Here is a 461,373-nt window from a genome sequence, read left to right as displayed (position 1 = left end):
TCGAAGATAATTTGGGTCAGCACCGAGCGGGTGATGTCGTCGCCGCTCTTGGCGTCGAAGACGACGAAATCCTCGCCTTTCTTGACCATGCCGGCGAGATCTTCGAGCGTCACATAGGCGCTCGTGCCAGTGTTATAGAGCCGCCGGTTGGCGTATTTCTTGATTGTGATGGGGGTCTTTTCATTGGCCATGGTCAATCGCCGAACCTCCGGGGAAGATCACTTTGCAACCGTTTGCTTGGCTTTGTCTACCGGCGGAATTCTTTCGATCCGCGATTTGCGCATGATCAAGAGAAAGCGATTCCAAATCAAGAAGCTGTGGTCAAGTCTCGCCGCCGCAGCCGATCCGCATGTAACCTGTCCCATCGAACCTCCCCAAAGCGCTTTTTTTCTTTAGCGTCGTCGCGCGATTCAACTGGCGACGATCTCATGCTAGGATAGGCTTATTATTTCAAAGCGAGAACTGATTTCAAATATGATTTTTCTCCGATTTGGAAATCCGTCATTATATTTTGGTATTGCCGGGCTCAAGGGCGCGGAGTTTGTCGATTTACGTGATCCAGCCGAAATCGCGACCGTGAATGTCGGTGCGGCTGATTTGTGGAGGATGCCCGATGTCTGGTGATATTGTAATCGTGAGCGCAGCGCGTACGGCTGTCGGATCGTTCAACGGAGCGTTTAGCGCAATTCCAGCACACGAGCTCGGCGCGGCGTCCGTCAAGGCGGCGCTCGAACGCGCCAAACTCGACCCCGCCGAAGTCGATGAAGTCATCCTGGGACAGGTGCTCACGGCGGGGCAGGGCCAGAATCCGGCGCGCCAAGCCGCGATGAAGGCCGGCATCCCTCAGGAAAAGACGGCTTGGGGTTTGAACCAGGTCTGCGGCTCGGGGCTCCGCGCGGTCGTCGTCGGCATGCAGCAGATCGCCAATGGCGACGCCAAGATCATCGTCGCCGGCGGCCAGGAGAGCATGTCGCAAGCTCATCACAGCGCCTATCTGCGCTCCGGCGTCAAAATGGGCGATCTCAAATTCATCGACACCATGCTGAGCGACGGTCTGACCGACGTTTTCAATCGCTATCACATGGGCCAGACTGCGGAAAACATCGCAGCCAAATGGCAGCTTACCCGAGACGATCAGGACCGTTTCGCGCTTGCGTCGCAAAACAAGGCCGAGGCGGCGCAAAAGGGCGGCAAGTTCGATGAGGAAATCGTCGCTTTCACGGTCAGCGGCAAGAAGGGCGATATCATCGTCGACAAGGACGAATATATTCGCGCCGGGGCGACGCTCGAGGCTCTCGCAAAGTTGCGGCCGGCTTTCAACAAAGACGGCACGGTCACCGCAGGCAACGCGTCAGGCCTCAATGATGGCGGCGCAGCGGTGGTGCTGATGACCGCTCAGGACGCCGCGGCGCGCGGGCTGGAGCCGCTGGCGCGCATCGCGTCCTGGGCGACCGCCGGCGTTGACCCGGCGATCATGGGCGCAGGGCCGATTCCAGCGTCGCGCAAGGCGCTCGAAAAAGCCGGCTGGAAGGTCAAGGACCTAGACCTGATTGAAGCTAATGAGGCTTTCGCGGCGCAAGCGCTTGCCGTCACCAAGGACATCGGCCTTGACCCTGCGCGCGTCAACGTCAATGGCGGCGCAATCGCGATCGGCCATCCGATTGGCGCCTCGGGAGCCCGCGTGCTTATCACGCTGTTGCATGAAATGCGGCGCTCGGGCGCAAAAAAGGGCCTCGCTACGCTCTGCATCGGTGGCGGCATGGGGATTGCTATGACCGTTGAGCGCTAAGGACTTGCGCGGGTTGAGATTCTATCAATTTAAAGCCCGGAAGGCCTCGTAATTCAGTCGATGCTTTCGCTGACGGAGGCTTCAAGGATTCTGGCGCGGCGACGCGCGTTTCCCGCCAGATAAATGAGAAAATCAGATCTTGCGCTCCTTAGTGGGCATGGGGAGCGTGGGCAACGCCGGTTATCGGCGATGCACCAAAAAGCCTTTGGGGTTGAGGGTGACGCAATGGCGCGGGTAGCGGTAGTGAGCGGTGGTTCGCGAGGGATTGGGGCTGCAATCAGCAAGGCATTGCAGGGGGCTGGATATCTCGTCGCGGCGAATTACGCCAACAATGATGAGGCGGCGGCTAAATTCAAAGCGGAGACAAGCATTCCCGTCTATAAATGGGATGTTTCGAATTACAAGGATTGCGCCGCCGGGCTCAAGAAGGTCGAAGCTGATCTTGGACCCGTCGACATTCTCATCAATAATGCGGGAATCACCCGCGACATTCCGTTCCACAAAATGACGCCTGAGCAGTGGTGCGAGGTGATCAACACCAATTTGAATTCCTTGTTCAATATGACTCGTCCTGTCATCGAAGGCATGCGCGAGCGGGGGTTTGGCCGCATCGTCAATATTTCCTCGATCAATGGCCAGAAGGGTCAATTCGGCCAGACCAATTACGCTGCCTCGAAGGCCGGCGACATCGGTTTCACCAAGTCGCTCGCGCAGGAAAGCGCTGGCAAGGGAGTGACCGTCAACGCCGTCTGCCCCGGCTATATCGCAACCGATATGGTGAAGGCTGTTCCGCGCGAAGTGATAGAAAAATCCATTCTGCCGCTGATCCCCGTGCGCCGGCTTGGCGAGCCGGAAGAAATAGCTCGCTGCGTCGTGTTTCTCGTCGCCGATGAGTCGGGGTTCATCACTGGCGCGACCCTCACCGCCAATGGCGGCCAGTATATGATCTGAAAGCGGCTTGGCGGCGCCCCCCGGATGATTTTGGAGTTTTGGGGCGCCGCTATCGTTCTCTGCGAAGCGGCCCGTCGCGAAGCCGCCGCCGCTCAAACGTAAAGCTTGCCGCCTTTTTCCAAAAACTCGGCGCTCTTCTCCGCCATGCCTTTGTCGCGCGCCTCCATCGCCGCGGCCTCGTCGCGAATATCCTGCGTGATCTTCATCGAGCAGAATTGCGGGCCGCACATCGAGCAGAAATGCGCGGTCTTATGCGCGTCTTTCGGCAGGGTTTCGTCGTGGAACAGCCGCGCCGTTTCGGGATCGAGTCCGAGATTGAACTGATCCTGCCAGCGGAAATCGAATCGTGCGCGCGAGAGCGCATCGTCACGCAGTTGCGCCGCCGGATGGCCTTTGGCGAGATCGCCTGCATGGGCCGCGATGCGATAGGTGATAACGCCCGTCTTCACGTCGTCGCGGTCGGGAAGGCCAAGATGTTCTTTCGGCGTCACATAGCAAAGCATGGCGCAGCCGAACCAGCCGATCATCGCGGCCCCTATCCCTGAGGTGATGTGATCATAGCCGGGCGCAATATCGGTCGTCAGCGGTCCAAGCGTATAGAACGGCGCCTCATCGCATTCTTGCAGCTGCTTTTCCATGTTGATCTTGATCTTGTGCATCGGCACATGGCCGGGGCCTTCGATCATCACCTGGCAGCCTTTCGCCCAGGCGATCTTGGTCAATTCGCCGAGCGTCTCCAGTTCGGCGAACTGAGCGCGGTCGTTGGCGTCGGCGATCGAGCCGGGACGCAGGCCATCGCCTAATGAGAAAGAGACGTCATAAGCGCGCATGATGTCGCAAATCTCATCGAAGCGCTCATAGAGGAAGCTCTCCTTATGATGGGCGAGGCACCAGCGCGCCATGATCGAGCCGCCGCGCGAGACGATGCCGGTGGTGCGTCTGGCGGTCAGCGGCACATGGGCCAATCGCACGCCGGCGTGGATGGTGAAATAATCGACGCCCTGTTCCGCCTGTTCGATCAGCGTGTCGCGGAAAACCTCGAAAGTGAGTTTGATCGGATCGCCGTCCACTTTCTCAAGCGCCTGATAAATAGGCACGGTGCCGATGGGCACGGGCGAATTGCGCATGATCCAGTCGCGGATGTTATGGATATTGCGTCCGGTAGAAAGATCCATGACGGTATCGGCGCCCCAGCGGATCGCCCAGACCATTTTCTCGACCTCCTCGGCGACCGACGAGGTGACCGCCGAATTGCCGATATTGGCATTGACCTTGACCAGAAAATTGCGGCCGATGATCATCGGCTCGAGTTCTGGATGGTTGATGTTGGCGGGGATGATTGCGCGGCCCCGCGCGATCTCGTCGCGCACGAATTCCGGCGTGATGAAGGCGGGGATCGAAGCGCCAAAACTCTCGCCGTCGGCGATGCGCGCCTCGGCGCCTTCGAGCATTTTTTCGCGGCCGAGATTTTCCCGCGCGGCGACGAAAATCATCTCTTCGGTGATGATCCCGGCTCGGGCGAATTCATATTGCGTGACGAGCGCGCCATTGCGCGCCTTGCGCGGCGACGTATTGGCGGGGCAGGGCGGCACGAGACGGTCAGGCGACACGGCCCCATTATCTTCCGGGCGCACCTCGCGCCCTGAGTAAAAATCGAGCCCCTGCCGTTTGGCGAGCCAGGGTTCGCGGATGCGGGGGAGGCCGGCGGACAGGTCGATTGCGACATTGGCCTCCGAATAAGGCCCCGAGGGATCATAGACCCGCACCGGCGGCTCTTTGGCGGAAGGATCAAGCGCGATCTCGCGGAAGGGGACGGCGATGTCTTCGCGTCCATCAGGGCGATGATAGACTTTCTTTGAGCCTGGGAGCGGACCCGAGGTCACGCTCCGCGGCGCGAGAGCTTGTTGCTTATCGTGAATATTCATTTCAGTCTCCGCTCAAGCTTCTTTAACGTCTTTTTGAAAGCAGGAGGCGGGTCTGGCGGCTCAAGGCTTTAGCGATTCGCCTATGCCTTTTAGCCGTCTTGCCGGTCCCTGCGCTGGCATTATCCAGATTCAGGTTCTATGGGTGTGATCTCAGCCGCCGTCGCCGGCAGCACCCCAAGGCGAACCCTCAGCATAGAACCGCCCGGCGGATTGGGCAAGGCGCGCATTATCTTCGGGCGAGGCCTCAAGCTCCGCTTGATCCCAGCTTTTTTGGCGAGATCAAGACAAGCCTGTTCGGGCAGTGCTATGTCTTAAGCGTTCGTCGGCGCCTTGGGAGGCTCAAATGCTGGCTATCCGTCTTGCCAAGATTGGTTGCGTTGCAGCCTTGGCGCTCTATGCGGCGCTGGTCGCCTTCGGCAATCTGACGGATTATTCGACGAACTTCGCTTTTGTCACGCATGTGTTCGACATGGATGCAATTCCCGCTGGGTCCGCTATCCAGTGGCGGGCGGTGACCTCGCCCGCTCTGCATCATGCGGGCTATATCCTGATCATCGCCGTAGAGATCCTTGTCGCCGCGATGACTGGGCTTGGCGCCCTCGCCTTGCTTCGCAGGCTGAAAGCCACGTCGCGGATGTTTCAGGAGGCCAAGGGCATGGCGATCGCCGGACTAACCCTCGCTTTCTTGCTCTTTGAGGGCGGCTTCGTCGCGATCGGCGGCGAATGGTTCGGCATGTGGCGTTCGCCCGCCTGGGACGGCGTGCCGAGCGCCTTCCGCATCGCCGTGACCATGCTCGGGGCGTTGATTTTCATTTCGATGAAAGACGAGGATCTGGCTTGAGGCCGATGGGGGGTGGAATGAGCCAGTGTTCCTGTCATTGCGGTCCATGGCCTTCGCTCGATGTTGATCGGCGAAGGATGCTGCTTGGCGCGGGCATCGCCGGAGCTGTGCTGGGCGCGCCGCAGCAGGCTGCGGCTGGCGCAACACGGATGGCGCCGCTGCCCGAAGACGAGCATTTTATGCGCATCGCCATCGATGAGGCGGCAAAGGGTGATTTTCCTTTCGGGGCCGTCATCGTGCGTGAGGGAAAGATGATCGCAACCGGCCGCAATCTTGGCAAAACCAACGATGATCCAACAGCCCATGCCGAAATGATGGCGATGCGCAGCTTGATCGAAACGAAGTCCACCGAGTGGCTGAAAGGCGCAACGCTCTACGCCTCGGGCGAGCCCTGCCCGATGTGCATGGGCGCGATTCTGTGGTGCGGCATGGGAAGGGTCGTCTTCGCCGCCTCGATCGCCGAATTCGCGACAAAAATTGGGCAGATCATGGTGACGAGCCAACAGCTCGCGGACGCCGCGCCCTTCGCCAATATCGCGATCACCGGCGGAGTGCTGTCGGCGGAGGCGATGGCGCTGTTTGGGTGAGGGATTCCAGGCGAGTTGATGCTTTATTTTCTCGCGGATCCCCAAGTATAACGAGATATCCACAACCTCCACTGTAGTTTTTTACCCGAATCTTTGCTATACCTAAGCCAAGCTCGAGACGTTTCCTTGCGTCACAGCTTTCGTCGCCTCGTTTCACCGTCGTCAGGTGGTTTCGCGTACAGCGAGCCAGATGGCGCGGAGACCGGTTCCGATCCGGCATCGCTTGGTGCGTCAGGTTCGGCATCGCGTTCAGAAGGAGGGTGCGAGATGCTCGATAAGCGTAGCCAGGATCGCGCCATCAGCTTAAGTGACGGAGCCGGTGCGGCGGGGGACGCGTTTCGCGTCAAGATTGCAGTTTGTTCACGATTTGTTCTCAGCTTCGGCGCCGGAATAAAGGTTGCAATCGCGGGGCGGGCTGCCATCTTTTCGATGGCGGTATGTCTTACGGTTTCAGGTTCGCTTGATCTAACCGTTAGCAACCGCCTCGTTTCACCGTCGTCAGGTGGTTTCGCGTACAGCGAGCCAGATGGCGCGGAGACCGGTTCCCATCCGGCATCGCTTGGTGCGTCAGGTTCGGCATCGCCTTCCAAACGGCCCCCGAGGAGCTGAATCCTGGTACTCGGGGGAGAGTGGCATGAGGCGGCTTCCGGCGTCTTTATCTCATGAGGCTTTCCTAGACGTTTGGAAGCAAAGCTCTGACTCCAGCTCATCTAGTCCCGGCGCCCCGGGTGTTGATCGAGTTCGAGCGCAGTCATTTGCATCTAGGCTAGATGACCACGTCGATCGTATCCGCCGCGAAATTCAACAAAATAAATATCGATTCGAGAAACTGAGAATAGCGCCAATTCTAAAAGCATCAGGCGGGTATCGTATCGTTGCGATACCGACCGTTCGTGATCGTTTGGTGCAACGCGCGCTGCTACGTCATCTGGAAGCCGACGATAGGTTTAAGCCCGTCTCACCGATTAGTTATGGCTTTTCAAAAGAGAGAACGCTGACAGGAGCTCAGAGGCGGGCTGCTCACCTCCGCCGCGACCATCCTTGGGTAGCACAAACTGATATCATAAAATTCTTCGATCAGATCAAACGAGCCGACGTTAAAAACCTTTTGAGGAAGAGCGTGCGCTCAAAAGTTATTTCTGAGCTTTTGTGCGACGCGGTAGACTGCTTAGGCCGTTGTGACGAATTCGGCGTTTGGGGGATTCTCGCGAGGATCTTTCCATGATTCAAGGCTGATTTTTGGAGATCAGCCTTGATGATTCGGGATGTCGATGCGCTGCGAGACGATCAATGGGAGCGGCTTTGTGATCTTGTGCCAGGCGGAAGAGCCGGCCAGCGCGTGCCGCGCTGCGACAATCGACGCTTCGTCGACGCGCTGTTATGGATGGCCCGCTCGGGCGGCCGCTGGCGCGATCTGCCCGAACGCTTCGGCGACCATCAGGCGGTGAAACGCCGCTACTATCGCTGGATCGAGCGCGGCGCCTTGGACGGATTTCTTGAGGCATTCACCGCCGAGGCCGATCTCGAATGGCTGATGATCGACTCAACAATCGTGCGCGCCCATCAGCACGCGGCCGGCGCAAGGATCGCCAAAGGGGGGCGGATGCCCAAGGCCTGGGCCGCTCTCGCGGTGGTTTGAGCACCAAAATCCACGCCGCGACAGACGCACTCGGCAACCCCGTTCGGCTCCTTCTCGGACCTGGGCAGCGCAACGACATCACAAAAGCGCACGCCCTGATCGAAGGCTTTGCGGCCGATGCGATCATCGCCGATAAAGGTTATGACGCCAATCACTTGCGCAAGGCTGTTCTTATGCGTGAGGCTGAGCCGGTGATCCCATCAAAATCCAATCGCCGCGCGCCGCTCCCCTACGACAAGGCGCTCTACAAGGAGCGCAATCTCGTCGAGCGTTTCTTCAATAAACTGAAGCAGTTCCGGCGCGTCGCAACCCGATACGACAAGCTCCTCGCAAACTACCGAGGCTTCGTATTGCTCGCCGCTATTGCTATCATGCTCAGGTAATTCGTCACTACTGCCTAGAGAATCCTGGCGGACGAGGAATGACAATCGCCCGTGAGAACGGCATCAAAGAGGGTATCGGCCTTAGACAGGGGATGCCCGTTTCCCCAATGTTGTCTAATCTAGGGTCCAGACTCACAACCAGTAGCAAACGGTAGCGGCGATGCAGACTGTGGCGAGGAAGTTTATGGCGTTTCGGTCGTAGCGGGTAGCCACGCGCCTGAAGTCTTTCAGGCGGCAGAACATGCGTTCGATGGCGTTGCGGTTTCGATAGAGGAAGGGCGAGAAGCAGTTCTTCCACCTGCGATTGGCCTTGGGCGGGATATTCGGCATAGCTCCGCGCTCCTCGACCTGCCGACGGATCGCATTTGCGTCGTAGCCCTTGTCGCCATGGAGGATTTCGCAAGGAGGAAGTCGCGCGATAAGCTCCGCGCCCGCCGAGCAATCGGCGATTTGGCCGCCGGTGAGCATGAAAGACAGCGGGCGGCAGTCCGCATCGGTCAATGCGTGGATTTTGGTTGTGCGCCCGCCGCGCGAACGGCCGATGGCCTGATTCTTCTCCCCCCTTTGCCGCCACTGGCCGAGCGATGCGCCTTGACCGCCGAGGAGTCGATGAGGACCTGCGCCGGCGGCCCGCCTGCTTGCGCAAGCGCGTGGAACAGATCGATCCAAACGCCCTTAGCAGCCCAGCGAACGTAGCGATTGTAGAGAGTCTTCTTTGGCCCGTACTCCAGCGGCGCGTCAATCCAGCGTCCGCCAGATTTCAGCACATGAATGATCCCGCTGACCACCCGGCGATCATCGACGCGCGCCTTGCCGCGCGTGTCCGTGGGAAGATGCGGCGCGATCTTCGCGAACTGCGCGTCCGTCAGCCAGAATTGATCCCGATTCATAGTCGCTTCCTTTCGGAAGCTGTGAATCACAATCCGCCTGTCACGCCAACCATTTTATGGGTCTGGGCCCTAGTGCTAAAGAAATTTGACACCGAAATCACCAAAGCGGGGATAATTGCTCTGCGCTATGCTGATGACCTCGCCTTATTCGGCGAAAATGAAATGCAGTGTAAAGTCGCGCTCGCTTTAATCAAGAAAAGCTTGTCTATTCTAGGATTAAGCATCCCTGAACTCGGAGAGCAATCCAAAACAATTATTGTAGAGCCTTCAAAAGAAATCCTCTTTCTAGGAGTGCATATAAAGCGGTTCGATACAGAATATCGCCTCTGCGCACCATTTAAAAAACTTGAAGAAATCGAGAAGAAGATGGCGTCTATGTGCTCGCGTAATTTTTGCATTAAGGAAAAAAGAACGCTGAGCGAACTGAGCCGAACTCTTGACTCATTTGTTATCGGACACAGTGCTTCCATGGCTGCCGTCATCAATCGCGACGAGTTTACAAATCGCCTTAGGGCGGCACAGGAGAGGTGCCTCAAAGCTTTGCTGGTGGGCCTCATTGGTGAGAAATCAGTCGCAAAGTTAGATCGCGACCGCAAGGCGATACTTGGATTGGAACCTTTCAGTGCCGGAGTGGCCTTTAACTGACGCGTCTGTATCGTTAAGGTCGCGCGCACGTTAACGCCCCGACATCCGCTATGCTCCACAGGCGGCTCAAGACACACCCAATCTTACCCCAGCCGCAGTTCCGCAACTTGATCACCCGTGTGATCGCATTTCGCCGCTGGCTTGCATGGAGCACGGGCCGACACATCTCCTCGTCGCTGGACGCGCGGCTGCGCCGCCGACTATTGTTCCTTACCGTCGCCTTTCAACCAAACCGCCTCGGACCTTGGGTCGAAGACGACCGTTCCAAAAATCCGAAGAAAAGATGCTCCGAGCTGGGCCGCCGGGACGGTCATCGCGCCGATGCCGCCGCATCCATTCGCGGGCTTTAAAATCAGATGGAAGGCATTTATTCGGGCAACTGGCTTTGTCTCTTCAGTTTCGATCACAAGGGCGCGATCCTTCACCGTGTAGACGCGCCTGCTCTCGCGGCCTTCGCAAGTCGCGACGCTGATATCGGCAACATGATCCAATGCCGTCCCGCTTTGGATCAAACGTTCAAACAGCGCCTCGTTGATATCGACGGAGCGCGCATAGACGACATCGTCATAGCCCGTGTCGAATTGCGCCCAGGCGCGGACCGCTCCAAGTCGCAAAAAGACGACCGGAACATTGGGAAGGTTGCCGTCTATTCTTGAGGGGTCCGAAGAAAAGAAGCCGTTCTGGGCGATGGGAACGAGGCCGTGCGCGCGGAGGGCGCCGGATTGACAGGGCTGAACGCCCAAAAACACCGCGTCTCCGCTAAATTGCGCGCTTAGCTGTGACAGGAGGTCGGAGCCTATGAGGCCGAGCTGCCTTTCGGCAGGTTTTAGCGGCATGTCATAGCAGGTAAGCGCAAAGGCGCCGCCCGTAAAACCTGGCAGCGAAAGATCGGCGATTTTGATGGATCCATGCGGCGCGGCAAATGCGCTCGCCGACAGCGAACTCCGTGTCGCGCCATAGTCCAGAAGGAATTGGCCAGAAACGCCGTCGGCGGTGAGTCCGATATAGGGAGAGGCGCCGTTTGCGACGGCGCTCAATGCATAACGGCGCCCATCGCAGAGAGATTCGTTGTCACGGCCTCCAATGTTCTTGGCGAATGCGATCGCAAGGGCGAGGATCGCGATAGCCGTGATCGAGAGGCATGCTTTCCTGAGAGGATCCATGCTCCATCAAAGGGCCGAGACGGGCAGCGAGTAAATGGTTCGAATTTGGCGCCGCCGGGTCTTCATTCGGACGCTGCCGCCAAGCTCGCCTCAGATTTCGGGGCTGATCCCGAAATAAATGTCCACATGCCTAAACGCGCACGGCCTGCGAGGTTGCGCGAAAATGCCTTAGAATCAGCTAATTGACGCCGCCGCATGATCGGATAACGTCAAACGCGGAAGATCATCAAAAATACATCGCAATATGCATCGCGACGGCTTGGCCGCAGCGGCCCCATGGTCTTCAGAGAGGGGCTCAACCGTTCCGGAGCAGAATTCTTGGGTAAGCCCGAGCATCGGTTCTTGTGGATTTTCATCGTTCTGGCTTCCCTCGCGCCGATTGTCCACAATTCCGCATGGGCGGCGGATGATGTCGCTCAGGCGCAAATCCCCACGCAGGACGATGCCGCGCTATCCAATATGCTGGCGCAAATGCGTAGTCTCGGCGGGTTGCGGCCGGTTCTCGCCGACGCGGGCGTAAATATTATATTCAGCTATTACGGAGAGATGCTGTCGAATCCTGTCGGCGGCGTCAGGCAAGGCCTCATCTATGATAGCCGTCTTGGCGTCCTTATCGATGGCGACCTCGACAAGCTGTTTGGCTGGTCGGGCGCGACGCTCCACGCCAGCATTCACCAGATAAGCGGAGAGGGCCTCTCGGCGGGGTTCGTCGGGAACCTGATGACTGTCAGCAGCATCGAAGCGCCGGCCACAATTCGACTGTTCAATCTGTGGGTCGAACAAAAAGTTGGAGATGATGCGACCCTCCGCATCGGGCAGATCACGGCGTCGCAGGAGTTTTTCATCAGCCGGAACGCCAATTTGTTCGTGAACTCGACGTTTGGCTGGCCGCTGATCGTCACGGAAAATCTCCCAAGCGGCGGGCCAGCCTATCCCGAGGCGACGCCCGGCATGCGGCTGAGATTCAAACCAAGTGAGGCGTTCACGATCAAGGCCGGCATCTTCGACGGCGACCCCGCCGGTCCAGGTTCCGGCAATCCGGTGAATCGAGATCCCTACGGCGTCTCCTTTCGCGTGAGCGACCCTCCGCTGCTGATGACGGAGATTGACTACTTTTACAATCAGGGTTCGGGAGACGGAAATCCGAATGTCGAAGGATCGCGAAATCCAACTTTGGACCAGACGCCCAGCAACGGCGATGCGCGCTCATCGGCCCTGCCTGGAATAATGAGGCTCGGCGCCTGGTATCACACCGGGCAGTTTGCAGACGAGCGTTTTGATCTGCAAGGCCTCTCGCTGGCCAGCCCGGCGAGTTCAGGGCAGCCGCTGCAGCATCATGGCGATTATGGGTTTTACACCTCTATTGATCAGATGCTGTGGCGCTTCCCAGGCGGAGAGCCGGATCAAGGTCTGAGCGGATTCGTTCGCGCGTCGACAAGCCCGAGCGACCGCAATCTCATCGACTTCTACAGCGATTTCGGCCTCACCTATAAAGGGTTGCTGCCGGGGCGCTTGAATGATCAGGCGGGAGTCGCCTTTGCCTATGGGCGGATTTCTCCGCAGGCGATCGCCCATGATCGGGACATGGTTTCGTTCACCGGCGTACCGATGCCGATCCAAAACTACGAGGCCACGATAGAGCTTACTTACCAGGCCAGAATTTCGCCCAGCTGGGCGATTCAGCCTGATCTTCAATACATCATTCACCCAGGCGGGAACGTCGCCGACCCGCTCAATCCCGCCTCTCGGATTCCCAACGCACTGGTGGCTGGCGTGCGCACGATCATAAGGTTCTGATCGAGAGCGCGATCCGATGGCCAAATCGCCATCGGCCTCATTCGAGCGGGGGCGTCAGCAGTCTGCGCTCACGCGTCGCCCAGTTCGCCCTCGGCTTCCGGAGCATCCTCGTCGTCGACCCGTGCGGCGTCTTCTTCGGTGATGTGCTCCACCGCGACAACCTGCTCGTCCTCGGCGGTGTCGAACACGATGACGCCCTGCGTCCCGCGTCCGGCTATCCGAATGCCATCGACGGGGCAGCGGATCAATTGGCCGCCATCGGTCACCAATATGATCTCATCGCCATCTTCGACCGGCATAGAGGCGACGAGCAATCCGTTGCGCGAATTGACGGCCATCGCGACAATGCCTTTGCCGCCGCGTCCGGTGATCCGATATTCGAAAGAAGAGGTGCGCTTGCCATATCCATTCGCAGACAACGTCAAAATGACCTGCTCGGCGGCGGACATTTGCGCATAGCGCTCTGAGCTGAGGCTCAATGCGGGCGCTTCTTCTCCCGCATCCTCGCTCACGGTCTCGCCCAAAGTCTCGCCATTGGCCTCGGGCGACGCTTCGCCGGCGACCGCGCGGCGCATTTTGAGATAGGCCGTGCGCTCGCCGCTATCGGCTTCAATGTGACGCAAAATCGCCAGCGAGATGACGCGATCGCCTTCGCTGAGCGCGATGCCGCGCACGCCCATCGAATCGCGCCCCTTGAATACCCGCACGTCGGTGACGGGAAAACGGATGCATTGCCCTTTGGCGGTGGTCAGCAATACATCGGCATCTTCCGTGCAGATCTGGATATCGACGATTTCTTCTCCCTCGTCGAGCCGCATGGCGATCTTGCCGGCGCGGTTGACCTGAGCGAAATCGGACAGCTTGTTGCGCCGGACGCCGCCGCCAGTCGTCGCGAACATGACGTCGAGGGTAGCCCAAAGATCCTCGTCCTCGGGCAAAGGCATGATGGTGGTGATGCGCTCGCCTTGTTCCAGCGGCAGGATGTTGACGAGCGCCTTGCCGCGCGCCTGCGGCGCCGACAAGGGCAAACGCCAGACTTTTTCTTTGTAGACCTGGCCTCGCGAAGAAAAGAACAGCACGGGCGTATGGGTTGACGCCACGAAGAGCCGCGCGACAAAATCCTCGTCGCGGGTCTGCATCGCGGCGCGGCCCTTGCCGCCGCGCCTCTGCGCGCGATAGGTCGCGAGCGGAACCCGCTTGATGTAGCCATGGTGCGAAACCGTGACGACCATGTCTTCGCGCTGGATCAGATCCTCGTCCTCGACGCCGGGGGCGCTATCGAGAATGATGGTTCGGCGCGGAGTCGCATGCGCGGTCTTCACCGCCAGCATCTCATCCTTGATGATGCCAAAAAGACGCGCGCGCGAACGCAGGATGTCGAGATAATCCGCAATTTCGACGCTGAGCTTGTTTAAGGCCTCGGCGATTTCCTCGCGTCCGAGCGCGGTCAGCCGTTGCAGACGCAATTCGAGAATCGCCCGCGCCTGCGCCTCCGAAAGGCGACAGTCTCCATTCTCGGACAGCACATGGCGCGGATCGGCGATCAGCATGATCAACGGCGACATGTCATGTGCGGGCCAGGCGCGCGACATCAAAGCCTCGCGGGCGGCGGATGCGTCCGCCGAGGTGCGGATGAGGCGAATGACTTCATCGATATTAGCGACGGCGATGGCGAGCCCAACCTGGAGATGCGCAGCGTCGCGCGCTTTGGTCAGGAGGTGTTTGGTGCGTCTTGTGACGACTTCTTCGCGGAAGTCGACGAAGGCGGTGAGGAAATCTTTCAGCGTCAAGACTTCGGGGCGACCGCCGTTCAAGGCGATCATGTTGCAGGCGAAGCTCGATTGCAGCGCCGTGAAGCGCCATAGCTGATTGAGAACGATATCGGCGACGGCGTCGCGCTTCAATTCGATCACGATTCGCATGCCGTCGCGGTCTGATTCGTCTCGAAGATCCGAGATCCCTTCGACGCGCTTGTCGCGAACGAGTTCGGCGATCTTCTCGATCAAAGTCGCTTTATTGACCTGATAGGGGATCTCGGTGACGATCAGCGCCTCGCGCTCTTTGCGCAGAACCTCGACTTCGACCTTCGCGCGGGTCAAGACCGAGCCGCGCCCCGTCAGATAGGCGGAATGGACGCCGGCCCGGCCGAGGATGGCGCCGCCGGTTGGGAAGTCGGGCCCCGGAACATAGGCCATCAGATCTTCGATGGTCATCTCCGGCCGATCGATCAATGCGACCACCGCGTCGATCACCTCGCCGAGATTATGCGGGGGGATATTGGTCGCCATGCCGACGGCGATGCCGCCGGCGCCGTTGACGAGGAGGTTGGGGAAGCGCGCCGGCAGGACGACCGGCTCATGTTCCTTGCCGTCGTAATTCGGCTGAAAATCGACGGTGTCGGAGTCGATGTCCTCGAGCAGCGCCATGGCTGGGCGGGCGAGCCGCGATTCGGTGTAGCGCATCGCCGCGGGCGGATCGCCGTCGACCGAGCCGAAATTGCCCTGCCCGTCGATGAGCGGCAGGCGCATAGAGAACGACTGCGCCATGCGCACCAGCGCGTCATAAATCGCGGTGTCGCCATGAGGGTGATATTTGCCCATGACATCGCCGACGATGCGGGCGCATTTTACGTAGGGACGATCGGGCGTGTGGTTGTTCTCTTTCATCGAGAACAGAATGCGCCTATGCACCGGCTTCAGCCCGTCGCGCACGTCGGGCAACGCGCGGCTGACGATCACGCTCATCGCGTAATCGAGATAGCTGCGCCGCATTTCGTCGGAGATGGAAACGGGTCGAACGTCAGGACCAGGAGCGGTCGGTCCAGTATTATCAGCGTCGGCCAAAGCAAGAAAATCCAGAATGAGATTGAAGAGCGGACTCTATTCCATTCCGCTGCGAAACGCTAGTTCGATGGAGGGAGGACACAACTGCCGCGCGACGGGGTCTAACCAGACGCGATTCAGCTCGATTTGACGCTCTTCTGCAGCGCTTCGAGATCGCGCAGATGGCCTTCAATGATCGGAAGGGTCCGCCGCGCGAAGATTTTGAGCATAGGGTCGGGTCCGTTCGCATCGTAATACCGGAAAAGATCGGCGTCTTTCTTATGTCCGTCCGTCATCATTTCAATGAATTTGGCGTCGAACTCCTTGCCCCAATCATTCTGTAATTGCTTCAATTTGAGCGCCATCTCCTCCGGGAGCTGCGGGTCCTGCGGCAATTCCGCGTTGGGATCGCCGGAAATGGTTCTCCTTAGGTCCTCGTTCGCCGCTGTATGATCCCTGATCATCCGATCAGCGAGCTGCTTTAGCGCAGGATTTTGGGATTTTTCCGCCGCAAGCTGCGCCGCCTGCATTTCAAACTGCGCGGCGGCCACTACCTTGCCGAGGAACACCTCTGTCGACAGCGGCGTCGCAACCATGCGCCCCGATGACAACGGCGGGATGGCATGATGCATCGATTGGGCGTCGGCTGGCGTCGCGCCCACGAGCGCTATGGCGATCACAGGACCCAAGCTCTTCATGACAGAAGCTCCCTAGGACCGCCGCCTTTGCGCTGCGCGCAAGACCCGACCCACTGAGGCTATCATCTGAAACGAATCTGGCGAACGCCGGTTCCCTAAACTGCGCCAGCCGCCAATGTCTCGAAGAGACCGCGGGAACGCGTCGCCCCTCTAAAATGGAATATCGTCGTCGATGATGTCGGCGGTGCGGCTGGCTCCGGCTGCGGCCGGCCGGCGGTCTGGCGCCCGCTCCATCGGCGATGAACGCCCAAAACTCGAACTCGAATCTTCAAATCCGCCGCCGCGATCAGCGTCGGCGTCGCCGCGTCCCCGGCTATCGAGAAGGGTCAATTCGCCGCGAAAGCGTTGCAGCACAACTTCCGTCGTTTTGCGCTGATTGCCTTCCTTATCGGTGAATTCGCGCGTTTGCAGTTGGCCTTCGACGTAAACCTTGGAGCCTTTTTTGCAATATTGCTCAGCGATCTTCCCGAGATTCTCATTGAAAATCACGACATTATGCCATTCGGTCCGATCCTTGCGCTCGCCCGAGGCCTTGTCGCGCCAGGATTCGGTCGTGGCGAGGCTGAAGCTCACCACCGAATCGCCGGAATTCATTCGCCGCACTTCCGGATCGCGGCCCAGATTGCCGACGAGAATGACCTTGTTGACGCTTCCCGCCATCCTAATTGCTCCATCACGTTTTCATCTGCAAATTTCGGCCGATCTTATCTGCTCGGCGCAATGAGCGGCAGCGACAAATAAGTTGTCCACCGGAATCCAAACGTTCTATTTATGTTCTAGCACCGGCCATTAGGCTTAGCAAGCGTCAGCCTGTCGAAACGCCTGTCGCAACGTCGGAGACGTCGACTCTCTTGGCGAGCGCCGCCGACAGCTTGTCGCGGTCGAGTTCGCCTTCAGACCAAGCCACCACGATGGTGGCTACGCCATTGCCGATAATATTCGTCAAGGCTCTGCATTCGCTCATGAATTTATCGACGCCAAGAACGATGGCCATGCCCGGAACCAGGGCCGGATTGATCACAGCCAGCGTGCCCGCGAGGGTGATGAAACCAGCTCCCGTGACCCCGCTCGCGCCCTTCGACGTCAGCATTGCGACGAGAAGGATGGCCATTTGCTGACCGAAGGACAGATCGACGCCGAGCGCCTGCGCGATGAACAGGGTTGCGAGGGTCATGTAGATATTGGTGCCGTCGAGATTGAATGAATAGCCGGTCGGCACGACGAGGCCGACGACGGGTTTTGAGCAACCGAGCCGTTCGAGTTTTTCCATTAGCGCGGGCAGAGCGCTCTCGGACGAGCTGGTGCCGAGCACGATCAGAAGTTCGGCTTTGATATAATTGAGGAACTTGAAAATATTAAATCCGGCGATGCGGGCGATCGAGCCGAGGATCAAGACGATGAACAACGCCGCCGTCAAATAGAAGGTCGCGATGAGGCCGACGAGGCTGCCCAGCGCTTGCGGCCCATATTTGCCGACCGTGAAAGCCATGGCCCCAAAAGCGCCGACGGGCGCGGCCTTCATGACGATATTGATGACGCCGAAAAAGCCATGGGCCAGATCGTCGATCAGCGACAGCGCCGTTTTGCCGCGCTCGCCCAGCGCCATCAGGGCGAAGCCGAACAGAATTGAGAATAACAACACCTGGAGCACATCGCCTTTGGCGAAGGCGCCGACGACGCTGTCGGGAATAATCTCAAGAAAGAAATTAACGGATTGCCGCGTCGCCGCATCATGAGCGTAGCTGGCGACGGCCGCAGCGTCGGACTTGCCGGCAAAGCCGGCGCCGGGGCGCAGCAGATTGCCGACAAGGAGACCGAACGCCAGCGCCAAAGATGAGACGATCTCGAAATAAATCAGAGCTTTGACTGCGACGCGGCCGACTTTTCGCGCATCCGAGACATGCGCTATGCCGGAGACGACGGTGCAGAAAATGATCGGCGCGATCAGCATTTTTATCAGCTTGACGAAGCCGTCGCCGAGCGCCTTAACCCAAGGATTGGTCGCAATATCGGACAAAAGCCAGCCAAATAGCGCGCCAAGGATGATCCCGATCAGAACCTGGACATAGAGAATTTTATAAAAAGGTTTCGCTGGGGTTGGGGTCTGAGATTTCGCCGAAACCGCGTCCATAAATTTCCCCCGCGATCAGAACCGGCGTCCGCGCTGATTTATCATCTTGCTCGCAACGGCGCTATCGGCCGCCCGGCGGCGCAGTTTCAGAATTATCTAAAAGACAATGGCAAAGTGAGCCAAGCTAGCTAAATTAGATAGGGCGACGCCAAAAATTTCGCCGCTGGCCGCATGGCGGCGAGTCTCCTGAAGCCGAACGTCTTGAGGCGGAAGCTCTTTAACGCTTCGATCGCCTCAGCTAGATAGGATCAATGAAGACAAAGAAGCCGTCTACTCCTCCCGGCCCAAAGGCGGGACGGGCTGCGCCCAAGACTGCGCCTAAAACTGCGCCCGCCCCAAGCGCGGCGCAGCCTGCAGTTGTGCGGAGCGCTCCGCGGCAGCCCTCTCCCAAAGTCTTCGATGGCCGAGCCATCGTGATTCGCGGCGCGCGCGAGCACAATCTCAAAAACGTCGATCTCACCATTCCGCGCGACAAGCTGGTCGTGTTCACCGGCCTCTCGGGCTCGGGCAAGTCTTCGTTGGCGTTCGACACCATCTACGCCGAAGGCCAGCGCCGCTATGTGGAATCGCTGTCGGCCTATGCGCGGCAATTTCTGGAGATAATGCAGAAGCCCGACGTCGACCAGATCGACGGCCTGTCGCCGGCGATTTCAATCGAGCAGAAAACCACGTCGAAAAATCCGCGCTCGACGGTCGGCACCGTCACGGAAATCTATGATTACATGCGGTTGCTCTTCGCCCGCATCGGCATTCCCTATTCGCCGGCGACCGGCTTGCCGATCGAGAGCCAGACTGTCAGCCAGATGGTCGATCGCGTCATTGCGCTGCCGGAACGCACGCGGCTTTATCTGATCGCGCCGGTCATTCGCGGCCGCAAAGGCGAATATCGCAAGGAAATCGCCGATTTCATGAAGCGCGGCTTCCAGCGTTTGAAGATCGACGGGCAGTTCTATGAAATCGCCGACGCCCCGGCGCTCGACAAGAAGCTGAAGCATGACATCGACGTCGTGGTCGATCGCATCGCCGTGCGGCCCGATATCATATCCCGCCTGTCGGAAAGTTTTGAGACCGCGCTCGAACTCGCCGACGGCATCGCCATCGCCGAATACGCCGATGAGCTGGACGAAAAAGGCGCACCGAAGCGCATCGTCTTCTCGGCCAAATTTGCTTGCCCCGTGTCCGGCTTCACCATCCCGGAAATCGAGCCCCGGCTGTTTTCGTTCAACAATCCATTCGGCGCCTGTCCTCATTGCCACGGACTTGGGTTCGAAGAGACCGTCGACGCCGAGCTGATCATTCCTGATCCAAAGCTCACATTGCGCAAAGGCGCGATCGCTCCCTGGGCGCGCTCCAGTTCGCCCTATTACATGCAGACCCTCGAAGCGCTGGCGCGGCATTTCAAATTCCGCCTCGATGTGCGGTTCGAAACCTTGCCGAATGAGGTTCGGGATGTGATCCTCTACGGCTCCGGCAAGGAAAGCGTTCGGTTCGCCTATGAGGATGGCTTCCGTTCGCATGAAGTCGATAAGCCATTCGAGGGCGTCATTCGCAACCTTGAGCGCCGTTATCGCGAGACGGAGAGCGAATGGTCGCGCGAGGAAATTGGCCGTTATATGACCGCGACGCCGTGCAGCGTCTGCCACGGCGACCGGCTGCGGCCGGAAGCTTTGGCGGTCAAGATCGATGGTCGTCATATCAGCGAAGTCACCGCCCTTTCGGTGCGCGCGGCCTATGTCTGGTTCGACGAACTTGGTGAAAAACTCGATCCGAAGCGACGCGAAATCGCAGCCCGCGTCCTGAAGGAGATTCGGGAGCGGCTATCGTTTCTGATCGACGTCGGCCTCGATTACCTCACTCTTGGCCGCGCCGCCGGCACTCTGTCGGGCGGCGAGAGCCAGCGCATCAGGCTCGCCTCGCAGATCGGCTCCGGCCTCACAGGGGTGCTCTATGTGTTGGACGAACCCTCGATCGGCTTGCACCAGCGCGACAACGCCCGCCTGCTCGATACGTTGCGGCGTCTGCGCGACCTCGGCAACAGCGTCATCGTCGTCGAACATGACGAAGACGCGATCCTCGCCGCCGATTACGTCGTCGATGTCGGCCCTGGAGCCGGCATTCATGGCGGCGAGATCGTCAGTCAGGGAACTGCGGCCGAGATCATGGCCGATCCCCATTCGCTGACCGGGCAATATCTGACCGGCGCGCGCGAAGTCGCCAGTTTCCGGCCGCGCCGCGCGGCCGACTCTGAACGCAAGATCGGCATCGTCGGCGCCAGCGGCAATAATTTGAAAAACGTCTCGACCTCGATCCCGCTTGGACTCTTTACCGCCATCACTGGCGTATCCGGCGGCGGAAAATCGACGCTGATCATCGACACGCTCTACAAGGCTGCGGCGCGGCGGCTGAATGGCGCGTTGGAACATCCGGCCCCGCATGAGCGGATCGACGGGCTGGATCAGCTTGATAAAGTCATCGACATCGATCAATCGCCGATCGGGCGCACGCCGCGCTCCAATCCCGCGACTTATACTGGCGCCTTCACGCCCATCCGCGAATGGTTCGCGGCGCTTCCAGAGGCGAAGGCGCGCGGCTATCAGCCGGGCCGCTTCTCGTTCAACGTCAAGGGAGGCCGCTGCGAGGCCTGCCAGGGCGATGGCGTCATCAAGATCGAGATGCATTTTCTGCCGGACGTCTATGTCACCTGCGATGTCTGCAAAGGCAAGCGCTACGATCGCGAAACTCTGGAGGTTAAGTACCGCCATAAGTCGATCGCCGACGTGCTCGACATGACGGTGGAAGAAGCCGCCGATCTCTTTAAGGCGGTCCCCTCGATCCGCGAAAAAATGGCGACCTTGTCTCGCGTCGGCCTTGGCTATGTCAAAGTCGGTCAGCAGGCTAATACGCTTTCCGGCGGCGAAGCCCAGAGGGTCAAGCTCGCCAAGGAATTGTCGCGGCGATCGACCGGACGAACGCTCTATATTCTCGACGAGCCGACGACGGGGCTGCATTTCCACGACGTCGCCAAACTGCTCGAGGTGCTGCACGAACTCGTCGACCAGGGCAATACGGTCGTCGTCATCGAGCATAATCTCGAAGTGATCAAAACAGCGGATTGGGTGATCGATCTTGGTCCTGAAGGCGGCGACGGCGGCGGCGAGATCGTTGCGGCAGGCTCGCCCGAAGCCATCGTCAAAACAAAGAAGAGTTACACCGGGCAATATTTGCGCGAGGTGTTGCAGCGCCGCCCGGTTGGCAAGGCTAAGGCCGCTGCGGAATAGGCGGCCTGCCGCTGATTGCGCCGGGTTGCGATCGTAGAAATAAATATCAATTCATCGCCGGAGCTAAAAATGGCGCGTAAACCAAATTACGATTTCGAGCGCAGGGAGCGCGAAAAGGCCAAGGCCGCCAAAACCGCCGAAAAGGCCGCGGCCAGGAAAGCGGAGAAGGAAAAGGCCGAGGCTGAGAAGCCTACAACGCCTGATGACCATTCGCCGCCGAGCGACGAATAGAGGCGGCTTGGAAATTTTTGGCGCCAAGCCGAGCCTCACGGTGAAAAAGGCACTGACGCTCGCCGCCGAGATCGCCACGAGGCTTGAGCTTTTAAATGCCTCTATGAAAAAGCGGCGGGATCAACATCGGGTCTGAGGGTAAGCGTGGCGGCAACTGAGAATGATGGCGTCTATGGAATTCCGCCAGAAGGACTGATCGCTCTTGTTGCAGGCGCGACGCAGGTTTCGCCGCTCATCCCCGGCGCCGCGGCGCTGGAGGCGCAGGGCGAGGGATCCTTCGGCGAGATGACGATGCTGGCTCCGCCAGGCACTTTGGAGCGGCGCTATGCGATGGCGTTGGCGCTGAACGCTTTGGCCCCCGGCGGACGCTTGACCGCCCTGGCGCCGAAAGACAAAGGCGGCTCGCGCATAGCCGATGAATTGCGCCAGTTTGGCGCTGCCGTGATCGAGAACGCAAAGCGCCATCATCGCATCTGCGTTTGCGAACGCCCAGACGTGATCGCCGGCTTTGACGAGGCGCTGAGCGGGGGCGCGGCGCAGTGGGTCGAGCCTATCGGCCTCTGGTCGCAACCCGGCGTGTTCAGCTGGAACAGGATAGACCCCGGCAGCGCGCTGCTGACGGAAAATCTTCCTCCTTTATCAGGGCGCGGCGCCGATTTTGGCTGTGGCGTCGGCTATTTGTCCAAAACCGCGCTGACCTCGCCGAAGGTCGCGCAGCTTTCCCTGATCGACATCGACCGCCGCGCGATCGAAGCGGCTCGCCGCAATGTCGAGGACGTTCGCGCGCGTTTTTTCTGGGCCGACGCGCGGCGCGCCGACGCCGGTCTTTCCGAACTCGATTTTGTGGTCATGAACCCGCCTTTCCATGATGGCGGCGCCGAAGACCAGAGCCTTGGGCAGAGTTTTGTGACGCGCGCCGCGCAAGTTCTTCGCAAGGGCGGCGCGCTATGGCTCACCGCCAATCGCCATTTGCCTTATGAAGCGGTGCTGAAGCCCTTGTTCAGGCGCGTCACGCTGAAAGTGGAAGCTGGAGGGTACAAGATTTTCGAGGCGCAGAAATGAGCAAGGCCGCCGCGAATTTGCGGCTCGATCGGCTGCTCGCGAACCTTGGCTATGGCACGCGCCGGCAAGCGCAGCAGATTGTTCGCGCCCGTCGGGTTACGCTGGATGGAGAGGCGCTCGTCGATCCCGACCAGCGCATGGCGATAGCGCCGGATCTTTCCTTGCGCATGCGCGTCAACGGCGAGCCGCTCGACCCGCCGCCGGGGCTGGTTTTGTTGTTGCACAAGCCTTGCGGCGTCACCTGTTCGCACAAAGAGGCGGGGCCGCTGGTCTATGGGCTTCTGCCGCCGCGTTTCAGTTTGCGCGAGCCGCCGCTCTCAACCATCGGCCGTCTCGATAAAAACACCTCCGGCCTGTTGCTGCTGACGGATGATGGCGAACTGCTGCATAGAATCATTTCGCCGCGCAATCACGTGGCGAAACGTTACCGCGTGACCCTGGAGCAGGACATGCGCGGCGACGAGCGTGATATTTTTGCGTCGGGAGCCTTGATGCTCGACGGCGAGGAAAAGCCGCTGTTGCCGGTCGGTCTCGAAATGCTGTCGCCGACCAGCGCCTATGTGACCTTGACGGAGGGGCGCTATCATCAAGTTCGCCGCATGTTCGCGGCGGTAGGCAACTACGTCGCGGCGTTGCATCGAGATCGGGTCGGAGCGCTGGAGTTGCCGGATGCGCTTGCGCCGGGCGAGTTTATGGCGTTCAGCGTGGCGGAGATTGCGGCGACCTTGTTTCCCGAGAGGAAGCTTGACGCGACGAGCTTGAGCTGAAGCGCGGGGGCATACGCGGCCGGCTGCCGAAGTATTTCGTGAGAGCGCCGCGCTTGATGTGTTCAACTCGAATTGATCAGATATGTCGGCCCGTTACCCTTACGCTCCGCCGCCGCGGCGGCGACGCCGTCACATCAAAAGGAATACGCAATGGAACATCGACGTCTTGGCGGATCGGGATTCAATGTCCCCGTCCTGAGTTTTGGCACAGGCACATTCGGCGGCAAGGGCGAATTCTTCTCGGCCTGGGGCGCTACGGATGTGAAGGACGCCACTCGGCTGGTCGATATTTGCCTCGAAGCCGGCCTCAACCTGTTCGACTCCGCTGATATCTACTCCGCCGGCGCTGCTGAAGAGGTTTTGGGCGAAGCGATCAAAGGGCGTCGCAACAAGGTTTTGATTTCGACGAAAGCGACGTTCCGGTCGGGGCAGGGGCCAAACGATGTTGGCTCTTCGCGTTTTCACTTGATCGAGGCCGTCGAAGGCTCCTTGCGGCGGCTTCGGACGGACTACATCGATCTGTTTCAGCTGCACGGCTTTGACGCCCTGACGCCGGTCGAGGAAACATTATCGACGCTGGATGATCTCGTTCGCGCCGGCAAGATCCGCTATGTCGGCTGCTCGAATTTCTCCGGTTGGCATTTGATGAAATCGCTCGCCGTCGCAGATCGCTACAATCTGCCGCGCTATATCGCGAATCAGGCTTATTATTCGTTGGTTGGCCGCGATTACGAATGGGAGCTGATGCCGCTTGGCCTCGATCAGAAAGTCGGCTGCTTTGTCTGGAGCCCGCTCGGCTGGGGGCGGTTGACCGGCAAAATCCGTCGCGGTCAACCGGCGCCGGCCGTCAGCCGGTTGCCCAAGACAGCCGATATGGGACCGCAGATCGATGAAGATTACCTCTATCGCGTTGTCGACGCCCTTGACGAAGTTGCGAAGGAGACCGGCAAATCCGTGCCGCAGATAGCGTTGAACTGGCTGCTGCAAAGGCCGACCGTATCGAGCGTCATCATCGGCGCGCGCAATGAGGAGCAACTGCGGCAAAATCTCGGAGCGGTCGGCTGGAATCTGACGCCGGCGCAAGTCGCCAAACTCGATGCCGCGAGCAAGCGCCCGGCGCCATATCCTTATTGGCATCAGCACGGATTTACCGAGCGCAATCCCTTGCCCGTCTAGGGTCGCCGGCTATGTTCGTATTTATGACGCCTTTGCGCATATGACAGGCGTGGCGTCAGATTCGTGGAAGGGCCCGCCGACCGCACGGGAGCCGTCGGGCCCATTCGCTGTGTCTACATTCGCCGCCTGACGCCAATCTCATCGAGGTTTTGCGACGCGTTTCGGGCGTTGATTTCTTCGACGCAGGCTATATATGGCGCTGATAATATCAATGGAGATGCTCCATGGCTGCTGGCGACTCTGCGGGCGAGGCTTTGCTCTATCTCGATGATCTGCGCATCGGGCAGCGCTTCGTCAGTGCATCGCATCAGATGGACGAAGGTCAGATCAAGGCTTTCGCCGCGCAGTTCGATCCGCAGCCTTTCCATCTCGATGATGACGCGGCGAAGGGCACACTGTTCGGCGGCCTTGTCGCCAGCGGCTGGCACACTGCCGCGATAACGATGAAGCTTCTGGTAGAAGGCGGCGCGCCAATGGCGGGCGGCGTCATCGGCGCGGGAGGCGAAGTCACCTGGCCAAGGCCGACGCGCCCAGGCGATATGCTTCACGTGGAAAGCAAGATCGTGGACATCGCGCCATCGCGATCCCGCCCCGACCGGGGAATGGTCATAGTTCGGAGCGAAACGCGCAACCAGCGCGAGGAGACTGTGCAGATCATGACGGCGAAGCTCGTCGTCCAGCGCCGCCCCACGCAGGCGGAAGCGGCGCTCCCGGATTAGGGCGAGATGGGCAAGAAATTCTACTACGGATGGATGTCGTCGGGGTCGCATTTCTGGTGCTGCTGGTAGGCGCCGGCGTGCGCGCCACGCCAACCATTCTTATCGCGCCGCTTCAACGCGAGTTCGGCTGGTCGACGGCGACGATCAGCGCGCCGATCGCGGTGAACATCTTTCTCTACGGCATGCTCGGTCCTTTCGCGGTCGCCGTGATCGAACGCTTCGGGCTCGCGCGTTCGGTTTGCGCCGCGCTGCTCCTTCTCGCCGTCGGAGTCGCGCTCACCACGCTGATGACGGCGCCGTGGCAAATGATGTTGCTTTGGGGCGTGCTCGTCGGATCTGGAACCGGCATGGTCTCGACCGTGCTCGGCGCGACAGTGGCTGGACGTTGGTTCACCCGGCATCGCGGGCTGGTGCTTGGGATGTTGACCGCCAGCAGCGCCACAGGCCAACTCATCTTCCTGCCGATCCTCGCCCAATTGGCGGTCAGCTTCGGGTGGCGCGCGGTATCGCTGACCGTCGCGCTGGCGGCTCTTCTATTGGTCCCGCTTGTAGCCCTGCTAATGCGCAATCGCCCATCCGACATGGGCCTGCCCCGTTACGGCGACGCCGACCTCCACCTTGCCGCGCAGACAGGCGAGAGCCCGGTTCGGCGCGCTTTGTCGGCGCTGGCGCGCGGCGCGCGCTCTCGCGATTTTTGGCTTTTGTCGGGGACTTTCTTCATTTGCGGCGCATCGACCAATGGGCTGGTCGGAACCCACATGATTCCGCTCTGCATCGATCACGGCGTCGCCGAAGTTGCGGCGGCCGGGCTGCTCGCCACAATGGGTTTGTTCGATCTTGTCGGGACGACGGCGTCGGGCTGGCTGACCGACCGCTTCGACAGCCGGAAGCTGCTCGCTTGGTATTATGTACTGCGGGGGCTCTCGCTCCTGTTCCTGCCCTTTGCGTTCGACTTCAATTTCTATGGGCTGCCGCTCTTTGCGATTTTCTATGGCCTCGACTGGATCGCGACGGTGCCGCCGACGGTCAGACTCGCGGGGGAGGCGTTTGGCGAGGAGAACGCCGCGCTCATGTTTGGCTGGATCGCGGCCTCGCACCAGATCGGCGCCGCCTGCGCGGCGTTCCTCGCCGGCGTCCTGCGCACTGAGACCGGCGATTATTTCGCCGCGTTCTTTTCGGCTGGCCTGCTCTGCTTCTTCGCGGCAGTTCTCGTCGCTTTCATTGGGGGTCGGCCCAAGCTGCAGGGCATCGCGACCTCGCCTGAGGCCGCCGCGCGCTGAAGCGGGGAGGCGAAAGCGTCATCGATTCAAACTTAAGCGATCATGGCGTTCGGCCACAAAAAAGCTAATATGTTCACCCGATCATGTTTTGCTGCGCGGCCGCGACCGGACCGTCGCGTTTAAGGATGTCCGATGCCGGTCTTTCTGCGTAGACGCTCCATCATCGCTCTTGCGATCGCGCTGGGGATGCTGCTTAGCGCCATCGCTGCGACGGCGGTCCTCGTCGGCGTGCAGGCAAGCGATCAGAAAAAAGTTCAGCGTTCTCTCGAAGTCCAGATCCGCCTAAACCACGTCTTTTCGCTGTTACAGGATGCGGAGACGGGGCAACGCGGTTTTCTGCTGACAGGCAAGGAAAGCTATCTTGAACCCTATGTGGCGGCTCTCAGCGCTATAGACCAGGAAATGCAGGCGCTGGGCTCGATAGTCGTCGGCGATGATCGTCAGGCCAAGGCGCTCTCCGAGCTGCGCCAGGCCGCTCACCAGAAGGTCGCCGAGCTGCAAGACACCGTCGAACTGAAGCGCGATGGCAAGACGAACGCCGCGCTGGCCTTGGTTCAAACCGATAAGGGGCAGGACTTGATGGCGCGCGTCCGCGGCGCGGTCGAGAGCATGGACGCAACGGAACAGCGAACGCTCGCGGAAAGTCAGGCCTATTCGCTGCGCACAGGCTTTTTGACGGAAGCTGGAGTGGCCGGAGCGCTGCTGCTCGCGATCATCCTTGGCGCGTTGACGATCAGGGATACGAAACGCCTTTTCGTCGCCGTTGCGGACGCCAATGACGCGCTTCATCTCGCCAATCGCAAGATCGTGCAGGAGGCTGAACAAAAGCAGCGCCTGGAGCACCAATTGCGCCATTCGCAGAGAATGGATGCGATCGGGCAGCTGACCGGCGGCATCGCGCATGACTTCAACAATATGTTGGCCGTGGTCATCGGCAGCCTGAATCTGTTGAAGCGCAAGGTGGAGCGCGGCGAAGAGGATTTCATGAGATTCGTCGATGGCGCGCTCGACGGGGCCGAACGCGCCGCAGTGCTGACCCACCGCCTATTGGCTTTCTCGCGCCAACAGCCGTTGGCGCCGCAGGCGATCGACGCCAACAAATTCGTGGCGGGCATGTCGGACATGATGCGCCGGACGCTCGGCGACGCGATCAAGGTGGAGACTGTCCTGGCGGGCGGCCTCTGGCGCACTTACGCTGATCCGAGCCAACTGGAAAGCGCCATTCTCAATCTTGCGGTCAACAGCCGCGACGCCATGCCGGACGGCGGCAGACTGACCATCGAGACGGCCAACACCAGTCTGGACGACGCCTACGCCGAGCAGAATGTCGGCGTCCAGGCCGGACAATATGTCCTCGTCTCCGTAACCGACACCGGATCAGGAATGTCCCCCGAGGTCGCGGCGAAAGCTTTCGACCCCTTCTTCACGACCAAAGCCGCAGGCAAGGGAACAGGCCTTGGCCTCAGCCAAATCTTCGGCTTCGTGAAGCAATCCGGCGGTCATGTCAAAATCTACGCCGAACTTGGCCAAGGAACGGCGATCAAGATTTATCTTCCCCGGTTTTTTGGCGACGATGCCGAGCGGCCGATATCCGCCGCCGCGTCCGGCGAGCCAATCCCGGTGGGGAGCGCCGATATTGTCGTTCTGATCGTTGAGGACGAAGAGCGGATGCTTCGGCTGGCGATCGAAGCCTTCCGGGATCTCGGCTATAGCGTCCTCTACGCCAATGGTCCGGCCAACGCGCTGCGGATTATCGACGAACACCCGGAGATCAATCTCCTATTTACCGATATCGTCATGCCGGAGATGAACGGGCGCAAGCTGGCGGAACAGGCGCTTTTAAGGCTCCCGCGTCTCAGGGTCATCTACACGACGGGCTTCAGCCGCAATGCCGTGATTCACAATGGCATACTCGATCGCGACGTTAATTTTCTGCCGAAGCCCTTTACGCTGGAGCAGCTGGCGCGGAAAGTGAAAGCCGCTTTGAGCGGCGCGAGACAAGGTTGATCGCCAATCTCGCGCCAGTGTAGGGAATCCGTTAAAGCGCGGAGCCGCGACGGGATTGGCGATGATCTCGTCGCCGATCAAAGACCCGGCCGCAGAATCGAAAAGATTCCAAAGGCCGAGAAGGCGTCCGTTCGATCGTTATAGCCATCCTTCGCCGTCAAGCGGCGAGGCGAACGGATTCGGTTTTGCGCGCCGCCATCGCCATGGCGATCAGCGACGAGCCGCCGAACACCAGATCAATGCCGACAAGAAGGCCAAGCGCCCAGGCGAAAGCGCCCGGCAAGCCAGAGATGACTATGCCTGCAAGGATAAGATCGATAACGCCATTGACGACGAGCCACTGCCATCGGTCCGAGAGATCTTTGCGGTGCTCAAGGGCGAGGATTATTGTCAAGATGCCGTCCACAATGAAATAGGCGATCAGCACATACGTCAAAGTGATCAGCCCGTGCAGCGGATTCCAGAGCAGCACTAGGCCCGCGATCAGCACGACGAATGAAGAAAGCTCCGACCACCAGAATCCAGGAGCCGTCCGCGCGCTGAATGTCGCGACGAGGCCTGCGACTCCGGCGAAGAGAAAAAGCCATCCGACGAATAATGTCGTCGCCACGCCCGCAACAAGCGGCGCGGCCACCGCCGCAATACCGAGAATGACGAGAATGATTCCCTCGGCCAGGAACCATTTCCAATGGTCGCTGAGGGTTTTTCTCAGCGCGCCGGGGATGTCCCCGCCGCCGAAAGGTTGAGTTGAAGACGTTGCTGGCTTTCCTGCGGATTCGACCATGACTTAATCCCCCAATATGAGCTGGCGTCTCGCAATTCTCCCTTTCATTCCGAGGAGCAGGCAAAGCCATGTCTCAAAGGAATGATGCCATCACTTTCGCGCCGCTCTCAGCTTCGAGACAGTTTTCCGAAGTTAGGCCCGCCTGACTTCACAATATTCAAAAGCGGCTCTCGAAAGAGTCAGCATAAAATCTCCAGCATGACAGCTGAAGCGAGCGCCGCGCCAAGCAAATTCTGGGCGGCCAGTTCACTAAATGATTATAGCGCCAAATAACGCGGGTTGGCCAGCACGCGATAGCGGTGAAGAAGCGCTCAGGCCAGCTCCCCGCCGGCCAGATGCCGGCCCCTTCGGCGCTTGATCTTGAGAAGACCGCCTCGCGGCTTTAGAAAGAAAGGCGGGGTTGATCTGCCGGCGCTGTCAGGCGCAGCAAAGTTTCAGTGAGTTGACGCGCGGGCGCCAAAATGGATTGATCGACGAATTCAAACGATATGCCGCGACCTTAAAGCGAAATCGGATTTGACCACATTCTTGGGCGGGAAGACGCGCCATCAAAAGGGGAAGTTATGTACAAGAATATCCTTATCCCAACAGATGGCTCGGAGCTCGCCGAGAAAGCGGTCGAACACGGCCTTGCGCTGGCGAAGGCGATTGGAGCCAAGGTCGCGATCCTGACGGTCACGGCCCCGTTTCGCGTCTTTACGACTGAAGCGGCGATGATCGAAGATACGGCTGCCGCGTATAAAGAGCGCGTTGCGGCGGATGCGGAGAGAGTCCTCGGCGCTGCGGCGGCTGCGGCGAAGGCGGCGGGCGTTGCGGTCGAAACCGTTCAAGTTGAAGACGACCGTCCATATCAGGCGATCATCGACACGGCGAATTCGAAAGGGAGCGACCTCATCGTGATGGCCTCGCATGGACGGCAAGGCATTTCCGCGTTGGTTCTGGGCAGCGAGACGGTGAAAGTTCTAACGCATTGCAAGATACCTGTTCTCGTCCATCGCTAAAGCAGGGCGTCAAGCCGAAGATCATCGCTTCGGAGCCGCGCGATTGAATTGGTCATGCCGCGGTTCAATGCCTGCGCAGGACCGCAATCGACGTGATGAGCAGCGCCGCAAGGATCGCGGAAACCACTTTCCAGAACGTCAGCGGGTTGCGGGCGTAGAGCGGCTCGCGCGGGGCCGGTCCTGGCCGTCCGCGATCCGCCCCATTCTCAAGCTCGAAGATCAGTTCGAGAACGTCGGCAAATCTGTCATCCGGGCGCACGGCGAAGGCGCGGGCGAGGACGCGATCAAGCCATGCGGGCAAGTCGGGCCGAAGCTTTTCCAGCGGCGCCGGCCGGCCGAAGCGGGGGTGGGAAAATGGCTCGATCTCGCCGTAAGGGCCGGCGCCGGCGAACATCCGGTAGATCGTGACCCCAAGCGCGAATTGATCAGACTTTTCATCGCCAGGCGCGCCGGTGATCAGTTCGGGAGCCATGTAGCTCGGCGTGCCGGGAGCCGCCTCCATCGGCGCATCCTCGAAGTGCGGCAGACGCGCCACGCCAAGATCGATCAGCTTCAATCCACCGTCAGCCAGTAAGACGACATTATCCGGCTTGATGTCGCGATGAATGATGCCGGCGCGGTGCAGGGCGGCGACCGCTTTGGCAAGTTTGATTGCGATGCTAAGCCCCGATGCGAGGCGCACGGCGGGCGGCCGCCGCAGACGGCGCTCCAGCGTTTCGCCCTCATAGAACGGCATCACCGTATAGAGGCAACTCCGCCGCTGCGCCGAAACCTCAACGCCCTCGCCCACAAAGGGGCTGCGCACGCGCGTTGCGATCCAGCTCTCGCGGAGAAAGGCTTGGCGCAAGACGGCATCTTCGCCGACTGAGGGCTTTGGGAATTTTATGATCACCTCTTGCTGCGAGATCTCATCTATCCCTCGGAAAACCCGGTTGTACCGGCCATCGGCGAGCATGGCGCCTAAAAAATAGCCATCCACCCTGTCTCCAACGTTGCGGGGCGCCAAAATCGGCAACGCCGCCGCTGTCAGCCGGAGATCCGCAAGATTGGCGGCCGGAAGGCTGAGAACGTCGACGACGAGCGCGGTAGCATTGTCCCCGCCGCGCGCGGCGAGCGCGGCGCTGACGATTTGCGTCGCTGTTTCGTCGGGCGCGGCGTCGCGCGCGAGTTCTTCCTGCAAGCGCCGGTTGGACAATACGCCGTGAACGCCGTCGGTGCATAAAAGAAATCGATCGTACACGCGCGGCTCTTCCATCAGATAGTCGATCTGTACTCCTGCGGCTGGTCCGATCGCGCGCGTCAGAATGTGATTTCGGCCCGCGCCGCTCAAGGTGTGATCCTCGGTCAGCAGCGTCAGGCGATTATCGCGAAGGCGGTAAAGCCTAGTATCTCCAAGATGGAGGACATGCGCCTGCCGCCCGCGCAGAATCAAGGCCGTAAAAGTGCATCCCATGTTCTGCAGGGCGGGATCGGTGCGTCCGATCGCATGAGTCCAGCGGTTCACCGCCTCGAGGCTGCGCGCGCCCGCTTGTCGCACGCCTTGCGTCGGCGGCTGGCTGAGATAGCCATCGATGAAATTGCGCACCGCGAGCTCCGCGGCAACTCGGCCGCCTTTGGCCCCGCCCACGCCATCGGCGATCGCAGCGATGACGCCAAAACGCGCCCGCTGGTCCGGCGTCCCTGCATAAAATCCCGCGTAATCCTCATTGCGCTCGCGGCGTCCCTGCTCAGAGCAAAGGCCGACGCGCACATCGAGGCAATCGGTTAGAGGCTCACTGGTCAAGATGGCGAGCTCTGCGACTAACCCGCTGCGGAGCAGTCGATTGTCTCGACTGGGGTGAATGCATACCGGCGCACGGCACAGCGATTGCTTTCCTAGAGCGGAGCTGAATGCGCCAGTCCTCTTTGGCGGCGAAGTCCCTTGTACGTGAGGCGTAATGATCAAGCGAGAGTTCTTAAAAGCCGGCCACCTCCCAACGCTACTCTCCGCCTTCTTCTATTTCGACATGAGCTTCATGGTTTGGGTGATCCTCGGCCCGCTGGGAATTCAGATCGCCAGCAGCCTGCACCTTGATGCGGTGCAAAAAGGCCTGATGGTAGCCTTGCCCGCTCTCGCCGGTGCGTTTTTGCGCGTGGCGATGGGCGTTTTGGTCGATCGGGTGAAGCCGAAGCTGGCCGGCATTATCGGTCAGACGGCGGTGATCATCGCCGTGCTCGCCGCTTGGTTTTTGGGAATTCACAACTTTCCTCAAATCCTGCTTTTTGGCGTTGCGCTCGGAATCGCCGGGGCCTCATTCGCCGTTGCGCTGCCGTTGGCCTCGCGCTGGTATCCGCCTCAATATCAAGGGATTGCGCTCGGAATCGCCGGGGCCGGCAACTCCGGGACGGTGTTCGCCGCCTTGTTCGCGCCGAGTCTTGCGGTTGCGTTCGGCTGGATCAACGTCATCGGCCTCACCGCAATTCCGCTGACCATCGCGCTCATCGTCTATGTGATCTTCGCCAAGGACAGTCCCAACCCCCCGCCGCCGAAAACGCTAAAGGAATACGCTGCGGTGCTGAAACTCAGCGATTCCTGGTGGTTCATGTTCTTCTACGCCGTCACTTTCGGCGGCTTTTCGGGGCTCGCGTCCTCGCTCAGCATTTATTTCAATTCTGAATACGGCCTCAGCGCCGTGACGGCTGGATATTTTACCGCCGCCGCGGTTTTCGCTGGGTCCATGGTGCGGCCGATCGGCGGCGCCTTGGCGGATCGCATCGGCGGAATCCGCACATTGACGGTCATGTACGCGGTGGCCATGACCGCTCTGGCGATCGTCAGCTTCCGTCTGCCTCAGCCCGGGATGGCGCTGACGTTCTTCGTCTTCGGCATGCTGGCGCTGGGAATGGGGAACGGCGCCGTGTTTCAACTGGTGCCGCAGCGCTTCAGATCCGAAATAGGGGTGATGACCGGCCTCGTCGGGATGACCGGGGGCATCGGCGGTTTCTACCTCGCGTCAAGTCTTGGTATATCGAAACAGCTCACGGGTTCTTATCAGATCGGGCTTCTGATCTTCGCGGCGCTAGCGGGTTTGGCTTTGTTTGGCCTCTTCGCCGTGAAGACCCGCTGGCGCACCACCTGGGGTGCGGCCAGCCTCGTCTCCGCGAAAATCTAACGGGTCATTAGCGGAGCGCGCACTTACGACGAAGCGCCAACAATTCTATTCACGATGGCGGGCCCCCAATAAGAAGTTGCGAAGTAATATGTGGCGATCGCAAGGAAAACTGTCGCGCAGTTCAATAGGATTGCCGCGCCGATTTTGGCGGGGGAGCTGGCGCGCGGCTGACGCGCGCGGATGAAAGCCTCGGCTATGATCAAGTTTGGAATGTAGAAGAAAAAGAACATTACAAAATCGAACGGCCCATCGAAAGACCGCGTGTGGCCGGCGGCGTGAGCGATCATATGCCAGAACCCATAATCCATCCGGTAGAGCCACGATCCGATGGCGAGCGCGAAAAGGCGGATCGCCCAGGCGCGATGCTCATCGAAACGTCCTTGCCGAGCCCGCCATACCGTCATGACCGCTGCGATGACCATTAGCGCGCCGTACAAACCAAAGCCAAGGCTCATCGGCGCCCCGCCGATCGTTCCTTCGAGCGCGATGAACGAAAGGCCACCCAGTCCCGTCAACAACGCCGCGGACGCATAGAGGCGCCCGATCCAGCGATGCAGCCGAGGGGCGCGCCTGCGAACCGCTCCGATCAATTGCACGGGGCCAAGCAAGAGCACGATCGCTCCGGTCGCAAAATGCGCGCCGATTCCGATCGTCCCAAGCACGCTGTCCGGATTATAAAGACGCGGGAGCTTTGCGTTCCATTGATCTGGGGCGCCCTGATACGCTGCGCCTAGATAGTACGCCATTATGTAGAGGCCGAAGATGGCTGCGCTGATCCAAGCGACGGCGACGAGAGCCTTGGCCGACCAGCGCAACGCCGCAGCGCCGCCATTGTCTTTCACCGGCCTGGACGAAGGCGTGTCGATGAAGTCGGCGCGGTCGGATGTTGTCATTGTGGGCAATTCTCCCGATTGCGGACGACGCCTTATAGCGTAGCTGCGCCGTCGCGCGACAGGCTCTGGGCGCCGTTGTGATCAGGCGTCCGGGCCAGTCTGGCGCAATCGGCGCGCCGACGCCACGCCGCGTTCGATCGTTTTAGTTCGCCGCGCTACGGAGTGATTTCAGGAGCGGCGAATCGCATTGCGGCTGTAATGCTCGCGCTGTGCGCTCGTGGCCGTCACGCAGCGCCGACGACTGGGGCCGGCTCGCTATCCTGGTCTTCGACGCCTCCCCGTCGCGCGGCTGTCAGCGCATCCGCCAACTTGTTCTTGAACCGCACTAGGGGCGGGCGCAGGCCGTGGGTCATCAGAACGCGACGAATAGCCGGCCGGGCGCCGGCGAGGTAGATGGCTGAGCCATGCCGTCGCGCTCTCCGCGCAAAACCTCCGATCGTTGCGGCCGCCGTCGAATCGATCATTGGCACAGCCGAGAAGTCGATCACATAGGCCTTCGGATGCTCGCCGATGCTATCAAGCGCCGCCTCGACGCTCGCCGCCGCTCCGAAGAAGAACGCCCCGGAGATTCTGTAGACCACGATATCGGGGTCGGTCGCGAGCGCAGCGTCGTATGGCTTGCGTCCGTCGCCTATCGCGTCGGCCATGTCCTCTTCAAAAAGCGGCTGCGCGCCTTCGATCTCAACGGCGCGCGCCATGCGATGCAGGAACAACAGCGCGCCGATTGCAAAACCTATGAGAATGCCCTCGGTCAAGTCGCGGAACACGACGAGCAGGAAAGTCGCAAGCAGGACCACGGCGTCGCCCACCGACGCGCGAAACAAGGTCGTAAATTCATGTTTCTCGGCCATATTCCAGGCGACGACCGCGAGTACGCCGGCCAGCGCTGCAAGCGGGATATAGCGCGCCAGCGGCGCCGCGACGAGCATGAATAAGAGCAAGAACGCCGAGTGAAGCATGCCGGCGACAGGGCCGCGGGCGCCGGCCCGGACGTTGGCTGCGGTGCGGGCTATCGTGCCGGTCACGCAGATTCCTCCAAATAAGGCGGATGCTATGTTGGCCGCACCCTGGGCGACGAGCTCACAGTTCGACCGATGCCGTCTCCCGCTCATGCTATCGGCGACCACGGCGGAGAGCAGGCTTTCGATGCCGCCGAGAAGCGCAAAGGACAGGGCGGAAGGAAGCATCATGCTGATCTTGTCGATCGACAGGGTGGGCAAGTGCGGGACCGGGAGCGATTGCGGGATGCCGCCAAATCGCGTGCCGATTGTTTCCGCCCTCAGGCCAAGGAACTGCGCCGCGATGGTGGCTAGCGCGACCGCGATCAGAAAAGCCGGCAAGTGCGGCCAGAAACGGCGCACAGTGAGGATGGAGCCCACCGCAAGCGCCGCGATCGCGACGGCCTCCACATTGGTCGTTGGCAGCGCGGCGGCCAGCGTCTGGAGCTTTGGGATGAACGGCCCCGGTTCCTGGCCGGCGAGCGTCAGGCCAAGCAGCTCCTTGATCTGGCTGGTGAAGATGATGACGGCGATGCCCGAGGTGAAGCCGACGGTGACAGGGTAGGGGACATATTTAATGAAGGCGCCGAGCCGCAGGAACCCCATTGCGAGCAGGATCACCCCCGAGAGCATCGTCGCGAGGATGAGGCCATCCACGCCATACTGCGCGACGGTGGCGGCGACGAGAACGATAAACGCTCCGGCCGGCCCCCCGATTTGGAAACGGCTGCCGCCGAGCGCAGAGACGAGGAAACCGCCGACGATCGCCGTATAGAGGCCGCGGTCGGGCGTCACGCCGGAGGCGATCGCGATCGCCATCGAAAGCGGCAGCGCGACGATTGCAACCGTCAGGCCCGCCACAATGTCGGCCTTAAAATCTCGAATGCCGTAACGCTCCCGAAGGATGGTTACGATCTTCGGCGTGAACAGTTCGGCGAAGGTGGGTTCACGCGTCTGGGCTACCATCTCGATCCGCTCATTGTCGCTGCGTCGGCGGCTAGTCGGCTCTTTGCCGCGACCTGCCGCCGCTCATTCGCGTCAGACGGAGTCGCCGTTCAGGATCTTGGCGTGCTTGAAGCGCACGCCGCGACCGCTGCCGACGCTCTTTACATTGTCTCCGATGAGTTCGACGCCGGCGGCATCGAACGCTTCGACGACCTTGGTCAGAGTGTCGATGACGCCCCGCACGTTGCCTTCGCTCGACTCCATCCGCTGGATGGTCGGCAGCGACACGCCTGAGAGCTCGGCAAGCTGACGCTGGTCGATGCCAAGCAAGGCGCGTGCGGCGCGCATTTGCGCGGCCGTGATCATGAACGCTCCATTTGACGTTTCCGATTATATAAGAAGTTAGGATTGATGTCTAGAACATCAACGTAGACGTTTTATCATTGAACATTGAACGATTCTGACCGAGCTGAAGGCGAGGGGGTCCGAGGGAGGGATGCGCTTCATTCGATCCAGACATCGGCCGGCGTCTCCAGGAACACCAGCGCGCCGATGCCTATGAGAAGAAACGGGAGCGCCCATTCCGCAAAACGCTCCAGATAGAGTCGCAATACGGGATGCTGCGCGAGATAGCCGGCGGCGGCGCTCATGAAAAAAGCCGTGGCTACTACCGCCCCGAAGCATGCAAGGAAAAGCGCCGGTTTGAGGTCGGCGAATATCGGGGTCAATATGCTCACGGTGTCGCTGCTGTTTGCCAGCAACATCAGCGCAAAAGCCGCATAAGCCGAAAGCGCGATCGACTCCCGAACTTCGATCTTTTTTGCTGATGCATCCGGCGTTCGGTCGAAGATCAGCTTGAGCAAATGATAGCAACCAAGGCCGATCGGGATCAAACCTAAGTAGCGAATTTTTTCGATTGGAAGATGGCTGGCGCTATTGGCTAGCGCAAAACTCACCAGGACGACGATCAAACAAACGAGAAGAAAAGCAAGTTTGACGAAGAGAGGCCGATAGCCCGGTTTGGCGCCATAGGCTGATAAAATGATGAGATTGTCGAAGTTCGTCGACATATAGGCAATCGCGGTCACGCCCGCGACGCCCGCGGCGTCGATCAAGATGTTTGCGGAAGGAAGGGCGCTCACGTCGTCGCTTCAACAATCTTGCCCGCGGCCCGGGGAAGCCGATTGGCGTCGCCGCGCCACCGTTTGTAAAGCGCTCGAGCATCAAGAGCAACGCTGGCGCTCACAAGCGGCGATTGATGGAATGCCGCCACGGTCCCCGCCGGGCGCGGGGTCGCTGGCTTGGCCGCCGATCTTCAACTAACATCCCAATCGGATCACCCGATAGGGGCGGACCAGTCGGCTCGTCTCGGTTATCTCTAAGGCTTCTACGCATGGCGACGACGACTATCAATTTGGATGCCCGCGACGACGGCGCGGCGTCTGTTTAAGGGCTGGATGGCTGAACCGCCCTCCGCCCCTCGAGGTGGTCATTCTATGATGCGTCCTGATGCGCAAAGTTCTGATGCTTAGGCCGTGCACTCAAGGATCAGCAGCATGAACGTAGGCATAGAGCATCTTTACAGTAAAACTCCCCAAAACCGCATTCTAAGGGGTGTATTCAGGGTTGCAACCACAGTATATAATTCTTGCCGTCAAACTATAACGCTTTCACACAAGGGAGTAAAAGTAACAGTCCCCTTGAAAGCTTATCTATACAATGATGGAGGATGGAAGATTTACCTTCTTGGTAAGCTTGTACCTAAGGGCGGGGCGCTTGTTGATGTTGGGGCTAACCTCGGCCAAACGTTGATAGAATGGAAATTATCCGGAGCTAGTGGCCAGTACGTTGGGTTTGAGCCGAACTATGCGTCTGCATCGATCCTCTCCGACATAATTAAGTTTAATCACTACGATGATTCGTTCGTGGCCCCCGTTGGGCTATCAAATATTGAAAAATTGTACCTGACAAAGGGTATGTCCACTGATCAGGCTGCGAGCATCGTGAGCGACCTCCGGCCTGGGCGCCCTTATGATATCCAAATAATCCCAGTTACCGCTTTGACGATATTGTCGACAAAATTGGATTTTCAGAAATAAATTTTATCAAAATTGATGTTGAGGGCGCAGAAAATCTAGGGTCCAGACTCACAACCAGTAGCAAACGGTAGCGGCGATGCAGACTGTGGCGAGGAAGTTTAATGCGTTTCGGTCGTAGCGGGTAGCCACGCGCCTGAAGTCTTTCAGGCGGCAGAACATGCGTTCGATGGCGTTGCGGTTTCGATAGAGGAAGGGCGAGAAGCAGTTCTTCCACCTGCGATTGGCCTTGGGCGGGATATTCGGCATAGCTCCGCGCTCCTCGACCTGCCGACGGATCGCATTTGCGTCGTAGCCCTTGTCGCCATGGAGGATTTCGCAAGGAGGAAGTCGCGCGATAAGCTCCGCGCCCGCCGAGCAATCGGCGATTTGGCCGCCGGTGAGCATGAAAGACAGCGGGCGGCAGTCCGCATCGGTCAATGCGTGGATTTTGGTTGTGCGCCCGCCGCGCGAACGGCCGATGGCCTGATTCTTCTCCCCCCTTTGCCGCCACTGGCCGAGCGATGCGCCTTGACCGCCGAGGAGTCGATGAGGACCTGCGCCGGCGGCCCGCCTGCTTGCGCAAGCGCGTGGAACAGATCGATCCAAACGCCCTTAGCAGCCCAGCGAACGTAGCGATTGTAGAGAGTCTTCTTTGGCCCGTACTCCAGCGGCGCGTCAATCCAGCGTCCGCCAGATTTCAGCACATGAATGATCCCGCTGATCACCCGGCGATCATCGACGCCCGCCTTGCCGCGCGTGTCCGTGGGAAGATGCGGCGCGATCTTCGCGAACTGCGCGTCCGTCAGCCAGAATTGATCCCGATTCATAGTCGCTTCCTTTCGGAAGCTGTGAATCACAATCCGCCTGTCACGCCAACCATTTTATGGGTCTGGGCCCTAGTTCTGATTGGGATGCAGCATAGCATACAGAGATATAGGCCTCTCATCCTGTGTGAGGTGCTATTTGCCGCAGATACCGCAGATTGGGATACGTATACAACGAGAATTTCTGAATTAGAAGAGTTACTCAAATATATGAAGTATAGTATTTATCAGGTAATAAAAAGCGATGATAAGATACTGCTCGACAATATCTCGACTCTCCCGCGGGAAGTTTGGACAGAGCAAAATGCAACGCTGTGTGACTATGTCTTTGCCCCAGGCGCTTTGGATTCCGTCGCTTGCGAAATTAGCATTGGCAGGGCGTAACGGCGCCCTGGCGGCCATGCCGCGCGGCGTAGGCGACGGTCCCGCCGTGGCCGACGCATCCCCCGAGAGGGCATTGGCGGATTTTGCCGGCGGCGTTCTCAGGGGGCAAGATGCTGAACTGCGCATGGCCTGCCCCCATGGGGTGATCCAGTTTGAATGTTAGTGCATTGTCGGCCCTGGCGCTATTGCTGGCGTGGCGGGCGAAGCTGGTCCGGATTGCGAAGCCGGCCATTGCAGGGTCTCCGGGGCTGGCGGCTTGTAGCCCAGCGATGAGTGCGGGCGCACGGTGTTGTAGTGGCGTCGCCATCGCTCAATGACGACCTTCGCCTCCTTGAGAGTGTAGAAGATTTCACCATTCAAAAGCTCGTCGCGCAGCTTCGAGTTGAAGCTCTCGCAATAGCCGTTCTCCCAGGGACTGCCCGGCATGATGTAGGCGGTCTTCGCGCCGACGGCGGCAATCCAGTCACGCAACGCCTTGGCGATGAACTCCGGGCCGTTGTCGGAACGAATGTGGATCGGAACCCCTCGCAAGATGAAGAGGTCCGAGAGAACGTCGATGACGTCCGCTGCCTTCAGCTTCCGGTTAATCCTGATCGCGATGCATTCGCGGGTAAATTCGTCGATGATATTCAGCATGCGATATTTCCTGCCATCATGAGTGCGGTCCTCGACGAAGTCATAGGACCAGACGTGGTTGGGGCATTGCGGGCGCAGCCGGACGCACGAGCCGTCATTGAGCCAGAGACGCCCGCGCTTGGGTTGTCTGGCCGGAACTTTCAGCCCCTCGCGTCGCCAGATCCGCTCGACCCGTTTGACGTTGACCTTCCAGCCTCGCTCCCACAACATCGCCGTGATGCGGCGGTAGCCATAGCGGCCGTACTGGATGGCGAGCGCCGTGATGTCGGCGATCAATGCCGCTTCGTCATCGGGCTTGGTCGGAACCTTGCGCTGCGTGGAGCGATGCTGACCGAGAACCCGGCAAGCGAACCGCTCGGAAACGCCATGTTCGGCGATCACATGCTCCACGCAGGCGCGACGACGCGCGGAGCTCAGAAGTTTCCCGAGGCAGCCTCTTTCAGGATCAGCTTCTCAAGCGTCAAATCGGACACCGCTCGACGGAGCCGCGTATTCTCCGCCTCCAGCTCCTTCAGCCGCTTCACCTGATCGCCCTTCAGGCCGCCGTATTCCGACCGCCATCGATAGTATGTAACTTCCGTCACCCCTATCGAGCGGATCGCCTCCGCGACCGGTCGCCCTTGCGCGCTAAGCACTTCGACTTGCCGTAGCTTCGCGACGATCTCTTCCGCCTTGTGTCTTTTCCTCGGCATTGCGCAGTCCTCCATCAGGCTCATAAGCCCATACTTCACGGAGGATCACTTTTCAGGGGGCAGACCACGCAGGTAGCAGGGCGAGCCTTGCGACAGGGCCGGGAAACGTTTCGCCCGAAGAACATCAGCCGTGATCGCAGCGGCTTGGCCGAGACGCATGGTCGCGAGCTGACTTTTGGAGGAGAGCTGTCGGTAACGGACCCAATCATTGCTTCCGCGGGCAATCTCTGCATCGCTCGCCACGACCCTCGCCTCGGCTTCCTTGATAGTCACGAAATACCGTTCCTCAAGTATCGCGCAAAAACCGAGGAGGCGCGCCCCAACCGTTCAGTTGATTTTACATAGAGCGCGCTTAGCTTCCACGGCTTATAAGGCGGCGTAGCTAGGGCGTGACGGCGCTCTCCCGCTGCGGGACTCGAAAAGGAGTGGCCCATGATCAAATGCGCGGTTTTGTCAGCGGCTTTGCTTCTTTGCGCTTTCGGCGCGTCGGCGGTTCCCTCGGCGCCGGGGGCCGCCTACGGGCCGGAGCTTGAGGGCTTTGCTTATCCTTATGCCGTCAAGGAGTTCGCTTTCGCCTCGCAAGGCGAGCCTCTGCATATGGCCTATATGGACGTCGCGGGGGAAAAGCCGAACGGCCGCGTCGCCGTGCTGCTCCATGGAAAAAATTTCTGCGCCGCGACCTGGGAGGAAACCATCAAGGTTTTGAGCGAAGCTGGCTATCGTGTCATCGCGCCGGATCAGATCGGCTTTTGCAAATCGAGCAAGCCGGGGCGATATCAGTATAGTTTCCAGCAATTGGCGCGGAATACGCACGCTTTGCTGGAGTCGATCGGCGTCGGTCGCGCGACGATCATCGGGCATTCGACCGGCGGCATGCTCGCGGCGCGCTATGGCCTGATGTATCCGCAAGACGTCGATCAACTTGTTTTCGTCAGTCCGATTGGCCTCGAGGATTGGAAGGCAAAGGGCGTTCCCTCGCTGAGCGTCGATCAATGGTACGAACGCGAGCTGAAGACGACGGATGAGAGCATTCGCAATTACGAGAAGGCGACATATTATTTCAATCAATGGCGGGACAGCTATGAGCCATGGGTGCAAATGCTGGCGGGCATGTATCGGGGACCGGGGCGCGAGCAAGTCGCCTGGAGCTCCGCGCTGCTCTACGACATGATCTACACCCAGCCCGTCCTCTACGAGTTTGATCTCTTGAAACCGCCGGTTCTTCTATTGATTGGCGATAAAGACACGACTGCGATCGGCAAAGACGCGGCGCCGCCGGATGTGCGGGCGCAGCTCGGTCATTATCCCGAGCTCGCGAAATTGGCGGCCAAACGGATCCCGAACGTCAATCTAATCGAGTTCCCCGAGCTCGGCCATGCTCCGCAAATGCAGGACCCCGAGGCGTTTCATAAAGCGCTGCTCGAGGGCCTCCGCAATTTGGACGCTGCCCGCTGAGCGAAGGCGATTTGCGGCTAACCCATTGACCGGCTTGCGCTCCTCCGTGATTGTACATACAATATGCATATATTACAATTCGAGGAGCATAAAGGATTTGGCGATGGGCGCCGGCGCTGGAGCAGATATTTGGCTGCCATCGATCAATAGGGCTGCGGGCCCGCTCTATCTGGCCATAGCCGATGCGATCGCCGCGGATATTCTCTCCGGAAGTCTTGTTGGGGGAGTCCGTTTGCCGCCGCAACGCACGCTCGCGGACGCTCTTGGCATCGACTTCACTACGGTCAGCCGCGCCTATGCGGAGGCGCGCCGTCGCGGCCTCGTCGAAGGCCGCGTGGGCCAGGGCACTTACGTCCGCCAGAAGCGCGCGCCCGCCGCGGTGGTCGCGAGCGGCCTCATCGACATGAGCATGAATCTGCCGCCCCGTTTCCACGACGCGGCTTTGACGGCGCGGATGTGGAGCGGCATCGCCGATCTCGAGACGAGCGGAGGCCTCGATCTTCTTTTGCGCTATCAGGAACCGGGGGGCGCTGCGGCGGACCGAGCCGCGGGCGTTAATTGGCTGCGGCGACGGCTGCCGGCCGTCTCAGTCGAGCGCGTGCTCGTTTGCCCTGGCACACAGGGAGCCATGCTGGCTCTTGCAGGGGCGCTGGCTGGGCCCGGCGAGGCTATTTGCGCCGAAGCGCTGACTTACCCGGGGTTTCGCTCACTTGCGGCGCATCTGCGCATCAGGCTCGTCGAGGTTGGAATCGACGGCGAGGGCGTCGATCCCGACGCCTTTGACGCCGTTTGCCGGACGCAGAAACCTAAAGCGCTCTACTGCGCGCCGACGCTGCATAATCCGACGACGGCGACGATGTCGCTTGCGCGCCGCGAAGCAATCGTCGCTGTCGCCCGGCGCCATGGCGTGCCGATCATCGAGGATGATGCTTACGGGATGCTGCCCAAAATCGCGGCCCCGCCGCTTGCGGCCCTTGCTCCCGAACTGGTCTATCATATTGCCGGGCTGGCGAAATGCCTCGCCCCTGCGTTGCGCATCTCTTATCTCGTCGCGCCGGACGCGCGCGCGACGGCGCGCCTCGCCGGAGCGATCCGCGCCACGACTTCGATGGCCTCGCCGCTCACTGCCGCGATTGTGACGCGATGGATCGAGGATGGCGTCGCCGACGCGGTGCTTGCAGCCATACGCAAAGAGACAGCCGCTCGCCAGACGATTGCCGCCGCGCTTCTTCCGGCAGGCGCCGCAATTGCCGATCCGGAAGGATATCATCTCTGGCTTCCGCTTGCGGCGCCCTGGACGCGCGGCGAATTCGCCAGCCGTCTGCGCTCGGCGGGAATCGGCGTCGTCGTAAGCGATGCTTTCGCGCTGGCGCAGCCGCCCGAGGCTGTCCGCCTCGGTCTAGGCGCGGCTGCAACGCGGGAAGATTTGACTCAGGGCCTCCGGATTGTAGCTGACCTGCTGGATCAATCGCCGGCGATGTCCTCGATGGTGGTTTGAGTGACGCGAGCGCTTGGCCGTTATTGACAATTGAGCATACAATTACCATACAATATGCGAGCGCTTGCGCTCGGATCAGAAATTCCGCATAGACTATGAAATCTCAGCGGGTAGATCGCTCGCAGCGCGGCTGGGATTGGAGCAGATCAATGACGCAAGAGGCGAACGCCAAACAGGAATGGCCCGCGCTAAGTCCGATGCGAACCGGATTATGGGGGAAATGCCCGCGTTGCGGCAAAGGGCATCTGTTTGAGGGGTTTCTCAAATTGCGGCCCTCATGCGAGGTTTGCGGCCTCGATTATTCATTCGCCGATCCCGCCGACGGTCCGGCCATCTTCGTGATGCTGTTCGTGTGCGTCCCGGCCGTTTTCTTCGCGGTTTGGCTTGACGTTGAATATTCGCCGCCGTTCTGGGTCCATCTGGTGACTAGCCTGCCGTTCTTGCTTATCTCGTGCATTCCGCCGCTGCGTCCGCTCAAAGGCTGGCTGATCGCAAGCCAATATTTCTATAAGGCCGAAGAAGGACGCATTGTCGGCGCCAACGGCGTGCACGCGGCGCCGGTGAACAAAGCCTAGCGGCGGCTCTCCATTCATAATTCCCCGTCGCCTTGCCTTCAGAAGATCTTGGCGGCACTCTCGATAGCATTTTGAGAAAATTGGAAACCGGCCCATGGCTGCACCGCGTCTTCCAGTCTGGTTTATTCCGCATGGCGGCGGCCCTTGTTTTTTCATGGATCCGCCGCCGAGCGCGCCGGAGACGTGGACGGGCATGGCCGCTTATCTGCGCGGCATCCCCGCGACGATAGGCGAGCGTCCCCGCGCATTGCTGGTCATTTCCGCCCATTGGCTGGAGCGCCGTCCGACAGTCACGGCGGCTGCCGAGCCGAGCCTGATCTATGATTATCGCGGCTTTCCGCCGCATACTTATCAGCTGCGTTACCCGGCGCCGGGCGATCCGGCGCTGGCGGCGGACATCTGCCGACTGCTCAATCGCGCGGGGATTGACAGCGCCGCCGATGAGACGCGCGGCTTCGATCATGGCGTGTTCGTGCCTCTGCTGCTGCTCTACCCGAACGCCGACATTCCGACGGTGCAGCTTTCCTTATCGATGTCGCTCGATCCCGCAGAGCATATCGCGATCGGCCGGGCTTTGGCCTCCTTGCGCGACGAAGGCGTATTGATCATCGGCAGCGGCCTCAGTTTTCATAATCTGCAAAACCTGTATCGCGCCGACCCTCGCATCATCCAGATCGCCGAAAAATTCGATGCCTGGTTGACTGCCGCCGTCGCTGGCCCCGAGGCCGAGCGCAACGCTGCTTTGACCGCCTGGGCCGCTGCGCCCGGCGCCCGCGTGAGCCATCCGAGTGAAGACCATTTGATTCCGCTGATGGTCGCAGCCGGGGCCGCCGCTGAAGATCTCGGCGTGCGCGACTACAGCGATCATATTTTCGGGGCGCCGGTTTCGGGCTACCGTTTCGGCTAAAGTTTTATGGTGTGGACGCGTCGGCGTCTGAACATTCAGACGGCGCCGGAGTCGCTTGTAACGCGGCTGGTTTTGCGACATCGTCCGGGCGGCCAATGAAGTCAACGCCGTTGCTTCGCCTAACTTCACGGAGACATTGATGAAAAAAGTTGGATCGGCCGCTTGGCAGGGCGGGATCAAGGACGGAAAAGGCTCCATCTCGACGGAAAGCGGCGCGCTGAAAGCCTATCCTTACGGCTTTGCGAGCCGCTTCGAAGGACAGCCAGGGACCAATCCGGAAGAGTTGATCGGAGCGGCGCATGCGGGGTGTTTCACCATGGCCCTGTCGCTCATCCTTGGCGAGGCCAAGCTCACGGCGACGCAAATGGATACAACGGCGGAAGTGACGCTGGACAAGGTCGACGATGGCTTCGCCATCACCAAGGTGCATCTCACCTTGCGCGCGAAAATCCCCGGCGCCGATCAGGCGACTTTCACGGAGCTGACCAATAAGGCAAAGCTCGGCTGCCCGGTATCCAAGTTGCTGAAAGCCGAGATCACGCTGGACGCCAAATTGGTCGACTGACCCGAACGTCAAAAAGATCGCTGGGACAGATCCGTCTGTCCCAGACGCGGCGACGTCATCGCGCTGCCTCTTTAGGGAACGATCGGGAAAAAAACCTGTTCTTCGGTGACGGTGAGCGTCTCCAGCTCGCAGACCGGAAGATCCTGCGGCTGACAAGCCTCGTCGACGCAGGCGCTTGGCGCATCGCCGAGCGCGTCACGGATGATCTTTCGCACCGTCTTTATGCAGCGCCCGCAATTGGGGCTGCAACCGAGGCATTTATAAACGGCGCCCGGCGTGCGCGGACAAGCCTGACCTGCCGACCCGGCGAGGGTCGCTTTGATAGTGGCGTCGGTCAGAACATTGCACGAGCATACAATCATTCAGGCACCAAATATTCGAGCCAAACAGCGTTTTGCGAAGCGACGAGTCGAGTTCGATGTAGCGCATCATTTAATGAATTGCAATGCAATGTCGAAGATTAGATTGGGTCTAGACAAGCAATGCCGCGCCTTTTCAATTTATAATCATTCAAAATACTGCTTAGCTAGGTGAACGACAAATTGTGGCGAACGCTTTCTGATCGCGATGGCTGCGGGGCCGGGGACGCGCGGCGGCGTCTCGCGGACCCTGAAGTTGGCGTCGCTCCGCGAAAACAAGCAAGACCTGATTGGACCAAGACCTGATTGGGCCAAGTCGAATCGATCGCGCGGTCGATTGCTGACCTTATCCCGATTGCATCGTCGCCTCAGGCTTATCAGGCTCCGTTGGGGCAGTGGAATTTGCGCAACTGAATCAAGTCGAGCGGCTTTAAGGTTGCGCTAGGGGAAGTCGCGCTCGCATTGAACCGATATTGCAGATCGCGGCCGCCGATAGAGAAAGTCGCGAGGGTTCCATCGCCATTGACGCGACCGGCGTCAAGCATCCGGTAGATCGACCAGACGCCTTGACGCTCAATGGCTGGAGCTTTGCTGGAACGAAGTCTGAGCGCTGTGCGGTGAATTGCAGCTGGACCTGGCCATTGCACAGTTATCGCTTTGGCGCCGCCGTTGATGACTGTCGCGTCGATCTCCAGCCTTGAGGCGCGGAGCGCTGGCGGCGTCACCGCATAGGAAAAACCAGGGACCGCGGAGTCGGCCCCGAAGAACGCCTCGCGGATCTCGGCCGCGAGCTGGAAATCGGCCAGCGCCGTCGGCGCGAGTTTTTTGGCGAGCTGGCTGCCGTCGCGCCATTTCCATTCCGCCCCGGATGCGGGGAGAATATTTTCGCTGACGAACTGGTCGATCAATCCTTTCGGCCCGAACATGCGGGCGAAATCCTCCAGCGAGACATCGCGCGCGGCGGACCGGTTGAAAGGAAAACGGCTTGAGATCCGTTCCCGGCAAGCCATGGTGACGGAATTGCGCAATTTGTCGGCGGTCCTCGCGACAACGAGATCGACAATTTCGCGCGTCGCGTCATCAGCAGTCTCCTCCATCATATGATTGAAGGGTTGCGGCAGGCTCGATGCATCGGTCTTGAGCTTGGCGACGCTGGCGGCGATTTGGCTCTCCAGCTGATCGGCGGAGGAGCCGTTCGAGGCGAGGCGGCTCAGATTGGCGCGGATCTCATTCAATTGCGAAATCACGAGGTCGATTGGCCGCCGCCCCGCATCGCCTTCGACCAGTCGATGAAAGGGCGCAAGCGCCGCATCGATCATTTGCGCCGGCGTCTGTCCGCCCGCTCCCGTGATGGAGGCGACGGGCGGCTCGTCGCCTGCGGCGTCCGTCGCAAGAGCCTGCTCCGCGTCGGTCAACAGCGTCTCGTCGCGGATCGATTGGAGAAGGCGGCCAATCGGCGAAGCGCTGGAGGATGCCGCGGCCAATAGCGGATAGGACGGTCGCTCAGTGATCAGGCGCCGAAGCTTCAATTTGTCGATGGCCTCGCGCCATGCGTCAATGAAAGCTTTGGCGTAAACGTCGACCAGATTTTCCTCCAGCTTGTCATACTGCTCCGCGATCGCCGGTTGCTCGCCGGCTGCGCCCAGAACCCATCGATCCCGCGATATTTCATCGACGATGCCGGGCGCGGCCATGATGAAGTCCTGTTCGAAGCCGGGCTTGGTCAGAAAATAAGGGACCTGGATCGCCCCGATCGATTGGTCGAAGACAACCAAAGCTTCGGCGCCGCCGGCTTTGCCCGCTGACCAATCGGGGCGCGAGCTCGCCTTCGCCCGCGCCGCCAACGTCCGAAAAGCGCGATCGGCGACATTTTCGCTCGCCAGCTTTGCCTGGATTTTCTCGACAAGCGGGCCGTTCAACGGCACGGAGGAGCCGCGCCCCGTTTCGAGATCGAGCATGGCGAGGAGATGCTGTTCGAGCTCCTTGCGTCCTTCGCTGTTCCTTGGTCCGGGATAAAGATTTTCCGACCAATCGCGCTCCATCCAATTGATCAGCAATTGCCGATCTGCCCTCGCGAGCCCGCCCAGCATCAAATAGACCTTGAGCGCCTCAAACAGCGCCGCAGGATCATTGCCATTGGCTTCGAGCCGCTCCTCGAGTCGATAGATGAGGCGCGGCCGCAGCAGACGTTCGAGGCCGACGCCATAGGCAGTCTCCGCCGCGGATTTCAGCCGCGCGCTTTGGTTCAATCCGAAGCCGCCGGACAGCGAGTTGGAATTATCGCCGAAACCGCCCGGCAAAAACCGCAGCGAATGCAATTCGGGAAGGATTTTACTCAGATCGCGGTCACTGACTGTATCGGAGCGGCCGACGTCCCCGGCGAGCACGGAATATTTGGCCGCCGCCTCTTCAATATGGGCTATCCGGTCGCTGTTCCTTGCGTAGTTGATCCACCACGCGCCGATGAGGAGCGGCGCGGCGACGAGCATGCTCGCGAGGGCGACCTTCTTGACCACACGCTGGCCGCGCTGCGTCGACACCCAGCCGGCCTCGCCAATCAACACCTTCCTGATCAGGTCGGTCAGAAAAAAGCTCTTGCGCTGGCCGGAATAGGCGGGAGCTCCGACCGCCTCAGCGGCTAATCCCTTGGCGAGCGCGCCGAGCAATTGATCGATTGGCGCGCCTTGCTGCGTCGCCGAGGAGAAGTAGAACCCGCGCAGGGCGGCGTTGCTCTGATAGTGCGCCGGATCGAAAATCTTGCTGAGAAAATTTGTGACGGGCTGGCGCAGCGCCGCCATTTGCGCGGGAAATCCGAACAGAAGAATACGGTTTGTCGCGTCCTTCTCCTCGGCTAATCTCCGGGTCACGCGTTTGTTCAACCGCTCGACGAGGGCCGCAAAGGCGGCTGGAGCCTCGGCGAGCATGGATTTGCTCTTGTCCGTCGTTTGAAACGTCTCGCCCCAGACCTGCGTCCGGCCGGCCTCGTCGAGATCTGCGAAAAACTCCATGAAGCCGACCACGAGATCGGCCTTGGTGAACAACGCATAGACGGGAAAATCGACCTTCAGCCGCTGGCGCAATTCGAGGAGCTGCGCTTTGATGGCGGCGGCATGAGCCGCGACTTCGGCCGGCGGAAGGATAAGCAGATCTTCCAAGCTGAAGGCGACGAGAACGCCATTGATCGGCTGGCGGGAGCGATTGCGTTTGAGCAGATCGAGGAAGGCGGCCCAGCTGTTTTGATTCGGCTTGGCGTCTAAATCCTGCGTCGTATGGCGATCTGCGGTTTCGAGGAATACGGCGTCGCTGGCGAACCACCAATCGCAGCCGCGTGCGCCTCCGACGCCTGCGACCGCGCGAGGCGCAATGCCGGCGGTCAACGGAAACTTCAATCCCGAATTGACGAGCGCTGTCGATTTGCCGGATCCAGGCGGTCCGATCACCACATACCAGGGCAGGTCATAGAGATACTTTGCGAGGCCGCCACGGTTGCGCAACGCGCTGAGCGCCTCTTTCATGCGCGCGGTCAAAAGCGGAGCGTCGCTTTCGTCGACGCTCATGCCGCGAGCGATGCGCTCGACCCCTTTGCGGCGCCGACGCCACCTATAGAGTCCAGCGCTCGCAACGAGCGCGAAGACGGCTAGGATCGCCGCAAGCCGCGGAAAGGCCTCCTCAAGCGGATGAGTCTCGCGGAAGGGCAGGAGCGGGCCCCCGAACCAGATCAGCGTCGCGACCGCGATCGCGCCAATCAATCTGATGAGGATGCGTAACCAGGATGTTCCACTCATAAAGCGCGCCTAAAGCTGCTGACCTTTTGGACAGAATATGCGTCGGAACTCACGCTCACGCCGGCCTCAATCGCTGCGTGGGACGATGATTTCGACCCGGCGATTCTGGTCGCGCCCTTCGGGCGTATCGTTCGACGCGATCGGCGCATCAGGGCCTTTGCCTTCCGCCTCGACCCGCTCCGGCTGCGAGAGGGACTGTTTCAGCAGAGCGCTCACGGCTTTGGCCTGCTCCAGAGACAGTTCGAAATTCGAAGCGAACCGCGCGTTGGAGATTGGCGCAGCGTCGGAATGCCCGACGACCCTGACGGCTTTTTCGTCGTCGAGCGCGAGCGCGATATACATCATGAGCGCGCGCGCATCGTCGAGAATGGCCGATTTCCCAGGTTGGAACAGAAAGCTGTCGGAGATGCGAATGACGATCTGATTGGCGGTCGAATCGACGCGGATGGTTCCCGCCGCGATATTCGGCCCCAATACATTACGGATGTGATTGAGTTGGGAGACTTGCGCCTCCGTTGGCGGCGGAAGCGGGGGCGGCGCGACCGCGACTTTGCGGCCGATCGCTGCCTGCGTCGGCGGATTCAACGCGCCGAGCGCTTCGGCCGCCGCCTCCGCGCGATGACCGAGGGCGATCCGGAATCCGACGAAGACGCCGAACAACGCAAGAGCGATGACGCTGGCGGAAACCCAGAGCGGCGCGCGCAGACGAACGGCGTGACAGCCAAGCGACTGGCCACGCCAATGCGTCGACAATGATTGCTGGATGGGCTGTGTTTTTTGCAGAAGCTCCGAGAGGTCGCGCCGAATCTTCTGCAAAGTGGCCTCCCGGCCGGACAACATTCGGTCGGAGCCCTGAAATCCCAACGTCAGACAAGCGTGAATCAGTTCGAGCAAGAAGTAATGCGCGCGGGGGCTCCGCTTGGCGCGGTCGAGTTCGGCGAGAAAACGGCGCCCGTCGTTGTTTTCACTAAAAAAATGCGCCACTAGCCCAGATCGGGCCGCGTCGGCGCCATCGCCGCCCGGAAGATTGCCCAGGACCTCGTCAGCGGTCGCGCATAGGACGTATTTGGCGGCGGCAGCGTCGTCCGGCGCGACGCCGGCGCTTCTCATGTCGCGGTCGCATGTCTCTATCGCTGCGGCGATCCGCGCGGTTGGCCCAGGCCGAGGGACCCGGAGAAGCGCAGCCCGCAAACGGCCGAGCAGAAGCAGCAGCGGTCCCGCCGCCCGCAGGATCGGATTGTCGTTCGGGATGCTGAGATTCTGGCCCGGCGCAACCGGCTGCCGTGGCGGCGGCGCTGGCTTCAAAACCGAATCAGCGTCGTCGGTCGAGCGCTGGGGGGAACTGGTCCGGGATATGGCGGGATCCTCGCTGCTTGCCCGCGCCCTCATTGTGTCTTGCGAATGATGAGTGGGAGCCGCGTCCGGTTGCGGCTTTGGCTCAGCTGTCGGACGGAAAGCCGTCCGATCATCGCGCTCTTCGGGTGCGGGGGATTGATCTTTGTCGCTCATCGCGCTGTCTCTGACCCCGAGGCGGATTTTCCGGTGGTCGGAACCCAAAAATCCGCCGATTTTGGAAGTCTTGCAGGTTTTCCCTGGCTTGGCCATGCTGCAGAATTCCCGCAAAAATGATCCATTGTAACAAACAGAAGGAAATAGTGATCGCATAACTGTGAGGCGGTTCCGCTCCCGCCGCAGGTGCCCACGAGACCAATTCGCGCATGCGCCGGCAGCGGAAAATAGGAAATCTTTGCAGCTTGCGCCTCCCTCCACGAGCCGGTATATGCTGGCGCGGAAGCTATCCCCTCACAGGGAAGCTCGGGCGCGTAGCTCAGCGGGAGAGCACTACGTTGACATCGTAGGGGTCACAGGTTCGATCCCTGTCGCGCCCACCATCGGACATGCTGAAACCCGGACGCGGCGAAGCGTCGCCGCTCGTCTGGAGGAGTGTTGCAAAGATTTACTCACCGCCTGATTTTCCCCGCGGCGGAACATTTTTTAAGCTCAACCGTTGTCTTTACCGATCCTGTAAACGCCATTAGCGTTACGTGGAGTCTCTGCTCCGGGATTGCCGGCAAAGGGTTCGACCTACGTTTCGCAGTAACTTCAAACTCATTTTTGCATGGGCATGGATCGGGAATTATCGGTCTCATCCATGCAAACAATCAAGGTGAGTGCGATTTTGCTGCTTGCCTCAATGGTGAGGCCATTGAGCGCTATCCTTCAGACGCTCAGCGGCAAGCTTAAAGTGTGATCAATGAAAAACATATCGTTTCAGGAGATTACCCTCGACCGGCCCACGCGGCGTTTCGACATTCGCGCCATGGTCGCGGAGCGCGAGTCGGAGCGTTACGGGCTGCACGTGGAGCACATGAACGAGATGATGGTTCGCGTGCTGCAGACGATAGGTTTCGACGTTGCGTTTCAGAAAGGCGAGGGCCAGTATCTTTTCGACCGCCGGGGCGATCGCTATCTGGATCTGCTGAGCGGATGGGGCGTGTTTGGCGTTGGCCGTAACCATCCCGTGCTGCGGGAGGCTTTGACCAGCGTCCTCGCGAGCGATTTCCCCAATCTCGTGCAGATGGACGTTTCTGTCCTTGGCGCTTTGCTGGCGGAGAGATTGCTGGGGTTTGTTCCTTTTCTCGACAAAGTCTTTTTCACCAATTCCGGAGCGGAGACTGTCGAGGCGGCGATCAAGTTTGCGCGCCGCGCCACCGGGCGGCCGGGAATTGTTTATTGCGGACATGCTTTTCACGGCCTTTCCTATGGCGCGCTGTCCCTCAACGGCGATGCGATTTTCCGCGAGGGGTTTGGTCCCCTCGTCCCCGGCTGCGTCGAGGTCCCTTTCAACGACCTGGCGGCCCTTGAAAAAGCGCTGCAGGCCGGCGACGTCGCAGCCTTTATTGTCGAGCCGATTCAGGGCAAGGGCGTCAATCTCCCGGACGACAACTATCTTTCCGACGCGGCTGCGCTTTGCCGCAGACATGGCGCTCTGTTCATCGCCGACGAAATTCAGACCGGGCTTGGCCGCACCGGGCGTTTTCTGGCGATTGAACATTGGGGCGTCGAGCCCGATATGGTGCTCCTCTCCAAGGCGCTGTCGGGCGGCCATGTGCCGGTCGGCGCGGTCCTGACCCGTAAGCATGTGTTCGGCAAAGTATTCAACCGCATGGACCGCGCTGTCGTGCATGGCTCGACATTCGCGAAGAATGATCTCGCCATGGCGGCTGGACTCGCGACCCTCGAAGTCATCGACGCCGACGGCCTCATCCGCAACGCGGAGCGCACCGGGGCTCGACTGTTGAAAACTTTCAAGGGGATGGCTGAGCGCTACGAGCTGGTCAAATCCGTGCGCGGCAAAGGCCTGATGATCGGCGTCGAATTCGGGCCTCCGCGCTCCCTGAAGCTTAAGGCGTCTTGGAGCCTGCTCGAGGCCGTCAATCCCGGCTTGTTCTGCCAGCTCATCACTATCCCCCTGTTCAAGGATCACAAGATTCTCGCGCAGGTGGCGGGACACGCCAATCATACGGTCAAGCTGCTGCCAACGTTGGTCATCAATGATGCGGATTGCGACTGGATCGAACGCGCGTTCGACAGCGTCATCGCCGACAGTCATCGCGTGCCGGGGGCGGTCTGGTCGCTCGGCAAGACGCTGGCCGACCATGCGCTTAAGGCGCGGGCGGCGAAATAGCGTATGGCGGCCCATGGCGGCGAACGCATTCTCGTTGGCCGTTTTGGAGCCCCGCATGGCCTCAAGGGCGACTTGCGACTGCAATCCTTCACTGACGTCCCGAACGCAATCGCCAGCTATGAGCCTCTGACCGATGCGAGCGGCGTCCGGCGCTTTTCGATCAAAACCCTGCGCCATGTGAAAGACAATGTATTCGTCGCGAGGATTGTCGGAATCGAGGATCGCACCGCCGCCGAAAGCCTGACCAATCTCCAGCTATTTTTGCCGCGCGATTGCCTGCCAAAAACCGACGAGGATGAGTTTTATCTTGCCGATCTGATCGGACTCGCGGCTGTGCGGAAGAGCGGCGAATCCATCGGCCGGGTGACCAACGTTCTCAATTTCGGCGCCGGCGACATTTTGGAGATTGCGCCGGAGGGTGGCGGCGAAGCGCTGCTTTTGCCTTTCGCTAAAGCTGTCGTTCCCGAGATCGACATAAAGGGCGGTCGGCTTATCGTCGCGCCGCCTGTCGAGATCGAGGCGGAGCTCTTTTCCGAAAAAGCGGACGAATCCCAGCATCGCCCCGAGCAGACGAAGCCTTCGCCGGACGAGATCTGATCAATGTGGCGCGCGACGGTTTTTACCCTCTTTCCGGAGATGTTTCCGGGGCCGCTCGGCGTTTCGCTGGCCGGTGAGGCGCTCGCGCGCGATGTTTGGGCGCTTGGCGTCCACGACATTCGCGAGCAGGGGCTCGGCCGTCATCGCGCCGTAGACGATACGCCGGCCGGCGGGGGCCCTGGGATGGTCATTCGCGCTGACGTCTTGGGCGCGGCGCTCGACGCTGGACTTGAACCTCTGGATGCTCGTCCGCGTCTGCTGCTCAGTCCGCGCGGCCAAGCTCTCACCCAATCCCGCGCGCGATCGCTCGCCGCCGGAGAGGGCGTTGTGCTGATCTGCGGGCGCTTCGAGGGGGTTGACGAGCGGGTGATCGAAGGGCGGCGTCTCGAAGAGGTGTCCATCGGCGACTATGTTTTATCGGGTGGTGAAATCGCCGCGATGGTCGTGCTCGACGCCTGCGTTCGGCTTCTGCCTGGAGTAATGGGTAAGGAAGCCTCCGGCATCGATGAAAGCTTTGAGGCTGGACTGCTCGAATATCCGCATTTCACGCGCCCGCGCGAATGGGAGGGGCGAGAAATTCCACAGATCCTACTTTCCGGCGACCACGCCAAGATCAAGGCATGGCGCAAAGCCGAAGCGCTGCGGATTACCCGCGAACGCCGGCCGGACCTGCTCGGCGGAGGCTCGGCAAAGCCGCGCTGAACATGACTTTCTCCGAAAGTTGGCGACTTCCAAGACCATATTTAACGCCGCGTCGGTGGTGCCCCCACAGAATTTGCTTTGATCTTGATCGCCGCGGCGAGCTCAGCCGCCGCAAGGTTTTTCTGGCGCGAGCTTTTGGCGAGCCCATGCTCCGTCTTGTGCCAATGATAGGGCCGCATGATGAGGTCATAAAGCGCCGCCCAAGCCGCGGCGGACATCAGCAGATAATAAGGCGCGAGCAACGGTAGAAAAATCCAGAGCCCGAGCAGCCTGCGCCGCTTCATGCCAAGCAGAGCTACCCACACCACTGAGGCCGCTCCAAAGAGCCCGACCGAGAGCCATAGCGTCGTCTCCACCAACGCGAAGATGGAGGTTGGAGAGGGCAAACCCACTCGCGCAAGGTCGTAGATCATCAGCGCGGTCAAAAGCGGCCAAAGCAGCGGCGAGATGACCAGCGCCGTCATCAACAAGAGCAGTGAGCCCGCCCGAGCCCATCCAACTTCGGCGATGAGACGGGCCGGATCCCGGCTCAGCGTGATGAATGTCTGCATCCAGCCTTTCGACCAGCGTCGCCTTTGCGTCATCCAGGCCTTCAACCGGGCCGGCGCTTCCTCCTGCGTGCTCGAATTCAACGTCTCCGAACGATAGCCGAAACGGGTGAGGCGCAGGCCGAGATCGGCGTCTTCCGTCACATTCCAGGCGTCCCAGCCGCAAATCTCCCGCAAGGCCTCCGTGCGGAAATGATTTGATGAGCCTCCAAGCGGAAGCGGAACGCCAAGTCCAGTCAGTCCGTGGTGCAAAACGTCAAACAGCGCCGCATATTCGATCGAAAATAGCCGCGTCAGCCAGGAGTCCTCTATATTGTCGATTGACAGCTGCGCCTGCAAACAAACGACTTCGGCGGGCGCTTGGCGGAATCGCTCGACGGCGTCGCGCAATTGCATCGGCGCGGGGGCGTCTTCCGCGTCGAACACCGCGACGAATTCCCCGCGCACGAGAGGCAATGCGATGTTCGATGCCCGCGGCTTGGTTCTGGGTCGCCCGTGCGGGGCTATTATGATTTCATAGACTGGAGGAAGATCGAGCGCCTCAAGCGCTAGCCGGGTCGCGTGATCGTCCGCTTCGATGACGAGTTTAATGTCGAGTTTGGCGCGCGGATAATCGATAGCGTCGAGCGCGGCGGTAAGCTGGCCGACAACCCGCGCTTCGCGATGGAGCGCAATCACGATCGAGTAAGTCGGCAAATTGCGGTCATTTATGCGCGGGGGGTGGCGGACGTCTGCGTGATCGAGGCTTGCCGCGCCAGCGAAAAGCCGCAGAAAAACAGTGGCGAGGAACAGGCAGCTCGCCGCAATCGACAGCAGCATTGAAGCGGGTTCGGGCGCTGCGACGCAGGCGGCGATGGCGATCACGACCATTATGGCGAAAAGGCCTTGCGCCGGAGTGGGGCCGGCTTTGGCGGAAAGACTGGCGTCAAGATCGGGGAGGGCGAAACTCGCCTCTTGCACGATCGACGCCGCCGAGGCGGCGCGCACCAATCGCGACAGGTTCTTCGCCGTGGTGACGGAGAGCCTCCCTCTCAGCGATTCGCCGCGCTGCTTGCGCCGCAATAAATGTTTCACAGCGTTCGCCAGCATATTGGAATGGACTGTTTTCGCAGGGATATATGTGGAAGAAGTCCGTAATCGTTCACGCCTGTATTGCTGAATGCGACCTCGCAGACTATGGTTTTCTCTATGGTTGGGGACATGCCATGGCGAAACAAACGAAGCGTTTAGATGCCCTCACGGTTAAGGCGCTGAGCACGCCAGGGCGGTATTCGGACGGCGACAATTTGTATTTGGCGATCGGCAAGAATGGCTCGAAACGCTGGGCCTTCATTTACATGCTCGACGGACGCCAGCGCGAAGGCGGCCTTGGCTCCGCAGCTACAGTCACGCTAGCCCACGCTCGCGCGAAGGCTCATGAATGGCGCTCAATGATTTCTAAGGGTATTAACCCCATCGATGCCAAGAGGGCGGCAGGTGGTGCCCGTATCGCACCGGCTGCGGTTAAGACGTTTGGCGATGCAGTCGAGGCGTTGATCGCGGCAAAAGGCGCTGCCTGGCGTAGCCATAAATATCGAAAGCAATGGCAGTCGACACTGATCTCGCACGCCCCGAGTCTCTTGGATTTGCCTGTCGCTGATGTCGACGCCGCTCACATTATTTCGGCATTAGGGCGGGTCTGGTCGCGGGCGCCGGAAACAGCGTCGCGCCTTCGTGGCCGTATCGAATCGGTGCTGTCCTTCGCCGCCGCCAACCGCTGGCGCGCTGGTGACAATCCTGCGATTTGGCGAGGCCACCTTGAACACGTTTTTCCCCCGCGATCCGCGCGGCCACATCATCGCGCGATGGCCTACGCCGCCGTGCCTAAATTCGTGGCCTCTCTGGTCAGCAAGGATAGCTTGCCGGCGCTGGCGCTGCAGTTCGTCATATTGACCGCAACCCGAACGAGCGAGGCGCTGCACGCGGAATGGACTGAAATAGACGTCGAGGCTCGTGTCTGGACAATTCCTCCCAGCCGAATGAAGGCGGGCAAGGAGCACAGAATACCGCTCAGCGATCGCGCCATTGAGATACTTGCCGATCTAGCAGCAGTCCGTTCGGGTCCATTCGTCTTTCCAGGTCAGCGCACCGGCAGGCCCTTGTCGCGTCCGCGCGGCGTTGCGCTCGCCAATGCCGAGGGCGTATCGGTGCACGGTTTTAGGTCAACATTTCGTGATTGGGTCGGCGAAGAAACCGATTTCCCGCGTGAGGTCGCCGAGGCAGCGTTGGCGCATTCGGTCGGCAATGCAGTCGAAACCGCATATCGGCGGGGGGATGCTTTGGAGAAGCGCAGGGCGTTGATGCAGGCGTGGGCAGATTTCTGCACGGGCCGATCGGACCGCTAACTTGTCAGTTTGATTTCCTCAGCACGATGACGGCGATTCGCTCATATAAATGCGCGATTTTTCGGAATTTTGCTTCGCGAAAATGGACCGATACAAAAGATATATTATGCAATAATTTCAATAGCTTAAGCTGAGTCTGGGCTCTAATAAGCGCGAGCGTGACCAGTACTATGCTAAAATAACATATGAGGGGAGTTGATTTGCCCCAACCAACCCCGTTCCTCTTCCACCCGAGGCACTGATGCTGGATACGACCAACGGCCCGCGCCGTCAAGGAAAAAAGCGACGAGGGCGCCCGCGCATGAAAGGGCGCGCCCGGTACGCCAACGGCAGGCTCGTGAAGCCAACTGTTGCCGAGCGGGAAAAGCGAGCCGCTGAGGTCGCGCCAATGGCGCGGGTGCTAGCGCAGCCCCATCGCAGAGGAAACACCGATAGGTTAGTGGAATCGCCCTTGGGCTGCATTGTTCGGAAGCATCAGGCGCCGGTACATCTATGGGTCGTCGGCTGCAATTTTGGAGAGCTGGTCCGAGTTTGGTCCGCCGCGATCGGCGCGCCATCGCCTATCCTTGCGTCGAACTACATCAATTGCGGAAGCAAGGTCGCGCATCGACCATCCGTGGCTTGGGTCTCGAATAACAAGGGCAAAATAATCGGCGTGAAGGGGCAGAGCGACACATACGTGGCGCTAGACCACGGACCGTTGATTGACAAAGCGGCAGCAACAGCGCGCCGCGCCGAACAATTGGCACGGAGCGGTCACTGTAAGCTGAAAAGGCTGCGGGACCCGGTGGACCGAGCTGAAGCAATCATCACCAATGCCGTTGGCAAATCCGGGTTGAGTTTCGTGCGGCGATTATGCGTGGACGAACGCGCCCTTGATGCCGACGCCGACGAGATAATTGCCCTTGCGGGGCTCGCGGCGCTTCGGGAGGCCGGGATGGAAATCAGACCAGACTCACCAGACCCTGAGTTGCTGACCGACGACAGCGATGACGCCATGACGATTTACGAGCAGCAAATTGCAATTCTGACGACTGTCTATGGAGAGCGCGAATGACAATCGCTGAACTATCCCGCAAGGCCACAGCCAATCATCCTTTCGGAGACGAGCGGGACGCTGCCGCCTTCTTCAACATGAGTCCGAGGCGGGTCCGTATGCTGGCAGACGTGCTCCCCGGATGCTGGAGGTGCGGACCCGCGATTAGATTTGATAAGCGCATAGCCGCTACATACGCGGCGCAGAAGGTTTTTGCATCCCTTAACAGTAGTCGCTGAGAGCTTCCCGGTGCTGGGAAGTTTAGACCGGCGGTATCGCTGGTCTGTGAATAACGGGACCGAGGGGGCGGTTTCGGTGGAAAACCAGGAAGGGTTGTTGCGGACAAAGCAACGGCACGTCAGTGTTTGGGCGTTCGCAAATGTTCGCGTTCGACGGGGACCCGCCTCACTTGGCAGCGTCGCGAGTCCCCGCCTTCACCAACATGGCCCGCTCGGGCCACGCAAGGGCATCCTATAATGAATTCGATTAAAACTTCTAGCGCCTTTGATGGCGTTTTGGCCCTGACGATCCCCCAGACCCAAAAAGCGTTGGGGATATCTCGGACCACCGTGTACGCGCTTTTTGAGCAAGGGAAGCTCCGCCGGGTCAAGATCGGCGCGCGCGCGCTCATCCCAATCGCGGACGTCAGGAACATACTGGCCGGCTAACATCCGCCAGTTGCCTTTCAATCACCAAATCCCAAAAGCAAAAAGCGGCCAACCCCTGCCAGGGCGACCGCTGATGCCATCATTGATGGAGTCAACAAGTTGATTAACCCCACTCAGGATACGCCGTTTGCGCGGCGGCATCCTCTGTTCGGTTCGCTCTTGCGAGGCGTCTCGAACACTCCTGAATTTATGATTTTCGGCGCCCTTTTGCAACCGATTATTTTGCTCTCGGGGCGTGCCCGATGAGCGCGCTTACCCTTCAATCAATACAATCAGTGTTCGGCGGCGACATAAGCGGAAACGGTATTCTGATTCCAGGTCCGGGTCACAGCAAGAGAGACCGCTCGCTATCGATTACGCTGAGCTCAACATCGCCGAACGGATTTCTGCTGAATTCGTTTTGCGGTGACGACGACATTATCTGTCTCGACTATTTCCGCGCGAAGATGGGGCTTCCTGCATTCGGTTTGTCCCGGCGCCGGGACAAATCCTTACCCGGATCCCTATTGGCCCAGCCGACTGAAGCAGCAAACGAAAATGTTGAGCGTGCTCGGGTCATTTGGCGCGAATCCGTCGATATTTATGGATCTCTCGCCGAGACGTATCTAGGCAGTAGTGACGAATTACCTGAGCATGATAGCAATAGCGGCGAGCAATACGAAGCCTCGGTAGTTTGCGAGGAGCTTGTCGTATCGGGTTGCGACGCGCCGGAACTGCTTCAGTTTATTGAAGAAACGCTCGACGAGATTGCGCTCCTTGTAGAGCGCCTTGTCGTAGGGGAGCGGCGCGCGGCGATTGGATTTTGATGGGATCACCGGCTCAGCCTCACGCATAAGAACAGCCTTGCGCAAGTGATTGGCGTCATAACCTTTATCGGCGATGATCGCATCGGCCGCAAAGCCTTCGATCAGGGCGTGCGCTTTTGTGATGTCGTTGCGCTGCCCAGGTCCGAGAAGGAGCCGAACGGGGTTGCCGAGTGCGTCTGTCGCGGCGTGGATTTTGGTGCTCAAACCACCGCGAGAGCGGCCCAGGCCTTGGGCATCCGCCCCCCTTTGGCGATCCTTGCGCCGGCCGCGTGCTGATGGGCGCGCACGATTGTTGAGTCGATCATCAGCCATTCGAGATCGGCCTCGGCGGTGAATGCCTCAAGAAATCCGTCCAAGGCGCCGCGCTCGATCCAGCGATAGTAGCGGCGTTTCACCGCCTGATGGTCGCCGAAGCGTTCGGGCAGATCGCGCCAGCGGCCGCCCGAGCGGGCCATCCATAACAGCGCGTCGACGAAGCGTCGATTGTCGCAGCGCGGCCCGCGCTGGCCGGCTCTTCCGCCTGGCACAAGATCACAAAGCCGCTCCCATTGATCGTCTCGCAGCGCATCGACATCCCGAATCATCAAGGCTGATCTCCAAAAATCAGCCTTGAATCATGGAAAGATCCTCGCGAGAATCCCCCAAACGCCGAATTCGTCACAACGGCCTAGCATCGCGAGGATTGATCCTCGACGGCGATAAGAATTGGTCGAACGTGCTGCGATTTCACCCGAGATGCCCGTTCGGAAACGAGCGTGCTCCAGCGATGATCGCATTGATGCGGGACGTTCTAACCAACGAGCCCCGCGCAATCCAGCGCACGCGCCTCGATCCCACAGGCAGAAAGCTCGACCGGCTCATGCTCGGCCCCGCAAAAGGCTGCGCAATCAAAATTGATAGCGACGCCGATGTCACGATGGGTCTTTGCATCGCGGAAGGCCTGGAAACTGCCCTAAGCGGGCGTCAGCTGGGTTACCTTCCAGTGTGGGCCGTCGGCAGTGCTGGAGCTATAGCGACATTTCCGGTGATACCAAGCCTCTCGGGCTTGCATGTATTCGGCGAATTCGACGAGCGCCGGACCAGCGAAAAAGCCATCGCTGAATGTGCTGTCCGTTGGCAGGCCGCTGGGCGAGACGTCCATATCATTTGGCCTGAAGTCGGGAACGATATGAATGATCAGATTCGGATGGGAGTTCGCGCATGAATGTCCCGCCCGATTTCTGCACCGACCCGTTCCCGGACCAGACGGCAGGGGACTCGTTTATCGGTTCGACAGTGGTCGCATCGCGCCGGGCGCGCCCATGTCGCCATCCCGATTGAAATTCATATTAGAGCCTTTTGACGCGATCCGGTTTGATATCAGCGAAGAGTGGTTCGTGAAGAAGCTTATTCCTCGACAAGGCGTTGCAGTTATTTATGGCAAGTCGCAGTCGTTCAAAAGCTTCGTCGCGCTCGATCTGGCAATGTCCATAGCGCTTGGCAGAGATTGGGCCGGACGTCGTGTCGAACAGGCTCCAGTCGTTTATATTGCGGCTGAAGGTGCTGCAGGACTTCGAAAGCGCATCGCTGGTTTCAAAAAGGCGAACCCTGGCATTCTGCCGACGGCTATCCCGTTCAGCATGATTGCTGCAGCGCCGAACCTCGGCGGCGAAAAAGGAGACCTTGAAAGGCTCGTTGCCGACATCGAATCCGCAGGTGTCAGTCCGGGCCTGATCACCATCGATACGCTTGCCCAATCTCTTGGAGGCGGCGAAGAGAACGGATCAGGGATGGTCCAACTCCTCAGCAATGCAACCGCGCTTGCCAATTACTTCAAGGCGCTGGTGCTTATCACGCATCACGTTGGATTGGCGGACGACCAACGCATGCGGGGGCATTCCAGCTTAATCGGCGGCATCGACGCTCAGCTGCTGTGTGAGCGCGCGGAAAAGGAGTTGTGGACGACTCTGACGCTGCAAAAGTTGAAGGATGAGGACACAAACATACGCCTTGAGGCGAAGCTATCGCGGATCGTCATCGGTCGCGATTCAGACGGCGACGACATTTCAACCCTGGTCGTCGATAGGCTTGACGACACGGAGACCGCAAAGGTCAGGGACACGTCTAAAGCGATCTCGCCAGCGCAACGGCTGCTCATGGATGTGACGTACATTGCGCTTGATGAGGCAGGCAAGGATATCCGGCCATTCAATGATGGCCCAACGGTTCGCGCCGTGAACGATGAGGAAATCCGTAAGCGGCTCTATGCCCGCATTGCCGAACAAGCCGGTCCCGATGACCCAGAGAAGCTCAAAGAACGCCAACGAAAAAGCTTCAACCGCTCCATCGAGGACATGCTCAAGAGGAAAATCTTGGTGGCGCGTCAGGCGGAAGGACAGCGCTTCATATGGCTGAATAGCTAAGGTCAAGCGGGACGGGACGGGACATACCGGGACAATGTCCCAAATGTCCCGTCCTATAAGCTGGGTACATAGCGGGACGGGACGGGACACACTCCTTTAGGAGTGTCCCGCTGTCCCGCTGTCCCGGCGAGGTGAACGCACCAATCAACATCGAAGAAAGACACCCCCATGCACGTGATTGTAACGGGCTACCTAGCGAAAACGCCGGAACCAAAGCTGGCATCGAACAAGGCTCCCTTCATTGAGGCGACAATCGTCGAAGGCGGCGGATACGCCCTGGTTGGCATCCCAGTGACGGTTAAGGCGTTCAAGTCGATGGCGTTCGAGATACTGCAAAGCTGCACTGCGGGCGACGTCATCAGCGTTGTCGGCGACGTCAAGGTACGTTGCTGGGAAAATAACGGCGAGTGGCTTCCCGCTGTCGACATTTACGCGAACAGGATAACGACCCTCGACAAGCCCGTTTCTCGTATTCGGCTAGGCTCAGGACCTATTAAATTTGCCTGAGATGTGATTCCTGGTCTCCGCATGGGGAGGCTGGGATGAGTGATTTGTTTTTGTTGGGCGAGCGGCAGATGGCGCGGCTTGCGCCGCATTTTCCTCTGTCGCATGGCGTTCCGCGGGTTGACGACCGTCGGGTGGTCAGCGGAATCGTCTATGTGATCCGCAACGGCCTGCAATGGAAAGATGCGCCCAAGGATTACGGGCCGCACAAGACGCTTTACAATCGCTTCATCCGCTGGAGCCGGCTCGGCGTCTTCGACCGCATATTCGCCGCGCTCGCTGGCGAAGGTCCAAAGCCCGAGCGCATCATGATCGACGCCACGCATCTGAAGGCGCATCGCACAGCGGCGAGCCTGCTCAAAAAGGGGCTCTTCCCCGCCGTATCGGGGCGCACGAAAGGCGGACTGAACTCGAAGCTCCACGTCGTTTGCGACGGCGCCGGCAAGCCCCTCGTCATGTTGCTCTCGGAGGGCCAGATGAGCGACCACAAGGGCGCGCGGCTGATGCTCAAGGCTTTACCGCCTGCTTCAATGTTGATCGCCGACAGGGGCTACGACAGCAACTGGTTCCGCGCCGCGCTGAAGGCCAGGGGCGTCGAGCCCTGCATCCCGCCAACCAGAAGCCGCAAGCTTCCCATTGCCTATGACAAGACGCTCTACCGCCAGCGTCACAAAATCGAGAACATGTTCGCCAAGCTCAAGGACTGGCGGCGCATCGCAACCCGCTATGATCGATGCGCCCACACCTTCTTCTCCGCCATCTGCATCGCAGCCGCCGTCCTCTTCTATCTCAATCAATGAGTCCTGAGCCTAGAGGCTGCCCAATGAGTATCGACATAGACAGCCCCGTCGCCAAGGCACAGACCCGACAAGAGATTACGCGATGTCTCCACGAAACCGTCGACCGGATCCACAACGGTCTGCGGAACATTCCCGCATTCGTCATTGAGGCTTTGTCATCCCGCGTTTGGGAGCAAGAGAGGGTATTCCCCCGGCGGTACGCGCCAGGGTCCAATGCCGTTCTCGCGCTTTGTCACTGAGCCATACCCAGTCGGACTGGGGACGTCGGTCGATGTGCGCCGCACTCTGCTGACTTTGTGCTCATCCGTTGACGCCCCGCATGGATTTGCTGAACGGGCAATCGGCCTTCTGGACGAGGCGTTGAACGTCCCGCCATCCCGCTGATTTTCCTGACCAACCGAAGGCCGCTGCGCATCTGATGTCCAATCAGGGCATCGCCATTTTGGTTGCAGCCCAAATGCCGCTGTGGGGTAACGCCTGGGTACAGCCTGGTCCTGGATGCGCGGAGATGATTCCGCGCATCTATGCTTATAACATATTGATTTCATTCGTATTCACGAGTGGCGGCCTCATCGTACCCTAGCGCCAACCCTAGTGCATGGCTGAACTTAGCGCCCCGACTGGGCTGCCGAACCATATCCGAAAGAACCTGAAAAGATGGAAGAGGATGACGATTTTACCCCGCCAATCGATGGCGGTTCGCAGGCACATAACGCCAGTTTGCGGGCCGAAGGAGTGCAGATACCAGCCGGTTACATCGGGGTTCTGGAAGCGGTCGACGGACGTTCAAAAGAGGCGCGCCGGTTCCGCTCAGTCGTCGCCGAAATCATCGCAGATTTGGGCGGCCCTGATGGCCTCTCTGAGGGGCAACGTCAGTTAGCCAAGAGGGCGGGAATGATCAGCCTCTACTGCGAAGCCATCGAGGCTGCGGCGGTCGCCGGCAGGCCTTTCGAGGCGGATAGGTATGCCGTCCTCTGCAACGTCCTCACCCGACTGTTCGGCCGCCTGGGCCTGCAGCGCGTTGCCCGTGAGGTCAAGCCCATGACCATCCTCGACTACAGGCGAATGCAGGCTGAAGCCGATAACAACGAGGGCGACAAGTGAGCAGGACCATCATTGACGAGCTCAACGACCCGGCGCTGTTCGCTCCGCATTTCAAGGGGGACAGCTGGGATGGCTGGAAAGCCTTCCTGGCGGCTTTGTTTGGCTTGCCGCTATCCGAGGGCCCAGCTAGAGGCTTATCGGGCCTGTACGGGCCGCTCCGTGGCTCCGACGTCCCCATCCTCTGAGGCCGCGCTCATCGTGGGGCGTCGCGGGGGCAAATCGCGGGTCCTGGCGCTGATCGCCGTCTATCTGGCCTGTCGGGATTATACTCCGCATTTGGCGCCGGGCGAAATGGCCACGGTCGCCGTACTCGCCGCTAACAGACAGCAGGCGCGTAGCATATTTCGGTACGTGTCAGGGCTGCTCAAAGCTGTCCCGCTGCTGGCGACGCTGGTTGAGGATGAAACCAACGAAGCAATCACGTTGTCGAATCGCGTGGTGATCGAGATCTCGACTGCGTCATTCCGCACGACGAGGGGATACAGCTTTGCGGCCGTTCTAGCCGACGAAATCGCCTTCTGGCGCCTAGAAGAGTCGAGTGCGAATCCCGATACCGAAATCCTGCGCGCTCTCCGCCCCGGCATGGCGTCGCTGCCCGGCTCCATGTTGCTCTTGGCCTCGTCGCCATACGCGAAGAAGGGCGAGCTATACAACGCCTATCGCCGCCACCACGGCAAGGACGACGCCCGTGTGTTGGTCTGGAAAGCCGATACGTCGACGATGAACCCCCGCATAGATCCAGCGATCATTGCGGAGGCCTATGAATCCGACCCGGAAGCCGCCCGCGCGGAATACGGTGCTGAGTTCCGGGATGATTTGGCGGATTTCGTTAGTCTAGAAATCGTTAACGCCGTGACTATCGGCGGCAGGCGTGAGCTGCCCTTCACGCCTGGTGTCACATATGCGGCATTCGTCGATCCATCGGGCGGTGTCGGAGATTCGATGACTTTGGCTGTTGGCCATCTAGAGACCAATGCCATCGGCGTCGCTATCTGCGTCTTGGACAGCCTGATGGAAATCCGGGCGCCATTTGATCCTGAGCAAGCCGTTGAGCAATGCGTCGAGCTTTTGCGGCGCTACGGGATAACCCGCGTCGTTGGCGATCGATATGCCGGCGCTTGGCCCAAAGCCAGGTTTGCTGAGCACGGCATCGCTTTCGAACAGAGCGCCAGGCCGAAGTCGGATTTATATCTTGACTTGCTGCCATTGCTCAACGCCAAGCGAGTCGAGCTCTTGGAGCATCAACGCTTGTCAGCCCAGCTGGTGGGCTTGGAGCGCCGGACAGCTCGGTCCGGTCGGGACACCGTGGACCACACCTCCGGCGGCAAGGATGACATCGCAAACGTCGTCGCCGGTGTCCTAGGCCGTGGTGACGAATTCGGCGTTTGGGGGATTCTCGCGAGGATCTTTCCATGATTCAAGGCTGATTTTTGGAGATCAGCCTTGATGATTCGGGATGTCGATGCGCTGCGAGACGATCAATGGGAGCGGCTTTGTGATCTTGTGCCAGGCGGAAGAGCCGGCCAGCGCGGGCCGCGCTGCGACAATCGACGCTTCGTCGACGCGCTGTTATGGATGGCCCGCTCGGGCGGCCGCTGGCGCGATCTGCCCGAACGCTTCGGCGACCATCAGGCGGTGAAACGCCGCTACTATCGCTGGATCGAGCGCGGCGCCTTGGACGGATTTCTTGAGGCATTCACCGCCGAGGCCGATCTCGAATGGCTGATGATCGACTCAACAATCGTGCGCGCCCATCAGCACGCGGCCGGCGCAAGGATCGCCAAAGGGGGGCGGATGCCCAAGGCCTGGGCCGCTCTCGCGGTGGTTTGAGCACCAAAATCCACGCCGCGACAGACGCACTCGGCAACCCCGTTCGGCTCCTTCTCGGACCTGGGCAGCGCAACGACATCACAAAAGCGCACGCCCTGATCGAAGGCTTTGCGGCCGATGCGATCATCGCCGATAAAGGTTATGACGCCAATCACTTGCGCAAGGCTGTTCTTATGCGTGAGGCTGAGCCGGTGATCCCATCAAAATCCAATCGCCGCGCGCCGCTCCCCTACGACAAGGCGCTCTACAAGGAGCGCAATCTCGTCGAGCGTTTCTTCAATAAACTGAAGCAGTTCCGGCGCGTCGCAACCCGATACGACAAGCTCCTCGCAAACTACCGAGGCTTCGTATTGCTCGCCGCTATTGCTATCATGCTCAGGTAATTCGTCACTACTGCCTAGTCGGATTAGATCTGGATCGCAGACCTGCGTTGGTGCGCCAATCCGACTTGTTGGTGGCTGAAGCTCCGGCGCCGACGCCGACGAAATGCGACTTTGTCTTTGCCGTCATGGCCGCCGACAAGTCGGGACTGGTTGCGACTGTCTATGTCGCCCGGTCAAAGCATTACGGCACGCCGTTGGTGCTGGTTGATTTCGAGGTTGGCCACATTCGGCATGGGCTGTTTCAGGACGTGATCAAGCGGCTGTTTGAGCTCATCGCAGAATGCGGTGCACGCGGTGGTTCACCCGGTCTCTTTGCTACCAAGGACCTACTGCCTTTGGCGATTCGCAGTGGCCTAAACTCCAACGCCGTGCACGCCATCCCGCCGCACATGGAGGATGTCACACAACAGAAACTAGCGGCCGCGTCTCACATTTCGGCCGGGTCAGTCAAGGTTACCGGAGTCGTCGAAACCAAAGGGCGGTCAAGTCCCATCGGTGGAGCGCTCGATTTCAGCGGCGGAGCAGACCTTATTGATGACCCGCTACGGGCAGCTTCGGTCTATGCGATCGTTTTAGGATTAAACAGCCAATGACATTCAACAAAACAAGGAGACAACGGTGAGTAATGACCCTGACGCGGTGTTCATCGCCGCGCGTTTTGACAATCATGAGACCCGTCTGCGGCGGATTGAGCAGGCGATGATTGATGTAGCGGTCGAGCGTTTGACTTATGCCGACCTAAGCGAGCTGGCCGCAAAGAAACGCTTGGAAGAATCCGCAGTGGTGTTGCCGTTTCCGCCGTCTCGCGTCCGCGCCCACGATGGCAGTTGGGATGGGGCGGAATGAACGAACTCGACACTGCGTTGTCGGTGGCGTCAGGAGAGAGTCCGTCCCCGACACGTTTCTGCAACAGCGATTATGTTGCGCTGAGACTCTCTGGGACCGGTGTTGCCTATCGGCCATCCGTAAATGAATACGTCTTCCGCGACCCCGACATCTGGCTTTCCGATGAAATGCGCCGGCGAGTCCTCGGATTGCCAGTCGTCATCGAACACCCTGCCGACAACGCCCTTACATCTCGGTATTTCGGCGAGCGCTGCGTTGGCTCGATTGTCCATTCGTTCGTTCGGAACGATGAACTCTGGGGCGTCGCGAGAGTCTTGGATAGCACCGCCTGTTCAATGATTGCAGGTGGCATGTTCGATACGTCGCCCGGCGTCCTGCTCGAACCGGGAGCGTCCGCCACCGTCGATATCGACGGCACCCCTATGCTTGTCGAGGGGGCGCCGATGCTCCTCGATCACATCGCCTTGGTCTACGTAGGCCTAGGCAATCATGGCGTCTGGACCCGCACAAGTGGTGCGAATGGCCCAGGCGTTGAAGTCACCGAAATCACCGAAAACGAAACCAACCCAACACAACAGGAAGTTCAAATATGACCCCCGAAGAGAAAAAAGCCGCTGAGATCGATGCCGTTATCAAATCCGACAAGGCCAAGAAGGACGCTGAAGCAGCGGCTGTTGTGCCTGAGAAAGTGCTCTCTGCTCTCGACGCCTGCATGAGCAAGCTTGATGCGCTGGAAGGAAAAATTGCAGCGCTTGGCGAGTCCCCGAGAAAAAGGACGCATCCAAGAAAGACGACGAAGGCTCCGACGACGAGCCCAACATCGTCGCGGATGCGGCTCATCGCGCCACGCTCGCCGACGCCCAGGGTCACGCTGATGCGGTGGCTCAGGCCTTTGGTTCGTCTGCTCCACGCCCTATGGATGGCGAGTCAGTACGATCTTACCGCAATCGCATGATGTTCCCGTATTTGCAATATAGCCCGTCCTTCAAGGACGTGGAACCGAAGGATATTCGGGCGATTCCCGATGGTGCCTTTGATGCCTTCGAGGCCAGGATCTATGCCGACGCTGTTGCTGCGTCCCACAACCCGATTGTCCCCGAAGGTCGGCTAATGGAGCGCACGAAGGTTGACCCGGTGACCGGCTTTCGCAGTACCGAGTTTTTTGGCACGAGCTTTATCAAATCGATGAAGCGTCCAGCTCGGCGCGTCACAAGGTTCATGACGAAGGAAAGCGTTTAACCAGTTCGCTTAGATCTCGCCTCGGGGTTCTGCTTCCTCTTTTCCCCGGAGCTGTAGATCGGCGAAAACTGCGCGGCTCCTGGCTTGCTTTGCTGTCTTTCCAGAGCCGGGGGCCGCGCTTTTTTAATTGCCATTATGGAGTTTTACAGGTGAGCTTTTCTGACCAACAGACCTGGGTAGGCGTAGCAACTGGCACAGGCAACGCCATCGCTCTTACGGTTCCTAATTGCACGTCTTACGCCGATCTCTTGGGCGTCCCACTGATGTTTCCGGTTGCCTCTGATAACACCACCGCGACGACCATAAACGTCAACAGCTTCGGCAACGTCATCGTCGACAAGGTAACGGGCAGCGGTCTGGCGGCGCTCACCGGCGGCGAGTTCGTCGGGGGTAATCTGGCCGTTGTCGTCTACAACGGCTCGTCCTTTGTCATCGCCTCTCCGAATCCAATCATCACGCCGACTGCGAATACGGTTATTGGGTTCTCGACTTCGGGAACTTACACGCCATCAGCGGGCGTTACACGCGTCTTCGTCCAGATTTGGGGTGGCGGCGGCGGTGGCCATTCGGTTGGGGCCGGAAGCCATCAAGCGGGCGACGGCGGCGGTGGCGCCGAATACCGCCGGGGCGTTTTTACAATAACCCCCGGCGCTGGAATCGCGGTTACCGTTGGTGGTGGCGGCGCAGCTGGCTCTAATGGCACGGCCAGCTCGTTTGGGTCTTTCATCACAGCAAACCCCGGTCATGGCGCAACCGGAAATAACAGCTCTGGACCCGGCGTTGGCGGAACTGGCGGAACTGGAGGCTTTGGCTTCCCAGGATACGCGGGGACGGGCGGCTTTACCACTAACGGCAACGACAACATTTACGGCATCGGCGGTTCGTCATTCGGCACCGCCAGCGCATCTGGCGGCGGCAGCCCAACAGCGGCTCCGGGAGCCTTTCCTGGTGGCGGAGGGTCCGGCGGCAACGGCGGCGGCGGATCGGCTCCTGGCGGGGGCGGCCCGGGCGCCGGGGGGCTCGTCCTAATCCAAGAACTCAGCAATTAGGCTCCCGCCCCAATTCAATCTCTGGAGACGAGATCAAATGCTCAGTGACAACATGATAGCAACTTTGCGCAATCGCGCGACCAGTCTCGATATCGCGGGACTTGAGGAGGCGATCGTCAATCGCATCGTTGAACTCGACGCCATCCACAGTCAGTTGGGTGACGATCCAGAATGCGATGTCCAGAGCGCCGACTTGGAATGGCGATACGCCGCGTTGGATATGTTTGACCGCGAATTTGCTCGCCGCTGTGGCTCACCGGGCTCCGAATATCGAGTAGCGAGCCAGATGGTCCAATAGCCACGTGACCGCAGATTTTGCGCCCACGTTGGCCATTCCTCACGCGATAAGGAAAGCGAATGCGATACTATGACATCAACGTCGGCGGCGGCCCGCATTATACTTCTCTCGTAAATGGCAAGTTCGATCCCGGCGCCCTAAACGTCGAAATGGACATCCAGGTACAAGCATCGGATGTTCCTGCTGCTGGATCGTATGTCCGGGTATGGGGCATCGGCTTAGCGGCGATCTCGCAGTCGCAGAGCTTGTTTGGAAAGCCAATTACCGTCAGGGGAGGAATGAGCGCCGGTCTCCCTCTCGCTAAGCCGCAGCAGCAGGGCGTTCTGGTAACGTGCTCTATATGGCAATGTTTCGCAAACTGGATCGGCACGGACCAAACTCAGGATTTCGTAATCACGACGCCATTCAATGCGCCGACATCGATCGGCCCGAATCCGAAGACGCCGCCAAAAAACATCGTGCTGAATTGGAAGAAGGGAACGCCGCTGTCTCAGCCGCTTCAGAATGCGCTGCGGACGGCGTATCCAGGCACGCAGGTCAATGTGCAGATTAGCCCGATGCTGGTCTATGCCCAGGATGAGATTGGCTATCATGGGAATCTGGAGCAGTTCGGGACGTACCTTCGGCGGATAAGCCAGGAGATTTTGGGTCCGTCCTATCCAGGCGTGAGTTTGAACTTCAACACCGCCGGCGGGATCGACGCCGTGGACGGAACCACGCCGGTTACCGCCCCTGTAATCGCTTACGAGGATCTGATCGGTCAGCCCACGTGGATTGAGGCTTTTAAGATCCAGTTCAAAACCGTCATGCGGGGGGACATAAAATTCAACAGTGTGATTACGTTACCTAAAACACTGATTACAAACATTCAGGGGAACAACTCGCAAGCCGTGAATCAGGGCCTCACATTCCAGGGCGGCTTTACGGTCTGCAGTATCCGTCACTGCGGCAACTTCAGGCAGCCCGATGCCGCCAGCTGGGTCAGCATCTTCGAGGCATACGCAAATAACCCGCAAGGGTCCGCGCAATTTGCAGCGATGGCGGCGGCCAACCAGTGATGAGAGATCGGCTGCGAGATCCCCAAGGCTTACAAAGAGTTCGTCGATGATGGATGGAGCAATTGACGCGTTGACACCTAGGCCGACCTCATCCGCCGGAGATGTCCGACGATGCCGACCCCATCGATCAGTGCCCGCAATAATCTTGTCACGTATATCTTCTAATAGTTCGCCGCCTGGGGGTAAGCGGAAATAGACATTTCTGGAGTAGCTATGCACTCTGACCCTCACGCTCGCAGAATGTGGCGGTTCGTCGCTGCGTTGTGTGCGCTGTCGACGTTCGCGTCGAGCACCACCGGCTATGCGGCCGGCACAGACGCTGCAGCGTCTGTCGAAACGAAATCCCCCATCAAGCATGTCATCATTCTGATCGGCGAAAATCGCGGTTTCGACCACACCTTCGGCGTCTACAAGCCGAAGGGCAAAGGCCAGACGATTTCAAACCTTCTGTCGAAGGGCATTGTCAAGGAAAACGGCCAGCCGGGGCCGAGCTTCGCCTTGGCTCAGCAGTTTTTGGTTTTCCCCCAGAAGACCTACTTTATTGCCCCGAAGCAGAGAGATAAGGTAGCGTACGGCACGAAGTACCTGATGCCGCAGCCCAATACCAGTGGCGCGCCGTCGACGCCGTCGGAGAACGGCGAGCCGAGTGGCAGCCCCCCATTCGGCAGCGTTGCTTTGGCCAGCGTTGAGCCGGATCTCGAAAAGGCGGACCTCGGTCTGCTGACGACGGGCTCCACCGGTGAAGCGCAGGGCGTATTGGACAAGCGCATTCCGGGCGCAGGCATGTTGGCCGGTCCTTTCCCGTTGCTGGGCCCCAACATCAGTGATGATGATTATATGGGTGATGCGCAACACGAGTTCTATGAAATGTGGCAGCAAGTGGATTGCAACCTCTCCGCGGCCACCAAGGAGAATCCCTCCGGCTGTCAAAATGACCTTTATCCCTTCGTGATGGCGACCTTTTCAGCGACAGATAAAAGTCAAGGCAATGAAATGGGGTTCTACGACGCCGAGGGTGAAGAGGTTTCGCTGCTAAAGACTCTCGCAGATCGCTTCACCTTGAGCGATAACTATCATCAGCCCATGATGGGAGGAACCGCGGCCAACCATATTATGCTCGGTTCCGGCGACGATACCTTCTGGACCGATGGCAACGGCACGCCGATCGTTCCGCCGGCATCACTGATCGCCAACCCGAATCCGGTCGTCGGCACAAATAATCGCTACACCGCCGACAATTCCTTTAGCAATTGCTCGGACGTGACCCAGCCCGGCGTAAAGCCCATCGTCGATTACCTCAACTCTCTTCCTTATGACGCCGAGCCGAACTGCCAGGAAAACCACTATTATGTACTCAACGATACGAACGCGGGTTTCCTACCGAATGGCGCGCTCGCCGGCGGGAACGCCCTGCCGCCATCGCCTCTTAAAACGATCGGCGACGAGCTGAACAACAAGAAAATCTCCTGGGCCTATTTCGCGGGATCCTGGAATGACGCCGTCATTCTGTCGAATGAGGCCGTAGCCGCGGACCCGACGAGTCCCAATCTCAGCGAAGCCGCTCTCAATGATCCGGCGCACGCCGTAGGTGTAGCCGTTTGCGAACACTGCTCTCCATTCCAATATTCGTCATCGATCATGGCCAATCCAACGGTCAGGGCCGAACATATGAAAGACACTGTGGACCTGATCGCGGACATCAAGAACGATACGCTTCCGTCGGTCTCGTTCGGCAAGCCGGACGAATTACTCGACGGTCATCCGCAGCGCGGCAAAATCGATCTCTACGAAGCCTATGTAGAGAAAATTCTCGACGCGCTCGATAACCATCCGAAGCTCAAGGCCACAACAGCAGTATTCGTCACTTGGGATGAGGGGGGCGGGTTTTATGACTCCGGCTATATTCAGCCGCTCGACTTCTTCGGCGACGGCCCGCGCACTCCGCTGCTGATCCTCTCGGCCTATTCGACTGGCGGCATGGTCAACCACACCTATACGGACCACGTCTCGATCCTGAAGTTCATTGAGCGCAACTGGAAGCTCCAGCCGCTGACTGACCGCAGCCGCGACAACCTGCCCAACCCGACCTCTACCAAGAACAATCCCTACGTTCCGACTAACCCGCCGGCGATCGGTGATTTGTTCGACGCGTTCAACTTCGACGCCGCACCGAACAACCAGCCCTATACCGAGTAACGCCGGGCGATTTCACTCTGGTGATGCGATGGCGCCACTCAAACCGTCCGGCTTGATGGCGTCATTTTTTTGCGAAGCAGCCCATTTTGCAAATCTCAGTTGACCGTCGCCAACGCCTGATATGCCGAAGCTTTCCCGGACACACCTAAAATCAGATACTAGTGAAGTGCGTCGGTCAGGGGGCTCAAGCTTAGGCCCCTTGACCGGCTAATCTCCCACGGTGCGTTCAGTGCTGCTCGACAGCCGCCATGAACTGTTCGGAGTAGCGTTCGCCTCGGACGCCTTCGGCCATGGCGGCAGCTATGAGGGCCATGTCATGGGCATCAAGCCGGAGGTTCACTGCATGCACGTTATCCTCCAGATGAGCCACCTTCCGTGAACCGGGAATGGGCACTATGTCGTCGCCTTGGGCCAGCACCCAAGCGAGAGCAAGCTGTGCGGCGGTAGCCCCGCGCTGGGCGGCCATTTCGCCTAGTGTGTCGGCGAGCGCTACGTTTGCCTTCAAATTGCCATCTTCAAATCGGGGAAGCCACGCGCGCATATCGTTTTCGCCGAGATCCTCCCGCGTCCGGATCTTTCCCGGGAGAAAGCCGCGACTGAGCGGGCTATAGGCCACGAAGCCAATCCCAAGCTCACGGCAAGTTTGCAGCACCCCCTTCTCTGGATCGCGTGACCAGAGTGAATATTCGCTCTGTACCGCAGCGATCGGGTGTACAGCATGGGCGCGACGGATCGTCTGCGAACCCGCTTCGGACAAGCCCAACGCCCGCACTTTGCCTGCCTGCACCAGTTCGGCCATTGCTCCCACTGTCTCTTCGATTGGAACCGCTGGATCGACGCGATGCTGAAAGAAAAGGTCTATAGTATCGACGCCGAGCCGCTTCAATGACGCGTCGGCGACCGCCTTAACATGCTTGGGACTGCTGTCGAGCCCCGTCACCGCATCAAAACCAACACCTGGACCGATGCCGAACCCGAACTTGGTGGCGATGATCACCTGGTCTCGCAGGCCGGCGAGAGCGCGGCCGACCACCCGCTCGTTTTCAAACGGCCCGTAAACCTCAGCAGTATCAAAGAAGGTGATTCCCAAATCCACTGCGCGACGCAGCGTTTCTATCGATGCCGATTCCTCGTGTCCGCCATAGGATGACGTAAACCCCATGCAGCCGAGTCCAATCGCTGATACCTGTAGGGGGCCAAGAGCACGTTTGTCCAATCAGATTCTCCGTTCGTAGGAAGAGCGATTGCCGCCCGAAAGCGACGCGGAATTGTTTAGACGAATAGACCATTTGGATTGTGACGAAGGGGTTTCAGTGGAGATCAATCGCGCTACGATTGCAATGTCATGCGCAGTTGGCATCGAAGCTACGTACGCCGATCGCCTTTAGTAAATTATTTCCTCAGCCTCACGCCGGCCCCTCCACCATTCTCGGCGATGAATTCGACGCCTCCGGACTCCAAGGCGGCTTGCAGGGCCTCAATTGTCGATTGCTTCGCGTCGGCGCCATTCTCTATTCGCGTTACCGTATTGGCGGTCACGCCAGCTCGTTCGGCTAATTCTCGAACTCCCCAGCCAACCGCCGCCCGCGCCATCTTAAGCTGAACCGCTTTCATTTGTACCCTGTCCAAATGTGCGTTGACACGCACCCTAATCCGCGTTATTAGTTTGTACGTTGTACCAACAAACGAGGACAGGAACAACACAAATGACGACAAACAAACCAGCAGTCGACAAAATCCCGACCGATATCCGTGAGCATCTAGACGAACAATGCGGAAAGCCATCGATGTCCGAATCCGCGGCCCCCGGGCGTCAATGGCCGGATTACATCGACGCCGAGCTCGCCATCGACCGCACCCAGTCACTCATGCTCATCGGCGGGCTCGCTGCACGAAGCCTCGAAACCGCTTTCGGCGGCGAGCGGGAGGCGCTGGAAGAACTCTTCACCATGGCGCTGGGGCGCTGGACCAAATCACGACCGTGCACACCTGGTTCCACGCCTTCGTGCCGGAAGCCAAACGGGAGGGGCTATAACCATGGCGAAGAACATTGAAACGGCCGATACCCGCTTGCCAAATCTCAACCGCAGATCAGCGCTTGCCGCGCTTGCAATGGGGATCGCTGGCGGCGCCACACTCGCCACAGGCGCCAGCGCAGAGACACCGGTCTCGCACGAACTTACTCGGCTGATCGAACGACCATCGTGTGGCTCATGCTGCTCTCCAAGCCATTATTGCGAAGGAGGGTGAAGCAGAGGCGGTCTATCAAACAATCCGTTGGAAGGGGCCCTTACCTGTAAAGGGGCATGCCAAATCAGTGCCATTAACATTGGATATGGGTATCGAGAAATGCAGGAAGGAGTTGGCGGCCGGCCTTGAGTTTTCCGGTATGATGTTCGAAATTCTTATGAGTCGGGCATCTCCGAAGCTCCAGAAGCGAGGAAAAAATTTCGCTAAAGCCGTCGAGGAGGAAAATAAGGAGATCCTTGAGAAAATCTTCGCCGACGATGACGCGGCGAGGGAACGCAGCGGCCTCAAGTCTCTAGAGCTCGACAATGATCGCGCCGATGACGCCGAACAGGACGCCTTGATGGCGCTATGCGCTTACCGGTGCACGACGCCCCACGAGGCCCTCAGCAGGCTTCAATATCTAGCGTCGCACGATCCAGAGACGCGGACCGTGGATCACGTCGGCGTGCTTTTTGAGGCCACCCGCGACGTGGAGACCTGACATGACCCAGCCGCTTCGCCGCACGCTATGGGCGCGCATTCGATTTTGATTTAGGACATCGTCCTAATTATCTGCTTCAGGCTATCTTGAACACGCTGATCGAGATCGGATTTGGTAATCATTGGCAACGTAAGGCGAAGCTTATCGCTCCAGCTAGCAACCTTATCTGCGGCGGGGAAATTTCCCTCTGTCATACCAGCAACAATGGAGAGACACGCGGCCAACTGCGATGTTCTTTCGTCAAGAAGGCCAGCAAGTCTAAAGATCGATTGTCGGTCCATCTTGTTCCGCTGATGAAGACTTTCTATCTTTTCGTCAGCGGTCATTTCCGACCAAATCTTGTTATTGTCCATCTGTGCAGATCCTTAGTGAGGATTCTAGGTTTTTACGCACGCTTCAATTTGCGAAGAATGAACGTAGCCGGTCGATTACGACTACCGCCTTTGAGGTCGAACGGCATTTGATCCGATCTATATCAAAGTCACCTGAAAAGCCCGATGAGAAGCCACCGGTATGGAACCGGCACTTTTGCGCCCTATCGCCCACTCCGAAACTGAGCGATGCGACCGCAACGATCGCCAACGTCAATGCCACCAGTAGGAAGAATCTCATTGAAAGAGCATTGATTGCGCGTTGTCGCGGCATTGGTAGCGAGTCAGTGCTGCGCATGGAGACGCTCCCATTCGTTTTGGATCGGCAAAAGTAGATCGTGCATGGTGTCGATATAATTGGGGAAACAGGCTACGAGACGCCTATAGCTGCGACCATATTGAGCGCTTGTCCGCTCCCAGACGTCCCACTGTTTAGCGGGCAGTTCGATGCTGCTTCCACGCATCAATGCCCTATGCGCTCTCGCGTGCGCACCCTCCGACCTTAAAAATTCGAGGAATTCAAAGGGGGGATCGCACAGCAACTCGGCCGGCCCTCGTGTATCCTGATCCAACATCGAATCACCTCCGTGGCAGCCTTTTTACCACAGACCACCATGGTTCCACATTTGTTCAATTGGCGGTCTAAGCGTGAGTCCGTGCGAAAAAAAACCCGGCGCTAAGCAGGGCTATTAGTTGAAGAAGCGGGGGAGGAACCGCAACGCGGCTTTGACCAGGAGCTTCCTGACATTGAGAAAGCAAGAACTGAGCCATGTTGAAGATGCCAGCGCTAGGCGCTAAAGACTATGGTCAGCTCTATGGTTGGCGCGGAAAAATCGCTCGTTTCCCTCTAAACGTTCGCCGCGCTGCTCGCGCCGCAACAAACTTGTGAGCGTCGACCCTCGCGGCGCCGCGAGCCAGCCAGCTCCTGAGGCGAGTGGGGCGACGCCCGCATGGATCGAGTGCGGATAGCGCGCCCCGGCCCCAAGAGCGATGTCGCCGGCGATGAAGGCGACGCCGAGGTGGCGGGCGAGGGACCGATAAAAAAAACGTCTCGGTGACGGCGCCGCGGGCAAGGAGCGCAGCTTCCGGCGCGACTGCCAATGCCTGCGCCTGCGCGGCGGCTCCAAGAAGGATAGAAGGAGAGGCGCCATAAGCGGAGAGAAAGGTGAGCTCGGCGGGAAGAGTTTCCAATCGCCGTTCGAGCTTCGCAGAAGCTACAGCGGAACGCGGAGGAGTCGGCGGCAGCCGGCCTCGTCGGAACTGCGGCGGCGTTCCGGCGCATTGGTTCAAGGTTCATATGGCGGCCGCATCAAACTAAAGCACAGCTTAACCTAACTGATTATTCGCTTTCAGCAATCATTTTTCGACAGACGGAACTCGTTAAATGTGAGATAGTTGTCACATCAAGGCAAAGTAGGCGCCGCGCCGTTGCATCGAGGGCCCGGCCGCTGGAAACTGCGGGTAGTCGTTGGGTTTAAGTAGTTTTAGTCTCAGTAGCTAATATTGAAAATTATAAAAACAATAAAATTCAAGAAGAGGCAATGGGGGAGTCAAGGAGCATTTGGAATGTATGTCTTTATTGCCGCCTGCGCAGTATTTGGAATAGTGTTATCACAATTTTTTAAATTCTACGTACTTATCCCTGCCGGCGTCTTTGTGACCGTTGTGGCTCTGTCCGGTCAAATTCACGAAGGACATAGTCTCTCGGGCGCATTGCTGGGCATATTTGTGGCGAGCGCAAGTCTCCAGATCGGTTATCTAGCTGGGACGATTTCTCCTTCCTTCTCATCCATATTGCAGCGCTTCGTCGGCATGGTGACGCGCGGAGCTTCGGCGACATCGCATTGGCCGGGTCATCGCAGGGCCAGACAATCATTTTGGGCGAGACGCGGGGGCATTTCGTCTGAAGTCGCCACGACAAAGCCAGTCAAGAAGGCCGGCGGGATGAGCAGTTGATCTCGAATGGACTGGCCTGATAGCTAAAGTCGGTTTCCGAGCGAAGGCGATCTGCGCTGCGATCCTTGCACTCCTATCCTGTCCCGAAAAGTTGCGGCCCTTTCCGCTCGTATAGCGCTCGAGCCGGAGAGAAGCAGGTACGCCTCCATCCAACGCGATCACGGGTCGCATGCGTCGCTGCGCAAGAACGAAAAATAGGCGGGACGCCGACCTTCAAGCAATGCTTTCGCCTCATATCGCGTGCCGCTCCAACCCTCCCATGGGCGGAGCCAATCCTGCGCGCTCGCGGGAGCCCACGAAAATTCGCGCGAGCGCAGAATTCGGGCCAAAGTCCAACCCGCATTGTCATCGATATCGGTGGCGAACCGAAGTTCAGCGCGTGGCCGCATGACGCGCGCGAGCCGCTTCAGCATGTCATCCGACAAGAACCGGCGTTTGCGCTGCCTGCGCTTTGGCCAGGGATCAGGATAGAGCAGGTAAACGCCGTCCAAGGAAGCCGCCGGCAGCGCCTCGATCACTGCGCGAGCATCGCCTTCATAAAGGCGGACATTGCGCAACTGGCTATCTTCAATGAGCATCAATGCCTTGGCGATCCCGTTGCGGAACGCCTCGCAGCCAATGAAGCCGATCTCGGGATGAGCGCTGGCGATCGCGGCAAGATGTTCGCCGCCGCCAAAGCCGACTTCGATCCATACCGCGGCGGGGCGGTCGGGAAACAAGGACGCGAGATCAATCGGCTTTGATGCGTCGATGGTGACGCCGGACAGGGCCGTTTGCATTAATTCGCTATGGCGCGCGGTCAGCTTTTTGCCTCTCCGACGGCCAAACAAAGTGGCTTGCCGGAAGGCGGCCTCGGTCTGCGCATCATGATGCGCCCCGCATGCGGGCGGACAAAATTCGCGGGTCGGCGGTTTGGCTTCAGCTTCTGCGTTCATCTCTCGCCGCTCGACGCTCTCTATCCGTTTGTTTCGACGCACGATCTCCTCCTCGCATGTCGAAGATCGCAGCGCAAACTGGATCGAATGCGGCGTCAGATGAGAAGGATGTCGAAGGCAACGGTCAAGAAATCGTCAAGGGCCGCGCGGTTCTTGTCGATTCTGCTCCGCGTTGTCGCCCCCTGCCATGCGTTGACCAAAAAACGAGCCATAAGATCGGCGTCTTTGTCTTTGGAGATCTCTCCTTCAGCCTGGGCCTGGCGCAGCACAATGGCCACGGCGTCACTCCAATCGAGCAGCACTTTCGCCAGGGCCTTGCGCATCGCCGGATATGAATCGGCCATATCCGCTCCGAAGTTGCCGATCAGGCATCCGCGGCCAAACCCCCAGCTTTCTGCTCTAGCGGCGAGAAATTCAAAATGGGCCCTGAGCCGCTGCAAGGGCGGCTTGTCGTCTTCGAAGAGGATGCTGACTTTGCTGTCTTCATTGTAGCGATCAAGCGTCTCTAGCGCCAAAAGCTCTTTGGTCTTGAAATGATTGTAGAAAGATCCCTTTGGCGCGCTGGCGGCCTCAGTGATGTCCTGAACGCTGCAGCCGTTGAAGCCCTGCACATGGAAGCGCTCTAGGGCGGCGTCAACAATCTTCTCGCGGAGGCTGGCTCTGGCCATCATTTTCTCCCTTATTTATTTGTTATTTTCCTTATTAGGTGACTGGTCGTCTCATCGGCAAGGATGGATCGGTCTTCCCGTGAGAATATTTCGATGCGCTACAGGCTCGCTAGGTAGCGAGCCTGTGAGCTTGATTGGATTGAGCGCTGCGACGCTGCTCGCGCCAAAAAGTCGCAGCGTCGCGTTTGGGTTCGGCTTATCCGCCGAGGCCGGCCCTCGCCGGGCTGGGCGAGAGTCGCTCTACTTTGCCGCCAAGGCGCTCGACGTCATCTCGCTCGACGGAGTTGGCGAACGAACTGTCATGTAGCGTCGGCGCGCTGGCGCTCGAGGATAGCCGTTCGACCCTGCCGCCAATGCGCGCGACATCATCCTGCTCGACCGAGGCGTCAACCCGAGAAGAAACCGCGCCGCCCTGACGAGAAAAAGAATCTCTAACTTCCGGCGTCACAAAGGGCTTCCCTGAAAGCTGGGCGACAAAAGCCCGCTCCGGATCGTAGGCTTCTTCACCGCTTGCCTGCTGCGTAATGCCCCCGAAGGCCAGCAACGCGCCGGCGAGGAGAAGTTTTTTAGAGTTATTCATGACTTGCGACCTTCTTGAATATGTTGCCGGCGGCGCCAATTGCGTCATCGCCTTCCGTTCAAAATGACCGGTCATATTGAAAAATTCAAGAGGTCATTGCCGGAATCTTGACTATTCACGATAAGGTGATCGGAGGTCTAAAAATACCTAAATCGAACGGCAATCGACAGCGGCGTCTATTGAGGGGCTCGCACGCCGGCGCTTTGCGCGCCGCAAACTCAGCGAGATGCAGGCACGGAGCGCCCAGTCTTGGCCGAGGCCTCTTGCTCCGCGCTCTCGCTCCCGGCGACAGGATGTTTGTGGCCGATGTGGATCTTGATCCGCTTGACGCGTCGCGGATCGGCGTCGAGGATTTCGAAATCCAGTCCGCCTTCCAAGATGATTTCGCCGCGCACCGGAACATGACCAGCGAGGGTCGTGATCAGACCGCCGATCGTTTCGACCTCCTCGGCGTCGCCGATTGCGGTGAGGTCCGCGTCGATTGCCGCCGAGACATCCTCGAGACTGGCTCGCGCGTCGACGATGAAACCGCCGTCGGCCGCGCGATCGATCTTTGGGCTTTCGTCCAAATCGTGTTCGTCTTCGATATCGCCAACAATCATCTCGACGATATCCTCGATCGAAGCGAGGCCTTCCGTGCCGCCATATTCGTCAATGACCAGCGCCATATGAGTGCGCGTCGCCTGCATCTTCACCAGCAGATCGAGGGCGGGCATTGAGGGCGGAACAAACAGGACGGGGCGCAGAATATTGGCCTCGGACAGGGGAAGATTTAAGTCCCTGAAGCTTTCGAGCGATTTCTCAATGGAAACGAGGGATTCCGGCGAACCGGCTGGCGCGTCAGGCTCGCCCGCAGCCCGATCGCGAGAATTCGTAATGTTAGCGAAATAGGCCACAAAATCGCGGATGTGAACCATCCCGCGCGGATCATCCAGCGTCTCGCCATGCACGGGCAGGCGGGAGTGGCCGGCGGTGCAAAAGAGGTCGAGCACCTCAGCGAGCTTGGTGTCCAGCGAGACCGCGACAATGTCGGCGCGCGGAACCATGACGTCTCCGACCTGCACTTCGTGCATAGACAGCACGTTCTTCAACATGGCGCGCTCTTGCGCCGATACGTCCTTGTCGGTCGAGGTGTCGGCTAGCGCATCCTGGATATCATCGCGGATTGAAGCGCCGCCGAGCCCGAATACGGAGCGCAGGCGATCGAACAAACTCGGCTTGGCGCCAGAGATCGATTTATCTACGCCCGTCTCGCTTGCGGCGGGACTATCGCGTTCGCTTATCATCGTCATCGTCGATTTTCGATCGTCATCAAGCGTGGATCATCATCAGTTTTCGGCCTGGATCAAGGCGTCGAGATACGGATCGTCGATGCCGAGCTTTGCGAGCACGGAGCGTTCGAGAGCCTCCATCGCCTCGGCTTCCGCATCCTCAAGGTGATCATAGCCGATCAGATGCAAAAATCCGTGCGCCAGCAAATGCGCGACATGGTTGCGCAAAGGCTTTTGGGCTTCGCGCGCTTCGTTCGCGGTGGTTTCGAACGCGATCACAATGTCACCCAGAACTGGCGTCGAGCCGATGTCGCCGCCGCTTGGAAAGGACAATACGTTGGTTGGCTTGTCGACGCCCCGCCACTTGCGGTTGAGTTCCGCGATGAATGCGTCGTCGCAGAGGACGACGCTAATCTCAACCTCTGGCGCGAGCCTCACGCGGCTTTGGCTGATGGTTTGACCGATCACGGTCTCGGCGAGGCCGGCGGGGTCGTCGAAAGAGTCCCAGGCTTCAGCTTCGATCGCAATATCAATAACGGGTTTCATTTTCGAGGTCTTTCGGCTGCGGCCGCCGCTCGTCGCCCCGCCTCTTCATAAGCGCCGACGATGCGGCGCACGAGATCGTGGCGAACGACGTCGCCTTCCTTGAAGATGACATGGCCGATGCCTTCGAGACCAGATAGCAGCTCGATGGCTTCGCTGAGGCCCGATTTCTGGCCGGGAGGCAAATCCGTCTGCGTCGGGTCGCCGGTGACGATCATGCGGGAGCCTTCGCCGAGGCGGGTCAGGAACATTTTCATCTGCATCGAGGTGGCGTTCTGCGCCTCGTCGAGCAACACGCAGGCATTGCTCAGGGTTCGCCCGCGCATGAAGGCGAGCGGGGCGACCTCGATCATGCCGGTCTGCATGCCGCGCTCCAGCATGCGCGGGTCCATAAAATCGGCCAAAGCATCGAAGATCGGCCGCAGGTAAGGATCAACTTTCTCGCGCATATCGCCCGGCAGGAAGCCCAGCCGTTCGCCGGCTTCGACGGCGGGGCGCGAGAGAATGAGGCGCTCGACGGCTCCCTGTTCGAGCAGCAATACGGCATAGCCGACAGCGAGCCAAGTCTTGCCCGTTCCGGCCGGACCCTCGGCGAACACCAGCTCATGGCGTTTCAAGGTGCGAAGGTAGAGGTCCTGTGCGGCATTGCGGGCGCGGACCGGGCCGCGCCGCCTCGTGCCGATCTGCTCGAAAGCGATTCGCCCGGCCTCGGTCTCTTTGGGAAACAGGTTTCCTTGCAGCGCCCCTTCCTGGATCGCGCCATCGACGTCCCCAAGGCTCACCGGCTGACCGAGTTTTACGCGCCCGTAAAGATTTTCAAGAACGAGGCGGGCGTGCTCGCAAGCCTCGGGCGGCCCCTTGACGGTGACGAGATTGCCATTGGCGTTGGCGATGACGCCGAGTTTGCGCTCCAGCTTGGCGAGGTTCTGGTCGTAATGGCCAAAGACGAGAGAAGCGGAGCGATTATCGTCGAAAGAGAGATTGATTTCGGCGATTTCACCCTCGCCGGATGGGCGTTTGATCTCGGTTCGCACAAGCGACATGGAACGATCGTTTGGTTTCAAGCGGGCGCACCTCGCGTGATGTCATGTTGTCCGGCAAAGGCTGGCGCGGCCCGATCGGCCGCCAGCCTGCCGAACAAGGAGTTCGATGATGTTCCGATAATCTCGACGGCTACAATCTGGCCGATCCAATCGGCCTCTCCCTCCAGCTGAACCGGCTGAACATAAGGCGTTTTCCCGGCAATCTGGCCGGCGTGGCGACCGCGTTTCTCGATCAAGACGTCGAGCGTGCGCCCGACCATGCTGCGGTTGAATGCCTGCCGCTGCCGCTCAAGGAGATCCTGAAGCCGCAGGAGCCGCGCGACTTTCACGCTTTCCTTGACCTGATCGGGAAGATCGGCGCCTGGAGTTCCAGGCCGCTGGGAATATTTAAAGTAAAACGAGCTGGCGAAGCCGACCGTCTCGATCAAATCGAGCGTCGCCTCGAAATCCTCATCCGTCTCGCCCGGAAAACCGACGATGAAATCGGACGACAAAGCAATGTCCGGGCGGGCGCGGCGAATCTCGGCGCAGAGCGCGACATAGTCGGCGCTGCTATGCTTGCGGTTCATCGCGGCGAGGATTCTGTCTGAGCCGGATTGCACCGGCAAATGCAGGAAAGGCATCAACGCGGCTTCATCGCGATGCGCTTGAATGAGGCCGGCGTCCATGTCGTATGGGTGGCTTGTCGAGTAGCGGATGCGGGCGATGCCCGCGACTTGCGCGACCTCTGCGCAAAGCTGCGCCAGCGAGGCCGTTCGCCCGGCTCCGGCGTCGCCATGGTAGGCGTTGACGTTTTGGCCGAGCAGGGTCACCTCGCGCACGCCGGAAGCGGCGAGCGCTTCGACTTCCGCTACGATGTTGGCGACTGGGCGCGAACTCTCGGCACCGCGCGTGTAGGGCACCACGCAGAAGGTGCAAAACTTGTCGCAGCCTTCCTGGACCGTGACAAAGGCGCTGATGCCCCGCTTGCGGATCTGCTTTGGCGAAGGAGCGACCAGAAAATCGAACTTATCGTTCGCCGGAAAGTCGGTTTCGACGAGGCGGCGCTCGGTCTCCGTCCGGCGCAAAAGGTCCGGCAGGCGATGATAGCTTTGCGGACCGACAACGACGTCCACGGCCTTTTGGCGGCGAAAAATCTCCTCGCCTTCGGCCTGGGCGACGCATCCCGCGACGATGATTTTGGTGGCTTGCCCAGCGCTCGCGCGTTCCGCCTTCAGAACGCGCAGCTTGCCCAATTCAGAAAAAATCTTCTCGGATGCGCGCTCGCGGATGTGGCAGGTGTTCAAGATCACGAGGTCGGCGTCTTCGACTCGCGCCGTCTCGGCGTAACCCTCCGGGGCCAGAAGATCGACCATGCGCTGGGAGTCGTAGACATTCATCTGGCAGCCGAAGGACTGCACGAAAAGCCTGCGCGCGCGGGGTTCCTCCGAGCTTTGGCTAGGTTTGGCCAATTCGCTCGACTTCAAATGCAAATGCTCAGAATCAGACATCGTCCCCGCGATCTTCGAGGCTTGAGCCTCGCACGTTTATTCTAAAGCCTTATGACGCTCGAAGGAACAGGCAAAAATACACTCTCCGTTGGAATGCCCAGGAAAATCGGCGTTCGTTGATTTTGCCTCATTTTCCTTCCCAATTCGGAAAGTCTTTCTCCGGCGGCGCTCGATATATTCCTTTTGGACGCCGAGTCCTACTCGAGCATGAGGGGTCAGACTACTGCGACAGTTTTCAGGTAGATGCTTCGAGCGTGATTACTTTAATCTCAATCGCCGCCGCCCTGTTGATCTTCTTCCTGTTTCTTTTGTTTTCGCGCGAGCGAAGAATTCAAACCCATTCTTGCAAATCGAGCCGCATGACGAGCGCGCTCGCTTGTCGGGCGTCAAGCTTTCGGTAATAGGCTTTTCGTTCAGCCACTGTTTCAAAGCCGTAGCGGGCATAAAGCGCCCGCGCTGCGGCATTTTCGGCGTCCACCTCGAGAAACAGGCGCTTTACTCCGATCGCGGCAAGGCCAGTCAAATGCGGCGTCATCAAAATCTTGCCAACGCCGCAGCGTCGCCGTTCCAAGGCGACCGCGATGGTCAGAATTTCAGCCTCATCGAGGGCGACGCGGGACAGAATGAACCCCGCCAAACTGCAGTCCCTGGCGTCCACAGCGCCCGCCGCGACGATTTCCGGTGCGAGCAGGAGCTGCTCGAAGTCCGATTCGTCCCAAGGATAGGCGAAACTCACTTTGTGGATGGCCGCGCATTCGGCGCTCCGCTCCGGACCGATTCTGCGGTTGGACGGGGGGGCGCCTTTGCGAACGGACTGTACATGTCTTGATGGGCTCAAGGCGTCGCCAGCGGGACTCGCGTCGCATCCTGCGGTTTGGCGTCCGGCGCTTTCAGATAAAGCGGACGCGGGGGAGCCATGGCCGGATCGGCGAGAAGTCCCAGTTTAGCGACAAAAACGATATCGGGAACGAGAGTTTCGCCAACTGATTCGACGGTCAATCCGGCGCTCGCGGCTTCAATGGCGAGCAATGCGGCGCCCGAACCCACAAGCCGGACGGGGCCTGAGCCGAGCGAGCGGGCGGCCTCGCGAATCGGCGCGATCCGGGGCGACAGGATTGCGCGCCCATCGGGACCGAAAGCGGCGAAGAAAACATTGCCGTGGCGGGCGTCGATCGCCGCGCCGACAAGGCCGGGCAGCTGTTCGAGAATCAGCGGTGCGGCGAGAGCCGCCAGAGTGGAGACGCCGACGACAGGAATTTCGCAAGCAATGCCAATGGCTCGGGCGGCGGCGATGCCGACGCGCAACCCCGTGAAAGAGCCGGGGCCGACGGTCACGGCAACCCGGCCAAGCGCGGGAAAGCCGCCCTCAATGCGCGCCATAACGCGATCGATCAGAGGCAGCAGCGCTTCCGCGTGCCCGCGCTCCATCGAAATGGTTTCGACCGCCTCAAGGGTCCCGGTTTTATCGTCCAGGACGCAAGCCGAAACCGCCGGCAGCGCAGTGTCGATCGCCAGGATTTTCATCGCCGATATCCCGGTCGACATTCCGACCGAGGCGCGGAGATCCAACTACGACCGCAACGGTCGCGCCGCAGACAAGCTGACCTATTTCCCTGTCGTTCAGGCAGAGGCGCGATTTGCCTTGAATTAGATCTGTTCGACCGACAGCACATCCGGCACATAATGTTTGAGCAAATTCTGGATTCCGCGTTTTAGCGTCGCCGTGGACGAAGGACAGCCCGAACATGAGCCTTTCATGGCGAGATAGACTGTTCCTTCGCGAAACCCGCGAAATTGGATGTCGCCGCCATCATTTGCGACGGCTGGCCGCACATGGGTGTCGATCAGATTTTTGATGGTCGCGACCGTATCGGCGTCGTCTGGAGCGAAAAACTCGCTATCTGCAACTTGCGGCGTGAACTCTGCGTCGGCGTTGAGCAGGGGCGCTCCGGACAGAAAATGCTCCATGATGGCGCCGAGAATCGTTGGCTTCAATTCCTGCCAATCATCGCTTTCCGATTTGGTGACGGAAATGAAATCGGAGCCAAAAAACACGCCGGATACGCCCTCGAGCGCGAACAAGGACTGCGCGAGCGGCGATTGCGAGGCCCATTCGGCTCCCCGGATTTCTAAGGTTCCCGCCGTCATGACGGCTCGTCCGGGCAGGAATTTCAGCGTGGCGGGATTAGGTGTGGTTTCGGTCTGTATGAACATTTTATTCTCCCAAACGTCCGGTTCAAGGCCGGAGCTGGATGCGAACAGGGCGAGGTTCCCGCTTAAAATATGATGGACTGCAAGCCAATGAGCAAGCGGTAAGGCTTAGATAAGCGCGTAGGCCGCCTTTTGGGGCTCCGCCGAGCCGAGGCGCTTACGGGGCAAGGGCCAGGAACGCGTTTGACCTTGCGCTGGCCTAAGATCGAGAGGTTCGGCTTTCGATCAGCGGGGAATTGACCCGGTTTCGTCGTCATCGGGCAGGCGCAGATGGCTGGGAGCGACGTCGGCATTTTGGCCGGATTCGTCGCCGGCGTTGACGTGCATTGCGCCGCCGCCCGCGGCGGGCGAAGCGACGCCGTGCGAGCCAAATCCTATGCGAATATGGCTGCCTCTCCAGACGCAGACATCGCTTCCCTCGATGGTGGTGAAGCCCGATCCAAACGCGGCGCAGCGGGCTTTCGCGCGCGCGAGGGCGCTCGGATCGCCTGCGAGATCGTCAGCCTGCGCGCCAACGCCAAAGGCGAGAAAAGCCGCCGCGGCCCCAAACAATATAAGGAATTTAGCGTACGGGATCATGGATAACCCGAACCTTTGCTTCCCGAAATCATGTTCTTGGAATGATCTTACATTGGGGCGATTTAATGATCCTTTAAGAATGTCGCCAGTCGCCGATTGAAGCCTGAATCACGGCCAGCGCGGCCACGGCCGCCGTGTCAGCACGCAAAATGCGCGGGCCAAGCGACAGGCGCAAGACTTGCGGCAGCGCCAGCAACGCCTCGCGTTCAGCCGGGTCGAAGCCGCCTTCGGGGCCTATCAATACCGCCAGCGGGAGCGGTTCACCCTTGGCGGAAAGGGGCGTTAAGGCCTTCAAGGCCTGCAAGGGGTCTCGCACCGGCGCATCTTCATCGCAAAACACGAGCAGGCGGGTTTTGTCCCAGCCCTCGACCAAGGCGTCGAGTCGGATTGCAGGGGCGATTTCGGGGATCGAGAGGATGCCGCATTGCTCTGCGGCCTCGATCGCATTGGCGTGCATGCGCCCTTCATTGATTCGTTCAGCCTGAGTTCGGCGGGTAAGAACCGGACGGAGCAGGCCCGCCCCCATTTCGACAGCTTTCTGGATCATATAATCCAGCCTTGCATGTTTGAGCGGCGCAAAGAGGTAGTGGAGACCGAACGGCGGCGTCTGTGGGCGGACTAGATCGCGCGCGACCAGCGCAACGGATTTGCGATTGGCGGCCGACAGATTAGCGGACCATTCGCCGTCGCGGCCGTTGAACACCAGAATTTCGGCGCCGTCGGGCAGACGCAAGACATTGCGGAGATAGTTGGCCTGGTCCGGATCGAGATCGATCCCCGCGTTTGGCGCCAGCGTGGCGTCGACGTATAGCCGATGGGAGGTGAAATCATAGCGGGGCATGTGGCTAGGACCGGCGGCGTGGGCGATTGTGTACTTTACGAACCATGCGAATCAGCTTAGTTTGCGCCCGTTGAGCTGGCCTGCCCCCATGGGGTGATCCAGTTTGAATGTTAGTGCATTGTCGGCCCTGGCGCTATTGCTGGCGTGGCGGGCGAAGCTGGTCCGGATTGCGAAGCCGGCCATTGCAGGGTCTCCGGGACTGGCGGCTTGTAGCCCAGCGATGAGTGCGGGCGCACGGTGTTGTAGTGGCGTCGCCATCGCTCAATGACGACCTTCGCCTCCTTGAGAGTGTAGAAGATTTCACCATTCAAAAGCTCGTCGCGCAGCTTCGAGTTGAAGCTCTCGCAATAGCCGTTCTCCCAGGGACTGCCCGGCATGATGTAGGCGGTCTTCGCGCCGACGGCGGCAATCCAGTCACGCAACGCCTTGGCGATGAACTCCGGGCCGTTGTCGGAACGAATGTGGATCGGAACCCCTCGCAAGATGAAGAGGTCCGAGAGAACGTCGATGACGTCCGCTGCCTTCAGCTTCCGGTTAATCCTGATCGCGATGCATTCGCGGGTAAATTCGTCGATGATATTCAGCATGCGATATTTCCTGCCATCATGAGTGCGGTCCTCGACGAAGTCATAGGACCAGACGTGGTTGGGGCATTGCGGGCGCAGCCGGACGCACGAGCCGTCATTGAGCCAGAGACGCCCGCGCTTGGGTTGTCTGGCCGGAACTTTCAGCCCCTCGCGTCGCCAGATCCGCTCGACCCGTTTGACGTTGACCTTCCAGCCTCGCTCCCACAACATCGCCGTGATGCGGCGGTAGCCATAGCGGCCGTACTGGATGGCGAGCGCCGTGATGTCGGCGATCAATGCCGCTTCGTCATCGGGCTTGGTCGGAACCTTGCGCTGCGTGGAGCGATGCTGACCGAGAACCCGGCAAGCGAACCGCTCGGAAACGCCATGTTCGGCGATCACATGCTCCACGCAGGCGCGACGACGCGCGGAGCTCAGAAGTTTCCCGAGGCAGCCTCTTTCAGGATCAGCTTCTCAAGCGTCAAATCGGACACCGCTCGACGGAGCCGCGTATTCTCCGCCTCCAGCTCCTTCAGCCGCTTCACCTGATCGCCCTTCAGGCCGCCGTATTCCGACCGCCATCGATAGTATGTAACTTCCGTCACCCCTATCGAGCGGATCGCCTCCGCGACCGGTCGCCCTTGCGCGCTAAGCACTTCGACTTGCCGTAGCTTCGCGACGATCTCTTCCGCCTTCTGTCTTTTCCTCGGCATTGCGCAGTCCTCCATCAGGCTCATAAGCCCATACTTCACGGAGGATCACTTTTCAGGGGGCAGACCAGAGCGACGAGGAAATCGCCATGGGGCTTTCATTTGTTCATTTGGACGATACGACACGCCAGTCAATGCTTAGCGAGATCGAAATAGATAGAGCGGGCGGAACTGTCTATGTGAGCGATTATCTCAACGAAATAGGCCGTTTAAGATGGGTTCCCCTGCTGATACAGGCGGCGGAAAAAGGCACAGACGACAGCCTCGCCAACGCCCTACGCAGGGCGAACTGCTTTAAGATTGAGGTCGCATATAACAAGCCCCGAGGCGGGGGTACAGGGATGAGGCGGGTGCCCGTCACCGCTTCCCAAACCTTGGCCGAGTCGCAATTCAATATGTATTACATCCGCGCTCTCGCTCTCAGAGCCATCGACGCGAGCCAGGGGCTTTTCGTTTACAGAGCAAAGACAGTCGAAGTTCCGAGGCCAGAATCAGAGGCTATGATTGGGAAGACGCTCGACGCCCGCGTTGTCCTTCAAGTGCTCCGCGACACGCGCGGCGTCGAGCCGTCAATTGATATTCCCATGCCGAACACGGGCCTGACGGTCAGGCTAGTCTAACGTAAGGCGGCTTTCCGAGTCGCAATGATAGACAGCCGCATAGTCTTCAGGCTCAAAAACGAAAAGGTCCGGTTCGCCGGCAATTCCGATTCCATGTTTACGGGATACTTCGGTTAGTTCCCGAGTGAAGGCTTGCAGCTTTTCTTCCGCGACAACCGGCTCGTGCTGGTTGATGTTTTCCCTCTCTTTTAAGGTCGCAGTCCCGTACATTTGATCCTCCGCTTGGGTGAGTTTGGTAACGTCCCATAGGGGCAGCTGTTCCATCTTTCAAATCAGCGTCGTCGCTCCTTCTTTTGCTCGCTATGCGAGTCTTTCTCGTGGCCGACAGGCGGCACTTTGGTCGGCGTATGCCGCGCGACTTTCTTTAGCTTCTCGTCGAAATGCGATTCGTCTTCGTCGCAGCCGAGTTCGCGGGCGGCTTCTGTGAATCTATCCGATTGCTGTATCTTGGCTTGATTCGTTTTATTTTTCGCGTCGGACTTTCCTTTACTCATGTTCGTGCCACCCGAAGATTATGTTTTCATCGCAGATGAATCTGGCATATCCAGCGATCGATTTGTCGTCGTCGGCGGTCTTTGCATGCACCGTAACATGCTAACACGGGCCTACGAGACGCTAAAAAAATACAGAGATAAATTCAATATGAATGCCGAGTTGAAATGGCAGAGGGTGTCAAATCAGAAGCAAGGAGAATATGAAGCTCTGATTGATTATTTTTTTGCCATGAATAACGCCAATTACATGCATTTCAATAATTTAGTTTTCGACAGCCACCAATGGAATCACACCAAATATAACAACGGTGAAAGAGATGTAGGTCTCTCAAAGTTGTACTATCAACTTTTGCTTCATAAATTTGTAAAATTATATGGTGCGAAGGGGTCGCTTTACGTGAGGCTGGACCACCGGAATAGCCAGACGCCCCTGGAGGATATACGCAGAATGCTGAACAGAACAGCTGCTCGAGACCACAACATTACAACTAACCCGGTCAAGCAACTGGTGTCCGAAGACTCAAAAAAGTGCGATTTATTGCAGTTGAATGATTTGATCTTAGGGGCCGTCTGTGCCGCCCGTAACGGCAGACATTTGCTCGCAGAAGGTCGCCAATCAAAGCGCGAGCTAGCACATAAAATTCTTGATAAAAGTGGGCTAACTACGTTCGACGTGGACAGCCCCCATAACGTCACAAGGTTCACGGTATGGAATATGCGGTTTCGGGGGAGATAAAAGGAGCGGGAGCTAGGCACCTACACCCTCTTTACGAGGGATACGGTAAACCCCGGTCTCCTGACATCATCAGGATGTTCGGCGCATAATCACCCGCAGTTCGTTATGTGTCGCGAATCATGGGGTTGTCAAGGTTTATTCCGCTTGACTTTTTGAGAATCAGACATGGATCGCGCTAGATCCCCTATATTTTAACCGCTTGCCTGTCACACCAATCAAAGCTTTCCCAGTCCGCTCTTTATCCTCAGTGCCAAGCCCGCTGCGATTGCTGTAGCGAAAGTCAAATTCCGCCAAATAGCGATGCAAATGGCGCTCGCCGCAATGTTGGTACACGCCCCTCATGCCGCGTTTGAAGATGCTGTAGAAGCCCTCGACCGTGTTAGTCGTGACGTGATCGCGAGCGTATTCTTTCTCGCCGTGATTTACGGTCTCATGCGAAGCGAAGTCGCGACCGACTTCCCTATATTGCGCGCCTTCATCGCTCATGAGCGCGGTTTCGCGGGCGATGTTGGCTCGCACGATCGGCGCAATCTGCGCAACGCTGGCGGTGTCAATGTGGAAGCTGCGGGCAGAGCCGCCGCGCTCGACCAGCGTCAAGACAACGTTCTTATGAGCGCCCCCCGGCGCTGTTTCGGATAGCCTTCTAAACGGCCAATGTAGGTCTCATCGACCTCAACGGTCTTGCCATCGCCGCCCAGAGGGCTAAGAGAGCCCACGCGCATGGCCTCGCGAATGCGATGCGCAAGGAACCACGCGCTTTTGTACGTGATTTCCAGAATTCGATGCAGCTGATGCGCGCTAATGCCCTTCTTGCTGGAGCACATCAAATAGACCGCTTGAAGCATCTTATTCAGCGGGATATGAGCCTGTTCGAAAACGGTCTTGACCTTCACCGTAAATTGCTTGCGGCAATCCGAACATTTGCGAAGGCCAAGGCGCGTCTTGCGCAGATCGTAGTGCTTGCCGCTGATCGAACCGCAGTGCGGGCAAACCGGACCCTCCGGCCACAAAACGCTTTCGAGATGCTCGAAGGCTTTGGCCTCATCGTGGAAGTAGGGCTTCGAAAGGACTGACATAGCAAACACCTGATTTCTAACTGAAATCATCCTAAATCAAATTACGTGGTTTGTAAAGTACATAGTCGCCGCGGCGTGACGGCGAGGAGCGGAATAACTAGACTGATTCGTCCGCGAATCGAAACGGTGTTTTGAGACGCGGCAATGCCCGCTTTCGGCGCAATTGACGCGGCGCTTGCTTCGAGGCGCACGCCTTTGCTATTAATGAGGCTAGCTATCAAAAGGCTGGGGGCATTGCGAATCTGTGGGAAAGGCTCCGATTCTGATGACGAATGGTCTCATCCATGCCGCGCGCAACGCGGCTTTTCTTGGTGCGCTGGCGGTCTCCTTCGCGGTCTGCAACGCGGCCTATGCCGCTGATTGCAACGCGGATATTGGCGCCCTCTCCCAAAAGCGGCAGGCGATCATCGATCAGCTGAATCAGCTGGCGAAGGGAACCAAAAACCAGCTCGACCCAACGGCTTCATGCCCGAAGCTGAAAGAGCTTGTCGTCGTCGAACGCAACCTCGTCGCCTATCTCAACAAAAACAAGGAATGGTGCAACGTTCCCGATTCCGCGCTGGAGAATATCCAGGGGAGCGCCGACAAATCGAACGCCGTCGCCGGGCAGGCCTGCAAGATCGCCGCGCAAATGAAGAAAGCGCAGGAACAACAGGCTACGGGCGGCGGGCTGCCGCAGGGTCAGAAGCTGCCGACCGGCCCGCTCTGACCAAAGCATGACCCCGAAACGCCGTTACATTTTCGGACAGGATCATGTGCTGGAGCTAAAGCAATAGCGAGCACGGGCGATTCAAGTTGAAGCAGTCACGCCCAAAAGCCGCGTCCGCCTCGCCGGCCCGGCCCGTTTCAGATCGTCCGGCGCCAGCCGAGGGGGCCGTCGCGCTGCCCGACTCGGTCGGGGGCCAGTTCGTCGTTCGTTTTGCGCCCGAATCCTGGCGGCCTTTCGTTCAACTGGCGAGAATTGACCGGCCGATCGGCTGGTGGCTGTTGCTTTTGCCTTGCTGGCAATCAAGCGCCCTCGCCAGCGTCAATCGCGGCGCAGGCCCGCATTGGCGCGATCTCATTCTTTTTCTGATCGGCGCGATCGCGATGCGCGGCGCTGGCTCGACCTATAATGACATTGTGGACCGGGAGATTGACGCAAAAGTCGAGCGAACGCGGCAACGCCCGCTTCCTTCCGGCCGGGTCAGCGTCAGCGCCGCCAAAACGTTCCTGGCGGCGCAGCTTCTCGTCGGTCTCGTCGTTCTGCTGAGCTTCAACGCCTTTTCGATTGCGCTTGGCTTCGCCTCGCTTTTGATCGTCGGCGTCTACCCGTTCGCCAAGCGCGTGACGTCGTGGCCGCAGGCGGTTCTGGGAGCGGCCTTTGGCTGGGGCGGATTGATGGGCTGGGCGGCGGCATTCGGCTCGCTCGCCCTCGCTCCCGCGCTGCTCTATAGCGGCGCTATTTTCTGGACGATCGGCTATGACACGATTTACGCGCTGCAGGACGTCAAGGACGACGTGATCGCGGGCATAGGCTCGACTGCGCGCCTTTTCGGGAAGCGCGTCCGCGCCGGGGTCGGGTGTCTTTATGTGGCGTCAGTCGGTTGCAGCGCGGCGGCTTTCATCGCCGCAGGAGCGAGCGGTTTGGCGTGGGCGGGGCTCGCCGGCTTCGCTTTGCATCTTGGCTGGCAAGTCAAAAATGTTCACCCGGCCGACGATGCAATCGACGCTGGGGTTGGCGCGCTGAAATTGTTCCGCTCGAATCGCGATGCGGGATTGATCCTGTTCGCCGGCCTCTTTGCGGAAAGCCTCCGCTTCTGGTTACGAGCATGATCCCGAAAAGTTGCGAACTTTTCGGATGCGGTCATCCTCGAGCCTTCGAGTTCGATCAGAAAAAACTCTTGAGCGAAATCGGCGCATGGCCGCCGCAATACATTTCAACCACGAAGGCGACGCTGCGGGCGATCAATCGGTCGCGCTTGGTCATCCCCACAAATTCGGCCTTGGGCGAGGAAACCACTTCGGCGACGTCCGCGCCCTTCCGGACCGTCGCGCCATCGCGGGCAAGTCCCCGCACGCGGCCGGAGGATGGAGACATGATCGCCGTCGCGCCGACAGAGCCGATAATCTGGCCCTTTTCGATCGGTTCGCCGAGAAGTTTTGTGCCGTGAAACAGGCCGTGATGCGGCGCGATCGCCATATCGCCATCGCTGAATCTGACGTCGTCGGCGGCTTCTTCCCGCTCAATCGACCCGTATCGCAGCACTGCGCCCGGATCGCGTCCGTCGATGTCGATCACGATGTCACAGGTGTCGCCGGCGACGAAACCGCGCCCGAGCCCGATGGCGAATTCGGTGAGGTCGCTCAGATTTTGCCGCGGCTTGTCTGTTTGCGGGCGCGCATCAATGAGCACGTCCCACGGCCATTGCGTCGTCACATGCTCAAACGAATGCCAGAGTACGGGAATGAATATGCCGCTTCTAAGTCCCGCGAGGAAATCCTTGGCTTTGTCGGCGCGGCGCGCCTCGACGCCCTCAAAAGTGCAGGTCCCATCCGTCCAGGCGTCGGCGAAGGCCATGCGCCGACGGATGGTTTGCGGCGGCTTTGGCTGGTGCATCGCCACGGCGTGACCTGCCAGATGCAGTTTTCGGGCGGTCACTGAAGCCAGCTCGTCCATGCCGAATACAAGAATTGATGCTTCTTCGCTCATCGGCGCGCCGCTCTCGTTTTGGACAAGCTTTGTAAATTTGTCAGCTTGGCGTTGCGATGGCAAGCGATGAAGACCGCAGTTCTCCAGCCGGCTGGCGTCGCCTCACTCCGCCGCGAGCGGCTGCGCCCCGAGCCAGGCGGCGAGATCCGCTGCGCCGCGGGCGCTGATCGCGGCTTTCTTCAGGGCGGCCTTTTCAGCTCCGCGAACGCGCCTGCCATCCGGTGAAGCAACTTTCTCGGACAGCGGCGGAAAAAGGCCGAAATTGACGTTCATCGGCTGAAACGATGGCGGCCCGGCGTCGATAGTCTCGATATGCCCGGCGGTGATGTGATTGATGAGGGCGCCGATCGCCGTCGTCGGAGGGAGCGGAGGGAAAGTCTCGCCCTTATGGTCCGCCGCCGCCATCCGGCCCGCGATCAGGCCGATCGCGGCGCTTTCGACATAGCCCTCGCAGCCGGTGATCTGACCGGCGAAGCGCAGCCGCGAATCGGCTTTCAATCGAAAAGTCTGGTCGAGCACTTTTGGCGAATTCAAGAACGTATTGCGGTGCAGGCCGCCGAGCCGCGCGAAATTGGCGTCATCAAGGCCGGGAATGGTGCGGAAAACCCCGACCTGCGCGCCATGTTTCAGCTTGGTCTGGAATCCGACCATATTGTAGAGCGTACCCAGCGCATTATCCTGGCGCAGCTGCACCACCGCATAGGCTTTGACGCCCGGCGCATGCGGGTTGGTGAGGCCAAACGGCTTCATCGGCCCATGCCGCAAGGTTTCCGCCCCGCGCTCGGCCATGACTTCGATCGGCAGGCAGCCGTTGAAATAGGGCGTATCCTCGAATTCCTTGAACTCGATTTTTTCCGCCCCGTTGAGCGCGTCGATGAACGCGTAATATTGCTCTTTGGTCAGCGGGCAATTGATATAGTCGGCGCCTGTGCCGCCCGGTCCCGCCTTGTCGTAGCGCGATTGGAACCAGGCCTTGCTCATATCGATCGAATCGCGATGCACGACCGGAGCGATCGCGTCGTAAAAGGCGAGATCGCGCTCGCCGGTGAGAGCCCCGATTGCGGCCGCGAGAGCCGGCGAGGTCAGAGGGCCGGTGGCGATGATCACATTGGTCCAGTCGCTCGGCGGCAGGCCGTCGACTTCTTCGCGCACGATCTCGATCAAGGGATGGGCGGCGATCTTCGCGGTGATATCTGCGGAAAAGCCTGTCCGGTCGACGGCGAGCGCGCCGCCCGCCGGCAGCTTATGAGCGTCGGCGGCGGCCAAGATCAGCGAGTCGAGACAACGCATTTCCCGATGCAGCATGCCGATGGCGCTGGTTTGCGGATCATCCGCGCGAAACGAATTGGAGCAGACGAGTTCGGCGAGATCGCCGGTGTGATGCGCCGGCGTCCGCCGCACCGGCCGCATCTCATGCAGCACGACGCGGATGTTTTCGCGAGCGATCTGCCACGCAGCCTCAGCTCCGGCGAGGCCGCCGCCGATGATGTGAATGGGGGTCGAAGAGGAAATGTCTGACATAGGGGAGGTTTAGCGCATTTTCTTGGCATTGCCACGCGGGCGAATGAATTGATGGGGCCGAGGACGAATACCTCAACTCACCTCAAACCATGTCACAAGCGGCGCCGCTTCAAGCCCAATTTTGACGGCCTCGATCGCCCATTTCCCCGGATTATCCGCGACAAAGGCGACATGCTTGGTTTTGCCTGCGGGTACGAGCACGCTGTCGCGCCAATAGGGCTCCCAGCCATCGTCCAGGTCATGCAGCAGCCGCATGTGATGGCCGTGCACATGAATTTGTTGGATGAAAGCCGTGCGGTTGATGATGGTGAGCGTCACTGGGCCGCCGCGCTTGACCGAAAGCAGAGGTTTTGCGCCAAAACCATCCGCGGCGGCGCCATTCAACGTCCAGGAGCTCGCCGGCGCGGGAGCGGTCGAAGCCGGGGTTTCCGTGGGCTTGGCGGCCTCGATCACAATGTCGCCGCGCTTTGACGCCTGCAGCTTGATCGCGGTTGGCAACAGCGGGTTGAGTTCGAGCGAGGCTATTGGCGGCAAAGGCGCCCGCAGGTCCCCCTCGGTCTTGAATGCGAGGAGCGCGCGATCCGGCTCATTGTCGCCGCGCAGGATCAAGCTCGCCTCCGCGCCCGGCTCCCCCGGAAGATCGAACATCACGTCAAAGCGCGCGCCGGGGCCAATCGGCAACGAGCTGCGCACGGGCTCAAAAGCTGTATCGCAGGGCTGACCGTCGACGGCGAGGACGAACGGCTTGGCGCCCTCGAAAGCGAGCAGCATGATTCGCGCATTCATTGCGCTGAGGATGCGCAGCCGCACGCGCGATCCGGGGGGCAGCGTTTCGCGGACCGGAACCGCCTGCGAATTCAGGGTGATCAGCGAGCCAGGCTCGGATGGCGTATCGAAATTGCCGACGATTTGCGCCTTGTCGTCGAGCCGCCAATCGGCGAGGGCGACGAGCATATCCTTGTCGGTCTCCGGCGGATGGATTTCGTCGACGATCAGGGCGCCGTAGAGGCCGCGGCCAAGCTGCTCGCCGAGCCAAGGAAGAGCATAGGGACGATACCAGAAAAATCCGCTGTCGGGCGGCGTGAAGCGATAATCGAACGATTCGCCGGGCGCGACCGGCTTTTGCGTCAAGCCGGCGACGCCATCCATAGCGTTGGCGATTCGGATGCCCGGCCACGAGAGGCTCGTTGGTTGATCGAGCGCGTTGATGAGCCGAACCTTGACTTCCTCGCCAGCTTTATAGCGCAGCAGCGGTCCGGGACTCTGCGCATTATATCCGAGGATCGCGGTCTCGGCGCTGGGTTCGGGAAGCAGGCGCAGGGTTCCCGCACGCGCTTCCAAAACGCGAAATCCATCAGGACCGGGAGGAGTTTCGGCCCGCGCGGCCAAATTGACGACGCTTATCGCCATTGCGGAGCCGAGAACGCGCCGGCGGCTGATGGTCAGGGGCGGCATGCGTTGAGCCAGTTCGAGAAAGCCGGGTTCGAATTCGGACGATCAGATCGCATTGGGCTCGCTTTAGCGACAAAGCAGCCGCCTTGGCAATCGCATTCCGCCGCACCGGCGATATCCGTCGGAAGCGTAGCGCGAGTCCGCAAGCTCAGGTCGAGGTGAGAATCCTCCGTAAGACGGCGTCAACTCAAAATCTGCTTTTTTTTGCTGCATCAAGCGAACGCGATTGCTATAGAGCCACACCCGAAGCGGCGAGGCGCTTGTCCCGGACCGCCCGGGCCGTGCGTCTAGGTTTGCGCGGGATGGCTCGCGCGGGCGTGGCGGAACTGGTAGACGCGCCGGATTTAGGTTCCGGTGGTGAAAATCGTGGGGGTTCGAGTCCCTCCGCCCGCACCAGAACACTCCGCAGTTTCCTGCTCAGTTGATGGCCGCGCCTGGCCAGCCGCTGATTTCGGATCGTACAGTTAGATTTTCAAGCAGGCGACGAAGTCGAAAAGGTTGATTAGAGATGCAAGTCACCGAAACCCTCTCGCAGGGCCTCAAGCGCGAATTTAAGGTGGTGCTTCCCGCCACCGATCTCGCGAGCCGCCTCGCAGGTCAGCTCTCCGAGATGCAGGCCAAGGCTCGCATCAATGGGTTTCGTCCGGGCAAGGTGCCTGTCGCGCATCTAAAGCGCCTTTATGGCCGGTCGATCATGGCTGAAGTCGTCCAGGAAGCCGTCAGCGAGGCGCATCGCAAGATCGTCGAGGACAATTCCTTGCGTCCCGCCTCGGAGCCGAAGATCGACTTCGCGGGCGAAAAGGATGAATTGGAGAAAGCCTTCGAGGCGCAAGGCGACTTCGCCTTCACCGTCGCGCTCGAGGTTCTGCCGAAGATCGAAGTCGGCAGCTTCGATGATATCGAGATCGAGCGGCTTGTCGCCGATGTGACCGAGGGCGAGGTTGACGAGGTTCTGAACCGGCTGGCCGAGCAGAATCGCGCTTATACGCCGAAGGAGGGTGAGCGAATTGTCGCAGCTAAGGGCGACAAGGCCGCAATCGACTTCGTCGGCAAGATCGACGGCGAGATTTTCGAAGGCGGTTCGGGAGAGAACGTCGACATCGTGCTCGGCAGCGGAGGTTTTATTCCTGGTTTTGAGGAGCAAATCGAAGGTCTTGCGGTCGGCGAGAACCGGACGGTTTCAGTAACCTTTCCAGAAAATTATTCATCCCCCCGCGCTCGCCGGAAAGCCTGCGACCTTCGAGGTCACCTTGAAGAGCGTCGCAGCCCCTTCGGAGATCAAGATCGATGATGAACTGGCCAAAGGTTTCGGTCTTGAAGATCTGGAGAAGCTGAAAGAATCGATTCGCACCAATATCCAACGCGACTTCGAGGCTGCCTCGCGGCGCAAGTGGAAGCGCGGCCTGCTCGACGCGCTGGACAAGAAATATGCCTTCGATCTGCCCGAGGGGCTGGTGACGCAGGAATTCGAGGCTGTGTGGCGGAAGGTCGCCGAGGAGCAGACCCAAAGCGGAAAGAGCTTTGAGGACGAGGGCACGACCGAGGCGGTCGCGCGCGCCGACTACAGGAAAATCGCCGAACGGCGCGTGCGCCTTGGCCTTCTCCTGGCTGATATTGGCGAACGGGCCGCCGTCAAAGTGCCGGATGAGGAAGTCAGTCAGGCTCTAGTCGCCCGGGCCCGCTCGTTCCCAGGTCAAGAAAAGATGGTTTGGGATTACTACCAGAAGAATCCTGCGGCGCTGGCCGAGATCAGAGCTCCGCTTTACGAGGAAAAAGTGGTCGATCACATCATCGCCCTCGTTAAGGTTGTGGATAAAAAAGTGTCGAAAGAGGATCTTCTGGCTCTCAACGAAGAAGAGGACGAGGCCGAGCTGGCGCAGGCCGAAGGCGTCGTTCAGGCGTGACCCAACGCGCAGCGGGGCGCTCAGCGCCCCGCGCGACACGCGTGCGATGGACGCGACGGATGAACGCAAAGCACCCGAGGGCCGCGCGAGCGACGTTCGATGTCGCGGCCCGGTTATTGCGAATGCTGCAGAAACCACTATTTGGAGAGGGTGGGTGTTGTACAGAAGATCGGCCTGCTTCTCGCCCGCCTTTCTGCGATGAACACGCTTCGAGAGTTTTTAACGAGGAAGGACCGCAATGCGCGACAGCGACCCGATCGACGTCTACGCCAATTATCTGATTCCTCAGGTCATCGAAAACACCAGCCGGGGCGAACGCGGGTTTGATATTTATTCGCGTCTTCTCCGCGAGCGCATCATCTTCCTCACCGGGCCGGTCGAGGACAATATGGCCACGGTCATCATCGCGCAGCTTCTCTTCCTCGAGGCGGAAAACCCGAAGAAGGAAATCTCGATGTACATCAATTCGCCGGGCGGCGTCGTCACGGCGGGCCTCGCGATCTACGATACAATCCAATTCATTCGGCCGAAAGTGTCGACCCTATGCGTCGGCCAGGCCGCTTCGATGGGATCGTTGCTGCTCGCGGCGGGCGAGGCCGGCTCGCGTTTCGCCCTGCCGAACGCGCGCATCATGGTGCATCAGCCCTCAGGCGGCTTTCAGGGCCAAGCCTCGGATATTCTGCGCCATGCGGAAGACATCATGAAGGTTAAGAAACGGCTTAACGATATCTATGCAAAGCATACTGGCCGCGATTATGACACAATTGAAAAAACGCTCGACCGCGACCACTTCATGTCCGCCGATGACGCCAAAGAATTCGGAATTGTTGATAACGTTATTTTGAAGCGTCCCGAGGATTCCCCTGGAGCTGAAAAGAAATAGGGTCAGCTGGGGGCCTTTGTTCTTCTGTAAATGCGCAGCCTTGCCCTGGAAGACTTGTGGTTGAGGCTGAGTTGGAATCGGCGGAGCTCTAGGCAGAGCCCCGACGTTTGTGTCTGAGTCTGCGAATTATGACGAATGGCGCATTTATTGCTTGCGGTTCGTATCGGCTTTGCCTTTCGCTGGCGGAAACGGACCCGTGGAGAGCTGCTTTTGGTAAGTTGGCGGTCTTTCGACATTGTGGCGTAACGCACACAGCTGTTTCCTGAAAGTCTAAGGCCTTGCTTCCGTGCGGCGAACATGATTGCATTTCATTTTCAGGGCGCAGTTTTAAGGAGAACGGGGCCAGGATTCCACAAAGTTGGCTGATTCATGTGCGGATCCGTCAGCGTTTAGTGGCGGGAGGATCGTCCGATCCGGACCGTCAAACTACTGAAGCATGATCGGGGTTTGCACATGGCCTCGAGCAGTATGGAGACTATCCATGACCAAAGTTGGCGGCGGCGACGCGAAAAACACGCTCTACTGCTCGTTCTGCGGCAAGAGCCAGCATGAGGTCCGCAAACTGATTGCCGGTCCGACGGTTTTCATTTGCGATGAATGCGTCGAGCTTTGCATGGATATTATTCGAGAGGAGAATAAATCCTCCCTTGTGAAGAGCCGCGACGGGATACCGACGCCGAGAGACATCTGCAAGGTGCTGGATGATTACGTGATCGGGCAGCCGCAGGCCAAACGCGTCCTGTCGGTCGCCGTGCACAATCACTACAAGCGGCTCAATCATGCGACCAAGCATAATGACGTCGAACTGGCGAAGTCGAATATTCTGCTGATGGGGCCGACTGGATCGGGCAAAACCCTGCTGGCGCAGACTTTGGCCCGCATCCTCGATGTGCCTTTCACAATGGCCGATGCGACGACGCTGACCGAGGCCGGCTATGTCGGCGAGGACGTCGAGAACATCATACTGAAGCTGCTTCAGGCCTCCGACTATAACGTCGAGCGGGCGCAGCGCGGGATCGTCTATATCGACGAAATCGATAAGATTTCGCGTAAATCGGACAATCCCTCGATCACCCGCGACGTGTCGGGCGAGGGCGTCCAGCAGGCGCTTCTGAAAATCATGGAGGGCACCATCGCGTCGGTCCCTCCGCAGGGCGGACGCAAGCACCCGCAGCAAGAGTTCCTGCAGGTCGACACGACGAACATTCTGTTCATCTGCGGCGGCGCCTTCGCGGGCCTCGAGAAAATTATTTCCGCGCGGGGAAGAGGCACCTCGATCGGTTTTGGCGCGATCGTTCAATCGCCGGACGATCGTCGGACCGGAGAAGTTCTCCGCAAAGTCGAGCCGGAGGATTTGCTGAAATTCGGTCTGATCCCGGAATTCGTTGGCCGTCTGCCCGTCATTGCGACGCTCGATGACCTCGACGAGGAAACGCTGAGGAAGATCTTGACCGAGCCGAAGAATGCGCTGGTCAAGCAATATCAGCGCTTGTTTGAAATGGAGAACACCGAGCTCACGTTCCAGGATGAGGCGCTCCATTTTGTCGCCAAGAAAGCGATCGAGCGACGCACCGGCGCGCGCGGGCTGCGTTCGATCCTGGAAGCCATCTTGCTCGATACCATGTTCGACCTGCCGGGCCTTGATGGCGTCGAGCAGGTTGTGATCGGGCCAGATGTCGTCGATGGCAAATCGCGTCCGCTTTATATTTATGCGGAGCGGAGCGAGAAAAGCGGCGCGAGCGCCTGAGCGACGCGGCGAGGGAATCTGAAATGTTGCGCGGGCCAAGGCATTGCGCAACATGCTTCAAGGTGCCTTGCCGCCTTGGAGCGACCCCCGGTTCGCCCCTCATCAAACGCTTGAAAAGAGGGTGCGCATAGCCATCTAATTTAGACGAAACTTTTTCACGCAACACGCCGAAACCGCTAAAAAAATGCTTGCGCGCATGACGCTTTGAGTGCCCCGCAGACCAATCGAAAAGCGGTTCGAGATAGGGAAAAAAAATGACACAGAAGCGTGAGCCGGTTCCTCCCGGCGCGGTCGAAAACTATCCCGTCCTCCCATTGCGCGACATCGTCGTTTTTCCGCATATGATCGTGCCGCTTTTCGTCGGGCGGGAGAAATCCATTCGCGCGCTCGAAGAAGTGATGAAAGCGGATAAGCTCATCCTGCTTGCAACGCAGATGAACGCTTCGGACGACGATCCTGCGACGCAGGCGATCTTCACTACTGGGACGCTCGCCTCGGTTCTGCAATTGCTGAAGCTTCCCGATGGAACGGTGAAAGTTCTCGTCGAAGGGCAGGTTCGCGCAAGGGTGCAGGGCTATACCCGCACGGATGATTTCTACGAGGCGGACGCCGAGGCGATCACGGACGAGGCGGTCGACAAGGTGGAGGTCGAGGCGCTCGCGCGCTCGGTCGTCGTCGAGTTCGAGGGCTACGTCAAACTCAACAAGAAGATATCGCCGGAAGTCGTCGCCGCGGTGACCCAGATTGATGACTATGCGAAGCTAGCTGACACAGTCGCTTCGCACCTCGCGGTGAAAATCGCCGAAAAGCAGACGGTGCTGGAGACGACGTCAGTCACCAAAAGACTGGAAAAATGCCTGGCGCTGATGGAAAGCGAAATTTCGGTTCTTCAAGTGGAGAAGCGGATTCGCACGCGGGTCAAACGGCAGATGGAGAAGACCCAGCGCGAATATTATCTCAATGAGCAGATGAAGGCGATTCAGAAGGAACTCGGCGACGAAGACGGCAAGGACGATCTCGCCGAACTGGACGAGCGCATCAAGACGACCAAATTGTCCAAGGAGGCGCGCGACAAAGCGACCGCCGAGCTGAAGAAATTGCGTCAGATGTCGCCCATGTCGGCTGAAGCCACCGTCGTGCGCAACTATCTGGATTGGGTGCTTTCGATCCCGTGGAACAAGCGCTCCAAGGTCAAGAAGGATCTTGGCGTTGCTGAAGACGTGCTCGACGCCGAACATTTTGGGCTTGATAAGGTCAAGGAGCGCATCCTCGAATATCTCGCGGTCCAGACTCGCGCAAATAAGCTGACCGGCCCGATCCTTTGTCTCGTCGGTCCTCCCGGCGTCGGCAAGACTTCGCTCGGCAAGTCGATCGCCAAGGCGACCGGCCGCGAATTCGTGCGCATGTCGCTCGGCGGCGTTCGCGACGAGGCGGAAATCCGGGGTCATCGGCGGACTTATATCGGCTCGATGCCCGGCAAGATCATCCAGTCGATGCGCAAGGCGAAAAGCTCAAATCCGCTCTTTCTGCTCGATGAAATCGACAAGATGGGGCAGGATTTCCGCGGCGATCCGTCGTCGGCTTTGCTCGAGGTTTTGGATCCTGAGCAGAACCATTCTTTCAACGACCATTATCTCGAGGTCGATTATGACCTCTCGAACGTGATGTTCGTGACGACCGCGAATACGCTGAATATTCCGGCTCCGCTCATGGACCGCATGGAGATCATCCGGATCGCTGGCTACACCGAAGATGAGAAGATGGAGATCGCCAAGCGCCATCTCATTCCCGCCGCGCTCAAGAAGCATGGGCTGGCGGAAAAGGAATGGTCGATCGACGACGGCGGTCTTGTCCTGCTGATTCGGCGCTACACGCGTGAGGCTGGGGTGCGCAACCTCGAGCGTGAGTTGTCGAAGCTCGCCCGCAAGGCGGTGAAGCAGATCCTGACCAACAAGACCAAGGTGGTCGCGGTTACCGCTGAAAACGTGCCGGACTTCCTCGGCGTTCCGAAGTACCGCTATGGCGAGGCGGAAACGGAGGATCAGGTCGGCGTCGTGACGGGCTTGGCCTGGACCGAGGTCGGCGGCGAGTTGCTGACGATTGAAGGCGTCATGATGCCTGGCAAAGGTCGGATGACCGTCACCGGCAATCTTCGCGACGTCATGAAGGAATCGATTTCAGCGGCGGCGTCCTACGTCCGTTCGCGCGCGGTCGATTTCGGCATAGAGCCGCCGCTGTTTGATCGTCGGGACATCCATGTGCACGTTCCCGAGGGCGCAACGCCGAAGGACGGTCCATCCGCCGGCGTCGCCATGGCCACGGCGATCGTGTCGATCATGACGGGCATCCCGATCCATCGCGACATAGCGATGACGGGAGAGATCACGCTGCGAGGCAGGATCCTGCCGATCGGCGGGCTTAAGGAAAAATTGCTCGCCGCGTTGCGCGGAGGGTTGACCAAAGTTCTGATCCCTGAGGAAAACGCTAAGGATCTGGTCGACATTCCGAATTCGGTGAAGAATGCGCTGGAGATCGTTCCTGTCGCGCGGATGGATGAGGTGCTTGCCCACGCATTGATTCGGCAACCGGTGCCGATTGTCTGGGAAGAAGAAGCAAAGCCTGTCGCGCCGCTTGCTTCCGAGGATGAAGCTTCGGGCGCCATAGCGCATTAATTCGGCATTGCCGATCGAGAACGAAGGCCGCGGATTGATTCGCGGCCTTTTTCTTGGAGGAAAGAGTGATTCGCCCCAAGGGCGCATTGGCCAAAGCGAGCTGATGCGGAACGGTCGCAAACCAAATGGTTGGATTTGACTATCCCCGGGGGCGTTGACCGGCGCGGGATCCTATGCAATCCCCTTGGCTGTCCTCAATCGCCCGCGAGGGTTACGCGGGATCGGCGCGGGAAACCTGTCGCAATTGAGATGGATGGGCGGTTAGCTCAGTTGGTAGAGCATCTCGTTTACACCGAGAGGGTCGGCGGTTCGAGCCCGTCACCGCCCACCAGTCCTAAGCCGGTTTGTCACACAATTATGCGTGATTTAGATCGGGCTTTCTTCGCGGCGTCGTCGAGGCCGACGCTCAACCAAGCCAAAAACCTTGCCGCGACGCTCAGGCTGTGCACAGCCAACGGCTTGGATAAAGCTCTTCGCACTTGACTTGGCCTCGCGCCTATCTTATCCGGCACGTCTACGATATGGTTGTTTAGACGCCGTATTCGGGGGAGTAGCTCAGTTGGTTAGAGCGCCGGCCTGTCACGCCGGAGGTCGCGGGTTCAAGTCCCGTCTCTCTCGCCATTTGTGAGCGTTTTGCTCCTATCGCCGGGCGCGGAAAAGACGTGGTTTCAGCTCAAACATATCCGGCCGAGACGCTTCAGTTTAGACTCTTGCAAAACACCATCTTGCGCCGGCCTTTGCTCTGAGTTAGGGATCGCGTGGCCGCCAAGTTAAGGGCATGCGCCCTTGGCTTCGCGAATATCCGAGACCTCGCCGGTCCAGACCGAGCTAGTTCATGCCGAGCCTTCTCAACCAGTATTTGCCGCTCGTGGTCTTTATGGCCGTAGCCGCAATCATATCGGGCGCTTTGCTCGTCGCGCCATTTTTGGTCGCCTTCAAGGCGCCGGACCCAGAAAAGCTTTCGGCTTACGAATGCGGATTTAACGCCTTCGACGACGCGCGCATGCAATTCGATGTGCGATTCTATCTGGTGTCGCTGCTCTTCATCATTTTCGATCTCGAAGTCGCGTTTCTGTTTCCCTGGGCCGTAGCCTTTCATCAGGTCGGGATTTACGGCTTCTGGTCGATGATGGTTTTCCTTGGAATACTGACCATCGGCTTCGTCTATGAATGGAAGAAGGGTGCGCTCGAATGGGATTGAGCCCTTTGCCACAGGATAATTTGGCGCCCTCGAGCGCTGGGGTCGGCCGGGCGACGGATCGGCCGCTGGCGGCCAACGATCCTTATTTTTTGTCGATCAACGATCAACTCGCCGATAAGGGCTTCCTCGTCACCACGACGGACGATCTGATCAACTGGGCGCGTACGGGCTCGTTGATGTGGATGACTTTCGGACTCGCCTGTTGCGCGGTTGAGATGATGCAGGTCTCGATGCCGCGCTATGACGTCGAGCGGTTCGGCTTCGCGCCGCGCGGTTCGCCGCGTCAATCCGATGTGATGATTGTCGCCGGCACCTTGACCAACAAAATGGCCCCGGCTCTGCGCAAGGTCTATGATCAGATGCCGGAGCCGCGTTATGTCATCTCGATGGGGTCTTGCGCCAATGGCGGGGGCTATTACCACTATTCCTATTCGGTCGTGCGCGGCTGCGATCGGATCGTGCCTGTGGATATCTACGTTCCCGGCTGCCCGCCCTCGGCGGAAGCGCTGCTCTACGGCGTTTTGCTCTTGCAAAAGAAAATCCGCCGCACCGGCACGATCGAGCGGTGAAACATGATCCCAAGAGTTGCAGGCTTTTTGCATAAGGTCATGCGTCGATTGCGCTAGGGCAGTCGCCAAGAAGGAGAATGATCAATCATTCTCCGGATATTTAAGACGCAGGGCTAGAGCCCGCGACTACAACCTAAGAAAAACAGACACAACAAAGCGCTAACAAGACTTGCGCCGCTCCGCACGGATCCTGCCGATGCGGACGGGGGAGGTCGGAAGGTTCGGATGGAAAACGAGCTGAAACAACTGGGAGACGCGATAGCGACGGCCTTGCGCGGCTGGGTCGAGTCGGCCGTTGTTGCCTATGGCGAGCTGACTTTGACGGTGAGGGCGGATTGTCTCATCGAAACCGTGACCTATCTTCGCGACGATCCGAGCTGCCTCTTTGTCTGTTTTATCGATCTGACCGCCGTCGATTACCCAACCCGCGCGCAGCGCTTCGACGTCGTGACGCATTTGTTGTCGCCAAAGCATAATCGCCGCATCCGGATCAAGATCATGACCGATGAGGAAACGCCGGTCCCCTCGTTATCGGGACTCTACCCCGCCGCGAATTGGTACGAGCGCGAGGCATATGATCTGTTCGGCGTGTTTTTCTCAGGCCATCCCGATTTGCGCCGTCTGCTGACTGATTATGGGTTCGATGGCCACCCGCTGCGTAAAGATTTTCCGATGACCGGCTATGTGGAGGTTCGATACGACGACGAGCAGAAGCGCGTCGTCTATGAGCCGGTCCAGCTCGCCCAGGAATTCCGCAACTTCGACTTCCTCTCGCCGTGGGAGGGGGCGATCGATTACGTCCTGCCTGGCGACGAGAAAGCCAAGACCAATCCGCAGTGAATGTTTTGCAACTGAACCGCGTGAAAACCAGCACATGAACGACACTCCGGTCCGCAATTTCACGATCAATTTTGGCCCGCAGCATCCGGCTGCGCATGGCGTCTTGCGGCTGGTTCTCGAACTCGACGGCGAAGTCGTCGAGCGCGTCGACCCGCATATCGGCCTGCTGCATCGCGGCACCGAAAAGCTGATGGAGGCGCGCACCTATCTGCAGAACGTGCCTTACTTTGACCGGCTCGATTATGTCGCGCCGATGAATCAGGAGCATGCATTCTGCCTCGCCATCGAAAAATTGCTCGGGATTGAGGTGCCGCGGCGCGGCCAGTTGCTGCGCGTGCTGTTTTGCGAAATTGGCCGGATTCTATCGCATCTTCTCAACGTGACGACGCAGGCGATGGACGTCGGGGCCCTGACGCCGCCGCTTTGGGGTTTTGAAGAGCGCGAAAAGCTTATGGTGTTCTATGAGCGCGCGTCCGGCGCGCGGCTGCACGCGAATTATTTTCGTCCCGGCGGCGTTCACATGGATATTCCAAAAGAGCTGGTCGATGACATCGGAGCCTGGTGCGATCCTTTCCTGAAAATTTGCGACGATCTGCAGACGCTGTTCATCGACAACCGCATCTTCAAGCAACGCAACGTCGATATCGGCGTCGTCAGCCTCGAGGATTGCTGGCGCTGGGGATTTTCGGGCGTCATGGTGCGCGGCTCGGGCGCGGCCTGGGATTTGCGCAAGGCGCAGCCCTATGAATGCTATGAGGAGATAGATTTCGACATTCCGGTTGGTCGGCACGGCGATAATTACGATCGCCAAGTGATTCGCATGGAGGAAATGCGCCAGTCGGTCAAAATCATGAAGCAATGCGTCGAGAAGCTTTCCTCGCCGACGGGGCAGGGGCCTGTCGCCCCAAAGCATGGCAAGGTGACGCCGCCCTCGCGCACGGAAATGAAGCGCTCGATGGAGGCGCTGATCCATCACTTCAAGCTCTATACCGAAGGCTTCCATGTGCCGGCTGGCGAGGTTTATTGCGCGGTCGAAGCGCCAAAGGGGGAGTTCGGCGTCTATCTCGTGTCTGACGGCACGGACCGGCCCTATCGCTGCAAGATCCGCGCGCCGGGCTTTGCGCATCTCGCCGCCATGGATTTCCTCTGCCGCAAGTCTATGTTGGCTGACGTCAGCGCTATTCTCGGTTCGATCGACATCGTCTTCGGCGAGGTGGATCGATGAGCGATTCGTTTGGATGCTTGCCTGAACCCTCGGCCGCGTTGGCCCTGATGCGTGAGTATTGCTGATATGTCCGTTCGCCGGCTTGCCGAAGCGCAACCCCACTCGTTCGCCTTCACGCCTGAAAATGAGGCGTGGTGCGAGGATATCATCAAAAAATATCCCGAGGGGCGTCAGGCCTCGGCGGTGATTTCGTTGCTGTGGCGGGCGCAGAAGCAGAATGATTATTGGCTGCCGCGGCCGGCGATCGAGAAGGTCGCCGAAAAGCTCGGCATGCCCTATATCCGCGTGCTGGAAATCGCCACTTTCTATACGATGTTCAATCTCTCCCCGGTCGGCAAATTCTATGTCCAGCTCTGCGGGACGACGCCGTGTCAATTGGCCGGGTCGGATGCGATCAAGGCGGTTTTGCAAAACCGCGTGGGCGAGCAGGGTCGGGTGACGCCCGACGGCAATTTCTCGTGGACGGAAGTTGAATGCCTCGGCGCGTGCTGCAATGCGCCTATGGCGCAAATCAACGATGATTATTATGAGGATCTGACGCCCGGCAATTTCGCCAAACTGCTCGACGATCTGGCGGCGGGGCGCGCGGTCAAGGTTGGCTCGCAGACGGGGCGCGTCGGTTCAGAAACCTCGGGCGGGTTGACCTCCTTGACGTCGCTTTATGGCGTCGATGGCCGTAGCGGTCCGCAGAGCGTCAAGGCCGCGCCGAGCGTCGGCGATGAGAAGGCGGCCCGCGCCGAATATGCGGCGCAGGACGAGCCTCCAGCAGAGGCCGCCGCCGAACGCCTCAAGCAAGAGGCAAAGCTATCGACCACTCAGCCGGAAGGCGCGATCGTCAAAACTCAGGCAAAGCACACCGAGGCGGCAGCGGTTGGCGTTGATCAGGCAAGCGCGCAAAAATTCCCGTCCGATCCGAAGAAATCGTAAGGCCCATCTCGATGCTCGAAGACAAGGATCGCATCTTCACCAATCTCTACGGCTTCGGCGATCGCAGCCTCAAGGGCGCTTGCGCGCGCGGAGCCTGGAATAAAACCAAAGATCTGATCGACAAAGGCAAGGACTGGATCATCAACGAGATGAAGGCCTCGGGCCTGCGCGGGCGCGGCGGCGCCGGCTTCCCGACCGGCCTCAAATGGTCCTTCATGCCGAAAGCCGATCCGGCGCGGCCGTCCTATCTCGTCGTCAATGCGGACGAGTCGGAGCCTGGCACCTGCAAGGATCGCGAGATCATGCGCAATGATCCGCATCTCCTGATTGAGGGTTGTTTCATCGCCTGTTTCGCGATGGAGGCGCATGCCTGCTACATTTATGTTCGCGGCGAATATATCCTTGAGGCGGACCGTCTTGAGGCGGCGATTGCGGAGGCCTATGCGGCCAATCTGATCGGCAAGACCAATATTCACGGCTGGCCATTCGACATCTACGTTCATCGCGGCGCCGGCGCCTATATCTGCGGTGAAGAGACGGCGCTTCTCGAATCGCTCGAAGGCAAGAAAGGCATGCCGCGGCTGAAGCCGCCTTTCCCGGCCAATATGGGCCTTTATGGCTGCCCGACCACCGTCAATAATGTGGAATCGATAGCAGTCGCGCCGACGATCCTGCGGCGGGGGGCCGCCTGGTTCTCCGGGTTCGGCGCAAAAAACAATGCCGGCACCAAGCTTTTCTGCATCTCCGGCCATGTCAACAAGCCGTGCAATGTCGAAGAAGCGATGTCGATTCCGTTCCGCGAGCTGATCGATGCGCATTGCGGCGGCGTTCGCGGCGGCTACGACAATCTCCTCGCGGTGATCCCGGGCGGGTCTTCGGTCCCTTGCGTTCCGGCCCACCAGATCATCGACGCGGCGATGGATTTCGACACGCTGCGCGATTTGAAATCTGGCCTTGGAACCGCCGCCGTTATCGTGATGGATAAGTCGACCGACATCATTCGGGCCATCGCGCGGCTGAGTTATTTTTACAAGCACGAAAGCTGCGGCCAGTGCACGCCATGCCGCGAGGGCACGGGCTGGCTCTGGCGCGTCGTTTCGCGCATGGCTGAAGGGCGCGCGCAGAAGCGCGAGATCGACATGCTGCTCGAAGTCACCACCCAGATCGAGGGCCACACGATTTGCGCGCTCGGCGATGCGGCAGCCTGGCCCGTGCAGGGTCTGATCCGGCATTTTCGTCCGGAAATCGAAAAGCGCATCGATCAATATGCCGCCAACCCGCATTCGGAGCCGGCCGCCGGCTTCGGCGTAGCGGCGGAGTAGAGGCATGGTCGCATCGAGTGGAGCCTCGATCCCGTCGAACCGCCGCATTGAGGATAGGGCATGAGCAGACTTATCGTTGATGGCGTCGAAATCGACGTCGCGCCCGAATATACGCTGCTGCAGGCCTGCGAGCAGGCGGGGGCCGAGATTCCGCGCTTTTGCTTTCATGAGCGGCTGTCGGTCGCCGGCAATTGCCGCATGTGTCTCGTCGAAGTGAAGGGCGGCCCGCCTAAGCCCACCGCCTCCTGCGCCGTTGCTGTGCGCGATCTGCGCCCTGGCCCGAATGGCGAGCCGCCCGTCGTTCTCACCAAGTCGCCGATGGTGAAAAAGGCGCGCGAAGGCGTCATGGAATTCTTGCTCATCAATCATCCGCTCGATTGCCCGATTTGCGATCAGGGCGGCGAGTGCGATCTGCAGGATCAGGCGATGGCCTTCGGATTCGATTCCTCGCGTTACGCCGAAAACAAACGCGCGGTCGAGGACAAATATATTGGGCCGCTGGTCCGCACCTCGATGAACCGCTGCATCCATTGCACGCGGTGCGTCCGCTTCACCGCAGAAGTCGCGGGCACGGGCGACATGGGCGCAATCGGCCGCGGCGAAGACATGGAGATCACGACCTATCTTGAGACTGCGATGCGCTCCGAGCTGCAGGGCAATGTCGCCGATCTCTGCCCTGTCGGCGCGCTGTTGCCAAAGCCCTATTCGTTCAAGGCGCGCTCATGGGAGCTCGTCAAGACCGAGTCGATCGACGTCATGGATGCGCTGGGTTCGGCCATCCGCATCGACACGCGCGGACGCGAGGTGATGCGCATCCTGCCGCGCACCAATGAACTCGTGAACGAAGAGTGGATTTCCGACAAGACGCGCCAAGTCGTCGACGGCCTGAAAACGCGGCGCCTTGATCGCCCCTACGTGCGCGAAGGCGGCAAATTGCGCGCCGCCTCGTGGCAAGAGGCTTTTGGCTTGATCGCGACAAAGGTGAAGGCGACGAGCCCGGCGCGCATCGGGGCCATTGCGGGCGATCTTTGCGCCGTCGAAGAGATGTTCGCGCTGCAATCGCTGCTCGAAGGTCTTGGCTCGATCTCGCTCGATTGCCGTCAGGACGGGGCCAAGCTCGATCCGAAATTTGGTCGCGCCAGCTATCTCTTTAACCCGACTATCGCCGGCATCGAAGCCGCCGATGGGCTGATGATCATCGGCTCCAATCCACGCAAGGAAGCGCCTGTCCTGAACGCCCGCATCCGCAAGCGCTGGCTGAAAGGCGGCTTCAAGATTGGCGTTATCGGCGAGAAAGCCGATCTTACCTATGACTACGCCTATCTCGGCGCCGGACCCGATACCCTGGCGAGTTTCGCCAACCATCCGCCGGCTAAAATGGAAAAGCCGATGTTGCTGATCGGGCAGGGCGCTCTTGCGCGCGAGGACGGACTGTCCGTTCTGGCGTTGGCCGCCAAAGCTGCGACATCGCTCGGCGTCATCAAGGATGGCTGGAACGGCTTGGCGATTCTCCATACCGCCGCGGCTCGCGTCGGCGGCCTTGATCTTGGCTTTGTTCCGCGCCAGGGCGGCCTTGACGCAGCCTCCATGGCGAAAAGCGGCGCGCTCGATGTCCTGTTCAACCTCGGCGCCGATGAAATCGCCATCGAGCCGGGAGCCTTTGTCATCTACCAAGGCTCGCATGGCGATCAGGGCGCGGCGCGCGCCGACGTCATTCTGCCGGGAGCCGCCTATACTGAGAAATCCGGCGCCTATGTGAATACCGAGGGGCGCGTGCAATTGGCCGATCGCGCCAATTTTCCGCCGGGCGACGCGCGCGAGGATTGGGCCATTATCCGCGCGCTCTCCGATGCGCTCGGACGCCGCTTGCCGTTCGATTCGCTCAAGATTTTGCGCTCGCGCCTCATGGCCGCGCATCCGCATTTTGGCGCGATTGATGAAATCGCCGCGGGCGCTCCATTCGATCCTGCAGCGCTCATCGCCGCCGGCGGCGCGTTCGGCAACGCGTCTTTCGCGTCGCCCGTCGTTGATTTCTATCAGACCAATCCGATCGCGCGCGCGTCGGCGGTGATGGCGGAGTGTTCCGCCCTCAACGCCAATTTCGCGCGGCAGGCGGCGGAGTAAAAGCCATGGCCGAGACTGGTTGGTTCCTGCCTCTGCTTCTCACCCTCGTGAAAAGCGTCGTTCTGCTCGTCGTCCTGCTGATTTTCATCGCCTATATTCTTTACGCGGATCGCAAAATCTGGGCGGCGGTGCAGCTGCGGCGCGGCCCCAATGTGGTGGGTCCCTGGGGACTTCTACAAAGCTTTGCGGACATGCTGAAGTTTGTCCTCAAAGAGCCCGTCATTCCAGACGGCGCGAACAAAGGGGTTTTTCTGCTCGCGCCTTTCGTCATGGGCCTGCTTTCTCTGGCGGCCTGGGCGGTGATTCCGATCGATGATGGCTGGGCCATCGCCGACATCAATGTCGGAATTCTCTATATTTTGGCGATCTCCTCGCTCGGCGTCTATGGCATCATCATGGGCGGTTGGGCGTCGAATTCAAAATATCCGTTTCTGTCGGCGCTGCGCTCCGCGGCTCAGATGATCTCATATGAGGTCTCGATCGGCTTCGTCATCATCACGGTGCTGCTCTGTGTCGGGTCGCTCAATCTCACCGATATAGTGAACGCCCAGAATTCGCGCTTCGGACTGTTCGGCTGGTATTGGCTGCCGCTTTTTCCGATGTTCGTCATCTTTTTCGTTTCGGTTTTGGCTGAAACCAACCGTCCGCCTTTCGATCTTGTCGAGGCCGAGTCCGAGCTTGTCGCGGGCTTTATGGTTGAATATTCCTCGACGCCCTACATGCTGTTCATGCTCGCTGAATATGTGGCGATCATCACCATGTGCGCCCTGACGACCATACTCTTTCTCGGCGGCTGGCTTTCGCCGATCCCCTTCGCGCCTTTCACTCTGGTTCCGGGGGCCATCTGGTTCATTTTGAAGGTTTGCGGGGTTTTCTTCATGATCGCCATGGTGAAAGCCTTCGTGCCGCGCTATCGCTACGACCAGCTGATGCGGCTTGGTTGGAAAGTGTTTTTGCCGATGTCGCTCGCCATGGTGGTCATTGTCGCCGCGGTGCTGCAGCTGACCGGCTGGGGCGCGGGGATGGCGCAATGATCTTCACCCGGCAAAATGCGGTTCGGCGAAATCTTGTTCGACGAAATCTCGTTCGAAAGGACAGATCATGAAACTTGATCAATCCGCCAAGGCGGTTTTCCTGACGGAGTTCGTCGGCGCCTTCATGCTTTCGATGCGCTATTTCTTCAAGCCGAAGGCGACGCTGAACTATCCGCATGAGAAAAATCCGCAGTCCCCGCGTTATCGCGGCGAACATGCGTTGCGGCGTTATCCGAACGGCGAAGAGCGCTGCATCGCCTGCAAACTCTGCGAGGCGATCTGCCCGGCGCAGGCGATCACGATCGAAGCCGGCCCGCGCCGGAACGACGGCACCCGCCGCACGACCCGTTATGATATCGACATGGTCAAATGCATCTATTGCGGCTTCTGTCAGGAGGCTTGCCCGGTCGACGCCATCGTCGAAGGGCCCAATGCGGAATTTGCGGTCGAAACGCGCGAGGAACTTTACTACGACAAGAACCGGCTGCTCGAGAATGGCGATCGCTGGGAGCGGGAGATCGCGCGCAATCTCGCGCTCGACGCGCCTTACCGGTGAGGCGGTCCTGACCGAACAAGCGCGGGCGCCAAATCCTTTCGGACGGCGCCCTTTGGGCGGTACAAAGACTGTAATGCATAATAGGACGCGTGCGACTGACTGCTCCTTCGGATTGCGGCCGGCGCCAAGGATAAAGGATAGGGTTTGGCAATGAACGTCCCGGCGCTGTTCTTCTATCTGTTTTCGGCCGTCCTCATCGGCGCGGCCTTCATGGTGATTTCATCGCGCAATCCCGTCCATTCGGTGCTTTTCCTGATCCTCGCCTTTTTCAACGCGGCGGGCCTGTTTCTTCTGCTCGGGGCGGAATTTTTGGCGATGATCCTCGTCGTCGTTTATGTCGGCGCGGTGGCCGTTCTGTTCCTCTTCGTCGTCATGATGCTCGACGTCGATTTCGCCGAATTCAAGCAGGGGGTTCTGCAATATTTGCCGATTGGCGGGACCATCGGCGCCATCGTGCTGCTCGAATTGATCCTCGTCGTCAGCGGCTGGACGATCGACGCAAGCTCGATCGCGAATGTTGCGACGCCTGCGCCGCCCGGCATGAGCAATACTCTGGCGCTCGGCCGCGTGCTCTATACGCAATATGTCTATCTGTTCGAGGCGGCTGGACTGATCCTTCTCACCGCAATGATCGGCGCCATCGTTCTGACCCTGCGCCACAAGATCGGCGTCAAGCGCCAGAATGTGGCGCTGCAGAATGCGCGGACGCCGGCTGAGGCGGTCGAAATTCGCAAGACGCCATCGCGGCAAGGCGTGTGAGGCGGACTTCGCAATGAAAGCATCGCAATATCTCGTCGCGCGGACAAATCCATGACGCTCACGCTCAACCACTTTCTCGTCGTCGCGGCCATCCTATTCACGCTTGGCGTCGCCGGCATCATCCTCAACCGCAAGAACATCATCATCGTGTTGATGTCGGTCGAACTGATCTTGCTTTCGGTCAATATCAATCTTGTCGCCTTCTCCGGCTTTCTCGGCGATCTGACCGGGCAGGTCTTTGCGCTCTTCATCCTGACCGTCGCGGCGGCAGAAGCGGCGATCGGGCTTGCGATTCTCGTCACCTATTATCGCAACCGCGGCTCCATCGCGGTCGAAGACATTAACATGATGAAGGGCTGAGCCGGACATGTATGCGGCAATTGTCTTCCTTCCGCTGCTTGGATTTTTGATCGCCGGCCCGTTCGGCCGCTGGATCGGCGCTCGCCCATCCGAGATCGTCACGACGACGCTGCTGTTTGTCGCGGCGGCATTGTCATGGGTCGTCTTTGTCGACGTCGATCTTGGAACGGCGCCCGCCACCGTCTCCGTGCTCGGCGAATGGTTCACGTCGGGGGCGCTTCGGGCCGAATGGTCGCTTCGCATCGATAGTTTGACGGCGGTGATGCTCATTGTCGTCACTACCGTTTCGGCGCTCGTCCATCTCTATTCGATCGGCTACATGAGCGAGGATCCTTCGCGGCCGCGCTTCTTCTCCTATCTGTCGCTCTTCACCTTCGCCATGCTGGCGTTGGTGACGGCCGACAACCTGGTCCAGATGTTTTTCGGTTGGGAGGGGGTCGGGCTCGCCTCATATCTGTTGATCGGCTTCTGGTACGAAAAGCCTGCGGCGAACGCAGCGGCGATTAAGGCGTTCGTCGTCAATCGCGTCGGCGATTTCGGCTTCCTGCTCGGCATTTTCATGGTGTTCCTGCTCACCAATTCGTTCGGGTTCGAGCAGATTTTCGCCGCGGCGCCTGGCCTTGCAAATACGACGATACATGTCTTCGGCGCCGACATGGACGCGATGACGATCACCTGTCTCTTGCTGTTCATGGGCGCGATGGGCAAGTCGGCGCAGTTCCTGCTGCACACCTGGCTGCCGGACGCCATGGAAGGGCCGACGCCCGTTTCAGCGCTGATCCACGCGGCGACCATGGTCACCGCCGGCGTCTTCATGGTCGCGCGTCTTTCGCCATTGTTCGAGGAGGCGCCGGCGGCGCTATCCTTCGTGATTTTCATTGGCGCGACCACGGCCTTCTTCGCCGCCACGGTCGGTCTCGTCCAGACCGACATCAAACGCGTCATCGCCTATTCGACCTGCTCGCAGCTTGGCTATATGTTCGTCGCGCTTGGCGTCGGCGGCTATTCAATCGCCATATTCCATCTCTTCACCCACGCATTCTTCAAAGCGCTCCTCTTCCTTGGCGCCGGCTCGGTGATCACGGCGATGCATCACGAGCAGGATATGCGCCAGATGGGCGGCCTGTGGCGCAAAATCCCGTTCACTTTCGCGGCGATGACCGTAGGCACCCTGTCATTGACAGGTTTCCCGTTCACTTCTGGCTTTTTCTCCAAGGATGCAATCATAGAGGCGGCCTACGCATCACATCAGACGATGGCTTCCTACGGATATGTGATGACGGTCGTCGCCGCAGCGCTGACTTCCTTTTATTCCTGGCGCCTGGTCTTCCTGACATTTTTCGGCAAAGCGCGCTGGGCCGCTGACGCGCACGCGGCGTCCGATCATGATGCGCATGGCCACGACAGCCATCAGCTCAATCCGCATGAGTCGCCGCTGAGCATGATGATCCCGCTGCTCGTCCTGAGCATTGGAGCTTTGTTCGCGGGAATGATATTCCGCAGCGATTTCATCGGCGATGACGTCACCGAGTTTTGGAAAAGGGCGCTCTTTCTCACTCCGACAAATCACATTCTGGAGGAGATGGATCAAATTCCGCATTTTGCCAGTCTGATGCCGGCGATCATGATGGTCGTTGGGTTTCTGGTCGCGCTCTATCTCTATATTCTCGCGCCGGGAACGGCGTCGCGGTGGGCGGAAGCCATGCCGGCGCTCTATCGGTTTCTGCTCAACAAATGGTATTTTGACGAACTCTACGACAAGATTTTCGTGCGTCCTGCGTTTTGGCTGGGCCGCCTGTTCTGGAAGGGGGGCGATGGCGCCATCATCGATCGCTTCGGGCCGGACGGCGTCGCCGCGCGCGTCGTTGACGTGACCGGCCGCGTCGTGAAACTGCAGAGCGGTTACATTTACCAATATGCTTTCGCCATGCTGATCGGTCTCGCCGCCATCATCACTTGGTATGTGGTCGGGGGAGTGCGCTAATGTTTGGCTTCGGCATTCTCTCTTGCATCGTCTTTTTGCCGCTCGTCGGCGCGGGGTTCATCATCGCTCTGCGCGGCGATGACGAAGCCACTTTGAATAACGCCCGTTGGGCGGCGCTCGGCACGACGTTGATCGTGTTCCTGTTGTCGCTCTATGCCTACTCCAAGTTCGATACGTCCTCGCCGGCTTTTCAGCTCATCGAGGAGAAATCCTGGTTCGGAGCCGGCCTCGTCTACAAGCTTGGCGTCGATGGTCTCTCGATGCCCTTCCTGATCCTCACCGCATTCCTGATGCCGTTCTGCATCGCCGCTTCGTGGAAATCGATCACCTATCGCGTCAAAGACTATATGGTCGCTTTCCTGATCCTTGAGACCTTGATGCTTGGCGTCTTTTCGGCGCTTGATCTCGTGTTGTTCTATCTGTTCTTCGAGGGCGGCCTCATTCCGATGTTCCTGATCATCGGCATCTGGGGCGGCAAGCGGCGCGTCTACGCCAGCTTCAAATTTTTCCTCTACACGCTGGTCGGCTCGCTGCTCATGCTGCTGGCCATCATGGCGATGTATGGCGTCGCCGGAACGACCGATATCACCGTGCTTTTGAAAACCAACTTCCCGGCCTCGATGCAGAAGTGGCTGTTTCTGGCGTTCTTCGCCTCGCTCGCGGTCAAGATGCCGATGTGGCCGGTTCACACTTGGCTCCCTGACGCTCACGTCGAAGCGCCGACGGCGGGCTCGGTCATTCTTGCCGGCGTTTTGTTGAAGATGGGCGGATATGGGTTCATCCGCTTCTCGCTGCCGATGTTCCCCGACGCCTCGTCCTATTTCGCGCCGCTAATCTTTGCGCTCTCCATCATCGCGATCATCTACACCTCGCTCGTCGCGCTGGTGCAGGAGGACATGAAGAAACTCATCGCCTATTCCTCGGTGGCGCATATGGGTTTCGTCACCATGGGCCTCTTCAGCATGACCGAGCAGGGCGTCCAGGGCGCCGTGTTTCAGATGATCTCGCATGGTCTTGTCTCCGGCGCGCTGTTTCTATGCGTTGGCGTCGTCTATGATCGCATGCATACGCGCGATATCGCCGCCTATGGCGGCCTCGCGGCCCGCATGCCGCTCTATGCTGTCGCTTTCATGATCTTCACCATGGCCAATGTGGGCTTGCCGGGGACCTCAGGCTTCATCGGCGAGTTCCTGAGCCTTCTTGGCGCATTCAGGGTCAATAGCTGGGTCGGTCTATTTGCGACGACCGGGGTCATCCTTTCGGCTGCCTATGCGCTCTACCTCTATCGCCGCATTATCTTCGGCGCGCTCGACAAGCCCAGCCTGCAAAACATCCTCGACCTGTCATGGCGCGAAGTCGCAATTCTTGCGCCGCTGGTCGCGCTAACGCTGTTCTATGGCCTGCATCCGGCGCCTGTTCTGCAAAGTTCCGCCGCCTCCATAACAGCGCTTATCAAGAATTACGACATGGCCTTGTCGACGACCAAGACCGCCGCGCTTGCCCTTCATTAGAGACTGATCACATGGCGCCGCTTTCATTCGCTCTCGCGCATTCCTTGCCGGAAGTTATTCTGGCGATTGGCGTTCTCGTTCTCGTCCTCCTTGGCGCCGTTCGCGGCAAGGAGTCAGACGGGCCGATGACCGAGATCGCCGTCGGCCTTCTCGGAGCCGCAATTCTCGCCATTCTCCTCGGCGCCAAAACCCAGGCGGTGGTGTTCGATGGGGCCTTTATCGATGACGGGTTTGGCCGTTTCATGAAGGTGCTGGCGCTGCTTGGATCTCTGGTTACTTTGGTCATGGGCCAGGATTTTCTCGCTCGCGAGAAAATCGACAAATTCGAGTTTCCGATTCTCATTCTTTTGGCCACGATCGGCATGCTGATGCTGATTTCAGCGCAGAGCCTCATCGCGCTTTATCTCGGGCTTGAGTTGATGTCCCTCGCGCTCTACGTCATCGCCGCGTTCCATCGCGACAATGTCCGAGCCTCTGAGGCGGGCCTCAAATATTTCGTCCTCGGCGCGCTTTCGTCCGGCATGCTGCTTTATGGGGCGTCGCTGATTTATGGCTTCGCCGGAACGGTCTCCTTCGCCGGCATCGCAGAGGCGGTGCATGGGCAGGCCTCGCTCGGCATCGTCTTCGGCATGGTGTTTCTGATGACAGGCCTTGCCTTCAAGATGTCGGCGGCCCCCTTTCATATGTGGACGCCCGATGTTTATGAGGGCGCGCCGACGCCGGTCACCGCATTCTTTGCGACCGCGGTAAAAATGGCCGCCGTCGCCATTACGGTTCGGGTTCTGCTGACGCCGTTTGCCGGCATTCCCTCGCAATGGCGGCAGATCATTGTATTCATCTCCATTCTGTCGATGGCGCTCGGAGCCTTCGCGGCGATCGGGCAGACCAGCATCAAGCGCCTGATGGCCTATTCCGCCATCGGTCATATCGGTTTTGCTTTGGTCGGCCTTGCGGCTGGAACTGAGGCCGGCGTCGTCGGCGTCATGGCCTATATGGCGATCTACCTCGTTATGACGCTCGGGACCTTCGCGGTCATCCTGTCGATGCAGATCGCCGGTCACAATGTCGAGAAAATTGCCGATCTTTCGGGACTCGCGCGGACTGATCCTGTAACAGCGTTCTTCTTCGCGATGCTGATGTTTTCGCTGGCCGGAATCCCTCCGTTGGCGGGTTTTTTCGCCAAATGGTACGTGTTCAACGCGGCGATCCAGGCGCATCTCTACCCGCTCGCGGTCATCGGCGTCTTATCGAGCGCCGTGGCGGCGTTTTATTACCTGCGGATCGTCAAGGTCATGTATTTTGACGATCCGGCTCCGGCTTTCGACAAACCGGCGCCTGTTTTGCGAGTCGTGCTTGCGGTGACAACCCTTCTCGTGCTGTTCTTGTTCGCTTATCCGGGTCTTTTCATCGACGCCACCTCGGCGGCGGCGAAGTCCTTGTTCTAAATCTCTGCTTAACGGTGGTCTCAGCCTTTTGCATCTCGCCACATCGGTCCACGCTCAAGGCTTTCGGTTGGCCAGTCATGGCCGGCTGGCTTCGACTAATGACGAGGCTTTGGCTTGCGCGAGATCCGGCGATCCCGGCCGGTTATGGATTACCGCGGAATCGCAGACCGGCGGCCGCGGCCGCAATGGCCGCTCCTGGGCCTCGCCCCCCGGCAATCTTTTTGCGAGCCTCCTGCTGATCGATCCGGCGCCGTTGCGCCGCGCCGCGGAACTCGGTTTCGTGACCAGCATCGCGCTCGCGCTGGCGCTGCGCGACCTCCTTGGCGGCGATTCTCGGCTCGCGATCAAATGGCCGAACGATATTCTTTATGATGGCGCAAAACTTGCGGGCATTTTGCTTGAGAGCGCTTCGCTGCCGGAGGGCTTTGCCTGCGTCGTCGGAATTGGCGTGAATTGCAATTCCCATCCGGAAGATACGCTCTACAAAGCGACGAATCTCATGGCAATTGCGGGCGACCGGGTTGCGCCCGAAACTGTGTTCGAGCAACTGACGGCGGCGATGGCTTATTGGCTGGACGTTTGGGCCGAAGGCGCAGGGTTTGAAACGATTCGCGCCGAATGGCTGTCCCTCGCCGTCGGCATTGGCGGCAAAATCAGCGTGCGACGGTCAAAAGATAGCCTCGAAGGCGTTTTTCAGACGATCGACTCCACTGGCCGTCTCGTTCTTCTGCAAAATTCCGGATCTGTCGCGATTGACGCGGGCGACGTTTTTCTGCTCGCACCGCCGCAGGTCGTCGATCAATAGAATCTCATCGCAACCAATATACAGGGAGGATACGTTTGTATGAATGAGGCGAATGACGAACTCGTCTTCGTGCCGCTCGGAGGCCTGGGCGAAATTGGCATGAACCTCGCCCTTTACGGCTTCGGCCCAAAGGGGCGCATGAAGTGGTTGATGGTTGATTGCGGAATCGCTTTCGCCGGACCAGATCTCGCAGGCATCGACCTCATCATCCCGGATACGAGTTTCATCGAGAAGGTGCGGTCGGATCTGGTCGGGTTGGTCATTACCCATGCGCATGAGGATCACATCGGCGCGGTCGCCGATGTTTGGCCGGGGCTCGGCTGCCGGCTGTATGCGACGCGTTTCGCCGCCGAGCTTCTCCTGACGAAGCGGCTCGGCGAGCCCGGCGCGCCGGAAGTGCCAATTACTGTCGTCGCGCAGGGAGCGACCATCGCGCTTGGACCATTCTCGGTCGAATTCATATCCATGGCGCATTCGATACCAGAAAGCTGCGCGCTCGCCATCCGCACGCCGCTCGGGCTGGTTCTGCATTCCGGCGATTGGAAAATCGACGATGAGCCCGGCCTTGGCGCGCCGACTGATGCAAAGCGCCTCGCCGCGATCGGAGATGAGGGGGTTTTGGCGCTCGTCTGCGATTCGACCAATATTTTGCGCGAGGGGGTCAGCCCGTCCGAGGGCGATGTCGGCAAGACCTTGCGCGCCATCATCGCCGAAGCGCCGGGGCGCGTCGTCGTCACGACATTCGCCTCCAATGTTGCGCGCATGCGCGCCGTCGCCGAAGCCGCGATGGCCGCGGGGCGCAGCGTCGTCGTGGTGGGACGCGCGATGGAGCGCGTCATCGCAGTCGCCCGCGAATGCGGCTATCTCGACGGCATCCCCGATTTCTTCTCGGTCGACGCCTTCGCCCATCTGCCCCGCGACAAGGTCGTGGTGGTGGCGACTGGGAGCCAGGGCGAGGCTCGCGCCGCGATTGCCCGCATCTCGGAAGGCGAACATCCCGCCGTTTCGCTGGCGGCGGGCGATAAGGTTATTTTCTCCTCGCGAACGATTCCGGGCAATGAAAGGGAGGTCGGCCGCATCATCAACAATCTCGTTCGATCCGGCATCGATGTCGTAACCGATCGCACCGCGCTGGTTCATGCTTCTGGCCATCCGCGTCGTGGCGAGGTCTCTCAGCTTTATGGCTGGCTCCGGCCGCGCATCGCCATACCGGCGCACGGCGAGGATCTCCATTTGGCCGAACATGCGCTTTTCGCTGAAAAGCAGGGCGTCGAGCATGTAATCCGAGCCCACAATGGCGACATTGTCCAGCTGGCGCCAGGGCGGCCCGGCGTAAGCGGGGAGGCCCACAGCGGTCGACTCTGCAAAGACGGCAATATTCTTGTCTCGGTTGGCGACGAAGCCATACGGATGCGCCAAAAACTCGCGGTGTCCGGCATCATCACGATCGCCATGGCGGTGACTGCGAAGGGCGATCTAGCGGGCGTGCCGGATGTCATGACGGCGGGAATCCCGGCGCGGACGCGCGATGGCTCCGCGATGGATGCGATTGTCGATGAGGCAATGTTCCAGACCTTCGATCAACTGCCGCGCCAGAAACGCCGAGACGCCGATCTCGTATCGACGGCCGTCGAGAAGGCGGTGCGCAACGCCGTAGCGGGGGCTTGGGGTAAGCGGCCCACCGTGCATGTCCTCGTGGTTGAGGTGTGAACGTCTGGGGGCTCATGTGATCGGGCGCTTGAATCATGTCGCCATCGCGGTGAAGGATCTGGCGGCCGCCGCAGCGATTTACCGCGATGCGTTGGGGGCCAGCGTCAGCGATCCGGTCGCCCTGCCGGAACATGGCGTAACCCTGGTTTTCGTCGAGCTCTCCAACGCCAAGATCGAACTCATCGAACCCCTTGGCGAGGGTTCGCCAATTGCCGGTTTCATTGCAAAAAACCCCGATGGAGCGATCCATCATCTCTGCTACGAGGTGGATGATATTTTGGCCGCGCGCGATCGTTTGGAGCATAGCGGGGCGCGCGTCCTCGGCGACGGCGCGCCGAAAATGGGCGCGCATGGCAAACCTGTGCTTTTTCTGAATCCAAAAGATTTTTCTGGCGCTTTAATTGAGCTTGAGCAGGTTTAGCGCGCAGCCGCTTTGCTCGGCGGCTCTTGCAGCGTCGCTGAATTCCGCGACTGGAGCAATGAATCGCAATGCTCGTCCGTCATTTGTATTTCTTCGTGACGCTCGCCAGGGAGAAGCATTTCCGCCGCGCGGCGGAGGCCTGCAATGTGACGCAGCCGACTCTGTCGGCCGCGATCCGCAAGCTCGAGGAAGATCTGGACATCAGGCTCGTCGTCAGGGGCCACCAGTTTCTCGGATTGACCCCTGAAGGGGAAAGAGTGCTTGAATGGGCGCGTCAGATTATAGCCGATTACGAAAGCCTGCGCGTCGGTCTTTCTGGTCTCCGCAAGGGCTTGACCGGCGCCTTGCGTCTCGGGGTGGTGCCGGCCGCAATGCTCTCGATCTCCTTTTTGACTTCTCGCTTCTGCGCCGCCCACCCGGCGGCCACTGTCGAGGTTCGGTCGATGAGCTCGCAGTCGATCCAGCGTGGGCTCGACAGCTTGGAGCTCGATGCGGGACTGACCTATTTAAACAATGAGCCGCTGGAGAATATCCGGCGCATGGAGCTCTATCGCGAGAGATATGTTTTCGTCACCAGTCGCGCGAGCAGACACGCGGCGGCCAAGACAATCACCTGGGCCGAAGCCGTGCGAGAATCGCTGTGCCTCCTGAGCGAAGACATGCAGAACAGGCGCATCATCAATAATGTCGCCGCATCGCTGGGCTTAACGATCAAGCCGGCGGTCGTTAGCAACTCTTACCTCGGCGTGTGGTCGCATCTCCGGCGCGGCGCTTGGGCTAGCATCGTCCCTCATACCTTCTTCTATGTTTTTGGCAGGGCGCCCGATTTGGTCGCGATCGACCTCGTCGAGCCGGTGCATAGCCAGTCGGTCGGCCTCGTCTTCTCCGATCGCGATCCGCTTTCGCCGATGGCGAACGCCCTTCTAAAGTCGACGCACGACGCGGACTTCGAAGCCGATTTGGCTGAGGCCGCGCACGGTCAGGTTTGATAGATTTTTTTTATTGATCCTATCAAGATTTCCATTTGATCTTGTGGTGGTTGCAGCGCAAGTATGCGCCTGTTCGCGGCGGTTTAAGTAGCACGATGTGTATTGATCCGCTGGAACGGGGAAACGCCAAGAACAAGGTCGAGTATTTATAAGGATTCGAGCAACACGCTGCTTCTTATATCTTTCGCGAATTCTGTCTGTGGGCAGTCCACACGGCTCGGCGTTCCTCTTTTTCGTTGAACGAAGGGAAGCAATAACATGGCAAAAGTCGTTTGTGTGCTTTATGATGATCCAGTCGATGGATATCCAACATCTTATGCGCGAAATGATCTGCCCAAGATCGACAAATATCCCGGCGGCCAAACGCTTCCGACTCCTAAAGCCATCGGCTTCAAGCCCGGCACCCTCCTCGGCAGCGTGTCCGGCGAATTGGGCTTGAGGTCCTACGTCGAAGGCCTTGGCCACCAGTTTGTCGTCACGTCCAGCAAGGACGGCCCGGACTCGGTCCTAGAGCGCGAGCTGGCCGACGCCGAAATCGTTATCTCTCAGCCCTTCTGGCCGGCTTATCTCACCGCCGAGCGCATCGCCAAGGCGCAGAAGCTCAAGCTTGCTCTCACGGCTGGCATCGGCTCCGATCACGTAGATCTCCAGGCGGCGATTGACCGCAAGATCACTGTTGCGGAAGTCACCTACTGCAACTCGATCAGCGTCGCCGAACACGTCGTGATGATGATCCTCGGGCTCGTGCGCAACTACATCCCTTCCTACCAGTGGGTGGTGAAGGGCGGCTGGAACATCGCCGATTGCGTCACCCGCTCCTATGACGTCGAAGGCATGCATGTCGGCACAGTCGCCGCTGGCCGCATCGGCCTCGCCGTCCTGCGCCGCCTGAAGCCCTTCGATATGCATCTGCACTACACCGACCGTCACCGCCTGCCGGAAGCGGTGGAGAAGGAGCTGGGCCTCACCTGGCATGCGACGCGCGAGGACATGTACGGAGTCTGCGACGTCGTCACGCTGAACTGCCCGCTGCATCCGGAAACGGAGCATATGATCAACGACGAGACGCTCAAGCTATTCAAGCGCGGCGCCTATCTCGTCAACACGGCGCGCGGCAAGCTGTGCGATCGCGACTCCATCGTACGGGCGCTCGAAAGCGGACAGCTCGCGGGCTACGCCGGCGACGTCTGGTTCCCGCAGCCGGCTCCGAAAGATCATCCCTGGCGTACCATGCCGCATCACGGCATGACGCCACATATCTCGGGCACGTCATTGTCGGCGCAGACCCGCTACGCGGCTGGCACGCGCGAAATCCTTGAATGCTGGTTCGAGGGACGGCCGATCCGCGACGAATATCTGATCGTCGACGGCGGCAAGCTCGCCGGAACGGGCGCGCATTCCTACAGCGCCGGCAACGCTACGACCGGCTCCGAAGAGGCGGCGCGCTTCAAGAAAGCGTAATTTCTAACGCATGGCGGCTCGGCCAATTGGTCGAAGCCGCCGTGCTTTTACGCGCGGCGCCCTCGACTTAATTGCCGCCGAAAAGAACGCCGGGCGATCAGAATCCCGCGATCGCCGCTAAGGCTGTGTAGAATTCCGTTCTCGAACAAATTGTAAACAACTACCATTCAGGGGTTGCGATTTGGCTGCACGACAGGCAGCTTAATTGCGCTCGCAGCGGTAGAGTGATTCGCAATCATGCATGCTTTAATATTTGTGCTCTCTGAATGGTTTGACCGTCGCGCCCAACGCAAAGAGGCAATTCTGGCTGATGCCGATCGCCTGATCGCCAGCTTCAAGGACCAAGCCTATTTCGAGGCGCGCGATAGGGTGAAAGGGCGCTGCGTCGACGGAGTTGAATCGCGAGCATATTGGACCAAAGTCAAGCTTGAGATCGCCGCACGCCAAGGCGTCGCGATAGGGCTTGCCGGCGCTGATATGCGAGCCTGAACAAATCGCTCCAAGTCGCGACTTGATCTCTCCAGCGAGCGATAGATTTTTTGTTTCAAAATACTCTTAAACGAGGGATGGAAGGCGCCTCACCAGATCAGCGGCATCAAACGATATTTCACTGTTTTCTGGTACTTCCGATAGCCCGGCAGATTTTTCGCCAGGAATTTTTCCTCGTCGATTAGTCTCCATATAATCGCGGGCGTCAGCGCCACAATGACGAGCAACGCCCACCACGAACCGAGCGCGACCGGTATGCCGAGAAGCACGACAAGGCTCCCAGCATACATCGGGTGGCGCACGAACGCGTACGGGCCAGTTGAGATGACTTTCTGTTCCGGAGCCAATTCAATGGTGGCGGAGGCAAATGTATTTGCCCTGAACACCAAAAAAATGGAGAGGAAGCCGAGAACTACAAGAACATCTCCCGCAATGCCCAAAACGGCGCCATGTGCGACCAGGCGAAACGACGATCGAGGGCGGGCAAAACAATGAGGCCGATAAACCCCAGCGACGTTAAAAGCATTATGATTTTTTGACTTGCTTCCTTCTCAGCAAACGGCCCTCCACTTATCCGTCGCTCTAAAAGCTTCGGATCCTTTTTTACAAGGTAGAGGGTAATCGCGAAAGACGCCGTGGAATATACGGCGAGGAACGTCCACGCCTGCCAGTAATCCAACGTCCACGCTGGAATAAACAGCAGCGCCGCCATCGCAAGGATAAGGAAAAAGAGGCCGCTAAACGCTTTTTTACTATGGATGTTCATCCTCTAACAGTAGCAGCTTCCAGAACGCGACGCATCACCGGTTTCGAAAATCGCTCTAGGAACTGAGGGCGCGGACGGCGATTGCAGCGGCGGTGGCGCGATTTTCGACGCCAAGCTTGGTGAAAATCTGCTCAAGATGCTTGTTCACCGTTCGCGGCGAGAGGCTCAAAATCTCTCCAATATCCCGATTTGCCTTGCCTTGCGCCACCCAGAGCAACACCTCGGATTCGCGCGGCGTGAGGCCGAACTGCTGTTTCAGCACCGCCAGCTGGTCCGTCGTCGCCTGTTCGTTCGTCAGGCGGAACAGAAGTTCGTCATCGCCGATCTGGCCGAGGAACGACAATTGAAGTTTTTGCCCGGTGGAGCTCGGCAGCGAGAAAGGTCCAGATTCCGCGCTCCGTTCAGAGACCGATTTGAGACGCGCGCGCAGCGTCTCGGGAAAAACGAAACTCCCATCGCGGCTCGGCAGCGCCGCTTCGAGCAATTTTGTCGCTTGCGGCGTGCACCAGAGGACGCGTCCTGCGGCATTGGCCGCTAGTAGAAACCGGCCGGTGGCGTCGAGCGCCATGCGGGCGCTCTGGGAGGCGCGGGCGTTCGCCAAATGGACGCGAATTCGCGCCAAAAGCTCGTCTGGGGCGATCGGCTTTGTGACGTAATCGACCCCGCCGGCGTCGAGCCCCTGCACAATGTGCTCGGTTTCGCTCAGCCCTGTCATGAAGATGACGGGAATATGCGAAACGGCATTGTTGCTCTTCAGACGGCGGCAGGTCTCAAAGCCGTCCATCTTGGGCATGATGGCGTCCATTAAGATAATGTCAGGCGTGATGCGCCGGACGAGATCGAGCGCAATTTCTCCCGACACGGCGACGAGCACGGTCGCCCCCGCCTGTTCAAGAGCGTCGGTCAGAAGACTCAAAGTGTCAGGCGAATCGTCCACGACGAGGACAATGTTGCGCTCTTGAAGCGGTTCGCTCATGGCAGCGGCTCGTCGGCGCTGATCGCCTCGAGCCGCGCCAAGAGACGCGGGATGTCGAATGCGCGGACATGCACGCGCATTTCATCGACGAACGCTGCCGTTTCGGGCTCCTCCGCTTCGAGTTCGGCGAGCTTTGCCTCAATGCCCCGAATGTACCCAATGCGGGTGAGGTGCAAAAGCTCGTCCAGCCGCGGCGGCTGAGGCGTGACCGTCGCGCGCGCGAGCACATGCGGCGCGGGTCGAACCGGCTCGTCGATCCACTCCAACTGCAACAGGGCCTGCAGCCGATCAAAGAGCTGCCTTACGTCGAACGGCTTCGGCAAGGTGTCGTCATAAGCGTTGCCTTCGTCGCCTCCGAGCTGAGCATCGCCGATATTGGCGGACATCATGAGAATGGCCGCATTGGCTTGACCGGAATCGCGAAGAGTTCGCGCCAAATCCCAGCCGTTTATGCCGGGCAGCGAAATATCGAGGATGAAAAGGTCTGGCTGCATCTCCTCCACGATGGCGAGGCAAGTTGCGCCGTCGCCCGCCGTCAACACAATGAATCCAAGCGGCGCCAGAAGCTCGCGAATGAGGTCGCGGTGATCGGGATTGTCGTCAACGACGAGGATCGTGCGGCGCGTCCCTCTGTAACCATATATTCGCGGCGGCGTCGGCAGCGGCGGGGCGGCGCTCGGCTGCATAACGGGCGATAACATCAGGCGGACCTTGAAAGTGCTGCCCTCGCCAAGTTCCGTCGCAACTGAAATATCGCCGCCGAGAATCTCGGCGAGGAGCTTCGTGATCGTCAGTCCAAGCCCCAAACCTGTCGTCGCCCGCGCGCTCGGCGCGCTGCCCCGCTCAAAAGGTTGAAAGATGCGCCCGAGGTCGTCGTTCGAAATCCCGGCCCCGGAATCAGAAATGCTAAACTCGGCCACTTGGGTTCGGTAGGCGATCTTGAGCGATATGAAGCCGGTTTCCGTAAATTTGAGGGCGTTCGACAGAAGGTTGATGAGAATTTGGCGCAGGCGCTTCTCGTCGGTGTAGACGACCTCGGGAAGGTTGTCCGCGGAGCTGAAGCGGAACTCGAGGCCTTTGGCTTCCGCCTGCAGCCTGAACATATCGACGAGCTGGTCGAGGAAGCTGCGGATGTGGACTTCATTGCGTTGCAGCTGAAGACGGCCCGTCTCGATCTTCGAGATGTCGAGCAGCCCGTCGATCAGCCCGGAAAGATGCTCCGCGCTGCGCCTTATGACCCGGATGCCGCCCTGACGACCGCTTGGAATCGCCGGCTCCCGGTCAAGCAACTGCGCGTAGCCGAGAATTGCGTTAAGCGGCGTCCGCAACTCGTGGCTGATGCCGACGACGTAGCGGCTTTTGGCGAAATTCGCAGCCTCCGCGACCTCTTTGGCCTTCTGAAGCTGAGCGTCCGTGCGCTTATGCGCCTCTATCTCGCGCAGAAGCAGCATATTCTGTCGGGCGGACTCCTCTTGCGCGACCTGCCGGCTCTCGTGCGCGAGAACGAAGAGCCACGCCGCGATCCCAGCTATGATCAAGAGGACGAAGAAAGCGCTCCAGAGCGTTCGCGCGATGATCGCGCTGCTCCCCGGATCGGCGGCGATCGCTTCGACATAGATGAGAAAAAGGATCAGCGCCGTTATCGAGGTGAGCACGAATATCAGCCCGGCAAACCGTCCAAATCGGGACTGCAGCCGCGTCACGATGGCGGCCGGAAAGCTTTTTTTGAGAATCCCGAGCACCTGGTTTCCGAGTTTGCCTTGCGGCTTGCAGAGATCGTGGCAACGCGCATCAAGGGTGCAGCAAAGCGAACAGATCGGCCCGGAAAAGGCCGGACAGAACGCCATGTCCTCCGTTTCGAAGCTGTTGTCGCAGACACGGCAGACGATTTCCGACTTATGCCGCCAATGCGCCCGCGGCTTGCGAGCCAAGTAATATCTGCCGCGCGTGGCCGCCGCGATGATCGGGGCCGTCACGAAGGCGGTGACGAGGGCGACGAACGGGGCCAGGGCGCGCGGCGCGTCCCCGAGCGCGCCGGTGAAGGCGATGCACCCAAGTGCGGTCGCCGCGGCCATCGCGCCGACGCCGACCGGGTTGATGTCGTAAAGATGAGCGCGCTTGAACTCGATATGAGGCGGGCTCAGCCCAAGCGGCTTGTTGACGACGAGGTCTGACACCAGCGCGCCGACCCAGGCGACCGCCACAATCGAGTAGAAGCCAAGCGTGTGCTCCAGCGCCCTGTAGATGCCAAGCTCCATGAGGAGGAGCGCGATCGCAACGTTAAAGACGAGCCAGACCACGCGTCCCGGATGGCGATGCGTCAGGCGGGAGAAGAAATTCGACCAGGCGATCGAGCCCGCATAGGCGTTCGTTACATTGATCTTCAGTTGCGAGACGATCACGAAGGCGCCCGTCAGCGCGATGGCCAATCCGGGGGAGGGCGTCACATAGCGGAATGCGATCTCGTACATGTGGGTGGGATCGCTCGCGTGCTCGACCGAGGTCCCATGCCGAAGCGCGAGCACGGCGAGAAAGGATCCGGCGAACAGCTTCAATCCTCCGAAGATGATCCAGCCGGGACCCGCCGCCAGCAAGCCCGTCCACCAACCAGCCGTCGGTCTGTCGCTGTTGGCTGGCAGGAAGCGCAAAAAATCCACTTGCTCGCCGATTTGGGCGACGAGAGCGATGACAACCGAGGCGGCGGCGCCGAAGGCGAGTATATTAAAGGACGCGGCGGCGGTTCCGGTTTGCGAGCCTGGAAACTGCACCCAGGCTTCGATCGCTTGCCGGTCCTGAAAGGCGATGAAGATGAAAGGGAGCAGATTGAGCGCAATCCAGAGGGGCTGGGTCCAGAGTTGGAAGCGGCTGATGAACGTGATGCCGTGCGTCACGAGCGGGATCACGACGATCGAACTGATGAGATAGCCGAGGGGCAGCGGAACGCCGAAACAGAGTTGCAGCGCCATCGACATGATCGACGCTTCTATGGCGAAAAAGATGAATGTGAATGTGGCGTAGATCAGCGATGTGATCGTCGACCCGATGTAGCCGAAGCCCGCTCCTCGGGTGAGAAGATCGATATCGACGCCATAACGGGCGGCATAATAGGCGATCGGCAGGCCGAGCGCGAAAATCAGGGCGCTGACGACCATGATTGCGGCTGCGGCGTTGGTGAAGCCGTAACTGAGCGTTATGACGGCGCCGATCGCTTCGAGCGCAAGAAATGAAATGGCGCCAATGGCGGTCTGCGCAACCCGCAAGGTCGACCACCGGCGCGCGCCCTTCGCCGTAAAGCGCAGCGCAAAATCCTCGAGCGTCTGGTTGGCGACCCATTGATTGTATTCGCGGCGAACCGGAAGGATTCGCTGTCGCCCGCTCATTGGCTTCGCCGACCCTTGCCGCGCAGCTTCGTCTGGGCATTAGGTAGCCGCTCGCGATCCCGTATAGGCGCGCCCATGCGTCGCGCCCAACATGCGCGGGCGCGCGATACGGAGCTCAATGTTCTGCCTGCCATGAGCTACCTGCCAGGCCCGGGCGTCCGCCCTCCGATGAAGGCCCGCGGACGCCGCGTCTGCGAGCCGAGCTTCAATATACGTCAATCGACGTATGTGTGCATTGCACAATTCGTCGCATTCTTCGACCATAGGTACACGGCCGTGTACTGCAAGCTCCAACTGCGGCAGAGGGTCAAATAATGACGATTGATAAGGATCGAGGTCTCCAGTCCAACCTGCGCCGAAAGCTGCTGATGGGCATGGCGGCTGTTCCGGCGATGGCGGTTCTGCCCAGAATGGCCTTCGCGGACGCGCCCCCGGCGACCTCGGCGATCAATACGACCGGCCTCGCGGTCACCGACACGGACGTGACGGTTGGCATTTTGCATTCCGTCACCGGCACCATGGCTATTTCCGAAACGGGCTCGATCGAAGCTGAAAAGCTGGCGATCGATCTGATCAACAAGCAGGGCGGCATTCTCGGCCGCCAGATCAAAATCATTCAGGAGGACGGGGCCAGCGACTGGCCGACTTTCGCCGAAAAAGCCAAAAAACTTCTCGTCAGCGACAAATGCGCCGCCATCATGGGCTGCTGGACCTCGGCCTCGCGTAAAGCCGTGCTGCCGGTTTTGGAGCAGTACAACGGCATGCTCTATTATCCGACCTTCTACGAGGGTCTCGAGCAATCCAAGAACGTCATCTACACCGGTCAGGAAGCAACCCAGCAGATCCTCGCCGGCCTCAACTGGATCACGAAGGAAAAAGGCGCCAAGTCTTTCTTCCTGATTGGCTCGGATTATATTTGGCCGCGCACCTCGAACAAGATCGCGCGCAAGCACATTGAAAACGTGCTGAAGGACAGCAAGGTCGTCGGCGAGGAATATTTCCCGCTCGGACATACCGAATTCAATTCCGTCATCAACAAGATCAAGCTGAAGAAGCCCGACGTTATCTTCGCCGACGTCGTCGGCGGCTCCAACGTGGCCTTCTACAAGCAGCTGAAGGCGGCCGGCGTCGATCTGTCGAAGCAGCTGCTGCTGACGATCTCGGTCACGGAAGATGAAATCGACGGCATCGGCGGCGACAATATCGCCGGCGCCTTCTCATGCATGAAATATTTTGAATCGGTCCAGAACGATAACAACAAGACTTTCGTCGAGAATTTCCACAAGATGTGGGGACCGAAAACCGTGATCGGCGACGTTTCCCAGGCGGCCTATCTCGGCCCGTGGCTGTGGAAGCTGACCGCCGAGAAAGCCGGCAGCTTCGATGTCGACAAGATCGCGGCCGCCTCGCCCGGGATCGAGTTCAAAGGCGCTCCCGAAGGCTATGTCCGGATTCACGAAAACCACCACCTCTGGTCGCACACGCGCGTTGGGCATGCTCGGCTCGATGGTCAGTTTGACATTGTCTACGAATCACCGGACTTGATCGAACCCAATCCCTTCCCGAAGGGCTATCAATAACCTCGATCGACAATGCTCGCCGGCGCGGTCTTAGGCCGCGCCGTTTGGCGCGATTTGTTGGCCCGTTTGATGCAAGGCCCGAATTCAGCGGCAGACGCATTATTCAGGAGATAACTTATGTTCGGCGATTACTCGCTGGCCGATCTCGGCTCTATTTTCGTGATGCAGGGTTTCGCTGGTCTCATCCTTTTCTCCGTCTACGTCCTGATGGCGCTGGGTCTCGCCATCATTTTCGGCCAGATGGGGGTGATCAACATGGCGCACGGGGAGTTCATGATCCTCGGCGCCTATATGACTTATCTGACGTCGAACTTCTTTCAGGCTTATCTTCCGAGCCTGTTCGGCATCTACTTTTTCATCGCTATGGCGCTCGCCTTCGTCGCCGCGGGGGCGCTTGGCATGCTGGTTGAATGGGCGTTGATCAAGCGCCTATACAAGCGGCCTCTCGACACATTGCTCTGCACCTGGGGCGTCAGCCTGATCCTTCAGCAAACCTATCGCTCGGTGTTCGGCGCGCGCGAGGTTGGAGTTGAGCTTCCGGCCTGGATGCTAGGTTCGATCAATCTCGGCGGATCGACGGAAATTCCGATCAATGGGCTCTTCGTCATGGGCCTCACGATCCTCATCACGGTCGCAGTGGCGTTGATGATCTACCGGTCCGTTTGGGGCAAGCAGGTGCGCGCCGTGATGCAAAACCGCGTCATGGCGGGAGCCGTCGGCATCAACACGGAAAAAGTCGATCGGTACACATTCGGCATCGGCTGCGGCATCGCCGGCGTCGCGGGCAGCGCCTTCACGATGATCGGCTCGACGGGCCCGACTTCCGGCCAGCTTTATATCGTCGACACCTTCTTGGTCGTGGTCTTTGGCGGCGCGCAGAGCCTTCTCGGAACAATCGCCTCGGCGTTCACGATCTCGCAGGCTCAATCGACGATGGAGTTTTTCCTCTCGGGCTCGATGGCCAAGGTTCTCACCTTGCTCGGCGTCGTGATCATTCTCATGCTGCGGCCGCAGGGTCTCTTTACGCTCAAAGTTCGGCGCTGAGGTTCGACCATGAAATACGATTCCAAGATACACGAATCCCCCTTCATGAAGCCGATGGAATACGTCGGCCTCGCAGTGCTCGCAGCCCTGATATTTTTGGTCCTGCCGCTTTGGTTGGATGCGTTCCGTCTCAATCTCGTCGGCAAATATTTGACCTATGCCTTCGCTGCGCTGGGTCTTGTCTTGTGCTGGGGCTATGGCGGCATTCTCAGCCTTGGCCAGGGCGTCTTTTTCGGTCTTGGCGGCTACGCCATGGCGATGTTCCTGAAGCTAGAGGCCTCGAGCGTCGAGAACACCAAAATCCAGTCGACGCCGGGCATCCCCGACTTCATGGATTGGAATCAGATCACTTCGCTGCCGTTTTTCTGGCAGCCGTTCCATAGCTTTGCGCTGACGATCATCATTATTTTGACCGTTCCGGCCGCGTTCGCCTTCGTCATTGGCTTCGCCATGTTCAAGCGCCGCGTCGGCGGCGTGTATTTCGCGATCATCACCCAAGCGATCGCGGCCATCTTGACGATTCTGATCATTGGGCAGCAGGGATATACCGGCGGCGTCAACGGCATGACGGATCTGCGGACGCTGAACGGTTGGGACATTCGGACCGATCACGCCAAGGTCATTCTCTACTTCGTTAGCGGGATCACGCTTTTTGCTTGCATCCTCGCCGCCCAGTTCGTCAAACGCTCAAAGCTGGGCCGAATATTGGTCGCCATGCGCGACAAGGAAGACCGCGTTCGCTTCTCCGGATATTCGGTCGCGAACTTCAAGATCTTCGCCTTTTGTCTTGCGGCGGTGTTCGCCTCGATCGGCGGCGCTATGTTTACCCTGCAGGTCGGCTTCATGTCGCCCTCGCTTGTCGGCATCGTCCCATCGATCGACATGGTGATCTATACGGCGGTCGGCGGGCGAATCTCCCTCTTTGGCGCGGTCTATGGCACGCTCCTCGTCAATTGGGCCAAGACAAGCTTCTCCGAGAGCTTTCCCGAGCTTTGGCTGTTTGGCCTTGGCGCGCTTTTCATCGGCGTCGTTCTCGCCTTCCCGGACGGCCTTGCGGGCATCTACCGCACCCATATCGAAGCGCGTCTGATCAGGCTGTGGCAATCTAGGAAAGGGTCCGTCGCCTCAAGCGGCGCGCCTGTCAAGCCTGGCGCCCCGGCCGAATAAGGAAAGTGAAAAATGATCAGCACCGAACAGCAATCTGACTTCGTTCTCGCCGTCGAAGGCCTCACTGTATCGTTCGATGGTTTCAAGGCGGTCGACGACGTATCGTTTTACATCGACCCCAATGAGATCCGGGTCATCATCGGCCCCAATGGGGCCGGCAAGACGACAGTGCTCGATTTGATCTGCGGCAAGACGCGCGCGAGCTCCGGCTCGATCAAGTTCCGCGGTCAGGAATTGTGCCGGATGAGCGAGAGCGATATCGTCACGGCGGGCGTTGGCCGCAAATTTCAGACGCCTTCGATCTATGAAGACCTGACGGTGTTCGAGAATCTGGAAATCTCTTATCCGCGCGGACGCTCGGTGTTTGGGGCCTTGGCCTTCCGGCGCGATGCGGCGGTGCGCGAACGCATCGCCGAGATCGCCGAGATGATCTTTCTGCAGGATCATCTCCAGGAGCGCGGCGAATTTCTGAGCCACGGGCAGAAGCAATGGCTCGAGATCGGAATGCTGCTGATTCAGGATCCCGAACTTCTTATGCTCGATGAGCCGGTCGCCGGCATGAGCGTCAGCGAGCGCGTGAAAACCGCAGAGCTCCTCAACAAGATCATCAAGGGTCGCTCTGTCCTTGTGATCGAGCATGACATGAAATTCGTCGAAGATATTGCGCACCGGGTCACCGTGCTGCACCAGGGCAAAGTCTTGTCCGAAGGCTCGATGGAGCGGGTCAAGAACGACCCCAAGGTCATCGAAGTCTATCTCGGACATTGAGGAGAGCCGAAGAACATGCTCAACATCGTCAATCTGCACGTAGCCTATGGCCAAAGCGAGGTTCTGCACGGGCTCAGCTTCAATGTGCAGCCAGGAGAGATCGTCGCGATTATGGGCCGCAACGGCATGGGCAAGACGACGCTCATGAAGTCTCTGATGGGGATTGCGCCAAGCAAAACAGGGTCGATCAGCGTCGGCGGCGTCGACATCACGAAATTGAAGAGCTTCGAGCGCGTTGCGAAAGGCATCGCTTATGTGCCGCAAGGGCGCATGATTTTCTCGACGATGACCGTCGAGGAAAACATCGAGACGGGCCTGACCGTTTCCGGAGAGCGGCGCGTCCCCGGCGATCTTTACGAGATGTTCCCTGTGTTGCTCGAAATGAAGAATCGGCGCGGAGGCAATTTATCGGGCGGACAGCAGCAGCAGCTGGCGATCGCGCGCGCTCTGGCCTCAAAGCCCAAAGTGCTGCTCCTCGATGAACCGACGGAGGGCATCCAGCCGTCGATCATACGCGATATGGGCCGGACGTTGAAACGCATTCGCGATGAGCGCGGCCTGTCGATCGTCGTCTCCGAACAAGTGCTTAGTTTTGCGCTCGACATCGCCGACAGGGTTCTCGTTCTCGAGAATGGCGAGATTGTCCATGCCGACGAACGCAAGAATATCGACGAGGCCAAGGTCGCGAGCTTCCTGTCCGTTTAGGGCCGCGCCAGTCCCACCTCAGAAAATCAAATGTAAACCAAGGAGATGCAAATGCCGGAAACCTTGATCAAGGTCGATCTTTCACAGTCAGCTTACGAAAACGACATGGTTCACAATCGCTGGCACTCGGACATTCCGATGGTCGCCACGGTGAAGCCGGGCGATGATTTCATCATCGAGACCTATGACTGGACGGGCGGCTTTATCAAGAACAACGACGACGCGTCGGATGTCCGCGACATCGATCTGTCGATCGTGCATTTTCTTTCCGGCCCGGTCGGCGTTGCAGGCGCGGAGCCAGGCGACCTGCTCGTCGTAGATATTCTCGATATCGGAGCCAAGCCCGATAGTCAGTGGGGTTTTAACGGCTTTTTTTCGAAGAAAAACGGCGGCGGGTTTCTCACCGACCATTTCCCCCAGGCTCAGAAGTCGATCTGGGACTTTGAAGGCATGTTCACGAAATCGCGCCATATTCCGGGCGTGCGTTTCGCCGGCCTGATCCATCCCGGCCTTATTGGTTGTCTGCCGGATAAGAAGCTTCTTGATACCTGGAACAAGCGCGAGGTGGATTTTATCGCCACCAATCCGACGCGAGTTCCGCCGCTCGCCAATCCGCCGTTCGGCCCGACAGCCCATATGGGCCGCATGAAGGGCGCGGCGAGAGACCAGGCGGCCGCCGAGGGAGCGCGCACCGTGCCGCCGCGCGAGCACGGCGGCAATTGCGACATCAAGGATTTGTCGCGCGGATCGAAGATCTATTTCCCCGTATATGTCTCGGGCGCAGGGCTGTCGATGGGCGATCTGCATTTCAGCCAGGGCGACGGCGAGATCACATTCTGCGGCGCCGTTGAAATGGCCGGCTGGATCCACCTCAAAGTGGATGTCATTAAGGACGGCATGGCCAAATACGGGGTCAAAAACCCGATGTTCAAGCCGAGCCCGATCACGCCCCATTACAATGACTACATGATCTTCGAGGGCATTTCGGTCGACGAGCATGGCGGCCAGCACTACCTCGACGTCAACGTCGCCTATCGTCAGGCATGCCTCAACGCGATCGAGTATCTGAAGAAGTTCGGCTACTCCGGTGCGCAGGCCTATTCGATCTTGGGCACGGCCCCCGTCCAGGGACATATTTCCGGCGTGGTCGATATTCCTAACGCTTGCGCTACCCTGTGGCTGCCGACTCAAATTTTCGACTTCGACATCAGCCCGACCGCTGCCGGCCCGCAGAAATTCATCAAGGGCGGCATCGACATGCCTCTCGCGCCCGATCTGTGAGGCGCGCGCTATGCCCGTTTACGATTATTCCTGCGAGGAGTGCGGCCCATTCGCCGCATTTCGACCAATGGCCGAGTATCGCGATGCCTATTCCTGTCCGAACTGCGGTGTGGAAGCGCCGCGGGCGTTTCTGACCGCTCCTGCGATCGCGGGAATGGATGCCGGACTTCGGGTCGCTCACGCCACCAACGAACGCAGCGCGAACGAGCCTCGCCGGTCCGCGGGCGTTCGGCATGGCGCGAACTGCGGATGCTGCGGGGCAGGGGCCAAGTCCGCACGGACCAAAGCCGCGGGCTCAGGGGCCAAAACCTTCCCTAACAGCCGGCCCTGGATGATTAGTCACTAAAGCATGGCCCCGAAAAGTTGCTGACTTTTCGGACAAGGTCATGCGTTGGAGAGAGCGAACATGACCCCGAAAAGTTGCGGACTTTTCGTGGTCATGCGTTGAGATAAACGAATCAGGAGCATGGTCGACTCATTGGAGCGATCATGCTCGATCTTTAAGCGCGATGCGCCGCCCGCGCCGCGCAACCAGGCTGAAGCCTCAATCCCTCGCCCGCCCGAACAGATATAGCGTGATGTCGGAGCCTCGCCGGCTCCGCGGGAGCTGATGCGCCGCGCAATCGCGGCTCGACGCGTATAGCGTCGATAGACCGGCCTTATTGGACTGCGAGATAGTCTCAGCCCCCACAATCGCGGCGTCAATGATGACTGACGAATATAAGAAGTTGGTTTTTCGCCGGCCAGCGTTCAAATCGATAATCAAGGGTCAAAGTGTCGCAAGCCTGCGCGCGATTAGCTTTGTTCTGGAGGTATTGTCAGGGCCGCGCCGGTGGGCGCGCGAAAACGTTGATAAAACCGTTTCGATTTCACCCGCCATGCTGGACCGAAAATGGTCAGCTAGGCGCTAATGCGTAGTCGTGTTGACTAATGTTCGGTCATCATCCCGCATATGTTGCCTAGTTTCCGAACGATGCGGTTGCCTTGATCGCCTTGATTATCCCCAAAGCTATATTTTCAGAATACGTTTGGCCTCGCTCATTGACCGGCTATTTCACTGTGACAATGATATCACTGTAAAGAACAACGAGTTTTAGACTGATTGACATGACGCGTTCACGGAATCTAATTTAGAGCATGAGAGATGCGTAAAGTAGTTTGAGCGACTACGCGCAAATGACAAATGCACAGTAGGGAGACTTCTGGAACATCGCCTCGGCTATCGGCTGCCGCCGGCGCAGTTAATCGATCGCCGCTAAATCGAAGCGAATAGGCCCGTTTCCGTTACGGAAATCGGCCTCAGAATCGTGAGCCGATATTTGTTTGATGGAAGCGCGGGCAAGTGAGCGTGCGGCCGCAGATCAAGAGGCCGCGACGCTATTCATACGGTTTGAATGCGAGCGCTGTGAGGGCTTGCAGCGCACGAGGTCTACTAGAATGTCCTGCGATGGCGGAGCTGCCGCAGTTACTCCAGATCCGAATGCACGCTGGTCGAGAGGCCTCTTGATTCATGGTCTGACTTATCCATGGGAGTTCATAATGTCGAAAACAACTGCTTCGCCCGCATCTCGCCCGCCATCGCCGGCGTCGCTATCAAAAGGACGAAGGGTTCGGTCAAGCATCATCAGCGGATTGTCCTTCGCTGCGTTCCTAAGCTTGACATCGGGCGCATTCGCGCAACAGGGCGTTGCTGAAGCGCCCCCCGGCGCGGAGCCGGGGGATGTCAACCCCAACCTTGTGGTGGGACTTGTGAAGCCGGACGTGGCGCCCGGGTTCAACGGACCGCTCGCCCCGATCTTCGCGCCATTGGCTGCGCAAGGTTATACGTTTCACGCTTTGGCGCTTGATTTCGTTCAGGGCAACCCGAGCGCTGGCTTGGTGACGGGACGCTACTCGAACGCAGCCTATTTCATCGTCGGAGGCGACATTGATCTAGGCAAGACCCTAGGTTTCAACGGCACCTCGCTCCATTATGAAAATACGTTCTTCGGCATTGTCGAGAACTTGAATCTCGCTCCCCAAATCGGCGATAGCACGACGGGCTTTCAACCCCCATTTACGCCGCCTACCGCTTGGCTTTCTGTCATGACCCTAGAGCAGAAGCTGTTTGATGACAGGCTCGATTTCGAAATCGGTAAAACGCATGCGGATCGCTATTACGCGGCTCCGAACTGCGATTCGATCAACAGCTGCTTCCAGGACATTCTCTACGAGAACGCTGGTTGGACCTCGCCGCAGCGCGGTGTCTGGGGCGCGAATCTAGCCTATAAAACGGACTCGCCTATTTACGCTGAGGCTGGCGTGTTTTCTGGCAGCCCAGGCCCAAACTCCCAGACGGGCTACAGGTGGTTTGACCAAGAGGATCCGAAGGGCGTCATCGGCATGGCGGAAATCGGCTCGAAGACGACCCTTAAGACAACCACCTATCCGGGAACCTTTTCGGTCACAGGTTTCCTCAACACCGTGCCTCACGAAGACTTCAACGTCGCCACCGCGTTCGGCGGCCCTGTAAAGATGCAACCCGTGACGACTGGCGTCGTCTTCCAAGGCGAGCAGGTTGTCTGGCGCGCCGATGGCGGAAAAGACGCCACCAACGCGGCGCCAATGAGGGTTGCTCTCTACGGCAGCGCCGGCACCGCAATCGATTCGACGGTTCCGATTTCCACCTCTGTCTACGTCGGCGCCAAATTGATGTCGCCGTTTGCAGGCCGTCCTGACGATCGATTTGGCCTCAAGTTCAATTGGGAGCAGCTGAATCCGAATTATAACTCCTACTTGGCCGCGGCGAATTTCGCGGCTGGAGGCAGCGGCGCTCCGTTCAACCGCAACAAATATATTATCGAGGCCAACGCCCATATCGAGTTGCCGGAGGGTCTTGCTTTCGAGCCGGTGTTTCAATACCTCATCAACCCTAACAGCTTCTTTAATCCGGTAACGGCGGCCCGTCCGAAAGACGGCGTTTATATCGGCGGAACTTTTGTTGTCCCAATCGGGATCTTGCTGGGCGCATCGGCTAAAGGCTGATCCGCAACGGCTGACATAACGACAGATGCTGACAGCCGACGAGCTTTTGCCCGTCGGCTGTTTTGTATTTGCTGCAAGAGAATAGCCCGGCCGGCGAATGAGACCATGGCCCGTTGGGCTAAGGTGGTCCCTTCCGAATCGACCGAAGCAGCCGATTGTTGCGCGCGCTAGCGGCGGGGGCTTTGCAACCGTCTGACGCTGTGGCTCGGTGGAAGTCGCGGCGCTGATATCGGCATATGGCGTTAGGCCAGCTGCAGTCCCCGCGCGGGAGCGCGCGTCTTCATTTCGGCATTGAGGAAAACCGTCGAAGATATGCGGATCGATGGCGAATGCTGACGCGCAGGCCTCGAGGTCCGCTATCTTAACCGTCTTGGAGCGATCTCAGGCGGTTGGCGATGCCAAAAGATTCGCGCTGCATTGATCGTGCAGGATTGGTTGGGTCGCTCGACGATGGCAGGCAATTGGAACGCGCGAGACGACGATAGAGACAGCGTTCGCTCGGGCCGGAGCCTTGTGGCCTAGGTGAATCACGCAGCCGCCGACGCGCGCGTGCTACGCATGCTTGAATACGTCGACGACGCCACGATGTTCACGCTGGCTCGCGCGCCCGGCGAACGCCTCATCGAGTCGGTTCTGACAATGCGATCGATGAGGCGGATGGTTTGTGACGTGCTAAGACTAGAAGTCTGACTTCCGCCCGATCTATCTCGAAGCGGCTTTGAGCGGCCGAGTCGATGCGCCCTTTTTCTGCCGCGCTTCAGACAACTTCATGGGCGCTTTAGCTTTTGCGGCCGGCGGAATTCCATCGATGGGGCATTCTTCAGTGCCGAGCGCGGGCCGGGTGATCGCCTCGACGGCCTCACGCGTAGCTTCCGGATTTTCGATCCAGCGCCGATAGAAATCATAAGGGCATTCGGCGAGGCCAGGTTGATTCTCTTTGGAATTGATCAGGCCTGTATAACCGCGGTGCAACAGTTTGAAGAGGTGGTTCTCGGACTGCTGATTCTTGCGCGCATCGCGGATGAGGAATTTCGAAAGGCCGGCATATTGAATGCCCATTTCCTCGGTGCCGCATTCGCCCAAGGTGCGGCCGTCGAAGCCGATGAGCGCTGAATGGCCGAAGTAAGTATAGACGCCGTCGAACCCTGCCGCATTCGCCACGGCGACATAGCAATTATTGGCGAAGGCCATCGCCTTCGACATGAGGATCTGCTGTTCTTTCGCCGGATACATATAGCCCTGGCAACGGATTACCAGCTCCGCCCCGCGCATTGCGCAATCGCGCCAGATTTCCGGATAGTTGCCGTCGTCACAGATGATCAGGCTGATTTTCAGACCCTTCGGCCCATCCGACACATAAGTGCGGTCGCCCGGATACCAGCCCTCGATTGGCGTCCATGGCATTATTTTGCGGTATTTTTGAACGATCTCGCCCTCGTCGTTCATCAGAATGAGCGTGTTATAGGGCGCTTTATGCGGATGCTCTTCGTGACGCTCGCCAGTCAGCGAGAACACGCCCCAGACTTTGGCCTTGCGGCAGGCGGCGGCGAAGATCGCCGTCTCTTCGCCGGGCACGACGGAGGCGGTCGCATACATTTCGGCTTCGTCATACATGATGCCGTGGGTCGAATATTCGGGGAAAATGACGAGGTCCATGCCGGGCAGGCCGCTCTTCATCCCGATTACCATATCGGCAATTTTTCGCGCATTGTCCAAAACCTCGGCTTTGGTGTGAAGCCGAGGCATTTTGTAGTTGACGACAGCAACGCCGACGCTGTCGTTGCTGCTCGAAATATCACCATGCATCATGGATGCGCTCCTTGCTTAGGAAATAGCCAAAGTTGTCGGGAAGCCGGGGGCTTGTCGAACGACAGGCCAATTAATGCGCAAGGACGGCGCCAGATGTCGAGGCGCAAATTGAAATCTTCGGCGCCATGTCGTTGGCGCAATATGGCGGCCAAAGGGCGTCGAGCGCAATTAAACTCGACTGTAACAGATTTAAGTAATCCGCGCTAAATCGAACCCGTGATCCTTCGCCTCTGAGAGTTCTGCGTGGCCGTTCCGGCCTATCGGCGCGCGGCCTCCTGCGTATTTGCACCGGTTCTATATTTGCTTGATTTTGTTTGATTTTATCCTTTAGGGAGAATAAGCTTTTACGCAGGTGATGTGAGCCGCAGCTAAAATTTGCCTCCGAGGCGCGGAGATCGGCCGGCGACAGACCCGCAAAGAAATTCGCACATACGCTGCCGGTGGGCGCCCAGCCTTGTGAGGGCCATCGCTCATGCGGCTTCAGAGAGCGGGGATTGGATGCTGATCAGATACGGCTATGACATCACGATCAACTGCGCGCAGCCGACGGCCATGGTGTGCCTACTGACCGTTCACGACGAGAGGCTGGCTGACGTCAGATCCCCTGAGAAGGTGATCACCACTCCCACCATCGCCACGAGGACGTATCACGATCTTTTCGGCAATGTCTGCCGCCGCTTCGTCGCGCCGGCTGGCGACCTTGCAATCTGGGGCGATGGCACGGTCGAGGATGATGGAGCTCTCGACCCGCTCGATCCTGACGCTGAGGAGATCCCCGTGGCGCAGCTGCCGGACGACTGCCTCGTCTATCTGATGGGAAGCCGCTACTGCGAGACCGACAGACTGAGCCAGATCGCGTGGGACCTATTCGAGCGCGTTGCGCCAGGATGGAGACGGGTGCAGGCGATCTGTGACTTCGTAAAGCAGCAGATCACATTCGGCTATCACAACGCTCGCTCCACTCGAACGGCCTTCGAGGCCTATCAGGAACGCATCGGCGTTTGCCGCGACTACGCTCATCTCGCCATCGCCCTATGCCGCTGCATGAATATTCCCGCGCGTTACATCAACGGTTATCTCGGCGATATTGGCGTGCCCATTGTCGATCCGATGGACTTCAGCGCCTGGATCGAAGTGTATCTCGGCGGGCGCTGGAGGACCTTCGATCCTCGCAATAATGTGCGGCGGATCGGGCGCATAGTCGTGGCGCGCGGGCGCGACGCGGCGGACATTCCTCTCATCAACTCGTTCGGCCCGCATGTCCTAAAATCGTTTCGCGTCTGGGCCTATGATGTCACTGAGTTGCCTCCGCCGTCATCGGTCTCGAACGCCGGCGAGGCGCAGGCAACTTTCCAACCTTGAGCGCATGGCTCCATGCTCGCGGCGCAAAGCGCCGTCGGAGCCTCGGATCAATATGCTAGAGGCCAACCATCGCCATGCCGGCCTGATGATATCGCTCGCCGGAGAAAGCGAGCGCAGGGGCCGCCGCCTCGATTTCTTTGAGATCCCGAGGGGCGAGAACGATATCGACGGCGCCGATATTTTCCTCGAGGCGCGCTTTCTTGCGCGTGCCGGGAATGGGCGCGATCCAATCTTTCTGCGCGAGCAGCCACGCGAGGGCCAATTGCGCCGGCGTGACGCCCTTGGCTGACGCGATGGCCGTCAGCTGGTCGACCAGCGCTATATTGCGTTGACGGCTTTTGGCCGCAAATCGCGGATTTCTGCTGCGGAAATCAGAGGCATCGAAATTCGTATCGGCCTTGACCGCGCCAGTGAGGAAGCCGCGTCCCAGTGGGCTGTATGGCACAAAACCTATTCCCAGCTCCTCGAGCGTGGACAAAATCTCCGTTTCCGGATCGCGCGTCCACAAGGAGTATTCGCTTTGCAAGGCTGCGACGGGATGGACGGCGTGCGCGCGCCGTGTCGTGCCGGCGCCGGCTTCGGACAAACCGAAGTGCTTCACTTTTCCCACCTTCACCAGATCGGCGACAGCTCCGGCGACATCCTCGATCGGCACGCCAGGATCGACGCGGTGCTGATAGAAGAGATCGATCGCCTCCGTCTTCAACCGTTTCAGCGAAGCCTCGGCGACAGCTTTGATATGATCCGGACGGCTGTTCACTCCGATTGGTTGCGGACCGCCTTTCGGATCAAGCGCAAGCCCGAACTTGGTGGCGATGATCACCTTGTCGCGAACCGGCGCAAGGGCTTCGCCGACCAGCTCCTCATTAACGAAGGGACCATAGACTTCCGCCGTGTCGAAGAAGGTGACGCCGAGATCGACCGCGTCCCGCAGCAAGGCGATCATCGCCGCGCGATCTCCGGCTGGCCCATAGGCCCAGCTCATGCCCATGCAGCCAAAGCCCAGCGCCGAGACTTCAAGCCCGCTCTTTCCAAGTTTGCGCGTTTTCATCCTTAGTTTCCTTATCGCTAGCCCGACCGGGATGGCGCCAGCGCCGATCGTTAGATCGCGCTGGCCAGTTCGGCGGCGTCCGCCTTAGCCTTGGTCCGCGACGGTAGATCGGCTTCAGGCCCGAAGAGAGTTTTTTCGACAGTTATGGTGTGGAGGTCCGCGACGCCGACCATGCGGCACCACATCCGCATATAGGTAGTTTGGAAATCGAAGTCCGCCGCCGGAAAACCCTCTTCGAGACCGACCCCCCGCGCCGCGATCGTCACGGCCTTGCGGCCGCTAAGCAGACCGAGCAGGCCGCGCTCATCGAATGTAAACAGCACGTCCTTCTGAGAGACTGCATCTATGAGATGTTTCAGGCGGTACGGAATGCCAAAATTCCACATTGGCACGCTGAACAGCAATATATCGGCGCGGCGAAAGCGTTCGGCGAGACGGTTGATCTCGCTCCATACCCGTTCCTGTTCGTCCGTTCGCGCTTGACCGGCGAGCCCCGCATATTTGGCGTCGAGGGCCGGGCCGTCGAAGGGAGGCAAATCGGTGGTCCAGACGTCGAGCGTATCGACAGTCGCTTCGCGATGACGCGCCCGCCAAGTGTCAATGAAGCTGCGCGCGACCTCGATCGACGCCGATCGCTGCTTGCGGGGGGATCCTTCCACGTGGAGCAAATGCATGGCTGTTTCTTTCCCTTCTGTAAATTGGCTGTTCGAATGGTTCGGCGGTCATTGGGCGTCCTCGGCCTGCCAAACCGAAGCGCTAAGAAGGACTATCGCGAGCGGGTAGGGCGCGGAGACCGACGCGACGCAATAAGTTGACTTGAAAAACAGCCTGATCATGAGGCGACCGGCGCAAGCCCATCCGGTTAGCATCCGACTTTTGCGCTGTCCCTTACTCGTAAGGACGCGCCGTCGAGGAAGGACGCAGCGTCCGAGCGGACAGGGATCGCGTTTGCGACCTCTCGGCGGAGGCGTGTTCAGCGGTGCTGCATTTAGCATTTGATGAGAGAGCCTCTGCCCTCTCATCAAGACCTTGTTGCAAGGCCATCGATCTCAGCGGTTCGCGGAGCAATCAGCGGCGAACATAGAGCTCGCCGCTTTTGGTCCGTTCAAGGCGCGTTCTGGTGACCCAGAGCCCAAACATAGGCAGCCGTGGCGGCTATCTCGGCCTGAGAGAGCTCTACGCCTCCCATCGGCGGCATAGCGCCATTGTGCTCCTTCGGCTCCGGAACTCCGTTGACGATCGTCTTTGTGATGCCCTCAAGGCTTCCATCGCTCCACAGCCACTTGCCGCTGGTGAGATCGGCTCCCACCGGGGTGCCCTTGGCGTCCGTTCCATGACAGCCGGCGCATGTTGCGCCGCCGACCTCGCCGAGGAAGATGCGGCCGCCCAGCGCAACCTGCTCCTTGGTCGCGCCTGGAGGCGTCGGGAGGCCGGCGTCCGGATGAACGCCTTCCGGCGGCAAGGCGCCAGCCGAGGTCGAAGCGGCTACGACAGGCGCTGGGGCCGCCTCGACGGCGGCGTTGGGGGCGCCTTTATAGGTTACGCGCCAAATGCGCCCGAGCACATCGTCTGTGATGTAGAGCGCGCCGTCCAGTCCCACAGCGAGACCCGATGGCCGGTAGGTAGCCCTTCCAGGCTCCTTTACGGCTCCCGCGAAGCCATCGGCGAAGACCGCGTAAGGACCAGAGGCCTTGCCGTCGGCGAAGGGCTGGAAGACTACGTTGTAGCCGCCCTGGGGACCCGGCGCCCGATTCCACGAACCGTGGAAGGCGATGAAGGCTCCGCCCCGGTAGGCGGCCGGAAAGTCTTTGCCATTATAAAATTTCAGATCGTTTGGCGCCCAGTGCCCCGGAAACACCGCTGCGGGCCCTTTTTTCTCTGAGCAAGCGCCGACCTTCTTGCCGCCGTCGCCGCCATATTCCGGAGCGAGCACTAGCTTCTGCTGGCTATTGTCGAAATAGCACTTCGGCCATCCGTAATCGCCGCCGCGCACCAGCTGAACCACTTCCTCCGCGGGAAGGTCTTGACCCTGTTGAGCGGTGAAGAACTGGTGCCAGTCTTCATAGAGTTGATCGCGGCCGTGCTGCGTCACGAAGATCCGCCCTGCCGCGTCGGAGGAGAAGCCTTCGCCGTTGCGAATGCCCGTTGCATAGCGTTCCGCGGGCGAGAATTGCTGGCCGGTCTTATTCGCGTCGTAGCGCCAGACGCCGCCGCGCGTTTCTTGTTCCTTGCATGGCTCGTTTCCAGGCGACTGCGGCATGCGGTTCTTTTCCTCGCAGGCGTTCGTCGCGGAGCCTAGATCGACCAAAATATTACCATCCTGATCGATGATGAAAGGATGCATGGGATGATCGCCGGTAACCGGCATGCCGGAGACGATCGTTTCCGCTTTGCCTTTGGGAGCGACGTCGCCGGCCGACAAGGCGAAGCGAATGATGCGATCATTGACTTCGGCGTAGAGGCCATCCTTATAAAGGCCAATGCCCGTCCCGCCGTGGCTTCCCTCGGCGAACGACTCCCCGAAGCGGGCAGTCACGTCGGCGTGGCCATCGCCCTTGGTGTCCTTGAGAGCGACTAAAAATCCCCCAGCCGGCGGATTGTCATTTTTGTAATAGCGACCGCTCCAAGTGTTGACGTAGACGACGCCGTTCGGCGCGACCACGAGCTGTCGGGCATGACCGATATTATCCGCGAACACCGTCGCGCAGAAACCGCGCGGCAAGGTGATGCCGCCGGCGTCGCCGACGCAAGCATCCTGCGGACGCGCCGCGCCAGCCTCTTGCGCGGATGCGCCGCCCAGCTGCAGAGCGGCGGCGATCAGGACGCCAGCCGTCGCAGTCGGCAAAGTACGCCCGCCACTCTTCATGCGATATTTCATTCGCCAAACTCCCCCAATTTAAGGCGGTCGAGCAGCGCCCGCACCGCCAGCGTTTCATCTTATCAGGCAATTGGCTCCATCGGCCAGACCAGCAGCTAACAGCTCCGCTGGAGGATCTTTTTAGTGCAAGGATAGTGGTACGGCGTAAACGCGGAACGGAAGCCTCGGCGCGTCGCCCTTAGCCGGATATCCGAGGCTCGAGAGTTGGCCTTCCGCCACCCATGCCGTGTCTCCAACCTTGGCGACGCCGGTGGGTTGAATGAAACCATCCTTGATCGTCTCTATCGCAACATCGTCGCCGGTTACGGTCACGTGGTCGAGACTTCCACCGCCTTCGATCATCAAAAAGCTATTGCCGTGAAGCGCCCGAATAACGTCCGGATTAGTAAGCGGCCGCGACGGCTTCAATTTAGTGACTTTGCCGGCCACGCCGTCTTTCACATCGACGCGGAAAAAATCGCTTGGCGTGTATGTGTTGACGTAAACGTTTCCGTCGCCGCCGAACGCAATCCCATCCAAGCCGGCGCCGTTTGGCGGGGGCTGTAACAGAGGATCCGACGCCCAGACTTCCAACTGCTTGGAGCCGGGCTTTAGCCGGAGAATTTCTGGAGCGAAGGTATTGGTTACATAGAGGGACCCGTCCGGCCCATATGTCATATCATTGCAAAGCGCGCGCTCGCCCGGGAGCGCGGCGCTGAATTTTCCTTCGCCTGTCTTTAGATCAAATCCCTTCAGATAGGCGCCCTTGACTGAACTTGGTCCAGGGACGCCAATCGAAGATGCGTCGTTCGAGCAGACCCAAAGAGTGTTCGATTGTTCATCGGCCAGCACGCCGAATGTCGACCGGGTATCGAAGGCGCCCGGCTTTATCCACGGTTCGGCTTGCGATTCTCCGGGCCGAACGCGAAGAACGCCGCCGCTGGCCAAGCTGCTGACGTAGAGCGTTCCGTCCGACGTCGACGTGATGCTTTCTGGAAAGGCGCGATCGCCCGGAAGCTCAATAACCGCCGGCGCAGCGTTAGCGGCGACGGTTGCTCCAATAGCAACGAAGGCTGCCAAACAAATTCCTTGCGCCGAGGCGCCGAGGGATGCTCTTTCCTTGGTCATTCTGAAGTCGTCCTTGCCTTATAACAGCTATTCTCTGCGTCATATAACAGCACATACTTGCGCCTCAAAGACACGCGCGCGTGATAGCGGATCGCCCGGCAGGATACCTTTGCGGATATAGAGTGGCAATGCCCTCGACGAGACCCGGCCGGCGAGCGCAATCTATTCGTCGCGTGCGCCGATAACCGGTGAAATGACAAGGCTGCTCATCAAAATGGCGGCTGTCGCCGCAACGCGCAACCGACGACGATCTTGTTCTCGACGGTCTAAACTCCCCCACATCTTCAGCCGGCGCGCTCAAAATTGCGCTGCGGCGCGAGGCGGAACGGCTTTCCTGAGCGCGAACCCTCGTCCGACGCCGCGGGCCAAAGCCCCGCTCTGAAGCAATCAGCCCCGACCTTCGTTGTTTCATGCATGATCCCGCTTCGAACTTGCGTTAAGGTTTCCCGGATTGAAGTTGGATTGGTCTTTTGATGCCCAGACTCGATCACGACGCCAAAATGCGACTTGCCCGCGCCCGCGACGAGATGCGGGATCCGTTTCTCACGGCGCTGACCGGGCTGTTGATCGTTCTGATTTTCGTCATCATTCCCCTCCACGCGGCGGGGACAATATCAGTCCATGGTTACGGATTCTTCCTCGTGATTTTGCTGGCGGCCTGCATCCTTGTGCAGTCGAGACAGCTCACTTTAGTAATCGTCATATCGATCGGGGTTAGCTTGGTTGTCGCCTCCATTGTGGGGCGCGTCCGCGTCGAATCAAATTTCGATCTATATCTTGAGGCTAGCGGTTGGCTGCTGATCGAACTCGCGTTGATCTGGGTGGTCGCCGGAGCGGTTTTTGCACCTGGTCGAGTGACCTATCACCGCATCAATGGCGCCGTTCTGCTGTATCTGACCATCGGGCTGGCTTTCGCGGGGTTCTTCACTTTCGTTGGCTTGCTGGCCCCCCAAGGCTTTTCGGGCCTGACCATAGCCAAGGATCCAGCGCTCTCGAGCAATCTGATCTATTTCAGCTTCGTGACCCTGACTTCAATCGGCTATGGTGATATCGTCCCGGTGCATCCGATGGCGCGCGCGCTCTGCAATGTTGAAGGCATTATCGGGCAGCTTTATCCCGCGACCTTGCTCGCGCGGCTCGTCACGCTCGAAATTCAGGGCCGCGCAAATCTGCGCTGAAACGCGCAGCTCCAGGCAGCGGCTTTTGCTGGTCGCGCTTTAGTTCTGCCGGGCGGGCTTGATCTGATAGCCGCCGCCCTGAGCGCGAACGAACATTTCTTCGACCTGGGGATGGCGGACCGGATCGCCGGATGTGTCGGGCAGAAGATTTTGCTCCGAAACATAGGCGACATATTCAGTTTCGGCGTTTTCAGCGAAGAGATGATAAAACGGCTGATCCTTGCGGGGGCGAACCTCTTCGGGGATCGATTGCCACCACTCCTCCGTGTTCGAAAACACCGGATCGACGTCGTAAATAACTCCCCGGAACAGATATTTCCGGTGCTTGACGACCTGGCCTATGCCGAACTTCGCTATAAGGGGTTTCATAAAGCGCAGCCTACCGTCGATCCCGCGGCTTGAAAGGAAATACGGACGATGGACACCGGTGGTAACGACGGACCTTCCGAATCTTATATGGGTAGCTTCTGCCGCGGACGAGGTCAACTTTGACGATGCCGGCAAAAAACAGGACGGTCCTCACCAATGTCGCTAGCGTCCTCCCACTCCGAACTTTTGACAAATGCGGAAATGGCCGAAGCCGACAGGCTGACCATCGCCGCCGGCGCGCCGGGATCTTTCCTAATGGAGCACGCGGGCGCGGCGGTCGCCCGCGAGGCAGCGTCGCTAGCCCCCCCGCAGGGGCGCGTCGCGGTCCTATGTGGGCCCGGCAATAATGGCGGCGATGGTTTTGTCGCAGCGCGCCTTCTGAAGGCGAAGGGCTTTTCGATCACGCTCGGATTGCTTGGCGAGGCCGAGAGCTTGCGCGGCGATGCGGCTTCGGCCGCCAAAGCCTGGGACGGCGATATTTTGCCGATCGACGCCCTCGATCTGGAAGCCGCTGATCTGGCCATTGACGCGCTGTTTGGCGCGGGACTCGCCCGCGATCTCGATGGCCTCGCCAGCGCGACGGTCACGCGCCTCAATGAATGGTCGAAGACGCGAAGAAAACCCATCCTCGCGATCGACGTTCCTTCTGGAATCGACGGATCCAGCGGGCAGGTTCGCGGAGTTGCCGTCCGGGCGCGGTGCACAATCACTTTCTTTCGCCGAAAGCCGGGCCATCTGCTGCTGCCGGGGCGCGTCCATTGCGGCGAAACGGTCGTCGCCGATATTGGCATAGCGGATGCAGCGCTCGAGGTCATCAAGCCGAAAGCCCTGGCCAATGAGCCGGGCGCCTGGGGCCGTCTTTTCCCGATTCCGCGCGTTGACGGCCACAAATATTCGCGCGGCCACGCCGTCGTCCTCTCGGGCGGCCTGGCGCATACCGGCGCCGCCCGGCTTGCAGCGCGAGGCGCCTTGCGCGCTGGGGCGGGCCTTGTCACCGTGGCGACTCCAAAGGAGGCGCTCGCGGTCCATGCGGCGGCGCTAACCGCCATTATGACCGCAATTTGCGATGGACCGGATGAGCTTGCCGCCATTTTGAAAGATCGCCGCAAAAATGCGCTCGTCATCGGCCCAGGTCTTGGCGTCGGAGAAGCGACGAGGAAGATGGCTCTGACGGCGCTTCGGATTGGCGCGGAGGCGGCAGATCCCCGCGCGGTCATCCTTGACGCTGACGCCCTCTCCAGTTTTGCCGGGCGCGCCTTCGGCCTTGCGCAAGCTATCAAGGTCTCCCACGCCCCCGTCATCATGACGCCCCATGACGGAGAATTCGCCCGGCTGTTTGGCGATTTGACTGCCGATCACGAAGATGAATGGAGGGAACTGGAGCCAAACGCTGAGGTTCTGCATGCGTCGTTTCATGGCTTGCGCTCCGCCTCAAAACTCGAGCGGACCCGCGCGGCTGCGGCCTTGAGCGGCGCCGTCGTTCTCTTGAAGGGGCCAGATACCGTTGTCGCAGAACCTCAGGGCCGCGCAACCATTGACGAGACGTCGCCGCCCTGGCTTGCCACAGCAGGTTCAGGCGATGTGCTGGCCGGCATGATCGCAGGCCTCTGCGCCCAAGCCATGCCGCCGTTTGAGGCCGCCTCAGCGGCGGTCTGGCTGCATGGCGCCGCCGCCCGCGAGTTTGGTCCTGGATTGGTGGCGGAGGATATTCCGGAAAACCTGCCGCCGGTGCTGCGGGCTCTTTTCGAAGCTTTCGATCCGGCTGCCCTCTAATTTGGCGCGTGGCTTGCTAATTTAGCTTGGGGCTTGCCGAGACGGGGGGAGAAGGCAAATTCTCAGTCCCGCTTAAGCGATCGGGCCGCCATGAACGTCAGTTTCGGGAAGCAGCATGCGCTCACCAAACGAAATCGACTTCTGGCGCGGCTTCGCTCTCCTCACGATCTTCTTCAATCATATTCCGGGGCTTTATTTCGAGCGGTTCACCTACCGCAACATCTCGCTTTCGGACTCCGCCGAACTCTTTGTGTTTCTCGCCGGTTGGGCCTTGCGCAAATTGGTCGATGGTCCGGCGGCCGGGCTGTCCGCAGGTTTGCTGGTTCTGCGGATCGAAGGGCGCGCGCTAAATGTTTATATCGCGCAGACCGTCATCACCGAGATCGCCATTGCGCTTCTGGCGGCCTCCTCGCTCTTTTTCGACGCCCCGTTTCTGCTTGACTGGCACAATGCCTCCGCGGTCTTCGCCGATCCTGTCAGGGCTCACATCGGTCTCGTGCTGCTGACGCATCAGCTCGGCTATTTCAATATCCTGCCGCTTTATGTCGTGCTGATGTTCGCCGCCCCGCTGGTCGCCCTGACGCAGCGCCTCGGGAGCTGGCTTCTGCTGGCCATCTCGTTCGCGATCTATCTTTTCGTCCTTGTATTCGGCGTGAATTTGCCGACCTGGCCAGTTGAGGGAACCTGGTTCTTCAATCCGTTCTCCTGGCAGGTCATCTATGTGCTGGGTTTTGTCCTTGCTGGGGAAGACGGTCTGGGAGCTTTGGCGCGGCGGCATCGCAAGCTGCTGCGGCTTCTCGCGATCCCCGTCATCCTGCTTGGAGGCGCCGCGGCGATGACCGGGTTCTCGCCTGATCCGATCGCCGTGCCCGCCCCAAAGCTTCTGTTCATGTTCGACAAAACGTTCCTGTCTCCGGCCCGACTCATCCACAGCCTGGCCTTGACGGCGCTTTTTGCGGGCTCCTTCGCTATGATCAGTCTATGGCTGCCGCGCCCCTCGATTTTTTTGTCCATGCTCGGGCGTAATTCGTTGAATGTCTTCTGCGCCGCGTCCCTGCTCAGCCTCGCCGGTCAGATCTTCCGCTTCGTTTACGGCGGGCGCGTTGCAACCGACGCAATCATCGTTATCTTGGGCGTCTCGATAATGGGTCTTGTCGCATGGGCATCCGAATGGCGCGAAAGAACGCGGGCAGCCTCGGCCAACGAGTCGCGCTCGCCCTCGTCTTCGGCTATTGCGCCATCTTGAATCTTCACGCCGAGGACAGCGCCGCGCGTCCAATTACGGCGCCGCCGCTCAGCCCGTCCTGCGATGTGCCGGCGATCGATATCGCAGCTCCCGCGACGCTCCCCAATGTCGCCGCCGTGCTGCAAAAGCGCCAGGTGGTGCGCATCCTCGCGATCGGCTCTTCCTCCACCGAAGGGATCGGAGCCTCGGGCATCGGCAAAAGCTACCCCTCCCAATTGGAGGCGATCCTCGAACATGCGCTCAAAGGGGTCGACTTCCAGATTACTAATCGAGGGATCCCGGGCGAGGTCGCCGAGAACACGGCCGAGCGCATCCGAAGCGAAGTCGCCCTGCAAAAGCCCGATCTGGTGCTGTGGCAACTTGGAACCAATGACGCGCTCGCCCGCGTTCCGCCAAATGATTTTGAAGCGACCGTCGAGTCGACGATTCGCTGGCTGAAGGACAATGGAATTGATGTTGTTCTCGTTGGGCTGCAATACACGCCGCGCCTCGCCCGCGATGCAAATTACGCGGCGATACGCGAAACGTTGAAGACGATCGCGGCGCAGGAAAATATTCTCTATGTCAGCCGCTACGACGCCATGCAGTTTATCGCTCAGACGCGGGCGAACTTGCAGTTGATGTCACGCGACAATTTCCATCTGAACGATCTCGGCTACCAATGCATGGCGGAACATGTCGCCCATGCGGTCATCGTCAGCCTTTTCGTAAAGAGGGTGCGGCCCGCGCAGAATTAAAGCCGAGGCGCTCAAGCTTCGAACACATTGGAACGGATCGCGCGATGGCATGTTCGTCAAAGCAGCGCCGGGGCCCTAATGAAAGAGAAAGCGTCCGATCAGAACGAAAGAAACAGCCTCAGCCCAGCGGCGGGGCTGAAGGAGCTCTCCCATGCCGAGAGAGCCGCCATCAATGAACAGAGCCACGCCAATGCAGCGCTTATTCACGAAACAATTCGTGCGGAGGGCGAAAGCGAACTCAAGCGCACCGTATTGGCGCTGTTGCTGTCGGGATTTGCGGCAGGCCTTTCCATGGGCTTCTCTTTGGTCGTGCAGGGCGTTTTGCAAGCGAACCTGCCGGATGCGCCATGGCGGCCCTTGATCGCGTCGTTTGGTTATACAGTCGGCTTTTTGATTGTCGTGCTCGGTCGGCAGCAGCTGTTCACCGAAAATACGCTGACTCCGATCCTACCCTTGCTGCACAATAGAAATGGTCAAACTTTAGCAAGAGTGCTGCGGCTCTGGTCGCTGGTGCTGTTGGCGAATATTGCCGCCACTTGGACCTTCGCTTTTGTTCTGGCCCACTCTTCGGTGTTCGAGACAGGGGTTGAAAAGGCCTTTTCAGACATCGGCGCCCAGGTTTTTCGGGGTTTCTTTGGCGCGACGTTCATAAGGTCCGTCTTCGCCGGCTGGCTGATCGCGTTGATGGTGTGGATTCTGCCTGCCGTTGGGTCGGCGAGGCCATTTATTATCATCATCATAACTTATGTGGTGTCGATCGCGGGTCTGTCGCATCTCATCGCCGGATCAGTCGATGCCTTTTACGCCGTCGAAACGGGGGAAGCGTCTTGGTCGGATTATGCCATGCGATTCTTTCTGCCCACATTCATTGGCAATGTCGTTGGCGGCGTCGCGCTCGTCGCCGGCTTGAATTACGGACAGGTTGCGCCGCAGCTCCGCGATCCATCGCCCGAGGCCGGCAAGACCAAGACGTAATCGCGTAAGTTGATGGGGACGCTATCCATGGGGCGGACGCGCAGAAATCGTCGCCGTCGGTCGCCGCGCCTGAAGCGCGCGCGCAAGAGCTGCAAAACCGGCGACATCGATTTCCTCGGCGCGCGCCGTGGGCTCGATTTTGGCTTCAGCGAGAAGCGCCGCGACGTCGCCGGAGCCTAATGATTTCAGGGATTGGCGCAGCATTTTGCGCCTCTGTCCAAACGCCACCTGCGTTACCTCCGACAGGAGCTTCCCCTCGCAGGGCAGCGGCGCCGAACGGGGTTTCAGTTCGACCAAGGTCGAGGTGACTTTGGGCGCCGGCGTAAAGGCGGCCGGCGAAATGTCGAAAAGTATCCGCGTTTCGCAACGCCAATTGCAGAGGACCGCAAGCCGACCATATGCGGCGCGCTGCGCCGGGCTGGCGACGATGCGCTCGGCCACCTCCCGCTGAAACATCAGCGTCATGCGGTCGAACCATGGCGGCCAGGGCTCGCTCTCGACCCAGCGGGTTAGCAAAGCGGTGGCGACGTTATAGGGCAGGTTGGCGCAAATCCGCGCCGGACGCTCGTCGCCGATGAGGGCGCCAAGATCGATGTCGAGCGCGTCGCCGGCTATGATCTCGAGGCGGCCGGGATAGCGCGCGGCGATCTCCGCAAGCGCCGCGAGGCAACGCTCATCGCGTTCGATGGCGATGATCTTTCTCGCGCCTTCCGCCAATAGCGCGCGCGTCAATCCGCCGGGGCCAGGACCGATCTCGACGATTGTGGCGTCGCTGAGCGGCGCCGCGGCGCGCGCGATGCGGGCGGTGAGATTGAGATCGAAGAGGAAATTCTGCCCCAGAGCTTTCTTTGCGTCGAGACCATGCGCGGCGACGACCTCGCGCAGGGGCGGCAGATCGTCTAACTGGCCGGGCATTGGCGCGCCAACCGGCCGGCGAGATTTAGCGCAGCTATGAGGCTTGTCGGGTCTGCGATCCCTTTGCCGGCGATGTCGAAAGCCGTGCCGTGATCGGGAGATGTGCGAATGAAGGGCAGACCCAAAGTGACGTTGACGGCATGGGCGAAAGCTAAGGTCTTGATTGGAATCAGCGCCTGATCGTGATACATCGCGATGGCAACGTCATAGTTTTTGCGCGCAGCGGCGTGGAATAAAGTGTCCGCCGGATGCGGCCCGCTGACCTTGACCCCGGCCGCCGCCAGCTCGGCGAGAGAGGGAGCGATGATGTCGATCTCTTCGCGACCCATGGCTCCGCCTTCGCCGGCGTGGGGATTGAGGCCGGTGAAGGCGAGGCGCGGATGTGCGACGCCAAAGCGCTGGGTGAAATCGTGCGCGACGATGAGCCCTGTCTCGACGAGAAGCGCGCGGGTCAAAAGCGCGGGGACAGCGCTGAGCGCAACATGGATGGTGGCCGGGACGACGGCAAGTTCTGGTGACCACAGCAGCATCACGGCCTGGGCCTTTTGGCCAAAAAGACGCCCAGCCAATTCGCCGAGAAATTCCGTATGGCCCGGATGTCGAAAGCCAGCCCGATAAAGAACCTCTTTGGCGATCGGATTGGTGACGATCGCCGAGGCTTCGCCGGCTTGAAGGAGCTTTACGCAGGACTCGATTGAGGCGATCGTGCCGGCGGCGTCGCTCGGATCAGGTGCGCCGGGCTCGCCTGCGACGGTATGCTGCGATGCCAGAACCGGCAGGGCGCGGCGAAACAAGGCCGCCGCCTCCGATGCCGCGTGGATCGGCTCAATCGGAACGGCGAGCCGCAGGCGATGCGCCAGCGCCGCAAGATGCCCCGGCTCGGCGGCAATCAGGAAGGGCGGCGCCTCGGGATCCGCGTGGGTCGCAGTCCAAGCTTTCAGCGCGAGTTCGGGGCCAACGCCGGACGGATCGCCTCGGGTCAAGGCGAGGAGAATCTCTTCTTTGGCGCCGACCGAGCCGCCCCGTTTCGCCATCAAACTCTCGCCATCAGGAGCCGGTCTTCACAACCACCGCCCGGTCGCGGAGTTCCTTGAGGCGGCGTTGCCTGTCTTCGGCAATATGAGACGCGAGCAGCTTTTGCGAAATCACGGTGCGCGCGGCGGTATCGTCCTTGGCCGGGCCTTTATTGCAAAGGGCGATCATTTCGAGGCCCGAAGACGAGCGTTGCGGGGCCGTCAGATGGCCGACCGGCGTTTTATCGAGCAGTTGCCGAAGCCCTTCGTTGATTTCGAGCGAGGTCCTGGTCAAAGGTTCGCGCACCGTCACGTCATTGATGGCGCGGGCGAGGGGGAGGCCGGTGTCGCAACTCGTGAACTTTCCGCGCAATTGCTCGGCTTCGCGCCCGCGCTCCATCATAGCGGCGGGCGTTGCGGCGCTAGGCAATGTGAAAATTACCTGGCGCACCGTGTATTCGGTCCCGGCGGCGGCCTTGCCGCCCTGCTTGGCGATCTCCGCGCGGACCTGTTCTTCGCTCGCTTCAACGCCTTTGTTCAGGGCCTGCACCAAAAGATCGAAGGCGAACTCGGCGCGGAAATGCGCCTTGAAATGATCCGACGTCACTCCAGCGCCTTGGATTGCGGCGACCAGCGCTTGCGGCTGGATTTTCATTTCATCCGCAGTCTTGATGATTTGCTGCGTAATATCCTCGTCTCTTGGGACGACGCCAAATTTCCAAGTTTCGCGGTTTTCGAGATGATCCGTAAACAGACTTTCGATCGCCGCGTCGCGCGTTGCGGGTTTGCGCAAAACGCGGAGCAATTTCATCCGCTGGTCGATGTCGATATCCGTGATCGGATCGCCATTGATGCTGGCGACGATCGCCTGAGCATGGCCTTGGCCGCCGCCGAAGATCAACGCGACGGTCGCCGCGACAATGACAAGGCATGCTTTGAACCAGACTCCAGCAACGCCGCCGATGCCGCGCGCATCAAGATTGTTCCGCATCGTGCCCAACTCTCTATCCTCCTTTGGAATTGCCGCCCCCTCCAAGAACATTACAAGCCAGATCAACGAATGTTGGTGTTGACGCCGTCGAGCGCCGTATTGGTTGAAGTGGTCTGGCTGACTCTGGCGTCGCCGAGGGTTCGCAGTTGCAACGAAATAAGCCAGGTTTGATTGCGAGTCAGCGAGCCATTGCCATTGTCCTGATAAATCGACGAATAATTAACAGAGAAGGTCGTGCAGTCGTCCTGATAGCCGACGCCCACTCCCAACTGCGCGATCGCGAAGGGTCCTGGGTTGGTTGGGCCGATCAAGTTGGATGGGTAAAATTGGCGGCTCATATCGAAAGTAATGTTGCCCTGCGCAAAATAATTCTCGCTGAGTCTATATCGCGAGTTCAATGAGAGCCCTTCGCGGCGCACATAATAACCAATCACCGGCTGCGCTTGGTAATTGGCATATTGAATATTTCCTGTCCACGCGCCGAGATTATAGGCGGTGACCAGATCAATGCGCCTTGGCGCGAACGTGTCGACATCCAAGCGAGTTTTGGCGGTGAAGGATAAAATTGCATTTGGGGCGACGGTAAGGCCGGTGACATAGTCCGAGCGTCTTGTGTCGAGACCTGAACTTAAGCCGACGTTGGCGGCGTCAGGCGTCGCATAGGAATTGGTGCCGGCGACTTGATATGATTGCCCCGCGATGAGGTTGGCGTAGCCGCCGTCCTTCAGGTTCAGCGTGAACTGGCCGCCGTAATTTGCCCTCGTCCCTGTCTCGAAGCGGTCGTAGCCGGAATATTTGTTCCACTCAAACAAAGTGGATTCGTCGAAAACGAGGCTCTGCGAATCCAGATTGACCAGCGAATTCGCCCCGATCTGGTTGTTTGGACGCACGATGATCTGACCGATCGGTTCGACGGTCATCGAGCCGAAGCTTGTTTTCGTAAAGAAAGGATAGCGGTAGTCCAATCCTATGCCGGGGATGAACTCGCCATAAAAGCTCTGGTCCTTGTTGCCGACGAAACCCACTTGCGACGCATTCGAAAACGTCGATGAGCCGCCGCTGGACGCGAAAGTAAACGAATTCGTCGTATTGAGATCGAGCCACTCGCCATTGGCGCGGGCGAAGGCCAAGGGCGTCCACGCTTCGCCGATCGGATCGATGAACTTTCGTTGCCAGGAGGTTTCGACGGTCGCTCGCGTGTAATCGCCGCCGACGCCGCGCAGTAGGCATGTGCCGGCAGTCTGGCCCGGAACATAATTGGTGCAGACGTTGTGAAGGCCAAAGGCGTTGTCGAGCACCTGAGTCCCGACGGACTGAAAGCTTGCGGCGGTGGCCGAGAGGCTCGTCAGATTGAAGTCCAACTGGACCTGGCCGCCAATGCCATAGGATGCGGCGGGGTCGACGTCGAAGGTCTTGTTATAGTCCCAAACGGGATGCGCCAGCGGTTGCTGAGGCTGGAAATCCTGGCTCGCGAGGCCCTCGAAATAATAGCCGCGCAAATCAAAATAGCCCCGGTCGCCTTGGCCGATCAGATAGACCGTCGAAGTCGTCTCGCTGAAATAATTGTAGGACAGCGTCTGACTTGGAACATGATAGTCGTTGAGGAAAAATTTATCCGAGAGGAGGGTAAACTCCCAGCCGAATTTCCAATTATCGGCGATGTAGATTTGCCCCTTGCTTTCGAAAGAGCCGCGGAAAGTCCTATCGCCGGCGCCAAACGGCGACTGAGGGAAATCCATCGGATTTTCTTGGGCGATTCCATTCGCGCGAATATAATACTGGCCGGTGTCCAGACGCTGACGCCATTCGCCGCTGGCCAGAAATCCCTGTTTCGACAGATAGGTTGGCGTGAACGTCAAATCATAATCGGGCGCGAGCGCCCAAAAGATAGGGATGCCGACTCCGTAGCCAAGGTCGGAGCTAATGATGAGGTGCGGCGAAAGAATCCCGGACTTGCGTTTGACGCTCGGATCTGGCGCGGAGAAGAAGGGCACATAGGCGATCGGAATGCCGAGGAACTCTAACGAAGCGTCCTCGTAATAGATCATCTGTTCGTCGTTTTTATGGATGATGCGCTTGGCCCGCACGCGCCAGAGCGGCGGCTTATCGGGATTGTCCTGGCAGGCCGCGCAAGCGGTGTAGGTTCCTTTGTCGAAAACCGTGGTGTCGCCTTCGACGCGCTCGGCCCGCGGCGCGCTGAAGTAGGTCTTGTAGCTGCCTTTGTCGAAGAACGTCGTGCCGTAGGTTTTCTCGGGCGTGTCCGTGCGCAAAGTCTCGATGAATCCGTTGCGGAAATCATCCGTAAGGTCGAACCGGTCGGCGTGCATAATTGTGCCGTCGGGCTCCGTCATCCGGGCATGACCCTCGGCATAGACGCGGCCGGTGTTGCGATCATATATCACGCGATCGGCTTCGAGCACGCGACCCTGATAATACACCCGGGCGTCGCCTACTGCCGAAACCGTATTTTTGACCTGGTCATAGCGAAGTTCGGTCGCCTCGACGAACATTTTGTCGGGTTTGGCGGGGTCCGATTTCTTGACGAGGCTATCGCCGAGCGTCTGCGCGCGCGAAGGGACGGCTCCCGCCAGCGCCGAAAGGGCGACGCCGAGCAAAACGGCGAGGCAAATCGAAAATGCCTTCGCGAATCGCGTCCGTTGCGCCGGGACGCGCGCGAGCGAGAGGACGCGGTTACGCAATGCCGCCCGATCGCCAGAGAGGCGTCCCAGGGCGATCAGGCAGGCAATCACATCACCGGGGCAAAAACGCCGCCCCATCAACCATCCTCCTGATGCAACAAAGCCAGCGCGCCAAGCATGCTCGCGACGACGGCCGGCGACCACGCGGCCACTGGCGCGCTTAGCAATCCAGCTCCCCCGAGGTCGCCAACAAATTTCGTCGCCACATAAAGCACGAACCCTGCGCCCACGCCACCGCTGACCATCTTGGCGATTCCACCAAATCGGAAAAATCTTAAGGAAAAGGCCGCCGCGATCAAAACCATCGCGATGAACAGCAGCGGCCGCGCCAAAAGCGATTGAAATTGCAGCCGGAAACCCGTGGAGTCGAGTCCTGCTGTCTCGGTTTCCATGCGGATCGTAGGCAATTCCCAAAATGGCACGGAATCAGGCGCAACGACGCCTTCGGCGACCTGTTCGGGCGACAAATTGGTGGCGAGGAGGTAGGTCCCGACTTCGAGACTTTCTTCTCCCGGCGTCAGAATGCGGGCGTGATCGAGACGCCAAACTCCCGGCAGCAGCTCTGCGCTCGGCGCGTCGACTTCCGATTCAAACTTGCCCTCTCGATCATAGACATAAGCGGTCGCCCCCATCAGGCGGGCGCCGTCGTTCGACATGGACTTGGCCTTGATGATGGTCTCGCCATCCACACTTTTTTGCCTGATCCAAATATCCGCTGGGGGCGCATCCTTGCTCGTGCGGCCAAACAGCTGCAATTCGATTCCGTCGGCGTGGCGCTTCATCACAGCCGACAACGGGTTGAACAAGGCGACCGACAAAACGCCGATCAAAGCCGCGATCAACACTGGCGGAACGAGAAATCCCCAGACCGAGACGCCGACGGCCCTCGCGACAAGCAGTTCAAGCTTGCGCGTCAGGTCGAGGAAAGCCGCCATAGCGCCGCAGAGGACGCAAAAAGGCATCAGCTGTTCCGAGGCCGAAGGAGCGCGCAGAAGAGCGAGCATAGCGACGCGCTGCGTTGACGCTCCTTCTATATCGCTTGTGCGGCGCAGCATTTCGACGAAGTCGACGACGAAGATCATGCCGGAAATCGTTATGAACACCGCCATGATGAGGGTCAGGAAGCGGGCGGAAAAATAGCGGCCGAGGGTCAGGCCGATCATCGCGCCGAGTTTCCTTCAGCGCGCATTGTTCGGAACGCGGCCAACGGTGCGCCAACCGCTGCGGCGCTCATCCATCGCATTGCGTGAAGCGTCATGCTTGGCATCTTAAACTCAAACCCGATCGCCCCACGTTCAACTTTGGTACAACTCTGACGCGGCGTCCGCCAGCCGCCGCGCTCTCAATTTGGTTATGCGCGGCGAAATTGGACGCCGCGTGGCCTTCGCACCACAGCCGCCGAGGGCTGCGGTCGAGCTTTTGCTCTTTTGCTTTGGCGCGAGCGTGACTAAACTCCAAAGTCGCGGCTATTTTTCGGCATTGTCCGGTCTTCGCGCGAAGCCAGAGCGGAGCCTATTGCACCTTGCCCGAACTCCTGCGGGCGTACATATGCCGGGAATGTCCGTTTTCTCAGTGGAAATGTGCGACAAGGCGAAAAAAGGTTGCGCGATCGCAGTTCACGACATCGTGAGCGCAGCAGAAAATGTTTCTCGAGGATGAAATGTTGCAGTCCATAAAAATTGAATTTGTCGCGCTTGAACCGCTGGATGCTCAAACGCCGCTGCCAACGGCGGCCAAACGAGGCGGCAAAGCCAAAAGCGCGCAGACTTTGGTTATTTTCGTTGGGCCGGAGTTGAATTTTGGAGCTGCGACGCGCCGCCTCATCGGCGCGAATGGCGAGGCTTTGATCAAAAAGGCCGCCGCCGCCGCCAAGTTCAAGGGCAAAGCCGGAAGCGCGCTCGATCTGATCGCCCCGGCGGGATTCGCCGCCGACCGGCTGCTTCTCATTGGCGCGGCCGACGAGCAAGACAAAGCCGAATCAGACGTTGTTAAATCTGGCGCGAACAAATCCGCCGTAATCAAGCCGGAGACGCCCCCGGCCGCCGACTACGCTAATCTCGGCGGTTTCATTATCGGCAAGCTCGGCCGCGGCTCCAGCGCGACCATTGCCTTCGATTTGCCGCGCCCGCCGGCAGATGCGGCTGAGGCCGTCGCAGAATTCGCGCTTGGAATGCAATTGCGCGATTATCGCTTCGATCTCTACAAAACAAAGAAAAAGGACGAATCTGAGGAGGATGGCCTCAGCGAGATTTTCATCGCCGTCGCGGATCCTGTCGCCGCCCGCCGCGAAGCCAAGCTGCGCGAGGCCGTGGCCGAAGGCGTCTTGACCGCGCGTTCGCTCGTCAACGAGCCGGCCAATATCCTTTATCCGGTGGAATTCGCCAATCGCGCCAAGGCGCTGGAAAAGCTCGGCGTCGAGGTGGAGATTCTCGATGAGCCGGCGCTGCGAGCGTTGGGCATGGGCGCCCTCCTTGGGGTCGGGCAGGGCTCGGTGCGCGAGAGCCGCGTCGTCGTTATGCGCTGGCGCGGAGCGAAAGCCGCCGGCGCCAAGGGCAAAACACAGCCCATCGCCTTCGTCGGCAAAGGCGTATGTTTCGACACCGGCGGCATATCGATCAAGCCCGCCGCGGGCATGGAGGATATGAAAGGCGATATGGCCGGAGCCGCCTGCGTCGTCGGCCTCATTCAGGCGCTCGCGGCGCGGAAGGCAAAGGTCGATGTCGTCGGCGCCATCGGTCTTGTCGAAAACATGCCGGGTCCGAATGCCCAGCGCCCCGGCGACATCGTGAAATCCATGTCCGGCCAGACAATCGAAGTCATCAATACCGATGCCGAAGGTCGTCTCGTGCTGGGTGACGTGCTTTGGTATGTTCAGGATCGCTTCAAGCCGAAGTTCATGGTCGATCTTGCGACCCTCACCGGCGCGGTTCTCGTCGCTCTCGGCCAGGAGCACGCCGGGCTGTTCACCAATGACGATGAATTGGGCGATCGGCTGCTCGCCGCCGGCAAGGCGACCGGCGAAAAATTGTGGCTTCTGCCGCTTGGCGCCGCCTATGACAAAATGATCGATTCGAAGTTCGCCGACATGAAAAATACCGGCGGCCGGCACGCGGGCTCAATCACAGCCGCGCAATTCCTGCAGCGATTCGTCAACGGCGCGCCTTGGGCGCATCTCGATATCGCGGGAACCGGCATGAGTTCGCCGGCGACGGAAGTTAACCAGAGTTGGGCGTCTGGCTTTGGCGTCCGCTTGCTCGACAGGCTGGTCGCCGATCATTACGAGGGGTAAACCTCTTTGCGCCCGGCTGAAAACGCATGACCGAAATCTGGTTCTACCATTTGCAGCGCCAGAGTCTTGAAAACGTGCTGCCGGGCCTCATCGAGAAATCGCTCGAAAAAGGCTGGCGCGTCGCGGTTCAGGCGATGAGCGAGGAAAGGCTCGATGCGCTGGATAATTGGCTTTGGACCTATTCCGAGGCCAGTTTTCTCGCGCATGGCCGCGCCCGCGACGGCGATGGGGAGCTTCAACCGGTTTATCTTTCGACCGGCGGCGAGAATCCCAATGGCGCCGCGGTGCGGTTTTTCGTCGAAGGCGCGCCGATGGCCGAGGTTTTGGCGCGGCCGGACGGCTCCTATGTCCGCGCGATCACAGTGTTCGACGGCAATGATGACGAGGAACTTGCGTTGGCCCGGGCGCAATGGAAGGAGCTTAAGGATCTTGGCTTCGCCCTGACCTATTGGCAGCAGAGCGATGCCGGGCGCTGGGAGCGGAAGGTTTGAGCGAAGGCGGGTTTTGCCGCCGCGCGGACCGTAAAAAGGAGCCGAGTTGACCCAATCTGCCGCCGACCCAGCCTCGCCCGCTTTCGCGGCGCGCCGCGCTGATGCGCGCCAGGCGTTGGACGCGATTGATCCGGCCAAAGGCGGCGACGCCAACCCCGCCGATCCTGTGCGCCGCGCCTGGTTCGAGGCGGTCTATGCGCTGGCGGACGAAGATCCCGCGCGCGTGCCTTGGGCAAATCTTGCGCCGCATCCTTTGACCAAAGCATGGATTTCGCTGCAGGCGCGGGGAATTTGCGGCCTGCGCGCGCTCGACGTCGGTTGTGGCCTCGGCGACAACGCCGAATGCTTTTCCGCAGCAGGGGCAAAAGTCACTGCGTTCGATCTGGTCGATGAGGCGATCCGTTGGGCGAAGCGCCGATTCCCGAGCACGGAGGTCGACTACCGAGCGGCTGATCTTTTCGCCCTGCCGGAGGGATGGCGACAAAGTTTCGATCTGGTGCATGAGTGCTATACATTGCAGGCTCTATCCACGGCGCTATTGCCGCAGGCGCTCGCAGCGCTCGCCTCAATGCTGGCGCCGGGCGGAAAGCTTCTCCTCATTGCCCGCGCGAGGGACGAGGGCGCCGACATGGAAGGTCCGCCCTGGCCGCTGCCGCCCTCGATTTTCGCGGAGGCCGAGCGGCAGGGTCTACGCGCGCTCGCCATCGAGGATATAGCGGCGACTCCGCAAGTCGGGCGCCGTCATTGGCGAGCGCTGCTCGGCCGCGTTAATGATGTTTGATGGTTTCCTTTTTTCCCAAGCGATTCTTGCGCGGCGAGAGAAACGCGCCGCAAAGCGCCGACGCCGCCGACACAGCGGCGATTGAGGCCGGCTTCATCGATGCGCGGGGGCGCCGCGAATATTTTCAGATGGCGCTCGCCGCTTTTCTTGTTTCTTTCATGTATTCGCATGCCGCGCTGCTCGCCGTCGTTTTCGCGCGCGAAAACTTCGATCTTCATGCGACCGGGCTTTTGCTTTCGCTCTATGCGTTTCCGGTGATTCTGTTCACATTTTTGTCAGGCGCCGTCGCGGCTCGCATCGGCGTTCTCGGTACTTGCCGCATCGCCGTCGCGCTGATGATCGTCGGTTTTTTCAGCTTGCGCTATACCGCCGCAGAATTTTGGCCGGCGCTCATCTCGCGGCTGGTTCAGGGCGTGGGGCAGGGCCTGCTGCTTAGCTCGTTTGTGACCTACGCGCAGAGCCGGCTCAATATGCGGCGGTTTATCTATCTCATCGGGTTGTTTTCCAGCATGTTCGCGGTGGGGCAGGCGTTTGCGCCGCCTTTCGGGGCCTATGTTCTCAATGCTTTCGGAGCGCAAACGATGTTCCTTGAGGGCGCTATTCCGGCTTGCATCGGCCTTGCGCTGACGTTTGGAGTTCGGCCCATCCCGCGTCCGCGCGCGCGCGGTCTCGACTTATCGAGCTCATTGAAACGCAGCCAGATTTTCGCCTTCGCGGCTGTTTTCGTTAACGGAACGATGTTTGGCTTCACCGCCGCCTTTCTCGCCGCTTTGTTGCAGGCCAAGGCGCTTCCTATCGGCGCTTTTTTCCTGGCCTCGACAACCACCCTATTCGCCAGCCGCTTCCTGGCGATGGGCGCCTTCGAGGCCATCGATCGGCAAATTCTCGTCGCCGGCGGATTTTTGGCGCAAGGCGCGGGCTTCGCGCTTCTGGCGCTCGCCGGGCAATCCTGGCTGATCGTCATCTCCGGCGTGCTGTTTGGCATGGGCTATAGCGTCGTCTACCCGGTTTTGTCCGCGTGGATGAGCGAGGGCGTTGAGCCAAGCGAGCGCGCCGGCCCGCAAGCGCTGCTCAATACGGCCTTCAACATCGGGATTTTTTTGATGCCCTATCCGCAGGCTCTTCTCATCGACGCGTTCGGTTATGGCGCGACAGCGGCCATTCTCGCCGCACTGGCGCTTTTTGCCGCGTGCGCTCTGTTTACGCTGTATTTACGGACAGGCAGGAGAGCCTAGTCAGCCCGCCCCCAGAAGCCGGATTGCCTCGCCGCGCTCGAAAATCGTCAGCAAGAGCCGCAACGCCTGACCACGCTCCCCTTCAAGGCGCGGATTTTCTGCGACGACCTTTTGCGCTTCTTTGCGCGCCAGAATCAGCAAATCGCCGTGCGCCGCGATGTCCGCAAGGCGAAATCCGGGGAGCCCGGATTGTTTGGAGCCGAGCACTTCGCCTTCGCCACGCAGGCGCAGATCTTCTTCGGCGATGCGAAACCCGTCCTCCGTCTCGCGCATGATCGCGATGCGGCCCTTGGCGGTCTCGCTGAGCGGACCTTTGTAAAGCAGGAGGCAGGAGGAGTTAGCTGCCCCGCGTCCGACGCGGCCACGCAGCTGATGCAATTGGGCGAGGCCGAAGCGCTCGGCATGTTCGATGACCATGATGCTCGCCTCTGGCACGTCGACGCCGACTTCGATCACCGTGGTCGCGACCAGAATTTGCGTCGCGCCAGCTGCGAAAGCAGCCATGGCGGCGTCCTTGTCGTGGCTCTTCATCTTGCCGTGGACGAGGCCGACTTTATCGCCGAAGATAGCCTGCAAATGCGTGAAGCGCTCCTGCGCGGCGGCGACGTCAAGAAGCTCGCTTTCCTCGACCAGCGGACAGACCCAGAAAGCCCGCGCCCCGGCGTCGATCGCGCTGCGTAATCTCGTGACCAGTTCGTCGATCCGCTCGAGCGGCAGCGCCCTTGTCTCGATCGGCTTGCGCCCCGCGGGCTTCTCCCGGATCGTCGAAATGTCCATGTCGCCGAAATAGGTTAGCACCAGACTGCGCGGGATCGGCGTTGCGGTCATCACGAGAATGTCGGTCCGCTCTCCCTTGTCGCCCAGGGCGAGGCGTTGATGCACGCCAAAACGGTGCTGCTCATCCACCACGGCGAGGCCGAGGTCGTGAAAGCCGACGCTCTCCTGAAAGAGCGCATGGGTGCCGATGATGATGTCGATCGCGCCCGAGGCGAGGGCGTCGAGGGTTCTGGTCCGTTCGGCGCCTTTGTCGCGCCCGGTGAGCAGCGCGAGTTTGAGGCCGGCTTCGGCCCATCCGCTCAGCGCCTGAAAATGCTGGCGAGCGAGAATTTCCGTCGGCGCCATCAGCGCCGCCTGCCGTCCAGCCTCGACGCAAGTCGCCATGGCAAGCAGGGCCACCAGAGTCTTGCCCGAACCGACATCGCCTTGCAGCAAACGCAGCATCCGATTGTCGCTGGCGAGATCGGCGTGGATTTCCGTCAAAACGCTTTGCTGCGCGGGCGTGAGCTTAAACGGCAAGGCTTCGATGATCTTGGCGAAGATGCGGCCATCGCCAATGCTGGCCCGCCCCGGCGAGCGCCGCAGCTCCGCCCGCATTAGGCACAATGCGAGCTGGCCGGCGAGGAATTCATCAAAGGCGAGCCGCCTCCGCGCCGGCGCTTCGGGCAAGATCGCCTCCGGCGTCGGGGGCTGATGCGCCGCGCGCAAAGCCTCGTTGAACGACGGAAATTCCGTCCTCGCGAGAGCGGCCACCTCATGCCATTCCGGCAGGGCCGGAAGCCGGTTCAGCGCCGCATCCACCGCTTTCATCAGGATTTTGGGAAAAAGACCCTCCGTCAGGGCGTAGACAGGCTCGACCGGCGACATTTTGGCGAAGCCCTCGGCGTCGAGGACATGAGCAGGGTGAACCATCTGGCGATGGCCTTCCCAAAGTTCGAGCTTGCCCGAAATCCAGCGTCTGCCGCCGAGCGGAAGACTTTTCTGGATCCAAGCGTGGTTGGCCAGGAAGAAGACGAGAAGAACATCGCCGGTTTCATCCTCCACCAGCACTCGATAGGGGCCTTTGCCGCGCGCCGGCGCCCTGTGTTCCACGACAACGGCCTCAAGCGTCACCACCGCGCCCAGCGGGGCGTCGACAATTTTGGGCCTATTGCGCCGATCGATCGTCGCGACAGGCAGATGAAACAGCAGATCGACGACCCGAGCCTCAGGCGCCGCCCCGCCGAGCAGCCGATCGAGCAGCTTGCCGGTTTTGGGCCCAACGCCAGGAAGGCTTGCAGCCGAAGCGAACAACGGATTAAGCAGGGCAGGGCGCATGGAGGCGGAGGCCTTGAAATTATTCCATCGGCGGGCGGCCGCGCGGCAAAATTAGCTAGGGCCTACCCGGCCATCTAGCAAGGATTGTCCGTCACAGGACTTCTCAAGCGAACGACAAGATGACCGTCGCCATCATGCTCGACCACCTTATAATCTTTGAACAGAAGCGCTTCCTGCCGATTGCGTTCACAATAAGTCTTGTTGTTCCAATGTGAAATATTTGCCGAAGAGCGCTCGTAATAAGGATCGGGCGCGTCTCGTTCAAGATACCAGTCTAGATGCCTTGCCTCATAGGGGAAATAAGTTCTTAGGCCCTGTTTTAGGCGGCAAAAAGGTTCTCCCGCGCGATGCAACGCAAAGGTCGTGTCGATTGGCGCTTCGATATAGGCGATTCGGCCGACCGATGTCGAAGTAAACAGCGGATCCTGACGCCAAAACTGGTCGATATGTCGGTTCATCACATGGTTGAAGAGAAAGTACTTTTGCGAAATATCCGAGATCCGCAGCATCGGACCGACGCAGGCCGCGCTGCGAAACCGGTCAAGCATTTCGTCGTAGAGGAGAAGCGCATTGGCGTTGGCGACGCCAAGATCTACGTCGCAGTCGGTCACGACGTAACGCGATGGCTCGCCCCAAGTCTGGAAATAATCGGCGACGCTCTCATTTACCAGATTGAGATCATCGGCGGAATTAATCGCTGGTCGTCTATAAACCATCACGCCAGATTCGCTCAGTTCGTCCAGGAGGGCGAGCGTGGCGGGATCGTCGCTTCCGTTGTCATGAATGATGATCTCCACCGGTCGCGTCTGGCGTTTATAGGAGGCGACGACTTGCTTCAGAGCGCCCGCGCGATTGTAGGAAATCACAAAAATCGGAAGGGGGGTCGCTCGACATGCATCGACCGGGATGATGCGGCGCGGCGAAAAGTTGGCGGCCTCCGCGCAAGCCTGCGCTATGGCGGGCGTCAGCGCGCTCGTCAAGGCGTTCGCATCGATATCAACGTGGCGCGGTTCGCACCTTGCGATCAGGGTTTCTAGCGGTGCGTCGAGCGAAGGGCGAAGTCCAGCGGCCTGAGGATTTTGCGCTAGTGAAAACCAGTCGCGGAACTTGAAGTCGTCGCCGGCGATTTCGTCGGAGAGTTTGATCCATAGATTGGGGAGGCCGAGCGCTTCCGCGAAGATTAATCCGTGCAGGCTTGAGCTGATGATCGTCCGGCATTGCCTCATCTCATCGAGGAAAATCTCCGGCGGCACCGTGGGGTCGCGGATTTTTATCGCTTCATGTCGAGCTCTTTCCAACACGAAAGGATGAGCAAGATCGACGTAATGGGGAATGATGCCCAGTTCGAAATGGCGCGGCTGCGCCTGGGCGCTTGGCAAAAGTGTTTTGATCAGGAACGCCGGATCGCCGAGCGGAATGTCTTTGACTATCTTTCCGTTGCGTGAAAGCTCCCCGTAAGTGAGCTTGCCGCGGACCGCCAATATTCGCGCAGGATCGGGGTCACCGACGCCGAAGTCGGGATGCATGACGCCGGTCCCCCATATGAAGGAATGGGGAGTCGCCGCGGCGAAAAGGCTTCCAATCGCCAGGATGTAAGGCAGCGATGGATCGCGCAAACGAATGACGCGGCGAAGCAAAATCGTTTCGAGAAGATTTGGATTGATCCGGTCGCCGACGTTCCGCACGCGGATAAAATAGGAAAGGCGAACTGGGGCGAGAGCATTGTCAATTTTTTGCTGCGCGTCAGTTCGAAACATCGTATGCGGTTTCCAAATAAGGCTTCACCGGCAATTCTGGAACAAGCGCAAATGGGGCGGCTTAAGCGCAGCAGTTTCGACGCCCATGCTGCCAAAAGGCTCAAGGGCCGTTTATTGGCCCTCCAATTGTGGGGCCAAATAGGCCTCGTTCGCAAGCGTTGGATGTGGATATCGACGGCCGCCGGCGCCGCATCAAATTTCGGTCCTGGCATCGTGGAATGCTGGAGGCCGATCTGCTGCTTGATGGGCAGATGAAGCAGCAGATCGACGACTCGAGCCTCGGGCGCCGCCCCGCCAAGCAGCCGATCGAGCAGCTTGCCGGTTTTGGGCCCACCGCCAGGAGGGCAGGGCGCATGGAGGATGAAAGCTCTCGAGGCGCGAGAGATCAAAAGCATAGTCCGCGCACGTCGCTCAGCCAATTCGCGTAAGCGCAATGTCGAGGTGAGCGGCGGGCGATGCAGATTTCAATTTTGTCGATTGCTCCGCATCAGGCGCCTTCAGTAAGCCGACCAGCCCCGCTTGCGACCCTTAGCGACGGCGGGCGGCGTGGATCATGCGATAAGCGTGGCTAAAGCCGGGGAGACCAATTCTTGGAAATGCTGTTCGTTCGTGACTTCGCCGGGTTTACCGGCGGGCATCTAAAGTTCGCGGACTATATGAGACATACGGCTGCAAGCGGGATAGCCGACCCTGTGCTGTACCAAACGCCGCGTTCGCGCGATGTTTCCGGCAACATTTTCAATGATTATGAAGGCGCCACAATTGATGAGCTGCGTCCTTTTCCGGCCTATTTCCTCGCCGGCGAGGACTGGTTCATCCTTGAAGCGGCCGGCATTGATCCTGGCGGAAGGCCGGTCGTCAATCTGATCCAAGGCCTTCGCCACGCCGACCCGGCGCATCCGCTCTTCGCTTACCTCGCGCGTCCGGCGCTGAGGATATGCGTTAGCTCCGCCGTGGCGGACGCTATTCGCGGCCATGCGAACGGCGATGTGCAAGTCGTCGAGAACGGCGTCGAGCTTGACGCGGTCGTCGATCGGCGGCCGCTCGCCGCTCCGCCGCGCATCCTCATTGCCGGCTTCAAGAATCCGCAGGTCGCCCGTGCTATCTCAGCGCGACTCGAATCTCACGCCGAGGTCGATCTTGTGGTGGAACAGATGCCTCGCCTCGCCTTTCTGGCGAAAATCGCGGCAGCCTCGATCTGCGTCATGCTGCCGGTCGCGCGCGAAGGTTTTTTCCTGCCGCCGCTTGAAGCGATGGCGCTCGAGCGCGGGGTCGTTACGCCGGATTGCGGCGGCAACCGTGCCTATTGCCGTCCTGGCGAGAATTGCTTGATGCCGGACTACGATGCAGACGCCCTCGCCGCCGCAGCGCTGGAGCTTGCGCACGACCAGAGGCAGCTAGAACGGCTTGCAGCGGGCGGGGTGAGGACGGCGGCTAAATACTCGGTCGATCGGGAGCGCATCGCCTATCAAGCCGCTCTCGCCAGCTATCTCGGACGCTAGATCCTTCCCGTTTATAATGGACATCTAGCCTCTGCGAGGTAGGCGATGTTCGACGAGGTTCAGGTCGCGGACCGTAGACAGAGCAGGCTGCTCATTCTATTATGCGACCATAAGCTTTGCCAAATTAGGCATTGAAATGTGTGTTTATTTGTTCCTAATCTCGGATATTTCTAGATAAGATGACCGGTGTGCGTTCCGTCGATTTTTTTATCGTTGGCGTTCAAAAGGGCGGCACGACGGCTCTGGACTCCTATCTACGGCGAAATCCGTTCGTTCAAATGGCCGACGTAAAGGAAGTCCATTTCTTCGACAACGAAAGCCTCGACTGGAGTGATCCAAACTACCTGCCTTTCCACGAGCATTTTGAGTGGTCTCAGACCTCTGGGGTCATCCGCGGCGAAGCGACGCCGATATATATTTATTGGCCAAATGCCATGGAGAGGATTCGCCGCTACAACGCCGCGTCCAAGTTGATCGTGTGTCTGCGGCATCCCGCCTACCGCGCGCATTCGCACTGGCGGATGGAGACCAAGCGGTCGGCCGACACATTGTCATTTGAGGACGCCATTTCGGAAGTGGGCCGCAGCCGTGTGCGGAACTTGGATCGAGGCGTCCACCGCGTTTATTCATATGTTGAGCGTGGCTTCTACGCTCATCAGATTCGTAGACTGAGAGAATTGTTTCCGCCGGAGCAACTGCTGTTTCTTAGAACTGACGATTTATGGACGAGGACGGAAAATACTCTCTCTCGTGTTTATCGTTTTTCTGAACCTTGATTCTACCGCGTCGGCCGAGACCAACTACATAGTTCCATTGCGCAGCGATGAAATCGGCGCAATGTCCGTGCCTGCTTTGCAGAAACTAAACAGCCTGTTTGAGGAGGACATTGACGAGACCTCCCGCCTGACGGGTCTTTCCCTGACGGATTGGATGGGACCCGATTATAGCGAGCCTATGACGGCGGAGTTCACTCGAAAATGGAATCCTTGAGAACGCGCTCAAGCGCGCGGCGGGGCTTCTTTCGAGGAGCGCATCTCCATCATGCCAAAGTATATCGCTCCCAAAAAAGGTGCTGTCGAAGGTATTATGCAAGTCATCTTGGCAGTTTTTAGTTGAAATAGGTTCTATTGGTTCCTGGGCTCGCCATCCTCGTCCATCAGAAGGGCTGACAGGCGCACGCTCAAATATTATATGCCGGGGGGCCGGGCCGCGCAGAGTGCGGTTCTTATGGCTTCAATCTCACGCGGAGCTCCATTCATGTCCGGTTTGCCGCCAACGAGCGCGACGATCGACGCCCGCCGGCGCCGCATCAAATTTCGGTCTTGGCATCGTGGAATGCTGGAGACCGACCTGCTCCTTGGCCGATTCGCCGACGCCGAGGTCGAAAACCTCAGCGAGGCCGAGCTCGACGATTATGAGGTCTTGCTGGAGGCGGTGGACCGTGACATTTTCAGCTGGGCGACGGGTGAGGCGGAAACGCCGCCACTGTATGATACGCGGGTGTTCCGGAAACTTATCGCTTTCCATGCCGGCTTTTATCCGGTCAAGATCTAGCTTCGTCCCGCAAGGCCTCGCCGCCTTGCGTTGTTTCCTGGGATAGACCTTCGAATTGATCTCGCAACGTGGCTGATCTTAAACGAGCGATTGCCGAACTCGCCAAAGGCGGCTCGCTGACGCTGGCTTCCTTGACCGACGGGTTCGATGCGTTTTGCGTCGCTGATTTGACCCGCGCGCTTGCTCGCGAGGCCGAAAATCGCGCCGTCGTTCTGGTCCACGTGGCGCGCGACAGCCAGCGCGCCAGCGCCTTCGCCGAGGCTCTCTCTTTCGCGGCGCCGGACATCGAGACCCTCGATTTCCCTCCATGGGATTGCCAGCCCTATGATCGGGTGTCGCCGAATGCGTCAATCGCCGCGCGGCGCATGATCGTCCTTTCGCGGTTGGCGCGCTCGCGTTCCAGCGAGGAGCGCCCCCGAATTCTCTCAACCACGATCAAGGCTCTCCTCCAGCGCGTCGCGCCTTTGCAACGGATCGCCGGCGATACATTTTCGGCGGCCCCCGGCAATGCCGTCGATATGGACGCGCTCACGCAATGGCTTGAGACCAATGGCTTCACGCGGGCCTCGACCGTGCGCGACGCCGGCGAATATGCCGTGCGGGGCGGCATTCTTGATCTCTTCGCGCCCGGAATGGCGCAGCCCGTGCGGCTTGATTTCTTTGGCGATACGCTGGAGACGATCCGCGCTTTCGACCCTGAGTCGCAACGCACCATCGGTCCTTTGCGCGGGCTGGATCTCGTGCCGATGAGCGAAGTTCAGCTCACGACGGAAGCGATGCGCCGGTTCCGGCAGGCCTATGTGGCATGTTTCGGGGCGCAGACCCGCGGCGATGGACTCTATGAAGCGATCAGCGAAGGCCGCAGGCATGCCGGCTATGAGCATTGGCTGCCGCTGTTCTACGACCGCCTCGACACGGTGTTCGATTATGCGGGCAGGGCCCCCTTGATTTTCGATCCGCTGATTGACGAGGCCGCCCACCAACGCCTCGCGCTCATCGACGACTATTATGAGGCGCGCAAGACCGCCTATGACGCCGATCCCGCGCACTCCAATTATAAACCGCTCAAACCCGATCAGCTTTATTTGTCGGAGGCGGAATGGAAGCAACGTACCGGGGGCGCTCGCGTCGTGCGGATGACGCCTTTCGCGCAGCCCGAAAGCGCGCGCGGCCTTATCGTTGATTGCGGCTCGAAGCCGGGGCGCAGTTTTGCGCCGGAACGCGCCGACGAAAACGCCAATGTATTCAGCGCCGCCGTTGAACACGTCAAAACGCTGCAAGCCGAGCGAAAGCGGGTCATTCTGGCGGCTTGGTCGGACGGCTCGCGCGAGCGGCTGTCTCATGTCCTCGCCGACCATGGCCTCGCCAACGCCGCGCCGGTTTCCTCGCTGGAGCAGGCCTTGGGGCTGCCGCAATCAAGCGTGGCCATGGCGGTCATCGGCCTTGAGGCCGGTTTCGAGGCCGGCGATCTCGTCATCGTCGGCGAGCAGGATATTTTGGGCGACCGCCTGTTGCGCAGCCGCAAAAAGCCTCGGCGCGCGCAGGACTTTTTGAGCGAGGTCGGCTCGCTGACGGCCGGCGATATCGTCGTCCACGTCGATCATGGCATCGGACGATTTATCGGCCTGCAGGCCATCGAGGCGGGCGGCGCGCCGCATGATTGTCTCGAACTGCACTACGCCGACGGCGCAAAATTATTTCTGCCCGTCGAAAACCTTGAGCTTTTGTCGCGCTATGGCTCGGAAGACACCGAGGTTCAACTCGATCGCCTCGGCGGCGGCGGCTGGCAGAAGCGCAAAGCGAAGATGCGCAAGCGCATTCTCGAAATGGCCGCCGGCCTCATCAAGATCGCCGCCGCGCGAGAGACCAAAGCGGCGCCAAAACTCTCTCCCCCCGAAGGGCTTTATGCGGAATTCTCCGCCGGTTTTCCCTATGACGAGACGGAAGACCAGCTCTCGACGATCGAGGCGGTTCTGGAGGACATGGCGTCCGGCCGCCCGATGGATCGCCTCGTCTGCGGCGACGTCGGTTTCGGCAAGACCGAGGTCGCCCTACGCGCCGCTTTCGCCGCGGCGATCGAGGGCAAGCAGGTTGCGGTGATCGTGCCGACGACGCTGCTGGCGCGCCAGCATTTTAAGAATTTCGCGGCGCGCTTCGCTCATTTGCCGATCAAGGTCGCGCAAATGTCGCGCATGGTAAGCGCGGCCGATCTCAAGGCCGCCAAGGCGGGCGCAGCCTCGGGTGAAGTCGACATTATCGTCGGCACCCACGCGGCGCTCGGCAAGACAGTCGACTACAAGGACCTTGGCCTCGTCGTGATTGACGAGGAGCAGCATTTTGGCGTTAAGCACAAAGAGCGGCTGAAGGAATTGCGCGCGGAAGTGCATGTCCTGACTTTGTCCGCGACGCCGATCCCGCGCACCTTGCAGCTTGCCTTGACCGGCGTACGCGAACTTTCGATCATCGCGACGCCGCCGGTCGACCGTCTCGCAGTGCGCACGTTCATTTCGCCGTTCGACCCGCTTCTTGTGCGCGAGGCGCTGCTGCGCGAGCGCTATCGCGGCGGCCAAAGTTTTTATGTCTGTCCGCGCATCGACGACATCGAGGAAGCCGCCGCCTTTTTGCGCCAGCACGTTCCAGAAGTAAAATTCGTCATCGCCCACGGTCAGCTGGCCGCGACTGAACTCGAAGACAAAATGGCGGCCTTCTATGACGGCCAATATGATGTCTTGCTTTCGACCGCGATTGTCGAATCCGGGCTCGATATTCCGACCGCCAATACGCTTATCGTGCATCGCGCCGATATGTTTGGCCTCGCCCAGCTCTATCAATTGCGCGGCAGGGTCGGCCGCTCAAAAGTTCGCGCCTATGCCATGTTCACCGTTCCGGCGGATCGCGCCATGACGCCGCAAGCCGAGCGGCGGCTCAAGGTACTGCATTCGCTCGATACGCTCGGGGCCGGGTTCCAGCTCGCCAGCCACGACCTCGACATTCGCGGCGCCGGCAATCTGCTCGGCGATGATCAGTCCGGCCACATCAAGGAAGTCGGCTACGAACTTTATCAGCAGATGCTGCAGGAGGCGATCGAGGCCTTGAAGTCCGGCGTCGAGGAGCCGGCTGAGGAGACCTGGTCGCCCTCGATCACGCTGGGGACGCCGGTCACCATTCCCGAGGAATATGTCGCTGATCTGCAATTGCGGCTCGGTCTCTACCGACGTCTCGCGAGCCTCGAAACGGATGCGGAAATCGAGACCTTCGCGGCCGAGATGATCGATCGCTTCGGGCCTTTGCCGGGCGAAGTCGAGCAGCTGATGAAACTGGTGTCGATCAAGGTCCTGTGCCGCCAGGCGCATGTCGAGAAGGTCGACGCCGGTCCAAAGGGCGTCATCATTTCGTTCCGCGACAATTCCTTCGCCAATCCGCAAGGGCTCGTCCGCTATGTGACCGAGCAAGGCCACGACGCCAAGGTTCGGCCCGATATGAAGATCGTGTTCATCCGCGATTTCGACGGAGTGGCGGCGCGGCTCGAGGGAACCCGGCAGATCATGCGGACGCTCGCCGCCATCGCCATGAAGAAAGCGGCGTGAGCTTGGCCGTTGTGGATGGCGGGCGCCCCTAAACATTGGCGGCGGAGTGCGCTATATAGGGGCCTTGAGCTTTAAGCGACGATCGAGCGCTTGGGAGAAATTAATGCCCAACCCACAATTTGCAGTCATCTCACTGACCGAAGCAGGAGCCGCCCGCGCTCGCGACCTTATTGCGTCCGCCGGCCGGCCGATTGCGGGACTGAAGGTCGGGACCAAGAACGGCGGTTGCGCGGGCATGACCTATACTGTAGACCTCGCGGAAGAGATTCAGGCCGGCGATCACATCGTCGAGGATCAGGGGGTAAAAGTCCTGATCGCGCCAAAAGATTTTATGTTTCTGCTCGGAACGAAGCTGGATTTTGAGACGAACAAGTTTTCGTCGAGCTTCACGTTCCACAATCCGAATCAGACGGGGTCATGCGGCTGCGGCGAATCGGTTTCGATCGCTCCTGCGCAGCTCGAAAAGACCAACTGATCCACGTTTACGGTGAAAACCGTCCTTTGAGGCGCTATGCGCCTCCCTCGGATGAGGATTTCGCCCCTGAACTGGTAAGGCGCTGAAGCAGCCGCCGCGCCCGCATCAGATGGGGTTGATCCAGCATTTCGCCCTCAAAGCTGATAACCCCGGCCTGCGGGTCTGTGGCGAACGCCTCGACGATGGCCCGCGCTCTCGCGATGGCGTTGTCTGAAGGCGTGAACGCCGCATTGATCACTCCGACCTGATCGGCATGGATCGCCATCTTGCCGTCAAAGCCGTCGCGCCGCGCGGCCTCGCATTCCTCCCGGCAGCCGGCGGAATCGCGGAAATTCGGGTAAATCGCATCGATCGCCAGCGCTTCCGCCGCCCGCGCCGCAAACAAAGTCAGGCTGCGGGCGAAAGCATAGGGCGCCGTATAGGCGCGATCGGAGCCGCGGGCGGTCTCAGCGCCAAGACATGCGGAGAGGTCCTCAGCGCCCCAGGTCAGGCCCGCGAGGCGCGTGCTCGCCCCGGCGTAAGTTCCCATGCTGAAGATCGAGGCCGCCGTCTCGGTGACGATGGCGATGATCCGCGTCGAGCCATCGGGCAGGTCGCATTCAGCTTCCTTAACGGCAAGCTTGGCGCCGAGGTGCTGAAGCGCCGCGCCATTGACGCATTTGGGTAAGACGATTCCGTCCGGAGCGCCTTGCATGACGGCGTCGAGATCATCATCGATGAGGCCGCTCTCCAGGGCGTTGACGCGCACATAAAGCTCAGGTTTTGCCTGCCGCCCTTTCGCGGCCAAGAGATAGGCCAAGGCCATCTCGCGCGCCTTCGGCTTGGTTTTTGGCGCGATCGAGTCCTCAAGATCGAGAAACAGACAATCCGCCCCGGAGCCAAAACCCTTTGCGAGCTTCTTCTCGCTGTCGGCGGGAATGAACAGCATTGACCGCATCGGATCAGAACCACTTCGGCATTATAGCGCCTGCTTCATTTTCGAATTCGCCTTCGTCTCGCGCATGAAAATGTAGCAGATCAGCGAGATGAAAATGCAGGCCGTCGCGTACCAATAGAATCCTGTCTCCCAGCCGCCGTTCTTGAACGCCAAAGCGACCCAATCGATGGAGCCGCCAAAGATCGCGACGGTTAGCGCATAGGGAATGCCGACGCCCATGGCGCGGATCGCGGTTGGGAAAAGCTCGGCCTTTACGATGGCGGCGATCGAAGTGTAGCCGCTGACGATCGCCCAGGCGGCGCAGATCAACAAAAATGCGATGAGCGGACTTTGCGTATGTTGCAAGGTCGTCAATAAGGGCAGCGTTCCGACGGTTCCAAGAACGCCGAAGCCGATCAGCAGCGGTTTGCGCCCGATCTTGTCGGAAAGCGCGCCATAAAGCGGCTGCAGGATAATGGCGAAGAGAAGCGAGCCTGCGGTGATCAGCGTCGTCTGCGAATCATTCAACCCAACCGATAGCTTCAAAAATTTCTGCATATAGGTCGTGTAGGTGTAAAAGGCCGAGGTGCCGCCGATCGTAATGCCGACGACGAGCGCCATCGCATTCCAATTGCGAGCAAGAATCGCCCAAGGATTCTCCCGTTTGGCGGCGGCCTCGGCCGCAAGGAAGAGATCCGTTTCGGGCATGTCGCGGCGGACATAGAAGGCGGCGATCGAGAGAAGCGCGCCGATTGCGAAAGGGATGCGCCAGCCCCAGGCTTTAAGCTCTTCCGGCGTCAGAAACAGCCTTTGCAGGGCGAGCAAAACGAGAATCGCCAGAAGCTGGCCGCCGATCAGCGTCATATACCAGACGCCGGAGTAAAATCCGCGCCGGTTCGGATGCGAGACTTCGCTGAGATAGGTCGCCCCCGAGCCATATTCGCCGCCCTGGCTGAGGCTCTGCATCAGCCGCGCTACGGCCAAAACCACGGGGGCCGCGACCCCGATGGTGGCGTAAGCCGGCGTCGCAGCGATCAGCAAAGAGCCAAGACACATCAGGAGCACGGAGCCGGTCAATGCATTGCGCCGCCCATGCCGATCGGCGAAATAGCCAAACAGGGCGCTGCCGAGCGGGCGCACCAGAAAGGCCGCCGCGAATAGCGAGGCCGCCGCCAATTGCTGGGCGACCGGGTCCGCTTGCGGGAAAAAAGCGCCGGCGAAATAAAGCGCAAACGCCGAATAGGCGTAAATATCATACCACTCGATGAGATTGCCGATCGAACCGATCAGGACTGCCTTGGTCCGTTTGCGGATATCGGCGGCGTCATATCCATCCGATGTCGCCGCGAAGGTCTTGCCGATCGGTCCGCTCATAGCGGCCGGATCTTGATCAAGGCCTGGCGGCGGCACTCGGCGACGAGCTTGCCTTCCTGCTGATAGGCGCGATGGATGAACTCGACGACGCCGGCGTCCGGCCTCGACTTCGACAAGCGTTTGGCCGCTATTTCCGTCACCACATGCACGGTGTCGCCCTCGAACAGAGGCGCTGGAAATTTCACGTCGGTCATGCCGAGATTTGCGATCGTCGTGCCAACCGAAAGGTCATTGACGGAAATGCCGATCATCAGGCCAAGAGTGAAGAGCGAGTTCATCAGCGGCCGTCCCCATTCGGTTTCGGTAGCGCAAAAATGAGCGTCAATGTGCAGCGGCTGCGGATTGAGCGTCATATTGGAGAACAGCATATTGTCCATTTGCGTCACGGTCCGCCTGAGCCCATGTTCGACCGTATCGCCGATGACGAAGTCCTCGAAATAAAGCCCGCCGCGGGGGTGGCGGCGGGGAGCCTCGCGCTGCGGCGTTTCGCTCATGGCTAGCCTTTATCCGGCGATGGAGGCGATTGCATCAGCCCCACGAGTTTGGCGTAGTGAAGCAGCAAAATCGTCTTGGCGTCGATGATTTCGCCGCGCTCGATCATGGCCAGCGCGTCGTCAAGTGTCGGCTCCAAAATTTCGATGTCCTCGCCTTCATGTTCAAGGCCGCCGCCATCGCCCGTTCGATCGGCGGGCGTATATTCCGCGACAAAAAACGTGATTCTTTCGCAAAAGCTCCCAGGGCTCATATAGGCCTCGAACAGGCGGCGCGGATGGCGCACGGTAAACCCGGTTTCCTCCTCGGCCTCGCGCATGATCCGCGTTTGCGCGTCGACGCCTTCGAGCCGTCCGGCGCAGACCTCAATCAGGCTTTCATGGCCGCCATTGAGATAGGCCGGCGCACGGAACTGGCGCACCAGAACCACCTTCGAGCGAGCGGGGTCATAGAGCAGGATCGCCGCGCCGTCGCCCGTATCATAGACCTCGCGAATTTGAGTCTGCAATCGGCCGTCAAATCGCCTCCGCTCAAGGGTGAGCTTTTGCAAAACCCCGTGTCCGCGAGACAGAATCTGCTTGGCGAGGATGCGAACGCGGTCCGTCATGACTCAATATCCGAATTGTTCGCGCAGGATTCGCTCATTCAGCGAATGTCCGGGATCGTGGAGCAGCACGAGGCCAGTCGCGTGATCCATCGCGACCGTGACCTTAATGATGTTTCTAATCTCGAAATGATCGGCGACAGCGGCGACGGGGCGCTTATCGGCCTCGAGAATATCGATTGTGACGCGCGCCCGATCGGGCAGCAGGGCGCCGCGCCAGCCCCGCGGCCGGAATGCCGAGATCGGGGTCAATGCCATCATCGTGGCGTCGAGCGGAAGAATGGGGCCGTGCGCCGAAAGGTTATAGGCAGTCGAACCAACAGGCGTCGCGATGAGGACGCCGTCGGCGATGAGTTCGCCGAGCCGCTCCTTGCCGTCGATGGAGATTTTCATCTTCGCGGCTTGGTAGGATTGCCGCAACAGCGAAACTTCATTGATTGCGCGCGCGCTGACGGCGGCGCCTTGCTGGTCGGTCGCCTCCATCAACAGCGGATGCACGATCGAGGCTTCAGCCGCCTCAAGGCGCCGTTCGAGGCCCGCGCCGGAAAATTCGTTCATGAGAAAGCCGACGGAGCCGCGATTCATGCCGTAGATTGGCTTGCTCGTTCCCATGAATCGGTGCAGCGTTTGCAGCATCAGACCGTCGCCGCCGAGCGCTACGACGACATCGGCTTCATCTGGATCGACGTTGCCATAACGCGAGACGAACGCGGCGTGCGCGGCGCTGGCCTCCGGCGTTCCCGAGGATAGAAATGCGATGCGCGAGAAGCGGCAGCATTCTGCGCCTTTGTCTGCGGCCATGGTCTTTCGCTCCGGCGGCAAAGCGTTGACATAGCCGCAAGCGGTCCCCTCCGTAAAGCGGGGAGGGCGCTTTTAAATGATTATGTCCGCGCTGTCGCCGGGCAGAAGGAGCTGGGGAATCTGGGAAAATGTCCAGACGCCGTCCCGCCGGTCGAACACCCAGACGATATCGTAACAGGAATAGGGCCAATGTTGCGGCGCCGTCGTTTTATTGCCCAGGATCTCGTTGGCTATGACGTGCATGGTGACGTGTTTCCAGGCGATCAGCGCTGGTCCCGGCGCTTCCAGCACCGTTCGCACCAGGGCGCGCTCCTCGCTTTCGAAAAAATCGCGGTTGAATTCGACCTGAAGGAGATCCGCGAGCGGCAATAGCGTATGCTGCGGCCGCAAGCTCGGGTCCGTCGCCGCTGCTTTGCAGGCGAATAAAATCTGCGGTCTCGCCAAAGCAGGATGGGCGAACCGGGCGTCATTAGGGGCAAACAACCGCACGAGGGCCCCAGCCCGCTGCCAGCCGCGCACTGAGAGGGATTCCTTGTCCTTTTTTGCCGTCCAGCGCAACGCCCCGGATTTTCCTCTCGGGGTCTGGCCGCTCGGAATGGCGGATCAGCATGATTTTGTCGCAAGCCATCGCGTTTCCCGAGTTTTGGTTCGAGGCGAAAGCTGCAGCCTCACCCTGCGGGGTTCGCAAAGCAAGAGGGACGAAAAACTCGAATAAGGGGGAGAACGCGAAGGGGACGGGCGCTGTCGCAAAAGTTGAGAATCATGCACAACGGTCAAGAGCTTCGGGCGGTGCGCGTCCTGGCGGCTCTTTTAAGAACATGCGGGTGGAAAAATGAACGAGAACAGACATGATCGCCACCACGGCGCGGAGCCGGATCGACGCCGCCCCGACTGGAGGCGCATTCACCATTCGCCGCTGTTCTGGGTTGGCGCGGCTATGTTTCTGGCGGCGATTGCGATCTATGTATGGTCCGAGGATTTATCCTGGCGGCCGCGCAGCCACCAGGAATAATCGCTTTTCCGCTGTTCTCGGCCTTACTGGACGACCTCTCCATGCAGCGTCAGATCGAGTCCTTCGAGCTCCACGTCGGGGCTCACTCTCAATCCGATGAACAGATCGAGGATCTTCAAAATAACGAGTGAAACGACGACGTCATAGGCGATCACGATGCCGACGCCAATGAGCTGATTGACGACTTGCGCCCCATTGCCTTCGATGAGTCCCGATGTGCCGCCATATTCCTGGATGGCGAAGACTCCGGTCAGGATGGCGCCGGTCGCGCCGCCGACCGCGTGCACTCCGAAGGCATCGAGCGCATCGTCATAGCCTAACGCGGATTTCAGTCCCGTCACTCCGAGATAGCACAAAATGCCCGCTGCGACGCCGATTGCTATCGCTCCCCCCGGGCCGACGAAACCCGAGGCCGGCGTAATGGCGACGAGACCGGCCACGGCGCCCGAACAGATGCCGACGACGGTCGGCTTGCCGCGATAGGACCATTCGACAAACATCCAGGTCAGCGCCGCGACGGCGGTGGCGATTTGCGTGACCAGCATCGCCATGCCCGCCTGCATTCCTGCCGTCACGGCCGAGCCGGCGTTGAAGCCAAACCAGCCAACCCACAGCAGCGAGGCGCCAATGAAGGTGAGCACCACATTATGCGCTGGCCCGGCATCCCTCCGCCGGCCGAGCATCAAGGCGCACATCAAGCCCGCGACGCCCGAGTTGATGTGAACCACCGTGCCGCCGGCGAAGTCGAGCACTTTGACGCGCGCCGCATCGTTAGTGCTGTTCAGGAATCCGTCGGGGCCCCAAACCCAATGCGCGATCGGCGCGTACACGAAGATCGCCCAGAGTCCGATGAACCACAGCATCGCCGAGAACTTCATGCGCTCGGCGAACGCCCCCGCGATCAGCGCCGGCGTGATGATCGCGAAGGTCATTTGGAAACATATGTAGACGGTTTCGGGGATGGTCGGCGCGAGCGGATTGGGATTGCCGACGCCTTTGGAGATATCGCTCAAAATGCCTTGCAGGAAGGCGCGATCGAGGCCGCCGATGAACGGCGATCCGGCGCGAAAGGCCAAGCTGTAGGTCAAAACCGTAAACAGCACAGTTATGAGACAGGTAATGGCGAAGCTCGTCACCACCGTGTCGCCGACGTTCTTCTTGCGGACCATCCCGCCATAAAACAGTCCAAGGCCCGGAATGGTCATCATCAGGACCAGCGCCACCGATGTGAGCATCCAGGCCGTGTCGCCGGAATTGGGCGTGCACGCCGTCAAGGTCTTGGCGTCGCAGGCGGGCGGCGCCGCGGCGGCGGCGTCTTGCGCCGAGGATTGATCGAGGAAAATCAGCGACGCAAATATTGCGATGAAGAGGCCGAAGGCGAGAAACTTGAACGTCGTATGTGCGGTTCTGAAGGATATCATCGTCTAGCTCCTCCCACCTAAAGATCCGGATCTTGGCTTACAGGGCGGCGTCGTCCGTCTCGCCGGTGCGGATGCGCACCGCGCGGTCGATGCTTGCGACGAAAATCTTGCCGTCTCCGATCTGCCCTGTGCGCGCCGACCTCCTGATCGCATCGACGATCTGACCGACAATGCTGGCGGGAACCGCGACCTCGATCTTGACCTTTGGAACAAAGCTCACGTCATACTCGGCGCCGCGATAAATTTCGGTGTGTCCCTTCTGGTGCCCGAAACCCTTGACCTCCGTGACGGTCATGCCGGCGACGCCGAGTTCAGTCAGCGAATCCCGAACTTCTTCGAGTTTGAACGGCTGGATAATGGCGGTGACGAGTTTCATGGGTGCACCCCAAATCTCGAACAGATCATGCCTCGCGTCTCGCGTAGGACTGTCGCCGACATGAAATCTTCGTAATCAAGAACTGTGCCATTTGCCTGGCTCTTAATCAGTCGTCTGTTCCGAACCGGTAAAAGGGCGTTACAGATTGATAAAAAACGAAAATAGAATGCCAGCTCTTGGTTGAAACGTCCAGGCGGCTTCGTGGGCGCGAAAAATTGCTTAAATAATAGGCATAAATGATTAAGACTTCTACAAAACGACCGCCGTCCTGTCAGCCCGGCGGTTTGCACTATCGTTTTGGCGCCCCACACGGCAGGAAGAGAAGATCACAGGCCTTTGACGAGCGCCTGAGCCGCGCCCAGTCTATTTTCTGGTTTCAAAATGACAAATGTCATAGAATCTGGCGACTCGCCATCGACGCTGTCGCCAAACCGAACGCCGCCAAATCAGATCCTGCGCGCCAATTGAGCGCTTCTTTCCGGCAAATGGGTTTGTCCCACAAACTGACGCCGAATGCTGAGGGCATGCTGCGGCGCAATCGGCGATATGGGCGCCTTTAAAAGGAACGTCATGTCAAACGCCGTCAATGTTTCGAAGCGCGTCTTCGTCATCGTCTCAATCATGCTGGCGACCTTTATGGTCGCGATCGAGGCCACCATCGTTGCGACCGCTATGCCCCGCATCGTCGGACAGCTCGGCGGCTTCACCTATTACAGCTGGGTATTCTCGGCGTTCCTGCTGGCGCAGTCTACGACGACGGTCATCTACGGCAAGCTCGCCGATATCCTCGGCCGCAAGCCCGTCTTGATCGGCGGCATCGTGCTTTTCCTGATCGGCTCGCTGCTGTGCGGACTTGCTTGGTCGATGATGTCTCTGATTGTGTTCCGGCTCCTGCAAGGCCTTGGCGCCGGCGCCATTATGCCCGTGACGATGACGGTGATCGGCGACCTTTACAAAATCGAGGAACGCGGCCGGGTGCAGGGCATAATGGCCAGCGTTTGGGCCAGCTCGGCGGTGATCGGCCCACTCGCTGGCGGCGTCATCGTCGACAATATTTCCTGGGCTTGGATCTTCTGGATCAACATCCCTATCGGAATTTTGACGATCATCGGTTTCCTGCTCTTTCTGCAAGAAGCGGTCGAGCCGCGCAAAGCAAAGATCGACTATCTGGGCGCAGCGCTTTTCTCGATTGCGATCGTCTCGCTGCTGACGATCCTGACCGAGACCGAAGCCGGCGTCTGGACGCTCGGCCCGTTGGCGCTTTTATTCCTCATTGCTGGCGGCCTTTTTCTGCTTCAGGAGCGGCGCGCGTCGGAGCCGATTATATCGATTGAACTCTGGGGACGCCGTCTCATTGCGACCAGCAACGCCGCTACCCTGTTAGCCGGAATGGCGTTGATCGGTTTGACGACCATCCTGCCGATGTATGTGCAGGGAGTGCTCGGCGGCTCGCCAATCGTCGCCGGCTTTACCTTGACGATGCTCGTCGTCGGCTGGCCGTTAGCGGTGATGCTATCGGGCCGCTTCTATCGAGCTTTCGGGATTCGGCGCACATTGCGGGTCGGCAGCATGATGTTCCCGATTGGCGCATCGTTTCTGTTGTTTTTGACGCCACAAAGCCATGTGGCGGTGGCCGGCGTCGGCTCCTTTTTAATGGGATTTGGCATGGGCCTCATCAGCCTCACCACCATCGCCTTGGTGCAGGACAGCGTCGAGTGGTCGATGCGCGGCAGCGCGACCGCTTCGATCCTATTCGCGCGCGGCCTTGGCAACACGCTTGGGGCGACCGCGCTCGGCGCCGTGCTCAACATCGGCAACGCGCATTTCGGCGGCGGAACGCTCGCCGCGAGCTTGCACGAAGGGCTGAATCATCCGGCGGGGCTGGCCGAACTCGCCGCCAATCCGATCGCCCGATCTATCTTCGACCAAGCGCTTCACTGGAGCTTTTTGTGCGTCGTCATAGTCGCAGTCCTTACCTTCATCGCCATTTGGCTCATTCCCGTTGCGAGCCGACCCGGCGACAAAGCGCCCGGCGATATGAAGGTCCGTCAGGCCGCATAGCTCTGGCGATTGGTTTTGAAATCGAGGAACCCGCTTTACGGCGGGCGACTCTCCGCAAGGCGCGAACTGGCCATTCGCCTCACTTCATCTCGAATGGAAAAATAACCTTCCAATCCTTCTTCATGTCCGCCACCGTCCAGTCATCGAGCTTTGCGGCTTCCAGGGCGACGTCCAGATGGCCGACGATCGAATCCTTGTCGTAGGCGTATTCGCGCACAGGGTCGGTGTGGTGCACGAGGAGCCCAAGGCCGCGCCGACCCGCTCCCGTCGCCCATTGCAGCATCTCGAGGTCGCCGTCGGAATTGCCGAAGGCGGCGATAGGGCGGCGGCCGATATGCGACTCGATGCCGACGGGTTTGCCGGGGCCGTCGTCGACAAAACTCACCTGTGGGTAACGGAACAGCCAAGGCTGGCCATTGCGTCGCTCGAATTTCGTTACGATGCTGGAGCCGATGACCTGCTCGGGCGGCACGCCATATATCTTCTCGGCAAACGCGCGGACGAACTCGATGCCGCCGCCGGTGACGATAAACGTCTTGAATCCCTTGGCGCGGAAATAGGCCAAGACCTCAAGCATCGGCTGATAGACCAGCTCAGTGTAAGGGCGATGGAAACGCGGATGCTCGGCCGTTGCGAGCCATTTCTTGACGATCTGATCGAACTTCTCCGGGGTCATCCCCGCGTGGGTCACGCCAATGATCGTCTCGACATTGCGCGCGCCATCTTTCAGGAGAGTTTTGAAATCGCGTTCGAGCGCGGCCTTGAAAGGCTGTTGTTCGCGCCACTCGGGATGCAGCGGCAAAAGTTCACGCAGACGGTCGAGCGCGAAAACCATCTGGACATACATCGGCTGTTCGATCCACAGCGTGCCGTCATTGTCGAAGGTCGCGATGCGCTTCTCGACAGGCGCGAAATTGGGCGATCCTTCGCGGGTCACGTCCTCGACGAATTTGATGATCGATTGTTTGGCCGCTCCGTCATTCCAGGACGGCAGCGGATCGGCGTCTTCGGCCAGGGCGAAAACCGGGGCAAAGCTCGCGAGCGATGCAAGCAGGATGAAAGCGCTTAGCTTTAAGAGACCGCCCTGAAGCGACATGGATTTTTCCTCTTTGAGCGATTCGCTGAGGCATCCTTTTCAGCCTGCCGACGATCATGCGACGCCGGCGCTTTTCCGGCAAGGCCAGCTTTGCGCTGCGTTGACACGCTTTGGACCGGGCCGTAGGCTCCCGCCCGAATTCTAGGAGTTTTGAAATGAGCGACGCAGCAATTACTCTCCCAGCCGCTCGGCCGATCCCAATCCCGATGCGCGAAATTCTGCCTTGGCTCGTTTTCGGCGGCGTCTTGGGCCTGCTGATGATTTATTTCGTCGGCGCCGAGCAGGGGGCGACGTCGCTGGTCTCCGGCCATTACATCCATGAATATGTGCACGACGGTCGCCATCTTTTGGGCTTTCCCTGTCATTGAGGAGGCTTTGATGGTCGGGCAGCTCCTGTTGCGAGGGATGCTCGTCGGCGTCCTCGCGGGTCTTCTTGCCGCTGGCTTCGCGTTTATCGCAGGGGAGTCTTCGGTCGATCGCGCGATTGCGTTCGAAAGCGCCGCCGCGCAGGCTGCGGGCGAGCCGGAAGAGCCAGAGATCGTCAGCCGCGAGATTCAGCGCAGCGCAGGATTGCTGACTGCAAGCGTTGTCTATGGCGCGGCGCTTGGCGGCCTATTCGCCCTGGCTTTCGCCATCGCCAATGGCCGCGTCGGAGCTCTCCAGCCCCGCGCTGTCGCCGCGCTTCTGGCCTTGGCGGCGTTCATCGCCGTCGCGCTGGTTCCCGCGCTGAAATACCCCGCCAACCCGCCCTCGATCGGCCAGCCGGAAACCATCGGCGCGCGCACCGCGCTATTCTTCATCATGCTGTTTGGCTCCGTGCTGGCGATGATTTTGGCCTCAATGCTGCGAGGCGCTCTCGTTGAGAGGCTTGGCCTCTGGAACGCAGGCCTTGTAGGCGGCGCCTGCTATCTCATCGCCGTGGTCGTCATCGCCGCTCTATTGCCGTCCGTCGACGAGGTTCCTGAGCGCTTCCCCGCTGATCTGTTGTGGAACTTTCGGCTAGCCTCTCTCGGCGCTCAAGCCGTATTATGGAGCGTGCTGGGGCTGGCTTTCGGCGCTCTGACGCAATCGCGGCGCGAGCTTGGTTTTGGGGCCGGCGCCGCTAGAGTTTCCACGCGCTGAATTTTCCCTCGCGCGGTCTTTCGCGCTAAAATTCCGCGGCGTTGATTTAAGGCGAGGGGCAAGGCGATGGGCCGAACATCAATCGAATCCGTCGGCGACCATTTTCTGGTCGGACTGCGGCCAACGCCTGAGCTGCATGAACTCGACCGCGCTTTGCTCGGCGATCTGAAGCCCGCTGGCGTCCTGCTCTACAAAAGCAATTTCCGCCACGATCTCCCTTATGAAGCATGGCTTGAAAGCCATGCGCGGCTGATTGAAGAGATCCGGGCCGCCACAGGCCGGACCAAAATGTTCATCGCCATCGACCATGAGGGCGGCCGCGTTTGCCGCACGCCGCCGCCGATCACGCGCTTTTCCTACGCCGCGCGATGGGCCGATGAAGCCGCCGAAGTCGGGCGCGCGATGGGACGCGAACTCGCCAGCCTTGGCGTCAATCTGAACTTTGCGCCCGTGCTCGATATCCACACCAATCCGCAAAATCCGGTCATCGGGGAGCGCGCCTTTGGATCTACGGCGGAGGCTGTGACGAAAGCGGCGCTGCCCTTCATGCGCGCGATGCAGGCGGAAGGGGTCATCGCCTGCGGCAAGCATTTCCCAGGTCATGGCGACACCAGCGTCGATTCGCATTTTGGGCTGCCCTCGCAAGACTCGAACCTCGATCAATTGCGTGCGCGCGAGCTAAAGCCTTTCGTCGCGGCGATCGAGGCGGGCATCTCCATGATCATGACCTCTCATATATTGTTTCCCAACATCGATCCCGACGCACCCGTTACTTTGTCGCGCCGATTTGCGACGGAGATTCTGCGCGATGAACTGGGCTTTGGCGGGGTCTCGGTTTCCGATGACATCGGCATGGGCGCGATGAAAGGCTTCTTCGATGCGCCGGACGCCGCCGCGCGTTTCCTCGCCGCCGGCTGCGATATGCTGATGGTTTGCGCCCATTTCACTGACTCCAATCGGGCGCGGGGTTTTGCCGAGGCGATCGTCACGGCTGTCGATGAAGGGCGCCTCGACTCCGCCATGCTGGCGCGCTCACGCGCGCGGATCGCGGCTCTGCTCGAAAACGCGCGGACGAACGAAGTCGTGCGGCTGCCGGAGCCTGTTTTGCGCGCCCATAGCGCCGCCGGGACGCTTTTTTCGGCTTCGACCGTCGAAGTCGTTTGAGGCCTTCGGCCTCCCTCCCTTAAAGCGCCAAACGCGCAGAAGACGTCCTTTGCTGAGCCGCCTTAGGCGAGACCCTAAGAGCGCGCTCGTTAGCTAAAGCGCTATATAAGACGGCGTTAATTTATCTTATTTTAGTTGTGAAAGGCAGCATTTTCGGTCATTTTACACGCAAGAGGAGAAAAACCGTTGCCCCGAGTCCTGCCGGGAAAGATCGATACATTGCTTGCATTGCGAGCCGATGGCAGGCTTTTGGTCGGTCGGGAGCGGGTGACTCTTCTTGAAGCGGTGATTGAGCACGGCAGCATCACCAAAGCGGCGGAAGTCGCTGGTTTCAGTTACAAAACCGCCTGGGATGCGGTGAACGCAATCAATAATCTCCTGCCGCGACCGGCATTCATAACCCATACAGGTGGACCGCGCGGAGGCGGAGCCGAAGTCACGGCCGAAGGACGTCGATTGTTGACAGCCTTCCGCCACCTCGAAGAAAAACTTGGCCGCATTTCCCAAAGCATCGTCGAGGAGGGGTTGGAGCATGAACGGGACTTATTGTTCTGGGGCGTTGGCTTAAAACTCAGCACCCGCAACGCCTTCCACTGCACTGTCCTCGAAGTTGCCGCGGCCCCAGTCAATGTCGAGGTGAGGCTGGAGGTCTCCCCGGGCGTCGAAATCTCCTCGATAGTAACGAACGCCAGCATTGCCGAACTCGGTCTTGCGCCGACGCGATGCGTTGTGGCGGTGGTCAACGCCAGCTCGGTCTTGCTCGCGCCATGCAACGAAACGCCTCGCATTTCCGCGCGCAATAAGATCGGCGGACTTGTGGTTGAACGATTCGATGGCGGCGCCGACGCCGAGGTCACGGTGGAGCTTGGCCAGGGTAAAACCCTGACATCGATCATGACGGTGGACAGCGCAGACGCTGGTGGGGTCGCCGCCGGCGTCAAAGTCTGGGCCATCTTCCAAAGTAGCCATGTTATTTTGGCCAGCGATTGAGCTTTCTCGCGAGAACATGCGCAGAGGGTCGATATTTCCCTTAATGATCGGCCAAATCAGGCTCCCGCTATAGCTTGCGGGCGCGCGCGAGTAGGATCGATTCATCCAGAATCGATCTTGCTCTATCTTTGCGTTTCCATGCATGTCCGCTCTGAAAAGTCAGCGACTTTTCGAGATGACGCTCCAGGAGTCCTTTCGACATGACCAAGGCCAATTCACGCAGCGCGCATCACCCGATCGAAGCGTTTTTTCTTGAACGCTGGTCGCCGCGCGCCTTTACGGGCGAAGCCATTTCCGACGCCGATCTTCGCACCATTTTCGAGGCGGCGCGCTGGGCGCCGTCCTCGTTTAATTCGCAGCCCTGGCGTTTCCTCTACGCAAAGCGCGGCACGCCCGCCTTCGCGAAATTTTTGGGCCTTCTTATCGAGTTCAACCAATCCTGGGCAAAGAACGCCTCCGCGCTGGTCATAGCTCTGTCGAAAAAGACGTTCACGGCGCCGGGCAAGACCGACGCCGTCTCGATGCACAGCCATTCGTTCGACGCCGGCGCGGCCTGGGGCTATTTGGCGCTGCAGGCCTCGCGCTCGGGTTATGCGGCGCATGGCATGACCGGGTTTGATATTCCCCGTACGGCGATAGAGTTGAACGTGCCGGACGATTATCGAGTGGAAGCGGCGATAGCCATCGGCCGCGTTGGAGACAAATCCATCCTTCCCGAGCCTATGCGCGAGCGAGAAGCGCCAAACGACCGCAACCCGCAAACCGCCTTCGTCTTCGAGGGCGAATTTCCTTCAAGCTGAAGCGGGTTTGTCGAAGGGGGTTGGTTGGACTCGGCCCCCTCAGCTACGGCCGAGATCAGGAAGCCTCGCCGCGCGGGCAGGCCTTAAATCGTGAAATCGTTTCGGAATGCTGCGCCTTCATAGAGATTCTGCTCTTCGGCGCGGCGGCAGATATCGTCGATCGTGATGGTCTCGAGTTCGTTGAGAAAGGCGGCGCCCGCCACTTCGACCATGGGGGCGACAACATTGGCGACGAGTTTGCAGTCAACACCCTCGCCGCTGTCGCCGCCGGTCTCGTTCAAGACCGCGCGCAACACCGCCGCCGCCGTGATTCTGCGGCGTTCGCGCGCCAATTCATAGCCCCCGCGTGGACCGCGAAGCCCCTTCAGTATATTTGCGCGGACCAGCGCTTGCAGCAAGGTCTCGAGATGGCGAGGCGGCAATTCCAGACGCGCGGCGAGCGCCTTTGCTGCGACGGGGGAGGGGCGCGAATGGATGGCGATGTCGGCGACCGCGGCCAGAGCGAGGAGGGCGCGGCGCGAAAGCAGAATCATCGCGTGATCTCCCCTTTCATCATTGGTCCCGTCGATCCAAACCCGTTTGCGCCCCGCGCCGTCTCGTCCAAATTCTCTGTTGTGAAGACCGTCGCCTGGATCACCGGCGCGACGACGAGCTGAGCGATGCGCGCTCCTCTGACAATCTCGAATGGCGCCTCGCCAAGGTTGATCAGGATCACGCAAATCTCGCCGCGATAATCGGAATCGATCGTGCCCGGCGAGTTGAGGACCGTGACGCCCGCCTTCAGCGCAAGTCCGGATCGAGGCCTGATCTGCGCTTCATAATTCGGCGGGATGGCGAAAGCGATGCCGGTCGGGATGAGCTGCCTGCCGCCAGGGCTGAGGACGATCTTGGCCCCAGGCGGCAAGGCGGCGAAGAGATCCAATCCGGCGGCCCCAGCGCTCTCATAGGTGGGTAGCGGCAGGCCCGCTCCATGTGGAAGAACCTTGACCGCTATGGCGAGGGAGCCGCTCAACGGGGAGCCTCCTCAAGCATCCTCGCGAGCGTCGTCATCAGGCGGGACGCGACCTCTGTTTTGCCGAGAGGCGGCCATGACTCCATGCCGGCGCTTGTGATGAGCGTCACTTTATTGCGCTCGCCGCCGAAAACATTCGAACCTGCGCCGACATCGTTGGCAATGATCATGTCGCAGCCTTTGCTTGCGCGCTTGGCGCTCGCCTGGTCGATCAGCTTTTCGGTCTCGGCGGCGAAGCCGATGACGAGAGCCGGCCGGCCGACTTTGCGCTTGCCTATTGTCGCAAGAATGTCAGGATTTTGCACAAGGTCTAAACTTCGCGGCGTTTTGGCGACTTTTTTGATTTTCTCGGAAGCCGGCTCGGCTGGCCGCCAATCTGCGACCGCCGCGACAGCGATGAAAATGGCGGCGGGCAGCGCCGCCTCCACCGCCTGCAGCATATCCCGCGCGGATTCGACGTGGAGCGTTTTGACTCCGATGGGGTCCGGCAGCGCGACGGGACCCGAGATGAGCGTCACATCGGCCCCGGCCTCGAACGCCGCCGCGGCGATTGCATGGCCCTGTTTGCCGGACGAGCGATTCGCGATATAGCGCACCGGATCGATCGCTTCATGCGTTGGCCCTGATGTCACCAGCACGCGCCGGCCCGCAAGCGCGCCAGCCGGAGTTTTCCGGCGCGAGACATTGGGGGGCAAAGGCAAAATCGTGTCTTGCGCCAGCGCCGCCTCGATCGCGGCGGCGATCGCCAGCGGCTCGCTCATCCGGCCAGGACCATATTCCCTGCAGGCCATTTCGCCATCTTCCGGGCCAACGAAGATCACGCCATCCCCGCGCAACACCGCGACATTGCGCAGCGTCGCCTTGGCGAGCCACATGCGCAGATTCATCGCCGGGGCGACGAGAATTTTCTTATCGGTGGCGAGCAGCAGCGTCGAGGCGAGATCATCGGCGAGGCCGTGCGCCATCTTGGCCAGAAGGTCGGCCGTCGCGGGAGCGACGACAACGAGATCGGCGTCGCGAGAGAGTTCGATATGCCCCATCGCCGCTTCGTCCGTAAGGGAAAAAAGGTCGGCGAAGACCTTGTCGCCGCTGAGGCTCGCTGCCGAAAGCGGCGTGACGAAATGATGCGCAGCCGAAGTCATCACCACGCGCACCAAAAGGTTCCGCTTGCGCAGACGGCGGATGAGATCCAGCGTTTTATAGGCAGCGATGCCGCCGCCGATAATGAGAAGGATGCGCTTTCCCGACCCCTCATGCATATTTTTGGAGTTTCCCGCGTTATGGAGCCGGCCCATCTGGCGGATAACCAAACGGCAATGGACTGCTAGCGCCTGTGGATTATAAGCGCGGCCAGCTGACCGCGCAGCGCCCGATTGCTCCACACTGAATTAACTATGCTTTTTAGCTCATGCGAAGAAATCTGCAACTTTTCAGATAATGCTGACGCTTCCGATATCGCCGGCTTGCGGCGAAGCGGTTTGGGTCGCGCCTCACCCAACAACCAACCGCCCGCAGGCTTAGGCTATGGCGATCGCCCCCGCTGCTATCAGGGCGTTTGCTCACTCCGCGCCTGAAGGCGTGGACGAACGGTCGCCGTCCGGGCGGCGTCGGCGGCGATTGAAGCGCAGAAGACAGCGAAGCCGCCGAGCGCGAAACAGACGCCGACCCAGCTCGTCGAACGCCATCCGAAACCTGCGGCTATGGTGATCCCGCCAGCCCAGGCGCCGAGAGCGTTGGCGATATTGAAGGCCGAATGGTTGAGCGCGGCAGCGAGGGTCTGCGCATCGCCCGCGACATCCATCAGCCGCGTCTGCACGCCGGGAACGACCGCGAAGGCGGTACCGATCAGAAAAACATTGACGACGGCGAGAATGGCGTGCGGCGCCGTGACATAGAACAAGCCGAGCATAGCCGCGTTCCAGAGGAGCACGCCGCCGATCGTCGGCATTAGCGCGCGGTCGGCAAGGCGCGAGCCGACAATGTTGCCGACAATCATCCCGGCCCCGAAGACGCATAGAACAAATGGCACGATATGTTGTGGGATTCCGGCGACTTCCGTAAGCGTCGGAGTGATATAGCTGAATGTGGCGAACATGCCGCCGGAGCCGATCGCTCCTATGCCGAGAGTAAGCCAGACTTGCGGTCGGCGGAAAGCGCCAAGCTCGCGCAGAGGCGTCGCCGCCGCGTCTTGGCGATCGCGGGGGACAAAGGCGGCGATGAGGCCGACAGTGAGGGCGCCGATGCCTCCGACAAAGATGAAGGCGGCCCGCCAGCCGAGCGCCTGTCCAATCGATGTGGCGAGCGGCGCGCCGAACAGGGTCGCGACGGTGAGGCCGAGCATCACGCGGCCGACGGCGCGGGCGCGTTTGCCGGGGCCGGCCATTCCAGCGGCGACAAGCGCGGCGACCCCGAAATAGGCGCCATGTGGGAAGGCGGTGAGAAATCGAAGAAATGCCAGCGAGGCGTAACCGGGGGCCATGGCGCTCGCGACATTGCCGAGCGCGAAGACGGCCATCAAAGCGAGGAGGAGCGTCCGGCGCGACAGCCGCGCGAAGAGGACGGTAATGACCGGCGCGCCGATAACGACGCCGAGCGCATAGGCGCTGATGACATGGCCGGCGGTTGGCGTCGATATGTGGAGATCATCCGCCACATTGGGCAGAAGCCCCATGATCGCGAACTCGCCAGCCCCGATGCCAAAGCCGCCGACCGCCAGCGCCAATTCGACAAGCGCCGTCTGGCGCCTTGCTGCGGAAGAGTTTTGCTCAAGCAAATCGGTTGACATACTGGCTTTGACCTTCGGCGTGGCGCTAATCCGGCGAGTTTTTCGACCGGATGACCATTGTACGGCACCATAAAGTCTAGGCGCGCAGCCACCGTGCGGCCAGTCAATCCATGCCGTCTCACCAAAAATTTATTGCGTTGCGGTATAATCGCCGAGCTTGACGGTTGCAATGGCGAGGGCGGCGCAAAAGAGCGCCGAAAGGCGTGTGGCGGACAAAATTGCCTCAGAGACGGCGACGGAAGGGTCTCGCAGACCAGCATCTTTGCGCTTTTTGGTGGGCGGTACTGGGATTGAACCAGTGACCCTTCGCGTGTGAAGCGAATGCTCTCCCGCTGAGCTAACCGCCCAAGTGGTCAATCGAACCACAAGACTTCAATATTTCCGAGAGGGAAGCCCTCTTGGCGAAGTCGCTCCTTTATGAAAGCCTGAGTACCGAAGTCAAGCTGGATTCGAGCGTCGAGCTTCGAGATGCCGCAGCTCTCTTCGTCAGCGGCGTTCCCGGCTCCAAATCTTTGCGCGGGCGAGCGACATGCCAGATAGGCTGACCGTATCGTGCAGGCCTACGCGGAAGCCGATGTCGGCTCCAACTGATTCCAGCTCGTCAGGGTCGGGCTCAAACGTTTAGGTATCGCGATATACGCGCTCACGTTTTTCGTGCCGTTCCTGCGCTTCAACAGACAGGGTTGCGATAGGCCGGGCGTCGAGGCGCTTGAGCGAGATCGGTTCGCCGGTTTCCTCACAAAAGCCGTAGCTGCCGTCGTCGATTCGGCCGAGCGCCGCATCGATTTTGGAGATCAGTTTGCGCTGGCGGTCTCGCGCTCGCAGCTCGATCGCGCGATCGGTTTCGGAGGAGGCGCGATCGGCGACGTCTGGATGGTTTTCATTCTCGCTTTGCAATACCACGAGGGTCTCGCGGCTTTCGCGAAGAATATCTTCTTTCCATGCAATCAATTTGCGACGGAAATAATCGCGCTGGCGATCGTTCATAAAGGGTTCTTCTTCAGACGGCTTGTAGTCGTCTTCGACCAGTTCGGCAGGCACTATGAAGTCTCCCCAAACCCAAGTGGCAGCCTTATAGCGATTGCTTGACCAATATACAATCATTAGTGAAGCCGCCTTCTTGAGTTAGTCACTTGGTAATTTGGCGAATCACATTCCCCCCATTGTGGATGTCTGCGTGGGAGCGCCGACGCACAGCTAAGATTACGCGGACGAGGCGAAAGTCGGGGAAGGCGGCTTAAGCGCAAATGATTTACTTGACGCTTTATGTCTCTTGCTGCTGTCCGGCGGAGCGCCAGCTGGAGCTAGGCGCTTCCTCTATAGGAATCGCGCGCCAAAGCATGGCCGCCTAACTGAAGCCATTCCGCTTAATCCGGCGTCAAGCCATCGCTTTGCGCAGATTTTCGTCGATTTTGTCGAGAAAGCCGGTAGTCGAAAGCCACTTCTGATGGGCGCCGACAAGGAGAGCGAGGTCCTTTGTCATATAGCCGGCTTCGACCGTCGCGACGCTGACTTTTTCCAGAGTCTGAGCGAATTTGGCGAGTTCGGCATTGCCATCGAGCTTGGCCCGATGTGAAAGCCCGCGCGTCCAGGCGAAAATCGAGGCGATCGAATTTGTCGATGTCTCGTTGCCTTTCTGGTGTTCGCGGTAGTGACGCGTGACCGTGCCGTGGGCGGCCTCGGCCTCGACAGTCTGACCGTCCGGGCTGAGCAGCACCGACGTCATCAGGCCAAGCGAACCAAAACCCTGCGCGACGGTGTCGGACTGGACGTCGCCGTCATAGTTTTTGCACGCCCATACGTAGCCGCCGGACCATTTGAGCGCGGATGCGACCATATCGTCAATGAGGCGATGCTCATAAGTAATCTTTGCGGCGGCGAATTTTTCAGCGAATTCGGTTTCGAATACTTCCTGGAAAATATCCTTGAAGCGGCCGTCATAGGCTTTCAGAATAGTATTCTTGGTCGACAAGAATACTGCGTATTTCGAGGCGAGCCCGTAATTCAAGGAAGCTCTTGCAAAATCGCGAATGGAATCGTCGAGATTATACATCGAGAGGGAAACGCCAGCCCCCGGATATTTATAGACTTCCTTTTCAATGACAGTTCCATCATCGCCTTCGAATTTGATGGTCAGGCGGCCTTTGCCGGGGACCGTGAAGTCTGTGGCTGCATATTGGTCGCCAAAAGCATGCCTGCCGATAACGATCGGATGCGTCCAACCCGGTACGAGCCGGGGCACGTTCTGGCAGATGATCGGCTCGCGAAAGATGACGCCGCCGAGAATATTACGGATCGTCCCGTTCGGCGATCGCCACATCTGCTTCAGTTTGAACTCTTTGACGCGACCTTCGTCAGGCGTGATCGTCGCGCATTTGACGCCGACGCCCTGTTTCTTGATCGCATTGGCGGCGTCGACCGTGACCTGATCGCTGGTGGCGTCGCGGTTTTCGATGGAGAGGTCGTAATAGTCGAGGTCGATATCGAGGTGGGCGAGAATGAGTTTTTCGCGAATGTAACGCCAAATGATCCGGGTCATTTCATCGCCGTCGAGTTCCACAACGGGATTGGCGACCTTGATCTTGCTCATTATTTCGACCTTTTCGACTGGGGTGAGGATCTGGGAGCTCAGGCTCTCCGGTCCACGAGGATGAGAGGACTTCAAAGATGTGAGAAACGCCTCATTTCGGCGGTCCCGCATGCAGGGATTGTCCGAAAGCTGGATCTACTTCGGCGGCGAGGCCTTCGAAAACGGATTGATTCTGCGGCGAGGCGGACCGATAGGCGGCGACGATGGCGGGCTGCTGTTGCGGCCGGTACGCCAAAATCAGGCGCAGATCGCTTTTGACGAACTCCTGGATATCCTTGTCCAAAAGCGCGCCGGAGGTGATTGCGCGTTGGAGGCGCATCGGAGCCAGCGCCAGATCGTTCGGAGCGGTGAAATAAGACATCTCCAGAAGCGTTGCCGTGCGTGCGTCCCCGGCGTTTGGCTTCGCGACTGGAAGCTGCGCCAGAAAAAGCCAAGCTGCGCCGTTGACCGGAGCCAGCGCCAGCCCAGCCTCGGCATTGGATTTGGCGCTCTCGAGCCGCGCGAGATTGGCGCGATCGGGGCCCGTCGCGCGATCGGGCCATATGAGCCTGCCGTCAGTGAAGGCGGCTTGCGCCCACAGATCTCCCCTGACGCCGCCGATCTCCGCAGCAAGGACCGCGGCCGGCCGATAGGCTTCGGCCGCAATGGCGCTATTTCGGTCGGAAGGAAGAGCGATCGTCTTGTGCAGAATTAGCGCAGGAGCCAGAAGCCAAATTCCGCATAAGGCGAGAAAGCTGCCAAACGCCAGCAAACTCAGCCGCAGATTTAAGGGCTCCGCCAGAAACAGTGGATTTGCCTCTTGCTGCATGAATCTGAAATCGGAGGGGGGCGTTTCCAAACTCATCGTTTGTTCCTGCGCTTTAGCCAGGGCGTTGGTCGCGCGCCCGCATTAGAATAGACCGAATTTGAAGAATCTAAATGAAACTAATTTCATCGCGCTCCAGTCGCAAACAGGTCAGACGGCCGGTCGCATAGGCTCCCGTATCTATATTGATGCGGTTTTCCCGGACCTCAGGTTCGCGCACCGGCGTGTGGCCGTGAATCACGACCTTTTCGAAGGGTTCTTCGTGACATAGAAACTCGTCTCGGATCCAAAGCAAATCATCTTCGCGCTGGCGCGATAGCGGCGTGCCTGGGCGGACGCCGGCGTGAACAAAAAAGAAATCGCCGGAAGTGAAGGACAGAGGCAGCGCTTCGATAAATTGGCGATGGCTTGGCGGCATGGCTTGCGCAAGCTCTGCGGCCAGATTGGCCTGTTCTTCTTCGCTAGAGTTGAGGCTTGGCTTGAGGCCATAGGATAAAAGCGTGGTCAACCCTCCATATTGGCCCCAAGGCCTGAGCGTGGCGGGATCATGCAGAAAATCCAAAAGATAGGCCTCGTGATTGCCCTTTAGGCAAAGGGTGCGATGGGTCTTCCCCCGGCGGATCAACTGCTCCAGAACGCCGGCAGATTTCGGCCCGCGATCGATATAATCGCCAAGAAAAATTTGAATGGAGTCAGCGACGCTATTCTGCTCGAGATCGGCGTCGATCCGCAGGAGGAGTTCTTCTAGCAAATCGGCGCGGCCATGTATGTCGCCGATCGCATAAATCCTGAGCCCATCGGGGACGAGGGTGGGAACTGCGGGCGCGGCGCCGAACCGACGCGATTTCCACATCAGAGCAACGCTCTTTTTCCGCACTGAAAGGCGTCTGTCAAAGGGTTCACCGGTGATTTAGGGCCAAGGCTTCGCCAGAAATGCACCAAGCGGCGGCATCGGCCCGTATCCGCCTGTTAGAGCATTTTCTGGCGCAGGGAAAGTCAGAACGGTTTGATCCTCTACAATTTTGAATAACTCTGAACGGCCTTCCGCATTTGTTTGCGGACATCGCACTGCGGCATGGTCCACTCTTTTGCGATCGGGATTGCGGTCCGATCGAGGCTCTCGGACCCGCTGCGCCATGATCGCATCGCCGCATCGACCGCTGCGGCCCTGGCCTCTTCGTCTCGCACTTTGCCGAGGGCGGACTGCAGCCCATCGAGCCAGAAAATGAGGTTCCCGCGCGGCTTGCTGGCGGCGACGCTCGGCACATCGAGAAAAAACTCAGTCATATATTTTAGATTCTTAGCTTCTATTCGAACCTTGTGCCGCGACTCCGAGTCGAGCTTCTCAAGACGACGCCCTTTTCGCACAAGAGAATCAAGTCGCTTTTTTAAGCGCGTCCGGACGAACGAAGGCATTGCGTCCAGGCGTTCATGCGGCCGCCCTTCGCGATTCTCTATCCATTGCGTAAGATCGATCATGAAAATGCGCCAGCGGAGCGAGCCCACGGCGTCTCGAACCGTTTGGTGGGCCGCAAGACGCCCGGCTTCGATCCAGCCGGAAAATTCGCTCAGGGTCGCGATCTCAGGCTGTGAGGCCGCCTTCGGCGCGGGCCGCATGACATCGAGATCGCGGGCGAGGCCGAAAATGCGCGAAATCCAATTCAGATCGGCGCGAATTTTGGGATAGGCGTCATCGCGAATTATCGGCTTGAAAAGCGAGAGGCAGGCGCGCAGCCGGCGCACGGCGATGCGCCCCTGATGAACGGCTTCGGCGGCGTCGGGCGTCTCCAAGCCGGCTTCGTTCAGCATGAAATCGTGCAGACAGGCGCGGCAGATCGCCTTAAATGCCTGCGGGCCCGTCATGTCCGCGCTGATGCGCGGCTTTGAAGCTTTCGCGGGGCGACCGAAAGCGCCTTCGGCGAGAAGGTGGCCGCGCTCCGCTTTGCTGATGACGCTCAAACGCAGCGGCGCTTGCGTCGCCAGCACCCGGGCGAGGGCGAATGCGGCGGCCGCGTCGCCGCGTTTCAACTCAAGTTCGAGTTCGCAGACGTTGAGCGCTTCGCTTTTGGCCGCGGCGACGCCAGGAGGATCGGTTCGAATTTGACCTTGATCCAAGGCGACCTCAATTTCAGCGTCGCGAGCGTCCAGCAGGAAGGATGTTCGCTCGACGTCGACTTGGAAGGCCCGCTTCAGGTTCTGGCGAATGCGCGCATTCAGGACGTCAGCAAGCGGCGTATGGTCGATAATTGCCAGCTCGGGAGCGGCTCGATCGATTTTGCTCTCCCACTCGCCTCGCTTGATGCTGGAAGACGTCTCTAGCTTGACTGTCTGTATAAAATCACGGTCAATTTTGCGGACTCGAAGGCTAAATCCAGATTTCCAAAGATCTCGCTCCGGCGTGTCAAAGTAGCATGTTTCGCTATGTCTCGCTTTTCCCGTCAAAAAGCCGCTCTGCAACATTGGAAGGAGCTTCACTTTCGGCAGATCTTCAAAGGACATTAGGAATTTGAGTTCAGTTTCTGACGTCATCGGTCTCTATCGTCACTCGCGGCGTTGCGCATCGCCGCATCGCATCAATTAAAGATACGCCCAATCTGGGCATCCCGTCTCGTTTCGCTCAAAACGTTTCGCGCAGTGGTTGCTTGATGACGCAATTGGGGGCAGCGCAGTCTACGTTGGCCGTTATACTGAGGCAAGGCGCAGGGCGCGCATCCATTGGTAGCGCTCAAGTCATCACGACTTTAATTATATTGTTTCTTCTATTGAGCGTATGATGTTGAATCCATGCATAAGACCATCGCAGTTCTAGCTGTGTAGAATTGCGAGCGCGGCGTTAGCCGTTGAGAGGGATTATGGTAAGGAATAGTGAAATTATTAAAGTTCTTACGGAGGCAACGCAACTTCTTCAGCAAAAAGGCTGGAACAAATATTTAATGAGTTGCGACGCTGGCGGAAAGATCTGCGGCATAGACAGCGATCTGGCCTCCAGTTACTGTCTCTCCGGCGCTCTCGTGGAAGCATGGCGGACGATTGATCCGCATAATGAGGGTTTTTATTTTAAATTTTTTGAAAAGAAATTCTCTCAGATTTTGCGCGACAAATATGATTACAACAACACTTATACGCGATGGAATGATGATGTCGCGACATCAGGGGAAGACGCCGTCAAATTAATCCAGACTGTGATTGCATCGCTTTTAGCTGATGACGGCGACGCCCGTGTTGAGATGCCTATTAATCGCGAGGTCTACGGCATCGAAAGACAAGAAGAGCCGCATGAATAGCGGCGCTCAGTTCTCAGCCTGCTTCTCGCAGTCATCTACGAGCTAAGCGCGAGTCTTGGACCTGGTAAGGGCAATAGACGACTCGCGCCGCAGGTTTTAGCTTCGCTTTCATCGAACCTGCAAAAGCAGCGCCACCAATTCGCTTTGGCGATGCGTCGCCGTTTTCGCGAATACCGATTTCAATTGATTGCGCGCCGTCTCTCGCGAAATCTTGAGCTCCAACGCGGCGGTGTCGGGGCCGGCTCCGCGCGCTATGATGCAAGCGAGCTTCGCCTCTGAGGGCGTCAGGCCGAATGTTTTGGCCAGGATCGGCGCCGGGGGCCCGGGCCGTGGTCCCAACGCATTCAAGGTCAGCAATGCGCGGACATCGCGGGACGGCCAGCGCGCGGCACCCTCAATCGGCCAGATGCGGAGCAGAGCCGGCAATTTATCCTGGCGCGGAATGATGATCGGTTCGAGCGACGGAGCAATTTGCTGCGTCCCATGGCCGAATTGATCGAGGTATATGCGCAGCTTGCTTCGCGCCTCAAGATCGCGAACGAAGAGGCGTCTCTCCCGAACCCTGATATCATTGTTGAAAACGGCCGCTGCGGCGCTATTCACATCGATGACGAAGCCATCCATATCAAGCAGAAGCGCCGGTTGAGACAGCATATTGAGAGGGTCGGGCGATTCCGCATCGAGAATTTCCCAGCGCGACAGCGCCGCGATTTCGATGATCCTACGCGTGAACGCCGACAGGACGCGTTTCTCTTCGCATTCCAAATCAATTTCATCCAAATACATTGCAAAAGGGGTCATAGCAACGCCAAAGAGGTTGATAGGACGCGCTTAGCCAAAGCGCCTTGGATTTAGCCGCCAATGAGAGGCGAAAGTTATTTAATTGTCTTGAAATTTGTAATTAAGAATTGATCTAATCTGCGGTTCCGGCTGGTCTGAGGAATAAATAATACAATTCTTCATTTCTTCATCACCCACCATACAAAGACTGTATATGTCACCAGAGTAGTTATGATGATGTGCGTTAACGCACAAAACAGAGCGCAGTCGAATATGAATTAACGATATTCGTCATGATGTTAATCAATATGACGAGTAAACATTTTGTCATTTTAAACCAAATCTTGGTGATGGCGTATGAATAAGAAGCGAGATAGAGACCAGCTTGCTATCGCGTCTGTTCACAATTCCGTGATAATGAAGTGCAGCTTATGATGTCGGTTCTTTTCAGGCGGGCGGCGCTTTATTGACCCATGCCAAATCGGAAAGGCCACGCTAAAGCTGCGCCTTGCAGCTAAGCCTCATTGGCTTTGTTTAAATTGGACAAGTTAGCGAGCGCCGTCCGGACATTGTCGCGTGGGCCCTTGAGCCGAGACCCTAAAAACCGTAAAGCCCGGACGGGCAAACAAATTGACGTCGGCTCGCGGCGCGCCGCCGCAGACGAGCAAGCTTACGCCGATTGGTTTCGGCGAGTGAGCAAAAGGAGATGATATATGATTAGCGTGACTTTCCCGGATGGCGCATCGCGCGCTTACGAGCCTGGCGTAAGCGGGGCCGACATAGCCAAGAGCATCTCGCCATCGCTCGCCAAGCGCACCGTCGCGATGATGCTCGATGGGACCTTGCGCGACCTTTCTGATCCGATCGCGAGCGACGCGAAGATCGAATTCCTTGGACGCGATGATCCGCGCGCGCTCGAGCTTATTCGCCACGACGCGGCGCATGTGCTCGCGGAGGCCGTGCAATCGCTCTTTCCCGGCACGCAAGTAACTATCGGGCCAGTGATCGAAAACGGCTTCTATTATGATTTCTACCGCGCGGAGCCTTTCACCCCGGAGGATTTCGCGGCGATCGAGAAGAAGATGGCGCAGATCATCGCGCAGGATAGGCCGTTTGCCAAAGAAGTCTGGACCCGCGATCAGGCAAGATCATGGTTCGAGACCCGTGGCGAGGCCTTCAAGGTCGAACTCGTCGATTCCATTCCGGGCGGCGAAGATTTGAAGATTTACAGGCAGGGCGACTGGCTCGACCTTTGCCGTGGCCCGCATATGACCTCGACCGGCAAGATCGGGGCTGCGTTCAAATTGATGAAAGTTGCGGGCGCCTATTGGCGCGGCGACTCGACGCGCCCAATGCTGCAGCGCATCTACGCGACGGCCTTCGCCAAGCCGGAGGAGCTGGCGGCCTATTTGACGCAGCTCGAAGAAGCGGAAAAACGCGATCACCGCCGCCTTGGACGGGAAATGGACCTGTTTCATTTTCAGGACGAGGGTCCCGGCGCGATTTTCTGGCATCCAAAAGGCTGGACTCTGTTTCAGACGCTGATCGCTTACATGCGGCGGCGCCAACAAGCGAGCGGCTATCTCGAGGTCAATACGCCGCAAGTGCTTGACCGCGCGCTTTGGGAGACGTCCGGCCATTGGCAGACCTATCGCGAAAATATGTTCATCACTCAGACTGAGGACGAGCGGATTTTCGCGTTGAAGCCAATGAATTGCCCGGGTCACCTGCAGATTTTCAAGAATGGCTTGAAGTCATATCGCGAGCTGCCGATGAAAATCGCGGAATTCGGCATGGTGCATCGCTATGAGCCATCAGGCGCGCTGCATGGCGTCTTGAGAGTGCGCGCCTTTACCCAAGACGACGCGCATATTTTCTGCACCGAGGATCAGATCATGGAGGAGAGCCTCAAGGTCAATGACCTCATCCTCTCCATTTATGAAGATTTTGGCTTCAAAGATATAGTAATCAAATTGTCGACGCGCCCGGAAAAGCGTGTCGGATCAGATGAGGCGTGGGATAAAGCGGAGGCGGCCTTGTCGCGGGTGCTCGACGCTCTCGCGGGGCGAGGCGTCAAAACCGCCATCAATCCGGGGGAAGGCGCTTTCTACGGTCCTAAACTCGAATATACTTTGAGAGACGCCATCGGCCGCGAATGGCAATGCGGAACGACGCAGGTCGATTTCAACCTGCCGAGCCGCTTCGGGGCTTTCTATATTGCGTCCGACGGAGAGAAAACAACGCCGGTGATGCTTCATCGCGCCGTGTTCGGCTCGCTGGAGCGTTTTACCGGCATTCTCATCGAACATTACGCCGGGCATCTGCCTTTATGGCTTTCGCCTTTGCAGATCGTCGTCGCCACGATTACGCAGGATGGCGATGACTATGCGCTCAAGGTCATCGCGGCGGCGCGGAAATTGGGGCTGCGTGTTGAGGGAGACCTTCGCAACGAAAAGATCACCTACAAAGTGCGCGAACATTCCCTCGCCAAGGTCCCGGTTCTGCTGGTGGTCGGCAAACGGGAGGCGGCCGAAGGCGCCGTCTCCATCCGGAGGCTCGGATCCCCGGACCAGACGTCGATGAGCCTTGATGTCGCGCTCGAGGCGCTTGCCGCTGAAGCTACGCCTCCAGACGTAGGCCGCACAGGACGTCATTAACCGCGTCTCGGGGGCATCTTTCCGCCAAAACTCGCAGCCGCCTGTCCACACTCAGCCAGCCGCGCAGATCATCGCTGCGCGGCCTCGCCGCGAAGGAGAGTCAATAAACAATATTCACAGCGGAGTGCAACCGTAGGAAAGCCGCCCGCAACCAGAAGTTCGTTCGCAATTAAACGCCAACGTGCTCTATCGCACTTACGCGTATGCTCGATAGGTTTTAGGTTGATTTTTTAGACTTATTGTAGCTAAATGGTTATTATATGACCTGCTGAACATTGCGAGATCATAAATGTACTTTAATCGCTTGAGTCAGATTGCGGAGTCAGAGGTCCAAGCTGAAGCGCGTAGAGGGAAAGCTCCCAGATTATATATCTCTTATAAAAATATTGAAATAATCGCCGCTTTATTAGATGTATTCATTATCACTTTTGCAAGCGTATTTGGCGGCGTCATTTATCAGTATATCTGGTCTGGACACAGCGTCGGAACCGAAGTCTGTCTCGCGGTTGGCGTCTCAGAAGGCCTACTTTATGCCCATGTGGCAAGTTCGCGCGGCCTATATCGTCTTCCGGTCTTGCTTGCGCCTTCTGGATATTTGGCTCGCATTTTTGTCACTTGGGCTATTGTCGCTCTGTTCGTCACGACATTCTTGTTTTTTCTGAAGGGGGAGAGCGCGTTTTCCCCTGGGGCGATGATTATGTCTGCGGTGCTGCAGATCGTGTTTTTGCTCCTCGCCCGATGGTTCGCGGAGAAGACATCGCGGTCGCTGATGGCGACGGGAAGTTTGCCGGGGCGCCGGGTCGTGACCATCGGAGAACCAGCGGAATTGCTCCGATTGAGCACGGCTGTGCTATTCCGATACTTTGGTTTGAACGAAGTTGCCCGCGTCTCATTGTCGCATGCTAAGGGGCCTGCTTCGGACGACGTGCTGGTGGATCTCGACCGGGCGTTGCATGAAGCGCGGGAGCGCGGGGTAGATGAGTTCGTGGTCGCGCTCCGGTGGAGCAACAAAGAGCTGCTTGAAACGGTTCGCGAACGGCTTCGCGCCTCTCCGCTTCCGGCTCATTTATTGCCCGATTATACAATCAGATCGGTGCTTGGGCGGCGCACTCTGTCAGTCAGCGGACCCGCCCTTAGTTTGGAGCTTCAGCGCGCGCCGTTGACGGCGACGGAAAGGGCCTTGAAACGGGCGCTGGATTTTTCCTGCGCTTTGGCTGCGATTGTGATGTTGTCTCCGCTTTTTGCGCTGATCGCGGTGCTCATCAAACTTGATAGCTCCGGCCCCATCATCTTCCGGCAGCGCCGGAACGGATTCAACACAAAGCAATTCGTGATTTTCAAGTTCCGGTCGATGACGGTCCTGGAAGATGGCGCCACCATAACCCAGGCGCAAAAAGGCGATCGCCGCGTAACGCGAGTAGGTCAGTTTCTGCGCCGGTCAAGCATGGATGAACTGCCGCAGCTGTTCAACGTTTTAATGGGCGATATGTCTTTGGTTGGGCCGCGGCCTCATGCGCTGGCTCATGACAACGAATATAAGGTTCTGATCGCCAAATACGCGTTTCGTCACCATGTGAAGCCTGGAATGACCGGTTGGGCGCAAGTCAATGGGTTGCGGGGCGAAACCGGGCGCCTCGAGCAAATGGCCGAGCGCATCAAATTGGACCTTTGGTACATCAATCATTGGTCGTTTGGTCTTGATCTCAATATTTTACTGAGGACTTGTTTCGAAGTAATGCGCGACCGCGCCTATTAAGAGAGCCGCGCCGTTCGCTATGATGCTCTGAGTTCAGCCGTTGCAGGTTTGCCGGTTTTCGGCGGCAGGCGCGACTTTTCACAGCTGAGGCGCCCTTGCCCAAGGCATCTTTATGCGGGTTCAATATAGCGGCGATAAGCGAACCGGAGTCCGAATCGGACCAACCGACAGCCATCCGTCGGCGATTTTCAATGGCAAGCGCACCGCACCCGAGTCCTTGGCTCCGTTGCTCGTGGAGTTTCCCAACAGGCCGGTAAGCAGCGAACCTGCGGCCAAAAGCCGGGGATCGACGCCGAGGCGGCTCAAAACCGGATTGAACCCGGTGATCGCGGCGTCCAGCTTGCCGTGGATGCGATGCGCGTAGTCGAGATCGACCGCGCCGCGGGCGTCGAGTTTGGCCTCGCCGCTGGTTAAGCGCGCGGCTCGCAAATCGATCTGGCCGCCAGCCTGCCGCCATTGCTCGATGCGATCTTGAAGCTTGCCCGCGTTGGAAAAGCTGGCCTGCGTCATTATTCCGCTCAGCGCGACGCTGAACGGAGCTTTGAGAGCGAGCAGATTGTCGATGGCGGGAGCCGAAGCGTTATTCAAATTTATTTGAAAGTCGATGGCCGCGTCGGCGCGCCCTTGAATTGGCGTCAAAGCGGCTTGCAAGCCTTCCGCGTGCCCCCTCGCATCCCACCCGTCGATGACGCCTTGCAACGCGATGCGCTCCACTCCCAGGGAGAGGCGCGTCGGCGCTTCCGGCTTACCCTCAAATTCGAGATTGAGATTATCCCACCGCAGCGTGAAATCGAGCGCGCCGTCGGAGGTCTTGCCGACAAAAGGCGAATCCATACGGGCGATCACGCGACCCGGCTGAAAAACAGTGGCGATTGCGTGAAATCCACCAAGCGAGCCAGTAAACGTCGCGTCCGGAAGCGCGCCCTGAAACAGCAAACGGGCGCAGGATATCTCGATGTCGAAAGGATATCCGCCGATGTGTCGCTCGGGGCAATCCCAGCTGCGGCCGGCTTCCGCTTCATGCGCCATCCAAGCGGTGAGCAAAGCATCGGTCTTGCGCGACGCCGCAAACCACAGCAATGACCACCCGGCGATCGCCGCCGCCAGAATGGCCGCGAGCGATAGAGCAACGAGACGGGCGATCTGGGGCTTCTTTGGCCCGAGGCCTTTTGACGGCATTTTTTGCCTCCCTTGCGGCGGACGAGCCAAACCCCAGCCGTGGAGCCGAGCTTTACCCATCGACCGCGCCAATCTAAGCCAAGCTGAGGGGAAAGCTGACTTTTCTCGATGACCAGCTTCGTTTATAGCGCGTTCAGCCGGGGAGCAAATGTCGCGATGGATGCTGCTGATGATCTATGGGTGTTCGGCTACGGCTCTCTGATGTGGCGGCCGGGCTTTGCGTTTGCGGAGCGCCGGGAAGCCGTCGTGCGCGGCTATCACCGTTCTCTCTGCATCTATTCCCATGTTCATCGCGGCACCAGCAAACGGCCGGGTCTTGTTCTGGGCCTTGATCGCGGCGGATCCTGCAAAGGTATTGCTTTTCGCGTTGATGCGGCGCAATCGGAGGCGACGCTCGCCTACCTCCGCCAGCGCGAACAGGTCACCTCGGTCTATCGGGAGGTTTTTCTCCGCGCGAGGCTGTTCGACGGGCGCTTCGTTATCGCGGTCTGCTATGTCGCCGACCGAAGCCATTTCCAATATGCCGGACGTCTCGACCGCGCGGAGCTCGTAAGACTCGTCGCTCAAGGCGTCGGATTATCGGGAGCCAATCCCGACTATGTGAAAAACACGCAGGCCCATCTGGCCGAACTCGCCATACGCGATGAGACCCTGGAATGGCTCGCCGGCCGGTTCGTTTGACGGCGGGCTAATCATCGCCTTCCAGATCATCGATCATCGCCTGCCTGGCGCGCGGATTCTCGGCAAGAAGATGGATATGCCACTCGCAGGCTCCTGCGCGCAGAGCTGCCCTCACGCAGGTCAAATCGCCCGTGAATTGGCCTTCGCTCCAGCTCAACTCGACCGTGTTGACGCGCGTCCGTTGGCCCTCTCCGTCGACTCCGACGGCAAGAGCGACGGCTGCGTCGAATTGGGGTAGGCCACCCAGCCAATCATTGCTTGTTACCGGAAACACCGAGCAGACGTAACGCTTCCCCGAGGCTCCGCGCCAGGCATGAAAATGCGCGGCCAATGCGCGGCCCATGAGGCAATCCAATGGCGCGTCAACCGCTCGGGATCGGAGACGCCCCGTCTTGAACTCGGCCGCTTTAACTACGGTGGGCCGGTAATTGCGGCTCCGCAGGACCTCAACAGCGTGCAAGGGAACAATAACGCCCATAACGTTCATATCCTCATTGAAAGGAATAGAACAAACCTAGAACGAAACCGAATTCTGTCAACCATGTTTTTGAAAAAAGCGGGAAGAATAACCTCTGCCTTATGGCTTTTGCCACCCGTAACGTCCGCTAGCTTTCGCCTTGGCGAGGGAGTACGGAGAGCAGCCGCTCGTCAAATTCAGTTTGTCGCCGCTGCGTCGAGCTGGTCAGGCAAAGCGGCTTTGAGCGAGGGGTCGGCGGCGATCGAATCGGCGATGAGGGTCGCCGTCGCCGTTTCGATGCGGCTCTGCAAAACGCTCATGAATTTGTGCTTGTCGACGCCGGGCTCGATCGGCTCCAGGAACTCGATCACGACGATCCCTGGTCGCCGCAAAATTCCGCGCCGCGGCCAAAAAAGACCGGAGTTCAAAGCGACGGGAACGCAGGTTGCCTGCGTTGCGGCGCAAAGATGCGCAACGCCGGTTTTATAGTCCGGCGGAGCGCCGACGGGTCTGCGGGTGCCTTCAGGAAAAATGAAAATCTGCCGCCCTTCGGTCACGGCCTGGCGCACTTGGCGCGTCAGATCCGTCAAAGCCTGCCCGCGCTTGGCGCGTTCAATGCCGATCTGTCCGGCGCCCTTCAAGTACCAGCCGAAAATTGGGATCGACATCAATTCGCGCTTAAGCACGAAGGTGAAATCGCCCATCTGAGTGGTGAGCGCGAAGGTTTCGAGAGCGGATAGATGTTTCGCCGCTATAATGCAGGCCCCGCGCGGCAGATGTTCCAGGCCGCGAAACTCGACTTTGGTTCCGCAGACTTTATCGAGCAGCCATAGGGAGTTTCGCGACCACAGGCGCGCCAGCTCCTGCACCGCGCTCCGCTTCATGAGGAGGGTTGGCAACCCCAGAAACGAAAGCACGGTGATGTTTGCGTAGAACAGGAAATTGAAGGCGAGGGAGCGAACTAAAATCATGCGGATCTGATCACGGAATGTTGGATTTAAAAGCGACATTGCGTTAAGGCGCGATCGTCAAGTTGAATCAGTCGCGCCAAGTCTTTGTTTTGATGCATGAACTTGTCCTAAAAGCCAAGGCGTTTTCGGGAGTCATGCCTTAGCCGCTAAGACCCGGCGCAATATCGACTGGCCGGCGCGGTAACAGATCTTGCGCAAGCGTGCGGCCAGCGGCGCGCCGCGCATCGCGTTTAGGCTCTCCGCGTCACATGCGCTTGCATTTTGAGCGAAATTCCTTGCGCGCTTTGCCATGCAGACCTTTGGCGTCGGCTTGGTTTGAGCATTCCTTGGCTTTGGCTTTCTTGGCGTCGTCGGAGACGCTATCCGTTTTTGTGGTCGCAGCCGGCGTTTTGGCCGCCGGGGCCTGCGTCTGCGCGTAAGTCACTTGCGCGCAAGACAAAAGGAGAGCGCCGGCAAGGATCCAGGAAAAAGAAGATTTCATTCATGCACCCCATGATTCGGAGAAAGGCTCGGGCCTAAGGCGACCCATTTGAAGCAAAACGCACGCTGAGCTTATCCGCCTGCGCGCCCCGAACCAAGGCGTAAAGTGGACCTCCAACTTGCCGCAGCGTTTTAAATCTTTACATATAAATATATCTGCATATATAGTGGCATGCAGGCTCATACGGAAGGCTTTCATGCCTCAATCTGGATACGCGCCTTTCGACGCCATTCTCTCCGCCTTGACGGCCGCCGGCGAAGCCACGCGTTTGCGCTTGCTCGCGCTTTTGGCCGAAGCCGAGTTGACGGTCACGGAACTGGTCACGATCCTTGGTCAATCGCAGCCGCGCGTATCGCGCCATTTGAAGCTGCTCGCTGAGGCCGGACTTGTCGAGCGCCATCGCGAAGGCGCCTGGGTATTCTTTCTGATGAGCCAAAGCGGACCGGCCGCAGGTTTCGCCCGCGACGTCATTGCGCGGCTGGCGCCGGGCGATCCGCATCTCCTGGCTGACCGCGCCCGGCTTGACGAGGTGCGGCGAGCGCGCGCAGATCAGGCGGCGCGGTACTTCGCCGCCCACGCGGCCAATTGGGACGAAGTGCGGGCCATGCATATTCCCGAGGAGCAGGTCGAAGCCGCCATTCTCGATGCGGTCGGCTCGCGTCCGCTGGGCGCCTTGCTCGATCTTGGGACGGGCGGCGGTCGCATGCTTGAGCTTTTGGCCCCACTCGCGACGCGGGCTGTCGGCGTCGACCAGTCGCCGCAAATGTTGAGCGTCGCCCGCGCCCGATTGGAGAGGGCAGGTTTGCGCAATGCGCAATTGCGCCAAGGCGGTATTTACGCCGTGCCGGTCGAGCCTGATTTCTATGATGTCGTGATCATGCATCAGGTTTTGCACTATCTCGACGATCCTTTGCGCGCCATTCGCGAAGCGGCGCGGGCGCTGCGGTCGGGCGGACGCCTCATCATCGTCGATTTCGCGCCTCATGACGAAGAAAATCTCCGCGCGACTCATGCGCATCGCCGCCTCGGATTCGGAGCCGAGGAAGTCGCCGGCTTCATGTCCGCCGCCGGGCTCGAGGTTTCCATCCCCCGCGATCTGACGCCCGAGGCCGGAGATGGCGGCAAGCTCACCGTCTCGCTTTGGCTTGGCCGCGATCGCCGCGCCATCGCCGATCCTCTTCCCATAACTGCGCGAGAAGTTGCATGAGCGACAGTCCTGCCTGCGAGTTGCCGCGCGCGAGCCGCACGTTGCGCGCCGACATCAGAGTGTCTTTCGAGTTTTTTCCGCCGAAGACAGTGGCGATGGAAGCGTTGCTCTGGGACTCGATCAACCGGCTCGCGCCGCTTGGGCCGAGTTTCGTCTCCGTCACTTATGGCGCCGGCGGCTCAACGCGGGAGCGCACCCATTCGACGGTGGCGCGGCTCGCGAAAGAGGGCGTAGTGAGGCCCGCGGCGCATCTCACCTGCGTTGCCGCGGCGCAGGCGGATATCGATTCGATCGTGCAAGGCTATTGGGACGCGGGCGTTCGTCACATTGTCGCGTTGCGCGGCGATCCTCAGAATGGAATGGGAACGCCATTCTGTCCGCATCCGGAAGGCTACCAGAACTCCGCCGCGCTGGTCGCCGGCATCAAACGCGTCGCCGACTTCGAAATCTCGGTATCGGCCTACCCTGAGCGGCACCCAGAAAGCCTCTCGCTCGACGCCGATTGCGATTTCCTGCGCGCCAAAGTCGATGCGGGCGCGAGCCGGGCGATTACGCAATTCTTTTTCGAGAATGGGATCTATCTGCGCTATCTCGACCGACTAAGGGCGCGGAACATTAATATTCCTGTCGTTCCTGGCATCATGCCGATGCAAAACTTCAAGCAGACCGCCGGGTTCGCCAAAAAAGCCGGGGCCAGCGTGCCGCAATGGCTGGCTGACCGGTTTGAGGGTCTCGATGATGACCCGCAGACTCGCAGCCTCGTCGCCGCGACGGTGGCCGCGGAGCAAGTGCTCGATCTCGTCGATCATGGCGTCCGCGATTTTCATTTCTACACCAACAATCGCGCCGATCTCGTCTATGCGATTTGCCATCTTTTGGGACTTCGGCCGAAACTCGAGCAAAAGGTTGCAGCTGAATGAACCAAAGCTTTAATGGCGATGCGACTCGGAAGGCGTTTCTCGAGGCGGCATCCAAGCGAATTCTGGTGCTCGACGGCGCTATGGGAACGATGATCCAGGAGCGCAAGTTCACGGAAGCCCAGTTTCGCGGCGAGCGCTTCAAGGATTGGCCGAGCGATCTGCGCGGCAATAATGATCTCTTGAACCTCACGCAGCCCAAGGCGATCGAGGCTATCCATTTTGCCTATTTTGAGGCTGGCGCGGATATCATCGCGACGAATACATTCAACTCGACGCGAATTTCGCAAGCCGATTACGGCATGGAATCTCTCATTCGCGATTTGAACTTTGAGGGCGCGCGTCTTGGCCGCGCGGCCGCCGAGGCCGCCACGAAAAAAGATGGACGCGCGCGCTTCGTCGCCGGCGCGTTGGGGCCGACGAGCCGCACCGCTTCGATCTCTCCAGACGTCAACAATCCGGGTTTTCGCGCGGTCAGCTTTGATGGTCTGCGCGCTTCTTACGCCGAAGCGGCGACCGCGCTGCTCGAGGGCGGCGTGGATCTTTTCATTATCGAGACCATTTTCGATACATTGAACGCCAAAGCGGCGGTCGCTGGCATTAATGACGCTTTCAAGGCTCTTGGCGTCACTGCGCCAATCATGATCTCAGGCACGATAACGGATCTCTCCGGCCGCACGCTGTCGGGTCAGACGCCAACCGCCTTCTGGCATTCATTACGTCACGCCGACCCTTTGACCATCGGGCTTAATTGCGCGCTTGGCGCGCGAGAGATGCGCGCCCATCTCGCCGAAATTTCGCGCATCGCGCAAACTCTCGTCTGCGCTTATCCCAATGCGGGTTTGCCGAATGAATTTGGCCTTTACGATGAGGGCCCGGAATATATGGCCGATCTCGTTGGCGAATTCGCCGACGCCGGTCTCGTCAACGTCATCGGCGGATGTTGCGGCACGACTCCGGCGCATATTCACGCGATCGCGAAACGCGTGGAGGGCGTTGCGCCCCGCGCGATCCCTGAGATCGAGCCCTTGCTGCGGCTGTCCGGCCTCGAACCGTTTGTGCTCACCAAGGACATACCTTTCGTCAATATCGGCGAGCGCACCAATGTCACAGGCTCCGCCAAGTTCCGCAAGCTGATTAAGCAGGGCGACTTTCCCGCTGCGCTCGATGTGGCGCGCGATCAGGTCGCGATGGGCGCGCAGGTCATCGACATCAATATGGATGAAGGCCTGCTCGACTCTGAAAAGGCGATGGTTGAGTTCCTCAATCTCGTCGCCGCTGAGCCGGATATCGCGCGCGTGCCGGTGATGATCGACTCCTCGAAGTTTTCAGTGATCGAAGCTGGCCTGAAGTGCGTTCAAGGCAAGAGCATTGTCAATTCGATTTCGATGAAAGAGGGCGTTGAAAAATTCATCGCCGACGCGCGAACCGTGCGCGCCTATGGTGCCGCCGTCGTCGTGATGGCTTTCGACGAACAGGGGCAAGCCGACACGTTGGAGCGCAAGGTCGAGATTTGCGCGCGAGCCTATAAAATCCTGACGGAAGAAATCGGCTTTCCGCCCGAAGACATCATCTTCGATCCTAATGTCTTCGCAATCGCGACCGGCATCGAGGAGCACAATAATTACGGCGTCGATTTCATCGAAGCCGCGCGGGAAATCCGCAAACGTTTCCCGCTGGTGCATATTTCGGGCGGCGTCTCAAATCTGTCCTTTTCGTTTCGCGGCAATGAGCCGGTGCGCGAGGCCATGCATTCGGTGTTTCTCTACCACGCCATCAGCGCCGGCATGGATATGGGCATCGTCAACGCCGGCCAGCTGGCGGTCTATGCCGAGATCGAACCGGAATTGCGCGAGGCCTGCGAGGACGTCATCCTCAACCGGCGTGCGGATGCGACCGACCGCTTGCTGGCGCTGGCCGAGGGCTTTAGGGGCCAAGCAGGCGTCGAAAAGACGGAGAAGAATCTCGCCTGGCGCGAGGAGCCGGTCGGCAAGCGGCTTGAACATGCGCTGGTCAACGGCATAACCGAATATATCGATCGCGATGTCGAAGAGGCGCGGGCCGCATCAGTGCGTCCGCTCGACGTCATCGAAGGCCCGCTGATGGCCGGCATGAATGTCGTCGGCGATCTTTTTGGCGCTGGTAAAATGTTTCTGCCGCAAGTCGTCAAATCGGCGCGCGTGATGAAACAGGCCGTCGCCTATCTGATGCCATACATGGATGAGGAAAAGCGCAAGAACGGCGGAGGCGAGCGCTCCACCGCTGGCAAGATCTTGATGGCGACCGTCAAGGGCGATGTGCATGATATCGGCAAGAACATCGTCGGCGTTGTCCTGGCCTGCAATAATTATGAGATTATCGATCTCGGCGTCATGGTTCCCGCCGCCAAGATTTTAGCCGCCGCCCGCGCGGAAAAAGTCGATGCTATCGGGCTCTCCGGGCTCATCACGCCTTCGCTCGATGAAATGTGCTTCGTCGCCGCCGAGATGGAGCGCGAAGGCTTCGATCTGCCGCTGCTGATCGGCGGCGCGACGACAAGCCGGGTTCATACGGCGGTCAAGATTCACCCCAATTACAAGCGGGGGCAGGCGGTCTATGTCAATGACGCGAGCCGCGCGGTCGGCGTCGTTCAATCCTTGCTCTCCGCGCATTCCCGCGCGGCGACCGTCGACACGGTGCGCGCCGAATATCACAAAGTAGCGGAGGCGCATCGTCGATCGGAGGCCGATAAGCAGCGGCTGCCTTTGGCCAAGGCCCGCGCCAATGCATTCAAGGTGGATTGGGCTAATTACGCGCCGCCGCGTCCGACTTTTACAGGCACGCGCGTGCTGCGCTCTTATAGCGTCGCCGAGCTTGTGCCCTATATCGATTGGACGCCGTTTTTCCAGACCTGGGAAATGCGCGGCCGCTTTCCCGCTATTCTCGATGATCCGAAACAGGGCGAAGCGGCGCGGCAACTCTTCGATGACGCGCAGGCGATGCTGAAACGCGTCGTCGAGGAACATTGGTTCGACCCGAAAGCCGTGATCGGCTTTTGGCCAGCCAACTCCATTGGCGATGACATCGCGCTCTATACTGGGGAATCGCGCACGCAAAGACTCGCGACGTTCCATACTTTGCGGCAGCAATTGCTGCGGCGGGATGGGCGTCAGAACCTGGCGCTGTCCGATTTCATCGCGCCAGCCGATATCGGCAAGGGCGATTACATAGGCGCCTTTGTGGTTACCTCGGGCGCGCAGGAAGGCAAGATCGCCGATCGTTTCGCCAAGGCGAATGATGATTACGGCTCGATCATGGTGAAGGCCCTCGCCGATCGCATTGCGGAGGCTTTGGCCGAGCGGATGCATGAACGCGTCCGGCGCGAATTCTGGGCCTATGCGCCGGATGAGGTTCTGACCGACGAAGCAAGATTGGAGGAAGCCTATCGCGGCATTCGCCCCGCGCCTGGGTATCCGGCGCAGCCCGATCATACCGAAAAGGCGACGCTGTTCGATCTGCTCGGCGCGGAGCGCCGGATCGGCGTCTCATTGACCGAGAGCTTTGCGATGTGGCCCGGCGCCTCGGTGTCAGGTCTCTATTTCGCCCATCCGGATGCGCATTATTTCGGAGTGGCGAAGATCGAGCGCGATCAGGTCGAGGATTACGCTCGCCGCAAAGGCATGAACATTGAAGAAGTGGAGCGCTGGCTGGCGCCGGTGTTGAACTACGATCCGGCGAGCATTGAGGCGCCTGCGACGGCGGCGGAGTAGGCGCCGAGTCCTTTTGCGAAGCAAGGATTGGCCACGATGCTTGGGAGCCGAACCCTTCTCAAAACTGCGGAGGCGCCGCAGCTTGAGAGGGGTCAAGGCGCGACGGGCGGTTGAAAGCGTGTTGCCTCAAGCCGGAATGCTCACGCTTCCGCAACGCGCCGCCATAGTGGCGGCGCTTTATTTTGGCGAAGAGGCGATGAGCTTTCGCAATGTCGTGATCGTCGAGAAATCGGCGACGCCGTCGACGAGAGCCGGGCGGAAATGGCGCTGGAAGGCGCGAACGATAGTTTCGGTTTTGGCGTCAAAGAGGCCTGTGACGTCGAGATCATAGCCATAGCTGATCAGCGCGGCTTGCAGTTCCTCAACCTCAGATCCTTGCGCGCCTTGTTCAAGACGGGGGCTGTCTCCTATTGCGCAGGGGGCGACATAATGGCCAACGCCAGCCTTGGCGAGATAGGACCAGGGGAAAAACTCGCCGGGATCGATCTTGCGGTAGGGCGCAATATCCGAATGTCCTAGCACCCGTTGCGGCGGGATCGCGTGTCGCGAAAGAATGTCCTGACATAGGGCGATGACGGTTGCGATCTGCGCCGACGGGTAGGGCGGCGATCCCCCCTTATGGCCGGGATGCGCGACCTCGATCCCGATCGAGACGTCGTTCATGTCGCTTTCGCCGGCCCAAACGCCGCGGCCCGCATGCCATGCGCGCCGCGATTCCGGCACTAGCTGAAGCAGGCTTCCATCCTCCAGCACCAGATAATGGGAGGAGACCTCCGCGACCGGATCGCAGAGAAGCTGGACGGCCGCCTCTCCGCTCGTCAAGCCTGTGTAATGAAGGATGAGCGAGTTCGGAACCCGGCCGCCCTTGCGCTCGCCGTGGTTTGGCGATGGACGAACCGTCGCGGATAAAGCGGTGTCAGGTTTCAATAGCCGTAATACGCTGTGCAATGTGGGTTGCCATAGGGGTCATAGACGAATTGCGCGCAACGCGGCGGGGGCGGGTAATAGCCTGGCGGCGGGGGTGGCGGCGGCGGGCGCGTATTAGCGCCGACGATCGCTCCAGTCGCAGCGCCGAGCGCGCCGCCGACGAGCGTGCCGGCGACGCCGCCGCCCGAGGCCGCGCCGATTGCCGCGCCTGTTGCTCCGCCGATAGCAGCGCCGCTTCCAGCGCGCTCTTCAGGCGTATAACCGCATCCCGCAAGCGTCAGGCCTGCGCCGACAACTGCCGCCAAAGAGAAAATCTTCTTCATGCTTAATCCTAGCATTGCTTCTCCATACCCCATCGGGTCAAACACCTTAGCCGTCGCGTGGGGTCAAGTCTCAACGTTTTTTTAAGTTAGCATTTCCTTTCACTGCGGCTTTTCCACCACAAATGCGAGTCGCCATCGCCGCAGGGCGCATTTGCCCCGCGACGCCGGCGCTTTCCTGAAGGCCTCGATCATTTGGAGGATTGACGCCCTTCTGCTTCGCGCCTATGTCGCGGAGGCCAGCCGGCCGGATGGCCGCCGCCTTACGGCGGAGGAAAGTCCGGGCTCCACAGAGACACGGTGCCGGATAACGTCCGGCGGGGGCGACCCCAGGGAAAGCGCCACAGAAAACAAACCGCCTTGCGGCTTAGGCCAAGAGGCAAGGGTGAAACGGTGCGGTAAGAGCGCACCGCGCGCATGGCGACATGGGCGGCACGGCAAGCCCCACCGGGAGCAAGACCGAATAGGGGCGACGCAAGGTTCTTGAGCCTTAGATCCGTCTCTGGATTGTCGCCCGGGTTGGTTGCTCGAGGCGGCCGGCAACGGCCGTCCCAGAGGAATGGCCGTCACGCGCGCGGTTTTTCCGCGCGCCATACAGAACCCGGCTTACAGGCCGGCTGGCAACTTTCATCAACCGCTGCGGTGGTTTGAGCGCGCGACGATTTCATCGCGCGCTCCTCGATTGTTTTCTCTATCCCAGCCGACCCGAGGCGTGGGCGAGCATCGTATAGACCTTGCCGGTCTCGGAGGTGAGATAGGTCCGCGTCGCCGCATCGTCCGGGCTGTCGCGGTTCAGCTCCGCGAGGAGGCGTTCGAACTCTTGCACATAGCGGTCGATCGTCGCGTGGAATTCGGGATCGAGCCGATAGCGGCGGCGCACCTCGTCGAAAGTCTGCAGGCCGCGGCCGATATAGATCCGCCGCGAGAAGGCGTTAGGCTCGCCGCGACGATAACGCTCCCAGGCCTCTGCGGCGGCGTTTGGATCAATCATCCGGGCGACGTCGAGGGAGATCGCGTCAAGCGGCTGGGGCGCCAGCGGCGTTTTCGCTTCGATTTCTTTTGCGGGCTCTCGAGCGGGGGCCGGCTCCTCGGTCGAAGCGCGGGCGAGAAGATCGGAGAGCCAGCCGCCGCGCTCTGTCGTCGGTGCGCTCGCACGGCTAGGAGCAGGCGTCGGCGGCCGGGGACGGCGCGGTTCGATCGCCGCTGACCCTAAGGGGGCGCGTTCCGGCTCAGCCGAGCGAGGCTGCTCCAGCCGCCGCGCAGGCACCGGCGGCGCAGCGCGTTCTGTGGCCGTTGCGAGCGGGGCGGAGACGTCAAACGAGCGGCCGGAGCGGGTCACGATCTCGCTCAATTCCTCGAGCGCCTTGATCTGATCGGCGACGATTCTGCGCATCGAGGCTGCTTGCTGCGCAGTTTCCTGCGGCAATTCAGCGACGCTCGCGCGCAGCGCCTCCCTCGTCGCCGAGAGTTCGTTCTGAATCTCGCGCGACATCTGACGCAGCTCTGAGGCCGCCGATTGGAAGCGTTGCGAGGTTTGGCCAAAGATGCCGTCGATTTCGGCGTTGGCCTGTTCGCACGCTGCGCGCACCGCCGCCGCCGTACGTTCGCGTTCTTCTCCAATGTTGGAGCGCAGGTCCGCGAATTGCCGGTCAATGGTTCCGCTGGCCGATTGCGAGGTTTCGGCCAAATAGGAGCCGATATCGCGGGCGCGGCCTTCAGCGTTGTGGAACGCTTCCTCGACCAAGCCGGTGAACGAGCCAATCACGCTTTCAAAGTCGTCGCGGCGATCCTTGATGCTGCGCAGCAGCGTCTCGAGCGATGCGCGGCGAGCCTCCAGCGTTTGGTCAAGTTCGCTCTGCGATCTGACCAGCTCGCCAGCCGAAGCGCTAAGGCCTTCGCCTTGACGGGCTATTGTTTCAGCAAGGTTGCCGGCTTCGGAAAGGGTGTCTCCGGCGGTTTTATTGAGGCGATCGACTTCCCCGGTGACATTGCCGAGCAACGACCGGAAATCATCCATGCGGTCGCTCAACGCAAGCTCCACGGCGACGAGGTTCGAGCCGGCGGAGCCGATCGCGTCTTGCAAGGATGAGCTGCTGCTGACGAGACGTGCGATTACGTCGGTCATCTCGGCGCCCAATTTGGCGTTAGCGTCGACGAGCGCATTTATCGATTCGGCGGCTCCGGCCTCCACAGAGGAGCGCAGACGGGCCGAGGAGCGATCGATCGCCGATGTGAGTTCATTTTGCTTGGCGCCGAGGTGTTGCGTGATCGCCGCCCCGCGATTCTCGATGGTTTGCGTGACGAGATCGCCGACATTGGTCATTTCCTCGGCGATCTCGTTGCCGCGCGCCGATAGCGTTGCGATAAGGTTTTGGCCGCGCGTATCGAAAAGCTCGCGCAGATCCTTCGCCCGTTCCGTCAGCGCGATTTGCAGCTCCTGTGCGGGACCGCCGAGCGCGCTTTCCAGTTCGCCGAGCCGGCCCGCCAAAGTCATGCTGATCTGATTGACCCGCTCGGCGAGCGTATCGCCGATCTGGCCCGCGCGTCCTGCCAAGGTCGCATCGAGGTCCTCCGTCGCCTGCGAAACCATTTCCTTGATGTCTGCGGCGCGGCCGGAAAGGATTTCGGCGAGATGGCCCGCCTCGCGATCAAGCGCCGCGTTGATATTGCCGGCATGGAGGCCGAGGGTCTGATCGATTTCGCTGGTCCGAGCCGCGATATTGTCGGCGACGGTGCGGCCTCGCGCGTCGAGCTCCCCCGAAACTGCGTCGAGACGGCCAACGACGCGGTCTTCGAACTCCGTGATGCGGCTGTCCAAGGTGTTTGCGATTGCGCTTGCTTGTCCGCCGAGCGCCGCGTTGATCTCGCTGGCCTTGCCGGCGAGAGTTTCGGTGAGCGTTGTCGAGCGCGTCGTGAGAATGTCGCCAATTTCCGCGGCTTTCTCGTCGAGCGCGCGGATGACGTCATGGCCTCCTTCGCTCAAAACTCTGGCGATGTCGCCAGCCCGCGCGCTGAGAGTCTCGTTGAGCGATGTTGCGTGCGAGTCGAGGCCCTCGTCGATGCGGCTGACGAGCGCGTCGAGCGCCTGGCCGATCTCCTGCGACTTGGCGGCCGTGCGCATTTCAAAGGCGTCGATCCGCGCCTCCAAAGCCGCCGCGGTCTCCTCCGCCCGCAGAGCAAGCTTTTCATTGAGATCGCCGCCGTGAACGGTAAGCGTATGTTCGATCGAGCCGATGCGGTCCGCGAGGGTCGCGGTGAAGCGTTCGGTCTGGTCGCTGATGCTATGCGTGACGGCGCCGCCCTGTCCGATAAAAGTCTCCTCGAACATCAAGAGGCGATCGGAGAGCGCTTCATTGATCCGGTCGCTATGCGTCGCGATCGCGTTGATCGCCTCGCTGGCGGTTTCCGTGAACCGGTCATTGAGGTCATTGGCGTGGTAGCCGATCGCGGCGACCGCCTGTTGCGCCGTGGCGTCGAAGCTCTCTTGCAACGCTTCGGTCTGGCCAGCGAAAGCCAACACCGCCTCATGGCTCCTGGTCACAAGCTGCTCGCTCATCTCATTGGCGTGGCTCGACAATGCGCCGAAAGCCTCGCCCAGCATCAAAGTCAGCCGCTCCTGCAGACCGCCCGTATGGTCTGTGAAGGCGGCAAGAGATTGCCGCGCCGTCGAGTCGAGGCGCGCGCTCAACTGCTCGGAGTAGCCGGACAGAACGCCAAGGGTTTCGCCGAGGGTGGCCGCCAAGCGGGATTGCAGCGTTTCCGTATGATCGGCGAGGGCGACTACGGAATGCTGGGCGGTCGCCTCCATGCGCTCGCTCATTGTTTCCGAATGGCTGGTCAAGGCGCCGAGCGTTTCTCCGACCGATGCGTCGAGCCGTTCGCTCATCTGGCTGGAATGACTCGTCAGCGCGTCGAGCGTCTCGCGCAGGGTCGCGTCCAGACGCTGATGCAACCCCTCCGTCTGACTCGTCAGAGCGCCGACGGAGTGCTCGGCGGTCGCCTCGAGGCGTTCGCTCATCTGGCTGGAATGACTCGTCAGCGCATCGAGCGTCTCGCGCAGAGTCGCATCCAGACGCTGATGCAATCCTTCCGTCTGGCTCGTCAGAGCGCCGACGGAGTGTTCGGCAGTCGCCTCAAGGCGTTCGCTGATCTGGTTCGAATGCGTGGTCAGCGCATCAAGCGTCTCGCGCAGAGTCGCCGTCAGGCGCTCGTGCAAGGTCTCGATCGGGGCGGTGAGGGAATCGGCCGATTGGCGCGTTGTCGCCTCAAGGCGGGCGCTCATCTCCTCGGAATGACGCGTCAAGGCTTCGAGCGTTTCGTTGAGGGTCGAGTTCAGACGCTGATGCAGCGCTTCCGTCTGGCCGGTGAAGGCCTCCACGGAATGATAAGCGGTCGCCTCAAGGCGCTCGCTGACCTGTTCGGAGTGATCGCGCAGAGCGCCGAGGGTCGCGCTCAAGCGCTCCTGCAAGCTCTCGATCGGAGTGGTGAGGGAATCGGCCGATTGGCGCGACGTCGCCTCAAGGCGCGCGCTCATCTCCTCGGAATGACGCGTCAAGGCTTCGAGCGTCTCGTTGAGGGTCGAGTTCAGGAGTTGATGCAGCGCTTCCGTCTGGCCGGTAAAGGCCTCCACGGAATGATAAGCCGTCGCGTCAAGGCGCTCGCTGACCTGTTCTGAGTGATTGCTCAGGGCGCTGAGGGTCGCGGTCAAGCGCTCGTGCAACCCTTCGATCGGACTGGTCAGGGAATCCGCCGATAGGCGCGCTGTCGCCTCAAGGCGCGCGCTCATCTCCTCGGAATGACGCGTCAAGGCTTCGAGCGTTTCGCTGAGGGTCGAATTCAGGCGTTGATGCAGCGCGTCGGTCTGGCCGGCAAAGGCGTCGACGGAATGCTGTGCAGTCGCCTCAAGGCGCTCGCTCATTGTTTCCGAATGGCTCGCCAGGGCTCCGAGGGTTTCATTGAGCGTCGAGTTCAGGCGCTCGTGCAACGACTCGGTTTGCGTGGCGAAGGCGCCGGCGGAATGCTGCGCCGTCGCCTCAAGGCGCTCGCCGATCTGTGCAGAATGATTGGTCAAGGCTTCCAGCGTCGACGTCAGACGCGACTGCAGCCCGTCGGCGTGGTCGGCGAGAACCGAGACGGAATGTTGCGCCGACGTTTCTAGGCGCTCGCTGATCTGTTCCGAGTGGTTCGCCAAAGCGCCAAGCGTCTCTTCGATCGTCGCAGCCAAGCGCTCGTGCAGCGCTTCGGAGCGGCCAGCAAAGTCGACCGCCGCATGTTCCGACGCAGCTTCGAGCCGCTCGCTCATCAGCGAAGAGTGATCGTTCAGCGCGGCGAGCGTCCCGGCGAGGACGGAAGAGAGCTGCCCGTTGAGCGCTTCCGTTTGTCCGACGAAGGCGGCGACGGTGTCTTGCGCCGTTAGATCCAAATGCCCGTGCAAACGGTCGGAATGATGCGTCAACGCCTTGAGCGTCTCATCGAGCGCTGCGGCCACCCGCTCGTGCAAGGCTTCGGTATGACTGGTGAGCGCCGCCGCCGTTGCTTCGGCGGTCGCGGTGAAGCTCTGTTGCAACTCGCCGCCGTGGCGTTCGAATTGGGATTGGATTCGCGCATGGCCGTCTTCGAAGAGCGTGACGATCGTCTTGCTCGAATCGTCTAGGACGCCGCGCGCCGCGTTGGTGCGGTCCTCGATCAGATTGCCGAAGCGTTCGCTCATTTCGGCCAAACCATCATGCAAGGCATTGCCTTGAACCGCGACGACCTCATGCAGCCGATCGCCCGTCTCCGCGAGGCGCTTCGCGAGCGTTTCTCCGCGCGTGGAAATCGTGTCGGCGATCGAAGCGCTGGTCGCGTCGAGACGCTGCGCGAGCGCGTCGCTGCGCATTCCAATGTCGGCGGAGAGAGCCTCACGCGCGTTCTTGAAACGCTCGTCCATTTCGGCGAGACGTAGGTCGAGCGTTTGCGCAACGCCGTTGCTGGCTTGCGTGATGTTGGCGGTCGCCTCCTGTCCCGTTTGGGTGAGCCGGCCAAGAAGTTCGCTTCCGTGACTGGACAGTTGACCGACGATATCGTCGCGGCCGATGTTCAAGGCGGATTTGATTTCCTCGCCCTTGGCGTTGAGCGAAGCTGTGACGCGTCCGGCGGCTTCGCCGACATTTTCGGCGAACCGGGACGATGCAGTTTCGAGATCGCGAGCAACGCTGTCGTGAGCGAGCGAGATGGCCCCGCGCACGCGATCGGCGTTGGTCAGAATGGATTCGCGCTCCGAGGCCAATTCATCGATCAGTGAGCGTACGCGGCGCTCGTTATCCGAATAAGACCGCTCTAAATTTGAGACTTCGGATCGGACCAGCGTCTCGAGCTCGCCGGCGCGCGCCAGCGCCCGCTCGATGCCATCGCCCATTGAGGCGACTTCGCGTCGAATGGCCTGGGACAGCGTCACCATCTGCTCGGTGGCGATGGTCTCGGGCTCGGCGAGGCGGATGGCGACTTCGGACATGGAGCGGGCGGTGAGCCGCATTTCCTGCGCGCGCCGAACCATCGTCGCGGTGATAAGGAAGAAAACGACCGGGCCGGCGATGGCCAGAAAATACAGCGCGGCCGCCGGCAGGGCGGAGCCGGGAGCGCTGAATAGTTGTTCGCGGTTGGTCAGAAGATAGCCGACGGTGAAGGCTATCCAGAGGCCGGAACACAAGGCCGCCACAATCATCGGGACGCGGCTGGAGCGAGCTTGGAAGGCTCGCAGGAGTTCGCCGGCGGAATGACGATCGTCGTTGGCCGGCTGCGTCCCGCGCCCCAGCAGGCCGAAGCGTTCGGCGTCGCGCGCATCGGCGGCGCTCGCCCGCGCCGGACCGAATAATTGATCTTCGCTGGTTGAGGGCAACCGGGGCTCGCGCTTCGGCGAGGGCTGATCTTTTGCGTTTTCGCCGCCTTTGCCGCCAGGAGCGGGGAATGCGTCGGCAATTTCGTTTCGGAGGTTCAACGCCTCTTCGATGGCCAAGAGCGCCGCGGCTGCGGGATCTTGATTTTTGGGGGAACTCGCCATCCGGTGCCTCTTCATAATCGTTCGCGAACGCGCATCAGCGCGAATACACAGCGGCGCAGCCGCAGGCGGAACTATTAACCAATTCTTACTTTACAACCTGGGGGGACGGATTCAAACCCAAGCGCGAAGGCCTTCTTAAAACATCGTTAACGCCATTTCATCTTAAACGTCGGTCTCACTTTAAGATGAATGCATGAGCAGATTATGGCGCGCGGTCCTAATCGTTTCGAGATAGGAGGAGGTCTTTTTGCGGCCATGCAATCTTAACTTTGGCCAGCGATGCTTTACTGGGCAAAGATCCAGTCCGATGCATATGGCCGCGCATCAGCGCGAGGAACCTAATGAGGCGCATTCGACGTGACAGGCCCGCAGAGTTCTCATCAGCGCGGCGAGGCGCAAGGTTTGGCGCTCGATTTCGCATATCTGACGCGGCAGACTTTCGGCGACGCCGACCTTCAATATGAGCTCTTGGCCGCATTTCGGGCGCAAGCGGAGGAGATTTTGCAGGAATTGCAAAAGTCCAGGAACCTCGCGCCCGCCAAAACGGCCGGTTTTGCGCATTTGTTGAAGGGGTCGGCGCTGGCGATCGGGGCCGCGCAGGTCGCCGCCGCGGCGGAAAATCTCGAAATGGGCGCTGCGGATACAAACGACGCGGTGGATCTTGCTTTGGCCGATCTCGCGGCCTCCATTGTAGATGTTTCGGGCGCGATTGATTTGTTTTTCACAAAATATTTGGGCAAATAAACCCGAGGCTAGCCAAAACGCGACAAAATCGCTGGGCATTCCTTACCGCAATTTTACTCACTTGCAGGATCTCCGAACTTCGGCCATGTGTCATCAAAGCTGGAAGGCCTTGTTCGAGGCCAAAACATCTGGCTCCCCCAAATCTCGGGTTGGCTAATCATTTGGGTTCGCCCCGGCGGCCCTCTATAATAGAGTTTAAGCGAGATCCATGCCAAAGATTACTTTTGTAGACTCTTCGGGCGAAGCCCGGACAGTTGATGGCGAAGTCGGCGCGACCGTTATGGAGGCCGCCATTCGCAACGCAATTCCGGAGATCGCCGCTGAATGCGGCGGCGGTTGCGCCTGCGCCACCTGCCATGTCTATGTCGATGAGGCGTGGGTCAGCTTGACCGGCAAGGCCAGCGATCAAGAAGAAGACATGTTGGATTTCGCCTATAAGGTGCAGCCTAACTCGCGTCTATGCTGCCAGATCAAGATCGCGGCGGAGCTTGATGGACTGATCGTCACGACGCCGGATCGCCAAGGCTAGGCCCGTCTCCGACGCCGGAAATTCCGGCGTTTGGCGGCGACGGCGATTGACGCGCGGCGAAAATCGCTTCACCTGTCCCGCGGGGGCGGCTAGAGAGCGGGCGTCGACCGGCACAAAAACGAATAATTCCTTTATATGTTAAGCACATGGAGTCGTCGGACAAATACGCCGGTGCTCCAGAAATGACTTCGGAGCAGGGTATGAGTGAGTGCATCAAGACCGACGTCGTCATCGTCGGCGCCGGGCCAGCTGGCCTTTTCGCGGTCTTCGAACTTGGACTGCTCGACATCAAATGCCACCTCGTCGACATTTTGCAGAAAGCGGGCGGGCAATGCAGCGAGCTATACCCCGAGAAGCCGATTTATGACATTCCCGGCTATCCGATCGTGACCGGGCAGGGGCTCGTCGATCATTTGTTGCGTCAGATTGAGCCATTCCACCCGACCTTCCATCTTGGCGAAATGGTCGACGCTCTCGAGGTGTTGGGCACGCCGGAGGCCCCCCTCTTCCGGGTGGCTTTCGGCAGCGGCCAGAGCTTTGAATGCAAAGTGATTATCGTCGCGGCGGGCGGCGGCTCGTTCCAGCCGAAAAAGCCGCCGATCGAGGGCATTGAAGCCTATGAGGGCAATTCGGTGTTCTACGCCGTGCGCAAAATGGAAGACTTCCGCGACAAGAATGTCGTGATTGTCGGCGGCGGCGATTCCGCGCTCGACTGGACGCTCAATTTGCAGCCGATCGCCAAACGCCTGACGCTCATTCACCGCCGCGATGATTTCCGCGCCGCGCCGCATTCAGTCAAGGCGATGCGCCAGCTCGTCGCCGAAGAGAAGATCGATTTACACATTGGCCAAGTTTCCTTCTTGGCAGGGGAGAGGGGCGAACTTTCCTCTCTGTCTTTGAAGGGCGGCGATGGAGCCGTGCGCGAGATCGCCTGCGAGCGGCTGATTCCTTTCTTCGGACTTACGATGAAGCTCGGGCCGATCGCGCAGTGGGGCCTTAATCTCAATGAAAACCTGATTCCAGTCGACACCGAGCGTTTCGAGACCAACGTCCCGGGCATTTTCGCGATCGGCGACATCAACCATTATCCGGGCAAGCTGAAGCTTATCCTGTGCGGTTTCCATGAGGGCGCGCTGGCGGCGCAAAAGATCCATCGTTATGTCTATCCTGACAAGAAGCTGACATTCCAATACACGACGTCGTCCTCCAATCTACAAAAGAAACTCGGCGTGAATTGACCGCTCCGCAGTTCACGCGGGTGAGCATTATCGCCAAGACTGAACCGAATATCGCTTCCTGATCTCTGTCACCTATAGTCCTGATTGGAGAACTCTGCGGTTCTTCGGTTCAGGCGGCTCTGGAAAGATGGCATGGCGCGCGTCGCGATCTATACCGGCTCTTTCGACCCTTTGACCAATGGTCATGTCGACGTGATTGAAAGCGCGGCGCGGATCTGCGACGAGCTTGTCGTCGGCATTGGCTCGCACCCTGGCAAGACGCCGTTATTCAGCTTTGAAGAACGCGCGGCGCTGATCAAGCAGTCCTGTCATGATTTGCTGTCGGCGCGATCCTGCGGACTCTCGGTGCGCGTTTTCTCAGGCCTCGCGATCGAGGCGGCGCGCACAGCCGGCGCGCAAATCATGGTGCGCGGCCTCCGCGACGGCTCTGATTTTGACTATGAAATGCAAATGGCGAGCATGAATGCAGCCATGGCGCCCGAGATCAAGACAGTGTTTTTCGCCGCCTCCCCGTCCGTACGTCACATTGCCGCGACATTGGTGCGGCAGATCGCCGGCATGGGCGGCGACGTGTCGAGCTTCGTGCCGGACGCGGTCATCCACGCTCTAGCTCTCAAACGGCAGGCGATTCAATAAGCTTGCCGCTCATCCTTCGGGAAGGAAATCTAATGACGCTTCAACGATTGATCATGGGTTTTGGCTTGGCTCTCGCCTTGGTCGCCAACGTCGGGGCCGCGGCTCCCGCGCAAGACCTGAAAAATACTATCTATCTCGACACCAAAGACGGCCGGATCACCATCGCGCTGCGGCCTGACCTTGCGCCGAAGCACGTGGCGCAGATCGAGGCCTTGACCAAGCGCGGTTTCTACGACGGGATCGTCTTCCATCGCGTCATCGACGGCTTCATGGCGCAGACCGGCGATCCGACCGGCACCGGGATGGGCGGGTCCGATCTGCCCAATCTCAAGGCCGAATTTTCCGCAGAGCCGTTCAAGCGCGGCACGATTGGAATGGCGCGTTCGCAGGACCTCGATTCCGCCAATTCGCAATTCTTCATCTGCCTTGGCGATGCTTCCTTCCTCAACAATAAATATACCGTCGTCGGCCAAGTCGTCTCTGGCATGGATGTCGTCGACAAGATCAAGAAGGGATCGAAAACCGACAACGGAACCGTCACCGCGCCCGACAAGATCATCAAGATGCAGATCGCCGCGGACGCCGCCGCGCCGAGCAAGAAATAAGATCGCTTAGGCGCGGGCGGGGCCAAGGCTGCCGCCGCGCCAGCCGGCGCGGAGACGGTTTACCCCGGCCCGCGCATCGGCTATTGCATCGAACAGATTGATCCTGAACTAAAATCGCAAGTGCGCTCATTCGGGCAAGCGCGTCGAGTCTCGTTTATGACGCGGCGCATCCTCACCGCGAACCGACATCGGCTTCGCAACGCCCCTTTCCAATGCAGGAGTTCCGCATGTCGGAAGCTGGTAACACGCTTACTTTAGAGACGACGCAAGGCCCCGTGGTGATCGCCATGCGGCCTGATCTCGCGCCGGGCCACGTCGCCCATATCAAGAAGCTCGTCGAAGAGAAGTTTTACGACGGCATTGTCTTCCACCGCGTCATTGACGGTTTTATGGCGCAGACCGGCTGCCCGCATGGCACCGGCACAGGCGGCTCGAAATATCCCAATCTCAAGGCCGAGTTCAATGCGGAGCCGCATGTGCGCGGCGTCGTTTCCATGGCGCGCGCGCAGGACCCGAATTCCGCCAATTCGCAGTTTTTCATCGTCTTCAAAGACGCCCGCTTCCTTGACAGGCAATATACAGTGTGGGGGAAAGTGACCTCGGGCATGGAGAATGTCGACAAAATCAAGCGCGGCGAGCCCGTGCGCGATCCCGACAAAATCATCAGCGCGACAATAAGCTAGGCGTTTTGGGCTGCCATTGGGCCAGTTGCTCGGCCGAGGACTTAAGGAACGAGCCGGCCTTTTGAAGTAGGCTCGGAGTCTTATGCGTGTAGATCTCTTCGACTTTGAACTGCCGGACGCATGCATCGCGTTGCGCCCGGCGGAACCGCGCGATGCAGCTCGGTTGCTTGTCGTGCGTCCCTCCGGCGTGCCGGCATTGGAAGATGGCGGCGTCCGCGACCTGCCGGACTTGCTTTCGCCCGGCGACGTTCTCGTCGTCAATGATACGCGCGTGATCCCCGCCCGCTTGCAAGGCGGCCGCGTTCGCGGAGAAGCTAGCGCACGGATTGAGGCGACCTTGCATAAACGCGAAGGGTCTGCCCTTTGGCGGGCTTTCGTGCGGCCGGCGAAAAAACTCAAGCTGGGCGAGATCATTTCATTCAGCGCGGTCGGCGGAGGCGCGGCTCGCGACGAATCTCTTGAGGCCGAAGTCGTCGAAAAAGGCGAGAATGGCGAGGTCGCGCTCGGCTTTTTACTGTCTGGGGCTTTGCTTGATCAAGCGATCGAGCGAATCGGGCAAATGCCTCTGCCGCCTTATATCTCGGGCAAGCGCCGCATCGACGAAAGCGACGCGCGGGACTATCAAACGCTGTTCGCCCGGCGTTCCGGTGCGGTGGCGGCCCCAACGGCCAGTCTTCATTTCACGCCGCCCCTCATCGCGGCCATTTCCGCGCGGGGCGTCGACATCCAGCGGGTGACGCTGCATGTTGGGGCCGGGACGTTCCTGCCAGTGAAAGTCGACGACACCGCCGACCACAAAATGCATGCTGAATGGGGCGAGGTCGGCGCCGAAACCGCCGAGGCGCTGAACCGCGCCTGCGCAGCGGGCCGGCGCATTATCGCCGCCGGCACCACCAGCCTTCGGATTCTCGAATCCGCGGCGCGGTCAAACGGCGCCGTAGCAGCTTTTTCCGGCGACACGTCGATCTTCATTACGCCCGGATACAAGTTCAAGGCGGTCGATGCGCTGTTGACCAATTTCCATCTGCCGCGATCGACGCTATTCATGCTGGTCGCGGCTTTCTCCGGCCTTGAGACGATGCAAGCCGCCTATCGCCACGCCATCGCGGAACATTATCGCTTCTATAGCTATGGCGACGCCTGTCTTTTGTTTCCAGCCTTGGACCTCCATAAAGCATGACTGACGCTTTCAGTTTCAAGGCGGCCTCCCAAGACGGGCAGGCGCGCGCCGGGGCGATCACAACGCCGCGCGGAACGATCCGCACGCCCGCCTTCATGCCGGTCGGTACGGCGGCGACCGTCAAGGCGATGCATCCCGAAGCGGTCAAAGCGCTCGGCGCCGATATCGTGCTGGCCAACACCTATCATCTGATGCTGCGCCCTGGGGCCGAGCGCATCGCCGAATTGGGCGGCCTGCACGAATTCATGAATTGGCCAGGACCGATCCTTACCGATTCCGGCGGCTTTCAGGTCATGTCGCTCGCCAAGCTGAGAAAACTCGACGAAAACGGCGTGACCTTTCAATCGCATATCGATGGCGCGCGGCATGTTCTGACGCCGGAGCGCTCGATGCAGATTCAAGATCTGCTCGGCGCCGATATCCAGATGCAATTCGACGAATGCGTAAAACTCCCCTGCGAGGAGGCGGAGGCGCGCCGCGCCATGCTGTTGTCGCTGCGTTGGGCGGAGCGCTCGCGGGCCGCCTTTGCGGCCAAGCCTGGTCGCGCGCTGTTCGGGATCGTGCAGGGCGGCGCCTCGGAGGCGCTGCGGCTTGAGAGCGCCAGGGCGCTGGCCGGCATGGAGTTCGAGGGATATGCGCTTGGCGGCCTCGCCGTTGGAGAGCCGCAAGAGGTCATGCTGGCCATGATCGAATGCGCGCTGCCAAAGCTGCCGGAGACCAAGCCGCGCTATCTCATGGGCGTTGGCGCCCCCGATGATCTTATCGAGGCGGTGCGGCGCGGGATCGATATGTTTGATTGCGTGATGCCGACGCGCGCCGGCCGCCACGGCCTCGCCTACACGCGCGCGGGAAAACTCAATCTGCGCAATGCCCGCCATGCGGACGACCGCGCGCCAGTGGATCTTCTGTCGTCTTGCTCCGCCGCGCGAAAATATTCCCGCGCCTATTTGCATCACCTCGTAAAGTCGGGCGAGATCCTTGGCATGATGCTGCTGACCGAAATCAACCTCGCCTATTATCAGGATCTGATGGCGGGGATGCGTGGCGCCATCGCCGCCGGCCGCTTCGGCGATTTTTACGCCGAAACGAAATCAGCTTGGCGAAACGGCGAAGAGGGCGGCGAGAGCAGCGCGGATGGCGATTGAACGCCGGGCGGCATCTTATTGGCCTTGCGTCAGCCGGCGCAAAACCTCAGCCGAACCATAGCCATCAGCAGGAGCGATTTTCGCGCCGACCTCGTAATCATGAATGGCGTCGCGCGAGGCCTGCCCGAAGCGGCCGTCAATCGAGCCATGATAGAGCCCGCGTTTTTCGAGCTGACGCTGGATCTCGCTCTTTTCGGTGCGGCTCAAAAAAGTCTCTCCCGCTGGCCAATGACCGCGCAAATCGGATGCGCCATTGATGCGATCGGCAAGCAAGCTCAGGGAGAGTGCATAGGAATCCGAATTATTATAGGCTTTGAGAACCCAGTAATTTTCCGACAGAAGAAAAGCTGGCCCCGCGGCGCCCGAAGGCAGGAACAAGGTCGCCTCGCCCGTTGCGCGTAACGGGCTCCCATCCGCGTTGACGACGCCGAGCGCGGCAAAATCCGCGAAGCTGCGACGCAGGGAGGCGAAGTCGAATTTTGCGGGGAGAACGACCTCCATGCCCCAGGGCGCGCCGGGACGCCATCCGGATTGGCGTAGGAAATTGGCGATCGAGGCTAGGCTATCTTGCGGCCTGTCCCAAATGTCGGCCGGGGCCGATCCGGCGAAGCTGACTGCATATTTGAGATAGGCCGAGGGAATGAACTGCGGATCGCCCATCGCTCCCGCCCAAGACCCTTTCAATGTCGCTCGGGGGACGAAGCCCTTGTCGAGGATCACCAGCGCGGCGACCAACTCGCCGAGGAACAAGGGGCGATCCTGGCGCCGATAGGCCAAGGTCGCCAAGGAGCGGATGACGTCCTTGCCGCCTTTTGCCGCTCCGAAGTCGGTCTCAAGACCCCATGCCGCCACGACGATCTCGGCCGGAACGCCGAAGCGTTCGCTGATTTGCGCCAATTCCGCCCGCCATTGTTTGAAAGCGACGCGGCCGCGGCTGACGCGCGCGGCTGACGCGGCTTCCTTTAGATAGGAGCTGAGCGGCTTGTCGAATTCAGCCTGCTTGACCGAGGCCGAGAGCGAGGCAGGATCGGGAGTTAGATCCTTGACCGCCGCATCAAAAGTCTCGCGCCGAATGCCTTGCGCTTGCGCGCGCGGCCAAATGGATTGCAAGAAATTTTGGAAGCCTGCGTCGTCTGGCTCAAGCGCGCTGGCCGGATGGGACCAGCAAAGAACCAGCGCCAGCAGGATAAAAAAGCACGCGAGCGCGGCCGCTGATTGCCTACGCTGCATCATGGGTGATCGGCTGTTTTGGCTTCGTCTTCCATTTCAATTCGCGCAGCGACTCGAAGGTGACGTAAAGCATCGGAATCAGAAAGATGCCAATCGCGCTAGCGGCTATCATTCCAGAAAATACCGGAGTGCCGACGCCGCGTCGACTGATCTGCGCTGCGCCATGGGCGATGACCAGCGGCAGCAGGCCGAGAATGAATGCGATAGATGTCATCATGACGGCGCGAAACCGCATCCGAGCGCCAAGGACAGCGGCGTCGCGAATATCCATGCCTCCTTCGCGCTGGTCCTTGGCGAATTCAACAATCAGAATGCCGTTTTTCGCCGCCAAAGCGATCAGCACGACGAGACCGATCTGCGCATAGAGATCGAGCGACAATCCCGAAATGAGAATGCCGACAAATGATCCAAGTACGGCGACCGAGACCGACATGAGCACCGGGATCGGAATAATCCAGCTTTCATAAAGAGCGACGAGAAACAGGAAGGCGAAGAGCAGCGCGAGCGTGAGAATCGTTCCGGTTTGGCCTGAGGCTTCGTGCTCCTGGAAAGCGGTGCCGGTCCATTCGAACGTATAGCCCGGAGGCAGCGTTTTACGGGAGAGAGCGTCCATCGCCGCAAGCGCGCCGCCCGATGAGACGCCTGGCGCTGGCGAGCCGTTGATCGTGACCGAACGATAATTGTTATAGCGCGTGATTGCTTGCGGGCCCAGCACCGTCCGCATGGAGGCGAGCGAGGCCATTGGCGCCATCCCGCCGGATTTGTTGCGCACATAAATCTGCCAGATCGATGAAAGATCGCTGCGATCGGCTGCCTCGCCCTGAATATTGACCTGCCAGGTGCGGCCGAAAAGATTGAAATCGTTGATATAGGATCCGCCCAGCGTCGACTGCAGAGAGTTGAATATATCGGCGATGTTGATGCCGAGAGCTTGCGCCTTATCGCGATCAATATCGAGAAAGATCGATGGGTTGGTGGCCGTGAACGTTGAAAATACCCGGGTGAGCGCGGGGTCCTGGTTCGCCGCCGCGATCATGCCCTGCATGACGCTGGCGATCGTGGATGGGTCTTGCCCTTCAAGGCCCTCGAGCTGATATTCGAATCCGCCGGTGGTTGAAAGGCCGATGATCGGCGGCAGATTGAAGGCGATCACCGACGCGGTCCGGATTTCCGCCGCCTCGCGCGTGACCTTGGCGATCAGAGCCTGCGCCGAGTCCGCAACGGTCGGCCGGTCGGCGAACGGTTTCAGCTTCGCCACGATGAATCCGGCGTTGGGTTCGCTGACGCCATCGAGCCGCGAATAGCCGATGATGGAAAATGTGTCCTGCATCTGCGGCATATCGAGCAAAAGCTTTTCGACTTTCTTCATCGCGTCGCTTGTGCGCTGGACGGACGCTCCATCCGGCAACTGAATCGATAAAAAGAAAGCTCCTTGATCTTCTTCCGGCAGAAAACCGACCGGCGTGCGCGACGAGAGGCTGAAAATGCCCACAGCGCAAATGACGACGACGACGAGCCCGAGAACCGCATGGCGCACCAGAAACTTCACGACGCGCCCGTAGCCGTCTCGCGTCGCGTCGATCGCGCGAAGCACTCGCCCAAGAATGCCTCCCCTGTGTCCGCCCGGACGCAACACCAAGGCGCATAACGCGGGGGACAAGGTCAGCGCATTCAACGCCGAGATCAGCATAGCGACGCTGATCGTGACCGCAAATTGCTGGAACAATTGGCCGGACACGCCCGGGATGAATGCGATCGGCACGAACACTGACAGCAACACCAGCGTGATCGCGATGATCGGCGCCGTGATCTGCGCCATCGCCTTCTTGGTTGCGGCAGCTGGAGAAAGCTCCGGCTCTTCCTCCATCACGCGCTCAACGTTCTCCACGACGACGATAGCGTCATCAACGACAATGCCGATGGCGAGGACGAGGGCTAGAAGCGAAACCGTATTGGCCGAATAGCCGACGGCAAGAAGCACCGCGAATGCGCCGATCAGGCTGACCGGAACTGCGATCGCGGGAATGATGGTGGCGCGCACCGTCCCAAGAAAGAAGAACACGACGATGACGACGAGAACGAAGGCCTCGCCGATGGTCTTCAGCACCTCCTGGATCGTGTCCATCACGAAGGTCGTCGAATCATAGACGACCTTCGACTTCAAACCTTCGGGAAAGCGAACCGCCACTTTGGCGAGAGTTTTCTGAACGGCCGCCGCTGTTTGAACGGCGTTGGCTCCCGGCGCGAGATAAATCCCGATCGCCACAGCCGGCTTGCCGGACAGACGGCTTTCGTTATCCATGTTCTGAGCGCCGATCTCGACGCGCGCGACATCGTGAATGCGCACGAAGGAGCCGTCGGGATTGGCGCGCAGGACAATGTTGCCGAATTGATCGGACGTAGTCAGGCGGCCCTGAGTTTGCAGATTCATCTGGAATTGTTGATCGTCAGGGATCGGCCGTGCGCCAATGCGGCCGATGGGGGCTTGCACGTTCTGAGACTGAATGGCGTTCGCGACATCCGACGGCGCCAAATTGAGGCTGATCAGCCTCTGCACGTCGAACCAGATGCGCATCGAATATTTGAGGTTGCCGAACAGCGAGGCCTGCCCGACGCCCGGCGTGCGCGACAATTCGTCGAGCACATTGATTGTCGCATAATTGGTGATGAAGAGGGGGTCTTGTTTGCCATTGTCGCTATAGAGCATCATGAACTGCAAAATCGCCGAGGAGCGTTTCTGCACCGTGAGGCCTTGATGCGTGACGGTGTCCGGCAATTGCGCCAGCGCCGTCTGGACCCTGTTGTTGACGTTGACGGTGTCGATATCGGGATCGGTCCCGAGATCGAAGCTGACGGTCAGATTATAGCTGCCGTCGTTGCCGCTGGTCGACTTCATGTAAATTGCTTTGTCGACGCCGACCATCTGGGCTTCGAGCGGCTGGGCGACTGTGGTTTCAACCACGTCCGCTGAGGCGCCTGGATAGCTCGCCGTTACTTGAACTTGCGGCGGCACAATATCGGGAAACTGCGACAGGGGAATGCGGAACAGGGCGAGCGCGCCCGCGATGGTGATGACGATGGCAATCACTATCGCCAGTCTCGGCCGGTCGACGAAAACCGAAGAAATCATTCGTTCGCCCCACAAATAAATCGTCGGCTACTTCGTCATTCCGGGCTCCGGCGGAGTCGGCGGCGGCGTCGCGGGGCCGGCTGAAACCAGCAATCCAGGCCGCACGCGCTGCAATCCTTCGACGACGACGAGATCTCCGACTTTCAGTCCGCTAACCACCGAAGCCGTCGTCGGCGTCGATTGGCCAAGCTTGACGTTCTGCCGTTGAACCTTACCGTCCTTGTCGACCACATAGACATAGTCGCTTTGCTGATCGGACAGGATCGCCGCGCGCGGCACGGCGAGAATCTCGACAGGGTGCACGCCCTCAAGATTGACGCTGACAAATTCCGTATCGGTCAATTCGCGGAGAGTTCCGCCAGACGTGGATTTCACCGGCAGAGGCGGATTCGGGATAACGGCCCGGACCATAACCGTGTCCGTGGTTATTTGGACGGTGTTATCGACGAAATCGAGTTTGCCGGCTTGATTATAGATGCGGCCATCCGGCAGCCCCAGGCGGACCACGATCGCGTCGAAGCCGCCGAGCGGGGCGTAACGCTCGCGCAGCGAGAGCAAAGTGCGGACGGCGACGGGAAACAGGACATGCATCGGGTCCTGTCCAACGACAGTGACGAGAACGCCGCTGCTCGGGGTGACGACATTGCCGGGCGTCACCGCCGTCCGCCCAATTTTTCCGTCAATCGGCGAAGCGATGATCGTGTAATCGAGGTTGATTTGGGAAAACTCTTCGTTGGCCTGCGCGCCCAGCAATTGGGCGGCAAAACTGCGCTGAGTCGCCAGGGCGGTGTCGGCGGTCGCCTGCGCTCCGGCCTGCGTCGTCACCAACTTTTGCGCGCGGTCGAGTTGTATGTTCGCATTTTCCAATTGCGCCTGGAATTGCTGCACGATTGCGGTCTTGGCCTGGAGGTCGGCTTCGAACGGTCCGCGCTCGAGCCGATAGAGCACATCGCCTTTTTTGACTTCGGCGCCGTCGCGGAAATCGACTTGATCCAGAAACGCCGTTACCCGAGCGACGATGTCGACTCTGTTAATGGCTTGGACGCGGCCGTTGAACTGGCTGGTTTCCGTGATCGGTTTCAGTTCGACCCGGGCGACGCCAACGGACGGCGGACCGTCCGGGGTTTGCGCGTAAGCGGCTGGGGCGAACCAAAGCACCGTCAGAGCGATCGCGGCGGAGCCGGCGAGCCTCGCCACATTGAGGGCGTGACCGCCAGGCGATCGGATTTGCCGAATTGCAGGGGCGATGGCGCAACGCCCTGCCTTAAGAGACAGCGCTGATCGGGGCAAAACGAAGCTCTCTACCAAGGATGTCGAACCGCGGACCGAAGGACGATAGAGTATTTCCACGTTTTACAGAAAAAGCGATAGCAATACCGCAACACTCTGTTGTTTTGATTCGATCTCGCTGGATTGCCGCTTTTCGCTGGAGCGCGGGTTCTCAACAGCTAGTCGGGGCGGGAGCCGGGCGCTCTATTTTTGCGCCTGGAGCGCCGGGCCCGCTTGCGTCGCCATCACGTCTCCGGAGCCTGCGGCGGGGGAGGCCGGCTCGATCGCCGCGCTGACCTGTTGCGATGGTTGGGCCTGTGCCGCTTCTGCGGGGCCGGCGAGGAACGACAACAGGCCCGCAAGCGGGTTGGGGGGCGGCGGCGGGGACGGCGGAAGGGCCGCGGGTTCCGGCGTGAGAGGCGGAGAGGACGCTGTTCGCAATGCGTCCAGCATGTTCTTCTTTTTTGCCACGTAATAATAGCCGCCGGCGAAAAGCGCTACGGCGCGGTCTTCATCGCCCTCGGCGACCTTGTATGCGTTGGAGAGATAGGGAATGGCGTAGGTCATATTGATTTGCGGATCGAGCAGGCCCGACGGCGCGCCCTTATAGCCCATTGCGCGCGCGGTGGCGTATTTGATCTGCATCAGACCATAACAACGATTATGAACGAGCTTTGGATTATAGCGGCTTTCCCGCTTCACGATGCGATGGACGAGCGGTTCGGGAACGCCATGCATCTGCGCTTGATGCGCGATAAAGTCGTCATAGTTTTTGGGCCGCTCGGCGGGATCGGCGAAAGCGACCGAATAGGTTAGCGAGGCGATTATAACGCCAGATAGAATGCGCAGCATAAGCACCTCCCCCGCAATGACCTTGCTAGCGGAGTGTGGCGGGAAAGAGGCGCTAAGCTTTAGACGCACGAGACTGTTGCCTATGCGCCACAGCGGCGTTATGAGCGACGGTCTTCGAGCGCTTGTTTGAATTCGCCTCTGCCCAGCGCGATTTCACTGCGCGCGCCTCGGCGGAGTTTTGGGGCCGTTTGGGCGGCGCGGGCAATCGCGGCGCGCCATTGATCGATTTGACGCGTCGCTTCGCCTCGCCGCGTCGCTCCGAAGCGGTGGACCCTGACGGGTCGAAAGCCGCAGAAGCCCAGAACCTGCTTGCGCCACCGGCGCATGACCGGATCGCCATAAACCAGCCGCAGATACCACGGCGGCGTGTCCATCGTCACAATGACATCGGCGGAGCGACCTTTGAGCAACCGATCCCAAAACGGATTATTGCGATGATATTTGAACGCAAAGCCCGGCAGAATCACGCGATCCAGCAAGCCTTTGAGAATAGCCGGCTCGCCGCCCCACCATAGTGGAAAGCCGACGACGAGATGATCGCAAGCATCTATCGCCGCGGCGGCCATTTCAAGGTCCGGCTCCCAAGGTTGCTCGGCGGCATAGCCCGCGCAAGTTCGGGTTGAACGAAAGATCGCGCACAGCGATCCGACGCACCGTCGAATTCGGATCGAGCGCTGCGGCGTAAGCATCAAGAAGAGCGCTCACAAGGCGCCGCTCGTCAGGATGACCGTCTAGGATCAACACATTCATCGAAGATTAATGCATTCGCAGCGAGAAGCCACGCCAAGTGAGTGACGCCAACTTTCTCATCCTAGCAGAGTTTTGGATCAGACCTGGCGTTCGATCATCATATTCTTGATTTGCGCGATCGCTTTGGCCGGGTTCAAGCCTTTAGGACAGGTTTTGGCGCAATTCATGATTGTGTGGCAGCGATAGAGGCGGAAAGGGTCTTCGACATTGTCGAGCCGCTCGCCGGTCGCCTGATCGCGCGAGTCGATGAGCCAGCGATAGGCCTGCAACAGCACCGCGGGGCCGAGATAGCGGTCGCCATTCCACCAATAGCTCGGGCAGGAAGTTGAGCAGCAGGCGCAGAGGATGCATTCATAGAGGCCATCGAGTTTCGCGCGATCCTGCGGCGTCTGCCGCCACTCCTTCTCCGGCGTCGGCGTCTTGGTTTGCAGCCATGGCTCTATTGAGGCGTGCTGGGCGTAGAAATGGGTGAGATCCGGCACGAGGTCTTTCACCACGGACATGTGCGGCAATGGATAGATTTTGACGGCGCCTTTGACGTCATCGATGGCTTTGGTGCAGGCGAGCGTGTTGGCTCCGTCGACGTTCATGGCGCAGGAGCCGCAGATGCCTTCGCGGCAGGAGCGGCGAAAAGTCAGCGTCGGATCAATCTTGGATTTGATCCAGATGATGGCGTCGAGAACCATCGGCCCGCAATCGTCGCGGTCGACGAAATAGGTGTCGATGCGCGGGTTTTGCGCGTCGTCTGGATTCCAGCGATAGATTTGGAACTCGCCCAGATTTTTGTCGGAGGCCGGCTTTGGCCAAGTCTTGCCGACGCCGACGCGCGAATTTTTGGGGAGAGCGAATTCGACCATTTGGATTTCCCAGAGTCAGATGAGCCGCGGTTTTGAACAATTGGCGGTGGCCCAGAATCCGAGCCGCATCAATAAACCCGCGCCTTCGGCTCAATATATTGCATCTCGTTGGTCATCGTATAGGTGTGCACAGGGCGGTAATCGATCGTCACCGTGCGGGCTTCGGGGTCGATCGACGCCAAGGTGTGCTTCATCCAGTTCACGTCGTCGCGCTCTGTGTAATCCTCTCGAGCATGGGCGCCGCGCGATTCCGTTCGATTGGCGGCGCCGTCCATCGTGACGACCGCCTGAATAATGAGATTGTCGAATTCGAGCGTTTCGACGAGGTCTGAGTTCCAGATCATCGAGCGGTCGGTGACGGCGATCTGATCCCTCGCCGCCCAAACCTCATGGATGAGCTTCGAGCCTTCATCGAGAGTGGCGCCTGTGCGATAGACGGCGCAATTATTCTGCATGACCTTTTGCATCCGCAATCGCAGCTCGGCGGTCGCAACGCCGCCTTTCGCGTAGCGGAACCGATCAAGGCGAGAGAGAGCATGATCCGCGGAATCGGCGGGCAACTCCGCCTGTTTTGCGCCCGGCGTCACGAGTTCCGCGGCGCGCATGCCCGCGGCGCGGCCGAACACGACGAGATCGATCAGCGAATTCGAACCGAGCCGATTGGCGCCATGCACGGAGACGCAAGCCGCCTCGCCAAGCGCCATCAAACCGGGAACGATGACGTCGGGGTCGCCGCCTTTCTTGATGACCACCTCGCCATGATAGTTCGTGGGGATGCCGCCCATGTTGTAGTGCACCGTCGGAAGCACCGGGATCGGCGCTTTGGTCAGATCGACGCCGGCAAAAATGCGGGCGCTTTCCGATATGCCGGGAAGGCGTTCGTGCAGGATTTTCGGATCGAGATGGTCGAGGTGGAGATAGATGTGATCATTGTTCTTGCCGACGCCGCGGCCTTCGCGAATTTCGACCGTCATGGCGCGTGAAACCATGTCTCGCGGCGCCAGATCCTTCACGGATGGCGCATAACGCTCCATGAACCGCTCGCCGAGCGAATTGGTGAGATAGCCGCCTTCGCCCCGCGCGCCTTCCGTGATGAGGCAGCCGGCGCCATAAATTCCGGTCGGATGGAACTGCACGAATTCCATGTCCTGGAGCGGCAGTCCAGCGCGTAAAACCATGGCGTTGCCATCGCCGGTGCAAGTATGCGCCGACGTCGCCGAGAAATACGCGCGACCGTAGCCGCCGGTAGCTAGAATGACGAGCTGCGCGCGAAACCGGTGGATCGTTCCATCGTCGAGCTTCAGGCAGATGACGCCGCGGCAGCGGCCATCCTCCATGATGATGTCGATGGCGAAATATTCGATGAAGAATTCGGTGTTATTGCGCAGCGCTTGACCATACAGCGTATGCAGCATGGCATGGCCGGTGCGATCGGCCGCCGCGCAGGTGCGCTGCGCCGGCGGCCCTTTGCCGAAGTCGGTGGTCATGCCGCCGAACGGGCGCTGATAGATGCGGCCGTCCTCTGTGCGCGAGAAAGGCACGCCCCAATGTTCGAGCTCATATACAGCCGCGGGCGCGTTGCGGCAGAGATATTCAATGGAGTCCTGATCGCCAAGCCAGTCCGATCCTTTGACGGTATCGTACATGTGCCATTTCCAATTGTCGGGACCCATGTTGGCGAGCGAGGCGGCGACGCCGCCCTGCGCCGCGACCGTGTGGGAACGGGTCGGAAAAACCTTGCTGATGCAGGCTGTCCGCAATCCGGCCTGAGAGCAGCCGACCGTCGCTCGCAGTCCCGCGCCGCCGGCGCCGACGATGATGACATCGAAACTATGATCCGTGATCGGATAAGCGGCGCCCTGCTTTGATGACCCTGCGTTCCCGTTCAACATGCTATTGGAGGCCATGCCATCGCCTTTCGAATTGTTTTTGCGCGCCGAATCGCGAGTCATGGCCGCGCGGACGCCGCGTCAAGACATGCTCAGTTTCAAGGTCGCGTAAATGCAAGCCAGACCGACGCAGACGGAGAAGAAAAGATTGGCGACGAGCGCCCAATTTTTCAGATGCGCCGAATGCACGTAATCGTCGATGATCGACTGCATCCCGATTTTCATGTGTGAGACGCCGGCAAGGATGAAAAGAAGCAGGATGAGCGCCGGAAGCGGGCTCCGCAGTTCCGCTCGGACCCCTGCGTAATCCTTGCCCATCAAGGACAGAAGAATCCAGACGAAAGCGATCGACAAGGGGATCAACGCTACGGACGTGACGTGCATGCGCCACGAATCCGTCGCTCCGGACTTCGCGGAGCCAAGAGAGCGCTCCCGCGCGGCCTCGCCGCGAATCATTGCCGGATCATTCGACATGTGTGTTTCAGTCCTTCAATGGGGTCGATTCGGAAAGGCCTGATGCGATGCAGCAACAACTCTCTACCCGACAATCGCAATGATCCAGGCAAGCAGCGTCAGCGCCGCGCCGCCGATCAATGTTGCTTTCGCCAGCCACTCGCGTTGGGGATAATCGAGCCCATAGCCGGCATCCCAGATGATGTGGCGGACGCCTCCGAGGAGATGGTGAAACAGGGCCCAAGTGAATCCGAACAGGACAAGCTTGCCGATGATCGAATTGAAGACGAAGGATGCCGTCGCGAAGGCGTCAGGGCCGCTCGATGCGGCGATCAAGAACCAGGCCAGAAGAAAAGTTCCGCCATAAAGCGCGACGCCGGTGATGCGATGGGCGATCGACATCATCATGGTCAGCGTCGGACGATAGATCTGCAGATGCGGCGACAACGGCCGCCGGCTGGCCGGGGGGCCGGGACTCAACTCGATCTCGGTCATGAACGTTAAACCCGATCCTCGTGAAATCTGCCGTTCCTCCCTTAACTTAAAGCGCGCCGTGGAGCAAAGCAATCGGGTGGACATTGACCCCGCCGGCGATCGAAATGCGCAATGAAACGGCTTTGGTCATTGCCAAAACACGGGCCGCAGTAGAAGAGTGAAGCTCTAACTCGGCGTTCGCTTGCGCGTCGTATATAAACTCGGATCCATGCCTCTTGCTTTCGAAGTATGGAGCGGGGTTGCCGGGGAAAAATGATATAGGCATCTAGAGGGGAGCGCCTTGGCCGCTCCCAGAGTGAGAAAAACGCGCTTAGAATTGCGCCGGCGCGCCTCAACACATCTAAAGCGCGCTTGCTGTGGCATTCGTTGGCAATGGCGGAAGGCATGATCGTCCGAAGCACCAAACTCGTCTCTTTAATTTCGCGCGTCAGTCGGCGCGCCGCGCGCATCAACAACTCGCTTGCGTTGGCGCTGGTTGTCGCAAGCGTCGCGGTTGTCGGCTTGCCGGAGCGGGCTTTGGCGGCGGCGGGGCGTATTTCGATCGAGTCGGGCGGCGTCGCCCGCACCGCCATTCTCGTCCAGCACCGTCGCCTAAAGCGGGCGCGGCGGCCTCTCGTCATCGTGCTTCGGAGCGGCAAGGAAAAAGGCCCGCATCTCAGGCGAATCTTCGGTCTGGAGGAAATGGCGAGCTCCTCGGGCCCCGTTTTGATCTATCCAGATCCCGTCGGCGGCCGTTGGAGCGATGCGCCTGGCCCCGAGGCTGCGCATGACGCAACCTTCATCCGCGATATCGTCGCCAAACTTGTCTCGGATGGGCTGGTCGACCACCGTAAAGTGTTCATTATCGGTATTTCAAGCGGAGGGCTCGCCGCCTTGCGGATCGCATGCGACAACACGTCGCTATTTGCGGGAGCGGCCGCGCTCATCACCAGCCTGCCGGCGGATCTCGCCGCGACTTGCAAACCATCGCACCCGCTTCCTCTGATAATGATCGTCGGCACGGCCGACGCATCGGTCCCCTATGGCGGCGGCAAAGCGAATTTGCCCAGCAGCAAAGTTGAGCTTCTTTCGGTCGATGCGACCTTGGCCATTTTCGGCAAGGCCGCTGGTTGCGGCGAGGGGCGCACGACGACGCCCTTGCCGGAATTTGACGCGCGCGAGGGCGTACGCGCCTATCTCGATAAACTGAATGGATGCAAAGTCCCGATAGAGGCCCTGCGCGTCGAAGGCGGCGCCCATATCGTTCCCGGCCATTGGACCGGCGCTGATCCTGCGCGGAGCCCGCACAATAATGGTGGGGAAAGCGCCAAGCTCATATGGGATTTCTTTCGCCGGCTCGGCGGCTGAGCTGATCGTTTCGCACTATCGGCGCGATGGCCGCGGGCTGAATTTCTTATCTTAGTGATTGCGCGGACCTGCGGCGGCGGTCCATCGCGCGCTGGGCTTTGAACACTTGTTCAAGTCCCGCCGCTGATTCGGGCGGGGGCGTAAAGGGAGGCGAGACTGGCGCACAAAGCTTCATGGCCGCCAGAGAGCATCAGCGTCTTTAACCGGCCCGTAGCGCCCGATTCGAGCCGCACCGACGCCGCGGGAATGCCGAGGGATTTGGCGATTAACCGAATAAGGGCGGCGTTGGCCTCGCCATCTTGCGGAACCGCGCGGACGCGGACCTTCAAAACGATTCGACCGTCAGCAAGGCGCTCAGCGCCCCCGATCTCGTCGCGGGAGCTTTTGGGCGTCAGGCGCACCGACAGCAACACGCCATCGCCGCGCAGGGTCCAGGGACCGCCGCCGAGGCCGGTCAATAAACGTTCGGATAGATATATTGCAGAATGATGCGCTGAATGAGGAAGATAAGAAGAAACAAAATAATTGGCGAAATATCAAGGCCGCCTAGATTAGGCATTACTTGTCGAATAGGCCGCAAGACTGGTTCAGTCAATGCGTTAACCGCATTGGATATGGCGCGCACTACGTCATTATATGTATTAACGACGTTAAAGGCGATCAGCCAGGAAAGAATCACCGCAGCGATCACCACATAGGTGTAGAGATCGAGAATCAGCAAAATAACGTCGAGAAGAGCGCGCATAGGAACTCCGAAGCCTCAGCCCATCAGACTCGTTTACGCGGCCTGAGCCGGACTGGCAAGGCTGACGCGGCAAACCATGCAATATCGGTGGAACAATATGACATCGGAGCGACCAACGAGCTTGCGCGAGCCGCCTTGGTCGCGTAAACACCCGCTCGAAGGGGCTGTAGCTCAGATGGGAGAGCGCTGCAATCGCACTGCAGAGGTCAGGGGTTCGATTCCCCTCAGCTCCACCAGCGAAGCCATAGTTTACGCGCGATGGCCTAGCTGTCGCAGCGCTTTGGGGAAGGGGAGCGCGGGCTGTGGCCGCCGATTCGCTACCGACCTCTCCAATTCCAATGACTCGACATTCGTTAAGCGCGCCGCTTGATCGCTGAGCGCGCTCATTTATCGCTGTTTGACCGGATCTGCATCGCGCTGGCAAAGGCGCTCATTGACCGGTAGCGTCCATGATTGATGATCGGACGACGAAAGATCGGTCGCGCGATAGAGTCTTCCGCCGCTGCACTGCGCGGTCTTGACCAGGCATAATTTTACAATCTCGCCTTCTTGCGCGTGCAGATCGCTGAATTTTAGGCCGCCGAGACTGACGAGAGACGATCCGGTTATTCCATCGCCATAAGTGATCGACACGCCTTCGCCGTCCGTGCCAAGCGCAATATGCGTGATGAGAGTTTTTTCGCAGTCGCCGACTCGTTTGATAGGGTTCCACGTTCCGCCGTCCGGCGCGGTCTGGCGAGAAGCCCCGCCCGGCGTCAAAGCGTCGGCGCGCGAATGGTCGATTGATAAGATCATGGCCGACGCCGCGCCGATCATTGCGACGGCCCCGAAGCCAAGATGCTTAAGCATGGACACCTCTTCCTACCCGGTAGTTGAGCTTAGGAACGCCCCACGCAAACGGGTTGGAGGGCTTTTTTCTGGGGAAAATCGACGCTTTAAAATCAGCGGCGGCGGCAATAGGCATCGCAAATCACCTCCTCGCCGAAGTGAAACACGCCGCCTCTTTCCGAAAGGTCCGCACCTTCTCGGGATGGCCCCTCAAGGCGGAGCATGGCTGGCGCGTCGATTGCGTCAGCCCTTGGCTTCAGCGGCTACCGCCACCGGCTTTTGCTTTTGAGCGTCGGCTTTCTGCGGGTTCATTTTGATATTTACGCAGAGGGGGGTCGGGATCTCAACTTCCACTTCGAGCGTTGAAATGGCGTCGCCGCTTTCCATCCTGACCTTGATGGCGTCTGGCTCGACCGGGAAATGTTTCGCGATCACCGCCACTATCTCTTCCCGGAGCAGGGCGATGACGTCGGAGTTGCCCAATACGGCGCGCTCATGCGCCAGTAAAAGTTTCAACCGCTCCCGCGCAACGGGCGCGGTGGTTGGCCGTTTGAAAAAGCTGATCAGGTTCATGCAGCCCTCCGCCCAAAAAACTTGCCAAAAAAGCTTTTCCTATCGTTTGGCACCGTCATTTCCAGGGTCTCGCCGTTCAGCCGCCGCGCCGCGTCGAAGTAGGCGCGCGCGGGCGCGCTCGGCGTAGCGCTGAGGGTAACCGGGGCGCCGATGTTGGACGCGCGCAGCACTTCATCGCTTTCCGGGATAATTCCGAGCAGGGGAATCGAGAGAATCTCCAGCACGTCTTCAACTTTCAGCATTTCGCCGCGTTCGGCGCGGGCAGCATCGTAACGGGTGAGCAGGAGATGCTTCTCCATGTGCTCGCCTCTTTCCGCTTTTTCCGTCTTCGAATCGAGCAGGCCGATAATGCGGTCTGAATCGCGCACTGAGGAGACTTCCGGATTGGTGACGACGATCGCGACGTCGGCGTGGCGCATTGCGAGCGTCGGCCCGCGCTCGATACCCGCGGGGCTGTCGCAGATGATCCAGTCGAATTTCTGTTTGAGCTCGGCGATGACTCTTGCGACGCCTTCATCGGTTAAGGCGTCCTTGTCGCGCGTCTGCGAGGCAGGGAGGAGGGAGAGGGTCGGGATGCGTTTGTCGCGGATCAGCGCTTGCGCCAATTTGGCGTCGCCTTGCACAACATTGATCAGGTCATAGACGACGCGGCGTTCGGCGCCCATGACGAGATCAAGATTGCGCAGTCCGACGTCGAAATCAACGAGGACGACGTTCTTGCCGCCCTTCGCCAGCGCGACGCCCAAAGCCGCTGTAGACGTCGTCTTGCCGACGCCGCCTTTGCCCGATGTTACGACCAGCACTTTGGCCATGTGTGAATCTCCCCTTAATCTTGAGCTGTGATCACCAATGAATCGCCATTGAGCCAGACCTGAACGGAGCGTCCGCGCAGCTGCGCCTCCATGTCGTCGGCGGTCATGTAAAGGCCATCGATCGCCAGCAGTTCGGCTTCGAGCTTGCGGCAGAAGATGCGCGCGCGGGGTTGGCCGGCCCCCGCGATGGCGCGTCCGCGAAGCGCGCCGTAAACATGAATGGAGCCGCCCGCGACGATCTCGGCGCCGGATGCGACGGACCCTACGACGATGACGTCCCCGTCAAGGTTCTCGATATATTGACCGGAGCGCAAAGGGCTATCGAGCAGGAGAGCGGCGGAGCGCTGCGCGGGCGCCGGCTCGGGAGCCTTGACCTCCTTCGCATCCATGACATTGGCGATCGCATCTGCGGTGACGCGCGCGGTCTCATTGACGTAGCGTCCGCCGCTCACGAAAGGCGGGGGCATCCCGAGCTCGCGCCAGGACGGATCGCCGCCCTCGATGCCCATCACCAAGATGTCTCGGCTGAACAGGTCTTTCGTCAATTGCAGGACTTCCGCCTGAGGGAGTTTTACGGCGGAAAGGTCGAGGACGATCGGCCGCCCAACGAAAAAGCCCGGCGAACGCTCCAGCCACGCATCCAGCTCGGAGAGCCAATCCGCCAGCGGCGCCTGCGGCGCGAGCGCCATCGCGTGGAACGAACGGCTATGAAAGCGGATTGAGTGACGTGGGCGAACTGCAGCTGTCACGGGGACCCCTCAAGAGTTTCTGCTCCGTTAATTTACGCAACGTATAGTTAACGGTGAGTTAAGGTCTATTCGCGGGTTCAGCTTCGCGGCGGAGTCTTAAAGATGTGACAGGGCGCGCTCGTTCGTGTAGGCACAGTCTATTTTTAATGTCCCTCGAATCAGCGAAGTCACCAAAGGCATATGAGATGAGTGCGTTTAAGGATGCGAGTTTCGGCGATCGCCTCGGCCACGCCGCGAGAGCAAAAAAAGCCGAATTGGAGAAATTCCGCGCCAAAACCGAGGTCGATGAGAAGGTCCTCGCGGAGCGGGAAGCGGCTCGCCGAGAAATTATCGCCGCCCGCGCTCTTCGCGCTGAGGAGCGGCAGGTTGCTCAGGAAGCCAAGGAAGCCCGCGAAGCCGCCGAGAAGGCCGAGCGAGACGCGATATTGAAAGCCGAGCAGGAGGCGCGGGACCTTGCGGCCGCAGCTGAGGCCGAACGCGCGGCGGCTGTTGAGATTGAACGGAAAAAGGCCCGCGATGCGCGCTATGCGGCGCGTAAGGCGCGGAAGTAGCGTTTCCAATCTCCTAGCCTGAGAATTTACGAAGAAAGATTAGCCGTGCGAGGCCGGGGTAAAGAGCCCGGCTCGCCTCCAGGGAAGGGACCGGCTCAGACCGGCGGCTTCCGCGCGACCAGTAGAAGACCGCTGCCTTCGTCGACGATTCGCTTCGGCGGTCCCAAAAACTTGTCCATCAGATAACCGAGCGCGAGGCCGCTCAACGCGGAGAAATGCCACGTCCAGGCATGTTTGAAGTAGACATCCTTGCACCGCACGACAGAGCAGCGCTCGATCCAATAGACAAGACTATCTAGTTTTGACCAGGCGACCTGCTGGATCGTCTCGACGATCAGGCCTTCCCGCTGCGCTAGCGCTTGGAGCGCCTGTTTGCTCCACCAGGTCAGATGGTGCGGCGGCGCGTTGAGCAGAAAATTGGGGATGCGGGCCATCGCGGACGGCACATGGGGAACGCCGATGATCACGCGCCCGCCGGGCTTTGCCGCAGCCGCCATCTCCGCGAAGAGCTGGGCGGGCTTTGCGACATGCTCGATGACCTGGAAGGCGCAGACCGCGTCATAGGCGCCTCGATTCTCAGTAAGATGTTCGGCCAGACTTTCGGAACGCGCCCAATCGACTTCCTCTCCGGCGAAATGGGGGTCAAGGCCCAGATAGTTCGCGTGACGGACAAACGGACGGAATCCGCCAAAGCCGCAGCCAACGTCGAGAACCCGCGCGCCATCTTCTATATGTCGGGCGGCTGCTAAAAATTCCGCACGCGGACGATCTTCCCGCGGGAATAGTTTAGGGCCTAATGTTTTGTAGAATGTTTTGTAGAAGTCGGCGTCGCCGACGAGAGCCGGAGAAAAGAATAAGAGGCCGGTCGGAGATCGCCAAAGAGACAGATGCGAGGCGCCGCCAAAACTCGGACGTGCGTTGACTTTGAATTCTATCTCCCACAACCGCGCAAGGAACTCGCAGCGCACCGTCTGGGCGAGGGCGACCGCCGGCTCGCCAGTGATCGGGCAAGGGGGAATTGCGACGGCGGAATCTGCGATGGGGGAATGGGAGACATTCGACACTGCGCCTGCTATCCGAGGAGCGTTCTGGAAATTTTCGCTTTGGCCCCGCGTACGCCTTTCTGCATCAACGCTATGGCTCCGGTCCAGCGCATTCGTTCGCCCGGCGAGGTTTCCCCGAAATGGACGCTCGCAGCCGAATGGTCTAAGCAGGCTACTCTCGCTGGAACGGACGCTGCGCTCTTCGATTAAGAAAGACGCGAGACCTCGCGGCAGTAAATTATTGCAACCTATTGAGCGTGCAGGATATTAACATGAAGCCTCGCAATCGACCCGGCTTGGACGAAGAGGGTCGGCAAAGGCTCGACAAACTCGTTTTGAACCGTCTTGGCGCCCATCCGGTCAAGGCCCCGTCCCCGCAAGCGCCAGTCAAGCGTTCGCGCGATGGTTTGATGGATTTCCAGAATCTGCCGGGCTACCAGGAGCTAAGGCTTCAAAGATCGATGGCCGCCGTCGTCGGTCTCGACAATCCGTTTTTCCGGTTGCACGAGACCGGAGCCGGCGCAACCACTTTGATCGGGGGCCGGCGACTCATCAATTTCTCCTCCTACGATTATCTGGGGCTGAACCAGCATCCCGAAGTTCGAACCGCCGCCCGTTCAGCTATTGACGAATTTGGCGTTTCGGCGTCCGCGAGCCGCGTCGTCGCGGGAGAACGGCCGGGGCACCGCACGCTCGAGCAGGCATTGGCCGAGCATTATGAGCAGGAAGATTGCGTCGCCTTCGTCAGCGGCCACGCCACGAATGTTTCAACCATCGGCGCCCTCCTTGGGCCCAAGGATCTCATTGTCCACGATAGCCTCGCCCATAATAGCATCGTCATGGGCGCGACCCTCTCGCGCGCCGAACGACGAAGTTTCGCGCACAATGATCTGGATGGGCTGGATGCGCTTCTCGCCTCAATGCGCGATCAGTTCGAGCGAGCTTTGATCGTCGTTGAAGGTCTCTACAGCATGGATGGGGATATCCCGGATCTCGCGCGTCTCGTCGAGATCAAGCAGCAACACAACGCGTGGCTGATGGTCGACGATGCGCATGGTTTGGGCGTGCTCGGCGCCAAAGGCCATGGGTTGTTTGAACATGCCGGAACGGATCCGCACGACGTCGACATCTGGATGGGGACGCTCTCCAAGACGCTGGCCGGGTGCGGCGGGTTCATCGCCGGCTCGACGGCGCTCGTCGAATATCTGAAATGCATGTCGGGCGGATTTGTCTATTCCGTTGGCCTGTCGCCGCCATTGGCCGCCGCCGCCGCAGCGGCACTCGCGATCATGCGCCGCGAGCCGGAGCGGGTTGAACGCCTGCGGCAGGTCGGCAGCTTGTTTCTCGACGCCGCCGAGGCGCAAGGATTGAACACAGGGACCAGCGCCGGCCTTGCGATCATTCCCGTTCTCGTCGGCAATTCAGTGTCTGCAGTCGCCCTCAGCCAGAAGCTGTTCGAGCGCGGCGTCAACGTCCAGCCGATCATCCATCCGGCAGTGCCAGAGCGCGCCGCGCGACTACGCTTCTTCGTGACCTCCGAACACAGTCCCGAGCAAATCCATGCGACAATAGCCGCGATTGCCGACTCTCTGAAAGAAATCAGCGAGATCGAATTTCTTCGCAACATGCCGGGGTTGGCCAAAGGCGATGGAGCCTGAGCTAGCTTGGCTCGGAATTGCGGCCGAGAACCTCGACATCCTGCGGACCGCGAATCAGATAATTGATTCCCGCCCAGCGAATGCGTCGCGAGCCAAGCGCCGCGAAAATGCAAATGAGGTGAAAACTCCACCACAGGGGCCGCATGAATCGCTCGACGCGCCAATACAGGGCGAGGTTTGCGCCGATCGTTTCGGGCCATAGCGAGCGCACAATCCGGCGGCGATTGAGGAAGCGGAGCTCGCCGAGGCCGATCGATAACGCCAACGCGACGATGGCCGCCACTTGCGCTTGCAGCGCGAGAATTATGGCGAGGCAGGCGGCGAGGAAAGGCAGCAATGTCACCGCCGCCGCAAAAAACCAAAGCGCCGGCGCATGCGTCAACATCAGGCGATATTGGCGCTGCCCAAAGGCGAGCGCCTCCCTCCAATCCATGGCGATGGGCGACAAAAGAAGGCTTTGGCGCGGCGAAAAAATGGCGCAGCCGGCCGCGTTGAGAGCCCGCGTCATCTGCAAATCGTCGCTGATTGCGCCGCGCCAATATTTGGCGATGTCGATTCGCTCCAGCGTTTCGCGCCGGACCGCGGTCGTGCCGCCCCAGCACAAATTGATGACCTCTGGGATGCGGGGCAATGTCACGATCGAGGCGTTCGCCGCCGCGACGACGGCCGAACTCAGTCGCTGGTCGGTCGGAATCATCCAGCGATATCCGGTCACCGCGTCGTGGCCGGCGTCGGTGAGGGCGGAGACCAGCCGGGCGAGCCATGCTGGCGATGGCAAAGTGTCCGCGTCGGTGAAGACGATGATTTCATCTTCGCTTTTAATCGCTGTGAGAGCGGCGAGAAGGTTCCAGACCTTCTGGCCGCCGTGATCGACAGGCCCGGCGACAATCGCGACGATATCGGCTCCCGGCTCGCCGGCCGCCTCGCGAAGAAGCGAAAACGCCGGATCAGCCTCTGATTCGACCGCAGCGATGATTCGGTAGCCTGGATAGGCTTGGCTGCGCAATCGAGCCAAAAAATCGCGCGTCAACGCCGATGAGTTTTTGATGGCGACGAGGATGGCGACGCTCGGCGTGCGGCCTGGAATTTCCGGGCGCGGAAGTCCCCATGTATAACGCCAAGCCGAGAGCGTGCTCACGACTTCGATCGCGATCCAAATCATAAAAATTATGGCGAGTGCAATGGACATGGCGCTTTTTTGACACAGTGTCGGATTATTTCTTTTTACGTGGATTTTGATGGTTGGTCGCGAGGGGTTTTGCTGCGACTAATATAATCTGGCGTTGTTCGGGGGCGGGGCTTTGACGCAATCCATCAGTTTCGGGCACGAGACCGTATCAAGAGTTAAGACGCAAGCGACAATTCGCGTCCAAACAAATATTCTAGCGCGCGGCGAGCGCGCTATTCTCAACTGGCTCTGCACGCGAATGCCGCGCGCGGTGACCCCTGATCGACTGACGGCGATCGGAGTGCTGGGCGCCGCGATCGTTCTGGCGGGTTACGTAGGAAGCCGGTTCGATCCGGTTTTTTTTTGGTTGGCGACGTTCGGCTTCCTGGTCCATTGGTTTGGCGACTCGCTTGATGGAAGTCTCGCTCGTTTCCGTCGCGCCGAGCGACCGCGCTACGGTTATTTCCTGGATCACTCGGTCGATGCGCTCTGCAATCTGCTGATCTTGGTAGGCTTGGGATTTTCCGCCTATATGCGTCTCGATGTGGCGCTGTTTGTTCTCATCGGCTATTTCATGCTTTGCATGTACGTGTTTTTGTACAATCACGTGTCCGGCAGTTTTCAGTTGTCGTTTCTGGCGCTTGGGCCAACCGAGCTGCGCGTTGGCCTCATTCTCATTAATTTCTGGATGTTCATGTCGGGCCCGTCAAAGATCTCGATCTTTGGTCAGAATTTTTCGGCCTATGATCTGGTTTTTTGTCTTGTTGGACTGATCTTTGTTTCCTTATTCGTCATCAATACAGTGAAAATCGCGCATAGATTACGTCGCGAGGAGCATCAGGCAGTCGAAGCGCCGGCTCGATTTGCGCCTATAAGCTTTCAAGAAACGCCTCGATCGCAGCAAAATAGCTCTCCCAAGTCGGCGCATGGCTTAATTTGATTTTCGCCATGACTTGAAGGCGCTCGGGCGAATTCGCCGGCGTGAAAGCCCGGATCGTTTCCAGCCATTTCTCCCCGTCGATCGGGCTCACGGCGACAATCCGGTCGCCGCCGCTCTCGCGGAAAACCGGAATATCCGAAGCTATCACCGGCACATGCGCAGCCAAGGCCTCGGCGACGGGCAGGCCATATCCTTCTGCAAAGGAGGGCATGAGCAGGGCGCGCGCTCCGTCGAGCAGCGCCTTCAGACTCGGCGTCGAAAGACCCGAGACCTCAATGACATGGTTTTTGATCGCCCCGCATCGTTCGAGCAGGTCGACGACATTCTCGTTTTCCCATCCCCGGCTGCCGATCAAGATCAGCTTTGGCGCTAAGGCACCGTCGCGGCGCACCAGTTCGCGCCAGACGTGAAGAAGCATGAGATGATTTTTGCGCGGCTCGATAGTGCCGCAGACTATGAAATAGGGGCGGTCGACCAAGCCCGCATCAACCGGGCTGCGCTGCGCGAAAATCGGCGCTACGGGAATCGGCGCAACCAGGATCGGCATGTCGGCGCGGCCAAGCGGCGTCAAATGTCGCCTCAAGGCATCTTCGACCACTTTCGTCGTCACGATCGCCGCCGCGCCGAACTCTGCGACATTGGCGAGGCGGCGCAAATGCCGCTCATACTCGGCCTTGCGAAAATACTCCGGGTTTTCGATCGGCAAAAGGTCGTGAATGAAGAACACGCCTTTGACGTCGGGCCGCTGCTTTAGCCAACGAAAATAACTCGGCATCCAGAGCGGAAACTGACTGACGTTGAGGTATCGCGCTCCCTTGGGCAATGCGGCGACCGGCGAGCGTCCTATCGGAAATCCATGCCGCCGAATCCATCGCGCGAGGCCGGCCGCCTGTCCCGAGCGTCCCCGCTCCAGGCGCTGCAGGCCCTCGAACTCCGTTGCTCCGCCGCTGATCCAGGCGACAATCCGACGGTAACTTTCATCGAAATCTGGTTTTTCATCTTCGCCCCAATGGATGGAAATTCCATCCACGACATCCCGCGCCGCCATCTCCGCGATCACGCGCTGCCCTTGCAGCGTGATCATGATCGCCGATTTTTCGCGCGGCGCGGAGTCGAGAAAATGGCGCGCAAAAGCGAAGTCGATTCGGTCGATGCCATTCGGCGTCCGGTTCAAGACCCGCGTCGCCAGTCTCGTAATGTCATAGGCGACGGGGAGAACCATGGGGGCCTGGAACGCGGACCGAGAAAACGGCTTTAGCCTTGATTTACCGCAGAATCTGCGTCAGATCGCGGCTCTTCTCTTCGACAACGGCGGTCAGGGTCGCCATGGTCGCGGCGACGCCTTTGCCGAGATGGCGCTCCGCGAGATTTTGCGCAACGGAGGCCTCCTCGTTTGTCGCGTTGGCGCTGAGGCCGAGAATATGGTCGGCCAGCTCCCCGACGTTGAAGCCGCTCGCCGAGGTCGAGAGCGGCGCCTCAAGCGTCAGGCGCTCCTCAAGGCTGATTCCCAATTCGACCGCCATTAGGGAATCGAGGCCGATTTCGGAAAGCGGCTTGCTGCGGCTCAGATTCTCGACCGGCAGACGCAAGATGCGCGCGATCTCCTCGGCGATCACGTTGACGATGACTTTACGCACGTCTTCCGGCGCGCGCGTCGCAATCAGCGCGCTGATCTCGATCTTTTCGCGCTTGTCGGCTTCCGCAGCGGCCCCCTCGCGAATGAGCTCGGCGTAGGTCGGCGACTGAAGCAGCGGCAGATGTTCCCGCGCTGTGGTCCAGTTCATCTCGGCGATGACCAGCACAGCTTCCTCGGGGCTTCCGCCGGGACGAGATAAAGCCTCGCCCATGAGGTTCAGCGCATGAAGAGCGCTCATATTCTTGACCCCGACCCGGCTGGCCAGAGCATCTTTGAGCGAACGGTTGCGCGCCAAGAGACCAACGTCATCAATCCCGCCCCAGGCCACCGCGAGCGCCGGCTTGCCCGCCGCTCTTCGTTGCCGCGCCAACCCTTCGAGAAAGCCGTTGGCGGCGACGTAGGCGCCCTGGCCTGGATTGCCAATCATCGTGGTCGCGGAGGAGAACAAGACAAAATAGTCGAGCTGCAAATCGCGGCTAAGGCGATCCAGATGCTCGGCGCCGGCGACTTTCGGCAGCAACACATTTTTCAACCGCTCGGCGTCGAGGTTGGCGATCACTGCATCATCCAACACCATCGCAGCATGGATCACGCCGCCGAGAGGAGCGTTTGTGCGGCCAATCGTTTGAAAAAGCGCCTTGACCGCGCCGCCATCGGCGACGTCGAGCGATGCGGCGTGAACATTGACGCCCGCGGCTTTAAAATCGTCGAGAGCTTGGACCGCCTCGGCGCTCGCCGCGCCGCTGCGTCCTACCAGCGCGAGGTGACGCGCGCCGCGCGCGACAAGCCAGCGCGCGGTCGCCAAGCCAAAACCGCTAAAGCCGCCGGTGATCAGATGCGTTTTATCCGGCGCAACCTTGAATTGGTTGTGCGGCGGAATCCGGATTTCACCTTCCTCAGGCGGCGTAATGACGATCTTGCCGATATGTCCCGACTGCTGCATCAGCCGCATCGCATCGATGAATTCGCGCGCCGGAAAACTGCGATAGGGCAACGGCGAAAATTCACCTTCCGCAAAAAGCTGCATCACTTGCCGGAAAAGCTCATGCGCTTTGTCCGATTGAGCAAGGATGAGATGATCAAGATCGACGCCGAAATAGGCGAGGTTTTTGCGGAAGGGCCGCAACCCAATGTGGGTATTGGATAAATAGTCGCGCTTGCCGAGTTCGACAAAGCGGCCAAACGGCTCGAGCAACCCGATGCTGCGCTCCATCGCCTCGCCGGAAAGGCTATTGAGCACGACCGCGACGCCTTTGCCCGTCACGCGGCGCACTTCGTCGACAAAATTGCCGGAACGTCCGTCAAACACATATTCGGCTCCGAGCGCCTCGACGAGATTACGCTTTTCGACGGACCCGGCGGTCGCGATCACCCGGGCGCCGCGCCAGCGCGCGATCTGCAAGGCCGCCAAACCAACGCCGCCGGCTCCGCCGTGGATGAGGACCCACTCGCCGGGCTCGAGGCGCGCGCACGTCATCAGAGCGTAATAGGCGGTGAGGAAGGCGACGGGGATGGTGGTCGCGGCTTGTAGCGACAGGCCCGCGGGGATCGGCGAGGCCAGACTGGCTTGGACGGTGACATGGCTGGCGAAGGCGCCGCCGGCGAAGGCTACGACGGCGTCGCCGGCCTTGAGACGTTCGACGCCTCGCCCGACCGCGACGACATGGCCGGCGCATTCAAGACCAAGGGTCGGACCCGCAAAACCTTCCTCAAGCATCTCGTCGGGCAGAACGGAAAGGCCCCACATCACGTCGCGGAAGTTGAGGCCGCTCGCCGCGACGGCGATCTCTACCTCGCCCGGTCCCGGAGGACGACGGTCGATGGGTATCCAGCGGATGCGATCGAGGCCGCTTCCATCGCCTTTTTCGAGGCGGCTCGCCGCGGCGGGCGACCAATGCATCGGCATATGAGCATTGTCATGCGCATGCAGACGCATCACTCGCGTCGTGCGGCTATCGACAATGATGTCGGTCTCCGTCGTGCCCGAAAGAATGACGTCGGCCAAGCGCTCCGCCTTGATCGGAGCGGGCAACCCCGGCGCAAGATCGATGCGGCGGACGTCGTGAGCCTGAAATTCATTGGCGAAGCTGCGCGTGAAAGAGCGGAAGCCTGTCTCGACCGGATCGACCTCTTTCGCGCCGCCTCGCAATAAGCCGGCGCTCACGATCCAGAATTGCGCCCTGTGCTTGCCTAGGCGTTCGGCGCAGTTTTTGAGCGCGAGACAAAGCGAGGCGAGATGATCGACCGAGGTTTCTCCAGGTCTTGCGGCGCCTGCAAGAAAAATTATCGCGTCTGTGGAAATCCTCTGGTCAAGCGCGCTCGCCTCGGTAACGGCGCAGTCGACGCCAAAGGCTTCGAGTCGGCCGGCAAGCGCGCCGGCGGTCTCCAACGTTTGCGAGTCTTTGCCGCTGACTATAAGCGCTTTGGAAGGTCCAGAGCGCCGTCGCGCCATCGCCGGTTTTTGACCGGCGAGCAGAAGCGCCGGTCCCGCACCGGTCATTATAGGCTCGGCGACGAGCGCGCGCAGGCCTGCCGATTGAAGCTGGGCGGACCGGTCGGATAGCGAAACGACGGAGCCGCGGCGCAGTTCAGAGCCTGTCGACCCGCTCTCGCGCAGACCAAAAACAAGATCGCGAAACAACGAGAACTCGGGCTCGATCGCAGCGATCAGACCGTCGGGCGCTATCGTCTCCGCGATCCGCGCCAGGGGAGCCGCGCCCGATGCGATGCGATGCAAGGCGTCGGCGGCGATAACCAGATCAAAACCGCCATTTGCGATCGCATCGAGATTGTCGGCGAAGGCGATCCGAGCCTCGCGCGCAAATGCCAAACGGGCGCGCTCGAGACGACGTTGATCGGGCTCGAAGATAGTCAGCCGCGCCCCGTGCCGCGCCGCCAATCCAACGGCGTGCGAGGACAAAGGCCCATGACCGATCTGAAGAATTCGCAGCGCGCGGTCCACCGGCCACTGGTCCGACAATCTGTAAAAAAGCTCGGCGAGAAGATCGGCGGCCGCAACGACGGTCAGCGATCCAACTTCGAAAGATTCGATCGCCGATTCGCTCATCGAGGCGATCTCGGTCTCGCCTCGCGCCAAGGCTTCCATGACGGCGCCGGTGCGCGCGGCGAGCAGAAGTTCGGCTGATCGCCTCGGGTAATCGGCGGCGAAGCTTTGCAGAATTTCATTGGGATCGGGAAGATCCGGGTCGCCCGAAAGAACAAAAGCTTCGCCGTCGGATCGAGCAAGGCCGCTCTGCTCCAGGGCTGCGAGCAAATTGGTCAGCCAGGCTCCATGCGCGGCGGGGAAACGTCCCGACGCGATCAACTGATCGAGGTCCACTCGATCGTCGACCGCAAGCGCAGAGGCGAGACGATAGGCGGCTGCGGTCGCCCATCCCTCGATCAAAATCAGGTCGGCGGGCAAGGACCGTTCGGCTCCGCTCGCCATCTCTTGGGTCGCGGCGCTCGCCAGGAGCTTCGGAGTCAATGGAAGATCGCGCGGGGTTGCGGTTGGCTCGTCGGCGAGCGTGAAAGATTGCGCGACCGAATGGCTCGAGAGATCGCCCATGGCGTGGGCGCGCATGGCCTGATATCGGGCCCCTTGCAGCCGCGCGATGAGGGCGCCCTTGGCGTCGACCAGCGTAAAATCGGCGATTATGGCTCGTTCGTCGCAGCGTTTAATGTCGATCCGAGCCTGCGCGATGGCGGCGCCAGGTTGCTCCAGCCTGATCTCGCCGAAATAGACTGGCAGATAGGCGGCCGTCCGGCTAGCCCTGGACTGGCCTGCGAAAAGCAGAATCAGGCCGTGAAAGCAAGAATCGAGGCGGGCGGGATCGAGACCGTAACGCGCATCGGCCTCTGCCGTCGCAAGATCGACGACAATCGTCGTCTCGCCGACGAGTTCGGCCGCTGCAACCTGCCGAAACGCCGGACCGAACTGAAGCCCTGATTGAAGGGCTCGCGCATAAAGATCAGCCCCGCTGACGGTCTTTCCATAGGATTGCGGGACGGCCGGCGCTGGCGCCAATTGCCCTTGCTTTTGAATGAGTTTCGCTTTGGCGTGCAGCACATAGGGCGTGTTGCTGAGACGCGGGCGGCTCATGATTTCAATTGTGCCCGTCATCGGGGTCGCCCGGCACAAAATCTCGCGCGATGCATTGGCCGGGAAAATCATCGGCTGGAGAATTTCGAGATCGCTGATCGCGGCTTGTTGCGCGCCGAGCCAATCGCGCGCGACCGCTAACGCCATTTCCGCGAAAGCCGCACCCGGCAGAAGAACTTGACCATCGATGCGATGATCGCCGAGGGCGGGCGTCAAAAATGGATCGACCTGCGCTTGCCACTCCAGCGCATCGGCGGCGACGCGCGCGCCAATCAGCGGGTGCCACGCGCGGGGGGTGAGCAAGCCGGTCGTCTCGCTCGATTCGCCTACGCGGTAATTCTTGCGCTGCCAGGGGTAGGCCGGCAGGTTCTCGACCGGGCCTGGATCGTCGCCGAAAGCTATTCCCGCATCGACTTCCGCGCCGGACGCCAGCGCCTCGCCGACGGCGCGCAGGAAGGGATCCCCGCTGACTGGTTTTTGGTGATGGACGGAAAAGGCGGCGATGGCGGCGCCTATGCTATCGGCCGTTTCCTTGATGTCAGCGACAAGCGTTCCGCCGGGTCCGATTTTGACGAAAACGCACGCGCCGCGGAGGGCGGCCATCTTGACGCCTTCCATGAAATGCACCGGCTCGCGAACATTGCGCCACCAATAATGCGCGTCGAGTTCGGCGCCTGAGAGCACCTCGGCGTCTACCGTGGATATGAACGAGATCTCGGCCCGCTTTGGACGAAGCCCGGCGAGATCGGCGCATAGCGGTCCCTCTACCGGGGCCATGAGATGGTTATGGAAAGGATAGGCGAGATCGAGGCGTCGAATGCGCGCCTTGTGAGTGCGGGCGGCTTTGGATAGTTGATCGAGGGCGGAATCGGGCCCGGAGACCGTAAAATTTCGCGGCGAATTATGCGCTGCGATGGCGAGGCCCGGTATGTCCGCGACCAGCGCTTCGGTTATTTCTCTCGCCCCAAAGACGACGGCGAGGCCGCCTGCGTCGCGCACAAGTTCCTGGTGATGGCTGCGGAAATAAATGACCCGAACGGCGCTCTCAAGGTCGAGGACGCCCGCAGTCTCCGCCGCCGCAACCTCGCCCATGCTGTGTCCAAGCACCATCGATGGAGCAAGTCCAAGCTTGATCAGGCAACGGGCGGTCGCCGCCTGGATAGCGAAGACCAGGGGCTGAGCGATGCTCGTTTTGTGGAGAAGCGCTGCAATGTCGTGATCAAACATGATCTTGGCGAGCGACCAGCCAGCGAGCTTGCTAAAAATCGCGTCGATCGCATCGAAACGATTGCGGAAAACCGCATTCGCCTCATAAGCGCGTTGGCCCATACCCGGCCATTGGCTGCCATTGCCGGAAAAGACGAAGGCCACCGGTCCCGTTCTTTCGATCGCCGTTCCGACGAGAGCGTCCGATGGGTCGACGATTTTGTCTGCAGCCTTGTCCAGCGCCTCGATCGCAGCTTTCTGCGTTGTGAGCGGGATAACCAGCCGTTCGGAATGGCGCTCGCGCCGGCGTCCGGTCGCGGCCGCGACGCGCTGGAACGGTTCTGGGTCAAGGCCAGCCAACCGGCTGGAATAGCGCCGCGCGAGATCGGCAAGGGCATCCTGACTCTGCGCGGAGAGCATCAGAAACTGCGGCGCACGCGAAGCGCCTCTCGAAGGTTCCCGTCTCTTCGTTGATGGCGGGTCGGCGAGAATCACATGCGCATTGGTGCCGCCGAATCCAAATGAGCTGACGCCCACATAGCGAATTCTTCCGTCTCGGGGCAAAGCGGCGGGGTCGGCGCAGACCGAAAGATTGAGATCGTCGAAGGCGATATCAGGATTGAGCTCGTCGCAGTGGAGCGTGCGGGGAAATTCGTCATGCTCGAGCGCGAGCATGGCTTTCATCGCGCCGGCGAGACCGGACGCGGGCTCAGTATGGCCGATGTTCGTCTTGATCGAGCCAATCGGCAGAGGCAGACTGCGACGCTGGCCGAGAACTTCGCCGATGGCGCCGGCCTCCGCCGGGTCGCCGACGCGCGTTCCTGTGCCATGCGCCTCGACGAAGGCGACGTCGTTCGGGTCAACGCCGCTGTTCCCATAGACGCGTTCCAGCAAAGCGATCTGATGCGCTTTCGAGGGCAGGGAGATGCCGCTTGTCCGCCCGTCGGAATTCACGCCCGAAGCCACGATCGAGGCGTGGATGCGATCGGCGTTCGCCTGTGCGCGATTGAGCGCGCGGAGGACAAGGACGACGCCGCCTTCGGCGCGCACATAGCCGTCGGCTTTGGCGGAAAAAGCTTGGCACAGTCCCGTCGGCGACAGCATTGTGGCTTGCGAGAAACTGATGAACCCAAAAGGGCTGACCAAGGTATTGGCGCCGCCGACGATGGCGGTGTCGATGCGTCCGCTTTGGATCGCGGCGACGGCGGCGTCCAACGCCACCAGCGATGACGAGCAGGCCGTATCGATGGTGAAGCTCGGGCCGTGGAGGTCGAACACATAGGAAATGCGATTGGATAGAACGGCCAGCGTATTGCCGGTAGCGAAATAGGCGTCGGCGGCCGCTGGATCATGAAGGCGGAGATTGCCGTAATCGAGCGATGATCCGCCGATGAAAACGCCCGTCTGGCTGCCGGCGAACGATGAAGGCGCCAGTCCGGCATCTTCCATCGCCTCGAAAGTAAGCTCCAGCAACAGCCGCTGCTGCGGGTCCATCTGCTCGGCTTCGCGCGGCGAAATGCCGAAAACGGCTGGGTCAAAGCCAAAGGCGTCGTCAAGAACGCCGGCGGCCCAGGAATAGCTGCGCCCGCGCTCTTTGGGCCGCGGATGACCAAGACGCTCCAATGACCATCGATCAGACGGGATGCGAGAGACCGTGCATTTGCCCGCAGCCAGCAGATCCCAAAGTTCCTTGGCCGAATCAGCTCCAGGCAGTCTGCAGGCTCGGCCGATAATCGCGATTTCCGACGTCGCCGGGCTTAATCGAACGCCCTCAGATTTTGTCATAAATGCTGCCAGACCTCAAAAAGACGCTTCCGGATCGAGGACGACTCTTAAGAAAAACACAAGGTTAGGTTGGTAACATACAAATCTGTAATAAACCCTTTTGCCCTAGCGGTTCAGCCAGCGTCAAGGGCAAAGAAGCGACAAATTCTTGCCTTATCGCGATGCTTAATTGGGCGGATGACGAAATATTTATTCACTCGGTTATACAATAATTGTGGCAAGGAAAAGCCGAGCGATTGTCGAGCGGATGACGATAGTCCGTGATAAATGCTCTGGTTGGCTGAAGCGTTGATCCCATGGCGTCGAAAATCCGTCGTCGCCGCCGTAATAAGCTGCCGGCTTGCCAGAAGCGCCTTAATCCGATCTTTTGAGGCTTGAACGGGAAAGCGACATTGGGTTCAGTCCGCAAAATTTCGGAACATCGCCTACCTCTGCGATTGATCCATGTTTCCATCGGCATCCGCTCGCGAGGCGATAGCAAAATATGATGCGCGAAACGCGGCATGACGCCGGCCAAAAGCTGCTGGGACTGCGCTACGGCGCCAGCGCGCTCGATATCCGCGCGGGGATTCGGCAGTCGATCACGCAATTGAATGGCGTCGCCGTGAGAGCCGCGAGCCTTGGGCGGCGAATCACTCCGCGCGCTGCCGACCGGGCGACGGACGCGCTCGATCAGGATGAGCGCTCGCCCTGGTTCTGGCGCAGCTTTATTATCCTCGTGCTCGTCCCCGCCTTGGCGAGCTTCATCTACTTTAAATTTTTGGCGCCCGATCAGTTTATTTCCGAAATGCGCTTTGCCGTCCGCGGCGCAACCGAATTGCTTCCGGGCAGCGACACCCTGGCGGCGTCGGGTCTTGGAACCCTGGCCGCCCTCAACGCCAATCAGGATCTTTTTATCATCGCTGACTATATCAATAGTCAATCGATGGTCGACGATCTTTCGAAAGAGATCGATTTGCGCGCCATTTTCAGCACGCCCAAGGCTGATTTCCTGGCGCGGTTCAATCCTTCGGACTCGGCCGAGGAGCTCTTGCGCTACTGGCGCAATGCGATCGACGCCTCCGTGGAAGTGGCTTCCGGCATTCTGACCGTCCGGGTCAGAACATTTGCGCGCCCTGATTCGGTGCGGCTCGCCGCCGCCATTCGCGCCCGCTGCGATATTGTCGTAAATCGGCTGTTGGATCGGATGAGGCGCGACATGATCGATCGCGCAGAGACCGAGGTGACCATCGCCAGAGATCATGTCGGCGCCCAGCGCGCCAGCCTCGAACAATTCAGAAACACGCGGATGTCGATCGATCCGCTCGGCTCGGCGAAATCCTTGAACGGCACCATCACAGAGTTGCGGCATGATCTTATCGAGATCGAGGTGAAATTAGCGAGCGCCCGCAGTTCGCTGAGGGCCGGCTCCTTGCAAATCAGGATATTGGAGGGGGATCGGCAGAAGCTGGTCAATCAGATCGCGGCGCTGGAAGCTAAGATCACGAGCACAAATCTCGAGGCGTCCACTGTTTCCGCGGCGCTTGTCGAATATGATCGGCTGGACGTCCAAAAGGATCTCGCCGAGAAAAGAGCTGCGCTTGCGGAGCGGTTGCGCGACAATGCTCGGGCGGACGCTAACCGCCATCATGTTTATCTCGTTTCCATCCAAGACCCGACGATGCCGCAGCGCTCGCTGTTTCCTCGCCGGGGCCATATGATTTTGATAATCTCCTTCGGCGCGCTGTGCGTCTGGTCGGTCCTGACGCTGACGCTTAGCAACGTGCGCGATCATGGAAGATGAGGCGCGGGGCGACGGGCGCGGCTGACGCGGCATTTTCATGAGCGAAGCGGATCTCAAGACCCATTCCGCCGTACGCGTTCCCGCCGACACGACGGGCGAGCCCGCGCTTGACCATTTCGTCTTGCGGGAAGATCTGCGCCGCGTCTCGGTGCCGATCGACCAGTTCGGCTCATGGCGGTGGCACCAGATATCTTTCGCGCTCTGCGTGCTTCTGCCCATCGCGCTGGCCGGGATTTATTATGGATTGATAGCTGCGGACAAATATGCTGCGGAATTCCGCTTCAGCGTCAGATCGGCGGCCGCGCTTGTCGGCGAGGACGACACTGCTTCGCTGTTGACGCGCGGTGCCGGAGCGCGCGACGCCGGCGCGCATGACGCTGGAGTGTTGCCCTATATGGTGGCGAGTTATTTGCGAAGCCGCAATGTGGTCCGCGAACTCGATTACGAGGGATGGCTGCGGGCGGCGTTTTCTCGCCATCAAGCCGACTGGTTGTCTCGTTTTGACACAGCGGGGAGCGAAGATGAGCTCTGGGACTATTGGCAATCGATGATCACCATCAACGTCGATCGCGTCTCGGGACTTGTGCTCGTCCGCGTATTCGCCTTTACGCCTGACGACGCGCTGACCTTGGCGCAAGCCGTCGCGCGCGCCGCCGAAACAATGGTCGATAATGTCGCCGCACGGGCGCGTCGCGACGCCCTATATGACGCCGAAGAAGAATTGGAGCGCGCCAGCCTGCGTTATTCGGCAGCGCTTACCTCTTTGCGAGACGTACGAAATCAGGAGGGAATGGTCGATCCGAAAAGCACGATCGACGCCGCCGCCAGCACTTTATTGGGCGTGGTGCGCGAGAAGCTTTCCTTGGAGCGTCAGCGCGACGTCAATCTCAAGGTGCTGTCGCCGGACGCGCCTCAGCAAAAGGTTATTGCCGGTCAGATTCAGGGGCTCGAATCAGAGATCGTCTCCCTGACGGCGGCTCTGACAAGCCGTGAGGGAGACGCCAAAACGGCCGCGCGATCCATTGCCCAGTTTGAAAAGCAGGAGCTTGAACGTCGATTTTCGGAGCGTCTCCTCGGTGTGGCGCAGGCCGCCTACGAACGCGCGCGAGAGGAGGCGGAGCGACAGCATGTCTATATCGCGGTGTTCGTCGAGCCGAAAAAGCCGGAAATTGCTGAATATCCGCGCCGCGTCCGCTTGGTTGCATTCGCCGGCATGTGCGCCTTCGCGTTGTGGAGCGTCATGATGCTGGTGATCGCCGGCGTTCGGGATCATCGAAATATCGGCTAGACGCCTTTGCGCTGGGGCCGCTCAATAAAGTCGGGGATGCGATGTTATTCAGTATCGACGAGGATGTCGGCGCGCGGATTATCGGCTGGCTGATGCCGGACAATCCAGCGACAACGCCGCGCGTGATCGTTCATCTCAGCCCTGAGAATCACGTCGTCGTGGAGGCCTTTGTCTATCGTCCATTGCTGAAGGAGCAAGGCCTTCACAATACCGGCATTTGCGGCTTCGTCGTGGACGAATCGAACTGCCCGGGACTGACGGCGGCGACAAATTTGGAAATCATCGACGCCGACAACAATGTTTTGATCTATCGGCGCCGTCAGGACGCCAAACTCATCGAACACAAGCTGTTGCGCCTCGAAACGCAATTGTTCCGCTCCTTCAGCCTCGATGAGGAGCTGATCGGCCGTTTTCAGATGTCCTACAAATCGCTTGAGCTGTTGCCCGAGGAGACGACGCGGTCAGTCTTCGCCATACCTTTCACGAACTCGATCTTTGCGTCGGGCCGTATTTTCTGGAGGGTTTGGGAGCCGCTGCTGCGAGATCGCGACTTTAAAATAGGCATTCTTCTGCGCGATCCGTTCGAGGAAATGTCGGAACGGCTGCTGATCCTGAAGTGGGCCTCATCGCCGGAGGCGAGTTCGAGCGCAAGCGCGTTAATGCCGGTTTTGCAGACATGCACAGGAGCGGTTCGCGACGTTGATCTTAGCAATGAAGCCGCGCTTGAGGCTTTGCTGGCGCATCCGCCTGATGAATTGCGCGCGCTGCTTTACAATCCGCTAGTCTATCAACTGGCAGCGCCCAATGCGTTTGACCCGCCGCCGACGCCGGCAAGCGCCGCCGCGCTCGATTCCCTTGCAGAAATGGATGCTGTGGGGCTGCGCGACGACGCCGATTCGTTTTTGAACCTCCTCGCCGCCGTTCTGGACCTGCCGGATCGGCTTCCCTCGGCTGCGCTCGGCGCAAGTAAAACGGTGATCAGTTTTGCAGATATGCTGCGCGACATGGGCGCCGCCCGCGCCTTGATTGAACAGGACCTTGAAGTTTATGCGGAGGCCGCGCGCGTCCTTGCGCCGACGCCAGCGACGGCGAGCGCTTGACGGCGGCTGGCGCCAGCGCGCCAACTTCCATCGTCGGCCTGATCGGCGTCTGTGACGTCGAAGGCAATGGGCCCGACTATGTCGCCTTGAGCGAACGCCCGTGGCTTTCGATCGCGCCGATTTCGCTTTTTGCGCCGGGCCGCTGGTTCAAAATGCGCTACCGGCTTGGGCTCTATGACCGCCCGACCCGGCCGTTGATCAGCTACCGTCGCGGCGCTCAGGAGATCGGCCGGCATATTCTGCCTGGTCCCGTGCTCGGACGCGCGGAATGGATCGGCGTCGTTCCAAAGGACGCAAGCGAGGTATGGATTTCGCCCGTCGCGGAAGCCGGGCCGTTCAACTTCGTCATCGAGGCGATCGAAGTCCTGTCCATCTCGGATCTATTTCGCAGGGGTCTGAAAGGAGATCGCTCGCGATTTTTCAGCGCGCTCGGCACCTGGGCTTTGGGCTGGCAAAATGAAGCGAGGGAGAATTTTTGCTGGGCGACGCAGCACGCGCCAATGAGTGATTGGCCCGACCATCGCAACCGGCTTTCCGTAGCTCCAGATCTCGAGGGAGCCGAACGGCCGCGCTGCGACTGGTCCAAGGCCCCGACCGTAAGGCTTATCGCCCGCCTTGCCGACGGCGTTTCTGCGGAAGACATCGAAGCGACTATCGACTCGCTGCGAGCCCAGATTTTTCCGCGCTGGACGCTATGCGTTTTTGGCGGCGTGGACAATGGCGCGAGTTGGATCGGCAAAGATCCGCGCGTGAGCCGCTTGAAGAGCAGCCCGCTTGAGGGCGCTGATGAAGACCTCATGACCTTCATCGCGTTTGGCGACCGCCTAGCGCCCCACGCGCTTGCCTGTTTTGTGGAGAGCAGCCACAGGGCGCCCGAGGCGCGCGTCATCTATTGCGATGAGGACAATGGCGCGACGCCAATTTTCAAACCGGATTGGAGCCCGCGTCTGCAGGCGGCAAGACCCTATGTCGGGCGACTGATGCTGACCCGTCTTTCGCATGCGCGGAGCCGGATCGACGCCAAGACGCTGGATGAACGCGTCTTTGCCAGGGAAATTCTGCGCGATATGGAACGCCGGGACGTGCTGCATATTCCGCGCTTTCTGATCCGGGCGACGCCTGCGCCATCCATTGCAGTCGATCCGCCGCCCCGCACAGTAAAGAGGCCAAGCGTCACGATCGTCATGCCAACGCGCGATCGGGCGGAGTTGCTGCGCAAAAGCGTTACGAGCCTTTTGGAGAAAACGTCCTATTCGGCGTTTGATCTCGTCATTGTCGACAATGGGACCACCGACGCGCGGGCTCTTGCGGTGCTTCAATCCCTGACGGGCGATTCGCGCGTAAAATTGCTGCGCGCGCCGGGGCCGTTCAACTTTTCGCATCTTTGCAATCTTGGCGCCGCTCACGCGCGAGGCGAGGTCCTTATTTTCCTCAACAATGACGTCGAAATCATCGACCGCGATTGGATCGACAAATTGGCTCCCTTGGCCCTCGACCCCAAGGTGGGGGCGGTTGGCTGTAAACTGCTCCATCGGGATGGGCGCATTCAACACGCGGGAATTGTTCTTGGCCTTGGCGAAGCCGCAGGCCATTGCGACGCTGGCGCCGAGGCCAACCAACTCGGTTGGCTTGGCCGCAACGGGGTCATTCATGAAGCATCGGCGGTGACGGGCGCTTGTCTTGCCGTGGAACGCGCCAAATTCGACGCCGCCGGCGGCTTCGACGCTGTTCATCTGCCGATTGAGTTCAACGATATCGATCTTTGTCTGCGGCTTGAAGAATTGGAGTTTCAAACTCTTTGGACGCCTTTCGCGCGGATCGTCCATTTCGAGTCGGCGAGCCGCGGAAAAGCCACATTCCGGCGACTTGAGGCCCATGCCGAGGAGCGCGCATACTTCAGGCGCCGTTGGGGTCATCGCTTGCGGGATGACCCGTTCCACCATCCGGGTCTCTCGCTGTTCAGCCTTTCTCTCATGCTGGCCTGAGCGAAGGCGGTTTGTTGCGCGATTCGCGCAAAAGCGGTATCTGACCAAATTGCCTCTCGGCAATTGCCTGTGATCAACCTAGTGGCGGCGCGGAGGAATGAGTGGCCCAACTCGCCGTGAGAGGCAAGGCAAAGGAAACGCCGGCGCAAGCGGCTACCGATGAGCCGATCGTCTCCAGAGCGGATGAGACTGCGGGCGACGAGCGTTTGGCGCTGAAACGCGAACTGCTCATGGTGCAGGATCACCTGGCCGACATCGAAGCGCGGCTGGCGCGACTGCGGCCTTTTGTTCAAGCGGGCTCTTTGCTTCGGTCGGGCTTCCGCTTGATCTTCCGCATCTTTCAACTGGCGCTCAATTTCGCAGGCTTGATCCTGCATTGGCGCACGACGCTCCGCCGCATTAATGACGCGCGGTTTCGCAGCGAGCGGTTGACGTTCGACCCCGCGCGGAAGATCTGGACGCGCCGGCTCGACTTTACCGCGTTGGCCGGACATTTACGACGCTCATTCGGCCTATTTCACCCTGCGCTCTACAGCGTCCGGCCGCGCCAAAGGCTCGCCCTCGCGCGGCGACCGAGGATTTTACACGCGATCGCCAATGTCTGGGTTGGAGGCTCGACGCAGCTCATTGTCGATCTTCTGGATTATCTTGGGCACCGCATCGACATGGAGGTGATCACGTCGTCATTGCCTCCCCATGGTTCGCACCAAGGCATGACGATCAAGGTTGCGCCGCAGCCGGCCTCGCGTCATCTTGTGCGCAGCATTTTCACCCGCTTTCGGCCTCATATTGTGCATGTGCATTATTGGGGCGATGTGGACGAGCCCTGGTATAGGGTGGTTTTTGAGATCGCCGCCGAATTTGGATGCCCGATTGTGCAGAACGTCAATACGCCCGTGGCGCCCTTTGCGGATGTCACCATCGCGCGCAATGTCTTCGTATCGCAGAGCGTGCTTGATCGTTTTGGCTCAAGCGTTCCGGCTGAGGTCATCCACCCTGGCGTTGACCTCGACCGTTTCGCGCCGCCGATGGTGGAAGATCCTGACGCCTTCGACGCAATCGGCATGATCTATCGGCTGGAAAACGATAAGCTGAATGCGGACGCGGTCGAGCTTTTTATCGCTATCGTCAAAAGGCGGCCGAAGACCCGTGCGATCATCATTGGCGATGGATCATTGTTCGCGCATTTCCGGGCGCGCGTCGAACAAGAAGGCTTGCTGTCGCATTTCGAATTTACTGGTTTTGTCCCTTACGAGGATTTGCCCGCGCAGCTGGCGCGGTTTAAAACTTTTGTCGCACCAGTGAGGCAGGAAAGTTTTGGCCAAGTGATTCCCTTTGCGATGTGCGCCGGAAGGGCGGTCGCGGGCTATCGGATCGGCGCCGTGCCGGAGATTCTGGGCGGCGTTGAGACTTTGGGCGAATCGCTCGATGAAACGGCGAATATCATCGTCGATCTTCTGGATGACCGCGATCGGATCGCGGCATTGGGCGAACGTAATCGCGTCATCGCGCTGGAGCGTTTTTCCGTCGAGCAAATGGCGGTCGCTTATTCCAATCTCTACCGGGACCTTGCGCCGCAAGATATCGATGTGCTGCGGGGGCTTCCCGACGCCATAAATTTTCCGTTGTAAATGAATGCTGCGATGATGACGGGCAGAACTCTCGTTACCGGCGCCAGCGGCTTTCTCGGGCGAGCGCTGGTTCCAGCTCTCCTGGCGTCGGGCGATACTGTGGTCGCGGTCGGCCGCAAGGCTTGTCCCTTTGCGCCGCACCCGCGACTCTTGTGGCGCCAGGTCGATCTCGTCGATTCCGCCGCGCCCTTAAAGGAAATTCTAGCGGGCGTCGATACGATCTATCACTTGAGCTGGTCGACGATCCCCGCCGACGCCAGTCTGACGCCGTCGGAGGATGCGCGGGTCAACATCGTCGGCTCCTTGCGCTTGCTGGAGAACATCGAGCAAGGAACGCGACCGCGCTTCGTCTTCGCGTCTTCGGGCGGCGCTATCTATGGCCGATTGATTCAAACTCCCGCCTCGGAGGACCACCCGCTTAACCCCCTGTCCGCCTATGGCGTTTCCAAGCGCACTGTTGAAGCCTATCTCGATTTTTTCGCGGCCTCGGATGCAATCCGCGCCGTCTCGCTCAGGATTGGAAATCTGTTTGGGCCGGGGCAGGATGCTACGCGGTTGTTTGGCGCCATCACGCATTTCTCAAGAAGCGCGCTTGCCGGCGTTCCCATCGTCATCTTCGGCGACGGCGGCAATGTTCGCGATTATGTCTATATCGACGATGCGGTGGATGCTCTGACGCGCGCGGGCCGCACGGAAACCTCATCTCGCGCGCTCAACATCGGTAGCGGGGAAGGGCGCTCCTTGAACGAGATTATCGCTGTTCTGCAAAAGCTTTTGCAAAGACCCCTGGTTGTCGAGCGCAGGGCCGCGCGGTCCTTCGACGCGCCGGTTTCAGTGCTCGACCCGTCGCGAGCGCGGCGCGAGATCGGATGGTCGACGCAGGAGCCTTTCGAAGAGGGCGTGCTTAAAACGATGGCGAGCCTCGCTAAGATGACGCCATGAAGATCGCGCTTTACGTCCATTGCTTCTTCCCAAACCATTTCTATGGCACGGAGGCCTATGTTCTAGCCCTCGCCAAGGAATTGATCGCTTTGGGACAGGAGCCCATTGTGGTTTCGGCGACGCTCGCTGGCGAACCAACGCAAAAGAGCCTTATCGAAGACTATGTTTACGAAGGCGTTCGCGTCATCTCGATCGACAAAAATATGTTTCCGAACCGCAGCGTGCGCGACACCTTCGAGCAACCGGCGCTGCGCCATTTGCATGAGCGTCTACTGCGCAAACTGCAACCGGATGTCATTCACGTCTGCCACCTCATCAGCCACACCACCGCGCTGCTTGATGTCGCGCGGGTCATGGGGATTCCAGTCTTCGCAACGTTGACCGATTTTTTTGGGTTCTGTTACAACAACCGCTTGGAAAACGCAGAAGGAGCGCTTTGCGAAGGGCCGGACGAGATGCGGGCCAATTGCATCGCTTGTTTCCTGAAACTCGTCGGCGGCCGCACGGACGCCAAGCCGCTGGCCAAGCTCGGAGGCGATCCGCGGCTACGGCCTGCCGTCTCAAAGCAACTCGCCAAGTTAGGGCGGCGGGAAGAGAGTCCTTTCAGCATCGGTGGTTTCGAACCGAATGATATCGTCGTCAGGCCGGACATTCTGCGCCGGGCGATGGGCGTCTATTCCGAAGCGATTGCTCCGACCCTGTTCTTGAAGCGCGCTTATGAAAGCAATGGCTTTCCAAGCCGCATGCACATCAGCCACTTCGGAATTGACATTGACCGCAGCGCAAAACCGTCGCGCAAAAATGGCGATGGCGTAAGGCTTGGTTTCATCGGCCAATTGTTTCCGCATAAAGGGGCGCATCTTCTGCTCGACGCATTGTGCGACAGCAAGCGCGCTAATCTTTCTCTCACGGTGTGGGGGCCGTCAGACCAAGATCCAGCCTATTATGCGCTGTTGCGACAAAAGGCGGAGGGACTTCCCGTCACGTTTGCGGGCACCTTGCCTCGGGCCGAACTCGCGCGAGCTTTCGCGGATTTGGACTATCTCGTCATTCCATCCACCTGGTACGAGAACAGCCCGCTTATTCTGCTGCAAGCGCTCGCCACTCACACTCCGGTCATCATCTCAGACGTGCTGGGGATGACGGAATTCGTCGAGGATGGCGTCAACGGCTTCCACTTTTTGCGTGGAGAAGCCACAAGCCTGACAGCCGTTTTACAAAAGGTTGCGGATGATCCGAGCATTGCAAGCTCCATGAGCGCGGCGACGTCCTACGATCGCATGCCGGCCGACATGGCGCTCGATCTTCTCGCGATGTATGGCGCGCATGGTTTGATCAGTCTTGAGGCGCAGGACGCTGAGATTGCGCGCGCGATGGGCAAGGAGGCCGATCAAAGCGGTCTGGATGCTGCGCAGCTCGGCATCGAAGGCCCTCTTGAGCCGTGGCTCATGCACAATGAGGCCGTTATGTACCTCACTGAAGCTGAGCGGACGCATATTGCGCCGTTTCCACCGCTTGCGCTGATGCAGGAAACCTCGGGGTTGCATCGGCCCGAGGATTTCGGCCGGCACGGCACGGACATTGTGCGCGCTTTGGCGGCGGCGAGCCCGCAGCCATTGAATTCATATCGCTCCTGGCTCGATTTTGGGGTGGGCGTCGGGCGCGTCGCCCGGCTCTTTAAAGGTTATCGCGGCGTCTACGTGGGGGTCGACGTCGATGCCCGCATGGTCGAATGGGCGCGGGGCAATCTGCCATGGGTCAACGCCTTGCGAACGGTGCCGCGGCAATCTCTTCCCTGCGCGGATGCTCGGTTTGATGCTGTCGTCAGCATCTCGGTTTTCACGCATATGAACGAAAAGGACCATTATTTCTATTTGGAGGAGTTGCATCGCGTCACCCGGCCAGGAGCCGTTTTGATGCTCACGGTTCACGGGGAAAGAGCGCTGCAGCGCGCGGCGTCAGAGCCGATCGTCTTTGATCTTCTCGGCATCCCACCGGCTGCGCTCCAGGGCGCCGCAGCCGCCCTTGCCGACGGCTCAGGGTTTCACTTCACCCGACAGGCCGGCCACCTCACCTCTTCCGGCTATGATTACGGCGTGACCTTCGTCAATCGGCGATGGATCGACGCCGTTTGGACAAAATGGTTTGATATCAGCTCCTATGTCGAAGGGGCGATTCATGATTTTCAGGATATCGTCGTCGCGAGACGCCGATGAGGCCAAGTTGAGAGCATGGAGCGAGGCTGAGTGAGCGCTGCAGGATCTGACGCCGCCGAGATCAAGTCGGGCGCGCTGGCCAAGGCGCATGCCGCTGCGCTGCAAAGGGCGGCGGGAGCCTCGGAAGAATGGCGCCGCTCGGCGCGATCCTTGCGCACCGCCAAAGGCAAGAAGATCGCGCGGCCGGCTTGGAGCGTTGGCGCCCGGATCGGCTACTATACTTTTAGTCAGGTGCGGCGCTCGCACAGCGGGCTCATCGGGTTTCTGCTCTTATTTGTGACGCCGGCGGTTTTATCGGTCGTTTATTTCACGCTCATCGCCTCGAGCCAATATACGTCCGAGGCGCGTTTTGCGGTCAGGGGCGGCGAACGCCCTCCCACGGACGCAATCTCGGCTCTGACCGGCCTTGCCTCATTCACACAGGTGCAGGATTCGCTCATCGTTGTTAACTATGTGAAAAGCCAAGCCATGGTCGAGGAGCTTGAGCGAAGCATCGACCTTCGAGGCATCTATTCGCGAGACAGCATCGACAAGCTTTCCCGCTTCGACGCTGACGATTCGATCGAGGACTTCGTCAAATATTGGGCCGGGCGCATCAAACTCTCGGTCGAATCGCCGTCAGGAATTGTGACGCTGAAGGTCAGCGCTTTTTCGCCCGAGGATGCGCTTAAGGTCATTAATGCCACGGTTGATCTAAGCGAACGCCTTGTGAACGAACTCTCGATGCGCGCACGCAAAGACGCGGTCACCGAGACCGAGGCAGAGCTTGAACATGCGGAAGCTCGCCTCGGCGCCGCGCGCATCGCTCAGCGCGACCTTCGCAACGAGCAGGCAACGCTCGATCCTCGCAGGACGGCAGAGGGAATCAGCAAATTGATTTCGGAACTGCGTCTTGAGAAAATTCACCTTGAGCAGGACCTAACCGCCGCCCGGCGCGGCGACGTCAGCGATGATGCGCCCCAGGTTCAGATCATGCGCACCCGCGTCGAGGTGATCGGCGAGCAGATCGCCGCGCTCGAACAACAGGTGACGTCGCAAGACGGGACGCAATCTGGCGCAATCTCGGGCAAGATCACCCGCTTCGACGAACTAGAACTTGAGCAGCAGATCGCCGAAAAGCAATATACGCTAGCCGCTGCCGCCCTTGAGCGGGCCCGGATCAACGCCGAAAGCAAAAAGGTCTATCTCGCTACCTTCGTCCAACCCGTTCTGCCAAGGGATCCAACCTCTCCGAATAGGTTGCTGTTCAGCCTCCTCAGCGTCGCCGGCGCGGCGCTCCTCTATTTCCTCGGAATGGCTGTCTGGCGCGCGGCGCAGCGCAAGTTCGCGACATGAGGCGAAGATGATCCGGCTTGATGGCGTAACGAAAATTTACAAGACAGAGAACCATCGCAAGGTTGTTCTCGATAACGTAACCTACACGTTCGACACGAGATATTCATATGGGATATTCGGACCCAATGGAGCGGGAAAGTCCACTTTGCTGCGCCTCATTGCGGGCACCGAGCTGCCGAACACGGGAAAAATTCGGCGCGATCTAACGATTTCCTGGCCGCTCGGCTTCGGCGGGGGATTTCACCCGTTTATGACTGGTCGCGAGAACGTCAAATTCGTTAGCCGGATCTATGGCGCGGACACGAGGCGCGTCATCGATTTCGTTGATTATTTCGCCGAACTCGGTAATTATTTCGACATGCCCGTCAGCACCTATTCGTCCGGTATGGGCGCGCGCCTTGCCTTCGGCCTCTCGATGGCGATTGATTTTCAGTGTTATCTCGTCGATGAAATTACCGCCGTCGGAGACGCGCGCTTCGCTTTGCGAGCCAGACGGGCTTTTGACGAAAAGCGGGGGCGTAGCACCATGATTATGGTGTCGCACGACATTGGAACAGTCAAAGCTTATTGTGATCGCGGCCTGGTGTTGCACCGGGGCAAGCTTGTCGCTTTTGGCGACATCGACGACGCAGTCGAATTTTACCGAAAAGTTAACTAGGGCATTGATGGTAACATAACTTCACGTGTAAAAAAGGGCTCGCGATACTCGGTACTGCCGCCGTCGTTCAACTTCTGCAGCGGGGCATTCTAGCGAGCCGGGGAACCCAGTGCGGTAAAAGTTGAGGACAACATCAACGGCGATGCATTCATGCCACAGGCCCAATCGAATCTTTGATTCAACTCTCATTGAGGTCGCCTTAGGGGGCAACGATTAATAAAATGGATCTGGAAGCGGAGACCGCAGGTCTGGAGAAACGTCTTCAAGGCAAGAGGCGGGGGGCCGGCTCGGTTGCGCGCAGTATGTCGTGGACACTAGGGCTGTCCTCTGGGCGAATGATGCCGTGGCTTCGCCGTCTATTGCGCTGCCCGAGAAGAAATCCGCTATTCGATCGAGAGTGGTATATCCGGAAATATCCGGACGTCGAGAGGGGCGAACTAGATCCTTACGAGCATTATCTGCAGCATGGGGCAGCGGAGGGACGCAACCCTAATCCGCTGTTCGATACAAATTGGTATCTTAGGCAATATTCGGATGTGAAAGAGAGCGGCATAAATCCGCTGCTGCATTTCTTTCTCCACGGTGCGGCCGAGGGGCGCGATCCCAATCCTCTGTTCGATACAACTTGGTATCTTGAAAGAAACCCAGATGTCGCCGCATCCGGGACAAATGCTCTCTTCCATTACGTTCGATACGGTTCGAAAGAAGGCCGCGACCCTCATCCTCTCTTCGACGTGTCGTGGTATCTAGCGGAAAATCCAGATGTTGCTGCGAACGGCATCGATCCTCTCGCCGATTATCTGCTGCACGCTATTCTGGGAGGTCGTGATCCGAATCCGTTTTTCGACACTGACTGGTACTTAGCGCAGAATCCAGACGTCGCTTGTTCGGATCGCAATCCACTCGCGCATTATTTCACAATCGGTGCCTCTAATGGGTCTAACCCTTCCTCTCGGTTCGACGCAGCGTGGTATCTTGATCGTAATCCCGACGTCGCACGTGCGGGAATGAACCCGCTGCACCACTTTCTTCAACACGGTCGAAGGGAGGGACGAGCACCCTCTCGAAATCCTGATTTTGGCTTTCCAACCGCGGTCGACAGCGCCGAGATTCATTGCCTAAAAGCTCCTTCACTCAGCGACGAGATGGCTCTTTTCGTAACGCATTCGCCGCACGGGCGATTGAAGCCGCACGTGCGGCACTATCTGGACAGCCTCAAACGACAGCGCATAGCCATTGTCTTAATTGTGGCTGCCGATGACGCACCCTTTTCGGCGGCTGACGCGGAACTCCTGGACCAAATGGATGGAATTTTCGTCCGTCGTAACGAAGGCTATGATTTCGCTGCCTGGGCGCATATTCTCCGTCTGCATCCCGAGCTTTTTAAGGCAAAGATCCTTTATCTGCTTAACGATAGCTTGTTTGGACCGACCAACGATGATGCATTCCAGAATCTGTTGCGAGTAATTCGAACGAGTCCCGCAGATTTCCTGGGATTAACAGACAATTATGAATACAGTTGGCATATTCAGAGCTATTTTCTGGCGCTCAAGCCTCGCGCGTTATTGTCGGATGCTCTTCGCAAATTTATCGACGGCATCGTCTCTTACGCGGACAAGAATGATGTCATCAAAGAATACGAGATTCGTTTTGCGTCGACCCTAATGGCTGCAGACCTAATCTGTGAACCCATTTTTCCATCAACGACAGAAGCGGTCAACCATACAATCTTCCACTGGAAACGGTTGATCGCAGCGGGTTTCCCTTTCATCAAGGTGACGACAATCCGCGATAACTTCCCGGGCGTCGACATAAGTGATTGGCGCGAGGTTCTCGCCGCGGAGCGTTACGATGTTTCGCTTGCGGAGCGAACGCTTGCGGAAGCCAAAACACCCTCGCAGCGGGACGGCTCATCGACGGAGGCTTTTCTCGATGAGCTGACAAGTGCACGCGGGCAGGAACCTGGGTTGCTCTCGCGCAGCATGCCCGCGCAGCCCACCGCCCCCTGGCCGCTCTGTCGGCGAATGTTGTCGCGGCTCGCCCGCCGCCTGCGCGGCCCGAAAAGCAATCCGTTATTCGACCGCGATTGGTATCTCCGCAAATATCCAGACGTCGAAATGAGCGAACTCGATCCTTACGAGCATTATTTGCTGCACGGCGCGGCGGAGGGACGCGACCCTAATCCGGTGTTTGATACAAATTGGTATATTGAGCAATATCCGGATGTGAAAGAGAGCGGCGTAAATCCGTTAGCGCATTTTTACCTCCACGGCGCGGCGGAGGGACGTAACCCCAACCCGCTGTTCAGCACAGACTGGTATTGCGCAAAAGCTGGACTTCCAAAAGATGATTCGAGAAATCCGTTAGTACACTTTCTCTCGGCCGCCGAGGAAAGGCTCGATCCGAGTCCATTGTTCGACGGTGCCTGGTATACCGCCCAGCATCCCGAAATAGCCTATTCCGAGCTCGGACCCTTCTTGTATTACTTGAAGATTGGAGCGCAACTAGCGCACGTCACGACTCCGCTGTTCGATCCGCTTTGGTATGCCGGCAGCAATCCCGACGTGCCATTGGGCGACGCCTTCAACCATTTTGTGCGGTACGGTCTACAGGAGGGCCGCAATCCCAATCCCTATTTCGACAGTGAGTGGTACAGGGCTACCTACGATGGCTGCGGACCGGTCCCTTTTGTCCATTATCTCACACAAGGACGGATAAAGAATAGCAGCCCCGGTCCACTGTTCGATGCCTCGGGATACCAGCAACGGTATTCGAACTTCTTTGAGAAAGATCAGGATGCCTTGTCCAATTATCTTACCTTTGGGAAGGATCGGGGCTTCAATAGGTTCGACCTATTCGGTATTCTGCCGATGCGGGTCGCCGTCATTGCTCACCTGTATTATGATGATCTTTGGCCACAGCTAGCTCAGGCGCTCCTCAACATCCCGATACCGTGCGATATCTATATAACGATCCCCTCCGATCGGGTCGAGCGACTGGGCTCTAAAGTACTGTCAGTCTTTCCAAATGCAAAAATCATAAACTCGATCTGCGACGGACGCGACATAGGCCCATTCTTGCAGGCGCTCACGGTCATCGATAAGATAATGTCCTACGATGCTATATGTAAGATCCACACGAAGAAGGGCATCACTCAGCCCGACGTCTGGCGCTACATTCTATTGCAATCAGTTCTCGGGAACCGGGGGCTTATCGGCGACATTATTAGGACGTTTCAAACACATCCTAAGGTCTGCCTCATCGGGCCGAAAAACCTTTATATTTCAGGGCCGAAATTCATCGGGCCAAATGGACAGAACGTGTCCAAAGTCGCCAGAGCCCTCTACCCCGATTATAATGGCATCGGAAATTGGGGGTTCTTCGCGGGCAGCATGTTCTGGTTCAGACCCACGCTTCTGCTGCGATTGGCGCAATACGTAGATGCCAACATCAGCTTTGAAATAGACAGTTCGCACAATGACGGCCAAATTGCGCATGCATTGGAGCGAACAATTGGCATGATCGCCAGCCTTGAAGGCCTTGATGTCGGCCTCGTTGATTTATCTTTGCGAGAGGGCGATGATGTGCCGATTCGGATCGGTCCCGCAGTAAATCTCACCGACCAGGTGGAGCCTACCGACTACCTTACTCAGCAGGCGAAGTTGATGCGAGGGCTTTATCCAGTGAATTTATAACCACAGCCCGAATAGTTGGATCCCCAGGAGTCATTCGGACAGTACGGCTGAGGCATATGTTGCGATCTGGTACCGCTGCACATCAGGCCGCCTGCGACTTTGTCCGTAAGTAAGTATCCAGTGGAGTCAGGCTTTGTCAGCACTTTGCGTTGTCGGGTCAATCCGGCAACGTTGGCAAGAAAGCCGCTCCTCAATCCTCGGATGGCATCGCGGCTGTACCTGTCGCCGCGAATTAATAAGACAGGCTAAAAGTGGACAAGCCTGGGCCAACCAGATAACCCTGCTTACCGACCGCTGAGGAGTGATCAGCACGATCAAGGTTCGGTTCGGTGCTGAAACTCGCGTGCGACAGCACATGAGAGTACCAATGATCATGTATAAGATCCTGGAGTTTGGACGAAGATTATCTGGCGCATTGTTCGAACGATATTCGAAACTATCGTTCTTCGGAAAAAGGTTCCGACTCGGGTATCGTCACGACTACCCTGATCTAGCGCCCTCTGGGGGACCCCTTGTGATGCCTAGTAACTCAGAGGCACGGATCAGCAGGTCGCAACATCCGGATGTTCCTCCAGAAGCCAACTTTTGCCCCGAGTTTTATCTCGCTGCGTATCCTGACGTGGCGGCATCGGGAATGAATCCTTACCAGCACTATGTCAAGCACGGTCGTGCTGAGGGTAGGCTCGCGCAGATGCCGGAGGTTGATGGTCGATCCGAAGCTAAGTTTTGTCCCGAGTTTTATCTCGCTGCCTACCCCGACGTGGCGGCATCGGGAATGAACCCTTACCAGCACTATGTCAAACACGGTCGTTCTGAGGGACGACTTGGACACATGCCGGGGATGGATGCTCTGACTCGTTTTGGATCGATGGTCGGTACACGGGAAACGGTCCTGATCGTCAGTCATAACGGAGCGCGAGGGGGCGCGCCAATCCTGAGTTATAACTTGGTGAGGGGGCTCCAGGAGAAGTACAATGTCCTCGTTATATTCCTTGGGCCCGGACCAATCCTCGACGCGTGTCACGCCGCTGGCGCGGTGGTCGTAGGACCGATCCCGATCACGGAATCCACTTCGCTCGCTGATCTCGTCGTAAGACGGATCAGCGATGCGGCGGTGATTAAGTTTGCGGTTATCAATAGCATCGAATCACGCCACGTTCTTCCGGCATTAGCTAAGCGATATGTCCCGACAATCAGCCTGATTCACGAATTTGCAGCGTATATCCGCCCCCATGGTGCCTTTCGCGAAGCTGTACTTTGGTCCGGACAAGTTGTTTTCTCATCGGAGATCACGCGGGATAATGCCTTAACCGAGTATCCCGATTTAGGAGGGCGAGATTACCCGGTAATTCCCCAAGGACGTTGTATCGTTCCCGAAGTGGAATGGCTGGAAGATCCCGCGAGTCGTGGGGAAGACGCGCGAATCCAGCGTGTTCTGCGCCCAGAAGGATTTCCTGCAGATGGCGCGGTAATCTTGGGTGCTGGGTCTGTTGAGTTCCGAAAGGGCGTTGATCTTTTCATTGATTGCGCAGCCCGGGTGTTGAGGCTCGCTCCAGACCTGCAGTGTCGCTTTGTATGGATAGGCCGAGGGTATGACCCTGATGGTGATGTCGCTTATTCAGTGTATTTGGCGGACCAGATCCGGCGTTCTGGTTTGGACAAATATGTTTTTTTTCTGAATGAAGTCTCGGATTTGGCCGCCGTATATGAGAAAGCCGATCTATTTGTGCTCAGTTCGCGGCTTGATCCATTGCCAAACGTAGCGATAGATGCGCTAGCAACTGGATTACCGGTCATTTGTTTCAGCAAGACTACGGGAATCGCAGATATTCTAAACGAAAATGGGTTGGGCACACATACCGTGGCCGACTATTTAGATACGGCTGACATGGCGCGCAAACTGATTGCCCTCGTGCAGTCAAAGGACTTGCGTATCGAAGTCGCCGAGCAATCTTCGCGTATCGCTGGCACCAAGTTTAACATGCAGAAATATATTGCCCAGATCGAGCAGTTGGCAGTGCGACATGCGGAATATTCCATACAAGAAAAACTTGATGCCGAAACAATAGCGAAATCCGATCTGCCGCGACTTGATTATTATCTCTCGCCTACGCAGCAAAATCAGACCCGCGACGAAGTCATTCGGACCTATGTGAGATCATGGGGCAGCGGGGTAAGTCGCCGCAAGCTCTTCCCTGGATTTCATCCTGGTATCTACGTCGAACAACACGGAATCGTGGCGCCTAGCATCAATCCTGTAGCTGATTATCTGCGGGCAGGCCGGCCCAAAGGACCGTGGAACTTCGAGTTGATCACTCCTAGTGAACAGCCAAATCCAATCCCATCTAATGTGCGTATTGCTCTACACATCCACGCCTATTACCCCGATATTTTTCTCGAAATGCTTGATCGACTGAAGCAGAATAGGGTGCGCCCGGACTTACTCATCAGTGTGACGAGTGACGATGCGCGAAAAAAGATCCAAGAACAAGTCAGCACTTACAAAGGTGGGGAGGTTCGGATCCACGTCGTGCCAAACAGAGGCAGGGATATTGGCCCCCTCCTCACGGAATTCGGTGAAACACTTAAAGAGTACGAGCTGATAGGTCATCTACATACCAAGAAAACAGTCGATGTGAAGGATGCATCGGTCGGCAAAAACTGGTATCGGTTCCTGCTAGAAAATCTGGTGGGCGGCAACGCGCCAATGGCCGATATTATTCTTAGCGAGATGCTAGCGAATCCAAAAATAGGCATGGTATTCCCCGATGATCCACATGTTATTGGTTGGGATAAAAATAAGAAGTTTGTAATCCAATATTGTGCCGCTTTTTCCCTGCGCGATTTTCCCGATAATATGAACTCGCCAGTTGGGACCATGTTTTGGGCGAGATCAAAAGCCATCAAGACACTTTTGGACTTCAATTTGGATTGGGCTGATTATCCCTCTGAACCGGTTCCATATGATGGCTCACTTTTGCATGGCCTAGAGCGGTTGTTTGGCTTGGCGGTACAGCAAGCAGGGTTTTGCCTATCAAACACAAATATCATGGGGGTAACTCGATAACAATGAGATGTGTCATTCTTGGAGGTGGGGGCTTTATTGGTTCTGCGATCGCGGACCGCTTATTACTTGATGGACATAGCTTGCGAATTTTCGAACAGCCGAGAATCCAACAGTATCGCTCGTTTTCGGCGGATGAGGATGCGGAGTGGATTACTGGCGATTTGCTCAGCACTCATGATGTGAGCGACGCCATCGACGGTGCCGATGTAGTGCTGCACTTGGTATCCTCTACGCTTCCCAAGAGTTCTAACGATGATCCCATTTTCGATGTCCAGAGTAACCTCGTGGTGACGCTGCAACTACTTAACGCTGTGGTCGCAAAAAAGGTGGGCAAGCTTGTATTTATTTCCTCTGGAGGTACTGTATACGGTAAGGTAGTTTACCTTCCTATCGATGAGCGTCACCCCACTGATCCCCTCGTTTCCTACGGGATTACCAAGCTGGCTATCGAGAAATACTTAGCTATTTTTGAGCGGCTTCATGGGATTAAGACAATTAGTCTGAGGGTCACCAATCCTTTTGGCGAGCGCCAGCGCATCGAGACAGGGCAGGGGGCTGTTGGGGTTTTTCTCCATCGAGCGCTGACGAAGCAGCCCATCGATATCTGGGGTGATGGCAGCACGATACGCGATTTTATTCATATAAGTGATGTGGCGGAGGCTTTCGCACGAGCTGTAGACTACAATGGCTCATGCAGTGTATTCAATGTGAGCTCCGGCGAGGGAACAAGCCTGAACGAGCTCATCATCCTCTTAGAGGAAACGCTCGGTGTTTCCATTGAATGTCGCCGCTTCCCCGCTAGGCCATTCGATGCTCCGGTAAGTATCCTCAGCAATGTTCTAGCCTGGGAGCAGCTGAAATGGGCTCCCAAACTCTCGCTGCGCGAGGGTATCGCTCGGACTGCGGCATGGATGAAAAAAGAACTTAGAAAGTGATGTGAGGGCACGCCGTCGGATCTTCTACTGACTGTCAAAGACCGAGCAGCCGCCTTGACAAGGGCTCCCAAAAATCTCTTTGGTTGATCTATAGTTCGCTCGAAGGTGCCCTCGCAAACTCAACTCAAATTCGCGAGCCTGTGACCTGCCCCTGAATTTCATCCATTGGGGATTAGGGTCCAGACTCACAACCAGTAGCTGACGGTAGCGGCGATGCAGACTGTCGCGAGGAAGTTTATGGCGTTTCGGTCGTAGCGGGTAGCCACGCGCCTGAAGTCTTTCAGGCGGCAGAACATGCGTTCGATGGCGTTGCGGTTTCGATAGAGGAAGGGCGAGAAGCAGTTCTTCCACCTGCGATTGGCCTTGGGCGGGATATTCGGCATAGCTCCGCGCTCCTCGACCTGCCGACGGATCGCATTTGCGTCGTAGCCCTTGTCGCCATGGAGGATTTCGCAAGGAGGAAGTCGCGCGATAAGCTCCGCGCCCGCCGAGCAATCGGCGATTTGGCCGCCGGTGAGCATGAAAGACAGCGGGCGGCAGTCCGCATCGGTCAATGCGTGGATTTTGGTTGTGCGCCCGCCGCGCGAACGGCCGATGGCCTGATTCTTCTCCCCCCTTTGCCGCCACTGGCCGAGCGATGCGCCTTGACCGCCGAGGAGTCGATGAGGACCTGCGCCGGCGGCCCGCCTGCTTGCGCAAGCGCGTGGAACAGATCGATCCAAACGCCCTTAGCAGCCCAGCGAACGTAGCGATTGTAGAGAGTCTTCTTTGGCCCGTACTCCAGCGGCGCGTCAATCCAGCGTCCGCCAGATTTCAGCACATGAATGATCCCGCTGATCACCCGGCGATCATCGACGCGCGCCTTGCCGCGCGTGTCCGTGGGAAGATGCGGCGCGATCTTCGCGAACTGCGCGTCCGTCAGCCAGAATTGATCCCGATTCATAGTCGCTTCCTTTCGGAAGCTGTGAATCACAATCCGCCTGTCACGCCAACCATTTTATGGGTCTGGGCCCTAGGTCATAGACCCATTTGAACTGCTCCCGGATTTTAGGCCAGCCGCTGCTGGAATTTTCGCCGGTTTTGGCTCATGTCGGCAGCGATGCCGGTGAGCCATTGATCAGCGATATCGGGGCTTGTTTCCGATCGCGCTGTGGGGCCGGATTTCGTTGTAGTCCTTACGCCATTCCTCCATTTTCGAACGGGCGTCGTCAAGGCTCATGAACCAGTGTGCGTTCAGGCATTCCGCCCGAAACTTGCCGTTGAACGACTCGATGAACGCGTTGTCGGTCGGCTTGCCGCGCCGCGAGAAGTCGAGGACGACGCCGTTCTGGTAAGCCCAAAGATCAAAGTCGCGGGAAATGAACTCCGATCCCTGATCCACCCTTATGCTCTTGGGGTAGCCGACGACCTTGCAGATGCGCTCCAAGGTCAAAACGACATCCTCGCCGCGATAGCTAAAGCGCGGATCGACCGCGGGCGAGAAGCGTGAGAAGCTATCGACGACAGTGAGCACGCGGATTTTGCGCCCGGTCGCCAACTGGTCGTGAACGAAGTCCATCGCCCACGTCGCATTGGTCTCGATGGCGGCGCAGCGATCGTCGCGGAGCTTGGCTTTCACCCGTCGCTTTGGCGTCTTGTTGCGCAATTGCAGGCTCAGTTCCTTGTAGAGCCGATAGATCCGCTTTGCATTGACGAGCCAGCCTTCGCGGCGCAGCAGCACATGGATGCGCCGATAGCCGTATCGCACGCGCGTCTCGGCAAATCTCCTTGATCCGCTGTTTGAGGTCGGCCTGGCCGCCGCGCTTCGACTTGTAGACGCAGAGCGCTCGATCAACCCTGAGCGCGGAACAGGCTCGCCGGATTGATGCCTTCCAATCCGATCGGACCTCGTCGACAAGCTCCAGCTTGCGGCCAGGCGTTAGTGCTTTTTTGCCAGCACGTCCTGCAGCATGGCTTTGTCGAGAGACAGGTCAGCGACGATCCGCTTCAACTTGGCGTTCTCTTCCTCGAGTTGCCGCAGCCGCTTCATCTCGGAGGGCATCAGGCCGGCATACTTCTTCCGCCAGTTGTAAAACGGCGCATCCGAGAGTCCCGCCTTCCGGCAGACTTCGGCGACCGCCACACCGTCCTCAGCCTGCCTCAGAATGAAGGCGATCTGCGCTTCCGTGAACTTGGTCTTCTTCATGGAACTCTCCTCGTCCCCAAGCGGGGACCGTAAGTGGAAAATTCCAGCTTCAGATGGACCGATTTACCGGGAGCACGTCACTTTCATGTCACCGACGGCCAAAGCCCGCAAAACCGACGACACGCCGGAACAACGGATTTCCAGTCGTGCTGTCGTCCCGAATCAACCAATCTACACCAAGGCATGCCGATGTTGCTCACGATGCCCGAGGAAATGGATGCATGCCTCAAGGGATCGTTCGAGCAGGCAATTGCGCTTCAACGACCCCTGCCGAATGACCTGTTGAGGATAGTCGCGACCGGCGAAAAGGAGGACCAGCCCAGCCGACAACAAACGGAGATATGAAAAGTGTTTCCGAGAATGGAAAAACTATTCACGCCCATGTTCTGTCTTCGCACCGATCATCACTACTCGGCACGATCGGAGCTGGTCGATAATCCACCTATCGGATCGCCGTTGCCGTGACGCATGGTCCGTTGATGTGGCCAACATTATCTTCATGAATGGTCAGCTTATATCCAAAGTGACTGAAGCAACGTTCGATTCCAGGCTTAGATAACCATGAGGCAGTCGGCTTATTGCCGCCCCAGAACGTCCCATAAGCAGTATCACCATATGCCTGCTCATAGAATGTAACCTCTATCCCATCGCAAGCGACGGACTTTGGAATACGTGATTTCGAAATTTCGTCGGGATTATAGTAATGCGTCCAAAGAAATATTCTGTCAGTATGCTTTGACATGGATTTGATCAATTCAAATGGATTCTCCATGTGGTATAGAATCCCTGAACAAAAAATCATGTCAAATGGGTCTGACGTTTCTTGTAAGAACTTCAAGCAGTCCCCGAGAAGAAAACGACTACGAAGAATTTGCAATACCTCTTTGACAATTAAGCATTTTTGAAATGCCTCTGAATTTGCTTCGATAGCCAGAACGCTATCTGCGCCAAGTTTGACCATCTGATAAGTGTGCGCTCCTTCGAGCGGGCCCAACTCGAGAATATTCATGCCCCGCAATGTGCCCGGCGCAAATCCCAGGTGCTTGGCGGCTATAGACGGGCGAGGATCCGAGGCGAACACGGGCATAGGACCAGAGATCACGCCAGGATAAACTTCTTCAATCATTCCGGCCCAATGATCTCGAAACAGATCGATCGCATTTTGATGCGAAGGTACTCGGCTTTCGAACTTACTTTCCAACAAATCCGCCCCCTGCTCTGCCGCAAGCTTGTACTATGGAATCATATAACCCTGGCGCTTACGGGCGTCCATGTGATAACTCAACGGACATTTCACACCTGTAAAATAGACCCGTTGCCAAAAGAAGGGTTTGCAGAATTGACGTTTCCATTCCTTGATCCAAAAGAGGCGCGCGACGTGTTGGTTAATGCCATCAATGACTTCGTCATCGAGCGGATCGATCGCGCCTTTGGCGCTCGCACTGGTCTGCCCCCTGAAAAGTGATCCTCCGTGAAGTATGGGCTTATGAGCCTGATGGAGGACTGCGCAATGCCGAGGAAAAGACACAAGGCGGAAGAGATCGTCGCGAAGCTACGGCAAGTCGAAGTGCTTAGCGCGCAAGGGCGACCGGTCGCGGAGGCGATCCGCTCGATAGGGGTGACGGAAGTTACATACTATCGATGGCGGTCGGAATACGGCGGCCTGAAGGGCGATCAGGTGAAGCGGCTGAAGGAGCTGGAGGCGGAGAATACGCGGCTCCGTCGAGCGGTGTCCGATTTGACGCTTGAGAAGCTGATCCTGAAAGAGGCTGCCTCGGGAAACTTCTGAGCTCCGCGCGTCGTCGCGCCTGCGTGGAGCATGTGATCGCCGAACATGGCGTTTCCGAGCGGTTCGCTTGCCGGGTTCTCGGTCAGCATCGCTCCACGCAGCGCAAGGTTCCGACCAAGCCCGATGACGAAGCGGCATTGATCGCCGACATCACGGCGCTCGCCATCCAGTACGGCCGCTATGGCTACCGCCGCATCACGGCGATGTTGTGGGAGCGAGGCTGGAAGGTCAACGTCAAACGGGTCGAGCGGATCTGGCGACGCGAGGGGCTGAAAGTTCCGGCCAGACAACCCAAGCGCGGGCGTCTCTGGCTCAATGACGGCTCGTGCGTCCGGCTGCGCCCGCAATGCCCCAACCACGTCTGGTCCTATGACTTCGTCGAGGACCGCACTCATGATGGCAGGAAATATCGCATGCTGAATATCATCGACGAATTTACCCGCGAATGCATCGCGATCAGGATTAACCGGCAGCTGAAGGCAGCGGACGTCATCGACGTTCTCTCGGACCTCTTCATCTTGCGAGGGGTTCCGATCCACATTCGTTCCGACAACGGCCCGGAGTTCATCGCCAAGGCGTTGCGTGACTGGATTGCCGCCGTCGGCGCGAAGACCGCCTACATCATGCCGGGCAGTCCCTGGGAGAACGGCTATTGCGAGAGCTTCAACTCGAAGCTGCGCGACGAGCTTTTGAATGGTGAAATCTTCTACACTCTCAAGGAGGCGAAGGTCGTCATTGAGCGATGGCGACGCCACTACAACACCGTGCGCCCGCACTCATCGCTGGGCTACAAGCCGCCAGCCCCGGAGACCCTGCAATGGCCGGCTTCGCAATCCGGACCAGCTTCGCCCGCCACGCCAGCAATAGCGCCAGGGCCGACAATGCACTAACATTCAAACTGGATCACCCCATGGGGGCAGGCCAGCACCACGCAAGAAATTCTTGCTGCCGCATTATGAGCTCAACATCTGAAAGATAACCAAAATTAAACCTTCACTCGGCGTAACTGGATGGCCTTCGATGATTAAAGAGACTTTCTCGGCTTCTTTCCCATCCCATCAGGCCGGCATGGATCTTTTTGAGGATGGCTGGTACTCGCGAATGCCTGAGGGATCAGGGCTAGTTGGTGGCCAAGCGGATAATTTTTCGGATGTTCGCGTCGCATGGGCTGCCAAAGTCCTAGGCGGATTAGCAGGCAAGACTATTTTGGAGCTTGGCCCCTTTGAGGCATACAGCACCAGTCAATTCGAGGCTATGGGTGCGGCGAGCGTTTTGTCTATAGAAGGGTCCGCCTCGAATTTCCTAAAATGCCTGCTTGTTAAAAATATTATTGGCCTCAATGCAACTTTTCTATACGGGGACTTTACAAAATTTGTAGAGATCACAAAGAACCGTTTTGATATTTGCTGGGCATCTGGCGTTCTGTACCATTTGACAAGTCCAATAGAGTTTTTGGAAGGAATCTCGAATGTGTCAGACGTTATTTTTATCTGGACGCAATACTATGACAAAGAAGTTATAGCATCCCACCCCACCGCCCATTTGTACCAAGAACAGAAGAAAAAAATAGTCGATTACGGCGGCAAAAAGTTAACTTTGCACGGTCGAGATTATCCTGAAAGGGCAGCTACGGCACCCTTTTCCGGCGGCGGAGACGTGATGTCGTATTGGATGGAGCTTGATGACATCACCCACGTGCTTCGGCACCGTGGTTTCAATCGAATCGAAATGGGCGTGAATCACCCGCACTTCCCGGCAGGCCCAGCCTGCTTTTTTCTTGCCTTCCGGTAACGATACGAGAGACGGCTTTTTGTTCAGCAAGGGAACGCAATTTGATTGAAGCATTCATACCCGTCACTCGGGAAAACTTCAATGCGAAGGCCTATCTTCTCGCAAACAAAGATGTCGCCGCCGCGGGCGTCGATCCTCATGAGCATTTTGAAACCCACGGATACAAAGAGAATCGCCTGCAAATCAATCCGGAGCTCATTGGCATCGGAGAATACCGTGCGCGCAAGTTCAACCGATTTAAAGACGCTCTGCTCCTTCCGTATGGGCTAAACCTCGTAGGTTTTCCAGCATTGATTGGTTCTGAGCATTTTGATCTCATCAGCTACCAGTCCGAGTCAGCCAACGGAGAATTAGGCTTTTTCCGATCGGAGATTGTAGACAACCCGACGAAAAATTATCTCGAAATTGGGTGCGGTTTTCGTGAGTTGCATCACGAAAACTGTCTCTATCTTGAGGTCTACCCTTCGATCAGCGCCGACATCATCGCGGGGACTGACTGCACCTATCCGATCAAATCAGGATCTATGGATGGAATAGGCTGCTTCGCGGTCCTCGAGCATACGAGAAAGCCCTGGAAGGTCGTTGACGAAATCCACCGCATTCTCAAAAAGGACGGAAAGGTTTTTATCGACTGGCCCTTCCTTCAACCTGTTCACGGCTATCCGTCGCACTATTTCAACGCAACACGTGAGGGACTTTCGTCGATATTTTCCGACGCGGGATTTCGGATCGACGAAGCTAAAACCTATCATTTTCAAGGACCGGACTATACGATCGCGTGGATCTTGGGAAAATTCATTCGCGACCTGCCCTCAGACAAGCAGGCTCGTTTTATGGAGATGAGCTTGGCTGAGCTTCTTGGGAAAGGTCCGTCGGGTGATTTCTGGCGTTCCATACTGGATGGTCTCCCAGATAAAACGATCTCAGAATTCGCAGCCGGCAACTGCCTGATTGCGACGAAAGGCTAATCTCTTATTCCAGCTTGGCCGCCTGCTTAGGTGTCGTCGGCATCGAGCGGGCCAGTTGTGGCAAATGCCGAGAAAATGGACGAGGCCAAATTATGGCGAACGCCTTATTCATAGCGCCATCTAAGCGCATCAAGTGTCTGGAACGAGGATAGCCAGGATAGCCATGGACGCAAGGGTCACAGACGAGCCACCACTCAGGATGCCGCCCACGGCATTGGCAATCAATCTCGCGGTTATCAGAGCGATTTTGTTGCGCGACGTCCAACTACTGACCGGAAAATATGGCTTCGGGGTAATGCTCCTGCTGTTGATGCCTCTTTGTCATTTACTGGTGGTGCTCACCATTTTTCATGTCTTGAATCGCGTTACTCCGCAATCCGGAGACCAGATTTTGTATTATGGTCTTTCTATCCTGCCATTTGTCATTTTCGTTTATATGGCAAGACAAATTATTCTTTCCGTTACAATTAACAGAGCTCTTTTATATTTCTCTCGCGTTAAAATTTTTGATATTTTAATAGCAAGATCGGTATTAGAATTTGTTAACGCGACTGTCGTCTGCATTTTAATTCTAGCCCTGCTGATTCTTTTTTCCAGTGAGTTCAGACCCTACGATTGGACCGGTATGTTATTCGCCATAGCGGCTACAATATATCTCGCATTTTGTGTCGGCGTGGCGCATGCCTTGATCACCCACCTTATTCCGATGTGGCCAATTGTTTTCAATCTTTCAGCTCCGATTTTGTGGGGAGCGTCTGGCATCGTTTTCGTCCCATCTGCAATTCCAGCTCCTTACAACCAATGGCTAGCACTCAACCCGCTGCTTCAATGTATCGAATGGCTGCGATCTTCATATTACGAAGGTTATCCGAGCGAGCTTATTAACGTTCCATATCTATTGACTCTTTCAACAGCCACCCTTGCGATCAGCTTGATCGCGGAAAGATTCGGCAGACGAATGTTTCGCATCTAGTGGCCGCTCGGCGCGAATGCGATCGCAGAGCCAGCCCGCGCTTTTGACTTGTATGTGCAGTTCTGCAAGAGTCGTATTAAGGTGGAAATAACAACCTGGCCTCAATGATTTGAAAGAATAGCGCAGAATTCAAACCTTCCAGCAGGTGTATTATAAATTCTGTCTGCCCTCAGCTTACTCAGTCCTAGCCTGTAAAGTTGGTTCACGACATCCTCAAAAACGGCCGGCGTAAAATGCCAAGCATGAACATCTAGATAAGCATCTCCGCTCTTGGCAAGCTGGTCTATCCAAAGAAGAACTGTGTCAACATCCTGCGTTTGGATCGCGGGGGTCCCGTGGTCGCCCTGCCAATGCCGAACTGGATCGTTGTGAGTTGTAAGGTGGCGGTGCTCCAATACGCTTCTTGGAGAGTGGAGGATTTTTTGCTCGATTTGGGCGCTGAGAACATCGGCAATAGTTGTTTCGGGAAGGAAGTGATCGAAACAAAACCGTTTGTCAGGAACGATCAAAAAATAACTGCCGCCCTTCCGCAAGAGTCTTTCAACTTGGTTGAAGTGGCGAATTAGATTAGGCTGATGCTCAACGCAATGCGAGCTGAAGATTTGGTCGAACTCTTCGTCTATTACGGCCATGTCTCCTGTAGGAGAAACGTAGTCGATGGCTGGCGGATCAGTATGTCCTTGGTGATGCAAAATCGCCCTCCGAATCAGGGCGTCGCGCTCCGCAACGTCGAAGTATTTCACATTGGGGCCGCGTAGCACAGGACTGCAGAAGGGACCAATTTCTAACGTATGAGCGGTCTTAGAAACGAGAGACAAAAACTTTTCGCGGAACACGCATGGAGATCCGGGGCGCCCTTCATGAATGCCATGAATATAAAAATGAGCCCTCAAATCATGGTCGCTGAAGCCTTCCAAATCGCTATTGGCGCTGCGATAGAATTTTAGGTCGAGAGAAAATGGATAGTCGACAGTGGCCTTAACTGAAACGTCCGTCGTTTCCGCATGAAACTGCTGCATAACCCCCCCCGGAAGCTAAGGCGTCGTTAGCGTTACCATGCATGCTTCCACTAAAAAGTAAAGTTGCGAAGGGCTACATATGTCGCCTGAATTTGATACGATACGGCCAACGCAGCCTTAATAGTGTTTTGGACAGCCGGCCTCTGATACTTCAACCATTTTGAACGAAATGTAGTTCGTTTATAGAGGGACGGCAGGGGGAATCATGGTTAAATGGAACAATCCTGTTAAATACGTAAATGATAGCGAAGTTATGGCGCTGTGCGCGAGTGGGCGTGACGGCAACAATCTCGGTCTGAAGAGACACGCGATCGATCCGCAGTTGCAGAACTAGCTGCCAAGAATGACAAAATCGCCCGGTTGAAGGCCGATATAAATTTGGTCGCCAAATATGTGTTTAGATGGGATATTCGGCTGGCCTGCCCCCATGGGGTGATCCAGTTTGAATGTTAGTGCATTGTCGGCCCTGGCGCTATTGCTGGCGTGGCGGGCGAAGCTGGTCCGGATTGCGAAGCCGGCCATTGCAGGGTCTCCGGGGCTGGCGGCTTGTAGCCCAGCGATGAGTGCGGGCGCACGGTGTTGTAGTGGCGTCGCCATCGCTCAATGACGACCTTCGCCTCCTTGAGAGTGTAGAAGATTTCACCATTCAAAAGCTCGTCGCGCAGCTTCGAGTTGAAGCTCTCGCAATAGCCGTTCTCCCAGGGACTGCCCGGCATGATGTAGGCGGTCTTCGCGCCGACGGCGGCAATCCAGTCACGCAACGCCTTGGCGATGAACTCCGGGCCGTTGTCGGAACGAATGTGGATCGGAACCCCTCGCAAGATGAAGAGGTCCGAGAGAACGTCGATGACGTCCGCTGCCTTCAGCTTCCGGTTAATCCTGATCGCGATGCATTCGCGGGTAAATTCGTCGATGATATTCAGCATGCGATATTTCCTGCCATCATGAGTGCGGTCCTCGACGAAGTCATAGGACCAGACGTGGTTGGGGCATTGCGGGCGCAGCCGGACGCACGAGCCGTCATTGAGCCAGAGACGCCCGCGCTTGGGTTGTCTGGCCGGAACTTTCAGCCCCTCGCGTCGCCAGATCCGCTCGACCCGTTTGACGTTGACCTTCCAGCCTCGCTCCCACAACATCGCCGTGATGCGGCGGTAGCCATAGCGGCCGTACTGGATGGCGAGCGCCGTGATGTCGGCGATCAATGCCGCTTCGTCATCGGGCTTGGTCGGAACCTTGCGCTGCGTGGAGCGATGCTGACCGAGAACCCGGCAAGCGAACCGCTCGGAAACGCCATGTTCGGCGATCACATGCTCCACGCAGGCGCGACGACGCGCGGAGCTCAGAAGTTTCCCGAGGCAGCCTCTTTCAGGATCAGCTTCTCAAGCGTCAAATCGGACACCGCTCGACGGAGCCGCGTATTCTCCGCCTCCAGCTCCTTCAGCCGCTTCACCTGATCGCCCTTCAGGCCGCCGTATTCCGACCGCCATCGATAGTATGTAACTTCCGTCACCCCTATCGAGCGGATCGCCTCCGCGACCGGTCGCCCTTGCGCGCTAAGCACTTCGACTTGCCGTAGCTTCGCGACGATCTCTTCCGCCTTGTGTCTTTTCCTCGGCATTGCGCAGTCCTCCATCAGGCTCATAAGCCCATACTTCACGGAGGATCACTTTTCAGGGGGCAGACCACGGCCGGCTTGGGCGCCCTGCGGCAAAGGCAAGGGCGCTGCACTTCAGGCTGATGGTAAACGTGGTCTGCGTTGGAGCAACCACAAACATCAGATGGAGAAGCGCATTATGAAACATTATGCTGGTCTCGATGTGTCCGTCAAAGAGACATCTATATGTATCATGGATGAGACGGGAAAGCTCTGCCGCGAAGTGAAAGTCGCGAGCCATCCAGACGATCTTATCGAGGCGCTCAAGGACCCGGCGTGGCCGCTCGAGCGCGTCGGACTTGAAGCTGGTCCGCTGTCGCAATGGCTGTTCAGCGGGCTGGCGGAGGCGGGTCTACCGGTGGTCTGCATCGAGACGCGGCATACGAAGGCCTTCCTGAAGGCTCAAGTGAACAAGAGCGATCGCAATGATGCGCGCGGCATCGCGCAGATGATGCGCGTCAACCTTTTCCGGCCCGTGCATGTGAAGACGCTTACAAGCCAGAAGCGGCGCGCTTTATTGACCGCCCGCAAGCTGCTGCAGGAGAAAGCCATCGCCGTCGAGAACGATATCCGTGGCCTGCTGCGCAACTTTGGGCTCAAGGTTGGCGTCGTCGGTTTGATCGAATTCGAGGAACGGATTGTCGAACTTGTCGAAGGCATGCCAGACCTTGCGGAGATCATGGCGTCTTTGCTTGACGCTCGTCGCACGCTCCGCGAGCAGGTCGCGAAACTGCACCGAAAGCTGTTGTCGATCGTCCGCGAAGATGACGTGTGCCGGCGATTGATGACGATCCCGGGCGTCGGCCCGATCGTCTCCTTGGCTTTCACCGCGACCATCGACATACCAGCCCGCTTCAAGAGTTCTAAGGCTGTCGGGCCGGCTTTGGGATTGACGCCGATCCTCAATCAATCGGGTGAAAGCAATCGCGTTGGTCGGATTTCGCAGTGCGGCGACGGGTGAAAGCCAAGCTCCGCGACGATCGCTGCGCCGCCATTGAGACCAATGAGACGTGGGCGATGGACTTCCTTCACGACCAGTTGGCGACCGGCCGCAAAATCCGCGTGCTGACGATCGTCGATACCTTCTCACGCTTCTCGCCCGCGGTTGATCCGCGCTTTAGCTATCGCGGCGAGGATGTCGTTTTGACCTTGGAGCGCATCTGCAAGGTCGTCGGCTACCCCAAGAGCATAAGGGTGGATCAGGGATCGGAGTTCATTTCCCGCGACCTTGATCTTTGGGCTTCCCAGAAGGGCGTCGTCCTCGACTTCTCGCGGCCCGGCAAGCCGACCGACAACGCGTTCATCGAGTCGTTCAATGGCAAGTTTCGGGCGATCGGCGAACGCACACTGGTTCATGAGCCTTGACGACGCCCGTTCGAAAATGGAGGAATGGCGTAAGGACTACAACGAAGTCCGGCCCCACAGCGCGATCGGAAACAAGCCCCCGATATCGCTGGTCAATGGCTCATCGGCATCGCCGCCGACATGAGCCAAAACCCGCGAAAATTCCAGCAGCGGCTGGCCTAAAATCCGGGAGCAGTTCAATCCGACCCCGGAGCGAACTCAACGCTGGATAAAACTTGGGGGCAATGTCAGACACATCGACCGTTCCTCCGAAAGCGCCGGACCCAGGCGATCGCAGTCGAAACCTACACGCCGAACCGCTCCGCCGCAACCCGAGCAAACTGTTTCCGGATGCCTGAATGACACAGGTGCGAAGATCCGCGCTGTAGGCCTATGTCGTTCCATGTTTCCCAATCTTGAGAGGCAAACGAATCATACTATCGTCGGAAAAGGAATCCTCTCAATGAATCGGCGGAGGGTGAAAACGCTCTATCCGTCGCCTTTTCTCAGAGGGGTCCAATGCTGCGAATCTCTCCGCGATCAACGATCGTCTCCGCAATCCGACTCGCGTCGCCGGACGTAATGTCGCTCTATGTACGCTACAATCGTCGCGGCACAAAAGTTAAGTAAATCAGCACGGACGGACGTGAGCTACATAAACGGATCGTCGTTAAATTGTGGTAGCGGCTTGCGGCCCTCGGCGGCACCGTGGATGTAAAAATGGATCAGCGGATTGATGCCGCTTTCTTTTACATCCGGATATTGCTGCAGATACCAGCACGTATCAAAGCGCGGACTAGGATTTCTCCCTTCCACCGCACCGTGCCTTAGATAGTGGTCGTAGGGATCCATTTCGCTCTCTTTTACATCTGGATATTGCTGCAGATACCATTGGCGATCAAACAGAGGATTGATTTTTTTGCCGAGAGCAAGTCGACGAAAGCGGGACAGTAGCCGCATAATTTCCCGCCAGGGCGCAGTTAGCCGCCAAGATGTACTGTTCCGTAGAGCTTCAACTTCATTTTCGAAGCGTTGAGCGTTTTGTTCCAGATGGGTCGACTTCGCTTCCAAGTCAAAAGCTTTGGCTAGGGCGTCTTCCGCCTGCCGACGAGCCTGATACGTGTTGGCTTGCTCTTCGAATAGAGCTGTTTTAGCGTGCGCGAGGGCGCGATTTAGCTCGTTATATTCGCGTTGTGCGACGCGTCGTTCGCTTTCGCTCTGAGCCGCGCGCGTGAATGCTTTGGCCAGGTTGGATTCTGTCGCCGCAAGTAGCGCCTTGAGGCTTTCCGTCTGCAATCGATCGCGTGTTGAGGTCGCGTCCGCGATTGCCGCTCGAATGGTCAGTGCGGAAATGTGCTCGTGCTCAATCGCAAGGCGATTTTGAAGCGCGGCCAGCGTATCGTTAAGCTCCGCCGTCCGCTGCCGTTCCCTTGAGAGGAGAGCCTGCGCGTCGGCTATTCGATCTTTGGCCGCCTGACCGGATCTTTCCGCTTCTTCCAGCGCTTTTTCCAGCGATGCTTCTCGGGCCTGATTTTCGGCGCGTCGAGCCCGCATTTCGTTCAATGTGGCCTCAAGATCGCCGGAGGCCTGCAATACCTCTCCCAACAGCGAGTTCGTCTCATCAATCTGACGGGTAATGTCGGCTTCGCGTTCGCGTTCTCGGGAGAGTTCTTGCTCGGCGGCCGTGGCGCGACTCGCGGTTCTGCCGAGTTCCGTTTCAGCTTCGCTCAATGCGCCCGCCAAACGAATGCGCTCTGTTTCTAGTTCGTTTAGACGGGCGGTGGAATACTCAGAGATGTTAGCGAGAGCCAAGGATTTCGAACGCTCGGAGTTCAGCGCAATCAAAAGATGTTCAACCTGCTTCTTCGCCTCAGGACGAGACGATGCGGCTTTTTTTGAGCGGCTTGCCTTGGTGGCCGTCCCCATATCTGATTCGCTGCCAAGGTCATGTTGTGGTGAAAGCGGGAGCCCTATGCTTGGGCTTTCGGTTTCGTTCAGCGCTGAATGAGAATGCCCCGACCCTTTTCTCTCTTCGGAAATACGGGACTCACGATGCGACGCGGTCTCGCGCTGCTTCGTTTTGTCATTTCGCGGGTTTCCAACTTCCCCGGAAACGAGAGTTTGTTCGTGGTTTGCGGCCTTGATATTCAAACCTTTGGCCTCCGAACGGCCGGAGTCGGCTTTTTTCCGAGGTGGCTTCATCGAGGATCCCATTGGACTTCAATTGATCAGCACATGTTCACAGAGCTAGTCAAGACGCAGAAAGACTCCCGCGCCAGAGCGCCTGCGCGTTAAATCTGAGTAGCGGCCGCGGCTAGCGTGACCTGAATAGACTGGAGTCTGCGTTGCGCCCGTTCTCGATTGGCCGCAAGATTTATCAAGCGCTCTTCTAGCACAGGTTTGTCCAATCCGTTGCGGGAAGGTTTCCGTTGATTCAATAGCGCCGCGAGACCGTCGCACTTGCGGGATAATTCGTCGCGCTGCGAGCGAAGGGAGGCTGCTTCGCCTCCGACATGCGCGACTTTCGCCTCGATCTCGGCGAAAGCGGGCCCCATGAAGGCGCATGCCAATTCGAAAGTCGCGCTGACTTCATCGAGGACGCCGAGAGCCAGGCGCGACCGGGGCTGATCGCGCAGAGCCAGCATGGCGTCATAAGCTTTGATCGTCCATGCGAACATGGCAGGAAGCCCGTCCGTCGGTGCGGTCTGATGTCTAAGATCGCGAGATATAAAATTATCGATGGCGACCGCTATTGTTTCGTCGAAGGCTGGCCATTCAATTTCGAGCAGGCGACCTATCTTTGTCATCGCTCCGCGCCAATCCTCAAAAAGATCGTCCATAGCCACGATCGCGCGCGGCAAATGGCGAGTCTCGCGTTCGGCGTCAAGGACATGCCGCAGCCAGATCAGCAAGCCTTTTTCCAAACTGAACCCATCCCGCTTCGCGAGAGACCGAGCCACTTCAAGAGGCGAGCGGATTGGGATGACGACGAGCGGCGCGATTTGCATTTCTTCAAGAACCGTCGTCCAGAAAGGCAAAATCCGGCAAATCCGCGGGTCCTTGAATACGAACAAATCTGCCTTCCCGAATTCTTCCTCAAGCAGCGGTTTGGCGCGGGCCTTGAAGTGGTCGGCAGACGCAGACGAATGCCATTCTCGGTCGAAAGCGCGCCAGTCGTCCCACTTGCCGCCCGCCGAGGCGAGCAACTCGTCGTGCAGTGCCGCAAGTCGCAACGACTCCCAATAACCACGTTCGTTGTCACTGGTCGCGGGCATCAGGGTCAGTGGCGCTGCGATGCCAAGCTGCGCCATCACCCCCGCGACCGCGGACGTTCCGCTGCGATGCATTCCAAGAACGAGGATGGCTTTTCTCATTGCATTTTTTCTGGCTGCCGAATTAGCGATTCGCCGTCGTTCTTTTAAGCGCAGCGCCTCATCAAAAGAACCCTAGTTCTAAGGCAATCCGCAGCGCTCAAGAAAGCAACGCAAAACGAGACTGTATCGCTTTCGCCACCTCCTTCAACTCCTCAAGGACCAAATCGACAATATTAGCCCGTTCGGTTTGGCTCAAGTCAACAGAAACCGCCGCCAAAACGCGCAGAAACACCGCCGTCTCCAAGGCGTCGTCGGGAAATTCGCAGCGTTGCATTGCGAGCCGCTGCGTTAGCTCGTCAATTGATCCAATAAGTTCTTGATTCTGCGTGAATCCTAGCCGTCCGTTCATGAGTGCTCTTGATCTAATTTCATATTCAAAAATGGTCTGCGCGAGGCTCAGCCAAACGACGCGCATTTCACATTGAAACGTCTCAAAAATCGAGCGCTTGATGGACAGCGCCTCCCGCACGGCGTGGGTGGCGCGCTCGCCATCCTGGGTTACGCCGCGAGGCTCCTGCCTGTGCTTGTTCAGGGCCTGCGGGCAGAATCGGATCTTTCCCTGGCGCAGACATTCGACATAAGTCCACCAGTCGCCGCAATGGCGAAAGTTTTGGACTGATTCGATAACGGCTTGAAGCGCCGAGCGTTTGAACAGGACTGCGCTCACATTGGGAATTGTATTCTTGATCGCAAGCGCTTTGGCGATTTCGCGCGCGCCGTCCTCGACATATCCGGACAGCCATTTCGTCTCGTCGAGCGTGTCGGTATAGAAGCGATAAGTCGGCGAGAGGATTTCGCCCTCTGTGCCGGTCACCTGCGAATCGCTATAGGCAATGGCGATCTCGCGATCAGTGAAGCTCGCGACCATTCGCTCCAGAAATTCAGGGTGGCAGGAATCGTCGCTTTCGGCGATCCAGACAAGATCGCACTTTGCCTGCAACAGTCCTTTCGCCCATTGTTTGAACGGCGAGCCGCTGTTGGCCTCGTTCGGCACGATCGCGAAGGATACGCTGGACTTCGCTTGCCAGGCTTTGGCGACCGTCAGGCTATCGTCGCTTGATCCATCATCCAGAAAAATAATCTCGTCCGGCGTCAAGCGCTGCGCAAAAATCGAGCCGAGCCGCTCATCGAGATAATGCGCGTGGTTGTAATTCGGAACGATCACGGAAACGGTCGGCCGCGGCGCCGCGCGATAGCCTATCCGACGCTGCAGAATTTCGCCCCAATCGGCGACGTCGATTTCGCTCTTGGACGTGGCGTCATGATAGGGCAGGCCGATCGCCGCGCATAGCTCGACGATGCGACCCGTGGTAGGGGGGATCTCGATCACCAATGCATTTGGGTCGCGGAATTTTAGGCTGCGAAAAAGACGGTCGAGCACGACGCCGGCGTGGCGGAGAACCATATTTGGATGCGCGAAATCAAGGCAGGCGACGCCTTCTAGCATCCAAGCGCTTTCGCTATCGGTCAGCACATAAATGTCGAGATCGGGCAGGGTTTGGAGCGCCGCCAAAAGCTGCGCAGCGGGACAATAATCCGCTTTTTGCGCCGCCGCGATGTCGACGATCAGGAGGCGAAAGGATGCTGCGGGTTTGGCCGGCAAATCGTCCGGCCTCCGCCAGGGGAAATCTTCAAAATAGGCCGCTGGCGAGGCGGGCGGAGGCAGAATCGCATGGGTGCTGCGCCATTCATCGCGCCCGCGCTCTGCGTAGTCGGCGAGGGCGTTTTCTTGCGTGACGCCAGCTCGATGAGCGCTGGCGACGTAAAATGCGGCATCAAAAAACGGATGCGGATTGCGGCCTTCCGCAGCCCCGATGGCGAGATAATGGGGCAGGGGTTCAAAACCCTGATCTCGAACATCGGCGTTCTTCATCCGATACCAGCCGGCATCAAACAGCGGACCCGGCGAGCGGCCACCGCACGCGCCGGACGCGACAAAGTGCAGAAACGGGTCGAAGCCGGCGCGTCGCACATCGGGATTGTTGTCGAGATACCAAGAGCGATCAAACAGCGGCGTTGGCGCAACGCCGCTTGCCGGACTATGCGCCAAGAAATGGCCGAGCGGGGTCAAACGGCCGAAGTGGCCGGCAAATTTGCGATAAAAGGGCGCCGAAAAATAGGGCGAGGGCTCAAAGCCTTCGTCTGCGCCGTATTTTATGTAGTCGATGAGCGGATTGGGGTCGCGTTGCAACGCTCCACGTACGCGCTGATACCAGTCCGGGTCGAAAAGGAGGTGGGGCCGGTTACCTCGCGCCGCGCCTTCGAGCAAATAGTGGCTGATAGGATTCCAGCCCTGCGCATCGCAGTCTGGATATTCGGCTCTGTACCAATTCGGGTCAAAAATCCGACTGCGGGCGATAGTCCACCATCTTGCCGGCTGGAGAAGCGCTTTCACATTTCGAAATTTCAGCAACATAGCCTCGACGGAAAAGTCCGAGCGAGGCAATGAACCACTTTATTCGCCGCTGAGCGAGGGAATCCGCGGCTTTTTCGCGCTCAGCCACCAAAGACGCGGCTTTGCAGGCTTGCGTGGCCGCGTTATAGAGGGGCAGCTTTAGCGGAGCATTATATTTGGTCCAAAAACTGGCGTCATCTCGTCCCATTTTGGGTTGAAGCTGGGCGGGCTCCGGTTTTCAGCGGCAACGTTTTGTTGTGACCTATTGGATACACAATTCTGATAAGGCTAGGCCAAGCTGGCGAGAGGGATGGTTCTGGGCCGGCTGGAATGATAATGGTCGCTCGGACACAGGGTTGGTTGTGAATGCCGAATGTTTCTCTGATCGTTGCGCGCATTCTGCTGTCCGTTGCGGGTTTACTCGCCGTCGCAGGTTGCTCGAGCCTGTCAGGGTCTGGCCCAAGCAGGGACGATATCGCCGATCAATCGGCTTCGCCCGGCATCCAGCGCTATGAAACCGTCGACATCGATTCGTCTGTAGTAGAGATATTACGCCATCGCGGCCCGGATAGTTTCCTCTCTCATTTCGGAGACTATCGGCCCTCGGTTGAACCGCGCATCGGCATCGGCGATACAGTTTCAGTGACGATCTGGGAAGCTGGCGCGGGCGGCCTGTTTTCCGCGCCGATCGCCACTGACCGCTTCAGCACAGGCTCGAAGAGCGCGACCATCCCGGATCAGATCGTTGGCCGCGATGGGTCCATCAGCGTTCCCTATGCCGGCCGCGTCAGCGTCGCCGGCCGCACCACGCGTGACGTTCAGACGATCGTCGAACATGCGCTGGCTGGCAAAGCCATCGAGCCGCAGGTTCTGATTAACGTCCCCAAGTCGGTCAGCAACAGCGTCACGGTAACGGGCGAAGTCGCCAACGGAGCCCGCGTGCCTTTGAGCGTCAAAGGCGACCGGGTGATGGACGTTATCGCGACAGCCGGCGGAATTCGCGCGCCGGTCAACGAAACATATGTCCAGCTTTCAAGAGGGGACGAGACGGTTCGGGTCGCCATGACCCGCGTTTCCTCAGATTCGAAAGAAAATATCTATTTGCGTCCGAACGACGTTTTGACGTTGATTCGGGACCCGCAAACTTTCATCGCCTACGGCGCGACGGGCAAGAACGCCGAAATCCCGTTTGACGCCGAAGGCATTAGCCTGTCGCAGGCTTTGGCCAAGGCTGGCGGCCTGCTTGATGAGCGGGCGGACCCCGCCGGCGTGTTTATTTTCCGCTTCGAGCCAGAGAGCGTCGTTCGCGCGCTTCGGCCAGATAGCTCTCTCATCGTGCATAATCAGGTGACGCCGGTCGTTTATAAACTTAACCTGCGAGATGCGGCCAGCCTATTCATTGCGCAGAGTTTCCGCGTTCAAAACAGAGACCTGCTCTATGTTTCGAACGCACCGATCATGGATACGCAGAAGATCATGCAGGTCGTCGGCCTGCTCTCAGGACCGGCGGTAACCGGCTTAGTCGGATATTCGTATATCAAATAAGAAAGCGAGCCCAAAGAAGCTGACTTTCCGTACGTGGCGCCGCCGAGAAAATTATATCAAAGCGACGCACAATCGATTATTCGGTCACGCCCTGAAGTGATCAAGCAAGCGCCGGCCATATCTGGTTTTGCCGAGTTTCCTGGCGAGTTCCTCGAAATCCGAACGCCCGATCCATTCGCTCAAGAAAGCGATCTCCTCCGGCGCCGAGATCAACTGACCTTGCCGCTGCTGCAACACGCGAACGAATTCAGCGGCCTCCATCAGCGAATCATGCGTGCCGGCGTCGAACCAGGCAAAACCCCGTCCCATCCTCTCAAGCTTCAGCCGCTTCTGCTGAATATAGAGATTGTTGAGATCGGTGATCTCCAATTCTCCGCGCGCCGAGGGTTTTAGCGTGCGAGCGAGATCAACGACGTCTGCGCCGTAGAAATAAATGCCGATGGCAGCCCAATGGGATTTCGGCTTTTGCGGCTTCTCTTCGATTGAAATGACGTCGTCGCTTTCATCGAATTCGATCACGCCATAGCGTTCCGGCTCGTCGACCCAATAGCCGAAGATGGTGGCGAGCGCGGTCTCTGCGCTGGCGCGTTGCAGCGTCTCCGGCAGACCGTGACCATAAAGGAGATTATCGCCGAGGATCAGGCACGAGGGTTGTCCCGCAATGAAATCCGCGCCGATGATGAAGGCTTGCGCCAATCCATCCGGGGAGGGCTGAACCGCATAGTCGAGGGCGATGCCCCATTGCCGTCCGTCGCCGAGGAGATGCTTGAACGCCGCTTGGTCCTGCGGCGTCGTGATGATCAGAATTTCTCGAATTCCGGCAAGCATCAAGGTCGACAGCGGGTAGTAGATCATCGGCTTGTCGTAGACAGGCAAAAGCTGCTTTGACGTGACGAGAGTCAACGGATGCAGACGGGTTCCAGAGCCTCCCGCCAAAATGATCCCTTTTCGCATCGTCGATCGCCTCTCTGTGCAGCTTTTTCGATTTCCATCGAACCAATTTTTTTCGCGTCGCGCCTAGCCCTGGCTGATGAGCAGCCTGGTAATCGCATCCGCCTCTTGCGTCCAATCGTTCGCGCGGAACCCAAAGACGCGCTCGAAACGGTTGCAATCGAATTCCGAATTAGCCGGACGCCGGGCGGCGGTTGGATAGTCCTTAGTGTCGATGGCGGTGACCTTTGGTCGGCGTCCGGTCAATTCAGCTTGCGCCGCGATGATGCGGCTCGCAAAACCATGCCAGGTCGTCGCGCCATTTCCCGCGAAATGATATACGCCGTAGACATCGGAGTCTGCGATGAGCCGCGGCGCGATCCGAAGAATCGCATCCGCAATATCGCGCGTGGAGGTTGGGCAGCCGCGCTGATCGGCGACGACGCGCAGTTCGTCGCGGTCTTTCGCGAGCCGCAGCATTGTTTTTAGAAAATTATTGCCGAACTCGCCATAGACCCAGGATGTTCGCAAAATGATGTGATGGGCGAAGGCGCGGCGCACCGCCTCCTCGCCAGCCGCTTTGGTGCGGCCATAGACGCCAAGCGGCGCGACGGGATCGTTTTCCACATAGGCGCCTGATTTCGAGCCATCGAAAACATAGTCGGTCGATATATGGATAAGCGGCGTCTGCGTCGCGGCGCAGGCCGAGGCAATAATGCCGGGCCCGACTTCGTTGCCAAGGCGCGCGGCCTCGATCTCGGTTTCGGCGAGGTCCACTTTGGTATAGGCGGCGGCGTTGACAACCAGACTCGGCCGCTTATCCTTCAGCGCGCGAAAAACCGCCTCGGCATCGGATATGTCGAGATCCGCGCGCGCGAGTGCGACGTAAGGAATAGCCCTCTTCGTCGCCGCCCGCGCGAGTTCTTGTCCGAGCTGGCCGCCGGCGCCGAGAACGAGGATCACGCGACCACCCCAAGACGCTCGCCGCGATAGACCCCGGACCTGATGCGCTCCCACCATGTGCGGTTGGAAAGATACCATTCGACCGTCTGGCGCAAACCCGTTTCGAATGTTTCTCGCGGCTTCCATCCAAGTTCGGCGGCGATTTTGCTGGGATCGATCGCATAGCGCAAATCATGGCCGGGACGATCGCTGACGAAGGTCAGAAGTCCGGCGCGCGGTCCGATCGCGTCATCGGGGGCCAGCTCATCGACGAGCGCGCAGATCGCTTTGACCACTTCAAGATTGGTCTTTTCATTGTGGCCGCCAATGCAATAGCTCTGCCCGATGGCGCCTTGCGTGGCGACGGTGAGGAGGGCGCGGGCATGATCTTCGACGAATAGCCAATCGCGAATATTCGCCCCGGCTCCATAGACCGGCAGCGGACGCCCCTCGACCGCATTGATGATCGTCAAGGGAATTAGTTTTTCGGGAAAATGATAGGGGCCATAATTGTTGGAGCAGTTGCTGATGACGGTCGGCAGCCCATAAGTGTGATGCCAGGCGTTGACGAGATGGTCCGAGCCGGCCTTGGATGCTGAATAGGGCGAGTTCGGGCTGTACGGCGTCGTTTCGTCAAAAAAACCATCATCGCTGAGCGAGCCGAAAACCTCGTCGGTCGAGATGTGATGAAAGCGAAACGCTGTCTGCTGGGACGCCGGCAGGGCGCGCCAGAAACCGAGCGCCGCCTGAAGCAGCGTAAAAGTCCCTACGACATTGGTCTGAACGAATTCGCCGGGACCATCGATCGAGCGATCGACATGGCTCTCGGCGGCCAGATGCATCACGACATCGGGCCTGAAGGCCGCGAAAATCTCCTGCATTTTTGCGGCGTCGACGATATCCGCGCGGATGAAGGAATAGCGCGGGTCGGCGGCGATCGGTTCCAGCGAATCGAGATTGCCGGCATAGGTCAGCTTATCAATGATAAGAACCGAATGCGGCGTCCGCCAAATGATCTCCCGCGCCACCGCCGAGCCAATGAAGCCCGCCCCGCCGGTGACGAGAATGCGCTTGGGTTCGCTCATGCAACGCTATCCTTGAACTGGAAGGGCGTGACGAAATCCTTGAAGAGGCCGAGTTTGGCGTCCTTGTCGGAGAGAACAGCCGAGGCCGGCTCGATCGGCCAGTCGATCTGCAATGTCGGGTCGTTCCAGATGATGCCGCTATCGCACTTCGGCGCGTAGAAATCGTCGACCTTATAGGATACTTCAGTGTCGGGCTCCAGCGTGCAAAACCCATGCGCGAAGCCGCGCGGAATCAGCAGCTGCTCCCCCTCGGCGGCGGTCAAGATCTCGCCTGTCCAACGCCCAAATGTGGGCGAACCCTTCCGCAGATCGATTGCGACGTCAAAAATGCTTCCGCGCAGCACTCTGACGAGCTTCGTTTGAGCGGCGGGAGGCAATTGGAAATGCAAGCCCCGGATGGTTCCTTTTTTGACCGAAAACGACTGGTTATCCTGGATGAACCGCGTTTCGATTCCGGCCTCCGCAAATGCGCGCTGGTTGAATGTTTCAACGAAATAACCGCGCGCGTCAGCAAAACGCCGAGGCTTTAACAGCAAAACCCCGGGCAGAGCAGTCGTTTTGATATCCATGCCACGCTGTCTCCGCGTTTAGGGGCGCAAGGTTTAGGGGCGCAGGCCGCCTTGGTTGTTCTGTCGCCGGCGTCACGCTACAAAGTCGCAAGCCTTTTTTCAACATAGCATCCTCGCCGGGAGCGGAAGCTGCCCTCGCATGCGGGAGGGAATTGAAACATGAGCGACAGCGGTGCGCGGCGCGGTCCGCCGCCAATTATTCCCGACTATGCGATCGTCCCCGGTTCGATCGGCCCGCGTCGCGATTTCAAGATTACGGTCGGCCTGCGCGAAGGCTGGGACGCGGAGGGCCGCGTCTATGACGTATCCGAGGCCGTGCGCACGGCGCGCGGTTGGATGAGCCGCCGCGTCGGGGCGGGAAGACCCGCGCTATCCGGCATGTTCACCAGAGGCGAGGTGACCTATGCGTGGCCCCGGTCCGACGGATCCGCGGGCTCAGACCGCGAGCCGGTGGCGATTTTTACGGGCGAGGCGGTGCATGCTTATCTTGGGCATCTGCCGGATACTGAGATCGAGGCGATGCTGAACGAACTCGCGATGGAGCTCGGCGCGGCGCTTGGCCAGGAGCGTCTTTATGTATCGTTTCGCGACCGCACCTGGATTCTCGACGCCGGCGGAGACAAGACCAGCGTCGGCGTCATCGAAATCTGATCGGCGGATATCAAAGTTGCGGCCGCCGCGTTAGGACGCCTATTCGCGCCCGTCTTGCGCGAGATCAAAGGCGCTGAAGCCTTCTTCGTTTGCGGGACGTTGCAGCACCTCCGGATGGCGGAGCGTGCGAATGGTGTCATTATATCCAGCGCGCCAATGCTCCTCCATCGACAACCGGGAGAACTCATAGTCCTTGCAAGAGTTCTCATAGCTGCTGGCGTGATAGATGAGATGGACGATATTGTAGACTTTTTCATCCGCCTCCGCCGCAAGCAATTGCCACTCTGGATCATTGCGCCGTTCGCCGGGAAGCAGCTTCAACAGGCGACTCGCCGCGCGGCGGAGCTGCTGGGATTTTCTGAACTGGTCGGTGCCTTGCCGGGTTCGGCTCGAGAACCGAATCTCCTTAGTGCGTAAATCGACTTCGGCGAGATCGCGAGGCATTTCTCCGCGCGCGCTCCAGAGGTCGACCTGGAAGGCGAGAGTGTCTTTGCGAGGGTGGCTGTCAAGCACCCATTGCAGCGGCGTGTTGGAGACGATGCCGCCATCCCAATAATATTCTCCCTCGATCTCGGTCGGCGGAAAGCCGGGCGGCAAGGAGCCGCTGGCGATGATATGCTCCGCTCGGATCTCATGGGTCGTGGTGTCGAAATAGGCGAAGTTTCCCGTGCGAACATTAGTGGCTCCAACGCTCAACCGCGTGGCGCCCGCGTTGATTCTGTCGAAATCCACCACGCGCTCGAGCGTGGTTCGCAGCGGGCCGACGTCATAATAACTCAAGGCTTCATCCGTTCCCGGCGCGCTGAGGAACGGCGGCGGCAGGCGAGGCTTGAAGAACCCCGGGGCGCCGCTGAGCAGAATTCCCATCGCGCGAAACTGATTGAAGAGGCTGTGCGCGTAATCGCCCTTGATTGCGGCGGGCTTCAGACCGGGAATTCCAAAAGGAGGAGCTGTGATCGCCTCCCAGAATTCGCGCAGTCGCGCTACGCGATGCTCCGGCGGATTACCCGCGATTATAGCCGAGTTGAATGCGCCGATTGATATTCCGGCGACCCAATCGGGATGAATATTCGCTTCAAACAGCGCTGAGTAGACGCCGCCCTGATAGGCGCCGAGCGCGCCCCCGCCTTGCAGCAGAAGGGCGATGCGTTCGAATGGCGGGCGTTCTTTCGCCAAGTGGGACTTCAGCTTCGGCGGCGGCGAAATGGTCATGGATTGATCCTTATCGAAGCGGTCGCATCTGCAGCAGGATACCCGCGCGGCGAGCGCGGCGCTTAGTCCATTCTAGCTCTTCGCGCTCCCAAGGGATATCGGCGAGCGGGAAACAGGCCGGAGCAGGCGATGATCGATTAACGGTCAAACGGCTCGTTCGTTGGGGCGTCTGAACTCCCGTTAAACTTCGTGGAATTGTGGCCAATCTATCACAGCCTAGTGAACCCCTTTCATGGTATCTGTCAATCAATGTAAATTTCATAAACGGGCCCGTGATTCTGTGCTTCAAACGCATGTCCAGAGTCTCCGACAAAAGGGTTCGCGGAAGCCCGCTAAAGCCGGCTGGCGCTTGGCGGTAGGCGGCGGTTTCTTGAGCCGCGCTTTTGCTGACGCGAGTAGGCCCGGCGCGGTTCGCCAGATTGACGCGGCGGTGCGCCGGGCGATCGCTGGCGTGCTGGTTTCGTCCTTGGCGGGATGCGCAGTTGGCCCCGACTTCGTTCCGCCTGCCGCTCCGATCGCCGCCAAATACCTCGAAGCGCACAATCGCGCCGTCGACTCGGAGCGGCAGGAATACCGCGACTGGTGGAAGGTGTTCCGCGACCCGACGCTCGATCGCCTTATCGAGATCGCATACGATCAAAATCTCACCTTGCTCAGCGCCGGAACGAGGGTTCTTGAAGCAAGGGCCCAACTCGGCGTCGCCATCGGCGAATTCTATCCGCAGCAGCAGCAAGGCGTGGGCACGACAACTTACAACCGGCCGAGCCATGCCGACGCCGCGGCGGATCCGCAGAGCTCGCTAAGTAATTTTTGGCAGTCCTCGCTCGCCGCTCACGCAACCTGGGAGCTGGATTTCTGGGGCAAATTCCGTCGCGGGGTCGAATCAGCGGACGCCGCTTATCTATCGACAATCGCGACCTACGACGATGTTCTCGTAACTCTCCTTGGCGATGTCGCCTCGACCTATATCGGCATCCGCAGTCTCGAAAAACAGATCGCCATCGCCAGAGCCAATGTGAAACGCCAGAAAGAGGCCCTGACTATAGCCAACGACCGGTTTCATGGCGGCACGGCCACGAAGCTCGACGTCTATCAGGCGCAGAACGTGCTGGGGCAGACGCAGGCGACGATTCCACAGCTGACGATTCAATTGCAGCAGGGGCAGAACGCCTTGCGCGTTCTGCTCGGCATGACCCCGGAACCCCTTGATTCGCTGCTCGGGCGCTCGACCGGCAAAATACCTACCGCTCCGAACAAGGTCTTTGTCGGCATTCCGGCGGATCTACTGCGCCGCCGGCCGGACGTGCGCGCGGCCGAATTGAAAGCCGCAGCGCAAAGCGCCCAGATCGGCGTCGCGGATGCCGATCTCTATCCGGCGATCAGCCTGACCGGCCGAATCGGCGGCTCGGCGAGCAGCCTTAACGGCACGCCCCTCAGCAAGATTTTCACGCCGGCGGGGCTCGCCTATTCCTTCGGCCCCTCGTTCCAGTGGAACATCCTCAACTATGGCCAGATCACCAACAATGTGCGCTTGCAGGACGCAACATTGCAGCAGGATCTGGTCGACTATCAGAATTCCGTCCTAAAGGCGCAGCAGGACGTCGAGAACGGCATCTCCACCTATTTGCAGTCGAAGATCGAGGTGGAGGCGCTTCGCCGGAGCGTCGCCGCCGCCAATGGCGCGCTCGGGATATCGATCCTCGAATACCAGCAGGGCACGAGGGATTTCACTTCCGTGCTGACCTCGGAACAGAATCTTCTCACGGCCGAGGATGACCTCGTGGTCGCCGAGGCCAATATTCCGCTCGGGCTGACCGCTGTCTACAAGGCGCTCGGCGGCGGTTGGCAAATTCGCGAGGGCAATGATTTCGTGCCGCCGGCTACAAATGCGGAAATGCGGGCGCGGACAGATTGGGGCAACGTCTTGCCGCCGGCGGGCGCGCCGCCGCCGCCAGCGCCAGCCGTGGCTGCGCCCCAACCCGGGCTGCCGGGGCCGGAGAATGAAGGCCCAACCGTTCGGGCGCCGGAATTTTAGAGTCTTTTGGCAAAAGGGCGTTCCGCCATGAAACCGAGGTCGATTGGAACACAGCGGGGGGGTAGGACCGGAGTTTCTCCGGCGGACCTGTCGCCGCCAAAATGGGCGCTAGCATTGGCGATGGCTCTGGCTGGCTGCGGCAGTTGCATCGGCTTCAGTCATCCGGCAGCGGCGGCGGATCAGGCGATGATCATGGCGGCGGCTCCGCCGACGGTTCCAGTGGTGACGCCCAAGGTTCAGTCCGTGACCGATTATGTCGAAGTTACCGGCACGGCTGCTTCCGCCAACGCGGTCAACCTGATTGCGCGCGTCGAGGGCTATCTCGACAAAATTCACTTCGCGGACGGCGCGGTGGTGAAGAAGAACGATCTTCTTTTCACGATTCAGCAGGATCAGTACAAGGCGCAACTGCAACAAGCGCAGGCGCAACTTGATGCCCAGGAAGCGGCGCTGTCCTATGCGAAGACCGAGGTTGTCCGCTATACGGCGCTGTTTCATAAGAATGCGGCGACCGCGACCGAGGTCGATAAGTGGGTTTACCAGAGGGCGGCGGCGGAGGCGGGCATTCTCGGCGCCCAGGCGCAGATCGATATAGCGAACTTAAATCTCGGCTATACGGAAGTCAGGGCGCCCTTCGACGGCCTGATGGGCAAGCATCTCATCGACCCCGGCAATGTCGTAGGCGGGGCGGGTCAGCCGACGGCGCTCGCCGAAATCAATCAGCTCGATCCGATTTATGTGACGGCGACGTTGAGCGAGCAGCAGGTTCTCGAAATCCGCGCCAATCTCAATCAGCGTAGGCTCAATCCGGCCGAACTCCTGAAGATCCCGGTCGACGTAGGCCTTGAGAACGGGACCGGCTTTCCCTACCGCGGCGTCATCGAGTTTGTGTCGCCGCAGTTTGACCCCTCGACCGGCACCTTGCAGGTTCGCGGCATTCTGAAAAATCCCGATCGCAATCTGCTGCCGGGCTTGTTCGTGCGGATGCGCCTGCCGAAGGGGCATGTGGCGCAGGGAGCCTTGCTGGTCCCGGCCCGCGCCGTCGGCGAAGATCAGGGCGGTCTTTATCTGATGATCGTCAACAAGGACGACGTCGTTGAACAACGCTACGTTAAGACGGCGGAGCAGGTCGGCAATTTGCGCGTCGTCACTTCCGGTCTCGAGCCTGACGACCACGTTGTCGTTGGCGACCTTTGGCGCGTTTCTCCGGGCCTTAAGGTCGTCCCCAAACTGACGAGCATCGACGCAGTGGGGCCCTAGGCCATGATATCGAAATTTTTCATCGAGCATCCGGTCCTTGCCAATGTGCTGGCGATCATCATCGTCCTTATCGGCGGCGTTGCTCTCTACACGCTGCCGGTTTCCGAATATCCAAACGTCGTGCCGCCGACCGTGCAGGTCACGACGCGTTATCCCGGCGCGAGCCCGCAGACAGTGGTCGACACCGTCGCATTGCCGATTGAACTGCAGGTCAACGGCGTCGACAAGATGCTCTATATGCAGTCGACCAGCGCCGCCGATGGCACCTATGTGCTGACGGTGACTTTCGCCATCGGCACTGACCCCAACATCGACCAGGTGCTTGTGCAGAACCGCGTCAACAGCGCGATGGCCCAGCTTCCGCAGGCGGTGCAGTCGCAAGGCGTGACGATCCAGAAAAAGAATACCGGCATCCTGCAGATCGTGACCTTGGATTCGCCCGATGGGACTTATGACAGCCTGTTCATGAGCAATTACGCGACGATCAATCTCGTCAACGAATTGTCGCGTCTGCCGGGCGTCGGCAACGTCACCGTATTTGGGGCCAGCAATTACGCAATGCGGATCTGGCTCGATCCGCGGAAGCTTTATTCCTTCGGCCTCCAGCCGAGGGACGTCATGGAGGCCGTGCGCGAGCAGAGCCAGGAAGTGGCGGCGGGGCAGGTCGGCATGCCGCCCGCGCCGAAAGATCAAGACTTTCAATATACCATCGACGTTCGCTCCCGCTACGACGATCCGGCGCAGTTCGAAGGGATCATCATAAAGGATCAGACCGCCCAGGGCGGACGCCTCGTCAGAGTGAAGGATGTCGCTCGGGTCGACCTTGGCGCTCAGACTTATTCGCAAGATTTCAAACTTAACGACCGTCCAGGCTCGGGCATCGCAATCTTCCAGACGCCCGAGGCCAATTCGATAGCCGTCGCGAAGGCGGTCAAGACGAAGATGGATCAGCTCGCGGCGCATTTTCCGCAGGGTCTCCACTACAGCATCCCATTCGACACCACGATCTTCGTCCAGGATTCGATCTCAGAGGTCTACACCACGCTTTATCAGGCGGGCGTGCTGGTGCTCATCGTGATCCTCATATTCTTACAGAATTTTCGCGCGACGCTGGTGCCGGCGACGACGGTGCCCGTCACCATCATAGGCGCCTTCGCCGGCATGGCGGCGCTCGGCTTCACGGTCAATCTCTCGACCCTGTTCGGCATCGTGCTCGCAATTGGCATTGTCGTCGACGACGCCATCGTCATCGTCGAAGGCGTGTCGAAATATATTGAGCGCGGCATGTCAGGTCATGACGCCGCGATCAAAGCGATGGATGAATTATTCGGCCCGATCATCGGCATCACCCTTGTGCTGATGTCCGTGTTCGTACCCGCCGCTTTCATGCCCGGCCTGACCGGCCAGATGTTCGCCCAATTCGCGTTGGTCATCGCTGTCACGGCTTTGATCAGCGCGATCAACGCGGCGACCTTGAAGCCGACGCAATGTGCGCTTTGGCTGCGCGAGTCGACCCCGCCCGACAAGCGCAACCTGTTTTATCGCGGCTTCAATTTCGTCTATCAAAAGATGGAGGATGGCTATTCGGGCCTCATCGCCAGGATGGTGCGCCATTCCGGATCGATGGTCCTCATCGCAATTGCGCTGGCGGGGCTGGGATTTTGGGGAATAGGCCGTTTGCCCACGGCTTTCATTCCCAATGACGACCAGGGCTATGCGATGATCGCCGTCCAACTGCCGGATGGGGCGGCGCTTGGGCGGACCACCGCCGCGCTAAGCCTTGCGACGGAGATCGCCAAGGCGACGCCGGGAGTTGAAAACGTTGTCGCCATCTCTGGCCAGTCCGTGCTCGACAACAACGCCACGCTCGCCAACGCCGGCGTCGAATACGTCATTTTCAAATCCTATGCCGATCGCGAAAAGGCCAAGGGGCAGGATCTATTGTCAATCCTCGAACATATTCAAGGCAAGCTCAATAGTCTGCCGGACGGCCGCGGCGTCGTGCTCGTTCCCCCGCCCATTCCGGGCATCGGCCAGGCGGGCGGATTCCAGATGCAGGTCGAACTCCGCGGCGGCAGCGAGAATTATACGCAGCTCGATGAAGTGACGCAGCAGATCGTCCGGCAAGCGACTGCCGATCCGTCGTTGCAGCGGGTGCTCACGACCTTTCATCCCAGCGCGCCTCATGTCGGCGTTACGGTGGACCGCGAAAGGGCGGAGACTTTGAAGGTCTCGGTCGGCGACGTCTTCTCGTCGCTCAGCACGTTTCTCGGCTCGACCTTCATCAACCAGTTCAACAAATTCGGCCTGACGTATCAGGTATACGCGCAAGCGGATTCGCAGTTCCGGCTGCAGCCGGAGGACATTCTCAATCTCTATGTTCGCAACAAGGACATGCAGATGGTGCCGATCAGCTCGGTCGCCTATATCGGCCATGAGGTGGCTCCGCCGCTGATCACGCTTTACAATTTATATCCTTCCGCGACGGTCGTGGGGTCGCCGGCGCGCGGCTTCAGCTCCGGCCAGTCGATGGCGACAATGGAGAAAATCGCAAACGCGGCCTTACCGAAGGACGCGGGATTCGAATGGTCCGGCATGTCCTACCAGGAGAAGCTTGTCGGCAATCAGCTCATCTATATCTTCGCCATTTCGCTCCTCCTCGTCTATCTCGTCCTTGCCGGACAATATGAAAGCTGGATCTTGCCGTTGGCGGTGCTCTCCGCCGTGCCGCTCGCTCTGCTGGGTCCGGTCATCGCCTTGACCGGCCTCGGCGTCGCGAACAATCTCTATACGCAGATCGGCCTGATGCTGCTGATCGCGCTTTCGGCCAAGAACGGCATTCTGATCGTCGAGGTGGCGCGCGAGCAGCGCATCAAGGACGGCAAGCCGATCCTCGAAGCCGCCGTGAACGCCGCCCGCATGCGGTTCCGGCCGATTTTGATGACGTCCTTCGCCTTCATCCTTGGCGTCGTGCCTCTCGTTACCGCGACCGGGGCAGGGGCGAACGCCCGCCGCTCGCTGGGCATCAGCGTGTTCAGCGGCATGATCGCGTCGACCTGCCTCGCGGTGCTTTTCGTGCCTTCTTTCTTTGTCCTTCTGCAGCGTTTTGAAGAGCGGAAAAAGAAGCCTGCGCCAACCATTGTCGCCGCGCCGGCTGCGAGCGACTGATTGGGGGCGATGGGCGCCATCTAAAAATTACGGACGGTTTGGGTAGTATTATGCCCTGAAAGACACAAATAAGAACCACAGTCTCTCCAGACTGAGGCGATCCGAATCACCCTGTTCTTGGGGGCGAAAGGCGGCATGAGCGTGAGAGCGATCATCCAGAACGCCGGTCCCGCCGATAGCGCGGAGGTTCTGGATTTTTTGCGCCTTGCCGCCGACAAGAGGCTGCTGCCTCGCCCCGTTGGCGATTATCGCCGCGCGATTGAGGCCGGGCTATTTTATGCGGCGCGCATCGATCGGCGGCAGATTGCCGTTGCGGCTGTGTTCATGCTGAGCGACCGAACGCCGCCCCTGCTCGAGATGGGAAGCTGCCTCGTCGCTCCCGAGGTTCGCGGCTTTGGCCTGCAAAAACTGCTGGTTCGCGCACGCATCGCCGCGGTCATTGCGCTCGTCGATCCCGAGGCGCAGATTCTGACCGCGATAACGCCGCAGAACCATGGCTCGCGGGCGTCCATCCTGAAAGCCGGCTTCGAGCCACTGCTGGAGGATGCGCGCCTTCTTATCGAACTGTGCGCCTATTGCCCGTCGCGGCCCGGCGCATTGTCGGATCGCGAATGCTGTTGCGATTTCTTTTATATCCCTCGCCGCCGGCAGCGCAGCGAAATCGCGGCGCTGTTGCAACCGGGGCCTGTCAAAGTCGTGCGGGCCAATGGAGAGATTATGTCCGTTGAGATGGATATTGAGGTTTTGAAGGATCCAGCCCGCCGCGCGGCTCTGCAAGCGTTCGTCGGCCACCATCGCGAGAACCTCGTCGACGTCGACGCGTGAGCTGGATTGAAGAGATGGGCGCGGAATGAGCGCTGAGGAAATCAATTTCGACGGACTGGTCGGACCGACCCACAATTTTGGCGGCCTTTCGGAAGGCAACGTCAAATCGATTGAGAATCGCGGGCGCGTTTCAAATCCTCGCGCGGCGGCGCTCCAGGGTCTGGCGAAGATGCGGCTTTTGATGGATCTTGGCGTGACCCAAGGCATTTTGCCGCCGCACGAGAGGCCGCACATGCCGACCTTGAGGGGCCTCGGTTTTTCGGGCTCCGACGCGCAGGCGCTCGAGGCGGCGTGGAAAGTTGACCGGACGCTCGTCGTCAACGCGTCGTCCGCCTCATCGATGTGGGCGGCTAATGCGGCAACGGTTTCGCCAAGCGCCGATACGGCGGACGGGAGCCTGCACATTACGCCCGCCAATTTATCGAGCATGTTTCACCGGTCCCTTGAAAGCACCTTCGCGACGCGGGCGTTTCGGACCATTTTCGCCGATCCGGCGAAATTCATGGTCCATGACCCGCTGCCCGGGGGCGGAAAATTTGGCGATGAAGGGGCGGCCAACCACAGCAGGCTATCCGCGTCGCATGGCGAGCCGGGGGTTGAGGTTTTTGTGTTTGGACGATCCGCCTTCGAGAGCGGGCCGCCTTCGCGCCGATTCGAGCCGCGGCAGGCGCTTGAAGCGTCGAGAGCAGTCGCGCGGCTGCATGGGCTGGATAACGCCAAAACTTTGTTTGTGCAGCAGGCGCAAAAGGCGATCGACGCGGGGGCCTTCCATAATGATGTTGCGGCGGTCGCAAACGGTCCGGTTTTGCTTGCGCATGAATTCGCCTTCGAGAAAGGGGTCGCAGCCCTCGACGCGATCCGCGAGGCTTGCCCTTTCGAGACTTCTTTCATCGTGGTCCGGGAAGCGGATGTGCCTTTGGCCGAAGCCGTTCAAAGCTATCTGTTCAACAGTCAGCTGGTGACGCGCCCGGGCGGCTCGGGAGAGATGATTCTGATCCTGCCGGAGGACGTCAAAGCATCGCCTAAGGCTCTGGTTTTTGCGCAAAGCCTCATCGCAGGCGGATCGCCCATTAGCGAGCTCGTCTTCGCAGATCTAAAGCAAAGCATGTGGAATGGGGGAGGGCCGGCCTGCCTGCGGCTTCGCGTCGTGCTGACGGAGGCGGAACGAGGCGCCTTGCGCGGGGGCGCGCTCCTTGATGGGCCGCTGCTCGCTCGCCTCGAAGATTGGGTGCGCCGCCGCTATCGCGACCGCCTCGCCAGCGCCGATCTCGGCGATCCGGCGCTGATGGAGGAAGGCCGCGCGGCGTTGGACGAATTGACCGGCATTCTAAACCTCGGCCCGATCTATGATTTTCAAAAAGATTTGGCTTCGCCGCGCCGCGCCTAAGCCAAATCTGACCGCACGCCGTTACCACACGTGGAGAGCCTCATCCAATACGCGAAGGTCGCTCGGTATCATCTGATTCCCAGGGAGTCACCGGAGGCACGATTGCGCCGACGGGCGCGGGCGCCCCAACCGTGCCGAAGTCGGCCGGTCCGGTGATCTCCAGATATTCCATGTCAGGCGAATAATCGAAAAGATAGTGGACGATGCCCGGACGCTGATGGACGCAATCGCCCGCCTCGACCAAGGTCACTTTGTCCTCATACATGAATTTGGCCCAGCCTTTGGTCATCAGCACGATGTGAAAATCAGCGATGTGCCGGTGCCATCCGGTGCCGTAAGTCGGCGGCTTATTGGCGCGGACGAGTTGCGCGATCACTTTGCCTTTGGTCGCTTCGGCGATGCCAAGATCGCGATAAACGAAGAAATCGCGCAATCCGTCCGAACGGAATTCCGTGTCGCCTTCCTTAACGTGCGAAAAGGTGGTCTCGCTGGTGTTCTCGAGGGCGACGGGTTTTTGCATATTCGCGACAGTCATGGTCGTTACTCCTTCGCAGCGCGGATCTTACGCCTGCAGCGATGCGGGCGCAAAGGGAAGGCGATGATGAAATAACAGTCATCATGCTCAAAATTCGACCTCGAGTTCCTCCATGTCCTCCGGCTCGAGGCGGGCCGCTTCGGTCCATTCGATCATCTCCGGCATGGCCATGATTTCCTTGCAATAAGCGGCACAGTGCGAGTCCAGCGCCACGTGGTAAGTCAGAAATCGCGTAACGACGGGCGCATACATCGCATCGGCCATAGAACGTTCCCCCAGCAGGAACGGGCCGCCGTAAAGATCGAGGGTCTCGCGCCAAATCGCGACGATGCGATCGATATCTGATTGCGCCCGCGCCCAGACTTTGAAAGTTGGAAAATCGCCTTTCAAATTCATTGGCAGCGCCGAGCGCATGGGACCAAAGCCGGAATGCATCTCTCCATTGATCGAGCGACAGCGCGTCCGCTTTTCGAGGTCGTCCGGCAGCAAATGAGCTTCAGGTCTGATTTCATTCAGATATTCGCCGATCGCCAGGGTGTCCCACACTTTAATCCTGTTATGGCTGAGGCAGGGCACCAGGAAAGATGACGACAGCAGCAGAAGTTCCGCGCGCATCGCCGGATCATCGGGCGAAATGATCTTCTCCACGAAGGGAAGCCCGGAAAATTTGGTCAGCAGCCAGCCCCGCAGGGACCATGAGGAATAGTTCTTGCTGCTGATCGTAAGGATGGCTTCGCTCAATGAATACCCCTTAGCGTCTGCGTCGGGCTCGTTTGCGAACGGGGAAAACAACCGTAGCTGGAACGGCACGACCAGCATATAGCGTGCCGTTCGACGGCGGGCGTCCCGTCTCGCCGCCAAATTTTCTTTGCCAACTGGGTGCGACCAAATGATGTATCAAGCATATGGAGCGCAGGCGACTATCCTCGGTCTCCTTCGTCCGGCGGCGGCGGCGCTCGGATCGTCGCTGCGCCTGCCCTGGCCCATGTTTGAGCTGGCCTCGCCAGTCCGTAAATTCGCCGGAGTTCTGGACGCCTTCGCCAATCTGGCGATTACCCATACGCGGCTTCCATTTGGCATTGATTGGGTCACGCTCGGCAATCGCATCGCGCCGGTGACGGAGGAAGTCGTGCATTCGACGCCGTTCGGGACGCTTTTGCATTTCAAAAAAGAGGGCGAAGCGCCGCAGCCGAGGCTGCTGATCGTCGCGCCGATGTCAGGCCATTTCGCGACCTTGTTGCGCGCAACGATCAAGACGACGTTGGTAGATCATGACGTCTATATTACCGACTGGCATAACGTTCGCGATGTGCCGCTCGCCGAAGGCCGTTTCGATTTCAATGCCTTCATCGATCATGTCATCAAATTCTTGCAGGTCATGGGGCCGGGATCGCACGTCATGGCGGTTTGCCAGCCTTGCGTCGCGGTCCTCGCCGCCGCCGCCCTTATGGCCGAAGATGGCGACGAGGCGCAGCCGCGCAGCATGATCCTGATGGCCGGGCCGATCGACACCCGCGTCAACCCGACCAAGGTCAACGAGCTCGCCAAGACAAAGCCGATCGGCTGGTTCGAGAGCAATCTCACGACTGTAGTCCCTTATGCGTACAAGGGCGCCCGCCGAAAGGTCTATCCAGGCTTCACGCAGCTCGCGGCGTTCGTCAGCATGAATCCGGAGCGCCATATGCGCTCCTTCAAAGATATGGCGAAGGCGCATGCCGAAGATGATCTGCCGAAATATGAATTCATCAAGGCTTTCTACGAAGAGTATTTCTCGGTCATGGATCTGCCGGCGGAATTTTACCTCGAGACGGTGAAAAAGGTTTTTCAAGACCAAGTTCTGCCGCTCGGCAAACTTGAGGTGCGCGGCCGGCCCGTCAATCCCGCAGCCATTAAACGCACGGCGCTGCTGACCATCGAAGGGGAGCGGGACGATATCTGCGGCCTTGGACAAACGCTCGCCGCGCAAGAGCTTTGCACAGGGCTGCGGCAGTATATGAAGGCGCACCACGTCCAGACGGGCGTCGGCCATTACGGCACCTTCAGCGGGCGCCGTTGGAACAATGAAATCTATCCGAAGGTGCGGGACATCATCCAGATGACTAACTGAAGCCGCCTACATCCCTCGCCCGTCGAGAGTCCCTCAAAGACGGCTCAAAAGCTCGGTCTTTTTCGCGGCGAATTCCTCCTCGCTGAGAATGTTTTTCTGGCGGAGGTCCGCGAGGCGTTCGATCATCGCGAAAACATCGCCTGCCGCGGGCTCCGCCGGAGCGGCGCGGGCGGCGCGCTCAACAGGGGCGACAAATGGCGATGATTGCGGGTGCGGATCGTTGTCGGCCGCCCGCGAAGTATTTGTCTCGGGCGTTATTAAGGTCAGTTCAGCGATGCGGACGAGGCCGCGCTGGCTCGTGAAGGTCAGCGACTGGTCGCCGCTTTGCTGTTGCGAGAAGCCGTTGATCTGATGTTCGCCGGTATCGTAAAGACTGACGCGGCCGCCCTGACGAATCGCCAGCCGGCGCGCGGCGGGAAAGCAGGCATATTGCAGGTCGTTTTGGCTGCCCGTGGATGAGGGATTGCCCAGCCCGTCAGGCCACCAATTATGGGACGATGCGCCCGGCTCCCGCACGAACAGGCTGACATTTGCATCGCCGCCGCTTTGGCTTTGCGATTGATGAGCGCCTGTAGCGCGCTCAAAGATGGCGTCGTTCCGCAAAATATCGGCAAGCTCGCGGCAGAGCGCGTCAACGCGCTGTTTCAGGCCCTGATTGAACATATCGCCAATCATGATCATGCCGCCCTGCGACCATTGTCCCATGCCGCCAAGATCAGGGTGATTGAATTGGGCCTGCGAACCGTGGCCGAGCGCCAGCGCCCGCAGCAAGGTTAGCGCGGCGTCGCCGCCGATTCCATTGCGTCGCGCCGCGTTATCTATCATCTGGCGGCCTTGGCGCGTGAGCTCCGGCATGATCAAGGTCTCGAGGAGAAGGCGGGGGCGAACCGCCGGCTGGCGGAGCCGGAGCATAACATATTCCGCGGTGGTCGGAGGCCTTAACGGCAAAATTCAGCGTTGGTCGGCGGCGGGCGCGACGATGCGTCGGTAAAGATGCCAGGTCGAGTGTCCGAGGATCGGAATTACGACCACAAGCCCGACGAACAGCGTCAACATGCCGAAGGCCAACGCGACGGCGACGATCAACCCCCACAGCGCCATCATGACCGGGTTCAAAAACATAGTGCGGACGGAGGTATGGACGGCGACCGCCGCGCCGACATCCCGATCAAGAAGCAACGGAAAGGAAACTACGCTAACGCTCAAGGTGGTCAAAGCGAAGACGAAGCCGATTGCGCAGCCAAGGATCATCAGCGTGCGTCCTTCGGGAGTGGTCGTGACTTCCGTCAAGAAAGCAGGAAGCGACTTTGGCGGCATATCGCCAAACAACCGCTCGTACAGCGACTGCGCCGACGCCAGCCACAGAAGAAAAATCGCCATCAGCAAAAGGCCGACCGCCAGGATCGACGGGATCGCGGGCGAGCGCAAAACATCAAACGCGTAAGGCCACGAATAGGGCAGCCCGAGTTCGCGCCGCCGGCTTACCTCATATAATCCGATCGCCGCAAAAGGACCGATCAGGGCAAACCCCGAGAGCAATGGAAACAGCAGCGGCAAAACATTCCCTCCCACCGTCGTGAGGGGGTAAAGGGCGATGCCGATGACGACATAGACGATGCAGAGGAAAGCGAGATGGGAGGGCATCGCCCGAAAATCGTCAAAACCTTTCGTCAGCGCCTGATTGAGATCCGTGAGCCCAATTTTGCGGATGAGCGGATAGGCCGGCGATGCGCTGTTGCCGGCGATGACATGAAAACTCGTCATGGATATTTCCTCCTGCGCCGATTTCGCCAGCGTCGATTTCGGAGCGGCGCCAGCCAAGTCTACGTCTCCTTAAATAGATTGTTGCGTACTTTGCCTGCGTAAAGAGATAATACGCTCGCGGGTTAAGGTTGTCGCTCTCGCCGTATGTTCCTCATTATTTCTTGCGTCGCCTTCGCAATGAGTGACTTCAACTTGGCGGCAGCTACGATTTCGACCGATAATCTTGCGTCCGAACACAAAGAAGGGGAATATCATGGCGCGAGCATTATGCTGGCGACCATTAGAAAGCGTCGTCGGAATGTATCATTTGATCTCTACGATGACCTCGCCGTTTCGTTGCAGAAATCGATCCGTAAACGGGCGAGCGTCGGCATTGGCGGGTCCTGGGGCCCGCCCGGAATTTGGGAGGAAGGCATGTTTGACGCAAAGCAACTTCTGGACTTGCTAGCAGCCGGCCGACTTGGAGAAGCAGGCGACGCCGCGACCTCAGATCTGAATGCCGCGCTCGATCGCGGCAAAGCGGTGACGACGGATGCGGCCAATCAGACTGCGGCGGCCGTTTCCGGCGCGCTAGGTCAGGCTCAAGCCCATCTTCAGGGCACGCAGGCCAGCGAATATATCGGCAAAACCAAAGAATTGGTTGAACAAAATCCCGTAGGAACGCTGGCGACGCTCGGCGGCTTGGCGGCGCTGCTGCTCGCAACTCCCGGCGGTCGCGCCACAGGCGGAGGGCTTGTGAAGCTCGGCGGTCTCGCCGCCATTGGCGGCATCGCCTATAAGGCGTTGCGCAATTATCAAGAAGGCAAGCCTCTGACGCAAGGCGTGCCGGGTCTCGAACAATTGACGGCGGCGCCGCAGAACACCGGCTTTTCCGAGCAGTCGCACGATAATGCGAGCGCGGCTCTGCTGGTGCGGACGATGATCGCCACAGCCGCCTCTGACGGCGTTGTTGATCCAGCCCAACGGGCGCAGATCGTCGGCGAATTGAAGGGCGCCGGGCTTCCAGCGGATGCGGCGCATTTCCTCGACGCCGAGATCCAGAATCCGGCGACGATCAGAGACATCGCGGATTTTGTCGGATCATCGAAGGATCTGGCTCTTCAGGTGTATGCAGCCGGGCATCTGATGGCCCATAGCCCACAAGAGAAAGCATTCCTTGGCTCTCTCGCTCAAGCCCTGGCGCTCGATCCGGCTCTTGTCGCGCATATCGATGCGACGACCTCGGCGTTGACTGCGTCGGCGCACTGAGACAATTCTGCGCCTGCGCATGAGGCCGTGCGCGCAAAATTATTGCAGCCAAGCCGGAGAAATCTCGGCTTGGCTGGAACTCTTAAGCTCAAGCCGCGTTTAAGGGTCCTTAAGCTGTGTGAATGCGCGGCAAGTCGGAGAATTTTACGAATGGCAAACCCAAGCAAGGCAACCCGGACCGATGACACGACGCGGCGCGCGTTGGATACGCCCTCGGATCTGGGCGGGAACGCGACTGCGGCGATCGCCGCGGAACTCACCAAACTGGTCGCGGATTCATTCGCTCTCTATATCAAGACCAAGAACTTTCATTGGCATATGAGCGGTCCGCATTTCCGCGACTATCATTTGATGCTCGACGATCAAGGCGAGCAGATTTTCAACACCATCGATCCCTTGGCCGAACGCGCCCGTAAGCTCGGTCAGAGCACGCTTCGCTCTGTTGGCCAAGTCGCCAAACTGTCCCGCATCAAGGACAATGACGCAGACTTCGTGTCTCCTGCCCAGATGCTCGATGAATTGGTCGCCGACAACAAGGCTTTTACCGCGTCGCTGCGTCATGCGCACGAAATCGCGGACAGTCACAATGATTCGGCCACCACCAGCGTCCTGGAAGTTTATATTGACGAGTCGGAGCGCCGGACATGGTTCCTGTTCGAGGCCAGCCGCGGCGCTGATCAGACCGGACACTAGATTCATCAAACTCTGAGAAACGACAAGAAAGGCCAGCCGAGCGCTGGCCTTTTTTGCTAAGGAGATGTCTTGCGCGGCCGACGGCGCTTGGCCCTGAGCGGTTGGACGGAAGATGCGGATCGGGATCGATCTCGGCGGAACCAAAATCGAGGCAATTGCGCTCGACGCGAAAGGCGCAATCCTGCTGCGCCATCGCACGCCCACGCCCGCCGGCGATTACGCGGCGACCTTAGCCGCCATCGCCGATCTTGTGGCTTTCGTCGAGGCCGAGACGGGGCGCCGCGGCAGCGTCGGCGTCGCTGCGCCGGGGGCCATTTCCGTCAAGACGGGCCTCGTCAAGAATGCGAATAGCACGGTCCTCAACGGCAAACCGCTCGACCGGGATTTGGCGGCGGTCCTTAGGCGGCCGGTTCGGCTGGAAAATGACGCCAATTGCTTCGCCCTTTCGGAGGCCGCCGATGGCGCCGCAGCGGGCGCGTCAACGACCTTCGGCGTCATCATCGGCACAGGGGTTGGCGGCGGGCTGGTCATTGGCGGAAAGGTCATCACAGGGCGCAATAGAGTTGGCGGAGAGTGGGGACATAATCCTTTGCCTTGGGCGCGGGATGACGAGCGACCGGGCGCCTCATGTTATTGCGGCAAGTCCGGCTGCATCGAAACATTCCTGTCCGGCGCGGGCCTGACGCGGGATTATCTCACCCGCACGGGAGAGAATTTGGCGGCGCATGACATCGCTAACGCGGCGGCGTCCGGCGAGGCTCAGGCGCTCGCCTGTCTCGCTCTCTACCAAGATCGTTTGGCGCGCGGATTGGCCTCCGTGATCAACATCGTTGACCCAGATGTCATTGTCCTTGGCGGCGGCCTCTCCAACATCATGCCGCTGTACGCGGGGCTTTCTGGCATGATCGCGCGCTATGCGTTTTCGGATGGAGTCGACACTCCGGTGCTGCGCGCCGCCCATGGCGATTCCAGCGGCGTGCGCGGCGCAGCTTGGCTTTGGCCAATTGAGCCGGATGCGGGCGGGGCGCAATCCCGATCAGTTTCGCCGGCCAATCCGGCGGAAAAATCGGATGCGTGCTAACGTCCGTTAGAGAGCATGAATGGGGTCAGGCGGCCGATCGCTAAATTAGTAACGGGCTATTTGAAAATGGCGAGCGTTCGAATTTTGATTGCGGCGTCCGCGGCGTTGGCGATGCAACTGGTCGCTGGGCCTCGGGTTCATGCGGCCGAGACGGTCGAGCTGCGCGGCTATGGGAAGGTCTCGGCTGAGCTGACAGCGAACCGCGGGGTCTTCACCTGCGAGAGTGCGGAAAAGGCCGATGTCCTGCTTGGCAAACTCCTCGCGGATCTGTTTTGGGACAAAAGCCTGAACGATGTTCAGAGCTCGGTCGTTGTCGGGCCTAATTCCTTGACAGTCCATTCTCTGGCGGGGCAGGGCGCTGCGGTCATCGCGCGGGCTGGGAACGCCGTAGTGGCGTTGGGCGCCCCCGACGCAAAGGAAGCAGGCGCTTTGGCGGCGAGCGAGACGCTGTTGGGAGCGGCCGATGTCGCCAGTCGTCCCGCAAAACCATATCCGATCTTCCTAGACTTTTACGATAACAGAGCGCTCAAGGCATTTGTCCATCCTATGAGCTCCCTTGGGGGGCAAGGTCTCGATTCGCGCTGGCCGTTCCTGAAAATCTTCGGCGGCGGGACAGCCTTTCTCGACCCTTCGGCTCATTTTTACAGTCCGGCCCCAGGCGTCGTTCAATGGAGCCCCATCGATTATGAGGTCCGGCGCGCGGAGCAAGAGGGAGGGATGGTCGTTCCAGGCCCGAGCGGCGGCGGCGAGGCGCCTTTCTGGGAATATTCAGGCTATCCAGAACATATGATGAAGGCGTCCGACACGACATTGCTGGGCGCTTGGGGCGGCGTTGGAATGTCGGGAGCCCATTATGAATCCTGGGGGACGCCAATGGACGCGCGCCTCAACCTCGATTTGGGCTTTCTCCGGCGCGCCATGGAACGCTATCGCGGCTCGCCGGCGGTAGGCGGGTGGTACGTGTTTGCGGGCGCACCAGGACTTGAGTTTGGTTTCCATGATCGGCCGACCCAATCCTGGGACCAATCGGCCGATGGAAATATCTCCTGGCGGAACTGGCTGCGCGACGTTCAACATTACTCTTTAGAGTCGATCGGGCGCGCTTGGTACGGCGATCCCGGCAAATTCACGCGCTGGGAGGACATCACGGTCCCAGACGCCAACCAATTCTTTGGTCAACTCGGCCCCGATAGTTTTCGAATTATGGAAGGCTGGCGATGGCGAGCGGCGCGCGCCGATGAAGATAATGCTCCTGCAATCGCCGCTCCCGGCTGGATCCCGGTCGAAATGCCGCCGTCCCAGACGCAAGATCTTTTACCCTCGAGCGAGGCCAGCTTCTTTTCCGTGACCTTCGACGCCAGCGCCTGGGAAGCGAGACCCTCAAGCCTCCAGCAGGATGTCTGGCTGGTCTTTGGAGGCGACGGAGTCGGCGATGACGCAACGCGCGTCAGTTTGAATGGCGTTCCCCTCGCTTTGCCTGAGGACGATGACTCAAGAGACGGTCCTTTCGCCGTGCGAGTGACCGGCGCGCTCAAGACGGGACCGAATGAATTGGTCGTGCGCCTGAAAAAATCCCGCGAAACCAGCAATGGAAGGCTGGCCGGCCCGGTTTTCCTCACGGTTCATGAGCCAAAGCGCGTCCCTTACCTCGGGCGCGGATTGAACGCGCGCTACAGAGATTTCCGTCAATGGCAGGCGTCTGCGATGTACGACTATCATCGCAACATGCTGCGGCTGGTGCGGCAGCGTGATCCCGATCGTCCGTTGATCCTTTCGGGGGCGTCGCATCAGCTTTTCGATTATGCGACGGCATTGGCGGCTGATTATGGAATGGCGGTGGCATACAGGCCGGGAAGCGTGGTACCACCCGTGGTGGCCGGGACTGGGGCTCGTAGCCGGATTTTACGGAGCAGGCGAAGAATCCGCCACGGCGCGCGGCGACGCGCTGGACCGCGAACTCAGCTGGATGATGTTCGACGCCGATTCGTCTCATACATTTTATTGGGACATCGAGGATTACATTCAGCTTGAGAAACAGAATGGTTGGTTCACCAAGCATCGACGCTTGCTCGAATTATTTGGCAAATATCTTCGCAGCAAGCCGGGGGTCATCGTGCTTCGTTCGGCTGAAAGCAGGCTGCTCGGCGTACCCGCCCCGACGCATTGGGATCTTGGTCAAGGCGAGCTGCAGGGCGCCCATTACGACAATGGCTATGCTGGGGAGCGCGAGCTCAAGGCTGGCCTGATCGACGGCTATCCAGTCTTGATCGATTCCGGCAGCGAATACATGGAGCCGGATATTGTGGCCTCCATTCGAAAATACGTCGAGGCGGGCGGCGTTTTCGTGGCTTTGCACAACACCGGTGTTCATACAGCGCTCGATCCGAATTCGTTTCCGGCCGCTTCGCTGACGGGCTTCAGGCCTTCAATCGGGGGGAAGAACGGCAAGATAATCTTTGGGCGCAATCTTCCAATTTTCAAGGAATGGGAAGGCAAGGAATTTGAGGGATCGGGCGTCTCGCTTGAATGTTCGCAGGAGCTGGCGAACGTGCGGCCGGATCTCTCATCCGCCGACAAGGGCTGCGTCGCCTTGGCGAGATGGGCCGATGGCGGCGTGGCCGTCGGATACCGGCAAATCGGCAAGGGACGCGTCATTGTCCTCGGCAGCGCCTTCTGGCGACAGGGGAGGGATTTGGCGGGAGCCTGGCGCACCTCGGAGGCGCTGGAGCGGGCTTTTCTCGAGCGGCTTCTGACGGACAGCGGAGTGACTAGAAACGCAAACGCAACAGCGCCTGAAATTTGGGCGAGAAAAATGCAGACGAAGAATGGTCTGCAAGAGTGGCTGCTCGCCGTCAACAGCGCCAGCGCCAGTCGAACGGCGGATGTCTGGATGCAGACGGACAGAACCCCCGCTCAAGTTTTCGATTTAGAGACCAATGCGTCGGTAGAGTTCACCGCGGAAAACGGCGGCGTCCTCATCAAGAACGTCAACTTCGGGGCCTATGACGTCAAGGCGTTCGGAGCAAGAAAGGGAACCATCATTGGGGCTTTGCCGACATGGTGGCGTGAGAAAACTTTCTACTGGAAGCGCACGCCTGAAGAGCGCGCGGCCGAGGCGGCGTCCTACCCGGCGCCAACTAGCGGCGATCCTGACGTCATGAACTTCGAGGCTTGGAGTTTTAAGAGCGATCCGGATAACAAGCTCGGATTGCTGAATGGGTGGACGAAGCCGGAGTTCGATGACAGCTCCTGGAAGACAATGGAAATTGGGCCCTGGAACCTATTGGATCCCGCACTGGCGGATTATCAAGGCGCCGGTCTCTATCGGAGGAACTTTGTGTTGCCTCCAGATTGGAGCAACAAGCAGGTCCTGCTCTCGCTCTATAGCTTCGACACGCCGATCGTCTACGATGTCGGCCGCTTCTTCATCAACGGCGTTCCAGTCGCCGACTATAAAACGAGAGGTTGGAGTCAGACCCTGAATTACGACATCAGCGGCAAACTTCATCCGGGCGAAAACGTATTGGCCGTCAAGGTGACCGGACAGCCCCAGTTCTCGGGTATCAGCGGAGCGGTGTGGCTCGAAGCCAGGCAGCCTTTGGAGGCTGTGATGGATTTGAGGTCCAGATGGCGCGTCATCGCCAAGGAGGGAGACGGGCCCGTCGACGTGGCTTCGCTGGCGCGCATCAAGGGGCGCTATCTCACCCGCGACTTCGAGGTTCCGGCGCAGTGGAAAGGCCAAACTATTTATCTCGAGCTTTCCTCAAACGTCCAATGGCTTAGAACCGTGGTGATCAACGGACGTCCGATCAATTATAATAGTTTCCTGCATCCGTTTGGATTGCGAAGTCGGATCAACCTTACGCCCTACTTGAAAACGGGCGGGGTCAATAAGTTGATGCTTGTTTCTGCGGGTGATAATGAAGACGTGCAGCTCAACATGATCGGGTTGGGCTATTTGCCGCCAGCGCAGAATTAGCGCCTGTCGCAAGAGACGGTCGCCTCCGTCTCTCTGCCGTCGTTCTCGGACTTGATATTGGTCAGATCGATCCGCAGTTTGCCGGCGTCGGCGATGTCAGTCAGTTTGACCGCCATTGTATTCGACCAGAAAGTCGGAGGGCCAGCGATGGTTGCGGCTCCGGCTCCAATCGCGGCCTTGCCCGAAGCGACCGCGCGATCGAAAGTCACTATCAGCGTCAGGTCGTTGGCGACGCGGCATGGCGCCGAACCGGACGCGGGCGCATGTCTTGCTCCTGCAACCACCTGCATCGGTTGATCCTTTGATCCGGACAGTTTTCCGCCGGGAGTGCGGGCGAAAGCGTTGACGGGAGTTATCGGCCGCTCGGGCGTGATGGGCGGCATGGTTCCAGTGCTGGCGTAGGTCCGCCAGACCTCAGCGCTGTATTGACTGGGCAGCCAGATATAGGGGCGGGGATCGCGATAGTCCGCGCGCGGTGCGATCACGATGTTGGTCATGCGCTCGCCATTTCCCCAGGGCGGCGCGCCGGCGTCGCTCACAACGTCATAGGTTCCGAGCCAGCCGGAATGGTTTCGCCAATTGGGCATCACGGCTGGCGCTTCGGTTGGCGGTTGCGGCGGCAGACGCAGCTTGAGCACCTCCTCAAGCCAGACGCGGGCGAATTTGTAATCGATCCTGTTGTTCATCCCGTAATCCGACCCCCCGTGCCAATGTCCGGCCTGGCTGATCAAGGTCAAAGGCGCCCCCTCGGCGGTGGCTCGGTTGCGAGCGAAAGCATCATGCGTAATGGCGGGCGAGGCGTCCTCGACATCGGTCAGCAAGCCTGAAAATTTATCGCCTGGATTCGAAAGGAATAAATACGGCGTCGTCAGCGGAGGAAGATAGGGCGCTTGATCCAGTTCATCGAGCCCGATCACGGCGGCCACGCGCTGCGGGGGCTTCGCGGGGTCGGGATTTGAGAGGCGCGGATTGGAGGCGGTTAGCGTGACGGCGGCCGAGCCGACGGAAAATCCAAATAGGACGACGCTGGTATATTGGATCTCAGGATGATCCCCAAGAATCCGGGAAGCCGCGTTCAGGGTCGCGATGATCATCTCAGCGCCGGCGTCGGGTTGACGGTAGTCCAGTAAAATGTCGAACTGGATGCAGTTGAATTTGATCGCCGCCGCGCGCCAATCTGGATCGTCATCCAGCAAAAAAGGAACGCCGTTATTAATCATCGCTGCGCGGATTGGCTTATTCAGATCAGGGATATAGGCGTCATAGCCATTGATCTTCCCGCGCCATGGATGCGCCGGCTCGCATAGTCCCGCAACGGGGAAAGCTATGAGCAAAAGGGCGAACGCAATCGTGAAATGGCGCGTTTTCATCGGTCGCTCGAGCTCTCGAATTTTGGCGGCGCAAGCCATGTTGAAGAGGCGCTGGATTTTTAGCTGGGTCAGATTATGCCGTCATGACCCAATGAGGTGATTACAATGCCGCGCAATCAATCGCCGCGCGGACCCACGGCGAGCTAAGCCAAGCTTCTGCTTGGTCCGGCTCTAACTATTTGATGTTACCAAAAAATTTGGCGGATCTCGACGGAATCGAACCGTCGACATCTTCCGGCGCGCCAGCCGATGACAAGCCTTTGTCGCAACTAAGTGCGAAGGAGCTTGATCGGATTGTTCATCGCAATCAAAAATAGCAGAAAGCCCCTGCGCCTGAGGCCGGGCGTAGCGCGCCGGACGAAGATGATGCGAATGGTTTCATTGAGGAGAGACCGATGGATGCGCGTGCACTAGTTAGGAGCGAGGCGGCGCGAATAGCGTTGTGGATCGTCGCTCTCGCCGCTGCAGATATATGGTTCGACATTCCGATATTCGTTTCGCTTCCTGCGGCGTTTCTTGGCGTGATCGTGTACGGATATTTCGCGAAGGAGCGATCGGCGCGTCGGAGGGCTGATTTGATGGCCGCGGCGGCAGATGCCTGGGACGATGTGGAAGCCGCTGCGCTCAATCTTCGCGAGGCCGAGAGCGAACGCGCTCCCGCCGCCGTCTTGACTGAGCGCGAAGAAGCTTACGCCGCCGCGTTGGACCGATCTGCAATAGTAGCCAAACATTTGGCCGACTACCGCTCGCTTCACGGCTCTGGCGAACCCAAGACCTTATAGGCGCCTGGAGTCGCTGCAAATGAATGTGAAGCCCGCACCGCGTCTTTCTAAAGCCGCAACGCGTCTGCCCCGACATTCACAAAGCGACGAAGGCGAAGGAGCACATGATGGCTAGAAGCATCTTGGAAAGCGTGATCGTTGCGGCTTTTGTTGCGAGCGGCTCGGCGGCTCACATTGCCGCGAAGATGCAGCGCTAATCATTCGCCCTAACTATCAAAACGCGGGCGCTCGCGGCGGTCAGCATCTGATGCGGCATGGACGAGGCCAATCGCCCAGCGAGCGATCTTACGGACGTCTGGATCTTCATCCTCCAGCGCCTTGTCAAGAAAAGGAAGCGCATCGCGATGGCCGATTTCGCCGAGCGCTCCAACCGCGTCTTTGCGCAGATTGCTGATCGGCGACGAGAGAAGCGTTCCGAGAGCCGGAATTGACTCGATCGATCTGAGTTTGCCAAGCGCAGCAGCGGCTTTGCCCTGAACCTGCCAGAACTCATCGGAAAGACGGTCGATGAGGCCGCGAACGGCGCCTGCCGCCCTGACCCTGCCGGCAACCACGGCGGCGCTCTCGCGCACCTGCCAATTGTCATCCGACAGCCGCGCCAGCACAGTTGGCGTAGTTGCTTCCTGCGGCGCAAAGGCCAGCGCGGAAACCGCCGCCCGCCGCACCTCAGGATCTTCATCGCGGCTCGCCTCGATCAGAGCCGGGAGCGCCGCTTCATTCTTGAGATAGCCGAGCACGCTGACGGCCTCGCGCCGCACGCGCGCATCAAAGTCGCGCAGCGCCGCAAGGGCAGGGACGAGAGCCGGTTCGGCGCGCAGATCGCGCAGGCCGCGCCAGACCGCAATGCGCACCTCGGCGCTCGGATGGCCGACGAGCGCAAGCAGCGGCGGCGCCGCTTGCGGCGATTTTAATTCGGCGAGACTTTGCGCCGCCGCCTGCGCCACCCCCGCGTCTGCATCGAGCAACGCCTTGGCGAGCGCAGCGGCAGCGGCCAGCCCGTCGAATTGTTCCAGCCCAAGCGCGGCCTCGCGTCGAACGCTGGCCTCGCTATCAGACAGAGCCGTAATGAGCAGAGGCTCGGCCTCGGGGGCCGCCGTCTCGGCAAGCTCCATCGCCGCAACGCGGCGCAGCCCGGCGTCCGCGCTCGAAAGGCGTTGCGCGAGATCGTCAAAATCCGCGTCGACATCCTCAAAGAAAGGTTGATCCGCCATCATCTCATCGTAGTAAATAAGGGATATTAACCGTCACGGCTTTGGTCGGGCAATCCAGCGCGCAGGGCATGCAATACCAGCATTCGTCATAGCGCATATGGGCTTTGCCGTTGGCCGGGTTGATTTGCAAGACGTCGAGCGGGCAAACGTCAATGCAGACCGTGCATCCCTTATCCGCGATGCATTTGTTGGCGTCAATCTCGACGGGCATCTTCGACGCGTTTTCGCCTATGGGCATGGCTGAACCTCTAACTCTTGCGGATGACCGTCGGCCGGGATGCGCAGGCGGTGATAGGCGTCCTTTTCCTGGGCGTTGATCGGCACGACGTAGGGGTCGACCGGCCGCTTGCGACAAGCCATCTCGCCGTCGGCGTTCTTGTACAGCTGCACATGGCAAAACCAGTCGGCGTCGTTCTGATCAGGATAGTCGAGCCGCCAATGATAGAGGCCCCAGCGGCTTTCGGTGCGATAGAGCGAGGCCGCCGCCGCCATGTCGGCGCAATCGAGGATCGAGTGAACCTCCAACGCTCGCAGCAGTTCGTGCGGATCACGCGCCATTAGGCGAGGCAGATCGGCGCGAATTTCAGCAAAGCGCGCTTGAGCGATCTCATATTTGCGCGTGACTTTCGGCGGCTGCAGATAGTCATTGACGAAACGCCTGAGCTTATACTCGACTTGATTTGCCGGCAGTCCATCCTCGATCTTCAGCGGAGCCAGCACGCGCTGCCGCTCGGCGTCAAGCTGCCCATAGTCATAGTTGGGAAGGGGCCGCTCGGCGGCATAGGCCGACGCATCCTCGCCGGCTATGGCGCCGTTCACGAAAGCGCCGAGCATGTAATTATGCGGCACGCTCGCCATATCGCCTGCCGCGTAAAGACCGGGAACGGTGGTGCGCGCATGCTCGTCGACAAATACGCCCGATGCGCTATGGCCGGAGCAGAGGCCAATCTCGGAAATATGCATTTCCACCATGTCGCTGCGATAGTCCGTGCCACGGCCTTGATGAAAGATCCCGCGCGAGGGACGCTCGACCTTGTGTAGAATGCTCTCGATCTCGGCGACGGTTTCGGGCGCGAGATGATTGAATTTCAGAAAGACCGGCCCTTTGCCGCCCTGCAGCTCTTTGTAGAATTCGAGCATCATCTGCCCGGACCAATAATCGCAGTCGATGAAGCGGGCCCCCGCGCTATTGGCCGTATAGGCGCCGAACGGGCCGCCGACATAAGCGCAGGCCGGGCCGTTGTAATCCTTGATGAGCGGATTGATCTGAAAGCATTCGAGATTCGTGAGCTCTGCGCCGGCGTGGTAAGCCATGGCGTAGCCGTCGCCGGAATTGGTCGGGTTCTCATACGTGCCCCAGAGATAACCTGAGGCCGGCAGACCAAGACGCCCGGCCGCGCCCGCCGCGAGAATGACGGATTTGGCGCGAATGACGAGAATTTCCGCTGTGCGGCTGTTCACCGCTATTGCGCCGGCGATGCTTCCGTCCTCGCCTTTCAGAAGCCGCGTCGCCATGAAGCGGTTGGAGATCAGCACTCGCGCCTGCCGCAGCCGCCGGTAAAGGATCTTCTTCACATTGGCGCCATCGGGCATCGGCAGAACATAGGCGCCGAGATGATGCACTTTCTTGACGTCGTAGTCGCCGTTCTCGTCCTTCTGAAATTTGACGCCCCACTCGTCGAGCTCGCGGATCATGTCGAAAGAGCGCTCCGCATAGGCGAGAACGGCCTTCTGATAGACGATGCCGTCATTGGCTATGGTGATCTCGCGAACATATTGCTCCGGCGTCGCGAAGCCTGGCACCACGGCATTGTTCAAGCCGTCCATGCCGATGGCGATGGCGCCAGAGCGTTTGACGTTGGCTTTTTCCAGCAGAACGACTTTCAGCGCCGGATTTGCAGCTTTGGCCTTATAGGCGGCCATCGGGCCGGCTGTGCCGCCGCCGATCACCAGCACGTCGGCCTCAAATTCGTTGGCCTCGCCGTCAAGTTCGCCCATCGGGCCCTCCAAATGTCCAGCCTCACCCTGACGCCCAGACTCGCGGCTTGTCAGGCAACAAATTGCCATGCATCTTTAATTTATAAAATTTATAGAATATAACTGGATTAGATCTAGATAAATAACCACTCAAGCTCGCGGCTTGAGACCGCTCCAGAGGGAAGCATGACTGCGCTCGCAGGGGACCTTTCGGCGACGCCGGCTCGAGGTCGCGTTCAGATCCAAGACCTTTCAATCTCGTTCGGCGACAGAATGGCGGTCGACGGCTTCAATCTCGACATTGCGCCGGGGGAATTCGTCTGTCTGCTCGGTCCCTCCGGATGCGGCAAATCCACTGTTCTTAACGCCATCGCGGGATTCGTCACGCCGAGCGCCGGCCAGATCATCGTCGATGATCGCGTCGTGCGCGGCCCTGGCGCCGACCGGGGCATGGTGTTTCAGCAATATTCCCTGTTTCCCTGGAAGACCGTACTTGAAAATGTCGCTTTCGGGCCGCGCATGCAGGGGGAAACGCGCGAGGCGGCGCGGCGACGGGCCCGTGAACATATCGAGCTCGTCGGCCTCGGCGCCTTTGCCGATAAATATCCCGCGACATTGTCCGGCGGCATGCAACAGCGCGTCGGCATAGCGCGTGCGCTGGTCAATCATCCAAGCGTGCTGTTGATGGACGAGCCTTTTGGGGCGCTCGACGCGCAGACCCGCACTTTGATGCAGGCAAGCCTTTTGCGGCTATGGGCAAAGCTGGGCGGGGCGGTGATTTTCGTTACCCACGACGTCGATGAAGCCTTGTTTCTCGCCGATCGCGTGCTGGTGATCAGCGCCGCGCCGGCGCGCATTCTGCGCGATCTCGCCGTTGACCTGCCGCGCCCGCGTCCTGACGATGTATTCGCCTTGCCGGCATTCGCGCAGGCCAAGCAGGAATGCCTGCGGCTCATCCGGCGACAGAGCCAGCGCGCCTTCGATGCGCAGGGAGCAGAGCAATGACCCGTTCGGAACCTGCCCAAGAGCGTGGGCCGTCGCTTTATCTTTGCGAGAGCGACCACCGCGACGCCGGCGCGCCCAATCTTTTCGCCAGTTTAACGCTTGAGGAAAGCGGTCGTCTCCGCGCCGTTTCCACTTTGCTGCAGTTTCGAGCGGGCGAGGACGTGTTTCAGCAGGGCGAGCGGCATGAAGGCATGTTCGTCATCCTCGCCGGGGAAGTCCGCAGCTATTACGCGTCGCCGTCCGGGCGCGAGATCACGCTGGCCTATTGGGCCCCCGGCAATTTCGTCGGCGGTCCCGAAATTTTCGGAGGCGGCCCGCATATGTGGTCCGGCAGGGCGATGCGGCCGACTCAGGTTCTCCATGTTCGGGGCACCGAATTGCGCCGCCTGATGCGCGAGATTCCAAATCTAGCAATCGCCCTTGTCGAGGCGCTGGAGCACAAAGGCAAATGTTATTCGGCGATGATCCATATGCTCGGCACGCGGTCGGCTTCCGAACGCCTCGCGCAATTGCTCGTGCTGATGGCTGATCGCGATGGCCGGCGATGCAAGGAAGGCGTTGTCGTTTCGCGCACGCTGACCCATGAAGATCTGGCAAAAATGGTCGGCGCCACCCGGCAATGGGTGACGACGACGCTGGAGCGCCTCTGCGCGCAGGGCATGATCGATGTCCGTCCGGCGCAATTTATCGTGCGAGATGAGCAAAGACTGCGGCGGTTCGCCGGCTGCGGAGACGGCGATGCGAGCGAGAACCGCCGGCACACGCCTTAGCAGAGCTGGACCCGGCGCGATTTGCCGAAATCGCCGCAATTAATTGGCGCAAATCGGTTTGGCCGACCGGCTACTCTTTCCAACGGCGGCGCGAAAGCCGCTTCCTCTTCGAAACTTGCTCATTGAGGCCAAAGTGGTCAATCTATCGACGGATGCGGCGGCGGCGGAAGGGCGCGATGCTCCCCGGCGGCAGGACGCGCCGCGTTCGCGCGCGGATGCGACGCGGCGTTGGCGGCTGCGGTTTGCTTCGATCGCCTTGGCGATCATCCTCTGGCAATTCGCCGCCGTTCACCGTTTGAATCTCGGCTTTGTCACATTCGCGACCATGCCATCGCCGACCGACGTTTTTGCCGCGGCATTGGCGCTTCTGCACTCCCCCAAGCTGCTAGCGCACCTTGCCAGCAGCCTCTTTCGGGTCTTGTCCGGCTTTCTCGCGGCGGCGGTCGCGGGAATTGGGCTTGGCCTTGCAGTCGCCCGTTCGAAATGGGCCGAAGATATTTTCCTCGCGCCCCTCGAACTGATCCGCCCAATTCCTGCGGTTGCCTGGATTCCTCTCTCCGTCCTTATGTTTCCATCGTCCGAACTTTCGATGATCTTCATTACGTTCACGGGCGCGTTTTTTCCCATTCTTCTCAATACCATTCATGGCGTCGAAGCGGTCGATCAAAGACTGATCGCCTCTGCGCGCAGCCTCGGCGCCGGGGCGAGCGCTATTCTCCGCGAGGTCGTTCTGCCGGGCGCTCTCCCCTCCATCATCACCGGTCTCGCAATCGGCATGGGGACCGCCTGGTTCTGTCTCGTGACAGCCGAGATGATCTCCGGCCAGTTCGGCATCGGCTATTTCACCTGGGAAGCCTACACGCTGCAAAATTATCCAGACATCATCGTCGGCATGCTGATTATCGGCGGCCTCGGCATGGCGAGCAGCGCCATTGTCCGCGCCCTCGGCGCATGGGCGACGCCTTGGCATTCCATCAACAAACCACTGTGAGGCGGCGATTGCGCCGATACTGTTTCCGCCCTTCTTTCCGAGGTGCCTCCATGCGTTTATTCCATCTGTTGATTTCCCTATCGGCCGCCATCGGTCTTTGCAGCGCGGCGCAAGCGGAGACCATCCGCGTCGCCATAGGCACGCAGGATTCGACGATCAACTGCGCCGCTGGCGGCCTCGTCATTCGCGAAGAGAATCTATTGCCGAAATATCTGCCTCATGAGGGAAAATATAAGGACGCGACCTATGACATCGAATGGAAAAATTTCACCAGCGGCGCGCCTCTGACCAATGAAATGGTCGCCGGCAAGTTGGATTTTGGCGCGATGGCCGATTTCCCGGGCTCGCTCAATGGCGTCGCCTTTAAAAAGGCTGGCCGGCGCAGCCTTTTCATCAGCGTTCTCTCCGGCAGTCTCAAAGGCAGCGGCAATGGCATTGTGGTTCCAAAAGATTCGACCGCGCAGTCGCTGGCCGATTTGAAAGGCAAGACGATCTCCGTACCCTTCGCATCGACCGCACACGGCATGTTGTTGCGCGCGATCGAAGCGCAGGGGTGGGACGTCGACAAGGATGTCAAGATCGCAACCCAGGCCCCGGAAGTCGCCGGCTCCGCTCTGCAAAGCAATAAGATCGACGCGCATGCCGATTTCGTTCCCTTCGCCGAACTGTTTCCTTTCCGCGGTTTCGCGCGCAAGATTTTCGATGGTTCACAAGCGAATGCGCCGACCTTCCACGGTCTTCTGGTCGATGCCGACTATGCCGAGAAATATCCTGAAATCGTCGTCGCCGTTCTGCGCGCGGCAATCGAAGCCAATCAGTTGATAGCCGCGCAACCGGAAAAATACAGCGAGCTGATCGCCAAAGTGAGCGGCGTCGACGCTCCCGTAAATTATCTCTTCCACGGGCCGCTTGGCCTGCAAACGCGCGATCTCACCTGGAAGCCGGAATATCGCAAAGCTGTTGCGACGTCGATCGAAACGCTGAAGCTCCTGAAGCGCGCCGATACCGATCTCGACATCGAAACGTTCGTGACCGACCGCTATATTCGCGAAGCCTTTAAAGCGTCTGGGCTCGACTATGACGCGCAGCTCGCCAATTACGCGGCGGAGCCGCTGAAGGCGAACAATGCGAACACCGGCAAGCCCATCACGGATCCGAAGCGCGCCGCGGCGATATGGTTGAAGGGCGAGCCGCTGGTGCGCCATTACGCCTCTATCGAAGGCGCGTTGAAGGCGCTCGCCAGCCTTGAAAAAGAGGGTCGGTCTGCGGTCGCCGTTTACGCACAGGACCGCGGCAGCGGCGTCAAGCTGTTAGCTGAGCAAGCCTGGTTCGTTGTCAACCCCAAAGGCGAAATCGACGCTTTTCTGCTAAAGGGCGATGCGGAAGGTTGGGCGAAGGCGCATGGCGGTGAGCTGAAAGATTTTGGCGGCGCCGAATCGGTAACGCTTGCCGGGCAATAGCCCCTATTTCGTCGGGCGCTTAAGCTTCATAGCTAAAGCAGAAGGGCTCGACGGTCCGGGGCCGGCGAGCGCCCTATATTGAATCGCTTTCGCGATCGGGGCGCCGCTGCGGAAGTCAGGGCGCGGGTCTTTGCTTGAGAATATCGGCGGCGCCTCCAGGGAACATGGCGTCGGCGGCGGCGAGGACATTGAGGGCTTCCCGAAGCAATACAATTTTGCCGTTTTCTGCAACGCAATGGCCGAAGAAGCGCTGATGAACGTCCTTGCCGGAAATGCCGGATTTCTGGTGAATCATGTATTCGCCGAAAGCCTGGTCCGGAGTGTCGATATAGATCTTGACGTCAACAAACTTGAACCCTGGATACATGGTTTCATGTAGGAAAGTCAGAAAAGCGCCGATGACCTCGGGTCCCTGGTAACGCGGCTCAACGCCAAGATCGGCCAGATAGGGGAGCTCCAAGGTGCCATTTTCCGCAAACAGCGCCGCAGATTCGGTCGCCGCGCCGCCTATGTATGCTTCGAGAAGTTGCTTTGCATTCTTCATCTCGTAAACCTCCAAGCGCGTGCGGAGTCAGTCGACTGATGCTTGGGAAGTCCAGGGCGGCCGGCTCGCATAGATGGAGCCGAAACCCTGAGCTAGATTTTCGTTAAGTTATTGAATTCATTGATGCGTGGTGGTGGAGCCAGACGGAATCGAACCGACGACCTCTTCAATGCCATTGTAAGGGTGATTGATTTCCCGCTGCTTCCTCTTGTTTCCTCGTCGTTCCTAATCATCTGTTATTACTATATTTTCCGTATGAAATCAGTTCAGCGAGTCACCATGTATTATCAGATTTCTTTTCTCGTGGTATCGATGCGGTATCGGATAATTGAGTCGATACCGGGAGAATGCAGTGGATGCTGTCAAGACAAGGATAACGAAGCGGGCTGTTGATGCGATTGCGGTGCCCGCCGATGGCGAGGCTCGAATATGGGATAGAGATCTCAAGGGTTTTTTGCTTCGCGTCTATCCGACGGGGCGAAAAGTATATGCCGTCAAGTGCCGGGTTGGCCGTCTACAATGCTTTCATACGATAGGAGAACATGGGTCGCCTTGGACTCCTGATGAGGCGCGAAAGGAGGCGGCAGAAACGCTTCGTCTAGCTCGGAACGGTCAAGATCCCGGCGCCAAAAAGAAAGCAGCCAAGGCAGCATTCACGGTCAATGATTTAATCGACCGTTACCTGGCTGATGGGCCCGCCACGAAACCGGCCAAGCGTGCAAGCACCTGGGAGATCGATGCCTCGAATTTGAATCGTCATATTCGTCCCCTTCTTGGGCGCAAAATGGCAAACGCCGTGAGCAAGACTGACGCCGCGCTCGCCGTCCGAGACATCGCAAAAGGGAAGACCGCAAAAGATGAGCGGACTGGTCCGCGTGGGCGCGCTCGCATCACCGGCGGCGAGGAAGTTGCGCGACGAACACGGAACGTGGCCGCGGCTATGTTCGCTTGGGGCGTCGAGCATGGGATGTGCGAATCGAACTCTTTTGTTGCCGTCAAGCTTCCGCGCGCGCCGGTGCGTGAGCGCTTTCTCTCTGAGGAAGAGGCGGAAAGATTACTCGACCCCATCGCTGAGCTTCAGTCGTTCGGCGAGATGTCGGACGTGTTCGCTGACGCATTGCGGCTCCTGCTCCTGACTGGCGCTCGCAAGACAGAAATTCTCGGACTTAGATGGTCTGAGGTCGATGCGGACCGCAAGTTGCTCATCCTGCCGCCCGAACGTACTAAAGCCGGTGGAAAAACAGGCGATCGCCGCATTCCTCTTTCGCCACCAGCGCTTCAAATAATCGAGAAGCGCCATGAGGAACTCGAGCTGGCGGCCAAGGTAGCAGCCGAAGATGGCAATCTGGCAGTACGCCACCAATTCGTCTTTCCGGCCGCCCGCGGCGAAGGGCACGCGATCGGGCTTCGACGCGCCTTCGCTAAAGCTTCGGCCAAGGCGGTGTTACCGGGGCTCCGCATTCATGACCTCCGACATTCGTTCGCTAGCTTTGCAATCGCAGACGGCGCAAGTCTTTTCCTCATCGGGAAGCTTTTGGGCCACGCGAGCGCGCGCACAACAGAGCGCTACACGCACCTGTCGGGGGATCCGCTTCAGGACGCGGTGAACCTGATTGGGCGACGGATTATGGGCACCGCAAAAGGAAGCGAAGAGATTGTTCGAATGGAGGACAAATAGTGGACGGAAAACTCCCCTGTTAATGAATAAAGCGTGTCCCCCAGCAGAGGTTCGGCGAGCCATGGGATGAGATCGCGGACATAACCGACCAGACCGTGTTCGACCTCGAAGCTAACTTTCGCGCCAAAAGAATCGAGAGCCACGATCGCGCCTTGCGAGATTGAATTTGGACCGCGATACGTCATTTTCGTACGTTGCTAAAAATCCAATATGATTCGGTTATGACCGAAAGCTATGAGGCCGCTTTTTGCGAGATTGAATTAGAAACGGACACTTTACCGGCCCTCGATTTCCGTCCCTGATCGAAAGACACGCCGGATCATTAATCCGCGTATATCGCCTTGCTAAACTTCGACGACCAATCGGCCACAACGGCGAATACCGTCGAATCCGACAAGGTTCGCGCGTTCTCCCACCAATCGCATGTGCGGATGTCGTTCCGTCAGAGCAAGAAGTCCCTCTTCTAACTCCGCGCGCGCGAGCGCTTCGCCAATGCATCGATGTCCTCCGGCACCAAAGATCGGGTGCAAGCGGGGCAGGTCCGTGCGATGAATATTGAAGACGTCGGGCTCCTGATAGGCGGCAGCGTCCCGCATCGCCGACATTGTCGATAGGAGTACTAGGCGTCCTGCCGGGATAATGTGGCCTTCTAAATCAACATCCTCCGACGTGAGGCGGGCGAACGCCGCCACGCTGGGTTCGTAGCGAAGTGACTCCTGGACAGCTTTCGGCGCGAGACTGGGATCCTCGCATATTTGATCCCACTGGTCGGGATGGTCGAGCAGAAGTCCGATGAGCACCGCAAATGCGACACGCGTCGTATCCGTTCCGCCGACGATCATTGAGAAGATCTGCATGGTGATCTCTATCGACGATAATTCGTTGCCCTCGTCGGCGGTCGATAAAAAGGTTGAGAGAAAGTCATCCTGCGGGTGCCGTCGGCGATCCGCCAGGACTGTTTCCACGTATTCGCAAAGCCGAGCGGCTGCGGCCTCGATCTCCAAGATCTCCTGCTTGGTGTTCGACATGAAAAATAATCGAGAGACTGAATAGACCAGTTCTGTAAAGTATGGAATGTCTTTGGTAGAAAGACCGAGCATTCCGCTGATGATCCGCGCCGGGATGAGTGACGCATAATCATCGACGAAATTGATCTGCGAACCACGTGTCCATCCGTCGATCACGGAATGGGCCACGCTTCTCATCGTTGGACGCAGATCTGCAATCAGTTTCGCTGCAAAGGTCCTTGAGAAGGGCGCGCGCCTGCGACGATGATCCTGGTCATTGGAGGTCAGCATACCGTACCGGAAAAGGTTGAATAGAACCCCATCGGGGAAATCCATCATCTGCGGGAACTCTGTCGTCGTCGCACGCAGCCTGTCATCTTTGGCGAGCGCTTCGACGTCTTTAGCCCGCGTAATGATGAACACTCCGCTCTCGTGCATTGCGACCGGCGTCACCAACCTTATTCGACGGAACGCAGCATGCGTATCGCCGAGAAGTTCATGATTCGTTACAACCGTCATCGACGGCGCACCGGATGCTGCCCCGCCGGCTGTGAAGTCTGATGTACTCATAGCGCTGATCTTCCTTACGGGCTCAGTTACATTGAATTGCGCGAAGCCGATAAAGCAGCATGAGATCATGAGGTTACAGATCCGCTACAATTTGTCTGAAAAACGGTTGCACCTGCATCGTAGGCTCGCCGCTGACGGCCGGATTTTTCATATTTACCGATCTCGGCCGTGACTATCTCTTACGCGTCGAAGCGCATGGTATATTCCGCTCCGTCTCCGGACCTCCGAAAGCGGGTCCGGCAAGCCCAACATGCAAAGTCCGGGGGGCTCGAACGGCGTGCGCGGAAAGGGCTGCAGCTGTCACTAAGGCTCAACTCGTGCCGAACGTCCGTTTTCGGGAGCGGCGGCGAACACGAGAAATGGCGACAATGGGCGCGAGCCGGGCATCCGTAAATTGTCCGACCACTTTCCGGTTCGCGGCGGAGGATCGACTTCTGCTCGGCAAGGTCATTCCGAGGCTCCTGCGTTGGTAAGGCCGTGACGGCCGACTTTTCTCATGAAGCAAACGTTTGTCGCTCAATCCTTACAATCACGGCGCGACAAAGCGGATGACGAAGACCTTTAAGACGCTTCGCACAGGCAATTCGCGACGAAACCCCACTCGCCGGGTTTAAATAGCGGCGAGGGCAGTTCTTGCTATCGAAACACGATCGTTGGGCCTTCACTAATCGTCGACTTCAATGAAGGGGTATGCGACTAGGCTTCGGCCATTTCCGCTTGTACGCGGCGCACCAGTTCGGGATCGCGGAGGGCGCTCGGGGACTCAATGAGATGGCGAACCTCCATCATCAACTTGTGCACTTCAGGGTTACGGGCCGCGAGACGCAAAAGCCCTGCTCCAAATCGGAGCGAGTTCTCCAAATCAGCCGGTCGTTCTCCACGAGTTTGGGGGCGGGCGAAATCCGGTACGGCCGAATGAGACCAGACATCTGCAATCAATGGCTGAACTTCCGCAAGGAAGGCCTGTCCCAATTTGTCCAGCGGGTGCTTCTCTCCAATCCGCTTCCGCAGCAAATCTCTGATCATACAGGCTTCGAGCGCGGCGACCGTCATGCCCTGCCCATAGACTGGGTTAAAGCGGCAAATCGCATCGCCGATGGGAAGCAGTCCTCGCGGCAACTCCCCCAACCGTTCGTAATGCTGCCACGAGCTTTCGGGAAAGCGGAAACGATGGATGTCGTCTAGCCGTTGAGCGTTTTTGATCGCATCATAAATGGTGGAAGTCTGGAGTTGCTTCACTCGATCCATGAATTCATCGGGTTCCGCCGAGGGCATAGCGCTATCTCGCTCGCTGATGAGCGCTAGCCAGCGGTCGCCTTCAATCGGCACCAGATAGCCCGCTTTGGTGCTCGCGAGCATATCAGGTATCGTAACTACAGCCTTCCAGTCCCTTGAGCCCTCCGGAATCGCAAAGGTCGTCGTGGTATAGGTAAGGTCGACTCCGATAGTTGTTTGTTCGGGACGCGGCCGCCCGATGGCTTCCAGGAAAGAAAGAGTAAGCGAACCGCGACCGGATGCGTCAATGACAAACTCGGTCGGGAGCATCCCGCCAAGGCCATCTATTTTTTCGAAGCGAACGCCGATTGCCGAGCCGTCGTTGCCAGCCACAATTTCAAGAGCGCGGCAACGATCTCGAATGGTGACATTGGCTAATTTCTGCACCCGCCTTCGGGTGATGGACTCAATCAGTGGTCTCGACGCGGCGTAAAATACCCCGCCAAGATCGCGCTGTGGAAAGAAGGGCTCGAATCCTGGGAATTCTTCGCGAAAATCGAGATTTAAACGCAGCGGGAGAGCTCCCGCCTCAGCCAGATCCTCAGCGAAGTTCGGAAAAAGCTGTCCAAGCGCTCGCTGTCCACCGACGAGGAGTCCATGCAGATGATAGGATTGAGGAGTGCCTGGTCGGGCGGAAGCGTCAAACGGGAGCGCGTCACGTTCCAACACGGTCACTCGTTCAAAATACCCGGCGAGCGCGCCAGCGGCCGCCAAGCCGCCCATTCCGGCGCCGATAACGACGGCATGTTTGCCAACAAGAGTGGAGGTCACGACAAGCTCCTTTTGCTTAAGGCGCAGGATCACCAGGCAAGAAGCATAGTCTCCGACGCGATGCGGTGACGGCTCCAACTGTTCCGTCATTCAGGCGAAACGGATATGTTCAGAAACAATATGTTGATCCAATCGGGCTACGGCCTGATTTCGACGTTGCTACGAATGTAATGAGATGATGCAAGCGGTTTGCGAGATGCCCGGGGGCTGTCTACGTCTACGCCGCGACAGAAGGGTCTTCGGTCTGCCACGTCGCGGGTCGCCATACCACATTAAAGCCGCCGGTCTGATGGAGCACCGCTACGCCTGTATCAACGAGCGACCTATCAGAGAAGGCGACCGCAAATATCACTGGGACCGCACTGGCCCGAGGCCTGCCGATCATCCGAGTCTAAGCGATCTGGGATTTTGACGCCGACTCGGCCGTTAGGCTGGCCCCAAGCAGGCCGCCAAGCGTCTGATTCAAGCGGGTGCGCTGCACTTCTTTTGCGACAAAGCCTCAAGGAGTTGTAACCATGGAAATCGACAAATCGGACACCGCCGTGGTCTTCATTGACCCACAGAACGATGTGTTGAGCGAAAAAGGGGCGAGTTGGGGGGCGGTTGGCCAGAGCGTCACCGAGAATAATACCGTCGAGAATATGGAAAGGATCTTCGTCGCCGCCCGAGACAAGGGATACCTGGTTTTCATATCCCCGCATTATTTCTATCCCACGGATGGCGCGTGGAAAATCAATGGACCGCTCGAGTCGGATGAATTCAGGACTCATACATTCGCCCGCAGCGGCCCGCTGAACCTCGCTGGGTTGGAGAATTCCGGCGCTGATTGGCTGGGTCGCTTCAAGCCATACATCGAGGACGGCAAGACGATCGTCGTCAGCCCGCACAAGGTATTCGGCCCGCAGACGAACGACCTGGTCCTGCAACTGCGCAAGCGGGCAATATCGAAGATCATTTTGGGCGGAATGCTGGCGAATATGTGCGTCGAGTCCCATCTGCGCGAGTTCCTCGAGCAGGGCTTCGAGGTCGCCGTGGTCAAGGATGCGGTCGCAGGCCCGCGCCATCCCGAGTGGGGCGACGGCTATCAGGCGGCATTGATCAACTACCGATTCCTCGCACATGCAGTTTTGGCGACCGCCGACGTTGTCGCCGCCATGCGGTGAAGGACTGCGCGCGAGCGCGCGACACGTCTTGCCTTCAGCGGAGAACATCCGATGCTTCAGGAAACGCTAACCTACCAAGCCGATGGCCTCGCGATGCGCAGCCAACTTTTATTTGAGCCAGCCTCTGCCCCCCGCGCCGGCGTGCTGGTGTTCCCCGAGGCCTTTGGCCTCGACGAACAAATGATCGCGCGGGCGAAGCGGCTTGCCGCTGTCGGCTACGTGGCCCTCGCCTGTGACCTGCATGGCGAGCGCCGGGTCGTGGACGACTTGCAGAAGGCGATGACGCAGCTACAGCCCCTGTTGACGACCCCACCCGCGCACCCCCGCGCCCGCGCGCGGGGGCTCTGCTGGCGCTCGCCGCACGGTCCGAGGTTGATTCAACGCGCATAGCGGCGGTCGGCTTCCACACCAATCTCGCCACTAAAGCGCCCGCCGTCGGTCCCGGCGCGATCAAGGCCCGCGTCCTGGTGTGCATCGGAGCCGACGACCCGTTTATCCCGGCGTATCATCGGGCTGCATTCGAGTCCGAAATGCGCGACGCGGGCGCAGACTGGCAGATGAATCTCTACGGCTATACTGTCCACGCCTTCAGCAATCCAGAGGCTGCAAAGCGCAGCATGCCGGAGGTGATCCGCTACAGTCCGGAAGCTGAAGCGCGAGCTTGGGCGTCGGCGTTTGACCTGTTCGCGAACGCACTGAAGTAGGGGCGCCCACGCGAACATGCCACTCCGCACAATATCGTCAGCGGAATGGCCGCTATCGAGATGTGCGGATTGACCCCGCGGCGGCTGACATGGGCGCAAAGCGGCTATTCATCCGCGCGGTGAACGTCGCCTTCGGATTAACTCCGAGGGAAACGTTTCTTTTGATGATTACAGATAGGCTCTTCACTGCGTTTACGCTTGTCTCTGCGTTTGTCCTTGGAAACTACACCACCCCATCGACTGCGATCTGGAACTTGCACGCTGCCCAGGCTCGTCGCCGACAAAGCAAAAATGGAGGGGAGGCAGCCGAAGCACAGACCAGCGATCGGCAACAAAAGCTAAAAGAGGCGCTTCTCGAAATTTTCAAATCCCAGAAATTCAAGACCGGCGAAAAATTCGCCAGCATTATCCGGCCCAAAGTTTTCGCTTACCTCGGATTGCCACCCGGTAAAGACGGATGGCCAGCTCCCGGCACCATCAAGGCCGCTGATTAATGCGCTATTTCGCAACCGGGGAGTAACGCTCCGCCTGCTGTTCTAGCCATTCCGGCTAGCAGGAGGAGCAAACTATGCATCCCGTAAAATATCTTCGCCTCAAGTCTCTCGGCGAATATCTGCACGCAAAATACGGTTTTGGCGCCCGATCGACGCTGGCGAAACTCGCCTGCATTAGCAGCGACGGCCCCGCTTTTCATAAAGCCGGCCGGGCGGCGCTTTACAAGCCCGCCGCGCTCGATGAGTGGGCGTTGGCAAAGATTGGCAGACCACAACGCTCCACCTCCGATACGGAGGCGGTTTAAGCCATGACCAACAAGATCAAGCTCATTCGGACGCTAGAGCAGCAGGTCGCGGGTGGATTTACGCCACAGATCGAAGCCCTGCTGAGCCCCGAACAGACCGCAGCGATGATTCAGGTGAAACCGAACACGCTGGCCAAATGGCGCGTCACCGGCGAAGGCCCCGCATTCGTCCACATTGGTCGGGCGGTCCGTTATCATCCGCGAGAACTCGCGCGCTACATTGAGCACCAGACGCGGCGGTCGACGTCGGAGGCGTCGACCGGCGGCGGACGCGGCTATCATAATAATGATCCATTATAATCAACGTTGATGCATCACAGTATACTTATGTATTGCTTAATTAGGACGCTTACACACAGTATCGGGCGATGATAATACATTGACGTTGTCCTAATATTCATGCAGATATATCCCAATCCACCTCAATCAACTTCAAGCCAACGAGGCCACGACTTATGTCCGCCCAATCATCCCTTGCCGAGCCCAATCTCGCCGACGCAATCCGCCTGACCCAGGCGTCGGATCTCGAGAAATCGAAAATCAGTCACTGGTCCTGCTCGATGCGGGCTGTCGCGACGGCGCTCGGCTTGCCGCCCGAAAGTCTGCCCGCCCGCTGGCAGGCGCTGGCGCACCGCGTCAAGCAGCTGCATCACGCCCGCGTCGGCATGTCCGAAAAGACCCTGAAAAACCACATCTCGAATCTGAAAGCCGCCTTGCGCTACCTGTCCGGGGACAAAACCATTCCCGCGCGGGGAACGCCGCTCGCGCTGGAATGGGCCAACCTGCGGCAGCTCGTCGGACACGAGATGGATCGCTATTATCTCACCGGCCTCATGCGCTTTGCTTCAGGGAGCGGCGTCTCGCCGATCGGCGTCGACGAGGCCTTTCTCGAAAGATACATGCGCTACAGATGTGAGGTTCTGGCCCAGGATGGTTCGCCTCGGATCCAGCGAAGCATTGTTCGCGCCTGGAACGTCTGCGTCGACGATCATCCGACATGGCCAAGGCGCAAATTGACTTCGGCGCCGCTTGCAGGCGAACCGGGGGTGCCCTGGAGCGCCTTTCCGGAGTCGCTGCGCGCTGAGATCGGCCAATACCTTCACTCCCTACAAACGATCCGCCGGAAGCCGGACAGATCGCGTCGCCGCCTGTCCAAAACCTCTACGGTCGACACCCGCCTTGCGGAAATCCAGGCATTTGCGCGCCGAGCCATATCGTTAGGGAGTCCGATCGAGTCGTTGACGTCGCTCCGGGCTCTGCTCGATCCGGACCTCGTCGAAAAAGTGATCGACAATTATTGGGTCGGCGAGCATCCAAAGACCTACGTCATCGATCTCGGATGGCGTTTGCTCTCTATCGCGCGCGATTCCGGCGCGTTGAACGAGGCCGATCTCGCCCGGTTGGACGATCTTCGGGCGGAGTTGGAGGACCACCGCCAGGCTGGCCTGACGCCAAAAAATAAGCGCGTCGTTCACGCCATTCAAAGCGGGACCGTCTGGCGCGAGGTGGTCGACCTGCCGGAGCGCCTGTCGAGCGAGGCGAAGACGACGCTCGCTCACGCGCCGCATCGGGCCTCTCTTTCGGCTCAGGTCGCGATCGGCATCGCGATATTGACCTTTGCGCCGGTTCGCATCAGCAATCTCGTCGGCATCCGCATCGGCGGTCATTTGAGCAAGCCCGACGGCCCCAATGGGAATTACCTGCTGTCGATCCCCTCGGACGAAGTCAAAAACAAGGTCCCTTTGGAGTTTCCGTTCGACGGCGTGGTGACGAAACTGATCGACGTCTACATTCACGAGTTTCGACCGCACCTCGTCGACGCAATGGACAACGATCAGCTGTTTCCGGGCGTCCGCGACACCATGCGCGCCGTCAACAGCTTTGGCGTCCGCATCGCCCGGACGATGGAGGAAAACATCGGCATCCGCATCACCTGCCACCAATTTCGGCACGCCGCAGCGGCGATGATCTTGCGCAATGACCCCGGCAACTACGAATTTGTGCGCCGTGTGCTCGGGCACAAAAACATCAAGACGACGCAGCAATTTTACATCGGCCTGGAAACGCTGGCGGCCAATCGTCACTATGGCGAGATCCTCCGCGGCGACCTTGAGCGCCAGTCTCGCGCTGCGATGCATCAGTGATGCTGAAATCCCTTCCGATCGGCGAATGGCCGAAATCCGACCAAGAGGCGTGGGACACAGCCTGCCGCCCCGCCGTCAGGTTACGACGAGGCGGATCTGCATCGCGGTTGGCTCCTATCACGCGTGACGATATCCAGCGGCGCTATGGATATTTTCTGACATTCCTCAAGGAATGCCATCAGTTCGACGCCGCAGCGTCTTGCGAAGCGCACCTGACGCCAGTGCACATTGGCCTGTTCGTCGATCGCATGCGCGACGAATGGTCAGCGACGACGCTGTTTATGACCATCAGGACGCCAGCAGAGCTATCATTCCACAAGCTCAAACAGATCGCGCGTCATTTGGCGCCGACGGCGAACTTCCAATGGCTGTCCGACATCGCCGGCGATCTCAAAGCCGAAGATGGTCCCGTCAAGCGACCGCCTGTCGTTGACGCTTCGGAACTCTTGACCGCGGGGCTGACGCTCGTTGAAGAATATAGCCCGTGCGACCAGCCGATGGATTTGACGACGGCGCGCAATATTCGCAATGGCCTAATGATAGCTCTGCTGGCGTCCTGTCCGATTCGGGTCAAGAATCTCGGCGGACTGACGCTCGGCCGATCATTTCATTTTTCTGATTCCGGCTGGTGGATCGACCTGCCAGGCAGCGAAACCAAGAGCGGCCGGCCCGATATGCGCATGCTGCCGGGGTTTCTCACCGTGGCTCTCGAACGATATCTGTTGGAAGCGCGGCCTTTTCTCTTGGCCTGCCGCAACGCGCAAGAGCCCACCCCCCGGATTTCGAAGCCCGACTGCAACTTTTCTGCCAACTCAACTCCCGGGGCCGCGTCTCAGAATAAGGCGGCCGCCTCGTCTGACGGGAATGGCAGGTCCGTTCATGACGACCGTCTTGATCTCGTCAATCTCTCCGGACCGCTCTGGATTTCACGATATGGCGGCCCAATGACCTATTCCGGCATCCATCATGCTCTGACGTCGACAACAGATGCGACGATCGGCGTCGCCGTCACGCCACATGGCTTTCGATACGCCGCCGCCACGACCGCCGCATGGAAGGCGGGACACATGCCACATCTCGCCCCCGCACTGCTTCAACACCGGGATCGGCGGATGACCGAAGCGGCCTACATAAGAGCTACCTCATTCGAAGCAGCGCAAGCGTTGGGGAAGATATTGCGGCAGGGATAGCGGCGGCCCGAACCTTTTGAATGGCGCCAATGCAAGGAGCGCTTTTATCGTGATGCCGCTTCGTCGAACAACCTCATTCCTGGGGCCAAGCCTGGCGCATCCGACCTCTGAACGGACGGAGTTACGTTTAAGTTGCTTATTGCATTGACCCGCCACCGCGGATTCCCTCCACGTAAAGTTAGAGTCCGACCTGACGTGACGTGCTCACCCGCTACATGGCCAAGGAATTGGGCGCACGCGGCATTACGGTGAACACGGTCGCGCCGGGCGCGATCGAGACCGATTTCAGCGGTGGCGGCGCCCGCGACAACGCCGACATCATATCGGGGGCTTGTTCCGATCGCGCTGTGGGGCCGGATTTCGTGTTTGGTCCCGGAATGAGGTGGCGCGGGTTGATTTTGAAGATTGAAGGATCGGTTGTCCAGGCGTGAGCAATCGCCTCGAACGGCGTTTTCCATCGCAAGGCCTTGAGATGCTTGGCGAAGTTGTAGGCTGCGACGAAGGCGAGGACGTGCGCTTTGAGGCTCTCGATATCAGGGTAGTGGAACAGTTTGAGGGTCGCGTCCTTGATGGTGCGGTTCATGCGTTCGGCTTGGCCGTTGGTCCACGGATGATAAGGCTTGGTGAGCCGGTGCTCGATGCCGTGCTCGATGCAGACCCGGTCGAAAATGTGCAGGCCGAGAAATCGACGGCTGGGGCCGCGGCGGTTTTTGGGCAGGTCGGCGAAGGCCATTCCGTTGTCGGTCAACACCGTGTGGATCTTGTAGGGGAAGGCCGCCGCGACGTTGCGCAGAAAAGCCGCGCCCTCTATCTTGCCGGCGCGGTCGTGGAACTCGACATAGGTGAACTTCGACACGCGATCAATGGCCAGGAACATGACCAGCTTGCCGTCCGCATGACGCAGTTCGCAGCTGTCGATGTGGACATAGCCGATCGCGTCTGTGCGAACCGGCCGCGCTTCGTCATCGTCTCGCTCGTGGGCAGCCGCGAGACGCCATGGCGTTCGAGACAACGATGCAGGCTTGATCGCGTCAGCTTCGGGATGCTGTCGCGCAGGCATCCCATGACATCGTCGAGCGGCAGCAGTGTCCGCTGCCGGAACGCGACAATCATGGCTTCCTCGACCGGCGTCAGCACCGTGCTGCGCCGCTGGCGTGGTCCCATCGGCGCATCACCCGTCCCGCAGCGCGAACACCACTTCGCAACCGTCGCTCGGCTCAATCCGTAACGCCTGGCAAGGACGCCCGTCTTCTCTTTCGACGCTTGGAGTTCGGCTCGAACTCGCGGCGTCGTTCGGGCGCTGCCATGAAGAATATCCGCCATAACGCTTCCTCCGCTTCACGGCTCAGCTTAGCGTCACGACTCCCCGGGACCAAACACCTAGGAGCGTGTCCGAGTAATCCTCTCGACAGCGGCGTTGTCAGGTGATTCATTTGGCTTATGGCTAAGACATTTCGTTCATGGGATGTGGATCAGGGCTGGCTATTGCCGCCCTCTCTGCATGAGTTTGCGCCGCCGGATCATCTGGCGCATTTCGTCCGGGACACGGTGCGAGAAGGGCTCGATCTTTCCGCGATCCTAGACTGCTATGGCGAGGAGCGCGGCTTCCCGCCCTATCATCCCGGCATGATGGCCGCCCTGCTGCTTTACGGCTACAGCCGCGGGATCTACTCCTCGCGTCAGCTGGCCCGCGCCTGCGAGGAGCGGGTCGACGTCATGGCGGTGACGGGATTGAACCGCCCTGACTTCCGCACTATCGCGGATTTCCGCAAGCGCCATCTCGCCGTTCTGTCGGACTTGTTCGTGCAGGTCCTGCGGCTTTGCCGCGCCGCTGGTCTCGTGCGGTTCGGCCACGTCGCGGTGGACGGGACCAAGCTGAAGGCCAACGCCTCGCGCCATAAGGCGATGAGTTACGGCCGGATGAAGACGGTCGAGCCGCGCTCGCCGCCGAAGTGGAAGGCTGGCTTACCCGCGCGAAGGAAATCGACGAGGCCGAGGATCATGAGCACGGCGAGAGCCGGCGCGGCGACGAGACGCCTGGCTGGATGGCCGACAAGCAGCGCCGGCTGGAGGCGATCCGGGCGGCTAAGGTGGCCCTCGAAGCCGAGGCGATCGATCCGCCCGATCCCGATGACGAGAGCGGGCCGGGAGCGTCGTCAGGGATGCGCTGGCAAGGCCGCGCCTTACGAAGCGAGGATGGCGGGCCGCCGGATCGCGCGCAAAAGAATTTCACTGACCCGGACAGTCGCATTCTGCCCACGCGCGACGGCTTTATCCAAGGCTACAACGGCCAGATTGCGGTCGACGCCGCGCATCAGGTGATCGTGGCGCATCGCCTTGTGACGACCTCGGCCGATTACCGCGCCCTCGCGCCGCTGGTGAATGACATATCCGTCCATCTCGGGCGCAAGCCGCGCGAGGTCTCGGGCGATGCGGGCTTTGCAACCGAAGCAAATCTGGCGGTGCTGAAGAAGCGCCATATCAAGGGCTATCTCCCGCCAGGACGAGCGCGTCATGGCGAGGCCCATGCCGCAGGGCGCCGCAAGTTGACGAGGCGGCCCCTGATGAACGCCACGGCCGCGACACTCAAACGGGCCGGCCGTCGCAGCCGTTACCGGCTCAGAAAGCAGGTGGTCGAGCCCGTCTTCGGACAAATCAAACAGGCGCGAGGCTTCCGCCAATTCCTCTTGCGCGGCCTTGATCATGTCCGGGCCGAGTGGGCGATGATCTGCACCGTTCACAACCTGCTCAAGCTCGCAAACGCTCTCCGGTGAAAACACCAATCAACCAAACTAGCGCCGTCGCGACCCCAACTCGCGCCTGAAATCCCATTACTCGGACACGCTCCTAGGTCATGTGCTATAGCCAGCCTTCCGACGGCTTCCAGTTCCTCCCGGCTAAAGGCTCGGCCAGTGGGATTGTGCGGATTGCAGAATAGCATCACGCGGGGTGGTTGGATTGATCCTGTCGTCTAGTCCAATGAGCTTCATCACATAGCGTGTGCCATCCTCTTGGAGCGGGTCCTCGACCAGGCGGCGGCCGGTGGTGAGGACGGCCTCGCGGAAAGGCGGGTAACATGGCGTCTGCACCACTACGCCATCGCCCGGTTCGCTAAACGCAAGCACGCTCGCGAAGCTGGCCTGCACGAGATTGGTGGCGGCGGCGACGTCTTCGGCTGCCACTTCCCAGTTATAACGAGCGCGCATGCGTCGAGCGAACGCACGGCCGAGCGATAGATTGGCAGCGGTGCCATCCCGCAATAGGTAACCGTAGTCCTGCTGCCCAACTATACGCTTCAGCGCCGATTGGATCGGCTCAGCCACCGAGAAATCCATCTCCGCTGTCAGGCAAGGAATTACGTCGCCTGATTAAAACTTCCATTTCGCGTTGCGGCGTTCTCTAAGTTGCGCAATGGTCAATTAGAGCGTTTTCACTCTACGCCGATTCATTGAGGGGATTCCTTTTCGGGCGATAGCATGATTCGTTTGTCTCTCAAGATTGGGAGCCATGGAATGACACAGGCCTACAGCGCGGATCTTCGCAGCCGTGTGATCCAAGCATCCGGGAACGGTTTGTCTGCTCGGGCTGCGGCCGAGCGGTTCGGTGTCGGGGTTTCGACCGCGATCGTCTGGGTTCGACGCTTTCGGGAGAATGGTGAACGTGGCGCCCGCCGGCAAGGCAAGCCCCGTGGTTCCCAGCTTGATCCGCACGAGGCCTTTATCCGGGCTCTGGTGGACGAGACGAAGGATATCTCCCTGGCAGAGATCGCCGCGCGCCTCGAGGCCGAACACGGTGTTCGCGTTGGATCGACCACCGTGTGGAAATTCCTCGACCGGTGCGACCTGACGTACAAAAAAAGACGGCGCACGCGGCCGAGCAGCAACGGGCGGACGTGAAGGCAGCCCGGCAGGCCTGGTTCGACGGGCAACTCGATCTCGATCCGGAGAAACTGGTCTTCATCGACGAGACCGGAACCTCAACCAAGATGGCCCGCCTGCGCGGTCGCTCGAAGCGCGGCGAGCGCTGTCTGGCGTCGATTCCTCACGGCCATTGGAAAACCACCACTTTCACCGCCGGCCTCAGGCTCACAGGGATGATGGCGCCGATGGTCCTTGACGGCGCTATGAACGGTCCGGCTTTCCTCGCTTATGTCGAGCAGGTTCTTGTGCCGGAACTCCAATCCGGCGACATTGTCGTGATGGATAACTTGCCGGCGCACAAGATTGCCGGCGTGCGGCAGGCCATCGAAGGGGCCGGCGCAACGCTTCGTCACCTGCCGCCCTACAGCCCCGACTTCAACCCCATCGAGAACGCCTTCTCAAAGTTCAAGGCACTCCTCAGAAAGGTGGCAGCGTGGACTATCCCGGAACTCTGGCAGGCCATTGCCGACGCTATCCCGCACTTCCTGCCAGCCGAATGCCAAAACTACTTCGAAGCTGCTGGATATGGACCGGAGTAAGATGAAACTGCTCTAGTCGCTTGTCGCCTCACTGGTATCCATGGTTTGCGCCTTTTGAAGAACTTGCCGGCCATTCAGACGGGTTTGATTAGAACAAAGTTTTACCGATCGACAGCTCGATACGCTCGCGCGCACTTTGCGAAGAACGATCGCTTAGCGGCCACGCCTGCGCGATGGGACATCATGGCGCAGACGCCACGCTTTGCACTATGCTTCGCCCAATTCGGCAAAGTTCGACGTCGCGTCGCTGGCGGAAATCCCTAACGCCTTGAACGAGGGACAGCTCGCGCTCGCCGTCCGACGCCACGCGAACGACCGGCGAATCATATCCGGAAAGATCGCCGGCATCACCGCAGATTGGCTCGCCAGATCGCGCCGGAACCTGAACATAAGGCATCCCCCGACCGCCTGGTCAAACCCGCTCGACGTCCAGAGCAAATAAGTAACCGAACCCATGATGTGTCTGGATGATCTGCGGAGCGCCAGGGCAGGCCTCCAACCTCCGCCGCAGGCGCAGGATCTGCACATCGATGCTTCGACCGGAGATGTTGTCATGCAGGCGAGTCGCCTGCATGAGTTGCTCGCGAGATAGTGTCCGGTGCGGCGACTCAAGGAACGCAATCAGGAGGGCGCGTTCGTTCCTCGTCAGAGTGACCGCAATTTCACTGGAGTTGGTCAGGCGGCCAAAGCGTCGATTGAACTGCCATCCACCGAATGTGTAAACGACTGGCTCCGAATCTTTCCGAGGCGCAATGCCCTTGGTTCCCCGTCGCCGCAATACTGCCCGAATGCGTGCCAGCAGCTCTCGGAGGCTGAAAGGTTTGGTGACGTAATCATCGGCGCCAAGTTCCAATCCAACCACCCGGTCGGCTTCTTCGCACCGATGCCCGGTGACGATGATCACTGGGACGTCGGAGCGCGACCGGATCTCTCGCAATAACTCGAGCCCGTCCTCTTGGCCAAGTTGTAGATCAAGAATAACCAAACGGGGTTTGTCTCCCGCGAAGTGACGAGCCATGCCCTGCCGTCCTGAGGCTGAGATGGCGCGCATGTTATTTTCTTCGAGGAAGTCGATGACCATGCTTCGCATGGATGCATCGTCATCGATAACGAGGATGCCTCCCGGCCGGTCGCCATCGTTCATGTCTCTTAATCCCTTGGAAACCCTACGTGGCCGGCGGCGAGCCGGGGCCTGGCTTCCGAGGCCAGGTCGCTCGGCGGGTCCCCCGCATGATTTCGTCTCCAGTGACTGGCATGCGGGCAGGAACGGCGAGGGATTGTATGACGCCGCCGTGCGCACGACTATAATGGGAAAACGTTACGCTCGGCCCGCGGGGGGGGGGGGGGCGTCACCCGAATGGCCGATGTTAGGCGAGAGCCACTTGCTGAGATGGCGATACAGTCCTCGACACTCGACGAGGAATCTAGTCATGTCAAAGCGGTGGCGCAGGTGCTCGGAGTTCCTGCAGTCTCGCGATGAGCGTTGATCCGGGCGCTCCCCCGAAATATAGGTCAAACAGTAATAAATCCGGATGGATTCTTACAGATGCAATACCTTTAGGTGCGATAGACTGGGGCCATCGGGTAACGTGACTTCGTTCGTTCCTTTGGCTGGTTCTTCGATTGGTCACTGAGTGGATGGACTTGGCACCGGACGATGAAACCGGGTTTGGTGCGTGGTCGATCAAGGACATTGCCATTGCGATCCGGAATGGACGCCGGCCCGACGGGCGTGAGCTCGCGCCGGCCATGCCTTGGGGCGCTCCTATTCCAACTTGTCAGACGAAGATGTGGACGCGATCGCTGCTTATCTCAAGAGTCTGCCGCCTACCGCATCGACGGTGCGCCCACCAGTCGGCCGAACCCTCCCGTGACGACGGTGGTTGTGCGCATGCAGCAGCCACTGGGTGTCGTCCGCTAGTTGTTTGGTCCCGAATGAGGTGACGCGGGTTGATTTTGAAGATTGAAGGATCGGTTGTCCAGGCGTGAACCATCGCCTCGAACGGCGTTTTCCACCGCAAGGCCTTAAGATGCTTGGCGAAGTTGTAGGCCGCGACGAAGGCGAGGACGTGCGCTTTGAGGCTCTCGATATCCGGGTAGTGGAACAGTTTGAGCGTCGCATCGTTGATGGTGCGGTTCGTGCGTTCGGCTTGACCTCCGCTGGCTTCTCCAACGAGCTTCGCTCGCCGGAGCCTCAAGCCAGCTCCGCCATTGGTCCACGGATGGTAAGGCTTGGTCAGCCGGTGTTCGATGCCATGCTCGATGCAGACTCGGTCGAAAATATGCGGGCCGAGAAATCGGCGGCTGGGGCCGTGGCGGTTTTTGGGCAGGTCGGCGAAGGCCATTCCGTTGTCGGTCAACACCGTGTGGATTTTGTAGGGGAAGGCCGCCGCGACGTTGCGCAGAAAAGCCGCGCCCTCTATCTTGCCGGCGCGGTCGTGGAACTCGACATAGACGAACTTGGAGACGCGATCGATGGCCAGGGACATGATCAGTGAACATGATCAGTTTGCCGTCCGCATGGCGCAGTTCGCAGCTGTCGATGTGGACATAGCCGATCGCCGTCTGTGCGAACCGGCCGCGTTTCGTCGTCGCCTCGCTCGCCGGCAGCCGCGAGACGCCATGGCGTTCGAGACAACGATGCAGGCTTGATCGCGTCAGCTTCGGGAGGCTGTCGCGCAGGCATCCCATGACATCGTCGAGTGGCAGCAGCGTCCGCTGCCGGAATGCGACGATCATGGCTTCCTCAACCGGCGTCAGGACAGTGCTCCGGTGTTCGCGCGGCCCCATCGGCGCATCGGCTGTCCCGGAGCGCGAGCGCCATTTCGCCACTGTCGTTCGACTCAGCCCGTAACGTCTGGCGAGGACGGCCGCCCTCTCTTTCGACGCTTGGAGCTCGGCTCGAACTCGCGGCGTTGTCCGGGCGCTGCCATGAAGAATATCCACCATAACGCTTTCTCCGCCTCACGGCTCAGCTTAGCGTCACGATTCCCGGGACCAAACATCTAGGCAACATCAGGAACGAGGACGATCTTTCCTGGTCCGCAAATCCCTGCTTTCAGCGCGTCTTGGGCAATTGCGGCATCCGCCAAGGCAAACGAGGCCGCAACCGTCACCCGGAGGGACCCGGCTTCGACAAGATCAACAAGCCGGGCGAGAATCCCAGTATCTGCTCGGGCGAACACAGTCGTTACCCCGGGGCCGCCATCCGCTATTGAGCAGATTCTCGCGCCCGGGGCCGCTGAAGCCATAGCCTTCGCCAACGCGCCGTGGCCGGCGCAATCCACGATGGCCGTCACACCGGCGGGAGCGTGCCTTCTGACCTGTTCGGCAACGTCGTCGCCAGACTGGACGGGCTCCGCGCCGATAAACTTCACATAGGTTTGGTGTGGGGCGGAGGCGCTTCCAATGACGGTAGCGCCCGACGCCACCGCCAACTGAGCCGCCAGCGAGCCGACGCCTCCTGAAGCACCGAGCACGAGAACGATGTCCGCATCGGACACGCGCAATGTATCAATCACCGCTCGATAGGCCGTCAGACCAGCAAGTGGGAGCCCGGCCGCTTCGCCCCATGAAGCGTTCTTTGGCTTTCGCCACAAGCGGTCCACCGGAACGCTCACAAGCTCGGCATAGGTGCCGCTATGCAGGATTTCCTGATACACATAGGCGATGACTTCATCGCCTGGTTGAAATTCGACCACTCCGGCGCCGACGCGCTCGACGATGCCGGCGAGGTCCCATCCGGGTACGACAGGAAACCAAGTCTCCATCAGGCTCTCGCCCAAACCTGCCTGCAATGCGATATCGGCCGGGTTGATGGCGGCGGCTTTCACGCGGACGATCACAGAGTTCTGCGACAGCTTCGGCTCTGGCAAGTCACCGTATTCGAGGACTTCCGATCCCCCGAAACGGCTATAGGAAACGCCCTTCATCATGCTTCTCCTAGAAGGCCATCGGGAGGTCGAGATAGATGCGGTGGTGCGCCATCATCCAACGCCCACCGACTTTCTTCAGGATCGGCCGGTAGTAGCCCGTCTCGATCGGGGTGATAGTCCCTTGCGCGCCAGAGGCGCCTTCGGGCCAACCGCCCTCGGGCTTTTCTGCGCCGAGGACGTTGAACACCACAAACTGGGCGTCGAGCGTCCCGGTGTCGCCTTTCACTACGATGATCGGGTCATGGGTGGTGTGATGGCTCCACCCCCGCGGCGGATGCGGCTTCATCATCGTGGTGACGGCTGCGCCAATGGCTTGCGGCCCGACCAACTCGCCAAGAAGCTCAGGTGTGCCTGCATTGTTGTAGAAAATCTCAACCTTGCCTTCGAGCAGGAAGATGTTGCTCATCGCCGCTCCGTCCCGGTGGTCGGCCGCCCGAACGTATCGCGCCAGCACCTCCTGAATTTCACGTTCATCGGACATGGAAGGTCTCCTTGAGGAAATATGCGCCTATGCTGGATATATATATCGGGCTTGATATGCAATAGTAAAAGATACATATTGGATGTACCGGGAGCAAACGATGATCGATGTCCGTTTCCCGACCGCCCTGCAGATGATGCTCAGCTTGGCGCTCGCCCGGGCCGAAGGCGTCGAACGATTGAGTTCCGCTCAGTTGGCCGAGGGGGTCGACTCCAATCCAACATTTGTCAGGCGGCTGTTGGTGCCCCTGATCCAGGCGGGTCTTGTTCGTTCGACCATGGGGCGAGACGGGGGAGTGAGCCTAAGCGTCGACGCCGCCGCGATCACACTCGGCGAAATCTATAAGGCGGCTCTGGGGGACAAGAGGCTATGGACCGGTCGTAGCGATATCCCTCATCGATGCCTCGTCACTTGCAATGTCGAACGATTCTTTGGGAACTTGGCCGGCGAGGTAGATGAGTCGGTGGTGCGCCTGTTGGATAGGCGGACGCTGACCGATGCCCTCCTGGAACTTCGTACCCTCGATGCGGAGCGCGTTTAGAAAGAGAGTCGCTGCCGGCCACGCTGAGATACGGAACCCATCTGACCAGATGGGCTCTTGCGACGCACTTCTTCAATGAACGAGATCAGGGCGCGCAATCCGGCGGGTTGATATCGGCGGCTTGGATAATAGAGACAAAGCCCCGGTGATGAGGGGGTGAAGCTGTCCAGGACACGGCGAAGCTCCCCTTCGCGAACGCTCTCGGCGATCCACCATTCGGCCAGGTAGGCTAGGCCCGTCCCTGCCAGCACGGCCTCCAGCGTCAAGCCTCCATCATCGAGAGTAAGCTGGCCCGGCACGTCAAGCGTGATAACCCTGCCGTCCTGCTCGAACTCCCAGCGATACATGCTGCCGCTGGGCATCCTCGCACGGATGCAAATGTGGTGCAGGAGATCCTGGGGTGTCTCAGGCACAGCCTTGCCCTCGAAATAGGCCGGAGACCCGACAACGGCAAATTTCTGTATTGGCTCAAGATGTACGGCAATCATGTCTCCGGGCACTGTATCGCCTGGTCTTATTCCTGCATCGAAGCCCTCAGCCACTGTATCGATCGGGCGGTCTTCCGTCACGAGGTCTACTTGCATCTCCGGATAAAGACGCACAAACTCCAAGATAATGGGTGAGAGAATGCGTCGCGCTGCTCCAACGGAACTGTTGATCCGCAACGTGCCGGCGGGCTTGTCCCGATAGCTGTTGACGGCCTCCATCGCATGGTTGATCGCGCCCACGGCCGGTTCAACTTCCGCGAGGAATTGTTCTCCCGCGTTAGTCGGAGAGACGCTGCGTGTCGTTCGGTTGAACAGCCGAACACCTAGCCTAGCTTCGAGCCCTGCGATCGTCTGGCTGAGAGCGGTTGGGGAAACGCCGAGATCGGCGGACGCGGCGCGGAAGCTCCGTCGCCTAGCGACCGCTATTGCCGCCTCAAGCTCTACGATCCCGATCTTCCGCATTATCAAGATTCCTGCATCACTTCATGGCGCATAATACAGATTATCATGGACATTCGCAAGCCCTACATCTGCTGTAATCGCAACAACAGGACATCAGCAGATGCAAGAAATCACGCATGTCTACATTGACGGCCGCTTCGTCGAACCGCACGGAACCGAGCTATTTGATCTGCACAACCCAGTGACGGGAGAAGTATTCGGCCGCGTCAGGCTGGGAGATGTGGATGATGCGAAAGCCGCCATTGCCGCAGCAAAACGCGCTTTTCCAGCGTGGTCGCGGAGCACGAAGGCGGATCGTATTTCCCTTCTGCATCGTCTTCACGACGCGATGGAAGCCAGGAAGGGCGCGTTGCTGGACGCGATCATTCTGGAATACGGTGCACCAATCTCCCGATCGACTTGGATGGCCGCTCACGCATCGAGCAGCTTCATGGAGGCGGCGCGCACTCTAGAAAGTTTCGACCTCACGCAACGGATCGGCACGGCGGATGTGATCATGGAGCCCGTCGGCGTGGTCGGGCTAATCACACCGTGGAACAGCGACGCGGGCTTCATCTGCAACAAGCTCGCCTATACGCTGGCCGCTGGATGCACAGCCGTCATTAAGCCCAGCGAAATGAGCGCGGCTCAGACGCAGGTCGTGCTCGAAGCCTTGCATGAGGCCGGCGCGCCTGCAGGCCTATTCAACATCGTCAATGGGCGGGGTGACGTTGTGGGCGCGGAAATCACCGCAAACCCCGACATATCGAAAATCTCCTTCACCGGCTCCACTGCGGTTGGCAAGTCGATCCTCCGCAGCGCCGCCGACACGCTGAAGCGCGTGACCTTGGAACTCGGCGGCAAGTCGCCCACGGTGATCCTTGATGACGCCGACTTCGCCAAGGCGATTCCCATGGCGTTGGAGGCCGGCTTCGCAAACAGCGGTCAGGCCTGCATTGCCGGCACCCGTATTCTCCTCCCGGCCTCGCGGCTTGATGAAGCGATCGCAGCGATACAGATCGCACTCGAGAAGATAAAGGCGGGCAACCCGCGCGACGCCAGTACGACCATTGGGCCGATGGTGAGCCAGGCTCAGTATGAGCGGGTTCAGCGCTACATTCGGCTCGGCGTCGAGGCAGGCGCTACCATCGTCGCCGGTGGTGAAGGTCATCCCGACGGCCTCGGCGGCTATTTCGTGAAGCCGACCGTCTTCGCCAACGTCACCAATGACATGACGATCTCCAGGGAGGAGATTTTCGGCCCGGTTTTGTGCCTGCTGACCTATGAGGATGAGGCAGAGGCTATTTCGATCGCCAACGACACGCCCTACGGGTTGCAAGCCTATGTCATCTCCTCGAACCTGGACCGGGCAACGGCGGTGGCGAGCCAGATCGACGCCGGGCGTGTCGTGATAAATGGTGCTCCGCACGATCCTGCGGTGCCATTTGGTGGGTTCAAGCAATCGGGCATTGGCCGAGAATATGGAGTCTTCGGACTCCAGGCCTATCTTGAGCCGAAGGCCCTCCTCGGTGCGGTCTCGGGATGAAGGCGGAACATGCGGAAGGCGCCCGCATCTACGCCGAACTGAGAGGGGCGGACAGAGCGGCGGAAATGCGGGATCTAGCTCAGGGGGTTGGCGCGGAAGCTGTCATCGCCGATCTGTCGTTGGAGTTCGTCTTCGGCAAGGTGTGGGGACGGGGCGGGCTGGATCGCAAGCAGCGCAGCCTTGTTACGATCGCCGTGCTGATCGCCCTGCGCCAGACCGCGGAGTTACAGAACCATCTTCGCGTCGGCCTGACGAACGGCCTGACCCGGGCCGAGATCGAGGAGGCCATCGTGCAGACGGCTCCCTATGCGGGCTTTCCAGCCGCGTGGACGGCGGCGCGTGCCCTGGCAAACGTGACAGCCTTTAGGGAAGAGGCGCGGGACCGGAACCCGTAGGACCGGCGCAAGCTCTGGGCCGATGCGGCGGCGCGCATGCGTATACATTTGGTCGGTCCTGGATGTTGCCTTCAGGGTGCGACCCGATCGGCGGCCTAGATTCAGCGTTGAAGGGCGGGCTCTGTCCCGGACGCACTTTGCGGGATAGACGGACGGTGGGCACTTCAAGTTTGAACTTGAAGTGCCTATTTTGGGAGCCAGGAGCAGTGAGCGAATCCAACCTCGGCCTTGCAAAGTCGCGTGCGACTACATTGATTCCGCCGGGGTGGCGTCGGGATAAGCTGCATCCGAACTACCTCTGCCTGCTATAGATGCACCGAATATAGTAGCTTTCCCTTCAACCGGCTTTTCGCCATCGCCGCTGGCCGCCATTCTTTGATTCTGTTCCACGTTTTCGACATGGAAAGCCAAGAGCAGAGACATAACGCCACTAGGCTCAGGACTCATTGATTGAGATGGAAGGCGACGGCGGCTGCGATGCAGATTGCGGAGAAGAAAGTGTGGGCGCATCGGTCGTAACGGGTGGCGATGCGGCGCCAGTCCTTCAGCTTGGCGAACATGTTCTCGATTTTGTGACGCTGGCGGTAGAGCGTCTTGTCACAGGCAATGGGAAGCTTGCGGCTTTTGGTCGAAGGGATACAGGGCTCGACGCCCTTGTCGGTCAACGCCTTGCGAAACCAGTTGCTGTCGTAGCCTCTGTCGGCGATCAGCGCTGAGGCAGGCGGCAGCGTATCGGCCAGAAGCCATGCGCCCCTATGGTCGCTCATCCGGCCTTCGCTAGGTCTTGTTGACAAATGCGCGGGTCGATAGGCGGATCGCGGCGATGTGGACGAAAGCGAGATAGCTGGCTGCGGTTTTGTCGTATCTGGTCGCCAGCCTTCGTGCGTTCTTGAGCTTGTTGAAGCAGCGTTCGATGCGGTTGCGCAGGGCGTAGATGTGGCCATCGACCGGGATCTGGACCTTGCGGTTTCTGCGTGATGGAATGACCGCCGCCGCACCCTTTTCCTCCAATGTTTTGCGAATATGATCAGAATCATAGCCGCGATCGGCAAGCATGACTTTGGGCTCCGGGCCGTCCGCTTCCATCAATGGATCAAAGCCCGAATAATCAGAGACTTCGCCTGCGGTAATATCGGCGGCTATCGGCAATCCTTCGCCGTTCGTGCGGAGGTGAATTTTTGTCGTGAAGCCACCTCTTGAGCGTCAAGACCCTGACGCGGAGTCCCCCTTTAGCGCCGGCTGCGCAGTGATGCGCCCGGACAACGGTCGAGTCGATCATCTGAACGCTCTCGCCGACGCCCTCGGTCTCGTTCAGGGCGTCTAGAAAGAGTTCCCATAATCCGGCGAGCGTCCAGCGCCGGAACTGCCGGTTGCGAAAGCGACCTTGAATCAGATCCTTGCCACGATGGGAATACTATTCGTCAACAGGTCCTAGTGAGGGAAACAGGGCCGGATGACAGACGTAATGCCACTACCAAACTTCGAAATCGTCGTGTAACGCGGGGTGCCTAGAATAATATGGCCCATCAATCGGCCAGGTCTCCGACCGCACCGCGCTAAGTAGTTGTTCTGAGACAGGGTCTCGTCCTAAAGCCAGCCAATTCCCGAAGCTTTGCCAAAGAGGCGATTTTGACCGCGACGCTCCCTTCACTCCGTCCCTTTCGCTTTTCTCGCCGCTCTGTTCTGAAACTTGCCGCCGGAGGCCTGATTCTGCCGCAGTTCCTCTCCCGCCGGGCGGGGGCGGCGGTCGAAGAGATCGAGACCCATGGTCTTTCGGTGTTTGGCGATCTGGCGCAGCCCGCCGATTTCACTCACTTCGCTTATGTGAATCCGGACGCGCCAAAGGGCGGCGAGATCGCGTTGCAGATAAGCGCGACGTCGGGCAATCAGAACTTCGCGACCTTCGATACGCTCAACACCTATATTTTAAAGGGCGACGGCGCCGCCGGGATGGGGCTCACTTTCGATTCGCTGATGAGCGGCAGCGGCGATGAGCCGGACTCCCTCTATGGTCTCGTCGCCCGCGCGGTGCGGATCTCGCCCGACAAGAACGGCTATCGCTTCCTTCTGCGCAAAGAGGCGCGCTTCCACGATGGTTCGCCATTGCGTGCGCAGGATGTCGCCTTTTCGCTGAATATTCTGCGGACTAAAGGACATCCCTCCATCCGCCAGCCGCTGCGCGATATCGATGCCGTCGAGGTCGAGGCCGATGATGTGATTCTGGTGCGGTTGAAGCCCCATCACAGCCGCGAGGCCGCCTTGATCGTCGCCGGACAGCCGATTTTCAGCGCCGCCTATTATGACGCGCATCCGTTCGACGAGACGACGCTGGAGCCGCCGCTGGGCTCGGGCGCCTATAAGGTTGGGCGCTTCGATCAAGGCCATTTCATCAGCTTCGATCGCGTGCCCGATTATTGGGGCAAGGACCTGCCCGTCAATGTCGGCCAGGCGAATTTCGACCGCATCCGTTTTGAATATTTCGCCGACCGCAAAGTCGCTTTCGAGGCCTTCAAAGCTGCGATTTTCACTTTCCGCGAGGAATTCACCTCTGCCGTTTGGGCGACAGGCTATGATTTTGCAGCCGTGAAGGAAGGCCGGGTCCAGCGCGCGACGCTTCCCGACGCATCGCCGATGGGAACTCAAGGCTGGTTCTTCAACATGCGGCGGGACAAGTTCAAAGACCCCCGCGTCCGCGAGGCGATTGGCCTCGCCTTCGATTTCGAATGGACCAACGCCAATATTATGTATGGGGTCTACGCCCGTACGACATCCTTTTTCCAGAATTCGCCGATGGCCGCGCAGGGAACGCCCTCGCCGGAGGAAGCGGCGCTGCTAGAGCCTTACCGGAGCGAACTGTCGCCAGAGGTCTTTGGAGAAGTCTACACGCCGCCCGCGTCGGATGGCTCGGGGCAAGACCGCGAGCTTTTGCGCCGCGCCAACGCGCTTTTTTCGGCGGCGGGATGCAAACGGCAGGGTTCGAGCTTGATTTCGCCCGACGGCAAACCCTTCGAAATCGAATTTCTCGATTTCAATAGCGCTTTCGAGCCGCACACGGCGCCTTTCATCAAGAACCTGAAGCTGCTCGGGATCGAGGCGCGCTATAGAGTCGTTGACGCCGCCCAATACAAGCGCCGCACCGACGCCTTCGATTATGATGTCGTGCCTTCTCGTTTTGGCCTTGGGCTTACGCCGGGGGAGGGCATGCGGGCGGCGTTCGGTTCGGAAGCCGCCGACATGGCGGGTTCGCGAAATGTCTCGGGCATCAAGGACAAGGTCGTCGACGCCTTGATCGAGCAGGCGCTCGTCGTTGAGACGCGCGAGCAATTGACGTTCATCTGCCGGGCGATCGACCGCATTTTGCGGGCCGGCCATTCTTGGGTTCCGATGTGGAACAAGCCCAATCATCTCGTCGCCTTCTGGGATGTCTTCAGCCGCCCGGAGCGCGGCCCGAAATATGACATCGGCGTCCTCTCCACCTGGTGGTATGATGACGCGAAAGCCAAGCGCATCAATTTTGCTGGCCGCTGACGGGGCCTGATGTTCGCCTATATCGCTCGCCGCATTCTTTTGATGATTCCGACGGTCTTCGGGATCCTTCTTATCTCTTTCGCGATCGTGCAATTTGCTCCGGGCGGTCCCCAAACCAAAAGGGAGGACCGAAAATGGAGATGCGCACATTAACGTAGGCCGCGGTCGGCTACGCTGTTTTTCGGCTGAGTTGCGGCAGCCCAAACGCGGGTGAGCCTGAATTCCAGCTGCCGGAACATCTATAATTTTTTCCTCTATGTTATTGAAATCTATGACGTTAGGGGGTGCGGGTAACGCCCATATTTGCAGCGTATTTAAAGTATCAGATTCTCGCCGCTGGCTATATCCAAACTGAGACGCTATCGAATTGCCATACCCTCACGCCGCGTCGCATTCCGCCGTCTAAAACCTTCCCCCGCTGAAATTGCCCCTCATCGTAATGACTATCGAATAGACCGCGGCCTTGCGGAGCACGGCGTCGCCAGCATCCATTCCGTTAGATCGGGTTACAGCTAATGCCAGTTCCTGCGTGTCCAAGCCCTCGGGAGCGTCGCCGAGTTGATGACACGCGACGCTATGATCGGTACCGGCGGCCTGCTGACCCGCCCCGAATGGGAGGCGCGAACATGACCCGCGCCGCGGTCACCATCCCGGCGATGGAGGGCGCGGTCGCCTATCCGCGCAAGAATGGCGAACCCGTGTTCGACGCTCCCTGACAAAGCCGCGCCTTCGGGATGGTCGTCGGCCTGCACACTAAGGGCATCTATCCTTGGGATGATTTCGAGGAGCTGCTGTTCGCGGAGATCTCGGCCAGTTCTTGCGAGGCTGCGCCAGCCGGTTCGCCCGAATATTACTATCAGTGGGTCGAGGCCTTCACCCGCCTGTTGGCGAAGAAAGAAATCCTTTCCGACATCGAAATGGCAGAGCGGACGATCCAGTTCAAAATTGGTGCTCGACGAGAAATGTACTGATATTAATTTCTAAGCTTGGGGGGGGAACCATGCGCATGGTCCTTGCATGCCTCTGGCAAATCACGAACGCAGGAACCTGATAACAGGAATACCAGTTATCGTGATGGTTGCATATTTTCTGTGCAGGCTCGATCGCGGCCGACCTTTCGGGCCATTCGACGTAGACACCCAAAGCAACTCTATTCTACCTCGGCCGTCCGTTTAGGCCCGTCGTGGGTGCGGTGACCGTAATCGCTTCCGCCTAGGCCACTGCTTCGCAGCCTGCGGACCCGTATGCTGCATTCTCCGCCCCGGTTGCTGCGGTGCCCGCCGTCTCGGAGCCCGGAACGCCGAAATACCGAGTCACCGCTCCCACTGGCGAGACATGCGAGGTCGATGCGCCAGCGAGAATCAGTCCGTCGCAGCAGCTCAAAGGCTGCACGGCGCGCCTGCCGCGCAGCCCTCCGCCGCACAGCCAGTGACTTCTGGAGCGATGCAGCGGGTCAACGTCACGGGCGTCGGGCTAGTGGATTTTCCCGCGAAGCATGTCACAAGCCGACATAGCAGCCGCGATCGAAAACGAGCTCATGCCAAAGATCAGGTCTGGCGCGGTCAAGCGGCCTGCAGCTCCGGCTGCTATTGACCCTTACCATCATTCTCCTCAATCGTTCCGCAGCAAGCCCCGCTCGTCGACGACACGCAATTGCGCTCGCCCGAAGAGGCGTCGGAAGGCCCCGTGCGCGATCTCGGCGCGGATTTGAGCGCCGCCGCGACTGGCGCAGCGAATGTGCTGCGCGAAGCTAATCAAGGCGCGTCGCTCGGGCTATCGCCACGCCTCGCTGCGGGTTTTAGCTGACTGGCATTGGCGGCAACTTTGGCGACTATTCGGGAAACCTTGAAGCCGAACACGCGAAGAGCGCGGCTTTTTTTGAGGACGCGCGGCTGCGCCGCATGGCGCGATCTCCAAGGCGCTAAGGAAGGTCGGGTCGCAGGCCTCGGTATTCGTGGCGCAGCCGTCAATTTTTGTTCTCACGCCAGCGATGTGATCGCGGGACTTAGGTGAGCGACGCCCAGAATGACTTGAGGATTGCCGCCCCTTTATCTGGCGCTTCATAGGGCCAGAAGTGACCAACGTCGCGGATGAGTTCGAAGCGAGCGCCGAGGGCCGAAGCAGATTCTGCGGCCAATCGCTTGTCGCTAAAGGGATCATCGGTCGCGTGCAATATTAGCCCCGGCGCCTTCGTTGGATTGAATGGTCCCCAAAGTGCGTACAAGTTAGGAGTCGCCGACCGATAGAGGTCGAGAATGCAGTCACCCATCGTGGCGTCCGCCCCAGCCGCCATCTCGAGCGCGTCGGCCAACGGCACCCCCATGGCCTCGTACCGCGGCGCCAGTTGCTCGGGCGGCAACGCGTTCTGACTGGCGAAAAATGCTTCTCCCTCACCTGGCGTCTGCCATATCTTCGCAAACTCGTGCCATTGGTAGTCGGGGTGGACGCCGTTGCCGAGGTCGGCGACCCAGGAGTGCAGGCGTTCGCCGTAGGCCGTGGCGATGCGGTAGGTAAATCCGGCGCCCCAGTCGTGACCGACCAAATCGATAGGGCCGCTAATCCGGTCGAGTTCGCCGAGGATCCAGCGGACGTACTCATCCTTGGTGGCGACAAAGCCGGGTGGGCGCGGACAACCGAAGCCGGGCAACGAGAGCGCAATCGATTTCTGCTCAACGGCTTGACGAGTCTTTTTCCAAATCGCGGCAGTTTCTGGGACACCGTGCAGGAAAACAATCATTCGCACCTCCTACTTAGGGCAGACCGCGAGTCATACTCGCCTCGCATCGTTGGAACTTTTGCCATCGATATGCGACTAGGCTTCGGCCATTTCCGCTTGTACTCGGCGCACCAGTTCGGGATCGCGGAGGGCGCTCGGGGACTCGATGAGATGGCGAACCTCCATCATCAACTTGTGCACTTCAGGGTCACGGGCCGCGAGACGCAAAAGCCCTGCTCCAAATCGGAGCGAGTTCTCCAAATCAGCCGGTCGGTCCCCTGTGGTCTTCGGATGGGCGAAGTCAGGGATAGCCGCCATTGACCACGTCGCGGCGATAATTGGCTGCACCCCCGCGAAGAATGCCTGCTCCAGCCCGGCAAGAGGATGAACCTCTCCAACCCGCTTTTGAAGCAGATCTTTGAGGACTACGGCTTCTTTCGCGGCAACAGTCATGCCCTGGCCGTAGATAGGGTTGAAGCGACAGATCGCATCGCCGAGCGGAATCACTCCTCTTGGGAAATCGTTCAATCCCTCGTAATGTCGCCAGGAGCTTTCTGGAAAGTTGAAGAGATGGATTTTATCCAACGGCTCAGCGTTTTTGATGGCACCGTAAATTGTGGGAGTGCGGGTTCGCCGCGCCCAATCCAGAAAACCGTGAGCATCTATGGAGGAAAGCTTAGTATGCCGCTCGCTGACGAGAACCAGCCAGCGGTCGCCTTCGATTGGCGTTACCAGGCCACCTCTCGTGTGCACGGGTAAATCCGGGAGGGTTATCACCAGTTTCCACTCCCTTTCACCCTTCGGAATCGCGAAAGTAGTGGTGGCGTAGCTAATATCAATGCCGATGGTCGTCTGCTTCGGTTGTGGCCTTCCGGTGGTCTTAAGAAGGGAAAGAGTGAGCGCGCCACGGCCGGACGCGTCAACCACGAGATCGGCCGCCAGCATTTCATGTGCGCGATCTGCGGTTTCGCATCGAACGCCGGCGGCGGAGCCATCGGGGGCAGGCACGATGTCGAGAGCGCGACTTCGGTCGCGCAGCCTGACATTGGATAATTGCTGCAAGCGCCGTCGCGCGACCCGTTCGATCAGCGGCCGCGACATGGTGTAGACAATCCAGCCAAAATCGCGCTGGGGGAAGGGGTCATAGCCAGGCAATTCCTCTCGGGCGTCGGGACCGCCGCGAATCTCGACTGCACCTGCCTCTGAGAGATCTCGATCGAATCCCGGGAAAAGCTCGCAGAGTGCGCGTAGACCGCCGACCAACAATGCGTGCGGATGACTCGACTGCGGTACGCCCGGTCTAGCATCGACGTTTGATGGGAGCGCGTCACGCTCCAACACGGTCACGCGTTCGAAGTAGCCGGCGAGCGCCCCAGCTGCCGCCAGTCCACCGATGCCCGCGCCGACGACTACGGCATGCTTACCATTCGTAAGGGTCACGACAGTCTCCTTTTGCTTTAGGGTTAGGATCGCCGTCAAGCAGCATAGTCTTCGACGCGATGCGGTGACGGCTCCAACTGTTCCGTCATTCAGGCGAGATGGGTATGTTCAGAAACAATATGTTGATCCGATCGGGCTACGGCCTGATTTCGACGTTGCTACGAATGTATTGGGTGAGGTAAGCGGTTTGCGAGATGCCGGAGGTTGTCTACACCGCGACAGAAGGGTCTTCGGTCTGCCACGTCGCGGGTCGCCATACCACATTAAGCGCGCTTACGACGGTCCGACTCCCTTGTCGAACGCCGCTTGGCGTGCCCTAGCCGCCATGATCGCATCGCTTCGGGCCTTGGCCTCCTTGGACGCAAAATCCGCAGTGAGGTCTATGTTGGGGTCAGCGGCAATCGCTTGCAAACGAGCGACAGATTCGGCAGATGACGCCGCAATCACCTTAGGGATGTCGGCCTTAAGACTGGCGATAACTGGGTCTTCGTCTTCCGAGAGCCGCGCGCTTTCCTCTGCCGTAACTAGGTCTTGTTGACAAATGCGCGGGTCGATAGGCGGATCGCGGCGATGTGGACGAAAGCGAGATAGCTGGCTGCGGTTTTGTCGTATCTGGTCGCCAGCCTTCGTGCGTTCTTGAGCTTGTTGAAGCAGCGTTCGATGCGGTTGCGCAGGGCGTAGATGTGGCCATCGACCGGGATCTGGACCTTGCGGTTTCTGCGTGATGGAATGACCGCCGCCGCACCCTTTTCCTCCAATGTTTTGCGAATATGATCAGAATCATAGCCGCGATCGGCAAGCATGACTTTGGGCTCCGGGCCGTCCGCTTCCATCAATGGATCAAAGCCCGAATAATCAGAGACTTCGCCTGCGGTAATATCGGCGGCTATCGGCAATCCTTCGCCGTTCGTGCGGAGGTGAATTTTTGTCGTGAAGCCACCTCTTGAGCGTCAAGACCCTGACGCGGAGTCCCCCTTTAGCGCCGGCTGCGCAGTGATGCGCCCGGACAACGGTCGAGTCGATCATCTGAACGCTCTCGCCGACGCCCTCGGTCTCGTTCAGGGCGTCTAGAAAGAGTTCCCATAATCCGGCGAGCGTCCAGCGCCGGAACTGCCGGTTGCGAAAGCGACCTTGAATCAGATCCTTGCCACGATGGGAATACTATTCGTCAACAGGTCCTAAGCAGCAGGATGATCGGTTTTCCGGCTTCGTCGCAGACGGCGTGGAGCTTGGAGTTCAAGCCGCCTTTCGTGCGCCCGATACGACGGGGAACATCCCCTTTTTAAGAAGGCTTGCCGCCGTGCGGTGGGCCTTCAGATGGGTGGCGTCGATCATGATCCGCTCAGGCTTTGGCCCTTCGCCGGCCAGCGCGGCGAAGATCCGGTCGAACACGCCCAATCGGCTCCAACGCATGAAGCGGTTGTAGAGCGTCTTGTGTGGACCATACCCTTTTGGAGCGTCTTTCCATTGCAGGCCGTAACGGATCATATAGACAATCCCGCTCACAACTCGTCGATCATCGACCCGCGGCGCGCCATGCGAAAGTGGAAAATGCGGTGAAATTCGCGCAATCTGGCGCGCGCTCAACAGAAACAAATCACCCATCAAAGCCTCCTCACAGGAGACTGTGAATCATAGATTAAAAGAAATTAATAGGTCCTGAGCCTAGTTGTTTGATCCCGGGCTTTGATGGTGCATTATTTTCCTCGAAATGGAAGGATGCGCTATGGGCCAGATTTTGCACGGGAGCGCCACCACGACAGCGGCGGTGCGTCGAGCGATACAGCATAGTGAAGAAAGCCTGAGGGCCCTGGCCAAGCGCTACGGGATCAACCAGAAGACCGTCGCCAAATGGAGGAAGCGGACCTCGGCGGCCGATCTGCGGACCGGTCCGAAAGAACCAAAGTCGACGGTCCTCTCGATTGAGGAGGAGGCGATCATCGTCGCTTTCCGAAAGCATACGTTGCTTCCTCTCGACGATTGCCTTTATGCGCTGCAGGCCACCATCCCCCGCCTGACTCGCTCGTCGCTGCACCGGTGTCTGCAGCGGCATGGGATCGGGCGGCTGCCGGATATCGAGGGCGACAAGGAGCCAAAGAAGAGGTTCAAGTCCTATCCGATCGGCTTCTTCCACATTGACATCGCCGAGGTTCAGACCGCCGAGGGGAAACTCTATTTGTTCGTCGCCATTGATCGGACAAGCAAATTCGCCTTCGTGCAACTGGTGAAGAGCGCGAACCGGGTCACGGCTTCAGCCTTCCTGGTCGCCCTGATCGCAGCCGCGCCGTACAAGATCCACACGATCCTGACCGACAACGGCATCCAGTTCCGTTACGCCCCACGATACGCCGACGGCCCGACCGCTCGCTACATGACGCACATGTTCACCATGCGCTGCCGCGAGAACGGCATCGAGCACCGCTTCACCAAGATCAACCATCCGTGGACGAACGGCGGAGCTGGCTTGAGGCTCCGGCGAGCGAAGCTCGTTGGAGAAGCCAGCGGAGGTCAGGTCGAACGGATGAACCGAACCATCAAGGGCGCGACTGTCAAACGCTGCCACATGATCAGCTCAGCAGGCATCTCGACTTCGTCAGCGCCTACAATTTCGGCCGGCGACTGAAGACCCTAAAAGGCCTCACGCCCTACGAGTTCATCTGCAAAAGATGGACAATCGAACCAGAACGATTCAAACTCGATCCAATCCATCAAATGCCGGGACTTCTCTATTCGGCGGGTTGATGTCAAGCATCTTCGAGCTGTGTGCTTTTCCGTTTGTCGGTAGTCGCTCGCGGGTCCGCGCTTCTCTTCGGGATCAGCTCTTCGGCTTTCCCAATATAGGATCAGGAGGATGAATGGAGCAATCTAAACAGCGTTCTCACCGCGTCGCCACGATCGATACGAGTCCCGGCACGCACTCATTTCATCCGTCGTCCCGCGAAGGACATTTCTCCGCCAGAAGGCGGATCTCGATTATTCTACTTTTCGGGGCCTCGATGTCTTGAACATCGTTAGCCTGCCGCCAGCGCGTTTTCCTTCGTCCAGCGGAACTCCGTCCCATCGCTCCACATGCGGTGCAAGATCACGGCCAGCCGGCGCGCCAGGGCGACGATGGCTTTTTGCTTGCCACGTCTTTTGGCGACATTCATCGCCCAGGCCTTCAACCACGACCATTTGGTTGTGCGCGTCAGCATGACTTGAGCCGCTTCATAGAGCAGCGTTCGCATCATACCGTCGCCGCACTGCGAGATCCGACCAACGCGATTGCTTTCACCCGATTGATTGAGGATCGGCGTCAATCCCAAAGCCGGCCCGACAGCCTTAGAACTCTTGAAGCGAGCCGGTATGTCGATGGTCGCGGTGAAAGCCAAGGAGACGATCGGGCCGACGCCCGGGATCGTCATCAATCGCCGGCACACGTCATCTTCGCGGACGATCGACAACAGCTTTCGGTGCAGCTTCGCGACCTGCTCGCGGAGCGTGCGACGAGCGTCAAGCAAAGACGCCATGATCTCCGCAAGGTCTGGCATGCCTTCGACAAGTTCGACAATCCGTTCCTCGAATTCGATCAAACCGACGACGCCAACCTTGAGCCCAAAGTTGCGCAGCAGGCCACGGATAAGGCCGTAAAGGAATATCGAGGCGATCCTTAGGCCTATAATCCATGCCTTCATTTTGGCCTCCGACAAGGTGTTGTCATATTGGCGACTGGAGCACGTAGAAAATTCATGCCTCCGCACTTCGCCTGCGTTCGTTGCTTGGAACGGGCTCGATTTTCCGTCCCGCCCAATCGAAGCATGTTGTGAAATTAAAGCCCAAACTGGTTGGCCCGTCGTCATCGAGCGCTTCAAGCTTGCGTGCGCCCTCGGTCCAAGTGGGGGTTTTGTCTTCGGCAACCCACCACAGCACGTAGCCTGGCCACTCGGGTTTTTGGAACCAGTCGCTGCGCCGCCTCAAGGCGGCGTGGTGTAAACCGCCGTACGTAAATCGTCGGGCCGTCCCGATGTCGCGCCACAGCGACAGCGTTGTTATCATGGTATCTTCGCCTGGCTTCGTCGAGGCTTTGTAAAAGCGGGGGGCGACAGCAGTACCCCAAGCGCCAAAGTCTTTTCCCAACTTCGCTTTCCCGGCCAAGTCAGGACGAGCGGCACCCGCATGGGCGATGAATCCATCGACTGTCGCGGCCTCCGCAAACACCAATGGAGCGGCGGCGACGAAGTCGGTCAGCATCGACGATCCGGTGAAGGCTTTTAGAACGCCGAAAGTGTACAGCGCAATGCGTGGCATAGATGTCTCCGTAGCAGTTTAGATGCAGCCGCGGGCAACAGGTCCTGACCGCAGATCGCGTCTGTAGGTAGAACTTGCTGGAAAAGGCAGCTGACGAATTGCAAAAATCGGACATATCGCTTTTACGGCCGCGGCGGTCTGTTGATTTCCACTGAGAACTGACCCAGGCAGCGCGGGTTTTTCCGCCGAGAACTGACCCATGTTCGAACCTTACCCCTTTGGCGTGGCCGGGGGGGGCGATGGAGTGATCGACATGGAGTTATTGAGCGTCATCCGGCGCTGGCATTATCGGGATCATTTTTCGATCCGAGAGATATCGCGGCGCACAGGTCTGTCGCGGAACACGGTGCGCAAGTACCTGCGCTCTGACAGCATCGAGCCCAAGTTTAATCTTCCTGAGCGGCCGAGCGGGCTGGACCCCTACGCCGACAAGCTGTCGCATATGCTGCGACAGGAGGCAGGGAAGTCGCGCAAGCAGAAGCGCACGATCAAGCAGTTGCACGCCGATCTGGCGGCGCTGGGCTACGACGGATCCTACAATCGCGTGGCGGCTTTCGCGCGGGATTGGAAGGACGCCCGACAGCGAGAGCAAAAGACCACGGGCCGCGGCGTCTTCGTGCCCCTTGCGTTCATGGCCGGTGAGGCGTTCCAGTTCGATTGGTCAGAGGACTGGGCGGTCATCGCGGGCGAGCGGACCAAGCTCCAGGTCGCTCACTTCAAGCTCAGCTATAGCCGCGCTTTCTTTCTCCGCGCCTATCCGCAACAGACCCATGAGATCCTGTTCGACGCGCATAATCACGCCTTCCGCGTCCTGGGCGGCGTGCCGCGGCGCGGCATCTACGACAATATGCGAACCGCCGTCGATAAGATCGGACGCGGCAAGGAGCGCAAGGTCAACGCCCGCTTCTTAGCCATGGTCAGTCACTTCCTGTTCGAGGCCGGGTTCTGCAATCCGGCGTCCGGGTGGGAGAAAGGCGGAGCCCGCCAAGGGTCCGGCATGCGAAGCATGTTGGATGGCGGGCGGAGGTCAAATCGAAAAGGACGTCCAGGACGCCCGCCATCGGCTTTGGCAACCGACGCCCAGCTTTCCCTCCCTGGCGGCGCTGAACAATTGGCTGGAGACGCGCTGCCGGGAACTGTGGGCGCAAACGGCGCACAACTCGCAGGCGGGCTCGGTAGCCGACGCCTGGGCCGAAGAGACGCGGCATCTGATGCAGCTTCCGAGGCCGTTTGACGGTTTCGTCGAATACGCCAAGCGCGTCTCGCCGACGTGCCTGGTCCATCTCGACCGCAATCGCTACAGCGTGCCGGCGTCCTTCGCCAATCGCCCGGTCAGCGTGCGGGTCTATCCCGAGCGTATCGTCGTCGCTGCCGAAGGGCAGATCGTCTGCGAGCACGCCCGCGTCTTCGCCCGCTCCCACGAACGCAAGACCACGGCGACCGTTTTCGATTGGCGGCATTATCTCGCGGTCATACAGCGCAAGCCCGGAGCCTTGCGTAACGGCGCGCCCTTCGCCGAACTGCCGCCTGCCTTCCGGGCTTTGCAACAGCGCCTGCTCAAGACGCCGGGCGGCGACCGCGAGATGGTCGAGATTCTAGCCTTGGTTCTCCAGCACGACGAGCAAGCCGTGCTCACGGCTGTCGAACTGGCGCTGGAGGCTGGCGCGCCGACCAAGACACATATTCTGAACCTGCTCCACAGGCTGGTCGACGGAAAGCCCATGGACACGCCTCCAATAAAGGCTCCGCAGGCTTTGACCTTGACCACCGAGCCGCAAGCCAACGTCGAGCGCTACGACGCTCTGCGCAAGACCCGGGAGGCGCGTCATGCGTCATAATCCCGCCGCCGGCGCCGTCGTCATCATGCTGCGGGCTCTCAAGATGCACGGCATGGCTCAAGCGGTCGGCGAACTGACCGAGCAAGGCTCTCCCGCCTTCGAGGCCGCTCTGCCGATCCTGTCGCAACTCCTGAAGGCGGAGACCGCCGACAGGGAGGTGCGGTCGACGGCCTACCAATTGAAGGCGGCCCGCTTCCCGAACTACCGTGACCTTGCCGGCTTCGACTTCGCCAGCAGCGAGGTCAACGAGGCGCTCGTCCGCCAGCTTCACCGCTGCGAGTTTCTCGAGGACGCGCACAACGTCGTCCTGGTCGGCGGCCCAGGCACGGGCAAAACGCATCTCGCCACGGCCATCGGCGTCCAGGCCATCGAACATCACCGAAAGCGCATCCGGTTCTTCTCCACCGTCGAACTCGTCAACGCCCTCGAGCACGAGAAGAGCCAAGCGAAAGCTGGCCAGATCGCAGGGCGGCTCGCCTATTCCGACCTCGTCATCCTTGATGAGCTTGGCTACCTGCCGTTCAGCGCCTCCGGTGGAGCGCTGCTCTTCCATCTCTTGAGCAAGCTCTACGAGCGAACCAGCGTCATCATCACGACGAACCTAAGCTTCGGCGAATGGGCGACCGTGTTCGGCGATCCCAAGATGACGACGGCGCTGCTCGACCGCCTCACCCATCGCCGCCACATCGTTGAGACCGGAAATGACAGCTTCCGCTTCAAAAACAGCTCGGCGAAGCCCGCCAAACCCACCAAGGAGAAACCGCGAAACTTGACGAACGCCTGACCCACAAATCATCATCAAGCCGGGTCAGTTCTCAATGGAAATCCTGGGTCAATTCTCGGCGGAAATCGACAGGCGGTCTATTCAATACGACCGGCAACCGCTCTAGCGGCGATGTCAGTAAAGCTTGTTGGCTCTGCGGGGCTGGCGTCTTCGCATAAATGAACTTAGATCGGCGATACAGACGCTAACGCTTAATGTCCGGCACCTAAGCCGGGATCATCGGATATCTTATCCGCCGAGGATCCTGGCCTCCAAACGGGATTGGAGCTTACATGATAGTCAGCGCGAGGCAGCGGGGCAAAAATACTGGCCGGCCCGTCCGAGCTGGACAGATACTAACGAACAGTATCTTCACTGGATATTCTCGGACGCTGCGAGCCCCGGGTTCGCAGGACATTATGAAGCCGTTGGGCGTGCAGGAAGGCCTTGTGGATGCCATAGCCGATCTGGACGTTCGGGATACGGAAGCGGCACGGAAACTTTCCATCAAAGTGCTGCCCAGCCCCGCTCCATTAGTGCTTATTCAATATCGCGTTCCGATTGGATCGACTCTCGAATTCGATAACGCGTCTGAAAGTCACGGGCAGTATGGGAACGTTGCAACGAATATTCGGTCTGGAGTGGTCACGGTGCGGCCCCCCGGTCCACTCGGGGTCGTGGTGGTCAAGCTAAGGCCCGAGGCTGCTGCGCGTTTCCTTGGCGACGGCTTGGGAGCTTTCGCGAACACAAAGATTGGTCTGGGTGACCTATTGGGGCGTGGCGGAGCATCCGTATTGGAGGGAAGGGTCGCGGAAGCTAGGAGCAGCATCGAGCGAATCGCGATCGTCACGGATTTTCTGCGGGTGAATATGCGAGAACGAGATCCAGACCCAGTCGTTTCCTGGGCAGCGAAACGCCTTCGGCATAACCCTCTTTTCCGTATCCGGCATTTGGCTGCGGAATCGGGCGTAAGCGAGCGACATCTATCTCGCCGGTTCCGCGCCGTCTTCGGAATCAGCCCGAAGGAGTTTGCTCGCATGGGGCGCCTTGAGAAGGTTCTGGCTGCGCGAGCTGCCGGGTGGGCCTGGGCGGATCTGTCTTACGCGTGTGGCTTTTCGGACCAAGCGCACATGATCAATGACACCCGCGCGATTCTCGGAGCCTCACCCGAACGGGTCCTTGCCCCGAGTGCGTTCGATCAACGTGACGCTCCGCCCGCGTTAGATTCGACGACCCTCTTCATGTGGTAGGTTCGGAGAGTGGTGCCCACCGGGCGGTGAACTCCTTCCCAATGTGCCTTTCGCGCACCTGGCCCATTCGAAGCATGTCGCCCTTGATGGCGTCGAGCGCCTGCAATGCCAGTAATTCGGTCCATGAGGCTTCGCCGTGCTTGGTGAGGTAATAGTTAATGATCTCGAACTTGCAAAATATCATCCAGTGGTAAGGCGCTGGCGCGGGTAAAATGAGCTCTATCAGTTCCTCCTCGCGGGCGAAGTGTTCGTCACCCGCGGCCTCCTCAGCGGAGCCTGTGCGCTGTAGCAACCACTCATCGAGATCGGCCTCGGATTGTCTCTTCTATGTTTCTTGGCCTTGGCCATTGCTTCTTAACGTGTCATTTGCTGCGTCCATGCTTTTGAAGGCGGTTGGATGGCGAGATATTTGTCGAGCTCGTCGCTGACGTTATGCAACCGACGTGTGGCCACAAGGATCACATTAGAACGCTCGTTAGGCTACGTTCGCAACAAGTTTCCTGTGCGATGAAATCGCCATGTAACAAGCGGTTTGTAAGTTTTGCCCGCTAGAAGTTTTGGCCAGGGGAGCTTACAGCAGGTCTCGTCTGGCCAGAAGGTGCGGGGCCCATGCCCGCGCGGGAGCCGGACCGTTTCGCCACCCCCTTGAAGTCTTGGTGAGTACTTTCTTCAAGGCCCAACGATCGTGAGCCGGTGGCTTTGATGTTGGCTGCCCCTGTCGCTCTCTAGGGCGACGGGGGTTCTCGTTCAAAGAACTCGGTCTCAAAATGTCCGGCTCCGTTCCGCGCTGCACCTTACTGAACATCAGCGCTAATTGTTCGTTCTTTCGAGGTCATCAGTGATCCCAGACGCTACGGCAATCAAGCCCGGGACGGCCCAAATCCGAATGCACCCATAGTTTGCGGTGAAGCGTGTTCCAGCGTCGCAGCGACAGAGTTGATCGCGTCGTCATCAAGAAATCCGCGATCCCCCATCAAGGCAAGAAAGGCCGTATTCAGCGACCGCGAATGTCGCAAAAGTGTCCGATGACTTCGGTCAGAAAGCTCCGCATCGCCCTTGAAGCAGCCGGCGTCGAATTCATCGCCGAGAATGGTGGAGGGGCCGGCGTGAGGCTGAGGAAATAATTTACTAAAGGCGATCGGCGTACGTAGCTTCGATGCCAACTGCGCATGACATTGCAATCGTAGCGCGATTGATCTCCACTGAAACCCCTTCGTCACAATCCAAATGGTCTATTCGTCTAAACAATTCCGCGTCGCTTTCGGGCGGCAATCGCTCTTCCTACGAACGGAGAATCTGATTGGACAAACGTGCTCTTGGCCCCCTACAGGTATCAGCGATTGGACTCGGCTGCATGGGGTTTACGTCATCCTATGGCGGACACGAGGAATCGGCATCGATAGAAACGCTGCGTCGCGCAGTGGATTTGGGAATCACCTTCTTTGATACTGCTGAGGTTTACGGGCCGTTTGAAAACGAGCGGGTGGTCGGCCGCGCTCTCGCCGGCCTGCGAGACCAGGTGATCATCGCCACCAAGTTCGGGTTCGGCATCGGTCCAGGTGTTGGTTTTGATGCGGTGACGGGGCTCGACAGCAGTCCCAAGCATGTTAAGGCGGTCGCCGACGCGTCATTGAAGCGGCTCGGCGTCGATACTATAGACCTTTTCTTTCAGCATCGCGTCGATCCAGCGGTTCCAATCGAAGAGACAGTGGGAGCAATGGCCGAACTGGTGCAGGCAGGCAAAGTGCGGGCGTTGGGCTTGTCCGAAGCGGGTTCGCAGACGATCCGTCGCGCCCATGCTGTACACCCGATCGCTGCGGTACAGAGCGAATATTCACTCTGGTCACGCGATCCAGAGAAGGGGGTGCTGCAAACTTGCCGTGAGCTTGGGATTGGCTTCGTGGCCTATAGCCCGCTCAGTCGCGGCTTTCTCCCGGGAAAGATCCGGACGCGGGAGGATCTCGGCGAAAACGATATGCGCGCGTGGCTTCCCCGATTTGAAGATGGCAATTTGAAGGCAAACGTAGCGCTCGCCGACACACTAGGCGAAATGGCCGCCCAGCGCGGGGCTACCGCCGCACAGCTTGCTCTCGCTTGGGTGCTGGCCCAAGGCGACGACATAGTGCCCATTCCCGGTTCACGGAAGGTGGCTCATCTGGAGGATAACGTGCATGCAGTGAACCTCCGGCTTGATGCCCATGACATGGCCCTCATAGCTGCCGCCATGGCCGAAGGCGTCCGAGGCGAACGCTACTCCGAACAGTTCATGGCGGCTGTCGAGCAGCAGTGAATTCCTGTCGGGACGAGACGGTAGACGGGGGCAGGGCGCGGGCTATAGACCTTTACAGATAACTAGGAGCCTATCCGAGTGATCGTCTCGATGGCGGGGCTGTTGAGTGATTCACTTGGCTTATGGCCAAGACATTTCGCTCCTCGGATATAGATCAGGGTTGGCTTCTGCCGCCCTCGCTGCATGAGTTTGTGCCTCCAGGTCACTTGGCCCACTTCGTCGGGACATGGTTCGCGAGGCGCTCGGTCTTTCCGCGATCCTGGCCACTTACACCGAGGAACGCGACTTCCCGCCCTATCATCCGGGCATGATGGTCGCCTTGCTCCGCTACGGCTACTACAGCCGCGGGATCTGTTAGTCCCGCCAATCGGCGCGGGCCCGCGGGTCGACGTGATGGCCGTCGCCGACTTGAACCGACCCGATTTCCACATCATTGCGGATTTCCGCGCAGCAGCGTACCGGAGATTACAGAGGGAATAACTTTGTGATTATGCCGACATAAGGCCGCGCCATGGTGATCATAGCGCTTTTTCAACGATCAAAGTGACAGAACCGCATGAAAGTTATTATTGCCTCTACACCCGCGACGGGTCGTATCAGTTCGCTGCTTGGCATGGGACGTATTTTGATCGTAGAAGGCCACGAAGTAGCAGTTCTATCGGGAGACGCCATGCGCAACCGGATCCAGGACATCGCTGCTGCGTTTCACCCGCTTCAGAAGGACGCAGATATCGTGCGAACCGCTTTTGCGACGGCTTGCGCTGTCAGTCAGCACGGCGACCTGACGTAACTTCGCGATGATTTCCGCCGCCAGGGCTGGCCGGCGAGGTCTATGCCGGAACGTTTGGCCCAGGGAGGATTGATAGTTTCATTAGTAGGCAAAATCGGCCGAGCGGTCACACTCGAGTAATTAGGCTGCGCTTTAGTCAACTACATCGTGAGTGCCGACAACGCCGGGCGCGGTTGATCCGGCCAACGGGGCGCGAAATCGAAGTCACAAGAAAAGAGCCGAGCCTTACGAGACTTTAGAAGCTCTCTCAAAGCCCCACGCCGATTTTTAATTGTCGTCGTGTGACTCGGGATTACGGATGAGGAGGAAGTCGACATGAAATTACAATACGTAAGATATACGCCGGGAATCGAGGTGATGGCCCCGGACGAGGCCGCACTGACCAGCGATATACTCAAAGAAATGGCCGCCACCAGCCGGCAAACCTTCGACCTACGCCGGCACGCTTTTCGAGATGCCTTTGCAAAGAGCCATGGCTTTCTGAAGGGAGAGCTTAGCATCTCCGGGGACTTACCCGAACATCTGCGACAGGGTGTTTTTGCTCGCGCTGCGACGTATCAAGTCGTCATCCGCCTATCCTCGGCTTCTGGCGATATCGTCAGCGACACGATTCCAGAAGCCCGAGGCATGGCGATCAAGCTTATCGGCGTTGACGGCGCGAGGCTGTTGCCAGACCATACGGGGCACAATCAGGATTTCCTGCTCATCAATATCCCGGTGTTCGCGCCTGGAACGCTCCCGCTGTACAAAAATCTGCTCAACTTGAACAAGACGGTTGCCAGTTCGCCGGAGTTCGTTCAGCGGGGCCTCGCAGCAGTGGCGCGCGGCGTTGAAGCGGTGGAAGAGGCGGTAGGCGTCGAGCCCTCAGCTGTTGTGCAAACAGCTGCGCGCGATAATGCCAATCTGCTTGGGGAAACTTACCACTCCATGGCCGCCATCCGCTTCGGCGATTATGTCGCCAAGATCAGTGCGGCGCCGCTTTCGGCCAATGTCAAGGCGCTGACGGGCAGACAGGTCGACGATGTAGGCAATTCGACCATGCGCGATCTCGTCGTTGAGCATTTCCGACGGGAAGGCGCGGACTATCAGCTGCGCGCGCAGCTCTGCGTCGATCTGGACCGCATGCCAATCGAAGATGCGAGCGTACTCTGGCCCGAAGAACTGTCGCCGCATCAGGCTATCGCCACGCTGCGCATTCCGCCGCAAGAGGCGTTTTCGCCAGCGCGTCGCGTCTTTGGCGACGATGTTCTCCGGTTTACCCCATGGAATGGCATCGAAGAGCATCGCCCGCTCGGTGCCATCATGCGCGTGAGAAAGTCGGTCTACGACCAATCGAGCCGCTTTCGCCATGAGATGAACGTGCAGCCGCGCATCGAGCCAGCAGCGATCAGCGACATCCCGGACTGAGCGTAACCAGCGGCCCGGCGTAGCAAAGCTCCGGATAGGGGCGCAACACCGCCAGCCCTACCGCGACGAAAGTGACGTGCTCCCGGTAAATCGGTCCATCTGAAGCTGGAATTTTCCACTTACGGTCCCCGCTTGGGGACGAGGAGAGTTCCATGAAGAAGACCAAGTTCACGGAAGCGCAGATCGCCTTCATTCTGAGGCAGGCTGAGGACGGTGTGGCGGTCGCCGAAGTCTGCCGGAAGGCGGGACTCTCGGATGCGCCGTTTTACAACTGGCGGAAGAAGTATGCCGGCCTGATGCCCTCCGAGATGAAGCGGCTGCGGCAACTCGAGGAAGAGAACGCCAAGTTGAAGCGGATCGTCGCTGACCTGTCTCTCGACAAAGCCATGCTGCAGGACGTGCTGGCAAAAAAGCACTAACGCCTGGCCGCAAGCGGGAGCTTGTCGACGAGGTCCGATCGGATTGGAAGAGGCATCGATCCGGCGAGCCTGTTCCGCGCTCAGGGTTGATCGAGCGCTCTGCGTCTACAAGTCGAAGCGCGGCGGCCAGGCCGACCTCAAACAGCGGATCAAGGAGATTTGCCGAGACGCGCGTGCGATACGGCTATCGGCGCATCCATGTGCTGCTGCGCCGCGAAGGCTGGCTCGTCAATGCAAAGCGGATCTATCGGCTCTACAAGGAACTGAGCCTGCAATTGCGCAACAAGACGCCAAAGCGAGCGTCATTTCTAGGCCGTGGTGACGAATTCGGCGTTTGGGGGATTCTCGCGAGGATCTTTCCATGATTCAAGGCTGATTTTTGGAGATCAGCCTTGATGATTCGGGATGTCGATGCGCTGCGAGACGATCAATGGGAGCGGCTTTGTGATCTTGTGCCAGGCGGAAGAGCCGGCCAGCGCGGGCCGCGCTGCGACAATCGACGCTTCGTCGACGCGCTGTTATGGATGGCCCGCTCGGGCGGCCGCTGGCGCGATCTGCCCGAACGCTTCGGCGACCATCAGGCGGTGAAACGCCGCTACTATCGCTGGATCGAGCGCGGCGCCTTGGACGGATTTCTTGAGGCATTCACCGCCGAGGCCGATCTCGAATGGCTGATGATCGACTCAACAATCGTGCGCGCCCATCAGCACGCGGCCGGCGCAAGGATCGCCAAAGGGGGGCGGATGCCCAAGGCCTGGGCCGCTCTCGCGGTGGTTTGAGCACCAAAATCCACGCCGCGACAGACGCACTCGGCAACCCCGTTCGGCTCCTTCTCGGACCTGGGCAGCGCAACGACATCACAAAAGCGCACGCCCTGATCGAAGGCTTTGCGGCCGATGCGATCATCGCCGATAAAGGTTATGACGCCAATCACTTGCGCAAGGCTGTTCTTATGCGTGAGGCTGAGCCGGTGATCCCATCAAAATCCAATCGCCGCGCGCCGCTCCCCTACGACAAGGCGCTCTACAAGGAGCGCAATCTCGTCGAGCGTTTCTTCAATAAACTGAAGCAGTTCCGGCGCGTCGCAACCCGATACGACAAGCTCCTCGCAAACTACCGAGGCTTCGTATTGCTCGCCGCTATTGCTATCATGCTCAGGTAATTCGTCACTACTGCCTAGGTCGGTCTCTTTAGATATTATCGCTACCACCACGGGTTTTAGGCTAGCCGACATACCCTGCATGCGATGCTGCGCTTCAAGCTGATGGGAAACTTGGCCCGCGTTGGAACGGCCGCGCGGACCATCCTGGGATGCGCAGGCACGCCGGTCTGGACGTTAAGACACCGAACTGCTGCAAACATCGTTTCCGCCAATCAGCCGCCGGTCTTAAACTAGTTACCTCCGGTGGTATCGATTTGGTATCGGGAACCAGGACTGAGACAAAGATCTGGGTTGGGTTCACGATAACTTATTGAACTGATTGATGCGTGATGGTGGAGCCAGACGGAATCGAACCGACGACCTCTTCAATGCCATTGAAGCGCTCTCCCAACTGAGCTATGACCCCAACTTTTTACGCAACCAGCGCAAATTTTCCTATTGTCCGCTTGGGCCGGACTTAGGTCGCGATCGGAACCGCGCCGCCGCCGGATGAACGGCGGGGAGGCGCGCTGTATAACCGCATCTCCCGCGCCGCACAAGCGAAACATCAGCGTTCCTCGTCGTCCTCGCGATCGCCGTCGATAAGATCGACGACGCTGTCGCCATCTTCCTCCTCTTCCTCGAGGAAGGTGTCGTCAGCGACTTCGATTTCGACGTCATCGTCCGGGACGGCGGCGATTTTATCATCGCCGGCGTCGGCATCCTCGAGCGAGACGAGTTCCGCGCCCACGACGGGATCGACTTCCTCGTCCTCAACCGCAGCGGCTCGCTGAGCGGCCCGGGAAACCGGCGCGCCCTGAAATATCGTGCCGCATTTTGGGCATACGATAGGATTTTTGTTAAGATCGAAAAATTTTGCACCGCAATTTTGACATTGATGTTTATTGCCAAGTTCTGGTTTCGCCACGGACTTACCTCTTGCAGGGACGGAAGCTTTTCTGGCGGTGGGCCGCCGTCGCAACTTTTGGTCCGGTTAGTCATGCAAAGGCCGCGTGTCAAATGGAAGTTGAGCCGCAGGCCCGACTTTGATGACAAAGCGCCGAGCGGCATGCTACCAGCGCTGCGACAACGCAGCGCCAACTTGAGGGATTTTTTTTGTCTTCTTTCGACAATTCAGCAAAACAGGCCTTCAAGGAGATCGCGCCAGGCCGCCTCACGGCGCTGCGGAGCGGGCCGTTGCGCGGTCGCCTCAAGCCGCCGGGAGACAAATCGATATCGCATCGGGCGCTGATTCTCGGCCTGCTCAGCGTCGGCGAAACCAACATCGAGGGTCTGCTCGAGGGTGATGACGTGCTTCGCACCGCAGCGGTCTGCCGCGCTCTCGGCGCTGGCGTCGAGCGGCTGGGCGACGGGCGCTGGCGGGTGCGGGGCTGCGGAATCGGCTCCTTGCTGGCGCCGCGCGAGGGGCTCGACTTCGGCAATTCGGGCACCGGGATGCGGCTGATGATGGGCGTTGTCGGCGGCCATCCGATCACGGCCTCGTTCGACGGCGACGAATCATTGCGCAAACGGCCAATGCGACGCATCCTCGATCCGCTTGTTTTGATGGGAGCCGAGGTTTTGGCCGAGGCGAAGGGCGGCCGTTGCCCGATCGTGCTGAAGGGCGTCAGCGAGCCAATTCCCATCGAATATCATTCGCCGGTGGCCTCGGCGCAGATCAAATCGGCGGTTTTGCTCGCCGGGCTGAATTCGCCTGGGCGCACGGTGGTGATTGAGCCGGAAGCGAGCCGCGATCATATGGAAAAAATGCTCAAATATTTCGGCGCGGCGGTTAAGGTCGAAGCTTTTGGGGCGCATGGGCGCAAAATTACGCTGGAAGGCCGACCCGAGCTGCGCCCCGCGCCGGTGGCCGTGCCGGGCGATCCGTCTTCCGCCGCGTTTCCATTGGTCGCCGCGACGATCGTGCCGGGATCGGATATCGTCATCGAGGCGATGATGATGAATCCCCTGCGCACGGGTCTGCTGACGACGCTGATCGAAATGGGCGCCGATATTGAAATCATCAATCGCCGCGAGGAAGGCGGCGAGGAGGTCGCCGACCTGCGAGTTCGCGCCGCCGATCTTAAAGGCGTCGACGTTCCGGCCGATCGGGCGCCAAAAATGATCGACGAATATCCGATCCTCGCCGTCGCCGCCGCTTGCGCCCAGGGCGAGACGAGAATGCGCGGCCTCCATGAGCTGCGGGTCAAGGAATGCGATCGACTCGAGGCCGTCGCAGCCGGCTTGCGGGAGGCGGGCCTCGATCCGCGAATCATAGGCGATGATCTTGTCGTCGAGGGACGCGGCGGCGGCGTCCGGGGCGGCGGCTTGGTCAAGACTCATCTCGACCATCGCATCGCGATGAGCTTTCTGTGTCTTGGGCTGGCATCCCTTGAGCCGATCGCGGTCGATGACGGGACCATGATCGCGACCAGCTTTCCGACGTTCAAGAACCTCATGGAGCGCCTTGGGGGGCGTTTTGCATGATCATAGCCATCGACGGCCCAGCGGCATCGGGGAAGGGCACTCTAGCGCGTCGCCTGGCGCGGCATTTGTCGTTGCCGCACCTTGACACAGGGTTGCTCTATCGCGCCACCGCGCGGGCCTTGCTGGATCAAGGTCATGGTCTTTCCGATCGCACCGCTGCGGTTTTTGCCGCGCGGGGCCTCGCCCTGACCGATTTCGACGAGACGTTGCTGCGCGGCCGCGACATGGGGGAGGCGGCTTCAGTCGTCGCCGCGATCCCCGAGGTGCGCGCCGCGCTGACCGAAATGCAGCGCAGTTTCGCCCGTCGTCCCGGCGGAGCGGTGCTCGATGGCCGAGATATAGGCACGGTGATCTGTCCCGAGGCATGCCTTAAGATCTTTGTCACGGCGAGCGATGAAGCGAGGGCGACCCGGAGAGCCCTGGAGCTGAGAAACGCCGGCGTGAAGGCCGATTATGCCGCCGTGCTCGATGATATTCGCAAGCGCGACGAGCGCGACCGGAGCCGCGCCGCGGCGCCGCTGAAGGCGGCTAAGGATGCCGTCTTGCTGGATACGACGGGGCTCGATGTCGAAGCTGCGTTCCAGGCGGCGCTCGCTATCGTCGAGGCGGCGGAAGGGGCGCGCCGCGAGCGGACCAGGGCGCGCGTCAGGCCATGATGCAGACAGAGCGCAAATTTCTCCAGCTGACAGTTTACGTTAAGGTAAGCGGGGAAGCCGCGATGGTTTCAGATTAAAGTTATTCTCGCCACGCCGATTTCAGTTGCGGCGATGCGGCCAAACTCGCAAGTCCGCATGGCAAGCGTCTTGGATAGGATTAAGCGTTGAAACGCCGAGAACGAGCATGATGGCTCTAATGCTCTCTATCCCTTAGTTTCGAGGCATGATGGATCGGAAAAACCTTCTTTTCGGGATGTGCTCCGGTGGAAGGAATAGACCGTTGTAAAGGCAGCGCTGAACGCCATGGAGTTGACGCCCGACTTTCGGAACAGAGACTTGCCGAATCCCGATTCGCAGAACCCAGATTTGCGGCCCTCGGACTTGCGAGATCCAGCTGTGGCGCTGCGCAAACTTGATGCGCCTTATGCTGACCTGCGGGCTCCAGATCGGCAAGGTCTCGACCGGCCAGAGGGAAGCCCAAACCTCGTCGCCGATGACGAAGAGAGGGTCGTCGCCCCGCAGACCAACCAAACCGCTCTGGAGCGAAGAAATCGCCATTTTTTGCTATGGCTCGTCGGGGTCTCGCTGGCGGCGCATGCGTGCATACTGATGGCGCTCGTATTGCTCGAGCCGCCGTTGCAAACGCCCGAACGATTCAACGAAACGCCGGTGGAGGTAGTAATCGAGCCGCCGCCGCCTCCCCCCGCCGCGCCAAAGGACTCCCCTCCGGCCGCAGCAGAAAAACAAACGCAAAAGGCGCAAACTTTGCCGCCTTTGGCAAAACCGCAAGATCAAAAGCAGGCTGAGGAGCAGAAGCCAACCGCCGAAACCAAAGCCGCGGAGGATAAGGCGGCCGAGCGGAAGGCAGCAGAGCAGAAGGCCGCCGAAGCCAAGGCCGCGGAGGAGAAAGCGGCCGAGCAGAAAGCAGCGGAACAGAAGGCCGCCGAAGCCAAGGCCGCGGAGGAGAAGGCGGCCGAACAGAAAGCTTCGGAACAGAAGGCCGCTGAAACCAAGGCCGCGGAGGAGAAGGCGGCCGAGCAGAAAGCCTCGGAACAGAAGGCCGCCGAAGCCAAGGCCGCGGAGGAGAAGGCGGCCGAACAGAAAGCTTCGGAACAGAAGGCCGCTGAAACCAAGGCCGCGGAGGAGAAGGCGGCCGAGCAGAAAGCTTCGGAACAGAAGGCCGCTGAAACCAAGGCCGCGGAGGAGAAGGCGGCCGAGCAGAAAGCCTCGGAACAGAAGGCCGCCGAAGCCAAGGCCGCGGAGGAGAAAGCGGCCGAACAGAAAGCAACGGAGCAGAAGGCCGCCGAACAAAAAGCCGCCGAACAAAAGGCGGCGGAGTCGAAACATGCCGAGAAAAAACCCTCTCCGGCGCAGGCGAAGGCTGCGGCGAGAGCCGCCGCGGCGGAGGCGCGGAAAGAGGCGTTGCAGGCGGAGAAACAGGCTCTGGAAGCGGAGAAAGAGGCTTTGCAGGAACAGGCAAAGGCCTTGGAGGCGCGGAAGGAGGCCTTTGAGACTAATGCATCAAAATCGGCTGCGCTCGACGAGGAAGCCGCCAAGACCGCAGGCAATCAATTGAACGGCCTGCCGCTGCCCTATGATTTCGGGCCGGATCACTTCCGCGCCGTCGCCGTTCCGCTGCCGACGGAAAACGGCGATGAACCGATGAGCTATAAAGAGATCGTGTTCGGCCTTTTGGAGCGAGCCAAACAATATCCGCACAGCGCGCGCGACCGCGGCGCGTCGGGAAAAGCTGTGGTCGGTTTCTCCATCAATGAAGATGGCGAATTGACCAATGTTACACTCCTCCAAACAAGCGGCGACACGGATCTTGACATCGAAAGCGTTGCGTTGGTCGCAAGAGCGGCGCCGTTCCCGAAGCCGCCGCCCGGGGCCGCACGCACTTTTGGCGCTGAGATTACCTTCGGCCTGCAGCCGGAGCCGCTGAATTGAAGCGCCGGGGCCGGGGCATTCGGCCTCGCCGTCCAACATCAACGTAAGGTTTCCAGAACTCCGCTAAATTCCTTGATCATCGGAACCACGTTGCGGTCCGCGGGTTCGCGCTCGCGAAACGCGAATTCCATGCATAGTTCATTGTCGCCGCCCCCGGCCGCCTTAACCTGATGAAAGAGCCGGCATCTGCGCGCTGCGGCCATAGAAACCTTTGGCGTTGAGCCCGCGCCGGCCAGTTGAAAGCTGCTTCGTCTCGACAATGTGACCCTGACGCCGCACATCGCGGGGACTTCAGTGAAGACAGTGAAATTTGCCGCCGAGGCCGCAGCGGAAGAGGTGCGCCGATACATCGCTGGGAAGCCGCCCCTTAATCTATGCTAATCGAAGCCGGTTTTATCGGCGGCCAATCCAATGAGGAACAGAGATCGCGGATATGCTGGACCTAGGATCATTCGATCTCATCGTGGTGGGCGGCGGCGTCAATGGAGCGGGCATCGCCCGGGACGCTGCGGGGCGCGGCCTTTCCGTTCTGATGTGCGAGAAGGATGATCTTGCGCAAGGCACCTCTTCACGTTCGGGAAAGCTCCTGCACGGAGGTCTGCGCTATCTCGAATATTATGAATTCCGCCTTGTGCGCGAAGCGCTGATCGAGCGCGAAGTTTTGCTTAATGTCGCTCCGCATATCATCTGGCCCATGCGATTCGTGTTGCCGCATAGTCCCGATCAGCGACCGGCCTGGATGATACGCCTCGGCCTGTTTCTCTACGACAATCTGAGCGGCCGCAAGAAGCTGCTCCCGACGCGAAGCCTTGATCTTGCCACAGCGCCGGAAGGGCGGCCAATTTGCGCGGGCTACGGCAAGGCTTTCGAATATTCGGATTGCTGGGTTGATGATTCGAGACTGGTCGTGCTCAACGCGCTTGATTTGCAAAAGCGCGGCGGCGTTGTGAAGACAAGAACGCCTCTTTTGGCGGCGAGGCGAGAGCGCGACCTATGGTCTGTAGATCTTCAAGATAGCGTGACCGGCGAGCAATTGATGGCGCGCGGAAAAGTGATCGTCAATGCAGCGGGTCCCTGGGTTGAGGATGTCCTGCGCAGAGCGGGAGGCCATGCGGGAAACAGGGTGCGGCTTGTCAAGGGCAGCCACATTATCATGCGGAAATTCTGGGAGGGCGATCAGGCCTATCTTCTCCAAAACCCTGACAAGCGGGTGATCTTCGTCAACCCATATGAGGGCGATCTGTGCCTGATCGGCACCACGGACATTTCATTTGACGGGGCCGCCGGCGATGTGAAAATCAGTTTGGATGAAGCGGATTATCTGCTCGGCGCCGTGAACCGTTACTTCAAGACCCAGCATACGCCAGTCGACATCCTGCATTCTTTTGCAGGCGTTCGCCCGCTTTATGACGATAAGGCAGCCAATCCGAGCGCTGTAACCAGAGATTATGTGTTCGATGTCGATGCGCCAAATGGCGCGGCTCCGATGCTTTCGATCTTCGGCGGTAAAATCACGACATATCGCAAGCTTGCCGAGCATGCCCTCGAGAAGCTCAGAAAGTTTTTCCCCACCATGGGGCCGGCCTGGACGCGGAACGCCGGGCTTCCAGGGGGAGAAATGCCTGGAGCCGACTTTGATGCGATGCTCATCGCTTTGAAGCAAAGCTACTCGTGGTTGCCCGCAGACGTGGCCCTCGGTTACGCGCGCCGCTATGGTACGCGCGCCCAAACGTTGTTGCACGGCGCGGCGTCTGCCGGCGATCTCGGCCATTATTTCGGGGGGACTTTTTACGAGCGCGAGGCTCGCTTTCTAATCGATCAGGAGGGGGCTTTGACGGCGGATGACATTCTCGCTCGCCGCACCAAACATGGCCTGCATCTTACGGCGGGGCAGCGCTCGGTTTTCGAGCAATGGCTTTCCGACGGCGGCCCCAAACAGCCATGACGAAGGCAATCAGAATCGATCCAGAATTTCAAGCGCGCCCGCAATGTGTCGAAGCCTTGCGATGGAGCTGCGCGACCCGTGCTTGCGCGCATGAAGGCGTCATGACATGAAGCGCTTATCTTTATTCGCCGCATTGTCCGCAGCCTTCGAGATTATCTTTCTTGATCAATATGGCGTGCTTCATGATGGCTATCGGGCATATCCGGGCGCTGTCACGGCTCTGAAGACCTTGCGGAAGCGGGGAACAAAAGTCGTCATCGTTTCCAATTCCGGGCGCCCCGGTCAAATGAATGCGCTGCGGATGGCTAAACTGGGATTTTCGCGCGATCTCTATGACCACTTTCTGACCTCGGGCGATGTCGCGAAAATGATGCTTCAGGCCGCTGATCCGCCGATCCGGCTCAGGGCGCCGATGCGGTGCATGACAATCTCCTCGTCCGATGAGCATGAGCTTGCCGACAGCGTCGGGCTTGCGTCAACCGAGAGTGGCGATGAAGCCGATCTCGTCGTCATCAGCGGCAGCCAGGCAGACCGCATAGGTCTTGAAGATTATGCGGCGCGTTTGGCGCCAGCGGCCCGGCGGCGCGTACCCTGCGTCTGTACAAATCCGGACAAGCGCATGTTGGGCTTGAATGGCGCCGTTCCCGGCGCCGGCGCGATCGCTGAGCTTTATGAAAGACTTGGGGGAACGGTTATTTGGATTGGCAAGCCTTTCCCCGCCATCTACTCCGCTGCGGCCTCGCTTGTCGGCTCGCCCGACCCAGGCGAAATTCTATGCGTTGGAGACAGCGTGGAACATGACATCGTCGGCGCCCATCGGTTTGGCGCCGTGGCCGCATTGGTGCGCACGGGAATCCACGCGGCTCTTTCGGAAGCTGAACTCGTGAAAGAATTCGCCAGACACGGCATTGCGCCAGACATCATCCTCTCCAGACTTGAAGGGTGATGCGAGAAACGCTTTAGCGTTTCATGCTGGCGAGACATCGGTCAAGAAACCGAAAGCAACTCATGCCATCATTCGATTTTAGGCGGCGTGACGCTGATTGCTCCTTGATCTATAAGGCCTACCGCTCCCGATGGTGGTTCTACGAGATGGATGACAGAGCATGCTTCGCAGCAGTCGCAGGAAAGGCAAGCTATGAGCGTTAGTTCCGAGCAGATAGCGGCAGGACAGGCTGTCTACACAAAGCGCAAGCTCGCGCTTTACGATTTTGTCGTGCTTGCCATTTCCAATCGTCTGATTTGGAAGTGCCCCACTCCGCGCCTCGTAGAGCACTACAACAAGCACGTCACCGCAAATCATCTGGATGTCGGGGTGGGAACTGGCTATTACCTCGATCGCTGCCAATTTCCGTCGACCGCGCCGCGCATCGCGTTGATGGATCTCAATAAGAACACGCTCGACTTCGCTTCTCGCAGAATTGCGCGATACAAGCCCGAAACCTATATCCGAAATGTCCTTGAGCTAATCTCGATAGATGGGGCGAAGTTCGACTCCATAGGCGTCAACTATCTCCTTCACTGCCTTCCGGGCTCCATGGACTCGAAGTCGGCGGCTTTCGATCATCTCAAGGCGCTGATGAATCCGGGGGCCGTCGTATTCGGCTCGACCTTGCTGCAAGGCGGCGTCGCTCGGAGCCGAACTGCAATTCGCCTCATGGAAATTTATAATGGGAAGGGGATATTTTCGAATGAGAGCGACGACGTCGATGGCCTACGCCGCGCTCTTGGTCAGCGCTTCCGATCGGTCTCAATCGAGATTGTGGGCTGCGCCGCATTGTTTTCCGCGCGCGCGTAGTTTTCCGCGCGCGTAAGCATCGAATTTGGATTCCTAATCTCCCGAGCAGCCGCTGATAGAGGCGCCGACTGAGGACGGCTGAGCGCTGCGGACGATCCGTTCGACGACATCGGCTGCTCTTTCGACGCCATTTTCCGCTTCAATGAGTTTGCCGAGGCGCGCGGCTCTCGCCCGCATGTCTTGATCCTTTAAGCAGCGTGCTGCCGCCTCGGTGAGCGCTGCTTCATTTAGTTCGCGATAGGACAGTGCAGCGGGCGCTACCCCAAGGTCCCGCAGACGAGAAGCCCAGTATGGCTGGTCTGCGAAAAAGGGGATAATGACGGATGGACGCCCGGCGCGGAGCGCGGCCGCGGTTGTCCCCGCGCCGCCATGATGGACTATCGAAGCCATGCGCGGGAAAAGCCAGTCATGCGGCACGTCTTCAACAGCAAAAACCCCGGAGGGCAATTCGGTTGGCCGAAAACCGCCCCACCCGGCGCTGATGACGGCCCGACTGCCAGTTTTGGCGATTGCGGAAAGCACGATTGAGGCGATCTTCGCTGGATCTTTGACATTCATGCTGCCGAACCCAACGTAAACCGGCGGCGGTCCATCTTCGATGAAAGCCGTGAGGCCATCAGGCGGTCGCCACCCATCCGGCCTGTCCAAAAACCAAGCGCCGGTGATCTCAACCGATGGATCCCAATCATCTGGCGGCGGAATGACATAGCGGCTAAACCCCATCAGGGTTGGTCGCTGTGGATCCCCTATCGGGCGTATCGGGCTGCGCCAAGGCGTTTCATCATCGCGCCAAACTTCGCGCAGACTTTGACGAGCAAAAGGGCGCAGCACAGACCACAGAATCTGGTTTACGGCCTGATGGGAAATGCGATTGTAGGCGCGAGGGAGCTCGAAGGGCAAGTTGGATAAGAAAATGCTCGGAAAGGCCCGTGTGGGCATCATTGGCTGAAAAAACGCCTGAATGAAGGGGATTTTCCAATGCTTACCCATAGTGGCGGCTAAGAAAGCGGCGAGCACGGTTCCGATGACGCAATCAGATCCTGCCGCTAGGTCACGAAATTGCCTGCTCCACTCGAGGTAATAGCGCTTCGCCGGATCGATCGCGTCCCAAAACTCGTTGATTGAACGAAGAGCTTTGATGGAGCTTTTTCTTCGCTTTAGCCCGGCAAATCCGCCTTCCATTGTCGCCAAGGGCATAAAATCAAATCCCCGGCCAGCAGCGAGATCGGCAAAACAGGGATGCGTGATGACCTTGATGCTATGTCCTCGGCGCGCGAGAGTTTGGGCGAGCGCGAGCGAAGGTTGAATGTCGCCGCGTGAGCCGATTCCCATGATCGATATGCGCATTTTGCGAACCGCCTCTTGGCAAGTTGCTATCAGCAGCGGCGCAATTCCGCTTCCTCCAGGCCTATCCTCTCCCGGCGCTGCAGCTCACGAGCCTAACAATATTCCTTCCAATCCTGGCCAAATTTCTTGCGGCCGCTTTTCTGGCCCGATTATTATGCCTCATCCATTTTCTGCCCAGCGCCCATGAGAAGTTTTCCCATTTCCAGGCGCGACGTCCGCCGCCAGTTGGGCATGACGCAAACGTGGCGCCGCCGCATCCCGAGCGAACAAGTTGCCGGTCGTGCGGGACGTGGATGAAGCCATTTCGTTGGGAAAGTTGTGTGCGTCGAAATCGAAATAGCCGATGGTTGGGAGTGGCTCTTGCCATGCTCAGATCTGCGCGCCGTTCAGCGGCGGGGGACTAACGCAACGACGCTTTCCCCGGGGCCCTGGCGTCCCGCGGCACCGCGGCGGTCTTTTTTGCCTGAATTTAGTCCACCGAAAGTCCACCAGCGGTCCACCAAAGGTCCACCGCGTCTTTTTTGTCTTTCATGGTGATGGCTAAGTGGTTGATTTAATTGGTCGGAGTGAGAGGATTCGAACCTCCGACCCCCTCGTCCCGAACGCGTTAGGCTTCCGTAAGTATATGAATTATCGACTGTTTTTTTTTGGATTGTTCGCGTTTGTCCCTGTTTGTTCACGTGATTTCTGTGCGGTATCTGTGCGGACGGCTCGTCCAGGAGATTTGCTGAGATTATCCGCCGCGTCCTTTTGATAGTTCGGATGGTGGTGGCCGTAAACTCGCTCGAGCGTCTTGACCGTCATGCCGAGCAAGTCGGCGGCTTCCCAAAGGTCGGTGCCGTTCTGCATTGACCAAGTCGCGGCCGTGTGCCGCAGGACGTGCGGCGTCACATCTTGGCCAAGCCCAGCATCGGCAACGGCGCGGGAGAACGCCTTGTTCACCCTTCCGATCTGTTCCCCATACCATTCGACCGCAAATTCTCGTGAAATTCCCTTATCCCGCCAGCGGCGCAAATGGGCATTGAGTCGCTTGGATAAGCGAACTGGGGGCTGCCGCTTCTTCGTCTCGCGTTCGCCGGCGGCCTTGCGATAGAATAAAGCGCGGTCCAGATCGAGGAAGCCGTGACCTAGGCTCAGGACCTATTAAATTTGCCTGAGATGTGATTCCTGGTCTCCGCATGGGGAGGCTGGGATGAGTGATTTGTTTTTGTTGGGCGAGCGGCAGATGGCGCGGCTTGCGCCGCATTTTCCTCTGTCGCATGGCGTTCCGCGGGTTGACGACCGTCGGGTGGTCAGCGGAATCGTCTATGTGATCCGCAACGGCCTGCAATGGAAAGATGCGCCCAAGGATTACGGGCCGCACAAGACGCTTTACAATCGCTTCATCCGCTGGAGCCGGCTCGGCGTCTTCGACCGCATATTCGCCGCGCTCGCTGGCGAAGGTCCAAAGCCCGAGCGCATCATGATCGACGCCACGCATCTGAAGGCGCATCGCACAGCGGCGAGCCTGCTCAAAAAGGGGCTCTTCCCCGCCGTATCGGGCGCACGAAAGGCGGACTGAACTCGAAGCTCCACGTCGTTTGCGACGGCGCCGGCAAGCCCCTCGTCATGTTGCTCTCGGAGGGCCAGATGAGCGACCACAAGGGCGCGCGGCTGATGCTCAAGGCTTTACCGCCCGCTTCAATGTTGATCGCCGACAGGGGCTACGACAGCAACTGGTTCCGCGCCGCGCTGAAGGCCAGGGGCGTCGAGCCCTGCATCCCGCCAACCAGAAGCCGCAAGCTTCCCATTGCCTATGACAAGACGCTCTACCGCCAGCGTCACAAAATCGAGAACATGTTCGCCAAGCTCAAGGACTGGCGGCGCATCGCAACCCGCTATGATCGATGCGCCCACACCTTCTTCTCCGCCATCTGCATCGCAGCCGCCGTCCTCTTCTATCTCAATCAATGAGTCCTGAGCGCCCAGCCACGAAGGAGGCGCCGCAAATCGCGGCCGCTCGTGTCCCGGTGTAGAGACCAACCAGAATAAAACGGGCAATGTGCTGCCGCGACTTCCTGCCCGTCTCGTGGCCTTTCTGAGTCTCTCGATAGCGCCAGGCGGCCCAAATCAATTTGGCGGCTTCGTCGCGAGTCAGCCAGCGCTCCCGCGGCGGCGACTTATCCGGCAGGACGACCTTGATGATCTCAGTCGATAGGCCTTCCTCGAGATGATGATTGATCGCAGAACGCAAATCCTCGAGCTCGCGCCTCGCGGAAGCTTGGCTGGTCCGCGTTCGCGCATATTCGCGGCAGGATTGTCCGTTGACGTCGGAAAGTTTCTTATCGCCCCAAAATTTGGTGAGAGCGATCAAGCGGGAAGCCGTCTCTTTCGGTCTCGCGTGCTTGGCGACAATGTCGGCGTCGTAAATGCTCAGGACGTCGGCGAGGTCGATCTCAGAGGCACGACGTTCTGGCGTCCGGTCTGCTTCGTGTTTCCCGGTAATATAGTCGGCGAGCTGCTTCTCCGCCTCTCCAATTGCTTCAAGAGCGCAGCCTGTGCGTTTTGAGCGGCCCCCGTCTCGGATAACCCATTGGGCTTTTTCGATGATCTTCCCAGTTTCGGGGTGCCTTTGTTCTGGCCTGGGCCATAGACGGGCTCCTTTTGAGGGCCTCGGCATTTTTCTCTCATCTTTCCGATCGCTTCGAGGGTGGTATATTCGCGGCCCGCGATCCTTTCCACAATTAAAGTTCCACGGTCGCGCTCCCGACGCAAGCCCGAGACGGTCATCGAGCCGTCAGGAAAGGCCAGATCAGCCGCGACCGATAGCCTGATTGGGGTATTCGGGCCAACTTGGTCGATCGAGAGAGTCGAGGCGCGGCTCATGGTTCAGGCTTGGCCTTTCTCGAGCGCGGGCAGCGCGTCGATGTTTACGCGGTTGACGGTGAAGGTGAGGGCCGCGATCCAGGGGTTTCCCGCCCATGAGATAGCGCCATGAAGGCTCGTCCACAGGCTACGATAGCTGTCGATCGGGCTGCTGAACCATTCTGCGGTGTCTTCGATATGAGCCGACCCATAATCGCAATATGCCGGGCCGTTCCCGAAGTCGTTTGCGGCGCAGTCGATACCCTCAGCGATCACATCCTCTTCGCTGATGTCCTGCAAGCGCTGGACGCGCACGTCGCTCACGATCAGCGTCAGGCGCGAAAATCCGCGCGGCATGTGGATGGACGGCAACGTCGAACGCTTCCATACCCACGAAAAATCAAATTCGAAATCATTGCGGCAGGGCTCATCATCGGCGGCGTAAGAGGCGCAAAGATCCCCTCTCATCATGTCTACGTCGGCCAAAGGCTCAGAGAGCCCAAGCATTGCTCCCATATCAAGATTGTAAGCCTTTAGAGATTCGCGCACCCATAGGTGGTCGCCTACACTCCAACGAATTGGTCGCGGCGAGATCAAAGCGTTCGCATCCCGCATGAAAGAGCCATCGGCGACTGCTTCGGCTAGCGGCTGCGGCTTTATGATTCTTCTGGTCTGCGTCTTCCGGCCGTCGAGCAAAGCCCGGATCATCGGCGCGCTGAATGGGATAGGGCGGTCGCTCATGCCTTTTCCTTACTCGCCTGAAGGGCGGCGCGGTCTAAGCGCTCGATCTCGGCGAGGATCAAGGCGCCAGCTTTGACCAGGTCTCGGCGGCGCGTAGTCGGCTTCCACCACGACAGCGACCATGGCCACCAAAGAGGCCTCAAGCCCGCGGATCGGCTCTTGTCTGAATCCGTCGTCGCAAAGGCATACGCAGCGGCTGCAAGGGCCAGTTCGCCTTTGCGGAGCAGGTTGTCATGCTCCGGCGTCCAACCCTCTACTTCGACTTGCCGCTTGCGTTCGGCGATCACGTCGCGTGCTGCATCGGTATTGCAGTTTGCGTCGCTCATCTGTTGCGACGACACCGCCTGAAGGGCGGCGCGGGCGCGGCGTAGGTCGTCCCATGTCAAAACCTGACCACCATTGCTGTAGATAACGAGATCATCTTCCTCGATTTCGGAAAGCCACGGCGTCCTTGCGAACGGCTCCAGCGCCTCCCGCATCAACGCCAGCTCCGTGTACATCTCGCCATAAGCTGCCGACAGCTTGTCATGGTCAGCTTGCAATGCAGCCAGCTCGGCGTCTTTGGCAGCGATGGTTTCGTGAAGACGCGTGACTTCTGACAGTGTGGCCGAGTAAATTGCGTCGTAGCTCATTCGCCTAGCTCCAATTTCTCGATAGCCTCGGCATATTCAATGTGCTCCGCAGCCTTGTAGACGAGCGCAAGACGTCCCTCGCCGGGAGGATTTTTAGATGCTGTCTTGCGCAGACTTTCAGCTTCGTTCCGATGGAATAAGCCAGCCTTCTCCCGTACCGCCTCAAGCGTGCTCTGGCGGATGGCGGCGAGTTCGGGTTCGATGATGGCCATGACAGCCTCAATGTCGTCTTCAGATTCGTAGATCGCCTTCGCAATGCGCTCACGTAAATCATCCATTGGGGCTGTCCTTCTTCTCCCAGCCGTAAGAGATGACGTTGCACATCTCTTCCTTGACGGCTTCGTCGATTTCATGGTCGGTGGCGTCATCGTCAAGCTCGATTTCGTCTTCGATGTCGTTTCCAGAGACACCCCGATCAATCCAATATTTGACGATCATGGCTTGCTCTCTCCATCGACCGGCGCGGCGAATGGGTCGATACTGCCGCGTCTCCAGTGCTCCGCCGTATGCCATGCGGGATAGCGCGCCGATGAATAGGCAGGCGCCTTGCCGAAGATGTCTTCCATCGTCGAGCTTCGGCCCTGATAGCAATCGTTCACCGAGTCCTGAAGATGCGCGAGCCGGATGACTTCGCTCAGCCTATCCCGCTCGGCAATGACCTTGTCGTATTCCGCCTTCAACACATCCCAATGAAGCTTCAGGTCTTTGTTGGCGAAGAGGACCGCATCCCGCTCGGCCTCGGCCTTCTCGGCGAGCTCGCGCACAGCGGCGTAATGCTCCGCGATAAGCCGTGCGGGCAGAACATACCTGTCCCAGTACATTCCCTCGTCGTCATTGTGGCCGAGACGGCGCGCGATCATTCGGGCAACCCGTTCAACTTCGTCGACCGCCACCGGCTCGCGCTCGGCTGCAATGTTGATGTTGGCTGCTGTGAGCGCAGCCTTGAGGCTGTCGCTAGTATTTCCATCACATTCCCAAAACGCGTTTTCCATCGCCTCCACCGCGTCCGGAGCCGCTTGCGCATCTTCGATGATCTTGATCGCTTTAAGATTGGCCGCTGTGAGCGCGGCTTGCATGGCCTTAGGGTGGTCGTTCATATAGAATGACGGGTTAACGCTGTCGTAGCCCTCCACTGCCGCTTCGACCGCATCGGAAGCCGCGCAGGCGGTTGAGATGATGGCATTGAGGCCATTGAAGCGCTTGGCTAAAACGTCACGCTCCTTTTCCACGGCGACGAGACGTGCGTTTAGACGCGCGTTTTCCTGATCAAGGCCATCCACTCTATTCTTGAGCCCTGCGATCTCTGCTTCGTAGGCGCTGTCGCTGCGCATGGGGCTGGTGGGGGTGGGGGTGTGCTCGGTCATTGCTTCCACCATTTGATTGCATCCATCTTTCCGGTGAGCACGGCCCAAGCCAGTCGGATGCGCATCCAGGGCGTATCGCATCTGTAGTTGATCGGGCGCGCCGGCACATATTGCCCGTCTATGCAGGCATGGACTTGGTTGAGTGACTTCGCCAAATCTTCAGCCTTGTAAGCGCTCATATCCATCGTTCCTTTCGGGCTTGATCTCGGGCGGCGGTCATCGACGCTGCGCTTCATCGCGGGCTTCATTCAGTTCGGCCATTGCCGCAGTTGATCCGCCACGGTCAGGATGGAGCTTTTGCGCTAGACGGCGATAGGCCTGGCCTGCCCCCATGGGGTGATCCAGTTTGAATGTTAGTGCATTGTCGGCCCTGGCGCTATTGCTGGCGTGGCGGGCGAAGCTGGTCCGGATTGCGAAGCCGGCCATTGCAGGGTCTCCGGGGCTGGCGGCTTGTAGCCCAGCGATGAGTGCGGGCGCACGGTGTTGTAGTGGCGTCGCCATCGCTCAATGACGACCTTCGCCTCCTTGAGAGTGTAGAAGATTTCACCATTCAAAAGCTCGTCGCGCAGCTTCGAGTTGAAGCTCTCGCAATAGCCGTTCTCCCAGGGACTGCCCGGCATGATGTAGGCGGTCTTCGCGCCGACGGCGGCAATCCAGTCACGCAACGCCTTGGCGATGAACTCCGGGCCGTTGTCGGAACGAATGTGGATCGGAACCCCTCGCAAGATGAAGAGGTCCGAGAGAACGTCGATGACGTCCGCTGCCTTCAGCTTCCGGTTAATCCTGATCGCGATGCATTCGCGGGTAAATTCGTCGATGATATTCAGCATGCGATATTTCCTGCCATCATGAGTGCGGTCCTCGACGAAGTCATAGGACCAGACGTGGTTGGGGCATTGCGGGCGCAGCCGGACGCACGAGCCGTCATTGAGCCAGAGACGCCCGCGCTTGGGTTGTCTGGCCGGAACTTTCAGCCCCTCGCGTCGCCAGATCCGCTCGACCCGTTTGACGTTGACCTTCCAGCCTCGCTCCCACAACATCGCCGTGATGCGGCGGTAGCCATAGCGGCCGTACTGGATGGCGAGCGCCGTGATGTCGGCGGTCAATGCCGCTTCGTCATCGGGCTTGGTCGGAACCTTGCGCTGCGTGGAGCGATGCTGACCGAGAACCCGGCAAGCGAACCGCTCGGGAACGCCATGTTCGGCGATCACATGCTCCACGCAGGCGCGACGACGCGCGGAGCTCAGAAGTTTCCCGAGGCAGCCTCTTTCAGGATCAGCTTCTCAAGCGTCAAATCGGACACCGCTCGACGGAGCCGCGTATTCTCCGCCTCCAGCTCCTTCAGCCGCTTCACCTGATCGCCCTTCAGGCCGCCGTATTCCGACCGCCATCGATAGTATGTAACTTCCGTCACCCCTATCGAGCGGATCGCCTCCGCGACCGGTCGCCCTTGCGCGCTAAGCACTTCGACTTGCCGTAGCTTCGCGACGATCTCTTCCGCCTTGTGTCTTTTCCTCGGCATTGCGCAGTCCTCCATCAGGCTCATAAGCCCATACTTCACGGAGGATCACTTTTCAGGGGGCAGACCAGGCCCCGTCCACTTCATTGGAGGTGGCGTTGCGCTCAACGCCGAGAACTTCCCACCAAGGGCGCTTGCCGCCGGGCGCGGGCAGGGCGATAAACCCCTTCATGGTCGCGCGGACCACGGCCAGGGTTCCATGTCGCAGTTCCGTCCGCCGCGCTTCAATCACGTGATGGATCGCCTGAAGGTTCGCCGCCGGCGTCGAGTAGCGATCGACCGGAATGCAGATCTGTGTGTTTTCCCAAGTGAACCAAACAGCTACGCCGGGGTCGTCCGGCTTCTCGCGGCCCAGCGACACGTTCGAGGAAAGAATGATGTTCGCGACTGGCTTGCCGCTGCTTTTGCCGAAAGCCGTGAGACTCGTCTCGACGTTCTCCAAGGCGCCAGCGAGCGTCGTCTTAAACTGGCCAGTCTCGCGCCTTATCGTGCGCGGGAATCCATCGGGCCACGAAAGCGGGAATGCGGTGGTCACGACGCGCTCTCCTTTGCCGCGAGATGGCGGGAGACGGTTTTCTTGCCAAACCTGCCCGCAATATCTCTGATTCCATCTCGGCGGCCGACATGGGCGAATTTTCCGTCTCGGGCGGCTCTCGACATATTTTCGGTACCGGTAACTGCATCAAGATTGGTGATGCGGTTCACCGCCTTTCCCGCAACTCCATGGTCAACTTGATGTCCTTCAGGTAGTGGCCCATGAACAGACACCCAGACGATGCGATGCACCATAAAGTGCATTTGCTTTCCACCGACACTGACGCATGCGCGAAGATATCCCTTCTTCGTCAAGCATCCGATCGGTTTATCTGGATTGTTGGATTTAGGCGCGTATACATGCCCGGCTTCCGCATCCACACGCAGGCGTCCGCATTCGATCAGAGCAATGATCGCGAGATCACCGTGCATTCGGCATCTCCCTGATCATGAGGTACTCTGGAATCGGGGCCTTCTTCGCCATCTGCTTCATGAAGAAGGCCACACCAGCGGCCTTGCATTGATCTCGAAGGCTTTCGGCCCAAGCTTCTTGCATTGGCCGCGCTCCGGGGCCGCTCTCGCCGCCGCAGATGACCCAATCGAGCCCGCAGCTGCGGAAGCCGATCCCAGCTTTTTTTGAGAGGGCGTTAAATGTGAATCCGGTTGTCTCTCGGATCTTGAACAGATCGATCGGTCCTAACAACGGCTCGGCCGACACAAAGCGCACGGCGGAGGGCGTTGCCAGCAAATCAGGAATGCGCGCGTCGGCGGTTTCCTGATTCTCGGCAGACACGCCAAGCCAAATATGCGCGAACATCACTTCAAACTTGGCAGCGATCGGATCAAAGATCTGGTGACCGAACTGCGGATGCGTCCAAAGCAGCCATCGACCTGAAGCTTTAAGTTCCGCAAAATATGAGCGCATTCGCGCGCTGCGTTTCGTCAACACCTGAAACGTATGCTGCGGACAAAGCGCCATCACGGCGAACATGGGGTCTATCCATTCGTCCGTCACAAAGTCAGCGAACAGATCGGTCATTGAGCAGACGAAAATCATTCGGGACCGCCTCCAGCGCGTCGGCGCGAGCAGCATCTTCTCGTCGAGGAAAAGGCTAACATCGCGTCGTGTATCGCCGAATGTGTTTCCGTGCAGGCGCCCGGGCTTAAATTCAAAGCCTGTCCCAAGCCGAATATTCATCCTCTCCGCATAGCAATTCCGGCAACCTTCGCTGACGTGCTCGCAATGCCAGCCGAAACGCGGGCCTTCGTGCGTCGCCGCCATCGCGCGGATAGGTGACCAGCTCGCATCGGTCCATTCTATCTTGCTATGCTCGCCCATCACATGTTCCCCGCGATCTGCTCCGTCATCTCTCTGCGGAGGCGCCCTGCAATCATCATGGCGTAATAGTCGGTCTCGCCGGATGAACAGAGCGAGAAAGCAAATGCCGTTTGGTCGCCTTCAATGGACCGCAGATTCCAGTCGTCGCTCATCTCTTGCAGCAACCATCCGGGCTTGCGCGCGGGGAACAGCACGTCCTTGATCCGGTCTTCCGGTCGCACTGGCGCCGGATAGGCCTGCGAAATGGAGTCGAAAATCACCCCATCATAGCGCAGCGCTAGCGAGCCCTTTTCGACGTAGGCGTGAATTTGATCGAGGGATAGTTTGGCGAAGATCATCATCATACCCAAAATTGGAGCCCGGTAGATTTCTCAAAGGCGACACGGCTGATATCGATTTTGTTTTTCGAGAACAGGTCTTTGACCGCACGATCATAATCGCGCTCTCGCTGGATCAGTATTTTCGCAGCAAGCGAGAACGATCGATTGGAGGCCAGATCGGCATCGAGGGCGTTTGGAACTCTGTGCCGTTGCCGCATATTCTCTTTGACCCAATCAGGCACGCCGTGGACTAGAAGCCATTTGGCTAGGCCTTCTCCTGTTTGGTGAGAATTCGGTACCGGCATGCCGACGGTGCTATTGTTGGAGAGTCCGATCATCGGGGTGTAACCCCCCAATGCCGTGGCGTTCAGCCCAGCCATGCGCGCCGCGTCAGCGGCCAATGGAGAGATGGCCGCCGGCGCGGCACCGAGGAATTTCAGGAAAGATCTGCGCAGCATCATCTCGTTTCCTCTACATAAAGCGGCCTCGGCGGCAGTGAGGTGCGATCAAATCGACGCTCTTTCGGCTCGGCTCGGCGCGATGGGATCTTGGCGCGGGTCTCGTCTTTGATTCCGAGATGCGCATCCTTCTGGCGTTTGGCTTTGACGATCGCCGGCATGTCATGCATCGCGGTCTTGACCTCTGCACATTCGAAATGGGCCGGGCCGCGGTTCGATAGGTCATTCGTGCCGCCGAGACCCAGCGCGCGAACGTGCTCGTCGATCCAAACCTTTCGCGGGTCGATCGGTAATTTGCAGATTATGCAAATCCCGCCATGAGTTTCCCACATGGTCCGGCGCTGGGTTTTCGTCAGCGGCTTGCGCTTTGTGGTGGCGACATCCTGCATCATGCCGCTCGCCCGGCGTTCTCTTCGAGCTCCTTGCGCGTCACGCCGATCAAGGATTGCGCATAATCGAGCACCGCGTTTTTGGACTCGTTGAACGCTTTCTTGCCCATCGCGCGCTCGCTCTGGCTTTGGGCGGTCCAGATCGTCACGACGCACCGATCCACTAGGATCAGGGCGTATTCGTCATTGCTCGGGCGTACGAACATCTGCAGTTCGCGCGCCTCGGCGCCGGTCCGGGCGACAAATTGGCGAGAATCTGCGTATCCGCATTTGATCAGGGCGTACTTGCGCAAATGCTCGGGTGTGGGAAATTGCTCAGCACGGTTCTCTGGCAAATTCCGCCAGACTTCCTTGAGGGAGGCGAAATAATGGCCGCGCGACGCCTGCGAGACATTCTCGACCACGGCGAGCTTATAGGTTTCGCCGATCACAAGTTCCTTATCGGCATCTAGCCGACCCCTCGCGCTGAATGGCGTTAGCGCGTCACCGTCCCAGCGCCAATTAATCGTTAAGAGTGCGCTCATGCCGCCGCCCTCTCCCCATAGAGATCGGTGAGTGCCAGAACCTTGTCATTGAGCTCGATCAGGAAAGCGGCGACTTCCGCCTCAAGGCTGGCGATCAGCCTCTCGTCGCGGGTAACGCGCGAGGTAAAAAGGCGCATGGCCTCTGGTAGGCGAGGATCGAAAGAGACGAAGTCGCACCAGGCGCGACCGGTGCAGGCCAATTGCCATTGGATCTGCGTGACGTAGCGGCTGGGCACGTTTTGCCCCAATAGGGTCTCAATATGTGTCGAGGTATTAGGCGCTTTGATTTCGATGAGACCGTCGGCTCCGACCAGTCCATCGGGGCTGGCGCCGGAACATTCGATTCTCGGATGCAAAACAAAGCCGACTTCCGAAACCCATGTCTCGGTCGCCATTTCATAAGCGGCGCGCGCCTCTGGCTCTTTTTCCGTGCCCCATGCCATAGCCGCATTGGTGTATTTCTCTGCGGGTTCTCCGGTCAGGCGTTCGGCGATCAATTCGCCCATGTAATTGGCGCGGCTGGCGCCCCAACCGGATTTAGTCTTGGCGATGACATCGGCGACGCGGCTGGCGGTCACGCGCCCGCATCTTGCGGCGTGCCACTCCGCTGATCCCTGGGCGCACTCGATGACGTTCATCGGCTCAACTCCTTGCCACGTCGGGAATAAGCTCCGAAAAGCTGCTGATAGCCGGGACGGGGCCCCTGGAGCGTGTTGACTAGGTCAAGCGCAATGCGTTGCTCTTTCTGCTCGGACCACCAATCGCTCAGCTCTTTGGCTGTCTGGGAGGCAGCGATCTTTTCGGCGGCAAGATCGAGATAGGCGCGCACGGAGTCTGGCAACTCGGGTTCAGCGTGGCCACCGGCGCGCCCGTCATCGTCCTCGCTGCGGGTGCTGCTCAGATTCAAAAGCGCCATGGCGACGTAGCGCTTGCCGTAGCTGGTGGATGACCCCACGGCTTGAACCGCGTTCTTGCTGCCGGTGCTATCGTGCGGCAGCGTCATCGTGGTCTCTTCCTGATGGCCTCCCGCGTGACTCAAAATGCCGGTGACGGTGATCTTGCCGTCGCTGGCGAGGCCCGTGCGGAAAGAAATGGCAAACCCGTGCTTGCCGAGAACCGGGCGGATTGCCTGATTGATGTCGTCCCAGCGCGCATAAGGCGTTTCTTGCTGGATCTCGCCAGGCTTATCCTTTTTGTGGATCGTGATTTTGCCACGCTCCTGGATAACCGGGAGGTCAGGCTGCATGGCCGAGAGAGCGGCGGAATAGGCGGTTTTCGCCCGCGCGGACTCGACGCGCTCATACATCGACATAAGCCGTTCCATCTTATCGACGTTGACGGCGGGATCGCGCGCGGCCTTGCTGATTACGGCGAGAAGGGAATCTCCATCCGACACGGGCGCGGAAACCACGGCGCCGCGCCGATCGTCGATCGCGGCGATTTGCCGTCCGGCTGATTGCTCGTTCATGACATCACCTTCGACCAAAGAGACGCCGCGATGCAGACGATCGCGATGGCGCACATCAGGCGCCTTACCCAACGCAACTGCGCCCGCACTTCGCGCGCGGCTGGGGATTCCACTTCTCGAACTTCGTCGAGCCCGGAACTAAAAAGCTCGAACTCTTCGGGGGTGAAGCGGGCGCGCTCGTGGTGGCTAAGCTCGCGATTAAAATAATTCGGATCATGGTCGCCTCCGAAGGCTGATAGGGTTTTCATTCGGCCGCCATCGCGATCTGCGCCGGCTCTGCGGCGCCCTCGGACATGATGGCGTTGAAGGCCGCGACCGCGCGCTCGAGCTGACTGTGCTCGACGCCATGCAAGCAGAACTGAAACTGCGAGGGCATATACGGCTCAGCGAGATCTATGATCTCGAACCATGTGAGGTTGCCGCACTCCACGGCGCTGAGCTTGACGCCATTATCGGCGTGGATTTTCGTGCTCGACCTCACGACATCCACCCGATCAAGAGACACACGCCAGCGACGAGCAGCATCGATATGAGAAACTCGTCGATGAAATAGAGGCTGGCCAGCATTTCCGGTGCGCGATCAAGATCGCGGTGCTGGCCGTGATCAGACCACTTCGCGGCATATTCGGCGTGGGAGAAATAGCCCGCGTCCGCGTTGGCAAGATCGAAGGCGCGCTCGCGCTTCAGATCCATGGGGGTTCGGCTGATCTGGGTCACGCCCGTTCCCTCCGAGACCAATTTTCGGGGGATTTGGAATGCGCCAGCATCGCGTATGCGTGCTCGATCGGCGCGTGATCTAGGCAGTAGTGACGAATTACCTGAGCATGATAGCAATAGCGGCGAGCAATACGAAGCCTCGGTAGTTTGCGAGGAGCTTGTCGTATCGGGTTGCGACGCGCCGGAACTGCTTCAGTTTATTGAAGAAACGCTCGACGAGATTGCGCTCCTTGTAGAGCGCCTTGTCGTAGGGGAGCGGCGCGCGGCGATTGGATTTTGATGGGATCACCGGCTCAGCCTCACGCATAAGAACAGCCTTGCGCAAGTGATTGGCGTCATAACCTTTATCGGCGATGATCGCATCGGCCGCAAAGCCTTCGATCAGGGCGTGCGCTTTTGTGATGTCGTTGCGCTGCCCAGGTCCGAGAAGGAGCCGAACGGGGTTGCCGAGTGCGTCTGTCGCGGCGTGGATTTTGGTGCTCAAACCACCGCGAGAGCGGCCCAGGCCATGGGCATCCGCCCCCCTTTGGCGATCCTTGCGCCGGCCGCGTGCTGATGGGCGCGCACGATTGTTGAGTCGATCATCAGCCATTCGAGATCGGCCTCGGCGGTGAATGCCTCAAGAAATCCGTCCAAGGCGCCGCGCTCGATCCAGCGATAGTAGCGGCGTTTCACCGCCTGATGGTCGCCGAAGCGTTCGGGCAGATCGCGCCAGCGGCCGCCCGAGCGGGCCATCCATAACAGCGCGTCGACGAAGCGTCGATTGTCGCAGCGCGGCCCGCGCTGGCCGGCTCTTCCGCCTGGCACAAGATCACAAAGCCGCTCCCATTGATCGTCTCGCAGCGCATCGACATCCCGAATCATCAAGGCTGATCTCCAAAAATCAGCCTTGAATCATGGAAAGATCCTCGCGAGAATCCCCCAAACGCCGAATTCGTCACAACGGCCTAGGTTGAGGAGAAATCGTGCGCAGAGATCCCGCGCCTCCTGCGGCAGCTCGTCGTAATCGTATGTCTTGGCGAGTTCCGCGGCGACATCTTCGGTCACATCCCGCGCCGTGCCGGCGGTGAGATTGATCTCGTAGATCGCCAGGAGATCGGGATATTGCTCCTCGGCGATATCCTCGAGCATCGTTGCGCGGTCGAGCGGGAATTCAACTTCGAACGCGCCGGCGGCGGGATGCCCCACACGGCCGTCAGTGAAAGTCACAATGTGGTGGATGAGATCGGCGCTCATGATTGCACCGCACTTTCCGCGACGACCGTAGAATTCAGGCCGACGAGGTCCATGAACTCAACGATCATGCCTTCGGTGATTTTGGCGATTTGGCTATTCTCCGGGGTGTCGCCCTTATTGATGCCAAGGAACCAGCGCTCGACAGGCCTCGAGCTATCGGCCAGTCCGAGAGTGTCGTAATAAACCTGCCGGACGTTCGCGATCGTGCCGACCAGGCAAGCGCATTCGCCTTCGTAGGTCGATCCGTTGACGCGACCCTCGCGCAGAGCGGTCAGGAGCGCCGGAACCTCGGGGATAGCGCGCAGAAGAATATCGTACAGATCCGCCCGCACGGAGCGCAGGTTCGCGCCGCGCAGGTTCACGCCGCGCAGGTTCGCGCCGTCCAGGCTCGCGCCGACCAGGCTCGCGCCGTTAGAGAAGCCCCATTTTACCGCCAGCCCGACCTTGATTGAGATCGGTGCATCATCTGCGCATTCGATCTCGGCCGTGAACTGAACGTCTCCGCTCCACCTATTTCTGATTTCGAATTGCATGTCGGCGCTCCATCGGGTTGATGGAGAGAGAATACCCGAATGTGGGTTATAGTCAACCCACTAGAACACCAATGTGGGTATTTTATTTGCTCCCGCCGATTCGTCCTGCTATCCTACGCATGCAAACGGGAGCCGGTTGGGCGACTCCCGTCCATAATTGAATGGGGTTTATGATGCCTTCAGAGAACCCGGATTCGGTGCCTATGCCCCTGGATCGCGACGGCGAGCATCTGTTCAGTCCTGCCGAGAGGGAGGAGGCCGTTTCTCTAGCTGCTCATTTATTTGCCGCTGAAGGGCTAGAAGTGCAGCGCGGCTCAGATGGATCATTATCGGTTTCGGTCCCATCACTGAAAGCGTGGCTCTCTCGCCATTCGGCATCAGAACCGCCGAAATACTCATCGCGTCAAATATCGGAACATCCTGATAGGACACCATAATCACCCCTCCGTCGAAAGTGGTTTGTTATGTCTTCTGCGCAGCCGACTTCCGCCCTTATGCCTCCGGGTCGGATCTCGGAGAGTGACCGTTGCCGACTGCGCGAATTAGCTCGCGCCTGGTTCTTGCGTCCAGAGACTCAAGCACTTGCCGCTTCATATGGATTGCCACATTACCGCGGTCCGTTATCAGAGTCAGAAACGCAAGACCATCAATCGTCAGATGAACATCAATGTCAAAAGCCTCAAACTCTTTGATTATCTCCGGCATACCCATCTCGTCGCCCTCGAAATGGGGACTATAGCAGCGCCGTTCTGCACATGAAAAAACCCGCGCTGAGCGGGCTAAGGAGAAATGAATATGACGCAAAGCTCGTCGCGAGAACCGGCCGTTAGGAGGTTCGCGTCGTTTTCGGACATCAGCCCAGAAAGCTCGGACATGAGCCGAGGAGACTCAAAATCACAGGAGAGGTATTCTTCAGAAGAATATATTGCCTTGGAAGAAGCGTTTAACTGTTGGTGGGCAGATAATTCCAGTGCACTTCATTTAGGTGCGTGCGGCGATTTAGAATCTTTGAGAGATGCGCTTGTCGCCGCCTGGCCGAATTCTTCGATCGGCGATGGAGGCGCGCCATGAAAGCCCCGCCGCTCGACCGCGTTAAGTCTGACCAGAAGAACGTGATTTTGAGCGAGCTTCTCCCTCCTGGCTCCGGCGAATATTTTCAGCCTGCAGCGTCTTCTTCTCGGCCCGTGCCTTTTCTTGAGCGCGTTGTGCACGTGTCGGTCGGGAAGACCTCATTTTCGCTGCCTGAATATGCTGTACAAAAAGGTCTTTCTGACCTTCGCTTAGCCACGGGGGAATGTGTTTCTCTACTGGACTATGCTCAGGGGGTGGCTCTAGTTTTTGTGGCTTTGGCCAGAAGTGGCTTTTTAGACGACCTTGCTTCACAGCTATCTCATGTTGATGTTGAGATGCGTGACAGTCCGGAAATTAATGTGACAACTTCTATGCGTGAGATGGGGGCAGCTATTCTTCGCGAGCGTGACGACGGCGACGCGTGCCTTTCTGCGGAGGAGGCGGCTGAGGCGGTGTATAGAGCCATGATTTCTGCGCAAAAACATCGCGCTGTGTCAGCGGAATATCCGAAGCTTCGCGCTCGTATTGCATCAAAAACACGATGCGTATGATATCATCACACATATCGTTTAAATCCTGGACGGTTACCGAGTAGGTTCTTGGTTTCAGGGGTTTGCGCGCCTCATTTGAAACGAGGAAGCTTTCGCCATTTCCTCTGTCATGAGTTGCGCCCCAATGGACTAAATTGTTACGAACAGTACCAATTGTGGCCAATTGCGCGAACGGTCTTTCTAGGCGTTTCTTTTTAATATTCTTTTTCGTCGCTTGCAGAATATTGTTTATCGTATCGCGTGCGCCTTCTTGGCGCGCTCCTGAGAAAAGAGCCCCGGCTTTTGGTCCAGATAGCCCGCTAACATACTTCAGTAGAAGTAGAAGCTCGGCTTCGGCGAGAGCGAATGTATGTATAAATTTGCCGAGTTGGAACCAAAAGTCATGGTAGGGCTCTTGCAGAGTCTCAACCATGCGATCTAGGGCCCAGACCCATAAAATGGTTGGCGTGACAGGCGGATTGTGATTCACAGCTTCCGAAAGGAAGCGACTATGAATCGGGATCAATTCTGGCTGACGGACGCGCAGTTCGCGAAGATCGCGCCGCATCTTCCCACGGACACGCGCGGCAAGGCGCGCGTCGATGATCGCCGGGTGATCAGCGGGATCATTCATGTGCTGAAATCTGGCGGACGCTGGATTGACGCGCCGCTGGAGTACGGTAAGCGCCAAGCTGGACCCATATGGCGGAGCGTCTGACGAGCAGGTATTTATGCGGGAGCTGCAATAAATGCTGGTTTGAACTTCTATGTCTGCGCATAGGTCTAGGGATAGAAGCTTCCATATGATCGAGGTGCTTCCTGATCGTCTTGAGGGAGCACCGTCGCAGCTGCGGCGGCGATGGTCGGACGAGATCAAAGAACAGGCCGTAGCTGCATCTCTGGTGCCTGGAGCGAATGTCTCGGCGATCGCCCGAGGCATCGGCATCAGTCCCGCGCAGCTTTTTGATTGGCGGCGCATGGCCTTACGTAAGGGATCGGCCAGCCTGCCAGCGCCACCGGCGGATGCATCTCTTGAAGTCACGCAGCCCACGCCTTGCGTTATCGAAATTGTTGTCGGCGGCGTTGTCATCCGCGCGGATGCGACGGCCGACGAAACACATTTGCGGCGCGTGATCCGCGCGGTTCGTTCGGCATGATCCCATCGGGCGTCAAAGTGTTTCTGGCAAGTCACCCGATCGATTTTCGCAAGGGCGTAGACGGTTTGCTGTCCCTGGTCCGTGACAGCGGCAGCGATCCATTCGATGGCGCGCTTTACGTCTTCCGTGCAAAAAGGGCCGACAGAATCAAAATTGTATTTTGGGATGGATCCGGCGTTTGTCTTTATGCGAAACGTCTTGAGAAAGCGCAGTTTTGCTGGCCGAAGATCGGGCATAGCCGGATTCAACTCAACCAGGCTCAGTTAATGGCGCTGGTCGATGGGATGGACTGGAAACGCGTTCACGCGGTGGCAGTGAAACGGCCGGAGTTTGCTGGATAAAACGCCTGCGACAGAGTGAATCGGGCGTTTCAATAGGGCGGCAATCGCGGGCAAAATGTGCTCTTATGAGCCCCATGGTAGTGCCTGGCTCCAAGCTCCCCGACGACGTTGATGCGCTCAAGGCCATGGTGTTGGCCATGACTGAAAAAGCGGCTCGCGCGGAAGCTCTTGAAGCCGAAGTTGCCGATCTCAAAGCCTTGAATGCGAGCGCCGACGAACGCATCGCGCGACTGACCTCCATCCTCAAGGCATTGGAACGGGCAAGGTTCGGGCGCCGCTCCGAGAAGCTTGGCTCGAAAGCTCTTGATGACGAACAGAGTGCCTTCGTCTTCGACGAGATTGAAACGGGGATCGGAGCCATCCAGGCCGAACTCGACAAGCGGCCCAGTCCCGATAAGGCCAAACGAGCCGCACGTCCCCGCAAAGGTTTTGCCGCCCATCTCGAGCGGCTCGAAATCGTCATCGAACCGGACACTCTTCCCGAGAATGAAGGCAAACAGAAGATCCTGATCGGCGAAGATGTCTCCGAGCGGCTCGATGTCACGCCGGCCAAGTTCCGCGTCATCGTCACGCGCCGGCCTAAATACGCATTCAAGAATGAGGATGGTGTCATCCAGGCTCCAGCGCCGGCCCATATCATCGAGGGCGGCGTTCCGACGGAAGCTCTCCTGGCGCTTATTGCCGTTTCCAAATATGCCGATGGCCTGCCGCTTTACCGGCAAGAGGCCATCTACACGCGCGACAAGGTGGAACTCAATCGCGCCCTGATGGCCCAATGGATGGGCCGGCTCGGGTTTGAACTTGAGATCCTCTCTGAACACGTCCTCACCCGGATCAAACAGGCGGAAAGAATCTTCGCCGACGAAACGACCTTGCCGACCTTGGCGCCCGGTTCCGGCAGCACAAAGACAGCCTATCTCTGGGCCTATGCGAGAGACGATCGCCCCTTTGGCGGCAGCGGCCCGCCGATGGTTGCCTATCGCTTCGAAGATAGCCGGTCTGGCGATTGTGTCGCCCGTCATCTCGGTGGTTATAGGGGCATTCTGCAGGTCGACGGATATACGGCCTACAATCGCCTCGCGAGGCCAGACCGCGGCAATGACGCCGTCACGCTCGCGGGATGTTGGAGCCATGTCCGGAGACGATTTTACGAACTGCACGTCAATGGCAGCTCCGAGCTTGCCACGGCTACGATTGAACGCATGACCCATCTATGGGAGGTCGAGGAAAACGTCCGGGGCAAAGAGCCAGAAGTGCGCGCTGCGGCCCGGCAAGAAACTGCGGTGGCGATCGTCGCTGATCTGTTCAGGCTTTGGCAAGATGCGCTCCCACGTATCTCCGGCAAGTCTAAGCTCGCCGAGGCGATACGTTACGCCATCTCACGCCGGGCGACGCTCGAACGCTTCCTGAATGATGGCCGCATCGAGATCGACTCCAACATCGTAGAGCGTGCAATCCGGCCGCAAACAATCACACGAAAAAACTCACTCTTCGCCGGCAGCGATGGTGGAGGCCGTACTTGGGCATCCATAGCCACATTGCTGCAAACTGCAAAAATGAACGACATCGATCCTCAGGCCTGGCTCACCCAGACACTCGAGCGCGTCGCAAACGGCTGGCCCAATGCCGAAATCGATGCCCTCATGCCCTGGAAATACGCCGCCTGAACGGCCTCGGCTAAGCGCTTACGGAGTACGGGCCAAAGAAGACTCTCTACAATCGCTACGTTCGCTGGGCTGCTAAGGGCGTTTGGATCGATCTGTTCCACGCGCTTGCGCAAGCAGGCGGGCCGCCGGCGCAGGTCCTCATCGACTCCTCGGCGGTCAAGGCGCATCGCTCGGCCAGTGGCGGCAAAGGGGGGAGAAGAATCAGGCCATCGGCCGTTCGCGCGGCGGGCGCACAACCAAAATCCACGCATTGACCGATGCGGACTGCCGCCCGCTGTCTTTCATGCTCACCGGCGGCCAAATCGCCGATTGCTCGGCGGGCGCGGAGCTTATCGCGCGACTTCCTCCTTGCGAAATCCTCCATGGCGACAAGGGCTACGACGCAAATGCGATCCGTCGGCAGGTCGAGGAGCGCGGAGCTATGCCGAATATCCCGCCCAAGGCCAATCGCAGGTGGAAGAACTGCTTCTCGCCCTTCCTCTATCGAAACCGCAACGCCATCGAACGCATGTTCTGCCGCCTGAAAGACTTCAGGCGCGTGGCTACGCGCTACGACCGAAACGCATTAAACTTCCTCGCCACAGTCTGCATCGCCGCTACCGTTTGCTACTGGTTGTGAGTCTGGACCCTAACTCATCATCCCCAGCATCCCTGGTATATGGCATCATGAGTTATCCTAAAGACAAATCAGCCGTGAAAGACGACGAATAGCAATGGTCGCGTTTCGAGCGCTTCGCTGACGCGGCGGTCAAGAGCGGGCCGGTGTTGAGGGGGCCGGGTGAATTTTTCATGGAGAATCGAATCGCGTGGCGGCAAGCAGCGGCCCAGCCAAAGTACTTGGACGAGAGTCGAGGGCAGCTTCTACCGACACGGCAGCTTCCCAACCACGAAGCCGCCCCCAGGGGACGATCCTCTTCCCGGTCCGCCTACGCAATTCCAAACTAAGCCGCGGAGTGACGAATACCGTCAGCCGTTGTAACGCGGCAACATAAAAAAAAGCCCGGCGCGAAGCCGGGCTGAGTTTACCGAGGAGATGGGAAAGTCAATTGTAAATGCAAAGCGTGACGCGTGGTTCCGAGGGCCGGCTTCAGTCGGGTTGGTTGCTTAGAACCAATGAAACCCATGCGCCATGATCCCGCCGAGCCCAATGATCAGGCCGCCGAGCAGCGCGATCGTCCACCTGAACTGCGACCACATATCCGATCGCAGGCCGCGAACATCGGTTTTGAGATCCGTCACGTCTCCGCGCAGATGCTCGATATGGGTTTCTACAGTGGCCAAACGCGTTTCCATGCCGTCGAATGTGCCCCCACCGCTACTGGATTGCAAGGCATGGAGCCGTTGATCGAATTCCCTTTTGTACTTATTGAGCTCCACTATCTTAAGGTCACTCATCAGCGCTCTCATAATTCTCGAAGTGCTTAAAGGCTTGCTCCAAAGCGTCCCCCATTCCGATTTGAAGCATTGTTAGCTCCTTGGACCAAGACAAGTCCTTATTTAACGCTACGATTGTTCCTATGGCTCCGTATGATTTCACCAAAGCACCAATCAAGCTAACAATCACCGCATCAAGCTTGTCCAGTCTATTTTCCAGATGAAGTATCCTGTCATTTTGATTATTTGCTTCGTCCGGTTGTACGGGGGTCATTCCTTTTGCTCCTGATGCGCTTACGCGCCTCTATTTTTTTGCGTGCTGAGGTCGGATCCAGTTTCTTATTTCAGGTCCAGATAAATTGCAGCGGAACCATAATCACAATGGCCTCGGCTAAAGTCCAGAATCCCATTTTGTAGCGACTAGTGACTCGCGCTTCGTCCCCAAGGATCGTATCCGGCGCCGTTTATTTTATGCCATATCTCTTCCTGAGCCCTGCTGTTTCTGCATAAGCGGCATCAATTTCATCTTCGTTCATGCTGTTGGACCTTCGCCGGGACAACGCTCCGGCCGATTGTCGCACCCATCCCGCAAGGTAATTGTGATCACAAGATCGTGTGTGTACTTATGGGTGTCTAGACATAAAACACAACTACACTGTTTATTTTACATAAGTAGCATATTTCAGCCAGAATGTCACTACGCTGATCAACTAATAATATAAACTTAACGGCTTATATACTTATCAACTGCGGATCGATTGTCATTAGAGTGGTTTATATCTATGTATAATGGTGGAATTATCCGCGCGAGATTATTTTTGCGAATGCACGCGCTTCGTACGAAGTTTGAATCTGATCCAGAGTCTCTTGATCAAGATGGGCTACGTCAATTGGCTTCTCTAGAAGAACTCGTAGGACTTCTTGGAATAACTCGTCACGAGCTCCATCAGTCATTCTTACATGGAGGGCAGAAAGCGTTGCATCAAATGTTGCCTCAATCAGGTGATTTGCTCTTTCTTTTCCCTCTACTGAATTGAAATGTTGGCTAGGCGCGTCTTTTAAAAAAGGGAGAGCGCCATCTGAAATAATTGCGCTTTTCCTGGCGCTCGGGCTTTGGGCTATCACCTCTGCAATATCAATGCCGAGGGCCGCGGCTACATCAAAGAGGTAGGGGGATTTCATTCCCTTGCCTGAGAGGATCCGCTGCACGACACTTTGAGATGTTCCGGCGCGATCCGCGAGTCCTTGCTGCGAAAGCTCTTCGGCTTTCTGGAATTCATCGATGATTTTGTGAACGAGCTTCCGCCGAGTATTCATGCGCACTTATACCCCCCTGAGGGTAATGCGTAAAACACACTTGCGGGTAACGCCGAAGTGGGTTACACGTGGGTAATGGAAGCCGATGTTCACCCTCAGATCCAAGAAGCTATCAGGCTAGTCGGCTCTCAGGCTGCGCTCGCTAGGCATTGCGACTGTGCCCAACAGACTATCTCCAAGATGCTTCTGCGTCAGATTTCGATAGCTCCGATTCTCGCAAAGAAGATCGACGAGGTGACGAACGGGAAGGTGCCTCGTTGGCAGCTGCGTCCCGATCTGTGGGAAGCGCCATCTGAATTAGCGAGCGCGCCATGATCCTCGCGCTCGATCTCCGTCAACCCATAGCCGACATCCGCGATAGGGCATCCGTCCTACCGCGACACATCCTTATGCCGGTCGAGGATAGCGTCGAGATCCTGCTCAATCTGATTTTCATCGGAATCATCCTTGCGGCGTGTCCGCTGCGCGCGGCCTACCGCTGGTCGAAGCGGGCAGCGAGGCTCCGCGCATGAAGCCGCGTCTTTCCCCCGATCACCCGCTGGCTTGGCGCTTCGACGCCGCCGGCCCTTTCTTTCAAACGCCCTCGCGAAGCAAAGGCTGCAGAACATGATCTCCAGTTTGATTGGATTTCTCCTGCTTGTCGGGCTCTGCGCCATCGTGCTCTGGCCGCCCCGTCAGTCTGCGCCCATCGGCTCCGTCAACGACGACGTCCATTCCGAGTGAGGCTGACACCCTTTCGAATGAGAGGTTCGCTTCCTTCAGCGCCTCTGAGAGATTTTGAATAGAGGCGCCCAGTTCATTGTTTTCTCTCCTCGGAAAAAGGAGAGAGCGAAGCTTCGATACGACCGTAAGCGTTTCAGCGCCTAAGGTCGTGAAATCTGGTTTGCCGGCCAGATCCGAGTTCACCTGTGTGCGTACGTAAACCAAAGGAAACTCCTTTCGCTTCATGGAGTGAAGCACAAGGAGTTTCCAACGTGGCGGAAAAGTCTTCCAACGAAACGGAAAGTTCTTCCGGCGACGGAGTAAGAGTCGTGAACGATATTTGTACCGAGATGCAGGATGGCATCGTGCTCCTTGCGGGCGAGCGCTCAGCGTTCGACACGAAGGAATCATGGATCGCCAATGCGGGTCGGATCGCAGGCGTCAGCTATCGGACGGCCAAAACGTTCTTCTACAAGGAGAGCGAAAATCCGAACAGCAAGTCTGTCGATAAAGTTCGCGCCGTGGTCGCCAAACTGAAACATGACGAAGATGCGCGGGAGGCCGCGCGCATTCAGCAGATTAAGGAAGCGACCCTTGAACCTACAGTTTTGGAATTACGTGCTGCGCTCACCGCCCTTACCGCGCGCGTGGAGACGATCGGCGCTCGGGTTGATCATGCGACGCCTGAAGCGGTCGGCCCTGGCACATATCAGGAAGGGCAGCCAACGGGCCGACCAAGCCGAGATGATCGAGACGATTATGCAGACGGAGGACGGTAATGCCGACCGCTGAGTGTCCGCGCGCGAGCGACCCATTTCATTACGCCAGGAATGTCTACGGCTCGATCATCGAATGGTGCGTGGTTGCTTTGATGACGCTGCTCGGAGTCGTGGCGCCCTGGAGGATAGAGAGGCTGGATCATGCCGAAGCCTGAACCTTCCAAGGGTCACAACTCCGCTGGCGCGGACATAGCCGAGACAGGCGTCGCCGGCGAGGAGCTGAAAGCTTTCGTCGAACGCATCGAGCGATTGGAAACTGAGATCAAAGATCTGAACGACGACAAGCGCGATGTCTACGCGGAGGCGCGTGGACGCGGCTTCGATGTGAAGGCGATCAAAGAGATCGTCTGCATCCGCCGCCAGGATCATTCCGAGCGCTCGGAGTTTGAGGCGATTCTAGAGCTGTATAAGTCCGCGCTGAATATGCGCTGATTGGCATACAGATTGCACCCCGCGCGCCCGTGCGCGCACAAGACGGATGGTCGCGCTATGTCTGACCTAAGAGAGATCAAAGACCAAGAGCAAGCCGAAAATTATTTTCTGCTTTGTGAGCAAGGCAAATGCTCGGTCGTCAAGACCTTCATCAAGGGCAATCCCGAGCTGGTCATTGTCTCGAAATCCGGGGTCCCGCAGGCGATCGTCGGCAAGCGCCACAAGTTCAAATTTGATGGCTTCATGCTCGCCGCCGGCCGTGGCGATGGTCTTTGGCCCGGCTTTGATCAGACGGCGTCGCGCGCATGAGCCAGATGGCGCGCCGGATCGGGAAGGCCGTTCAGAAGCACGTCGCAGAAATGTCGGCGTGGGGCAAGACCGCATCAGAAATGAGCATCGGCCTAGGCTCAGGACTCATTGATTGAGATAGAAGAGGACGGCGGCTGCGATGCAGATGGCGGAGAAGAAGGTGTGGGCGCATCGATCATAGCGGGTTGCGATGCGCCGCCAGTCCTTGAGCTTGGCGAACATGTTCTCGATTTTGTGACGCTGGCGGTAGAGCGTCTTGTCATAGGCAATGGGAAGCTTGCGGCTTCTGGTTGGCGGGATGCAGGGCTCGACGCCCCTGGCCTTCAGCGCGGCGCGGAACCAGTTGCTGTCGTAGCCCCTGTCGGCGATCAACATTGAAGCGGGCGGTAAAGCCTTGAGCATCAGCCGCGCGCCCTTGTGGTCGCTCATCTGGCCCTCCGAGAGCAACATGACGAGGGGCTTGCCGGCGCCGTCGCAAACGACGTGGAGCTTCGAGTTCAGTCCGCCTTTCGTGCGCCCGATACGGCGGGGAAGAGCCCCTTTTTGAGCAGGCTCGCCGCTGTGCGATGCGCCTTCAGATGCGTGGCGTCGATCATGATGCGCTCGGGCTTTGGACCTTCGCCAGCGAGCGCGGCGAATATGCGGTCGAAGACGCCGAGCCGGCTCCAGCGGATGAAGCGATTGTAAAGCGTCTTGTGCGGCCCGTAATCCTTGGGCGCATCTTTCCATTGCAGGCCGTTGCGGATCACATAGACGATTCCGCTGACCACCCGACGGTCGTCAACCCGCGGAACGCCATGCGACAGAGGAAAATGCGGCGCAAGCCGCGCCATCTGCCGCTCGCCCAACAAAAACAAATCACTCATCCCAGCCTCCCCATGCGGAGACCAGGAATCACATCTCAGGCAAATTTAATAGGTCCTGAGCCTAGCAGTCCTTGATGAGATGGGCGAGCCTACCGATGCCATGGAGAGGGCAGGATACGACGCCGCAGATTTCGACGTTAACGATCTTGGCAGTCAGCTTAACAATATAGACGGCGTCTGGCAGGCCATGATCGATGAGGCGAAGCGATGAGCGACGCCGGAAACACAATCTCCTCCGTCCAATATCGCGCTCTCGCCGCGCCGGCGAAGAGAGGTCGCTTCGGCGTCTCGCCGGTTACCGAGCGCACGGTTGATGGACTCGTCTTTTCTTCCAAGCGGGAGGCCCGGCGCTACGCCATCCTGAAGCAGATGGAGCGCGTCGGCGAGATCACCCATCTCGAATGCCAACCCGCGTTCGACATCATGATCAATGGCGTGAAGTTCTGCACCTACACCGCCGACTTTGGCTACTTCCGCCGCGGCGTCGTCGATCGGGTCATAGAGGACGTTAAGGGCCGGGGCAAAGGCGGAACGGCCGGAGACCCGGCGTATCGCCTACGAAAACGCGCCGCTGAGCTCTATTTCGGCATACGCGTTACGGAGGTGTTAAAGTGAGAGCGAGTAACCGCGAAACCCGGCTGAAAGCCGAAAATCCATTCCTGACAATCGAAGAGCATGCCGAGCGCTATTTCCGCGCGCGGGGACCGAGAGAGGCGGTAAGCCTCACGGCCTTGCTCTTAGGTGACCCGGTCCCTTCGCGGTCTGCGTTGGCTGGTCCGCCCCCAGCTTGTCACGACGACCTCGCCGGCGGCCAGGGCGTCTACAGAGTCCCCGGCCTACCAAGGATTAAATTTCTGGAGCGAACATGAGTCCGTTCGTCCCAACTTCGGCTGCGCTGGGCATTCTAAACGGGCCAATCGATAGTTTTGATCTGTCGTTGCAGAAAATCCGCTCGGATCGGGATCTTCTATCAGGCGAAATTAGATCTTTGCGGGAGCAGCTTGCTGAAGCGCATCGGAGCTTAGAGGCCAATCTCCATTCGACTAAGGAGATTTATGACGGCTCATTCGTGCGCACGATTGGCATGTGCCTGCCAGCTCGCGGCCGCGTTCTGTCAAGCATTGAAGATTTCGCTTGGGTCATTTTCGATGGCTGCGACGAGCCCCGCACATGGCCGCTTAAATATCTACGGAGCGCCGAATGAACATCGAAACAAATCAGCGCGAGCTGAAGGCGCATATTTGGGATCGTCACCCTGATGATTTTTACGTCGAACCTAGATGGTGCTCTGAACGCCTATTTCAGGTTGAGGAGTTCGAAGACTTCATTCTTGACCCAGCCTGCGGCCTAGGCCGCATCGTGTCATCGGCGATCGACGCTGGTTATGGGGCCTTCGGCCACGATAAAGTAAAGCGGTCTGAATTCTGCCTCGAAGTGCACGATTTTCTTGAGTGGTGGCCACTCGAACCGATATCGACGATCATTTCCAACCCGCCTTTCGGGATCACGAGAGAGTTTGCTGAAAAGGCTCTGAAGGTCGCGACGAACAAGGTCGCGCTGCTCCTTCCCACGCTTTGGCTGCACGGAGATGAGCGTTCTCGCTGGCTGGCGAGCACGCCGCTAGCGAAGGTGCTGATCCTGACGCCGCGCCCGAGCATGCCGCCGGGTCCGGTTATCGAGGCCGGGATCGCGCCGGGTGGCGGCAAAAGCGACTTCGCATGGTTCATTTGGGAACTCGGGCACACGAGCGCGCCAACGGTCGATTGGCTGAGGAAGAAGCCATGACCGATCCCGTCCGGACAGAGGCCCGCTATCACCTAAGCACGCTGGTTCTCGGCGACAAAGCCTTGAACCACGCCGGCGCAAAACACTGCGGCATGCGGGATAGCGAACACACCCTGCTGATCGAGCGCTTCGACGAGCTGCGGAAATATCTGACGGAAATTCGCCGGCGGCAGGACGCGCGCGCGGCCGCGGCAGGGAATGGCGGGGCTGAGCAATGAGCGCGATGTCCGCAGTCAGTGTCCAATCGAGGCTGGAGAGCGGTTGCGCGCTCGATCCAGCCTCTGACCACCACGCATTAGAGGTGCGAAATGGCTGACCAGAGATTTATGCCTAATTCGAAGGCCATTCAAGACCGTGGTCTTAATCGAGATCGGCTGTTCCCAGACGCCGACGCCGAATGGAGGGAGATAGGCGTCGCGGCCATGGCCCTTGTGGAAAGAGCCGGATCTATTGATCGGTTTTTTGAAATCATCGGGGCCATGGGCATTCGCCAAGACAACGGAGGCCGCGCTTGAATGGCCCTGTCAAAATACCGGATTTGCCGCACTCTATCGAGTGCGAGCAGGCGTTGCTCGGCGCGGTGATGTTGAATAACGAGGCGTTCCACCGCGTTTCCGAAATCGTCAAGGCCGAGCATTTCTATGAGGAAATCCATCGCCGGATATTCGATGCCGCCGAGCGACTGATCGGCGACGGGCGCACCGCGTCACCATCAACCATCAAGGCCTTCGTCGCCGATTTCACGCTCGGGGAAGAGATGACATGCCACCAATACCTCGCGCGTCTCTGCGCCGAAGCGGTGGCGATCATCACGGCGCCAGATTATGCCCAGACGATATTCGACCTGGCTATGCGGCGGAAGCTTATCGAGACGGCGACTAATTTCATCGATCGATCCTACACCGCCCAAGCCGGCGAAAAACCGTCCGCCATCGCATCCGAAATGGTTTCCGAGCTCGACGGTATCGCTTCGCTTGGCATCCCGCGCAGCATGCGCCGCATATCCATCGGCGAGTCGGCGCGGGATGCTTTCGTCGCTTGTGTTGATGCCAAGGAGGGAAAACCATCGCGAGGGCTCAAGACGGGGCTTTCAGATCTTGACGCTATGATCGGCGGCCTGGAGCGTGGCGCGGGGTCCGTGGTCGCCGGGCGTCCGTCAATGGGCAAGACTGCGCTCGCCTTGGAAATCGCGCGCAATGTCGCCGTGTCGGGAAAGGCGGTCTTTTACATCTCTCTCGAGATGGGGTCTCTTCTTCTGGCTCAACGCGCGCTCGCTTCCGTGGTCTTCGATAATGGTGCGGCCGTTCAATATACCCGGATTGCGACGGGGAGGGTTTCGGCCAACGAAGTCGATCGGATCGAATACGCTTATTCGGTCTTGGACAGGCTGCCGTTCATCATCGAGCAGCAGACCGGATTATCGGTGTCCCAAATCGCCGCGCGCGTCCGCCGCGCGATCACCTACCATAAAGACAGAGATCTGGATCTCGCTCTCGTGGTCGTGGATCACATAGGGCTTGTCGGCGCGTCGAGCCGGTATCGAGGCGATCGCGTTCGCGAAATCGGCGAGATCAGCGCCGGGCTCCATTCGGTGGCCCGAGAAACCGATACGCATGTCATGATGTTGTCCCAGCTTTCGCGCGAGTGCGAGAAGCGCCCGGACAAGAGACCGATGCTTTCCGACCTCCGCGAGTCCGGGGAGATCGAGCAAAACGCCGACGTCGTGATGAGCGCCTACCGGGACTCTTATTATTTGGAGCGCATGGGAAACCGCACCCTCGAACAGGAAATGGAGCTCGATCGCGTCAAGAATGTGCTCGAGGTCAGCGTTCTCAAACAACGCCAGGGCGCCACCGGAACCGTGCGCCTATTCGCTGACCTCGCCAGCAACGCCGTGAGGAATTTATCCGCATGAGCGGCACGACCTGGAGCAAATTTTATTGGTCGGACTGGTTGTCGGATTCTGCATTGCGGGCGGTTTCATCAGCCGCTCGCGGACTATGGATAGACATGCTTTGCATCGCTGCGGTGGTCTGCCCCCTGAAAAGTGATCCTCCGTGAAGTATGGGCTTATGAGCCTGATGGAGGACTGCGCAATGCCGAGGAAAAGACACAAGGCGGAAGAGATCGTCGCGAAGCTACGGCAAGTCGAAGTGCTTAGCGCGCAAGGGCGACCGGTCGCGGAGGCGATCCGCTCGATAGGGGTGACGGAAGTTACATACTATCGATGGCGGTCGGAATACGGCGGCCTGAAGGGCGATCAGGTGAAGCGGCTGAAGGAGCTGGAGGCGGAGAATACGCGGCTCCGTCGAGCGGTGTCCGATTTGACGCTTGAGAAGCTGATCCTGAAAGAGGCTGCCTCGGGAAACTTCTGAGCTCCGCGCGTCGTCGCGCCTGCGTGGAGCATGTGATCGCCGAACATGGCGTTTCCGAGCGGTTCGCTTGCCGGGTTCTCGGTCAGCATCGCTCCACGCAGCGCAAGGTTCCGACCAAGCCCGATGACGAAGCGGCATTGATCGCCGACATCACGGCGCTCGCCATCCAGTACGGCCGCTATGGCTACCGCCGCATCACGGCGATGTTGTGGGAGCGAGGCTGGAAGGTCAACGTCAAACGGGTCGAGCGGATCTGGCGACGCGAGGGGCTGAAAGTTCCGGCCAGACAACCCAAGCGCGGGCGTCTCTGGCTCAATGACGGCTCGTGCGTCCGGCTGCGCCCGCAATGCCCCAACCACGTCTGGTCCTATGACTTCGTCGAGGACCGCACTCATGATGGCAGGAAATATCGCATGCTGAATATCATCGACGAATTTACCCGCGAATGCATCGCGATCAGGATTAACCGGCAGCTGAAGGCAGCGGACGTCATCGACGTTCTCTCGGACCTCTTCATCTTGCGAGGGGTTCCGATCCACATTCGTTCCGACAACGGCCCGGAGTTCATCGCCAAGGCGTTGCGTGACTGGATTGCCGCCGTCGGCGCGAAGACCGCCTACATCATGCCGGGCAGTCCCTGGGAGAACGGCTATTGCGAGAGCTTCAACTCGAAGCTGCGCGACGAGCTTTTGAATGGTGAAATCTTCTACACTCTCAAGGAGGCGAAGGTCGTCATTGAGCGATGGCGACGCCACTACAACACCGTGCGCCCGCACTCATCGCTGGGCTACAAGCCGCCAGCCCCGGAGACCCTGCAATGGCCGGCTTCGCAATCCGGACCAGCTTCGCCCGCCACGCCAGCAATAGCGCCAGGGCCGACAATGCACTAACATTCAAACTGGATCACCCCATGGGGGCAGGCCAGTCGTGCCTTCCTCCTCAAAACCGCGAACGTGCATTCCGGAATGGTTCGTGCGATTGTAGGTCAGGCGATGGATCAGGTGCGGATAGCCGTGAAAGGCAAAAATCACAGGCTTGTCGCATGTAAACACGCCATCGAAATCGCGATCGCTAAGGCCGTGCGGATGCTGGTCTCTGGGCTGCAACGTCATCAAATCGACGACGTTGACGACGCGAATCTTCAGATCGGGAAACGCCTTTCGTAAAAGGTCCACAGCGGCGAGCGTTTCAAGCGTCGGCACGTCCCCGGCGCAGGCCATCACCACGTCCGGTTCGGAGCCTTCGATTTCGGTGCCCGCCCATGTCCAGATGCCGATGCCGGCATCGCAATGCGTCGCGGCCTGCTGCATGGTCAGCCATTGTGGCGAAGGCTTTGCCGGCAACGATCACGTTGATGCGGTCGTAGGTCCGCAGGCAATGGTCGGTGATCCAGAGCAGGGTATTGGCGTCGGGCGGAAAATACACGCGGACGATATCGGCCTTCTTGTTGACGACAAGGTCGACGAAGCCGGGATCCTGGTGGCTGAAGCCGTTATGGTCCTGGCGCCAAACATGCGAGGTCAGCAGAATGTTGAGCGAGGCGATCGGGCGCCGCCAGGGCAGGCCACGCGAAACCTTCAACCACTTGGCGTGCTGGTTGAACATCGAATCCACGATGTGAACAAATGCCTCATAGCAGGAGAAGAAACCGTGCCGGCCGGTCAGCAGATATCCCTCGAGCCAGCCCTGGCAGAGATGCTCGCTCAGCACCTCCATCACGCGGCCGTCCTGGGCGAGATGGACGTCGTAGGATTGGATGCGCTCCATCCAGACCCGCTCGGTAACGTCGAACACTGCGTCGAGCCGGTTCGACGCGGTCTCGTCCGGTCCCATGATGCGGAAATTTCGCGCCTCGGCATTCAGCGATACGACCTCGCGGAGGAATTGCCCCATGACGCGCGTGGCTTCGGCTTCGACGCCGCCAGGGCTCGGCGCCTTCACGGCATAGGCGTGGAAATCCGGTAATTTGAGTTCGCGCTTCAGCAATCCGCCATTGGCATGTGGATTGGCGCCCATTCGCCGCTCGCCGGCTGGCGCGAGCGCCTGCAGGTCGTCGCGCAGTCGGCCGTTCTCATCGAAAAGATTTTCCGGCTGGTAGCTTCGCATCCAATGTTCGAGCAATTGCAGATGCTCTGGATTGCCGCGAGGGTTGGCGATCGGCACCTGATGGGCGCGCCAGAAGCCCTCGACTTTCAAGCCATCGACTTCTTTAGGACCGGTCCAGCCTTTGGGACTTCGCAGCACGATCATAGGCCATTTTGGGCGCTCGCTCGTCGTGCGTCCGTCTCGGGCCGCTTTCTGAATGGCGCCGATCTTGTCGAATGCGGCGTCCAGCGTCGCCGCCATCAGGCGGTGCATCGCGGCGGGATCGTCTCCCTCGACGAACAGCGGGTCGTGGCCATAGCCGAGAAACAGATTTCGCACCTCGTCGTCGCCCATCCGGCCGAGCACCGTCGGATTGGCGATCTTGTAGCCGTTGAGATGCAGTATCGGCAGTACGGCGCCGTCATGCGCCGGATTCAGGAATTTGTTGGAATGCCAGGAGGCGGCGAGGGGACCGGTTTCGGCCTCGCCGTCGCCGACAACGCAGGCGCAGATCAGATCGGGATTGTCGAATGCGGCGCCATAGGCATGCACCAGCGCGTAGCCGAGTTCGCCGCCCTCGTTGATCGAACCCGGCGTTTCCGGAGCAGCATGGCTCGGAATCCCGCCGGGAAACGAAAACTGGCGAAACAGCTTTTGAAGGCCGTCGGCATCGCGGCCGATATCGGGATAGATTTCGCTGTAAGCGCCCTCAAGATAGGTGTTCGCGACCATGCCTGGGCCGCCGTGGCCGGGGCCGCAGACATAGATGATATTGAGATCGCGCGCGCGGATGGCGCGGTTGAGATGGGCATAGACGAAATTGAGTCCGGGCGTGGTTCCCCAATGTCCAAGCAGCCGCGGCTTGATGTGTTCAGGCCGCAGCGGCTCGCGTAGAAGCGCGTTGTCGAGCAGGTATATCTGACCTACCGACAGATAATTGGCGGCGCGCCAATACCGATCAAGCAGTTCCAGATCGCAGGCCTTTAGGTCGGCATCGTGTGCGGTGAAAGGCATGCTGACGTCTCCGGAATAGGCGTGGGTAACGAAGTCGGGCGCAAATCGATCCGTTGTTGCTGTTACGGGAAGATAAACATCGATTATGCCGAGATGGCGTACGCTATATTGAGGTTGAGATGCGTCGATGGCGTAGCGCCTTGAACAGGCTGATCCATCGCTGCTTTTATTCACAATAGTCGAGGTATGCCCCTCTCCAGTCCGGCGGCGCGGGTTAACAGCGTCGCCGTGGCGATCAGCTCGCTCTTTTTGAGCCGCTCGCCGAGCGGTGCGGCTTGCCAATCGCTGCTGTCGATGAAAGCTCTTCAGGCGCTGGACCGGCAAGCACAGCGCGAGATGATTGCTAAATGCCCCCAACCTAGACAGAATTGGAGCACATTCCGCCGCAATAGTGTTTGACCTCCATCAATTATTTTGCGCGGCCGCGCCATCGCCATCTGAATTGATCCCAATCAAAGTTAGCCTGAAGGCTGTTGGATATGGTCGTTAGCAAGAAGCGGCATTCTTGCGAGCCGTAGCGCAAGACAGTTTTGTGAAGGTCAATCTTTTTAGGAGCGTTACATGGCGAATTCCTTTTCCGCAAAGACGCGCCCCCCCTTCGGCTTGGTGAATGAGGAGCCGGCAAATGAAGAGCCAAGGCTGCAGGATTCGCGGGGGGACGCCATACAGGAAAAATCCAGTTCGGACCCTGCGGCAGCTGCGGCGTTGCCGATTTCAAAGATGATTCCGACATCGGACCCGATTGACCGGCTCCTCCATGCGCGTCAGGCGCGCGTCACCGGATCACTGTCCCTTATATCCTTGACGCTCGCTTATCTCGATTGGGCGTTTCATCTGGCTAACGCGCCGGGTCGTCAGCTTCAACTGGCGGAGGAGGCGGGTCGCCAATGGGCGCGGTTGCTCGCGCCAAAACGCTGGACCACGCCCGTGCCCGGAGATCACCGCTTTCAAGACGTGGCCTGGTCGCGACCGCCCTTCAATATGATCAGTCAGGCGTTTTTGCTTACTGAAGAATGGTGGCGGGAGGCTGCCCTCGGACCGTCGGGAGTAGCGAAATCGCACGGCGACGTGGTCTCGTTTGGAGCCCGCCAGGCTTTGGATGCGTTCTCGCCGTCGAACTTTGCTTTGACAAATCCTGAGGTCTTGAGCGCGACCACGGCGCAGGGCGGATGGAACTTTATAAAGGGCTGGCGGAATTACGCAGAAGACCTTCAACGGGCCGCTAGCGGCCAGCCGCTCGATGAAATCAAGGGTTTCGTCGTCGGCGAGGATGTCGCCGTCACGCCGGGCAAAGTGGTGCTGCGCAATAAACTGATTGAGCTGATCCAATACACTCCGACCACGGAGCGCGTCCGTCCGGAGCCGATTCTCATCGTCCCAGCGTGGATCATGAAATACTACATTCTCGATCTGTCGCCGAATAACTCGCTGATCCGCTATTTGGTCTCGCAGGGTTACACCGTATTTTGCATTTCTTGGCGCAATCCCAAATCTGATCTGAGCGATATTACGCTCGATGATTATCGGCGCCTTGGGGTGATGGCTGCGCTCGACGCCGTCACCGCGATTTGCAGCGACGCCAAGGTGCATGCGTGTGGCTATTGCCTGGGCGGCACGCTGCTTTCCATCGCCGCGGCGGCGATGGGACGCGACGGCGACGAACGCCTCGCCACAGTGACATTGCTCGCTGCGCAGACCGATTTTACCGAAGCCGGCGAACTTCAGCTCTTTACCGACGAAAGCGAACTGGCGCTGCTCGACGACGTCATGTGGCGGCAGGGCTATCTCGACAGCACTCAGATGGCGGGCGCATTTCAGATGCTGCGATCGAACGAACTTATATGGTCGCGACTGATCAAGACATATCTTCTCGGCGAACGGGAGCAATCCTACGATCTGATGGCCTGGAACGCCGACGCAACGCGAATGCCGTTTTGCATGCATTCCGAATATCTACGCCGGATGTTCCTCCACAATGATCTGGCGGAGGGCCGGTATCTGGTCGACGGACGGCCTATCGCCATTCACGAAATTGTCGCACCGATCTTCGCCGTGAGCACTGAGACGGATCACGTCGCGCCCTGGCGTTCGGTCTATAAGATTCACCTCCTGGATCAGGGCGACATCACTTTTGTCCTCACCTCGGGCGGCCACAATGCCGGCATTGTAAGCGAGCCGGGCCATCCACATCGGCATTACCGCCTGGAACATCGGGCGGCGCATGCCGCCTACCTGGCGCCGGACGAATGGATGGCGTCTGCGGCGGCTCAGGAAGGCTCGTGGTGGCCCAAATGGACGGCATGGCTCGACGCCCGTTCCAGCGCGCCGATTCCGCCGCCGCCTCTCGCGCCAGCCGATAAAGGCTACGGAGCTATTGCGGATGCGCCTGGCGCCTATGTGCGTGAAAGCTGAGCGAGAGGAAAACCATCTTGGACGCCATCAAGCTTGCTGCTTCAGATGATATGATCGAAAATCGAACCTTCGACGAGATTGCCGTCGGCGACAGCGCTAGCCTATCGCGCACCATGACTCGACAGGATATCGAGCTCTTCGCCATTGTCTCGGGCGACGTTAACCCTGCGCATATGGACCCGGCCTATGCAGAGACCGATATGTTCCACAAGATTATCGCGCAAGGAATATTGGAAGCCGGTCTAATCTCCGCCGTCCTTGGCACCAAATTGCCCGGCCCCGGAACGATCTATCTCGGGCAGGATCTGCGCTTCCTCCATCCCGTCAGCATAGGCGATAAAATCACTGCGACTCTGAGAGTGACGGAAAAGCACCCGGACAAAGGAAATCTGGTCTTAGATTGCCGTTGCGCCAATCAGAATGGCGAACTTGTGATCAGCGGTACGGCCTATGTGCGGGCGCCAAGGGAAAAGGTGCGGCGTCCAAGAGTCGAACTGCCGGGCGTTCAGCTCAGCCGCCATGAACGCTTCCGCACCCTTCTGGCCGACGCAGCCGGCGGCGAGCCCCTGACGACCGCGGTCGCTCATCCCTGCGACGCTAACGCGCTTGGCGCAGCGGTTGAAGCGGCGCGGGCTGGTCTCATCGCGCCGATCCTGGTTGGGCCAAAGGCGAAGATCCTCAAAGCGGCGGAGGCCGCAAAGATTGATATCTCAGCGTTCCGGCTTGTCGACGCGCCTCACAGCGAGGCCTCTGCTGCGACGGCCGTTGCGCTTGTGAAGAATGGCGAGGCGGCGCTTTTGATGAAGGGCTCGCTTCACACAGATGAATTGCTTCACGCCGTGCTGGCCCCGGACAGCGGACTGCACACCGGCCGCAGGTTGAGCCATGTCTATCTGATGGACGCGCCAAGCTATCTGCGGCCCCTGCTGCTGACCGACGCCGCGGTGAACATCGCCCCCGATCTCGAGCAGAAGCGAGACATTGTGCAGAACGCCATCGATCTCGCCCTTGTCATGGGCATTGAGACGCCCCGCGTCGCCGTGCTCTCTGCGGTCGAGACCGTCAGTCCAAAGCTGCGCTCGACGCTCGACGCAGCGGCGCTCTGTAAAATGGCCGATCGCGGACAGATAACGGGGGGGCTGGTGGACGGGCCCCTTGCCTTCGACAATGCGGTGAGTCCGGCGGCGGCGGCCGCGAAAGGAATCGTCTCGGAGGTCGCTGGACGGGCCGATATACTCGTCGCGCCCGACCTCGAAGCCGGCAATATGTTGGCCAAGCAACTCATCTTCCTCGCGGGAGCCGACGCCGCCGGCGTCGTGCTCGGCGCGCGCGTACCCATCATTCTAACGAGTCGCGCTGATGGCGAGCGAACGCGCATGGCGTCCTGCGCCGTTGCTGTGCTGATTGCCCGCGCGCGGGCTGGCGCGCCGCAGCTCGCTGTGGGAGTTTAGCTTTGGCGGACACGATTCTAACGCTCAATGGGGGTTCGTCCAGCATCAAGTTTTCGCTTTTCGAAGTCGAGGGCTCGAACTCCCTAAGGCTCGCGTCGCATGGCGAGGTTGAGGGGATCGGCTCGGCGCCTCGTTTCGTTGCGTGCGATGTGGCGACCGCCCTGCTTGATGAGCGGAGCTGGTCCGACCCGAACAAGACCTACCGGTCGCTCGTAGAGCACGTGGTCGGATGGGCGGAGGCTCATCTCGGCGCAGACAAACTCATCGGCGTCGGTCATCGCGTGGTCCATGGCGGGCCCGATCACAATAGGCCGGAGCGGGCGACGCCAGAACTTTTGGCTGCCCTGGATCGCCTTACGCCGCTTGCGCCCTTGCACGAGCCCCACAATATCGCCCCGATCCGGGCGATCGCCGCCGTCCGCCCGATGCTGCCGCAGATTGCCTGTTTCGACACTGCTTTTCATCACGTGATGCCGGCGGTCGCGACGCGATTTGCGCTGCCGCCCGAATATGAAGCGTCGGGCGTACGCCGCTATGGCTTCCACGGCCTCTCCTATGAATATATCGCCGGGCGCTTGCGCGGTCTCGCGCCCGACCTGGCCGAGGGTCGCATTATCGCCGCCCATCTCGGCAATGGCGCAAGCCTGTGCGCCATGCGCCGGGGCTGCAGCGTCGACACTACAATGGGGTTCACCGCTCTCGACGGCTTGATGATGGGCACGCGCTGCGGAAATCTCGATCCCGGCGTCGTCCTCTATTTGGAGGAGGAGCGTGGACTGACCGCTAAGCAGATCGAGGACCTGCTTTATCGCCGATCAGGCCTACTCGGCGTTTCCGGCGGCATCGCCAGCGACATGCGCATCCTCCTTTCGAGCGCCGATCCCCGTGCGAGGGACGCGATTGAACTCTTCGTTTTCCGCATCGCGCGAGAGATCGGCGCGCTGACAAGCTCTCTCAATGGGCTCGACGGTCTCGTCTTCACCGCCGGCATCGGCGAGAACGCGCCGGCAATTCGCGCCATGGTTTGCGCGCGGCTCGGCTGGCTCGGCGTGAAGCTCGATTGCGACGCGAACGCCAGGAACGCCGCGATCATCAGCACGCCTTCGAGCAGCGTCGCTGTCCGAGTGATTCCGACCGATGAAGAAGCAATGATCGCCCGCCACACCCTCGATGCGATTAGACCGCCGGCGTCCGCCAGTTGTGGCGACGATGAGTGTTCCGCGCAGCTCGTCGCAGGAAAAATCTCTAGCTGAAAAGGATTCACTGATGGCTGATACTCAGCAAGCGGCGGATGCGCCGCCTCTCGTCGATCTTCGCGGTAAGCGCGGCCTCGTCGTCGGCATCGCCAACGAACATAGCATCGCAACCGGCTGCGCCGAGGTTTTTGCACGAGCCGGAGCGCGTCTCGCCGCAACCTATTTGAACGTCAAGGCCGAACCTTTCGTGCGCAGCGTTACCGATCGGCTTGGGTGCGAACTCGTGTTGCCGTGCGATGTCCAGGTTCCCGGTCAGCTAGAAGGAGTGTTCGATCGGATCCAGTCGGGCTGGGGCGGTCTCGACTTCCTGCTGCATTCCATAGCTTTCGCGCCGCGGGAGGACCTGCATGGGCGAGTGACGGACTGTTCCGTCGAAGGTTTCGACATTGCGATGAACGTCTCTTGTCATTCTTTCATTCGCATGGCTCGTCTTGCAGAACCATTGATGCCGAATGGCGGCTGCCTCCTCGCCGTGACTTTCTATGGCTCAGGCCGCGTGGTTGAGCACTATAATCTCATGGGCCCAGTTAAAGCGGCGTTAGAAAGCAGCATGCGCTATGTTGCGTCGGAGCTGGGAGCGAGGGGGATTCGCGCTCATGCAATTTCGCCAGGTCCGATTCGGACGCGCGCCGCGAGCGGAATCGACCGCTTCGACGAATTGCTCGAAGCCGCTGCGGCGCGTGCGCCAGAGCATCACCTGGTCGAGATTCAGGATGTCGGCAATTTAGCGGCATTCTTGGTCAGCGATGCGGCTCGCCGGATCACGGGTACGGTTATTCCCGTGGACGGCGGCGAACATTTGGCTGCATAGCCTCGCTTGCGAGGGTCAACCACAGCGTTGTGGGTCGTCGACGCCCAGTCGGGTCGGATCATCGCTCAAGGCGTCGAAACCATCGCGCCCACGAACCGGCCCGTCCGGAAATCAGCAAACGCCTGATTGGCCCGGTCCAGGGGATAGCGCGTCGTCTTTATTTGAACGGACCGCGCAATTTTTTCAGCACAATTGCGTACATTGCGCTCTCCAGCTCCGCATTCTCGTCGCCGTCAGTGCGATATGAGCGAGCATCGCTTCGGACGCAGCAGAAGATCGCGAGTCACGCCGCCGAGGATCCATTCGCGCAGACGGCTATGTCCATAGGCGCCCGCGATGACGATGTCAGTGGCCTGCTCCTCAATAATAGCGGCAAGCTGGATCGCGGTGTCGCCGGTTGAAGGCGCTGCGAGCGAATCCGCCATGACGTTGTGCCGCCTGAGCCAGCCAACGACATCCTTGAGACCAGCGCGAGCGGCATCGAGTTCTTCCTCGCTGGCAATCTCGAGGACGGTAACGTGAGCGATTTTCTTGAGCAACGGCAGGGCGCTGGAAATGGCGCGCCGCGTTTCGCAGCTGTCCTTCCAAGCAATTATGGCCTTATCCAATTTCAGCTCTTCCGCAGCGATGGGCGCGACGAGAACCGGCCGTCCGGCGTCCATGACGAAGTCGCTTATGTTTACGCTTTTAGTGGGGTCGAACAATGAGCCGCCTTGGTCCACGCCTGTAATAACTAAATCTGCGCCACGCGCTTCACGCGCCAGATAGCCTGTGAGGGGCTCAATCGTCACTGTCGAACGCCATTCTAGATCGGCGACACGACTCTGCAGCGCATTTCGAAACTCCAACTCGGCCGTCTTGATCTCTTTTTCGATTTCCTTGCGATCCCAGTCGATGAGACTTCCTGAGACATAGGCGTCAGCATATATGATCTGCATGGGCTGGCGCGCCGCGATGCCGATCACGCTGGCGCGAAATTGCTCTGCAAGATCAGCCGTGAGTTTCAAAAGTCCAGCGTTCGAACGGCCAACCTCTAAGTGCACCATCAAAGTCGCGTAGGTCATTAATCCTTCTCCACCAAGAATGCGCATCCACTAAATCGGCTTGGAGGTTAACCCGCGGCCTCACCGCTCGCTTTGATCGGCGTCAAAAGGCGGTCAGATCACGGACCAATACTCTACCGCAACGCGTTTTGCCGACGCTCCATGAACAAACCCGGACGCGGTCGGAATTGCCGTTCGGTACGGACCTGCACCTTCTTAAAGCCGACGTTGCGACGTGCGCGCCGGCCGCATCCTCGGATTAAATCCGACTGCGCTAGGGAACAACGTCTGGTTCCCGTGAAGAGGTCTGACGCCGCGGGAAATGCTGCCGTGCGCACGATTGAACGCGCTCCATGTGCCGTTCGGCAATTGCATTCGGGAGGTGCGGCGCAACCTCGTCGAAATGCAAATGCTCGAGCAGATCGAAACCCGCCGAGCGGAAAATATGCGTGTCTTGCAGAACCTCGACGGCATCCCACTTGCCGCTCTCGACCAGCAGCGGAAGCGGCGCCCCCGAAATAGTGATCAGAACGGATTTCTTTCCGGAAAGAAGTCCGCGCACGACGCCGTTGTTGGATTCATAGGCGAAGCCACGAGCGAAGACCCTGTCGATATACCCTTTCATCATCGCTGGCATCGACATCCACCAAAGCGGGTAGATGACGGTAAGGACATCCGCTGCGCGAATCTCATTCTGAGCCAGGGCCACATCAGCGCTAACTGGATGGTCGGCGCCGACAGGCGCAAGCTCGTGCGCCGCAAGAACGGGATTGAACCCCATGCGGTAGAGATCGTATGTCCTTTGATTGTGCCCGAGCCTCTCCAATTCTGCGGCATAGGCGTGCGCCAACCCCATGGTGAAGCTGTCTTCGGTAGGGTGAGCGACGACGATGAGATGTTTCATGTGATCCCCTTTGTCCAACGGCGGATATTGCGGCCCGCTACCGGCATGGGGCATTGATCTGTCTCAAGCCCAAGCGAAGGCTTAGTCGGCAAAGAGCAACCAAGCCGAAATTATGCTCATTCCTTCTTCACGAATCCGATTTTCCTGTGAAGACATAGCCAACGCCTCTGACTGATTTTATCAACGCAGGTTCCTTCGGATTGCGCTCGATCTTCTTTCGCAGCCGCGCGATCTGCGCATCTATCGTCCGGTCAAAGGCGTCAAAATTCCGGCTACGCGTTAGATCCATCAGCGCATCTCGCGTGAACACACGGCCCGGCTGTTTCGCGAGCACGGTTAGCATGTCGAATTCGCCGGTCGTCAGGACGATTTCCTCCCCGTCGGCCGCCACCAGCTGACGGCGGCCAAGGTCAAGACGCCAACCTTCGAATCGTATTACCTCGCCCCCCTCGGCGCCGGCTGGGGTCGCGGGCTGGCGGCGGCGCAGAATGGTTCTTAACCGCGCCAGCACCTCGCGAAGGTGAAACGGTTTGACGATATAATCATCGGCGCCAATTTCGAGGCCGACGATCCTGTCCACCACGTCATCTCTTCCCGTCAGCATAATGATAGGTATGTCCGAACTAGAGCGGATTTCGCGGGCGAGCACCAGGCCGTCCTCGTCTCCTGGCAGGACAAGATCGAGCAGGATGACGTCGACTGACGCTTTCTGCAGGCATTCCCTCATGGCGGGGCCGTCCGCGGCGGTGCTGACGCGATAGCCTTCCCCCTCAAAATAGCGGAGGAGCATCTGCCGAATCCGCGCGTCATCGTCGACCACGAGAATATGCTCGTTGCGTCTTCGGGGGTCAGCCATGTCCCAACCTCTGATCGCATCGATCCGCGCCGTCACAGTCCGTCACAATTTCGCGCAAACTGTCATAAGCGTATCGTCGCACCGTTACATGGACCCGCTTAACTCATGCTTGTCAATGCGACGAAAAGGGGTTTCCAATGTTCTCCCAAAGCGAGCAAGTAACCGAGGTCACAAAAGCATTCGTTCCCACAATATCGGCTCCCCCTGGCCTCGAGTCTTTGTTCAACCGGCAGCCGGTAGAGAAATTCGATGCCGGCGCCGGCATTCTTTGGGAAGGCGACGCCGCAACACACATCTTCGAAGTCGTGGAAGGCGTTCTTCGCGTTTTCAGGATATTGAGCGATGGTCGCCGGGTCATTACCGGCTTCCTATATCCCGGCGATATTCTTGGAGTCTCGCTCAAGGACCGTTATCTCTATAGCGCCGAAGCGGTGGTACGGACCAAGGTCCGCCGCATCGCCCGCAACCGTTTCCAAGAGGAGATGGCCCGTTCTCCCGAATTGCGTCCGCAGCTCTTTGCGCGGCTTTGCGACGAGATGGCCGCAGCCCAGGACCAGATGGTGCTCCTCGCCCGCAAGAACGCCGAAGAGCGAGTTTGCAGCCTTCTCCTTCGAATTGCGCGCCGGGCGCAGAACGGTCGCCAAATTGCGCCTGTTATCGAGATTCCTATGAGCCGTCTCGATATGGCTGACTATCTTGGTTTGACCATCGAAACCGTGTCGCGCACCATGTCCAAGTTGGCGAACCGCGGCATGATTGCGCCCGTCGGCCGCCATGGCCTCACGATCCGTAAGTTCGAGAAGCTCGCGCTCCTTGCGGGCGACGGCGATGAGGACGATAACCACGCAACCGGCTTCGACAGTAGGCAACAAGCCGTCTGGCCGAACTGATCATTGATGGGATTTGCGCCGCGTGACCGATGCGATAAAGCTTCAAATTACCGGGGAGCAAGGTCTCGATGAAATCGTGCGCATCCTCGACGGTGCAAGCGTGATAATTCATGGCCTTAACGGCGTCGTCAGCCACTGGACCAGCGGTTGCGAGCAACTCTATGGGTGGACCCGCGAAGAAGCGGTCGGGCGCGTTGCGCATGAGCTTCTTGAGACAGTCTTTTCGGAGCCGCTTGAAGAAATACGCTCTAAGGTGCGTAGCGGCGGAGTATGGACGGGCGAACTGACGCATCGGCACAAGGATGGTTACGCCGTCACGGTCGCCTGCCGTTGGGTCGGGTTGCTATCGGAAAGCCGACCAGGGCTGGTGATATTGCAGACCGACAGCGATATCAGCGATCTGAAGCACGTGCAGGACGATCTCGCGACGAGGGAAGCGCATTTACTGTCGATTCTCGACACTGTGCCGGAAGCCATGGTCGTGATCGACGAAAATGGCACGGTGACATCCTTCAGCGCCGCCGCTGAGCAGCTGTTCGGTTACGCCGGCGCCGAAGTTTGCGGCCAGAACGTCAGAATGCTGATGCCGACGCCGGACCGCGAGGCCCATGATGGCTATCTCTCGCATTATTTGAAGACCGGAGAGCGGCGCATCATTGGATATGGGCGGGTGGTGACGGGTCTGCAAAAAGACGGGACAAAGTTTGTGATGGAGCTGACGATCGGCGAGGCGATCACAAATGGCAAACGCATCTTCACCGGTTTTATCCGCGACCTGACGAGCCGCCATAAGATGGAGGAAGAACTGCGCCAGGCCCAGAAAATGGAAGCCGTGGGACAGTTAAGCGGCGGCATTGCGCATGATTTCAACAATCTATTAACCGTCGTCAGCGGCAATCTCGAGATGATGGAAAGGCGCCTGGAGGACAAGGAGCTTCGCATCCTGTTGCGCGAGGCGCAGGACGCAGCCGATGACGGCGCCAAGCTGACCGAGCAACTGCTGGCCTTCGGCAGGCGCCAGCCGCTCAATCCAAAGCTCGTCGATATAGGTCAGCTCCTCGCGAACTTCTCGGATCTATTGCGGCGAAGTCTTGGCGAGGCGATCGAGCTTCGCAGCATGGTGACGGGGGCTTCGCATAAGGCTGTGATCGATTCCTCCCAACTTCAGAACGCTTTGCTCAATCTCGCTCTTAATGCCCGAGACGCGATGCCGCGCGGCGGTCGCCTGACCGTCGAGATTTCCCGCACCTATCTCGATCTTGACTATGTCAAGATGTATCCGCAGGTGCGCACGGGGAACTATGTTCTTATTACCGTCACCGATACCGGCGCGGGCATGTCCGCCGATGTCAAGGAGCGCGCATTTGAGCCCTTCTTCACCACTAAACCGCAGGGTTCGGGGACTGGTCTTGGACTCAGCATGGTCTACGGTTTCGTCAAACAGTCCGGCGGCCATATCCAGCTCTATAGCGAGATCGGCCAAGGAACCAGCGTGCGGCTTTTCCTGCCTGCGGTCAGAAGCGAACCCATTGACGCGAAGACCAAAACTAGTGAAACGGACGAACCCGCCATTCTACCTCGCGGTTTCGAAAGCATCCTCGTTGCGGAGGATGATGCTCGCGTGCGCCGCGTCGCTGTCGCGAGACTGAAGGATGCAGGCTATCAAGTGATCGAAGCGGCCAGCGCCGCGGAAGCTCTTACCTTGATCATCGCACATCCGGAAGTCCGCCTCCTGTTCACAGATATCGTCATGCCGGGCGGTATGATGGGCGACGAGCTGGCGAAGAAAGTTCGGACGATCCGGCCGGATATCAAGATCCTGTTCACGTCAGGCTACGCCGAGCCGATCGTCGCCGGACGAGAATTGGCCGAAGCCGGGAGCTGGCTGAAAAAGCCCTACACGGCCAAGGAGCTGGCGGTCCGGCTTCGCGAGCTGCTCGACTGATGCCATGAGTAGGTTGTTCGGTAAATGCTTCTTAGCCTGCTTGGACGACGACTTTCCGGAAGCGAAGAAGAGCGAGAAGCAGGAAAAGGCCGCCGACGAACGCTACAAATAGGAAATCGGGCCACACCAGCGCAAAGCCTGCTCCGCGGAAAAGGATGGATTGTGCGAAAAGCACGAAATGCGTTGAGGGCGAAAACATCATGATCGTGCTCAAGAATTTTGGCATGGATTCGAGCGGTGTGTTGCTGCCGGACAGGATATTCATGGGCATCGCGACGAGAATATAAAGCAAGCCGAGCTGCGGCATTGACCGAGCGATCGTCGCTAGAAAAATTCCAACCGCGGTCGCAAAGAACAAATAGATCGCAACGCCGGCTGTGAACAAAGGCACCGAGCCGATGATAGGAATCCTAAGGAACTGTCGGACGACGATTTCGAGCGACAAGCCGGCTGCAATCGTGATCACGAGGCCGTTGGCCCAAATCTTGGACATAGCGATCTCAAAAGGCGTCACGGGCATAACGAGCAGATGGTCCATGGTGCCATGTTCGCGCTCGCGGATGACCGCTGCGCCCGCCAGAATGATTGCGAGCATGGTCACGTTGTTGACGATTCCCATAACGCTAGAGAACCAAGCGGTCGTGACATTCGGATTGAAATCCACGCGCACGGCGAGCGTGACCGGCGACATCGGAACGTTCTGCGAATGAGATAGAAATTGGCCTTCGTTGCGGGACACGAAATTATTAATCTCGGTGGTGAGGATCTGCTGGATATAGCCATAGCCCAGCCCCGCCTGCACCATAGCGGTCGCATCTACATTGACTTGGACCTCGGGACTTCGCCCTGCGAGGACGTCCTTTTCGAAGTTCGGCGGGATCACAATGACGAACGTATAGGCGGCTGTGTTCATCAGATGGTCGACGTCGCCGTTGTCGATTGGAACCGGCGCCTTGAAATAGGGCGGCAGAGAGACGGCGATCATCTGACGCGACAATTCTGACTTGTCTTCGTCCACGACGCCGACCGAGCCGTTATGCAATTCCTGCGTATTGCTGTGACCTTGCACATAGATCGCAAACGAGAACGTGTAGATCACAAGTCCAAGTAGTACAAAGTCCCGAAAAAAGCTCCGAAGCTCTTTCGTTCCTAGCCAAAAAATATTGCTAAAACTGCCCATCCCCAAATATCCTCGCTAGCTTTCCTGCTTGCGCAGAAAGACAAGGCTGAGCACGGTCAAAATGGGGATGAAAATCGCCAGTTGCAGAAGAGTTGTGGAGAGATCCTGAAAACCGAGCGCCTTGGTGAACGTGCCGACGCTGATTTTCAGGAAATAGGTCATGGGGAAGCAAATTCCCAAGATAGCCGGAGCGCCGGTTAGAGACGAAACTGGCGTGAGCATCCCAGAGAACTGCTGGGCCGGCAGCAGCGTGAGGATCGCGGTCCCGAACAGGGCCGCGATCTGCGTCTTGCAGAATGTCGATATTAACATGCCGATGCCGGTCGTCGCGGTGACATAGAGCAGTGCGCCAAGGAGCAGCACTGCAAAGCTTCCCTTCAGAGGAACGCCGAACGCGAAGACGCTCATCAGGAATAGTATCCCGAAATTGATCATCGCGATGACAATGTAGGGAATCTGCTTGCCGAGCAGAAATTCGATGCGGGTGACCGGAGTGACGTAGAGATTGGTGATCGAGCCGAGCTCTTTCTCGCGCACGATCGAGAGCGCCATCAAAATGGCGGGGATCTCCACAAGGAGCAGGGCGATGCTGCCCGGTTCCTGAGCGTAGATGCTTTCGAAATCCTGGTTATAGAGAAATCTTGTTTCGATCCTCGCCTGCACAGTCGGGTTTACGTTCGCATAGCCTAGCATGCCGATATGCTTGTTGCGGAGAGCCTCGCGCACGTCGTCAGGCGTATCGTCGGCAGCGTGGCCATCGCGCACCGCGTAGTCCGAAAGAAACTGCTGGTGAACGCTTTCGAGATATCCGCGAATCGTCTCGGCCCGAAACGGCATGGCGCCATCCACCCACGCGCCGACGTAAGTCGGCACATTTTTCTTCATATAGCGGCCGAAGTCCGGGGGGATCTCAATGCCGGCGTTAATGTCTCCAGATTGGAGGCGTCGGTCGAGGTCGGCCTGATCGATGACTGGTCTCTTCTCGATGAAATAGCTCGACCCGCGTAGTTCTTCGAGATAGGCGCGACTTTCGTACGAATTGTCGCGGTCGAGGGCGGCAAAGGTCAGATTGTTCACGTCGGTCGAAATCCCTTCGCCAAAGACCGTCATGAGAAAAGCGGTCCCGAGCAAGGCGAAACCAAGACGGATCGGGTCGCGGAAGAGCTCGAGCCCTTCCCGAATGGTGTAGGCGAACAGTCGGCGAGGACTGAACCATACTTTCGCGGTTTGGCGCACAAGCTCTTTGGCTCGTATTGCAGGCGGCGATTTCTGGATCGGTGCGAGCGGAGGGCTCTTGGCGACTTGCACGCCATTCGCCTCTTCGAGATAGTCGATGAAAGCGTCTTCAAGGTTCGAACAGCGCCGCGCCTTGACGAGATCCGACGGGGTTCCCATCGCGAGAACGCGCCCGGCATCCATCAGCGCGATGCGATCGCAGCGTGCGGCCTCGTTCATAAAATGCGTGGAGATAAAAATGGTGACGCCTTCGTTGCGCGAGAGGCCGACGAGAATCTCCCAGAACTGATCGCGCGCGAGGGGATCGACTCCTGACGTCGGCTCATCGAGAATGAGGATCTCGGGCGAGTGCACGATCGCGACGGCGAGCGACAGGCGTTGGCGGATGCCGAGCGGCAGATTGTCAGCGCGTTGGTCGAGGTAGTCGGTGAGCCCGAAGCGAGCCACGAGTTCGTCGATCCGGACTTTGCCCTTCTCGCGAGGAAGATGGAACAGATGCGCATGCAAGTCGAGGTTCTGGCGAACCGTGAGTTCGGTGTAGAGCGAAAAGGACTGCGACATGTAGCCGACGCGAAAGCGCGCCTGCATGTCCGAGGCGTCTATCGGCTTGCCAAACAGAAACGCCTCTCCGGCGCTCGCGGGCAGAAGGCCCGTTAGCATCTTCATCGTGGTCGATTTGCCGCAACCGTTCGATCCAAGAAAGCCGAAAATCTCTCCGCGCTCGATAGCGAAGCTCACGCGATCCACGGCCGTAAAATCGCCGAAGCGGCGCGTTAGGTCGCGGGCCACAATGACCGGATTATGGTCATCGCTTCGGCGCGGCGGAATGGCGAAAGCTTTGCGTCCGCGGCGCCGCTCCTCCGGCAGAAGGGCGATGAAGCTCTCTTCCAAGGAGGGCGAGTTGGTCTTTGCCTTCAGATCGGATGGCGACCCTGTGGCGAGGATACGCCCCGCGTCCATCGCCAATAGCCAATCGAATTGCTCGGCTTCCTCCATGTAAGCCGTCGCGACGATAACGCTCATGCCGCTTCGCTCCGCACGCATGCGGGAGATGAGGCTCCAGAACTGCCGCCGTGAAAGTGGATCGACGCCGGTCGTCGGCTCGTCGAGGATCAACAAGTTTGGATCGTGGATGAGCGCGCAGCAAAGTCCGAGCTTTTGGCGCATGCCTCCAGAGAGCTTGCTTGCCGGCCGATCAGGGAAGGGATCGAGCCCCGTCGCTTTCAAAAGCGTTGCAATGCGATGCTCGCGCTCATCCTTGGATTGGCCGAAGAGCCGACCGAAGAATTCGATGTTCTCCCGCACGCTGAGGTCCGGATAGAGATTCTTTCCGAGCCCTTGCGGCATATAGGCGATCTGCGGGCAGACCGCGGCGCGATGACGGGGATCGCCGAGGTCGCCGCCGAGTACGTGGACCTGACCGGATTGAACGCGGCGAGCTCCGGCGAGCAAACTTAGCAGCGATGACTTGCCGACCCCATCAGGGCCGATCAGCCCAATCATGCAACCGGCGGGAAAAGAGATCGTAACGTCATCGAGCGCAACCGTGCGCCCGTAGCGCAGCGAAACCCCGAAAAGCTCTCCAAAGACTCCGCGCGCCTGGCTCATTGCGAGCGGAACTCAGGGAACTCGGCTGGCCATTCGACCTTGGGATCAACGCGTATATAGGCTCGACCTGGCAGTCCCGTGCGCACTTCGGAAGCGTGCGCAAGCAGGAGGCTGGGATCAATCCGCACCTTGACGCGGAACATGAGCTTGTCGCGCTCGTCTTCCGTCTCGACCGCCTTTGGCGTGAACTGAGCCTGCGTGGCGACAAAAGAGACGTGCGCCGGGATGGACAATTTGGGGTAGGAGTCGAGCACGATTCGCGCATCCTGCCCGATTGCGACGCGCCCGGTGGGGAGCGTCGGCAAATAGACATCCATATATACGTATGAGATGTCGAGCATCGTGAAAACTTTGCCGCCGGCCGGCAGCACTTCGCCGACATCAGCGATGCGATACTGAATGCGGCCGACCGTAGGCGCGACCAAGGTGTTGTCGGCAATATTGACTTTATAAAGCTCGACGTTGTGTGTTGCTGCGTCCAATGCATGCACGGCTTGGCCGACGCGGTCGTTGGAGGCTTTCAGCGCTGCATTGGTCCCGTCGAGAGACTGGCGGCGTTGATCAAGCAACTCATAGGTGGCGTTTCCGCGGGCGACGAGCGCTTTCGTGCGGTCGAGTTCTTGCTGAGCGAGCGTGACCTGAGTGGTCTGCATCACGACGTTCGCACGGGCTTCATCGAGCGTCCGCTGCGCCTGCTGGACCTGGGACTCCGCCGCTCTGAGCGTTGCTTCGATGTCCCGCGTGTCCATGCGCGCGACGACTTGGCCGGCAGTAACCATGTCCCCTTCATCGGCGAGCCGCTCAATCACGCGCCCAGCAAATTTCGTAGCGATATCGATTTCTTCCGCCTCGATCCGACCATTGCCGGAGACAATCCCAGCAGGAAGGCGGATCTGATTCAGACGCCACCAATAGAAACCGCCGCCGCCAGCGATGAGCATCAACGCTAAAAGCGTCCAAAACCTCCAATTCAATCTCCTACGGAGAAGAGAATGCCCTGATGGGACAGGCAAGGAGCGCTGCGCCGGAACGAGATCAGCCGAGCGAGGCGGAAGCGCGTCTCCCTGCCTGACCTCCAGCCCATCCATAGGACTGCGGGAAAGCGGGGGGTCTGTGTCGTCATGCATCGCAATCATCTACCCCGCCAATCGAAATAATGTGCAATCTCCGCGGATGGCCGCTTCGAAGCTTAAGGTTATTGATAGCGACGTGAACTGCCGCTTCATTGATTTTGGTCAATCAATCGAGCTCAATGCGAAATTGTCGACGCGTGGGCCTCTCTCCGGTAGCTGATGAGCGCCTCACCGATCTGCTTGGCATCGCGACAGCTAGATCGCAGCAACCGAGCCAATCCGTGGCCGCGTAATGAGACATTACCTAAAAGGTCGGGATAACGACCCATATGGATGGCCGCTTTTAATCGCGTCTAATTGCGTCGGCGCTCTTTGAAGCCCGCCATGAAATCTATCTCGTTCCAAGCCGAAGCGCGAGCAATCGTTTTGCGTTGTCTGATGCAGGTCAAGGTTGATGCACATCAAGGTTGATGCGCATGATCTCCGATCTAAAGAATAGATCAATGGGGAGAGAAGGCTTGCAGTCCGACTTGGCTTTGCAGAGCGCGGTCCACGGCGACAGATTAGACGTCACCGCAGCGGGGTCATGGACTGCAGCCCATGCGGCGACGCTTGAGCCATTGGTCGACGCAATTGTGGGCGGGTCGAGCGGTCGCGATATGTTCGTCGACATGCATGACGTCCGCGAGATCGATACCTTCGGGGCCTGCCTGGTTGAACGTCTGATCCGGGGCTGGAAAGCTCGCGGCCAAGAAGCGAGCATCATCGGCGTATCCGAGCACGTTCGCGGACTGCTGATGGAGGTGGATCGCGTCAACCGCGCGACGACGCCCCGCGGTGCGAAAAAACCCTCGAGGTTCGACATACTCGAAACGATTGGCCGCGCAACGATCAGCGCCGGTCGCGACGCAGTAACATTTGTCGGCATGCTCGGAGCGCTCGGCGATGCGTTTATTAGCATCCTTCTTCGGCCGCAAAGTTTCCGGGTGACGTCTCTGGTAAACCAGCTTGACCGTGTCGGGCTACAGGCCGTGCCGATCGTTCTTTTGATCACTTTCCTGATCGGCGGGATCATAGCCCAGCAGGGTATCTTCCATTTCCGTAAATTCGGCGCCGAGGATTATATGGTTGACCTGGTCGGCATCCTGATCCTGCGGGAGATCGGAGTGCTGATCGTCGCCATTATGGTCGCCGGCCGCTCGGGCAGCTCCTACACGGCCGAACTTGGCGCCATGAAGATGCGCGAGGAGATCGATGCATTGCGGACAATGGGGCTTGACCCTGTCGAGGTGCTCATACTGCCGCGAGTCATAGCTCTTGTCTGCGCCTTGCCGATATTGGCCTTTCTGGGCTCGATGTCCGCTCTCTTCGGCGGTGGACTGGTTGCGTCGCTCTACGGCGGAATGAGTCCGGCCATTTACATCGCGCGGCTGAATGAGGCGATCTCGGTCACTCATTTCGAGGTCGGCATGATCAAGGCTCCGTTCATGGCGCTCGTGATCGGCGTTGTAGCGTGCGCCGAAGGCTTATTGGTGAAGGGCAGCGCCGAGTCGCTTGGGCGGCAGACGACGACCTCGGTGGTGAAATCGATTTTTCTTGTCATCGTGCTCGATGGCCTCTTCGCGATATTCTTCGCGTCGGTCGGGATGTGAGCAATGGACGCCTCGCAGCAACCGGTTGTAATTCGGGTGCGCGACCTTGTTGTCGGATTTGGCGATCGCATCATCCTTGACCATCTGTCGCTCGATGTGCGTCGCGGTGAAATCCTCGGCGTCGTCGGCGCGTCCGGCGGAGGCAAATCGGTTCTTCTTCGCACTATTATCGGCCTCCTCCCGAAGCGCGGGGGGACCATTGCTATATTCGGGACTGATCGCGACGCGGCGACGCCGGAAACGATTCGCTCCATCGAACGACGCTGGGGCGTTCTATTCCAGCAAGGCGCTTTGTTCTCCTCGCTGACCGTCCGTCAGAATGTGGAGTTTCCCATGCGGGAATATCTGAACCTCTCGGAAAGATTGCGTAGAGATGTGGCGACGGCCAAGCTCGGCATGGTCGGGCTGAACGCCGAGGACGCCGAAAAATATCCCGCAGAGATTTCCGGCGGCATGACCAAGCGCGTAGCGCTCGCGCGGGCGCTCGCCCTCGACCCAGAAATCGTATTCCTCGACGAGCCCACATCGGGGCTCGATCCAATCGCGGCCGGCGACTTTGATATGCTGATCAAGACTCTGCAGCAGACGCTGGGCTTGACTGTCTTTATGGTCACTCACGATCTCGACAGCCTGCATACAGTCTGCGACCGCATTGCAGCCCTTGCCGACGGCAAGGTAATAGCCCAAGGACCAATCGCAACCATGCTCGCCTGCGAACATCCCTGGGTAAAAGCGTATTTCCAAGGCAAACGCTCGCGCGAGACGGCGCGCTCGCTTAGTCATTCAGCAAGTTGAGGCAAAACCGATGGAAACGCGGGCGCGCTATATATTAGTCGGACTTTTCGTCCTTGCCGCCATCGCGGCCAGCTTCTGTTTCGTCTACTGGCTGAATAACACCGGAGGCATTTCCAAACGAGCCGTCTACCGAATCCGTTTCGAAGGGTCTACGACGGGACTGCAGACTGGAGCCGCCGTTCAGTTCAATGGCATTCGGGTCGGAGAGGTGACCGCTCTTCAGCTTGACGCTAATGGACAGGTCACAGCGACGATCGCCGTGAACAAGGGTACGCCGCTGCGCGCGGATACTAAGGTCGGCGTGGACTTCCGGGGATTGATGGGAACTCCGGCGGTCTCTCTCGAAGGCGGCGCCTCCGCTTCACCGTTGTTGCCGACGTCTGAGGCTGAGCCTCCTCTTCTCGCGGCCGATCCAAGCGCCGCGCGGGACTTGACGCAAACAGCCCGGCAAGCCCTGCAGCATCTTGACAAGATGCTGTCGGACAATTCGGAGTCGGTGAAGGGCACAATGGACAATCTCAAATCATTTTCAGATGCCCTCGGGCGCAATTCCAATCGCGTCGATGGAATCATGGCGGGCCTTGAGCGTATGACAGGCGGCGGACCAGCGGAAAAGCCAAAACCGATATACGATTTGACGGCTCCAAGCGACTTTCCAACTCCGGTTCATGCCCCGCGCGGCCAACTCGTGATAGGCGAGCCAACGACTGTCCTTGCGCTCGATACGCAGCGGATGCTCGCCCGCTCAAACGACGGCGAGATCTCCCAGCTGGGCGATGCGCAATGGAGCGACACGCTGCCGAAGCTCATTCAAGCGAGAATCATCCAGAGCTTCGAGAACGCAGGTCTCATGGCCGCCGTCGCTCCTCAGACGGAGCGGGTCACGGCCAATTACCAGATCTTGATCGATCTGCGCAGCTTCGCGATCAACATGACGCCCGAACCTGTGGCGGATGTCGAATTCTCCGCTAAGATCATATCCGAAAGCGGTCAGATCGTTGCCGCGCAATTGTTTCACGCGACTGTTCCGCCCAAGGGAATGGACGCCCTGGCAGTTGCGGCCGCCCTCAATCAAGCCTTTGGCAAAGCCGCCACCGATCTTGTGACCTGGACATCGCGATCAGTCTGATCCCGCCGCGCAGACGGCGAATTTGACCCTACAGTTTCTCCATCATCGCCCGTTTCTTGAGGCGGATCAAAGACTGACGTCGGATTACGCGCTGAAATGAAATGATAGGAGCATCTCATGGACGCCACATATCAAATCGCGGAGCTAACTACCGATCGGGTCGATCAGGCCTATCCGCTTATTGGCGCCGTAGCGCCCGCGCTTGATCTGGCGGCGTGGCGGGCATTTTGTCGTAGCATCATAGATCGGGGGGATAGTCGGCCCGATCTGGACAATGTCATCGTCGCGATGAGTCCCCTTGGCTATATTCAGGGGCTTTGCATCACGACCGTGAGAGAGCACGCAGAAGGCGATCGCATACTGGACGCGCCGATCTTTGTGGTTGCGAGCGCAGCCGATTCGGCCGGCGTCGCGGCCGAGCTGCTGGATTATCTCAAGGCTTTCGGTCGCGCTGAGTCCTGCGGCTGCATGCGCATCTGGACATTGGCGCACGACAATTGGACCCGACGCTTGAGCGAAGGCGAGATCCGGCGTTGGGATCACGGCGTGACGATAATCCTTGAGCCGGACGCGCGGCCGCCCGCCGACGCTGACGCATTACCAGCTATGTTTTCATGGATCTGATTTTTCCGTGGAGAACATAGCCGACGCCTCTTATTGATTTTATCGGCGCCGGTTCTTTCGGATTGCGCTCGGAAGTGATTCTGGGGTCGATCCTGACAACTATCCGTGAACTACTTCGCTTTGTTGTGATAACTCGTGGGTTGAACTTGTTCTACCTCGAAACATTGACTTGTCACTTTGTGACAAGGAGAAATCATGAGAAAAGTTGGAACATTCGTGGCCTCGGTTGCTCTTGGCGCGGCAGTTATTTGCAACGGTCCTGTTTTCGCCGCGGGTTCGAGAGGGAGCCACAGCTCAAGCGCCCTCAGCGGAAGCGGCGGCAGCATGCACGCAGTCGCCCCCGCTGGGATGCAGAGCTCCCCAAATAGCGTCTCTGAAGGCCGCAGCGCGAGCGGAAACCATGGCTTGACCTTCGGAAACGGGAAGGATTGCCTCCCTCCGAACCTTTGCAACAACTAGCATCCAACGAGGCGGCTCCGGCGCGGATTTGGACCGCCGAGGTCGTCACACAATGAGCGCCGACGCGTCGCGTTTTTCTATTCCGCCGCAAACGGAAGGGTCGCTTTGGTGGAATTTTTGAGGACGCCTAACGCCCGCCGTTTCAGCCGCTCGAAGCTGGCGTCAAGCCGGTCGCGCGGGCGCGGCAAGGCTACTTCAAGAATGCCGGCGATCCGCCCCGGCCGCGGGTGCATCACGACGACGCGATCAGCCAGAACGAGAGCCTCTTCAATGTCATGGGTAACGAGCACCAGCGTCGGTCGGGTCTCGCTCCAAAGCGCGAGAAGATGGTCCTGCAGGTCTGCCCGCGTAAAGGCATCGAGCGCCGAAAACGGCTCATCGAGCAGAAGCACCCGCGGCTCCGCGACGAGCGATCGCGCTAGCGCTATCCGTTGCGCCTGACCGCCTGATATTTCGCGCGGCCAGCGCCGACCGTAATCGGCAAGGCCGATGCGGTCGAGCGCCGCCGCCACACGCGCCTCACGCTCCTTGCGCGGCAAATGGGCGATGCCGAAGCCGACGTTCTCCGCGACCGTCAACCAGGAAAAAAGACGCGGCTCCTGAAAAACGATGCCTACATAGGGATGCGGCTTTGAGATCGTCTCTCCATCGACCAAGGCGCGGCCGGCGCTTGCCATTTCGAGGCCTGCGACGAGGCGCAACAAGGTGCTTTTGCCGCAGCCAGAGCTTCCGACAATAGCGATGATCTCGGCCTCTGATATCTCGAGCGAAATGGCGGCAAGCGCCTGCGCTCCCTTGTCGTAAGTCTTCGAAAGAGAGTCGATCCGCAGCACGATCTATCGGCTCCTTCCGGCCGTTGGTGCGACCGTGTCCTGCCAACGCAGGAAAGGCGCAGACGCAGCGATGAGAAGCGCGTCCGTCGCCTTGCCCAGCACGGCGAATATGAAGATGGCGGCGAGGATTTGAGCCGGTTTGCCCAGCTGCTGGCCATCCAAAAGCAAATAGCCAAGCCCCTCGGAGGCTCCCATATATTCGGCGGCGACGACGAACATCCAGCCGAGCCCTAACCCTGAACGGAGCGCAACAACATAGTGTGGCGACACGGCGGGTAGCAGGATGCGGCTGGCCAGCTCTACGCGCGAAAGCCTGAAACTTTGGCCGACTTCAATAATTTTTCGGTCGACCGCAAGGATCGCGCCGAGCGTGCCGAGATAAATGGGAAAGGCGACGCCAACCGCGATCAACGCAACTTTCGATGTCTCGAATATGCCGAGCCACAAGATGAACAACGGCGTCCAGGCGATCGAGGGAATGGCGCGCAGGCCCTGCAGGGTCGGATCGATCAATGCCCTTGCAAGGACCGAGGCGCCGGCGAGAACGCCAAGCGCCGTCCCCGCGAGAACGCCAAGCGTAAAGCCGGCTGCAACGCGCAAAAGCGTTGCGCGGAGGTGGAAGCCGAGGTCGCCGCTTGTGGCAAGATCAGCAAGCGTCGCTGCCACGAGGCTCGGGGCGGGAAATAGCCGCCCTTGCACCCAGCCGAGCCGCACCGAGGCCTCCCAGAGCAGGAGACCGCCGACGGGCAGCGCGAAGCCGAGCAGCAGGAGTGCAGGAGGGCTCATGCCTGGTCGAGTAGTCCGGGTTTCCGCAGCATCGGTAGGAATGAGGCGCTCGACGACACTCATCTCAGTTTCCCGGTGGTGCGATCGCCGGCAGGAAATGCGGATCGATTAGCGCATCGACGTTTGCGACGATGTCCGCATTCGCCGGAACCACGCCGGCCTGCTGAAGCGCCCGCCCCGCCGCGACGAGCGCTGTCGCCTGCTCGGCGCCAATTGGGCCATGCGTCAGGTCGGTGCGCTGAAGTTGGCGTTCGATGACAGGCGCGGGCAGCTTGGCAGCGTCTTGGAGCAGCGCGGCCAATTCTTTTGGGTTTTCGATCGACCATTTGCGCGCCTTCTCATAGGCGGCGAGCACTCGGCGGACGATCTCGGGATTTTCGACTGCGAAGCTCTCGCGCACGTTTAGCACGCCCCAGCTGTTGGCGGCCGGATCGCGATAGAAAAGCACCGCCCCATCGTCGAGTTCGGCGGCCGCCATCATCGGGTCGAGCCCAGCCCAGGCGTCGACATCGCCGCGGATGAGCGCCAGTCGCCCATCCGCATGTTGGAGCAAAACGAGACGAACGTCTTTTTCGGTCAGCCCGTTCGCGGCAAGCGCGCGGATCAGGAAGATGTGCGGATCCGTGCCGCGCGTCACGGCAACGCTCTTGCCATTAAGGTCGGCGACCGATGCGATCCCCGTATTGCTGCGCGTGACGAGCGCCGTCCATTCAGGGCGCGAATATACATAGACCGATTTGATAGGATTGCCGTTAATCCGGCCAATCAGCGCCGCCGCCCCCGCAGTCGAACCGAAATCGAGCGAACCGGAGCTCATGAACTCGAGCGCCTTATTTGAGCCGGCGGACTGAATCCAGCGGATGCCGACGCCGCTCTTGGCAAATTCCTCCTCAAGGAAATTCTTATTTTTCAGGACGATCGAGATCGGATTATAGGTCGCCCAATCAATGCGAATTTCGCTCGGCGCGGCGGTCAATGCAGTTGTCGCCAAAGCCGACATCGCCAGCGCGGCGATCGAAAACAGAAATCTTCTCACGGGATTCGAGAGCATAAAAATCACCTCGACCAATTATATGTCATTTTCTCTATAGTTTTTGTATATTGTATTGTCCGCCCCGACAAGAAGCGGGGTTCCGAAAATCGGGAAACCAATGCCCGGACAACACCTCGGACAGTGGGAATTACGCCCGATCTGCGATCAGAGCGAAGTACTGGCAGATCGGGCCTCCAGAGCTGAAGTGCGGCAACGGGCATGACCGCTGCACCATCGAGCCCCATGCTCGTGCTGTCGTTCGATCTCAATGAGCGCCGTCAGGTCGGCTCGGGACGTTCCGCTTTTTGGGGTTGACAGGACGCGCAAGCAGGATCATTTGCCATGCGCGGACTGAGTTCGTTCCAGTCGGCTGATCACAACAATCGAAAGAGACATGGGCAGTAAAAGCTCGGGCGTTGCGGCCGCGGCGTTGCGCCGTGATCCATCGCCCTTCGACATTGCAACCGTCCGCGGGCCGGATTCCCGCGTGAGAGGCGAGGGGGCCTAGGCCCGCCGTCGCCCGCTCGCCTATCCGGCTTTGGACCCAACCAAGGATCGGAGGTGAGCCGTGAAAAAGCTCCCAAATATCATTGTCGCCTTCGCGCCGCCCCGCGGGTCGACTTCGTCGGCAACTCGCGCTCGTCCGACAAAGACCATGCATATCCGCGGGGATGCGGGCGCGCTCGTCTGTCGCTGGCGGCGCGATCGCGTCTCTGGCCGGCTCCATTGCGTCTGGAGTTTCGAAGACGTCAGCGGCGGCCTGGAAGATGGCGCGCGATTATCTCTCGCAGCATAGGAGCTTCGACATGAAAGATGGCCCCAGTAGGCTCGCCGAAGTCCTTCGTAAAATTTCGGCGGGCGCTTCAAGCAGAACCCGACACCATTCGAAACTGCCGCGCAGGAGCGCCGGAAAGCCATAGCCGCATGAATGGCTTTGTCTCCGCGCTCGCTCGGCCAGGAGACTTCCATGAAAATGCATGTGACAACCGCTCACACTCGCGCCGCCGTTCTCGACGAGGCCCATGTCGGCCATATCCGCGGCGCGCTGGGAACAATCCTCCAACATGACACCGGCCCTCGCCGTGGCTGGAGGCGCCGGCTCCAGACCTTACTCGCGATTCTGGGTCCAGGCCTGATCGTGATGGTGGGAGACAATGACGCTGGGGCATTTAGCACCTACACTCAAGCTGGCCAGAACTATGGCGTCGCTCTCCTCTGGACGCTGGTACTTCTGATTCCGGTCCTTTATCTCAATCAGGAGATGGTCCTACGCCTCGGCGCGGTCACCGGCGTCGGTCATGCGCGCCTGATCTTCGAGCGGTTCGGGAAGTTCTGGGGCGCATTCAGCGTCATGGACCTCCTCATTCTCAACGCCTTGACGATCGTGACCGAATTCATCGGCGTCGCCCTCGGCCTCAGCTATCTCGGGCTTCCGAAAGAACTCGGCGTCGCGCTGTCGGCCGTTGCGGTGATGGGGGCGGTTGGCGCCGGAGACTTCCGCCGGTTCGAGCGTTTCGCATTGGCGCTTGTCGCCGGCAGCCTTGTGCTCGTCCCGATTTTCTTCATGGTCCATCCGTCATTTGGCGAGATCGCGCGCAATATGTTCGTTCCGCAGCTTCCGAAAGAAGGCAAGCTCAGCGATGTCATGCTCCTGGTAATTGCGATCGTTGGGACGACCACCGCGCCGTGGCAGCTGTTTTTTCAGCAAAGCTATGTCATCGACAAACGGATCACGCCGCGCTTCATGCGCTATGAGCGCGTCGATCTTTGGTTCGGGATCATTCTGGTCATTATTGGCGCCGTCGCTATGATGGCCTTTACGGCTAAGGCTTTTGGCGGGCGCCCTGAATTCGGCAACTTCACCGATGCGGCCGGCGTCGCCGCTGGTATCGAAGCGCACGCCGGCCGTCTGCCCGGAGTTCTGTTCGCAATTGGCCTGATTGACGCGAGCCTGATTGGCGCAGCGGCGGTATCGCTCTCGACGGCTTACGCTATCGCGGACGTGTTCTCGATCCGGCATTCCCTGTACCGCAAAGTGAAGGACGCGAAGGGATTCTACGCCATCTATTGCGGCCTGATTGTGATTGCCGCTGGCCTCGTTTTGACGCCGAATGCTCCGCTTGGCCTCCTCACCAACGCGGTGCAGACCCTGGCCGGCGTGCTTCTGCCGAGCGCGACGGTGTTTCTGCTCCTTTTGTGCAACGACAAGGAAGTGATTGGTCCGTGGGCCAATTCGCGCGGCTTGAATCTGTTCACGGGAGCCGTCATCGCGGTTCTGGTGTTGCTCTCGGTGATCCTGACTGCGTCCGTGCTGTTCCCGGACGAAATGAACGAGACCGTTATCGTGGCGATATTGGGTGGCGGGTCTGTCCTGGCGCTGATTGCGGCGATCGCTTCAGGCTCATTGAGGCGCCCCGCCGCGACAATCGATGAGCCAAAAGTCTGGAACCGCGACATGTGGCGGATGCCGAAGCTCTCGCAGCTAGGTCCGGCCCGGATGTCCCGCGCGAGAAAAATATGGATGATCGTTCTGCGCGGCTACCTCGTTCTGGCGGGCGGTCTCATTGTCGTCAGGATTATAACGCTCGCCATCAAATAAACGCCTGCGGCGGTTGAAAGCCGCAGGCCTCGGATAGGCGGCTCGAAACAGGCTGGCGCATCGAGCGGTGTGGGATTCCCCACACATGGCGCTTCGCGATCCGCATATGCATTTGGGCGCGCCAGGAAGTATTCGCCGACATTTCGGAGGCGAAGTGATTTCTGGATAGCCGTTTTGGAGAAGCGAAAATGAGAGCGTCAATGCGGCTTCGGCTGCTGCGGGCTCCCAAGCTTCTTCTGACGGCGATGTGTTTTGTTTGATGCCCCAGGGCGCCCATATCTAGGCGGCCAGGGCTCTGGAGGTTTTGATGCCAAGGATTCTCAAGCAGCTAATTGATCGCATCTTGCGGATGTTGCCGACGCAAAAAGGGGATCGAGTTATGGTTGATCAATGGGAATACGCGGAGCTTTGCCACGGGCTTGACTTGATTGCGCAGACGACCCTGCAAGCGCAGCAGTCGAAATATACTATGGTCGCCGGCTACGCGGTGAGGCGCGAGCCATGATGATGAATTGGGTGGATACGCTCGGCATCGCGCCGGAAGCGGTGTGGGATAGCTTTGTGCAGCCGCAGCCGAGGTTGGCTGTTTTGCTTAATGAGCTCTGGCACGCGCTTGCCATTCGCACCTGGCGCGACCTAATTGGAGGCGAGCCGTTCTATTGGGGCGCCTGAGACGCGAGAAAAATGTCCGGCGCGCAGCGCGCCATATAGACGCGGCGCTGAAGGCTTAGGGCATCACCCTGGTCCTCGAGCCTTCGCCTCGTTGCCGGCCCAGCCGCACTACGTCGCATCCTGCCATCCTAATCGACCGGGCGGAACGCTCGCAACGAGTTAATCGCTCAATTGATTGCCTATTTCTTCGGCGATTTGCATAACTATCCAAGCCACCAGAAATGTAGCCGATGGCCAACCGATCAGATCCGCCACATAGCTCATCATCTACCCCCAATAAACACAGCAAGCTGCATTTATTGGGCTTCTGACTGCCGCTTTATTTCAAGATCATCATATTGCATTACGAACGCAATCCAATTGCGTTCGCGGCTACAGATGGGCGAGCCGTTATCTTCGATCAAGCGTCTTGTTATGATCCCGAGTGGTCCGACCGAAGCAATCAGTTCGGACCTATGCGGGGTATTCCGCGATCTCCCATAGACGGGTCTTGTCGACGCCAGCAAGGGAGCGGGCCAGGCAATCGCGTGTCGGAGATTACGGACGTAACAACTTTGCGCCGTGCCGAAATTATTCCGAAACGGGGACGCGCCATGGTGATCGCCGTGCTTTTTCAACAATCAAAGTGACAGCACCGCATGAAAGTTCTTATCGCCGCTATCCCCTTGACGGGCCACATTAACCCAATGCTTGCGATCGGACGCATTTTGATGGCCGATGGCCATGAAGTGGTCGTCTTGTCGGGCAGCGCTATGCGCAAACGAATTGAAGACGTCGGCGCATCATTCCGCGCCTTGCCGCCGGAAGCGGATCTTGATCTGGGCAATATCGTTGCGGTGTTTCCGGAACTCAAGACAATACCTCCAGGGCCGGAGCTGGTTCGCTTTTACTTCGAGCACGTCTTCATCGATCTCATTCCTCCGCAGCACAAAGGCATGCGGCAGGTTCTGCAAGAGTTTTCCGCCGACGTCATCATCACCAGCGCTTTGTTCCTTGGCGTTTTTTCGATGCTTCTCGGACCGCGATCCGAACGTCCGGCCATTGTCCTGTGTGGAACCAACCCTCTGTTTTGGCATCGCGACGACGGAGCGCCAGGCGTCGCCGGCTTGCCGCCTGCGACCAGCGAAGCCCAGCGCAAGGAATACGCAGCGCTCGCCGAAGAAAACCGCAAGGCGTTTGTGGAGCCTGTCGGCCGCTACTTGAACAATTGCATGGCGGACGTGGGCGTCGCTCCATTGTCGATGCATATTCTGGACGCGGTCGTAGCGCTTCCGGATGTCTTTATGGAGTTGACCGTTCCAGGTTTGGAATTTCCGCGACGGGATTTGCCGAGCTCGGTGCACTTCATCGGCGCTCTTCCCATCATACCGAATCAAACTTCGCTTCCGCCTTGGGCGGATGAGCTGGACGGCTCGCGCAAAGTTGTTTTTGTAACCCAAGGAACGCTAGCCAATCATAATTTCGATCAGTTGATTACTCCAACGCTGGCGGCGCTCGCCAATGAGCCTGATATCCTCGTTGTGGTCACCGCTGGCGGAAGGCCAATCGACGCCATACCAGGTCCGATCCCCGGCAACGCGCGCCTCGCCAGCTATTTGCCGTTCGAATGGCTGCTTCCTAAGGTCGATGCGTTTGTCACCAACGGCGGTTTTGGCAGCGTCAACCAGGCTCTGAGCTTTGGCGTTCCGCTCGTTACCGCCGGGTTGACCGAGGACAAAGCGGAGGTCAACGCCCGTGTGGCGTGGTCTGGCGTCGGCATTGATCTCAAGACCAATGAGCCGACGCCATCAGCCCTCCGCGAGGCCATCCGGGCCGTGCTCGATAAGCCGAATTTCCGTGCGCGGGCATCGGCTCTAGGCAAAGAGTTTGCAGCTATCGACACGCAATCCGAAATCCTGCGGATCGTCAAGCAAGTCTCGCGTGTCTCAACTGATCGAGGCGCGCCGGTTTACGCGAAGTGACGCGGAGGGAGCTGCAAAGCAGTTTGGTCTGAGGTCGTCACGGCCTCAGCAGAGGGCCAAACGCAGGGCATCGCCTATTGGCTTCCGCCTGGCGAGGAAGATCTGGAGCTGTCGCTCATTCGGCCAAGATAGATGTTCGGCGACGGATATGTCCCGCGCCGGATGCTCATCCGCCAGGTCTTTCTATCGCCACATTCCGCGCATCCGGGCGCCGACATCGACGCGGACCTGTCGCGCCTGCGATGCTGCTCCCGCTTGTCCCGTGGGTGTCACGGGCCACGCACGGCATTCGAACAGTTGCAGTAGCTTTGTCGGAATGAAGCGCGTGCGCGCAGCATAGACGTGTCGATCCCCGGTCGCCGATTGTCCGTGGGTGAAGAATCGCTGCGGCGCGATGAGGGAGAGACTGTCCTTCGCCCGCGTCATTGCGACATAGAGCAGCCGCCGCTCCTCCTCGATTTCGTCCGTCGTGCCGACGCCGAGATCGGAAGGGATGCAGCCGTCGACCGCGTTAAGCACGAAGACCGATTTCCATTCCTGACCCTTGGCCGAGTGAATGGTCGAGAGGATCAAATAGTCCTCGTCGAGCAGGGGCGCGCCAGCCTGTCCCGAGGTCGCGTCGGGAGGATCGAGCGTCAATTCGGTCAGGAACCGCTCGCGCGACGGATAGCCAGCTGCAATATTCTCGAGCTGGAGCAGGTCCACCTTTCGCATCTCGACATCCTCGTGAATGCGCTCAAGATGCGGCTCATACCAGTTGCTTACCTGCGCGATTTCGGCCGGCCAGCTGGAGCAGCGGCGCAGGTCGCGCAGCAATGCGACGAAGCCCGGCCAATCGGCCCGCGCTCGGGGAGGGCAGGGGAGGTCGACAAGCGCGGCGAGAGGATCGGGCCGGTCGGCCATGGCGTCCAGCGCTGTTTGCGCCGATGACGGGCCGACGCCGGGCAGAAGCTGCATGATCCGGAAGCCGGCGACTCGGTCGCGGGGGTTCTGAACGAAACGCAGCGCCGCTAGCATGTCCTTCACATGCGCGCTATCAAGAAACTTGAGCCCGCCGAATTTGACGAAGGGGATGTTGCGGCGGGTCAGCTCGACTTCCAGCGGTCCGCTGTGGTGGCTGGCGCGGAACAGGACGGCCTGTTCCTTCAGCCGCATGCCCGCCTCCCGGTTCTCAAGAACCTCCCCCGCAACGAACCTCGCCTGGTCGGCCTCGTCGCGCACAGTGATGAGGCAAGGCCGTTCGGCGGATTCGCGTTCAGTCCAGAGATTCTTCGTGAACCGCTCCTTTGCGAGATCGATGACGCCATTGGCGGCCGCCAGGATCGGCTGTGTCGAGCGGTAGTTGCGATCGAGCGTGATGATCTCCGCCGGCGGGCTGAATTTTTTCGGGAAGTCGAGGATGTTGCGCACTGTGGCGGCGCGGAAGCTGTAAATAGACTGGGCGTCGTCGCCAACAACGGTCAGCCCCCGGCCGCTGGGCTTCAGCGCTGTCAAAATCGAGGCCTGAAGCCGGTTGGTGTCCTGATATTCGTCGACCAGCACGTGATCCCAGCGACCGCCGATATCGTCGGCGAGGACCGGATCGCTGACCATCTGCGCCCAATAGAGCAGGAGGTCGTCGTAATCGAGGACGCTCTGGATCTGTTTGGCCTCGACATAGCCCGCGAAAAGTTCGCGCAGTTGCGCCTCCCACTGCGCGACCCAGGGATAGTTCGCGCGCAGCACGTCTTGCAGCGGGGCCTCCGCATTGACCGCTCGCGAATAGATCGCCACGCAGGTCCCCTTTGTCGGGAATCGGCTTTCCATTTTCGAGAAACCGAGCTGATGGCGGACGATGTTCATTAGGTCCGCGCTATCTTCCCGGTCGTGAATCGTAAACTGCGGATCGAGCCCAATCTGGTCGGCATAATCGCGCAGCAGCCGCGCGCCGACCCCATGGAAGGTGCCAGCCCAGGCGAGCGCGTCGGTGAGCGCGCCGGCCTTGTCTCCGAGCACTCTGGCGCAGATGCGCTCGACTCGGCGACCCATCTCCGATGCTGCGCGCCGGGAGAACGTCATTAGCAGGATGCGCCTAGGATCTGCGCCGTTGACGATGAGATGCGCCACGCGATGCGCCAGCGTGTTCGTCTTGCCCGATCCGGCTCCGGCGATGATCAGCAACGGTCCCCCGACCTCACCGTCGGCAAGGCCGACGCCATGCTCGGCCGCGCTGCGCTGACTGTCGTTCAACTTTTCAAGATGCGCCGCGCCCATTTCCCCATCCGCCCGAGAATCAAACATCACCCGCGAATATGCGGACATTATCATGCTGATCTATTGCCGCCTTCGTCGAGGAGTCTTTCGCGAACTCGATCGACTCAGCTGCAATTAAGAACAGATAAGGAACATATCAGCGGAGAGACTCCTTGCAAAGCCCAGCTTGGAACGGCCGACCGCAATTCGCCGGCCGGCATCGTGCTGGCGCATCAGGCGTCGAAGGACGCCCTCAACCGGATGATTGCGGACGCCCGAAAACCTCGTGCGGGTCGTTTTTAAGCTCTTCGATGGGAGTGATTACAGCTTCTGCGACGGCAGCGTTGGTTGTGAAGGCTGCTCGCGTCGAGCCGGTCATCCCGCCTGGGCGCGAAGGTGAGGCGGGACGCTCTTGTCAGCTGGAACATGCGAGACTTGCGTTAGAATTCGCAAGATTTCGCCTCGCGTGTCGATGGCCGCGAACTCTTTGCCTAGGCAGTAGTGACGAATTACCTGAGCATGATAGCAATAGCGGCGAGCAATACGAAGCCTCGGTAGTTTGCGAGGAGCTTGTCGTATCGGGTTGCGACGCGCCGGAACTGCTTCAGTTTATTGAAGAAACGCTCGACGAGATTGCGCTCCTTGTAGAGCGCCTTGTCGTAGGGGAGCGGCGCGCGGCGATTGGATTTTGATGGGATCACCGGCTCAGCCTCACGCATAAGAACAGCCTTGCGCAAGTGATTGGCGTCATAACCTTTATCGGCGATGATCGCATCGGCCGCAAAGCCTTCGATCAGGGCGTGCGCTTTTGTGATGTCGTTGCGCTGCCCAGGTCCGAGAAGGAGCCGAACGGGGTTGCCGAGTGCGTCTGTCGCGGCGTGGATTTTGGTGCTCAAACCACCGCGAGAGCGGCCCAGGCCTTGGGCATCCGCCCCCCTTTGGCGATCCTTGCGCCGGCCGCGTGCTGATGGGCGCGCACGATTGTTGAGTCGATCATCAGCCATTCGAGATCGGCCTCGGCGGTGAATGCCTCAAGAAATCCGTCCAAGGCGCCGCGCTCGATCCAGCGATAGTAGCGGCGTTTCACCGCCTGATGGTCGCCGAAGCGTTCGGGCAGATCGCGCCAGCGGCCGCCCGAGCGGGCCATCCATAACAGCGCGTCGACGAAGCGTCGATTGTCGCAGCGCGGCCCGCGCTGGCCGGCTCTTCCGCCTGGCACAAGATCACAAAGCCGCTCCCATTGATCGTCTCGCAGCGCATCGACATCCCGAATCATCAAGGCTGATCTCCAAAAATCAGCCTTGAATCATGGAAAGATCCTCGCGAGAATCCCCCAAACGCCGAATTCGTCACAACGGCCTAGGGCCGACGCCCGCGCACGGAAATTCGGCTTATCGAGCACGGCCCGGATCGCCTCGCGGAGGGCTGATGGCGTCGGCTCATTGGTCTTGAGATCAATGCCGACGCCAGACCACGCCACACGGGCATTAACGTCCGCTTTGTCCTCGGTTAGCCCGGCGGTAACCAGCGGAACGCCAAAGCTCAGAGCCTGATTGACGCTGCCATAGCCGCCGTTAGTGACAAGCGCATCGATCTTGGGCAGCACCCATTCGAACGGCAGATAGCTGGCCAAGCGGACATTGCTGGGAATTGGCCCGGGTATGGAATCAATTGGACGACCGCCGGCGGTCGCGATCACGAGCACATCAGGCTCGTTGGCGAGCGCCGCGAGCGTCGGGGCGACCAATTGGCCGAAATTGTGATTTGGGAGGGTGCCCTGGGTTACTAAAACAACTTTACGCGATCCATCTAACTCATGCGCCCATGGCGGAACCGGAGCTTGGTTAGGGATGATCGGGAGCGCGCCAACGAAATGGACCGAAGCTGGCAGGTCCGTTCTGGGAAACTCGAAGCTCGGAACCGTCAGCTGCA

Annotated in this window: 402 protein-coding genes, 7 tRNA genes, 1 other RNA gene, 30 pseudogenes and 1 riboswitch (2 of these 441 running past the window's edge); of the genes and pseudogenes, 242 read left to right on the top strand and 198 right to left on the bottom strand. The window is 59.2% G+C overall.

Going from position 1 to position 461,373, the window contains the following annotated elements; all coding sequences use genetic code 11:
* Positions 1-191 carry the 5' portion of a polyhydroxyalkanoate synthesis repressor PhaR gene (gene phaR, locus WDN46_19400; GenBank protein ID MEJ0095487.1) on the bottom strand. It extends 397 nt beyond the left edge of the window, so the window shows 191 of its 588 coding nt (coding positions 1-191); its start codon is at positions 189-191; the stop codon falls past the left edge of the window.
* A 283-nt stretch (positions 192-474) separates the two neighbouring features.
* Between phaR and WDN46_19395 the strand changes: the two genes are divergently transcribed.
* The 3 genes from WDN46_19395 to WDN46_19385 all read left to right on the top strand — a co-directional run bounded on the left by WDN46_19395 (position 475) and on the right by WDN46_19385 (position 2,740).
* Positions 475-624, top strand: coding sequence for a hypothetical protein (locus WDN46_19395; GenBank protein ID MEJ0095486.1), 150 nt, complete (start codon positions 475-477; stop codon positions 622-624).
* Positions 614-1,789 carry an acetyl-CoA C-acetyltransferase gene (locus WDN46_19390; protein MEJ0095485.1) on the top strand — a complete coding sequence of 392 codons (1,176 nt, stop codon included), beginning with the start codon at positions 614-616 and terminating at the stop codon, positions 1,787-1,789. The genes WDN46_19395 and WDN46_19390 overlap by 11 nt, the downstream gene beginning before the upstream one ends.
* A gap of 225 nt (positions 1,790-2,014) precedes the next feature.
* Positions 2,015-2,740: a beta-ketoacyl-ACP reductase gene (locus tag WDN46_19385; GenBank protein ID MEJ0095484.1), complete on the top strand. Its 726-nt coding sequence runs from the start codon at positions 2,015-2,017 to the stop codon at positions 2,738-2,740.
* Between the two features lie 92 nt (positions 2,741-2,832).
* Here WDN46_19385 and thiC read toward each other — a convergent pair whose 3' ends face one another.
* Positions 2,833-4,665, bottom strand: coding sequence for a phosphomethylpyrimidine synthase ThiC (thiC, locus tag WDN46_19380; protein ID MEJ0095483.1), 1,833 nt, complete (start codon positions 4,663-4,665; stop codon positions 2,833-2,835).
* Positions 4,666-4,752: 87 nt separating this feature from the next.
* A riboswitch (TPP riboswitch) is annotated at positions 4,753-4,852 on the bottom strand.
* 156 nt (positions 4,853-5,008) lie between these two features.
* Here thiC and WDN46_19375 point away from each other — a divergent pair.
* The 3 genes and pseudogenes from WDN46_19375 to WDN46_19365 all read left to right on the top strand — a co-directional run bounded on the left by WDN46_19375 (position 5,009) and on the right by WDN46_19365 (position 8,115).
* On the top strand, positions 5,009-5,506 hold the full coding sequence (locus WDN46_19375; protein MEJ0095482.1) for a DUF2165 domain-containing protein: 498 nt from the start codon (positions 5,009-5,011) through the stop codon (positions 5,504-5,506).
* Positions 5,507-5,583: 77 nt separating this feature from the next.
* A complete protein-coding gene (locus tag WDN46_19370; protein ID MEJ0095481.1) occupies positions 5,584-6,093 on the top strand; it encodes a nucleoside deaminase in 510 nt (169 codons plus the stop codon).
* A gap of 1,255 nt (positions 6,094-7,348) precedes the next feature.
* Positions 7,349-8,115, top strand: a pseudogene (locus tag WDN46_19365) (IS5 family transposase).
* Positions 8,116-8,247: 132 nt separating this feature from the next.
* Here WDN46_19365 and WDN46_19360 read toward each other — a convergent pair.
* A protein-coding gene (locus tag WDN46_19360) for an IS5 family transposase (GenBank protein MEJ0095480.1) occupies positions 8,248-9,005 on the bottom strand; the annotation gives its coding sequence in 2 pieces (ribosomal slippage) (positions 8,248-8,666 and positions 8,666-9,005; 759 coding nt in all).
* Here WDN46_19360 and WDN46_19355 point away from each other — a divergent pair.
* On the top strand, positions 8,991-9,650 hold the full coding sequence (locus tag WDN46_19355) for a hypothetical protein (GenBank protein ID MEJ0095479.1): 660 nt from the start codon (positions 8,991-8,993) through the stop codon (positions 9,648-9,650). The genes WDN46_19360 and WDN46_19355 overlap by 15 nt on opposite strands.
* Before the next feature lie 200 nt (positions 9,651-9,850).
* Here the strand turns inward: WDN46_19355 and WDN46_19350 are convergent, their stop codons facing one another.
* Positions 9,851-10,687, bottom strand: a complete 837-nt coding sequence (locus tag WDN46_19350) for a hypothetical protein (GenBank protein MEJ0095478.1) — start codon at positions 10,685-10,687, stop codon at positions 9,851-9,853.
* A 444-nt stretch (positions 10,688-11,131) separates the two neighbouring features.
* On the opposite strand from WDN46_19350, the gene WDN46_19345 reads away from it, so the two are divergent.
* Positions 11,132-12,610: a carbohydrate porin gene (locus tag WDN46_19345; protein ID MEJ0095477.1), complete on the top strand. Its 1,479-nt coding sequence runs from the start codon at positions 11,132-11,134 to the stop codon at positions 12,608-12,610.
* A gap of 68 nt (positions 12,611-12,678) precedes the next feature.
* On the opposite strand, the gene gyrA is transcribed toward WDN46_19345, so the two are convergent.
* The 4 genes from gyrA to dctA form a co-directional block, all read right to left on the bottom strand.
* Positions 12,679-15,453 (bottom strand): DNA gyrase subunit A, encoded by a 2,775-nt coding sequence (gyrA, locus tag WDN46_19340; GenBank protein ID MEJ0095476.1) that lies wholly within the window; start codon positions 15,451-15,453, stop codon positions 12,679-12,681.
* Between the two features lie 116 nt (positions 15,454-15,569).
* Positions 15,570-16,130, bottom strand: coding sequence for a DUF4142 domain-containing protein (locus WDN46_19335; protein ID MEJ0095475.1), 561 nt, complete (start codon positions 16,128-16,130; stop codon positions 15,570-15,572).
* A 150-nt stretch (positions 16,131-16,280) separates the two neighbouring features.
* Positions 16,281-16,790: a single-stranded DNA-binding protein gene (ssb, locus tag WDN46_19330; GenBank protein ID MEJ0095474.1), complete on the bottom strand. Its 510-nt coding sequence runs from the start codon at positions 16,788-16,790 to the stop codon at positions 16,281-16,283.
* Positions 16,791-16,935: 145 nt separating this feature from the next.
* Complete coding sequence (gene dctA / locus WDN46_19325; protein MEJ0095473.1) at positions 16,936-18,261, bottom strand: C4-dicarboxylate transporter DctA; 1,326 nt, start codon at positions 18,259-18,261, stop codon at positions 16,936-16,938.
* A gap of 251 nt (positions 18,262-18,512) precedes the next feature.
* Here dctA and uvrA point away from each other — a divergent pair, with 251 nt between their 5' ends.
* The 9 genes from uvrA to WDN46_19280 all read left to right on the top strand — a co-directional run bounded on the left by uvrA (position 18,513) and on the right by WDN46_19280 (position 28,781).
* Complete coding sequence (uvrA, locus tag WDN46_19320) at positions 18,513-21,539, top strand: excinuclease ABC subunit UvrA (protein MEJ0095472.1); 3,027 nt, start codon at positions 18,513-18,515, stop codon at positions 21,537-21,539.
* Positions 21,540-21,608: 69 nt separating this feature from the next.
* A complete protein-coding gene (locus WDN46_19315) occupies positions 21,609-21,770 on the top strand; it encodes a hypothetical protein (GenBank protein ID MEJ0095471.1) in 162 nt (53 codons plus the stop codon).
* Positions 21,771-21,777: 7 nt separating this feature from the next.
* A complete protein-coding gene (locus WDN46_19310) occupies positions 21,778-21,906 on the top strand; it encodes a hypothetical protein (protein ID MEJ0095470.1) in 129 nt (42 codons plus the stop codon).
* A gap of 8 nt (positions 21,907-21,914) precedes the next feature.
* Positions 21,915-22,832 (top strand): class I SAM-dependent methyltransferase, encoded by a 918-nt coding sequence (locus WDN46_19305; protein ID MEJ0095469.1) that lies wholly within the window; start codon positions 21,915-21,917, stop codon positions 22,830-22,832.
* The gene (locus tag WDN46_19300; protein ID MEJ0095468.1) at positions 22,829-23,599 is read left to right on the top strand and encodes a pseudouridine synthase; all 771 of its coding nucleotides are present in this window, start codon (positions 22,829-22,831) and stop codon (positions 23,597-23,599) included. Before WDN46_19305 ends, WDN46_19300 begins: the two co-directional genes overlap by 4 nt.
* Positions 23,600-23,749: 150 nt before the next feature.
* Positions 23,750-24,775 (top strand): aldo/keto reductase, encoded by a 1,026-nt coding sequence (locus WDN46_19295; GenBank protein MEJ0095467.1) that lies wholly within the window; start codon positions 23,750-23,752, stop codon positions 24,773-24,775.
* Positions 24,776-24,999: 224 nt separating this feature from the next.
* Complete coding sequence (locus WDN46_19290; GenBank protein MEJ0095466.1) at positions 25,000-25,494, top strand: MaoC family dehydratase; 495 nt, start codon at positions 25,000-25,002, stop codon at positions 25,492-25,494.
* A gap of 29 nt (positions 25,495-25,523) precedes the next feature.
* Positions 25,524-26,774, top strand: a complete 1,251-nt coding sequence (locus tag WDN46_19285; GenBank protein ID MEJ0095465.1) for an MFS transporter — start codon at positions 25,524-25,526, stop codon at positions 26,772-26,774.
* 132 nt (positions 26,775-26,906) lie between these two features.
* Positions 26,907-28,781 carry a CHASE3 domain-containing protein gene (locus tag WDN46_19280; GenBank protein ID MEJ0095464.1) on the top strand — a complete coding sequence of 625 codons (1,875 nt, stop codon included), beginning with the start codon at positions 26,907-26,909 and terminating at the stop codon, positions 28,779-28,781.
* 157 nt (positions 28,782-28,938) lie between these two features.
* Here WDN46_19280 and WDN46_19275 read toward each other — a convergent pair whose 3' ends face one another.
* Positions 28,939-29,565 carry an HdeD family acid-resistance protein gene (locus tag WDN46_19275; protein MEJ0095463.1) on the bottom strand — a complete coding sequence of 209 codons (627 nt, stop codon included), beginning with the start codon at positions 29,563-29,565 and terminating at the stop codon, positions 28,939-28,941.
* Between the two features lie 563 nt (positions 29,566-30,128).
* On the opposite strand from WDN46_19275, the gene WDN46_19270 reads away from it, so the two are divergent.
* A complete protein-coding gene (locus WDN46_19270; GenBank protein ID MEJ0095462.1) occupies positions 30,129-30,566 on the top strand; it encodes a universal stress protein in 438 nt (145 codons plus the stop codon).
* 64 nt (positions 30,567-30,630) lie between these two features.
* Here WDN46_19270 and WDN46_19265 read toward each other — a convergent pair whose 3' ends face one another.
* A complete protein-coding gene (locus WDN46_19265) occupies positions 30,631-32,349 on the bottom strand; it encodes a bifunctional protein-serine/threonine kinase/phosphatase (GenBank protein ID MEJ0095461.1) in 1,719 nt (572 codons plus the stop codon).
* Positions 32,350-32,503: 154 nt separating this feature from the next.
* On the opposite strand from WDN46_19265, the gene WDN46_19260 reads away from it, so the two are divergent.
* Positions 32,504-33,718 (top strand): nitrate/nitrite transporter, encoded by a 1,215-nt coding sequence (locus tag WDN46_19260; GenBank protein MEJ0095460.1) that lies wholly within the window; start codon positions 32,504-32,506, stop codon positions 33,716-33,718.
* 23 nt (positions 33,719-33,741) lie between these two features.
* Here the strand turns inward: WDN46_19260 and WDN46_19255 are convergent, their stop codons facing one another.
* From WDN46_19255 to WDN46_19240, 4 genes are all read right to left on the bottom strand, one after another.
* Complete coding sequence (locus tag WDN46_19255) at positions 33,742-34,611, bottom strand: DUF2306 domain-containing protein (GenBank protein ID MEJ0095459.1); 870 nt, start codon at positions 34,609-34,611, stop codon at positions 33,742-33,744.
* Between the two features lie 224 nt (positions 34,612-34,835).
* Positions 34,836-36,575: a SulP family inorganic anion transporter gene (locus WDN46_19250; protein MEJ0095458.1), complete on the bottom strand. Its 1,740-nt coding sequence runs from the start codon at positions 36,573-36,575 to the stop codon at positions 34,836-34,838.
* 72 nt (positions 36,576-36,647) lie between these two features.
* Positions 36,648-36,920, bottom strand: coding sequence for a helix-turn-helix transcriptional regulator (locus WDN46_19245; protein MEJ0095457.1), 273 nt, complete (start codon positions 36,918-36,920; stop codon positions 36,648-36,650).
* A gap of 137 nt (positions 36,921-37,057) precedes the next feature.
* Positions 37,058-37,696 (bottom strand): cadmium resistance transporter, encoded by a 639-nt coding sequence (locus WDN46_19240; GenBank protein ID MEJ0095456.1) that lies wholly within the window; start codon positions 37,694-37,696, stop codon positions 37,058-37,060.
* Between the two features lie 414 nt (positions 37,697-38,110).
* Between WDN46_19240 and WDN46_19235 the strand changes: the two genes are divergently transcribed.
* On the top strand, positions 38,111-38,653 hold the full coding sequence (locus WDN46_19235) for a hypothetical protein (GenBank protein ID MEJ0095455.1): 543 nt from the start codon (positions 38,111-38,113) through the stop codon (positions 38,651-38,653).
* 48 nt (positions 38,654-38,701) lie between these two features.
* Here WDN46_19235 and WDN46_19230 read toward each other — a convergent pair.
* Positions 38,702-39,459, bottom strand: a protein-coding gene (locus tag WDN46_19230; protein ID MEJ0095454.1) for an IS5 family transposase whose coding sequence is annotated in 2 segments (ribosomal slippage) — positions 38,702-39,120 and positions 39,120-39,459 — 759 coding nt in all. Because the reading frame shifts where the segments join, the coding sequence is not laid out codon by codon here.
* A gap of 367 nt (positions 39,460-39,826) precedes the next feature.
* Between WDN46_19230 and WDN46_19225 the strand changes: the two genes are divergently transcribed.
* Positions 39,827-40,003: a hypothetical protein gene (locus WDN46_19225; GenBank protein ID MEJ0095453.1), complete on the top strand. Its 177-nt coding sequence runs from the start codon at positions 39,827-39,829 to the stop codon at positions 40,001-40,003.
* Here WDN46_19225 and WDN46_19220 read toward each other — a convergent pair.
* Positions 40,000-41,168 (bottom strand): IS3 family transposase gene (locus tag WDN46_19220; GenBank protein MEJ0095452.1). Its coding sequence is split into 2 segments (ribosomal slippage): positions 40,000-40,904 and positions 40,904-41,168, totalling 1,170 coding nucleotides; the frame shifts between segments, so codons are not numbered across the junction. The two genes, WDN46_19225 and WDN46_19220, sit on opposite strands and share 4 nt — an antisense overlap.
* A 45-nt stretch (positions 41,169-41,213) precedes the next feature.
* The gene (locus tag WDN46_19215) at positions 41,214-41,441 is read right to left on the bottom strand and encodes a hypothetical protein (GenBank protein MEJ0095451.1); all 228 of its coding nucleotides are present in this window, start codon (positions 41,439-41,441) and stop codon (positions 41,214-41,216) included.
* Between the two features lie 159 nt (positions 41,442-41,600).
* Between WDN46_19215 and WDN46_19210 the strand changes: the two genes are divergently transcribed.
* From WDN46_19210 to WDN46_19190, 5 genes are all read left to right on the top strand, one after another.
* Positions 41,601-42,623: an alpha/beta hydrolase gene (locus WDN46_19210; protein MEJ0095450.1), complete on the top strand. Its 1,023-nt coding sequence runs from the start codon at positions 41,601-41,603 to the stop codon at positions 42,621-42,623.
* Between the two features lie 103 nt (positions 42,624-42,726).
* Complete coding sequence (locus tag WDN46_19205; protein MEJ0095449.1) at positions 42,727-44,121, top strand: PLP-dependent aminotransferase family protein; 1,395 nt, start codon at positions 42,727-42,729, stop codon at positions 44,119-44,121.
* A 149-nt stretch (positions 44,122-44,270) separates the two neighbouring features.
* Complete coding sequence (locus WDN46_19200; protein ID MEJ0095448.1) at positions 44,271-44,696, top strand: DUF983 domain-containing protein; 426 nt, start codon at positions 44,271-44,273, stop codon at positions 44,694-44,696.
* A 94-nt stretch (positions 44,697-44,790) separates the two neighbouring features.
* Positions 44,791-45,603: a class III extradiol ring-cleavage dioxygenase gene (locus WDN46_19195; GenBank protein MEJ0095447.1), complete on the top strand. Its 813-nt coding sequence runs from the start codon at positions 44,791-44,793 to the stop codon at positions 45,601-45,603.
* 139 nt (positions 45,604-45,742) lie between these two features.
* Positions 45,743-46,168: an OsmC family protein gene (locus WDN46_19190; GenBank protein MEJ0095446.1), complete on the top strand. Its 426-nt coding sequence runs from the start codon at positions 45,743-45,745 to the stop codon at positions 46,166-46,168.
* A 71-nt stretch (positions 46,169-46,239) separates the two neighbouring features.
* Here WDN46_19190 and WDN46_19185 read toward each other — a convergent pair whose 3' ends face one another.
* From WDN46_19185 to icmH, 3 genes are all read right to left on the bottom strand, one after another.
* Positions 46,240-46,530: a (2Fe-2S)-binding protein gene (locus WDN46_19185; protein ID MEJ0095445.1), complete on the bottom strand. Its 291-nt coding sequence runs from the start codon at positions 46,528-46,530 to the stop codon at positions 46,240-46,242.
* A 374-nt stretch (positions 46,531-46,904) separates the two neighbouring features.
* The gene (gene tssM / locus WDN46_19180; protein MEJ0095444.1) at positions 46,905-50,312 is read right to left on the bottom strand and encodes a type VI secretion system membrane subunit TssM; all 3,408 of its coding nucleotides are present in this window, start codon (positions 50,310-50,312) and stop codon (positions 46,905-46,907) included.
* A 66-nt stretch (positions 50,313-50,378) separates the two neighbouring features.
* Positions 50,379-51,821 (bottom strand): type IVB secretion system protein IcmH/DotU, encoded by a 1,443-nt coding sequence (gene icmH, locus WDN46_19175; GenBank protein MEJ0095443.1) that lies wholly within the window; start codon positions 51,819-51,821, stop codon positions 50,379-50,381.
* Between the two features lie 308 nt (positions 51,822-52,129).
* On the opposite strand from icmH, the gene WDN46_19170 reads away from it, so the two are divergent.
* The 5 genes from WDN46_19170 to trmD all read left to right on the top strand — a co-directional run bounded on the left by WDN46_19170 (position 52,130) and on the right by trmD (position 55,299).
* Positions 52,130-52,204, top strand: a tRNA-Val gene (locus WDN46_19170).
* A 52-nt stretch (positions 52,205-52,256) separates the two neighbouring features.
* Positions 52,257-52,556, top strand: coding sequence for a hypothetical protein (locus WDN46_19165; protein ID MEJ0095442.1), 300 nt, complete (start codon positions 52,257-52,259; stop codon positions 52,554-52,556).
* Positions 52,557-52,632: 76 nt separating this feature from the next.
* Entirely contained in the window at positions 52,633-54,000 is a 1,368-nt protein-coding gene (locus WDN46_19160) for an aspartate aminotransferase family protein (GenBank protein MEJ0095441.1), read from the top strand.
* 3 nt (positions 54,001-54,003) lie between these two features.
* Complete coding sequence (rimM, locus tag WDN46_19155; GenBank protein ID MEJ0095440.1) at positions 54,004-54,597, top strand: ribosome maturation factor RimM; 594 nt, start codon at positions 54,004-54,006, stop codon at positions 54,595-54,597.
* 3 nt (positions 54,598-54,600) lie between these two features.
* On the top strand, positions 54,601-55,299 hold the full coding sequence (gene trmD, locus WDN46_19150; protein ID MEJ0095439.1) for a tRNA (guanosine(37)-N1)-methyltransferase TrmD: 699 nt from the start codon (positions 54,601-54,603) through the stop codon (positions 55,297-55,299).
* 41 nt (positions 55,300-55,340) lie between these two features.
* On the opposite strand, the gene WDN46_19145 is transcribed toward trmD, so the two are convergent.
* Positions 55,341-56,921, bottom strand: coding sequence for a glycosyltransferase family 2 protein (locus tag WDN46_19145; GenBank protein ID MEJ0095438.1), 1,581 nt, complete (start codon positions 56,919-56,921; stop codon positions 55,341-55,343).
* A gap of 131 nt (positions 56,922-57,052) precedes the next feature.
* Here WDN46_19145 and WDN46_19140 point away from each other — a divergent pair, with 131 nt between their 5' ends.
* Both WDN46_19140 and WDN46_19135 read left to right on the top strand, forming a co-directional pair.
* A complete protein-coding gene (locus WDN46_19140; protein MEJ0095437.1) occupies positions 57,053-58,231 on the top strand; it encodes an integrase arm-type DNA-binding domain-containing protein in 1,179 nt (392 codons plus the stop codon).
* Between the two features lie 616 nt (positions 58,232-58,847).
* Positions 58,848-59,288: a hypothetical protein gene (locus WDN46_19135; GenBank protein MEJ0095436.1), complete on the top strand. Its 441-nt coding sequence runs from the start codon at positions 58,848-58,850 to the stop codon at positions 59,286-59,288.
* 1,270 nt (positions 59,289-60,558) lie between these two features.
* Here WDN46_19135 and WDN46_19130 read toward each other — a convergent pair.
* Positions 60,559-61,325: pseudogene (locus WDN46_19130) on the bottom strand (IS5 family transposase).
* Positions 61,326-61,519: 194 nt separating this feature from the next.
* Between WDN46_19130 and WDN46_19125 the strand changes: the two are divergent.
* The 17 genes and pseudogenes from WDN46_19125 (at position 61,520) to WDN46_19045 (ending at position 74,450) form a co-directional block, all read left to right on the top strand.
* Positions 61,520-61,945, top strand: a complete 426-nt coding sequence (locus WDN46_19125; protein MEJ0095435.1) for a toprim domain-containing protein — start codon at positions 61,520-61,522, stop codon at positions 61,943-61,945.
* A complete protein-coding gene (locus WDN46_19120; protein MEJ0095434.1) occupies positions 61,914-63,143 on the top strand; it encodes an AAA family ATPase in 1,230 nt (409 codons plus the stop codon). The genes WDN46_19125 and WDN46_19120 overlap by 32 nt, the downstream gene beginning before the upstream one ends.
* 168 nt (positions 63,144-63,311) lie before the next feature.
* Positions 63,312-63,650 (top strand): hypothetical protein, encoded by a 339-nt coding sequence (locus WDN46_19115; protein ID MEJ0095433.1) that lies wholly within the window; start codon positions 63,312-63,314, stop codon positions 63,648-63,650.
* Between the two features lie 35 nt (positions 63,651-63,685).
* Complete coding sequence (locus WDN46_19110) at positions 63,686-64,447, top strand: IS5 family transposase (protein ID MEJ0095432.1); 762 nt, start codon at positions 63,686-63,688, stop codon at positions 64,445-64,447.
* A 657-nt stretch (positions 64,448-65,104) separates the two neighbouring features.
* The gene (locus WDN46_19105; GenBank protein ID MEJ0095431.1) at positions 65,105-65,551 is read left to right on the top strand and encodes a hypothetical protein; all 447 of its coding nucleotides are present in this window, start codon (positions 65,105-65,107) and stop codon (positions 65,549-65,551) included.
* On the top strand, positions 65,548-65,736 hold the full coding sequence (locus tag WDN46_19100) for a hypothetical protein (protein MEJ0095430.1): 189 nt from the start codon (positions 65,548-65,550) through the stop codon (positions 65,734-65,736). The genes WDN46_19105 and WDN46_19100 overlap by 4 nt, the downstream gene beginning before the upstream one ends.
* 13 nt (positions 65,737-65,749) lie before the next feature.
* Positions 65,750-66,967, top strand: a complete 1,218-nt coding sequence (locus WDN46_19095; GenBank protein MEJ0095429.1) for a hypothetical protein — start codon at positions 65,750-65,752, stop codon at positions 66,965-66,967.
* Between the two features lie 30 nt (positions 66,968-66,997).
* Positions 66,998-67,764 (top strand): annotated as a pseudogene (locus tag WDN46_19090) (IS5 family transposase).
* A 71-nt stretch (positions 67,765-67,835) separates the two neighbouring features.
* Positions 67,836-68,357, top strand: coding sequence for a hypothetical protein (locus WDN46_19085; GenBank protein ID MEJ0095428.1), 522 nt, complete (start codon positions 67,836-67,838; stop codon positions 68,355-68,357).
* A 25-nt stretch (positions 68,358-68,382) separates the two neighbouring features.
* The gene (locus tag WDN46_19080; protein ID MEJ0095427.1) at positions 68,383-68,610 is read left to right on the top strand and encodes a hypothetical protein; all 228 of its coding nucleotides are present in this window, start codon (positions 68,383-68,385) and stop codon (positions 68,608-68,610) included.
* Positions 68,607-69,203, top strand: coding sequence for a DUF2213 domain-containing protein (locus tag WDN46_19075; GenBank protein MEJ0095426.1), 597 nt, complete (start codon positions 68,607-68,609; stop codon positions 69,201-69,203). Before WDN46_19080 ends, WDN46_19075 begins: the two co-directional genes overlap by 4 nt.
* Positions 69,200-69,565 (top strand): hypothetical protein, encoded by a 366-nt coding sequence (locus WDN46_19070; GenBank protein MEJ0095425.1) that lies wholly within the window; start codon positions 69,200-69,202, stop codon positions 69,563-69,565. The genes WDN46_19075 and WDN46_19070 overlap by 4 nt, the downstream gene beginning before the upstream one ends.
* Positions 69,562-69,849 carry a hypothetical protein gene (locus tag WDN46_19065; GenBank protein MEJ0095424.1) on the top strand — a complete coding sequence of 96 codons (288 nt, stop codon included), beginning with the start codon at positions 69,562-69,564 and terminating at the stop codon, positions 69,847-69,849. Before WDN46_19070 ends, WDN46_19065 begins: the two co-directional genes overlap by 4 nt.
* Before the next feature lie 149 nt (positions 69,850-69,998).
* Entirely contained in the window at positions 69,999-70,898 is a 900-nt protein-coding gene (locus tag WDN46_19060) for a hypothetical protein (protein ID MEJ0095423.1), read from the top strand.
* A 37-nt stretch (positions 70,899-70,935) separates the two neighbouring features.
* Positions 70,936-71,196 carry a hypothetical protein gene (locus WDN46_19055; GenBank protein MEJ0095422.1) on the top strand — a complete coding sequence of 87 codons (261 nt, stop codon included), beginning with the start codon at positions 70,936-70,938 and terminating at the stop codon, positions 71,194-71,196.
* Between the two features lie 59 nt (positions 71,197-71,255).
* A complete protein-coding gene (locus tag WDN46_19050) occupies positions 71,256-72,254 on the top strand; it encodes a hypothetical protein (GenBank protein ID MEJ0095421.1) in 999 nt (332 codons plus the stop codon).
* Positions 72,255-72,494: 240 nt separating this feature from the next.
* Positions 72,495-74,450 (top strand): alkaline phosphatase family protein, encoded by a 1,956-nt coding sequence (locus WDN46_19045; GenBank protein ID MEJ0095420.1) that lies wholly within the window; start codon positions 72,495-72,497, stop codon positions 74,448-74,450.
* A gap of 226 nt (positions 74,451-74,676) precedes the next feature.
* Here WDN46_19045 and WDN46_19040 read toward each other — a convergent pair whose 3' ends face one another.
* The gene (locus WDN46_19040; GenBank protein MEJ0095419.1) at positions 74,677-75,666 is read right to left on the bottom strand and encodes an aldo/keto reductase; all 990 of its coding nucleotides are present in this window, start codon (positions 75,664-75,666) and stop codon (positions 74,677-74,679) included.
* 176 nt (positions 75,667-75,842) lie between these two features.
* Entirely contained in the window at positions 75,843-76,064 is a 222-nt protein-coding gene (locus WDN46_19035; protein ID MEJ0095418.1) for a helix-turn-helix transcriptional regulator, read from the bottom strand.
* A 173-nt stretch (positions 76,065-76,237) separates the two neighbouring features.
* On the opposite strand from WDN46_19035, the gene WDN46_19030 reads away from it, so the two are divergent.
* Both WDN46_19030 and WDN46_19025 read left to right on the top strand, forming a co-directional pair.
* Positions 76,238-76,504, top strand: coding sequence for a hypothetical protein (locus WDN46_19030; GenBank protein ID MEJ0095417.1), 267 nt, complete (start codon positions 76,238-76,240; stop codon positions 76,502-76,504).
* A gap of 353 nt (positions 76,505-76,857) precedes the next feature.
* Entirely contained in the window at positions 76,858-77,181 is a 324-nt protein-coding gene (locus WDN46_19025; GenBank protein ID MEJ0095416.1) for a hypothetical protein, read from the top strand.
* A gap of 50 nt (positions 77,182-77,231) precedes the next feature.
* On the opposite strand, the gene WDN46_19020 is transcribed toward WDN46_19025, so the two are convergent.
* Positions 77,232-77,534, bottom strand: coding sequence for a hypothetical protein (locus tag WDN46_19020; GenBank protein ID MEJ0095415.1), 303 nt, complete (start codon positions 77,532-77,534; stop codon positions 77,232-77,234).
* A gap of 1,521 nt (positions 77,535-79,055) precedes the next feature.
* Here WDN46_19020 and WDN46_19015 point away from each other — a divergent pair.
* Complete coding sequence (locus tag WDN46_19015; GenBank protein MEJ0095414.1) at positions 79,056-79,508, top strand: hypothetical protein; 453 nt, start codon at positions 79,056-79,058, stop codon at positions 79,506-79,508.
* A 158-nt stretch (positions 79,509-79,666) separates the two neighbouring features.
* On the opposite strand, the gene WDN46_19010 is transcribed toward WDN46_19015, so the two are convergent.
* From WDN46_19010 to WDN46_18950, 13 genes are all read right to left on the bottom strand, one after another.
* Entirely contained in the window at positions 79,667-80,485 is an 819-nt protein-coding gene (locus WDN46_19010; protein ID MEJ0095413.1) for a tRNA (guanine(46)-N(7))-methyltransferase TrmB, read from the bottom strand.
* Positions 80,486-80,538: 53 nt separating this feature from the next.
* Positions 80,539-81,114, bottom strand: coding sequence for a TetR family transcriptional regulator C-terminal domain-containing protein (locus WDN46_19005; GenBank protein ID MEJ0095412.1), 576 nt, complete (start codon positions 81,112-81,114; stop codon positions 80,539-80,541).
* A gap of 193 nt (positions 81,115-81,307) precedes the next feature.
* Positions 81,308-81,691, bottom strand: a complete 384-nt coding sequence (locus tag WDN46_19000; protein MEJ0095411.1) for a hypothetical protein — start codon at positions 81,689-81,691, stop codon at positions 81,308-81,310.
* Between the two features lie 218 nt (positions 81,692-81,909).
* Positions 81,910-82,983: a hemolysin family protein gene (locus tag WDN46_18995; protein MEJ0095410.1), complete on the bottom strand. Its 1,074-nt coding sequence runs from the start codon at positions 82,981-82,983 to the stop codon at positions 81,910-81,912.
* Positions 82,984-83,019: 36 nt separating this feature from the next.
* A complete protein-coding gene (gene ybeY, locus WDN46_18990) occupies positions 83,020-83,508 on the bottom strand; it encodes an rRNA maturation RNase YbeY (GenBank protein ID MEJ0095409.1) in 489 nt (162 codons plus the stop codon).
* A complete protein-coding gene (locus tag WDN46_18985) occupies positions 83,505-84,548 on the bottom strand; it encodes a PhoH family protein (protein ID MEJ0095408.1) in 1,044 nt (347 codons plus the stop codon). Before WDN46_18985 ends, ybeY begins: the two co-directional genes overlap by 4 nt.
* Positions 84,549-84,565: 17 nt before the next feature.
* Positions 84,566-86,038, bottom strand: coding sequence for a tRNA (N6-isopentenyl adenosine(37)-C2)-methylthiotransferase MiaB (miaB, locus tag WDN46_18980; GenBank protein MEJ0095407.1), 1,473 nt, complete (start codon positions 86,036-86,038; stop codon positions 84,566-84,568).
* 331 nt (positions 86,039-86,369) lie between these two features.
* Complete coding sequence (gene rimI, locus WDN46_18975) at positions 86,370-86,876, bottom strand: ribosomal protein S18-alanine N-acetyltransferase (protein ID MEJ0095406.1); 507 nt, start codon at positions 86,874-86,876, stop codon at positions 86,370-86,372.
* Complete coding sequence (gene tsaB, locus WDN46_18970) at positions 86,873-87,562, bottom strand: tRNA (adenosine(37)-N6)-threonylcarbamoyltransferase complex dimerization subunit type 1 TsaB (protein ID MEJ0095405.1); 690 nt, start codon at positions 87,560-87,562, stop codon at positions 86,873-86,875. The genes rimI and tsaB overlap by 4 nt, the downstream gene beginning before the upstream one ends.
* A gap of 123 nt (positions 87,563-87,685) precedes the next feature.
* The gene (locus tag WDN46_18965) at positions 87,686-88,252 is read right to left on the bottom strand and encodes a NifU family protein (protein MEJ0095404.1); all 567 of its coding nucleotides are present in this window, start codon (positions 88,250-88,252) and stop codon (positions 87,686-87,688) included.
* Positions 88,253-88,474: 222 nt separating this feature from the next.
* Positions 88,475-88,828: a hypothetical protein gene (locus tag WDN46_18960; GenBank protein MEJ0095403.1), complete on the bottom strand. Its 354-nt coding sequence runs from the start codon at positions 88,826-88,828 to the stop codon at positions 88,475-88,477.
* Positions 88,829-88,901: 73 nt separating this feature from the next.
* Positions 88,902-89,669, bottom strand: coding sequence for a 16S rRNA (uracil(1498)-N(3))-methyltransferase (locus WDN46_18955; protein MEJ0095402.1), 768 nt, complete (start codon positions 89,667-89,669; stop codon positions 88,902-88,904).
* A 110-nt stretch (positions 89,670-89,779) separates the two neighbouring features.
* A protein-coding gene (locus tag WDN46_18950; GenBank protein ID MEJ0095401.1) for an IS3 family transposase occupies positions 89,780-90,948 on the bottom strand; the annotation gives its coding sequence in 2 pieces (ribosomal slippage) (positions 89,780-90,684 and positions 90,684-90,948; 1,170 coding nt in all).
* Between the two features lie 86 nt (positions 90,949-91,034).
* On the opposite strand from WDN46_18950, the gene WDN46_18945 reads away from it, so the two are divergent.
* Positions 91,035-91,565, top strand: coding sequence for a hypothetical protein (locus tag WDN46_18945; GenBank protein MEJ0095400.1), 531 nt, complete (start codon positions 91,035-91,037; stop codon positions 91,563-91,565).
* Here the strand turns inward: WDN46_18945 and WDN46_18940 are convergent.
* Together WDN46_18940 and WDN46_18935 are read right to left on the bottom strand one after the other, a co-directional pair.
* Positions 91,557-91,829: a hypothetical protein gene (locus WDN46_18940; GenBank protein MEJ0095399.1), complete on the bottom strand. Its 273-nt coding sequence runs from the start codon at positions 91,827-91,829 to the stop codon at positions 91,557-91,559. The genes WDN46_18945 and WDN46_18940 overlap by 9 nt on opposite strands.
* An 8-nt stretch (positions 91,830-91,837) precedes the next feature.
* Entirely contained in the window at positions 91,838-92,059 is a 222-nt protein-coding gene (locus tag WDN46_18935) for a hypothetical protein (protein ID MEJ0095398.1), read from the bottom strand.
* Here WDN46_18935 and WDN46_18930 point away from each other — a divergent pair.
* Positions 92,058-92,795, top strand: coding sequence for a DUF3800 domain-containing protein (locus WDN46_18930; GenBank protein ID MEJ0095397.1), 738 nt, complete (start codon positions 92,058-92,060; stop codon positions 92,793-92,795). The genes WDN46_18935 and WDN46_18930 overlap by 2 nt on opposite strands.
* A gap of 159 nt (positions 92,796-92,954) precedes the next feature.
* Here the strand turns inward: WDN46_18930 and WDN46_18925 are convergent.
* Positions 92,955-93,871 (bottom strand): annotated as a pseudogene (locus WDN46_18925) (IS1595 family transposase).
* Positions 93,872-94,136: 265 nt separating this feature from the next.
* On the opposite strand from WDN46_18925, the gene WDN46_18920 reads away from it, so the two are divergent.
* Both WDN46_18920 and ubiA read left to right on the top strand, forming a co-directional pair.
* Positions 94,137-94,580 carry a hypothetical protein gene (locus WDN46_18920; GenBank protein MEJ0095396.1) on the top strand — a complete coding sequence of 148 codons (444 nt, stop codon included), beginning with the start codon at positions 94,137-94,139 and terminating at the stop codon, positions 94,578-94,580.
* Positions 94,581-94,753: 173 nt separating this feature from the next.
* Complete coding sequence (gene ubiA / locus WDN46_18915) at positions 94,754-95,686, top strand: 4-hydroxybenzoate octaprenyltransferase (GenBank protein MEJ0095395.1); 933 nt, start codon at positions 94,754-94,756, stop codon at positions 95,684-95,686.
* 55 nt (positions 95,687-95,741) lie between these two features.
* Here the strand turns inward: ubiA and WDN46_18910 are convergent, their stop codons facing one another.
* From WDN46_18910 to WDN46_18900, 3 genes are all read right to left on the bottom strand, one after another.
* Complete coding sequence (locus WDN46_18910; protein ID MEJ0095394.1) at positions 95,742-96,563, bottom strand: hypothetical protein; 822 nt, start codon at positions 96,561-96,563, stop codon at positions 95,742-95,744.
* 102 nt (positions 96,564-96,665) lie between these two features.
* On the bottom strand, positions 96,666-98,084 hold the full coding sequence (gene trmFO / locus WDN46_18905) for a methylenetetrahydrofolate--tRNA-(uracil(54)-C(5))-methyltransferase (FADH(2)-oxidizing) TrmFO (protein MEJ0095393.1): 1,419 nt from the start codon (positions 98,082-98,084) through the stop codon (positions 96,666-96,668).
* 72 nt (positions 98,085-98,156) lie between these two features.
* On the bottom strand, positions 98,157-99,539 hold the full coding sequence (locus WDN46_18900; GenBank protein ID MEJ0095392.1) for a multicopper oxidase family protein: 1,383 nt from the start codon (positions 99,537-99,539) through the stop codon (positions 98,157-98,159).
* 308 nt (positions 99,540-99,847) lie between these two features.
* On the opposite strand from WDN46_18900, the gene WDN46_18895 reads away from it, so the two are divergent.
* The 27 genes and pseudogenes from WDN46_18895 (at position 99,848) to WDN46_18765 (ending at position 128,474) form a co-directional block, all read left to right on the top strand.
* Positions 99,848-99,932: transfer RNA gene (locus WDN46_18895), tRNA-Leu, on the top strand.
* Between the two features lie 112 nt (positions 99,933-100,044).
* A pseudogene (gene tig, locus WDN46_18890) lies at positions 100,045-101,440 on the top strand (trigger factor).
* A gap of 238 nt (positions 101,441-101,678) precedes the next feature.
* Positions 101,679-102,323: an ATP-dependent Clp protease proteolytic subunit gene (locus WDN46_18885; GenBank protein ID MEJ0095391.1), complete on the top strand. Its 645-nt coding sequence runs from the start codon at positions 101,679-101,681 to the stop codon at positions 102,321-102,323.
* 481 nt (positions 102,324-102,804) lie between these two features.
* Positions 102,805-104,070 (top strand): ATP-dependent Clp protease ATP-binding subunit ClpX, encoded by a 1,266-nt coding sequence (gene clpX / locus WDN46_18880; GenBank protein ID MEJ0095390.1) that lies wholly within the window; start codon positions 102,805-102,807, stop codon positions 104,068-104,070.
* Between the two features lie 254 nt (positions 104,071-104,324).
* On the top strand, positions 104,325-106,742 hold the full coding sequence (gene lon, locus WDN46_18875; GenBank protein MEJ0095389.1) for an endopeptidase La: 2,418 nt from the start codon (positions 104,325-104,327) through the stop codon (positions 106,740-106,742).
* Positions 106,743-106,997: 255 nt separating this feature from the next.
* Positions 106,998-107,073: transfer RNA gene (locus tag WDN46_18870), tRNA-Val, on the top strand.
* A gap of 213 nt (positions 107,074-107,286) precedes the next feature.
* Positions 107,287-107,363, top strand: a tRNA-Asp gene (locus WDN46_18865).
* Positions 107,364-107,577: 214 nt separating this feature from the next.
* Positions 107,578-107,943, top strand: a complete 366-nt coding sequence (locus WDN46_18860; protein MEJ0095388.1) for an NADH-quinone oxidoreductase subunit A — start codon at positions 107,578-107,580, stop codon at positions 107,941-107,943.
* Positions 107,934-108,512, top strand: a complete 579-nt coding sequence (locus tag WDN46_18855; protein ID MEJ0095387.1) for an NADH-quinone oxidoreductase subunit B family protein — start codon at positions 107,934-107,936, stop codon at positions 108,510-108,512. Before WDN46_18860 ends, WDN46_18855 begins: the two co-directional genes overlap by 10 nt.
* 225 nt (positions 108,513-108,737) lie before the next feature.
* Positions 108,738-109,352 (top strand): NADH-quinone oxidoreductase subunit C, encoded by a 615-nt coding sequence (locus WDN46_18850; protein ID MEJ0095386.1) that lies wholly within the window; start codon positions 108,738-108,740, stop codon positions 109,350-109,352.
* Positions 109,353-109,386: 34 nt separating this feature from the next.
* A complete protein-coding gene (locus tag WDN46_18845; protein MEJ0095385.1) occupies positions 109,387-110,577 on the top strand; it encodes an NADH-quinone oxidoreductase subunit D in 1,191 nt (396 codons plus the stop codon).
* 51 nt (positions 110,578-110,628) lie between these two features.
* A complete protein-coding gene (gene nuoE, locus WDN46_18840; GenBank protein MEJ0095384.1) occupies positions 110,629-111,504 on the top strand; it encodes an NADH-quinone oxidoreductase subunit NuoE in 876 nt (291 codons plus the stop codon).
* Between the two features lie 11 nt (positions 111,505-111,515).
* Positions 111,516-112,826, top strand: coding sequence for an NADH-quinone oxidoreductase subunit NuoF (gene nuoF, locus WDN46_18835; protein ID MEJ0095383.1), 1,311 nt, complete (start codon positions 111,516-111,518; stop codon positions 112,824-112,826).
* A gap of 60 nt (positions 112,827-112,886) precedes the next feature.
* The gene (gene nuoG / locus WDN46_18830) at positions 112,887-114,950 is read left to right on the top strand and encodes an NADH-quinone oxidoreductase subunit NuoG (GenBank protein ID MEJ0095382.1); all 2,064 of its coding nucleotides are present in this window, start codon (positions 112,887-112,889) and stop codon (positions 114,948-114,950) included.
* 5 nt (positions 114,951-114,955) lie between these two features.
* The gene (gene nuoH, locus WDN46_18825) at positions 114,956-115,984 is read left to right on the top strand and encodes an NADH-quinone oxidoreductase subunit NuoH (protein ID MEJ0095381.1); all 1,029 of its coding nucleotides are present in this window, start codon (positions 114,956-114,958) and stop codon (positions 115,982-115,984) included.
* A gap of 64 nt (positions 115,985-116,048) precedes the next feature.
* The gene (gene nuoI, locus WDN46_18820; protein MEJ0095380.1) at positions 116,049-116,540 is read left to right on the top strand and encodes an NADH-quinone oxidoreductase subunit NuoI; all 492 of its coding nucleotides are present in this window, start codon (positions 116,049-116,051) and stop codon (positions 116,538-116,540) included.
* A gap of 150 nt (positions 116,541-116,690) precedes the next feature.
* Positions 116,691-117,299 carry an NADH-quinone oxidoreductase subunit J gene (locus tag WDN46_18815; protein ID MEJ0095379.1) on the top strand — a complete coding sequence of 203 codons (609 nt, stop codon included), beginning with the start codon at positions 116,691-116,693 and terminating at the stop codon, positions 117,297-117,299.
* Positions 117,300-117,350: 51 nt separating this feature from the next.
* Positions 117,351-117,659 carry an NADH-quinone oxidoreductase subunit NuoK gene (gene nuoK / locus WDN46_18810; protein ID MEJ0095378.1) on the top strand — a complete coding sequence of 103 codons (309 nt, stop codon included), beginning with the start codon at positions 117,351-117,353 and terminating at the stop codon, positions 117,657-117,659.
* A gap of 7 nt (positions 117,660-117,666) precedes the next feature.
* A complete protein-coding gene (nuoL, locus tag WDN46_18805) occupies positions 117,667-119,643 on the top strand; it encodes an NADH-quinone oxidoreductase subunit L (protein ID MEJ0095377.1) in 1,977 nt (658 codons plus the stop codon).
* Positions 119,643-121,154: an NADH-quinone oxidoreductase subunit M gene (locus tag WDN46_18800; GenBank protein MEJ0095376.1), complete on the top strand. Its 1,512-nt coding sequence runs from the start codon at positions 119,643-119,645 to the stop codon at positions 121,152-121,154. Before nuoL ends, WDN46_18800 begins: the two co-directional genes overlap by 1 nt.
* Before the next feature lie 11 nt (positions 121,155-121,165).
* Positions 121,166-122,599 carry an NADH-quinone oxidoreductase subunit NuoN gene (nuoN, locus tag WDN46_18795; protein ID MEJ0095375.1) on the top strand — a complete coding sequence of 478 codons (1,434 nt, stop codon included), beginning with the start codon at positions 121,166-121,168 and terminating at the stop codon, positions 122,597-122,599.
* A gap of 67 nt (positions 122,600-122,666) precedes the next feature.
* The gene (locus tag WDN46_18790) at positions 122,667-123,404 is read left to right on the top strand and encodes a biotin--[acetyl-CoA-carboxylase] ligase (GenBank protein ID MEJ0095374.1); all 738 of its coding nucleotides are present in this window, start codon (positions 122,667-122,669) and stop codon (positions 123,402-123,404) included.
* Positions 123,405-123,443: 39 nt separating this feature from the next.
* Positions 123,444-125,114 carry a ribonuclease J gene (locus WDN46_18785; GenBank protein MEJ0095373.1) on the top strand — a complete coding sequence of 557 codons (1,671 nt, stop codon included), beginning with the start codon at positions 123,444-123,446 and terminating at the stop codon, positions 125,112-125,114.
* 16 nt (positions 125,115-125,130) lie between these two features.
* Positions 125,131-125,535, top strand: a complete 405-nt coding sequence (gene mce, locus WDN46_18780) for a methylmalonyl-CoA epimerase (protein MEJ0095372.1) — start codon at positions 125,131-125,133, stop codon at positions 125,533-125,535.
* A 68-nt stretch (positions 125,536-125,603) separates the two neighbouring features.
* Positions 125,604-126,524 (top strand): LysR family transcriptional regulator, encoded by a 921-nt coding sequence (locus WDN46_18775; protein MEJ0095371.1) that lies wholly within the window; start codon positions 125,604-125,606, stop codon positions 126,522-126,524.
* A gap of 258 nt (positions 126,525-126,782) precedes the next feature.
* Positions 126,783-127,985 carry an NAD-dependent formate dehydrogenase gene (locus WDN46_18770; GenBank protein ID MEJ0095370.1) on the top strand — a complete coding sequence of 401 codons (1,203 nt, stop codon included), beginning with the start codon at positions 126,783-126,785 and terminating at the stop codon, positions 127,983-127,985.
* A gap of 237 nt (positions 127,986-128,222) precedes the next feature.
* Positions 128,223-128,474 carry a hypothetical protein gene (locus tag WDN46_18765; protein MEJ0095369.1) on the top strand — a complete coding sequence of 84 codons (252 nt, stop codon included), beginning with the start codon at positions 128,223-128,225 and terminating at the stop codon, positions 128,472-128,474.
* Positions 128,475-128,563: 89 nt separating this feature from the next.
* On the opposite strand, the gene WDN46_18760 is transcribed toward WDN46_18765, so the two are convergent.
* Genes WDN46_18760 through WDN46_18745 form a run of 4 tightly spaced genes read right to left on the bottom strand, consistent with a single transcriptional unit; the run spans position 128,564 to position 133,596 of the window.
* On the bottom strand, positions 128,564-128,914 hold the full coding sequence (locus tag WDN46_18760) for an isoprenylcysteine carboxylmethyltransferase family protein (protein MEJ0095368.1): 351 nt from the start codon (positions 128,912-128,914) through the stop codon (positions 128,564-128,566).
* Positions 128,887-129,240: a hypothetical protein gene (locus tag WDN46_18755; protein ID MEJ0095367.1), complete on the bottom strand. Its 354-nt coding sequence runs from the start codon at positions 129,238-129,240 to the stop codon at positions 128,887-128,889. Before WDN46_18755 ends, WDN46_18760 begins: the two co-directional genes overlap by 28 nt.
* A gap of 55 nt (positions 129,241-129,295) precedes the next feature.
* Positions 129,296-130,216 (bottom strand): response regulator transcription factor, encoded by a 921-nt coding sequence (locus tag WDN46_18750; GenBank protein MEJ0095366.1) that lies wholly within the window; start codon positions 130,214-130,216, stop codon positions 129,296-129,298.
* Complete coding sequence (locus tag WDN46_18745) at positions 130,213-133,596, bottom strand: ATP-binding protein (protein ID MEJ0095365.1); 3,384 nt, start codon at positions 133,594-133,596, stop codon at positions 130,213-130,215. Before WDN46_18745 ends, WDN46_18750 begins: the two co-directional genes overlap by 4 nt.
* Positions 133,597-133,910: 314 nt before the next feature.
* On the opposite strand from WDN46_18745, the gene urtA reads away from it, so the two are divergent.
* The 8 genes from urtA to WDN46_18705 all read left to right on the top strand — a co-directional run bounded on the left by urtA (position 133,911) and on the right by WDN46_18705 (position 143,165).
* On the top strand, positions 133,911-135,176 hold the full coding sequence (urtA, locus tag WDN46_18740) for an urea ABC transporter substrate-binding protein (GenBank protein ID MEJ0095364.1): 1,266 nt from the start codon (positions 133,911-133,913) through the stop codon (positions 135,174-135,176).
* A 117-nt stretch (positions 135,177-135,293) separates the two neighbouring features.
* Positions 135,294-136,220, top strand: a complete 927-nt coding sequence (urtB, locus tag WDN46_18735; protein ID MEJ0095363.1) for an urea ABC transporter permease subunit UrtB — start codon at positions 135,294-135,296, stop codon at positions 136,218-136,220.
* 9 nt (positions 136,221-136,229) lie between these two features.
* Complete coding sequence (gene urtC / locus WDN46_18730) at positions 136,230-137,387, top strand: urea ABC transporter permease subunit UrtC (protein ID MEJ0095362.1); 1,158 nt, start codon at positions 136,230-136,232, stop codon at positions 137,385-137,387.
* Positions 137,388-137,399: 12 nt separating this feature from the next.
* On the top strand, positions 137,400-138,155 hold the full coding sequence (urtD, locus tag WDN46_18725; GenBank protein MEJ0095361.1) for an urea ABC transporter ATP-binding protein UrtD: 756 nt from the start codon (positions 137,400-137,402) through the stop codon (positions 138,153-138,155).
* 15 nt (positions 138,156-138,170) lie between these two features.
* Complete coding sequence (urtE, locus tag WDN46_18720; protein ID MEJ0095360.1) at positions 138,171-138,860, top strand: urea ABC transporter ATP-binding subunit UrtE; 690 nt, start codon at positions 138,171-138,173, stop codon at positions 138,858-138,860.
* A 51-nt stretch (positions 138,861-138,911) separates the two neighbouring features.
* Positions 138,912-140,141, top strand: coding sequence for a formamidase (fmdA, locus tag WDN46_18715; protein MEJ0095359.1), 1,230 nt, complete (start codon positions 138,912-138,914; stop codon positions 140,139-140,141).
* Positions 140,142-140,151: 10 nt separating this feature from the next.
* Positions 140,152-140,487, top strand: a complete 336-nt coding sequence (locus WDN46_18710; GenBank protein ID MEJ0095358.1) for a zinc ribbon domain-containing protein — start codon at positions 140,152-140,154, stop codon at positions 140,485-140,487.
* Between the two features lie 1,310 nt (positions 140,488-141,797).
* Positions 141,798-143,165 carry a carbohydrate porin gene (locus WDN46_18705; protein MEJ0095357.1) on the top strand — a complete coding sequence of 456 codons (1,368 nt, stop codon included), beginning with the start codon at positions 141,798-141,800 and terminating at the stop codon, positions 143,163-143,165.
* Between the two features lie 702 nt (positions 143,166-143,867).
* Here the strand turns inward: WDN46_18705 and WDN46_18700 are convergent.
* On the bottom strand, positions 143,868-144,974 hold the full coding sequence (locus tag WDN46_18700; GenBank protein ID MEJ0095356.1) for an aliphatic amidase: 1,107 nt from the start codon (positions 144,972-144,974) through the stop codon (positions 143,868-143,870).
* A gap of 498 nt (positions 144,975-145,472) precedes the next feature.
* On the opposite strand from WDN46_18700, the gene WDN46_18695 reads away from it, so the two are divergent.
* Positions 145,473-146,336 carry a transglutaminase family protein gene (locus WDN46_18695; protein ID MEJ0095355.1) on the top strand — a complete coding sequence of 288 codons (864 nt, stop codon included), beginning with the start codon at positions 145,473-145,475 and terminating at the stop codon, positions 146,334-146,336.
* A 55-nt stretch (positions 146,337-146,391) separates the two neighbouring features.
* On the opposite strand, the gene WDN46_18690 is transcribed toward WDN46_18695, so the two are convergent.
* From WDN46_18690 to WDN46_18675, 4 genes are all read right to left on the bottom strand, one after another.
* Entirely contained in the window at positions 146,392-147,387 is a 996-nt protein-coding gene (locus tag WDN46_18690; protein MEJ0095354.1) for an aldo/keto reductase, read from the bottom strand.
* A gap of 50 nt (positions 147,388-147,437) precedes the next feature.
* Positions 147,438-148,061: an NAD(P)H-dependent oxidoreductase gene (locus WDN46_18685; GenBank protein MEJ0095353.1), complete on the bottom strand. Its 624-nt coding sequence runs from the start codon at positions 148,059-148,061 to the stop codon at positions 147,438-147,440.
* A 431-nt stretch (positions 148,062-148,492) separates the two neighbouring features.
* Positions 148,493-150,265, bottom strand: a complete 1,773-nt coding sequence (locus WDN46_18680) for a c-type cytochrome (protein ID MEJ0095352.1) — start codon at positions 150,263-150,265, stop codon at positions 148,493-148,495.
* A gap of 120 nt (positions 150,266-150,385) precedes the next feature.
* Positions 150,386-151,372, bottom strand: coding sequence for a hypothetical protein (locus tag WDN46_18675; GenBank protein ID MEJ0095351.1), 987 nt, complete (start codon positions 151,370-151,372; stop codon positions 150,386-150,388).
* A gap of 473 nt (positions 151,373-151,845) precedes the next feature.
* Here WDN46_18675 and WDN46_18670 point away from each other — a divergent pair, with 473 nt between their 5' ends.
* Positions 151,846-152,550: a potassium channel family protein gene (locus WDN46_18670; protein ID MEJ0095350.1), complete on the top strand. Its 705-nt coding sequence runs from the start codon at positions 151,846-151,848 to the stop codon at positions 152,548-152,550.
* Positions 152,551-152,589: 39 nt separating this feature from the next.
* Here the strand turns inward: WDN46_18670 and hspQ are convergent, their stop codons facing one another.
* Positions 152,590-152,919, bottom strand: a complete 330-nt coding sequence (gene hspQ / locus WDN46_18665; protein ID MEJ0095349.1) for a heat shock protein HspQ — start codon at positions 152,917-152,919, stop codon at positions 152,590-152,592.
* A gap of 156 nt (positions 152,920-153,075) precedes the next feature.
* Between hspQ and WDN46_18660 the strand changes: the two genes are divergently transcribed.
* The 4 genes from WDN46_18660 (at position 153,076) to WDN46_18645 (ending at position 157,650) form a co-directional block, all read left to right on the top strand.
* A complete protein-coding gene (locus tag WDN46_18660) occupies positions 153,076-154,692 on the top strand; it encodes an NAD(P)H-hydrate dehydratase (GenBank protein ID MEJ0095348.1) in 1,617 nt (538 codons plus the stop codon).
* A gap of 115 nt (positions 154,693-154,807) precedes the next feature.
* Positions 154,808-155,938: an OpgC domain-containing protein gene (opgC, locus tag WDN46_18655; GenBank protein ID MEJ0095347.1), complete on the top strand. Its 1,131-nt coding sequence runs from the start codon at positions 154,808-154,810 to the stop codon at positions 155,936-155,938.
* Positions 155,935-156,675 carry an SGNH/GDSL hydrolase family protein gene (locus tag WDN46_18650; GenBank protein ID MEJ0095346.1) on the top strand — a complete coding sequence of 247 codons (741 nt, stop codon included), beginning with the start codon at positions 155,935-155,937 and terminating at the stop codon, positions 156,673-156,675. The genes opgC and WDN46_18650 overlap by 4 nt, the downstream gene beginning before the upstream one ends.
* A gap of 78 nt (positions 156,676-156,753) precedes the next feature.
* Entirely contained in the window at positions 156,754-157,650 is an 897-nt protein-coding gene (locus WDN46_18645) for a formate/nitrite transporter family protein (GenBank protein ID MEJ0095345.1), read from the top strand.
* Positions 157,651-157,671: 21 nt separating this feature from the next.
* On the opposite strand, the gene rsmA is transcribed toward WDN46_18645, so the two are convergent.
* The 5 genes from rsmA to lptG form a co-directional block, all read right to left on the bottom strand.
* The gene (gene rsmA, locus WDN46_18640; protein ID MEJ0095344.1) at positions 157,672-158,565 is read right to left on the bottom strand and encodes a 16S rRNA (adenine(1518)-N(6)/adenine(1519)-N(6))-dimethyltransferase RsmA; all 894 of its coding nucleotides are present in this window, start codon (positions 158,563-158,565) and stop codon (positions 157,672-157,674) included.
* A complete protein-coding gene (gene pdxA, locus WDN46_18635; protein ID MEJ0095343.1) occupies positions 158,550-159,599 on the bottom strand; it encodes a 4-hydroxythreonine-4-phosphate dehydrogenase PdxA in 1,050 nt (349 codons plus the stop codon). Before pdxA ends, rsmA begins: the two co-directional genes overlap by 16 nt.
* 13 nt (positions 159,600-159,612) lie before the next feature.
* A complete protein-coding gene (locus WDN46_18630) occupies positions 159,613-160,569 on the bottom strand; it encodes a SurA N-terminal domain-containing protein (GenBank protein MEJ0095342.1) in 957 nt (318 codons plus the stop codon).
* A 62-nt stretch (positions 160,570-160,631) separates the two neighbouring features.
* Positions 160,632-163,346 carry an LPS-assembly protein LptD gene (locus WDN46_18625; GenBank protein ID MEJ0095341.1) on the bottom strand — a complete coding sequence of 905 codons (2,715 nt, stop codon included), beginning with the start codon at positions 163,344-163,346 and terminating at the stop codon, positions 160,632-160,634.
* Positions 163,346-164,431, bottom strand: coding sequence for an LPS export ABC transporter permease LptG (gene lptG, locus WDN46_18620; GenBank protein ID MEJ0095340.1), 1,086 nt, complete (start codon positions 164,429-164,431; stop codon positions 163,346-163,348). Before lptG ends, WDN46_18625 begins: the two co-directional genes overlap by 1 nt.
* Before the next feature lie 497 nt (positions 164,432-164,928).
* Between lptG and WDN46_18615 the strand changes: the two genes are divergently transcribed.
* The 4 genes from WDN46_18615 to WDN46_18600 are packed head-to-tail and all read left to right on the top strand — an operon-like array spanning position 164,929 to position 169,064.
* Positions 164,929-166,557: a leucyl aminopeptidase gene (locus WDN46_18615; protein ID MEJ0095339.1), complete on the top strand. Its 1,629-nt coding sequence runs from the start codon at positions 164,929-164,931 to the stop codon at positions 166,555-166,557.
* Between the two features lie 26 nt (positions 166,558-166,583).
* On the top strand, positions 166,584-167,048 hold the full coding sequence (locus WDN46_18610) for a DNA polymerase III subunit chi (protein MEJ0095338.1): 465 nt from the start codon (positions 166,584-166,586) through the stop codon (positions 167,046-167,048).
* Between the two features lie 46 nt (positions 167,049-167,094).
* On the top strand, positions 167,095-167,829 hold the full coding sequence (locus WDN46_18605) for a methyltransferase domain-containing protein (protein MEJ0095337.1): 735 nt from the start codon (positions 167,095-167,097) through the stop codon (positions 167,827-167,829).
* A complete protein-coding gene (locus tag WDN46_18600; protein MEJ0095336.1) occupies positions 167,829-169,064 on the top strand; it encodes an MFS transporter in 1,236 nt (411 codons plus the stop codon). Before WDN46_18605 ends, WDN46_18600 begins: the two co-directional genes overlap by 1 nt.
* Here the strand turns inward: WDN46_18600 and recG are convergent, their stop codons facing one another.
* Together recG and WDN46_18590 are read right to left on the bottom strand one after the other, a co-directional pair.
* On the bottom strand, positions 169,065-171,158 hold the full coding sequence (recG, locus tag WDN46_18595; GenBank protein MEJ0095335.1) for an ATP-dependent DNA helicase RecG: 2,094 nt from the start codon (positions 171,156-171,158) through the stop codon (positions 169,065-169,067). It abuts the gene before it with no gap.
* A 74-nt stretch (positions 171,159-171,232) separates the two neighbouring features.
* A complete protein-coding gene (locus WDN46_18590) occupies positions 171,233-172,915 on the bottom strand; it encodes a polysaccharide pyruvyl transferase family protein (GenBank protein ID MEJ0095334.1) in 1,683 nt (560 codons plus the stop codon).
* 164 nt (positions 172,916-173,079) lie between these two features.
* On the opposite strand from WDN46_18590, the gene WDN46_18585 reads away from it, so the two are divergent.
* From WDN46_18585 to WDN46_18555, 7 genes are all read left to right on the top strand, one after another.
* On the top strand, positions 173,080-173,343 hold the full coding sequence (locus WDN46_18585; GenBank protein ID MEJ0095333.1) for a succinate dehydrogenase assembly factor 2: 264 nt from the start codon (positions 173,080-173,082) through the stop codon (positions 173,341-173,343).
* Between the two features lie 168 nt (positions 173,344-173,511).
* Entirely contained in the window at positions 173,512-174,417 is a 906-nt protein-coding gene (locus WDN46_18580) for a glycosyltransferase (protein ID MEJ0095332.1), read from the top strand.
* A 179-nt stretch (positions 174,418-174,596) separates the two neighbouring features.
* A complete protein-coding gene (locus WDN46_18575; GenBank protein MEJ0095331.1) occupies positions 174,597-175,193 on the top strand; it encodes a sulfotransferase domain-containing protein in 597 nt (198 codons plus the stop codon).
* 61 nt (positions 175,194-175,254) lie between these two features.
* The gene (locus tag WDN46_18570) at positions 175,255-175,407 is read left to right on the top strand and encodes a hypothetical protein (GenBank protein MEJ0095330.1); all 153 of its coding nucleotides are present in this window, start codon (positions 175,255-175,257) and stop codon (positions 175,405-175,407) included.
* 267 nt (positions 175,408-175,674) lie between these two features.
* Entirely contained in the window at positions 175,675-175,971 is a 297-nt protein-coding gene (locus WDN46_18565; GenBank protein ID MEJ0095329.1) for a succinate dehydrogenase assembly factor 2, read from the top strand.
* 68 nt (positions 175,972-176,039) lie between these two features.
* A complete protein-coding gene (gene mfd / locus WDN46_18560; GenBank protein ID MEJ0095328.1) occupies positions 176,040-179,558 on the top strand; it encodes a transcription-repair coupling factor in 3,519 nt (1,172 codons plus the stop codon).
* A gap of 103 nt (positions 179,559-179,661) precedes the next feature.
* Positions 179,662-180,033 (top strand): iron-sulfur cluster assembly accessory protein, encoded by a 372-nt coding sequence (locus WDN46_18555; GenBank protein ID MEJ0095327.1) that lies wholly within the window; start codon positions 179,662-179,664, stop codon positions 180,031-180,033.
* 34 nt (positions 180,034-180,067) lie between these two features.
* On the opposite strand, the gene WDN46_18550 is transcribed toward WDN46_18555, so the two are convergent.
* From WDN46_18550 to WDN46_18525, 6 genes are all read right to left on the bottom strand, one after another.
* On the bottom strand, positions 180,068-180,961 hold the full coding sequence (locus WDN46_18550) for a CoA ester lyase (GenBank protein ID MEJ0095326.1): 894 nt from the start codon (positions 180,959-180,961) through the stop codon (positions 180,068-180,070).
* 30 nt (positions 180,962-180,991) lie between these two features.
* Positions 180,992-182,323: an MFS transporter gene (locus WDN46_18545; protein MEJ0095325.1), complete on the bottom strand. Its 1,332-nt coding sequence runs from the start codon at positions 182,321-182,323 to the stop codon at positions 180,992-180,994.
* Positions 182,320-182,817, bottom strand: a complete 498-nt coding sequence (locus WDN46_18540; protein ID MEJ0095324.1) for a MaoC family dehydratase — start codon at positions 182,815-182,817, stop codon at positions 182,320-182,322. Before WDN46_18540 ends, WDN46_18545 begins: the two co-directional genes overlap by 4 nt.
* A gap of 2 nt (positions 182,818-182,819) precedes the next feature.
* On the bottom strand, positions 182,820-183,422 hold the full coding sequence (locus WDN46_18535; protein MEJ0095323.1) for an NUDIX domain-containing protein: 603 nt from the start codon (positions 183,420-183,422) through the stop codon (positions 182,820-182,822).
* A gap of 3 nt (positions 183,423-183,425) precedes the next feature.
* Positions 183,426-184,220 carry an NAD kinase gene (locus tag WDN46_18530; GenBank protein MEJ0095322.1) on the bottom strand — a complete coding sequence of 265 codons (795 nt, stop codon included), beginning with the start codon at positions 184,218-184,220 and terminating at the stop codon, positions 183,426-183,428.
* A gap of 72 nt (positions 184,221-184,292) precedes the next feature.
* Positions 184,293-184,739, bottom strand: a complete 447-nt coding sequence (locus WDN46_18525) for a histidine phosphatase family protein (GenBank protein MEJ0095321.1) — start codon at positions 184,737-184,739, stop codon at positions 184,293-184,295.
* Positions 184,740-185,052: 313 nt separating this feature from the next.
* Between WDN46_18525 and WDN46_18520 the strand changes: the two genes are divergently transcribed.
* Entirely contained in the window at positions 185,053-185,232 is a 180-nt protein-coding gene (locus tag WDN46_18520; GenBank protein MEJ0095320.1) for a hypothetical protein, read from the top strand.
* A 23-nt stretch (positions 185,233-185,255) separates the two neighbouring features.
* On the opposite strand, the gene WDN46_18515 is transcribed toward WDN46_18520, so the two are convergent.
* Together WDN46_18515 and WDN46_18510 are read right to left on the bottom strand one after the other, a co-directional pair.
* Positions 185,256-186,653 carry an ammonium transporter gene (locus WDN46_18515; protein MEJ0095319.1) on the bottom strand — a complete coding sequence of 466 codons (1,398 nt, stop codon included), beginning with the start codon at positions 186,651-186,653 and terminating at the stop codon, positions 185,256-185,258.
* Between the two features lie 37 nt (positions 186,654-186,690).
* Positions 186,691-187,029, bottom strand: coding sequence for a P-II family nitrogen regulator (locus WDN46_18510; protein MEJ0095318.1), 339 nt, complete (start codon positions 187,027-187,029; stop codon positions 186,691-186,693).
* Positions 187,030-187,599: 570 nt separating this feature from the next.
* Between WDN46_18510 and WDN46_18505 the strand changes: the two genes are divergently transcribed.
* A complete protein-coding gene (locus tag WDN46_18505) occupies positions 187,600-189,090 on the top strand; it encodes an MDR family MFS transporter (GenBank protein MEJ0095317.1) in 1,491 nt (496 codons plus the stop codon).
* A 79-nt stretch (positions 189,091-189,169) separates the two neighbouring features.
* Here the strand turns inward: WDN46_18505 and WDN46_18500 are convergent, their stop codons facing one another.
* On the bottom strand, positions 189,170-190,186 hold the full coding sequence (locus WDN46_18500; protein MEJ0095316.1) for an HAD family hydrolase: 1,017 nt from the start codon (positions 190,184-190,186) through the stop codon (positions 189,170-189,172).
* Between the two features lie 155 nt (positions 190,187-190,341).
* Between WDN46_18500 and WDN46_18495 the strand changes: the two genes are divergently transcribed.
* From WDN46_18495 to WDN46_18475, 5 genes are all read left to right on the top strand, one after another.
* Positions 190,342-190,554, top strand: a complete 213-nt coding sequence (locus tag WDN46_18495) for a CbtB domain-containing protein (GenBank protein MEJ0095315.1) — start codon at positions 190,342-190,344, stop codon at positions 190,552-190,554.
* A 10-nt stretch (positions 190,555-190,564) separates the two neighbouring features.
* Positions 190,565-191,308, top strand: a complete 744-nt coding sequence (locus WDN46_18490) for a CbtA family protein (protein ID MEJ0095314.1) — start codon at positions 190,565-190,567, stop codon at positions 191,306-191,308.
* A 66-nt stretch (positions 191,309-191,374) separates the two neighbouring features.
* Positions 191,375-192,472, top strand: coding sequence for a beta-N-acetylhexosaminidase (nagZ, locus tag WDN46_18485; protein ID MEJ0095313.1), 1,098 nt, complete (start codon positions 191,375-191,377; stop codon positions 192,470-192,472).
* A gap of 186 nt (positions 192,473-192,658) precedes the next feature.
* Positions 192,659-193,462 (top strand): molybdenum-dependent transcriptional regulator, encoded by an 804-nt coding sequence (locus WDN46_18480; protein ID MEJ0095312.1) that lies wholly within the window; start codon positions 192,659-192,661, stop codon positions 193,460-193,462.
* Between the two features lie 200 nt (positions 193,463-193,662).
* Complete coding sequence (locus WDN46_18475; GenBank protein ID MEJ0095311.1) at positions 193,663-194,262, top strand: nitroreductase family protein; 600 nt, start codon at positions 193,663-193,665, stop codon at positions 194,260-194,262.
* An 83-nt stretch (positions 194,263-194,345) separates the two neighbouring features.
* On the opposite strand, the gene WDN46_18470 is transcribed toward WDN46_18475, so the two are convergent.
* The 10 genes from WDN46_18470 to WDN46_18425 form a co-directional block, all read right to left on the bottom strand.
* A complete protein-coding gene (locus WDN46_18470; GenBank protein MEJ0095310.1) occupies positions 194,346-194,795 on the bottom strand; it encodes an Rrf2 family transcriptional regulator in 450 nt (149 codons plus the stop codon).
* Positions 194,792-195,274: a dUTP diphosphatase gene (gene dut / locus WDN46_18465; GenBank protein ID MEJ0095309.1), complete on the bottom strand. Its 483-nt coding sequence runs from the start codon at positions 195,272-195,274 to the stop codon at positions 194,792-194,794. The genes WDN46_18470 and dut overlap by 4 nt, the downstream gene beginning before the upstream one ends.
* Positions 195,271-196,569: a bifunctional phosphopantothenoylcysteine decarboxylase/phosphopantothenate--cysteine ligase CoaBC gene (gene coaBC, locus WDN46_18460; GenBank protein ID MEJ0095308.1), complete on the bottom strand. Its 1,299-nt coding sequence runs from the start codon at positions 196,567-196,569 to the stop codon at positions 195,271-195,273. Before coaBC ends, dut begins: the two co-directional genes overlap by 4 nt.
* 251 nt (positions 196,570-196,820) lie before the next feature.
* Complete coding sequence (locus tag WDN46_18455) at positions 196,821-198,059, bottom strand: MFS transporter (protein ID MEJ0095307.1); 1,239 nt, start codon at positions 198,057-198,059, stop codon at positions 196,821-196,823.
* Between the two features lie 272 nt (positions 198,060-198,331).
* Positions 198,332-198,406 (bottom strand) — tRNA-Val (locus WDN46_18450).
* Between the two features lie 274 nt (positions 198,407-198,680).
* Positions 198,681-199,046, bottom strand: a complete 366-nt coding sequence (gene dksA, locus WDN46_18445; protein MEJ0095306.1) for an RNA polymerase-binding protein DksA — start codon at positions 199,044-199,046, stop codon at positions 198,681-198,683.
* Positions 199,047-199,437: 391 nt separating this feature from the next.
* Positions 199,438-200,649 carry an NADP-dependent isocitrate dehydrogenase gene (locus WDN46_18440; GenBank protein ID MEJ0095305.1) on the bottom strand — a complete coding sequence of 404 codons (1,212 nt, stop codon included), beginning with the start codon at positions 200,647-200,649 and terminating at the stop codon, positions 199,438-199,440.
* Between the two features lie 91 nt (positions 200,650-200,740).
* Entirely contained in the window at positions 200,741-201,493 is a 753-nt protein-coding gene (locus WDN46_18435; GenBank protein ID MEJ0095304.1) for a hypothetical protein, read from the bottom strand.
* Positions 201,494-201,563: 70 nt separating this feature from the next.
* Positions 201,564-202,307: a metallophosphoesterase family protein gene (locus WDN46_18430; protein MEJ0095303.1), complete on the bottom strand. Its 744-nt coding sequence runs from the start codon at positions 202,305-202,307 to the stop codon at positions 201,564-201,566.
* Positions 202,308-202,468: 161 nt separating this feature from the next.
* Positions 202,469-203,983, bottom strand: a complete 1,515-nt coding sequence (locus WDN46_18425) for a CHAD domain-containing protein (GenBank protein MEJ0095302.1) — start codon at positions 203,981-203,983, stop codon at positions 202,469-202,471.
* Positions 203,984-204,306: 323 nt separating this feature from the next.
* On the opposite strand from WDN46_18425, the gene WDN46_18420 reads away from it, so the two are divergent.
* Positions 204,307-204,738, top strand: coding sequence for a hypothetical protein (locus WDN46_18420; protein ID MEJ0095301.1), 432 nt, complete (start codon positions 204,307-204,309; stop codon positions 204,736-204,738).
* Positions 204,739-204,846: 108 nt separating this feature from the next.
* Here the strand turns inward: WDN46_18420 and WDN46_18415 are convergent, their stop codons facing one another.
* A complete protein-coding gene (locus WDN46_18415) occupies positions 204,847-205,539 on the bottom strand; it encodes a helix-turn-helix transcriptional regulator (protein ID MEJ0095300.1) in 693 nt (230 codons plus the stop codon).
* Positions 205,540-206,231: 692 nt separating this feature from the next.
* Here WDN46_18415 and thrS point away from each other — a divergent pair.
* Together thrS and WDN46_18405 are read left to right on the top strand one after the other, a co-directional pair.
* Positions 206,232-208,175, top strand: coding sequence for a threonine--tRNA ligase (gene thrS, locus WDN46_18410; protein MEJ0095299.1), 1,944 nt, complete (start codon positions 206,232-206,234; stop codon positions 208,173-208,175).
* A gap of 289 nt (positions 208,176-208,464) precedes the next feature.
* On the top strand, positions 208,465-209,931 hold the full coding sequence (locus tag WDN46_18405) for an undecaprenyl-phosphate glucose phosphotransferase (GenBank protein ID MEJ0095298.1): 1,467 nt from the start codon (positions 208,465-208,467) through the stop codon (positions 209,929-209,931).
* Between the two features lie 120 nt (positions 209,932-210,051).
* On the opposite strand, the gene WDN46_18400 is transcribed toward WDN46_18405, so the two are convergent.
* Entirely contained in the window at positions 210,052-211,110 is a 1,059-nt protein-coding gene (locus tag WDN46_18400; GenBank protein MEJ0095297.1) for a DUF2125 domain-containing protein, read from the bottom strand.
* A 156-nt stretch (positions 211,111-211,266) separates the two neighbouring features.
* Between WDN46_18400 and WDN46_18395 the strand changes: the two genes are divergently transcribed.
* Positions 211,267-211,791: a gamma-glutamylcyclotransferase gene (locus tag WDN46_18395; GenBank protein ID MEJ0095296.1), complete on the top strand. Its 525-nt coding sequence runs from the start codon at positions 211,267-211,269 to the stop codon at positions 211,789-211,791.
* Positions 211,792-211,798: 7 nt separating this feature from the next.
* Here WDN46_18395 and WDN46_18390 read toward each other — a convergent pair whose 3' ends face one another.
* From WDN46_18390 to WDN46_18380, 3 genes are all read right to left on the bottom strand, one after another.
* Complete coding sequence (locus WDN46_18390; GenBank protein MEJ0095295.1) at positions 211,799-212,269, bottom strand: hypothetical protein; 471 nt, start codon at positions 212,267-212,269, stop codon at positions 211,799-211,801.
* Between the two features lie 176 nt (positions 212,270-212,445).
* Positions 212,446-213,258 (bottom strand): lysophospholipid acyltransferase family protein, encoded by an 813-nt coding sequence (locus WDN46_18385; GenBank protein ID MEJ0095294.1) that lies wholly within the window; start codon positions 213,256-213,258, stop codon positions 212,446-212,448.
* Positions 213,259-213,463: 205 nt separating this feature from the next.
* Complete coding sequence (locus tag WDN46_18380; GenBank protein MEJ0095293.1) at positions 213,464-213,700, bottom strand: PsiF family protein; 237 nt, start codon at positions 213,698-213,700, stop codon at positions 213,464-213,466.
* 196 nt (positions 213,701-213,896) lie between these two features.
* Between WDN46_18380 and WDN46_18375 the strand changes: the two genes are divergently transcribed.
* The 3 genes from WDN46_18375 to metH are packed head-to-tail and all read left to right on the top strand — an operon-like array spanning position 213,897 to position 219,573.
* The gene (locus WDN46_18375) at positions 213,897-214,907 is read left to right on the top strand and encodes a metalloregulator ArsR/SmtB family transcription factor (protein MEJ0095292.1); all 1,011 of its coding nucleotides are present in this window, start codon (positions 213,897-213,899) and stop codon (positions 214,905-214,907) included.
* Positions 214,904-215,827, top strand: a complete 924-nt coding sequence (gene metF / locus WDN46_18370; GenBank protein ID MEJ0095291.1) for a methylenetetrahydrofolate reductase [NAD(P)H] — start codon at positions 214,904-214,906, stop codon at positions 215,825-215,827. The genes WDN46_18375 and metF overlap by 4 nt, the downstream gene beginning before the upstream one ends.
* Entirely contained in the window at positions 215,824-219,573 is a 3,750-nt protein-coding gene (gene metH / locus WDN46_18365) for a methionine synthase (GenBank protein ID MEJ0095290.1), read from the top strand. The genes metF and metH overlap by 4 nt, the downstream gene beginning before the upstream one ends.
* Before the next feature lie 177 nt (positions 219,574-219,750).
* On the opposite strand, the gene WDN46_18360 is transcribed toward metH, so the two are convergent.
* Positions 219,751-220,500, bottom strand: coding sequence for an N-acetylmuramoyl-L-alanine amidase (locus WDN46_18360; protein ID MEJ0095289.1), 750 nt, complete (start codon positions 220,498-220,500; stop codon positions 219,751-219,753).
* Positions 220,497-220,823, bottom strand: coding sequence for a hypothetical protein (locus WDN46_18355; GenBank protein ID MEJ0095288.1), 327 nt, complete (start codon positions 220,821-220,823; stop codon positions 220,497-220,499). The genes WDN46_18360 and WDN46_18355 overlap by 4 nt, the downstream gene beginning before the upstream one ends.
* A gap of 236 nt (positions 220,824-221,059) precedes the next feature.
* Between WDN46_18355 and rnpB the strand changes: the two genes are divergently transcribed.
* An RNA gene (gene rnpB / locus WDN46_18350) (RNase P RNA component class A) lies at positions 221,060-221,445 on the top strand.
* Positions 221,446-221,511: 66 nt separating this feature from the next.
* Here the strand turns inward: rnpB and WDN46_18345 are convergent.
* Positions 221,512-227,859, bottom strand: coding sequence for a hypothetical protein (locus tag WDN46_18345; GenBank protein MEJ0095287.1), 6,348 nt, complete (start codon positions 227,857-227,859; stop codon positions 221,512-221,514).
* Positions 227,860-228,216: 357 nt separating this feature from the next.
* Here WDN46_18345 and WDN46_18340 point away from each other — a divergent pair, with 357 nt between their 5' ends.
* From WDN46_18340 to tgt, 8 genes are all read left to right on the top strand, one after another.
* On the top strand, positions 228,217-228,603 hold the full coding sequence (locus WDN46_18340; protein MEJ0095286.1) for an Hpt domain-containing protein: 387 nt from the start codon (positions 228,217-228,219) through the stop codon (positions 228,601-228,603).
* 208 nt (positions 228,604-228,811) lie between these two features.
* A complete protein-coding gene (locus tag WDN46_18335; protein MEJ0095285.1) occupies positions 228,812-229,132 on the top strand; it encodes a 2Fe-2S iron-sulfur cluster-binding protein in 321 nt (106 codons plus the stop codon).
* A 200-nt stretch (positions 229,133-229,332) separates the two neighbouring features.
* Positions 229,333-230,370 carry an NAD(P)/FAD-dependent oxidoreductase gene (locus WDN46_18330; GenBank protein ID MEJ0095284.1) on the top strand — a complete coding sequence of 346 codons (1,038 nt, stop codon included), beginning with the start codon at positions 229,333-229,335 and terminating at the stop codon, positions 230,368-230,370.
* A 132-nt stretch (positions 230,371-230,502) separates the two neighbouring features.
* Positions 230,503-231,006 carry a pantetheine-phosphate adenylyltransferase gene (coaD, locus tag WDN46_18325; protein MEJ0095283.1) on the top strand — a complete coding sequence of 168 codons (504 nt, stop codon included), beginning with the start codon at positions 230,503-230,505 and terminating at the stop codon, positions 231,004-231,006.
* A 53-nt stretch (positions 231,007-231,059) separates the two neighbouring features.
* Positions 231,060-231,611: a peptidylprolyl isomerase gene (locus WDN46_18320; GenBank protein ID MEJ0095282.1), complete on the top strand. Its 552-nt coding sequence runs from the start codon at positions 231,060-231,062 to the stop codon at positions 231,609-231,611.
* A 227-nt stretch (positions 231,612-231,838) separates the two neighbouring features.
* Positions 231,839-232,294, top strand: a complete 456-nt coding sequence (locus tag WDN46_18315) for a peptidylprolyl isomerase (GenBank protein MEJ0095281.1) — start codon at positions 231,839-231,841, stop codon at positions 232,292-232,294.
* Between the two features lie 82 nt (positions 232,295-232,376).
* Positions 232,377-233,474 (top strand): tRNA preQ1(34) S-adenosylmethionine ribosyltransferase-isomerase QueA, encoded by a 1,098-nt coding sequence (queA, locus tag WDN46_18310; protein MEJ0095280.1) that lies wholly within the window; start codon positions 232,377-232,379, stop codon positions 233,472-233,474.
* On the top strand, positions 233,471-234,619 hold the full coding sequence (gene tgt, locus WDN46_18305) for a tRNA guanosine(34) transglycosylase Tgt (protein ID MEJ0095279.1): 1,149 nt from the start codon (positions 233,471-233,473) through the stop codon (positions 234,617-234,619). Before queA ends, tgt begins: the two co-directional genes overlap by 4 nt.
* Positions 234,620-234,634: 15 nt before the next feature.
* Here tgt and WDN46_18300 read toward each other — a convergent pair whose 3' ends face one another.
* The 10 genes from WDN46_18300 to sdhC all read right to left on the bottom strand — a co-directional run bounded on the left by WDN46_18300 (position 234,635) and on the right by sdhC (position 245,544).
* Positions 234,635-235,852, bottom strand: coding sequence for a lytic murein transglycosylase (locus WDN46_18300; GenBank protein ID MEJ0095278.1), 1,218 nt, complete (start codon positions 235,850-235,852; stop codon positions 234,635-234,637).
* Positions 235,839-238,979 carry a multidrug efflux RND transporter permease subunit gene (locus WDN46_18295; protein MEJ0095277.1) on the bottom strand — a complete coding sequence of 1,047 codons (3,141 nt, stop codon included), beginning with the start codon at positions 238,977-238,979 and terminating at the stop codon, positions 235,839-235,841. Before WDN46_18295 ends, WDN46_18300 begins: the two co-directional genes overlap by 14 nt.
* Positions 238,980-239,006: 27 nt before the next feature.
* On the bottom strand, positions 239,007-240,176 hold the full coding sequence (locus tag WDN46_18290; GenBank protein ID MEJ0095276.1) for an efflux RND transporter periplasmic adaptor subunit: 1,170 nt from the start codon (positions 240,174-240,176) through the stop codon (positions 239,007-239,009).
* Between the two features lie 276 nt (positions 240,177-240,452).
* A complete protein-coding gene (locus tag WDN46_18285; protein MEJ0095275.1) occupies positions 240,453-241,100 on the bottom strand; it encodes a lytic transglycosylase domain-containing protein in 648 nt (215 codons plus the stop codon).
* A 98-nt stretch (positions 241,101-241,198) separates the two neighbouring features.
* The gene (locus WDN46_18280) at positions 241,199-241,666 is read right to left on the bottom strand and encodes an NAD(P)H-dependent oxidoreductase (GenBank protein MEJ0095274.1); all 468 of its coding nucleotides are present in this window, start codon (positions 241,664-241,666) and stop codon (positions 241,199-241,201) included.
* A gap of 1 nt (position 241,667) precedes the next feature.
* On the bottom strand, positions 241,668-241,850 hold the full coding sequence (locus WDN46_18275; GenBank protein ID MEJ0095273.1) for a hypothetical protein: 183 nt from the start codon (positions 241,848-241,850) through the stop codon (positions 241,668-241,670).
* Between the two features lie 77 nt (positions 241,851-241,927).
* Entirely contained in the window at positions 241,928-242,707 is a 780-nt protein-coding gene (locus tag WDN46_18270; GenBank protein MEJ0095272.1) for a succinate dehydrogenase iron-sulfur subunit, read from the bottom strand.
* 68 nt (positions 242,708-242,775) lie between these two features.
* A complete protein-coding gene (gene sdhA, locus WDN46_18265; GenBank protein ID MEJ0095271.1) occupies positions 242,776-244,599 on the bottom strand; it encodes a succinate dehydrogenase flavoprotein subunit in 1,824 nt (607 codons plus the stop codon).
* Positions 244,600-244,677: 78 nt separating this feature from the next.
* Positions 244,678-245,052, bottom strand: coding sequence for a succinate dehydrogenase, hydrophobic membrane anchor protein (sdhD, locus tag WDN46_18260; GenBank protein MEJ0095270.1), 375 nt, complete (start codon positions 245,050-245,052; stop codon positions 244,678-244,680).
* Positions 245,053-245,133: 81 nt separating this feature from the next.
* Positions 245,134-245,544 carry a succinate dehydrogenase, cytochrome b556 subunit gene (gene sdhC / locus WDN46_18255; GenBank protein ID MEJ0095269.1) on the bottom strand — a complete coding sequence of 137 codons (411 nt, stop codon included), beginning with the start codon at positions 245,542-245,544 and terminating at the stop codon, positions 245,134-245,136.
* Between the two features lie 384 nt (positions 245,545-245,928).
* Between sdhC and WDN46_18250 the strand changes: the two genes are divergently transcribed.
* The gene (locus WDN46_18250) at positions 245,929-246,891 is read left to right on the top strand and encodes a phospholipase (GenBank protein ID MEJ0095268.1); all 963 of its coding nucleotides are present in this window, start codon (positions 245,929-245,931) and stop codon (positions 246,889-246,891) included.
* A gap of 110 nt (positions 246,892-247,001) precedes the next feature.
* On the opposite strand, the gene WDN46_18245 is transcribed toward WDN46_18250, so the two are convergent.
* Positions 247,002-247,349, bottom strand: coding sequence for a DUF167 family protein (locus WDN46_18245; GenBank protein MEJ0095267.1), 348 nt, complete (start codon positions 247,347-247,349; stop codon positions 247,002-247,004).
* A complete protein-coding gene (locus tag WDN46_18240) occupies positions 247,346-247,636 on the bottom strand; it encodes a YggT family protein (GenBank protein ID MEJ0095266.1) in 291 nt (96 codons plus the stop codon). Before WDN46_18240 ends, WDN46_18245 begins: the two co-directional genes overlap by 4 nt.
* Positions 247,637-247,796: 160 nt before the next feature.
* On the opposite strand from WDN46_18240, the gene WDN46_18235 reads away from it, so the two are divergent.
* A tRNA-Ala gene (locus WDN46_18235) sits at positions 247,797-247,872 on the top strand.
* Positions 247,873-248,023: 151 nt separating this feature from the next.
* Here WDN46_18235 and WDN46_18230 read toward each other — a convergent pair.
* From WDN46_18230 to minC, 4 genes are all read right to left on the bottom strand, one after another.
* Positions 248,024-248,485 carry a hypothetical protein gene (locus WDN46_18230; protein ID MEJ0095265.1) on the bottom strand — a complete coding sequence of 154 codons (462 nt, stop codon included), beginning with the start codon at positions 248,483-248,485 and terminating at the stop codon, positions 248,024-248,026.
* A 222-nt stretch (positions 248,486-248,707) separates the two neighbouring features.
* On the bottom strand, positions 248,708-249,037 hold the full coding sequence (minE, locus tag WDN46_18225) for a cell division topological specificity factor MinE (GenBank protein ID MEJ0095264.1): 330 nt from the start codon (positions 249,035-249,037) through the stop codon (positions 248,708-248,710).
* Complete coding sequence (gene minD / locus WDN46_18220; protein MEJ0095263.1) at positions 249,034-249,849, bottom strand: septum site-determining protein MinD; 816 nt, start codon at positions 249,847-249,849, stop codon at positions 249,034-249,036. Before minD ends, minE begins: the two co-directional genes overlap by 4 nt.
* Positions 249,850-249,863: 14 nt before the next feature.
* A complete protein-coding gene (gene minC, locus WDN46_18215; protein MEJ0095262.1) occupies positions 249,864-250,598 on the bottom strand; it encodes a septum site-determining protein MinC in 735 nt (244 codons plus the stop codon).
* 185 nt (positions 250,599-250,783) lie between these two features.
* Between minC and WDN46_18210 the strand changes: the two genes are divergently transcribed.
* Positions 250,784-251,149 carry a DUF6481 family protein gene (locus WDN46_18210; protein MEJ0095261.1) on the top strand — a complete coding sequence of 122 codons (366 nt, stop codon included), beginning with the start codon at positions 250,784-250,786 and terminating at the stop codon, positions 251,147-251,149.
* A 95-nt stretch (positions 251,150-251,244) separates the two neighbouring features.
* Here the strand turns inward: WDN46_18210 and WDN46_18205 are convergent, their stop codons facing one another.
* The gene (locus tag WDN46_18205) at positions 251,245-252,213 is read right to left on the bottom strand and encodes a class I SAM-dependent methyltransferase (protein ID MEJ0095260.1); all 969 of its coding nucleotides are present in this window, start codon (positions 252,211-252,213) and stop codon (positions 251,245-251,247) included.
* A 251-nt stretch (positions 252,214-252,464) separates the two neighbouring features.
* Here WDN46_18205 and WDN46_18200 point away from each other — a divergent pair, with 251 nt between their 5' ends.
* The gene (locus WDN46_18200) at positions 252,465-253,850 is read left to right on the top strand and encodes an aminotransferase class I/II-fold pyridoxal phosphate-dependent enzyme (protein ID MEJ0095259.1); all 1,386 of its coding nucleotides are present in this window, start codon (positions 252,465-252,467) and stop codon (positions 253,848-253,850) included.
* A gap of 1 nt (position 253,851) precedes the next feature.
* Here WDN46_18200 and WDN46_18195 read toward each other — a convergent pair whose 3' ends face one another.
* Entirely contained in the window at positions 253,852-254,988 is a 1,137-nt protein-coding gene (locus WDN46_18195) for a glycosyltransferase family 2 protein (protein ID MEJ0095258.1), read from the bottom strand.
* Positions 254,989-255,277: 289 nt separating this feature from the next.
* Here WDN46_18195 and WDN46_18190 point away from each other — a divergent pair, with 289 nt between their 5' ends.
* Positions 255,278-255,958: a CDP-alcohol phosphatidyltransferase family protein gene (locus WDN46_18190; protein MEJ0095257.1), complete on the top strand. Its 681-nt coding sequence runs from the start codon at positions 255,278-255,280 to the stop codon at positions 255,956-255,958.
* Here WDN46_18190 and WDN46_18185 read toward each other — a convergent pair.
* Entirely contained in the window at positions 255,888-257,180 is a 1,293-nt protein-coding gene (locus WDN46_18185) for a glycosyltransferase family 1 protein (protein ID MEJ0095256.1), read from the bottom strand. The genes WDN46_18190 and WDN46_18185 overlap by 71 nt on opposite strands.
* Before the next feature lie 43 nt (positions 257,181-257,223).
* Positions 257,224-264,687, bottom strand: a complete 7,464-nt coding sequence (locus tag WDN46_18180) for an SDR family NAD(P)-dependent oxidoreductase (protein ID MEJ0095255.1) — start codon at positions 264,685-264,687, stop codon at positions 257,224-257,226.
* Between the two features lie 484 nt (positions 264,688-265,171).
* On the opposite strand from WDN46_18180, the gene WDN46_18175 reads away from it, so the two are divergent.
* From WDN46_18175 to WDN46_18120, 12 genes are all read left to right on the top strand, one after another.
* The gene (locus WDN46_18175) at positions 265,172-266,470 is read left to right on the top strand and encodes a hypothetical protein (GenBank protein ID MEJ0095254.1); all 1,299 of its coding nucleotides are present in this window, start codon (positions 265,172-265,174) and stop codon (positions 266,468-266,470) included.
* Between the two features lie 37 nt (positions 266,471-266,507).
* The gene (locus tag WDN46_18170; GenBank protein ID MEJ0095253.1) at positions 266,508-267,758 is read left to right on the top strand and encodes a hypothetical protein; all 1,251 of its coding nucleotides are present in this window, start codon (positions 266,508-266,510) and stop codon (positions 267,756-267,758) included.
* Positions 267,759-267,799: 41 nt separating this feature from the next.
* Positions 267,800-268,858 carry a hypothetical protein gene (locus WDN46_18165; GenBank protein ID MEJ0095252.1) on the top strand — a complete coding sequence of 353 codons (1,059 nt, stop codon included), beginning with the start codon at positions 267,800-267,802 and terminating at the stop codon, positions 268,856-268,858.
* A complete protein-coding gene (locus tag WDN46_18160) occupies positions 268,855-270,843 on the top strand; it encodes a glycosyltransferase family 2 protein (GenBank protein MEJ0095251.1) in 1,989 nt (662 codons plus the stop codon). The genes WDN46_18165 and WDN46_18160 overlap by 4 nt, the downstream gene beginning before the upstream one ends.
* Before the next feature lie 101 nt (positions 270,844-270,944).
* Complete coding sequence (locus WDN46_18155; protein MEJ0095250.1) at positions 270,945-272,474, top strand: glycosyltransferase family 4 protein; 1,530 nt, start codon at positions 270,945-270,947, stop codon at positions 272,472-272,474.
* The gene (locus WDN46_18150; GenBank protein MEJ0095249.1) at positions 272,475-273,416 is read left to right on the top strand and encodes an NAD-dependent epimerase/dehydratase family protein; all 942 of its coding nucleotides are present in this window, start codon (positions 272,475-272,477) and stop codon (positions 273,414-273,416) included.
* On the top strand, positions 273,413-275,632 hold the full coding sequence (locus WDN46_18145) for a glycosyltransferase (GenBank protein ID MEJ0095248.1): 2,220 nt from the start codon (positions 273,413-273,415) through the stop codon (positions 275,630-275,632). Before WDN46_18150 ends, WDN46_18145 begins: the two co-directional genes overlap by 4 nt.
* 30 nt (positions 275,633-275,662) lie before the next feature.
* Positions 275,663-276,967 (top strand): hypothetical protein, encoded by a 1,305-nt coding sequence (locus tag WDN46_18140; protein MEJ0095247.1) that lies wholly within the window; start codon positions 275,663-275,665, stop codon positions 276,965-276,967.
* A 7-nt stretch (positions 276,968-276,974) separates the two neighbouring features.
* Complete coding sequence (locus WDN46_18135) at positions 276,975-277,625, top strand: ABC transporter ATP-binding protein (protein MEJ0095246.1); 651 nt, start codon at positions 276,975-276,977, stop codon at positions 277,623-277,625.
* A gap of 221 nt (positions 277,626-277,846) precedes the next feature.
* The gene (locus WDN46_18130; GenBank protein MEJ0095245.1) at positions 277,847-281,320 is read left to right on the top strand and encodes a rhamnan synthesis F family protein; all 3,474 of its coding nucleotides are present in this window, start codon (positions 277,847-277,849) and stop codon (positions 281,318-281,320) included.
* A 517-nt stretch (positions 281,321-281,837) separates the two neighbouring features.
* Positions 281,838-284,387, top strand: a complete 2,550-nt coding sequence (locus WDN46_18125) for a rhamnan synthesis F family protein (protein ID MEJ0095244.1) — start codon at positions 281,838-281,840, stop codon at positions 284,385-284,387.
* 2 nt (positions 284,388-284,389) lie between these two features.
* Positions 284,390-285,322, top strand: a complete 933-nt coding sequence (locus WDN46_18120) for an NAD-dependent epimerase/dehydratase family protein (protein ID MEJ0095243.1) — start codon at positions 284,390-284,392, stop codon at positions 285,320-285,322.
* A 185-nt stretch (positions 285,323-285,507) separates the two neighbouring features.
* Here WDN46_18120 and WDN46_18115 read toward each other — a convergent pair.
* The 4 genes from WDN46_18115 to WDN46_18100 all read right to left on the bottom strand — a co-directional run bounded on the left by WDN46_18115 (position 285,508) and on the right by WDN46_18100 (position 288,633).
* Positions 285,508-286,265, bottom strand: a protein-coding gene (locus WDN46_18115) for an IS5 family transposase (protein ID MEJ0095242.1) whose coding sequence is annotated in 2 segments (ribosomal slippage) — positions 285,508-285,926 and positions 285,926-286,265 — 759 coding nt in all. Because the reading frame shifts where the segments join, the coding sequence is not laid out codon by codon here.
* A gap of 174 nt (positions 286,266-286,439) precedes the next feature.
* Positions 286,440-287,156 carry an IS3 family transposase gene (locus WDN46_18110; protein MEJ0095241.1) on the bottom strand — a complete coding sequence of 239 codons (717 nt, stop codon included), beginning with the start codon at positions 287,154-287,156 and terminating at the stop codon, positions 286,440-286,442.
* Between the two features lie 84 nt (positions 287,157-287,240).
* Positions 287,241-287,507 (bottom strand): transposase, encoded by a 267-nt coding sequence (locus WDN46_18105; GenBank protein ID MEJ0095240.1) that lies wholly within the window; start codon positions 287,505-287,507, stop codon positions 287,241-287,243.
* A 442-nt stretch (positions 287,508-287,949) separates the two neighbouring features.
* Complete coding sequence (locus tag WDN46_18100) at positions 287,950-288,633, bottom strand: class I SAM-dependent methyltransferase (protein MEJ0095239.1); 684 nt, start codon at positions 288,631-288,633, stop codon at positions 287,950-287,952.
* A 9-nt stretch (positions 288,634-288,642) separates the two neighbouring features.
* On the opposite strand from WDN46_18100, the gene WDN46_18095 reads away from it, so the two are divergent.
* The 5 genes from WDN46_18095 (at position 288,643) to WDN46_18075 (ending at position 293,028) form a co-directional block, all read left to right on the top strand.
* Positions 288,643-288,972, top strand: a complete 330-nt coding sequence (locus WDN46_18095) for a hypothetical protein (protein MEJ0095238.1) — start codon at positions 288,643-288,645, stop codon at positions 288,970-288,972.
* Between the two features lie 45 nt (positions 288,973-289,017).
* Positions 289,018-290,186, top strand: a protein-coding gene (locus WDN46_18090) for an IS3 family transposase (protein ID MEJ0095237.1) whose coding sequence is annotated in 2 segments (ribosomal slippage) — positions 289,018-289,282 and positions 289,282-290,186 — 1,170 coding nt in all. Because the reading frame shifts where the segments join, the coding sequence is not laid out codon by codon here.
* Positions 290,187-290,316: 130 nt separating this feature from the next.
* A complete protein-coding gene (locus WDN46_18085; GenBank protein ID MEJ0095236.1) occupies positions 290,317-291,087 on the top strand; it encodes a class I SAM-dependent methyltransferase in 771 nt (256 codons plus the stop codon).
* Between the two features lie 41 nt (positions 291,088-291,128).
* Positions 291,129-292,055, top strand: a complete 927-nt coding sequence (locus WDN46_18080) for a methyltransferase domain-containing protein (protein MEJ0095235.1) — start codon at positions 291,129-291,131, stop codon at positions 292,053-292,055.
* Between the two features lie 163 nt (positions 292,056-292,218).
* Positions 292,219-293,028 carry a hypothetical protein gene (locus tag WDN46_18075; protein MEJ0095234.1) on the top strand — a complete coding sequence of 270 codons (810 nt, stop codon included), beginning with the start codon at positions 292,219-292,221 and terminating at the stop codon, positions 293,026-293,028.
* A gap of 101 nt (positions 293,029-293,129) precedes the next feature.
* Here WDN46_18075 and WDN46_18070 read toward each other — a convergent pair whose 3' ends face one another.
* Entirely contained in the window at positions 293,130-294,047 is a 918-nt protein-coding gene (locus tag WDN46_18070; protein ID MEJ0095233.1) for a methyltransferase domain-containing protein, read from the bottom strand.
* Positions 294,048-294,496: 449 nt separating this feature from the next.
* Positions 294,497-295,665, bottom strand: a protein-coding gene (locus tag WDN46_18065; GenBank protein ID MEJ0095232.1) for an IS3 family transposase whose coding sequence is annotated in 2 segments (ribosomal slippage) — positions 294,497-295,401 and positions 295,401-295,665 — 1,170 coding nt in all. Because the reading frame shifts where the segments join, the coding sequence is not laid out codon by codon here.
* A 175-nt stretch (positions 295,666-295,840) separates the two neighbouring features.
* Here WDN46_18065 and WDN46_18060 point away from each other — a divergent pair.
* Both WDN46_18060 and WDN46_18055 read left to right on the top strand, forming a co-directional pair.
* Positions 295,841-296,656 (top strand): annotated as a pseudogene (locus WDN46_18060) (IS110 family transposase).
* A pseudogene (locus WDN46_18055) lies at positions 296,650-297,190 on the top strand (integrase core domain-containing protein). The pseudogenes WDN46_18060 and WDN46_18055 overlap by 7 nt, the downstream one beginning before the upstream one ends.
* Positions 297,191-297,696: 506 nt before the next feature.
* Here the strand turns inward: WDN46_18055 and WDN46_18050 are convergent.
* From WDN46_18050 to WDN46_18040, 3 genes are all read right to left on the bottom strand, one after another.
* Entirely contained in the window at positions 297,697-299,247 is a 1,551-nt protein-coding gene (locus WDN46_18050) for a hypothetical protein (protein ID MEJ0095231.1), read from the bottom strand.
* Positions 299,248-299,336: 89 nt separating this feature from the next.
* A complete protein-coding gene (locus WDN46_18045; protein ID MEJ0095230.1) occupies positions 299,337-300,419 on the bottom strand; it encodes a hypothetical protein in 1,083 nt (360 codons plus the stop codon).
* 97 nt (positions 300,420-300,516) lie between these two features.
* Positions 300,517-302,814 carry a glycosyltransferase gene (locus tag WDN46_18040; protein MEJ0095229.1) on the bottom strand — a complete coding sequence of 766 codons (2,298 nt, stop codon included), beginning with the start codon at positions 302,812-302,814 and terminating at the stop codon, positions 300,517-300,519.
* A gap of 366 nt (positions 302,815-303,180) precedes the next feature.
* On the opposite strand from WDN46_18040, the gene WDN46_18035 reads away from it, so the two are divergent.
* The gene (locus tag WDN46_18035) at positions 303,181-304,359 is read left to right on the top strand and encodes a polysaccharide biosynthesis/export family protein (protein MEJ0095228.1); all 1,179 of its coding nucleotides are present in this window, start codon (positions 303,181-303,183) and stop codon (positions 304,357-304,359) included.
* Positions 304,360-304,443: 84 nt separating this feature from the next.
* On the opposite strand, the gene rfbA is transcribed toward WDN46_18035, so the two are convergent.
* The 4 genes from rfbA to rfbC all read right to left on the bottom strand — a co-directional run bounded on the left by rfbA (position 304,444) and on the right by rfbC (position 307,885).
* The gene (gene rfbA, locus WDN46_18030) at positions 304,444-305,313 is read right to left on the bottom strand and encodes a glucose-1-phosphate thymidylyltransferase RfbA (GenBank protein MEJ0095227.1); all 870 of its coding nucleotides are present in this window, start codon (positions 305,311-305,313) and stop codon (positions 304,444-304,446) included.
* Positions 305,314-305,376: 63 nt separating this feature from the next.
* The gene (gene rfbD, locus WDN46_18025; GenBank protein ID MEJ0095226.1) at positions 305,377-306,252 is read right to left on the bottom strand and encodes a dTDP-4-dehydrorhamnose reductase; all 876 of its coding nucleotides are present in this window, start codon (positions 306,250-306,252) and stop codon (positions 305,377-305,379) included.
* The gene (gene rfbB, locus WDN46_18020; GenBank protein ID MEJ0095225.1) at positions 306,249-307,316 is read right to left on the bottom strand and encodes a dTDP-glucose 4,6-dehydratase; all 1,068 of its coding nucleotides are present in this window, start codon (positions 307,314-307,316) and stop codon (positions 306,249-306,251) included. The genes rfbD and rfbB overlap by 4 nt, the downstream gene beginning before the upstream one ends.
* Positions 307,313-307,885, bottom strand: coding sequence for a dTDP-4-dehydrorhamnose 3,5-epimerase (rfbC, locus tag WDN46_18015; protein MEJ0095224.1), 573 nt, complete (start codon positions 307,883-307,885; stop codon positions 307,313-307,315). The genes rfbB and rfbC overlap by 4 nt, the downstream gene beginning before the upstream one ends.
* A gap of 159 nt (positions 307,886-308,044) precedes the next feature.
* Here rfbC and WDN46_18010 point away from each other — a divergent pair, with 159 nt between their 5' ends.
* A complete protein-coding gene (locus tag WDN46_18010; GenBank protein MEJ0095223.1) occupies positions 308,045-308,536 on the top strand; it encodes a hypothetical protein in 492 nt (163 codons plus the stop codon).
* Positions 308,537-308,575: 39 nt separating this feature from the next.
* Here WDN46_18010 and WDN46_18005 read toward each other — a convergent pair whose 3' ends face one another.
* The gene (locus WDN46_18005; protein ID MEJ0095222.1) at positions 308,576-309,748 is read right to left on the bottom strand and encodes a patatin-like phospholipase family protein; all 1,173 of its coding nucleotides are present in this window, start codon (positions 309,746-309,748) and stop codon (positions 308,576-308,578) included.
* A gap of 370 nt (positions 309,749-310,118) precedes the next feature.
* Here WDN46_18005 and WDN46_18000 point away from each other — a divergent pair, with 370 nt between their 5' ends.
* The 5 genes from WDN46_18000 (at position 310,119) to astB (ending at position 318,423) form a co-directional block, all read left to right on the top strand.
* Entirely contained in the window at positions 310,119-311,783 is a 1,665-nt protein-coding gene (locus tag WDN46_18000; GenBank protein ID MEJ0095221.1) for an efflux transporter outer membrane subunit, read from the top strand.
* Between the two features lie 120 nt (positions 311,784-311,903).
* Entirely contained in the window at positions 311,904-313,043 is a 1,140-nt protein-coding gene (locus WDN46_17995; GenBank protein ID MEJ0095220.1) for an efflux RND transporter periplasmic adaptor subunit, read from the top strand.
* Positions 313,044-313,046: 3 nt separating this feature from the next.
* A complete protein-coding gene (locus WDN46_17990; GenBank protein ID MEJ0095219.1) occupies positions 313,047-316,211 on the top strand; it encodes an efflux RND transporter permease subunit in 3,165 nt (1,054 codons plus the stop codon).
* 135 nt (positions 316,212-316,346) lie between these two features.
* Positions 316,347-317,036: a hypothetical protein gene (locus WDN46_17985; protein ID MEJ0095218.1), complete on the top strand. Its 690-nt coding sequence runs from the start codon at positions 316,347-316,349 to the stop codon at positions 317,034-317,036.
* Positions 317,037-317,061: 25 nt separating this feature from the next.
* Positions 317,062-318,423, top strand: coding sequence for an N-succinylarginine dihydrolase (gene astB / locus WDN46_17980; GenBank protein MEJ0095217.1), 1,362 nt, complete (start codon positions 317,062-317,064; stop codon positions 318,421-318,423).
* 40 nt (positions 318,424-318,463) lie between these two features.
* On the opposite strand, the gene WDN46_17975 is transcribed toward astB, so the two are convergent.
* Positions 318,464-318,958 (bottom strand): cupin domain-containing protein, encoded by a 495-nt coding sequence (locus WDN46_17975; GenBank protein ID MEJ0095216.1) that lies wholly within the window; start codon positions 318,956-318,958, stop codon positions 318,464-318,466.
* Between the two features lie 87 nt (positions 318,959-319,045).
* Entirely contained in the window at positions 319,046-319,699 is a 654-nt protein-coding gene (locus WDN46_17970; GenBank protein ID MEJ0095215.1) for a glutathione S-transferase, read from the bottom strand.
* Positions 319,700-319,847: 148 nt separating this feature from the next.
* Between WDN46_17970 and phaZ the strand changes: the two genes are divergently transcribed.
* Positions 319,848-321,065, top strand: coding sequence for a polyhydroxyalkanoate depolymerase (gene phaZ, locus WDN46_17965; protein ID MEJ0095214.1), 1,218 nt, complete (start codon positions 319,848-319,850; stop codon positions 321,063-321,065).
* A gap of 33 nt (positions 321,066-321,098) precedes the next feature.
* On the opposite strand, the gene WDN46_17960 is transcribed toward phaZ, so the two are convergent.
* Together WDN46_17960 and WDN46_17955 are read right to left on the bottom strand one after the other, a co-directional pair.
* A complete protein-coding gene (locus WDN46_17960; GenBank protein ID MEJ0095213.1) occupies positions 321,099-321,977 on the bottom strand; it encodes an SHOCT domain-containing protein in 879 nt (292 codons plus the stop codon).
* Positions 321,978-322,016: 39 nt separating this feature from the next.
* Positions 322,017-322,829 (bottom strand): DUF2189 domain-containing protein, encoded by an 813-nt coding sequence (locus WDN46_17955; protein ID MEJ0095212.1) that lies wholly within the window; start codon positions 322,827-322,829, stop codon positions 322,017-322,019.
* Between the two features lie 177 nt (positions 322,830-323,006).
* Between WDN46_17955 and WDN46_17950 the strand changes: the two genes are divergently transcribed.
* From WDN46_17950 to WDN46_17930, 5 genes are all read left to right on the top strand, one after another.
* Positions 323,007-324,077 (top strand): DUF533 domain-containing protein, encoded by a 1,071-nt coding sequence (locus WDN46_17950; protein ID MEJ0095211.1) that lies wholly within the window; start codon positions 323,007-323,009, stop codon positions 324,075-324,077.
* Positions 324,078-324,227: 150 nt separating this feature from the next.
* Positions 324,228-324,770: a DNA starvation/stationary phase protection protein gene (locus WDN46_17945; protein MEJ0095210.1), complete on the top strand. Its 543-nt coding sequence runs from the start codon at positions 324,228-324,230 to the stop codon at positions 324,768-324,770.
* A gap of 112 nt (positions 324,771-324,882) precedes the next feature.
* Positions 324,883-325,851, top strand: coding sequence for an ROK family protein (locus tag WDN46_17940; protein ID MEJ0095209.1), 969 nt, complete (start codon positions 324,883-324,885; stop codon positions 325,849-325,851).
* 111 nt (positions 325,852-325,962) lie between these two features.
* Positions 325,963-327,882: a hypothetical protein gene (locus WDN46_17935; protein ID MEJ0095208.1), complete on the top strand. Its 1,920-nt coding sequence runs from the start codon at positions 325,963-325,965 to the stop codon at positions 327,880-327,882.
* On the top strand, positions 327,818-329,830 hold the full coding sequence (locus WDN46_17930; protein ID MEJ0095207.1) for a hypothetical protein: 2,013 nt from the start codon (positions 327,818-327,820) through the stop codon (positions 329,828-329,830). The genes WDN46_17935 and WDN46_17930 overlap by 65 nt, the downstream gene beginning before the upstream one ends.
* Here the strand turns inward: WDN46_17930 and WDN46_17925 are convergent.
* Positions 329,827-331,200: a hypothetical protein gene (locus WDN46_17925; protein ID MEJ0095206.1), complete on the bottom strand. Its 1,374-nt coding sequence runs from the start codon at positions 331,198-331,200 to the stop codon at positions 329,827-329,829. The two genes, WDN46_17930 and WDN46_17925, sit on opposite strands and share 4 nt — an antisense overlap.
* A gap of 395 nt (positions 331,201-331,595) precedes the next feature.
* Here WDN46_17925 and WDN46_17920 point away from each other — a divergent pair, with 395 nt between their 5' ends.
* On the top strand, positions 331,596-331,982 hold the full coding sequence (locus WDN46_17920) for a hypothetical protein (GenBank protein ID MEJ0095205.1): 387 nt from the start codon (positions 331,596-331,598) through the stop codon (positions 331,980-331,982).
* A gap of 206 nt (positions 331,983-332,188) precedes the next feature.
* On the opposite strand, the gene WDN46_17915 is transcribed toward WDN46_17920, so the two are convergent.
* Genes WDN46_17915 through WDN46_17905 form a run of 3 tightly spaced genes read right to left on the bottom strand, consistent with a single transcriptional unit; the run spans position 332,189 to position 335,191 of the window.
* A complete protein-coding gene (locus WDN46_17915; GenBank protein MEJ0095204.1) occupies positions 332,189-333,196 on the bottom strand; it encodes a HEAT repeat domain-containing protein in 1,008 nt (335 codons plus the stop codon).
* 1 nt (position 333,197) lies between these two features.
* Positions 333,198-333,431 (bottom strand): ferredoxin family protein, encoded by a 234-nt coding sequence (locus WDN46_17910; GenBank protein ID MEJ0095203.1) that lies wholly within the window; start codon positions 333,429-333,431, stop codon positions 333,198-333,200.
* A complete protein-coding gene (locus tag WDN46_17905; GenBank protein ID MEJ0095202.1) occupies positions 333,422-335,191 on the bottom strand; it encodes a fumarate reductase/succinate dehydrogenase flavoprotein subunit in 1,770 nt (589 codons plus the stop codon). Before WDN46_17905 ends, WDN46_17910 begins: the two co-directional genes overlap by 10 nt.
* 165 nt (positions 335,192-335,356) lie before the next feature.
* Between WDN46_17905 and WDN46_17900 the strand changes: the two genes are divergently transcribed.
* The 4 genes from WDN46_17900 to WDN46_17885 all read left to right on the top strand — a co-directional run bounded on the left by WDN46_17900 (position 335,357) and on the right by WDN46_17885 (position 339,396).
* A complete protein-coding gene (locus WDN46_17900; protein ID MEJ0095201.1) occupies positions 335,357-336,175 on the top strand; it encodes an ABC transporter ATP-binding protein in 819 nt (272 codons plus the stop codon).
* Positions 336,172-336,945, top strand: coding sequence for a Crp/Fnr family transcriptional regulator (locus tag WDN46_17895; protein MEJ0095200.1), 774 nt, complete (start codon positions 336,172-336,174; stop codon positions 336,943-336,945). The genes WDN46_17900 and WDN46_17895 overlap by 4 nt, the downstream gene beginning before the upstream one ends.
* A 235-nt stretch (positions 336,946-337,180) precedes the next feature.
* A complete protein-coding gene (locus WDN46_17890) occupies positions 337,181-337,936 on the top strand; it encodes an ABC transporter permease (GenBank protein ID MEJ0095199.1) in 756 nt (251 codons plus the stop codon).
* A 50-nt stretch (positions 337,937-337,986) separates the two neighbouring features.
* Positions 337,987-339,396, top strand: a complete 1,410-nt coding sequence (locus tag WDN46_17885) for an ABC transporter substrate-binding protein (GenBank protein ID MEJ0095198.1) — start codon at positions 337,987-337,989, stop codon at positions 339,394-339,396.
* Between the two features lie 115 nt (positions 339,397-339,511).
* Here the strand turns inward: WDN46_17885 and WDN46_17880 are convergent, their stop codons facing one another.
* Complete coding sequence (locus tag WDN46_17880) at positions 339,512-339,940, bottom strand: nuclear transport factor 2 family protein (GenBank protein ID MEJ0095197.1); 429 nt, start codon at positions 339,938-339,940, stop codon at positions 339,512-339,514.
* Positions 339,941-340,736: 796 nt separating this feature from the next.
* On the opposite strand from WDN46_17880, the gene WDN46_17875 reads away from it, so the two are divergent.
* Positions 340,737-341,618 (top strand): site-specific integrase, encoded by an 882-nt coding sequence (locus WDN46_17875; protein MEJ0095196.1) that lies wholly within the window; start codon positions 340,737-340,739, stop codon positions 341,616-341,618.
* A 344-nt stretch (positions 341,619-341,962) separates the two neighbouring features.
* On the opposite strand, the gene WDN46_17870 is transcribed toward WDN46_17875, so the two are convergent.
* On the bottom strand, positions 341,963-343,195 hold the full coding sequence (locus WDN46_17870) for a cytochrome P450 (protein ID MEJ0095195.1): 1,233 nt from the start codon (positions 343,193-343,195) through the stop codon (positions 341,963-341,965).
* Between the two features lie 696 nt (positions 343,196-343,891).
* Entirely contained in the window at positions 343,892-345,241 is a 1,350-nt protein-coding gene (locus WDN46_17865) for a squalene monooxygenase (GenBank protein ID MEJ0095194.1), read from the bottom strand.
* Between the two features lie 277 nt (positions 345,242-345,518).
* Here WDN46_17865 and WDN46_17860 point away from each other — a divergent pair.
* The 10 genes and pseudogenes from WDN46_17860 (at position 345,519) to WDN46_17815 (ending at position 351,561) form a co-directional block, all read left to right on the top strand.
* Positions 345,519-345,653, top strand: a pseudogene (locus WDN46_17860) (DUF1348 domain-containing protein).
* Between the two features lie 103 nt (positions 345,654-345,756).
* Positions 345,757-346,404 carry an isochorismatase family protein gene (locus WDN46_17855; protein MEJ0095193.1) on the top strand — a complete coding sequence of 216 codons (648 nt, stop codon included), beginning with the start codon at positions 345,757-345,759 and terminating at the stop codon, positions 346,402-346,404.
* A 51-nt stretch (positions 346,405-346,455) separates the two neighbouring features.
* Positions 346,456-346,794, top strand: coding sequence for a dienelactone hydrolase family protein (locus WDN46_17850; GenBank protein MEJ0095192.1), 339 nt, complete (start codon positions 346,456-346,458; stop codon positions 346,792-346,794).
* Positions 346,749-347,108, top strand: a complete 360-nt coding sequence (locus tag WDN46_17845; protein ID MEJ0095191.1) for a dienelactone hydrolase family protein — start codon at positions 346,749-346,751, stop codon at positions 347,106-347,108. Before WDN46_17850 ends, WDN46_17845 begins: the two co-directional genes overlap by 46 nt.
* Before the next feature lie 89 nt (positions 347,109-347,197).
* Complete coding sequence (locus WDN46_17840) at positions 347,198-347,602, top strand: hypothetical protein (protein MEJ0095190.1); 405 nt, start codon at positions 347,198-347,200, stop codon at positions 347,600-347,602.
* A 74-nt stretch (positions 347,603-347,676) separates the two neighbouring features.
* Positions 347,677-347,907, top strand: a complete 231-nt coding sequence (locus WDN46_17835) for a hypothetical protein (protein ID MEJ0095189.1) — start codon at positions 347,677-347,679, stop codon at positions 347,905-347,907.
* Positions 347,908-347,910: 3 nt separating this feature from the next.
* Complete coding sequence (locus WDN46_17830) at positions 347,911-348,207, top strand: helix-turn-helix domain-containing protein (GenBank protein MEJ0095188.1); 297 nt, start codon at positions 347,911-347,913, stop codon at positions 348,205-348,207.
* A 155-nt stretch (positions 348,208-348,362) separates the two neighbouring features.
* On the top strand, positions 348,363-350,051 hold the full coding sequence (locus WDN46_17825) for a site-specific integrase (GenBank protein MEJ0095187.1): 1,689 nt from the start codon (positions 348,363-348,365) through the stop codon (positions 350,049-350,051).
* A gap of 107 nt (positions 350,052-350,158) precedes the next feature.
* Entirely contained in the window at positions 350,159-351,241 is a 1,083-nt protein-coding gene (locus WDN46_17820) for a tyrosine-type recombinase/integrase (GenBank protein ID MEJ0095186.1), read from the top strand.
* Between the two features lie 197 nt (positions 351,242-351,438).
* Positions 351,439-351,561: pseudogene (locus WDN46_17815) on the top strand (SDR family oxidoreductase).
* Between the two features lie 41 nt (positions 351,562-351,602).
* Here WDN46_17815 and WDN46_17810 read toward each other — a convergent pair.
* Positions 351,603-352,564, bottom strand: a pseudogene (locus WDN46_17810) (IS481 family transposase).
* A 117-nt stretch (positions 352,565-352,681) separates the two neighbouring features.
* Between WDN46_17810 and WDN46_17805 the strand changes: the two are divergent.
* Positions 352,682-354,015 (top strand): annotated as a pseudogene (locus WDN46_17805) (IS1182 family transposase).
* A 123-nt stretch (positions 354,016-354,138) separates the two neighbouring features.
* Here the strand turns inward: WDN46_17805 and WDN46_17800 are convergent.
* On the bottom strand, positions 354,139-354,564 hold the full coding sequence (locus tag WDN46_17800) for a hypothetical protein (GenBank protein MEJ0095185.1): 426 nt from the start codon (positions 354,562-354,564) through the stop codon (positions 354,139-354,141).
* A 189-nt stretch (positions 354,565-354,753) separates the two neighbouring features.
* Between WDN46_17800 and WDN46_17795 the strand changes: the two genes are divergently transcribed.
* Positions 354,754-355,700 (top strand): IS630 family transposase gene (locus WDN46_17795; GenBank protein MEJ0095184.1). Its coding sequence is split into 2 segments (ribosomal slippage): positions 354,754-355,093 and positions 355,093-355,700, totalling 948 coding nucleotides; the frame shifts between segments, so codons are not numbered across the junction.
* Between the two features lie 412 nt (positions 355,701-356,112).
* Here the strand turns inward: WDN46_17795 and WDN46_17790 are convergent.
* The 4 genes and pseudogenes from WDN46_17790 to WDN46_17775 form a co-directional block, all read right to left on the bottom strand.
* The gene (locus WDN46_17790; GenBank protein ID MEJ0095183.1) at positions 356,113-356,844 is read right to left on the bottom strand and encodes a response regulator; all 732 of its coding nucleotides are present in this window, start codon (positions 356,842-356,844) and stop codon (positions 356,113-356,115) included.
* 790 nt (positions 356,845-357,634) lie between these two features.
* A pseudogene (locus WDN46_17785) lies at positions 357,635-358,649 on the bottom strand (IS481 family transposase).
* 56 nt (positions 358,650-358,705) lie between these two features.
* Positions 358,706-359,635, bottom strand: a complete 930-nt coding sequence (locus WDN46_17780; protein MEJ0095182.1) for an NADP-dependent oxidoreductase — start codon at positions 359,633-359,635, stop codon at positions 358,706-358,708.
* 7 nt (positions 359,636-359,642) lie between these two features.
* Positions 359,643-360,116: a nuclear transport factor 2 family protein gene (locus WDN46_17775; GenBank protein MEJ0095181.1), complete on the bottom strand. Its 474-nt coding sequence runs from the start codon at positions 360,114-360,116 to the stop codon at positions 359,643-359,645.
* Positions 360,117-360,216: 100 nt separating this feature from the next.
* Between WDN46_17775 and WDN46_17770 the strand changes: the two genes are divergently transcribed.
* Complete coding sequence (locus WDN46_17770) at positions 360,217-360,657, top strand: Rrf2 family transcriptional regulator (GenBank protein ID MEJ0095180.1); 441 nt, start codon at positions 360,217-360,219, stop codon at positions 360,655-360,657.
* Here WDN46_17770 and WDN46_17765 read toward each other — a convergent pair.
* Positions 360,654-361,607 carry a LysR family transcriptional regulator gene (locus WDN46_17765; GenBank protein ID MEJ0095179.1) on the bottom strand — a complete coding sequence of 318 codons (954 nt, stop codon included), beginning with the start codon at positions 361,605-361,607 and terminating at the stop codon, positions 360,654-360,656. The genes WDN46_17770 and WDN46_17765 overlap by 4 nt on opposite strands.
* A gap of 100 nt (positions 361,608-361,707) precedes the next feature.
* On the opposite strand from WDN46_17765, the gene WDN46_17760 reads away from it, so the two are divergent.
* Together WDN46_17760 and WDN46_17755 are read left to right on the top strand one after the other, a co-directional pair.
* Entirely contained in the window at positions 361,708-363,132 is a 1,425-nt protein-coding gene (locus WDN46_17760) for an aldehyde dehydrogenase family protein (protein MEJ0095178.1), read from the top strand.
* The gene (locus WDN46_17755; GenBank protein MEJ0095177.1) at positions 363,129-363,527 is read left to right on the top strand and encodes a carboxymuconolactone decarboxylase family protein; all 399 of its coding nucleotides are present in this window, start codon (positions 363,129-363,131) and stop codon (positions 363,525-363,527) included. The genes WDN46_17760 and WDN46_17755 overlap by 4 nt, the downstream gene beginning before the upstream one ends.
* A 443-nt stretch (positions 363,528-363,970) precedes the next feature.
* On the opposite strand, the gene WDN46_17750 is transcribed toward WDN46_17755, so the two are convergent.
* Together WDN46_17750 and WDN46_17745 are read right to left on the bottom strand one after the other, a co-directional pair.
* Positions 363,971-364,294 carry a transposase gene (locus WDN46_17750; protein ID MEJ0095176.1) on the bottom strand — a complete coding sequence of 108 codons (324 nt, stop codon included), beginning with the start codon at positions 364,292-364,294 and terminating at the stop codon, positions 363,971-363,973.
* Between the two features lie 10 nt (positions 364,295-364,304).
* Positions 364,305-364,896, bottom strand: a pseudogene (locus tag WDN46_17745) (IS5 family transposase).
* A gap of 260 nt (positions 364,897-365,156) precedes the next feature.
* Between WDN46_17745 and WDN46_17740 the strand changes: the two are divergent.
* The 3 genes and pseudogenes from WDN46_17740 to WDN46_17730 all read left to right on the top strand — a co-directional run bounded on the left by WDN46_17740 (position 365,157) and on the right by WDN46_17730 (position 368,861).
* On the top strand, positions 365,157-367,055 hold the full coding sequence (locus WDN46_17740) for an extracellular solute-binding protein (protein ID MEJ0095175.1): 1,899 nt from the start codon (positions 365,157-365,159) through the stop codon (positions 367,053-367,055).
* A 728-nt stretch (positions 367,056-367,783) separates the two neighbouring features.
* A pseudogene (locus WDN46_17735) lies at positions 367,784-368,026 on the top strand (nitrile hydratase accessory protein).
* A 682-nt stretch (positions 368,027-368,708) separates the two neighbouring features.
* The gene (locus WDN46_17730; GenBank protein ID MEJ0095174.1) at positions 368,709-368,861 is read left to right on the top strand and encodes a hypothetical protein; all 153 of its coding nucleotides are present in this window, start codon (positions 368,709-368,711) and stop codon (positions 368,859-368,861) included.
* A 199-nt stretch (positions 368,862-369,060) separates the two neighbouring features.
* Here the strand turns inward: WDN46_17730 and WDN46_17725 are convergent, their stop codons facing one another.
* The 4 genes and pseudogenes from WDN46_17725 to WDN46_17710 form a co-directional block, all read right to left on the bottom strand.
* Positions 369,061-369,792 (bottom strand): alpha/beta hydrolase, encoded by a 732-nt coding sequence (locus WDN46_17725; GenBank protein ID MEJ0095173.1) that lies wholly within the window; start codon positions 369,790-369,792, stop codon positions 369,061-369,063.
* 75 nt (positions 369,793-369,867) lie between these two features.
* On the bottom strand, positions 369,868-371,211 hold the full coding sequence (locus tag WDN46_17720; GenBank protein MEJ0095172.1) for an FAD-dependent oxidoreductase: 1,344 nt from the start codon (positions 371,209-371,211) through the stop codon (positions 369,868-369,870).
* Between the two features lie 524 nt (positions 371,212-371,735).
* A pseudogene (locus tag WDN46_17715) lies at positions 371,736-372,357 on the bottom strand (IS5 family transposase).
* Positions 372,358-372,403: 46 nt separating this feature from the next.
* Positions 372,404-372,816: pseudogene (locus tag WDN46_17710) on the bottom strand (IS5 family transposase).
* 121 nt (positions 372,817-372,937) lie between these two features.
* Between WDN46_17710 and WDN46_17705 the strand changes: the two are divergent.
* A pseudogene (locus tag WDN46_17705) lies at positions 372,938-373,953 on the top strand (IS481 family transposase).
* A 269-nt stretch (positions 373,954-374,222) separates the two neighbouring features.
* Here WDN46_17705 and WDN46_17700 read toward each other — a convergent pair.
* Positions 374,223-374,831: pseudogene (locus tag WDN46_17700) on the bottom strand (IS110 family transposase).
* Between the two features lie 106 nt (positions 374,832-374,937).
* On the bottom strand, positions 374,938-375,498 hold the full coding sequence (locus WDN46_17695) for a DUF3291 domain-containing protein (GenBank protein MEJ0095171.1): 561 nt from the start codon (positions 375,496-375,498) through the stop codon (positions 374,938-374,940).
* A 253-nt stretch (positions 375,499-375,751) separates the two neighbouring features.
* Between WDN46_17695 and istA the strand changes: the two are divergent.
* A pseudogene (gene istA / locus WDN46_17690) lies at positions 375,752-377,336 on the top strand (IS21 family transposase).
* On the top strand, positions 377,326-378,120 hold the full coding sequence (istB, locus tag WDN46_17685; GenBank protein MEJ0095170.1) for an IS21-like element helper ATPase IstB: 795 nt from the start codon (positions 377,326-377,328) through the stop codon (positions 378,118-378,120). The pseudogene istA and the gene istB overlap by 11 nt, the downstream one beginning before the upstream one ends.
* 1,218 nt (positions 378,121-379,338) lie before the next feature.
* Here istB and WDN46_17680 read toward each other — a convergent pair.
* Together WDN46_17680 and WDN46_17675 are read right to left on the bottom strand one after the other, a co-directional pair.
* Positions 379,339-379,641 carry a hypothetical protein gene (locus WDN46_17680; protein ID MEJ0095169.1) on the bottom strand — a complete coding sequence of 101 codons (303 nt, stop codon included), beginning with the start codon at positions 379,639-379,641 and terminating at the stop codon, positions 379,339-379,341.
* Positions 379,642-380,209: 568 nt separating this feature from the next.
* A complete protein-coding gene (locus WDN46_17675) occupies positions 380,210-380,530 on the bottom strand; it encodes a hypothetical protein (GenBank protein MEJ0095168.1) in 321 nt (106 codons plus the stop codon).
* Between the two features lie 119 nt (positions 380,531-380,649).
* Between WDN46_17675 and WDN46_17670 the strand changes: the two genes are divergently transcribed.
* The 4 genes and pseudogenes from WDN46_17670 to WDN46_17655 all read left to right on the top strand — a co-directional run bounded on the left by WDN46_17670 (position 380,650) and on the right by WDN46_17655 (position 383,836).
* Positions 380,650-381,639, top strand: coding sequence for an aldo/keto reductase (locus tag WDN46_17670; GenBank protein ID MEJ0095167.1), 990 nt, complete (start codon positions 380,650-380,652; stop codon positions 381,637-381,639).
* Positions 381,640-381,761: 122 nt separating this feature from the next.
* Positions 381,762-382,086 (top strand): annotated as a pseudogene (locus WDN46_17665) (IS5/IS1182 family transposase).
* Between the two features lie 109 nt (positions 382,087-382,195).
* The gene (locus WDN46_17660) at positions 382,196-382,429 is read left to right on the top strand and encodes a hypothetical protein (protein MEJ0095166.1); all 234 of its coding nucleotides are present in this window, start codon (positions 382,196-382,198) and stop codon (positions 382,427-382,429) included.
* 315 nt (positions 382,430-382,744) lie between these two features.
* The gene (locus tag WDN46_17655; GenBank protein ID MEJ0095165.1) at positions 382,745-383,836 is read left to right on the top strand and encodes a catalase family protein; all 1,092 of its coding nucleotides are present in this window, start codon (positions 382,745-382,747) and stop codon (positions 383,834-383,836) included.
* On the opposite strand, the gene WDN46_17650 is transcribed toward WDN46_17655, so the two are convergent.
* Positions 383,817-383,990: a hypothetical protein gene (locus WDN46_17650; protein MEJ0095164.1), complete on the bottom strand. Its 174-nt coding sequence runs from the start codon at positions 383,988-383,990 to the stop codon at positions 383,817-383,819. The two genes, WDN46_17655 and WDN46_17650, sit on opposite strands and share 20 nt — an antisense overlap.
* Here WDN46_17650 and WDN46_17645 point away from each other — a divergent pair.
* Positions 383,989-384,554 (top strand): annotated as a pseudogene (locus WDN46_17645) (transposase). The gene WDN46_17650 and the pseudogene WDN46_17645 sit on opposite strands and share 2 nt — an antisense overlap.
* Positions 384,555-384,650: 96 nt before the next feature.
* Positions 384,651-385,417, top strand: a pseudogene (locus tag WDN46_17640) (IS5 family transposase).
* 330 nt (positions 385,418-385,747) lie between these two features.
* Here the strand turns inward: WDN46_17640 and WDN46_17635 are convergent.
* A tRNA-Ala gene (locus WDN46_17635) sits at positions 385,748-385,823 on the bottom strand.
* A gap of 141 nt (positions 385,824-385,964) precedes the next feature.
* On the bottom strand, positions 385,965-386,324 hold the full coding sequence (locus tag WDN46_17630) for a TIGR02300 family protein (protein ID MEJ0095163.1): 360 nt from the start codon (positions 386,322-386,324) through the stop codon (positions 385,965-385,967).
* A 230-nt stretch (positions 386,325-386,554) separates the two neighbouring features.
* Here WDN46_17630 and aroA point away from each other — a divergent pair, with 230 nt between their 5' ends.
* From aroA to WDN46_17595, 7 genes and pseudogenes are all read left to right on the top strand, one after another.
* Positions 386,555-387,883 (top strand): 3-phosphoshikimate 1-carboxyvinyltransferase, encoded by a 1,329-nt coding sequence (gene aroA, locus WDN46_17625; protein MEJ0095162.1) that lies wholly within the window; start codon positions 386,555-386,557, stop codon positions 387,881-387,883.
* Positions 387,880-388,539 carry a (d)CMP kinase gene (cmk, locus tag WDN46_17620; protein ID MEJ0095161.1) on the top strand — a complete coding sequence of 220 codons (660 nt, stop codon included), beginning with the start codon at positions 387,880-387,882 and terminating at the stop codon, positions 388,537-388,539. Before aroA ends, cmk begins: the two co-directional genes overlap by 4 nt.
* 336 nt (positions 388,540-388,875) lie before the next feature.
* Positions 388,876-390,489: a TonB family protein gene (locus tag WDN46_17615; GenBank protein MEJ0095160.1), complete on the top strand. Its 1,614-nt coding sequence runs from the start codon at positions 388,876-388,878 to the stop codon at positions 390,487-390,489.
* Between the two features lie 177 nt (positions 390,490-390,666).
* Positions 390,667-390,870: pseudogene (locus WDN46_17610) on the top strand (NAD(P)-dependent oxidoreductase).
* A gap of 52 nt (positions 390,871-390,922) precedes the next feature.
* A complete protein-coding gene (locus WDN46_17605) occupies positions 390,923-392,434 on the top strand; it encodes a glycerol-3-phosphate dehydrogenase (GenBank protein ID MEJ0095159.1) in 1,512 nt (503 codons plus the stop codon).
* Positions 392,435-392,540: 106 nt separating this feature from the next.
* A complete protein-coding gene (locus WDN46_17600; protein MEJ0095158.1) occupies positions 392,541-393,380 on the top strand; it encodes a TIGR01459 family HAD-type hydrolase in 840 nt (279 codons plus the stop codon).
* 192 nt (positions 393,381-393,572) lie between these two features.
* Entirely contained in the window at positions 393,573-394,232 is a 660-nt protein-coding gene (locus tag WDN46_17595; GenBank protein MEJ0095157.1) for a class I SAM-dependent methyltransferase, read from the top strand.
* 33 nt (positions 394,233-394,265) lie between these two features.
* Here WDN46_17595 and WDN46_17590 read toward each other — a convergent pair whose 3' ends face one another.
* On the bottom strand, positions 394,266-395,579 hold the full coding sequence (locus WDN46_17590; protein ID MEJ0095156.1) for a glycosyltransferase: 1,314 nt from the start codon (positions 395,577-395,579) through the stop codon (positions 394,266-394,268).
* A gap of 630 nt (positions 395,580-396,209) precedes the next feature.
* Positions 396,210-396,521 carry a tyrosine-type recombinase/integrase gene (locus WDN46_17585; GenBank protein MEJ0095155.1) on the bottom strand — a complete coding sequence of 104 codons (312 nt, stop codon included), beginning with the start codon at positions 396,519-396,521 and terminating at the stop codon, positions 396,210-396,212.
* Between the two features lie 250 nt (positions 396,522-396,771).
* Between WDN46_17585 and WDN46_17580 the strand changes: the two are divergent.
* Together WDN46_17580 and WDN46_17575 are read left to right on the top strand one after the other, a co-directional pair.
* Positions 396,772-396,942: pseudogene (locus WDN46_17580) on the top strand (transposase).
* Positions 396,909-397,532 carry an IS5 family transposase gene (locus tag WDN46_17575; GenBank protein MEJ0095154.1) on the top strand — a complete coding sequence of 208 codons (624 nt, stop codon included), beginning with the start codon at positions 396,909-396,911 and terminating at the stop codon, positions 397,530-397,532. Before WDN46_17580 ends, WDN46_17575 begins: the two are co-directional and overlap by 34 nt.
* Here WDN46_17575 and WDN46_17570 read toward each other — a convergent pair.
* The 23 genes and pseudogenes from WDN46_17570 to WDN46_17460 all read right to left on the bottom strand — a co-directional run bounded on the left by WDN46_17570 (position 397,522) and on the right by WDN46_17460 (position 410,197).
* Positions 397,522-398,238, bottom strand: coding sequence for a hypothetical protein (locus WDN46_17570; protein MEJ0095153.1), 717 nt, complete (start codon positions 398,236-398,238; stop codon positions 397,522-397,524). The genes WDN46_17575 and WDN46_17570 overlap by 11 nt on opposite strands.
* A 209-nt stretch (positions 398,239-398,447) precedes the next feature.
* Positions 398,448-399,164 carry a hypothetical protein gene (locus WDN46_17565; GenBank protein MEJ0095152.1) on the bottom strand — a complete coding sequence of 239 codons (717 nt, stop codon included), beginning with the start codon at positions 399,162-399,164 and terminating at the stop codon, positions 398,448-398,450.
* On the bottom strand, positions 399,161-399,796 hold the full coding sequence (locus tag WDN46_17560) for a hypothetical protein (GenBank protein ID MEJ0095151.1): 636 nt from the start codon (positions 399,794-399,796) through the stop codon (positions 399,161-399,163). Before WDN46_17560 ends, WDN46_17565 begins: the two co-directional genes overlap by 4 nt.
* On the bottom strand, positions 399,793-400,074 hold the full coding sequence (locus WDN46_17555; GenBank protein MEJ0095150.1) for a hypothetical protein: 282 nt from the start codon (positions 400,072-400,074) through the stop codon (positions 399,793-399,795). The genes WDN46_17560 and WDN46_17555 overlap by 4 nt, the downstream gene beginning before the upstream one ends.
* On the bottom strand, positions 400,067-400,234 hold the full coding sequence (locus WDN46_17550) for a hypothetical protein (GenBank protein ID MEJ0095149.1): 168 nt from the start codon (positions 400,232-400,234) through the stop codon (positions 400,067-400,069). The genes WDN46_17555 and WDN46_17550 overlap by 8 nt, the downstream gene beginning before the upstream one ends.
* On the bottom strand, positions 400,231-401,160 hold the full coding sequence (locus tag WDN46_17545) for a hypothetical protein (GenBank protein MEJ0095148.1): 930 nt from the start codon (positions 401,158-401,160) through the stop codon (positions 400,231-400,233). The genes WDN46_17550 and WDN46_17545 overlap by 4 nt, the downstream gene beginning before the upstream one ends.
* The gene (locus tag WDN46_17540; protein MEJ0095147.1) at positions 401,157-401,339 is read right to left on the bottom strand and encodes a hypothetical protein; all 183 of its coding nucleotides are present in this window, start codon (positions 401,337-401,339) and stop codon (positions 401,157-401,159) included. The genes WDN46_17545 and WDN46_17540 overlap by 4 nt, the downstream gene beginning before the upstream one ends.
* 174 nt (positions 401,340-401,513) lie before the next feature.
* Positions 401,514-402,682, bottom strand: a protein-coding gene (locus WDN46_17535) for an IS3 family transposase (GenBank protein MEJ0095146.1) whose coding sequence is annotated in 2 segments (ribosomal slippage) — positions 401,514-402,418 and positions 402,418-402,682 — 1,170 coding nt in all. Because the reading frame shifts where the segments join, the coding sequence is not laid out codon by codon here.
* Positions 402,683-402,734: 52 nt separating this feature from the next.
* Positions 402,735-403,214 carry a J domain-containing protein gene (locus WDN46_17530; protein MEJ0095145.1) on the bottom strand — a complete coding sequence of 160 codons (480 nt, stop codon included), beginning with the start codon at positions 403,212-403,214 and terminating at the stop codon, positions 402,735-402,737.
* Positions 403,211-403,645 carry an HNH endonuclease signature motif containing protein gene (locus tag WDN46_17525; GenBank protein ID MEJ0095144.1) on the bottom strand — a complete coding sequence of 145 codons (435 nt, stop codon included), beginning with the start codon at positions 403,643-403,645 and terminating at the stop codon, positions 403,211-403,213. Before WDN46_17525 ends, WDN46_17530 begins: the two co-directional genes overlap by 4 nt.
* The gene (locus WDN46_17520; protein MEJ0095143.1) at positions 403,635-404,552 is read right to left on the bottom strand and encodes a phage Gp37/Gp68 family protein; all 918 of its coding nucleotides are present in this window, start codon (positions 404,550-404,552) and stop codon (positions 403,635-403,637) included. Before WDN46_17520 ends, WDN46_17525 begins: the two co-directional genes overlap by 11 nt.
* A complete protein-coding gene (locus tag WDN46_17515) occupies positions 404,552-404,896 on the bottom strand; it encodes a hypothetical protein (GenBank protein ID MEJ0095142.1) in 345 nt (114 codons plus the stop codon). Before WDN46_17515 ends, WDN46_17520 begins: the two co-directional genes overlap by 1 nt.
* On the bottom strand, positions 404,893-405,333 hold the full coding sequence (locus WDN46_17510; protein ID MEJ0095141.1) for a hypothetical protein: 441 nt from the start codon (positions 405,331-405,333) through the stop codon (positions 404,893-404,895). Before WDN46_17510 ends, WDN46_17515 begins: the two co-directional genes overlap by 4 nt.
* Positions 405,330-405,722 (bottom strand): HNH endonuclease signature motif containing protein, encoded by a 393-nt coding sequence (locus tag WDN46_17505; protein ID MEJ0095140.1) that lies wholly within the window; start codon positions 405,720-405,722, stop codon positions 405,330-405,332. Before WDN46_17505 ends, WDN46_17510 begins: the two co-directional genes overlap by 4 nt.
* Positions 405,719-406,243, bottom strand: coding sequence for a hypothetical protein (locus tag WDN46_17500; protein MEJ0095139.1), 525 nt, complete (start codon positions 406,241-406,243; stop codon positions 405,719-405,721). The genes WDN46_17505 and WDN46_17500 overlap by 4 nt, the downstream gene beginning before the upstream one ends.
* The gene (locus tag WDN46_17495; GenBank protein MEJ0095138.1) at positions 406,240-406,881 is read right to left on the bottom strand and encodes a lambda exonuclease family protein; all 642 of its coding nucleotides are present in this window, start codon (positions 406,879-406,881) and stop codon (positions 406,240-406,242) included. Before WDN46_17495 ends, WDN46_17500 begins: the two co-directional genes overlap by 4 nt.
* Positions 406,878-407,549, bottom strand: a complete 672-nt coding sequence (locus tag WDN46_17490; protein MEJ0095137.1) for an ERF family protein — start codon at positions 407,547-407,549, stop codon at positions 406,878-406,880. Before WDN46_17490 ends, WDN46_17495 begins: the two co-directional genes overlap by 4 nt.
* A 158-nt stretch (positions 407,550-407,707) precedes the next feature.
* Entirely contained in the window at positions 407,708-407,959 is a 252-nt protein-coding gene (locus tag WDN46_17485) for a hypothetical protein (protein ID MEJ0095136.1), read from the bottom strand.
* On the bottom strand, positions 407,956-408,192 hold the full coding sequence (locus tag WDN46_17480) for a hypothetical protein (protein ID MEJ0095135.1): 237 nt from the start codon (positions 408,190-408,192) through the stop codon (positions 407,956-407,958). Before WDN46_17480 ends, WDN46_17485 begins: the two co-directional genes overlap by 4 nt.
* Positions 408,189-408,428, bottom strand: coding sequence for a hypothetical protein (locus tag WDN46_17475; protein MEJ0095134.1), 240 nt, complete (start codon positions 408,426-408,428; stop codon positions 408,189-408,191). The genes WDN46_17480 and WDN46_17475 overlap by 4 nt, the downstream gene beginning before the upstream one ends.
* 97 nt (positions 408,429-408,525) lie before the next feature.
* Positions 408,526-409,292 (bottom strand): annotated as a pseudogene (locus WDN46_17470) (IS5 family transposase).
* 30 nt (positions 409,293-409,322) lie between these two features.
* Positions 409,323-409,664 (bottom strand): hypothetical protein, encoded by a 342-nt coding sequence (locus WDN46_17465; protein MEJ0095133.1) that lies wholly within the window; start codon positions 409,662-409,664, stop codon positions 409,323-409,325.
* Positions 409,661-410,197 carry a pentapeptide repeat-containing protein gene (locus WDN46_17460; GenBank protein ID MEJ0095132.1) on the bottom strand — a complete coding sequence of 179 codons (537 nt, stop codon included), beginning with the start codon at positions 410,195-410,197 and terminating at the stop codon, positions 409,661-409,663. Before WDN46_17460 ends, WDN46_17465 begins: the two co-directional genes overlap by 4 nt.
* Positions 410,198-411,070: 873 nt before the next feature.
* On the opposite strand from WDN46_17460, the gene WDN46_17455 reads away from it, so the two are divergent.
* Positions 411,071-411,268: a hypothetical protein gene (locus WDN46_17455; GenBank protein MEJ0095131.1), complete on the top strand. Its 198-nt coding sequence runs from the start codon at positions 411,071-411,073 to the stop codon at positions 411,266-411,268.
* Between the two features lie 390 nt (positions 411,269-411,658).
* On the opposite strand, the gene WDN46_17450 is transcribed toward WDN46_17455, so the two are convergent.
* Positions 411,659-412,324 (bottom strand): hypothetical protein, encoded by a 666-nt coding sequence (locus tag WDN46_17450; GenBank protein ID MEJ0095130.1) that lies wholly within the window; start codon positions 412,322-412,324, stop codon positions 411,659-411,661.
* Between WDN46_17450 and WDN46_17445 the strand changes: the two are divergent.
* The 5 genes and pseudogenes from WDN46_17445 to WDN46_17425 all read left to right on the top strand — a co-directional run bounded on the left by WDN46_17445 (position 412,310) and on the right by WDN46_17425 (position 415,582).
* A pseudogene (locus WDN46_17445) lies at positions 412,310-412,489 on the top strand (transposase). The gene WDN46_17450 and the pseudogene WDN46_17445 sit on opposite strands and share 15 nt — an antisense overlap.
* Before the next feature lie 112 nt (positions 412,490-412,601).
* Positions 412,602-412,955 carry a transposase gene (locus tag WDN46_17440; protein MEJ0095129.1) on the top strand — a complete coding sequence of 118 codons (354 nt, stop codon included), beginning with the start codon at positions 412,602-412,604 and terminating at the stop codon, positions 412,953-412,955.
* Entirely contained in the window at positions 412,952-413,296 is a 345-nt protein-coding gene (gene tnpB, locus WDN46_17435) for an IS66 family insertion sequence element accessory protein TnpB (protein MEJ0095128.1), read from the top strand. Before WDN46_17440 ends, tnpB begins: the two co-directional genes overlap by 4 nt.
* Before the next feature lie 74 nt (positions 413,297-413,370).
* Positions 413,371-414,963 (top strand): IS66 family transposase, encoded by a 1,593-nt coding sequence (locus WDN46_17430; GenBank protein ID MEJ0095127.1) that lies wholly within the window; start codon positions 413,371-413,373, stop codon positions 414,961-414,963.
* Between the two features lie 26 nt (positions 414,964-414,989).
* Positions 414,990-415,582, top strand: a pseudogene (locus WDN46_17425) (IS5 family transposase).
* 485 nt (positions 415,583-416,067) lie between these two features.
* Here the strand turns inward: WDN46_17425 and WDN46_17420 are convergent.
* The 3 genes from WDN46_17420 to WDN46_17410 form a co-directional block, all read right to left on the bottom strand.
* Positions 416,068-416,358 carry a hypothetical protein gene (locus tag WDN46_17420; protein MEJ0095126.1) on the bottom strand — a complete coding sequence of 97 codons (291 nt, stop codon included), beginning with the start codon at positions 416,356-416,358 and terminating at the stop codon, positions 416,068-416,070.
* Positions 416,351-416,611, bottom strand: coding sequence for a hypothetical protein (locus WDN46_17415; GenBank protein MEJ0095125.1), 261 nt, complete (start codon positions 416,609-416,611; stop codon positions 416,351-416,353). Before WDN46_17415 ends, WDN46_17420 begins: the two co-directional genes overlap by 8 nt.
* A 524-nt stretch (positions 416,612-417,135) precedes the next feature.
* Positions 417,136-417,654, bottom strand: coding sequence for a helix-turn-helix transcriptional regulator (locus WDN46_17410; GenBank protein MEJ0095124.1), 519 nt, complete (start codon positions 417,652-417,654; stop codon positions 417,136-417,138).
* 311 nt (positions 417,655-417,965) lie between these two features.
* Between WDN46_17410 and WDN46_17405 the strand changes: the two genes are divergently transcribed.
* Entirely contained in the window at positions 417,966-418,166 is a 201-nt protein-coding gene (locus tag WDN46_17405; protein ID MEJ0095123.1) for a hypothetical protein, read from the top strand.
* 61 nt (positions 418,167-418,227) lie between these two features.
* Here WDN46_17405 and WDN46_17400 read toward each other — a convergent pair whose 3' ends face one another.
* A complete protein-coding gene (locus WDN46_17400; protein MEJ0095122.1) occupies positions 418,228-418,368 on the bottom strand; it encodes a hypothetical protein in 141 nt (46 codons plus the stop codon).
* Positions 418,369-418,685: 317 nt separating this feature from the next.
* Between WDN46_17400 and WDN46_17395 the strand changes: the two genes are divergently transcribed.
* The 4 genes from WDN46_17395 to WDN46_17380 are packed head-to-tail and all read left to right on the top strand — an operon-like array spanning position 418,686 to position 419,876.
* A complete protein-coding gene (locus WDN46_17395; protein ID MEJ0095121.1) occupies positions 418,686-419,135 on the top strand; it encodes a hypothetical protein in 450 nt (149 codons plus the stop codon).
* A complete protein-coding gene (locus tag WDN46_17390) occupies positions 419,135-419,290 on the top strand; it encodes a hypothetical protein (GenBank protein MEJ0095120.1) in 156 nt (51 codons plus the stop codon). Before WDN46_17395 ends, WDN46_17390 begins: the two co-directional genes overlap by 1 nt.
* Positions 419,277-419,567, top strand: a complete 291-nt coding sequence (locus WDN46_17385) for a DUF2312 domain-containing protein (GenBank protein MEJ0095119.1) — start codon at positions 419,277-419,279, stop codon at positions 419,565-419,567. The genes WDN46_17390 and WDN46_17385 overlap by 14 nt, the downstream gene beginning before the upstream one ends.
* Before the next feature lie 57 nt (positions 419,568-419,624).
* The gene (locus WDN46_17380) at positions 419,625-419,876 is read left to right on the top strand and encodes a hypothetical protein (GenBank protein ID MEJ0095118.1); all 252 of its coding nucleotides are present in this window, start codon (positions 419,625-419,627) and stop codon (positions 419,874-419,876) included.
* Positions 419,877-419,981: 105 nt separating this feature from the next.
* On the opposite strand, the gene WDN46_17375 is transcribed toward WDN46_17380, so the two are convergent.
* On the bottom strand, positions 419,982-420,605 hold the full coding sequence (locus WDN46_17375; GenBank protein ID MEJ0095117.1) for an IS5 family transposase: 624 nt from the start codon (positions 420,603-420,605) through the stop codon (positions 419,982-419,984).
* A pseudogene (locus WDN46_17370) lies at positions 420,572-420,709 on the bottom strand (transposase). Before WDN46_17370 ends, WDN46_17375 begins: the two are co-directional and overlap by 34 nt.
* Positions 420,710-420,949: 240 nt before the next feature.
* Here WDN46_17370 and WDN46_17365 point away from each other — a divergent pair.
* The 6 genes from WDN46_17365 (at position 420,950) to WDN46_17340 (ending at position 425,792) form a co-directional block, all read left to right on the top strand.
* On the top strand, positions 420,950-421,357 hold the full coding sequence (locus WDN46_17365; GenBank protein ID MEJ0095116.1) for a DUF1064 domain-containing protein: 408 nt from the start codon (positions 420,950-420,952) through the stop codon (positions 421,355-421,357).
* Between the two features lie 250 nt (positions 421,358-421,607).
* On the top strand, positions 421,608-421,946 hold the full coding sequence (locus WDN46_17360; protein ID MEJ0095115.1) for a hypothetical protein: 339 nt from the start codon (positions 421,608-421,610) through the stop codon (positions 421,944-421,946).
* On the top strand, positions 421,943-422,527 hold the full coding sequence (locus WDN46_17355) for a hypothetical protein (GenBank protein ID MEJ0095114.1): 585 nt from the start codon (positions 421,943-421,945) through the stop codon (positions 422,525-422,527). Before WDN46_17360 ends, WDN46_17355 begins: the two co-directional genes overlap by 4 nt.
* On the top strand, positions 422,524-422,745 hold the full coding sequence (locus tag WDN46_17350; protein MEJ0095113.1) for a hypothetical protein: 222 nt from the start codon (positions 422,524-422,526) through the stop codon (positions 422,743-422,745). Before WDN46_17355 ends, WDN46_17350 begins: the two co-directional genes overlap by 4 nt.
* A gap of 293 nt (positions 422,746-423,038) precedes the next feature.
* The gene (locus tag WDN46_17345) at positions 423,039-424,442 is read left to right on the top strand and encodes a DnaB-like helicase C-terminal domain-containing protein (GenBank protein ID MEJ0095112.1); all 1,404 of its coding nucleotides are present in this window, start codon (positions 423,039-423,041) and stop codon (positions 424,440-424,442) included.
* Between the two features lie 181 nt (positions 424,443-424,623).
* A protein-coding gene (locus WDN46_17340; protein ID MEJ0095111.1) for an IS3 family transposase occupies positions 424,624-425,792 on the top strand; the annotation gives its coding sequence in 2 pieces (ribosomal slippage) (positions 424,624-424,888 and positions 424,888-425,792; 1,170 coding nt in all).
* Positions 425,793-425,825: 33 nt separating this feature from the next.
* Here the strand turns inward: WDN46_17340 and WDN46_17335 are convergent.
* Positions 425,826-428,001: pseudogene (locus WDN46_17335) on the bottom strand (phosphoketolase family protein).
* A 720-nt stretch (positions 428,002-428,721) separates the two neighbouring features.
* On the opposite strand from WDN46_17335, the gene WDN46_17330 reads away from it, so the two are divergent.
* The 4 genes from WDN46_17330 to fabI are packed head-to-tail and all read left to right on the top strand — an operon-like array spanning position 428,722 to position 433,931.
* Complete coding sequence (locus WDN46_17330) at positions 428,722-430,413, top strand: alpha/beta fold hydrolase (GenBank protein MEJ0095110.1); 1,692 nt, start codon at positions 428,722-428,724, stop codon at positions 430,411-430,413.
* Positions 430,414-430,463: 50 nt separating this feature from the next.
* On the top strand, positions 430,464-431,864 hold the full coding sequence (locus WDN46_17325; GenBank protein MEJ0095109.1) for a bifunctional enoyl-CoA hydratase/phosphate acetyltransferase: 1,401 nt from the start codon (positions 430,464-430,466) through the stop codon (positions 431,862-431,864).
* A gap of 2 nt (positions 431,865-431,866) precedes the next feature.
* Entirely contained in the window at positions 431,867-433,117 is a 1,251-nt protein-coding gene (locus tag WDN46_17320; protein MEJ0095108.1) for an acetate/propionate family kinase, read from the top strand.
* 13 nt (positions 433,118-433,130) lie between these two features.
* Entirely contained in the window at positions 433,131-433,931 is an 801-nt protein-coding gene (gene fabI, locus WDN46_17315) for an enoyl-ACP reductase FabI (protein MEJ0095107.1), read from the top strand.
* A 233-nt stretch (positions 433,932-434,164) separates the two neighbouring features.
* On the opposite strand, the gene WDN46_17310 is transcribed toward fabI, so the two are convergent.
* From WDN46_17310 to WDN46_17300, 3 genes are all read right to left on the bottom strand, one after another.
* Positions 434,165-434,995, bottom strand: coding sequence for a universal stress protein (locus tag WDN46_17310; GenBank protein ID MEJ0095106.1), 831 nt, complete (start codon positions 434,993-434,995; stop codon positions 434,165-434,167).
* A 253-nt stretch (positions 434,996-435,248) separates the two neighbouring features.
* A complete protein-coding gene (locus WDN46_17305) occupies positions 435,249-435,878 on the bottom strand; it encodes an NAD(P)H-dependent oxidoreductase (protein MEJ0095105.1) in 630 nt (209 codons plus the stop codon).
* Positions 435,879-436,005: 127 nt separating this feature from the next.
* Complete coding sequence (locus tag WDN46_17300; GenBank protein MEJ0095104.1) at positions 436,006-436,734, bottom strand: response regulator; 729 nt, start codon at positions 436,732-436,734, stop codon at positions 436,006-436,008.
* A gap of 137 nt (positions 436,735-436,871) precedes the next feature.
* Here WDN46_17300 and WDN46_17295 point away from each other — a divergent pair, with 137 nt between their 5' ends.
* On the top strand, positions 436,872-437,624 hold the full coding sequence (locus WDN46_17295) for a helix-turn-helix domain-containing protein (GenBank protein MEJ0095103.1): 753 nt from the start codon (positions 436,872-436,874) through the stop codon (positions 437,622-437,624).
* 22 nt (positions 437,625-437,646) lie between these two features.
* Complete coding sequence (locus tag WDN46_17290; protein ID MEJ0095102.1) at positions 437,647-439,569, top strand: PAS domain S-box protein; 1,923 nt, start codon at positions 437,647-437,649, stop codon at positions 439,567-439,569.
* A gap of 31 nt (positions 439,570-439,600) precedes the next feature.
* On the opposite strand, the gene WDN46_17285 is transcribed toward WDN46_17290, so the two are convergent.
* From WDN46_17285 to WDN46_17275, 3 genes are read right to left on the bottom strand one after another with little or no spacing between them, the layout of a single operon-like run.
* On the bottom strand, positions 439,601-440,749 hold the full coding sequence (locus WDN46_17285) for an ABC transporter permease (protein MEJ0095101.1): 1,149 nt from the start codon (positions 440,747-440,749) through the stop codon (positions 439,601-439,603).
* A 15-nt stretch (positions 440,750-440,764) separates the two neighbouring features.
* Positions 440,765-443,593: a ribosome-associated ATPase/putative transporter RbbA gene (gene rbbA / locus WDN46_17280; GenBank protein ID MEJ0095100.1), complete on the bottom strand. Its 2,829-nt coding sequence runs from the start codon at positions 443,591-443,593 to the stop codon at positions 440,765-440,767.
* Entirely contained in the window at positions 443,590-444,681 is a 1,092-nt protein-coding gene (locus tag WDN46_17275; GenBank protein MEJ0095099.1) for an HlyD family efflux transporter periplasmic adaptor subunit, read from the bottom strand. The genes rbbA and WDN46_17275 overlap by 4 nt, the downstream gene beginning before the upstream one ends.
* Positions 444,682-445,196: 515 nt before the next feature.
* Between WDN46_17275 and WDN46_17270 the strand changes: the two genes are divergently transcribed.
* The 4 genes from WDN46_17270 (at position 445,197) to WDN46_17255 (ending at position 448,866) form a co-directional block, all read left to right on the top strand.
* Entirely contained in the window at positions 445,197-446,318 is a 1,122-nt protein-coding gene (locus tag WDN46_17270; GenBank protein MEJ0095098.1) for an MlaE family lipid ABC transporter permease subunit, read from the top strand.
* A 3-nt stretch (positions 446,319-446,321) separates the two neighbouring features.
* A complete protein-coding gene (locus WDN46_17265; GenBank protein MEJ0095097.1) occupies positions 446,322-447,113 on the top strand; it encodes an ABC transporter ATP-binding protein in 792 nt (263 codons plus the stop codon).
* A 10-nt stretch (positions 447,114-447,123) separates the two neighbouring features.
* Positions 447,124-448,242 carry an ABC-type transport auxiliary lipoprotein family protein gene (locus tag WDN46_17260; GenBank protein MEJ0095096.1) on the top strand — a complete coding sequence of 373 codons (1,119 nt, stop codon included), beginning with the start codon at positions 447,124-447,126 and terminating at the stop codon, positions 448,240-448,242.
* Between the two features lie 117 nt (positions 448,243-448,359).
* Positions 448,360-448,866 carry a hypothetical protein gene (locus tag WDN46_17255; GenBank protein MEJ0095095.1) on the top strand — a complete coding sequence of 169 codons (507 nt, stop codon included), beginning with the start codon at positions 448,360-448,362 and terminating at the stop codon, positions 448,864-448,866.
* Positions 448,867-449,402: 536 nt separating this feature from the next.
* Here the strand turns inward: WDN46_17255 and WDN46_17250 are convergent.
* The 3 genes from WDN46_17250 to WDN46_17240 all read right to left on the bottom strand — a co-directional run bounded on the left by WDN46_17250 (position 449,403) and on the right by WDN46_17240 (position 451,944).
* Positions 449,403-450,158 carry an ABC transporter ATP-binding protein gene (locus WDN46_17250; GenBank protein ID MEJ0095094.1) on the bottom strand — a complete coding sequence of 252 codons (756 nt, stop codon included), beginning with the start codon at positions 450,156-450,158 and terminating at the stop codon, positions 449,403-449,405.
* A gap of 3 nt (positions 450,159-450,161) precedes the next feature.
* Positions 450,162-450,944, bottom strand: coding sequence for an ABC transporter permease (locus WDN46_17245; GenBank protein ID MEJ0095093.1), 783 nt, complete (start codon positions 450,942-450,944; stop codon positions 450,162-450,164).
* 64 nt (positions 450,945-451,008) lie between these two features.
* Positions 451,009-451,944 (bottom strand): aliphatic sulfonate ABC transporter substrate-binding protein, encoded by a 936-nt coding sequence (locus tag WDN46_17240; GenBank protein MEJ0095092.1) that lies wholly within the window; start codon positions 451,942-451,944, stop codon positions 451,009-451,011.
* 1,000 nt (positions 451,945-452,944) lie between these two features.
* Here WDN46_17240 and WDN46_17235 point away from each other — a divergent pair.
* From WDN46_17235 to WDN46_17220, 4 genes are all read left to right on the top strand, one after another.
* On the top strand, positions 452,945-454,576 hold the full coding sequence (locus WDN46_17235) for an NRAMP family divalent metal transporter (GenBank protein MEJ0095091.1): 1,632 nt from the start codon (positions 452,945-452,947) through the stop codon (positions 454,574-454,576).
* A gap of 307 nt (positions 454,577-454,883) precedes the next feature.
* Positions 454,884-455,081, top strand: coding sequence for a hypothetical protein (locus WDN46_17230; GenBank protein ID MEJ0095090.1), 198 nt, complete (start codon positions 454,884-454,886; stop codon positions 455,079-455,081).
* Positions 455,078-455,248 (top strand): hypothetical protein, encoded by a 171-nt coding sequence (locus WDN46_17225; GenBank protein MEJ0095089.1) that lies wholly within the window; start codon positions 455,078-455,080, stop codon positions 455,246-455,248. The genes WDN46_17230 and WDN46_17225 overlap by 4 nt, the downstream gene beginning before the upstream one ends.
* A gap of 638 nt (positions 455,249-455,886) precedes the next feature.
* A complete protein-coding gene (locus WDN46_17220) occupies positions 455,887-457,209 on the top strand; it encodes a nucleotide disphospho-sugar-binding domain-containing protein (GenBank protein MEJ0095088.1) in 1,323 nt (440 codons plus the stop codon).
* A gap of 183 nt (positions 457,210-457,392) precedes the next feature.
* Here WDN46_17220 and WDN46_17215 read toward each other — a convergent pair whose 3' ends face one another.
* The 3 genes and pseudogenes from WDN46_17215 to WDN46_17205 all read right to left on the bottom strand — a co-directional run.
* On the bottom strand, positions 457,393-459,462 hold the full coding sequence (locus tag WDN46_17215) for an ATP-dependent helicase (GenBank protein ID MEJ0095087.1): 2,070 nt from the start codon (positions 459,460-459,462) through the stop codon (positions 457,393-457,395).
* Between the two features lie 488 nt (positions 459,463-459,950).
* Positions 459,951-460,717, bottom strand: a pseudogene (locus tag WDN46_17210) (IS5 family transposase).
* 30 nt (positions 460,718-460,747) lie between these two features.
* A protein-coding gene (locus tag WDN46_17205; protein MEJ0095086.1) for a nucleotide disphospho-sugar-binding domain-containing protein crosses the window boundary here: on the bottom strand, positions 460,748-461,373 show its 3' portion. The gene runs 43 nt beyond the window's last position; only the last 626 of its 669 coding nucleotides appear in the window; its start codon lies beyond the right edge, outside the window; it ends in the stop codon at positions 460,748-460,750.

Source organism: Methylocella sp., assembly GCA_037200525.1.
Taxonomy (GTDB): Bacteria; Pseudomonadota; Alphaproteobacteria; order Rhizobiales; family Beijerinckiaceae; genus Methylocapsa.
This window is presented reverse-complemented; position numbering and strand designations above follow the sequence as displayed.

Excerpts from the sequence above, each read along its gene's own strand:
- WDN46_18570 (MEJ0095330.1), top strand. The coding sequence starts at position 175,255 with ATGTCCGTGCCTGCTTTGCAGAAACTAAACAGCCTGTTTGAGGAGGAC.
- pdxA (MEJ0095343.1), bottom strand. The coding sequence starts at position 159,599 with ATGGCGAAACGGGGCGGCTCGGTCGGCGCCAAAGAAGAGATTCTCCTC.
- WDN46_18520 (MEJ0095320.1), top strand. The coding sequence starts at position 185,053 with ATGAACGAGAACAGACATGATCGCCACCACGGCGCGGAGCCGGATCGA.
- WDN46_17460 (MEJ0095132.1), bottom strand. The coding sequence starts at position 410,197 with ATGCAATTCGAAATCAGAAATAGGTGGAGCGGAGACGTTCAGTTCACG.
- WDN46_17385 (MEJ0095119.1), top strand. The coding sequence starts at position 419,277 with ATGCCGAAGCCTGAACCTTCCAAGGGTCACAACTCCGCTGGCGCGGAC.
- WDN46_18855 (MEJ0095387.1), top strand. The coding sequence starts at position 107,934 with ATGGGATTGAGCCCTTTGCCACAGGATAATTTGGCGCCCTCGAGCGCT.
- WDN46_18125 (MEJ0095244.1), top strand. The coding sequence starts at position 281,838 with ATGCCTAGTAACTCAGAGGCACGGATCAGCAGGTCGCAACATCCGGAT.
- WDN46_18645 (MEJ0095345.1), top strand. The coding sequence starts at position 156,754 with ATGAAAGAGAAAGCGTCCGATCAGAACGAAAGAAACAGCCTCAGCCCA.
- WDN46_17570 (MEJ0095153.1), bottom strand. The coding sequence starts at position 398,238 with ATGCCGAGGCCCTCAAAAGGAGCCCGTCTATGGCCCAGGCCAGAACAA.
- WDN46_18400 (MEJ0095297.1), bottom strand. The coding sequence starts at position 211,110 with ATGCCGTCAAAAGGCCTCGGGCCAAAGAAGCCCCAGATCGCCCGTCTC.
- WDN46_17520 (MEJ0095143.1), bottom strand. The coding sequence starts at position 404,552 with ATGGGCGAGCATAGCAAGATAGAATGGACCGATGCGAGCTGGTCACCT.
- WDN46_19290 (MEJ0095466.1), top strand. The coding sequence starts at position 25,000 with ATGGCTGCTGGCGACTCTGCGGGCGAGGCTTTGCTCTATCTCGATGAT.
- WDN46_18165 (MEJ0095252.1), top strand. The coding sequence starts at position 267,800 with ATGTTATTCAGTATCGACGAGGATGTCGGCGCGCGGATTATCGGCTGG.
- minE (MEJ0095264.1), bottom strand. The coding sequence starts at position 249,037 with ATGAACCTGATCAGCTTTTTCAAACGGCCAACCACCGCGCCCGTTGCG.
- trmFO (MEJ0095393.1), bottom strand. The coding sequence starts at position 98,084 with ATGTCAGACATTTCCTCTTCGACCCCCATTCACATCATCGGCGGCGGC.
- WDN46_17940 (MEJ0095209.1), top strand. The coding sequence starts at position 324,883 with ATGCGGATCGGGATCGATCTCGGCGGAACCAAAATCGAGGCAATTGCG.
- urtB (MEJ0095363.1), top strand. The coding sequence starts at position 135,294 with ATGTTCGGCGATTACTCGCTGGCCGATCTCGGCTCTATTTTCGTGATG.
- WDN46_18590 (MEJ0095334.1), bottom strand. The coding sequence starts at position 172,915 with ATGTTTCGAACTGACGCGCAGCAAAAAATTGACAATGCTCTCGCCCCA.
- thrS (MEJ0095299.1), top strand. The coding sequence starts at position 206,232 with ATGATTAGCGTGACTTTCCCGGATGGCGCATCGCGCGCTTACGAGCCT.
- WDN46_17415 (MEJ0095125.1), bottom strand. The coding sequence starts at position 416,611 with ATGACCCCCGTACAACCGGACGAAGCAAATAATCAAAATGACAGGATA.
- WDN46_18330 (MEJ0095284.1), top strand. The coding sequence starts at position 229,333 with ATGAGTGAGTGCATCAAGACCGACGTCGTCATCGTCGGCGCCGGGCCA.
- WDN46_18075 (MEJ0095234.1), top strand. The coding sequence starts at position 292,219 with ATGGACGCAAGGGTCACAGACGAGCCACCACTCAGGATGCCGCCCACG.
- nuoK (MEJ0095378.1), top strand. The coding sequence starts at position 117,351 with ATGACGCTCACGCTCAACCACTTTCTCGTCGTCGCGGCCATCCTATTC.
- WDN46_19000 (MEJ0095411.1), bottom strand. The coding sequence starts at position 81,691 with ATGAATAACTCTAAAAAACTTCTCCTCGCCGGCGCGTTGCTGGCCTTC.
- WDN46_19185 (MEJ0095445.1), bottom strand. The coding sequence starts at position 46,530 with ATGATTGTATGCTCGTGCAATGTTCTGACCGACGCCACTATCAAAGCG.
- WDN46_18670 (MEJ0095350.1), top strand. The coding sequence starts at position 151,846 with ATGCCCAGACTCGATCACGACGCCAAAATGCGACTTGCCCGCGCCCGC.
- WDN46_18785 (MEJ0095373.1), top strand. The coding sequence starts at position 123,444 with ATGAATGAGGCGAATGACGAACTCGTCTTCGTGCCGCTCGGAGGCCTG.
- lon (MEJ0095389.1), top strand. The coding sequence starts at position 104,325 with ATGACACAGAAGCGTGAGCCGGTTCCTCCCGGCGCGGTCGAAAACTAT.
- WDN46_17375 (MEJ0095117.1), bottom strand. The coding sequence starts at position 420,605 with ATGGAAAGATGCGCCCAAGGATTACGGGCCGCACAAGACGCTTTACAA.
- WDN46_18380 (MEJ0095293.1), bottom strand. The coding sequence starts at position 213,700 with ATGAAATCTTCTTTTTCCTGGATCCTTGCCGGCGCTCTCCTTTTGTCT.
- WDN46_17260 (MEJ0095096.1), top strand. The coding sequence starts at position 447,124 with ATGGAAACGCGGGCGCGCTATATATTAGTCGGACTTTTCGTCCTTGCC.
- WDN46_19235 (MEJ0095455.1), top strand. The coding sequence starts at position 38,111 with ATGAACGTAGGCATAGAGCATCTTTACAGTAAAACTCCCCAAAACCGC.
- WDN46_18210 (MEJ0095261.1), top strand. The coding sequence starts at position 250,784 with ATGAGTGCGTTTAAGGATGCGAGTTTCGGCGATCGCCTCGGCCACGCC.
- WDN46_19120 (MEJ0095434.1), top strand. The coding sequence starts at position 61,914 with ATGATCAGATTCGGATGGGAGTTCGCGCATGAATGTCCCGCCCGATTT.
- WDN46_17350 (MEJ0095113.1), top strand. The coding sequence starts at position 422,524 with ATGACCGATCCCGTCCGGACAGAGGCCCGCTATCACCTAAGCACGCTG.
- rfbC (MEJ0095224.1), bottom strand. The coding sequence starts at position 307,885 with ATGGATATCAAAACGACTGCTCTGCCCGGGGTTTTGCTGTTAAAGCCT.
- WDN46_17750 (MEJ0095176.1), bottom strand. The coding sequence starts at position 364,294 with ATGAGCGACCATAGGGGCGCATGGCTTCTGGCCGATACGCTGCCGCCT.
- WDN46_18345 (MEJ0095287.1), bottom strand. The coding sequence starts at position 227,859 with ATGGCGAGTTCCCCCAAAAATCAAGATCCCGCAGCCGCGGCGCTCTTG.
- WDN46_17365 (MEJ0095116.1), top strand. The coding sequence starts at position 420,950 with ATGAGCGACGCCGGAAACACAATCTCCTCCGTCCAATATCGCGCTCTC.
- WDN46_17500 (MEJ0095139.1), bottom strand. The coding sequence starts at position 406,243 with ATGAGCGCACTCTTAACGATTAATTGGCGCTGGGACGGTGACGCGCTA.
- WDN46_18420 (MEJ0095301.1), top strand. The coding sequence starts at position 204,307 with ATGGTAAGGAATAGTGAAATTATTAAAGTTCTTACGGAGGCAACGCAA.
- nuoH (MEJ0095381.1), top strand. The coding sequence starts at position 114,956 with ATGGCCGAGACTGGTTGGTTCCTGCCTCTGCTTCTCACCCTCGTGAAA.
- WDN46_17990 (MEJ0095219.1), top strand. The coding sequence starts at position 313,047 with ATGATATCGAAATTTTTCATCGAGCATCCGGTCCTTGCCAATGTGCTG.
- WDN46_17885 (MEJ0095198.1), top strand. The coding sequence starts at position 337,987 with ATGCGTTTATTCCATCTGTTGATTTCCCTATCGGCCGCCATCGGTCTT.
- WDN46_18185 (MEJ0095256.1), bottom strand. The coding sequence starts at position 257,180 with ATGGTTCTCCCCGTCGCCTATGACATTACGAGACTGGCGACGCGGGTC.
- WDN46_19285 (MEJ0095465.1), top strand. The coding sequence starts at position 25,524 with ATGGATGTCGTCGGGGTCGCATTTCTGGTGCTGCTGGTAGGCGCCGGC.
- WDN46_18250 (MEJ0095268.1), top strand. The coding sequence starts at position 245,929 with ATGATCGTCCGAAGCACCAAACTCGTCTCTTTAATTTCGCGCGTCAGT.
- WDN46_17780 (MEJ0095182.1), bottom strand. The coding sequence starts at position 359,635 with ATGATGAAGGGCGTTTCCTATAGCCGTTTCGGGGGATCGGAAGTCCTC.
- astB (MEJ0095217.1), top strand. The coding sequence starts at position 317,062 with ATGAGCGCTGAGGAAATCAATTTCGACGGACTGGTCGGACCGACCCAC.
- urtE (MEJ0095360.1), top strand. The coding sequence starts at position 138,171 with ATGCTCAACATCGTCAATCTGCACGTAGCCTATGGCCAAAGCGAGGTT.
- urtA (MEJ0095364.1), top strand. The coding sequence starts at position 133,911 with ATGACGATTGATAAGGATCGAGGTCTCCAGTCCAACCTGCGCCGAAAG.
- trmD (MEJ0095439.1), top strand. The coding sequence starts at position 54,601 with ATGTGGCGCGCGACGGTTTTTACCCTCTTTCCGGAGATGTTTCCGGGG.
- ssb (MEJ0095474.1), bottom strand. The coding sequence starts at position 16,790 with ATGGCGGGAAGCGTCAACAAGGTCATTCTCGTCGGCAATCTGGGCCGC.
- WDN46_18035 (MEJ0095228.1), top strand. The coding sequence starts at position 303,181 with ATGCCGAATGTTTCTCTGATCGTTGCGCGCATTCTGCTGTCCGTTGCG.
- WDN46_18765 (MEJ0095369.1), top strand. The coding sequence starts at position 128,223 with ATGCATGCTTTAATATTTGTGCTCTCTGAATGGTTTGACCGTCGCGCC.
- WDN46_19245 (MEJ0095457.1), bottom strand. The coding sequence starts at position 36,920 with ATGATCACGGCCGCGCAAATGCGCGCCGCACGCGCCTTGCTTGGCATC.
- WDN46_17455 (MEJ0095131.1), top strand. The coding sequence starts at position 411,071 with ATGAGCCGAGGAGACTCAAAATCACAGGAGAGGTATTCTTCAGAAGAA.
- rbbA (MEJ0095100.1), bottom strand. The coding sequence starts at position 443,593 with ATGAGCCAGGCGCGCGGAGTCTTTGGAGAGCTTTTCGGGGTTTCGCTG.
- WDN46_17360 (MEJ0095115.1), top strand. The coding sequence starts at position 421,608 with ATGAGTCCGTTCGTCCCAACTTCGGCTGCGCTGGGCATTCTAAACGGG.
- WDN46_18135 (MEJ0095246.1), top strand. The coding sequence starts at position 276,975 with ATGATCCGGCTTGATGGCGTAACGAAAATTTACAAGACAGAGAACCAT.
- WDN46_18070 (MEJ0095233.1), bottom strand. The coding sequence starts at position 294,047 with ATGCAGCAGTTTCATGCGGAAACGACGGACGTTTCAGTTAAGGCCACT.
- WDN46_18775 (MEJ0095371.1), top strand. The coding sequence starts at position 125,604 with ATGCTCGTCCGTCATTTGTATTTCTTCGTGACGCTCGCCAGGGAGAAG.
- fmdA (MEJ0095359.1), top strand. The coding sequence starts at position 138,912 with ATGCCGGAAACCTTGATCAAGGTCGATCTTTCACAGTCAGCTTACGAA.
- WDN46_18005 (MEJ0095222.1), bottom strand. The coding sequence starts at position 309,748 with ATGACCATTTCGCCGCCGCCGAAGCTGAAGTCCCACTTGGCGAAAGAA.
- WDN46_17955 (MEJ0095212.1), bottom strand. The coding sequence starts at position 322,829 with ATGACGAGTTTTCATGTCATCGCCGGCAACAGCGCATCGCCGGCCTAT.
- WDN46_19020 (MEJ0095415.1), bottom strand. The coding sequence starts at position 77,534 with ATGGACAATAACAAGATTTGGTCGGAAATGACCGCTGACGAAAAGATA.
- WDN46_17895 (MEJ0095200.1), top strand. The coding sequence starts at position 336,172 with ATGACCCGTTCGGAACCTGCCCAAGAGCGTGGGCCGTCGCTTTATCTT.
- WDN46_18900 (MEJ0095392.1), bottom strand. The coding sequence starts at position 99,539 with ATGCCGCCCCTGACCATCAGCCGCCGGCGCGTTCTCGGCTCCGCAATG.
- WDN46_19200 (MEJ0095448.1), top strand. The coding sequence starts at position 44,271 with ATGACGCAAGAGGCGAACGCCAAACAGGAATGGCCCGCGCTAAGTCCG.
- nuoL (MEJ0095377.1), top strand. The coding sequence starts at position 117,667 with ATGTATGCGGCAATTGTCTTCCTTCCGCTGCTTGGATTTTTGATCGCC.
- WDN46_18085 (MEJ0095236.1), top strand. The coding sequence starts at position 290,317 with ATGATTAAAGAGACTTTCTCGGCTTCTTTCCCATCCCATCAGGCCGGC.
- WDN46_18500 (MEJ0095316.1), bottom strand. The coding sequence starts at position 190,186 with ATGTCGCTTCAGGGCGGTCTCTTAAAGCTAAGCGCTTTCATCCTGCTT.
- WDN46_18175 (MEJ0095254.1), top strand. The coding sequence starts at position 265,172 with ATGATGCGCGAAACGCGGCATGACGCCGGCCAAAAGCTGCTGGGACTG.
- WDN46_17485 (MEJ0095136.1), bottom strand. The coding sequence starts at position 407,959 with ATGAAAACCCTATCAGCCTTCGGAGGCGACCATGATCCGAATTATTTT.
- WDN46_17235 (MEJ0095091.1), top strand. The coding sequence starts at position 452,945 with ATGAAAATGCATGTGACAACCGCTCACACTCGCGCCGCCGTTCTCGAC.
- WDN46_17505 (MEJ0095140.1), bottom strand. The coding sequence starts at position 405,722 with ATGATGCAGGATGTCGCCACCACAAAGCGCAAGCCGCTGACGAAAACC.
- WDN46_18355 (MEJ0095288.1), bottom strand. The coding sequence starts at position 220,823 with ATGAAGAAGATTTTCTCTTTGGCGGCAGTTGTCGGCGCAGGCCTGACG.
- WDN46_18385 (MEJ0095294.1), bottom strand. The coding sequence starts at position 213,258 with ATGTCGCTTTTAAATCCAACATTCCGTGATCAGATCCGCATGATTTTA.
- WDN46_18120 (MEJ0095243.1), top strand. The coding sequence starts at position 284,390 with ATGAGATGTGTCATTCTTGGAGGTGGGGGCTTTATTGGTTCTGCGATC.
- WDN46_17935 (MEJ0095208.1), top strand. The coding sequence starts at position 325,963 with ATGCAACTGGTCGCTGGGCCTCGGGTTCATGCGGCCGAGACGGTCGAG.
- WDN46_18240 (MEJ0095266.1), bottom strand. The coding sequence starts at position 247,636 with ATGCGCGCTCTTCTCGACGTTATTTTGCTGATTCTCGATCTCTACACC.
- WDN46_18945 (MEJ0095400.1), top strand. The coding sequence starts at position 91,035 with ATGGGGCTTTCATTTGTTCATTTGGACGATACGACACGCCAGTCAATG.
- WDN46_18375 (MEJ0095292.1), top strand. The coding sequence starts at position 213,897 with ATGCCTCAATCTGGATACGCGCCTTTCGACGCCATTCTCTCCGCCTTG.
- sdhC (MEJ0095269.1), bottom strand. The coding sequence starts at position 245,544 with ATGACCGAGATCGAGTTGAGTCCCGGCCCCCCGGCCAGCCGGCGGCCG.
- WDN46_18615 (MEJ0095339.1), top strand. The coding sequence starts at position 164,929 with ATGTTGCAGTCCATAAAAATTGAATTTGTCGCGCTTGAACCGCTGGAT.
- WDN46_18545 (MEJ0095325.1), bottom strand. The coding sequence starts at position 182,323 with ATGAGCGGACCGATCGGCAAGACCTTCGCGGCGACATCGGATGGATAT.
- WDN46_18935 (MEJ0095398.1), bottom strand. The coding sequence starts at position 92,059 with ATGAGTAAAGGAAAGTCCGACGCGAAAAATAAAACGAATCAAGCCAAG.
- rfbA (MEJ0095227.1), bottom strand. The coding sequence starts at position 305,313 with ATGCGAAAAGGGATCATTTTGGCGGGAGGCTCTGGAACCCGTCTGCAT.
- WDN46_19190 (MEJ0095446.1), top strand. The coding sequence starts at position 45,743 with ATGAAAAAAGTTGGATCGGCCGCTTGGCAGGGCGGGATCAAGGACGGA.
- tsaB (MEJ0095405.1), bottom strand. The coding sequence starts at position 87,562 with ATGAAAATCCTGGCGATCGACACTGCGCTGCCGGCGGTTTCGGCTTGC.
- WDN46_17555 (MEJ0095150.1), bottom strand. The coding sequence starts at position 400,074 with ATGGATGATTTACGTGAGCGCATTGCGAAGGCGATCTACGAATCTGAA.
- WDN46_18320 (MEJ0095282.1), top strand. The coding sequence starts at position 231,060 with ATGGGTTTTGGCTTGGCTCTCGCCTTGGTCGCCAACGTCGGGGCCGCG.
- WDN46_17590 (MEJ0095156.1), bottom strand. The coding sequence starts at position 395,579 with ATGCGCATATCGATCATGGGAATCGGCTCACGCGGCGACATTCAACCT.
- WDN46_17295 (MEJ0095103.1), top strand. The coding sequence starts at position 436,872 with ATGTTCTCCCAAAGCGAGCAAGTAACCGAGGTCACAAAAGCATTCGTT.
- metH (MEJ0095290.1), top strand. The coding sequence starts at position 215,824 with ATGAACCAAAGCTTTAATGGCGATGCGACTCGGAAGGCGTTTCTCGAG.
- WDN46_19385 (MEJ0095484.1), top strand. The coding sequence starts at position 2,015 with ATGGCGCGGGTAGCGGTAGTGAGCGGTGGTTCGCGAGGGATTGGGGCT.
- WDN46_18750 (MEJ0095366.1), bottom strand. The coding sequence starts at position 130,216 with ATGAGCGAACCGCTTCAAGAGCGCAACATTGTCCTCGTCGTGGACGAT.
- WDN46_18755 (MEJ0095367.1), bottom strand. The coding sequence starts at position 129,240 with ATGAACATCCATAGTAAAAAAGCGTTTAGCGGCCTCTTTTTCCTTATC.
- coaD (MEJ0095283.1), top strand. The coding sequence starts at position 230,503 with ATGGCGCGCGTCGCGATCTATACCGGCTCTTTCGACCCTTTGACCAAT.
- WDN46_17560 (MEJ0095151.1), bottom strand. The coding sequence starts at position 399,796 with ATGAGCTACGACGCAATTTACTCGGCCACACTGTCAGAAGTCACGCGT.
- WDN46_19065 (MEJ0095424.1), top strand. The coding sequence starts at position 69,562 with ATGATGTTCCCGTATTTGCAATATAGCCCGTCCTTCAAGGACGTGGAA.
- WDN46_18845 (MEJ0095385.1), top strand. The coding sequence starts at position 109,387 with ATGAACGACACTCCGGTCCGCAATTTCACGATCAATTTTGGCCCGCAG.
- WDN46_18580 (MEJ0095332.1), top strand. The coding sequence starts at position 173,512 with ATGCTGTTCGTTCGTGACTTCGCCGGGTTTACCGGCGGGCATCTAAAG.
- sdhD (MEJ0095270.1), bottom strand. The coding sequence starts at position 245,052 with ATGATTCGCGGCGAGGCCGCGCGGGAGCGCTCTCTTGGCTCCGCGAAG.
- WDN46_18695 (MEJ0095355.1), top strand. The coding sequence starts at position 145,473 with ATGCTGATCAGATACGGCTATGACATCACGATCAACTGCGCGCAGCCG.
- WDN46_17325 (MEJ0095109.1), top strand. The coding sequence starts at position 430,464 with ATGATCGAAAATCGAACCTTCGACGAGATTGCCGTCGGCGACAGCGCT.
- WDN46_19210 (MEJ0095450.1), top strand. The coding sequence starts at position 41,601 with ATGATCAAATGCGCGGTTTTGTCAGCGGCTTTGCTTCTTTGCGCTTTC.
- WDN46_17245 (MEJ0095093.1), bottom strand. The coding sequence starts at position 450,944 with ATGAGCCCTCCTGCACTCCTGCTGCTCGGCTTCGCGCTGCCCGTCGGC.
- WDN46_18600 (MEJ0095336.1), top strand. The coding sequence starts at position 167,829 with ATGGTTTCCTTTTTTCCCAAGCGATTCTTGCGCGGCGAGAGAAACGCG.
- WDN46_18770 (MEJ0095370.1), top strand. The coding sequence starts at position 126,783 with ATGGCAAAAGTCGTTTGTGTGCTTTATGATGATCCAGTCGATGGATAT.
- WDN46_18270 (MEJ0095272.1), bottom strand. The coding sequence starts at position 242,707 with ATGGTCGAATTCGCTCTCCCCAAAAATTCGCGCGTCGGCGTCGGCAAG.
- WDN46_17285 (MEJ0095101.1), bottom strand. The coding sequence starts at position 440,749 with ATGGGCAGTTTTAGCAATATTTTTTGGCTAGGAACGAAAGAGCTTCGG.
- WDN46_17925 (MEJ0095206.1), bottom strand. The coding sequence starts at position 331,200 with ATGAAAACGCGCCATTTCACGATTGCGTTCGCCCTTTTGCTCATAGCT.
- WDN46_18490 (MEJ0095314.1), top strand. The coding sequence starts at position 190,565 with ATGGTCGGGCAGCTCCTGTTGCGAGGGATGCTCGTCGGCGTCCTCGCG.
- WDN46_18745 (MEJ0095365.1), bottom strand. The coding sequence starts at position 133,596 with ATGAGCGGGCGACAGCGAATCCTTCCGGTTCGCCGCGAATACAATCAA.
- WDN46_18280 (MEJ0095274.1), bottom strand. The coding sequence starts at position 241,666 with ATGGCCGCCGCGGCGATAGATGCTTGCGATCATCTCGTCGTCGGCTTT.
- WDN46_18455 (MEJ0095307.1), bottom strand. The coding sequence starts at position 198,059 with ATGTCAACCGATTTGCTTGAGCAAAACTCTTCCGCAGCAAGGCGCCAG.
- WDN46_17600 (MEJ0095158.1), top strand. The coding sequence starts at position 392,541 with ATGAAGCGCTTATCTTTATTCGCCGCATTGTCCGCAGCCTTCGAGATT.
- WDN46_18515 (MEJ0095319.1), bottom strand. The coding sequence starts at position 186,653 with ATGATATCCTTCAGAACCGCACATACGACGTTCAAGTTTCTCGCCTTC.
- WDN46_18470 (MEJ0095310.1), bottom strand. The coding sequence starts at position 194,795 with ATGATTCTGCTTTCGCGCCGCGCCCTCCTCGCTCTGGCCGCGGTCGCC.
- nuoN (MEJ0095375.1), top strand. The coding sequence starts at position 121,166 with ATGGCGCCGCTTTCATTCGCTCTCGCGCATTCCTTGCCGGAAGTTATT.
- WDN46_18700 (MEJ0095356.1), bottom strand. The coding sequence starts at position 144,974 with ATGATGCATGGTGATATTTCGAGCAGCAACGACAGCGTCGGCGTTGCT.
- WDN46_18940 (MEJ0095399.1), bottom strand. The coding sequence starts at position 91,829 with ATGGAACAGCTGCCCCTATGGGACGTTACCAAACTCACCCAAGCGGAG.
- clpX (MEJ0095390.1), top strand. The coding sequence starts at position 102,805 with ATGACCAAAGTTGGCGGCGGCGACGCGAAAAACACGCTCTACTGCTCG.
- WDN46_17275 (MEJ0095099.1), bottom strand. The coding sequence starts at position 444,681 with ATGGATGGGCTGGAGGTCAGGCAGGGAGACGCGCTTCCGCCTCGCTCG.
- WDN46_19280 (MEJ0095464.1), top strand. The coding sequence starts at position 26,907 with ATGCCGGTCTTTCTGCGTAGACGCTCCATCATCGCTCTTGCGATCGCG.
- WDN46_18930 (MEJ0095397.1), top strand. The coding sequence starts at position 92,058 with ATGTTCGTGCCACCCGAAGATTATGTTTTCATCGCAGATGAATCTGGC.
- WDN46_18275 (MEJ0095273.1), bottom strand. The coding sequence starts at position 241,850 with ATGAATGTGTTGATCCTAGACGGTCATCCTGACGAGCGGCGCCTTGTG.
- WDN46_18800 (MEJ0095376.1), top strand. The coding sequence starts at position 119,643 with ATGTTTGGCTTCGGCATTCTCTCTTGCATCGTCTTTTTGCCGCTCGTC.
- WDN46_17840 (MEJ0095190.1), top strand. The coding sequence starts at position 347,198 with ATGGGCGCAAAGCGGCTATTCATCCGCGCGGTGAACGTCGCCTTCGGA.
- thiC (MEJ0095483.1), bottom strand. The coding sequence starts at position 4,665 with ATGAATATTCACGATAAGCAACAAGCTCTCGCGCCGCGGAGCGTGACC.
- WDN46_18335 (MEJ0095285.1), top strand. The coding sequence starts at position 228,812 with ATGCCAAAGATTACTTTTGTAGACTCTTCGGGCGAAGCCCGGACAGTT.
- WDN46_17915 (MEJ0095204.1), bottom strand. The coding sequence starts at position 333,196 with ATGATGGCGGATCAACCTTTCTTTGAGGATGTCGACGCGGATTTTGAC.
- WDN46_19140 (MEJ0095437.1), top strand. The coding sequence starts at position 57,053 with ATGGCGAAACAAACGAAGCGTTTAGATGCCCTCACGGTTAAGGCGCTG.
- WDN46_17775 (MEJ0095181.1), bottom strand. The coding sequence starts at position 360,116 with ATGTCCGATGAACGTGAAATTCAGGAGGTGCTGGCGCGATACGTTCGG.
- tnpB (MEJ0095128.1), top strand. The coding sequence starts at position 412,952 with ATGATCCCATCGGGCGTCAAAGTGTTTCTGGCAAGTCACCCGATCGAT.
- WDN46_18625 (MEJ0095341.1), bottom strand. The coding sequence starts at position 163,346 with ATGGGGCGGCGTTTTTGCCCCGGTGATGTGATTGCCTGCCTGATCGCC.
- WDN46_18920 (MEJ0095396.1), top strand. The coding sequence starts at position 94,137 with ATGACGAATGGTCTCATCCATGCCGCGCGCAACGCGGCTTTTCTTGGT.
- WDN46_17770 (MEJ0095180.1), top strand. The coding sequence starts at position 360,217 with ATGATCGATGTCCGTTTCCCGACCGCCCTGCAGATGATGCTCAGCTTG.
- WDN46_17215 (MEJ0095087.1), bottom strand. The coding sequence starts at position 459,462 with ATGGGCGCGGCGCATCTTGAAAAGTTGAACGACAGTCAGCGCAGCGCG.
- WDN46_18130 (MEJ0095245.1), top strand. The coding sequence starts at position 277,847 with ATGGATCTGGAAGCGGAGACCGCAGGTCTGGAGAAACGTCTTCAAGGC.
- tgt (MEJ0095279.1), top strand. The coding sequence starts at position 233,471 with ATGACTGACGCTTTCAGTTTCAAGGCGGCCTCCCAAGACGGGCAGGCG.
- icmH (MEJ0095443.1), bottom strand. The coding sequence starts at position 51,821 with ATGAGCGACAAAGATCAATCCCCCGCACCCGAAGAGCGCGATGATCGG.
- WDN46_17910 (MEJ0095203.1), bottom strand. The coding sequence starts at position 333,431 with ATGCCCATAGGCGAAAACGCGTCGAAGATGCCCGTCGAGATTGACGCC.
- WDN46_17760 (MEJ0095178.1), top strand. The coding sequence starts at position 361,708 with ATGCAAGAAATCACGCATGTCTACATTGACGGCCGCTTCGTCGAACCG.
- WDN46_18910 (MEJ0095394.1), bottom strand. The coding sequence starts at position 96,563 with ATGAGCGAAGAAGCATCAATTCTTGTATTCGGCATGGACGAGCTGGCT.
- WDN46_18530 (MEJ0095322.1), bottom strand. The coding sequence starts at position 184,220 with ATGGCCGCAGACAAAGGCGCAGAATGCTGCCGCTTCTCGCGCATCGCA.
- WDN46_18405 (MEJ0095298.1), top strand. The coding sequence starts at position 208,465 with ATGTACTTTAATCGCTTGAGTCAGATTGCGGAGTCAGAGGTCCAAGCT.
- WDN46_19335 (MEJ0095475.1), bottom strand. The coding sequence starts at position 16,130 with ATGAAGAGCTTGGGTCCTGTGATCGCCATAGCGCTCGTGGGCGCGACG.
- WDN46_17495 (MEJ0095138.1), bottom strand. The coding sequence starts at position 406,881 with ATGAACGTCATCGAGTGCGCCCAGGGATCAGCGGAGTGGCACGCCGCA.
- urtD (MEJ0095361.1), top strand. The coding sequence starts at position 137,400 with ATGATCAGCACCGAACAGCAATCTGACTTCGTTCTCGCCGTCGAAGGC.
- WDN46_18150 (MEJ0095249.1), top strand. The coding sequence starts at position 272,475 with ATGAATGCTGCGATGATGACGGGCAGAACTCTCGTTACCGGCGCCAGC.
- WDN46_18170 (MEJ0095253.1), top strand. The coding sequence starts at position 266,508 with ATGAGCGAAGCGGATCTCAAGACCCATTCCGCCGTACGCGTTCCCGCC.
- sdhA (MEJ0095271.1), bottom strand. The coding sequence starts at position 244,599 with ATGTTGAACGGGAACGCAGGGTCATCAAAGCAGGGCGCCGCTTATCCG.
- WDN46_17305 (MEJ0095105.1), bottom strand. The coding sequence starts at position 435,878 with ATGAAACATCTCATCGTCGTCGCTCACCCTACCGAAGACAGCTTCACC.
- WDN46_17515 (MEJ0095142.1), bottom strand. The coding sequence starts at position 404,896 with ATGATGATGATCTTCGCCAAACTATCCCTCGATCAAATTCACGCCTAC.
- WDN46_17490 (MEJ0095137.1), bottom strand. The coding sequence starts at position 407,549 with ATGTATGAGCGCGTCGAGTCCGCGCGGGCGAAAACCGCCTATTCCGCC.
- lptG (MEJ0095340.1), bottom strand. The coding sequence starts at position 164,431 with ATGATCGGCCTGACCCTCGGCCGCTATTTTTCCGCCCGCTTCCTGACC.
- WDN46_18535 (MEJ0095323.1), bottom strand. The coding sequence starts at position 183,422 with ATGACGGACCGCGTTCGCATCCTCGCCAAGCAGATTCTGTCTCGCGGA.
- WDN46_17465 (MEJ0095133.1), bottom strand. The coding sequence starts at position 409,664 with ATGAGCGCCGATCTCATCCACCACATTGTGACTTTCACTGACGGCCGT.
- WDN46_18230 (MEJ0095265.1), bottom strand. The coding sequence starts at position 248,485 with ATGCTTAAGCATCTTGGCTTCGGGGCCGTCGCAATGATCGGCGCGGCG.
- WDN46_19075 (MEJ0095426.1), top strand. The coding sequence starts at position 68,607 with ATGAACGAACTCGACACTGCGTTGTCGGTGGCGTCAGGAGAGAGTCCG.
- WDN46_18550 (MEJ0095326.1), bottom strand. The coding sequence starts at position 180,961 with ATGCTGTTCATTCCCGCCGACAGCGAGAAGAAGCTCGCAAAGGGTTTT.
- WDN46_17900 (MEJ0095201.1), top strand. The coding sequence starts at position 335,357 with ATGACTGCGCTCGCAGGGGACCTTTCGGCGACGCCGGCTCGAGGTCGC.
- WDN46_18295 (MEJ0095277.1), bottom strand. The coding sequence starts at position 238,979 with ATGATTTCTTCGGTTTTCGTCGACCGGCCGAGACTGGCGATAGTGATT.
- WDN46_18685 (MEJ0095353.1), bottom strand. The coding sequence starts at position 148,061 with ATGCATTTGCTCCACGTGGAAGGATCCCCCCGCAAGCAGCGATCGGCG.
- miaB (MEJ0095407.1), bottom strand. The coding sequence starts at position 86,038 with ATGTCTGATTCTGAGCATTTGCATTTGAAGTCGAGCGAATTGGCCAAA.
- WDN46_18050 (MEJ0095231.1), bottom strand. The coding sequence starts at position 299,247 with ATGAAGCCACCTCGGAAAAAAGCCGACTCCGGCCGTTCGGAGGCCAAA.
- WDN46_17565 (MEJ0095152.1), bottom strand. The coding sequence starts at position 399,164 with ATGAGCGACCGCCCTATCCCATTCAGCGCGCCGATGATCCGGGCTTTG.
- WDN46_18995 (MEJ0095410.1), bottom strand. The coding sequence starts at position 82,983 with ATGACGATGATAAGCGAACGCGATAGTCCCGCCGCAAGCGAGACGGGC.
- rfbB (MEJ0095225.1), bottom strand. The coding sequence starts at position 307,316 with ATGAGCGAACCCAAGCGCATTCTCGTCACCGGCGGGGCGGGCTTCATT.
- WDN46_17945 (MEJ0095210.1), top strand. The coding sequence starts at position 324,228 with ATGGCAAACCCAAGCAAGGCAACCCGGACCGATGACACGACGCGGCGC.
- queA (MEJ0095280.1), top strand. The coding sequence starts at position 232,377 with ATGCGTGTAGATCTCTTCGACTTTGAACTGCCGGACGCATGCATCGCG.
- WDN46_17985 (MEJ0095218.1), top strand. The coding sequence starts at position 316,347 with ATGAGCGTGAGAGCGATCATCCAGAACGCCGGTCCCGCCGATAGCGCG.
- istB (MEJ0095170.1), top strand. The coding sequence starts at position 377,326 with ATGCGTCATAATCCCGCCGCCGGCGCCGTCGTCATCATGCTGCGGGCT.
- recG (MEJ0095335.1), bottom strand. The coding sequence starts at position 171,158 with ATGCGCCCTGCCCTGCTTAATCCGTTGTTCGCTTCGGCTGCAAGCCTT.
- WDN46_17595 (MEJ0095157.1), top strand. The coding sequence starts at position 393,573 with ATGAGCGTTAGTTCCGAGCAGATAGCGGCAGGACAGGCTGTCTACACA.
- WDN46_19315 (MEJ0095471.1), top strand. The coding sequence starts at position 21,609 with ATGGCGCGTAAACCAAATTACGATTTCGAGCGCAGGGAGCGCGAAAAG.
- WDN46_17355 (MEJ0095114.1), top strand. The coding sequence starts at position 421,943 with ATGAACATCGAAACAAATCAGCGCGAGCTGAAGGCGCATATTTGGGAT.
- WDN46_19390 (MEJ0095485.1), top strand. The coding sequence starts at position 614 with ATGTCTGGTGATATTGTAATCGTGAGCGCAGCGCGTACGGCTGTCGGA.
- WDN46_18555 (MEJ0095327.1), top strand. The coding sequence starts at position 179,662 with ATGCCCAACCCACAATTTGCAGTCATCTCACTGACCGAAGCAGGAGCC.
- WDN46_19375 (MEJ0095482.1), top strand. The coding sequence starts at position 5,009 with ATGCTGGCTATCCGTCTTGCCAAGATTGGTTGCGTTGCAGCCTTGGCG.
- WDN46_18430 (MEJ0095303.1), bottom strand. The coding sequence starts at position 202,307 with ATGTGGAAATCGCGTCGGTTCGGCGCCGCGCCCGCAGTTCCCACCCTC.
- rsmA (MEJ0095344.1), bottom strand. The coding sequence starts at position 158,565 with ATGCCCGGCCAGTTAGACGATCTGCCGCCCCTGCGCGAGGTCGTCGCC.
- WDN46_19050 (MEJ0095421.1), top strand. The coding sequence starts at position 71,256 with ATGCGATACTATGACATCAACGTCGGCGGCGGCCCGCATTATACTTCT.
- WDN46_18440 (MEJ0095305.1), bottom strand. The coding sequence starts at position 200,649 with ATGAGCAAGATCAAGGTCGCCAATCCCGTTGTGGAACTCGACGGCGAT.
- coaBC (MEJ0095308.1), bottom strand. The coding sequence starts at position 196,569 with ATGGGCCGGCTCCATAACGCGGGAAACTCCAAAAATATGCATGAGGGG.
- WDN46_19260 (MEJ0095460.1), top strand. The coding sequence starts at position 32,504 with ATGATCAAGCGAGAGTTCTTAAAAGCCGGCCACCTCCCAACGCTACTC.
- WDN46_18690 (MEJ0095354.1), bottom strand. The coding sequence starts at position 147,387 with ATGAAAACGCGCAAACTTGGAAAGAGCGGGCTTGAAGTCTCGGCGCTG.
- WDN46_17510 (MEJ0095141.1), bottom strand. The coding sequence starts at position 405,333 with ATGATGCTGCGCAGATCTTTCCTGAAATTCCTCGGTGCCGCGCCGGCG.
- WDN46_18630 (MEJ0095342.1), bottom strand. The coding sequence starts at position 160,569 with ATGCGGAACAATCTTGATGCGCGCGGCATCGGCGGCGTTGCTGGAGTC.
- WDN46_17225 (MEJ0095089.1), top strand. The coding sequence starts at position 455,078 with ATGATGATGAATTGGGTGGATACGCTCGGCATCGCGCCGGAAGCGGTG.
- WDN46_18815 (MEJ0095379.1), top strand. The coding sequence starts at position 116,691 with ATGAACGTCCCGGCGCTGTTCTTCTATCTGTTTTCGGCCGTCCTCATC.
- WDN46_17400 (MEJ0095122.1), bottom strand. The coding sequence starts at position 418,368 with ATGGACGTCGTCGTTGACGGAGCCGATGGGCGCAGACTGACGGGGCGG.
- WDN46_17410 (MEJ0095124.1), bottom strand. The coding sequence starts at position 417,654 with ATGAATACTCGGCGGAAGCTCGTTCACAAAATCATCGATGAATTCCAG.
- WDN46_18285 (MEJ0095275.1), bottom strand. The coding sequence starts at position 241,100 with ATGCTGCGCATTCTATCTGGCGTTATAATCGCCTCGCTAACCTATTCG.
- WDN46_17660 (MEJ0095166.1), top strand. The coding sequence starts at position 382,196 with ATGAAAGTTATTATTGCCTCTACACCCGCGACGGGTCGTATCAGTTCG.
- WDN46_18435 (MEJ0095304.1), bottom strand. The coding sequence starts at position 201,493 with ATGAGTTTGGAAACGCCCCCCTCCGATTTCAGATTCATGCAGCAAGAG.
- minD (MEJ0095263.1), bottom strand. The coding sequence starts at position 249,849 with ATGGCCAAAGTGCTGGTCGTAACATCGGGCAAAGGCGGCGTCGGCAAG.
- WDN46_19035 (MEJ0095418.1), bottom strand. The coding sequence starts at position 76,064 with ATGAAAGCGGTTCAGCTTAAGATGGCGCGGGCGGCGGTTGGCTGGGGA.
- WDN46_18425 (MEJ0095302.1), bottom strand. The coding sequence starts at position 203,983 with ATGACGTCAGAAACTGAACTCAAATTCCTAATGTCCTTTGAAGATCTG.
- WDN46_17220 (MEJ0095088.1), top strand. The coding sequence starts at position 455,887 with ATGAAAGTTCTTATCGCCGCTATCCCCTTGACGGGCCACATTAACCCA.
- WDN46_19025 (MEJ0095416.1), top strand. The coding sequence starts at position 76,858 with ATGAGTCGGGCATCTCCGAAGCTCCAGAAGCGAGGAAAAAATTTCGCT.
- dctA (MEJ0095473.1), bottom strand. The coding sequence starts at position 18,261 with ATGGACGCGGTTTCGGCGAAATCTCAGACCCCAACCCCAGCGAAACCT.
- opgC (MEJ0095347.1), top strand. The coding sequence starts at position 154,808 with ATGCGCTCACCAAACGAAATCGACTTCTGGCGCGGCTTCGCTCTCCTC.
- WDN46_19160 (MEJ0095441.1), top strand. The coding sequence starts at position 52,633 with ATGGTCGCGGAGCGCGAGTCGGAGCGTTACGGGCTGCACGTGGAGCAC.
- WDN46_18475 (MEJ0095311.1), top strand. The coding sequence starts at position 193,663 with ATGACCAAGGCCAATTCACGCAGCGCGCATCACCCGATCGAAGCGTTT.
- uvrA (MEJ0095472.1), top strand. The coding sequence starts at position 18,513 with ATGAAGACAAAGAAGCCGTCTACTCCTCCCGGCCCAAAGGCGGGACGG.
- WDN46_17420 (MEJ0095126.1), bottom strand. The coding sequence starts at position 416,358 with ATGAGTGACCTTAAGATAGTGGAGCTCAATAAGTACAAAAGGGAATTC.
- WDN46_17405 (MEJ0095123.1), top strand. The coding sequence starts at position 417,966 with ATGATCCTCGCGCTCGATCTCCGTCAACCCATAGCCGACATCCGCGAT.
- phaZ (MEJ0095214.1), top strand. The coding sequence starts at position 319,848 with ATGATGTATCAAGCATATGGAGCGCAGGCGACTATCCTCGGTCTCCTT.
- WDN46_18675 (MEJ0095351.1), bottom strand. The coding sequence starts at position 151,372 with ATGACCAAGGAAAGAGCATCCCTCGGCGCCTCGGCGCAAGGAATTTGT.
- WDN46_19125 (MEJ0095435.1), top strand. The coding sequence starts at position 61,520 with ATGCGGGACGTTCTAACCAACGAGCCCCGCGCAATCCAGCGCACGCGC.
- WDN46_19110 (MEJ0095432.1), top strand. The coding sequence starts at position 63,686 with ATGAGTGATTTGTTTTTGTTGGGCGAGCGGCAGATGGCGCGGCTTGCG.
- WDN46_19005 (MEJ0095412.1), bottom strand. The coding sequence starts at position 81,114 with ATGATGGCCAGAGCCAGCCTCCGCGAGAAGATTGTTGACGCCGCCCTA.
- WDN46_17825 (MEJ0095187.1), top strand. The coding sequence starts at position 348,363 with ATGTCCGCCCAATCATCCCTTGCCGAGCCCAATCTCGCCGACGCAATC.
- WDN46_17950 (MEJ0095211.1), top strand. The coding sequence starts at position 323,007 with ATGAGTGACTTCAACTTGGCGGCAGCTACGATTTCGACCGATAATCTT.
- WDN46_18955 (MEJ0095402.1), bottom strand. The coding sequence starts at position 89,669 with ATGCCCCGCTATGATTTCACCTCCCATCGGCTATACGTCGACGCCACG.
- WDN46_18565 (MEJ0095329.1), top strand. The coding sequence starts at position 175,675 with ATGTCCGGTTTGCCGCCAACGAGCGCGACGATCGACGCCCGCCGGCGC.
- WDN46_19255 (MEJ0095459.1), bottom strand. The coding sequence starts at position 34,611 with ATGACAACATCCGACCGCGCCGACTTCATCGACACGCCTTCGTCCAGG.
- WDN46_18010 (MEJ0095223.1), top strand. The coding sequence starts at position 308,045 with ATGAGCGACAGCGGTGCGCGGCGCGGTCCGCCGCCAATTATTCCCGAC.
- metF (MEJ0095291.1), top strand. The coding sequence starts at position 214,904 with ATGAGCGACAGTCCTGCCTGCGAGTTGCCGCGCGCGAGCCGCACGTTG.
- WDN46_17330 (MEJ0095110.1), top strand. The coding sequence starts at position 428,722 with ATGATTCCGACATCGGACCCGATTGACCGGCTCCTCCATGCGCGTCAG.
- WDN46_17755 (MEJ0095177.1), top strand. The coding sequence starts at position 363,129 with ATGAAGGCGGAACATGCGGAAGGCGCCCGCATCTACGCCGAACTGAGA.
- WDN46_18710 (MEJ0095358.1), top strand. The coding sequence starts at position 140,152 with ATGCCCGTTTACGATTATTCCTGCGAGGAGTGCGGCCCATTCGCCGCA.
- WDN46_19115 (MEJ0095433.1), top strand. The coding sequence starts at position 63,312 with ATGCACGTGATTGTAACGGGCTACCTAGCGAAAACGCCGGAACCAAAG.
- fabI (MEJ0095107.1), top strand. The coding sequence starts at position 433,131 with ATGGCTGATACTCAGCAAGCGGCGGATGCGCCGCCTCTCGTCGATCTT.
- WDN46_19300 (MEJ0095468.1), top strand. The coding sequence starts at position 22,829 with ATGAGCAAGGCCGCCGCGAATTTGCGGCTCGATCGGCTGCTCGCGAAC.
- hspQ (MEJ0095349.1), bottom strand. The coding sequence starts at position 152,919 with ATGAAACCCCTTATAGCGAAGTTCGGCATAGGCCAGGTCGTCAAGCAC.
- WDN46_17380 (MEJ0095118.1), top strand. The coding sequence starts at position 419,625 with ATGTCTGACCTAAGAGAGATCAAAGACCAAGAGCAAGCCGAAAATTAT.
- WDN46_18505 (MEJ0095317.1), top strand. The coding sequence starts at position 187,600 with ATGTCAAACGCCGTCAATGTTTCGAAGCGCGTCTTCGTCATCGTCTCA.
- tssM (MEJ0095444.1), bottom strand. The coding sequence starts at position 50,312 with ATGAGTGGAACATCCTGGTTACGCATCCTCATCAGATTGATTGGCGCG.
- WDN46_18180 (MEJ0095255.1), bottom strand. The coding sequence starts at position 264,687 with ATGACAAAATCTGAGGGCGTTCGATTAAGCCCGGCGACGTCGGAAATC.
- WDN46_17650 (MEJ0095164.1), bottom strand. The coding sequence starts at position 383,990 with ATGGAACTCTCCTCGTCCCCAAGCGGGGACCGTAAGTGGAAAATTCCA.
- WDN46_18390 (MEJ0095295.1), bottom strand. The coding sequence starts at position 212,269 with ATGGGCGTTATTGTTCCCTTGCACGCTGTTGAGGTCCTGCGGAGCCGC.
- WDN46_18510 (MEJ0095318.1), bottom strand. The coding sequence starts at position 187,029 with ATGAAACTCGTCACCGCCATTATCCAGCCGTTCAAACTCGAAGAAGTT.
- WDN46_19045 (MEJ0095420.1), top strand. The coding sequence starts at position 72,495 with ATGTGGCGGTTCGTCGCTGCGTTGTGTGCGCTGTCGACGTTCGCGTCG.
- ybeY (MEJ0095409.1), bottom strand. The coding sequence starts at position 83,508 with ATGAAACCCGTTATTGATATTGCGATCGAAGCTGAAGCCTGGGACTCT.
- WDN46_18045 (MEJ0095230.1), bottom strand. The coding sequence starts at position 300,419 with ATGAGAAAAGCCATCCTCGTTCTTGGAATGCATCGCAGCGGAACGTCC.
- WDN46_18885 (MEJ0095391.1), top strand. The coding sequence starts at position 101,679 with ATGCGCGACAGCGACCCGATCGACGTCTACGCCAATTATCTGATTCCT.
- WDN46_18960 (MEJ0095403.1), bottom strand. The coding sequence starts at position 88,828 with ATGATCCCGTACGCTAAATTCCTTATATTGTTTGGGGCCGCGGCGGCT.
- WDN46_18315 (MEJ0095281.1), top strand. The coding sequence starts at position 231,839 with ATGTCGGAAGCTGGTAACACGCTTACTTTAGAGACGACGCAAGGCCCC.
- WDN46_17995 (MEJ0095220.1), top strand. The coding sequence starts at position 311,904 with ATGGCTCTGGCTGGCTGCGGCAGTTGCATCGGCTTCAGTCATCCGGCA.
- cmk (MEJ0095161.1), top strand. The coding sequence starts at position 387,880 with ATGATCATAGCCATCGACGGCCCAGCGGCATCGGGGAAGGGCACTCTA.
- WDN46_17870 (MEJ0095195.1), bottom strand. The coding sequence starts at position 343,195 with ATGAGTACATCAGACTTCACAGCCGGCGGGGCAGCATCCGGTGCGCCG.
- WDN46_17240 (MEJ0095092.1), bottom strand. The coding sequence starts at position 451,944 with ATGTCGGCTTTGGCGACAACTGCATTGACCGCCGCGCCGAGCGAAATT.
- WDN46_19370 (MEJ0095481.1), top strand. The coding sequence starts at position 5,584 with ATGCTGCTTGGCGCGGGCATCGCCGGAGCTGTGCTGGGCGCGCCGCAG.
- WDN46_18300 (MEJ0095278.1), bottom strand. The coding sequence starts at position 235,852 with ATGATGCAGCGTAGGCAATCAGCGGCCGCGCTCGCGTGCTTTTTTATC.
- WDN46_17830 (MEJ0095188.1), top strand. The coding sequence starts at position 347,911 with ATGACCAACAAGATCAAGCTCATTCGGACGCTAGAGCAGCAGGTCGCG.
- WDN46_18105 (MEJ0095240.1), bottom strand. The coding sequence starts at position 287,507 with ATGAAGAAGACCAAGTTCACGGAAGCGCAGATCGCCTTCATTCTGAGG.
- rimM (MEJ0095440.1), top strand. The coding sequence starts at position 54,004 with ATGGCGGCCCATGGCGGCGAACGCATTCTCGTTGGCCGTTTTGGAGCC.
- WDN46_17540 (MEJ0095147.1), bottom strand. The coding sequence starts at position 401,339 with ATGAGCGCTTACAAGGCTGAAGATTTGGCGAAGTCACTCAACCAAGTC.
- WDN46_17850 (MEJ0095192.1), top strand. The coding sequence starts at position 346,456 with ATGCTTCAGGAAACGCTAACCTACCAAGCCGATGGCCTCGCGATGCGC.
- WDN46_18145 (MEJ0095248.1), top strand. The coding sequence starts at position 273,413 with ATGAAGATCGCGCTTTACGTCCATTGCTTCTTCCCAAACCATTTCTAT.
- WDN46_19070 (MEJ0095425.1), top strand. The coding sequence starts at position 69,200 with ATGACCCCCGAAGAGAAAAAAGCCGCTGAGATCGATGCCGTTATCAAA.
- WDN46_19105 (MEJ0095431.1), top strand. The coding sequence starts at position 65,105 with ATGGAAGAGGATGACGATTTTACCCCGCCAATCGATGGCGGTTCGCAG.
- WDN46_17300 (MEJ0095104.1), bottom strand. The coding sequence starts at position 436,734 with ATGGCTGACCCCCGAAGACGCAACGAGCATATTCTCGTGGTCGACGAT.
- WDN46_17265 (MEJ0095097.1), top strand. The coding sequence starts at position 446,322 with ATGGACGCCTCGCAGCAACCGGTTGTAATTCGGGTGCGCGACCTTGTT.
- WDN46_17255 (MEJ0095095.1), top strand. The coding sequence starts at position 448,360 with ATGGACGCCACATATCAAATCGCGGAGCTAACTACCGATCGGGTCGAT.
- WDN46_17920 (MEJ0095205.1), top strand. The coding sequence starts at position 331,596 with ATGGATGCGCGTGCACTAGTTAGGAGCGAGGCGGCGCGAATAGCGTTG.
- WDN46_18540 (MEJ0095324.1), bottom strand. The coding sequence starts at position 182,817 with ATGAGCGAAACGCCGCAGCGCGAGGCTCCCCGCCGCCACCCCCGCGGC.
- nuoG (MEJ0095382.1), top strand. The coding sequence starts at position 112,887 with ATGAGCAGACTTATCGTTGATGGCGTCGAAATCGACGTCGCGCCCGAA.
- WDN46_18100 (MEJ0095239.1), bottom strand. The coding sequence starts at position 288,633 with ATGATTGAAGAAGTTTATCCTGGCGTGATCTCTGGTCCTATGCCCGTG.
- WDN46_17790 (MEJ0095183.1), bottom strand. The coding sequence starts at position 356,844 with ATGAACGATGGCGACCGGCCGGGAGGCATCCTCGTTATCGATGACGAT.
- WDN46_17960 (MEJ0095213.1), bottom strand. The coding sequence starts at position 321,977 with ATGCTCCGGCTCCGCCAGCCGGCGGTTCGCCCCCGCCTTCTCCTCGAG.
- WDN46_18095 (MEJ0095238.1), top strand. The coding sequence starts at position 288,643 with ATGATCTCGAAACAGATCGATCGCATTTTGATGCGAAGGTACTCGGCT.
- WDN46_17880 (MEJ0095197.1), bottom strand. The coding sequence starts at position 339,940 with ATGAAGAATGCAAAGCAACTTCTCGAAGCATACATAGGCGGCGCGGCG.
- WDN46_17655 (MEJ0095165.1), top strand. The coding sequence starts at position 382,745 with ATGAAATTACAATACGTAAGATATACGCCGGGAATCGAGGTGATGGCC.
- WDN46_17430 (MEJ0095127.1), top strand. The coding sequence starts at position 413,371 with ATGGTAGTGCCTGGCTCCAAGCTCCCCGACGACGTTGATGCGCTCAAG.
- WDN46_18415 (MEJ0095300.1), bottom strand. The coding sequence starts at position 205,539 with ATGACCCCTTTTGCAATGTATTTGGATGAAATTGATTTGGAATGCGAA.
- WDN46_18395 (MEJ0095296.1), top strand. The coding sequence starts at position 211,267 with ATGGATGCTGCTGATGATCTATGGGTGTTCGGCTACGGCTCTCTGATG.
- WDN46_17855 (MEJ0095193.1), top strand. The coding sequence starts at position 345,757 with ATGGAAATCGACAAATCGGACACCGCCGTGGTCTTCATTGACCCACAG.
- WDN46_19205 (MEJ0095449.1), top strand. The coding sequence starts at position 42,727 with ATGGGCGCCGGCGCTGGAGCAGATATTTGGCTGCCATCGATCAATAGG.
- WDN46_17575 (MEJ0095154.1), top strand. The coding sequence starts at position 396,909 with ATGGAAAGATGCGCCCAAGGATTACGGGCCGCACAAGACGCTTTACAA.
- WDN46_17230 (MEJ0095090.1), top strand. The coding sequence starts at position 454,884 with ATGCCAAGGATTCTCAAGCAGCTAATTGATCGCATCTTGCGGATGTTG.
- WDN46_19030 (MEJ0095417.1), top strand. The coding sequence starts at position 76,238 with ATGTCCGAATCCGCGGCCCCCGGGCGTCAATGGCCGGATTACATCGAC.
- WDN46_17550 (MEJ0095149.1), bottom strand. The coding sequence starts at position 400,234 with ATGATCGTCAAATATTGGATTGATCGGGGTGTCTCTGGAAACGACATC.
- WDN46_17440 (MEJ0095129.1), top strand. The coding sequence starts at position 412,602 with ATGATCGAGGTGCTTCCTGATCGTCTTGAGGGAGCACCGTCGCAGCTG.
- WDN46_18985 (MEJ0095408.1), bottom strand. The coding sequence starts at position 84,548 with ATGTCGCTTGTGCGAACCGAGATCAAACGCCCATCCGGCGAGGGTGAA.
- nagZ (MEJ0095313.1), top strand. The coding sequence starts at position 191,375 with ATGGGCCGAACATCAATCGAATCCGTCGGCGACCATTTTCTGGTCGGA.
- WDN46_17725 (MEJ0095173.1), bottom strand. The coding sequence starts at position 369,792 with ATGATTGTTTTCCTGCACGGTGTCCCAGAAACTGCCGCGATTTGGAAA.
- WDN46_17930 (MEJ0095207.1), top strand. The coding sequence starts at position 327,818 with ATGATGTTCGACGCCGATTCGTCTCATACATTTTATTGGGACATCGAG.
- urtC (MEJ0095362.1), top strand. The coding sequence starts at position 136,230 with ATGAAATACGATTCCAAGATACACGAATCCCCCTTCATGAAGCCGATG.
- WDN46_18660 (MEJ0095348.1), top strand. The coding sequence starts at position 153,076 with ATGTCGCTAGCGTCCTCCCACTCCGAACTTTTGACAAATGCGGAAATG.
- WDN46_18860 (MEJ0095388.1), top strand. The coding sequence starts at position 107,578 with ATGCCGAGCCTTCTCAACCAGTATTTGCCGCTCGTGGTCTTTATGGCC.
- WDN46_17905 (MEJ0095202.1), bottom strand. The coding sequence starts at position 335,191 with ATGGGCGAACTTGACGGCGAGGCCAACGAATTTGAGGCCGACGTGCTG.
- WDN46_18575 (MEJ0095331.1), top strand. The coding sequence starts at position 174,597 with ATGACCGGTGTGCGTTCCGTCGATTTTTTTATCGTTGGCGTTCAAAAG.
- WDN46_18680 (MEJ0095352.1), bottom strand. The coding sequence starts at position 150,265 with ATGAAATATCGCATGAAGAGTGGCGGGCGTACTTTGCCGACTGCGACG.
- WDN46_17765 (MEJ0095179.1), bottom strand. The coding sequence starts at position 361,607 with ATGCGGAAGATCGGGATCGTAGAGCTTGAGGCGGCAATAGCGGTCGCT.
- dksA (MEJ0095306.1), bottom strand. The coding sequence starts at position 199,046 with ATGAACGATCGCCAGCGCGATTATTTCCGTCGCAAATTGATTGCATGG.
- WDN46_17525 (MEJ0095144.1), bottom strand. The coding sequence starts at position 403,645 with ATGCACGGTGATCTCGCGATCATTGCTCTGATCGAATGCGGACGCCTG.
- WDN46_19195 (MEJ0095447.1), top strand. The coding sequence starts at position 44,791 with ATGGCTGCACCGCGTCTTCCAGTCTGGTTTATTCCGCATGGCGGCGGC.
- WDN46_19295 (MEJ0095467.1), top strand. The coding sequence starts at position 23,750 with ATGGAACATCGACGTCTTGGCGGATCGGGATTCAATGTCCCCGTCCTG.
- WDN46_17605 (MEJ0095159.1), top strand. The coding sequence starts at position 390,923 with ATGCTGGACCTAGGATCATTCGATCTCATCGTGGTGGGCGGCGGCGTC.
- WDN46_18965 (MEJ0095404.1), bottom strand. The coding sequence starts at position 88,252 with ATGTTCATACAGACCGAAACCACACCTAATCCCGCCACGCTGAAATTC.
- WDN46_18610 (MEJ0095338.1), top strand. The coding sequence starts at position 166,584 with ATGACCGAAATCTGGTTCTACCATTTGCAGCGCCAGAGTCTTGAAAAC.
- WDN46_17695 (MEJ0095171.1), bottom strand. The coding sequence starts at position 375,498 with ATGCCACGCATTGCGCTGTACACTTTCGGCGTTCTAAAAGCCTTCACC.
- nuoF (MEJ0095383.1), top strand. The coding sequence starts at position 111,516 with ATGCTCGAAGACAAGGATCGCATCTTCACCAATCTCTACGGCTTCGGC.
- WDN46_17390 (MEJ0095120.1), top strand. The coding sequence starts at position 419,135 with ATGCCGACCGCTGAGTGTCCGCGCGCGAGCGACCCATTTCATTACGCC.
- WDN46_19270 (MEJ0095462.1), top strand. The coding sequence starts at position 30,129 with ATGTACAAGAATATCCTTATCCCAACAGATGGCTCGGAGCTCGCCGAG.
- WDN46_18200 (MEJ0095259.1), top strand. The coding sequence starts at position 252,465 with ATGAAGCCTCGCAATCGACCCGGCTTGGACGAAGAGGGTCGGCAAAGG.
- WDN46_18495 (MEJ0095315.1), top strand. The coding sequence starts at position 190,342 with ATGAGCGACGCAGCAATTACTCTCCCAGCCGCTCGGCCGATCCCAATC.
- WDN46_19250 (MEJ0095458.1), bottom strand. The coding sequence starts at position 36,575 with ATGGTAGCCCAGACGCGTGAACCCACCTTCGCCGAACTGTTCACGCCG.
- WDN46_19395 (MEJ0095486.1), top strand. The coding sequence starts at position 475 with ATGATTTTTCTCCGATTTGGAAATCCGTCATTATATTTTGGTATTGCC.
- WDN46_17545 (MEJ0095148.1), bottom strand. The coding sequence starts at position 401,160 with ATGACCGAGCACACCCCCACCCCCACCAGCCCCATGCGCAGCGACAGC.
- WDN46_17310 (MEJ0095106.1), bottom strand. The coding sequence starts at position 434,995 with ATGACCTACGCGACTTTGATGGTGCACTTAGAGGTTGGCCGTTCGAAC.
- WDN46_18190 (MEJ0095257.1), top strand. The coding sequence starts at position 255,278 with ATGCCGCGCGCGGTGACCCCTGATCGACTGACGGCGATCGGAGTGCTG.
- WDN46_17975 (MEJ0095216.1), bottom strand. The coding sequence starts at position 318,958 with ATGACTGTCGCGAATATGCAAAAACCCGTCGCCCTCGAGAACACCAGC.
- WDN46_17835 (MEJ0095189.1), top strand. The coding sequence starts at position 347,677 with ATGCATCCCGTAAAATATCTTCGCCTCAAGTCTCTCGGCGAATATCTG.
- WDN46_18850 (MEJ0095386.1), top strand. The coding sequence starts at position 108,738 with ATGGAAAACGAGCTGAAACAACTGGGAGACGCGATAGCGACGGCCTTG.
- WDN46_19055 (MEJ0095422.1), top strand. The coding sequence starts at position 70,936 with ATGCTCAGTGACAACATGATAGCAACTTTGCGCAATCGCGCGACCAGT.
- WDN46_19275 (MEJ0095463.1), bottom strand. The coding sequence starts at position 29,565 with ATGGTCGAATCCGCAGGAAAGCCAGCAACGTCTTCAACTCAACCTTTC.